Source organism: Streptomyces sp. NPDC025651 (assembly GCF_055558735.1).
The window spans coordinates 291,295-749,620 of the sequence record NZ_JBVHLZ010000001.1; the positions used below are offsets into that span (position 1 = coordinate 291,295).

Below are 458,326 nucleotides of genomic sequence, written 5' to 3' on the forward strand. Positions count from 1 at the left end.
GCGCAGTTCCCCGCGCCCCTGAGGGGGTTGTCCTGTGGTGTGTTGCCTGCGGGTGCGTCGTGGTTGCTTGCGCAGTTCCCCGCGCCCCTGAGGGGGTTGTCCTGTGGTGTGTTGCCTGCGGGTGCGTCGTGGTTGCTTGCGCAGTTCCCCGCGCCCCTGAGGGGGCTGTCCTGTGGTGTGTTGCCTGCGGGTGCGTCGTGGCCGCTTGCGCAGTTCCCCGCGCCCCTTGCGGGGTTGTCCTGTGGTGTGTTGCCTGCGGGTGCGTCGTGGTTGCTTGCGCAGTTCCCCGCGTCCCTGACAGGGGCCGAGCTGAACGCCCCCGTCAGGGGCGCGGGGAACTGCGCGACAAGCCCCCGCCAACCCGCAGACGAACGACCTTTAACCACCCCCGATCTCTCCCTTAAGCGCACCCTAAGATCCCCAACACCAGCCAGAGTTACCCCTTTTGTCGCGCCCCGCACGGCTAGCGTGCAGTCACATCCCCACCCCCCCGCACAGCAAAAGGCAGGCAACGCCATGACCCCCACGCACCGCCGTACAACGCGCACCCGCTCCAAGGTCATCGGCGGCCTCGTCGCCGCCTCACTCGTCGGCGGCGGAGCCTTCCTGTTCTCCGGAACGGCCCTCGCGACCAAGGCCGCCCCGGCGAAGAAGACCCCCGCCAAGGCCCCCGCCAGGTTCGCCCCCTTCGTCGACACCTCCCTCGCCCCCGCCTACGACCTCCTCGACACCGCCAAGAAGACCGGCGTCAAGGAGTTCAACCTCGCCTTCGTCACCTCCGGCGGCGGCTGCGACCCCCTGTGGGGCGGCGCCACCGCCCTCGGCGACGACAAGGTGGCCTCGCAGATCGGAGCGCTGCGCGCCAAGGGCGGCGACGTCCGCGTCTCCTTCGGCGGCGCGGCAGGATCCGAACTGGGCCTGAAGTGCGACAGCGCGGCCTCCCTCGCCAAGGCGTACGGCAAGGTCGTCGACACGTACGAGCTGACCAAGGTCGACTTCGACATCGAGGGCGCGGCCCTGCCGGACACCGCCGCCAACACCCGCCGCGCCCAGGCGATAGCGAAGCTCCAGAAGCAACACCCGGGCCTGGACGTGTCGTTCACCCTGCCGGTGATGCCCGAGGGGCTGACCCGGCCGGGCGTCGACCTCCTCGCGAACGCCAGGAAGAACGGCGTGAAGACCTCCGCCGTCAACATTATGGCGATGGACTACGGGCCCGCCTACAGCGGCGACATGGGCACGTACGCGACCCGGGCCGCGACCGCCACGCACAAGCAGGTCAAGACCGCGCTCGGCCTCTCCGACAAGGCCGCGTGGAAGGCCGTCGCGGTCACCCCGATGATCGGCGTCAACGACGTCACGACCGAGGTCTTCAAGGCCGACGACGCCGCCGAGCTCGTGAGGTTCGCCAAGGCCAAGGGCATCGGATGGCTGTCGATGTGGTCCTCGACCCGCGACAAGGCCTGCCCCGGCGGCACCTCCAACTCCGCGCAGCCCACCTGCAGTTCGATCGAGCAGCGGCCGCTGGCCTTCACCAAGGCGTTCGCCGCCTACAAGTAGCCACCACCCCCAGGTGCCCCGGCCGGAGCCCCCCACCCGGCCGGGGCACAGCCCGCCTAGGCCTTCGACGCCCGCCACTCCTCCGCGTAGTCGTTGAAGATCTGCCGCAGATGGTGGCCGATCTTGAGGTAGTCCAGGTCGTCGAGGTTGGCGAGGGAGACCCGCACCGACCACTGCGGGCCCTCGAAGCCGCCGCCGTTGAGCAGCACCACACCGGTCTGTTCGGCGAGGCGGAACAGCGGGTCGACGGGCTCGTAGTTCTTCTCCAGGAAGTCCGCGAAGTCCTTGCCGAACTCCAGCTCCGCCTCGGCGAGCAGGTCGAGTTCGATGTAGTACCCGGCCCGCTTGTCGTCGTCGCTGATCCTCATCTGGACGCCTTCGAGGAGCAGGTCGAGCCGCTGCCGCACGATGGCGCGGATCTTCTCCTTGTACGCCTGGCCCTCCTCCAGCATGTCGAAGAGGGAGAAGAGGACCATCATCATCTGCTGCGGCAGCGACTGCCCCGCCGTGTGGTTGAGGGCCACCTGCCGCGAGTCGGCCACCAGGCGGTCGATGAACTTGATCTTCTCGGGTTCCAGGGTCAGCGTCCCGTACCGCTTGTTCAGCCGGTCCTTCGCCTCCTGGGGGAGCCGGGCGAGCATGTCGTCCAGGACGTTGTCGTCGTGCAGGCCGATGACGCCGAGCCGCCAGCCCGTGCAGCCGTAGTGCTTGGAGTACGAGTACACGAGCAGGGTGTTGCGCGGCAGGTCGGCGGCGATGGAGCGGAAGCCCGGCACGAAGGTGCCGTACACGTCGTCCGTGACGATGACGAGGTTCGGGTTCGTCGACGCGACGATCGACTTGATCTGGTTCACGACGCGCTGACTCAGCGCCAGCGAGGGCGGGTTGGAGGGGTTGACCAGGCAGAGCAGCTTGATCTCCGGGTCCTCCAGCTTGGCGACCTCCTCCTCCGGGTAGCGCCACTCGCGCACCCCCGTCTCGACGAACTTGTTCGCCTCGACGTACGTGACGTCGAACTCGTAGGTGTCGAGCTCGGGGATCTCCACGTACGGAGTGAAGACCGGCACCATCAGGGCGATCTTGTCGCCCTTCTTCAACAGCCCGTTCTTCATGAGGGAGTCGAAGATGTAGCACATGGCGGCGGTGCCGCCCTCCGTCGCGAACAGCGACAGGTTGTCGCTCGGCGGCCTCTTGTCGAACATCTCGTCCGCGAGGTAGCCGCGGACGACCTGTTCCGTGTGGGTCAGGATCCGGTCGGGGACCGGGTAGTTGTCGCCGACCGAGCTGTCGGTGAGCTCGTGGACGAAGGCGTCCTTGTCGAAGCCGAAGCGCTCGACGGCGTACGCGACGCACTTCTCCAGGAGTTCGATGCCGGGCAGGTCGGGGTGGCGGCGCACGAACGTGTCGAACCGCTCGCCGGAACCCGCCAGTTCGGGCATGCCGCCGAGGTTGTCGGCGGTCCACACCCGCCGCGACTCCGAGAGCGCGAAGTAGCCGAGCGCGTAGAACGCCTCGCGCGGCCCCGTCGCCACCCAGTTGGGGTTGCCGCGGCCGGCGTTGAGCATCTGGACCGACGACTTGTCCTTCTGGCCCGGCTGGTCGGCCTGCGCCTTCTGGGCCAGGTCGATGAAGACGTTCTTCAGCTCGAACGGGGAGAGCTGGGAGTACTCGTGGATCTGCTCGCGGGAGATGCTGCTCTTGGGCACGGTGGGTCCTTAGGTCTGCCGAGAAGGCCGGTGTTCTCAGTGGTGGAGGAGGACGATGACGGCGCCCCAGATGGTCAGGAGGACGTTGGACACGGCGTACGGGATCGTGTAACCGAGCGTCGGCACCTGGGACTTGGACTGTTCGTTGATCGCGCCGATCGCCGCCGTGGTGGTCTGGCCGCCCGCGAGGACGCCCATCAGGATCGGGAAGCGGATCCTCTGGACGTAGTGGCCGACGACGAAGCCGACGAGCAGCGGGATCACGGTGGCGACGGCGCCGAAGACGAGGAGTCCCCAACCGGCCGTCGACAGACCGCTGGTGAAGCTCGGCCCCGCGTTGATGCCGACGACCGCGACGAACAGGCAGAGCCCGAGCGTGTCCATGAACCACTGGGCGCCGGGCGGGACATTGCCGTACGTCGGGTACTTGCCGCGGATCCAGCCGAAGACCAGGCCCATGATGAGCGCGCCCCCCGACGTCGAGAGCGAGATCGGCACGCCGCCGGCGGTCAGCGCGGGGATGCCGAGGCAGCCGCCGAGGAAGATGCCGAGGCCGACCCAGATCATGTCGGTGGCGAAGGACGTCGGCACGGGCCTGCCGATCTCCTTGCCCGCCGGGTCCACCAGACGCCTGGGCCCGGTGAGGATCAGGGTGTCGCCGCGCTCCACCTTGGTCGAGAGCCGGTAGGGGAACTCGGAGCCGGAGCGGAACAGCTTGTCGACGTAGACGCCGACCATGAAGGGCTCCGCCCGCAACTCCCCGATGGTCTTGCCCAGTTGGGCCTTCTCCGAGGCGACGACGTGCAGGGTCTCGGTCTGGTAGCCGAGCAGCTCCACGTCGTCGGCCTCGCCGCCGACGTGGGTGCGCGCGTCGTAGGTGACCAGGTCGCCGCGGATCGCGCTCATCGCCACCACGTCGCCCGCGCGCAGCACGGTCCGCTGGTCGTGCGGCAGGACGGCGCCGTCGCGCCGCACCCCGGTGATGTACAGGCGGCGGCCCAGCTCCCTCTGCTGGTTCTCGAAGTCGTCGATGGTGCGGCCGACCACGTCGGGCCGCTCCACGGTGTAGGCCCGCAGGACCACCTCGTAGTAGCCCTCGCCGAGGTCGGGATCGTCGGCCGGGGCGTCCAACTCCTTGGCGAGCGCGGCGGATTCGGCCGCCATGTCCCTGCGGTACAGCTTCGGCAGGATGTTCGCGAGGAGCAGCGCGCACAGGATCGTGCCGAGCGGATAGCAGACCGCGTACCCGATGGCGACGAGGTTCTCCTGCTCCTTGACGTCGCCGGAGGAGAGCCCCGGCAGATTGCCGATGGCGTCCTGCGCGACACCGATCACGGCGGACTGCGTGAGGGCCCCGCCGAGCAGGCCCGCCGAGAGGCCGGGGCCGTAGCCGAGCAGGGCCGCGAAGCCCCAGCAGACGAGCAGGCCCGTCACGCACACCACGACCGCGTTGAGGACCTGCGGCAGGCCGTCCTTCCTCAGTCCGCGGAAGAACTGCGGGCCGACCTTGTAGCCGAGGGCGAAGAGGAACATGGTGAAGAAGAGGTTCTTCACCGTGCCGTCGATCGTCACCTTGAACTGCGCCCCGAGCAGCAGGCCCGCGATCAGACAGCCGGTGACGGCACCGAGCCCGATGGCCTTGTAACGGATCTTCCCGACGAGGAAGCCGAGGGCCACGGTGATGAAGACCAGCAGTTCGGGGTGGGGCTGGAAGATGTTCCGGTCGAGGAAGTCGATCATTTCTCACGCTCCCAGCACGCCGACGAGGATCGGCCCGGTCAGCGGCAGCAGGAAGTTCGAGAGCGCGTACGTGATCGTGTAACCGAGCATCGGTACGGAGCTCTGGGCCGTCTGGGTGACCGAGGTGATCGCCGGGGTCGAGCACTGCTGACCCGCGATGGCGCCGATCAGCAGCGGCGGCTCGATCTTCAGGAGCTTGCGCCCGATGACCAGGGAGAGCGTCGCGGGGATCAGGACCATCGCGATCCCGGCGAACGGAAGCAGCGCCCCGTACTCCTTGAGCAGCGGCCAGGCCTGCGGCCCCGACACCAGACCCGTACAGGCGATGAAGACCGCGAGGCCCATGTCCTTGATGGTCCCGGCGGCCTGCGGCGGGAAGGCGCCGAAGGTCTGCTTGCGGGAGCGGAACCAGCCGAAGAGCAGCCCGGAGATCAGACAGCCGCCGCCGGTGCCCAGCGACATCGGGACGTCGCCGAACTTCACGACGACCTGCCCGAGCAGGGAACCCGCCGCGATGCCGAGCCCCAGGTAGATGAAGTCGGTGGCGTCGTTCTTGACGACCGCGCCGATCTTCGCGACCAGCTTGTTCAGCCCGGAGCGCGCGCCGACCAGGGTGAGCACGTCGCCGCGGTGCAGCGTCGTGTCGCCGGCCGCGGGCAGGTGCTGGTCGCCACGGAGTACGTCGGTGACGTACACCCCGTCCTCGACGAACTCGGGGTGGGCCTGCTGCAGCTGGTCGACGGTGAGGCCGTCCGACGCCTTCTCGGTGACGGCGACCTGGCTGGTGGCGAGCGGGGTGTCGACGCCGGGGATGCCGGGCGTCTCGGGGCCGATGAGGTGTCCGGCCTCGATGGCGTTGGCGCGCCTTCCGACCACCAGGACCAGGTCGGAGAGGGTCAGCGCGAGGCCGGGCGCCGGGGTGAGGAGTCTGCTGCCGCGCTTGACGGCCTCGACGGTGATCCGGCCGCCGAGCTCGCTCTCCAGGTCGCCGACTGTTCTGCCGTCGCCCGCCGTCACCAGATAGGTGCGGCCGACCATGCCGGGCAGCGCCGCGCGCTCGTCGGCCTCCAGACCGCCGCCTCCGCGCATCTTCTCCCACAGCTCGCGCGAGGCGTCCCGCAGATTGACGCGCAGGAGCATCGGCATGATCTGGCTGGTGTAGATCACGATGGTGACCAGGCCGAAGAGGTAACAGACGGTGTACGCGGTGGCCACGTGCCCCTGGTACTCGGTGATCTGCGCCTGCGTGAGGCCGCCGAGCTTGGCGATGGACTCGGTGGCCGTGCCCACCACGGCCGACTCGGTGGCGGCTCCCGCGAGGATGCCCGACGCGGTGCCGACGTCCAGGTCGAAGGCCTTGGCCAGGCCGAACGCGATACCGAGGACGCAGACCAGCTCGATGCCGCAGAGCGCGAAGAAGCGCAGGCTCTTGCGGTTGAGGTTGGCGAAGAACTGCGGGCCCGCCATGTAGCCGAGGGCGAAGATGAAGAGCGCGAAGAAGATCGTCTTGACGTCGTCGGAGACGGTGACCTTCGTCCAGGCGCCGAGGAGCAGCGAGACGATCAGGGTGCCGCAGATGCCGCCGAGGGTGATGGGCCCGACGCGCACCTTGCCGACCAGGTATCCGAGGGCGAGACAGAGGAAGAGCGCCAGCTCGGGGTGATCACGGAGGACTCCCACGGGCACTCACCGTGCCCGTTCTGTGGCGGTACGTATGGAATGCGGCATATCCGCAAAATAAGGAGCCGAGTGGTCGCCTGCCACTCGGCTCCACGTGCCGCCCTTCCGTCCGGACTCAGCCCGCGCCCTCCCGGGACTCGGCCCGCGCGTCCTCCCGGACTCGGTCCGCGACCTCCCCGGGCGCCGCCGCAGGCAGCTCCCCGGCGGCGGCGACCTTCGCGTACCAGTGTGCGCTGGACTTCGGGATGCGGGCCTGCGTCTCGTAGTCGACGTAGACCGCGCCGAACCGCTTGCTGTAGCCGTACGCCCATTCGAAGTTGTCCAGCAGCGACCAGAGGTAGTAGCCGCGCACATCGGCGCCCGCCAGGATCGCCTCGTGCACGGCGGCGAGGTGACCGTGCAGATAGCGGATGCGCTCGGGGTCGTGCACCTGACCGCCCGCCCCGGGCTTGTCGTCGTAGGCCGCGCCATTTTCCGTCACGTAGAGCGGAACCCCAGGAGCCTGAGCGGTGTACTCAAGGAGAAGGTCCTTCAGACCGGTCGGATCCACCGGCCAGTCCATGGCGGTGAGTTCACCGGGCGCCCGGTGGAAGGAGACGTGCTCGTCGGCGCCCGGCCAGGGGGAGTTCTCGCTCGCGCCGTGCCCGTCGAGGCGCGGCCGGCCGTGCTCCCCGGACCTGTCGGCCTCGGCGGCCGACACGACAGCGGGGGAGTAGTAGTTGATGCCGAGGAAGTCCAAGGGATGGTGGGCGATGCGCAGATCGCCGTCCCGGACGAAGGACCAGTCCGTGACGCGCGCGGTGTCGGCCAGCAGATCGTCGTCGTACGCACCGTGCAGCATCGGCCCGGTGAAGACGCGGTTGGCCAGCGCGTCGATCCGGCGCCGCGCGTCCTGGTCGGCTGCCGACGGGGTGAGCGGGCGCACCGCGCTCGGATTGAGGCTGACGCCGATCCGCGCGCGCCCCGGCAGGGCGGCGCGCAGCGCCTGCGCGCCCAGGCCGTGCGCGAGGTTGAGATGGTGAGCCGCGCGCAGAGCGGCCACGGGGTCGGTGCGGCCCGGGGCGTGCACCCCCGAGCCGTAGCCGAGGAAGGCGCTGCACCACGGCTCGTTGAGCGTCGTCCACATCTCCACGCGGTCTCCGAGCGCGCCGGCGACGATCCCGGCGTACTCCGCGAAGCGGTGGGCGGTGTCCCGCTCGGGCCAGCCGCCGCCCGCCGCCGAGCCGCTGGGGAAGGCGTCCTCCAGCTCCTGCGGCAGGTCCCAGTGGTAGAGGGTGAGCATCGGCCGGATGCCGTGCGCGAGCAGCTCGTCGACGAGCGCGCGGTAGAAGTCGAGGCCGCGCTGCACGGCGGGCCCCCGCCCGGTGGGCTGCACCCGCGACCACGACACCGAGAAGCGGTACGCGGACAGGCCCAGGTCCGCCATGAGCCGCACGTCGTCGCGCCACCGGTGGTAGTGGTCGACGGCGACGTCCCCGGTGTCACCCCCGAGCACCTTGCCGGGCGTATGGCTGAACGTGTCCCAGATGGACGGCGTCCGGCCGCCCTCCCGCACGGCCCCCTCGATCTGGTACGAGGCGGTCGCGGCACCCCACAGAAACTCGGGCGGAAAGGTCAGACGAGCGGTGGGCGAAGACATAGGAGCGCTCCCATGGGTCGTACGGAAAGGGGGAGTTGACGAGCCGGCGAACAGCAGGGGAGGGAGGGGAGGGGGGAGGGGGGAGGGGAAGGGGAGGAGCAGGCTCAGCCTTTGACCGCGCCCTGCATGATCCCGCCCACGATCTGCTTCCCGAACAGCACGAACGCCAGCAGCAGCGGCAGCGTCCCGAGCAGCGCGCCCGCCATGATCACGGACTGGTCCGGGATGTTCCCGCGGCCGAGCCCGGCCAGTGCCACCTGCACGGTCGGTTCGCCCTCCTGGGTCAGGGCGATGATCGGCCAGAAGAAGTCGTTCCACGCCATGACGAAGGTGAGCATGGCGAGGACCGCCATCGCGGGGCGCGCGGCGGGGAAGACCACGTGCCAGATCACGCGCCAGCTGCTCGCGCCGTCCACCCGGGCGGCCTCGATCAGCTCGGTGGGCAGCGCCTCCTTGAGGTACTGCCGCATGAAGAACACCCCGAAGGCGCTGACGAGGGTGGGCAGGATGACGGACTGCAGCTGGTCGGTCCAGCCCAGCTTCGCCACCACCATGAACAGCGGGACGACGCTGAGCTGCGGCGGCACCATCATCGTGCCGATCACGAGCAGCAGCAGGAAGCCCCGGAAGCGGAAGCGGAGCTTGGCGAAGGCGAAGCCCGCGAGGGTGGAGAAGAGCACGGTGCCGAGCGTGATGGTGCCCGCCACCACCAGCGTGTTGAGGAGGGCCGCGCTCATGTTGGCGTCGGTCCAGGCGATCTCCAGGTTCTTGAGGAGATTGCCGCCGAACCAGAAGGGAGGAGGGGTCTCGGCGAGCCGGGTGTTGTTGCGGGAGGCCGCGATGGCCGTCCACACCAGCGGGAAGAGCGAGCCGACGGTGAACAGGATCAGTACGGCGTACGTGATCTTCCCGCCGTGCAGCTGGCGCCCGGCGCCGCGCTTCCTCGAGCGCCGAGGGCGCCGCTCGCGGGGCCCGGTGGACCTGGTGGACAAGGTGGTCGTCACGTCATCCCCTCACGCGCTCTTGCGGATGCGGCGGCTGATGGCCCAGTTGACGAGGCCGATCAGCACGAGAATCAGGAACATCGTCCAGGCGATCGCCGAGGACCGGCCGAGGTGCTGGTTGAACCAGCCCTGTTCGTAGAGGTAGAGGCCGAGCGTCTGGAACTGGTGGTCGGAGCCGCCGGTGGGGCTCGCGCCCTGGCTGAACAGCAGGGGTTCACCGAAGAGTTGGGTCGCCCCGATCGTGGAGACCACGCAGGTGAACAGGATCGTCGGCCGCAGCGAAGGGATCGTGACGTGCCGGAACTGCTGCCAGCGGCTCGCGCCGTCCAGGGCGGCGGACTCGTACAGATCGTGCGGGATGGCCTGCATCGCCGCCAGGTAGATCAGCGCGTTGTAGCCGGTCCACCGCCAGATGACGATGGCGGAGACGGCGAACTGCGCGGTCCAGTCCCCGTTCTGCCAGTCGACCGCGTCGATGCCGACCAGGCCGAGCCCCCAGTTGATCATCCCGTGGTCGGTGCGGCTGAACATCAGCACGAACACCAGCGTCGCCGCGGCCACCGAGGTGGCGTACGGGGTGAGGATCGCGACCCGGAAGAACATCGAGCCGCGCAGCCGGTAGTTGAGGAGGTGGGCGAGGCCGAGGGCCATCAGGAGCTGGGGCACGGTCGAGAGCAGCCCGATGGTGAAGGTGTTGCGCAGCGCGTTCCAGAAGAACTCGTCGTCCAGAAGGCGCGAGAAGTTGCGCAGTCCCACCCACTCCATGTCGGTGGGCGTGCCGAGCTCCACGCGGTGCAGCGAGGCCCAGCCCGTGTAGAGCAGCGGGAAGAGCCCGAAGGCGACGAAGAAGAGGAAGAAGGGGGCGATGAAGGCGTAGGGACTCCACTTGACGTCCCAGCGGTAGCGGCGGCTGCGCCGTGCCCTGCGGCGCTCGTCGGCCGGGCCGGCGGATCGTGTGGTGGCCTTGGCGCGGGGGACCGCGCCCTCCTCCTGGGAGGGCGCGGCGGTACTGGCGTCGCTCGTCATCCCGGTCACTGGTCCAAAGCGTTGTCGATCGTCTTCGCGGCCTTGTCCCAGGCCTTGTCGGGAGCGGTTCCCTTCTGGTCGACGCCGAGCATCCCGGTGTCGGCCAGGTACTGGGAGATGATTCCGTCCTTGGGGCCGATGGGCTGGACCGGCACGCCCTCGGCGGCCTCGGAGAAGATCTGTCCCACGGGCGCGTTGCCGAAGTAGGGGTTCTTGGCGTCCTTGACCTCGGGCAGGTCGTAGGCGGCATCCGCGCTCGGGAAGCTGGCCCGTTCGTCGAAGAGCTTGGCGAGCTGCTTGGGCTCGGTCAGCCAGGCGGCGAGCTTCGCGGCCTCCTCCTTGTTCTTGCCCGCCTCGGGCACGGTCAGGAAGGAGCCGCCCCAGTTGCCGGGCTTGGGCGAGGCGGCGACGTCCCACTTGTCCTCGCCCTTGTCGCCCGCCTTGTCCTTGATGTAGCCGAGCATCCAGGGCGGGCAAGTGAGCGTGGCGAAGGAGCCGTTGGAGATGGCCTGGTCCCAACTGGGCTGGAACTGCTGGAGCTTGGCGGTCAGGCCCGACTCGGCGAACTCGGCGGCGAGGTCCCAGCCCTCCTTGACGGTGGCGCTGTCCTTGTAGATCAGCTCCCCGTCCTTGTCGTAGAACTTCTCCTTGCCCGAGGCGTGCACGGCCGCCATCACGCCCGTCGCGCCGTCCACGAAGGCGGTGCCGTCGGGGGCCTTGGCCTGGTAACGCTTGCCCGCGGCGAGGTACTTGTCCCAGCTGCCGGCCCAGAGCTTGCCGACCTCCTCGCGGTCGGTGGGCAGCCCGGCCTTCTCGAAGAGGTCCTTGCGGTAGCAGATGCCGGTCGGGCCGATGTCGGTGCCGAGCCCGATGGTCCTGCCGTCCTTGGTGGTGCCCTGCTGCCACTTCCAGTCGAGGAAGTCGTTCTTGTCGACGCCGGCGACCTTGCCGAGGTCCATCAGCTTGGCGGAGTGGGTGCCGGTCAGCTCGGCGATGTTGCCGACCTCGACGGCCTGGATGTCGGAGAGGCCGCTGCCGCTGCTGAGGTGGGTGAGCAGCGCGGGCCAGTAGTTCTCGTTGCGCTGCACGGAGTTCTGCTTGATGGTGATGTCCGGGTGGAGCTTCTCGTACTCCTTGTAGAGGCCTGCCTCCTGCAGGCCGAAGGCCCCGAAGACGCCGATGGTGAGCGTGGTCCTGCCCTTGCCGCCTCCTCCGCCGCCCGTGGAGCCGCCGGGCTCCTCCTTGTCCTCGGCGCAGCCGGCGAGCAGGCCGGCGGCGAGGGCGGTGACGGCCGCGAGGACCGTCACCCTGCGGGACGTGCGAGTCCTGTGGCGCATTGCGTCCTCCTCTGCCCTGACGTGCCGACCGCCCTCGGTCAACTGGAGTGATGCGGCGGAGAGTTGGGGATGTCCGACGCGGGCGGGGAACGTGCGGGTCGTGTAAGAGCCAGGTACGGTGGGAGCGCTCCCATGTGTGATGTCTTGAAGAGTCGCGGCTCGCCGCGGGGGTGTCAAGGCGGCGGACGCCAAGAGTTGAAGGCATCCGCCGGGCGGTGGCCGAGCCGCGTCCGGCGGCCGGACGGGCCCTGGTCCGGGTGGCGGTACCGGCTGTTAGATTCGCGTGGTGGGAGGCAGGGATGGGGACTCGTCAGCCCAGGGGGCGCAGCGGTGGGCGGCCCACGCTCGAAGAGGTGGCGGCCCGCGCGGGCGTGGGGCGCGGCACCGTGTCCCGGGTGATCAACGGTTCGCCCCGGGTGAGTGAGCGCACCCGCGCCGCCGTGGAGGAGGCGGTGGCCGAGCTCGGTTATGTCCCGAACACGGCGGCCAGGGCGCTCGCCGCCAACCGGACGGACTCGATCGCGGTCGTCGTCCCCGAGCCGGAGTCGCGCTTCTTCGCCGAGCCGTACTTCTCGGACATCATCCACGGCGTGGGCCAGGCCCTCGCCGAGACGGACATGCAGCTCCTGCTGACCTTCGCGGGCGGCGACCGGGAGCGCAGGCGCCTGGCCCAGTACCTGGCCGCACACCGGGTGGACGGCGTCCTGCTCGTCTCGGTGCACGCCGACGACCCGCTGCCCGACCTCCTGGAGCAGCTGGAGATCCCCGCGGTGATCAGCGGCCGCAGGTCGGCGGACGAGACGCTGGCGTCGGTGGACTCGGACAACTTCGCGGGGGCCCGCGCGGCCGTCGGCCACCTCCTGGAGCGCGGCCGCCGCTCGATAGCGACGATCACGGGCCGCCTGGACGTGTACGGGGCCCAGCGCCGCCTGGACGGTTACCGCGACGCTCTGGAGAGTGCGGGGCGCGAGGCCGACGAGGCGCTGATCGCGCAGGGGGACTTCACCGAGGAGGGCGGCCGCCGCGCGATGGCCGAGCTCCTGGAGCGCGTCCCGACCCTGGACGCGGTCTTCGCGGGCTCGGACGTGATGGCGGCGGGCGCCCGCCAGGTCCTGCGCACGGCCGGGCGCCGGATACCGGAGGACGTGGCGCTCGTCGGCTTCGACGACTCCGCCATCGCCCGCCACATGGACCCGCCTCTGACGAGCGTGCGCCAGCCGATCGCGGAGATGGGCCGCACGATGACGGACGTCCTGCTCGCGGAGATCGCGGATCCCCGCCCGGCGGCCTCGCGCCGCCTGCAGCGCCCGCAGATCGTGCTGCCCACGGAGCTGGTGCGGCGGGCGTCGTCCTGACCCTCGTGACCCTTGTCACAAGAAAGGGAAAAGGGCTGGTAAAGGGAGGGTCAAGGGGGCGACCGCCCAAGTGTGCGTGAGGCGGGGCGCGTTGGGCACGGCTCCGCGTCATCGGCATCGCGCGGGAACTCCCCTTCCGCCACTCCTCGCCCGCCCGGCGCCCTCACGCGAAGTTCGACACGTCTGTAGAAGGTCGTTACGGTCTCCTCCGAACTGTTCCGCGCAAACCTATGGGGGGTTGACGTGCGCGCATTCTCTGCCGTCGTCATGGCCGGTGTTTCCGCCGCCGCTCTGATCGCTGTCGGTACTTCTCCGGCTCATGCTTCAGAGGACATTCCGTCCGACTATTCGGGCGAAGTGTTCGCCGACGACGTCGTTGTCGAAGACATTCCCGGTGAAGAGGTGACTCCGGAGGACGAGGAGGAGGTGAAGGCCCCCGACCTGACGGATCTGCCCGACGGGGCCGTGCGGTCGGCGACGGGTTCCACGCCGCTCGGCGTCTTCACGTACTCGCACGGGGGAGTGACCATCAAGGTGCCCTCCGGCTGCTTCCTGACCCACTCGGTCAAGGGCTCGGGCAAGAAGGTCAACAGCCAGATAGCCGGCGTCGACTGTGTGGGTCCCGCGGCGCTCGGCTCGCGGTTCTGCAACGCCCGCCTCGAATTCCATTACGCGGACACCGCGGGCAAGACGTACAAGATCAAGCGAGGGCCGCTGCGGACGAAGTGTTACACGGGTACATTCCCCACCTACAAGATCGGGGCACACACGCTGCCCAAGTACGGAAAGGCCTGCGCGCAGCTCTTCGTCAACGGGAGCCGTAAAGCGGTGCAGTGCCACTTCATCACCAAGTAGGCGGTGATCGTGGATATGGCGTACAGCTCTCGCAACTGGTGGACCGAGATGGCGATCGGGGTCCTGGTCACCGTCGCCTGCACGGCGCTGCTGCTCGGAGTGGGCGTCTGGGCGCTGGAGGGGCGCGGCGGGACGGTGAACCTCCTGAGCTGCCTCGTGCCCGGCCTGGCCGTGGGCATCTGGTCGGCCCGCCGCTATCGCCGCCGTCACTCCGCCTGACGGAAACGACCGTCTGACGGAAACGACCGCCTGACGGAAACGACTGAGGGCCCGATCCGCTTTCGCGGATCGGGCCCTCAGGCCTTCAGGGTGAGTGACGGGACTTGAACCCGCGGCCACCTGGACCACAACCAGGTGCTCTACCAACTGAGCTACACCCACCATGTCCGGTCGTTTGTCGTTCTTCCGACCGGCCGAGAAAAAGTGTACAGGGTCCGAAGGGGTGCTCGCGCACACGTTTCTCGGACCCCGTACACAGGGCCTCCCGCGGGGCTACTCCGCAGGCAGGACGTGCTTGGCCGCGATCGACTTCGCGGTGTCCGAGTCCGGGCCGGGCTGGGGCACGAAGATCGCCTCGCGGTAGTAGCGCAGCTCGGCGATGGACTCACGGATGTCGGCGAGCGCGCGGTGGTTGCCGTTCTTGTCCGGGCTGTTGAAGTACGCCCTCGGGTACCAGCGCCGGGCCAGCTCCTTGATGGAGGAGACGTCGACGATCCGGTAGTGGAGGTACTCCTCCAGTGTCCGCATGTCCCGCAGCAGGAAGCCGCGGTCGGTGCCGACCGAGTTTCCGCACAGCGGAGCCTTCCGCGGCTCCTTGACGTGCTCACGTACGTACGCCAGGACCTGCTCCTCGGCGTCGGCCAGCGTGGTGCCGCCGGCCAGTTCGTCGAGGAGCCCCGAGGCGGTGTGCATGGTGCGCACCACCTCGGGCATGGTCTCCAGCGCCGCGTCCGGCGGGCGGATCACGATGTCCACACCTTCGCCGAGCACGTTCAGTTCCGAGTCGGTGACCAGTGCGGCCACCTCGATAAGTGCGTCATCCGTCAGCGAGAGCCCGGTCATCTCGCAGTCGATCCACACCATGCGATCGTTCATGCGTCTTACCCTACGGCGCACTCCTCTGGCCGGGCAGAGGCGGACGACCTGGCGCGTACGCGTCCGAGTGCGGCTTGCCGGGCTCGGTGGGCACGGAGGCCGAGGGCCCGAGCGCGCTGGCTGCCGCCGTGCGCCGGGTCTGGGTCGGCACCGGGCCCGCCTCCACGAGGGAGGGCATCACCTGTGGCGCCGCCGACGCGGCCTCCAGCGCCCGCTCGCCCTGCGGCCTGCGGGCGCGGTAGGCGGCCCGGTAGGCGGCGGGGGACGAGCCCAGCTGGCGCCGGAAGTGTCCCCGCAGTGCCACCGGAGAGCGGAAGCCGCAGCGGCCCGCGACCTCGTCGACGGAGTAGTCGGACGTCTCGAGCAGCCGCTGTGCCTGGAGCACCCGCTGGGTGATCAGCCACTGCAGCGGCGCGCTGCCGGTGAGCGAGCGGAACCTGCGGTCGAAGGTCCGCCTGCTCATGTAGGCGCGCGCGGCCAGCGTCTCCACGTCGAACTGCTCGTGGAGGTGCTCAAGCGCCCAGGCGACGACCTCGGCGAGCGGGTCGGCGCCGATCTCCTCCGGTAAAGACCTGTCGAGGTAGCGCTCCTGGCCGCCGGCCCGGCGCGGCGGCACGACAAGCCTGCGGGCGAGCGCGCCCGCCGCTTCGTTGCCGTGATCCGTGCGCACGATGTGCAGACAGAGATCAATTCCGGCCGCGGTTCCGGCGCTCGTCAGGACGTCTCCGTCGTCGACGAACAGTTCGCGCGGATCCACGTGTACGGACGGATAGCGCTTGGCCAGCGTCGGTGCGTACATCCAGTGGGTGGTCGCCGGGCGCCCGTCGAGCAGGCCGGCCGCGGCGAGCACGAACGCCCCCGTGCACAGCCCGACGATGCGGGCACCCTCCTCATGCGCGCGGCGCAGCGCGTCGAGCGCCTCCGGCGGTGGCGGCGATGTGATCGACCGCCAGGCCGGCACCACGACGGTGCCCGCTCGGCCGATCGCCTCCAAGCCTTGTGGCGCGGTGAGTTCGAGCCCGCCGGTGGTCCGCAGGGGTCCCTCCTCGCCGGCGCATACGAGCAGCCGGTAACGGGGGACTCCGGCGTCCTGCCGGTCGATGCCGAACACGGAGAGCGGTATGGAACTCTCGAAGATGGGACCACCGCTGAAAAGAAGCACCGCTACGATCTCTCGGCGGCGGCGCCCCGAGAGCTTCCGAGCCGCGGCCTCCGGCGCGGCAGTGGAGTCGTGGCTCATGGTGCTAAACCCCCCTCGGTCGTCGCGGCTCCCTGTTCTTGACGGACCTGTCGCTCCTGCACGTTTCCCCTCGGTCCTCCACCAGTCCCCCGCCGTAATGCAGTCAAGATCGAATCTACTGTGTCCCGTGCCACCGGGGTGACCAGTTCAGCACCCGGCAGATTGTCGACATGGCAACTTGGCGTGAAGCATTCGATCACGAAGCGTTGCACTCGGGGGGCTTGCTGGGAAGTGCGCCTCCGCGCCATGGCCGGTCCCCATAGGGTGCGCACGGCCTCAGGGCGCCTTTCAGCCCTGGTCGGACGAGGGTTCAGGGCCTGTTCGGCCAAGGAATGCATCACTCCCGGAAGTTGGCTGAAAAGCTACGGGAGCGTGTGTGTGAATCGGTCAGTCGACCGGCGCACGTTCGGCAAGTTGCCGCGTGCCCCTGTGCGCTCCGGGGGTCGTTCTGCCGTGCCGTCCGCGGTGCCCGTTGTTCTGTTCTGCAAGCAGTCGCGCGGCGCCCCGCTCGGACTGCCGGAGCAGTACCCGGCAGACCCCGGTGACGGCCGCGAGGCCCAGTGCCGCGCCGGCGGCGCCCGCCAGTGAAGTCCCGTACCCCACGAGGACGACGGGGACCAGGACGCAGCTGAACGCGGCCCAGCGCACCACGTCGCTCGCCGAGTCCTGCGGGGGCGCGCCCTGCGGCTCCTGGGCGCGCGGCGCGGGCACGCCCGCCGGGCGGCGCTCGTGCGGCCCCTCGGGCGCGCGCCGACGGCCGTGCTCGGCTTGCTCGGGTGAAGCAGTGGGGCGAGTGGAGGGTGGGGACGCGGTCGAGGGTCCAGGCACGGCGTGCTCCCTGTGGCGGTGGCGTACGGAGGTTAAACGCGTGGTCCCTCGGTGGGTCACTGGAAGAGGCGCCCGGTGGCGCCGGACGGGTGGGCAAACCGCCTGTAGGAGGCAGCAACCATTGCCATACGGGCGAGGCTCATGCATGCTCCGGTGAACGCCGGGAGGCCCTGTGGGCGGCCCGGCGCGGGCCCGTGCGGGCTCTTCACGAGCTCTGGGCAGGAGAGGAGTGTCGCCGTACCCTTGGGGGTATGGGGTTGGGAAGATGATTCCCGGACGACCTTCCAGGTCCTGAACTTCCGCACCACCTGAAAACGCCGACCCTCCCACAGAGGACTCCTTCGCCGAGACACCGATGGCCGGTCACGAATTCTCCGAACCCGCGGACCGCAAGCGGCAGGTCGCCGATCCGACGGCGACCCCCCGAGCGGCGGAAGAACCACGTCACTCCTGCGATCCCGCCTTCCAGCACGGCGTGGTCGTCGGCTTCGACGGCTCGACCTCCAGCGAGCGTGCCCTCGCCTACGCGATCGGGATGGCCCATCGCTCGGGCTCGGGCCTGATCATCGTGCATGTCGCCAACCGGCTGCCCACCACGGTGTGGGCGGGGTGCGAGCCCCCCGTCTTCGTCGACGTGCCGGACCACCGCACCGAGGTGCTCGGCCTCGAACTGGCCTGCGCGGACTATCTCTCCGAGGTGCCGTGGATCCTCGTCGAGCGCGGCGGCGACATCTGCCACGAGCTGGAGGAGGTCGGCCGCGAGTACAGCGCGGACGCGATCGTCGTCGGCTCCACGCACGGCATCGTCGGCCGCATCTTCGGCTCCGTGGCGGGGCGCCTGGCGCGGCGGGCGCAGCGGCCCGTGGTCGTCATTCCGTAACGCCCCGTCGCCGCAGGTGGGATGAGGAAGTCGAACCTTCAACTCCCTTTCTGACGCGGCTTGGTGAGCAGATAAATCTACTCGTGCGTAGAGGTGGTTTGTGCCCTTGTGAAGGGTACATAAAGGTCGCCGGTGCGCTTCGCGCGGACCGGCACCGCGCAGCACGACCGCACAACTGCACATGAAGGGAGCCCGCCGTGGACAACGACGTCTCTGCGGGAAGCACCACCTCGACTCTCGGCCATCTCGCCCTGGGGCTCACCCTGTTGGCCTTCGGACTCGGTCACACCGAAGTGATCGACGGCGTGACGGCGGCGGACGCCGCCTCCCTCGCCACGTTCGTCGGCGGGATCGCCCTGTTCATCGCCGGTCTCTTCGCCCTCCACGACAAGGACGTGTCCACCGGCACGGCCTTCGCCGCGCTCGGCGCCCTCTGGTTCACCTGGGGCACGGCCGACGCGCAGGTCTCGGCGAACGCCGCGGGCCTCTTCCTGCTGCTCTTCGCGCTCGTCGCGCTCAGCCTGACCCTCGGCGCGGCCGGCGGTCCGGTCCTCACGCGCGGTACGTACGGGCTGCTCTTCGTGGCGCTCGTCCTGCTCGCCGTCGCGCAGTTCGCCGACAGCGCGGGCCTCGGCAAGGTCGGCGGCTGGTTCGCCGCGGTCGGCGGGCTCCTTGCCTGGTACGGCGCGACGGCCGCCCTCGCCGACTGGCCGACGGCCCTCCCGGGGCGCCCGGCGGGCCGGGGAGTGACGGCCGCCGGCTGAGCCGGGCGCGGGCCGGGGTAATGGGCGACCCTGGCCCTCTGGGAACGGGTCCCATGTGCTGGTGGCACACATGGGGCCCGTTCCGTTTGTTTGCCGTCTGCGGGTTCGTGGGGGCTGGTCGCGCCCACGCGGCGGAGCCGCATATGTCACAGCCCCGCGCCCCTTACGGGGCGCCTCCTGCGGGCCTGCTTCTACTCCACCGTCACCGACTTCGCCAGGTTCCTCGGCTTGTCGATGTCCCGGCCCAGCGCCAACGCCGTGTGGTAGGCGAGGAGTTGGAGCGGGATGCCCATCAGGATCGGGTCCAGCTCGTTCTCGTTCTTCGGGACGACGATCGTCTGGTCGGCCTTCTCCTGCTCCTGGTGCGCGACCGCGAGGATCTTGCCGCTGCGGGCCTTGATCTCCTCCAGGGCGGCGCGGTTCTTCTCCAGGAGGTCGTCGTCGGGGACGATCGCGACCGTCGGCAGCGCCGGCTCGATGAGGGCGAGCGGGCCGTGCTTCAGCTCGGACGCGGGGTAGGCCTCGGCGTGGATGTACGAGACCTCCTTGAGCTTGAGCGAGGCCTCCCGGGCGACGGGGTAGCCGCGTACACGGCCGATGAAGAGCATCGAGCGGGCGTCCGCGTACTGCTTGGCGATCTTCTTGATCTCGTCCTCCTGCTTGAGGACCTCCGAGATCTGGCCCGGCAGCTTGCGCAGGCCCTCGATGATGCGCTTGCCGTCGGAGACCGACAGGTCGCGGATGCGGCCCAGGTGCAGGGCGAGCAGGGCGAAGGCGACCGTGGTGTTGGTGAAGCACTTGGTCGAGACGACGCAGACCTCCGGGCCCGCGTGGACGTACACGCCCGCGTCCGCCTCGCGGGCGATCGCCGAGCCGACGACGTTCACGACGCCGAGGACGCGGGCGCCCTTGCGCTTGAGCTCCTGGACGGCGGCGAGCACGTCGTACGTCTCGCCGGACTGCGAGACCGCGATGTAGAGGGTGTCGGGGTCCACGACCGCGTTGCGGTAGCGGAACTCGCTCGCGGGCTCCGCGTCGGCGGGGATGCGGGCCAGCTCCTCGATCATCTGGGCGCCGATCATGCCCGCGTGGTACGAGGTGCCGCAGCCGAGGATCTTGACGCGGCGCACCTTGCGGGCGTCGTGCGCGTCGAGGTTGAGGCCGCCGAGGTGCACGGTGGAGAAGCGGTCGTCGATGCGGCCGCGCAGGACGCGGTCCACCGCGTCGGGCTGCTCGAAGATCTCCTTGTGCATGTACGTGTCGTGGCCGCCCATGTCGTACGACTCGGCCTCCCACTCCACGGTGGTCGGCGAGGCGGTCGTGCGGGAGCCCTCGGTGGTGTACGTGCGGTAGTCGTCGGCCTTGATGGTGGCCATCTCGCCGTCGTCGAGGGTGACGACCTGGCGGGTGTGCGAGACGAGCGCGGCGACGTCCGAGGCGACGAACATCTCCTTCTCGCCGATGCCGAGGACCACGGGGGAGCCGTTGCGGGCGACGACGATGCGGTCGTTGAAGTCGGCGTGCAGGACGGCGATGCCGTACGTGCCCTCGATGTGGCGCAGGGCCTCGCGGACCTTCTCCTCAAGGGTGTCCGCCTGGGAGCGGGCGACGAGGTGGGTGAGGACCTCGGTGTCCGTCTCGGAGAGGAACTCGACGCCGTCGGCGGTGAGCTTGGCGCGCAGCTCGGAGGCGTTGTCGATGATGCCGTTGTGGACGACGGCGACCTTGCCGTCCGCCGACAGGTGGGGGTGGGCGTTCTCGTCGGAGGGGGCGCCGTGGGTGGCCCAGCGGGTGTGGGCGATGCCGGTCGTGCCCTTGAAGCGGGCGGGGACCTTGGCCTCCAGGTCGCGGACGCGGCCCTTGGCCTTGACCGTCTTCAGGCCCGTGGCCTTGGGGCTCGTGACGGCGATGCCCGCGGAGTCGTAGCCGCGGTACTCCAGGCGCTGGAGGCCTTCGAGGAGGAGCGGGGCGACGTCACGCTTGCCGATGTATCCGACGATTCCGCACATAGAGGGTGTCCTAGCCGTAGACGATGCGGCGCAGCTGCCTGAGGGTGAGCTCGGGCGGCGCGACCGCGCGGTATGAGAGGTCCGCCGAGATCTGCTGGAAGATCGCCGCGTTCAGCAGGCCCTGACCCTGCAGTTCGCGGTGGCGGCGACGGACGAACTGTTCGGTCGTCTCGTCGAAGTAGGCGAGTACGTCCTGGACGACCCGCAGGGCTTCGCCCCGCTGGAGCGGGGTGCTGCGGGTGAGGTGATCCACCAGGTCGTCGTGCATTCGTTGATCCTGGGGTATCGGATGGGCATTCGCAAGAATCCTGCCCGGAATCGGGCAGGGACGTGTCGGAACGGGCCACGAAGGAGCCCGTGAAGGGGCCCGGGGGTGGCGCGAAGAGCGCTCACATCCGCTTCAGGACCGCCTGCTTGGCCGCGCTGAACTCGTCGTCGGTCAGGATCCCGGACCGGTGCAGCTCCCCCAGCTCCCGCAGCCGCCGCAGCAGCGCGTCGTGGTCGTCCTCCGCGGCGGCCGCCGCGGAGGACGCCTCCGTCAGGGCGGGCGCGGACTCGGGGGACGCGTCCCTGCCCGGTCCCGCGGGGTGCGGCAGACGGGCCTGGACCGCGGCCGCCACCAGCGCCATGAGCGGGTCCTTCTTGAAGCCCCACAGCTCGACCGAGTTCGGGTCGTACTTCGGCGGGGCCTTGGTCGGCGCGTTCTTCACGGTGAAGCGGAGGTATCCGTTCTCCAGGCCGACCGCCGGCTGCCACTCGACCGCCGCGACATCGGCCAGCGCCAGCGAGCGCGTACCGGACGCGGACTTCGCCTCCTCCGTCTTCCAGTTCCACTCCAGGCGGATGTGCTCCCCGTCGAAGCTCGCCGTGCCGTCCCCCGCCGAGACGGACAGCGGCACGGACGGGCCCGCGAGGAGGTAGGCCTCGCAGGACGCGGCCGGGACCTGTTCGATCAGATGGGCGTTGCGCACCTCGTCGACCAGGTACTCGGCGACCCCGTACCGGTCGGGCTCCACCGTCAGCTGGTACGGGTCCGCGGAGTCCGTCAGCTTTCCGCCCGTCGCCTGCAGGAGCGGGTCGGCGCCGTCGCGCAGGCGCAGCCTCAACCGACCCGACTTCTTGCCCTGTTCGAAGGCGATGCCCGCCAACGCCCGCAGGGGTACGGCCAGTTCGCCCAGCGTCTTGCGCAGCAGGGACACGCTCTTGTCACGGCCCGGCACAAGGCGCAGCGTCTCCCCGTCGAAGGTCCAGGTCCCGTCGCGCTGGATGATTTCCGCCATGAGGGGATTCTCGCACCGACCACCGGCGGACGAGGTCTACACCCCTTGACCCCTTGTGGGGGCCGGGTTACCAATGAGGGTCGTTCGATTGTGATGCACCACAGATGCGCCATTGCGGCGCCGGCCCGTCGAAGGGATCCGCTTGTGAGACTGCACAGAAGATCGACACGAATGCCACGCCTCTTCGGCTCGCTGCTGCTCGTGGCGGCCGCCGGAATCTCCTGCTTCGCGGCCGCCCCCGGCTCCCGGGCGGCGGGGCCCGACGTCACCCCGCTCGGCCAGGTGGTGCCCGTCCCCATGAAGGCCGAGCCGGGCGGGCCCGGGTACGAGATCACCGCCAGGACCCGGATCCGCGTCGGCGGCAAGGCCGAGGAGCGCCGCGTCGGCGAGTACCTCGCGAAGGTGCTGCGCCCCTCCACCGGCTATGAACTGCCCGTCACCACCCGCAGGGGCGGCGACGGCATCCGGCTGCTGATCAGCGCCGAGCCCGCGAACAAGGACCTGGGCGACGAGGGCTACCGGGTCGTCTCCTCGCGCGGCTCCCTCACCATCACCTCGCGGACGGGCGCGGGGCTCTTCCACGGGGTCCAGACGGTGCGTCAGCAACTGCCCGCCGCCGTCGAGGAGAAGACCGAGCAGCCGGGGCCGTGGCGGATCGCGGGCGGCACCGTCACGGACGCGCCGCGCTACGGCTACCGCTCCACGATGCTCGACGTCTCACGGCACTTCTTCACCGTCGACCAGGTCAAGCGCTACATCGACCAGGCGGCGCTCTACAAGATGAACAAGCTGCACCTGCACCTGAGCGACGACCAGGGCTGGCGCATCGCCGTCGACTCCTGGCCGCGCCTGGCGACGTACGGAGGCTCCACGCAGGTCGGCGGCGGCAAGGGCGGCTACTACACGAAGGCGCAGTACGCGGAGATCGTCGCCTACGCCGCCTCGCGGTATCTGGAGGTCGTCCCCGAGATCGACATGCCGGGGCACACCAACGCGGCCCTCGCCTCGTACGCGGAGCTGAACTGCAACGGCGTCGCCCCGCCCCTCTACACCGGCACCGAGGTCGGCTTCAGCTCGCTGTGCGTGAAGAAGGACGTGACGTACGACTTCGTGGACGACGTGATCCGTGAGCTCGCCGCGATGACGCCCGGCCGATACCTCCACATCGGCGGCGACGAGGCGCACTCCACCAGCCACGAGGACTTCGTCGCGTTCATGGACAAGGTGCAGCCGGTGGTCGCCAAGTACGGCAAGACGGTGCTGGGTTGGCACCAGCTGACCGGCGCCAACCCGGCCAAGGGCGCCGTCGCGCAGTACTGGGGCTACGACGGGACCGGCGCCGCCGAGCGCGAGCAGGTGGCCGCCGCCGCGAGGAACGGCACCAAGCTGGTCCTCTCGCCGGCCGACCGCTCCTACATCGACCACAAGTACACCAAGGACACGCCGCTCGGCCTGTCCTGGGCGGGCTACGTCGAGGTGCGGCGCTCCTACGACTGGGACCCGGGGACGTACCTCCAGGGCGCGCCCGCGGACTCGATCCTCGGCATCGAGGCGCCGCTGTGGACGGAGACCCTCTCCACCACGGACCACCTGGAGTACATGGCCTTCCCGCGGCTGCCCGGCATCGCCGAGCTCGGCTGGTCGCCCGCGGCCACGCACGACTGGAACACGTACAAGGTGCGGCTCGCCGCGCAGGCCCCGCGCTGGGAGGCCCTCGGCATCGACTACTACAGGTCGCCGCAGGTGCCCTGGCCCGCCAAGTGACCTGTCGGGTCGGCCGACTTGTTCGGGTGACATGAACGATCGACATGAACGAGTGACATGAACGAGCGACATGGGCGAGCGACATGGACGAGTGACATGGACGGGCGCCCCGGAGGACCGTCTCCGGGGCGCCCGTCGGCTTGTGGGGGCGGCCGGTTCAGGCCGCGGCGAACCGCTCGCGGGTGCAGAAGCTCAGCAGGGCCTGCTTCTCCGGTTTCTGGACGACCGTCTCGGCGCGGAACCCGACGGCTTCGAGCAGGACGTGCGCCGTGGTGTCGCGCAGATCGGGATCGATCACGACGCGCTCGGCCGCCGGGTCCGCGAACAGTTCCCGCACCGCCGCGGTGAGCGCGCCGAGCGTGAAGCCGGGGACGGGGAAGCGGACCTCGGACGGCACGGTGAGGAGGCGCATGCCGACGTCACCGGGCAAGGGGTCGTAGAGGCCGACGAGTTCGACGTACGCGGGGTCGTACCGCTCCACGAGGAAGGACGGCACGCCCCCGTGCAAACCGAGGAAGGCGTCGCGGTGGTCGGCGGCCGCGATGGCCATGTACGCGCGCTCGACGTCGGGCAGGGTGGCGTTCTGCATCAGCCAGTGCGCGGACTCGGGCCGGGTGACCCAGTCGTGGACCAGCTCGGAGTGGGTCAGGGGGTCCATGGGGCGCAGGGTGAAGGCGGCGGTCGTCTCGCGCGGCTCAGCAGGCGCGGTCAAGGTTCTCTCCCAGGTACTGCTCGGCGTGGTCGGCGATCAGATCGAGGACGGCCGTGATGTCGTCGACCGTCGTCTCCGGGTTGAGCAGGGTGAACTTCAGGAACTGCCGGTCGCCCACCTTGGCGCCCGCCACCACCGCGTCCCCCGCGGCGAACAGCGCCTTGCGGGCGTAGAGGTTGGCGCGGTCGATGGCGGAGGGGGCGCAGATCGCCGCGGGGATGTAGCGGAAGGTGAGCGTGGACAGCTGCGGCTCGGCGACGACGTCGAAGCGGGGGTCGGCGACGAGCCGCCGCCAGCCCTCGGTGGCCAGCTCGCAGACCTCGTCGAAGAGGTCGCCGACGCCGTTCGCGCCCATCACGCGCAGCGTCATCCACAGTTTCAGGGCGTCGAAGCGCCGGTCGCTCTGGAGGGACTTGCCGGCCTGGTCGGGGGTGCGGTCCTGTGCTCTGCGGTCCTGCGCCGTGCGGTCCTGCGCCGTGCGGGACAGAGCGGCCCCCTCGCGCACCAGCAGGGCCGACGAACTCACCGGCTGGAAGAAGGACTTGTGGAAGTCCACGGTCACGGAGTCGGCGCGCTCGATGCCGTCGATGAGGTGCCGGTTCCTGCGCGAGGCGAGCAGGCCGCAGCCGTACGCCGCGTCCACGTGCAGCCACGTGCCGTACTGCGCGCACAGCGCGGCGATCTCGGGCAGCGGGTCGATGGAGCCGAAGTCGGCGGTGCCCGCCGACGCGACGACCGCCATGGGGGAGAGGTCGTCGCGGCGGCAGTGCTCCAGCGCACGGGCCAGGGCCACGGTCTGCATGCGCTTGTTCCGGTCGGCGGGGACCACCACGACGGCGTCCTCCCCGAGGCCGAGCAGCCCGGCCGCCTTCCGGGCGCCGGCGTGACCGGCCTCGGAGACGAGGACGCGCAGGGTCGTGGGGTCCCGGTGTGCCGCGGGGTCCCGTTCGGCCGCCGCTTCGCGGGCGAGCAGCAGGGCCTGGAGGTCGGACTGGGCCCCGCCGGAGGTGAACACGCCGTCGGCGGCCGGGCCGAGACCGATGCGCCCGGCGGTCCAGTCGACGAGGCGGCGCTCGATGAGCGTGGCGCCCGTGGACCGGTCCCAGGTGTCCAGACAGGAGTTGACGCCGGAGAGCACGGCCTCGCCCAGGACGGCGGGGATGACGGCCGGGCTGTGGAGGTGGGCGAGATGGCGGGGGTGGTGCGCGTACACCGCGTCGCGCAGGTACAGCTCCTCCAGCTCGTCGAGGGCGTCGAGGGTGTCGTGCAGCGGCTCGTCGAGGTCGACGGAGTCGATGCGGGAGGCGAGGGCGTCGGCGGTGACTCCTGTGAACGGACGGGAAGCGGCGGCCAGTTGGGCGGCCACCCGCTCGACTCCTTCGGTCACGGAGCTGCGGTACCGCTCCGCGGTGGTGTCGTTGAGCAGGTGCGAGCGCATGAACTGTCCTCTGGGGTGAGGGGTCTTGAGCAGTAAGGTAAGCCTAACCTAACTTTCTTTCGCTCGGGGGTGGGGGAGGCGTAAAACGGAACAGCCCTCTCCGCGGTGCGGGGAGGGCTGTGGTGCCGGGAGGCGGGGCGGGTGTCAGCCGACCTTCTTCGCCTTCTCGATCGCGTCGGCCAGGTCCTCGAGGATCGGCGCGCACTTGTCGTACGAGAAAATCGGCTCCGTCACGCGCGGGATGACCTGTCCGGCCTTGACCGCGGGCAGCTGCCGCCAGGTCGGCTTGGACTTGTCGAGGTCGGCCGGCTGGAGCGCCGAGGTGCGGTTGTCCATCATGATGACGTCCGCGTCGTACTTGTCGACGTTCTCCCAGCTGAGGTTCTCGAACCAGCCGCCGGTCTCGTTCTTCGCCTCCTCCGGCGGCTCGACGATGTTCACGCCGAGCGCCTTGAAGTACTCCAGGTCGGCGGAGAGGTTCGAGCCGGAGACGTAGAACAGGTTCTGGCTCGCGGAGCCGATGAGGACCTTGACGTCCTTGCGTGCCTTGGCGACCTTGCGCAGCCGCTCGGAGGCGTCCTCGAAGCGCTTCTTCGCCTTGACGACCTTGTCCGACTTCACGTCCGCGCCGAGCGACTCGGCGAGCGCCTGGATGCGCTGCAGCGGCTGCGTCATCTGGCGGTCGTAGACGCTGATGCCGACGCTGGGGGCGAGCTTGAGGATCTTGTCCTTGCTCTCCTCGGGGACGTACCAGAGGGTGCCCTGGTCGTCGAACATCGTGGAGATCAGCACGTCCGGTGCGAGAGCCGCGTACTTCTCGATCTTGAACTGACCCCATGCGTTGCCGATGATCGTCAGCTTGCTGACGTCCATGTCGCCGGCCTGGACGTCGGGCTTGCCGTCCTTGGTCTTCGTCGGGCCGAAGACGCCCTTGCACTCGATGCCGTAGTCGAACAGGGCGGCGGCGACGCCGGTGAACGCGACGATGTTCTTCGGTGTCGCGTCCTTCTTGGCGGTCTCGCCGCGGTCGTCCTTGAAGCTCCAGGGGCCGGACGTGCCCGCGCCGCCCCCGGATGCGCCCGACCCGTCCTTTTTCTCTGAGCCGCAGGCCGCCAGGACGGCGGTCAGGCCGAGGGCGCCGCCGGCGGCGAGGATGCCGCGGCGGGAAGGCTGGGGGAGGCGGGCCTGGGGCATGGGGTCTCTGCTTTCGTGACGTACGGCGGCGGGGGCCGCTGGCCGGAAGTAGTGCTTAGGCTAGCCTAAGCTGACTCCGGAACCGGTGGCCCCTCACGTCACGGTCGGCTCACGAAGACCGGGCGGCGCCCGGGCCCTGCCTCGGCCGTGCTTCGGCCCCGCCTCAGCCCGCGAAGCCCAGCTCGCGCGCGATCAGCATGCGCTGCACCTCGCTCGTGCCCTCGCCGATCTCCAGGATCTTGGAGTCCCGCCACATCCTGGCCACGGGGTACTCGTTCATGAAGCCGTACCCGCCGTGGATCTGGGTGGCCTCGCGGGCGTTGTCCACGGCCACCGTCGAGGAGTAGAGCTTGGCGATCGCCGCCTCCTTCTTGAACGGCTCGCCGGCGACCATGCGCGAGGCCGCGTCGTACCAGCCCACGCGGGCCATGTGCGCCCGCATCTCCATGTCGGCGATCTTGAACTGGATGGCTTGATTCGCACCGATCGGCCTGCCGAAGGCGTGCCGCTCCCTGGCGTACTTCACGGACTCGTCCACGCAGCCCTGGGCGAGCCCGGTGGCGAGTGCGGAGATCGCGACCCGGCCCTCGTCGAGGATGCGCAGGAACTGGGCGTACCCCCGGCCCTCCTCGCCGAGCAGGTTCGCCGCCGGGACGCGGACGTCGGAGAAGGACAGCTCGCGGGTGTCCGAGGCGTTCCACCCGACCTTCGAGTACGGCGCCGCGACCGTGAAGCCCGGTGTCCCGGACGGCACGATGATCGCGGAGATCAGCGGGCGGCCGTCCTCCGTGCGGCCGGTGACGGCGGTGACCGTGACCAGGCCCGTGATGTCCGTACCGGAGTTGGTGATGAAGCACTTGGAGCCGTTGATCACCCACTCGTCGCCGTCGCGCACGGCCGTGGTGCGGGTGCCTCCCGCGTCCGAGCCGCCGTCCGGCTCGGTCAGGCCGAAGGCGCCGAGCATCTCGCCGGAGCACAGCCGCGGCAGCCACTCGCGCTTCTGCTCGTCGGTGCCGAAGAGGTGGATCGGCATGGCGCCGAGCGAGGCGCCCGCCTCCAGGGTGATCGCCACGGACGAGTCGACGCGGGCGAGCTCCTCCAGGGCGATGCCGAGCGCGAAATAGTCGCCGCCCATGCCGCCGTACTCCTCGGGGAAGGGCAGGCCGAACAGGCCCATGCGGCCCATCTCGCGGACGATCTCGTACGGGAACTCGTGGCGCTCGTAGAGGTCGCCGATCTTGGGGGCCACGACGTCGTGCGCGAACGCCTCGACCGTGCGGCGCAGTTCCTCGTGCTCGGGGCTCAGGCGGTGGTCCATCGTTCTTCACTGCTCCTGGTGGGTCAGGGCGCGGACGGTGCGGGACGGGCTGGGTCGGCCCAGTCGGTCGGCCATCCACGCGCTGGTGGCGCTGAGGCGGCCGAGGTCGACCCCGGTGTCGATGCCGAGGCCGTGCAGCATCCACACGAGGTCTTCGGTGGCGAGGTTGCCGGTGGCGCTCTTCGCGTACGGGCAGCCGCCCAGGCCGCCGGCCGAGGCGTCGACCGTCGTCACGCCGTGCTGGAGGGCGGCGAGGGTGTTGGCGAGCGCCTGGCCGTACGTGTCGTGGAAGTGGACGCCGATGCGGTCGGCCGGTACCCCCGCCTCGTCGAGCGCGGTGAGCAGGGCGAGGACGTGGCCCGGCGTGGCCACCCCGATGGTGTCGCCGAGGCTCAGTTCGTCGCACCCCATGTCGAGCAGGGCGCGGCAGACGCGGACGACCTGGGCGATGGGCACGGGGCCCTCCCAGGGGTCGCCGAAGCACATCGAGAGATAGCCGCGCACGTGCGCCCCCTGCTCCCGCGCGCGGGAGACCACCGGGTCGAACATCGCGAGGGCCTCGTCCACCGTGCGGTTGAGGTTGGCCTTGGCGAAGGACTCGGTGGCGCTGGCGAAGACCGCGATGCGCCGCGCGCCGAGCGCGAGGGCGCGGTCAAGGCCCCGTTCGTTCGGCACGAGGACCGGCAGGTGGACGCCTTCGAGGTCGCCGAGGAGCGGGAACAGCCGCTCGGCGTCGGCCAGTTGGGGCACCCACTTGGGGTGTACGAAGCTGGTGGCCTCGACGGTGGTCAGGCCCGCGTCGGCCAGGCGGTGGACGAACTCCGCCTTGATCTCGGTGGGGACGGTCGCCTTCTCGTTCTGCAGGCCGTCGCGGGCGCCGACCTCGTGGATGCGGACGCGGGGCGGCAGGCCCTGGGCGGGGACGGTCATGGGGAGTCCGGCGGCGGTCATCGTTCGTCCTCCTCGGCGGGCGTCCCGTCGTCGGGCTCGACCACGGCCAGCACCTGGTCCATGGCGACGGTGGCGCCCGGGGTGACGTCGAGCTCGGTGACCGTGCCGGCGTGCGGTGCGGAGATGACGTGCTCCATCTTCATCGCCTCGACCACGAGCAGGCTCTGGCCCGCGCTCACCCGGTCGCCGGGGGAGACCTTCACGACCGTGACGGTGCCGGGCATGGGGGCGGTGAGCGCGTCCGCCCCGGCGTGCGCGGCGCCGGTGAGGGAGGCCGCCACGGGGTCGTGGTCCTGCACGTGCCAGGCGTCGCCCTCGCGGCCGAGCCAGTCGCCCGCGCGGCGGAAGGTGTGCAGGACGCCGTCGACGGTCACCGAGACGCGGTCGGGGCCGACGGCCGGGGCGGTGCCGCGCAGTTGGTGGGTGACCGGCTCGTGTCCCGCGGCGCGCAGCCAGTGGGTGAGCGGCGCGGGGGTGCCGCCGAGCCGCCAGCCGCTCGGCACGGAGAAGGGGTCGCGCCAGCCTTCGCCCGACGGCTGCAGGGCGGCCTCGCGCACCGCGGCCGCCGCCTCGTACACCTCGTCGGGCACGCCGTCCGGGACCAGGGCGTCCGCCTCGCGCTCCACCAGGCCCGTGTCCAACTCGCCCGCCACCACGGCCGGGTGGGCGAGGAGCCTGCGCAGGAAGCCCGCGTTCGTCGGCACGCCGAGGATGACGGTGTCGGCGAGGGCGGCGCGCAGCTTGCGCAGGGCCGTGGCGCGGTCGGGGCCGTAGGCGATGACCTTGGAGAGCATGGGGTCGTAGAGACTGCCGACCTCCGTGCCCTCGCTCAGGCCGGAGTCGGTGCGCACGCCGTCGCCCTGCGGCTCGTGCAGGGAGAGGACCGTGCCGCCCGAGGGCAGGAAGCCGCGGGACCCCGCTTTGACGGACACGGTCTCGGCGCAGACGCGGGCCTCCACGGCGTGGCCGGTGAGGCTGATGTCCTGCTGCCCGAAGGGCAGGTGCTCGCCCGCGGCCACCCGCACCTGCCACTCCACCAGGTCGAGGCCGGTGACCAGCTCCGTGACCGGGTGCTCCACCTGGAGGCGGGTGTTCATCTCCATGAAGTAGTACGACGAGGGGTCGCTGCCCGGCACGATGAACTCCACCGTGCCCGCGCCCGCGTACCCGCAGGAGCGGGCGGCCTGGACCGCGGCCTCGCCCATCGCCGCGCGCGTGGCCTCGTCCAGGAGGACGCTGGGCGCCTCCTCGATGATCTTCTGGTGGCGGCGCTGCAGCGAGCACTCGCGCTCGCCGAGGTGGATCACCTGGCCGTGGCCGTCGGCGAGGACCTGGATCTCGATGTGCCGGGGGCGGTCGATCCACCGCTCCACGAGCAGCGTGTCGTCGCCGAAGGAGGCGCGGGCCTCGCGCCTGGCGGCCGCGATCTCGTCGGCGAGCAGCGCCTCGTCCCGCACCAGGCGCATGCCCTTGCCGCCGCCGCCCGCGCTCGGCTTGAGCAGCACCGGGGTGCCGATCTCCCGGGCGGCGTCGGCCAGTTGGGCGTCGGTCAGGCCGCTGCCCGAGGAGCCGGGGACGACCGGGACGCCCGCCGCCTTCACCGTCTCCTTGGCGCGGATCTTGTCGCCCATGAGCGCGATGGCCTCGGCGGGCGGGCCGATGAAGGTCAGCCCGGCGTCCGCGCAGGCCTGCGCGAAGTCGGCGTTCTCCGCGAGGAAGCCGTAGCCCGGGTGGACCGCCTGGGCGCCGGACGTGGCCGCCGCCTCCAGGATGCGCTCCACGGACAGATAGCTCTCGGCGGCCGGCGGCGGGCCGATGCGCACGGCCGTGTCGGCCTCGCGCACATGCCGGGCGTCCGCGTCCGCGTCGCTGAAGACGGCGACCGAGCGGACGCCGAGCGCGCGCAGGGTGCGGATGACGCGGACCGCGATCTCGCCGCGGTTGGCGACCAGCACGGTGTCGAACATCGTCATTCGTTCCTCACATCCGGAAGACGCCGAAGCCGGGTTCGCCCAGCGGGGCGCCCGCGCACGCGGTCAGGGCCAGACCCAGGACCTGCCGGGTCTCCATCGGGTCGATCACGCCGTCGTCCCAGAGGCGGGCCGTGGCGTAGTAGGCGTTGCCCTGCGCTTCGTACTGCGCGCGGATCGGGTCCTTGAAGGCCTCTTCGTCCTCGGCCGCCCACTGCTCGCCGCGGGCCTCCATCTGGTCGCGCTTGACCGTGGCGAGCACGGAGGCGGCCTGCTCGCCGCCCATCACGGAGATCTTGGCGTTCGGCCACATCCACAGGAAGCGCGGGGAGTAGGCCCGGCCGCACATCGAGTAGTTGCCCGCGCCGTACGAACCGCCGACCACGACCGTCAGCTTCGGCACGCGCGTGCAGGCCACGGCCGTGACCATCTTGGCGCCGTGCTTGGCGATGCCGCCCGCTTCATAGTCCCGCCCGACCATGAATCCGGAGATGTTCTGCAGGAAGACCAGGGGGATGCCGCGCTGGTCGCACAGCTCGATGAAGTGGGCGCCCTTCTGGGCGGACTCGGAGAACAGGATGCCGTTGTTCGCGACGATCCCGACCGGGTGGCCGTGGATGTGGGCGAAGCCGGTGACCAGTGTCGTGCCGTACTCCGCCTTGAACTCGGCGAAGCGGGAGCCGTCGACCACGCGGGCGATGACTTCGCGTACGTCATAGGGGGTGCGCGAATCCGTCGGCACCGCGCCGTACAACCCCAGGGGGTCGACCTTCGGCTCCTCCACCGGCTGGACGGACCAGGGCAGTTCGCCGCGCTCGGGGAGGGTGGAGACGATGGTGCGCACGATGCGCAGGGCGTGGGCGTCGTCCTCGGCGAGGTGGTCGGTGACGCCGGAGGTGCGGGAGTGGACCTCGCCGCCGCCCAGCTCCTCGGCGGTGACGACCTCGCCGGTCGCGGCCTTCACCAGGGGCGGGCCGCCGAGGAAGATCGTGCCCTGATTGCGCACGATCACCGCCTCGTCGCTCATCGCGGGGACGTACGCCCCGCCGGCCGTGCAGGAGCCGAGGACGGCGGCGATCTGCGGGATCCCCGCCCCCGACATCCGGGCCTGGTTGTAGAAGATCCGCCCGAAGTGCTCGCGGTCGGGGAAGACGTCGTCCTGCATGGGCAGGAAGGCGCCGCCCGAGTCGACCAGGTAGAGACACGGGAGGCGGTTCTCCAGCGCCACCTCCTGGGCGCGCAGGTGCTTCTTCACCGTCATGGGGTAGTACGTGCCGCCCTTGACCGTGGCGTCATTGGCGACGATCACGCACTCACGGCCCGAGACGCGGCCGATGCCCGCGATCACGCCGGCGGCCGGGGCGTCCCCGCCATACAGCCCGTCGGCCGCGAGGGGGGCCAGCTCCAGGAAGGGCGAGCCCGGGTCGAGGAGGGTGTCCACGCGGTCCCGGGGCAGCAGCTTGCCGCGCGCCACATGGCGGGCCCGCGCCCGCTCGCCGCCGCCGAGCGCGGCCGCGGCGAGCTTGGCCCGCAGCTCCTCGACGAGGGCGGTGTGCGCCGCCTCGTTCGTCCGCCATGCCTCGGACGCGGGATCAGCCGCGCTCGCCAGCACTGGTGCCTGCCGCATCAGTCGAGCCCCCTTACTCGGTCCACTCGGTCGACCTCTGGATCACTCTGGATCGGTTAATGAGCGTTAACGCGTTTCCTTCAGGTTAACGAGCGCTAACCGGACTGTCTAGAATCAATTCCATGGCCACCAGAACCGACGCCCCCACCCGCCGCGAGCAGATCCTCAAGGAGGCCGCGCGGCTCTTCGCCGAGCGGGGCTTCCACGGGGTCGGCGTGGACGAGATAGGGGCCGCCGTCGGCATCAGCGGACCGGGGTTGTACCGGCACTTCGCGGGCAAGGACGCGATGCTCGCCGAGTTGCTCGTCGGCATCAGCGGACAGCTCCTGACGGGCGGCAAGCGCTGTGTGGCCGAGGCGGACGGCTCGCCGGAGCGGGTCCTGGACGCGCTCATCGACGGGCACATCGACTTCGCCCTCGACGACCGCTCCCTGATCACCCTGCACGACCGCGAGCTGGACCGCCTGCGGGACAGCGACCGCAAGCTGGTCCGCCAGCTCCAGCGGCAGTACGTGGAGATCTGGGTCGACGTCGTGCGCAAGGTCTATCCGGACCTCGCCGAGAACGCCGCGCGGATGTCCGTGCACGCGGTCTTCGGGCTGCTGAACTCCACGCCGCACCTGAGCCGCCGCGACGCGCTGCCCGGCAGGGCGGCCACGGCCGAGCTCCTGCACCGGCTCGCGCGCGGGGCGTTCGCCTCGGCCGTCGCCGGGTGACGGACGCCTCCGGGTGCTCTGCCGAGTGACACGCATCTCTGGACGCTCTGGTGACTCCCGGGTAACCTGCACTCTGAGCAAGCGCTTAGTCGTCGTGGGCAGAGGGAGTTCTCCGTGCGCCGTACCGTTTTCAATGAGGACCACGAGGCGTTCCGGGAGACCCTGCGCGCCTTCATCGAGGCCGAGGTCGTCCCGGTCCACGACGAGTGGTTCGCCGCGGGCCAGGTGCCGCGCGAGTTCTACTACAAGCTCGCCGAGCTGGGCCTGTTCGGCATCAACGTCCCCGAGGAGTTCGGCGGCGCGGGCCTGGACACCCACAAGTTCGAGGCCATCCAGTACGAGGAGACCGCCCGCGCGGGCGTGACCTTCGGCGGCTCCGGCGTGCACGTGCTGCTCGCCCTGCCCTACATCAAGGCGCTCGCCACCGACGAGCAGAAGAAGCGCTACCTGGAGAAGTTCGTCTCCGCCGAGGAGATGTGGGCCCTCGCGATGACCGAGCCGGGCACCGGCTCCGACCTCGCGGGCATGAAGAGCACGGCCAAGCTCTCCGAGGACGGCACGCACTACGTCCTCAACGGCTCCAAGACCTTCATCACCGGCGGCGTCCACGCCGACCGCGTGATCGTCTGCGCCCGCACCTCCGCGCCGACCGCCGAGGACCGCCGCTTCGGCATCTCCCTCTTCGCCGTCGACACCAAGTCCGAGGGCTACTCCATCGGCCGCAAGCTCGACAAGCTGGGCCTGAAGACCTCCGACACCGCCGAGCTGGCGTTCGTCGACGTGAAGGTCCCCGTCGAGGACCTCCTCGGCGAGGAGAACAAGGGCTTCTACTACCTCGGCAGCAACCTGCCCTCCGAGCGCTGGGGCATCGCCTACGGCGCGTACGCCCAGGCCAAGGCCGCCGTCCGGTTCGCCAAGGAGTACGTCCAGGACCGCACCGTCTTCGGCAAGACGGTCGCCTCCTTCCAGAACACCAAGTTCGAGCTGGCCGCCTGCCAGGCCGAGGTGGACGCCGCCGAGGCCGTCGCCGACCGCGCCCTGGAGGCCCTGGACGCGGGCGAGCTGACCGCCGCGGAGGCCGCCTCCGCGAAGCTGTTCAACACCGAGGTGGCGCACCGCGTCATCGACAAGTGCCTGCAGCTGCACGGCGGCTACGGCTTCATGAACGAGTACCCCATCGCCCGCCTGTACGCGGACAACCGCGTGAACCGCATCTACGGCGGCACCAGCGAGGTCATGAAGATGATCATCGCGAAGAACATGGGCCTGTGACCCGGCCCGCAGAGACAGCCCTGTAGAACTGCCTTCATGAACCAGGCACTTGAGGACCTCCTCGATCTGCTCGACCTGGAGCAGATCGAGGAGGACATCTTCCGGGGCGTGAGCCGCTCGGCTCTCGTGCCCCGCGTCTTCGGAGGCCAGGTCGCCGCACAGGCCCTGGTCGCCGCCGGCCGCACCGTCCCCGTGGAACGGGCGGCCCACTCCCTGCACGCGTACTTCCTGCGCCCGGGGGATCCCGGCGCGCCCATCGTGTACACGGTCGACCGGATACGCGACGGCCGCTCCTTCACCACGCGCCGCGTCGTCGCCGTCCAGCACGGGCACCCCATCTTCCACCTCTCCGCGTCCTTCCAGACGTACGAGGAGGGTCTGGAGCACCAGAGCGCGATGCCGGACGCGCCCGCCCCGGAGACGCTGCCCACCGCCGCCGAGATGCTGCCGCGCCACCTGCCCGCGTCCGTCGCCGAGCGGCTGATCGAGGCCCGCGCCGCCGTCGACCTGCGCTACGCCGACGTGCCGCCCTGGGGCACCGTCGGACAGCCGCGCGAGCCGCGCTCCCAGGTGTGGTTCCGAGCGGGCGGCAAGCTGGCGGACGACCCCCTGCTGCACGTCTGCCTCGCCACGTACGTCTCCGACATGACGCTGCTCGACTCCGTGCTGCTCGCGCACGGCAGGGGCGGCTGGGCCGTCGGCGACGTCGTCGGCGCCTCGCTGGACCACGCGATGTGGTTCCACCGGCCCTTCCGCGCGGACGAATGGCTGCTCTACGACCAGGAGTCCCCCTCGGCGTCCGGAGGGCGCGGCCTCGGTCAGGCGCGGATCTGGACGCAGGACGGGCAGCTTGCGGTGACCGTCATCCAGGAGGGCGTGGTCCGCGTCCCGAGGTGAGCCCCGGGGTTGGTTCGCGTTCCTCACTGATCGGACATACCGTCCGATACATGTCGGAGCGACCGGAGCACGCACAGCAGCAGGAGCACGGCGAGAGCGCCTTCACGGTGATCGTCGCCGCCGTCGCCAACCTCGGGATCGCGGTGGCCAAGGCCGTCGCCGGTGTCATCAGCGGATCCAGCGCCATGCTCTCCGAGGCGGCGCACTCCGTGGCCGACACCGTCACCGAGCTGATGCTGCTCGTCTCCCTGAAGGCCGGCGACAAGCCCGCCGACGAGGAGCACCCGCTCGGCTACGGAGGCGCCCGCTACATCTGGGCGCTGCTCGCCTCCGTCGCCACCTTCGTCGGCGGCGGCGTCTTCGCCGTGTACGACGGCATCCACACCCTCACCCACGGCGAGGAGCCGGGCGACCCACTCATCTCGTACGTCGTGCTCGGCATCGCCTTCGTCCTGGAGGGCTACTCGCTGCGGACCGGCCTCAAGCAGGCACGCGGCGAGGCCGACCGCTTCGGGGTGCACCTCAAGCGCTATCTGCGCCACACCCCCGACACCGCGGTCAAGGCCGTCGTGATGGAGGACTCGGCGGCGCTGGTCGGCCTCGTGCTCGCCGCGGCCGGGCTGCTCGGCGGGCAGCTCACCGGGTCCGGCGTGTGGGACGGCATCGCCTCGCTCTGCATCGGCGTCCTGCTCGTGTACGTGGCGTGGGTCCTCGGGCACGCCAACTCCGAGCTGCTCATCGGCCGACCGCTGCCGCCGGAGATGCGGGCCGCGGTGCGGGCCGAGCTGCTCTCCGACCCGCACGTCGTGGACGTACTGGAGCTGACCACGCTGCTGCAGGGCCCCAAGGAGGCGCTGGTCGCCGCGAAGGTCGACTTCCGGGACGTGTCCACGGCCGCCGACATCGAGCGGGCCTGCGACAGCATGGCGCACCGCGTCCAGGAGCGCTTCCCCGCGGTCAGGCGGGTCTACCTGGACCCGACGCCGGGGCCCGCTCAGGAGTCGCCGGAGAGTCCCGCCGCGTCGAGCAGGTAGGCCGTCATCGGGTCGTAGTGGCGCGGGCTGGTGACGTGGTCGTCCAGGGGGACCGTCACCTGCACCGTCCCCTCGGCCTCGCCGATGAACAGCGCCGGGTCGTTGCAGTCCGCGTAGCCGAGGGAGTCCAGGCCGCGCTGGCCCGCGCGCCCCGCCCAGCCGTGGTCGGCGACGACCAGGTCGGGCTGCGGGCGGCCCTCGCGCTCCAGGCCGTCCAGGATCGCGTTCATCGGCTCGGGGGAGTGCGTGTGCCACAGCGTCGCGCCGCGCTCAAGGACCGCCACGTCCGCGAACTGGAAGACCATGCCCTCGTCGGCCGTCAGGCCCTCGGGGATCACCACGATCTCGCAGCCCGCCGCGCGCAGGGCCGCGGCCGTGGCGCGGTGCACGTCGAGCAGGCCTCCGGGGTGGCCGGTGGCGAAGAGCACTCTCTCCTTGTCGGCGGCCGCCTTCCGCAGGCGGGCCGCCATGCGCTCGAGGGCGGCGACCGTCAGCTCCGGGTCGATGGTGTCCTGGCCGTGCCGGTGCTGCGGGTCGTCGATGACGCCGCAGCGCTCCGCCATCACCGCGAGGACGTCCTGCTCGTCGGTCCAGCGGTCGCCGAGCTCCAGGCCGAGCCAGTAGTGGCGGTCGCCGTTCGCGAGCTTCCTGTAGTGGCTGAGGTTGTTCTCGCGGGGGGTGGCGACGTCGCCCGCGATGCGGGTGCGGACGAGGTGGTCGACCAGCTCGGCACGGTTGGGTATCGGCATGGCTTCTATTGTGCCGTCGCTCGGGCCGCGGGGCCGGGGCGTCTCGAAGGCTGGGGCTGTGACCTGTGCCGCTGAGCTGCGCGTGCGGGGGTGGAGCGGTGCGTTGTTCGCTGCGGGTTCGTTGTGGCTTGTCGCGCGGTTCCCCGCGCCCCTTCGGGGCGCTCCTCAGCGCCCCCGGCCCAACGCGAACCACAGCTCCATGCGTACGTCCGGGTCGTTCAGGTCCCTGCCCAGGAGTGCCTCGCAGCGCGCGATCCGCTGCCGCACCGTGTTGCGGTGCACCCCGAGCGCCACCGCCGTGCGGTCCCAACTGCCGTGCAGGGAGAGCCAGGTGCGCAGGGTCGAGGTCAGTGGCCCGTTGCCTTCGAGGGGTCCGAGCAGCACGCGCGCGTGGGCGTCGGCCTCGGCGGGGGCGACCAGGGCGGCCAGGCCGTTCTCGTGGTGGCGCACCAGGGGGACGCGGGTGGCCTCGGCGCGGCGCACGGCGCGGGCCGCCTGCGCGTCGGCGGCCGCCAGTTCGCCGGGCGGGGCGGGAGCGGAGACGCCCAGGGTCCAGCCGTCCGCGGGGGTGATCTCCCGGTCGGCGGGGACGAGGAGGCGTACGACGTCGTCCCCCGGGTCGGCGAGGCCGCCGCCGAGCGCCGCCGCGAGCGCGGACGCGGCCAGCGGGGTGTGCTCCCCGCGCGCGTGCACCACGGTCCACAGGGCGCTGCCCAAAAGGGGGCCGACATCCTGCGGCGAGGCCCCGAGCAGCAGCCGTACGAGGGCGGACGTGCGCGCCGCCTCCGAGGCGCCCTGGTGCTCCCCGGTGAGCAGCGAGAGCAGCACGACCGCCGCTCCCGCGATGGTGTGGTCGCCCGGTTCGCGGCGGTCCGTGGCGACCCCGAGCGCGAAGCCGCGGCCGCCGCCGAGCGCGTAGGCGGCCAGGTGCGTGGGCCCCGCGGTGTCGGCGGCGGACGCCGGGGCGGCGGGCGCGGCGCGCCGCACGACCGCGGTCAGCTCCCGCAGCGCCTCCCGCGCGGCGTCGCGCGTCTGCCCCGCCGCCTGCAGCTCCGCCCCGTCGGGCCCGTACAGCGCCGCGGCTCCGCCGAGCCGCGCCGCCAGCTGGCGCAGGACGGCCGGGACCGGGTCGGGTCTGGCGGCCGCCGTCGCGAGGCCCCGCTGCGCCTCCGTCACGCGGCGCAGCTCCGCGTGCCGCGCCTCGGCCATCAGCCGCCACACCGCGCGGGCGACCCCGCTGAAGGTGGTCCGCGGCGGGACCTCGAGAAGCGGCAGGCCGTGCCGGTCGCAGGCCTCGGCCAGGGGGCGCGGCACCGTGTCGTGCACGGGCGCGACGCCGAAGCCGAGGGCCGCGCCGCCCGCCGCGACGATCCGGGCCACGTAGGAGTCGAGGGAGCCGCCCGGGTCCGCCGGATCGGTGATGTGCACGCCCGCCGTCAGGAGCAGCTCGCCGCCGAGCAGATACGGGTACGGGTCCCTCATCTCCGAGGTGTGCACCCACTGCACGGCCGTCCCCGCAGCCCGGGCGTCAGGGCCGGCGATCTGCCGCAGCCCCAGGTCCTCGCGGGCGAGCAGCGCGGTGAGCGGGACGGGCGGGGTGGGAGGGGCGGATGGCACAGGAGCCGAGGACGGGGCCGCGGGGTCGGTCATGGTGGACGTTCCATCCGTCTTGATCGTGGAGAGTGGAGGAAACGTACACTTCAGCGTTGCTTTCCGGCCACCTAAGGTCGTGCCGACCACAAGCCGTGGGTACGGGCGGATGTCCCCACGGCCGGTCCGCACTCCCCTCTGCACGACACGCCACCGAGGTGCGCGAAGGAGGCCCCCTTATGGCCGTCGACTACACAGTGATCGTCGTCTATCTCGCCGGGATGCTGGCCATGGGCTGGTGGGGCATGCGCCGCGCCAAGTCCAAGAGCGAGTTCCTCGTCGCGGGGCGCCGCCTCGGTCCGTGGATGTACTCCGGGACCATGGCCGCGATCGTCCTCGGCGGCGCCTCCACCATCGGCGGCGTCGGCCTCGGCTATCAGTACGGCCTCTCCGGCGCCTGGATGGTCTTCACCATCGGCCTCGGGCTGCTCGCGCTGAGCGTGTTCTTCTCCGCCCGCATCGCGCGCCTGAAGGTCTACACCGTCTCCGAGATGCTCGACCTGCGCTACGGAGGGCGCGCGGGCGTCATCTCCGGAGTGGTCATGTGGGCGTACACGCTGATGCTCGCGGTCACCTCGACCATCGCGTACGCCACGATCTTCGACGTCCTCTTCGACCTGAACCGCACCGTGGCGATCGTCATCGGCGGCTCGATCGTCGTCGCCTACTCCACGCTCGGCGGCATGTGGTCCATCACCCTCACCGACATGGTGCAGTTCGTGGTGAAGACCATCGGCGTGCTGCTGCTCCTGCTGCCCATCGCCGTCGTCAAGGCGGGCGGCTTCAGCGAGATGAAGGCGAAGCTGCCCACCGAGTACTTCGACCCGCTCGGCGTCGGCGGCGAGACGATCTTCACGTACGTGCTGATCTACACGTTCGGCATGCTCATCGGGCAGGACATCTGGCAGCGCGTCTTCACCGCCCGCAGCGACAAGGTCGCCCGCTACGGAGGCACCGTCGCCGGCACCTACTGCCTGGTCTACGCGATCGCGGGCGCCGTCATCGGCACCGCGGCCAAGGTCATGTACCCGAAGCTGCCGAGCGCCGACGCGGCCTTCGCGACCATCGTCAAGGACGAACTCCCGGTGGGCGTGCGGGGGTTGGTCCTCGCCGCGGCGCTCGCCGCCGTGATGTCCACGTCCTCCGGAGCGCTCATCGCCTGCGCGACCGTCGCCAACAACGACATCTGGTCGCGGCTGCGGGGCGTGGTCGGCAGGCGCGGCGACGAGCCGCACGACGAGGTCAAGGGCAACCGCGCCTTCATCCTCGTCATGGGCGTCGCCGTGATCCTCATCGCCATCGCCCTCAACGACGTCGTCGAGGCGCTGACCGTCGCGTACAACCTGCTCGTCGGCGGGCTGCTCGTGCCGATCCTCGGCGGCCTGCTGTGGCGCCGCGGCACCGCGGCGGGCGCCCTCGCGGCCGTCGCCGCCGGTGGTCTCTCCGTCATCGGGCTCATGTGGGGGTTCGGCATCCTCGCCAACGAGCCCGTCTACTACGGCCTGTTGACCTCCCTGGCCGTCTACGTCGTCGTCTCCCTCGCCACGCCGCCCACCGACGCGGCGGTCCTCGCCGCCTGGCGCGAGCGGCTCGCGGGACGGGGCGCGACGCCCGAGGCCGAACCGGCCCCCGTACCTCAGTAGAGTCAAAAAGCGCTCACAAAGCGCATCGAAGCGTAAGAAGGAAGGCACTCCATGAGCAGCAACGAGACGCCCCGCGGTCCCGTCGACTCCTCTCGCATCCCGCGGTACGCGGGCCCGGCGACGTACGCCCGGCTGCCCCGCCTCGACGAGGTCGGCGGCAAGACGGATGTCGCGGTGGTCGGCGTGCCCTTCGACACCGGCGTCTCGTACCGCCCCGGTGCCCGCTTCGGCGGCAACGCGATCCGTGAGGCGTCGCGTCTGCTGCGCCCCTACAACCCGGCGCAGGACGCCTCGCCGTTCGCGCTCGCGCAGGTCGCGGACGCCGGCGACATCGCGGCCAACCCGTTCAACATCAACGAGGCCGTGGAGACCATCGAGGCCGCCGCCGACGACCTGCTCGGCTCCGGCGCCCGCATGATGACCCTCGGCGGCGACCACACCATCGCCCTGCCGCTGCTCCGCTCCGTCGCCAAGAAGCACGGCCCGGTCGCCCTGCTCCACTTCGACGCCCACCTGGACACCTGGGACACCTACTTCGGCGCCGAGTACACCCACGGCACGCCGTTCCGCCGCGCCGTCGAGGAGGGCATCCTCGACACCGAGGCGCTCAGCCACGTCGGCACGCGCGGCCCGCTGTACGGCAAGAAGGACCTCACCGACGACGAGAAGATGGGCTTCGGCATCGTCACCTCGGCGGACATCTACCGCCGCGGCGCCGACGAGGTCGCCGACCAGCTGCGCCAGCGCATCGGCGACCGCCCGCTGTACATCTCCATCGACATCGACTGCCTGGACCCGGCGCACGCCCCCGGCACCGGCACCCCGGAGGCGGGCGGCATGACGTCGCGCGAGCTCCTGGAGATCCTGCGGGGCCTGGCCTCCTGCAACCTGGTCTCGGCCGACGTCGTCGAGGTCGCCCCCGCGTACGACCACGCGGAGATCACGGCGGTGGCGGCCTCCCACACGGCGTACGAACTGACGACGATCATGAGCAGGCAGATCGCCGCGGGCCGCGCCGCCGGTGCGGAGCAGAACGCGAAGTGACCCCAGGGCGAGAACGAGGAGACGCCGCATGACCCACGACCACGACCTGGTGCTGCGTCCCACGCCGCGCCAGACCGAGGCCGCGCTGAACCCGCCCCCGGGGCGCAACGGCGGCGACCTCGTCATGGAGACCCTGTCCGGCCTCGGCGCGACCACGGTCTTCGGGCTGCCGGGTCAGCACGCGCTCGGCATGTTCGACGCGCTGCGGCGCTCCTCGCTCTCGTACGTGGGCTTCCGCGTCGAGAACAACACGGGCTTCGCGGCGGACGCGTACGGCCGGATCACCGGTGAGGTCGCCCCGCTGCTCCTGTCCACCGGGCCCGGCGCGCTCACCTCGCTCGCCGCGCTCCAGGAGGCGGCGGCGGGCTCGTCCCCGGTCCTCGCGATCGGCAGCCAGGTCCCGGTGGCCGGGCTCGGCGGCGGGCGCCACGGCTATCTGCACGAACTCCGCGACCAGCAGGCCTCGTTCAGGGACATCGTGAAGTCCGTGCACCCGGTCCGCACGGCCTCGCAGATCCCCTCCGCCATCGCCGCGGCCTGGGAGTCGGCGCTGACCGCGCCGCACGGCCCGGTCTGGGTGGAGATCCCGCAGGACGTGCTCCTGGCCGAGACCACGCTGCCGGTCGTCACGGCGATGGACGCGACCCCCGAGGACGTCGTGCCGCGCCCCGAGCTGACCGCCGTCGCCGCCGACCTGCTCACGCGCGCCGAGCGCCCCGCGATCGTCGCGGGCGGCGGAGTCGTACGTTCCGACGCCTCCGGCAAGCTGCTCGCGCTCGCCGAGCGGCTGAACGCGCCGGTCGTCACGACCTTCGGCGGCAAGGGCGCCTTCCCCTGGGAGCACCCGCTGTCGCTGCAGTCCTGGCTGGAGGACCGGCACACCACGGACTTCCTGGAGGACGCGGACGTCCTGCTCGTGGTCGGCTCGGGCCTTGGCGAACTGTCGTCGAATTACCACACGTTCAAGCCGCGCGGCCGGGTGATCCAGATCGAGGCGGACGCCGGGAAGCTGGAGTCCAACCACCCCGGGCTCGGCATCCACGCGGACGCGCGGCTCGCGCTGTCCGCGCTCCTGGAGACGATCGAGGCCCCCCGGGAGGATCCCTCGGCTCCCGAGCGGGTCGCGGGCCTGCTCGCCAAGGTCCAAGAACGCATCGACGCCCAGGACCTCACCCTGGAGCGGCAGGTGCTTGCCGCCGTGCGCGAGGCCCTGCCGGACGCGTCGCCGTCCTTCTGGGACATGACGATCCTCGCCTACTGGGCGTGGTCCGCCTTCGACGCGCGGCGCCCGAACACCATGCACTCGGCGCAGGGCGCGGGCGGCCTCGGCTACGGCTTCCCCGCGGCGCTGGGCGCGGCCGCCGCCGACCCCTCGCACCCCGTGCTCGCGGTGTCGGGCGACGGCGGCGCGATGTACTCGATCGCGGAGCTGGCCACGGCCAGGCAGTACGGGCTGAACGTGACGTGGCTGATCGTGGACGACGGCGGCTACGGCATCCTGCGCGAGTACATGTCCGACGCCTTCGGCGAGGCGACGGCCACGGAACTGGCGCGCCCGGACTTCGTGGCGCTCGCGGAGTCCTTCGGGGTGCCGGGGGTGCGGACGTCCCCGGAGACGCTCAGGGACGACCTCGCGAAGGCGCTGGCCGAGCCGGGTCCGTCCGTGGTGGTGCTTCCGGCGCTGCTGCGGATGTTCGCGCCGACGCATCTGGGCTGAGCGGGAAGGGCGGGGACGCGGGGAAGGGCGGGGACGCAGGGAAGGGCGGGGACGCGGGGCACTTCAGGAGCCCAGGTCAGGGCTCAGTTCAGGAGTGACCCGTACTTCTCCCGGTGGGCGCCGAGCTGGGCGTCGTACCCGGCCCGGAAGGCCGCGTCGCCCGCCTTGTCGTAGTGGGTGCGGGGCAGGCCGCCGGGCGGGATCAGCGACGGGATCAAGCGGAACAGCGCGACGGCCGTGTCCCAGTGGGGACCGCCGCGTCGCCTCGCCTCCTGAAGGCAGGGGCCCGCGCCCGCCAGCTCGGTGGGCAGCTTCGCTTGGGGCGCCTTGAGCAGGGCGGGGTCCGGCTCCGCCGGAAAGCCGCCGGTCACGGCGCTCACCGCCCGCAGCACCCGCAACGTCGCGTACAGCTGCCCGCACAGCCACTCGGGGCTCTCCTGTTTCTCCGGCACGGCGACGTCACTACCCCGAACGCGCATCCGGGGAACCTCCGTGCCCCGGGACCTAGGTCCACAGGCCCGTATTTGTTGCGGCGGGATGAAATCCACCGCCCACCGTGTTGGGCTTCTCGGCAGGTCAGGTCGAGTGGGAGGCAACACGTGGCGGAGCAACGGGGCTGGGCGAAACGTCTGAGCGGGTATGCGTGGCGCTACCCCAAGGACGTCGTGCTCGCGCTCGGGTCCTCGCTCGGCGGCATGGCGGTCATGGCGCTCGTGCCGCTGATCACCAAGGTGATCATCGACGACGTCATCGGGCAGGACGGGCAGGGCGGGGGCCGCTCCATGGCCCCCTGGGCCGGTGCGCTGATCGGCGCCGCCGTCGTCGTCTACGTCCTGACCTACATACGCCGCTACTACGGCGGCCGCCTCGCCCTCGACGTCCAGCACGACCTGCGGACCGAGATGTACGGGACGATCACGAAGCTCGACGGGCGGCGTCAGGACGAGCTGTCCACCGGGCAGGTCGTCGGCCGCGCCACCAGCGACCTGCAGCTCATCCAGGGCCTGCTCTTCATGTTGCCGATGACCATCGGGAACATCCTTCTCTTCGTGATCTCCCTCGTGATCATGGCGTGGCTCTCGCTGCCGCTCACCCTGGTCGCCCTCGCCGTCGCCCCCGCCCTCTGGTTCATCGCCCGCCGCTCCCGCTCCCGCCTGCACCCCGCCACCTGGTACGCGCAGGCCCAGGCCGCAGCCGTGGCCGGGGTGGTCGACGGCGCCGTCAGCGGCGTACGCGTGGTGAAGGGCTTCGGCCAGGAGGAGCAGGAGACCGGGAAGCTCAGGGAGGTCGGGCGCAGGCTCTTCGCCGGACGGCTTCGGACCATCCGCCTCAACTCCCGCTACACGCCCGCCCTCCAGGCCGTCCCCATGCTCGGCCAGGTCGCCATGCTGGCCCTCGGCGGCTGGCTCGCGGTGCGCGGCGAGATCACGCTCGGCACGTTCGTCGCCTTCTCCACCTACCTCGCGCAGCTCGTCGGGCCCGTGCGGATGCTCGCCATGGTCCTCACCGTGGGGCAGCAGGCCCGCGCCGGCGTCGAGCGCGTGCTCGAACTCATCGACACCGAGCCGAGCATGAAGGACGGGAGCAAGGAGCTGCCCGCCGATGCTCCGGCCACCGTCGAGTTCGACGACGTGGGCTTCGCGTACGAAGACGACCGGCCCGTGCTCGACGGGCTCTCCTTCGAGATACGCCCCGGCGAGACCCTCGCCGTCGTCGGCTCCTCCGGCAGCGGCAAGTCCACCGTCTCGCTGCTGCTGCCCCGCTTCTACGACGTGACGCACGGCGCCGTCCTCATCGGCGGCCACGACGTGCGCGAGCTGACCCTCGACTCCCTGCGGTCCGCCATCGGGCTCGTGCCCGAGGACTCCTTCCTCTTCTCCGACACCGTCGGCGCCAACATCGCGTACGGCCACCCGGAGGCCACCCAGGAGGAGATCGAGACCGCCGCGCGCGCCGCCCAGGCCGACCGGTTCATATCCGAGCTGCCCGAGGGGTACGACACCAAGGTCGGCGAGCAGGGCCTGACCCTCTCCGGCGGCCAACGCCAGCGCATCGCGCTCGCCCGCGCCATCCTCACCGACCCCCGCCTCCTGGTCCTCGACGACGCCACATCGGCGGTCGACGCGCGCGTGGAGCACGAGATCCACGAGGCGTTGAGGGGGGTGATGGCGGGGCGTACGACGCTTCTCATCGCCCACCGGCGCTCCACCCTCGGCCTCGCCGACCGCATCGCCGTCCTCGACGGGGGACGCCTCGCCGACCTCGGCACCCACGAGGAGCTGGAGGAGCGCTCCGCCCTCTACCGGCGGCTGCTGACCGACCCCGACGAGCTCGGCGGCGTCTCCCCGGGCCACGCCCTTCCCACCGACCTCCCCGAGGACACCTCCGTACGGGCCGAGCTCGACGCCGAGTTCGACGCGGAGCGCGGCATCACGCCCGCCCTGTGGACCGGCGACCGCGAGCCCAGGACCGCCAAAGACCCAGCGCTCTCCGGGATGCCCTCCACACCCGAACTGCTCGCCCAGGTCGACGCGCTGCCCCCGGCGAACGACACCCCCGGCATCGACGAGGCACGCGCCGTCACGCCCGAGGAGTCCTACGGCCTGCGCAGGCTGCTCGCCGGGTTCGGGGTGCCGCTGCTGTTCAGCCTGCTGCTCGTCGCCGTCGACGCGGGCATGGGACTGCTGCTTCCCGTCCTGATCCGGCACGGCATCGACGAGGGCGTCAACCAACTCGCGCTCGGCGCCGTCTGGGCCGCCTCCGGGCTCGCGCTCGCCGCCGTCGTCGTCCAGTGGGCGGCACAGACCGGTGAGACGCGGATGACCGGACGCACCGGGGAAAGGGTCCTCTACTCGCTGCGGCTGAAGATCTTCTCGCAGCTCCAGCGGCTCGGACTCGACTACTACGAGCGGGAGCTGACCGGGCGCATCATGACCCGGATGACGACCGACGTGGACGCCCTGTCGACCTTCCTGCAGACCGGGCTCGTCACGGCCTTCGTCTCCGTCGTCACCTTCTTCGGCATCATGGTCGCCCTGCTCGTCATCGACGTACAGCTCGCGCTCGTCGTCTTCGCGACGCTGCCGCTGCTGGTCGTCGGCACGTACTTCTTCCGCAAGTCCAGCGTGAAGGCGTACGAACTGGCGCGTGAGCGCGTGTCCGTGGTCAACGCCGACCTCCAGGAGTCCGTCGCGGGGCTGCGCATCGTGCAGGCCTTCCGGCGCGAGGGCGCGGGCCGCGAGCGGTTCGCCGCGAACAGCCACAGCTACCGCAAGGCCCGCATCCGCGGACAGTGGCTGATCTCGGTGTACTTCCCGTTCGTGCAGCTCCTGTCGTCGGTCGCCGTCGTCGCCGTGCTGATCGTGGGCGCGGGCCGGGTCGAGGCGGGCACGCTCACCACCGGCGCGCTCGTCGCCTACCTGCTCTACATCGACCTGTTCTTCGCGCCCGTGCAGCAGCTCTCCCAGGTCTTCGACGGCTACCAGCAGGCCACCGTCTCGCTCGGCCGCATCCAGGAGCTGCTCCAGGAGCCGACGTCGACGAAGGCCGCGGACGAGCCGATGGAGGTGCTCTCGCTGCGCGGCGAGATCGCCTTCGAGGATGTCGACTTCGCGTACGCCGCCACCGGCGAGGGCGATCCCGAGGAGGCGCTCAGCGGCGTACGCCTGCGGATACCCGCGGGCCAGACCGTCGCCTTCGTCGGCGAGACCGGCGCGGGCAAGTCGACGCTCGTCAAGCTCGTCGCCCGCTTCTACGACCCCACGGGCGGCCGCGTCACGGTCGACGGCACGGACCTGCGCTCCCTCGACCTGACCTCGTACCGCCACCGCCTCGGTGTCGTCCCGCAGGAGGCGTACCTCTTCGCGGGCACCGTGCGCGACGCCATCGCCTACGGCCGCCCCGACGCCACCGACGCCCAGGTCGAGGCCGCCGCCCGCGCGGTCGGCGCGCACGACATGATCGCCACCCTGGACGGCGGCTACCTCCACGAGGTCACCGAGCGGGGCCGCAACCTCTCCGCGGGGCAGCGCCAGCTGATCGCGCTGGCCCGCGCCGAGCTGGTCGACCCGGACGTGCTCCTCCTCGACGAGGCCACCGCCGCCCTCGACCTCGCCACGGAGGCGCAGGTCAACCAGGCCACCGACCGCATCGCAGGCAAGCGCACCACGCTGGTCGTCGCGCACCGCCTGACCACCGCGGCCCGCGCCGACCGCGTCGTCGTGATGGACCACGGACGGGTCGCGGAGGACGGCACGCACGACGAGCTGCTCGCGCTCGACGGGCGGTACGCACAGCTGTGGCGGACCTTCGTGGGCGAGGCGGTCGAGGCGGCCTGAGGGGGGCGGTGTCCGGCTGGTGGGACGCCGGGGAGGAACCGGGGAGAAAAGCGGGGGACGCCGCAACCGCGCGGGCCGTGGGCTGCGTCCGTACATCAGTACGCTGATGCCGAAGTGGCGGGAGGGGCAACCGTGGGCAGTGGTCGCATACGAAGGCGGCTGACGCTCGGCACCGCCGTGCTCGCCTCCGCCGTCCTGCTCGCCCTCGCGGGCCCCGGCACGGCCTCCGCGGAAGCCGTCACGGGCCTGTGCGCGGGCCGCAAGGTGCGCACGCTCCCCTTCAGCACCGGCAAGGTCGAGGTCTTCAAGAGCCGCGGCTACATCTGCGCCGTGGCCGTCGCCAAGCGCCCCGGCGCCCGCAAGAGCATGTCCGTCAGCGTCCAGGCGCGCGGCAGCAGGCCCGCGCGCGACAAGGGCCGCTACACCCACCACGCGGGCCCGGTGACGGTCCACGCCGGGCACCGCTGCGTCTGGGTGAAGGGGAACATCGGCGGGCGCGGGGTCAGCTCCGGCTGGATCCTCTGTTGACGCGCGCCGCACCGCGAAACTCTGCTCAACCCACTCTGTTCCGCGCCCAGTTGCTCCGTTAGGTTCCCCGGCATCGCTGTGTCGACAGGGGAGGGTGCATGCGCAAGGCGCTCAGATGGCTGCTGTCGCTCGTGGTGCTGACAGGCACCGTGGGCACGGCCGGACTGACGACCGGGACGACGGCCGGGGCGACGACCCGCGCGGCCGCGACCGCGGAACCCGATGGCCCGGACATCAAGGACAGGCTGCTCGCCATACCCGGCATGAGCCTGATCGAGGAGAAGCCGTACCCGGGATACCGCTTCTTCGTCCTCAACTACACCCAGCCGGTGGACCACCGGCATCCGGACAAGGGCACCTTCGAGCAGCGCCTGACCGTGCTGCACAAGGACACCAGCCGCCCCACGGTCTACTACACCAGCGGCTACGGCGTCTCCACGAACCCCAGCCGCCGTGAGCCGACCCAGATCGTCGACGGCAACCAGATCTCCATGGAGTACCGCTACTTCACGCCCTCGCGCCCCGACCCCGCCGACTGGTCCAAGCTCGACATCTGGCAGGCCGCCACGGACCAGCACCGCATCCACCGCGCCCTCAAGCCGATCTACGGCAAGAAGTGGCTGGCCAGCGGCGTCTCCAAGGGCGGCATGACGGCGACGTACTACGAGCGCTACTACCCGCGCGACATGGCGGGCGTCGTCGCCTACGTCGCGCCCAACGACGTCGACGACCAGGAGGACTCCGCGTACGACGCGTTCCTCGCGGGCGTCGGCACCAAGGAGTGCCGCGACCGGATCCAGGCCGTGCAGCGCGAGACGCTGGTGCGCAGGGACCCGCTGTCGGCGAAGCTCAAGGCCTACGCCGACGCGGAGGGCTACACCTTCAGGACCGTCGGCACGCTGGACAAGGTCTACGAAGCGGTCGTCATGGACCTGGTGTGGACGTTCTGGCAGTACCAGCCCGCCGCCACCGCGTGCGGCGAGATCCCCGACGCGGCCACCGCCACCGACCAGGCGCTCTACGACTACGTGGACACGGTCGTCGGCTGGTCCGCCTACACCGACCAGGGACTTGAGGGCTACACGCCGTACTACTACCAGGCGGGCACCGAACTCGGCGCGCCCTCGATCAGCCAGCCCTGGCTCGGCGACCTGAGCCGCTACGGCTACCAGCCGCCGCGGAGCTTCGTGCCGCGCGAGATCCCCATGACGTTCAAGCCGTGGGTGATGCCGGACGTGGACCGGTGGGTGCGGCACAACGCGCACCGGATGATGTACGTGTACGGCGAGTACGACCCCTGGGGCGCCGAGCGGTTCCGCCCCGCGCGCGGCGCCAAGCACGACAGCCACGTCTTCACGGCGCCCGGCGCGAACCACGGGGCGAACGTCTCCCGGCTCACCGCGGACGACCGGGCGAAGGCGACGCGGCGGATCCAGGCGTGGGCGGACGTCCCGTCGGCCTCCGGCAAGCCGCTGGCCGCGTACGACGAGAAGCTGGACCGGCGCGACGTGCCGAGGGAGTCGGCGCTGAGGCCGTAGGTCCCGGCCTGCGGCCTCACACCCGCACCGCACACCCGACGGGCCTGTCGCCGCCCAGCGTCACGTAGAGCTGGGTGGCGGCGGGGCACCGGGACCGCTCCGTCACCGCCGACGTCACGCGGTACTCGGGCTTCCGCTTGCCGGAGCCGTCGCAGGCCGTCTCCCGCACCTCGCCGCGCCCCGCCCCGTACACGCAGTCCCCGACGACGGTCCGCGGACCGCCGCCGCGGCCGGGGTCGCCGGGGTGCGGCGGCTCCAGGTTCCGCATGCACGCGTAGCCCTGCGGGACCTCGCCGTCGCCGTCCTCGTCCACCGCGGGCCTGCTCTCGCTGATGTGCAGCACGAAGTCCGTGCGCGCGGGGCAGTTCGGGCCCTCCTTGACCTTGCCGTCGTAGCGCGCGAGGACGCGCGCGGCCGCCCGCTCGCTGGTGCACGGCACCTCGGTGAACGTCTCGCGCCCGCGCGAACTGCACTCGTCGACGGCGAGGAAGACCGCGCCGATGCCGGTGGGGCGCGAGGCGGCGGGCGCCTGGTCGCCGGTCCGCTCCGAGGGGGAGTCGTCGGTTCCGCCGGACTTCTGGCAGCCGGCCAGTGACGCCGCCGCGAGCAGCAGCGCGCAGACCACCCCCACGGCCGCACGCGGCCGCGCCGTGTTGCAGGCGAGCATGGCAATCCCCCCGATATGTGCACCCAGCGTGACGCGCCGGAGCGGGCGCACGCCAGGTGCGCGGGGGGCTTTGGGTCTCTTGGGGGTGGTGTGTCGGTGGGGCGGCGTACGCCTTGATACGTCCGTGTCGGTCTGCGCGAGTACGTCCGCGTCAGTACGCCTGTGTCAGTACGTCAGGCCGTGGCCGATCGGGTACAGCTCCCGCGTCGGGTCGTCCGCCCGCCGCACCGGTACGGGCAGCCGCCCCCGGGGCGCGGCGCGGCCGGCGATCACCCGTGCCGCGGCGCGGAGTTCGACGTCCGTCCAGCAGTACGAGGCGAGGGCGGCGTCCACGGGCGGCAGGTGCGCCACGTCGTAGGGGTTGCGGATGGCGAGGGTGATGACGGGGACGCCGGTGGCCTTGAGGGCGGCGACGAGGGCGGCCTGACCGTTCGGGTCACCGTCCTCGTGGGGGTCCGTCGCCTGGTGGGCGCGGGCGTGGGTGGCCAGCGCCGTGTTCGCCGCCTGGGTGTTGTCCTTCGTGGCGGCGTGGGTGGTGATGTTGTACGTGGCGACGAGCACCGCGTCCTGGCCCCGCGCGGCCGCCACCGCCTTCTCGACCGTGGCGGTGTCGGGCGCCGTGCCCGTGGACAGGGCGCTCGCGCGAAAGCCCAGGCCGGTCAGGGTGTCGGCGAGGACGGTGGTGGGCGGGCCCGTGGTGCCGGACGGCGAGCGCGGATCCGCGCCGACGACCAGGACGCCGGGGCGGGTGCCGGGGGAGAGGGGGAGCAGGCCTTCGGGGTTGGCCAGGAGGGTCGTGGTGGCCTCGGCGATGCGGTCGGCGGCGGCGAGATGGGCGGGGGAGCCGACGACGGTGTCGACGGAGTCGGTGTCGACCTCGGCGGGGGGCTCGTCCAAAAGCCCCACCCTCGCCTTCATCCGCAGGACCCGCAGGACCGACTCGTCGATGCGCTCCTCCGTCAGCTCGCCCTCCGCGACGGCCTGGAGCACCGCGTTCCACGCGACCTCCGGCTGGGGCGGGTTCAGGAGCTGGTCGGCGCCCGCCTTCAGGGCGAGCACGGCCACGCGGTCGTCGCCGTACTTCGTGCGGACGCCGCGCATGGCGAGCGAGTCGGTGGCGATGACGCCGTCGAAGCCGAGTTCCTCGCGGAGGATGCCGGTCAGGATCGGGTGGGAGAGCGTCGCGGGGTCGCCGGAGGGGTCGAGGGCGGGCACCACGATGTGCGCGGTCATGACCGAGTCGACGCCGGCCGCGATGGCCGCGCGGAACGGCGGGGCGTCGTGGCGGTCCCACTCCTCGCGGGTGTGGTGGATGTGCGGCAGTTCGGTGTGGCTGTCGTCGGTCGTGTCGCCGTGCCCGGGGAAGTGCTTGGCCGCGGTGGCGATGCCTGCGCTCCGGTAGCCCTCGACCTGCGCGGCCACGAAGCCGGCGACCGCTTCGGCGTCGGCGCCGAAGGAGCGTACGCCGATGACCGGGTTGGCGGGGTCGACGTTCACGTCGGCGTCCGGGGCGTGGTCCTGGTGGATGCCGAGGGCGCGGAGCTCGGTGCCGGCGATGCGGGCGGCCTCGCGGGCGTGGTCGTGCGAGCCGGAGGCGCCGATGGCCATGGCGCCGGGGAGCAGGGTGGCGGGGGCGCCGATGCGGGCGACGGCGCCGTGCTCCTGGTCGACGGAGATCAGGACGGGGACGGCGGGGGCGGCCTTCTGGATGCCGCGGGAGAGCTCGGCGATCTGGTGCGGGGTGCGGGTGTTGTGGGCCCAGCCGAAGTAGATGATGCCGCCGAGGTGGTAGCGGGCGATCAGCTCTGCGGCGTCGCGGACACCGCTCTCGCGGAGGTTGGTGTCGACGTCGGCCTGGTCCGGGTCGGTGGCGGTGTGGCCGTACACGTGCATCACGAAGAGCTGGCCGACCTTTTCCTCCAGGGACATCGTGCCAATGAGGGCGCGGAGCCCGCGGTCGCGGTCGTCTGGGTGGGGCACCTGAGCTCCTGCGGGCTGGAGGGAACTTCTCGGAGCTACGGATATCCCGAAGATTTCTGCCGGTCAAGGGAGGTGTGAGGGGGGCGCGAGGGGAGGGCCGCGGGGGAGGGGCCGTCACCGGCGCTGTCTGGAGGGGGCGCACCGGTGACGGCGAGCTGCCGGCCGCAGGCGGCGGAGAGGGTGGTCAGCGTTCGCAGCCAGCAGCGATGCCGACACCGCCTTGCGGAGACTCACCGGCAGCTGCCGGTTGGACGAGGGGGCGGGCGCCTGGGTTCCCGACCGGGGCCCGGATTCGGCAAGTTGGTGCGAGGGTCGGTCACTTGGGCCAGTGCGACTGCAGGGCGCCGACCGTGGCCGCGATGGCCGGGCGACGCGAGGCACCCGTGCGCCACAGCGCGTAGAGGCGGCGGACCGGCAGGGGGTCCAGGGACACCGTGACCGCGCCGTCGGGGACGGGCCCGCGGCCCAGGCGGGGGATCAGAGCGATGCCGAGGCCCGCCGCGACCAGCGCGACCAGCGTCGGGTTCTCCTCCGCCTGGTGGGCGATGTCGGGCTCGCACCCCGCCTCCCGCAGCGTGCGCACCAGCCACTCGTGGCAGACGAGGCCCGGCGGCTGCGTGATCCAGCGCTCCGCCTTCAGTTCTTCACGGCGTACGGAACCACGTCCCGCGAGCCGGTGCCCCACCGGCACCACCAGATCGCAGAGGTCGTCGCCGATCACCGCCTGCTCGACCCCCGCGGGCGTCGGCAGCGGCGCGATGTCCCAGTCGTGGACGACCGCCACGTCGACCGCCCCCTTGGCCACCAGGTCGATGGACAGATGCGGGTCGATCTCCGACATGCGGGCGTCGAGCGCCGGATGGCGCCGGGCCAGGTCCGCGAGGACCCCGGGCAGCAGACCCCGCGCCGCCGAGGCGAACGCGGCGATCGTGAGGCGCCCCGCCGGAACCCCGCGCCGCTCTTCGAGCTCGGTCTCCGCGCGTTCGACGATGGCCATCAACTGCCGTGCGGTGTCGGCGAGATGGAGCGCCTCCTCGGTGAGCGCCACGCCTCTGCCCCGGCGCTCCAGGAGTGTCGTACGCGTCTCCCGTTCCAGCTTGGCTATCTGCTGGGACACCGCGGACGGCGTGTAGCCGAGCGCGGTGGCGGCCGCGCCGACGGTGCCGTGCACGGAGACGGCGTGCAGGGCGCGGAGCCGGGCGAGATCGAGCACGTGGGCCTCCTTGTTCATTAGCGTTGCTTCATCCAACCATGCAGAGATCCGCGCTGGTGCTACACGGTCGTGCCGGGTGATCCTCTCCGTATGCGACCCGCACATGTCTTTCTGGCCGTCCTCGTCGCCGCCGTCTGGGGCGTCAACTTCGTCGTGATCGAGGTGGGCCTCGGCCACTTTCCGCCGCTGCTCTTCTCCGCCCTCCGCTTCCTCGTCGCGGCGCTGCCCGCCGTCTTCTTCGTGGGCAGGCCGAAGGTGGCGTGGAAGTGGATCGTGGGGGTCGGACTCGTCCTGGGGGTCGCCAAGTTCGGGCTGCTGTTCATCGGGATGGACGCGGGGATGCCGGCCGGGCTCTCGTCGCTCGTCCTGCAGATCCAGGCCGTCTTCACCGCCCTCTTCGCCTTCGTGGCCCTCGGCGAACGGCCCGGTCGCCTACGGGTGGCGGGCATGGTCACGGCCCTCGCCGGGATCGTTGTCGCGGCGGTGGACGAGGGCGAGAGCGGGCCGCTCACCGCGTTCGCGCTGCTGATCGGCGCGGCGGCCTGCTGGGGCGTCTCCAACGTCCTCACCCGCAAGGCGTCGCCGCCGGACTCCCTGAACTTCATGGTGTGGGTGAGCACCGTCCCCGTACTGCCGCTGCTCGCCCTCTCGTTGCTCCTCGAAGGGCCCTCCAGGGACCTCGCGGCGCTGCGCTCCCTGGACTGGTCGGGCGCGGGCATCATCGTGTACGTCGCCTGGATCACGACGGTCTTCGGCTTCGGCGCCTGGGGCTACCTCCTGCGCCGCCACCCCGCGTCCACGGTCGCCCCGTTCTCCTTGCTGGTCCCGGTCTTCGGCATGACGTCGGCAGCCGTGGTCCTGAACGAATCGGTGAGCGGTCTGAGGTGGTGCGCGGCGGCACTGCTGGTGGGGGGAGTCGCCCTCACCTCGCTGTCGGGCGCCGCCCGCCCCGGTGGCGTCAGCCCGATCGGGTCACCAGCCGTGACAGCACCTCACGACCAGGCCCCAGCAGCCCCTCCAGCGGCGCGGCCCCCTCGTACCACCGCTTCTCGTACTCCCAGCACAGCCACCCCTCCCACCCCGCCCCGGTGAGCAACTCCACGCACTCGCCCAGCGGCAGTACCCCCGCCCCCAGCGCGAGCGGCGTCGTGTCGTCCTTCGAGGCGACGTCCTTCACCTGGACGTACCCGAGATAGGGAGAGAGCGCGGCGAAGCTCTCGGCGGGCGCCTCGTCGCCGAGCCAGGTGTGCATCACGTCCCACAGCGCGCCGACCTGCCGGTGCCCGACCGTCCCGAGGACACGGGTGACGTCCGCGCCGGTGCGGTGCGAGTCGTGGGTCTCCAGCAGGATGCGTACGCCGGCGTCCGCCGCGTGCCGCGCCGCCGTGCCGAGTCGCCGTGCGGCCGTCGCGTCGGCCTCGACCGCGCTCTGCTCCGTGCCGCCGCCGGGGAAGACGCGGAGGAAGGGGGCGCCCAGGTCGCGCGCGAGGGCGACGAGGGAACGTATCTCGTCGAGGACGGGTTCGTCGTCGCCGGGCGCCGCCACGTGCGCGTACCCGGCGATGCCGACGATCTCGACGCCCGCCGCCTTGAACTCGGCGGCCACGTCGGCCCGTTCGACCAGGCCGAGCCCCGGGTGCACCGGCTCCTCCGGGTGGGCGCGGAGCTCCACGCCGTGGTAGCCGTGGGCGGTGGCGAGCCGGAGCACATCGGGGACGGGCAGACCGGGCACGCCGAGGGTGGAGAAGGCGAATTTCATGGGACCGACAGTAGGCGGCGTGCGGGCATGGTCAACCCCGCCGCTCGTGCAGCGGAAGCCGCCAGTCCTGTCCGACGAGGTCGGCGCCGAAGGAGCGGTGGGGCTTCTCGGCGACGAGGACGAAGCCGTGGCGGCGGTAGATGGCGCGGGCCGACGCCAGCACGTCGTTGGTCCACAGGGTCAGCTCGCGGTAGCCCACGCCGCGCGCGAACTCCACGCAGGCGGCGACCAGTTGGTCCCCGATGCCGAGGCCGCGCGCGTCCGGTTCGACGAGCAGGAGCCGCAGCCGCGCCACCCCCGGCGCCTCGTCCCGTACGCACATCACGCACCCCACCGGCCGCCCGTCGAGTTCGGCGATCCACACGCGCTCCAGGTGGGGGTCGTGGTCCTGGGCGAAGTCGGCGACGATGCGGGCGACCAGGCCCTCGTAGTCGGCGTTCCAGCCGAACTCGGCCGCGTACACCGCGGCGTTGCGCTGCACGATCCACCCGAGGTCGCCCGCTCCCGGCTCCCTGAGCAGGACGCTCTCGCGGCGCCGGGGGCGCCCCGCGGTATGGGTGAGGATCTCCCGGACGGTGCGCATGGCCGCGGCGAGGCGGGTCCGCTCGGCGGCGGGCACCTCGGCGAGCAGCGAGCCGACCGATTCCCGCGAGCGCTCGTCGAGGAGGTCGGCGGCCTCGCGCCCGCGCGCGGTGAGGGTGATGCGCTGGCGGCGCGGATCGGGCGCGGAGGGTGCCCGCTCCACCAGGCCGTCCCGTTCGAACTTGGCGAGCAGGCGGCTCAAGTACCCAGCGTCCAGGGAGAGTTCGGCCCGCAGGTCGGCGGCGTCGGTGCGCGGCGCGTGCGCGAGTTCGTACAGGACGCGGGACTCGGTGAGGGTGTACGGAACGTACAGGTGGCGGCTGTAGTCGAGCGCGCCGATGAGGTTGGTGTAGAACCGGTTGAAGGCCCGCATCTCATGGATGGGCGTACGCGGCGCCGATGCGGGTGAGGGTGTCGGGGAGGGTTTCGTCATGCGGATCGCTCCGGGTCGCCTTTGACTGAGTCAACGGTACGTCGGAGCGGCGACGCCGGGAACCCTCCGTGCCGGAGCCGCTCAGAGGAAGGCGAGTCGCGCCCCCGGCGCCGCGAACGCCGCGGCGAAGGTGCGCCGCATCCAACTCACCACGCGCGGGCGCGAGATGACGTGACTGCGCATCGCCGCGGCGAAGCGGCCGTACGCCACGAAGACCACGAACGTGATCAGCATGAAGTACGCGCTCAGCTCCGTCATGCGCAGGAACGCGATGATCGAGGCGATCGGGACGCGACTGCCGGACGCGGTCGTGCACGGCGCCGCCGGGGGCCTGCACCTGACGATCACCTTCGGCGACGACGCGTACGACGGCTCCGACGCCGCCCTCGCCGCCGCCGCGCTCGCCCGCGGCGTCAAGGTGCACCCGCTGTCCTGGCACCCCCAACTCCCGCACGCCCCGGGCCTGGTCCTCGGTTACGCGGCGAGCACGCCCACGGAGATCGCGGAGGGGGTGACGGCGCTGGGGCGGCTGATGACCGCATAACCGCTCCGGAGGGGCGCGGGGGACTGTGCGCCCAGCCACGAGCACCCGCGGCGGGTGGGCCGCAGGGGTGGGCGCGGGCCCAGATGACCGCTCCGGAGGGGCGCGGGGAACTGCGCGCCCAGCCACGACGCACCCGCGGCGGGCGAACCACAGCGGGGCGCGCTGGCCCGGGTGGCCTGAGGCGTCCGAACGGGGGCGCCCCCCCGTGACGTGCCGCACCACCTCACCCCAGTGGAACGCTCAGCGCGGCGCCGCCGTCGACCCCCGCACCATCAACTCCCTGTGCACCGTGGCCACTTGGCCCGGCGGAGGCTTCTCCTTGCTCATGGCGATGCGGCCCGCCCGCGCGCCCGCCTCGTGCAGCGGCAGGCGCACCGTCGTGAGGGCGGGGACCGCGTCGATGCTGAACGGCAGGTCGTCGAAGCCCGCCACCGACACGTCGTCGGGGATGCGCAGGCCCTTGTCGCGCAGGGCCGCGCAGGCGCCGAGCGCCACCGTGTCGTTGGCGGCGACCACGGCCGTCAGGTCGGGGGCGCGGCGCAGGAGTTCGTCCGTGGCGTCGTAGCCGGAGCGCCGGTCGTAGGGGCCGTGGACGGTCAGCGCCGGGTCGTCCCCGATGCCGCGCGCGGCGAGCGCCGCCCGGTGGCCCTCCAGGCGGTGCCGGGTGGTCGTGCGCTCCTCGGGGCCCGCGATGTAGCCGATGCGCCGGTGGCCGAGGCTCAGCAGGTGTTCCGTCAACTGCTGCCCGCCGCCGCGGTTGTCGAAGGTGAGCGCCACCGCGTCGGTGCCCGGCACGGGCGGCCGCCCGCACAGCACCACCCGGGTGCCCGCCTCCGCGAGGCGCCGCAGCTTGCCTGCGATGGCGGCGGCGTGCTCGGCGTCCTCGACCGCGCCGCCGGTCAGGATCACCGCGGCGGCGCGTTGGCGCTGAAGCAGCGTGAGGTAGGTGAGTTCGCGCTCCGGGGAGCCGCCCGTGTTGCAGACCACCGCCATGCGCTCCCCGCCCGCGCGCCCGCCGGGCCCGCCGATCTCGGACTGCACGGCGCTCGCCATGATCCCGAAGAAGGGGTCCGCGATGTCGTTGACGAGGATGCCGACCAGGTCGGACGTGGCCGCGGCGAGGGCGCTCGCGGGACCGTTCAGGACGTACTCCAGGTCGTCCACGGCCCGCAGCACGCGCTCGCGCGTGGCCGCCGCCACGGGGTAGTTGCCGTTCAGCACGCGGGAGACGGTGGCGGGGGAGACCTGCGCACGGGCCGCCACGTCCGCCAGGGTCACGGTCATCTCGTCGTCCTCCGGTCACCCGTGTCGTCGCCCCCGGTCACCGCTGTCGACCGGAGCCCTTGTCCCCACCTTGTGCGGCAGGCTAGCTTGCCCTGGGATAGAAAGCGCTTGCTAAGCCCCTACGGAGGGACTTTCGTGACACGCAAGACGGTGCGCATCGCCATGAACGGCGTCACGGGACGCATGGGTCACCGCCAGCACCTGGTCCGCTCGATCCTCGCCCTGCGCGACCAGGGCGGCCTCGACATCGGCGACGGCACCGTGCTGTGGCCCGAGCCCGTCCTGGTGGGCCGCAGGGAGCACGCCCTGCGCGCACTCGCCGACGCGTACGGCCTGGAGCACTGCTCGACCGACCTCGACGCGGTCCTCGCCGACCCGTCCGTGGACATCTACTTCGACGCGCAGGTCACCTCGGCCCGCGAGGACGCCCTCAAGAAGGCCGTCGCGGCCGGAAAGCACGTCTACACCGAGAAGCCGAGCGCGACCGGCTTCGCCGGCGCCCTGCAGCTCGCGCGCCTGGCGCGGGACGCCGGCATCAAGCACGGAGTCGTCCAGGACAAGCTCTTTCTGCCGGGCCTGCTCAAGCTGAGGCGGCTCATCGACGGCGGCTTCTTCGGCCGGATCCTGTCGGTCCGCGGCGAGTTCGGATACTGGGTCTTCGAGGGCGACTGGCAGCACGCCCAGCGCCCCTCCTGGAACTACCGCGCCGAGGACGGCGGCGGCATCGTCGTCGACATGTTCCCGCACTGGGAGTACGTCCTGCACGAGCTGTTCGGCCGCGTCCGCAGCGTCCAGGCGCTGACCGCCACGCACATCCCGCAGCGCTGGGACGAACGCGCCAGGCCCTACGACGCCACCGCCGACGACGCCGCGTACGGCATCTTCGAGCTGGACGGCGGCGCGATCGCGCAGATCAACTCCTCCTGGGCGGTGCGGGTCAACCGCGACGAGCTGGTCGAGTTCCAGGTCGACGGCACCGAGGGCTCGGCCGTCGCGGGGCTGCGCAACTGCCGCGTACAGCACAGGAGTACGACCCCCAAGCCGGTCTGGAACCCGGACCTGCCCGCCGCCCACTCCTTCCGCGACCAGTGGCAGGAGGTCCCCGACAACCAGGGGCCCGAAGGGTTCGGCAACGGCTTCAAGGCGCAGTGGGAGCTCTTCCTCAGGCACGTGTACGCCGACGCGCCCTACCACTGGGACCTTCTCGCGGGCGCGCGCGGCGTCCAACTCGCCGAGCTGGGCCTGAAGTCCTCGGCCGAGGGCCGCCGCCTCGACGTCCCGGAGATCGAACTGTGAGCACCCAGGGCACCGTGCTGCTCCCGCGCGCGGGAGGCGGTACGTACGCGTACACGCCCCGCGCCGACGCCGCCCCGCAGCCGTCCGGAGGCACCCCGTTCACCTCCCGCACGGTCTTCGCCGCCGCCCACGTGGTCGCCGACCCGTACGCGGACGTGTCGCCGGACGGACCCGCCGCCGTCGACTGGGAGGCCACCCTCGCCTTCCGCCGCCACCTGTGGTCGCACGGCCTGGGCGTCGCCGAGGCCATGGACACCGCCCAGCGCGGCATGGGCCTGGACTGGGCGGGCGCCGCCGAGCTCATCCGGCGCTCGGCCGCCGAGGCGAAGGCGGCCGGGGGGCGGATCGCGTGCGGCGTGGGCACGGACCAACTGGCCCTGCCCGCACCCCTGTCGCAGGTCAGGGAGGCGTACGAGGAGCAGCTCGCCCTCGTGGAGTCGGCCGGCGCGCAGGCGGTCCTGATGGCGTCGAGGGCCCTGGCCGCCGCGGCCACCGCACCGGACGACTACCTGGAGACGTACGGCCACCTGCTGCGCCAGGCCGCCGAGCCGGTGATCCTGCACTGGCTCGGCCCGATGTTCGACCCGGCCCTGGAGGGCTACTGGGGCTCGGCCGACCTGGACGCGGCGACGGAGACCTTCCTCGAAGTGATCGCCGCCCACCCCGGCAAGGTCGACGGCATCAAGGTCTCGCTCCTGGACGCGGACCGCGAGATCGCCCTGCGCCGCCGTCTGCCCGACGGCGTGCGCTGCTACACCGGCGACGACTTCCACTACCCCGAGCTGATCGCGGGCGACGACCGCGGCTTCAGCCACGCCCTGCTCGGCATCTTCGACCCGCTGGGACCGCTGGCGGCGCGGGCGGTGCGGGCGCTCGACACGGGGGACGCGCAGCGGTTCCGTGAACTCCTCGACCCCACCGTCGAGTTGTCCCGCCACCTCTTCCAGGCCCCCACCCGCTACTACAAGACCGGCGTTGTGCTCCTTGCCTGGCTCGCCGGACACCAGAGTCACTTCACGATGGTGGGCGGCCTGCAGGCGGCCCGCTCGCTCCCGCACCTGGCCCGCGCCTACGAACTCGCCGACGGGCTCGGCCTGTTCCCCGACCCTTCCCTGGCGGCGTCCCGCATGCGCGCGCTGCTCACGGTCCACGGAGTCCCGCAATGAACGCCGCTCAGCCCTTGCCCTTGTCCCGTCTCAGCATCAACCAGGAGACCATCAAGCAGTGGTCGCTCCCCGAACTCGCCGAGGGGTGCGTCAAGGAGGGCGTCGGCGCGGTCGGTCTGTGGCGGGCGCCGGTCCAGGAGTACGGCGTCGAACGCGCCGCCCGTCTGGTGCGGGACGCCGGGCTCACGGTGACGAGCCTGTGCCGGGGCGGCTTCTTCACGGACCTCGACGAGGCGGCACGCGCGCGTGCCCTGGACGACAACCGCGCGGCGATCGACGAGGCGGCGACCCTCGGCACGGACACGCTGGTCCTGGTCTCGGGCGGCCTGCCGCCCGGCAGCAGGGACCTGGCGGGCGCACGCGAACGCGTCGCGGACGCACTCGCCCTCCTCGGCCCCTACGCCGAGGACCGCGGCGTACGCCTGGCCATCGAGCCCCTGCACCCGATGTTCGCCGCGGACCGCTGCGTGGTCTCCACCCTGTCCCAGGCGCTCGACCTCGCCGAACGCTTCCCCGCGCACCAGGTGGGCGTGGTCGTGGACACGTACCACGTCTGGTGGGACGACAAGGCCCCCGAGCAGATCGCACGGGCGGGCCGCGGCGGCCGCGTGCACGCCTTCCAACTGGCGGACTGGATCACGCCGTTGCCGGCGGGCGTCCTTGTGGGCCGCGGTCAACTGGGCGAGGGGAGCATCGACTTCACGTTCTTCCGCGACCAGGTGGAAACGGCGGGCTACACGGGCCCGATCGAGGTCGAGATCTTCAACGAGGCGCTGTGGGAAAGGGACGGCACGGAGGTGCTGCGGGAGACGGCGGAACGCTTCCGCACGCACGCGTGACGCGCGTTCCGTACGTCCGCGGAGCCGCGGCCGCTACTTCTTGCCGCCCAGGATCTGGCCCAGCAGGTCGCCGAGGCCGCCGCCCGAGGAGGCGGGCGCGGCCGATCCCGTGCCGGGGGCCTTCGCCTTGGCCGCGCGCTTGGTCAGGACCGCGAGGACTACGGGGATCAGCATCTCGATGACACGGGAGACCGTCGGCGCGGGGATGCCGGTCTTCTTGGAGACCGCGTTGGCCACCGGCTTGCTCATCTTCGCGAGCATGCCGGACATCATCCCGCCGGCGGCGAGACCGCCCAACCCGCCGAAGGCGGCGACGCCTTGGAGAGGCGCGTCGCCCTGCGCGGGCGCGTCGCCGACCTCGGCGAGGGCTCGGCGCGCCTCGTCGGCCTCCGCGGGGTCGTCCGCCGCGGCCTTGTCCTGGATGCCTCCGGAGAGCGCGGACACCGTGGTGCCCACGACGTCCTGCGCCCCGGCCGCGTCCGTGCCGAGCAGGCCCGCGATCTCCTGGAGCTTGTCGTCGCCGAGCTCGTTCAGCACGTCCTCCTCGAAGGACGGGGAGCCGGCGGCGTGGGAATCATCGCTCATGCCCCAAACGCTACGTCTGCCCCGGTTCATCAGCATCTGGAAGCCGTCCGGAAAACTCACCCACAACGCCGTGCAACCCTTCGGCCACCAGGCGTGTCGTACTTGGCGTCAGGACTTCCCGAGGGGGGATCCGGGGGGATTCGAGGGGGTTGCTGACAGGGGAGGGAAACGAGGGGCCCGGTCGACGGACCGGGCCCCTCGAAAAATGCCCGCACCCCGTGCCGCGCCTCAAAAACCGTCCACAGTCCGTGCCGCGAGCGGGCCCTGTTGTCCAGGGGCCGACCGCGTTGTCGGTGCCGGGCGGTAGCGTCGGATCATGTCGAGTCAAGCACCGGTGATGTCGGTGCTCGAGGGGGTCCTCGAGCGCATCACGTACGCCAACGAGGAGACCGGGTACACGGTCGCGCGCGTCGACACCGGCCGAGGCGGCGGCGACCTGCTCACCGTCGTCGGCTCACTGCTCGGCGCCCAGGTCGGCGAGTCGCTGCGGATGCAGGGCCGCTGGGGCTCCCATCCCCAGTACGGCAAGCAGTTCACCGTGGAGAACTACACGACGGTGCTGCCCGCCACCATCCAGGGCATCCGCCGCTATCTCGGCTCCGGCCTCATCAAGGGCATCGGCCCCGTGATGGCCGACCGCATCACCACCCACTTCGGCGTCGACACCCTCGACGTCATCGAGACCGAGCCCGAGCGGCTCGTCGAAGTCCCCGGCCTCGGACCCAAGCGGACCAAGATGATCGCCGCCGCCTGGGAGGAGCAGAAGGCCATCAAGGAGGTCATGGTCTTCCTCCAGGGAGTCGGCGTCTCCACCTCCATCGCCGTGCGCATCTACAAGAAGTACGCCGACGCCTCCATCTCCGTCGTGAAGAACGAGCCCTACCGCCTCGCCGCCGACGTCTGGGGCATCGGCTTCCTCACCGCCGACCGCATCGCCCAGTCCGTCGGCATCCCGCACGACAGCCCCGAGCGCGTCAAGGCCGGTCTGCAGTACGCCCTTTCGCAATCCACCGACCAGGGCAACTGCTACCTCCCCGAGGAGCGCCTCATCGCGGACGCGGTCAAACTGCTCCAGGTCGACACGGGCCTCGTCATCGACTGCCTCGCCGAACTGGCCGGAGAGGAGGAGGGCGTCGTCCGCGAATCCCTCCCCGACCCGGACGGCGGGGACGACATCACCGCCGTCTACCTCGTCCCCTTCCACCGCGCCGAACTCTCCCTGGCCGCCCAGCTGTCCCGCCTCCTGAAGACCGACGACGACCGCATGCCCGCCTTCCGCGACGTCGCCTGGGACAAGGCCCTCGCCTGGCTCGCGGACCGCACGGGCGCCGACCTGGCCCCCGAACAGGAGGCGGCGGTCAAGCTCGCGCTGACCCGGAAGGTCGCCGTCCTGACCGGCGGCCCCGGCTGCGGCAAGTCCTTCACGGTCCGCTCCGTCGTCGAGCTGGCCCGCGCCAAGAAGGCCAAGGTCGTCCTCGCCGCCCCCACGGGCCGCGCCGCCAAGCGCCTGGCCGAACTCACCGGCGCGGAGGCCTCCACCGTGCACCGCCTGCTCGAACTGAAACCCGGGGGCGACGCGGCGTACGACAAGGAGCGGCCGCTCGACGCCGACCTGGTCGTGGTCGACGAGGCCTCGATGCTCGACCTGCTCCTCGCCAACAAGCTGGTGAAGGCCGTCCCGCCGGGCGCCCACCTGCTCTTCGTCGGCGACGTGGACCAGCTGCCCAGCGTCGGCGCGGGCGAGGTCCTGCGGGACATGCTCGCTCCGGAGAGCCCGATCCCCGCCGTCCGCCTCACCCGCATCTTCCGGCAGGCCCAGGAGTCGGGCGTCGTCACCAACGCCCACCGCATCAACTCCGGCGTCCCGCCCCTGACCCAGGGCATGAAGGACTTCTTCCTCTTCGTCGAGGACGAGACGGAGGACGCGGGCCGCCTGACGGTGGACGTGGCCGCGCACCGCATCCCGCGGAAGTTCGGCCTCGACCCCCGGCGCGACGTCCAGGTCCTCGCCCCCATGCACCGCGGCCCCGCGGGCGCCGGCACCCTCAACGGCCTCCTCCAGCAGGCCATCACCCCCGCGCGGCCCGGCCTCGCCGAGAAGCGGTTCGGCGGCCGGGTGTTCCGCGTCGGCGACAAGGTCACCCAGATCCGCAACAACTACGAGAAGGGTCAGAACGGCGTCTTCAACGGCACGGTGGGCGTCGTCACCGCCCTCGACCCCGACGAGCAGCGGCTCACGGTCCTTACCGACGAGGACGAGGAAGTCCCCTACGACTTCGACGAACTGGACGAGCTCTCCCATGCCTACGCCGTGACGATCCACCGCTCCCAGGGCAGCGAGTACCCCGCGGTGGTGATCCCGGTCACCACAGGCGCCTGGATGATGCTGCAGCGCAATCTGCTCTACACCGCGGTGACGCGCGCCAAGAAGCTGGTCGTCCTCGTCGGTTCGCGCAAGGCTCTGGGTCAGGCAGTACGCACGGTGTCCGCGGGTAAGCGCTGTACGGCCCTGGATTTCAGGCTTTCGGGGCGCCGTGGGTCAGGCCCGTGACGATTTGATCGATCAAACGAGTCGGAAACGTCACACAGCACTTTCGGAACCGGGGCGAAGGGGGCAGGATGAGCAGGTTGGCGGCACTGAGTGCCGCCAATAGGCCCAATGGTCGACCCCGAGTGCACTCTCCAGGGCCAAATGGGGGATGGTAGAGACAGTCAGGGCACCTCGAAGAAGAGGCACAACGTCGGTGAGGGATGACGTGAGCGACAACTCTGTAGTACTGCGGTACGGCGATGGCGAGTACACCTACCCGGTGATCGATTCGACCGTCGGCGACAAGGGCTTCGACATCGGGAAGCTCCGCGCCCAGACCGGTCTGGTGACCCTGGACAGCGGCTATGGCAACACCGCCGCCTATAAATCCGCCATCACCTACCTCGACGGCGAGCAGGGCATCCTCCGGTACCGCGGCTACCCGATCGAGCAGCTGGCCGAGCGCTCCACCTTCACCGAGGTGGCGTACCTGCTGATCAACGGCGAGCTGCCGAAGGTCGACGAGCTTTCCACCTTCAAGAACGAGATCACGCAGCACACCCTGCTGCACGAGGACGTCAAGCGCTTCTACGACGGTTTTCCGCGTGACGCCCACCCGATGGCGATGCTGTCGTCGGTGGTCAGCGCGCTGTCGACGTTCTACCAGGACAGCCACAACCCGTTCGACGAGAAGCAGCGCCACCTCTCGACGATCCGGCTTCTCGCCAAGCTTCCGACGATCGCCGCCTACGCGTACAAGAAGTCGCAGGGCCACCCGGTCGTCTACCCGCGCAACGACCTCGGCTACGTCGAGAACTTCCTGCGCATGACCTTCTCGGTGCCCGCCGCCGAGTACGAGCTGGACCCGGTCGTCGTCTCCGCGCTCGACAAGCTCCTGATCCTGCACGCGGACCACGAGCAGAACTGTTCGACCTCCACCGTGCGTCTGGTCGGCTCCTCGCAGGCGAACATGTTCGCCTCGATCTCCGCCGGCATCTCGGCCCTGTGGGGCCCGCTGCACGGTGGCGCCAACCAGTCGGTCCTGGAGATGCTCGAGGGCATCCAGGCCACGGGTGGCGACGTCGACACCTTCATCCGCAAGGTGAAGAACAAGGAAGACGGCGTGAAGCTCATGGGCTTCGGGCACCGCGTGTACAAGAACTTCGACCCCCGGGCGAAGATCATCAAGGCGGCGGCGCACGACGTCCTCTCGGCCCTCGGCAAGTCCGACGAGCTGCTCGACATCGCGCTGAAGCTGGAAGAGCACGCGCTGGCCGACGACTACTTCGTCGAGCGCAAGCTGTACCCGAACGTGGACTTCTACACGGGCCTCATCTACCGCGCCATGGGCTTCCCCACGGAGATGTTCACCGTGCTGTTCGCCCTCGGCCGGCTGCCGGGCTGGATCGCCCAGTGGCACGAGATGATCAAGGAGCCGGGTTCCCGCATCGGCCGCCCGCGCCAGATCTACACGGGTGAGGTTCTCAGGGACTTCGTCCCGGTCGAGGCCCGCTGAGGCCTCTTGGGATGCTGCGGACCGGCTGTGGCTGGTCGCGCAGTTCCCCGCGCCCCTTCGGGGCGCTCCACAAGTAGCGGAAAGCGCCCCGCCATCGATCCCCCCACGGGTCGACGGTCGGGGCGCTTCCCTTTTTCCCGGTGCGGATTCCCCCCACGGGATCCGGCCGGGCGTCTGTGGCTGCCCTGCGGTCTGCCGGGACGCGTACGTACGGGAGGGCCGCTCAAAGCTCCCCGGTGCACGTGCCCCGGCAACGCAATTCAAGGAACATCCCCCAAGATGTCCCCATATGCCGGAAGACGTCCCCCAAGACATCTTCCTGCATCGCCCCATTAGACTCGCGACCCCCCTCGATGGTTACGTTCGGATCACTGTGATCTGCGTCTCTTGCATATGTCCTGTACATGCGCAAGAGCCCCGATATGGGGATCGGGGCTCTGGTGTGAAGGTGCTGAAACGGACATGTGGAGGGGTTATGTGAACGCCCTCAGGCGAAGACTGTTCGTGACCACGAAGACCGAGGAGAACGCCATGGCGGCGCCCGCGATCATCGGGTTCAGCAGTCCGGCCGCGGCGAGCGGCAGCGCGGCGACGTTGTAGCCGAAGGCCCAGAAGAGGTTGCCCTTGATGGTGGCGAGGGTCTTGCGGGAGAGCCTGATGGCGTCGGCCGCCACCCGCAAGTCCCCGCGCACCAGCGTCAGATCGCTCGCCTCGATCGCCGCGTCCGTGCCGGTGCCCATCGCCAGGCCCAGATCGGCGGTGGCGAGGGCGGCCGCGTCGTTCACGCCGTCCCCGACCATCGCCACGACCTTGCCCTCGCCCTGCAGCCGCTTCACGACGTCGACCTTGTCCTGCGGCAGGACCTCCGCGTACACGGCCTCGGGGGCGATGCCCACCGCCCGCGCGACCGCGTCGGCGACGGCCTTGTTGTCGCCGGTGAGCAGGACCGGCGCGAGGCCCAGCGCGCGCAGCTCGCGCACCGCTTCGGGGCTCGTCTCCTTCGGGGTGTCCGCGACCGTCAGGACACCCCGCGCGGCCCCGTCCCAGGCGACCAGGACGGCGGTGCGCCCCGCCGCCTCGGCGTCGTCCCTGAGCTTGGCGACGGTCTCCAGGCCCGTGACGCCCGCGTCCGCGAGGAGCCGCTCGCGCCCCGCGAGCACCTCGTGCCCCTCCACCGTGCCGCGCACGCCGAACCCCGCGACGTTCTCGAACCGCTCGGGCGCCGGGAGTTCACCGTCCTCGATGCCCAGGCGCTCGGCGGCGCCCGCCGCGACGGCCCGTGCGATCGGGTGCTCGGAGGCGTGCTCCAGGGCGCCCGCGAGGCGCAGCAGCCGCCTCTCCTGGGTGTCCCCGGCGACGCACACGTCCTTCAGCTCCATGCGGCCCGTGGTCACCGTCCCGGTCTTGTCCAGGACGACGGTGTCGACGCGGCGCGTGGACTCCAGGACCTCTGGGCCCTTGATGAGGATGCCGAGTTGGGCGCCGCGGCCCGTGCCGACCATGAGGGCGGTCGGCGTGGCGAGACCGAGCGCGCAGGGGCAGGCGATGATCAGCACGGCGACGGCCGCGGAGAACGCGGCGGTCGCGTCGCCCGTGGCGCCGAGCCAGCCGCCGAGCGTGCCGACCGCGATGAGCATGACGGCCGGCACGAAGACCCCGGCGATGCGGTCGGCGAGGCGCTGCACCTGGGCCTTGCCGGTCTGCGCGTCCTCGACGAGCCGTGCCGTCCGGGCCAGTTGGGTGTCCGAGCCGACGCGGGTGGCCCGCACCACCAGACGCCCCGAGGTGTTCACGGTCGCCCCGGTGACGGCGTCGCCCGCGCCCACGTCGACCGGCACGGACTCGCCGGTGAGCATCGAGGCGTCGACCGCCGATGTGCCCTCGGTGACGGTGCCGTCGGTCGCGACGGTTTCTCCGGGGCGTACGACGAAGTGGTCACCGACGGCCAGCTGCCCGACCGGAATCCGTGTCTCCCGTCCCTCCCGCAGCACCACCACGTCCTTCGCGCCCAGCTCCAGGAGGGCGCGCAGCGCCGAGCCCGCCTTCCGCTTGGAGCGGGCCTCCAGCCAGCGCCCGAGCAGGATGAACGTGATGACGCCCGCGGCGACTTCGAGGTAGATCGTCGAGGCGCTCTCCCCCGGCGCGACGGTGAAGTCGAAGCCGTGCCGCATCCCCGGCATCCCGGCGTCGCCGAAGAACAGCGCCCACAGCGACCAGCCGAAGGCGGCGAGCGTGCCGACCGAGACGAGGGTGTCCATGGTCGCGGCCGCGTGCCGCAGGTTGGTGAAGGCCGCCCGGTGGAAGGGCAGTCCGCCCCAGACGACGACCGGCGCGGCCAGCGTCAGCGAGAGCCACTGCCAGTTGTCGAACTGCAGGGCGGGGATCATCGCGAGCAGCACGACGGGCAGCGACAGGAGCGCGGAGACGATCAGGCGCTGCCGCAGGGTGTCGGGCTCGGTGATGTCGGCGGTGGTCGGGGCCGGGGCACCGCCGTCCTCCGGCTCGGGGGCGGGCGGCAGGATCTCCTCGGCCGTGTAGCCCAGCTTCTCGATCTGGGCGATCAGTTGGGCGACCTCGACCCCGTCGGCGTACTCGACCTTGGCCTTCTCCGTGGCGAGGTTGACCGAGGCGGTCACCCCCTCCATGCGGTTCAGCTTCTTCTCGATGCGGGACGAGCAGGAGGCGCACGTCATCCCGCCGACGGCGAGTTCGACTTCGGAGACTTCGGTCATGGCTCTTTCGTACTGCTTCCGGGGTGGTGGAACGGCGGCGGGCCCTGTGGTGTCGGTCTCGACGCCACAGGGCCCGGGGTACCCGGCGCGGTGCCGGTCAGCCCTGCGCCCGCGGGGTTCAGGCCTTGACGCCGACGAGCTCGTAGCCCGCCTCGTCGACGGCGGCGCGCACCGCGGCCTCGTCCAGCGGCGCCTCGGAGACCACGGTGACCTCGCCGGTCGCGGCCACGGCCTTGACGGAGCTGACGCCCGCGATCTCCGAGATCTCGCCGGAGACGGCACCCTCGCAGTGCCCGCAGGTCATGCCCGTCACCTCGTACACGGTGGTGACGGCGCCCTGCGGCGTCTCGGCGCCGGAGTGGCAGGAGCCGGAGGGGGAGCAGCAGGAGCCGGTCGTCTCGGCCTGCGGAAGCTCGGTCTGGGCGCTCATGTCGGTTCTCCTCGGGGGGCGTGGGTCCAGGTGCGGCGTAGCGTGCAGGAGGGCCCCGGCAGTCCCCGGTGACCTCCTGACGCACTCCACACTATACCCCTAGGGGGTATTTCTCAACGAGGTCGGCGCGTGCCGTCAGTCTCTGCGGCCCCGGTTGCCCGGGCGGGACGCGACCCAGGCGCGGATCGTGTCCGCGTACCAATAGGGTTTGCCGCCCTCCACGTGGTCGGGCGCGGGCAGCAGCCCGTGCTTGCGGTACGAGCGCACGGTGTCGGGCTGCACCCGGATGTGCGCGGCGATCTCCTTGTACGACCAGAGCCTGCGGTCGGTCATCAGTGCACCTCCCTGCGTGCGCGCCCAGAGCGGCCGGAGAGGCCGACGGGGGAGCTGGGCGCGGCGCGCGGCGATCACTCAGCCTGTGCCCGGTGAACGACGCCCGGTGAGCGCAGGGGAGCGGCTGTCGACCCCCTGTGACGCAAGACCCGCGTACGCGAGACATGTGTGACAGGAAGAGAGTGTTTGTGACGGAAGAGACGCATCAGTGCAGCGCGTTGCTCCGGCGCGCGAGCGGTGCGACCGGTGCGAGCGGCATGAGCGCTGCGAACGGCATGAGCGCCGCGGGGCGTGTGCGCAGCGCGAGCGGCGCGGTCGGCGTGAGCAAGCCGAGGTGGGCCGGGCCCGCTGCGCCGGGTCCGGCCCACCGGCTTTCCCGCATCCCCTCTGGCTCCCGGCACAGAGGCGAGCGGGTTCCCCCGTGCCAGTTGGCTCAAGGGCCTCAGCGTGCCCTCAGCGCCGCCCGCGGGTCTTGGAGAAAAGCGCACCGGACGCGGCGGTCCCCGCGGGCAGCACCAGGCTCGTGGGCTGGCCGTCGAGCCGGTCGGTCGAGGGCGGCCCCGACCGGGGCGGCGGGCCCGTCCGCCGCGCCACCGCGAACTGGCGCGGCGTGCACCCTGTCATCGCCTTGAACTCGCCGCTCAGGTGCGCCTGGTCGTAGTAGCCGCAGACCGCCGCCGTCTCCGCCTGGCCGCGCCCCGCCGCGAGCATCGCGCGGGCCCGCTGCAGGCGGATGACCCGCGCCGCCGCCTTGGGGCCGATGCCGATCTGCTCACGGAAGCGGTTCTCCAACTGGCGCACGCTCCAGCCGACTTCCTCGGCGAGGTGTCCGACGGGGGCGGTGCCCCGGGAGCGCACGAGCTCGCTCCAGGCCCGCACGGTCCGCGCCGAGGGCGGCGGGCCCGCCTCGGACCAGCGGGCGAACACGTCGTCCAGGAGGTCGAACCGCGCCCGCCAGGAGGGCAGCGCGCCGAGGGCCGCGGCCAGTTCGGCGATGCTGTCCCAGCGGCCCCGGCCCGGCCGCACGCCGAGCGCGTCGGGGTCGAGGGTGCGGTCGGCCAGTTCGTGCAGCGCGGTGCCGAAGAGCGTGAACGCGGCCCAGGGCGCGAGCAGCACCTCGATGCCCGCGAGGCGCCCGTCGTGCTCGCCGAGCACCGGCGTCGTACCGAGGCCGGAGAGGACCGAGACGAGCGACACCGCGGGGCGCGGGGGCCGCGCGCCGCCGGAGCCGCTGACGCCGGAGATCCGTAAGGGGCGGTCGAAGCCGAGCATCAGGGTCACCGCGCCGATCGGCACCTCCAGGCGCCGGCGGGGTCCTGTCATCGTGAGCCGGAGCCCGCGGTAGCTGATCACGCCGGGGCGCAGGCGCGGATGCGGGCGCGCGAGGGCGATCTCCCACTGCCCGTCGGGAGCCCGCAGGACGTCTGTGGCCGTCAGGCTCCGCACGACCGGAGGAAGGCGCGGGTGCGGCGGGCGATCGGCAGCGGCCTGTCCGGCTCGCAGGGGTACATGTCCTGCTCCACGATGGCGAACAGCTCGACGCCCAGCTCCTGTGCCGCGGCGAGGACGGGCTCCAGGGCGGGCACGCCCGTGGGCGGTTCGCACATCACGCCGCGCGCCACCGCGGGGCCGAACGGCACCTCCTGGGCCCGCACTTCGGCGAGGACCTCCGGGTCGACCTGCTTGAGGTGCAGATAGCCGATGCGCTCGCCGTACGTCTCGATGAGCTTGACGTTGTCGCCGCCGCAGTAGGCGTAGTGGCCGGTGTCCAGGCAGAGCGAGACGAGGTCGGGGTCGGTGGCGTCGAGGAAGCGGGTGACGTTCTCCTCGCTGTCGATGTGCGTGTCCGCGTGCGGGTGGACGACCACGCGCAGGCCGTACCGCTCGCGGACCTCGCGTGCCAGGCGCTCGGTCTGGGAGGTCAGTTCACGCCATTGTGCGGGCGTGAGCACGCGGTCCTCCAGGACCTCGCCGGTCTTGTCGTCGCGCCAGAAGGAGGGGATGACGACGAGGTGTTCGGCGCCCATGGCCTGCGCGAGCGCGGCGTTGTCCGCGACGTGCGCCCAGGTCCTGTCCCAGACGGCGGGGCCGTGGTGCAGCCCCGTGAAGACCGTGCCCGCGGACACCCTCAGGCCGCGCCGTTCGGTCTCGGCCCTCAGCAGGGCGGGATCGGTGGGCAGATAGCCGTACGGGCCGAGCTCGATCCACTCGTACCCGGACTCGGCGACCTCGTCGAGGAAGCGGCGCCAGGGCACCTGGCGGGGGTCCTCGGGGAACCACACGCCCCACGAGTCGGGCGCCGAACCGATCCGGATGCGAGACAGCGTCGTCATACCGGCAAGCCTCCAGGCCGCCTCGGAAGAGTGTCAAGGACTGGTCCGAATGTAAGGACAAAATGTTGACAGGGTTCCTGGGGCGGGATTAGACCTGGGGGGAGACGGCCGACCGGGCCCGGAGAGGGGACGTGCAGGGTGACCGATCCGTACGACGTCGATCCCGATGACGTCGATCCCTATGACGTCATCACCATGGGCCGGATCGGGGTGGACCTGTATCCCCTGCAGGCCGGGGTGCCCCTCGCCGAGGTCACCGCGTTCGGCAAGTTCCTCGGCGGCTCGGCCAGCAACGTGGCGGTCGCGGCGGCCCGGCTCGGGCGGCGGGTCGCCGTCGTCACGCGCACGGGCGAGGACCCCTTCGGCGCGTATCTGCACGGGGCGCTGCGGGAGTTCGGCGTCGACGACCGGTGGGTGAGCGGCGTCGCGGGCCTGCCGACGCCGGTGACGTTCTGCGAGGTCTTCCCGCCGGACGACTTCCCGCTGTACTTCTACCGGCTGCCGAAGGCGCCCGACCTGGAGATCCACGAGAGCGAACTCGACCTCGACGCGCTCGCCGCGGCGCGGATCTTCTGGATGACGGGTACGGGGCTGTGCGCGGAGCCGAGCCGTTCGGCGACGCTCGCGGCGCTGGGCGCGCGGTCGTCGGGGACCACGGTCTTCGACCTGGACTGGCGGCCGATGTTCTGGGGTGACCCGGACGAGGCGAGGCCCCACTACGCCGCCGCCCTCGCGCACGCCACCGTCGCCGTCGGCAACCTCGACGAGGTGGAGGTCGCCACGGGGGAGCGCGAACCGCTCGCGGCGGCACGGGCGTTGCTGGACGCGGGCGTCGAACTCGCCGTCGTGAAGCAGGGGCCCAAGGGGGTCCTCGCGATGAACCGCGCGGGGGAGTCCGCCGAAGTGCCGCCGCTGCCGGTGGAGGTCCTCAACGGCCTCGGGGCGGGCGACGCGTTCGGCGGGGCGCTGTGCCACGGGCTGCTGGCGGGCTGGGAGCTGGAGCGGATCATGCGGTACGCGAACGCGGCGGGGGCGATCGTGGCGTCCCGCCTGGAGTGCAGTTCCGCGATGCCGTTTCCCCGCGAGGTCGCCGACGCGCTGGAAGCGGGGGCCGTCACGTGACCGGGCTCGATGTCGTCGACGTGGGCGAACTGTGCCGTATTCGCGCGCAACACCCCGAAGCCATCGCCGAAGCCGCCGCCCGTCGTCCCCGGCGGCCCCTCCTCGGGGACGGCGGGCGGTTGATGATCGTGGCCGCCGATCATCCCGCGCGCGGGGCGCTCGGCGTGGGGAGCGACCCCCTGGCCATGGCCAACCGCGGGGACCTCCTGGAGCGGCTCTGCCTCGCCCTCTCGCGGCCCGGGGTCGACGGCGTGCTCGCCAGCGCCGACGTGCTCGACGACCTGCTCCTGCTCGGCGCCCTGGACGGCAAGGTCGTCATGGGGTCGATGAACCGCGGGGGCCTCGCGGGCGCCTCCTTCGAACTGGACGACCGGTTCACCGGGTACCGCCCGGAGGACATCGAGCGGCTCGGCTTCGACGCGGGCAAGCTGCTGCTCCGCGTCGACTACGAGGACCCGGGATCGCTGACCACCCTGCACTCCGCGGCCCGCACCGTCGACGCGATGGCGGAGCGCGGCCTTCCGGTGTTCGTCGAGCCGTTCCTGACCCGCCGTCCCGGCCCGGACGGCGCGGGGGCGCCCCGCAACGACCTGAGCGCCGAGGCCGTCACGCGCTCCATCGCCATCGCCTCCGGGCTCGCGGGGACCTCCGCGTACACCTGGCTGAAGGTCCCCGTCACCGAGAACCCCGACGACATGGCCCGCGTCATGGAGACCTCGACCCTTCCGGCGGTCCTGCTCGGCGGCGACATCGGCAACGATGCCGAGGGCGCGGTCGCCGCGTACGAGAAGTGGCGCGGCGCCCTGCAACTGCCCACCGTGCGGGGTCTCGTCGTGGGAAGAGCCCTGCTCTACCCGCCCGACGGGGACGTGGCGGGGGCGGTCGACACCGCCGTAGGGCTGCTGTAGCAGGACAACAGGCTGCGTCCAGGCTGAGGAGGCCCCCATGACGTACGTACCGAAAGGGAGTGCGGCCGACGGTCCGTACGCCCTCGACATCGATCCGAAACGGGCCGGTTGGACATACTCCCACCTGCGTGTCGTCGAGATCGAGCCGGGCGGGCGGCACTTCTTCGCCACCGGAGAGAGTGAATGGATCGTGCTCCCGCTGACCGGCGGCTGTACGGTGCACACGGAAGGCGAGATCATCGAACTTCTGGGCAGGGAGAGCGTGTTCAGCGGAGTCACCGACTTCGCTTACGTTCCCCGGGATGCCCGGATCCAGATCGCCTCCGGCGCGGGAGGCCGCTTCGCCCTGGCAGGAGCGAAGTGCGAGCGTCGACTCCCCGCCCGCTACGGCTCCGCGCCGGAGGTCCCCGTCGAGAGCCGCGGCAGCGGCACCTGCGCGCGCGAGGTCCGGGGCTTCGCGTCCGCGGACGCCTTCGACTGCGACCGGCTGATCGCGGTCGAGGTGATCACGCCGGGCGGCAACTGGTCCTCGTACCCGCCGCACAAGCACGACGAGCACCGCCCCGGCGCCGAGGCCGAGCTGGAGGAGATCTACTACTTCGAGATCGAGGCGGCGGGCGACCGCGAAGGCCTCGGCTACCAGCGGGTCTTCCCGTCCCGCGAGGGCGGCACCGACGTCCTCGCCGAGGTGCGCACCGGGGACGCCGTGCTTGTGCCCGACGGCTGGCACGGGCCGTCGATCGCCCAGCCGGGACACGCGATGTACTACCTGAATGTGATGGCGGGACCGGGTGAGGAGAGGGAGTGGCGGATCTGCTTCCACCCCGACCACACGGAGGGATACCGATGACCCGGCTCACCACGGCCCAGGCCCTTGTCCGTTTCCTGGCGCGGCAGTTCACCGAGCGGGACGGCGAGCGGCACCGGCTGATCGGCGCCACCTGGGGCATCTTCGGGCACGGCAACGTCGCGGGCGTCGGACAGGCCCTCGTGGAGTACGCCGACGAGATGCCGTTCCACCAGGGCCGCAACGAACAGGCCATGGTGCACGCCGCGGTCGGGTACGCACGCCAGCGCGGCCGACTGTCCACGCACGCCGTGACGACCTCCATCGGGCCCGGCGCCACCAACCTGGTCACCGGCGCCGCGCTCGCCACCGTCAACCGGCTGCCCGTCCTGCTGCTGCCCGGCGACACCTTCGCGACCCGGCCCGCGGACCCGGTCCTCCAGCAGCTCGAAGTCCCCTCCGCGGGCGACGTGTCGGTCAACGACTGCCTGCGCCCGGTCTCGCGGTACTTCGACCGTGTGAGCCGCCCCGAGGCGCTGATCCCCGCCGCGCTCGCCGCGATGCGGGTGCTCACCGACCCTGTCGAGACCGGCGCCGTCACGCTCGCCCTGCCGCAGGACGTGCAGGCGGAGGCGTACGACTGGCCCGAGGAGTTCTTCGCCGAGCGGGTGTGGACGGTGCGCCGCCCCGCGCCCGATCCGCGCGAACTGGCCGCCGCCGCGAGCGCGGTGCGCGAGGCGCGGCGCCCCCTGATCGTCGCGGGCGGCGGCGTCCACCACAGCGCCGCCGAGGACGCCCTCAAGGAGCTCGCCGACGCGACCGGCATCCCCGTCGCCTCCACCCAGGCGGGCAAGGGCTCCCTGCGCTTCGACCACCCGGCGGACGTCGGCGGCATCGGGCACACCGGGACGGCCACCGCCGACGAACTGGCCCGCACCGCCGACCTGGTGATCGGCGTCGGCACCCGGTACAGCGACTTCACCACGGCCTCGGGCACGCTCTTCGAGGCCCCCGCGGTGCGCTTCCTCAACCTCAACATCGCGCCCTTCGACGGCCACAAGATGGCGGGCGCCACCCTGGTCGCCGACGCGCGCGCCGGCCTCGAAGCGCTCACCGAGGCGCTGCGCGGCCACCGCGTCGAGCCCGCCTACGCCGTCGAGTACGGCGACGACAAGGAGCGCTGGGAGCAGCGCGTCGACGCGGCCTTCCAGACGGACGAGCCGGACGTGCGCCCCACCCAGGCCCAGGTCCTCGGTGTCCTGGACGAGTTGGTGACGGACGAGGACGTCGTGATCAACGCCGCGGGGTCCCTCCCCGGCGATCTGCACAAGCTCTGGCGGGCGCGCTCGCCCCGGCAGTACCACGTCGAGTACGGCTACTCCTGCATGGGATACGAGATTCCCGCGTCGATCGGTGTCGCGCTCGCCGCGCCGGAGCGGCCCGTGTGGGCGCTGGTCGGTGACGGCACGTATCTGATGAACCCGACGGAGATCGTCACGGCCGTCCAGGAGAACGTCCCGATCAAGGTCGTGATCCTGCAGAACCACGGATACGCCTCCATCGGCGGCCTCTCGGAGTCCGTGGGCGGCGAGCGGTTCGGCACCGCCTACCGCTTCCGGGCGCCGGACGGGACGTACACCGAGGGGCCGCTGCCCGTCGACCTCGCCGCCAACGCCGCCTCGCTCGGGATGCGGGTGCTGCGTGCCAAGACCGTTCGCGACCTGCGCGAGGCGCTGCGCGAAGCGCGCGGCGCAGACCGTCCCACATGTGTCTATGTGGAGACGGAAACGGCAGACACAGTGTCGGGCCCGCCCCCGGCACAGGCGTGGTGGGATGTGCCCGTGGCCGAGACGGCGACCCGGGTGTCCGCGGTCAAGGCCAGGGAAGAGTACGACCGGCACGTCACTGCCCGACGCCGCCACCTGTGAGAGTAGGGATGCTTGTCATGACGAAGACCGTCAACCACTGGATCGGTGGGAAGGCCGTCGAGGGCGCGTCCGGAACGTTCGGCCCGGTCACCGATCCGGCGACCGGCGCCGTCACGACGCAGGTCGCCTTCGCGTCGGTCGACGAGGTGGACGCCGCCGTCGCCTCGGCCCGCGAGGCCTTCGCGACCTGGGGCACCTCCTCGCTCGCCAAGCGCACCGCGATCCTCTTCAAGTTCCGCGCGCTGCTCGACGCCAACCGCGACGCCGTCGCCGAGCTGATCGTCGCCGAGCACGGCAAGGTCCACTCGGACGCGCTCGGCGAGGTCGCCCGCGGCCTGGAGATCGTCGACCTGGCCTGCGGCATCACGGTGCAGCTGAAGGGCGAGCTGTCGACGGAGGTCGCCTCGCGCGTGGACGTCTCCTCCATCCGCCAGCCGCTGGGCGTCGTCGCGGGCATCACGCCGTTCAACTTCCCGGCCATGGTGCCGATGTGGATGTTCCCGCTGGCCATCGCGTGCGGCAACACCTTCGTGCTCAAGCCGAGCGAGAAGGACCCGTCCGCGTCGATGAAGATCGCGGAGCTGCTGAGCGAGGCCGGGCTGCCGGACGGCGTCTTCAACGTGGTGCACGGTGACAAGGTCGCCGTGGACCGTCTCCTGGAGCACCCGGACGTCTCGGCCGTCTCCTTCGTCGGCTCGACCCCGATCGCCCGCTACATCCACACCACCGCCTCCGCCAACGGCAAGCGCGTGCAGGCGCTCGGCGGCGCCAAGAACCACATGCTGGTCCTGCCGGACGCCGACCTGGACGCGGCCGCCGACGCCGCGGTCTCCGCGGCCTACGGCTCCGCGGGCGAGCGCTGCATGGCCATCTCCGCGGTCGTCGCGGTCGGTTCGGTCGGCGACGAGCTCGTCGCGAAGATCAAGGAGCGCGCCGAGAAGATCAAGATCGGCCCCGGCACCGACCCGACCTCCGAGATGGGCCCGCTCATCACGGCCGCCCACCGCGACAAGGTCGCCTCCTACGTCACGGGCGCCGCGGCCGAGGGCTGCGAGGTCGTCCTGGACGGCACCGGATACACCGTCGAGGGACACCCCGAGTGCGCAGACGGCCACTGGATCGGCCTCTCGCTGCTCGACCGCGTCCCGACCACCGCCAAGGCCTACCAGGACGAGATCTTCGGCCCGGTCCTGTGCGTGCTGCGCGTCGACACGTACGAGGAGGGCGTCGCCCTCATGAACGCCTCGCCGTTCGGCAACGGCACCGCGATCTTCACCCGCGACGGCGGCGCGGCCCGCCGCTTCCAGCTGGAGATCGAGGCGGGCATGGTCGGCGTGAACGTGCCGATCCCGGTGCCGGTGGGGTACCACTCCTTCGGTGGCTGGAAGGACTCGCTCTTCGGCGACCACCACATCTACGGCAACGACGGCACGCACTTCTACACCCGCGGCAAGGTCGTCACCACGCGCTGGCCCGACCCGTCGGACGCGCCGGCCGGGGTGGACCTGGGCTTCCCGCGCAACCACTGAGGCACCCCCAGGGCCTGTGAGCCCCCGGCCTTCCTGGCCGGGGGCTCTGTCGTGTCCCCGTGGTCCTACGATGCGTGTGCACTACACGAGAGGCCGTGAGCATGCCGCACATCGACATCGACTACGCCGACACCCTGTCCGGCGTCCTGGATCTGCCCGCCCTGGTGGCGGAGCTGCATCCGCTGGTCGTGGAGCGGGTGGACTCGGTGGGGGTCGGCAAGACGTTCTGCCGCCCCGGCGCGGCCTTCGTGGACGGCAGGCCCGGCGCCCCCTTCGTGCATGTCGCCGTGGGGCTGCTCGCGGGGCGTGCGCGCGCAGTGAAGGCGAGGCTCTCCGAGGACGTGCTCGCGCTCCTGGGCAAGCATCTGTCGGGCGTCGAGGGGGCGACGTACTCGGTGGAGGTGCGGGATCTCGACGCGTCGTACCGGCTGCGTCCGACGCACGGAGTCATGAGGGTGTGACGGAGGGTGGAGCGGCGGCGTCCGGAATTCGGACGACGTCGTTTCTTTTTTAACGAGTCCTTTGCGGTTCCCGTGCACAGGGTGCAATTCGGGCAGCGAAAGCTTCTGTATCGATATGCCTGCGAAGACAAGGTCAACTGCGGCTTCGGGATGTTCATTGCCACCTCAGGGTGCAAACCCTTTGGAAAGCCAGGTGACTTGAGTGTGCGCGCACCTGCGGATTCCGTAGGCGAATGACCGTTGACGCGCCGGTTACCGCCGGGGTTGCATGACCCGCCGGGAGCCACAGAAAACGCAGCTCAACAGCCTTCGGAGGCGATAGCGCTCCCGCCGCAACTCTGCCGCACGAGTCGATCGGAACCGCGCTCCATGACCGATACGCTTCGCCCTCTCCAGTCACCCGAGTCCGCGCCCCCGGCGGCTCCGGGGGAACCGGGCAGCCCCCAGAAGCTCAAGCGCTCCATCGGCGTCGTCGGCGGCACCCTCCTCACGCTGTCGTGCGTGACGCCCGCCTCCACGCTCTTCGTGGTCGTCCCCGACCTCTTCTCCTCGCTCGGCACCGCCACCGCGCTCACCATCGCCATCGGCTCGCTGCTCTGCGTGGGCGTCGCGTTCTGCTACTCCGAGCTCGGCACGCTCATCCCCAGCGCGGGCGGCGAGTACGCGATGGTCTCCACGATGGCGGGGCGCCTGGCCGGCTGGCTGGTCTTCGTCCTGTCGCTGCTGGTCGTGATGATCGTCCCGCCCGTGATCGCCATGGGCACGGCCGACTACCTGACGCCCGTGATCCACCTCGACCCCTCCTACGCGGGCGCGGGCGTCATGATCCTCGCGACCCTCGCGGGCCTGCTCGACCTGCGGGCCAACGCGTGGATCACCGGCATCTTCCTGGTCCTGGAGGTCGTGGCGGCGGGTGTCGTGGCGGTCCTCGGCTTCACGCACGCCGAGCGGGGCGTGGGCAGCCTGACGGACCTGACGGTGGCGTCCGGCTCGGGCTCCGGCGGCGTCGACACGGTCACGGCCATGCTGATCGTCTCCGGTCTCGCCATCGCCCTCTTCGTCACGCAGGGCTTCTCCACGGCCGTCTACCTCTCCGAGGAGATGGAGAACCCGCGCCGCAACGTCGCGCGCACCGTCCTCGCCACCCTCGGCATCTCCTCCGTGATCATCCTGGTGCCGGTGGTCGCGATCACCATGGGCGCGGAGAGCCTGACGGCGCTGACCGAGGGCGACATCAGCGCGATGGTGACGGCCTGGTCCAGCTCGGCGGTCGGCACGTTCGTCAGCCTCTGCGTGGCCCTCGCGATCATCAACGCGGGCATCGTCATGGTCATCCAGAACTCCCGCGTCCTGTTCGCATCGGCGCGGGACAAGGCGTGGCCTTCGCCGGTGAACAAGGCGCTGTCGAAGCTGGGCGCCTCCGGGGCGCCGTGGGTGGCGACGCTGCTCGTGGGTGTGCCGGGCGCCCTGCTGTGCTTCGTCAACCTGGACACGCTGTACGGAGTGACCGGGGTCTCCGTGACCGGCATGTACCTGCTGGTGGCGGTGGCCGCGCTGTTGGCGCGGCGGAGGTCGCACGGGGTGGGCACGGCCTGGCGGATGCCGCTGTGGCCCGCGGTGCCGGTGGTTCTGATCGCGGTGCTCGCGTACGTGCTGAGCCGGCAGGAGCTGGCGTACCTCGGGTGGACCGGGGGGATCGTGGCGGTGGCGACGCTGTACTGGGCGCTGTACCTGCGGCCGCGGCGGGACACGCGGTGGTTGGTGACGGTGCCGGAGGAGGGGCGGGGCTGAGGGTTCTCTTCCCCAATCCCGCCCCTTCCCGAAGTTTGCGGCTCCGCCGCCCGGGGCTCGGTCGATCGCGCTCCGCGCTCGTCCTCAAACGCCGGACGGGCTGAAAGATCTCGGCTCGGGCTGACATTTATCAGCCCCTCCGGCGTTTGAGGAGCGGGGTCTGGGGCGGAGCCCCAGTTCGGGAAGGGGCGGGGTCGGGGAAGGAACCGCCGGAGGCAGACCTCAGCCCCCACCCACCCGTCGCTCGATCTCCGCCCAGTCCTCCGGATCCAGCGCCGCCGACCCCGAACCCGCCAGCAGGTCACGGTCCTTGAAGCCGCTGGACGTGGAGACGCAGACCACGGGCCCGGCAGAGGAAGAGAGCCCGGCAGCCCCCAGCTGCCGATACCCCGCAAGCCCCGCCGCAGCCGACACCTCCGCCCACAACCCCGCCCGCGCCAACTCCGCCCGCGCCGCGGCCATCTCCCCGTCGGAGACCAACAGCGCCCCACCCCCGCTCTCCCGCACAGCGACCACCCCGCGATACCCCCCGACCGACGAGCTGATCGCGTACGCCGCCGTCTCGCCGACAGGAACCTGCGTCGCGGGAATCCCCTCCCGCACCGCCGCCGCCAGCGGCCCCCCGGCCGCGGGCTCACAGCTGAAGACCCGCGGCACCCGATCCGTGACCCCGAGCGCGACCAGCTCGGCGAAGCCCTTCCAGACGCCGAAGAGCAGCTCCCCGTACCCCGTGGGCACGAACACCGCCGCCGGAACACCGAGTTCCGCGTGGATCTCGTACGCGACGCTCTTGTAGCCCTCGGGCCCGAACCCGTGCCCGGTGTGCGTCGGCGTCACATTGCTGACGGGGTGATAGCCGAACCGCTCCACGATCCGCCGCAGCAGCGGCCACCGCGCGTCCACCGGCACGGGCAGCACCACGGCCCCGTACGCCCGCAGGAACGCGTCGACAGCGGGCGGCGTGTCCGTCGAGGTCAGCACGGCGCACCGCAGCCCGGCCCGTGCCGCGTACGCCGCCGCGGACGCCCCGTGGTTGCCGGACGAGGCGACGACGACGCCCTCGGCGCCCGCGCCGACCGCCGCGCTCACGGTGACGCGGTTGATGCGGTCCTTGTGGCTCCACGTCGGGTTGCGGGACTCGTCCTTGATCCAGAGGCCGTCGTCGAGAGCGACGAGGGGCGTGCCGCCCTCGCCGAGTCCCGGCGCGTGCAGCGGGGGCAGCAGCGGGGCCCACCGCTCGTGGCCGCGCGGCTGCCCGGGCGCGGTCCTGAAGAGGTCCGCGGGGACCTTGTCGTAGGCGTAGTCGACCTCGACCGGGTACGACACGGTCTCCGTGCTGGTGACGGGGCAGCCGGCGGTGAGCGGCGGCCACAGGGGGAAGCGGACGGACGGGTCGCCGAGCGAACGCTGGCCGGTGGCGAGGGAGCCGTGGCCTTCAGGAGTCGCGGAGGAAGCCCCAAGTGTCATAGGTGCAGAGTGTATTCACCCCTGACAGGGCCCCTGTCCCTCCTGGTCGAAGCTCCAGTTGACCGACGCGAACTCCCCCTCCCCCTTCCCGCCCGCACTGCGATACGTCGCCAGCGCCGCCTCGTTGTCCGTGTCGACGCCGACCCACATGCCGTGGCAGCCCCGTTCCCGCGCGAGCGCGGCCAGCGCGTGGACCAGGGCGCGGCCCGTGCCGCGTCGCCGATGGCCTTCGGCGACCGCGAGTTCGTACAGGAACATCTCCACCCCCTTGTCGGGGTGGACGGTCTCGACGCCGCTGACGAAGCCGATCGGCGCGCCGTCGGCCTTGCCGCCGTCACCGTCGTCGTACGCGAGGAACAGGTGGTGACCGGGGCTCTCCAGGAAGCGCCTCGCCGCCTCGGGACGGACCGGACCGTCGAAGAGGTGCTCGGCGGCGGTCAGCTCGGCCACGGTCGTCGCGGGTCTGATCTCCATGCGTACCACGATCGCGGTACGTGGGGCGCGGTGTCTACTCCCCGGGGAGGCAACGGGGTTCAGCCCGGCGGCTGCTCCGGTTGTCGGTGGGCGCCCGTACCTTTGACGGCATGGATCTACGACTGCCGGGGGCCAGGTTCCCCGTGCCGCGCGGGCCGCGCAGGCTGCTCGCCGCCGCGGCCGCCGTCGCGGTGCTCGCCGGTGTGGGCACGTGGACGGCGGTGGCCTCGGACGAAGCACCGGCCGTGCACCGTTCGGACCGCTTCGTCGACACCGGCGGCGTGAAGATCGACACCTCGTACTTCACGGCGGGCGACACCTCCGCCAAGCGCCCCGCCGTCCTCGTCGGGCACGGCTTCGGCGGCAGCAAGAGCGACGTGCGCGAGCAGGCCGAGGACCTGGCGAGGGACGGGTACGCCGTCCTGACCTGGTCCGCGCGCGGCTTCGGGAAGTCCACGGGCAAGATCGGTCTGAACGGCCGCGACGCCGAGATCGCCGACGTCTCCCGTCTGATCGACTGGCTGGCCACCCGCCCCGAGGTGCGCCTGGACGCGGACGGCGACCCGCGCGTGGGCATCACCGGAGCGTCGTACGGGGGAGCGGCGTCCCTGCTCGCCGCCGGGTACGACAAGCGGGTGGACGCCATCGCCCCCCAGGTCACGTACTGGAACCTGGCGGACTCGCTGTTCCCCGACGGCGTCTTCAAGAAGCTCTGGACCGGGATCTTCGTCAACACCAGCGGCGGCTGCGACCAGTTCGAGAAGCGGCTGTGCGAGACGTACGAGCGCGTGGCGGTGGCCGGCAAGCCCGACGCCGCGGCGCGCGAGCTGCTCGCCGGGCGCAGCCCCTCCGCCGTCGCCGACCGCATCAAGGTGCCCACCCTCATCACCCAGGGCCAGATCGACTCGCTCTTCCCGCTCGGCCAGGCCGACGCCATGGCCAAGGCGATCCGCGCCAACCACGCGCCCGTGTCCGTCGACTGGATCGCGGGCGGGCACGACGGCGGGGAGCGCGAGCAGGAGCGCGTGGAGCGGCGGGTCGGGGCGTGGTTCGACCGTTACCTGAAGGACGAGAAGGGCGTCGACACGGGCCCGGCCTTCCGCGTCACGCGCACCGGAGGCATCGACTCCACCGACGGCGCGGCCCAGCTGCGGGGCGCGAGCGCCGACCGCTATCCGGGCCTGGACAGCGGGCGGCGCGAGGTGCCGCTCGCCGGACGCGAGCAGCGCTTCGACAACCCCGCGGGCGCGAACCCGCCCGCGATCTCCTCGCTCCCCGGCCTCGGCGGCGGCTCGCTCTCCCGGCTGTCCTCGCTCGGCGTCGGCGTCTCCCTGGACTTCCCCGGGCAGTACGCCCGCTTCGAGTCGCAGCCCCTCGACGGCGACCTGCGGATCACCGGGACGCCGAAGGTGCGGGCCCATGTGAAGTCCTCCGGCGAGGACACGGTGCTCTTCGCCAAGGTGTACGACGTCGGCCCCGACGGCAAGCAGCAGGTCCTGCCCTCCCAACTGGTCGCGCCGGTGCGGATCGAGGGGACCAAGGGCGGCAAGGACGTCGAGCTGACCCTGCCCGCCGTGGACCACGAAGCCCAGAAGGGCCACCGCCTCCGCCTGGTCCTCGCCTCGACCGACCTCGGCTACGCCTCACCGGCCGAGCCCGCCACGTACACGGTCTCCCTCAAGGGCGGCCTGACCGTCCCGACGGCGCCCGGTGTGGAGACCGCCGCCGCCCCGCTGCCCTCGTGGGTGTGGTGGCTGCCGGCCGCCGGGGCCGTGATCGCGCTGGGTCTGCTGGTCACCGCGCGCCGTCGTACGACCGCGCCCGCGCCCGACCCGGAGCTCGCCGAAGTGCCGCTCCAGATCACCGACGTGAGCAAGCGGTACGCGCGCTCCAGCGACCGGTACGCAGTCAGGGACGTCTCCTTCCGTGTCGAGAAGGGCCAGGTCCTCGGCCTCCTGGGGCCGAACGGCGCGGGCAAGACGACGACCCTGCGCATGCTCATGGGCCTCATCAGGCCCGACGCGGGCGAGATCCGCGTCTTCGGGCAGGCGATCAGGCCGGGGGCGCCCGTCCTCTCGCGGGTCGGCGCGTTCGTCGAGGGCGCCGGGTTCCTGCCGCACCTCTCGGGCCGCGAGAACCTGGAGCTGTACTGGAAGGCCACCGGCCGACCGGCCGAAGACGCCCACCTGGAAGAGGCGTTGGAGATCGCGGGCCTCGGTGACGCCCTGGCCCGCGCGGTGCGCACCTACTCCCAGGGCATGCGGCAGCGCCTGGCCATCGCCCAGGCCATGCTCGGCCTGCCGGACCTGCTGATCCTCGACGAGCCGACGAACGGCCTCGACCCGCCGCAGATCCGCGAGATGCGCGAGGTCATGATCCGGTACGCGCGCGGCGGGCGCACGGTCATCGTCTCCAGCCACCTCCTCGCCGAGGTCGAGCAGTCCTGCACGCACCTGGTCGTCATGGACCGCGGCCGGCTCGTCCAGGCGGGCCCGGTCGCCGAGATCGTCGGCTCCGGTGACACGCTCCTGGTGGGCCTCGCGCAGGACGTCCCGGACCCGCTCGTCGACAAGGTGGCCGCGCTGCCCGGCGTGGCCTCCGCGGTCCGCGCGGACGACGGCCTCCTGGTGCGCCTGGACGGCTCCGAGGGCGCGAGCGCCGCCCGGCTCCTTCCCGAACTGGTGCGCCTGGAAGTGCCCGTGGAGTCCATGGGCCCGCACCGCCGCCTCGAAGACGCGTTCCTGACCCTGATCGGAGGCAGCGCATGAGCGCCCCCACCCTGGAGCGCCCGACCGCGCCCGGCTACCGCGCGGGCCGGACCCTGCCGCTGCGGGTCGAGGCGGTCCGCCAGCTCAAGCGGCGCCGCACGCTGGTGATGGGCGCCGTCATGGCGCTGCTGCCCGTCGTGCTCGTCATCGCGTTCGCGGTCGCGGGGTCGCCCGGCGAGCGCAACGACGCGGTGACGCTGATGGACACCGCCACCGCGTCCGGCACGAACTTCGCGGCGACGTGTCTTTTCGTCTCCGCGGGCTTCCTGCTCGTCATCCCCGTCGCGCTGTTCTGCGGGGACACCGTCGCCTCCGAGGCGAGCTGGTCGTCCCTGCGCTATCTCCTCGCCGCGCCCGTGCCGCGGGCCAGGCTGCTCTGGTCCAAGCTCGCCGTCGCGCTCGGCCTCAGCGCCGCGGCCATGGTGCTGCTCCCCGTGGTCGGCCTCGCGATCGGCACGCTGGCGTACGGCTGGGGGCCGCTGGAGATCCCCACCGGCGGCACCCTCCCGGCGGGCACGGCGGCCCAGCGGCTCCTGATCGTCGTCGCGTACGTCTTCGTCTCCCAACTGGTCACCGCGGGGCTCGCGTTCTGGCTGTCGACCAGGACCGACGCCCCGCTCGGCGCGGTCGGCGGCGCGGTCGGCCTGACCATCGTCGGGAACGTCCTGGACGCGGTGACGGCGCTCGGCGACTGGCGCGACTTCCTGCCCGCGCACTGGCAGTTCGCCTGGGCCGACGCCATCCAGCCGCGCCCCGAGTGGGGCGGCATGATCCAGGGCTCCGCGATCTCGGTGACGTACGCACTGGTGCTGTTCGCGCTGGCCTTCCGGGGGTTCGCGCGCAAGGACGTGGTGTCGTGACGCCGCCGCCGTAGCCGCATCGAGACGGTTCCGCAACGTCCCGGGACGATCGTTCGAGGCACCCCCCGCGTCACAGTCAGGACAGCCGACGACGGCTCGGACGACTCAAGGGGGAGAGATGCGGACCCGGAAGACACGCCACGGGCTGCTCGCCGTGGCCATGGCGGGCGGCCTGCTGCTCACCGGCTGCAGCGGCGGAGGCACCGGCGACAACAGCGCCACCGCCGACGACAAGAGCCGGGAGAACGGCGGCGCGCCGCTCCCCGCGCCCGCCCTGCCCGACGGCGGCGCCCCATCGACCCCCGGCGACCAACAGGAAGGCAGGGACAAGGAGTACGCGCCCGACTACCTCTCCACCTTCGCCCTGGACGTCGACACCGCGAGCTACGGCTTCGCGCGCCGCACCCTCGCCGAGGGGCGGCTGCCCGACCCGTCGACGGTCCGCCCCGAGGAGTTCGTCAACAGCTTCCGCCAGGACTATCCGCGCCCCGACGGCGACGGCTTCTCGGTGAGCGTCGACGGCGCCCGCACCGGCGACCGCGACTGGTCCCTGCTGCGCGTCGGCCTCGCCACCGGCGGCGACAAGGACGGGGCCGAACGCCCGCCCGCCGCCCTGACCTTCGTCATCGACGTCTCCGGGTCCATGGCCGAGCCGGGCCGCCTCGACCTCGTCAAGAAGTCCCTCGGCATCATGACCGACCAACTGCGCCCCGACGACTCGATCGCGCTCGTCACCTTCAGCGACACCGCCGAGACGGTCCTGCCGATGACCCGGCTCGGCGGCCGCGACGGCGGAGACGGCCGCTCCCGCGCGCACGACGCCATCGACCGCCTGGAGCCCACCGAGTCCACCAACCTCGAAGCGGGCGTCACCACCGGGTACGACACCGCGGTGCGCGGCAGGAAGGAAGGCGCGACCAACCGCGTCGTGCTGCTCTCCGACGCCCTCGCCAACACCGGCGAGACCGACGCCGACGCCATCCTGGAGCGCATCTCCGACGCCCGCGGCGAGCACGGCATCACCCTCTTCGGGGTCGGCGTCGGCAGCGACTACGGCGACGCCCTGATGGAGCGGCTCGCCGACAAGGGCGACGGCCACACCGCGTACGTGTCGAACGACGACGACGCCCGCAAGGTCTTCTGCGAGCAGCTCCCCGCCAACGTCGAGCTGCGCGCCCGTGACGCGAAGGCGCAGGTCGCCTTCGACCCGGAGACCGTCGAGCAGTTCCGCCTCATCGGCTACGAGAACCGCGACGTCGCCGACGACGACTTCCGCGACGACACCGTGGACGGCGGCGAGGTCGGTCCGGGCCACACGGTGACGGCGCTGTACGCGGTGCGCGCCAAGCCGGGCGCCACCGGCCATCTGGCCACGGCGAGCGTGCGCTGGCTCGACCCGGACAGCCGCGCCCCGCACGAGGAGTCGGGCCGGATCGAGGCGTCCGACCTGGAGAGCGACCTGTGGAAGGCCGACGACGGCATCCAGGTCGCCGCCGTCGCCGCCTACTTCGCCGACGCCCTGCGCTCCGGGACCGGCGGCGATCACACGAGGCCCGAGGGTCACACCCCGCTGCCCGCGACTCCGACTCTCGCCGAACTCTCCTCCCGCGCCCGGGACTTGGATCTGGGGCAGAAGCCGGTGCGTGACCTGTCGACCGCCATCGACCGGGCGGCACGGCTCACGGGAGGTGAGCCCGCCCCGGAGTCACCGGAGTCGCCCCGGGGCGAGATCAGGCCCGCCGATTCCCTGGCGGGCTGAGCAGGCTCGGGGGAGTCCGCTGCGGTTCGGCCGCGTCCCGAAGGGGCGCGGGGAACCGCGCGACCAGCCACGACGCGTCCGCAGGTGTCCGACGGCGTGATACGGCACATCCAGCGGAGCGCTCAGCACAACTCCCGCTCCGCGCGCACCGGATCGTTGGGGAAGCGGAACGAGGTGCGTGCCACGGAGCCCGTCAGGTTCCGCCAGAACCGCCCCGCCGTCATCGGCGCCCGCGTGGCCTCCCGCAGCTCGGCGAGGGGTCCGCAGCGCAGGGCCCGGCGGGCGGCGTCGACGCGGGCGGGGTCGAGGCCCCGGTCCACGGCGCCCCGCGGCGTGCCGCGCTCGGCGACGATCCACTCGTAGGGCAGCTGCTTGTCGTGCCCGACGCGGCCGTTGACCCCCTGGGAGTGGGCGGCCAGCGGATAGGCGAGCCCGATCGGGTCGAGCGCGGCCCCCTCCAGCGGGACGACGGTGCCGCTGTAGCCGAGGGTGTTGTACACCCCGGTGACCGAAGGGGAGTTGGCGGGCGTCGGGGTCCAAATGACCATCAGCGTGGGCCTGCCCGAGCGCGCGGCCTCGCGCACGAGCCGGCCGTAGCGGGCGTTGCCCGGATAGCCGGCGAAGTCGTGGTGCAGGGGATGCGGGGAGGCGTTCTGCCGCACGTACACACCGCGCTCGTCGGCGATCCCGGCCGGCCCGATCCGCCCCTCGTACGGCATCCGCAGCACGCTCGCGCACGCGATGGCCCACACGGCGACGCCCGCCGCGACGATGCCCCAGGCGCGCGTGAGGGGCACCAGGAAGACGGGCAGCAGCATCAGCAGCAGCCCCGGCAGGAACATCCGCCCGTGCATGAAGTCGCCGCCCACCTTGATGACGTAGACCCAGCACAGCGCCCCCGCGACCACGGGCGCCGCCACCGGAACCGGCACCCGCACGCGGATCCGCCCCGAGGCCAGCACGCCGGCCAGGACCAGGACCAGCGGCAGCCACACCGCGTACGGCCCGACGAAGTCCCGGAGGTATCCGGCCCCGCGCCCCCACAGGCTCCGCGAGGCCTCCTTGGTGACGCCGGGCAGCGGCATCAGATGGCCGTAGTACCCCATGCGGAAGATCTCGTACGCGACGGGCAGCGCCCCCGCGACACCGGCCCCCGCGAGCGCCCCGCGCCACGAGGGCCGCACCGTCACCCACTGCGCGGCCAGGAAGACCACCGAGACCAGCGCCAAGTCGGGCCGCACCAGGGGCCCGAGCCCGAGCACCGCGCACGTCACCAGCGACCGGGGCCGTGCGACCAGCGCGAGCCAGGCGCCCGCGAGCCAGCAGGTGGCGAGCCCCGTCTCGAGCCCCGAGGTGGCGAAGTCCCAGACGGGCGGCAGCGCGAGCGGCACCAACGCCCCACAGGGCACGAGGAGTCGGGGCTCGTCGCCGCGCAGCCGCAGCACCCCGAGCCCGGCGAGCGCGAAGCCCACGACGGTGAGCAGCAGCCCGCCGTACATCGCCGCGGTCGCGATGTCGGCACCCGTCGCCCCGGCCGCCACGAGCAGCCACTGCCACAGGGTGCCGGTGGACGACTCGGCCCGCTCCCCGGCGTTGAAGACGGGCCCGTTGCCCGCGAGGACCTGCCGCACCGTGCGCACGTAGATGTGCCCGTCGTCGGACATCCACCGCCGCTGGAACCCGGCGAACCCGACGACGAGCGCGGGCAACAGGCACATCCCGAGGCGCACGGGGCCCCGCCATCGCCCGAGCGCCCCCGGCGACGGCCCGCCGCCGGAGCGGGCCCCGGGGACGGAGGTACACGCGTCGCTCTGCACAGAAGTCGTCATGACCGCTACATCGGCGCAGGTCAACAAGTGCTTGAGCGAGGCCGCCCCGGGCGACTCCGAGGGGTCGGCGTGAGTCCGGGGTGCCCCGAGGGGCGGCGTGAGCCACGGGCGCCCGGCCGGAGGCGGCTAGCGGATCTGGCGCCCCGAGATCGCCCGCGCGATCACCAGCCGCTGTATCTCGCTGGTGCCCTCAAAGATCGTGTAGATCTTCGCGTCCCGGTACATCCGCTCGACCGGATGCTCCCTGCTGTATCCCGCACCGCCCAGCACCTGTACGGCCTTCTCGCTCGCGGCCACCGCGAGCTCCCCGGCCCGCAGCTTGGACATCGAGCCCTGACCCGCGTCGAAGACCTTGTCGTTGCGCGCCATCCACGCGGCCTGCCAGATCAGCAGCCGGACGGCCTCGATCTCGGTCCGCAGATCGGCGAGGGCGAACGCGATGGACTGGTTCTCGACGATGGGCCGCCCGAAGGCGACGCGCTCGCCGGCGTAGTCGAGGGCGTACTCGTAGGCGGCGCGGGCGATGCCGAGCGCCTGCGCGCCCACGGTGGGCCTGCTGACCTCGAAGGTGGCCATGGCGGCCTGCCCCCGCGCTCCGGCGGCGCCCTCCCTGGCCCGCGCGAGGCGCGCGTCGAGCCGCTCCCTGCCGCCCAGCAGACAGCTCCCCGGCACGCGTACGTCGTCCAGGAAGACGTCCGCGGTGTGCGAGGCCCGCAGCCCCAACTTCCGTATCTTCCTGCCCCCTTCGAGGCCGCGCGTGCCCGGCGGCACGACGAAGGCCGCCTGCCCGCGCGCGCCCAGCGAGGGATCCACCGACGCCACCACGACGTGCACGTTCGCGATGCCGCCGTTGGTGATCCAGGCCTTCTGCCCGGCGAGCACCCACTCGTCACGTGCCTCGTCGTACGTGGCGCGGGTCCGCAGGGCGGAGACGTCCGAGCCCGCCTCGGGCTCCGAGACGCAGAACGCAGCGACCTTCGGTTCCTCCTCGTCCCCGAAGCACTGCGGCACCCACTCCGCCAGCTGGTCCGGCGTGCCCGCGGAGAAGATCCCGGCGACGGCGAGCGACGTGCCGAACAGGGCCATGCCGATGCCCGCGTCGCCCCAGAACAGCTCCTCGTTGGCGATCTGCAGGGAGAGTCCCGAGGGGTCGCCGAACAGGTCGGCCAGCGACTCGAAGCCGTAGAGCCCGATCTTCGCTGCCTCCTGGATGACGGGCCACGGGGTCTCCTCGCGCTCGTCCCACTCGGCGGCGGCAGGACGCACGACCCCGGCCGCGAAGCCGTGCACCCAGTCGCGCAGGTCCCGCTGTTCCTCGGTCAGTTCGAGGGAGAAGGCCATGGCGCGCCCCTCAGGCCTTGGGGATGTCGAAGTACCGCGTGAGTCCGGACGCGAGGGCCACATCGCCCGCGATCTTCACCTTGCGCATCATGAACATGGTGACGGGGGAGGCGTTTCCGGAGACCAGCTTGAGGAACTCGGCGTCGCCCATGATGAGCGTGACGCGCGGCTCGGCGTTCGAGCGGCCCTCGCGGACGGTGCAGGTGCCGTCGGCGATGTCCGTCTCGTACACCGCCTCGTCGTTGCCGCCGCTGCCGGTGACCTTCCAGCGGATGAGCGCCTTCAGGGATCCCGCGGCCTCGGGCTTGAACTGCCGCTCCATGCGCCCGAAGACCTCCTGCAGGACGCGGGTGCGCAGCGCGCCGTCGCGGGCGATGTCGGCGATCTCCCTGCCGGAGAGCCCCTTCACGATCCGCGCGAACTCCTCGGGCGTGACGCTCGCGAAGTCGAGCGCCGCGATCTTCTCGGCGCCGCCGACGCCACCGACCTCGTCAGCCATGGCAATCCCCTTACTCTCAAGTAAACTTACTAAGAAGTAAGGTAGAGCGAGCCGAGGAGGCTGACAAGAGTGACCGGCAGGCGACGCGTCCCACGGCCCGAGCGCGAGCGGCAGATCGTCGACGTCGCGGTCCAGGTCTTCGCCAAGCGTGGCTATCACGGGGCCTCGGTGGACGAGATCGCCGAACTTGCCGGAATCTCCAAGCCGATGGTGTATCTGTACCTCGACTCCAAGGAAGGCCTCTTCCTGGCCTGTCTGCGCCGCGAGGCGGACCGCCTGGTCGGCGCGTTCCAGGGCGCGGCGGCGGCGAGCGGGGCCTCCCCCGAACAGCGCTTGTACGCGGGCCTGTTGGCCTTCTTCTCCTTCGTCGCCGAGCACCGTGACAGCTGGGTGGTGCTGCACCGCCAGGCCTCCGAGCTGAGCGAGGCGATAGCGGCGGCCGTCGCGCGGGCCCGCCACGCGGTGATGGAGGAGGTGGCGGGCCTGGTGTGGGCGGGCATCGCGGAGAGCGGCCCGCGCGCCCGACTCCGCGACGAGGACGCCGACTTCGTCGCCCACGCCCTGGTGGGTGCGGCGGACTCGCTGACGGACTGGATGGCGAGCCATCCGGGCCAGTCGCCGGAAGGGGTGACGCTGCGGCTCATGAACATGGTGTGGGTGGGCATGGGGCGGGTTCTGGAGGGGGAGGTCTGGGTCCCGGCGCCCGACTGAGAGGGCGCTTCCCGCCCATGGGCTTGTCCGGCCCATTGAATTTTCCTTACGTGTGAGTAAGTTGACCCCCGAGTAAGTACTCGCAAGTACTCGTAAGTACGAGTGAGCACAGCTGGCGAGCAAGTGCGGATGGGTCGACCGGAAGCCGGGGAGCCGTCATGGGCGTACGCAAGGATCTGAAAAGGGCACAGCGCCGCAGCGACCTGGCGGAGCGCAGCAAGGTCGAACTCATCAGGGACGAGCACGGCGCCGTGCGCGAGGCCCGCGTCGCGCCGCTCGCGCCGCGGGCCACCGCGGGCAGCACCGCCGACATCCCCTTCGTCAACGCGGCCGAGGCACCCGACGCCGTGGTCCTGCGCCGCAAGCGCGGCGACCGGTGGCACCCCGTCACCGCCGCCGCCTTCGCGCGCGAAGTCACCGAGACGGCGAAGGGGTTGATCGCCGGCGGCCTCGAACCCGGCGGTCGCGTCGCCCTGATGTCCCGCACCCGCTACGAGTGGGCTGTCCTGGACTTCGCGATCTGGGCGGCGGGCGGGCAGACCGTGCCCGTCTACGCCACGTCGTCGGCGGAGCAGATCGAGTGGATCGTCCGGGACTCGGGCGCCCGCCTCCTGATCGCGGAGACCGCCGAGAACGCGGCGACCGCCGAAGAGGCCGTCCGCGCTCTCGACGACCCGCCGCGCATCCGGCACATCGACGGCGGAGCCATGGCCGAACTGGCAGCCCTGGGACGGGAGTTGTCCGACGAGGAGGTCACCAAGCGCCGCTCCGCGCTCACCCCGGACTCCATCGCCACCCTCTGCTACACCTCGGGCACCACGGGCCGCCCCAAGGGCTGCGTCCTCACGCACGGCAATCTGCACGCGGAGGCGGCGAACACCGTCGACCTGCTCCACCCCATCTTCAAGGAGATCACCGGACAGGTCGCCTCCACGCTCCTGTTCCTGCCGCTCGCCCACATCCTGGGCCGCACCATCCAGGTCGCCTGCCTGCTGGCCCGCATCGAGCTCGGCCACTGCCCCGGCATCAAACCCGACGAACTCCGCCCGGAACTCCGGTCGTTCAGGCCGACCTTCGTGGTCGGCGTCCCGTACCTCTTCGAGAAGATCCACGACACGGGCCGCGCGACCGCCGAGAAGATCGGGCGCGGCGCCTCCTTCGACCGCGCGGAGCGGATCGCCGTGCGCTTCGGCGAGGCGTACCTGAACAAGTTCCTGGACAAGAGCGCCCCGGGCCCCTCCCTCGGCCTCCACCTGGGCTGGGCGCTCTACGAACTGCTCGTCTACCGCCGCATCCGCAAGGAGGTCGGCGGCCGGCTGCGCTACGCCATCAGCGGCGGCTCGCCCCTGGACCGCAACCTCAACCTCTTCTTCTACGCCGCCGGAATCATCATCTACGAGGGCTACGGCCTCACCGAGACCACGGCGGCCGCCACCATCACCCCGCCGCTGCGGCCCCGCCCCGGCACCGTCGGCCTGCCCGTCCCCGGCACGGCCGTGCGCATCGCCGACGACGGGGAGGTGCTGATCAAGGGCGGCATCGTCTTCGGCTCGTACTGGAACAACCCGGCCGCGACGGACGCGGTGCTGACCGACGAGTGGTTCGCCACCGGCGACCTGGGCGCGCTCGACGCGGACGGCTACCTCACCATCACCGGCCGCAAGAAGGACATCATCGTCACCTCCGGCGGCAAGAACGTCTCGCCCGCGATCCTGGAGGACCGGCTGCGCAGCCGCGCGCCGGTCGGCCAGTGCATCGTCGTCGGCGACAACCGCTCCTACGTCGCCGCGCTCGTCACGCTGGAGCCCGAGGCCGTCGAGCACTGGGTCGCCGTGCGCAAACGTCCCAAGGACACGCCGCTCGCGGAGCTGGCCCGCGACCCGAAGATGATCGCGGAGGTCCAGAAGGCCGTGGACTACGCCAACGCGGCGGTCTCCAGGGCCGAGTCGATCCGCAGGTTCGCCGTCGTCGGCGGCGAGTTCACGGAGGACAACGGCCTGCTCACGCCGTCCCTGAAGATCAAACGGCATGCGGTGGCGGCGGCCTACGCGGCGGAGATCGAGGCGCTCTACGGTGAGTGAGGAGACGTACGACTACGACGTGATCGTCGTCGGCTCCGGGTTCGGCGGGTCCGTGGCCGCGCTCCGCCTGACCGAGAAGGGCTACCGCGTCGGCGTCCTGGAGGCGGGCCGCCGCTTCACGCGCGACACGCTGCCGCGCGACTCCTGGCACCTGCGCGACTACCTCTGGGCGCCCGCCCTCGGCCTCTACGGCATCCAGCGCATCCACCTCCTGCGCAACGTCATGGTGCTCGCGGGCGCGGGGGTCGGCGGCGGCTCGCTGAACTACGCCAACACCCTCTACGTCCCGCCGCCCGCCTTCTTCCGGGACAGGCAGTGGGCGGACATCACCGACTGGCAGGACGAACTCGCCCCGTACTACGACCAGGCGCGGCGCATGCTCGGCGTACGCCCGAACCCGACCACGACCGAGGCGGACGAACATCTGCGGGCCGCGGCCGAGGAGATGGGCGTGGGGGAGACCTTCCGGCTGACACCGGTCGGGGTGTTCTTCGGGGACGGGCAGGACGCGGGAGGCAGTGGCGGGGCCGGTGGCGCCACCGGCACCACTGGTTCAACGGACGGGACCGGCAGGGAAGTTCCCGATCCCTACTTCGGCGGGGCGGGCCCCGCGCGCACGCCCTGCACGGAGTGCGGCTCGTGCATGACGGGCTGCCGGGTCGGCGCGAAGAACACGCTCATGGAGAACTACCTGCACCTGGCCGAGCGGGCGGGCGCACAGATACGGGCGATGACGACGGTGGTGTCGGTACGGGAGAGGGGCGAGAGCGGCGGGACCGGCGAGGGCGGCTTCGAAGTCGTCACCGTCCCCACCGACCGGCGCCGCAGAGGCCCCCGCACCACCCTGCGCGCCCGCCACGTCGTCCTCGCCGCCGGCACCTACGGCACCCAGACCCTCCTGCACCGCATGAGGGAAACGGGCCTGCTGCCCCGCCTCTCCGAGCGGCTCGGCCGCCTCACGCGCACCAACTCCGAGGCCCTGGTGGGCGCGGTGACCTTCCCGCGCCGCTACCGCAGGAAGCGGGGCGAACGGCGCGGCACAGGACGCCCGTTGGACTTCACGCACGGCGTCGCCATCACCTCCTCCATCCACCCGAACCCCACCACCCACATCGAGAACGTGCGGTACGGCAAGGGCTCCAACCTGATGGCGCTCATCTGCGTCCCGCAGTACCGCAGGGACCTCCCCGGACCGCTGGCCGCCGCGCTCGCCTTCCTCTCCCATCCGCTCCTGGTCGCCCGCGTCGCCTCGACGCACCGCTGGTCGGAGCGGACCATCATCGGCCTCGTCATGCAGACCCACGACAACTCCCTGACCACACGCATCGGCCGGCGCGGGCTGCTCACCGCGGAGCAGGGGCACGGCGACCCCAACCCCGTGCACGTCGAGGAGGGCTGGCAGGCCGCGAAGCTCGTCGCCGACCGCATCGGCGGCTACCCCGGCACCAACCTCGGTGAGCTGATGAACAAGCCCCTGACCGCGCACTTCCTGGGCGGCTGCCCGATCGGCGCGTCCGCGGCCGAGGGAGTGGTCGATCCCTACCACCGCCTGTACGGACACCCGGGGATCTCGGTGGTCGACGGCTCGGCGGTCTCGGCGAACCTCGGGGTCAACCCCTCCCTGACGATCACGGCCCAGGCCGAACGGGCCATGGCGCACTGGCCGAACAAGGGCGAGCGGGACACCCGCCCGCCCCCGACCGCCCCCTACGCGCGCGTGCCCGCCGTCGCCCCGCGCAGCCCGGCGGTGCCGAAGGGGGCGTACGGGGAGCTGCGGCTGCCGTGAGGCACCGGCGGCCGGCCGCTAGCGGTACTCGGGGCGGGCCTTCACCAGGTCGAGGAGGGCGTCGAGCCGCTCGAACCCGTCGGGCAGGCTGCGCCTGAGGGCGATGCGGACCTTCCGCTCCTTGAGCGGGTTGTCGGTCCAGGAGTCCTGCTTGGCGCCGAGCACCGCCGTGTCGGCGTCGGCGGCCAGGTGCTCGTCGGGGCGGAAGAAGTCGACGAGCGCCTTCCGCGCGCCGTTGTCCGCCCAGTCGGGGTAGGCGGTGTCGGACTCCCCGCTGCCGAGCCGCGTGGCGGTGTCGAGGAGCGCGGCGAGGTACTGCTCGTACGCGAGGGCTCCCGCGCGCCGCTCCTCGATGGCCGCGTCCAGGAGCGCGGACATCCGGTCGTAGTACTTCGGGTTCGTGCGGCGCTCGTCGGCGATCTTCCTGCGCATGGTGTTGGTGAGCGTCTCGGTCAGGGCCTCGGGGCTGTTCCTGATGCCCGCGGGCAGCTTGTCGAGGGCGCCCGCGCCCTGGGAGGCGATGAGCTGGACGAGCCCGACGCCCTCGAAGTCGGCCACGACCCGGGACGCGCCCGCCTGGACATAGGTGTCCAGGAGGAACCTCATGTCGGCCTCGTACCGCTTGAAGTCGGCCTTCTCGCCCGCGCCGAGCTTCACCTCGTCCCGGACGGACGCGTAGTGGCGGACCTCCTTGCGGATGGCCTCGGCCCGGCCGGCCGGGTACTCCGCCGCCTCCATGTCGTTCGCCAGGTCGCCGAAGGCCCGCGTGAGGGCGGCCACCGCCTTGTAGAGCTCGACGCGCCGCGGCTCGTTGGCCTTGAGCTGTGCGGCCTTCAGCTCCGCGTCCGCCAGATCGGCGGCGCAGAAGTACTGCAGGTACTGCAGGGTGTTGCGGGGCGGCGCGACCGGCGCGCAGATCCTGCGGATCTCCCGCAGCGCCGTGTCGAGGCGCTCCCGGGCCCGGCGGATCCGGTGGGTCAACAGCCCCTGGACGTCCTCCTGTTCGTACCCGTCGAGCGCCTCGGACGTGTAGTCGGTGATGGCGCTGCGGAGCGAGTCGAACAGGTCCTGGTAGTCGACGACGCAGCCGTACTCCTTGTCGTCCCCGTCGAGCCTGTTGACCCGGCATATCGCTTGGAACAGGCCGTGGTCCCGGATCTTCCTGTCGATGTAGAGGTACGTGGCGCTCGGGGCGTCGAAGCCGGTCAGGAGCTTGTCGACCACGATGAGCAGGCGCATCCGGCCGGGCTCGTCGACGAACCGCCGCTTGACCTCCTGCTCGAACTGCTCGACCTTCGTCATCGCGACGTCCTCGGGCTCCCCGAAGTGGTCGGCCAGCATGCGGCGGTAGATGTCGTACTGCCGCAGCTTCTCGGTCCTGCCCGCCCCGGAGTCCTCCTTGGAGACGTCCCCCGGGGTCGGGACGTAGCTGGTGACGACCGCGCACTTGCCGTGCAGGTCCGTGTCGCGGAACAACTCGAAGAACGTGCAGGCCTGGTGGATGCTCCCGGCGACGAGCAGGGCGTTGCCGCGCCCGTCCGACAGCCGGGGCTTCGTGGCCATGTCGACGAGGATGTCCTGCACGATCTGCTGCGCGCGGGGCCGCGAGGTGACGACCTTCCGCATCGTGGCCCAGCGCTGCTTCAGCTCCGCCTTCGCCCGGTCGGTCATGCCGTGCGTCTTGGCCTCGAACCACGTGTCCACCTGCGCCGTCGACGTCAGGTGCTGGTCGATGTCGCGGGCTTCGTAGCGCAGGTCGAGCACGACGCCGTCCTCGACGGCCTCGTTGAACTTGTACGTGTGGATGTAGGACCCGAAGGTCTCGGTGCTGGTGTCCTTGTCCGCCTTGAGCAGCGGCGTCCCGGTGAAGCCGATGAACACGGCGTCCGGCAGCAGCTCCTTCATCGCGTCGTGCAGCGCGCCGGACTGCGTGCGGTGGGCCTCGTCGACGAAGACGAACAGGTTGCCCTTGGCCCTGAAGTCCTTCGGGAGCGCGGCGTTGAGCTCCCTGATGAACGCGCTCGTCGCCTCGTCGTCGTCCGCAGGCGAACCGTCCCCCGACGCGCGGAACTTGTGCACCAGGGAGCAGATGAGCCACTCCGTGGACCGGTTCAGGGTGTCCACGAGGTCCGCGCCGCTGCGGGTGCGGTGGATCTGTTCGTTGACGCCCTTGAAGACCTTCTCGATCTGCTCGTCCAGCTCGGTGCGGTCGGTGATGAGCAGGACCCTGGGGTCCTTCTGGTTCTCCCGGATCCACTTGGCCAGCCACACCATCGTGAGCGACTTGCCCGACCCCTGGGTGTGCCAGATGATGCCGCCCTCGCGCCGGGCGATGCGCTCCTGCGCGGCCTTGACGCCGAAGTACTGGTTGTGGCGGCACACCTTGCGTACGCCGGAGTCGAAGACCGTGAAGTCGTGGATGAGTTCGAGAAGCCGCTCCTTGGCGCACATCTGCAGCAGCGCCCGGTCCAGCGGCTCCTGGACCGGTGACTTCTCCTTCCACTCCAGCCAGTACTTCTCGGGGGTGCCGCAGGCGCCGTAGCGCAGGCCCTCCGCGTCGTTGCCGGCCAGGACGAGCTGGACCGTGGCGAAGAAGGACCGGATGAAGTCCGGCTTCTGGTTGCCGATGGTCTGCCGGATGCCCTCGCCGACGGCGACCCGGGAGCGCTTGAGCTCCAGGGTCACCAGGGCGAGGCCGTTGACGTAGAGGACGACGTCGGGCCGCTTCGTCCGCCGCCCGACGACCGTCACCTCCTCGACCACCACGAAGTCGTTGGCCTCCACGTCGGTCCAGTCGATCGGCCAGACCGTCTCGTACTGCTCGCCGGCCCCGCGCTTGACGTTCACGCCGTAGCGCAGCAGGCCGAAGACGGCGCGGTTCGCCTCGGGGAGGTCGCGCCCGCCGCCGAGCGCGGCGGCCTTGGTCAGCTGCTCGATGGTCTTGGTGACGAGGACGGAGTCGTACCCGCGGGAGAGCAGGTTGCGTTCCAGGAGGTCGACCTCGATGTTGGCGTTGCCCTCGCGCTCCTCCCAGTTGCCAAGGCAGCGGTAGCCCAGCCGCTCCTCGAACAGCCGGACGACCCGGTCCTGCGCCCTGCGCTCGACCTGCCCGACGTCGCTCATGCGGTGTCCTCGCTCATACGGTGTCCTCCCCCTGGACGCCTCCTTGGACGTCCCCCTGAACGGGCAGCCGTGTCCGCCCGGTGAGCAGTTCCTGCGCCATGCCCTGCCTGACGTCCCTGGCCTTGGCGACGCGGACCTCCAACGCCTCGATCTCGTCGTCCGCGTCGGCGAGCACGCGCGCGACGGCCGCCTGTTCGTCCTCGCCGGGGACCTCGATCTCCTGCTTGCCGTACTCCGAGATCCAGTACCGCTTGTGGTCGCCGAGCGGGAAGTCGATCAGCTGCATCCGCCCGTGGACGAAGCGCAGGTCGACCCCTTCCCTGGGCTTGAGGATCTTCATGGCCGAGGACTTCGCCTTGAAGTCGAAGTCGACGTACTTGGACGCCGTCGTGAAGTCGTCGAAGATCACGACCGGATCGGCCGGACGGGCCCGGTAGACGCCGTGGGTCTCGTTGGTGAACCCGAGGACGAAGGTCTTGCCCGCGGTGAGCACCGGCACGCGCCCGGCGTCGAGCTGCTTCGACGTCCGCACCAGATAGGGGCCCGGCTGCTCGTAGGTCAGCAGATCGCTCAGGCGGCGGGTCGTCCACGGCTCGCCGAAGCCGGGCAGGCGCCTCCTGCCGGTGAGCAGCTCCTGCATGACCCCCTCCTTGACCGCCTGCTTCTTGGCGATCAGGTCTTCGAGGGCGGCGACGAGGCGGTCGGCCTCCTGGAGCGCCGCCGCGATCCGCCGCTGCTCCTCCAGAGGGGGCAGGAGGATCTCGAAGGCCGAGAAGTCGGACTTGTTGACCAGCGGTACGGCCTGCTCGCCCGCCCTCTCCCGGACGAGCGCCGACAGGGTGGTCGCCGCGTAGTAGAGGTACTCGGGGTCGACCTTGTCGTTCGGGACGATGGCGTTGATCTGCTGGTTCGTCGCCAGCTCGACGGCGGCGAGCCCGACCTTCCCGATCGTGGAGCCGATGCACACGAAGAGCGTGGACCCGGCGGGCACGCGACGGGAACGCGCGAAGCCGCGCGCGGACAGCATCTTGGCGGTCCTGGTCACGTACTTGGTGCGGCCGAGGTCCGCGGGCCCCGCGAACATCCGGTGGCGGCCGTAGTTCGACCGGTCCTGGGTCGGGGGCGTGCTCCCCGTCACGATCGTGCCGACGTGGTCGAGCCGGACGAGAGGCCACGCGCCGCCGTCGGGCGCCTGCCGGTCGCCGTCGGCGGGGATCTGCCGGGCCATCAGCCGACCCCCATGGCGGCGAGGTTCGCGGCGACCCGCGCCTCGATCCGCGCCACTTCCGTCCGCAGGTCCCCGACCGTGGTGGCGTACCGCGCGCCGAGCTCCTGGATGCGCGCCACCAGGGCGAGCGTGAGCGCCTCGACCTCCAGGGTCACGCGCGTGGTGACGGCGGCCCGCCACTTGTCGTCGAGGACGAGGGACTTCACGTCGTCCTCGGTGAGTTCGCCGTACTTCTCCAGGGTCGCCAGATCGAGCGCGGCCTCCGCCTCCCTGGCCGCCTTCTTCGCCTTGGCCTCCGCGGCGTACAGCTTGATCAGATGCGTCAGGGCCCCGATCTCGTCCTCGGCGTCCGCGCCCTCCTGCCGCGCGTCCTTCAGACGGGCCGACGCGAGCCCCTTGTTGATCTTGCCGTCCTCCATGGCCTCCGCGAGGAGCCCGTCGTCGACGGCGTGCTCCTCCACGTACTCCTCGACGAGGCGCCCCGCGTCCTGAGCCGCCGTCATGAGCGCGTCGACCTCGTCCCGTTCCTTCGCGAACCAGCGCGCGACGATCAGCGGCGGCGGGACGAGGTCCATCTTGTACTTGACGCTGCCACGCCCGGCGCGCACGGTGAGGTCGGGCGTCTCGGAGAGCTTGCGGTCCTTGTCGACCATGACCTTGCGCGGCCTGGAGGCACCGAGCCAGCCATCGTTCATGATCATGAAGATGTCGTCGTGCATGACGTCGTCCCAGTACGTCATGCACTGTTCGTAGACGTCGTACTCGTCGAGCAGGGGTACGGGCCTGAAGCGGGCGAGCAGATCGTCGCTGAGGGCGGCGATCAGATCGCCCGGCTGGGTGTCGGCGTCGACGGACGCGAGCCGGTCGCGGTGCGCGCGGAACCACTCGGCGGTGAGGGCGCGGGCCCGGTCGGTGAACTCCTGGAACTCGGGGGAGTCGAGGATCGCCTGCTGGATCCCGTCCACGTCGATGGTGAGGTCGCTGTAGCGGGGGCGGTTCGTCCTGAACAGCTGGCCGCGCAGGTGCGGGAAGGCGTCCCAGTAGCCGTCGAGCGCGTCGAGGTCGCGGTCGGGGATGCCGCCGTGCAGATGGGCGTGGAGGTCCTGGACGTCCTCGGGCGCGGAGGAGTCGATGTAGCGCGGGATGTTGAGGTTGTGGCCGTTCTTCGGGTCGGCGATCTCGGCGAAGGGGACCATGCGCGCGTAGCGCTCGACGGGCGTCTGCCGCGTGAAGACGTCCACGATCTTGTGGATGTCCTGGCTGCGCAGGCGGTTCTTGGGCCCGTCCTTCACGAAGCCCTTCGAGGCGTCGACCATGAAGACGCCGGTGCGGTCTTCGGTGCCCTCCTTGTCCAGCACGATGACGCAGGCGGGGATGCCGGTCCCGTAGAAGAGGTTCGGGGGCAGGCCGATGATGCCCTTGATGAACCGCTGCTCCAGCAGGTACCGGCGGATGTCGGCCTCCGCCTTGCCGCGGAAGAGCACGCCGTGGGGCAGGATGACCGCGGCCTTGCCGGTGTCCTTGAGGGACTTGAGGATGTGCAGCAGGAAGGCGTAGTCGCCCTTCCCCTTCGGGGGACGGCCGTGGTCGAAGCGGCCGTACTCCTCCTCCAGGCCGTTGCTCCAGGACTTGAGGGAGAACGGCGGGTTGGCCACGGCGAAGTCGAAGGTCTTCAGTTCGCCGTCGACGGTGAACTGCGGGCTCGTGAGGGTGTCGCCCTTGGCGATGTCCAGCATGGCCTCCGCGCGGCCATGGAGGATCATGTTCATCTTGGACAGCGCCCAGGTGGCGTTGTCCTTCTCCTGGCCGTAGATCGTGATGCCGCGCGGAGCCTCGGCGGCGACCTTCAGGAGCAGCGACCCCGAGCCGCAGGTCGGGTCGTAGACCGTCTGGTCCTGGAGGGTGTCCTTGTCGATGCCGACCACCTTGGCCAGGACACGGGAGACCTCGGCCGGCGTGTAGAACTGCCCCTTGCTCCTGCCCGACTCCGTGGCGAAGTGGCGCATCAGGTACTCGTAGGCGTCGCCGAGCAGGTCGTCGCCCTCGGCGCGGGAGCCGCGGAAGTCCAGGTCGTCGAAGATGGCCACCAGCTTGGAGAGCCGGTCCTGGATCTCCTTGCCCTTGCCGAGCTTCTCCTCGTCGGCGAAGTCGGCCAGGTCGATGACGTTGCGCAGGTCGTTGGCCTCGGCGAGCGCACGGATGACGGCGTTGAAGCGGGGGCCGATGTCCTTGCTGCCCTTGGCGTCCAGCATGTCGTCGAAGGAGCCGCCCGGCGGGACCTCGATGAGGCTGTCCGGGTCGGCCTTGGCCTTGTCGGAGACGTACTTCACGAAGAGCAGCGTGAGGATGTAGTCCTTGTACTGGCTGCCGTCCATGCCGCCGCGCAGCTCGTCACAGCTCTTCCAGAGCGAGCTGTAGAGATCGGACTTCTTGAGAGCCAAGGCAATCTTCCCGAGGGGTTCCGATGCCCACCCCGGACGGTGCCGCCCCGGTGTGGACGGGCCGCGATCTGACCTCGGCCACGCGGCAAGCCTAGTCGCCGGGGGCTCGGCGACGGGCCGGGAACCGTCCTTGTCCTGCTGAGTACTGTGCGCCCCCGGCAGGACTCGAACCTGCGGCCAAGCGCTTAGAAGGCGCCTGCTCTATCCACTGAGCTACGGGGGCCGGGTGTGGCCGGTGGCATGGAGCCCGGATGTGGGGGAGATCCGTGACCTTGCCGGGGACAAGGATAGGGCTCCCGGGTCCCTGTCCCTGGTGCTTCGCCTACGTGCCGTGATGTGGAGGTTCGGTGAAGCGGTCCTGATAATCGCAGGCAGGTGCGAATCTCGCATCGCTTTTGGCGTCTCACGCCCCGGGTGTTGTGCACTCGTTATGCCTGCGCCCCGGTCTCCCCTTCCATCCCCTGTGTCCGATCGGCGCGCAGAGGCCCCCATATGCTTCAGAAAGCCGCCAAAATTGGGCATTCTTCGCATGTGGTGACCTTGGACGTACGGCCTCAGTTGCTTGACGCACTCTCCGCCCTGCGCGAGCGTGTCGCCGCCGCACGCTTTCCGCTCCCCCTGCCGGGGGCGCCACGCGCGCGTGCCAACCGGGACGAGTTGCTGGCGCAGCTCGACGACTATTTGGTGCCCCGGCTCAAGGCGCCCGAAGCGCCCCTGCTCGCCGTCATCGGCGGATCCACCGGCGCGGGCAAGTCCACGCTCGTGAACTCCCTGGTGGGGCGGCAGGTCAGCGAGGCGGGGGTGCTGCGGCCCACCACGCGCACGCCCGTGCTCGTCTGCCACCCCGACGACCACCACTGGTTCGCCGGCATGCGCGTCCTGCCCGACCTCACGCGCGTGTGGGTGCCCCAGCAGGACGACGGGGCGTGCGGCGAGGGCGACGGCGAGACGGACGGCGACGAGGACGTCGCGGCGATCGGGGACGGGTTGGGGGGCGGCATCGGGGACGGGCTCGACGACGAGCGCGCCCTGCGGATCGAGACCGCGCAGACCCTGCCGCGCGGCCTCGCCCTCCTCGACGCACCCGACGTCGACTCGCTCGTCGCCGAGAACCGCGTCCTGGCCGCCGAGTTGATCTCCGCGGCCGACGTCTGGGTCATGGTCACCACCGCGTCCCGGTACGCCGACGCCGTGCCCTGGCACCTCCTGCGCACCGCCAAGGAGCACGACGCCACCCTCGTCACCGTCCTCGACCGCGTCCCCCACCAGGTGGCGACCGAGGTGTCACGGCAGTACGGGGCGCTGCTCGCCAAGGCGGGCCTCGGCGACGTGCCGCGCTTCACGGTGCCCGAACTGCCCGAGTCCGCGGGCGGCGGCGGGCTGCTCCCCGCCACCGCCGTCGCGCCGCTGCGCGCCTGGCTCACCCACCGCGTCCAGGAACCCACGGCCCGCGCCCACGCCGTCGCCCGCACCGCCCACGGAGTCATCGGATCCCTCAACTCCCGCATGCCGGAGCTCGCGGGCGCCGTCGCCGCCCAGTACGCCGCCGCGCTGCGGCTCACCGCCGCCGTCGACGAGGCGTACGAGAGCGAGCACGCGCGCGTGCGGAGCCGTCTGCAGGCGGGCGGGGTGCTCGCCGGGGGAGCCCTGAAACGGTGGCGCAGCTACCCGCTGGACTGCGGTCCCGGCGAGCTGCTCGACGCCATCGCCGAGAGCCTGGAGGCGCTGCTGCTGTGCGCCGTCACCGCCGCCGACGAGCGCATCGACGAGGCCTGGCGCCGCGAACCCGCGGCCGCCGCGCCCGGCCTCGCCGACCGCGACCCGGAGGTGGAGAGCGCCGAACACCGCATCGGGATGGCGGTACGCCGCTGGCGCCGCGTCCTGGAGGAGTACGCGGAGGACGAGGTGCGCGGCCTGGAGCGGGTCGACAAGAACGCCCTCCCCGACCCCGAGGTCGTCGCGGCCCTGCTCGCCACGGCCCTGCTCGGCGGGCGCAGGGCCCGCGCGGCCGGAGAGATCCTCGCCGAACGCATCGGCGCCCAGGGAGCGGTCCGGCTGCGCGACCGCGGCGGGCGCCTGCTCACCGACTACCTGGAGAAGGTCCTCGCCACCGAGCGGGAGCGCAGGCTCGCCCCCCTGGACGTCCTCGACGTCCACCCCGAACCCCAGGCCGAGCTGATCGCCGCCCTGTCCGTACTGCAGAAGGAGAGGTGACCGCGGTGACCGCCGTCACTGATCACGCCGATCACGCCAACCCCAGTGACCCGGCCGAACGCGAGCACGACGAGCACCCCGACACCGGCTCCGGCAGCGGCTCGGAGCGGGCCTGGGACGACGGCCTCATCGCGCGCCGCGTCGCCGAGGGGCCCCGGGCCACCGAGACGGACACGAGCACCGGCACGCGCGCGTACGTGCCCTCCGGGACCTCACCTTCGTACCCTTCGTACGAAGGACCCCTGCGCGCCCGCCTTGACGCGCTGCGCGAGCTCGTCGGGCTCTCCCGCACCCGCCTCGACAGCGGCACCCTCGCCGAGGCGGGCCGCGTCCTCGACGAGGCCGCCGCCCGGCGCAGGCTCTCCGAACAGCACACCGTCGTCGCCATCGCGGGCGCCACCGGCAGCGGCAAGTCGACGCTCTTCAACGCGCTGGCCGGCGTGATGATCTCGGAGACCGGCGTACGCAGGCCGACCACCGCCGCGCCCATCGGGTGCAGCTGGACGGACGGCGCAGCGGGGCTCCTGGACCGGCTCGGTATCCCGGGCAGGCTGCGCAGGCGCCCGCTCCAGGGGCCCGGCGCCGACGAGCTCCAGGGGCTCGTCCTGGTCGATCTGCCCGACCACGACTCGGCGGTCGGCGAGCACCGCGAACAGGTCGACAGGATCCTCGCGCTGGTGGACGCCGTCATCTGGGTCGTCGACCCGGAGAAGTACGCCGACGCGATGCTCCACGAGCGGTATCTGCGGCCCTTGGCGGGCCACGCGGAGGTCACCTTCGTGGTGCTCAACCAGATCGACCGCCTCCCCGGGGACGCCGCCGACCAGGTCCTCGACGATCTGCGGCGCCTCCTGGACGAGGACGGCATCGCGCTCGGCGAGCACGGCGAGCCCGGCGCCACGGTGCTCTCGCTCTCCGCGCTGACCGGTGAGGGGCTCGGTGAACTGCGCGAGGCGCTCGGCCAGTTCACACAGGAGCGGGGGGCCGCGGCCCGCCGGATCTCCGCGGACCTGGACGCCGCCGCGGAGCGGCTGCGTCCGGTGTACGTCGCCGGGCCGCAGCAGGGCCGCGGCCGCGGGCGGATCGGGCTCAGCGAGGAGGCGCGCGAGGAGTTCTCCGACCGGCTCGCCGACGCCGTGGGCGCGACCGCCGCGGGCGACGCCGCCGAGCGGGCCTGGCGCAGGAACGCGGGCAAGGCGTGCGGCGACCCGTGGTTCAGGCTGTGGCGGTGGTACGAGGCGCAGCGCTCGCCTCAGGGTCCGGCGGGGCCTCTCGCGCAGGCGCCGGTGGACGAGGAGGCGACGGCGCGCCAGCGCGTGGAGCACGCCGTGCGCACGGTGGCCGACGAGGCGGCGACGGGGCTTCCCGCACCCTGGGGACAGGCCGTGCGGGAGGCCGCGGTGCGCGGGGCCGAAGGGCTGCCCGAGGCGCTCGACGAACTGGCGGTCACGGCGGGGGTGCCGGGCGGGCGGCCGCCGCGGCCCGGCTGGTGGCCGGTCGCGGTCCTCGCGCAGGCGGCCATGACGATGCTTCAAGTGGTGGGCGGGGTCTGGCTGGTGGGGCAGATCGTCGGGGTCGCGCAGCCGAACCTGGGCGTGCCGGCGCTGCTGATGCTGATGGGCATCATGGGCGGTCCGTGCGTGGAGTGGGCGAGCCGGATGGCGGCGCGGGGGCCCGCGCGTCGGTACGGGCACGAGGCGGAACGGCGGCTGCGGGAGGCGGCTGCCGGGTGCGGGCGGGCGCGGGTCCTGGATCCGGTGGCGGCGGAGCTGCTGCGGTATCGGGAGGTCAGGGAGCAGTACGTGCGGGTTGCGGGGGCGCGTCCCCCTCTCGGGTGACGGGGTTTTCCACAACGGCGCGGTAGTGCACAGGGCTCAGCGGGATCGGGGCGGCCGGTGCAGTCTGAGAACGCGGTCGCGGAGGGCGCGGCGGCGGAGGCAGACGATGCGGGGGAGGGACCAGGGATGAACGAGACGCTGGTGACGGTGGTGGGGAACGTCGCGACGACGCCGGTGTACCGGGAGTTGCCGTCGGGACCGGTCGCGCGGTTCCGGCTCGCGGTGACGGCGCGGTACTTCGACGGCGCGAAGAACACCTGGAACGACGGACACACCAATTTCTTCACGGTATGGGCCTGGCGGGCGCTCGGTACGAACGTCCAGGGATCGCTCGCGGTGGGCGAACCCGTCATCGTGCAGGGGCGGTTGAAGGTGCGGGACGAGGAGCGCGGCGGCCAGCACTGGACGTCGGCGGACATCGAGGCGCTGGCCATCGGGCACGATCTGTCGCGGGGCACCGCGGCGTTCCGGCGCGTGGCCAGGGGCAACTCCGCGCTGACGGCGCCCGCGGCGGAGCGGGAATCGGAGCCCGCGCCGGTGGGGTGATGGGGCGTCAGCCGGGCCCGCTGCGGGCCTCTCGCGGAGCGGCCGATGTGCGGCATATCGGCGCGCACATCTCGTTGATTTATCGATATGCCCAGCTCGGAGCGGGTGTTGGGGATAACGATTCCGAGTCGGATCGGTTATCGCATGGCATGACTGGGGATCGTGGTGTGCCGCTTCCTTAGGATGCCGGACGTAGCTCACGGGGCAGTTGGCAGGTGATGCCATGCACGTGGCAGGTGATCCTGCCCCTTTCAATCTGCTGGCGGGACCACCCCCCTCGTTGTGAACGGGTCCCGCCCGGAGGGGAATTCAGTGTTTTCTGCGTTGTCCATACGTAGCCGAGGCGCCGCCCGCCTCGCCGCCGTGACGGTGGCGTCGGGACTGGCGGTGGCGGGAGCGATAGCCACCGCGGGCGCGGCCGCGGCGGAAGCGGTGCCGCAGCACCGGGGCGGAGCGACCGCGACGCTGGACGGGTTGCAGACCTACGACCAGGCCGTGATCCGTGACAACGGCGGCTCCCAGCAGGTGCCCGCCGGACTCTTCGAGATGTCCGTGGAAGGCGGCGGCACCCTCAAGACGTACTGCGTCGACGTCCACAACCCCACGCAGAAGGACGCCAAGTACCAGGAGACCCCCTGGAGCGGCACCTCGCTGAACGCCAACCGTGACGCGGGCAGAATCCGCTGGATCCTGCAGCACTCCTACCCGCAGGTGAACGACCTCGCGGAGCTGGCGAAGAAGGCGGGCGCGCGGTCCCTGACCGAGCAGACCGCCGCGGCCGGCACCCAGGTGGCCATCTGGCGGTACTCCGACGACGTCAAGGTCGAGGCCGTCGACCCGCAGGCCGAGAAGCTCGCCGACTACCTGTACGAGAGCGCGCGCAACAGCCCCGAGCCCAAGGCGTCCCTGACGCTCGAACCGCCCGCCGTCTCGGGGCGCGCAGGGGAGCGGATCGGCCCGGTCACCGTGCGGACCGACGCGGACTCGGTGACGGTGACCCCGCCCGTGGACTCCAGGGCGAGCGGCGTGAAGATCGTCGACAGGAAGGGCAAGCCCGCGAAGTCCGCGGGCAACGGCAGCCGGCTCTACTTCGACGTGCCGAAGGACGCCCCCGACGGCTCGGCCGCGCTCTCCGTCCAGGCGTCGACCACCGTGCCGGTCGGGCGGGCCCTCACCTCCGAGACCAGGAGCCAGACGCAGATCCTCGCGGGCTCCAGCGAGTCGACGGTGTCGGCGGCGGCGACCGCGGACTGGGCGGACAAGGGAGCGATCCCGGCTCTGTCGGCGGAGAAGAACTGCGCCAAGGGCGGCGTGGACATCACCGCGAGCAACAAGGGCGACCAGCCGTTCACGTTCCGGCTGATGGGCTTCAAGCACACCATCGGCGCGGGCGCGTCCCAGACCGTGACGATCCCGCTCCAGGAGGACCAGCCCTACGACTTCACGATCAAGGGGCCGAACGGCTTCGAGAAGCGCTTCAAGGGCGTCCTCGACTGCCGCACCGAGGGCAGCGGCCTCGACACCCAGGCCTACCCCGCCTCCGAACCGAGCCCCGCGTCGGCGGGCGGCACCTCGGGCGGCGGAGACCTGGCCGAGACGGGCAGCTCCAGCAACACCTCGCTGATCGCGGGCATCGCGGTGGCCTTCGTCGTCCTCGGCGGCGCGACGCTCTTCTTCCTCCGCAGGAAGAGCACCCCGTCGGAGCCGTCCACCGAGGAGTAGCCCCGAGCGGAGGGACGGCGGGCGGTGGCGACACGACTACCGCCCGCCGTGCCCGGCGATGACAGTCGGTGGCGGACCGGCCACGCAAGCGGTGGAGGAACGTCCAGGTAGCGGGCCCCGGACCATACTGGTTTCCGCCGAGGCCTAGCCGTACGGCAAGATGGGGTGTATCTGCCCACTCACTGATTGCCGGACGGTTTCTCTTGGCTGAGTACATCTACACCATGCGCAAGACGCGCAAGGCGCACGGCGACAAGGTGATCCTCGACGATGTCACCTTGAGCTTCCTTCCTGGCGCGAAGATCGGTGTCGTGGGCCCCAACGGCGCCGGTAAGTCCACGGTGCTGAAGATCATGGCCGGTCTTGAGCAGCCGTCGAACGGTGACGCGTTCCTGTCGCCCGGGTTCACCGTCGGCATCCTCATGCAGGAGCCGCAGCTCGACGAGTCCAAGACCGTCCTGGAGAACGTGCAGGACGGCGCCGCCGAGATCATGGGCAAGCTCAAGCGCTTCAACGAGGTCGCCGAGCTCATGGCGACGGACTACTCGGACGAGCTCATGGAGGAGATGGGCAAGCTCCAGGAGGACCTGGACCACGCCAACGCGTGGGACTTGGACGCCCAGCTCGAGCAGGCCATGGACGCGCTCGGCTGCCCGCCCGGCGACTGGCCCGTGGTGAACCTCTCCGGTGGCGAGAAGCGCCGCGTCGCGCTCTGCAAGCTCCTCATCGAGGCGCCCGACCTGCTGCTCCTCGACGAGCCCACCAACCACCTCGACGCCGAGTCGGTGAACTGGCTGGAGCAGCACCTCTCGAAGTACCCCGGCGCTGTCGTCGCGGTCACCCACGACCGGTACTTCCTGGACAACGTCGCCGAGTGGATCCTGGAGCTCGACCGCGGCCGCGCCCACCCCTACGAGGGCAACTACTCCACGTACCTGGAGAAGAAGCAGTCCCGGCTCAAGGTCGAGGGGCAGAAGGACGCCAAGCGGGCGAAGAGGCTCAAGGAAGAGCTTGAGTGGGTTCGCTCCAACGCCAAGGGGCGGCAGGCCAAGTCCAAGGCGCGCCTTGCCCGTTACGAGGAGATGGCCGCCGAGGCGGACAAGATGCGGAAGCTGGACTTCGAGGAGATCCAGATCCCGCCGGGCCCGCGCCTGGGCAACATCGTCGTCGAGGTCGAGAACCTCTCGAAGGCCTTCGGCGACAAGGTCCTCATCGACGACCTGAGCTTCACGCTGCCGCGCAACGGCATCGTCGGCATCATCGGTCCCAACGGCGCGGGCAAGACCACGCTGTTCAAGATGATCCAGGGCCTGGAGAAGCCGGACTCCGGCAAGATCCGGATCGGTGACACGGTCAAGGTCAGCTACGTCGACCAGGGCCGCGCCAACATCGACCCGAAGAAGACGCTGTGGGCCGTGGTGTCCGACGAGCTCGACTACATCAACGTCGGGCAGGTCGAGATGCCGAGCCGCGCGTACGTCTCCGCCTTCGGCTTCAAGGGGCCGGACCAGCAGAAGCCGGCCGGGGTGCTCTCCGGTGGTGAGCGCAACCGCCTCAACCTGGCGCTCACCCTCAAGGAGGGCGGCAACCTGCTCCTCCTCGACGAGCCGACGAACGACCTGGACGTCGAGACCCTGTCCTCGCTGGAGAACGCGCTCCTGGAGTTCCCCGGTGCCGCTGTCGTGATCTCCCACGACCGCTGGTTCCTGGACCGGGTCGCCACGCACATCCTCGCCTACGAGGGCGAGTCCAAGTGGTACTGGTTCGAGGGCAACTTCGAGTCGTACGAGAAGAACAAGATCGAGCGTCTCGGTGCGGACGCGGCCCGTCCGCACCGTGCCACCTACAAGAAGCTGACCCGGGGCTGACACTGACATGAGTCGGCATATCTACAGCTGCCCCATGCGGTGGTCGGACATGGACGCCTTCGGGCACGTCAACAACGCCGTCTTCCTGCGGTACCTGGAAGAGGCGCGGATCGACTTCATGTTCCGGATCGCGCCGGGTGACGGCAGCCCCTCGTTCTCGGGCGGGTCCGTCGTGGCCCGTCACGAGATCGACTACGTACGGCCGTTGGTGCACCGGCACGAGCCGGTCACCATCGAGTCGTGGGTGACGAAGATAGGCGCGGCCTCGCTCACGATCTCCTACGAGGTCAAGGACCCCGAGCAGGTCTACGTGCGGGCCTCCACGGTCGTCGTGCCCTTCAACCTGGAGGCGCAGCGGCCCCGGCGGATCACCGCCGAGGAGCGGGCCGTCCTGGAGGAGTACCTCGACGACGCCGACGGTGCGGGGGCGCTTGCCGCATGACCGCGCGGCTCCACTTCGCCGATGCCGGGGAGGCGGCGGACCTCGCCGCCTTCCTGGCACGGCTGATCCACTACGACAAGGCCGCCGCGGTGCGGCTGCAGGCCGCCGGGGACACGCTCGCCGTGTTCGGGCGGCCGCCGTCGTTCGAGGTGCTTGCCGTACGGACGGCGCGGCTCGCCAAGCCGTTCGAGCACGGGCTCGACACCACGCTCGACGTCACCGTCTCCGCCGGTGAGTTCCTGGAGTCGGTGGGGGAGTCGGTGGAGGCCGTGGAGACCCGGGGCGTTGCCGCGGTGCCGCAGGCCGTGACCGGGCCGCCCTGGGCCGGGGTGCTGCCGCCTCGGGGCGGGTGGCGGGTCGTCGAGCCCGGGCTGCCGGGGATGGACGCGGTGCGGGAGCTCGTGGCTGCCGCCGTCGCCGAATTCAAGGCGCGCGTCGGGGAGTTGGCGCCGGAGCGCCGGGTCCGGACGGAGCTCGATCGGGTGGGGCGGGAGATCTGGTCCCGGTCCATCGGCGGTACGGGGGTGCCCGTGCGGGCCGTGCACGCGGCCCAGTCCCTGGGGTTCTTGCGGGGGGATTCGCTGACGTTGCTGTCGTCCGGGGCGTGGCTTCGGGTGCGTACGGCTTATGGGTCTGTGGCGGTGAAGCGGGCCGGGGTGGGCGGGCTCACGGTTACGCCTGCTTGATCCCGGCGCTCCCTGGACCCCCGTGCCGGTACCTGTTGTCAGGGAACGGGCACGGAGGCCCCGGGCGTTGGCCTCCGAGGTCTGGGCCTCAGCCTTCGGCCGCCGGGTGTCAGCCTTCGGAGTTCACCATCGACGCCGCCGCGTACGTCAGGTAGTTCCACAGCGTCCGCTCGTGCTCCTCGGAGAGGCCGAGCTGGTCGACCGCCGTGCGCATGTGCTTCAGCCAGGCGTCGTGCGCGGCCCTGTCGACCGTGAACGGCGCGTGCCGCATGCGCAGGCGCGGGTGGCCGCGGTTGTCGCTGTAGGTGCGCGGACCGCCCCAGTACTGCATCAGGAAGAGCGCGAGGCGCTCCTCGGCGGGGCCCAGGTCCTCCTCCGGGTACATGGGCCGCAGCAGCGGATCCTCCGCGACCCCCTGGTAGAAGAGGTGCACCAGGCGCCGGAAGGTCTCCTCGCCGCCGACCTGTTCGTAGAAGGTCTGCTCCTGAAGCGTGCCGTGTGGGATCTCTTTCACACGTTCCATGGTCTCAGACGGGGCGGCCGAGTACGGAAGGCTTAGGACCCCGGGGATCCCGCCGGTGGATCCGCCCGGTGGATCTCCCGCCGGATCATCCCGTTCCGCCACTCGCATCGGCGGCGACGGCGCAGCACAGTGGACCTATGGAACCCGACCCTGCACTCGTGGCCGAGGCCCGGGCCGCCCTCGTGCGAGAGATCGAGGCGAGCGGGGCATGGCAGGGCGCCCCCGTCTGGCGGGCGGCGTTCGAGGCCGTGCCGCGGCACCTGTTCGTGCCGTACTACTACGTGGGCGTCGGCGGCGGGTACGAGCGGCTGTGGGGCGAGGACCCCGACGCCGCGCGCCGCGCCCGCTGGCTGCGCGGGGCCTACACGGACGCGCCGCTGGCGACCCGGGTGCGCGACGGGGAGCTCCTGTCCTCCAGCAGTCAGCCGTCCCTGATGGCGAAGATGCTCGACGAACTGGACGTACGGGAGACGGACCGCGTCCTGGAGATCGGCGCGGGCACCGGATACAACGCGGCGCTGCTCGCCCACCGGCTCGGCGACGACCACGTCACGACCGTCGACCTGGACCCGGAGATCACCGAGTCCGCGCGGCGGCACCTGGCGGCCGCCGGATACCGCCCCGCCGTGGTGACCGGGGACGGCGCGGCCGGCTGCCCCGAGCGCGCGCCCTACGACCGGATCATCGCCACCTGCACCCTGAAGTCGGTGCCACGGGCCTGGCTCGCCCAGTGCGGACCCGGCGCCCGGATCCTCGCGCCGCTGGCCACCGGCCTGATCGCGCTGACCGTGCGGGACGCGGAGCACGCCGAGGGGCGCTTCCTGCACACGCCCGCCTACTTCGTGCCGCTGCGCGGCGGCAGCGGCAGGGCCCCGCTGGATCAGCACGTCGGAGGGCTGCCGCGCAAGGTCCTGCAGAGCGAGCTCTTCCGCTTCCTCCTGGAGCTGACCGCGGGCAGCCTCGATCCGCACGAAGCGCTCGCGCTGTGGCAGCGCGAGGGGCGGCCGGTGCGCGAGCGCTTCGGGGTGACCGTGCGCGGGCGGTACGAGTGGGCCTGGCTCGACGACCCCGAAGGGCCGTACGTCTGGCCGCTGTGACCGCCCGCGTGACGGGGGTTTCAGTCGCGGCGGACCGTGATCGTCGTCCAGGCGCCCACGTGCACCTGGTCGCCGTCCTGGAGCGGGACGGGGACGAACGGCTGGATGGGCTCCTCGCCGCCGTTGACCGTGGTGCCGTTGGTGGAGTTCTGGTCGACGACCGCCCAGCTGCCGTCCGGCTGCTGGACCAGGACCGCGTGCTGGTGCGAGACGCCCGGGTCCTCCGGCGGCACCGACAGGTCGATGTCCGGGGTGTCGCCCGTGGAGTGGCGCCGGCGGCCGATGCTGATCTGGTTGCCGGTCAGCGGGCGCTGCTGCTCGGGCGAGTACGCGGGCAGGTTCAGGCCCGACGCCTCGGGGCCGCTGCGCTGCATCATCGCCATGAAGTACTCGCGGTCGGGACCGATCGTCGCCGTCCACGTGCCGGGACCCTGCGGGGCCTGGGGCTGCGGAGGCTGCGGCTGCGGGGGTCCCTGCTGGAAGGGGTCCTGCGGCGCGGCCGGTCCCTGTTGGAACGGGTCCTGCTGGGCCGGGCCCGACGGCGGCGAGATCACCCAGTCGTCACCGCCACCGCCGAAGGACGGACCACCGGGGCCGGGCGGCGGCGGGGGCGGACCCTGCGGGCCACCCGTCTCCTGCGGGAACGCGGGCGGCGCGGGCGGACCCGGCTGCTGGAACGCCTGCGGGGGACCGGGCGGAACCTGACCGGGGCCGGGCTGACCGGGGCCCTGAGGTCCCGGCTGGCCGGGGCCCTGCTGGCCGGGGCCCTGCTGACCGGGGCCCTGCTGACCGGGGCCCTGCGGGCCGGGGCCGGGCTGGCCGGGACCCTGCGGCCCCGGCTGGCCGGGACCCTGCGGCCCGCCGTTGCCGAACGGCGGGATCGGCTCGGCGGGGCGGTTCATCTGCGAGGGGCGCGAGCCCTGGTACTCGTACGGGTCCTGGCCGGGCCCGCCGGGACGTCCCGGCGGGCCGCCGGGCGGCTGCTGGAACTGCTGGCCGGGGTGCGGCGGAGGCGCACCGGGACCGCCGCGCGTGCCCGGCAGCGGCGGGTTCGGCGCGGCCGGGGTGTACGAGGTCGCGGTGTTCGTGAGGAAGTTCCAGCGGCACTCCTCGCAGAACGGCGCGTTCGCCTCGCGGGGCGTGCGGCACTGCGGGCAGAGCTCGCCCTCGGGCGCCGGGTCGGGCACGGCGGCCAGGTGCGGGCGGCCCGGAGCGGGCTGCGGGAAGCCCGGGTCCTGGCCGGGCGGGGGCGGGGGATAGCCGTACCCGGCCGCGGGGGGCGGCGGGGGCGGCGGTGGTACGGCACCGGCCATGCGGTGACCGCAGACCTCGCACCAGTCGTCGGAACCCGACTGGTGTCCGTTCGGGCAGGTCGGCATGTCGGCGCTTCCCCCTCTCCTTCACCGGCCCGAGGGCCGTGTCATGGCTGTACGTCGTCGCGGGGACCGTGGCGCGGACGCGCCCCGTCACCGCTTCTTCACGAGTGCTTCTTCTGCTTCTTCACGACTGCTTCTTCACGCGAACAGTCTTCGTCGACCGCGTCTCGAGTGTCATCTCGTCGGCCTCGGCGACCTTCGCCTTCAATCGAACAGTACCTGCCGCGGCATCCACGACGTCCACCACCTTCGAAAGCAGTTTCGCCGTATCCGCGTTGCCCGAGGCGCTCGCGAGCTGAACGGCACGGCCCAGCTTGGCCGTTGCGCCGTCGACATCTCCCGATTTGCGGGCGTCCAGACCCTGCTGGATGACTTGTGCCAGTTCCGCCTGGCCCGTGTAGTGCGCGACCTGCGGATTGATCGAGGTGGAGGCCGCCATGTCGTCCGTCCACACGGCCCGCACCAGGCCCTGCGAGAGGGTCTGCACGCTGCCGTCGCTCTGCGGCACGACGAGCGAGACACGGGCCGCGAGCATCTCCTGGCCCAGTTCGGCGCCCGGCACGTACACACAGATGTGGTAATCCCGTGACTCGTCGCCCCAGGACCCCGTGGGGTAGTCCCCGGCGCGCGGTCCCACCTCCGTGCGGCGGTCGGTCAACTCCTCGACCGTGGGCGCCACTTGCTTGACGAACCTGATCTCCACGCCCATCGGCGTCCACAGCCGCAGGCTGACGTCGGCGACCTCCTTGCCCATCGCCGCCTCCATCATCTGCGTGAAGTCGGCGGCGAGCCCGGCCGGGTCGGCGACGATGTCGGCGGTACCGAGCAGCGCGGAGGCGATCCCTGTGACCTCCTTCACCTCCCAGTCCGTGCCGACGCCGCGGGCGTCGCAGGTGAAGCGGCCCGCGCAGGAGTCGAGGGCGGCCTTGAGGTCCTCGGGCGACTCGTGTTCGTTGCGGCCGTCGGTGAGCAGGATGCCGTGACGCACCGAGGACGCCGCGACCTCGGCGGAGGCCAGGAGGCGGTCGGCCAGGCGCAGCCAGGTGCCGATCGCCGTGCCGCCGCCCGCGCTGAGCTTGCGCAGCGCCTGCTTGGCCTGTTCACGGGTGTGGGAGTCGGCCACCGCGAGGCGGCCGTTGCCCGGATAGACCTCCTTGGCGACGTGCGTGCCGCCGATCACCGCGAAGTGCACCCCGTCGCGCACGGCGTCGATCGCGGCGGCCGTGGCGTCACGGGCGCCCCGCATCTTCGTCGGCGGGTAGTCCATGGAGCCGGAGCAGTCGACCATGATCGCCACGGCGGCGTCCGGACTCTGCCCCGCGGTGTACAGATGCGGGGCACTGACCGCGGAACCGATCGTTCCGCCGCCGGTCGAGGTGACCGTGGCGATGGCGTTGACCTCGCGGCCGCCCTCCGGCAGGAACTCGTTCTGATAGACGTCGACCGAGAACTGCGGCACGTTCGACTTCGAGAAGTTGGCCATGGATGCTGCTCCCCCTCAGATCCTCAGACAGTCGTCCCCCGCCTCCCCCAAGTCGGCGGGGTGACACGTGTGTTGGCGCTTCCGTCCGCGTCCGCGCGGGCGCCGGGAGCGTCCGTGCGGACGCCGGGTGGTGCGTCCGCTCTAGGCCGATCCTGCCCCTTGCGGCACGAACGGGAACGGGACGACCGCCACTGTTACGTTGTCGTGGCCCCCGCCGTCCAGCGCGTGGCCGACCAGGACCTGGGCGCTGTGCAGTGGCCGGTCCGCGGCGTCGTAGGGCACGGCGTCGGCCATCTCGTCGACCGCTTCCGCGTAGTTCCACAGACCGTCCGTGCACACCACCACTACACCCGCACGGTCCGGCTTGAAGGAAGCGGTGTGCGGCTCCAGTTCGTACGCGTCGGCGCCGAGCCAGCCCGTGATGGCGTGCGCGCGCTCGTCGGCGTACGCCTCGGCCTCGTTCATCAGGCCCGCGGCGACCATCTGCGCGGCCCACGAGTCGTCCTCGGTGAGGCGGACGGTGGGGCCGCTGCGGTCGTCGGGGACCCAGTAGGCACGGCTGTCGCCGACCCAGCCGACCACGAGGAGGCCGCCCGCGACGACCGCGCCGACCAGGGTGCACGCGGGAGCGTTCTGGTGCGGGCTGTGCTCGCGGGCCGAAGCGGGCTCCGCGGCAAGGGCGTTGACCGCGTCGGCGGCCGAGAGGATCGCGTCGTGCATGGCCTGCTGCGGGTGCGTGCCGCGCGGCAGGGAGCCCTGGAGGGATTCGTTGGCGGCGCGGGAGGCGGCGAGCGAGGCCTCGTCGGGGCGGGTCGCGGAGGAGACGCCGTCGCAGACGATCGCGACGACGGCGGGGGAGCCGTCGGGCAGCGCGGCCGCGGAGATCGCGAACGCGTCCTCGTTGCGGTGGTGGCGCAGACCGCGGTCGCTGACCGCGGCGACCGCGTCGAGCTCCTGCTCCATGTGGTCGCGCTCGCGCGGCTGGGCGTGCCCGCAGTTCTCGCAGTACCCGTCCGGGTCGACCCGGCCCGAGCGGCAGGCGACGCAGAGCTTCGTGCCCGCGGGGGGCGTGGGGTCGGGTGCGGTCGTACGAGGGTCCGCCGCGGCAGCGGCGGGAGCGGGGGCGGCCGGGGCGGGCAGCGGGTACTCGTCCGGCTCGGCGGGACCGGTGGCCGGAGCGTCCGGGACGGCCGGGGTGCCCGGGACGTCCGGGGTGCCCGGTGCGCCCCCCTGGCTCTGCGGAACGGGGTTCTCCGGAAGCTCGGAGCCCGCCGAGTCCGTGCCCTTCAGGTCCGTCGGGAGATGGGTGGGCACCGGCACGTCGGAGCTGTCGACGTCCGGGGCGACGGGCCACTCGGCAGACGGCCCGGCAGACGGCCCGGCGGCCTGCCCCGCCGCGGCGGCGGAGCCGTTGGGAGAGACCTCGGGTGAGGCGTCGGGCCGCGCCGGCACCGCCGACAGGTCGAACCCGCACGCACCGCAAAACAGGTCACCCGACTCCAGCGGCTCCTCACAGCTGGGGCAGGCAGACAGCTGGGGCATCTGCGACATACTCACACCCACGTCCGGGGGCGGAAACGGTTGGCCCGCTCCACCAGTTCGATCCTCTCCTGGCCACCCTGAGCGAGCCGGGCCAGTGTCCGGTACGAACGCTCCAGACCGAACCGGAGACCACGCTCGTCCAGGTCGCTGCCGAGCAGTACGGTCCGCGTGCCGGTGGTGGCCGGTGGCGCGGAGGCGTGACCAGAGTGCCTACCGGAGAGTACCCAGTCGAGCGCCGTCCCCAGAACCTCGGTCGACAGGCGCTCCTTGCGCACCGCGTCGAGCCCGAACCCCGCAAGGGCCTCGACCTGCCCCGCGGCGGCCGTCAGGTCGTCCAGGAAGGCCGAGCCCGGCGATGCCGCCGTGTCCGACGTCATACGCTGCCGCAGCCGCGCCCGCACCGCCGCGACCCGGGCCGCGGTGTAGTGGATGGAGGACTCCGGCACCGACTCCAGGGTGCGCACGGCGCCCGTCCTGTCGCCGGCGGCGAGCCGCACGCGGGCCAGGCCGAACGCGGCGCTCACATGGCTCGGGTCGGTGGTCCACACCAGGCGGTAGTACTCGGCGGCGTTGTCCAGCTGGCCGAGGACCTCCGCGCACACGCCGAGCGCCAGCTTCGGCGCGGGCTCGCCGGGGAAGGCGTCGTACACCGCGTCGAAGGACAGCGCCGCGTTCTCGAAGTCGCCGGTCGCCAGGGCCGCGACGCCGCGGTACCAGACCACGCGCCAGTCGTCCGGGTGCTGGAACTCCAGGTCGGCCAGGGCCTCGGCGGCGGGCGCCAGTTCGCCCATGGCGAGCCGGGCGCGCAGGCCGCGCAGCTGCAGCTCCAGGGAGTCGGCGGGCGCCGTGCCGAGGGCGGAGATCAGCTCGGCGGGCGCGGACGCCATGAGGCCGGCGAGGAAGCCCGCGTTCGGGTCGCCGGGATCCACCAGGGGGATCGGCAGCGCGAGGGCCGTCGCTGCGGCGTCGATGCCGCGGACGATGCCTCCGGTGGCGGCGGAACCCGAGGCGGTCGTGGAGCCTGTGGGGGCCGTGGTTCCCGGGGCGGACGTGCCCCCTGGGATGGACATGACCCCTGGGGCGGACGTGGTCCCTGCGGTGCCCTGGGAAGCCGTGGACGTGCCGAGCCCCGCGCTCGCGGAGATCGCGCCCACGGGGATCGTGCCCGCGCGGGACGGCAGGGCCCGGCCGTTCCCGGAGCGGGTCGCGTCGGCGCGCGCCCCCAGGACGGACACCTCCCCGGCCAGCTCCGCGAACAACTCCGTGTCCGGGACCTTCACTTCGGGCCCGAACAGGGTGGAGAGCGCGGGTCGCGGCCGGCCCGTCTGCAGCGCCACGACCTCCCGCAGGACGCCCGTGAGCTGCTCGGCCATCTCCTGCGCGGACGCGAAGCGGCGGGCCGGGTCCGGGTCGGTGGCGCGCACCAGGAGCCGGTAGAACGACTCGTACGTCCGGAAGACCTCGATGTTGTCGGGGTCGGGCAGGGAGTCCACGAACACGTTCGTGTAGCCCTGGAAGTCGAAGGTCAGGACGGCGAGCGTGCGCGCGACCGTGTAGAGGTCGGAGGCCACCGAGGGCCCCGTCTCGGCGACTTCGGGGGCCTGGTAGCCGACCGTTCCGTAGATCGCGGACTCGTCGTCGTCCATCCTGCGGACCGCGCCCATGTCGATGACCTTGAGCTGGCCCTCGGTCTGGATGGCGTTGTCCACCTTGAAGTCGCAGTACAGGAGGTTGCGGCTGTGCAGGTGGCCGAGGGCTTCGAGGGCCTCGATGCCGTACGCGCAGGCCTGCTCGACCGGCAGCGGGTCGCGCCGTCCCTCGGCCGTGCGGCGGCCGTTGGCGATCTCCTTGAGGGACTTGCCGCCGACGTACTCCATGACGATGTAGCCGTCCATGGAGCCGGTGCGCTGGTCGAGGTGCTCGACGAAGTTGTAGATCCGGACGATGTTGGAGTGCTCGATCTCGGCGAGGAAGCGGCGCTCGGAGATCGCGGCGGCCATCGCGTCCTGGTCGCCCGTGTCGAGCAGGCCCTTGAGGACCACCCAGCGGCTGGACACCGCGCGGTCGATGGCGAGGTAGACCCAGCCGAGTCCGCCGTGCGCCAGGCAGCCCACGACCTCGTACTGGCCGTGGACGATGTCGCCCGGGTTCAGCTTCGGCACGAAGGAGTAGGGGTGGCCGCACTTGGTGCAGAACCCCTCGGTGCGGCCCGGCCGTTCACCGCGCGCACGCCCCACCGGAGCCCCGCAGTCCGAGCGCGAGCAGAACCGCTTCCGCTCGGGCACCTCCGGGTTCTTCTGCACCGCGCCGCGCGGGTCGGGGCGCGGCACGTCCGGCACCTCGACCAGGCCGACGCCCAGGCGCCCGCGCCCGGACGCGCCTGCCGCGGAGCCCGAGCTGCGCACCGACACCGAGCGGGACGTCGAACTGCCCGACAGGGACCGGGACAGCCGCCCCGACACCGACCTGCGCGAGGACTGCGAACGGGACGAACGGGAGGACGTGCGTGAGGAGGAGCGGCCGCTGGAACTGCCGGACCCCCGCGACCCCTTGCCGCCGCCGGTGATGCCGGTGGGCGAGGAGCCCACCATGCCGTTCGGCGCGACGACCGGGGCGAGGCCGCAGGTGTCGCAGTACAGCTCGCCGCCGCCGACGTCCTCGTACGACCCCGTGCATCCGGGCCGCTGACACTGTCGTTGGGTCACGTCTCCCCCCTCCGGTCGGTGGGCCCGCCCTGCTGCGGGACCCTCGGCGCGAGCACCTCCGCGGCGGCCTGCTGATAGCGGAGCACCGCCTGTTCGGCCACCCGCAGATCGCAGGGCGCGCTCCACAGCATGCGGCGCGCCGCGTCGTACCGCTCGATCAGGAGCGGGTCCTCGGCGTGGCCGAGCCGTGCGACCTTCGCCTTGTACGCGTCCAGGCGGCCGCGCAGCTCCGCGCGGACCGCGAGCGGAGCCGTGACGGCGGTCAACGACTCGCGGGCGCGCAGCAGTTCGTCCTCGGCCTTCTGCTCCAGGGACTCCAGGAGCGGCGAGAGGCGGTGCCACTGGGCGTTCCTGCGGTAGTCCGATGCCATCGCCAGCTGCTCCTGGAGAGCGGTCGGCGGGCCGCTGACCGCGGGCACCTCGGAGGCGGCGATCTTCGCGAGGACCTCGCCCCGGGCGTTCCTGGCCTCCGCGAGGGTGCGGTCCGCGCGCGAGAGCACGTCGCGCAGCCTGCCGAGGCGGGCCTCGGCGTCCTGGCGGACGGTGAGCACCGCCTCGATCTCGCGGCGCACCTCCTCCAGGGCGCGGGCCTCGCGGTCGTAGCGATCGGTGGCCGGGCGGCCGCCTCCCGGCGCCGAACTGCCCTCCGCGCGCTGCCAGAAGGCGATCGGGTCGGAGACCACCTGCTCGCGCAGGGCGGTGAGGGTGCGCGTGATGCGCTCCAGGTCGTCGCCCGAGGGGTGCTCACCGGGGCGTACGCCCACGGAGTGCGCGAGCTGGCGGGTGCGGGCCAGTTCGGCGGCGAGCAGGTCGATGCGGGCGGGCAGCGCCGACCACACCGCGTCGGCGGCGACGACCATGTCCAGGGAGTCCGCGTACAGGTCGTTCATGCGGGTCACCAGCTCTTCGAGGGTGAAGCGCTCGGTGAGTCTGGCGGGCCCGGTGATCGAGGGGGCGGTGCCGGCCGTGGAGCCGCCCGCGACGGTCACGGACTCGCCGCGCAGCAGCTCCGTGAGCTCGACGAGGTCGTCACGGCTGGGCCAGCGCCTGCGCTCGCGCAGCTCGTGCGCGGTGCGCAGGGCGCCGGCGTAGGCGTCGAAGTAGGCCCAGAGGAGCGTGATCCGGCTCTCCGTGGCGATCCAGCGCTCCTGGGTGACGCCGGTGAGCCGGGCGCCTTCCAGCAGGCGGCGTCCGGCGTGGTCCTGCAGGGCGAGGAGCGAGGTCTCGATCGCCTCGTGCTCGGCGTCGAGGCGCGCCAGCGCACGGTCCACCTCGTCCCGGTCCATCACCGGACCGGGGGGTCCCGCGACGCTCATCGATCACCTCTCCGCTCTGCGTTGCCGTTCTGTCGTCCCGTAACTCTTCAGTGGTATCAGGTCAGTTGTCCGCTCCGCGTCAGTCGCGGTAGTCGGCCTTCGGCGGGCCCGGCGACTTGCCGAGGCCGCCCTTGAGCCACTTGTCGTAGGACTTCTCCCAGCCGTCGTTGTCGCGGTAGTCGGCGAGGACCTTGTTGACCCGGCGGACCAGGTCGTCCGAGTCCTTCTTCATCGCCACGCCGTAGTGCTCGGTGGTGAACGGCTCCTCGCCCTTGAGCTCGACCGTCGGGTCCTGCGCGGCCTGGCCCGCGGCGAGGGCGCTGTCGGTCACCACGGCGTCCACCTCGCCGAGCTGGAGCCGTACCAGGCAGTCGAGTTGGTTGGGCACCGTGGTGGAGATGTCGGCGCCGAAGTTCTTCTCCTCCAGCTTCTCCAGGGCGATGGAGCCCGTGGCCGAGCAGACCTTCTTGCCCTTGAGCGTGTCGTTGTAGCCCGTGATCGTGGACTTCTTGGGGGCGAGCACCTGCTGGCCGGTCTCGAAGTACCCCGTGGAGAAGTCGACGTCGGTCAGGCGGTCGCAGTTGACCGTCATGGTGCGTACGACCATGTCGACCTGGTCGTTCTTGATGGCCGGGATGCGCTGGTTGGTGGGGATGGCGCGGAACACGATCGCGTCGCGGTCGCCGAAGATCTCCTCGGCGATCTCGCGCGCGAGGTCGATGTCGAAGCCCTCCAGCTCGCCGCCCTTCTTGTTCGGGTCGCGGTAGCCCCAGCGGTAACTGTTCTGGTCGACGCCGACGATCAGCTTCTTGACCTCGCGGTTCTTCATCTTCTCGATCGTCGGGCCGTCCTTGGACGAGGGACGCAGGCTCTGGTCGTTGCAGTCGTCGGCCCCGGCGCGCGCCTGCGTGACCGTCGTGGCGCCCCGGCCGCCGCGGTCCGCGCCCCTCGCCTCGGTGTCGCCTCTGTCCACAAGCGCCAGGACGAGCGTGCCCGTCAGGGCACAGGCGAGCCCCATCGCCCCGACCCCGCCCCAGCCGCGCAGCCTGGCCGTGCCACGTCGTGTACGCATCGTCTGCGCGCTCCCTCCCGCCTCTGACTCCATCACCGGTACTCCGAAAGCCTGCGGCCGATGCCGAGCACGGCGCCCGCCGCGCCGAGGACCGCGAGGACGGCCGCGCCGACCGGGAGACCGCTCATGGCGCCCCTGCCGTCCTTGGCGGCCTGCTTGAAATCGCCCTGCTCATGGGCGAGGGCCTGGTCCAGGGCCGCGTCCACGTTGTCGAAGCACTCGCCGGTCGGCTCCTTCCCCTTGGACCCGATGACCTTGTCGAGCGCGCTCTGGTAGTTGCCGGAGTCGTCGCTGGCGCGGGCCACCTTGTGGCGGTCCTTCCACACACCCACGTTCTCCGCGGCCTCGACGACCGGGTTCTCTCCGGGTGTCTCCCTGGCGAGTTCGGCCGCCTTGCCGAGCAGGCCGCTGTCCTTGTCGCCCAGCTTCCTCATCTGCTCGCGGTAGGCGACGTCGAACTTGTCCTGGAGCTCGCCGGCCACCTCGGTGGTCTCCGCGCCGCGGCTGACCAGCGTGAGGTTCTCGTTGCCCCGGGCCTTCAGGGAGCTGATGCGGGCGTCGTTGAGGACGTTCAGGGACCGGACCCCGTTGTCGTACGAGTCGTTGAGACCCGAGCGCGCGAAGGTGTGGCCGACGACGAGCCAGAGCAGTACGACACCGGCCGCGGCGGTGGCGGCGAGCATGCCGGGGTTGAACACCCTGTTCGTACGCCGGTAGTTGCGGCGCTGTGCCCAGGCGAGGGCGGCCAGCGCGAGGACGCCGAGGGCGATGGCGAACCACGGATACGGCTTCGCGTTGCCGTAGTCGGAGCTCAGGCGTTCGTTCTCCGCCTTGTAGAGCTTCTCGGCGGCCGGCAGCATCTGCGTCTGCATCTTGTCGTTGGCGTACCGCAGATAGGCGCCGCCCAGCGGCAGGCCCTGGCGGTTGTTGGCGCGGGCGCGCTCGATCAGGCCGGTGTACTCGGGCAGGAGCTTGTTCAGCTTGCCGACGGCGGAGGCCGACGAGGAGTCCGCCCCCGCGCTCGACGCGGCGGTGGCGAGCTTCTCGGAGGCGCGCTCGATGTCGCGCTCGTACCGGGCGCGGACGGCGGCGGGCTCCTGGCCGCCCGCGAGGAAGCCGCTGGACGCCGCGGTGTTGGCGTCGGCCAGCGAGCGGTAGATGGCCGCGGCGTCGGCGCTCAGCGGCTGGCTGCGGTGCAGCACGTCGTCCGCGGCGGCCGAGCGGTCCGTCATCTGCCAGGTGGTGACCGCGCCGAACGCGACGACGAGCAGGGCGAGGACGGCCCCGATGATGCGCAGCCTGCCCGGTTCCGTGGTCGCGGCGGAGCGCAGCCGGTCGACGCCCTCGGACCAGGCGGTGCGGCGCGGGGCGGTGGCGGCGGGCGTCGCGGTCCTGGGCTGCGCGGGCGGGGTGCCCGACGCCTGCGGCGGCACGGAGGGCATCGTCGGCAGGCGCTGCCCTGCCGGGGCCGGGGCGTGACCGGGCGGACCCGGCGGCACGGCGCTGCCGTTCGGCGGATCTGTCACCTTGGCCTCGACCTCCCCCTCGGGTCTCCGGACGGTTCTTCCGCCCGGCGCGCGTGGCGCGGGAAGAAGTGCACGGCCGCAAGTATTGCCGCAGGGACTGACATCCGCACAGGCCTTGACTCGATCTTGTGCGGATCCCTGCCCATGTACACGAGTCGGATCCCTGCCCATGTACACGAGATTGAGGGGGGTTCGGTTCCCGCCCGCGCGCACGGCCCGGACGGGAACCGGTCAATGCCCTCGTGCGCCGCTTGCGCCGCCTTCGTAGTGCGTGCGCACGCGCGCGTGCACCCCGGTGGGCGCACCGACCTGGTCGAGTCCGAGCAGCGCCGCACCGAGCACCGGTCGGGCGCTGACCACCCGGGGCACCGCCTTGGGCGCCCGGTCCGCCAGCAACGTCCGTATGCGGTCGTCCAGTTGGGGATGGCGGGCCGCGAGGACGCTGCCGCCCAGCAGGACGGGCGCCGCCTCGTCGAGCAGGTCGAGGCGGCCGAGGGCGACGGTCGCCATGGCGACGACCTCGTCGGCCATCCGGTCCACCAGGGAGCGCGCAACGGCGTCGCCCGCCGCGGCCGTGGCGAAGAGCACCGGCGTCAACTCGTGCCGCCGCACGGGGGCGATGCGGCCCAGGTGCAGCGCCTCGATCAGCGCGTACATGGACCCCAGGCCGAAGTGCGCGGGCAGCGCCTCGCGCAGCGCGGTCGCCTCGCCCCGGCCGTCCTCGGCCCGCGCCGCGAACCAGAGCGCCTCCTCGGCCAGGCCCCCGCCCCCGCCCCAGTCGCCGGAGATCCGGCCGATGGCGGGGAAGCGGGCGGTGCGCCCGTCGGGCAGCATGCCGACGCAGTTGATGCCCGCGCCGCACACCACGGCGACACCGCGCGGCTCGGCGTCCTCCAGGAGCCCGGCCCGCAGGATCGCGAAGGTGTCGTTGCGTACGTCGACCGACGCGCCCCAGGAGCGCCGCCGTATGGCGTCGGCCAACTCCCGTTCCTCGACCGGCAGATCGGCGTTGGCCAGACACGCGGACACATGGCCCACGGCGTCCACGCCCGCCTCGGCGAACGCCCGCGTCACCGCCTCGGCCAGGACGTCGACGGCCGGTTCGACGCCGACCTGCGGGGGCTGGAACCCGCCGCCGCGGGCCGCGCCGACGACCGTGCCGTCGGCCGCGACCACCGCGACGTCGGTCTTGCTGTTGCCCGCGTCGATCGCGAGCACGCTCGTGCCTACGCCCACGCCAGGTGCTCCCGGTTGTGCGCGATCAGGCTGTCGGTGAGCTGCTCGGCGTACGCGTACTGGCCGACCAGCGGGTGGGCGAGCAGCGCCTTGAAGACGCGGTCGCGGCCGCCGTGCAGGGCGGCCCGCAGGGCCAGGTCCTCGTAGCCGGTGACGTTCGCGATGAGTCCGGCGTACAGCGGGTCGAGCTTCGGCGCGGACAGCGGCCTCGCGCCCGTGCCGTCCACCGCCGCCTGCACCTCGATGACCGCGTCGTCGGGCAGGAACGGCAGCGTGCCGTTGTTCACCGTGTTCACCACCTGGTACGGGCTGCCCCCGTTTCCGAGCAGCGAGGCCGCGAGGTCCACGGCCGCCTCCGAGTAGAAGGCGCCGCCGCGCTTGGCGAGCAGCTCCGGCTTCTCGTCGAGGGTGGGGTCGCCGTACATCTGGAGCAACTCGCGCTCCATCTCCGCCACTTGGGCGGCGCGCGACGGCTTGGTCCGCAGCTCCTCGACCACGGCGTCGTGCTGGTAGTAGTAGCGCAGGTAGTACGAGGGCACGACACCGAGCCGGTCGACGATCTCGCGCGGCATGTGCAGGTCCTCGGCGACGGCGGCGCCGTGCTCGGACAGGAGCTTGGGCAGCACGTCCTCGCCGCCGGGACCCCCGAGACGTACGCCCGTCTCCCACGTCAGGTGGTTGAGCCCGACATGGTCGAGGTGCACCTCGCCCGGCGCGACGTCGAGCAGCCTGGCGAACTTCCGCTGGAATCCGATCGCGACGTTGCACAGCCCGACGGCCTTGTGCCCGGCCTGGAGCAGCGCCCGCGTGACGATGCCGACGGGGTTGGTGAAGTCGATGATCCAGGCGTTCGGGTTGGTCCTGCGGACCCGCTCGGCGATGTCGAGGACGACGGGCACCGTGCGCAGCGCCTTGGCGAGGCCGCCCGCCCCGGTGGTCTCCTGGCCGACGCAGCCGCACTCCAGTGGCCATGTCTCGTCCTGGTTGCGGGCCGCCTGCCCGCCGACGCGCAGCTGGAGCAGCACCGCGTCGGCGTCCGCGACGCCCGCGTCCACGTCGGAGGTGGTGACGATCCGGCCGGGGTGCCCCTGCTTGGCGAAGATGCGCCGCGCGAGGCCGCCCACCAGCTCCAGACGATCGGCGGCCGGGTCGACGAGGACCAGCTCCTCGATCGGCAGGGTGTCCCTCAACCGCGCGAATCCGTCGATGAGTTCGGGTGTGTAGGTCGACCCTCCGCCGACCACTGCGAGCTTCATATCCGTTCTCAGCCCTTTACTCCGGTGAGGGTGACGCCTTCGACGAAGGCCTTTTGTGCGAAGAAGAAGACGAGGATGACCGGGGCCATGACGAGCAGCGTCGCGGCCATGGTCAGGTTCCAGTTGACGCTGTGGGCGCTCTTGAAGGACTCCAGGCCGTAACTCAGCGTCCAGGCGCCCGGGTTCTGGGCCGCGTAGATCTGCGGCCCGAAGTAGTCGTTCCAGCAGTAGAAGAACTGGAAGAGCGCGATGGCGGCGATGCCGGGCTTCGCCATCGGCACGATGATCTTGATGAGGGTGCGGAACTCACCGCACCCGTCGACCCTCGCCGACTCGATGTACTCCTTGGGAATGGTGAGCAGGAACTGCCGCAGGAGGAAGATCGAGTACGCGTCGCCGAACGCCATCGGGATGATCAGCGGCCACAGGGTGCCCGACAGGTGGAACTGCTGGGCCCACACCAGGTACATCGGGATCACGATGACCTGCGGCGGCAGCATCATCGTCGAGATGACGAGCAGCATCGCGGTGCGCCGGCCGCGGAAGCGGAACTTGGCGAGCGCGTACGCCACGGGAATGGCCGAGCAGACCGTGAAGAGGGTGCCGAGCCCCGCGTACATCAGGGAGTTGCGCCACCAGTCCAGGAATCCCGGCGTCTCGAACACCGTCTTGTAGTTGGACCAGTGCCAGGAGTCGGGCCACAGGTCGCCGCTCATCGCCTGCGAGTCGCTCATGACCGAGGTCAGGAAGACGAACACGAACGGCAGGACGAAGAGCAGGGCGACGGCTGTCGCCACGCTGTGGACGGCGATCCAGTGCAGGATCCGCTTGCGGCGGGCGCGGGCGGCGGCGGGGCCCCGCAGCGGGGCGGCCTTCTCGGGCGCCGACGCGGGCGCGCTCAGGGTCGTGGAAGTCATCGTGAGTCCTCAGTCCTCCGCCGCGAGCAGCCCGGAGCGCTTGCGCATCAGGAGCATCGTCACGGCCATGGCGATGGCGAAGAGCACGAGCGAGAGAACGCACGCCGCGCCGGTGTTGAAGTTCTGGAAGCCCATCGAGTAGACGAGCTGGGGGACCGTGAGGGTCGAGTGGTCCGGGTAGCCGGGCTGGATCACCGAGCCGGGGCCGATGGAGACGCCGGAGGCGACCTTCCCCGCGACCAGGGCCTGTGTGTAGTACTGCATGGTCTGCACGACGCCCGTGACGACCGCGAACATCACGATCGGCGTGATCGAGGGCCAGGTGACGTAGCGGAACTTGGCCCAGGCGCCCGCGCCGTCGAGCTCGGCGGCCTCGTACTGCTCCTTGGGCACGTCGAGCAGCGCGGCCATGAAGATCACCATCAGGTCGCCGATGCCCCACATGGACAGGAGCACCAGCGAGGGCTTGGCCCAGTCCGGGTCGTTGAACCAGTTCGGCCCGGAGAGCCCGATCGCGCCGAGGATCTCGTTGACCGGACCCGTGCCCGGGTTGAGCAGGAAGACGAAGGCGACGGTGGCGGCCACCGGCGGGGCGAGGTAGGGGATGTAGAAGGCGGTGCGGAAGAACCCGACCCCGGTCTTGATCTTCGTGATGAGCAGCCCGAGCGAGAGCCCGAAGACCACCCGCAGGGCCACCATGATCACGACCAGCCACAGGGTGTTCCACAGGGCGGGCCCGAACAGCGGCATGTCCCGGAACACGTACTCCCAGTTCTTGAGGCCCACGAAGGTGGGCTCCTTGATCTGGTTGTAGTGCATGAACGAGAAGTACACGGTCGCGATCAGCGGATACGCGAAGAAGACGCTGAAGCCGACCAGCCAGGGGGAGAGGAAGCCGAGCGTGCGCAGTCTGCGGCGCGCGGGGTTGGAGAGGGAAAGTGCCATGGCGGGGGTCCTCGGCTAGCTCTTCGACTGGAGGGTGTCGGCGTCGATCTGTCGGTCCAGCTTCTTCAGACCCTTGCGCAGATCGGGGATGCGCCCGGCCTCGACGGAGTACGCGAAGTCCATCAGCGAGACGACGTACGCGCCGCCGTTCGTGGAGGGGGGCAGGGCCTTGCTGTGCTTGTTCTCCAGGACCTGGAAGAAGGACCGGAACGTCGGGTCGGCGTCCAGGCGCGGCGACTTCAGCGCGGCGAAGGTGGAGGGCACGTTGTGGATGTCGTTGGCGAAGTCCACGACCTGGTTGGTGTTCGTGGTCAGGAACTTCACCAGCTCCCAGGCGGCGTTCTGGTGCTGGGAGCTGTGCGCGATGCCCGCGACGGTGCCGGTGATGAAGCCCCGTCCGTAGGTGTCCTTCTGGTCGTCGGGGACGGGCAGCGGCGCGACGCCCCACTCGAAGTCGGCCTTGGCCTCCTTGAGCATCAGGCCCCGCCACTCGCCGTCCAGGTGCATGGCGAGCTTCCCGGTCAGGAAGGCGTTCTGGTTGGACATCTCGTCGCCGAACGTGAGCCGGAACTTCTCCAGGTCGTCGAAGCCGCCCTGGGCGTCGGCCAGTTCACCGGCCTGCTTGAAGAACTTGTACGTCGCCGGTTCCTTCGCGAGCCGCGAGTTGCCGTCGTCGTCGAAGTACTTCGGGCCCCACTGCGCGAAGAGCCGGTCCGGGCTGTTCTGGTAGAGCCGGAAGTTGGGCATGAACCCGACGCGCTTGTACGAGTCCTTGCCGCTGCGCACGGTCAGTTTCTTGGCGTCCCGCTCCAGCTCGGACATGGTCCGCGGCGGGCGCGCGATACCGGCTTCCTCGAAGGCGTCCTTGTTGTAGTACATGCCGTAGGCGTCGGCGAGGAGCGGCAGGGCGCACTGGTTGCCCCGGTAACTGGTGTAGTCGAGAAGGGTCTTGGGGAAGATCTTCTCCTTGTCGACCCCGGTCTTCTTCATGAAGGGGTCGAGGTCGGCCCACATCCCGGACTCGCAGTACTGCCCGACGTTGTTGGTGGTGAAGGAGGACACCACGTCCGGGGCCTTGTCGCCGCCCGCGCGCAGGGCCTGGTTGACGGTGGCGTCGGTGACGTTGCCGGTGGCCTCCACCTCGATGTTCGGGTGCAGCTTCTCGAACCGGGCGATGCTGGCGTTCACCGCCTTGACCTCGCCGGGGTTCGACCAGCCGTGCCAGAACTTCAGGGTGACCGGCTTGGTCGGGTCGTCGTTCGCGCTGCCGACGCTCGGGTTGGCGCAGCCGGAGAGCAACAGGCCGGCTGCGGCGAGCGCCGCGGACGCGCAGGTGGGCATGCGCCATCGCGGCATGGCGGACTTCCTTTGCGGGGAGGGGAGTTGAGGGGTCGGTAAGGGGGAGGGTCAGGCCGTGTCGAAGACCCGGTCACGGGCCTGGGTCAGGGCCTGGCGGAGCGCGCCGCTGAGGATCGGGTCGCCGTCGAGCTCGCTGATGCGCACCTGCGGGCGGGGCAGGGCGAGCCCGGTCAACTCCTCCTCGACGCGGACGCGCAGCTTGTCGCCGCCGGCCTGGGCCACCGAGCCGGACAGGACGACGAGTTCGGGGTCGACGACGGCGACGACCGCGGCGATGCCGGTGGCGAGGCGGCGGGCCACCTCGCCGAGGACGACGTCATCGGCGAAGGCGTCGGCCAACGTGGCGTCGGGGCCCGCCAGTTGGGTGACCACGGGTGCGGAGACCAGGCTCTGGAAGCCGCCGCCCCCGTCGGGGCCGCAGGTCGCCTCGGGGCCGCCGTGCGCCAGCGGGGCGCCCGGCAGCGGCATGTAGCCGATCTCGCCCGCGCCGCCGGTGGCGCCGCGCAGCAGGACGCCGCCGAGCACGATGGCGGCGCCGACGCCGTCGTCGAGCCAGGTGAGCACGTAGTTGTCGTGGTCCTGGGCGGCGCCTTCGTACTGCTCGGCGACCGCGGCGAGGTTCACGTCGTTCTCGATGGTCACCGGGGTGCCGAGCACCGCGGCCAGGTCGTCCCGCAGCGTGCGCGAATGCCAGCCGGGCAGGTGCGGGGCGTAGCGGAGCTGGCCGGTCTGCGGATCGATGGCGCCGGGGGTGCCGATGACCGCGGCCCGCAGGTCGTCGTGGCCGAGTCCGGCCTGCCGCAGGGCACCGTCGACGGCCTCGGCGACCAGCTGGGCGGTGCGGTGGCGGACGTCCTCGGCGACGGCGTCCGCTTCCACGCGCTCCTGGGCGAGGACGGTGCCGGTGATGTCGGCGACGAGGGCGGTGATGCCGGTCGGGTCGGCGGAGAGCGCGGCGACGTGCCCGGCGCCCGGGTCGATCTCGTAGAGCAGGGCGTTGGGTCCCGGGCGGCCGCTGAGGCTGCCGGTGGTGTGCACGAGCCCGGCGGCTTCGAGCCGCCCGAGGAGCTGCGAGGTGGTGGGCTTGGAAAGCCCGGTCAGCTCGCCGACGCGGGTGCGGGTGAGGGGGCCGTGCGCGACGAGGAGGTCGAGCACGGCGCGGTCGTTCATGGCGCGCAGGACGCGCGGGGTTCCCGGGGTTCCGGGAGTGCTGCTGCCGCTGCCCGCTGCTGCCATGACGACACCTGCCCTTCGGCTGCGCGGCTCCCGACGGCGGTGTCGGGAGCGGTGGTCGGGGTCCGGAAAGCGACTGTTAGGAAACTTTCCAATTCGTGAGGACCGTAAGGCTGGCGTGAATGAGGCGTCAATAGCGAGCGCCCTCGCGGCTACCAAGTCGTTACCTGCGGGGGAGGGCGTTGCGGAGGGTGCGTTCAGTTCGTGCGAGGACGGGGGCGGCGGAGGCTTCGCGGCGCGTCGGCGGTGCTGGGGCGGGGCTCACGTGCCGCAGAACTCGGCCTCCAGCACCGCGTCACTGTCGCCCGTCCAGTCGGCGTTGAAGTTGAAGGCGAGCGAGTGGCGGCCGTCCTCGGTCGTCACCGCCTCGGAGGTGGAGCCGAGGATGCCGCCGTGGTGGCCCCAGATCCGCCGGCCGCAGCTGAGGGTGCGTTCGGCCAGGCCGAGACCGTAGCGGGCGCCGGGGAAGGCGTCGCCCATGGGCACGGTCGTCGTCATCGCGGCCATCTGCTTCTCCGGCAGCAGCTCGCCGCGCAGCAACGCCGAGTAGAAGCGGTTCAGGTCGTCGGAGTCGGAGATCATTCCGCCGCTCGTCCAGGCCGCGGACGGGTTGAACTCCGTGACGTCGTACGACGGGCCCGTGGTGACATCGGCGAGCTTCGAGTACGCCCGGCCGCTGGGCCGCGGCATGCGCGGGTCGGTGCCGGGGTCCTTGGTGCCGTGGAGGCCGAGGGGCTCGATGACGCGCTGCCGGACCTCGTACGCGTACGAGTGCCGGGTGACCTTCTGGATGATCATTCCGGCGAGGACGTAGTTGGTGTCGGAGTAGCGCCAGGATTCGCCGGGCGTCGTGGAGTACGGCTTGTTCCGCATGGCGATCGCCACGAGCCGCTCGGGGGACCAGGTGTCGTAGCGGTGCGCGAAGAAGCCGTCCCGCAGCCGGAAATCGGCCGCGAAGTCCTTGTCCGCGTAGTAGTCGTAGATGCCGCTGGTGTGATTCAGGAGCTGGCGGACGGTGATCCGTCTGCCGTCGTGGCCGTTGCCGCGCACGAGGCCGGGCAGCCAGTGGTCGACCGTGTCGTCCAGGTCGAGCTCTCCCTCTGCCTCGAGTTGGAGGAGGACCGTCGCCACGAAGGTCTTGGTGAGACTGCCGACGCGGTAGTGGTCGTGGGCGCCGCGCGGGCGTCCGGTCGCGAGATCGCCGACGCCCGACGTCCCCTTCCAGGTGCCGTACTCGTCCCTCACCTGTCCCGTCACTCCGGGCACGCCGTCCTTGACGGCGGCGTCCATGGCCTGCCGGGTCGCGGCGTGGCGGTCGCCCGTGGAGGCGGGCGCCGCCGTGGCGGGCGCCGTGAGCGCCCCCGCCGCGAGCGCCGCCACCGCGGTCATGCCTGCCAGAGTGGTCCGTGCTGACATCTGCTGCCCCGTTCGTTGAAGCGTTCGAGCGTCGAATCGTTGATGATCGATCGCCACGAGGGACCAGGAGGTTCGCTGTGAAGGTTGTTTGTCAGCGCGGCAGTTGAGCGGTATTCGGCCTTTCTTCACGGCCTCGTCCCATCAATGCCGCGGTCGACCGTCGGGGTGAATTTGCCTGGTGGGCGCTGTTCCGCGAGCGGGCGCGCTGCCAAGATCGCCTCGCCTTGACAGTCGGTTCGAGAGGAATGTGTGTGATGGGTGACATGGGCGGCATGGGGGCGAAGGCACGGCGGGGGATGCGGGTGGCGGTGAGCGCGGTGTGTGTCGGGGTGGCGGTCCTCGCCGGGGCGCCGTCCGCGTTCGCCGGGGCCAATGGGTGCAACGACCGGACCTGCATCTCCGTGGAGGGCAGCGGTCTGCGGGTCGAGAGGATCTCGGCGGCCACCACCTGGAACGGTGACTTCACCGGGCACTTCCACATCTACGGCGGCGGGATCGACAAGAACAGCGAGACCGGCTTCTGGGGGTACCACCAGAAGTTCACCGTGCCGGTCGGCCGCGATCTGCCCAACGGTTCCGTGCTGTGTGCCGAGGGCTGGGAGCACACGGGCAGCGGGCTGCAGTCCCGCGGGCGCGCCTGCGCGGAGGTCCACTTCTGAGCTGCCCTCCCGCTGGACGGCCCCGGTTCGGGTTCAGCGCAGGGACGCGGTGAAGCGCGTCCGGGCGGCCGGGGCCAGGCGGAGTATCGGGGCGTCGCCGCAGTCGGCGTCGCCGTCGTGGTCCTTGGAGTCATGGACGGCGACGGTTCCCGGGATGCTGAGGGCGACTTCCACGCTCTCCAGCAGGCCGAGTGAGTCCTTCGGGGCCAGACCCAGGCGTGCCGTGCGGTCGAAGAAGGCCTTGTACGTGGCACTTTCGGCGTCGTTCTCGACCCACACGGTAGCCGCGATGCTGTCGACGTGGACCACGTCCACCGCCTCGGTCCCCGCGAAGGAGATGATGTTGAAGGAGCCTGCCATGCACGCGTGGCCGCCTGCTCGGAAGGGCAGTACCTGGACCCGGATGTTGGGGAGTTGAGCCATCTTCAGCAGGTGTTGCAGCTGCGCGCGCATCACTTCAGGGCCGCCCGCCTGCTGTCGTAGCGCCGCCTCGCCGATCACCGCGTAGAAACCGAGCCCCTCAAGAACTGGACGCGGTGAGTCCGGCCCGCGAGACCGATACGTGAGTGGGGGCGCCCGGAATCTTCCGGGCGCCCCCACTCACACATACCGCTACGGCTTCGAAAGATTCGGCGGCGGTATCGGCGTCGTCGCCAGCGACTGCGGGGACGTCGCCGAGGCGTAGGCGGACGGGGCCGCCATGCCTGCCGTCGGGTCGGGGGACGACTCGTCGGCCGTCGGAAGCGGCAGGCCGCCCACGATGCGGATGCCCGCCTCGTCGAACGCCCGCTTGATGCGCCAGCGCAGCTCCCGCTCCACGCCCAGGGACTTGCCCGGCATGGTCTTGGCGGAGACCCGCACCACCATCGAGTCCAGGAGGACGCTGTCCAGGCCCAGGATCTCCACCGGACCCCACAGCCGCTCGTTCCACGGCTCTTCCTTGGCCATGGTCTCGCCGACCTCGGTCAGCGTCGCCTTCACCTTGTCCAGGTCCTCGTCCGGGCGGACCGTCACGTCGACGCCCGCCGTGGACCAGCCCTGGGAGAGGTTGCCGATGCGCTTGACCTCGCCGTTGCGGACGTACCAGATCTCGCCGTTGTCGCCGCGCAGCTTCGTCACGCGCAGGCCGACCTCGATCACCTCGCCGGAGGCGACGCCCGCGTCGATCGAGTCGCCCACGCCGTACTGGTCCTCAAGGATCATGAAGACGCCGGAGAGGAAGTCGGTGACGAGGTTGCGCGCGCCGAAACCGATCGCCACGCCCGCCACACCGGCGGAGGCCAGCAGCGGCGCCAGGTTGATGTCGAACGTGCCGAGGATCATGAGCGCGGCCGTGCCCAGGATCAGGAACGACGCCACCGAGCGCAGCACCGAGCCGATGGCCTGCGAGCGCTGGCGGCGGCGCTCGACGTTGACGAGCAGGCCGCCCAGGGCCGTGCCGTCGACCGCCGAGGCCGTGCGGTTCATGCGGTCTATCAGCTTGGTGATGGCCCGGCGGACCAGGACCCGCAGGACGACGGCTATGGCCACGATCAGCACGATCCGCAGACCGATGCCGAGCCACGTGGACCAGTTCTGCTCGACCCAGCTCGCCGCGTTCGTGGCGCTCTCCTGGGCGTCTTCCAGGGTCGGGGCCTTCGGCGTCGGCGTGTCGTCCGGGTCCGTTCCGGCTGCCGACAGGACGGACAAGAGCACGGCGGATACCTCCAGGTGTCGCGGCCTGCCCGGGTGAACTAGAGAGAACCGGGGGAACCGGGCAGACCCACCACACTAACGGGGCATCGTGTGTGGATCGTTGTCATGTTCGAGGGAGAGACGGTGCTCACCTGGGGAAGTAGGTAGTGACGTCTCCGCCGCGCGCCCGCTGTGGTCGAAAACACTTCAAGGCCGTTACGGGGACATGCTGGCGCTACGACCAGGCATGAGGGGAGACTGACTACAGATCGTCCCGGCGCGAGCCACGCGCCGCCGGCGTACAAGGAGGCATCCGCCGTGCCGCATGTCTTGGTCCTCAACGCGTCGTACGAGCCCCTCGGCGTCGTACCGCTCCGCCGCGCGCTCGTCCTCGTCCTGGAGAACAAGGCTCTCTGCCTCGAGGAATCCGGCGCCTTCATGCACAGCGCAACGCGCACCGTCCCCGCACCCAGCGTGGTCCGCCTCAAGCGGTTCGTCCGGGTCCCTTACAGGGGGCCCGTTCCTCTGACCAGGCGGGCGCTGTTCGCCCGCGACGGCGGTCGGTGCATGTACTGCGGTGGCGTCGCAACCAGCGTCGACCACGTCATCCCCAAGAGCCGAGGCGGCCAGCACGCCTGGGACAACGTGGTGGCTTCCTGCCGCCGCTGCAACCACGTCAAGGCCGACCGCCATCTGCTGGAGCTGGGGTGGCGCCTGCGGCACAAGCCCGCCCCTCCCTCGGGCCTCGCGTGGCGCATCATCGGGACCGGACATAGGGATCCGCGCTGGCTGCCGTACTTGCAGCCGTTCGGCGCGGAGGACGCGATGGCCCGGATCGACGGCATTTCTGCCTAGCACTCGATCCGGGCCTTTGTCGTATGTCGGTGCGTGGGGGCGTACGGACGCGTGGGCTGCTCTCAGTCCGCCACCGCGTACGCCTCCACGGACCACAGGGAGTAGCCGAAGCGCGTGGCCCGCTTGTCGCCCTGCACGCGGATGTAGCGGGTGTCACGCGCGTCCATGCGCACCGCCTCGCGCCCGCCCCTGCCGTCCCGCACGGTCGCGGCCGTGCGCCAGGTCTTTCCGTCGGACGAGGTCTGCACCCGGTAGCCCGCCGCGTACGCGTCCTGCCAGCGCAGCACGACCTGGCCGAGCCTGACCGGCTCCGCGAGCTCCACCTGCCACCACGCGCCGTCCTCCACCGGGGACGACCAGCGGGTCTCCGGGTCGCCGTCGAGCGCGGCCGACGCGGGGAAGTCCTCCGTCTCGTCGCCCGACGAGGACGCCTTCGCGCCGCGCGCGAGGTCCGGGCCCGCGGTGCGCGGGAAGGCGCGGACCGACACCGTGCGGGTCTCGTCGCCGAAGGTCACCGGGATCTCGTACGTCCCCGCGCGCGTGCCCGCGGGGACCGTGATGTCGAGGGGGACGTCGACCTGGGTGCCGCGCGGCAGCGTGGACCGGGCGGGGGCCTTCACCTGGATGCCCTTCGGGGCCTTCGCCCGGAGCTCTCCGCCAACGTCGCCGGGGCGCAGCGAGAGCAGCTTCGCGGTGACGCGGTGCGGGCCGCCGCCGATCTCCGCGTCGGCCTCGGTGCGGGCCAGCGAGAGGCGGGCCGCGGGGGAGTCGGCGAACCAGGGCACGAGGTGGCGGACGGTGCCGTCGGTGTGTGAGGCGCGGACGGCGTCGGCGCGCAGGGCCGTGCCGCCGGCCTTCGCGGTTTCCCCGCCGCCCGCCTTCGTGAGGTCGATCTCCGTGAAGCCGCTCTTGGCGAGGGCGCCGACGCGCCGCCAGCCCTCGCCGGGGACGTGCGCCTCGACGGCGCCCTCGGTGCCGGGGTCGGTCAGCGCCGTCACCGCGGCGAGCGGACGCGCACGGCCGAAGTCGGCCTCCGCGCCGTCCGAGGCCCGCTCACCGGTGGTCCCCGCCCAGGCCGCGTACGCCTTCTGCGCGCGCGTCAGGAACGGGTCGAGGACGCCCTCGCCGACGGTGACCCTGCTCGACCCCAGCTCCTGCCGCAGCCGCGCCAGGGTGCGCGAGGCCTGCCACGCGGCCGCGCCGTCGCCGCGGGCCTGGGCGCCCAGCATGTCCACCGCGCTCTCGCCGGCCCGGCCGTAGCGCGCCAACTGCTCGATCCAGGGCCGCACTTCGTCGTCGAGCGCGCTGCCGGACAGGCGCCCCGGCGCCTCGCGCATGACGGAGAAGGCGGCGCGCAGCCGCTTCGCCGCGCCGTCGATCCGTGCCCGGTCCGTCGTCGTGCGGGCCTCCCAGAGGTCGGCCATCAGCGGTCGCAGGTACGCCGACTCGTCGGCGCCGAGCACGGACGACGCGTCATTGCCCGCGAGGGCCCGCAGCGCGCCCCGCGCCTTCGCGTCGCCGCCCGCGAGGTCGTCGATGGCGGCGAGCCAGGACTCGTGGGGGCGGTAGGCGCGCGGGTTCCAGGCGTAGTCGGCGGCCGTGAACAAGGGGATGCGGGACGCGGACGGCTGCTCCATGGCGTTGCCCAGGAGGGCGGCCGAGCCGGTGGCGACGGCGGGCTCGCGGCCGGTGTAGGGGCCGAGGAAGATACGGTCCTGCGCGAAGTCGTTGACGGGGTAGTTGTCCATCGTGACCAGCGGGTGCGGGCCGAACGCCGCGCGGGCGCCCGCGAGTTCACGCCCGGTGATGGTCTTGGGGACCACGCCGACGCCCGTCCAGGCCACCTCGACACGGCGGTCCAGGTCGCGCGAGAGGGCCGCGCGGTACTCGGTCGAGCCGTCCTGGAAGTACTCGGTCGGCATCAGGGAGAGCGGCTCGGCGCCCGGGTGGCGCTCGGCGAGGTGCGCGGCGACGGCGCCCGCGACCTCGGCCTGCGCCTTCGCGGCGGCCTTCGGCCCGGACCCGAACGTCTCGGCGTCCTGCCCGCAGTGCCACTCGCTGTAGCTGACGTCCTGGAACTGCAGCTGGAAGGCGCGCACACCGAGCGCCCACATCGCGTCGATCTTGCGGATGAGGTCCCTGACGTCCTTCTTCGACGACATGCACATGGCCTGGCCGGGGGCGACGGCCCAGGCGAGCGTGATGTGGTTGGCCTTCGCGCGCTCGGCCAGGGCGCGGAAGTCGGCGCGCTGGTCGGCCGGGTAGGGCTCGCGCCAGCGGGCCTGGCGGTAGAGGTCGTCGCCGGGGGCGTAGAGGTAGCGGTTCTGCTTGGTCCGCCCCATGAAGTCCAGCTGCGCCAGGCGCTGTTCACGGGTCCAGGGGGTGCCGTAGAACCCCTCGGCCATGCCGCGCACGGCGGTGCCAGGCCAGTCCCTGATCCGTACGCCGGGGACGAGGCGGGCGCCCTTGGTCTTGCCGGTGATCTGCCGCAGGGTCTGCACGCCGTGGAAGAGGCCGTCCCTGCCGACCCCCGCGAGGGCGACGGTCTCCCGCCCGTCGACGCGGCCCACGGCCAGGCGGTAGCCGCCCGCGGGCAGGTCGGCGCGCTCGCCGGCGCCGAGGGAGCGCAGGGCCCGGTCGGCGCCGGCCCCTCCGGCGCGGACGACGAGGGTGCGTCCCTCGGGCGGCGGGGCGCCGTCGCGGACCTCGGTGATCCGCCGGGCGCCCGCGTCGCGCAGGAGGGCGCGAAGGGCTTCGAGGGCGTAGGGATCGGACTCGTCGGCGGTGGTCCTCGCGGGGTCCGCCGTGACCAGGACGACGTCGTCCCCCACGGTGACGGCGGATCCCGCGGCGTTCATCGACTGCGGGCGGGGCCACACGGGGGGCAGGCCGGAGTCGCTCCTGCGGTCGTCCCTGCTGTCGTCGTCCGGGGACGCGGCCGGGACACCGGGCCTGCCGGGCGCCCCCGGGGCGGCGAGGGCGCCGGGGGCACCGCCGAGCGCGCCCGCGATGACGGCGACCGCGATGGCGGCCGCGCCGTTCCTGCGCCGCAGCTGCACGGCCTCTCCTTGTGCCTGTCGTATCCGTCGTGCCTGTCGTGCCTGTCGTGCCTGACGTGCCAGTCGTGTCCGTCGTGCCTGACGTACCTGATGTCACGTGTGGCAGTGAGCCCACCACTGAGGTGGCAGGGGTGTCAACGGCGCCGGGTGGGGGGCGCGGGGTTTCTTCGCGGAACCTGCGCGATTCGGGGGTCCGCCGGGCTGTTCGGCGGCGCTCCCGGGGCGCTCCCGGGGCGCTCTCGGGCCGTTCCGTCGCGGCGGACATCTTCCCGGGTGCCGGGGCCCCGGAGAGCGATCTTCCGGAGCGGAGTGGGCCTCGAGGGGAACACCTCTCGTGTCGGGAACCAAATGTGACCAGGGACACGTTGAGGCAACGTATACGTCTGCGACCCCGCGCACTGGGTAGGGCTGCCGAGACCTGCCCCCTGAAAAGGAGCCCCGACGTGGCCGCTTCAGCGAACCTTCTGCTCTCCGCGCTCTCCAAACAGGTCTCCCACCCCGACTCGGGCCTCGACGGCTCCTGCTCCTGCGGCTGCATCGAGCCGCCCCTCACCAGCGAGCCCCCGCTCGCCGACGCCGCGCCGCTCACCAGCGAGCCGCCCCTCGCCGACGCCGCCCCGCTCACCAGCGAGCCCACCTCCACCGGCATGGCCTCGGGCCTGGACTTCATGGGGGTCTGATGCCCCTGACGCGGCTGGCCGCCTCGTACGGCGTGGCCACCTCCTACTCCCCCTCCCCGGGGCGCACCGTCCCCGCCGCCGACGCCGCGGTGATCGCGGCCCTCGCCGCCCTGGACGTGGACGCGAGCACCCCGGAGGCGGCCGGGGCCGCCCTGGCCGCGCGCGAGGCCGAGCTGGCCGCGCGCCTGCTGCCGCCGACGGTGGTGGCGTGGACGGACGACCCCCTGCCCCCGTCCTCACCGCTCGCGGGCCTGCCGCGCGGGACCCAGGTGCGGCTCGAACTGGAGGGCGGCGGGGTCAGGGAGTGGAGGGCGACCGGCGGCACGGCCGAGGGTGCGGACACCGGTACGGCCGAGGGCGCGGACACCGGTACGGCCGAGGGCGCGGACCCCGGCACGGCGGGCAACCGCGCAGCCGCGGACACCGAGCCGGACGCCGGGCGCCGGTCACCGCAAGGAGCGCGGCAACTCCCGCCGGGCATACGCCAGTTACCGCCGGGCATCCACCGGCTCCGCGTACGCACACCCGAAGGACGCGAGGCCGAGGCCCACCTCATCGCCGCCCCCCGCCGCGCGAGGACCCCCGCGCGCCGCACGCACGGCCTGCTCGTCCAGCTCTACTCCCTGCTCTCCCGCCGCTCCTGGGGCATGGGCGACCTCGGCGACCTGACCGAGCTCGCCGCCTGGTCGGGCCGCGATCTGAACGCCGGGTTCCTCCAGGTCAACCCGCTGCACGCCGCCGTGCCGAGCCCGCCGGGCGGCCAGGGCGACCCCTCCCCGTACCGCCCCTCGTCCCGTCGCTTCCCCGACCCCGTGCACCTGCGTGTCGAGGCGGTCCCCGAGTTCGCGTACCTGAGGGGAGAGGCCCGCGACCGCGTCGAGGCCCTGTGTCACCAGGCCGGGCGATTACGCGAATCGGTCCTGAGCAAGGGCGAGTTGATCGACCGCGACGCGGTCTGGGCGCTCAAGCGCGAGGCCCTGGAGCTGCTCCACGAAGTCCCCCTCGGCCCCGGCCGCAGCGCCGCCTACCACGCCTTTCTCGCCGAGCAGGGCACCGCCCTGGAGGACCACGCCACCTGGTCCGCCCTCGCCGAGGTCCACGGCCCGGACTGGCACTCCTGGCCCGCGCCGCTGCGCGACCCGGCCTCGCCGGAGACCGCCCGCGCCCGGCGCGAGCGCATGGACCGCGTCGACTTCCACAGCCGCACCGCCTGGCTCACCGACACCCAACTCGCCGCCGCCCAGCGCACCGCGCGCGAGGCGGGCATGGACATCGGCCTCGTGCACGACCTCGCGGTCGGCGTGCACCCCGGCGGCGCCGACGCCTGGGCCCAGCGGCGGCACTTCGCGCCGCGCACCACGGTCGGCGCCCCGCCGGACGCGTTCAACGCGCGCGGGCAGGACTGGGGCCTGCCGCCCTGGCGCCCCGACCGCCTCGCCGAGTCCGGGTACGCGCCCTACCGCGCCCTCCTGCGCGGCCTGTTGCGGCACGCGGGCGCGCTGCGCATCGACCACGTCATGGGCCTGTTCCGCCTCTGGTGGGTTCCCGAGGGCCACGACCCCACCGAGGGGACCTACGTCCACTACGACGCCGACGCGATGCTCGCCGTCCTCGTCCTGGAGGCGTCCCGTGCCGACGCGCTGGTGATCGGCGAGGACCTCGGCACCGTCGAGCCCGGCGTCCGCGAGCGGCTGCGCGAGCACGGCGTGCTCGGCACCTCGGTGCTCTGGTTCGAGCGGGACTGGGAGGGCACGGGCCGCCCGCTGCCCGCCGACGAGTGGCGCGCGGACTGCGTGGCCACCGCCACCACGCACGACCTGCCCCCGACCGCCGCCCGCCTCACCGGCGAGCACGTCCGACTCCGCCACGACCTGGGCCTGTTGGCCCGCCCCCTGGCGCAGGAGAGCGCCGAGGCCGCCGCCGACGTCCACGAGTGGCTGTGCCTGCTCTCCCGGCGCGGTCTGCTGCCCGGCGGCATGGGCTGCGAGGAGGACGAGATCCGCGCCCTGCACCGCTTCCTGCTGTCCACCCCGGCCCGCATGGTCGGCGTCTGGCTGCCGGACGCGGTGGGGGACCGCCGCCCGCAGAACCTGCCGGGCACCTGGGACCAGTACCCCAACTGGCGTCTGCCGATCGCCGACGCCTCCGGACGCCCCGTCACCCTGGAGGACCTCGCGGCGTCCCCGCGTCTGCACGCCCTCATGGCGGTGTTCCGCGAGGATCCCGTCACCAGGGAAAGGCCCCGTACGGCACCCCCGGGCGCGCACCCCGTTTAGGAGTTCGCTACGTTTGCACCGTGGACAAGAAGAACGCTCTGCGCGCCGGCGCCCTGGCCTCCGGCACGACGCTGATGATGCTGCTCATGTCGTCCCCCGCGAGCGCGCTCGTGCGCGACGACGGCGACGACCCGGGCCCGGGCCTGAGTGTCATCGACACGCTCGGCCTCTTTGTCGTGGCGCCCATCGTGCTGTTCCTGGTGATCGCGGGCCTCGTGATGGTCGGTGACAAGTCCCGCAAGCAGCAGAAGCAGGGCTGACGCCACCCGTCCGTCGACTTCTTCCGAGGGCTCGGTCCCGCAGCGTGCGTACGCGTTGCGGGACCGAGCCCTCGGCATGCGTTCATGAGCCCTTGAGCCGCTCCGCGCCTTCGGGCGGTACGGAGTCCTCCGGCCGCTCGGCCGTCAGATAGCGCTGGAGCGTCGGCGCCAGCCAGGCCGTGATCTCTTCGCGCGTCAGCGCGACCGTCGCCGGGAACCGCAGGACGTACCGCGTCAGCGCGAGGCCGAGCACCTGCGACGCGCAGAGCGCCGCCCGGGTGGGCGCCTCGGCGGGGTCGGGGCAGACCTCGCGCGCGACCGGCAGGATCTGCTCCTTGAAGACGCCCTGCATGCGTTCGGCGCCCGCCTGGTTGGTGATGCCCACGCGGAGCAGGGCGGTGAGCACTCCGTTGCCCTCCCAGATGTCGAGGAAGTGCGTCACGAGCGTCCGCCCGACGTCCGCCCGGGGGACCCGGGTGAAGTCCGAGAGCCGCAGGTCGACCGAGGTGGCCGCGGCGAAGAGCCCCTCCTTGCTGCCGTAGTAGCGCATGACCATCGACGGGTCGATCCGCGCGTCCTTGGCGATGGCGCGGATCGTCGCGCGCTCGTACCCGTCCGCGGCGAACCGCTCGCGGGCCGCGGCGAGGATGCCCGCGCGGGTGGCGTCGGAGCGGCGGGGCGGCGGGGCGGACGCCGGGGCGGCGGGGGCTCTTTCGGTCATGCCGACAAACGTAGGCCAACACCTGTTGACAGTCCATAGGCGCGGTTCTAGCTTGGCCAACAAGCGTTGACCAACAGGTGTTGGCATCAGGAGGCGGCCATGAACGGCACGACCGGAAGCACGGACATCAACAGCGGCGCGAGCGCCACGGACCGTTCGGTCGTGGTGGTCGGCGCGGGCCCCACCGGGCTGCTGCTCGCCGGGGACCTCGCCGCGGCGGGCGTCGCAGTGACCCTCGTGGAGAAGCGGGCGCACGGCATCAGCAACCTCTCGCGCGCGATGGTCGTGCACGCCCGCACCCTGGAACAGTTCGACGCGCGGGGCCTCGCCGACGAGCTGGAGGCCAAGGGGCGGCCGCTGCGGACGCTGCGCCTGTTCGAGCGGCTGACGATCGACCTGGAGAACCTCCCCTCGCGCTTCCGTCACCTCCTGGTCCTGCCGCAGTACGAGGTCGAACGGACCCTGGAGCGGCGCGCGGTCGAGGCGGGCGTGCGGTTCGTGTACGAGACCGAGGTGACCGGGCTCCGTCAGGACGCGGACGGCGTGACGCTCGAAGTCCGCGGCCCCGGCGGCGCTCCGGACGCGCTGCGCGCCGCCTACGTCGTCGGCGCCGACGGGCTGCACAGCGGCGTACGCGAGGCGATCGGCCTGCCCTTCCCCGGCAGGTCCGTGATCCGCTCGCTCGTCCTCGCCGACGTCAGGCTCGCCGAGCGGCCGGAGTCGCTGCTCACCGTCAGGGCCGCGGGCGACTCCTTCGCCTTCATCGCGCCCTTCGCCGACGGCTACCACCGCGTCATCGGCTGGAACCGCACCCGTGACGTCCCCGACAGCGAGCCGCTCGACCTCGACGAGGTCAAGGAGCTCGCCCGGCAGGCGCTCGGGCGCGACTACGGCATGCACGACCCCCGCTGGATGTCCCGCTTCCACAGCGACGAACGGCAGGCGCCCGCCTACCGCGTGGGCCGGGTCTTCCTCGCCGGGGACGCCGCGCACGTCCACTCCCCGGCCGGCGGCCAGGGCATGAACACGGGCCTGCAGGACGCCGCCAACCTGGGCTGGAAGCTGACCGCCGCCGTCAACGGCCGTGCGCCGCAAGGTCTGTTGGACAGTTACCAGGCCGAGCGGTATCCGGTCGGCAGGGCGGTGCTGCGCAGCAGCGGCGGGATGGTCAGGCTGGCGATGGCGAAGCGCCCGTGGACCTTCGCCGTGCGGGCCGTGCTGGCCTCCCTCGCCACGCATGTGGGCCCCGTGCGCGCCAAACTGCTCGGCCAGCTGACCGGGATCGGCTTCGGCTACCCGGCGCCCAGGGGCGCGCACCGTCTCGCCGGGCGCCGGATCCCCGATGTCGTACTCAAGGAGGGGCGGCTCTACGAGGCCCTGCGCGCGGGCGGGTTCGTGCTGATCTCCCCGGAGGGCGTGCAGCACGCCGCCGGGCGCGCGGTGGCCGCGCACTGGGCGAGCGGGCGCCGCACGACGGTCCTCGTGCGGCCCGACGGGTACGTGGCGTGGGCGGCGGAGGAGGCGGACGCGGGGGCGGTGGAGGCGGCGCTGGGGGAGTGGGGCATCGGCTAGAACTGTTCAGTTCACCTTAAAAGAGTCGGTGAAAAGTTTCGATGGACGTGATGGTTTGCGTGGTGCGACGGTTGTCCCGCACATGACCGAGACGCCCCGCTGAGCCGGGGAGACAGGCAAGGGATACCTCGTGACCGTCCTCGACCGGACCCCCACCCGCACCGCGCCGACCGAAGCGACCGCACCCGTCGCACCCGTCGCGCCCCTCGCGAAGGCGGGCGTCGCGCGCCCCATCGGCGTCGGCCTCGCCCTCGCGGCCCTCGCCACGGTCGTCTGGTCGGGCAGCTTCGTCACCGCCCGCGCCCTGCACGACACCGTGCCGCCCGTCCAGCACGCGTTCTGGCGCTGGATCATCGCCATCGCCGCGGTCGCGCCGTTCGCGGCGCGGGAGACCTGGCGGCAGCGGAGGCTGCTCCGCGAGCACCTCAAGTTCCTCCTCCTCGCCTCCCTGTTGGGCGTCACGGTCTACAACACCCTGGTGAACCAGGCGGGCATGACGACCACCGCGGGAAACATGGGCATGATCATGGCCGCGTCGCCCGTCCTGATGGCCGTCTACGAACGCCTCGGCGGCGCCAGGCTCGGCGCGCGGCGCGTGACCGGCATGCTCGTCGCCTGTGCCGGGGTGCTGCTCCTGGTCGGCAAGGGCTCGTTCGCCATGGACTTCTCGGTCGGCGACCTCTGGATCATCGCGGCGGCGCTGTCCTTCGGGTCGTACAGCGCGCTGCTCAAGCGCAAGCCGGCCCGGATCGGTGGACTCCCCTTCCTCTTCTCGACGTTCGTGCTCGGCGCGCTGATGCTGCTGCCGGTGTTCGTGGCCAGCTACGCGCTGCAGGGCGGCTTCGAGCCGACGGCAGGCACGGTCTCCCCGCTCCTCTACGTCGGTGTGGTGTCCTCGGCGGTCGCCTTCTTCGCCTGGAACAAGGCGGTCTCGATCATCGGCGCGGCGCGTGCCGGAGTCGTCTACTACCTCCAGCCGGTCTGCGTCGCGCTGCTCTCCTTCGCGCTGCTCGGCGAGGCGATGGGGTGGCTGCAGGTGCTGTGCATGGGGCTCATCCTGGGCGGGGTCGTGCTGGGCTCGGCCGCCCGCGCGAAGGAGGCGGGCCGCCCGTGGGATCCCTCCTCCTGACCACTCGGTACGTTGGGCTCATGAGCGAGTGGGACATCAAGAAGCTGCAGATCCTGCGTACGTTGAGCGAACGGGGCACCGTGACGGCGACGGCGCAGGCGCTGCAGATGACGCCGTCGGCGGTCTCGCAGCAGCTGTCCAACCTCGCCAAGCAGTTGGGGGTGCCGCTGCTGGAGGCGCACGGGCGGCGGGTGCGGCTCACGGATGCCGCGCATCTGGTGCTGCGGCACACCGAGGCGGTCTTCGCCCAACTGGAGCGGGCGGACGCGGAGTTGGCGGCGTATGCGCAGGGCGAGGCGGGGGAGGTGCGGGTCGGGGCGTTCTCGACGGCGGTGCCCGCGCTGGTCGTGCCTGCGGTGCGGGCGCTGCGGGCGGCGGCGCCGGGGATCTCCGTACGCGTACGAGAGGCCGAGGCGGCGGAGGCGTACGAGCTCCTTGCGGCGGGCGAGGTGGACGTGGCGCTGTCGCTCGCGGTGCAGGCGCCGGCGGCGTCGGACGCCGACACCCGCTTCACCAGGGAGTCGCTCCTGGCCGACCCGCTGGACGTGGCGCTGCCGGGGGACCACCGGCTGGCGTCGGCACAGGGGCTGCGCCTCGCCGACCTCGCGGGGGAGCCGTGGATCTTCGGCGGGAGCGGGCCCTGGTCGGAGATCACGCGGGCGGCGTGCGAAGGGGCGGGATTCACTCCGGAACAGGCCCACTCGGCCTCCGGCTGGACGGCGATCCTGGCGATGGTGGAGGCGGGGATGGGGGTGGCGCTGGTCCCGCGGATGGCGGCGGCGAGCCGTGACGGTGTGGTGATGCGGGAAGTGGCGGGCGACCACCCGACCCGCCACGTGATCGCGGCGGTCCGCCGCGGGGGTGCCGCGGGGGCGGCGGTCTCCCGGGTCCTCGCGGCACTCCGAGAGGCGGTCCCCGCGCGAGGGCGGTAACTGTTGCCCCCTGCGGCTGATCCGCCCCGGTCCCCGCGCTCCGCGCGGGTCTCCCCACCCACCCGCCCTTGCGTGAGGCATGGGTTGAGTGAAGGGGGGAGCAGGGGCAAGCCCCGTAAGGGGCGCGGGGAACTGCGCGAGCATCCCCCGTCCACCCGCACCCGAGAGTCCACCGGCCCGCCCCGTAAGGGGCGCGGGGAACTGCGCGACCGGCCCCCACCCACCCGCACGCCAAAAGACCACCAGGCCGGGCGGGGAGCCGAACCGTTCCCCCGCCCGGCCCGAGGGCTACGCGTCGGCGGCGCGAGCCCTGAGCGCCCGCTCCACGCCCGCCCGCGACTCCGTGATCAGACGCCGCAGCGCCGCGTTCGGCGAGGCCGAGGCGATCCACGCGTCCGTCGCGTCCAGCGTCGCCTGGGAGATCTGCAGCGAGGGGTACAGGCCGATCGCGATCTGCTGCGCCATCTCGTGGGAGCGCGAGTCCCACGCCCCCTTGATCGCCGCGAAGAACTTCTCCGTGTAGGGCGCGAGCAGTTCACGCTGGTCGGTCTGGACGAAGCCGCCGATCACCGCCTCCTGGATGGCGTTGGGCAGGGTGTCGGACTCGACGACCGACGCCCACGCCGCGGCCTTCGCCTCCTCCGTCGGCAGCGCCGCCCGCGCGGACGCCGCGTACCGCTCGCCCGCCGCCGTCTTGTCGCGCTCCAGTTCGGCCGCGATGCCCGCCTCGTCGAGCCGCCCCGTCGCCGCGAGCCGCACCACGAACGCCCAGCGCAGCTCCGTGTCGACCGCGAGGCCCTCCACCGACTCCGAGCCGTCCAACAGGGCTTCCAGCAGGGACAGTTCGGCGTCCGTGCGGGCCGTCGCCGCGAAGGCGCGGGCCCACGCCAGCTGGTGGTCGCTGCCCGGCTCCGCGGCCCGCAGGTGCTCCTGGGCCGCCTCCGTCCAGCGGGTCAGCGCCGCCTCCCGGCCCGCCGGGGCCGCGTACAGGTCGAGGGCCAGCTTCACCTGGCGGTGCAGCGACTGCACGACGCCGATGTCGGACTCCTTGGCGATGCCGGACAGGACGAGGTTCAGGTACTCCCTCGTGGGCAGCTCCGCGTCCCGCGTCATGTCCCACGCCGACGCCCAGCACAGCGCCCGCGGCAGCGACGCCTCGAAGTCGCCGATGTGGTCGGTGACGAACGCCAGCGACTCCGTGTCCAGGCGGACCTTCGCGTACGACAGGTCGTCGTCGTTGAGCAGGATCACCGCCGGGCGGTGCTTGCCCACCAGGGCGTCCACGGCGGTCAGTTCGCCGTCGACGTCCAGCTCCACGCGGTCCGTGCGGACCAGCTTGCCGGACGCGTCGTCCAGGTCGTAGAGGCCGATGGCGATGCGGTGCGGCCGCAGCGTCGGCTCGCCCTTGGCGCCCTCGGGCAGCGCGGGCGCCTCCTGCTTGACCGCGAAGGACGTGATGACGCCCCGCGTGTCGACGTCCACGACCGGGCGCAGGACGTTGATGCCCGCCGTCTCCAGCCATTTCTTCGACCAGGTCTTCAGATCCCGGCCGCTGGTCTCCTCCAGGGCGCCGAGCAGGTCCGACAGGCGCGTGTTGCCGAACGCGTGCCGCTTGAAGTACGCCTGCACGCCGCGGAAGAACTCGTCCTCGCCGACGTACGCGACGAGCTGCTTCAGGACGCTCGCGCCCTTGGCGTACGTGATGCCGTCGAAGTTGACCAGGACGTCGTCCAGGTCACGGATATCCGCCATGATCGGGTGCGTGGAGGGCAGTTGGTCCTGGCGGTAGGCCCACGTCTTCATGGAGTTGGCGAACGTCGTCCACGAGTGCGGCCACTTCGAGCCCGGCGCGTACGCCTGGCAGGCCGCCTCGGCGTAGGTGGCGAACGACTCGTTCAGCCACAGGTCGTTCCACCACTCCATGGTGACCAGGTCGCCGAACCACATGTGGGCCAGCTCGTGCAGGATCGTGGCGGCCCGCACCTCGTACGCGGCGTCGGTCACCTTCGAGCGGAACACGTACTGGTCGCGGATGGTCACCGCGCCCGCGTTCTCCATCGCGCCCGCGTTGAACTCCGGCACGAAGAGCTGGTCGTACTTCGGGAAGGGGTAGTTGTAGTCGAACTTCTCCTGGAACCAGTCGAAGCCCTGCCGGGTGACCTCGAAGATCGCGTCCGAGTCGAGGAACTCGGCGAGCGAGGGGCGGCAGTAGATGCCGAGCGGCACGGACTGGCCGTTCGGGCCTTCGTAGGTCGAGTGGACCGCGTGGTACGGGCCGACGATCAGGGCCGTGACGTACGTCGACATGCGCTGGGTCGGCTCGAAGGTCCAGACGTCGTCCTTCGGCTCGGGCGTCGGCGAGTTGGAGATCACCGTCCAGCCGCTCGGCGCCTTCACGGTGAACTGGAACGTGGCCTTCAGGTCCGGCTGTTCGAAGGAGGCGAAGACGCGGCGGGCGTCCGGCACCTCGAACTGCGTGTACAGGTAGGCCTGCTGGTCGACGGGGTCGACGAAGCGGTGCAGGCCCTCACCGGTGTTGGTGTACTCGCAGTCGGCGACGACCTTCAGTTCGTTGCGGCCGGCCAACAGGTGCCGGAGCGCGATGCGCGAGTCGCGGAACACCGCGCCGATCTCCAGCGCGTGGCCGTTCAGGACGACCTCGTGGACCGCGGGGGCCACCAGGTCGATGAACGTCTCGGCGCCCTCCTCGGCGGCGTCGAAGCGCACCGTCGTCACGGAGCGGTAGGTACCGCCCTCCTGCGCGCCGGAGAGGTCGAGATCGATCTCGTACGAGTCAACGGTGAGCAGCTTCGCACGCTGCTGCGCCTCTTCGCGGGTCAGATTGGTGCCGGGCACGCGGTCATCTCCTCGGGTGCGACTTGTGGTGTTTCCGGCCATCCTTCCATGCGGCCCCGGATGGCCGCCCGGGCCATTGTTCTCCCGCTGCCACGGGGCTACGCTCCGCGCGTTCGCACCGCTCCGGGCGGGCCGCCGACCACGGCCACAAGGACGGTCGGGGAGCACAGGGGGATGCGGGAGATGCCGGGATTCGTGGGGCCGGGCTCGACCGGGCGGGGCGTGCGGCGGTCATGATCGACGTACTGGTGGCGGGCGCGGGCATCGGCGGGCTGACCACGGCGCTCAGTCTGCACGCGGCGGGCATCGACTGCCGCGTGGTGGACGCCACCGACGAGCTGCGCCCCGTCGGCGTGGGGATCAACCTCCTGCCGCACGCGGTGCGGGAGTTGACCGAGCTGGGCCTCGGCCACGAGCTCGCGGCGACCGCCGTCGCCCCCGAGCAGATGGTCCACTTCGACCGGCACGGCAACCGCATCTGGGCCGAGCCGCGCGGCCTGGCCCTCGGCTACCACTGGCCGCAGTACTCCATCCACCGCGGCGCCCTGCAGCTGCTGCTGCTCGACGCGGTGCGCGACCGGCTCGGCGACCACGCGGTGCGCACCGGCACCGCCTTCGTGCGCCTGGCCGAGCGCGAGGGCTCCGCGCTGCGGGTGATCCTGCGGGACATGGGGCGCGCCAGGGAGTACGCGGTGCGGGTGCGGGCCCTGGTCGGGGCGGACGGGCTGCACTCGGCGGTGCGGGCCACGCTGCACCAGGGCGAGGGCCCGCCGCTGTGGAACGGCATCCGGATGTGGCGCGGCACCGTCGACTGGCAGCCGGTGCTCGGCGGGCGCACGGTCGCGGTCGCGGGCAGCAACGCCACCGCGAAGCTCGTCGTCTACCCGATCTCGCGGCCGGCCCAGGACCGCGGGCGCGCGCTGCTCAACTGGGTGGCGGAGGTGCGGTTCCCGCTGACCCACCACCACGGGATGGCCGGGCCCGCCGACTGGAACCGCTCGGGGCGGCTCTCCGACGTCCTCCCGTACTACGCGGGGTGGCGCATCGGCGACCTGGACGTCCCCGCCATGTTCGCGGCCACCCGGAACATCCTGGAGTACCCCATGGTCGACAGGGACCCGCTGCCCCGCTGGGGCCGCGGCCCGGTCACCCTGCTCGGCGACGCGGCGCACCCCATGTACCCGGTGGGCTCGAACGGCGGCTCCCAGGCGATCCTCGACGCCCGCGTCCTCGCCCGCTGCCTCGCGCACACCGCGCCGGACCGGGAGGCGGGCCTGCGGGCGTACGAGGAGGTGCGGCGCGAGCCGGTCAACGCGATCGTCCTCGCCAACCGCCACATGCCGGCGGACCGCATCCTCCAGGCGGTCGCTGAACGCGCCCCCGACGGCTTCGACCGCGTCGAGGACGTCCTGACCCCGGCCGAACTCGCCTCCCTGGACGAGGCCTACCGCAGGACGACGGGCGTGGACGTGGCGGAGCTGAACGGGCGGGGGTCCTGGGGGGTGGGGTGAGTGGCCCCCGGACTCACGTGACCGAGGCCACCTCCCGCGCGAACGCCCGGACCCGTTCCGTCTCCGCGTCGCGGTGCCAGACCATGCCGAGCACCGAGTCGGGGACGCCGTCGACCGGGACGTACACGACGTCCTCGCGGCCGTGGTACGAGGCCGTCGGGTGGCACAGGAGCATCGCGCCCCGGTCCGCGGCGACCAGGGTCAGGCCCTCCTGGAGCGTGCGGACCTCGGGGGCCCGCACGGGGGAGGGGGCGTGCGCCTTGCGCCAATAGGCGGGGGCCGGCGGGCCCGCCGAGATGAGCGGGGTGCGCTCCAGGTCGGCCGGGGTGAGCACCTCGCGCGCGGCCAGGGGGTGCCGCACGGAGACGGCGACGTTCTGCCGCTGGCGGGAGAAGACGGGGCCGAGGACGAGATCCGGCTCCTCGACCGGCAGCAGCACGATGCCCGCGTCCACGTCACCGCACCGCACCGCCCCGAACGGGTCGGCGAAGGGGATCTCCACGATCTCGGTGAGGCAGTCCGGGTGGTGCTCCTGGAAGGCCTCGATGGCCCGCATCAGACGGGCGTCCGCCGTCCCCTGGAAGCCGATCCGCAAGGTGCCGTCGACGCCCCGTGCGGCCGCCCTCGCCCGCTCGACGACCGAGGTCAACTCCGCGTAGGAAGGGCGTAGTTCGGCCAGAAAGCGCTCCCCGAGTGTGGTCAGCCGGACCCGGCGGCTCGTACGCTCCACCAGGCGCGCGCCGATCCGCCGCTCCAGAGCCGCGAGCAACTGGCTGACCCGGCTCTGCGAGACGTAAAGGCGCTCGCCGGCCCGCCCGAAGTGCAGCTCTTCGGCGAGCACCAGGAAGCACTCCAGCTCCCGGATCTCCAGTCCGTTCCCCGGTCCGTGCACGGCGCGCGTCCTTCTCCTGCGATCGATGAGTCTGGCTCATACAAGGATGAGATCTTCGGCGTTGTTCCCGGCCGGACACCCCCAGAGGGTGGATGCCATGTCTCAGAGCACACAACTCCCCACGCCCCAGGCCGCACCGGCGCGACCGCGCGGCCGCCTCGCCGTCGTCGCGGTGGCCGCGGCCACCTTCTCCGTCGTCACCACGGAGATGCTGCCCGTCGGACTCCTCACCTCCATGGGCTCGGGCCTGCACGTCTCCGACGGCACTGCGGGCCTCACCGTCACCCTGCCCGGCATGGTCGCGGCCCTCGCCGCCCTGCTGCTGCCCGTCGCGGTGCGCCGGGCGGACCGGCGCACCGTCCTGTGCGCGCTCATGGCGCTGCTCGCCGCCGCCAACGTGGCCTCCGCGCTCGCCCCCGCCTTCGGCGTCCTGCTCGTGGCCCGCGTCCTGGTCGGCGTCTGCATAGGCGGCGTATGGGCCATCGCGGCCGGGCTCGGCGTCCGCCTGGTCCGCGAGGAGTCCGCGGGCCGGGCCACCGCGGTGATCTTCAGCGGCATAGCGGTGGCGTCCGTGATCGGCGTGCCCGCGGGCACGCTCCTGGGCGAACTGGCGGGCTGGCGCTGGGGGTTCGTGGCCCTCGCCGTGCTCGCCCTCGCCGTCTCGGGGCTGCTCGCCGCGGTCCTGCCGAAGCTGCCCGCGAGCGAGGGCATCAGGCTCGGCGCGTTCGCCGGCCTGCTGCGCATCGGCAGGCTGCGGGCCGGGCTGCTCGCCGTCACGCTTCTGGTGACCGGCCACTTCGCCGCGTACACCTACGTCCGCCCCGTCCTGGAGCGCGTGCCCGGCATCGGCGCGGGCCTGATCAGCGGGCTGCTCCTCGCCTACGGAACGGCCGGGATCGTCGGCAACTTCGCGGGCGGTGCCGTCGCGGCCCGCGACCCGCGCAGGTCGCTGCTGGCCATCTGTGCGGGGCTCGCGGCCGTGATGCTCCTCATGGTGCCCGCGGGCGGCTCGCTCGCCGCGTCCGTGGCGCTGCTCGTGGCGTGGGGCCTCTCCTACGGAGGCGTGTCGGTCTCCGCGCAGAACTGGGTGATGGCCGCGGCTCCGCACGCCCGCGAGACGGCGTCGGCGCTCTTCGCGGGCGTGTTCAACGTGGCCATCGCGCTCGGCGCCTTCCTCGGCGGCCGGGTCGCGGACAGCAGCGGCCCCGGCGGCGCGCTGTGGCTCGGCGGCTCGCTCGCCGCCCTCGCGCTGGTGGCGGTGGCGTGCGCGAAGGGGACGGCCACCCGCGAAGGGTGACCGCCCCCGGCGTCGTACGAGAAGGCGTCAGCCCTTGAGGTCGGCCTTGAGGTCGGCCTTGAGCTCGGCCGCCACCAGCTCCGCGATCTGCACGGCGTTCAGCGCCGCGCCCTTGCGGAGGTTGTCGTCGGAGATGAAGAACGCCAGGCCGTTGTCGACCGTCTCGTCCTTGCGGATGCGGCCCACGAACGAGTCGTCCTTGCCCGCGGCGACCAGCGGCGTGGGCACCTCGGTGACGACGACGCCCTCGGCCGAGGAGAGGATCTCGGTGGCGCGCTCGGGGCTCAGCGGCCGCGCGAAGCGCGCGTTGACCTGGAGGGAGTGGCCGGTGAAGACCGGGACGCGCACGCACGTGCCGGAGACCTTCAGCTCGGGGATCTCCAGGATCTTGCGGGACTCGTGGCGGAGCTTCTGCTCCTCGTCCGTCTCGTTCAGGCCGTCGTCCACGACCGAGCCCGCCATCGGCAGGACGTTGTACGCGATCGGGGCGACGTACTTGTCCGGGGCGGGGAACTCGGCGGCCGAGCCGTCGTGCGTGAGCTTCGGGGCGTCCTCGCCGACCTTCTTGACCTGCTCGAAGAGCTCGTCCACACCGGCGAGGCCGGAGCCGGAGACCGCCTGGTAGGTGGCGACGACCAGCGCTTCGAGGCCCGCCTCGGCGTGCAGCGGCTTGAGGACCGGCATCGCGGCCATCGTCGTGCAGTTCGGGTTGGCGATGATGCCCTTGGGGCGGTTCTGAATCGCGTGCGGGTTCACCTCGGAGACGACGAGGGGGACCTCGGGGTCGCGGCGCCAGGCCGAGGAGTTGTCGATCACGACGGCGCCCTGCGAGGCGACCTTCTCGGCGAGGGCCTTGGAGGTGGCGCCACCGGCCGAGAAGAGGACGATGTCCAGGCCGGAGTAGTCGGCCGTGGAGGCGTCCTCGACCGTCACGCCGTCCAGGACCGAACCGGCGCTGCGGGCCGAGGCGAACAGGCGCAGCTCGTCGAGCGGGAACTTCCGCTCGGCGAGGATCTTGCGCATGACCGTGCCGACCTGACCGGTGGCTCCGACGATTCCGACCTTCACAGGGACTTCCTCCGTATGTGCGTGCGGCCTGGTGACCTCGGCCTGCGGTTGCTCCATGATGCGTCTGTCCAGGGCCGCGTTGTCCAATCCATTGTCCGAGGTGCGGGACGCCACATTCGTCCGAACGTTTCGGGCGCCCCCGGCGTCGTAGGGGAAACGCGGGGAGGGGAGGGGCACGTTGCTGCGCAGGAAGACGCGCCGTGCGCGGACGGGGGCCCAGGGAGCGGACCCGCTGGACGCGGCCCAGGAGGACCGGGTCAGGGCGGTGCTCGCGCTCGGGGGTGTGCCGCACGCCGATCTGCCGGACGGGGTGCAGCAGGTCAGGCTGAAGCTCCTGGAGCGGGCGGCCGACGGGCGCGAGGCCCCGCGTGACGTGTCCGCCTGGGCCGCCGTCGTCGCCTCCAACCTGGCCATGGACTGGCACCGGGCCCGGCGCAGGCAGGAGCGGCTCGGGGAGCGGCTCGCGGTGCTGTGGCGCGAGGCGAGCGACGAGGACGGGGCGGAGTCGCGGGTCACCTCGCTCGCCGTCGCGCAGGGCCTCGGGGAGCTGCCGGACGCCCAGCGGCAGGTGGTGGTCCTGCGGTTCTACGCGGATCTGCCGGTGCGGGCCATCGCGGACGAGCTGGGCATTCCGGAGGGCACGGTCAAGAGCAGACTGCACACGGCGGTACGGCTCCTGCGGGCGCGGCTGCACGAAGGGGAGGTGGTGTGAGGTGCCAGGGCAGGACAGGGGCTTCGACGCGCTGATGCTCGCGATCACGGACGAACCGGTGCCGGAGGAGGCGCTGCGCGACCCCGACTTCGCCGCCGCCCACGCCGTGGCCGTGGCGGACGTCACGCTGCTGAGGGAGCGGCTCGGCGCGGTGGGCGACGCGCTGGCGGCGGAGCCCGCGCCGCGGGAGCGGGCAGTCGTCCCGCTCCGGCCCGCGCGCTCGGCGGCCAGGCACCGCTTCGCGGTCGGCCTCGCCGCCGTCGCCGCGACGGTGGCGGCGCTCATGATCGGTGGTCTCGCCTGGCTCGCGGTGGACGCGGGGCAGGGCGTGAGCGGCGACGCGGACGCGGCGAAGGGCGCGGCGTCCGAGGCGCAGGGCGACGACGGCGGCGGCTCCGCGGCGGCGGATCTCACCCCGGAGGGCCTGGTCGCCTGCTCCCGCCTGATCGTGGAGGGCACGGTCACGGCGGTCGAGGCGGTGCCGGGCGCGGGGCGGGACAGGATCACGCTCGACGTGACGCGCTACTTCAAGCCCCGGAACGGCACCGGCACGCTCACCTTCCCCATGGCCCATGACGTGGACTCCCGCCTCAAGCCGGGCGACCACATCCTGATCACCATCGCCAAGGGCGAGGCGGAGCCGGACACCTGGGCCAGGAGCAAGGAGGACCGCGCCCACCTCCGCGCCATGATCACCAAGGCCCTGCCGGGCGCGAAGAAGATCCAGTGCGACGCGAGGCCGGGGGTGAAGCGGTGAAGGGCGCCGGACGGGCTCGGCAGAGCCCGTCCGGCGATCGGGGCGGGCGGGCAGGTCGCGCCGCCCGCGTCGGGAGTTACGGCGTGACCTTCTCCACCTTCACGCTGCCGCTGCCCGCGACCGTGCCGCCCGCGTTCAGCAGGGATACCTCGCCGAACAGCTCACGGCCCTCGGCGGCCGGGGCCTTCGCCTCGACCTTCGCGTCGATCTGCGCCGAGGCGCCGTTGGCCAGCTTCACGGCCTTCGACTCGTCGACGGTGACCTGGCCGAGCGCGCCCGAGAAGAAGACGTCACGGTAGTCGTACGCGGTCGAGCCGGACGGCACCGAGTAGCCCACGACCTCGATCGTGTACGTGCCCGCGGCCGGCTTCTTCAGGCTGACCGACTCCTCCGAGTCGCCCTCCGCGGAGGAGCCCACGACCGCGCCGTCCTTCTTGACGGCCAGGTCCAGGTCGGCGGCGACGTCCGCGGTCGAGCCGATGGCCACGTCGAGCCGCTCCGCGCCCTCGGGCACGACGACCTCGGTGGTCTGCGTCTCGCCCTGCTTGATGCTGGGCCGCGCCGACTTGGACGAGCCGAGCGAGCCGCCCTTCAGCTTGCCGTCGACGGCCGCGAAGTTGTTCGTGGCCTTCCAGGAGACGGGCGCCGGGGTGCCGACCTTCGCCTCGGGGAGCGTCTGGGTGGCCGGGTCGAAGGCGACACCGAGCGCGGCGACGTTCAGCTTGTACGGGTTGTCGAGCAGCGGCGACGTGCGGCGCGACTCGACCTCGATCTCCCAGACACCGGCCTGCGGCTCCGCGTACGAACGCAAGGAAGGGCGGCAGGTGTTGGCGGGGTTCTCGTAGTTCGGGTAGCAGACGATCGACGACGTCGAGTCGACCGGGACGCCGTAGGGGTGGATCGCGATGAAGCGGGTCTGGCTCTTGTCCTTCAGGCCGCCGAGCGAGACTTCAAGGGACTTGGCGCCCTTGGGGACGGTGACGAAGTAGGACGTGGGGGCGCTGCGCTGCACCGACCCCTCGGCAGAGAAGGTGTGCGACGGCTTGGCGAGCGGCGCCGAGACGACGACCGTCGACATGATCTGCTGGTCGACGCCCTCGGTGCGCTCGTCGTCGACGGTGAGGATCGCGCTGTGCAGCCCCGCCGACTTGGCCTTCGCCTGGACCTTGACGGTGACCGGCTTGTTCAGCGGCAGCGTCACCTCGTCGTCACCGAGGATCTTGAACGTGCCCTCGTGGTTGTTGGCCAGGTCCAGCTCGTGGCGGACGCCGCGGTCCGGACCCGAGGTGCGCGTGATCGTCACGTCGTACGTCCGCTTCTGGCCGGCCTTCAGGCCGCCCTCGCGGTCGTAGACGCCGGTGCCGGGCTTCTTCAGCTCCTGCTCCAGGGCGGTGTCGACCGGGGCCTTCACCGAGTACGTGTGCGCCTTCGCGTCGTCCTCGATGGCGTCCCAGGCCTCGACGACGTCGATCAGGCCGGTGCCCTGCGCGTACGCCTGCTCGCCGCGGATGCGCTCCGCGGTCGAGGTCAGCGCGGTGCGCAGCTTCGCCGGGGTGAGGTCGATCTTCTCCCGCTTCGCGGCGGAGAGCAGCAGCGCCGAGGCGCCCGCGGCCTGCGGGGACGCCATCGACGTACCCTGCAGCATCGAGTAGCCGGCGGGCAGCTGGTAGCCGGCCTCGGCGACCGGGGAGCCCGGCAGCCAGGTCTGCGTGGTGTTGATGGCCGAGCCGGGCGCCGAGATGATCGGCGCGAAGCCGCCGTCCTCACGCGGGCCGCGCGAGGAGAACGGCATCATCGCGTACGAACGCTCCACCTGGGAGCCGTAGTTGGCGGCCCAGGTCTCCTTGGAGATGGCGGCGCCGACCGAGATGACCTTGTCGGAGAGCGCGGGGTCGCCGATGGTGTTCGCGCCGGGGCCGCTGTTGCCCGCGGAGATCACCAGCTGCACGCCGTAGGTGTCGATGAGCCGGGTGTAGAGCTCGGCGCGCGCGTTGTTGCCGTCGTTCAGGGCGGGCAGGCCGCCGATCGACATGTTCACGATGTCGACGCCGCGCCGGGTGACGAGGTCGATCATGCCCTCGGTGAGCGCGACGTTGGTGCAGCCGCCGGTCCAGGTGCAGGCGCGCGAGGAGACCAGCTTGGCGCCGGGGGCGGCGCCGTTCATCCTGCCGCCGAACAGGCCGTTGGCCGCGGTGATGCCCGCGACGTGCGTGCCGTGCTCGGACTCGATGACGCCGATGTTGACGAAGTCGGCCTTCTTGCCGACCCAGTCGCCGCCGTACGGGTCGGTCGGGACGTCCTTGCGGATCTCGACGACGAAGGGGACGCGCTCGACGACGTCGGTCGCCGGGTCGTCCTTGCCGAAGTAGGCGACCTGGTGGTCCTCCTTGTACGGCTTCATCGCCTCGTCGTCGGTGAAGTCGTTGTTGTCGTTCAGGTCGACGCGGACCGTCCCGGCCGCCGGGTCGTAGAGCACGCCCCAGCTGTCGGTGGTGTCGCCGTCGCGGTTGATGTCGCCCTTGGCGTCGCCGCCGGTGGTGGCCGACTCGCGGAAGCGGTTGACCTGGAAGGAGCCCGCCGGGGCCTTCCACGTCTCGCTGTCCCAGGTGAAGACGGGGCCCTTGACCGGGTTGGTCATGCGCCGCCAGGTGCCGTCCGCGTCCACGATCGGGTCGGTCGCGGTGACCCAGTCGGTGATCTTGCGCTCGCCGGTGGTGGTCTTCCGCAGCGCGGGGTGGCCGAGGTCGACGCCGGAGTCCAGGATGCCGATGGTGATGCCGCGGCCGTCCGCCTTCGGGTGCTTCTTGACGAAGTCGACGGCGCCCGTCTCGGCGGACGGGTTGTACGGGTTCTTCGCGGGGGTGTTCTCGTCCGGCCCCGGGTACGTCCCCTTGGCGGCCGGCTTCGCGCCCTTGGCGCGGTCCGCCGCCGGGGTCGGGTCGTCCAGCTCGATCTCGTGGCGCAGATCGATGCCGTGCACGGACGACAGCTTCGACGCCGACTTGATCGCGGCGTCGGCCCTGCCCGTCGGCACGGTCGCGCGGACGTAGCCGAGCTTGTCGTCGGTGCGGCCCACCGAGCCGCCCTTGACGGCGTCGAGCCGGCCTGCGACCTGCTCGGTGGCGCCGGGCGCGGTGGCGACCATCATCGTGACGGTCTTCTCGCCGTCCGCCTTGGCGTCGGCGAGCAGATCGGCGTCGGCCGAACCGAGCTTGTCGCCCGCGGACTTGGGGGCGGTCGTGCTGTCGGCGGGGCCGCCGCCGTCCGCCGCGAAGGCCATCGGGGCGGCCCCGGTCGCGCAGAGCGCGGCGGTCAGGCCGACGGCTATCGCGAGGCGGGGCGCGCGTCTGGCGCTGGAACTGGATCTGGGCATCGGCATCCCTGCGTGAAGGTCGGGAGGAGGGTCGATACGGCCCCGCATTACGGGAAGTTCCGGAATGCGGGGCCGGATGACCGCTCAGCCTTACGCAAGTGACTGCCGTTTGGGGAGAGTTGTCCGAGCTGTGATCGGGCATGGCGTAATTCCGCCATGCGCCATGGCGGACAAGGCGGTGTATAGAGGGACTTGCGCCGGGAACTGTTCCCGGCCCCGTCACGTCTCGCGCGAGCGCGCGTAGTGCCGCGAGGCCTTCGCGCGGTTCCCGCAGGCCGCCATGGAGCACCAGCGGCGCGTGCCGTTCCGCGAGGTGTCGAAGAAGTGCAGGACGCACGCCTCGTGGGCGCAGCCGCGGATCCGGTCGGGCGCGGCGGCCAGGAGGTTCAGGTAGTCGCGCGCCGCGAGCCACGCGGCGCCCCAGGTCGCGTCCCTGAACTCGGGCTCCTCGCCGGGGCCTTCGGCGGTCAGCGTCGCGCGGATGCGGCCGTGCCCGAGGACCTTGTCGACGCGGGCGATCCCGGCCGGGTCGCCGGGGCCGTCCACCACGGAGGCGAGCGCGTCGCGGGCGCGCAGGACGTGCTCCAGGGTCGGCCCGTCCGCGGCGAAGCGCCCGTCGAGCCCGTTGGCCGCAAGCCAGACCGCGAGCCCTTCGGTGTCGGTCAGCAGGTCCTCACGTACGCCGTCGTGGACCCAGCGGGTGTTGAGCAGGTCGAGGGAGAGCGGCTCGCCGGTGAGGGGGCGAGGGTCGTGCGGGCTCTTGGCGGCGGGCATGGGGGCTCCCTTCGGGGCTAACCGCTCAAGGGTACGTGACTGGTTGACCGCAGGGCCCCGAAGGGGCGCGGGGAACTGCGCGACAAGCCACGACGAACCCGCGGCCGGCCCGCACCCCACGGGAGGCCACGATGGCCCCGGACGCGGTCCGAACCCCCTGCCGCCCGGGTTCCCGCACCGTCAGGCGCCGTTCTCCCCTGCCAATCCGCGTCCCGGGGGCTAGCGTCACCTTGTGCACAAAGAGCTGAGGGTGGCGGCCTACGCCGTATGCGTACGCGACGGGCAGGTGTTGCTGGCCCGCTGGGTGGCCGGTGACGGCAGCAAGCGCTGGACGCTGCCCGGCGGCGGGATGGACCACGGCGAGGACCCCTACGACACCGTGATCCGCGAGGCCGACGAGGAGACCGGCTACGTCGTCGAGCCGGTCGCGCTGCTCGGCATCGACAGCCTGCGCCGCCGCTACCCGCGCAGGCTGGGCGCCGTCGCCGACTTCCACGGCCTGCGGATCGTGTACGAGGGGCGGATCACCGGCGGCGAGCTGCGCCACGAGACCGAGGGCTCCACGGACCTCGCGGCCTGGCACCCCCTGGAGTCCGTGCCGGACCTCGACCGCGTCGGGCTCGTCGACATCGGCCTGGAGCTGTGGCGCACCCGTCCGGCCGACGGGCACAGCGGCGCCACGGGCCCCGCCCGCTGACCCCGCTCCCCGCCTTCCCTTCCCCGGAAGGTGAACGTGGAGTGACCGCTTCCTCTCCGCCCGGAGAGGGTCACGTGACCGCGCAGGGTGTCTGATGATCCACGTACGGTGATCGGCGCTGCCCGTTGCGGTCTCGTTCACGCGCAGGTCACCCCCGCTGCCAACGATCCAGTACGAGCGGGGAGTTCGCAGGCCGCACCCAGGCCCGGGCCCCCCGCGACCACTGCCGACGCGTTCGCACCCGGGGAGACCGCGCCATGTCGCGCATACGCACCGTCGCCACCGCAACCGCCACGGCCGCCGCCCGAACGGCGACCACGGCCACCGCTTCCCTCGACCGACGCGCGTTCCTGGCCGCCACCGGGGCGGTCACCCTCTCCGCGGGGATCGGCTACGCGCTCGGCCCCGGCGCGGGCTCCGGCAACGCCGCGTCCGCGGGGCACGCCGCCGTCCCCCGCTCCCGGCCCGCGCCCGCCGCGCCCCTCGCGCCCTACAGGGGCGGCACCACCCTGCTCACCGTCGCCGCCGCGCGCGGCACCTCCGGCTATCGGCGGCTCGGCGACGGTCCGGCATGGCGGCGCGTCGTGCGCGGCGACCTCGCGGCGGCCGGGGCGGGGCGCGAGGAACGGCGCACCGCGCTCGCCGCGTTCGTCCAGTTCACGGACCTGCACCTGGTCGACGTGCAACACCCCCTGCGCTACGAGTACTTGCGCGCGCAGACCGCGAGCGCCTGGCGGCCCCACGAGTCCCTGTCGGTGGCCGGCGCCGCCTCCCTGGTCGAGCGGGTCAACGCCCTGCGCGGCGCGCCCGCCACCGGCGCGCCGCTGCACTGCGTGGTGACGACCGGCGACAACACCGACAACAACTCCCGTGCCGAACTGGACTGGTTCCTCACGGTGATGAACGGCGGCCGCATCACCCCCAACACCGGTGACCCGCGCCGCTACGAAGGCGTGCAGTCCAGCGGCCTGAAGCTGTTCTGGCACCCGGACGACGCCCTGCGCGACGCCGACAAGCAGCTCGGCTTCCCGCGCCTGCACGGCTTCCTGGACGCCGCGATCCGCGAGGTCAACAGCCCCGGCCTCGGCCTGCCCTGGTACTCCACGGTCGGCAACCACGACGCGCTGCCCGGCGGCTGCTGGGCGCCCAAGGACTCGTACTTCTCCGAATTCGCCGTCGGGGACAAGAAGTTGATGTCCCTGGACGAGACGCGCGGCGCCGCCCTGTGGAAGGCCGTGAAGAAGGGCCGCGACCCCAAGGGCGCGCACTTCAAGGAGCTCCTCAAGAGCGAGAGGCGGCGCATGCGGTCCATCACGCCGGACCCGTCACGGGCGCCCTTCACCCCCGCCGAGTACATCCAGGCGCACCTGGACCCGGCACACGCGGGACCCGGCCCCATCGGCCACGGCTACACCCAGGAGAACCTCGCCTCCGCCACCCAGTACTACTCCTTCCGCATCAGCGACGACGTGCTCGGCATCAGCCTGGACACCACCGACCCGGGCGGCCACTACGAAGGCTCGCTCGGCACCACACAACTGCGCTGGCTGGAGCGCGTGTTGACGGCGAACGAAAGCCGCTCCGGCGGCCCTTCGTACGTCGTCGTCCTCAGCCACCACACCAGCAGGACCATGCGGAACCTGCGGCACGACCCGGCGCGGCCCGGCGAGGCCCGGCACGGCGGCGACGAGATCGTCTCGCTGCTCGGCCGCCACCGCTCCGTCGTGGCCTGGGTCAACGGCCACAGCCACAAGAACGCCATCACCCCGCACCGCACCCCGCACGGCTCCTTCTGGGAGGTGTCCACCGCCTCGCACATAGACTTCCCGCAGCTGGCGCGGGTGGTGGAGCTCACCGACAACCACGACGGCACGCTCTCGCTGTTCACCACGCTGATCGAGTCCGCCGCCCCGCACCGCACCGACTTCGCCGACCTCTCCCAGACCGGCCTCTGCGCGCTCTACCGCGAGCTGTCCTTCAACGCCCCCGGCGCCAAGCCCGCGTTGGGCGGCGACGCGGGGGACCGGAACACGGAACTGATCCTGCGGAAAGGCTGAATCGGGCTCAACCCTGCGATGCCGCTCAACCCGGCACCGGGTCCGCGAGTCCCCCCGGCCGACAACGGCCGACAGAGCTGTGCACGGAAGGGGCGGGACATGGCGGCAGGCACACGATGGAGGCGAGCGGCGGCAACGGCGGTCGCGGCGACGGTGGCCGCGGGGGCCTTCGCGGCCCCCGCGCTCGCGGTGACGCCCGGCGACGGGGACCGGCACCGCGCGACACTGCGCGCGATGGAGGCCGCCGTGAACGAGGACGCCCCCGGAGTGACCGCGCAGGTGACGGACCGGCACGGCCCCTGGAACGCCGCCGCGGGCATCGGCGACCTGGACCGGGGCACCCCGCGCGGAGAGCACGACCGCTACCGAGCGGGCAGCATCACCAAGACCTTCGTCGCGACGGTCCTTCTCCAGTTGCAGGCCGAGGGCAGACTCGACCTGGACGACACGGTCGGGACGTGGCTGCCGGGCGTCGTCGAGGGGAACGGTCACGACGGCGACCGGGTCACCGTGCGCCAACTCCTCAACCACACCAGCGGAATCTTCGACGTGACGACGGACGACGACTTCCGGCGGAAGGTGTTCACGGAGGAGTTCCTCAAGCATCGCCACGACACCTGGACCCCCGAACAGCAGGTCGCCATCGCCATGCGCCACAAGCCGGACTTCGAGCCCGGCACCGCGTGGAAGTACTCCAACACCAACTACGTACTCGCCGGAATGATCATCGAGAAGGTCACGGGCACGCCGTACGCGCAGCAGATCCGGCAGCGTGTCATCAAGCCGCTCGGCCTGCGCGCCACGTCCGTCCCGGGCACCGACCCCGCCGTACCGAAGCCGAGTTCGCGGGCGTACACCAAGCTTTCGGACGCTCCTGACGCCAAGAACCACGACGTGACGGGGTTCAACCCGTCCGTGGCGGGCGCGGCGGGCGAGATGATCTCGAACTCGGCGGACCTGAACCGCTTCTACACGGCACTGCTGCGCGGCAAGCTCCTGCCGAAGAAGCAACTCGCCGAGATGCTGACCACCGTCCCGAAGGGAGATGACCAGCCCGGCCGGCGGTACGGGCTCGGCATCGAACCCTTCAGGGCCCCGTGTGGCACGAAGCTCTGGGGCCACGGCGGCGACATCCACGGCTCGGCGTCCGCGGCACTGACGACGGCGGACGGCCGTCACGCGATGGCGCTCAACTTCAACGGCCCTGGCGGAACCCTCGGAACGATCCTGGAGGCGGAGTTCTGCAGCCGGGATTGACCGCGGCGCGGGGCAGCCCCGTAAGGGACGCGGGGCACTGCGCGACCAGCCACATGCGGTCTGCGGGCAAACGCACAGGGGCGGGACCCCGATACCCGGGATGACCGCCCCTGCACTCCCCTCCTGCCCAGCAGATCGCAACGCCCCCGTTATCTCGGCAGGACCACCACGTACGCGGCGGGCTCCCGGTCACCGGAGGCCATCAACGCGGTCCGGACCACCGCCGCCTGCTGCTCCAGCGCATCCCGAAGCTTCTTCGGGGTGATGTGGACGACGGTGATCCCGAGCCGCTCCAGGTGCTCCCGCTTGCGGGCGTACTCGGACCACATGGCGTCCTCGTCCTGGCGGGGCGCCCTCGTGTCCAGCTCCACGGCGACGGCCTGGTCCGGCCAGTACGCGTCGACGCCCCCGAGGTGCGGCCCGCCCGGCAGCCGCAGGTCGACGTTCCACATCGGATCGGGCAGGCCGTGCTCGGCGACCATGCGGTACAGCCGGTCCTCGGCGATGGCGCGCCCTTCGGCGAGCAGCGAGTCGACGGCGTCCACGACGTGCGGGCGGCCGAGCAGCCGGGCGTGGTTCAACTCCCGGACGATGGCGGCCGGTTCGCAGTGTCCGCCGCGCACCGCCTCGGTGAGCAGCCTGCGCACGGCGCCCGCCTCGGCGAGCTGCGCGACCGCGTCGGCGAGGGCGCGGGGCACGGGGGCGACCGGAACTCCCGTGATCTGCTGGGGAGTCGGCATCGTGTGGCTGCGCACGAGCCGCGCGAACCCGACGGAACGCAGGCGGCGGGTGCGGGGCACCAGGACGTCGATGCGGTCCAGGGAGAGCAGCGGGGGAGCGGACGAGAAGCGGTGCAGGGCGAGCGCCGCGAGGCCGGTGATCATCGCGTCCGCGTACGGGGCGTGCGGCTCGCCCGCGCCGGGCTGGCCGGGGATGCCCTGCGCGGTCCTGGCGGGCGGGCGGCCGGCGTAGAGCAGCGCGCCGTGCAGCCGCTCCTCGCTGGTCGGCGGGCCCGGGTGCAGCAGGCACACACCCGGCAGGATCTGCTGCCAGGGGCCGCCGGGCCGGCAGTGGGTGCCCGCGTCGGCGGAGGAGACGCCGTGCTCGCGGAGCTGGGCGGTGCTCATGACGCGGAGCTGGGCGTCGGCGAGGTGGGTCAGGGGGAGCGGGGAGAGCGGGGTGTTGTGGTTCATGACCCGGTCGTTCCCTCGGCCGGCCGCCCCGCTAACCGCTGTTACACGCCCGTCGACAAATCCGGACAAGCTCGCCCTAAAGCACGGACGTTCGACTGCCGATGAAGGGAAGCTCCCGGCATGCCGCAGGAGGCCGCCCGAGGCCTGAGGGGCGCGCGGGGGCGGGCGCCCCGCGGTGCCGGGAGGACACCACGGGACGCCCGCCGAAGCGCACAGCCCTAGGCCACGGCGGCCCCGCCGTCACAGGCCTGGGCCCGCAGCGACCGCGCGAGGTCGTCGCGGGCCTCCAGGACCAGGCGGCGCAGAGCGGGCGCCGCCCCGGCATGCGCCGTGAGCCACGCGTCCGCGGCCGCCAACGTCGCCTCGTCGCCCTGCAGATGCGGGAAGAGGCCCTTCACCACGTCCATGCCGATCTGGATGGACCGCTCGGCCCACACCCGCTCGATGGCGGCGAAGTACTTGGAGACGTACGGCGCGGCCAGCTCGCGCTGCGAGGGCTGCGTGAACCCCGCGATCGTCGCCTCCACCAGGGCGTTGGACAGCGCGTCCGACTCCACCACGGAGGCCCACGCCTGGGCCTTGACCGCCGCGGAGGGCCGCGCGGCCAGGCAGCGCACCTGGTGCCGCTTGCCGGAAGCCGTGTCGTCCCTGGCCAGTTCGGCCGCGATGGCCTCCTCGTCGGCGACGCCGTGCGCGGCCAGCGGGCTCAGGAACGCCCAGCGCAGCTCCTGGTCGACGTCCAGGCCGTCGATCTTGGCCGTGCCGTCCAACAGGCCCTGCAGCAGCTGGAGATCGGCCGCCGAGGACGCCACCGCCGCGAAGAACCGCGCCCACGTCAGCTGGTGCTGGCTGCCCGGCTCCGCGATCCGCAGCTCCCGCAGCGCACCCTCGGCGAGCGCGCGGCCGCCCTCCTCGCGCCAGGCGGGAGAGGTGTAGCTGGTGAGGGCGGTGTTCGCCCACATGTGCAGCATGTGCAGCACGCCGATGTCGCTCTCGCGCCCGGCGAAGCGCAGCACCAGGCCGATGAAGTCGCGGGCGGGCATCAGGCCGTCCCGCGTGAGGTTCCACAGCGCGGACCAGCACAGCGCGCGGGCCATGGGGTATCCCCTGCCCGAAGAGCTCGGGGAAGGGTCGGGGATGTCGCCGAGGTGCTCCCGCAGCGTCGCCAGCGAGTTCTCGTCGAAGCGGATCTTGCAGTACGTGAGGTCGTCGTCGTTGACCAGGACCAGCTCGGGGGCCTCCTGGCCGGCCAGCTCGGCCACCACCGTGCGCGGCCCGTCGACGTCGAGCTCCGCGCGGGCGTACCGCTCCAGGGCGCCGCCCGCCGCCCTGCGGTACAGGCCCACCGCCACGCGATGCGGGCGCAGTTCCGGATGCGACTCGGCGGCCTCCTGCACCACGGCGAGCTCGGTGATCCGGCCCTCCGCGTTCAGGATGACCTGCGGCGTCAGGGAGTTGACGCCCGCGGTCTGCAGCCAGGCCCGCGACCACGACGCCATGTCGCGCCCGGAGGTCTCCTCCAGGACCGAGAGCAGGTCGCCGAGGACGGTGTTGCCGTACGCGTGCCGCTTGAAGTAGCGCCGGGTGCCTTCGAGGAACGCGTCACGCCCGACGTACGCGACGAGCTGCTTCAGGACGCTCGCTCCCTTCGCGTACGTGATCCCGTCGAAGTTGAGCTTGGCGTCCTCCAGGTCGCGGATGTCGGCCGTGACCGGGTGCGTGGAGGGCAGCTGGTCGGCGCGGTAGGCCCACGCCTTGCGGTTGTTGGCGAAGGTGACCCAGCCGTTGGTGAAGCGGGTCGCCTCGACCATCGAGAAGGAGCCCATGAAGTCGGCGAAGGACTCCTTGAGCCACAGGTCGTCCCACCAGCGCATGGTGACGAGGTCGCCGAACCACATGTGGGCCATCTCGTGGAGGATGATGTTGGCCCGGCGCTCGTACGACGCCTGGGTCACCTTGCCGCGGAAGATGAACTCCTCGCGGAAGGTCACGAGACCGGGGTTCTCCATCGCGCCCAGGTTGTACTCCGGCACGAACGCCTGGTCGTACTTCCAGAAGGGGTAGGGGTAGTCGAAGTTGTCGTGGAAGAAGTCCAGGCCCTGCTTGGTGATCAGGAAGACGTCGTCGGCGTCGAAGTGCGGGGCGAGGCCCTTGCGGCACATCGCGCCGAGCGGGATCTCCAGGCGCGTGCCGTCGGCGAGGACGCGTTCGTAGGTGTCCGTCACGTACTGGTACGGGCCGGCCACGATCGCCGTGATGTACGTCGAGATCGGCTTGGTCTCGGCGAACTTCCAGACGCCGTCGGCCAGTTCGCCGACGCCGTTCGACCACACGGTCCAGCCCTCGGGGGCCCGCACCTCGAAGCGGTAGGGCGCCTTCAGGTCGGGCTGCTCGAAGCCCGCGAAGACGCGGCGGGAGTCCGCGGGTTCGTACTGCGTGTAGAGATAGACCTCGCCGTCCTCCGGGTCGACGAAGCGGTGCATGCCCTCACCGGTGCGGCTGTAGGCACACTGGGCGTCCACCACCAGTTCGTTCTCCTCGGCCAGATCCTCCAGCGTGATCCGGGTGCCGTCGAAGACCTCGGAGGGGTCCAGGTCCTTGCCGTTCAGCGAGACCGCCGTGACGCTCGGCGCGAGCAGGTCCGCGAAGGTCGCGGCGCCCGGCTCGGCGCTGCGGAAGCGGATCGTGGTCACCGAGCGGAACGTGCGCGGCTCCTGACCGCTCTCGCCCACCGCCGAGCGGAGGTCGAGGAAGACCTCGTATCCATCGACGGACAGCAGCGCGGCCCTCTCGTGGGCCTCGTCGCGGGACAGATTCTCACCGGGCACGGGCGGCACTCCCTTGTGACTCGCAAGACTCGTACGAATGTCTACGATCCTCGCATGTGCCGCCTGCGGCCGACATCCGGGAATGCCCCGGTGCGCCACTGACGTTTTCCCCGCCAGATGCGAACGGATTCCCTAGGGAGAGACATGTCGGAGAACGGCAGCAAGACCCCCGTCGACTTCTGGTTCGACCCGCTGTGCCCGTGGGCCTGGATGACCTCCCGCTGGGTCCTCGAGGTCGAGAAGCTGCGTGACATCGAGGTCCGCTGGCACGTGATGAGCCTCGCGGTCCTGAACGAGGACAAGCTCGACGAGGTCCCCGCGGAGTACCGCGAGATGCTGGAGACCAAGGCCTGGGGCCCCGTGCGCGTCGCCGTCGCCGCGCAGCAGAAGCACGGCGACGAGGTCGTCGGCAAGCTCTACACCGCGCTCGGCACCCGCTTCCACAACCGCGGCGAGGGCCCCACCCGCGAGGCCGTCATCGGCGCCCTGCAGGACGTGGGCCTGCCGACGGACCTCGCGGACTACATGGACTCGGACGCCTACGACGCCGAGCTGCGCGCCTCGCACAAGGAGGGCATCGACAAGGTCGGCCAGGAGGTCGGCACGCCCGTCATCGCCGTCCCCGGTGCCGACGGCGAGCAGATCGCCTTCTTCGGCCCGGTCGTCACCCCGGCCCCCAAGGGCGAGGACGCGGCGAAGCTGTGGGACGGCACGCTCCTGGTGGCGTCGATCCCGGGCTTCTACGAGATCAAGCGCACGAGGACGCAGGGCCCGATCTTCGACTGACGGGTCCTGGGCGAGCACCACCGGAACCGGCATACCGAAAGGCCCCCGTGAGTCACGTCCTCACGGGGGCCTTTCCTCTATCCGCCTGCCTCGGTGAAGGTTGAGAAGACGATCACGAGGCAGGACGTTCACGGGCTGTCACCGGGGGAGCGGACGACAGCCCTGGCTCACGGGGCCAGCAGCAGGCTGTTGACCCGCTCCTTCGCGGCCGCGTAACGCTTGGCCACGTCCTGCCAGTTGACGACCTGCCACATGGCCTCGATGAAGTCGACCTTCTGGTTCTTGTACTGCAGGTAGAAGGCGTGCTCCCAGGCGTCGAAGACCAGGATCGGCGTCGAGCCCTGGCCGACGTTGCCCTGGTGGTCGTAGACCTGCTCGACGATGAGGCGGCCGCTGAGCGGTTCGTAGGCGAGGACGCCCCAGCCCGAACCCTGCGTCGTGGCCGAGGCCTTGGTCAGCTGCGCCTTGAACTTGGCGAAGGAGCCGAAGGACTCGGTGATCGCGTCGGCGAGGTCGCCCACGCCGTCCGCGGCCAGCGGCTCGCCGCCGCCACCGTCCTTCGGGCTGTTCATGTTGTGCCAGTAAATGCTGTGGAGGATGTGGCCGGAGAGGTGGAACGCGAGGTTCTTCTCCAGGCCGTTGATGGCGCCCCACGTCTCCTTGTCGCGCGCCTCCTCCAGCTGCTCAAGAGTGTCGTTCGCGCCCTTCACGTACGCCGCGTGGTGCTTGTCGTGGTGCAGCTCGATGATCTGCGGGTTGATGACAGGTTCGAGCGCCGCGTAGTCGTACGGAAGTTCAGGAAGCGTGTAAATGGCCATGATCCGAGCCCTCCGACTGCTGCTTATTGCAATTCATGCGCAACTGCAGGCTAGCAGCAGCAGGCTCGCGAAGTTGATCAGCCCTTCGTCCTAGGTCCACAAGGGAATATCTGGACACGCGAAGAGCCCTGGACCCGAGGGTCCAGGGCTCTTCGCGTGGTTCGGGGCGGTGCCTAGGCGTCGACCGCCGCGCCCTTCTTCTCCGCCATCTTCTGCCGCACGACTCCGATCACGGCAAGCACCAGCGTCAACGTTCCCGTGGCGAGGAGCTGCTTGCGCGTGTCCGGCTGGTCCGTCATCAGGTAGAAGACGTACGCCATCGCGGCGAGCGCCACCCACGTGAGGAAGGGGAACGCCCACATCTTCACGACCAGCTTCTCCGGAGCCTCGCGCTCCGTGCGCCGGCGCAGGATCAGCTGCGAGACCGCGATGAAGATCCAGACGACCAGGATCATCGCGCCGATCATGTTCAGCAGCCAGGGGAAGACGTCGTCCGGGCGCCAGTAGCTGAGCAGCACGCAGACGAAGCCGAAGACGGAGGAGGCGAGGACCGCGTAGCGCGGCACGCCGCCCGAGACCTTGCCGAGCGCCTTGGGGCCCTGGCCGCGCTCGATGAGGGAGTACGACATGCGCGAGGCGCCGTAGATGTTGGCGTTCATCGCGGAGAGCAGGGCGATCAGGACGATGACGTTCATGATCTCGCCGGCGCCGGGGATGCCCAGGTGGTCGAGGGTGGCGACGTAGGGGCCCTTGGCGGCGACCTCCTTGTTGTCCCACGGCAGCAGCGTCACGACGACGAGCATCGAGCCGACGTAGAAGAGGGCGATGCGCCACATCGCGGTGCGCACGGCCTTGGCGACGCTCCTGACCGGGTTCTCGGACTCGGCGGCGGCGATCGTGACGGTCTCCAGACCGCCGTACGCGAAGACGGACGCGAGGAGGCCGATGATCAGGCCGTCCGTGCCGTTCGGCATGAAGCCGCCCTCGCCGGTGAGGTTCTCCAGGCCGGGGGCCGAGGCGTCCGAGCCGGGCAGGATGCCGAGGATCGCGAGGACGCCGATGCCCAGGAAGAGCGTGATGGCGCCGACCTTGAGGGCGGCGAACCAGAACTCGAACTCGCCGAAGTTCTTCACGGCCGTCAGGTTCGCGCCGCAGAACACCAGCATGAAGAGGGCGACCCACGCCCACTCGGGGCTGTCGGGGAACCAGCCCACCATGATCTTCGCGGCGCCGATGCCTTCGAGGCCGACGGCGACGCAGAGCAGGAACCAGAAGCCCCAGCCCGCGGTGAAGCCCGCCCAGGGGCCGATGGCCCGCTCGGCGTGGACGGAGAAGGAGCCCGACGCCGGGTTCGCGGCCGACATCTCGCCCAGCATGCGCATCACGAGCATGACGAGCGCGCCGGATATCGCATAGGCGAGGACGATCGAGGGGCCGGCCGCGGCGATGCCCGCCCCGGAGCCCACGAAGAGGCCCGCGCCGATCACGCCGCCAAGGGCGATCATGGAGAGGTGCCGCTGCTTGAGGCCGTGCGCCAGCGGGGAGTCGGCCTTGGGTGCTGCTTCGGGTGCTGTGTCCTGGGGGGTGGACGTCCGAGACATGGGCGTGCCCTGTTCAGTAGCTGAGACGGGGGAGCGAGCGGCCCACAGTCTGAGGTCCGGTACCGCTGACAGGGAACAGCTGACCGCTATACGGACACGACGCTCACACGTTGTGAAGAAATGCGCACAACAAGTTCACCTGCTGTTCACGCACGCCTCTCGCGCCACTCCCGCAGCCCCGCCACCGCGAGGACGAGCCCCGTCGCCCCCGCCGACCACAGCAGCTGCGGCCGCGCCCCGTCGTCGCCCAGCATCAGGACGAGCACGGCGGCCATCGCGACCAGCGCCGCCCACGTCAGATACGGGAACGCCCACATCCGCAGCACCAGGCGCTCCGGGGCCTCGCGCTCGATGCGCCGGCGCAGGCGCAGCTGCGAGACCGCGATCAGCGCCCAGACGAACAGGAGCACCGCGCCCACCGAGTTGAGCATGTAGAGGAAGACGGAGTCGGGCCACTTCAGATTGAGCAGGACCGAGACGAAACCGAAGGCGACGGAGGCGAGGACCGCCCGGCGCGGCACCCCGCCGCCCGACACCTTCAGCAGGGCCTTGGGGGCCTCACCGCGCTCGGCCAGCGAGAAGACCATGCGGGAGGAGCCGTAGAGGTTGGCGTTCAGCGCCGAGAGCAGCGCCACGAACACCACGATGTTCATGATCGTCCCGGCGGACGGCACCCCGATCGAGTCGAGGACCGCGACGTACGGGCTGACGCCCGCCTTCTGCGCCGTCCAGGGCAGCACCGTCACGATGACCAGCATCGAGCCGACGTAGAAGAAGAGGATCCGGTAGACGGCGCTGCGCACCGCGCGGGCGACCGAGCGCACCGGGTCGTCGGACTCGGCGGCCGCGATCGTGACGACCTCCAGGCCGCCGAACGCGAACACGACGGCGAGCACGCCGGAGACCACGCCCTCCCAGCCGTTCGGCAGGAAGCCGCCCTGCCCGGTGAGGTTGGTGAAGCCGACGGGGTCCGTGTCCGGCAGCACGCCGAAGATCGCGAGCAGGCCGAGGACCAGGAAGGCGACGATCGCGAAGACCTTCAGGGCCGCGAACCAGAACTCGAACTCGCCGAAGTTCTTCACCGAGGCGAGGTTGGCGACGGTGAAGACCAGCATGAAGATCAGGACCCAGGCCCACTGCGGCACGGCGGGCGCCCAGGCGTTCGCGATCTGCGCGGCGCCCGTCGCCTCCACGGCGAGCACGACCACAAGGAGGAACCAGTAGAGCCAGCCGACGCTGAACCCGGCCCAGCGGCCGAGCGCCCGCTCGGCGTGCACCGAGAAGGAGCCGGACGCGGGCATCGCGGCGGACATCTCGCCGAGCATCCGCATCACGCACATCGCGAGCGCGCCCGCGATCAGGTACGAGACGACGATGCCGGGCCCCGCGACGGAGATCCCGGCGCCCGACCCCACGAAGAGCCCGGCCCCGATGACCCCGCCGAGCCCGAGCATGGTGAGGTGGCGCTGCTTCAGGCCGCCGGCGAGCGGTTCGTTCTCGTCCCCGAGGGGCGCTGCCTCGTCCCCGAGGGGCGCGGCCGTGGCCTGCGGATCGTGCATGGTGCTCAGCGCTGCTCTCGGGGCTCAAAAGACTTTGGCGGGAACCTACAGTCTCCCCGGGCCGCGGCCCCCCGCGCAAAACGAGCCACCCACCCGCCCACCTCCGTGACGAGCATCACGCCCCCCGAGGTGTACACGACCCTCTTTGTGCGGAGCCCACCAAGGCCCCGCCCCGGGGTTGTCGGCCGGAGACCGTGTCGCCCCGCCCCCGCCTGGGATAGCGTCGACGCGTCCCCACCTGCCCACGTCCCCGCGGAGTCCCGATGAGCATCGCCGCCGCCACCACCCGCCCCGGCCAGGTCCTCGCCGACCTGCTGCCCGCGTCCCGCGCCAAGGACGCGGCCCTCGTGCTCGGCGGCGCCGCGCTCACCGGAATCGCCGCCCAGATCGCGGTGCCCGTGCCGGGCTCCCCGGTGCCGGTGACCGGGCAGACCTTCGCCGCACTGCTGGTGGGCACCTCGCTCGGCGCCCGCCGCGGCTTCCTCTCCCTCGCGCTGTACGCCCTTGTCGGCATGGCCGGAGTGCCGTGGTTCGCGGAGGCCGGGTCCGGCGTCGCCGCCCCGTCCCTCGGCTACGTCCTCGGCATGCTGCTCGCCGCCACGGTGGTGGGCGCCCTCGCCCGCCGCGGCGCCGACCGCTCCGCGTGGCGCACCGCGGGCACGATGGTCCTCGGCTCCGCGATCATCTACGCGGTCGGCGTCCCGTACCTGGCCGCCGCGACCGGCATGTCGCTGACCCAGGCCGTCGCCGCCGGGCTCACGCCCTTCCTGATCGGCGACGCCCTCAAGGCCGCGCTCGCGATGGGCGTGCTGCCCACGGCGTGGAAGCTCCTGGACCGCTGAGCGTCCGGAGTCCCGTACTCAACTGACGTCGTAGTTCCGCCTGAAGAGGTTCGCCGGGTCGTACGTGGCCTTCAGCTCGGCGAGCCTCTTTCGCGTGTCCGGGGCGTAGATCCCCTCGGTCCTGTCGCCGCCGCCGAACACGAAGTTGAGGAAGCGCCCCACGGTCTGCGGCGCCACCTTCCCGAACGCCTGCGCGTGCACCTTCCGCAGCGTCTCGACGTCCGTTCCGTCCAGCGGCGACAGGATCATGGCCGCCCAGCCCGCCTCGCGGTGGGACACCGCGTTGCGCGCGGGCCGCGCGAGCGCCCCGCCCAGGTGGTGGATCTTCACCACGTGCATCGAGGACGCCCGCGGCCCGGTCAGCGCGAGGAGTTCACCGGCCGCCTCGACGTCGAGCTCGCTCAGGACCGCGTTGTCCGCGTAGTAGGCGTGCGGGAAGTCCGGGTCGCTGTGGATGGAGGCGCTCTCGGTGTACGGCATCTCCCGCAGCGTGTCCGAAAGGGCGGGCCCGAGCTCCCGCAGCGGCGCCACGAGCCGCTCGCCCTCCGCCGCCGGGCCGGTGAACGCGACGTGGACCGAGACGAGGTACCGGCCCCGCAGATGCGGCGGGAGCTGGGGGATGTCCGGGTACACCAGGGCCGAGACCGACGAGGTCACCGCGTCGGGCACGGTCCGCGTCCACGCCTCGTAGCCGCGCAGCAGGGCGGCCGGGTCGACCTCGCGGCCGTCGAACGCGATGGCCCCGCCGAAGACCCTGGCCACCGGCACCAGGCCGATCTCCAGCTCCGTGACCACGCCGAGGTTGGCGCCGCCGCCGAGCAGGCCCCAGAAGAGCTCGGGGTCGCTGTCGGCCGTGACGTGGCGCAGGGTGCCGTCCGCGGTGACGACGTCGACGGAGCGGACGTGGTCGGCCGCGTATCCGAACTCCCGGGCGAGCAGGCCGAGTCCGCCGCCGAGCGTGTACGAGACGGCGCCGACGCTCGGCGCCGAGCCGTTGAGCGGGGCGAGCCCGTGCTCCGCCGCGGCCTCGACGACCTGGCCCCAGCGGACGCCCGCGCCGACGGTGACGGTGCGGGCCCCGGGGTCGACGGTGACGGAGTCGAGCCGCCGGGTGCTGACGAGGACGCCGCCCTCCGAGGCCCCCGGCAGGCCGTGCCCGGTGGCCTGGACGCCGATGGGCAGCCCCCGCTCGGCCGCGTACGACACGGCGGCGACGACGTCCTCGGCGCTCTGGGCGGCGACGACGAGGGCGGGCCGCACCGCGAAGCCCGTCTGGAATCCGGCGAGTTCCTCGTCGTACCCGGCGTCGTCGGGCCGGAACACGAGTCGCTGGTCGATGAAGTCCACGGCGAGCCTCCGTTGAGTCACGTACGCCTGCTGAGCTGCGTACTTCTGTCTGACGGAGAGGAGCATCCCGCAATAACCTGACACCAGCCGTCAAGTTTTCCCGGCGGACGCGAAGCGGGCACGGCGAAGCCCCCGCGGTCCAACCGCGGGGGCTTCGCAGGGAGATCGGTCAGCCGGACGTCACGTCGCGAGGGCGGATCTTCTCCCGTACGAGCGAGAAGACGACCACGAACGCCGCCGCGAGGAGCGAGAGCAGGATCTGCTTGCGCCCGGTCTCGTCGACGAGCATGTAGACGAGCACGAACGAGATCATCCCGATCGTGACCCACGTCAGGTACGGGAAGAGCCACATCTTCACGACCAGCTTCTCCGGCTCCTCGCGCAGGATGATCCCGCGCATCCGCAGCTGCGTGAAGCAGATGATCAGCCACACGAACAGGGCCACCGCGCCCGAGGAGTTGAGCAGGAAGTCGAAGACGGTGTCCTTCCACTGGTAGTTGAACCAGACGGCGAGGAAGCCGAAGACGACGGAGCCGAGGATCGCGGCCTGCGGCACGCCCCGCTTGTTGGTCCGCGCGAAGGCCTTGGGCGCGTCGCCGCGCTGGCCGAGCGAGAACGCCATGCGGGATGCGGTGTACAGACCGGAGTTGAGGCAGGAGAGGACCGCGGTGAGCACGATGACGTTCATGACCTGACCGGCGTGCGGAATGCCGATCGAGTCCAGCGCGGCGACGTAACTGCCCTTCTCGGTGATCGACTTGTCGTTCCACGGAAGCAGCGTGATGACGACGAAGATCGAGCCCAGGTAGAAGACGCCGATGCGCCAGATGACGCTGTTCGTCGCCTTGGTGACCGCGCGCTGGGGGTCCTCGGACTCGCCCGCGGCCAGCGTGACGATCTCGCTGCCCATGAAGGAGAAGACGACCATCAGCACACCGGTGAGGATGGCGCCCGCGCCCTTGGGCAGGAAGCCGCCCGCGTCGGTGAGGTGCGCGAATCCGGCGCCGGGGTTGTCGGAGCCGGGCAGCACGCCGAAGACGGCGAGCAGACCGATGGCGACGAACGCGCCGATCGCGACGACCTTGATCCCGGCGAACCAGAACTCGAACTCGCCGTACGAGCCCACCGACACGAGGTTGGTCGCGGTGAGCACCACCATCACGATGAGCGCCCAGCCCCACTGCGGGACGGCGGGTATCCAGCCGTTGAGGATCACCGCGCCCGCGGTGGCCTCCACCGCGAGGACGACGACCCAGAAGAACCAGTACAGCCAGCCGATGGAGAAGCCGGCCCAGCGGCCGAGCGCCTGGTCCGCGTAGGTGGAGAAGGAGCCGGAGGTCGGCCGTGCGGCGGCCATCTCGCCCAGCATCCGCATCACGAGGACGACCATCGCGCCGACGAGGGCGTACGAGACGAGGATCGCGGGCCCGGCGGCGGCGATGCCGGAGCTGGAGCCGACGAAGAGGCCGGCACCGATCACACCACCGATGGCGATCATGGAGAGGTGGCGGTTCTTGAGACCCGCTTTCAGGCCGTCGCCGGTGTCACCACTGTCGCCAGACTGCGGATCCCCAGGAGATGCGGGGGCGCTGTCTGCCTTCGCAAGGGAGGGTTGCGAGGTCATGGACGAATCCTTAAGTTCTCGGGTCACGAGCCCCCGCATTCAAACTCAGGGGCGAACGGGACGGAAGTCCTGAATCCGGATCGTTGTATTCCGGCCAATGGCCTGGACCAAGGTCCCGAACGGGAAGATCAAGTACCTGCCCCGTCGCGGCTACCCGCCCCATGACGTGCCACACTCGGACGCATGCGCGTGTACCTCGGCTCGGATCATGCCGGCTACGAACTCAAGAACCACTTGGTCGAATGGCTCAAGAGCCACGGCCACGAGCCCGTCGACTGCGGGCCCCACATCTACGACGCCCAGGACGATTACCCGCCGTTCTGCCTCCGCGCCGCGGAGAGGACGGCCGCGGACCCCGACGCCCTCGGCATCGTCATCGGCGGCTCCGGCAACGGCGAGCAGATCGCCGCGAACAAGGTGAAGGGCGTACGGGCCGCGCTGGCCTGGAGCGAGCAGACCGCCGCGCTCGGCCGTGAGCACAACAACGCCAACGTGATCTCGATCGGCGGCCGCATGCACACGCAGGAAGAGGCGACGAAGTTCGTCGAGATCTTCCTGGCCACGCCGTACTCGGGTGAGGAGCGTCACACGCGCCGCATCGAGATGCTGTCGCGCTACGAGGAGACGGGCGAGCTGCCCGCCATCCCCGAAGGCCACCCTCAGCAGTGATCTCCAGCCCCTCCGGCGTCTGAGGAGCGGGGTCCGGGGCGGAGCCCCGGTTTCGGGAAGGGGCGGGATCGGGGAAAAGAACCCGCCCCTACGCCCGCCTATCACCACTCCGAGGAGGATCCGTTGCCGGAGGGGCACACCATCCACCGCCTGGCGGCCGACCACCGAAGTCGCTTCGAGGGCCGCCAAGTCCGGGCGACCAGCCCCCAGGGCAAGTTCAGCGACAGCGCGGCCCTGATCACCGGCCAGGTGATGGAGACCGCCGAGGCCCATGGCAAGCACCTCTTCCTCGGCTTCGGCGAAGCCGACTGGGTCCACGTCCACCTCGGCCTCTTCGGCAAGTACACCCTGGGGCAGGCCCCCGCCCCGCCCCCCACGGACACGGTCCGCCTGCGCCTCGCGACCGACACGTACTACTCGGACCTCCGCGGCCCCACCACCTGCGCCCTCGTCACGGACGAGGAGAAGCGGGCGATACACGACCGGCTCGGCCCCGACCCCCTCAGGGACGCGGACGACCCGGACAGGGCCTACCGCCGCATCGCCCGCAGCCGCACCACCGTCGCCGCCCTCCTCATGGACCAGAAGGTCATCGCGGGCGTCGGCAACGTCTACCGCGCCGAGGTCCTCTTCCGGCACGGCATCGACCCGTACACCCAGGGCAAGGACCTCACCGAGGCGCAGTGGACCGCGATCTGGGCGGACCTCGTGGACCTGATGCGGGAGGGTGTGCGCCGGGGCCGGATCGACACCGTCAGGCCTGAGCACACCCCCGAGGCGATGGGCCGCCCGCCGCGCGTCGACGACCACGGCGGCGAGGTGTACGTCTACCGCAGGGCGAACATGCCCTGCCACGTCTGTGGCGGCGAGATCCGCACCGCCGACCTCGCCGCCCGCAACCTCTTCTGGTGCCCGACCTGCCAACGTTCCTCGGGGAGCAAGTGATGTTCAACGACGTAGGACCCCTGGGTGCCGTCGTGCTCGTGGTGCTCGTCACCGCGGTCTATCTGCTGCCGTCGCTCATCGCCTTCAACCGAGGCGTCGAGAACCGCTGGCTGGTGCTGGTCGTCAACCTCCTCCTCGGCGCCTCGTTCATCGGCTGGTGCGTCGCCCTCTACCTGGCCACCCGCAAGCCCAAGGTCCCTGCCGGAGCCGCCGCCTAGAACCCGTGCGGCAGCCACGGCGCCGCGTCCGAGCCGAACGCCACCGACGCCTCGGCCAGCGCGCCCCGGCGCAGCTCCCGCACCCGGCCCGCGCCCGCGAGCGAGGACAGGGACACCCCGCCGAGATAGGCGGAGCCCAACTCCCGTACGGACAGGGCGAGATCGGCGGCGTCCTTTGTGCGCTCGCAGGAGGCTCCCTTGGCGTCGCCGGTGAGCCGCCAACGCCCCTCGTTCCAGGGGCAGAAGGCGTCCTCGACCTCGAACACCACGTCCAGCGGCGCCTGGTACGTACGCGCCTGGAGTGCCGCGCCCACCTCGACGAGGCGCACGTACAGCGAGTCCCGCACCGTGAGGCCGCACCGGCGGACGTCGGAGACGAGCTGCAGGAGCGGGTCGTCCACCGGACGGTTGTGCGCGACGACCGACGACGTCAGGTCGATGCCGAAGAGGAACCGCCACAGCGCCGCGTACGCCGCCGGGTCCAGGGCCTCGACGTCGCGCACGTGGACCGTGCCCTTGGGGCCCTGCCAGTCCCACTCGGGCTTCACGGCGAACCGCGCGTACCCGACCGGGTCCCCCGCGCGCTCGGCGACCACGCACTGCAGCGGGGACGCGCCGTCCCGCTCGCTCTCCGGGTCGAGCAGCCTGAGCCGGTCCCAGCCCGGCTGCCGGGCCAGCATGCCGGGCCGCTCGGTGACGACGCGTGCGTACAGCTCCTCGCACGCGTCGTGGACGTCGGCGGGCTCCGCGTACCGCAGGCGTACGTCGTCCGTACCGGCCGGCACGGACAGGGAGACGCGGTCGGTGTCGATGTGGGCCTTGAGCTGCTGGGTGGCCGCGCCGTACCCGAACCGGCCGTAAATGACCGGCTCGGAGGCGGTGAGCACGGCCAGCGGCTCGCCGCCCGCGCGGACGTCGTCCAGCTGGCGCCGCATCATCGAGGTGAGGATCCCGCGCCTGCGGTGCGTGGCCGCGACGCCCACCATCGTCACGCCCGCCGCGTCCACCAGCGCGCCGCCCGGCACCGTGACGCGGAAGGAGAACGCCCCCGCCGTCCCCACGCACGCGTCCCCGTCCCACACGCCGATCGACCGCTCGACCTCGGTGAGCGCGCGCCACAGCTTCCGCTCGTCGGCGGACTCGGCGACGCCGCCGAAGGCGCGCTCCAGCGTCCCGTACCACCTGTCCCAGTCGGCCTCGTCGAGCACCCTCAAGTCTTTCGTCATATGCCATGACTACCAGGGCGATACGGGCGTTGCGACAGGATTTCCGCGCTCCGCAGGGCCCTTCGACCGCCGTCGCCGACCGTCCCGGGCGTGCCCCTGACGGGGGACAACTGGGACCTCCCGTGCGAAGTGCCCGGCCCGCTGGATAAGGTCCACGAGCAATGGCGGTACGAGGAGAACGGCGCGCACGGCGGGAGCGGCGTGCGGAAGCCGAGACGTTCACGGCCCGGATGAAGAAGCGGCTGCACCGGGCCCGCATCGCGCTGCGCAAATCCGGTGTCGACTACTTCCGCGGGGACGGCTCCGACTGGATCGCCCTGGCCGGACTGCTGCTGACCATCCCCGTGATCACCGTCTGCACGATCGTCAACAACGTCTGGTGCTCGCCGGCCGCCCTGGTCCTGCCCATCGTCGCGGGCGGCCTGCTGCTCCGCCCCGCCAGCCTCCTCGGCCTGTACGCGGCGTCGGCGGCGGCCCTGATCGTGGAGTCCGTCCAGCTCGGCCCGTACGCGGAGGGACCCTCGCGCGTCACGCCGGGCGTCGTCCTGGTGGTCGCGGCCTGCGGCTTCTTCGGGCTGCTCATCGCGCAGTTCCGCAGCAGGGTCGGCGTGCCCTGGCGCGGCGGCGGAACGATGCTCTTCGACCTGCGCGAGCGCATCCGCGTGCAGAGCAAGCTGCCGAAGCTGCCGCGCGGCTGGCACCGCGAGATGGCGCTGCGCCCGGCCGGCGGCCAGTCCTTCTCCGGCGACTTCGTCGTCGCGGCCCGCACGAACGGCGGCCGCACCCTGGAGGCCGTCCTCACCGACGTCTCCGGCAAGGGCATGGACGCGGGCTCGCGCGCGCTGCTCCTGTCCGGCGCCTTCGGCGGCCTGCTCGGCTCGCTGCCGCCGCACGCCTTCCTGCCCGCCGCCAACGGCTATCTGCTCCGCCAGGACTGGGACGAGGGCTTCGCGACCTCCATCCACCTGGTCCTCGACCTGGAGACCGGCGATTACGAACTCTTCTCCGCGGGCCACCCGCCGGGCCTCCAGCTCAGCGCGGGCAGCGGCCGCTGGGAGGAGAAGGCGGGCCAGGGCCCGCTCCTCGGCGTCTACGACGGCGCGCAGTTCGACCCGGTCAAGGGCATGCTGCGCCCCGGCGACGTCCTGATGCTCTTCACGGACGGGCTCGTGGAGACCTCCGACCGCGACATCGCCGAGGGCATGGACCGCCTGACGGGGGAGGCCGACCGGTATGTGGCGGGCGGCTTCCACGGCGCGGCCTGGCACCTGATCGAGGCGGTCGCGAAGGACGTGAACGACGACAGGGCGCTGCTGCTGATCTGCCGGGAGGCGTGAACAGGACGCGGCAGGGCGCGGGCAGCCGCTGCCCGCGCCCTGTGACGGGGGAAGCCGTGGGCGACCCGGACGCCATGGAGGCCCCGTATCGCGTCACGGCCGCCCACGGATCCGACTACGGCACGCTGTTCGCCGAGGCCCGCTCCGTCTTCTCCGGCGAACTCGGCCCGGCCACCGCGTAGTCCGGCCCGCCCGGCAGGATCCGCGCCAGCCACTCCGAGCGCCCCGCGGCCAGCGGCCCGAGGACCGCGAGCAGCAGCACGTACCCCGCGATGAAGGGCGAGAGCCGCTCGTCGAGGCCCGCGCCCGCCGCCATCGTGGCGAGGATCAGCGCGAACTCGCCGCGGGCGAGGAGCGTCGTGGAGATGTTCGCCGCGGGGCCCGCCCCGAAGCCGTACACCCGCGCAGCCCCGAGACCCGCGAGGACGTTCATCAGGAGCGTCACCGCGACCGCCGCGAGGACCGGCCACAGCACCACCGGCAGGTCGCCGGGGTCGATGGAGAGCCCGAAGGCGAAGAAGAAGATCGCGCCGAACGCGTCCCGCAGCGGGTGCACCAGCTTGCGGATGCGGTTGCCGGACGCGGTGCTGCCCAGCATCAGGCCGACCATGAAGGCGCCGATCGCGTCGGCGACGCCGAACCACTCCGAGACCCCGGCGACGAAGACGGCCGCGCCGAGGAAGGAGATGACGAGCAACTCGTCGTCCTTGATGGCGAAGAGACGGCCGATCACGCGGGTGCCGAAGCGGGCCGCGAGCGCGAGGAGCAGCAGGAAGCCGAAGGCCTTGCCGCCGTCCATCACGGCGGCGGAGAGGCTGTCGGCGCCGGACAGGATCGGCTGCAGCGCCGCGAGGTAGAGCGCCAGGAAGATGTCCTCGACCACGATGATGCCGAGGATCGGCTTCGTCTCCGGATTGCCGAGCCTGCCGGTGTCGACGAGGACTTTCGTGACGATCGCCGACGACGAGATGCCGAGCACTCCGGCGAGGACCAGCGCTTCGGAGGTGCCCCAGCCGAGCGCGAATCCGAAGCCCAGGCCGGCGCCGACGTTCAGGGCGAGGTAGACGCCGCCGGCGACGGCCATCTTGCGGCCGCCGGTCTTGAGGTCGTCCATGTGGAACTCGAGGCCCAGGTAGAAGAGCAGCAGGACCAGGCCGAGCGCCGAGAGCATCTCCAGGTCGTGGGGGTCGGAGACCAGGACCACGCCGGGGGTGTGGGGGCCGAGGAGGATCCCGGCCAGGATGAAGAGGGGGATGGTGGGAAGTCCGATGCGGCCGCCGAGGCGCGCGAGGACGGCGGCGGCGAGAAAGGCGCCGCCCATGGCTATCAGGGTGTCTGCGTGTCCGATGGGCCCGTTCCTTCTGTTCGGTCGGTACGAGTCGTCTGGGCAAAGCAGCGCTCAAGGCAAAGGGGGCGTCAAGAACGCGTCAATACTTAGGTTACCAAACGACCTGATCGGCGACTTCTGAAGGCCTGAGGTGGGGTTCTCCCCACCCCGTGTTCGCCAGCGGCCCTCATGGTCCGCGCCACCCCCGGATCCGTACGTTCGAGACATCGACCAGGGGCGTCTCACGGCGAGGTCCCAGTGGCGTACGAACGGAAGGCGGGCACGGCCATGGGGCTGCGACGGAAGAACCGGACCGACGAAGGCACGAGGGCGGCGATGGTGCCCCCGATGCCGAGCAGCCGGCCCGGTGACTGGGCCGTCGAGCTGCGCGGGGTCCGCCGCCAGTACGGCCGCGGCGCCGGAGCCGTGCACGCCCTCGCCGGCATCGACCTCGCCCTGCCGCGCGGCAGTTTCACCGCCGTCATGGGCCCCTCCGGATCCGGCAAGTCCACCTTCCTGCAGTGCGCGGCGGGCCTGGACCGGCCGAGCTCGGGCACCGTCCACCTCGGCGGCACCGAGATCACCGGCATGAGCGAGAACAAGCTCACCGCCCTGCGCCGCACCCGCCTCGGCTTCGTCTTCCAGGCCTTCAACCTGCTGCCGTCGCTGACCGTCGAGCAGAACGTCGTCCTGCCGATGCGCCTGGCGGGCCGTCGCCCCGACCGCCGCAGGGCCGCCGAGATGCTCGCCCGCGTCGGCCTCGGCGACAAGGGGAGCCGCCGCCCCGGGCAGCTCTCCGGCGGCCAGCAGCAGCGCGTCGCCATCGCCCGCGCCCTGGTCACCGAGCCCGACGTGATCTTCGCCGACGAGCCGACCGGCGCCCTGGACACCACCACGGCCACCGAGGTCCTCGGCCTGCTGCGCTCCGCCGTCGACACCATGGGCGCCACCGTCGTCATGGTCACCCACGACCCGGCCGCCGCCGCCCACGCCGACCGCGTCCTCTTCCTCGCCGACGGCTCCATCGTCGACCGCCTGGAGCGCGCGTCCGCCGAGCAGATCAAGGCCCGCATGACCGCCCTATCCGCTCCGGCCGCCTACGCGGGGGTGGCCGCGTAATGGCGTACCTGCCCAACGGCCTCGCCCGCGCGGCCGTCCGCTTCAAACCCGCCGCGTTCGCCGGCACGTTCGTCGCGCTGATGATGGCCTCGCTGATCGTCGCCGCGTGCGGGATCCTCCTGGAGACGGGGCTGCGCGCCTCCGTGCCGCCCACCCGCTACACCGGTGCGCCCGTGGTGGCCGCCGCCGACCAGTCGGCCCACTTCGTCACGGGCAGCGGCGACAGCAGGTCCGAGAGCAGCACCCCGCTGCCCGACCATGCGCGGCTCGACGACTCCCTGGTGGCCAAGGCGGGTTCGGTGCCCGGCGCCCGCGCCGCCGTCGCCGACGTGACCTTCCCCGTGCGGTCCGGCGACAAGGACGTCACCGCGCACGGCTGGGGCTCCACCGCCTTCACCGGCGAGAAGCTGACCGCGGGCCGCGCCCCGCAGCCCGGCGAGGTCGTCCTCGCCACGGCCGGCGCCTCCGTGGGCGAGCGCGCCACGCTCACCACGGCGGACGGCCCGCGCGACTTCCGGGTCTCCGGCACGGTCGAGCCCCGACAGGGCGCGTCCACCGCCTGGTTCGCCGACTCCGAAGCCGTCCGCATCTCGGGCCACCCGGGCCGGGTCGACGCCATCGCGGTCCTCCCGAAGGCGGGCGTCTCGGACGACACCCTCAGGTCCCGGGTGGCGCACGCCCTCGGGAGCGGCGCCGAGGTCCACACCGGCGACGACCGCAGCGCCGCCGAGGGCTCCGAACTCGCCTACGCCAAGGAGATGCTCACCGCGCTCGGCGGCTCCTTCGGCGGGATCGCCGCCATGACCGCCGTCTTCACCGCGGCCGGCACCGTCGCGCTCTCGGTGGGCCAGCGCGCCCGCGAGTACGCGCTGCTGCGCGCCATCGGCACCACCCCGCGCCAGATCCGCCGCACCATCGCCACCGAGACCCTGCTGGTCGCCCCCCTCGCCGCAGCGGTCGGCGTGCTGCCCGGAATCGCCCTGGCCACCTGGTGGTTCGGGCAGCTCAAGGAGAAGGGCGCGATCCCCGAGGCCGTGGACCTGTCCGTCTCCTTCATCCCTCTCGTCGCCGCCATCGGCACCGCCGTCCTCACCGCGCTCGGCGCCGGCTACATGGCCGCCCGCCGCCCCTCCCGCATCAAGCCGGGCCAGGCGCTCAGCGAGGCCTCCGTGGAACGGATGCCGGTCGGCTGGATCCGTACGCCGCTGGGCATCGCCGCGGCGGTCGGCGGCACCGCCCTCGCGGGGGTCGCCGCGGGCGCCACCGGCGAGGACGCGGCCAACGCGGCGCTCGGCGTCGTCATGCTCTTCATGGTCGCCGTGGCCCTGCTCGGACCGCTGGTGGCCCGCGGCTGCGCGGCCCTGTTCGGCCTCCCGCTGCGCGGCGCCGGCGCCTCCGCCTCGCTCGCGGCCGCCAACTCCCGTTCGAACGCCCGCCGTCTGGCCTCCGCGATCACCCCGATCGTGCTCGCCATGGCCTTCTCGTCCGTCCTCGTCTTCATGCACACCAGCGAGGACCGGGTCGCCGCGAATCAGCAGCGCGCGGGCATCACGGCGGACCACATCATCACGTCGGAGACGGGCCTGGCCCCGGGGGCGGTGTCCAGGGCGGCGCACACGGAGGGAGTCACCTCGGCGGTCGGCCTCCTCAAGGCCTCGGTCCTCGTCCCGGTGGGCTCGGGCGGCGACCGCTGGCTGGAGTCGGCGTCGACGCAGGGCATCACCGGCTCGGCCGCGGACCTCGCGAAGGTCCAGGACCTGAAGGTCGAGACGGGCTCCCTGAAGCTCGGCAAGGGGGAGGCCGCGATCGACGCGTCCCTCGCCCGCAACGCCCACGTGGGCGTGGGCGACCGCCTGAACCTTCGCCTGCCCGACGGCACCAAGGCGTCGCCGAAGATCGTCGCGACGTACGGCAGGGGCATGGGCCTCTCCCAGGTGACCCTCCCCGCGGCCGACTTGAAGCCGCACGTCACGTCGTCCTTCGCCACGGAGATCTGGACCAGGGGCGGCTCGGCCCAGGCGCTCTCGGGCCTCGGCACGCTGAAGGACCGCGAGGACTACGCCACCGCCCAGTCCATGGACCGCGAGCTCAACGCCTGGGCGAACACCACGATGGCGGCCGTCCTCGGCGGCTTCGCGGCCGTCGCCGCGGTCAACACCCTGGTGATGACGGTCCTGGACCGCCGCCGCGAACTCGGCACGCTGCGCCTGATCGGCTCCACGCGCCGCCAGGTGCTGCGGATGATCCGCTGGGAGGCCCTCCTGGTGGCCTGCGCGGGCATCGTGCTGGGCACGGCGATCGCCCTGGCCACGCTGGTCCCGATGATGAACGGCCTGACCGGCGAATCCCCGTACATCCCCCCACTGGTGTACGCCGCTTTCGCGGGCGGAGTCCTCCTCCTGGGCCTGGCCTCGACGGCCCTCCCGGCGAGGGCGGCCCTGAGGTCGGCGTAGTTCAGCGACGACAAGGGCGCGCCTGACGGTGAAGTACGCCGTCAGGCGCGCCCTTGTCGGTCGGCCGGACCCCGACGGGTCGAGGCCCCGCTACGTGGACTTGGCCCGCTCCCGGGCCAGCTGCGCCGCGTCCCGCTTGAAGGCCCACTCCATCCTGGGCTCCATCGCGAAGCGGAACATCCGCTGCACCGGAGGCGTGCACAGCAACGTCACCACACTCGCGGCGACCACCGTCACAAAGATCTCGCCGGCCGGCTTGTGCAGCCACTCGTAGTCCTCGAACCAGCCCCAGAAACGGGACCCCTTGGCGAGGAAGCCGTGCAGCAGGTAGCCGTACAGCGTGCCGGCGCCGAGAATCGTGAACCACATCCTGCGGCGCGGCACCCACGCGAAGAAGCACGCGGTGAGGACGACGGAACAGCCGAAGAGCGCCAGCGTCATCACGATGCCGACCCACCACGGCACGCCCAACTCCTGGGCGCTGTCCCGGCGGTAGAACCACACGGAGGTCATCCGGGGCGCGGCCCAGTAGGCGAGGAGTACCGCGCACGCGAAGACCGGCACGGACAGGATCCGCACCTCGCGGCGGCGCACCAGCTGGAAGTACTCGGGCTTCATGAAGAGGCCGAGCACGAAGAACGGCATGAACTGCAGCACGCGCTGCAGGTCGAGGTCGTCGCCGATGTCGGGGGAGATCACGGCGAGCATGGCGACGGCCAGCGCGAGCGGCACGGGCCAGCGCACGATCTTCCACAGCGGCACGGTGAGCCGCCACACGAAGAGCGCGACCAGGAACCAGGTGAGGTACCAGGGGTCGAGCAGGCTGATCGGCTGGCTCGGGTCGTCGTCCGCCCAGCGCTTGAAGAGGGTGTACGCGACTTCGAAGATGACGTACGGCACGGCGACGCCGGTGACCAGCCGCTTGAGGCGGTCGGGCCGCATGTCGAAACTGCGCGAGAAGTAGCCGGAGATCAGGATGAACGCCGGCATGTGGAAGGTGTAGACGGTCATGTACAGCGCCTCGGCGGCGCGGCTGTGATCCGTCAGCGGTTCCCATGCGTGGGCCATCGCCACGAGGACGATCGCCAGGTACTTGGCATTGTCGAAGAACGCGTCCCGCTGCTTGGCGGGCTTCGACGCGTTCTTGGCGGTGCTGTGGCCGGACGGGGTGGGGGGAGCGGTGGCGGTCGCGGCCTGCGGGGTCGGGTGGTGGGCGCGGGGGGTCGGCACTTCGGCGACTCCGGCCGCCGGCACCTGGGCCGGGGGGAGCGGCGCTCGGTGGCGTCCGTGCGGGTGCACCGAGTTGGTCACAGGCCCTCCCACCAAGAGCTCGGTGAGACGATCCGGGACCGCACTGCGCCTGCGGGGGTGGTGGCAGCGTGGAACATCTGAGGCACCTTAGCGTCGCGGCAGTGATTTCGTAAAACCCTCGTCACTTCTCTCAACTCAATCCCCCGCTAATCACTGGGAATCGGTTGGGTCGACAAAGAGATGCGGCCACATCATGTCCAGTACGTCACAACTCATCCGGTTTAAATGGTGCATAACGCCTGCGGGCGACTCTGGTGAAATGTCCAGCGTGTGCTCCCGGCAACAATTCGAATTTCCTGCGAACGCCGTGTGTGGCGATGGCAACGATCAAGCCGAATTACCCATGTGCGCAGGTCGTCGAATTGCCGTGCGAGGGTGCGCTGTTCATGCGCCCCGGGGGCGCCCCCGCGCGCCGGGCCCGGGAAGCGTTGGCCGACGATGTGTCACCGGCCGCATACAGTGGGCCCGTTGGTGGCACGATGGTCCCTGGCGGGGGTGTGCGGGGTCGTACCCCCCGGGCCGGGAGAGCGACCGACCTAGGGTGTGATCAGTGTGGCGATTTCGCTGTCAGTGGTACTGCTGTTGGCGATCATCCTTGTGGTGCTGATCCGCGGAGGATCCCTCAAGGCGGGGCCCGCGGTCGTCGCGGTGCTCTTCGGCTTCTTCCTCGCGTCCACGGGCATGGCGCCGTCGATAAATCGGTTCCTCAACGAAGTCGCGGAGACCATCAACTCGATCAGTTTCTGAGGCCCTTCGGGGCGCTCGCCCGAGGCGGCGTACGCTGCGGGGAGGGGAAACTGGAGAGCGGGGAAGAGGGCCGCGGGGACGGGGGGCGTACGGGATGGTTCTGCGCGACTCGGACCCGGACCGCATCGGCGGTTATCCGATCGAGGACCGGCTCGGCTCCGGCGGCATGGGCGTCGTCTATCTCGCCCGCTCCGCGTCGGGGCGCCGCCTCGCCCTGAAGGTCGTCCACGGCCAGTACGCCGACGACCAGGAGTTCCGCACCCGCTTCCGCCGCGAGGTGGCCGCCGCGCGCCAGGTCAGCGGCGCGTTCACCGCACCCGTAGTGGACGCCGACGCGGACGCCGAACGCCCGTGGATGGCCACGGTCTACATCCCCGGCGTGGACCTCGGCGGCCATGTGCGCCGCGAGGGCCCGCTGCCGCTGGACCGGCTGCGCGACCTGGCCGCGGGCCTCACCGAGGCGCTGCGCGACATCCACCGCGTCGGCGTGGTCCACCGCGACCTGAAACCGGCCAACGTGATGCTCGCCGACGACGGCCCCCGCGTCATCGACTTCGGCGTCTCCCGGGCCACGGAGGCCCTCGGTGCCGACGCCCTCACCCAGACGGGCCGCGTCATGGGCACCCCGCCCTACATGTCCCCCGAGCAGCTCACCAACCCGCGCGACGTCGGCCCCGCGTCGGACGTCTTCTCCCTCGGCGCCGTCCTCGCGTACGCGGCGACGGGCCACGGCCCCTTCGACAGCGACAGCCCCTACGAGACCGCGACGCGCGTCGTCGAAGCCGCCCCCGAACTCGACCGCGTACCCGCCGAGTTCCGCCCCTTCATCGAGCACTGCCTCGCCAAGGACCCCGCGGCGCGCCCCACCCCCGACGAACTCCTCGGCCTGCTCAAGGGCGAGCCGGTCCCGCCGAGACGCACCCCGGAGCCGAAGCCCGCGGTGCCCGCAGCCGAGGACGTCCCCCCGGGACCGCGCCGCCGCAGGCTGCTGATCGCGGCCTCGGTGGGCGGACTGCTGCTGGCGGTCCTGGGGGCGGGCGCGGTCGTGTGGCTCGCCAGGGGCGACGGCCCGGTGGCGAGCCAACTGCCCGCGGGCTGGCGCGAGTGGACGGCGAAGGACACCACCGGCGGCAAGGACGAACCCTCCCGGGCCTTCGATCGCTGCGCCGCTGTCGGGCAGGGCCTGATCTGCGCGGGAGACGACGTCAAGGCCGTCCGCTTCTCCCTGGCCACGGGCAAGCGGGAGTGGGGCCTGCCCGTCGACCCCGTCCCCGACGACACCGGCGGCCTGGAGGGCACCGTCATCGGGACGGCGGGCGACCGCGTCTTCGTCTTCCGCAACAACCAGACGTCCACGGAGAACGGCAGCATCGAGGACTACGCGATCCAGGCCCTGGACGCCCGGTCCGGCCGCACGCTGTGGACCACCCCGACCCATCGGGGCGACGGCGCCATGGCGCCCGACCCGACCCCGGAAGGGGGCACCGTCGCGGCCACGGAGGACGGCGTGCTCACCACGTTGGGCGAGAACGACGAATCGTACGCCCTGCTCGACCCCGAGAACGGCAAGGCCCTCTGGACGCGTTCCTTCCCCGGCCAGAGCTGCCAGCTGCGGGAGGCCGCGGCGAAGGGCTACCGGGTCTGCCACGGCGAGAAGTCGCGCACCTACGTCTCCCGTCTCGACCCGGCCACCGGCAAACCGGCCTGGACGGTCACCGTGCGCGGCAGCGACAACCTCACCCTCATCGGCCAGGCCGACGGGCGCCTCGTGCTCGCCGACACCTCCCTGACCCGGCTGCGCACGTTCGTCTCCGTCAGCGCGAGCGGCCGCGACCAGCGCACGGTGCGGTTCTCCCGGGCCCAGTCACCGGGCGCGACCCCCACGCTCAGCCGCGGAACCCTCTACTTCACGTACCCCAACGGCGGCGTCCGCGCCGTCGACCCCCGCACCGGCCGCCAGCTCTGGGACCGCTACTCCACCGTCGAGTTCCCCGGCAGCCCCCTGGCATCGGCCACCCACGTCTACGTGGCGTCCCCCAGCGGCCGCCTGGCCGCGCTCGACCGGGACACCGGCGAAGTGGCGTGGACCCGCCCCGGACGGTCCGTCGGGGCGGGCCAGATGATGCCCGAGAACGGAGCCCCCCTGACGCTGGTGGGGGACGCGCTGTACGTCCCCTACGGGGCGCGGTCCGTGTACACCGTCGACGTGCGCAACCCGTAGGGGACGCCCGGCAGGCCTTCAGCCGGCCTGCTGCAGCGCCCGCAGCGACGCCACCAGCCGGTCCACCTCCTCCGACGTGTTGTAGAGCGACAGGGAGGCCCTGGCCGCCGACTCCAGGCCGTAGTGCGCGAGGGCGGGCTGCGCGCAGTGGTGCCCCGCGCGGACCGCGATGCCGTCCCGGTCCAGCCAGTCGGCGACCGTCGCCGGATCGTGGCCCGCGAGCGTGAACGTCAGCACCGCGATCCGGTCGGGCGCCGCCCCCAGCAGGGAGAGGCCGGGCACGGTCGCCATGGCCTGCTGCGCGTACGCCATGAGCGCGTTCTCGTACGACGCGACGGCGTTCTTGTCGAAGCCGGACAGCCAGTTCAGCGCGGCCAGCAGACCGACGACCCCGGAGATGTGCCCGGTGCCGGCCTCCAGGAGGTGCGGCGGGGGAGCGAACGTCGTCCGCTCGAAGGACACGGACTCGATCATGTTCCCGCCGCCCTGCCACGGCTTCAGGGCCGCCATGATCTCCGGCTTCGCGTACAGGGCCCCGATGCCCGTGGGCGCGAACAGCTTGTGCCCGGAGAAGACGTAGAAGTCCGCCCCCAAGTCCTGTACGTCCACGGGGAGATGGGCCACCGCCTGGGCGCCGTCCACCAGGACCCTGGCGTCGTAGCGGTGGGCGAGCGCGGCCATCTCCTTGACCGGCGGCACGGTCCCGAGCACGTTGGACGCGTGGCTGATCGCCACGAGCCGGGTGCGGTAGGACAGCAGGTCGGCATAGGCGGCCTGGTCGATCTGCCCGTCGGCGTCCAGCGGGACGGGAACCACCCGCGCCCGCGTCTGACGCGCGATCAGCTGCCAGGGGACGATGTCCGAGTGGTGCTCGAGAACGGGTACGAGGATGTCGTCCCCGGGGCCGAGGTTCGCCCGCCCCCAGGTCTGGGCGACCAGGTTGATCGCCTCGGTCGTGCCGCGCGTGAACGCGACGGTGTCCGGCGACTCGGCCCCCAGGAACGTGGCGACCGCGCCGCGCCCCGCCTCGTACAGCTCCGTCGCCTCGCGGGCCATGGTGTGGGCGCCGCGGTGGATGTTGGAGTTGGCCGCGCTGTAGTACGCGGTGAGGGCCTCGATCACCTGGCGCGGCTTCTGCGTGGTGGCGGCGTTGTCGAGCCAGACCAGGGGGTGGCCGTTCACCGTGCGGTGCAGGATCGGGAAGTCCTGGCGGACCGCCTCGGCGGAGAAGGCGCCGGGCGACGACGCGGGCTCCACGATCTGCGGCGTGACCTGAGTCGGTACCTGAGGCGTGACCTGCGAAGAAGAGGCGACCGGCGCCACAACTTCAGGAATAGTCATGGTAGTTGCCCACCTCGACGTTCTGGAGGACGGCGATGGCGTCCTCCACCAGGACCGCCGTGTTGAAGTACGCCGTCATCAGGTACGACGTGATGCCCTTGTTGTCGACGCCCATGTTCCGCATCGACAGACCGGGCTCGACCTCGTCGGGGACCTCACCGGGCCGCAGCCCCACCACGCCCTGCTCGGCCTCGCCCATCCGCATCAGCAGGATCTCGGTGGTGCCCGAGTGCGCGCCCCAGCCGTTGGTGAACCGCACCTTGTCCGAGGGCAGCAGCGGCACCCCGCGCCAGGTCAGCAGCGGAGAGCCGAACCTGCTGTCCGTCACCGGGGGCACGCCCCGCCGCGTACATTCCCGCCCGAACGCGGCGATCGCCTTGGGGTGCGCGACGAAGTAGCCCGGCTGCTTCCACACCTTCGCCAGGAGCTCGTCCAGGTCGTCGGGGGTGGGCGCCCCGGTGCGCGACTGCACGCGCTGCCCGGCGGAGACGCTGTTGAACAGACCGAACTCGGGGTGGTTCAGGAGCGAGGCCTCCTGCCGCTCCCGCAGCGCCGCGATGGTCAGGTTCGCCTGCGCCCTGGTCTGGTCGATGGGCCCGTTGTAGAGGTCGGCGACGCGGGTGTGCACGCGCAGCACGGTCTGGGCGAGCGTCATGTGGTACTCGCGGGGCGCGTCCTCGTAGTCGACGAACGTCCCCGGCAGATCGGGCTCGCCCACGTGCCCCGACGCCAGGTCCACCGGCACCTCGGAGCCGGGCAGCGACCCGTCGTCGGCGGCATACGCCTCCATCGCCGTACGCAGCCCCTCCTCGCGCTCGGCGACGGCGGTGAGCGCGGCGCGGTCGGCCACGAGCGCGGTGCCGCGGGTGAGGGCCTGCACGCGGTACGGCATCGGCTCCTCCCGCGTCCACGCGCCGAGGTCGAAGAACTGCCCGTCGCCGGCCACGTCGAGCAGCGCGTCCTCGCCGTACCGCCCGGTCACCCGCTTCTCGGCGCGCCCGCTGACGAGCACCCAGAGCCGGTCCGCGGCGTCGCCCTCCTGGATGAGCACCTGGCCGGGCTCGAAGGTCACCTCGGTGAAGGCGTCGGCCAGCTCGGCGAGGGTGGCGTCGTCGGCCTCGCGCAGATACGGCACCTCGCGTAAGTCACCGGGCACCACACGGGAGGTGCCGCTCTCCTCGTACGTGCTGATGCGGTCGTCGCCGAGCACATAGGTGCGGCGGCGGTTGACCCGGTAGACGCCGGAGTCCACGTCGACCCAGGGCAGGGCGCGCAGCAGGTACCGCGGTGTGATGCCGCGCATCTGCGGAACGGTCTTGGTCGCGGTCGCGAGCTGCCGTGCGGCATCCGGGCCGAGAGACAGTCGATCAGTCATCGGAACCTCCCTGGGAACGGGGCAAGGGGGACCGATCGTCCGGTCGTCGCATCCCGGATCACAAGGGCTCTTCCGCCGCCTTTGGCATAGGCCAGGCGCAAAACCGTCGCCACCGGAACGGGCGGAGCTCCCCTGAGCGGCGAGGCAGCCGATCCGCGCCCCCGCCGCGGGCGCGCCCGGTTGCCGGTTTCCGACCCGATACGTCCCTGAGGGCGAGCTATGCGGTGCTGAAAGATGCCGTTATGGTCCGGACCGGGACGCCGCCCACGGCCTCTCCCGCGGCCCCGGAACGCGAAGAACCCCAGACCCTGAGGGCCTGGGGTTCTCTCGAAGAGCGGGCGACGGGAATCGAACCCGCGTAGCTAGTTTGGAAGACTAGGGCTCTACCATTGAGCTACGCCCGCACGGTTCGCGCCACGACTGGGAAGCCGCGGTACGACAGGCATCGTAGCGGGTCGCGGGCCTTCGCCGCACACCCCCTTCACGAGCCCCTGTTCAACCGGGGGCCGCATGGCCTGCGGGCATGTACCCTACGTGTCGCACCGACGGGGTGTGGCGCAGCTTGGTAGCGCGTCCGCTTTGGGAGCGGAAGGCCGTGGGTTCAAATCCCGCCACCCCGACCACCTTGTTCCACTCCGCGTCCCCTCCGTGAGATCGCGTCGGCCTCTCCGTGAGATCGCATCCAAGATCGCATTGTGGGTCGGCTCCCGCGTGCCGTTACTATGCAAGCTGTGTGCCCGTGTGTCTCTGATCCGGGCAGAAACCAAGCAGTCAGCCCACCAAGGAGACCGAACCGTGAAGAGCGCCGTGGAGACCCTGAACCCGACCCGGGTTCGGCTCACTGTCGAGGTGCCCTTCGAGGAGCTCAAGGACAGCCTCGACGCGGCGTACAAGAAGATCAACCAGCAGGTCACGGTGAAGGGCTTCCGCAAGGGCAAGATCCCGGCCCGTGTCATCGACCAGCGGTTCGGCCGCGGTGCGGTCCTCGAGGAGGCCGTCAACGACGCGCTCCCGAAGTTCTACACCGAGGCGGTCAACGAGGCCGAGCTCAACGTCCTGGGCCAGCCCGAGGTGGACATCACCGAGCTGAAGGACAACGAGACCCTCAACTTCACCGCTGAGGTCGACGTCCGCCCGACCATCGAGATCCCGGACTACTCCGGCATCGAGGTCGAGGTCGACGCCGTCGAGGTCACCGACGAGGACGTCGACAAGGCCGTCGAGGAGCTGCGCGGGCGCTTCGCCTCCACCTCCCCGGTCGAGCGTGCCGCCGAGGACGGCGACGTCGTGACGATCGACCTGGAGGCCAAGGTCGAGGGCGAGGTCCTGGAGGACGGCGTCGCGTCCGGCGTCTCCTACACGATCGGCTCCGGCGAGCTCCTCGAGGGCATCGACGACGCCGTGAAGGGCCTGGAGGCCGGTGGCGAGGCCACCTTCACCTCCGAGCTCAAGGGCGGCTCGGCCGCCGGCAAGGAGGCCGAGGTCACCGTCAAGGTCACCCAGGTCGCCAAGCGTGAACTGCCGGAGCTGGACGACGACTTCGCGCAGCTGGCCTCCGAGTTCGACACCCTCGACGAGCTCAAGGCCGACAGCCGCAAGCGCCTCGAGAACATGAAGCAGTACGACCAGGCGACGCAGGCCCAGGAGCGCGTCCTGGAGAAGCTGCTCGAGCTGGTCGAGGTCCCCGTCCCCGAGAAGCTCCTCGCGGACGAGATCCAGACCCGCACGCACAACCTCGAGCACCACCAGCTCGGCCAGATGGGCCTCGACCTGGACAAGTACCTGGAGATCCAGGGCAAGTCCCGCGAGGAGTTCGACGCCGAGACCAAGGAGCAGGCGGAGAAGGGCATCAAGACGCAGTTCGTCCTGGACGAGCTCGTCAACAAGGAGAAGCTGAACGTGAACCAGGAGGAGCTCACCGAGCACCTCATGCGTCGCGCGCAGTCCTCCGGCATGTCCCCCGACCAGTTCGCCCAGGCCGTCGTCGAGGGCGGCCAGGTCCCGATGCTGGTCGGCGAGGTCGCCCGCGGCAAGGCCCTCGCGGTCGTCGTCGAGGCCGCCACGGTCAAGGACACGAACGGCGAGGTCGTCGACCTCGACGACGAGGAGGACGAGGCGGCTGCCGCCGAGGCCACCGAGTCGGCCGAGGAGAAGACCGAGGCCTGAGCTGCCTCGCTTCGCTGAACGCATCAACCGGGCCCCAGGGACGTCAGTCCCTGGGGCCCGGCCTTTAGGGGCGCGGGGAACTGTCTTTAGGGGCGCGGGGAACTGCGCGAGCAACCCACGGAAAACCGCACTCGCCATAGAGCCTGGTGTGGCAGACGCGACTGCGGCCTGTGGGGGCGGGCCGCGCAGTTCCCGCGCCCCTGACGGGGCGCAACCTGCGCTCACAGCGAACAGTTAGGCCTCCGGGATTCCCCGGAGGGCCCCGCGCGTTAGGGTCCATGAATACGAGGGCAGGGGAGTCCCCGAAGCCGCCCCGAGAGCGGTGCGCACGTGGGAACCCAGGTCCCTAGAAGACGTGAGACGGCCCGGCGCCGTCGTAAGACGAGCAGGTGGATACGTGACGAATCTGATGCCCTCCGCCGCCGGCGACCCCTCCATCGGTGGTGGCCTCGGCGACCAGGTCTACAACCGGCTGCTCGGCGAGCGGATCATCTTCCTCGGCCAGCCGGTCGACGACGACATTGCCAACAAGATCACCGCACAGCTGCTGCTCCTTGCCGCCGAGCCGGACAAGGACATCTTCCTGTACATCAACAGCCCCGGCGGCTCGATCACGGCCGGCATGGCGGTGTACGACACCATGCAGTACATCAAGAACGACGTGGTGACGATCGCGATGGGCATGGCCGCCTCCATGGGCCAGTTCCTGCTCAGCGCCGGTACGCCGGGCAAGCGCTTCGCCCTGCCGAACGCCGAGATCCTGATCCACCAGCCCTCCGCGGGCCTGGCGGGCTCCGCGTCGGACATCAAGATCCACGCCGAGCGGCTCCTGCTCACCAAGAAGAAGATGGCCGAGCTGACGGCGTTCCACACCGGCCAGACCGTCGAGCAGGTCACCCGCGACTCGGACCGCGACCGCTGGTTCGACCCGCAGGAGGCCAAGGAGTACGGCCTCATCGACGACATCATGTCCAGCGCCGCCGGCATGCCGGGCGGAGGCGGCACGGGAGCCTGAGGCACCCCCTCAGCGCCCGCAAGCCGACCCCTCAGCCCACGCTCCTCAGGAGACCAAGAGAGATGAACAACTTCCCCGGCAGCGGCCTCTACGAGCGCACCCAGGCCGAGTACAGCCAGGCCGCGCAGGCCGAGTTCACCGGCGCCCGCGCCGAGTCCCGTTACGTCATCCCGCGCTTCGTCGAGCGCACCTCGCAGGGCGTGCGTGAGTACGACCCGTACGCGAAGCTCTTCGAGGAGCGCGTGATCTTCCTCGGCGTGCAGATCGACGACGCCTCCGCCAACGACGTCATGGCGCAGCTCCTGTGCCTGGAGTCGATGGACCCGGACCGCGACATCTCGATCTACATCAACAGCCCGGGTGGTTCCTTCACCGCCCTCACGGCGATCTACGACACGATGCAGTTCGTGAAGCCCGACGTGCAGACCGTCTGCATGGGCCAGGCCGCGTCCGCCGCCGCCGTGCTCCTCGCGGCCGGTACGCCGGGCAAGCGCATGGCGCTCCCGAACGCCCGCGTCCTGATCCACCAGCCCTACAGCGAGACCGGCCGCGGCCAGGTCTCCGACCTGGAGATCGCCGCCAACGAGATCCTCCGGATGCGTTCGCAGCTGGAGGAGATGCTGGCCAAGCACTCCACGACGCCGATCGAGAAGATCCGCGACGACATCGAGCGCGACAAGATCCTCACGGCCGAGGACGCGCTCTCGTACGGCCTGGTCGACCAGATCATCTCGACCCGGAAGATGAACAATTCCTCGGTCGTCTGACGCAGCGCTGTAGCATCTGCCGCTCCTTGGCACGGTTTGCGCACGACCCACGTCGAAGCGAACCGTGCCAAGGGGGGCCCGAACGGGGGGCCCGGCAAGGTACCGTCGGATATGAGGCACCAGGAGCCGCTGAACGTGGCGTCTCCCAGGCGAAGGGGAAGCACCTCGTGGCACGCATCGGTGACGGCGGCGATCTGCTCAAGTGCTCGTTCTGCGGAAAGAGTCAGAAGCAGGTCAAGAAGCTCATCGCAGGCCCCGGTGTGTACATCTGCGATGAGTGCATCGACCTCTGTAACGAGATCATCGAGGAAGAGCTCGCGGAGACGAGCGAGGTGCGCTGGGAGGAACTCCCCAAGCCTCGCGAGATCTACGAATTCCTTGAGGGCTACGTCGTGGGCCAGGAGCCCGCGAAGAAGGCCCTCTCGGTAGCGGTGTACAACCACTACAAGCGGGTCCAGGCCGGAGAGAACGGCGGCGCGCAGGGCCGTGACGACGCGATCGAACTCGCCAAGTCCAACATCCTGTTGCTCGGACCGACCGGCTCCGGCAAGACGCTCCTCGCGCAGACGCTCGCCCGCATGCTGAACGTCCCGTTCGCGATCGCGGACGCGACGGCGCTGACGGAGGCGGGCTATGTCGGCGAGGACGTGGAGAACATCCTCCTGAAGCTCATCCAGGCCGCTGACTACGACGTCAAGAAGGCCGAGACGGGCATCATCTACATCGACGAGATCGACAAGGTCGCCCGCAAGAGCGAGAACCCCTCGATCACGCGCGATGTCTCGGGTGAGGGCGTCCAGCAGGCCCTGTTGAAGATCCTGGAGGGCACCACGGCCTCCGTCCCGCCGCAGGGCGGACGCAAGCACCCGCACCAGGAGTTCATCCAGATCGACACGACGAACGTGCTCTTCATCGTGGGCGGCGCCTTCGCCGGCCTCGAGAAGATCATCGAGTCGCGGGCGGGCGCGAAGGGCATCGGCTTCGGCGCCACCATCCGCTCGAAGCGCGAGATGGAGGAGAAGGACCAGTTCGAGGACATCATGCCGGAGGACCTGGTGAAGTTCGGGATGATCCCCGAGTTCATCGGCCGCCTCCCCGTGATCACCTCGGTCCACAACCTCGACCGTGAGGCCCTGCTCCAGATCCTGGTCGAGCCGCGCAACGCGCTCGTGAAGCAGTACCAGCGCCTGTTCGAACTCGACGGCGTGGAGCTGGACTTCGAGCGCGAGGCCCTGGAGGCCATCGCCGACCAGGCGATCCTGCGCCAGACCGGCGCGCGCGGCCTGCGCGCCATCATGGAGGAGGTCCTGCAGTCGGTGATGTACGAGGTGCCGTCCCGCAAGGACGTGGCCCGCGTCGTCATCACGGCAGACGTCGTCCGCTCGAACGTGAACCCGACGCTGGTGCCGCGCGATGTGCGGGGCCCGGGAGCCGGAGAGCAGAAGTCGGCCTGACCGAAGGCCGGTTGAGCAGTACGAAGAAGGGGGCGCCCCGCGAGTGATCGCGGGGCGCCCCCTTCGACGTGCGCCTGTGGAAGCCTACTTGGGCCGCCGGGCTACTTGACCTCGGTGCGGACGTCGGCGCGGAGCTTGGCCGCCAGGTCGGCGACGGTGTCCAGCGTGATGTCCTTGCCGCTGAGGGTGGCGCTCGCGTCGGAGTGGCCGACGGAGACGACCGTGCTGTGGTCGCCCCAGATGCACATCGGCGCCTGGAAGGTGTTGGGGATGCCTTCCTCCGTCTCGGCCTTGTCGGCGCCGCCCATCCGGTACTCGGCCTTCTGGCACTTCATGACGCCGTTCTCGAAGCCGTCCGGGGTGAACTCCTCGGGGTCGCCGATGAGCCGCACGCTTCCGGTCTCGTCCTCCGAGGACTTCTTCTTCATCTCGGCGAACATGGCGTCCACGACCTTCTCGGGGTCGTCGATCTTGCCGTACACACCGGAGAAGTTGAGGGTCTTCTGGCTGGTGCTCGTGCCGCTGGTGTACTGGCCGTTCGCGTCCTTGGGGCCGGTGACGCCCTTGCTCTCCAGGTCCTTGAGGTCACTGGAGGACATGCCGCCGCCACCGGCGGCCGACTCCGCCTTCTGGTACGACCCGCCGAGCACCGTGGCGGGCGTCGTCAGCTCGTACGTCTTGCCGTCGTCGGCGACGGACGAGCTGCCTCCGCCCCTGCCGAGGGCGAAGTAGGCCCCGGCCCCGATCGCCGCGACGGCCACGACCGCGCCTATGACGACCCAGGCGGTCTTCTTGCTGCCGCTGTTCTGCGGCGGCGGGGGAAACTGCCCGTAGGGAGCCTGGGGCGGCTGCTGCCCGTAGGGGCCGGGCTGCGGGGCCTGCTGCGGGTAGCCGTAACCGGGCTGGGGTTGCGGCGGGGGAGCCTGCTGGGGGTACCCGTAGCCGGGCTGGGGCTGCTGCGGCGGCTGCCCGTAGGGTCCCGGCTGCTGGGGCTGGCCGCCGCCGTACGGCCCGGGCTGCTGCGGGGGCTGCCCGCCGTACGGGCCCGGCTGGTTGTAGCTCATGGGTGGAGTCCCCTCCGAAACGCTTGTGTGTCGCCGACATCCTGACGCAAGGGGGCCCGGCGGGATGCCCGGCCCCTCGCACGAGGCCGGGGTCGCGCGGCCCCGCGGGCGTCAGCTCTTGACGCGGACTTCCGCGCGGAGCTTGGCCGAGTTGGTCGCGGCCTCGTCGAGGTCGACGCCCGTGCCCGAGACGGCGCTCGCCACGTCCGTGCCGACGACGTAGCCGATGGTGCTGTGGTCGCCCCAGATGCAGGTCGACGCGGACATCGAACTCGGGCCCGACGCCCCGGAGGTGGAGCCGGTGGTGCCCGCGCCGCCGCCCAGGTCGACCTTCATCTCCTGGCACTTGAGCACGGCGCCGTCGAGCTCGGCGGGCGTGTACTCCTTGGGCTCGCCGACCAGCGTCACGCTCTCGCCGCTGCCGCTGGTGCCGCCTTCCTTGGACTCCTTCGCGGCGTTCGCGAACATGTGGTCGACGACGCCCTCCGGGTCCTCGATGTCGCCGTAGACGCCGCCGAAGTTCAGGATCTTCTGCGCCATCGGGTTGTCCTTGCTGCCCGACTTGTAGCCGGCCGTGACGTCCTTGGCGTTCTTCACCCCAGCCGCTTCGGCCTTGTCGACGTCGACGCTGTTCAGCCCGCTGGACTGGCCCGGGTCCTTCGTGTAGGTGGTCAGGACGGTCTCGGGAGTCGTCAGCTTGTGCGGACCGTCGTCCTTGATGCCGGAGCCGTCGCCGCCCCCGCCCTCCGCCACGTTCGACGAGCCGCCGTTCTTGCCGCCCTTGTCGTCGTCGCCGCCCGCGAACAGGAAGTAACCGCCGACGGCCGCGGCGGCGACGACTGCCACCGTCGCGATGATGATGCCGGTCTTCTTCCCTCCGCCGCCCGGCGGCGGGGGCGGGACCTGGCCGTAGGGAGCCTGCGGGGGGACCTGGCCGTAGGGGCCCGGCTGCTGGGGCTGGCTGTAGCCGCCCTGGGGCGGGGGAGCCTGCTGGGGGTAGCCGTAGCCGGGCTGCGGGGCCTGGGGCGGCTGGCCGTAGGGGCCGGGCTGCTGGGGCTGGCCGCCGCCGTACGGTCCGGGCTGCTGGGGCTGCTGCCCGCCGTACGGACCCGGCTGGTTGTAGCTCATCGCTGGGGTTCCCTCCCGATACTTATGTGTTCCGAACATCCTGGCGGATGGCCGCGGGAGGTTGCGTCCTCGGGGCGGATCGATGCGGAGTTGTTGAAGGGCTGTTCCAGAGCCCGGACGTAGCGGGGCCCGGCAGCGGATTCCACTGCCGGGCCCTGGCTCACGTACACCCCGTAGGTACGCTCACGCCTTCACGCGCGCCGCCTTGCGCAGGTCGGCCGCGAACGAGGCGACGTCGTCCGTGGCCATGCCACCGCCGCCCTTCGCCATCGCCGCGACGTCGATGCCGAAGACGATGCCGTAGGTGCTGTGATCAGCCCAGATGCAGATCGGCAGCTTCGTCTCGTCGCTGCCCTCCTTGAAGCTGGCGGTCTGGCACTTCATGACGGCGTTGTCGAGACCGTCGGGCTCGACGGTCTCCGGGCTGCCGACGAGCGCGATCTCCTCGGGGTCGCCCACGTTGTCGCCCGAGCCCTTCTTGGAGTTCTCGTCGGCCTTGGCGAAGCCGTCGTCGACCGCCTTCTCCGGGTCGTCGATCTCCCCGTACATGCCCTGGAAGCTCATCTGCTTCCCCTTGAGGGCTTCACCGGATTCGTACGAGGCCGCCACATTCTCCGGGTTCCTGATGCCGATCTCCTCGGCGTTCTTCTTGTCGCCGGAGCCGAGCGGGCCGTCGTCGGGCGAGCCGGAGTCGTCGCCCTTCTTGTACTCGCCCACCGAGGCCGGCGGCACCAGCTTGTGCGCCCCGTCGTCCTCGACCGACGCCGAGCCGCTGCCGCCGAAGAGGAAGTACGCCCCGACGCCGAGCGCGGCGACCACGGCGACCGCGCCTATGGCCAGGCCCGTCTTCTTCTTGCCGCTGCCCTGCGAGGGCGGGGGCGGCGGGACCTGGCCGTAGGGGGCCTGGGGCGCCTGCTGTCCGTACGGGGGCTGCGGGGCCTGCCCGTACGGCCCCGGCTGCTGGGGCCGGCTGTAGCCGTCCTGCTGCGGGGGTGCGGGCGGCTGCTGCGGGAAGCCGTAGCCGGGCTGGGGCTGCTGCTGCGGCTGACCGTAGGGGCCCGGCTGCTGGGGCTGACCGCCGTACGGTCCCGGCTGCTGCCCGCCGTACGGGCTCGGCTCGTTGTAGCTCATCGCGTGGGGTCCCCCTCTGGAACTGACGTGTCCCGGACATCCTGAAGGAAGTCCGGGTTCGATGGGGCCCCGGGCCACAACCGATGTCGAACATTCCGGTTTCAGGACCGCTCCGTCACCCCTCTAAACTGACCGCGTGACCGAGAACGCTCAGCAGCAGCCTCCAGCGACCACTCCCGAACTGCCGACCCAGTACGCGCCGGCCGAGGTAGAGGGGCCGCTGTACGAGCGCTGGGTGGAACGGGGCTACTTCTCCGCCGACGCCAAGAGCGAGAAGCCGCCGTACACCGTCGTCATCCCCCCGCCGAACGTCACCGGCGCGCTGCACCTCGGCCACGCCTTCGAGCACACGCTGATCGACGCCCTCACCCGCCGCAAGCGCATGCAGGGCCACGAGACGCTGTGGCAGCCCGGCATGGACCACGCGGGCATCGCCACCCAGAACGTGGTCGAGCGCGAGCTCGCCAAGGAGGGCAAGTCCCGCCACGACCTCGGCCGTGAGGCGTTCATCGAGCGCGTCTGGAAGTGGAAGGGCGAGTCCGGCGGGCAGATCAGCGGGCAGATGCGCCGCCTCGGTGACGGCGTCGACTGGGAGCGCGAGCGCTTCACCATGGACGAGGGCCTCTCGCAGGCCGTCCAGACGATCTTCAAGAAGCTCTACGACGACGAGCTGATCTACCGCGCCGAGCGCATCATCAACTGGTGCCCGCGCTGTCTGACGGCGATCTCGGACATCGAGGTCGAGTACCAGGACGACGACGGCGAGCTCGTCTCCATGACGTACGGCGAGGGCGACGACACCATCGTCGTCGCCACCACCCGCGCCGAGACGATGCTCGGCGACACCGCCGTCGCGGTCCACCCCGAGGACGAGCGCTACAAGCACCTGGTCGGCAAGCAGATCAAGCTGCCGCTGACCGACCGCACGATCCCGGTCGTCGCCGACGCGCACGTCGACCCCGAGTTCGGCACCGGCGCCGTCAAGGTGACCCCGGCCCACGACCCGAACGACTTCGAGATCGGCCAGCGCCACGGCCTGCCGAACATCGCGGTCATGGACGAGCACGCGGTCATCACGGTCCCCGGTCCCTTCCAGGGCCTGGACCGCCTGGAGGCCCGCTCCGCGATCGTCGGCGCCCTGCGCGCCGAGGGCCGCATCGTCGCCGAGAAGCGCCCGTACTCCCACTCGGTCGGCCACTGCTCGCGCTGCAAGACCACCATCGAGCCGCGCCTGTCGATGCAGTGGTGGGTCAAGGTCGGCCCGCTCGCGAAGGCCGCCGGTGACGCGGTCCGCGACGGCAAGGTCAAGATCCACCCGCAGGAGATGGAGAAGCGCTACTTCGACTGGGTCGACAACCTCCACGACTGGTGCATCTCGCGCCAGCTGTGGTGGGGCCACCGCATCCCCGTCTGGTACGGGCCGAACGGTGAGGTCGTCTGCGTCGGACCGGACGACGAGGCCCCCACGGGCGAGGGCTGGACGCAGGACAACGACGTGCTCGACACGTGGTTCTCCTCCGGCCTGTGGCCGTTCTCCACGCTGGGCTGGCCCGAGCAGACCGAGTCGCTCGCGAAGTTCTACCCGAACTCCGTCCTCGTCACCGGCTACGACATCCTCTTCTTCTGGGTCGCCCGGATGATGATGTTCGGCCTCTACGCGATGGACGGCACCCCGCCGTTCCACACGATCGTGCTGCACGGCATGGTCCGCGACCAGTTCGGCAAGAAGATGTCGAAGTCCTTCGGCAACGCGGTCAACCCGCTGGACTGGATGGACAAGTACGGCTCGGACGCCCTGCGCTTCACGCTGGCCCGCGGCGCCAACCCCGGCACGGACGTGCCGATCGGCGAGGACTGGGTCCAGGGCTCGCGCAACTTCGCCAACAAGATCTGGAACGCCACGCGCTTCGCGATGATGAACGGCGCCACGATCGAGGGCGACCTGCCCCCGGCCGAGGAGCTGTCCGCCACCGACCGCTGGGTCCTGTCCCGCCTGAACGCGACGGTCGCCGAAGTCGACGCGCTGTACGACGACTTCCAGTTCGCCAAGCTCTCGGACGCCCTCTTCCACTTCGCCTGGGACGAGGTCTTCGACTGGTACGTCGAGCTGTCCAAGACGACGTTCATGGCGGGCGGCGACGGCGCGAAGGTCTCGGCCCGCGTCCTCGGCGAGGTCCTCGACGTCACGCTCCGCCTGCTCCACCCGGTCGTCCCGTTCGTGACGGAGACGCTGTGGACGGCGCTGACCGGCCGCGAGTCGATCGTCATCGCCGACTGGCCGGTCGACAGCGGTTTCCGCGACGCCGCGGCGGAGCAGGAGATCGAGACCCTCCAGCAGGTCATCACGGAGGTCCGCCGCTTCCGCGCCGACCAGGGCCTGCAGCCGGGCCAGAAGGTCCCGGCCCGCCTCGCCCTCGACGGTACGGCGCTCGCCCCGCACGAGGCCGCCATCCGCCAGCTCCTGCGCCTCCAGCCGGAGGGCGACGCCTTCACGGCGACGGCGACGCTGCCGGTCTCGGGCGCCACGGTCGCACTCGACCTGTCCGGCACGATCGACGTGGCGGCCGAACGCAAGCGCCTGGCCAAGGACCTGGCCGCCGCCGAGAAGGAGAAGGCCCAGGCCACGGCGAAGCTCGGCAACGAAGCGTTCCTCGCCAAGGCCCCGGACAATGTGGTCGACAAGATCCGCGGCCGCCTCGCCAAGGCCGAGACGGACATCGCCCGGCTGCAGGCGCAGCTGGAGGCGCTGCCGGCCGCGTGATGCCGTACAGGCGTACGTAGTCGAAGGCCCCGGGACCGCGATCGGTCCCGGGGCCTTCGCGCGTCCCGCGGCTGTCACGCCTCCGTGGCGACCGGCCCCGTCCCCACGGCCTCCGCGTTGCGCCGCGTCTTGGCCCAGCCGTTCTTGCCCCGCAGCACGCGCAGCAGCCCGCGCGAGGCGACGACGAAGACGTGGTACGCGTAGAGCCACAGCGCGAAACCCCACAACAGGCCCTTGATCCGGGAGTGTTGGGGCGCGAAGTCCCTGCGGTAGACCGGGCCCCACAGCGCGAACGGCAGGATCGAGAGCACGGACAGCGCGAGCACCAGCGGCCAGGCGCCGAGCGCGGAGTCCAGCGGGGAGCGGCCGAGGGCGAGCGCGGCGACGAGCAGCACGGTGAGCACGAGCGCGGCGACGTGCGCGAGGGGCTGCATGAAGGTGTAGAGCGTCTCCAGCACGCCGCGCCCCGAGTAGTGCCGCGAGCCGACGATGCGCGGCGCGTACCGCACGCACTGCAGGTTGCCCTGCGCCCACCGGGTGCGCTGGGTCAGGAAGCGGCGGCCGTGCGGCAGGCCTTCCTGGGTGACGCAGGTGTCGGCGACGTGGGTCACGCGGTAGCCGTTCAGGATCATGTGGAGGCCCAGCTCGTAGTCCTCCAGGAGCGCGTCGCGCTGCCAGGGGCGGCGCTCGGCCGCCGCGATCCGGTCGAGGGCGGTGAGCCGCGTGAACTGCCCGTTGCCGCCGAGCCCGACCGACCCGGTGCGGCCGCGCAGCAACTGCATGCCCGCGTTGGAGACGGCGAACTCCATGTCCTGCATGCGCACCAGGAGCCGGGCGAGGGCGTTGAGCACCCGGCCGCGCTCGGGCAGCGGGCGCGGCTCCTCGACGTTCCGCATCCGCACGCTGACCTGCACGCCGCCCATCTCGGGGTCGCCGAAGGCGGTGGGGCCGCTGACGGCGGTCAGGGCGTCGGGGGCGAGGTGGCCGTCGGCGTCGACGACGCACACCACGACGCGGGAGCGGTCGGCGTCGGCGGGCAGGAAGTCGTCGAGTTCGGCGTACGCGGCGTTGAGGGCCGCGCCCTTGCCGATCCGGGCGTCGGGCCTGCGGCGCGAGACCAGGTGGACGCGTACGTCGTCCTCGGCGAGCGCGGCGACGACGGAGGCCGTGCGGTCCTCGCTCGCGTCGTCGACGACCCACACGTGCGCGGCGGGGAAGTCCGTGCGCAGCCGGGTCACGGTGGACCCCACGACGGTCTCCTCGTCGCGGCACGGCACGAAGAAGTGCCAGTCGAAGGCGCCGGGGTCGCCTCCTTCGTGCGCGGGGCGGCGCAGATAGGCGTGGCGGGCGCCCGCCCAGTACAGGAGGAAGCAGGCGAGGAGGACGAAGGGGAAGAGGAAGAGCAGCCGGTCGAAGGTCAGCATCGGAAGTCCTGGTGAGGTGGGGGGAGTCGAGGGGTCAGGCGGCCGCGGTGAGCGGCGCGGCGGCCTCGGCGCGGTCGGCCACCAGGTCCGTCAGGAGGTCGACGATGCGCCGGGAGGCCCGTGCGTCGCCGAAGGGGCTGGGCGTGGCGGCGAGGCGGCGCAGCCCGGCCTCGCCCTCGGCGAGCCGGCGCCGCGCGGCACGGCCGACCTCGGGCCCTGCGTCGACGAGCTCGGCGAAGCCCGCGGCCATGGCCTCGGGGCGCTCGGTGGACCGGCGCACCACGACGAGCGGCCGCCCGAGGACGGTGACCTCCTCCTGCACACCGCCGGAGTCGGAGACGAGCAGCGCCGCGTGCCGGGCGAGCGCGAGGAACTCGCCGTGGCCGGTGGGGGGCAGGAGGGTGAGCGGGGCGAGCAGCGCGTCGAGCCCGGCGGCCTCGGCACGGGCGCGGGTGCGCGGGTGCAGCGGGACGAGGACGGGCAACTGCTCGGCGAGCGCGGCCAGTTCGGTCAGGACGGCCCGCAGCGCCGCCGGGTCGTCGGTGTTCTCGGGGCGGTGCACGGTGGCCAGGACGTACGCGTCCGCGGTGAGGCCGTGCGCGGCGAGGAGGGCGGCGCGCTCGGCGGGGGCGGGCAGCGTGTCCTCGACGGCCTCGACGACGGTGTTGCCGGTGACGGCGATCCGTCCGGCGGGGATCGACTCGGCGATCAGGTTGGCGCGGTTGTCCTCGGTGGCGGCGCACAGCACGTCCGAGAGCTGGTCGATCAGGACGCGGTTGTGCTCCTCGGGCATCGCGCGGTCGTGGCTGCGCAGGCCTGCCTCGATGTGGACGAGGGGGATGCCGCGGGCGTTGGCGGCGAGCGCGCCGGACAGCGCCGCGTTGGTGTCGCCCTGGACGACGACGGCGCGGGGCGGCCGAGCGGCGAACTCCGTGTCCAGCTGGGCGAGCGCCGCGGAGATCTGCACGGCGCGCGCCTGACCGCCGACCCCGTCGAGCAGCGTGGGCTCGGGAAGCCCGAGCTCGGCGAGGAACCGCCCGGAGAGGGAGTCGTCGTAGTGCTGCCCGGTGTGGATCAGCCGCGCCGCGTCCCCGAGCAGCCGAACGAGCGGCGCCAGCTTGACGAGCTCGGGCCGGGTGCCGAGCACGACGGCGACGCTCCCTGCGGGGAGCCGGTGGGCGGGGGCGGTGGTGAACACGCGGGGCACTCCAGGAGAAACGGGACATTACGGCGTACGTCCTGAGAGTGCGGTCGCGCGGTTGCGGGGCCGGATCGCTTTCGGTTGCGCGACAGTTGCAGGGGCGCGGGGCCCAGCAGTCAGGACTTTCGTCCCGGGACCTTCGGCCGTGCCCCGAAGGGGCGCGGGGAACTGCGCGGGCAACCCCCACCGGCCCGCAGACGATGAACCGTTAGTGAGGCCCCCGATACCGATACCCCAACCCCCGCACGGACTCCAGAGGATCCTCGGCCCCCGCGGCCTCCGGAACCGCAAGGCGCCGCCGCAACCGGAGCACGGCGAACTTCACCCGCTCCCGCCCGGAGCCGTCCGGCGAGTCCCACACCAGATCGAGAAGCTGCTCCGTGGTGACGACACGTCCCCGATTCCGCACGAGCACCTGAAGCAGCCGGTACTCGATGTCGCTCAGCCGGATCTCGCGCCCCTGCCACACCGCGGACCGCCGCTCCGGCACCAACCGCAGGCCCGCCTCCACGTAGTCGCCGCGCCACTGGTCGGGGCGGCTGCGCCGCAGCAGCGCCTCGATGCGGGCGAGCAGCTCCTGCGGATCGAACGGCTTGGTCAGGTAGTCGTCGGCGCCCGCGCGCAGCCCGCGCACCCGCTCGGCGGTGCTGGTGCGGCCGGAGAGGATGAGGACGGGCAGGTCGGTCATGTCCCGGGTGCGGTCGAGGATCTCCCAGCCGTCGAGGCCGGGCAGCACCAGGTCGAGGACCATCAGGGCGGGCCGTTCCGCGAAGAGCAGCCGCAGCGCCGCCTGCCCGTCGGCGGCGAGCACCGTCTCGTATCCGGCCTGGCCGAGCACGGCGCGCAGCGCGAGCCCCAGGTCCGCGTCGTCCTCGACGACCAGGACACAGGTCATTCGCGCCTGGACAGGGCGGGGCTGCCGGTCGGCAGCCGCAGGACGACGGTGGTGCCCTCGCCCTCGCCGCCGTGCAGGACGACGCTTCCGTCGTGCAGGTGCACGGTGTCGCGGACGGCGGAGAGCCCGAGCCCGGTGCCGGGGAAGGCGCCGCCGCGGGCGTTGGGCGCGCGGACGAACTCGGTGAAGACCTCCTCCTGGAACTCCTTGGGGATGCCGATGCCGGTGTCGGAGACGACGAACTGCCAGCCGGGCATGCCGTCTTCCTCGTACGGCTCGGCGGAGAGGGTGACATCGCCGCCCGCGGGCGTGAACTTCACGGCGTTGTCGAGCAGCGCGACCACCGCCCGCTCCAGGTGGTTGCGGTCGGCGAGGGCCACGGGGCCGGGCTTGTGGCGCAGGCTGAGGAAGACGCCCGCGGCCTCGGCGCGCGGCAGCGCGTCGTTCGTCAGCCGCTCGAGGAGGGGGCCGACGTCCACGGGGGCGTACGCCAGCTCGGACTGGGCCCCGACGGCCGCGGAGACGTGCAGCAGGGCGTCGACCATGTCCTGCATGCGGTGGGCGTTGCGGTCGATGGCGCCCAGGTAGTCGCGCTGTGCCGCGGTCAGATGGCCGCTCGCGGGCAGGGCGAGCAGCTGGCAGAAGCTGAGGATCGTGGCGAGCGGGGTGCGCAGCTCGTGCGAGGCGCGGGCGGCGAACTCGGCGCGCTCGCGGGCCAGTTCGCCCAGTGCGTGGATGTGCCGCCGCAGGTCGTTCTCGCTCCTGCGCCGTTCGGTGATGTCCTCGACGAGCCAGAGGATCCCGACGCGTTCGCCGTCGACGTGGAGCGGCCTGCGGCTGCTCTGCACGATCCGCCCGTCCCGGAAGTGCACCTCGGCCTTGCGGAGGAACTGCTGGCGCGTGAGCCGGCGCAGTGCCGTGCTGCCCGGCACGAGGAGTTCCGCGACGGCGTCGGCGATCGGCTGGACCGGGGCGCCGGGGGAGGTGTCGACGTCCTGGAGCCCGGCCAGCTCCACGAGCTGGGTGTTGATGGCGATCACCCGGAGGTCGGCCCCGACGAGCAGGGCGCCCTCGGGGATCGCGGCGAGCAGGGCGTCGGCTACCTGCGAGGTCAGCCTCAGGGTCTGTGGCACGGCCGCCCCGCCCTATCCGACCGGTCCGGCGACGGACTCGGCGACGGGCTCCGCGGGGCGCCCGATGTGGACGGCGGGTTCGGTCGTACGGGGCGCGAGGCAGAGGCCGAGCCGTTCCAGTTCCGCCTCGGCGAGCGCGTCCAGGGTCTCGGGGTCGGCGTTGCGCCAGCCCTCCGCGAGGCTGCCGGGGGTCGCGCCCGCGATGTTCCCGGCGGTGGTGGCCACCTCGTCGAGCGGCCTGAGCAGGGAGCGCAGGGCGAGCAGCTCGCGGCCGTCGTCGGACGCGGCGAGGTCGCGGGCGGCGCCGGCCTGCCGGATCCACCGGAGCCTGCGCGGCAGCCAGACCGCGAGGACGAGGCCGACGGGCACGACGAAGAGGGCGAGGGCGCCGACGGCCACGGCGGTGCGGACGGTCACCGGGTCCATGGCGTCGACGGCGCCCGCGACGCGTCGCAGCGCCGTGTCGAAGCGCCCGCCGACCAGGGGCAGCGACCCCCTGCGTTCCTTGAGGGCGCGGGGGAGGGCGAGCAGACAGGCCAGCCGGTACGCGATGACGGCGGCGGCGGCCCACAGCGCGGTCCACAGGAGGACCCCGGCGTCACCGGCGAGCTGATGGGTCCGCCTGGCGGGATTCTGGGCATACCACATGGTCCGATTTGACCCCTGGTGAGGCCTGTGGCCGGTCAGCCGCGCCGAAAGTACACCCGTTGTGTGCACGCGCCGGGGGGTTCGGCCGGGATTGGTCTGCGCCAAAGCCTCAAGGTGCGGCAAATCACCAAAACAAGGACGTAGGTCCGATGAAACGGGCCGAAAGACCTTGGATGATGGAAGACATGCGCAACCTGCCCGCCGCCCAGGCGATTCGCCAGGCGGCGGCCACGGCCGGCCGCCTCTCAGGGCGCTGGTCGCAGGCACCGCGGGCCCAGGACGTCCTCGCGGCCCTGAGCGCCTTCGCGCTGATGAGCCTGGACGTCCCCGGCCTCGCCGAGTCCCAGGACAACTCCCTCAACGGCCCGCTCGCCGCCTTGGCCCTGGCCGTCGCCGCGGCCTCGCTGCTGCTGCGCCGCAGGGCGCCCTGGCTGACGTACGCGATCGCGCTCTTCTTCCTCGGCTGGCTGCACGAGCTGACGCTGGCCCAGTTCGCGCTCTACTCCCTGGGCCGCTACCGGGGGCGTCTCGCGGGGGCGCTGGGCGTCATCGGGTACGTCGCCTTCGCGTACGTGATGTTCAACCTGCCGGGCTGGCCCGTGCACCGGGGCGACACACTCAGCTCGTTCCTGAGCCTGGTCGTCCCGATCGGCGTGCTCGCGGCGGGGGTCGGCGTCGCGGCGAACCGGCAGGACCTGGTCCGTGCGCTGGAGGCGCAGCGCACGGAGACCGACCTGCTGCACGCGGTCCAGCAGGAGCGCACCCGCATCGCCCGGGACGTGCACGACTTCGTCGGCCGTGAGCTGACACTCCTGAGCGTGCGCTCGCAGGTGCTGGCGCGCCGGGCCGAGGGCGGCCCCTTCGCGGACGACTTCGAGGAGCTCTCGGAGGCGGCGCGCAGCGCGCACCGGATGCTGAACGAGATCATCGTGCAGCGCGGCACGGACGGCGCCCCGACCCCCGGCCTCGACGCCCTCCCCGAACTCGCCGAGCGCAGCGGCCGCGCGGGCAGCCCGGTGGAACTCCTGGTCGACGGCGCGGCCTACCGCCTCTCACCGCTCCGTCAGGCCGCGGTCCACCGCGTGGTCCAGGAGTGCCTGACGAACGCGGCGAAGCACGCGCCGGGCGAGCCGGTCGAGGTCCGCGTGGGCATCGAGGCCGACCGTCTGGAGATCAAGGTCAGCAACCGCCTCCCCGCCACGGCCCCGCCCGCGGCCCCGATCTCCACGGGCACGGGCATCGCCGGCATGGCGGAACGCATCAGGGCGGTGGGCGGCGACTTCGAGGCGGGCGCGCGCGGGGAGACGTACGAGGTGACGGCGCACCTCCCCGCGGGCGAGCTGGCCTGATCCGGCGCGGCGGAGAGACCCGCGCGGAGCGCGCCGCGGTATCGCGCCCCGACAGGGGGCGCGAGGAATCGCGCGACCAGCCGCATCCGACCCGCGGATGTCGTACCGGTCATCCGGCGGAGCGCCTACGCCGCGGTCATCACCCGCTCGAGACCGTCGAAGTCCTCCACGCACTTCCCGCACCCCAGCGCCACGCTGTCCAGCGGGTCCTCGGCGACGAACACCGGGATGCCGGTGGCGGAGGAGAGGCGCAGGTCGAGGCCGGGCAGCAGGGCGCCGCCGCCCGTCAGGACGATGCCGTGCTCCATGACGTCGCCGGACAGCTCCGGCGGGCACTCCTCCAGGGTCGTCTTGACCGCGGCGATGATGTGCTCGACCGGCTCGTCCAGGGCGGAGCGCACCTCGCGCGCGGTGAGGTCCACGGTCTTGGGCAGGCCGCCCACCTTCTCCCGGCCCCGCACGGTGAACGTGCGCATCTCGAAGGCGTCCTCGCCCGGCACCGGCCACGCCGACCCGATGGCGACCTTGATGTCCTCGGCGGTGCGCTCCCCGATGAGCAGCGCGTGCTCCTTGCGCACGAAGTCGGTGATGGCCGCGTCGAGCCGGTCGCCGCCCACCCGCAGCGACTGGGCCGTGACGATCCCGCCCAGCGAGATCACGGCGACCTCGGTGGTGCCGCCGCCGATGTCGACGACCATCGACCCGCGCGCCTCGGCGACCGGCAGGCCCGCCCCGATCGCCGCGGCCATCGGCTCCTCGACCAGGTGCACGGCCCGCGCCCCGGCCCGCTGCGAGGCGTGCACGATCGCGCGCCGCTCGACGGGCGTGACGCCGCTCGGCACGCACACGACCATGCGCGTACGGGGCCTGCGCCCCGGCACGGCCTTGCGCACGAAGTGCCGGATGAGCTCCTCGGCGGCCTCGTAGTCACTGATCACGCCGTCCCGCAGCGGGCGGATCGCGGTGATGGACCCGGGCGTGCGCCCGATGGTCTCCTTGGCCTCCGCCCCCACGGCGAGCACCCCGCTCTTGCCGCCCTTGTCCGCCCGCACGGCGACCACGGACGGCTCGTTGAGCACGATCCCCTTGCCGCGCACGTAGAGGAGGGTGTTCGCAGTGCCGAGGTCGATACCTATGTCCATGATCGCCAAGTTTGCCCAACGCCACCCGCGAGCGGAGGGACCAAAGTCCCGAAACGGACGGGGCCAAGGTCCCGACGAAGGTCCTGGAACCCCGGCAGGTCCCCACCGACAGGTCCTGACGGCGAGTGTCGGTGCCGCTCCGTAGACTGGCGTACGTGAGTGACCTCCCGCACGACAGCCAGCACGACGAGGGCGACGCCTTCGACGAGATCATCGACGCCGAGACGGACCGCGACCCCGACCTCGCGGTGATCGAGGCGGGCAGCCGCACCCTGCGCACCCAGGCGGGCCCGCCCCAGGGCGACGTCCCCGCCCGCCCCGCCGACCCGGAGGTGGACAGGGCGCTGCGCGAGGTCGAGACGGAACTCGCGGGCCGCTGGGGCGAGACGAAGCTCGAGCCCTCCGTCAGCCGCATCGCCGCGCTGATGGACGTCCTGGGCGAGCCCCAGCGCGCGTACCCCTCGATCCACATCACGGGCACGAACGGCAAGACGTCCACGGCCCGCATGATCGAGGCCCTGTTCTCCGCCTTCGAGCTGCGCACCGGCCGGTACACCTCGCCGCACGTCCAGTCGATCACCGAGCGCATCAGCCTGGACGGCGCCCCCGTCGAGGCCGAGCGCTTCGTCGAGACGTACAACGACATCAAGCCGTACGTGGAGATGGTCGACTCCCAGCAGGAGTACCGCCTCTCCTTCTTCGAGGTCCTCACCGGCATGGCGTACGCCGCCTTCGCGGACGCCCCCGTGGACGTGGCCGTCGTCGAGGTCGGCATGGGCGGCAGCTGGGACGCGACGAACGTGATCGACGGCTCCGTCGCCGTCATCACCCCCATCGACCTGGACCACACGGACCGCCTGGGCTCCACGCCCGGCGAGATCGCCAAGGAGAAGTCCGGCATCATCAAGCCGGACGCCACCGTGATCATGTCCCAACAGCCGGTGGACGCCGCCAAGGTCATCCTGAAGAAGGCCGTCGAGGTCGACGCGACGGTCGCCCGCGAGGGCCTGGAGTTCGGCGTCGTCGCCCGCCAGGTCGCGGTCGGCGGCCAGCTCCTGACCCTGCGCGGCCTCGGCGGGGAGTACGAGGAGGTCTTCCTCCCGCTGCACGGCGAGCACCAGGCGCACAACGCCGCGGTGGCGCTCGCCGCCGTCGAGGCGTTCTTCGGCATCGGCTCGCAGCACGCCCGCCCGCTGGACATCGACACGGTCCGCAAGGCCTTCGCCACGGTCGCATCGCCCGGCCGCCTCGAGGTCGTGCGCCGCTCGCCCACCGTCGTCCTGGACGCCGCGCACAACCCCGCGGGCGCCCGCGCCACCGCCGCCGCGATCAGCGAGGTCTTCGACTTCAGCAATCTCATCGGCGTGGTCGGCGCGAGCGACGACAAGGACGTGAAGGGTCTCCTCGAAGCCTTCGAGCCGATCTTCGCCGAGGTCGTCGTCACGCAGAACTCCAGCCACCGCTCGATGGACGCGGACACCCTGGCCGGGCTCGCCGTCGAGGTCTTCGGTGAGGACCGCGTCCAGGTCGAGCCGCGCCTGGACGACGCCCTGGAGGCCGCGATCACCCTCGCCGAGGAAGAGGGGGAGTACGCCGGCGGCGGCGTCCTGGTCACCGGTTCCGTCATCACGGTCGGCGAGGCCCGACTGCTCCTGGGGAGGGGCTGACTCCTGTGCGTACGCTCTGTGCTTCGACGCTGATCGGCGAGTTCTTCGTCATCGGCTTCGCCGGTCTGGTCGCCATGAAGGACCCGGACCTGTCCATGGGCACGGTCTGGACGGTCAGCGGCATCGCGATGTTCCTGTGCGTGCTGCTGTGCGGCGTGATCACCCGGCCCGGCGGGGTGCAGCTCGGCTGGGCCCTGCAGGTCGCGCTGATCGCCAGTGGCTTCGTGGTGCCGACGATGTTCTTCATGGGCGCGGTGTTCGCCGGCCTGTGGTGGGCCTCGGTCCACTTCGGCCGCAAGGTGGACGAGGCGAAGGCGAGGTTCGCCGCGCAGGCCGAGGCGTAGGCAGGGGCGGCCCGAGGCGTGGGCGGGGGCCGGGCGGAGGCCGGAGGTAACACCGCGTAGCCGCCCCCGGTATCGTGCGGGCCATCCGCGTGATCGTAAAGATCGTCAGAACACTCCTTGGAGCCGCACATGAGCCAGCGCACCCTCGTCCTGCTGAAGCCCGACGCCGTTCGTCGTGGCCTGATCGGCGAGATCATCGGCCGCATCGAGCGCAAGGCGGGCTGGACGATCTCCGCGCTGGAGCTGCGCTCGCTCGACCAGGAGACGCTGGAGCAGCACTACGGCGAGCACAAGGGCAAGCCCTTCTACGAGCCGCTGGTTGCCTTCATGTCGTCCGGCCCCGTCGTCGCGCTCGTCGTCGAGGGCGAGCGGGTCATCGAGGGCGTGCGCGCCCTCGCGGGCCCGACCGACCCGATCGCCGCGGCGCCGGGCTCGATCCGCGGCGACTTCGGCACGATCGTCCGCGAGAACCTGATCCACGCCTCGGACTCCGAGGAGTCCGCCGAGCGTGAGCTCAAGATCTTCTTCCCGGGCGTCGCGTAACCCGGGGCGGAAGCGCTCTCGCGGGGCGCTCTGACGTCACGTCAGAAAGTCATCGCCCTGACCTGGGACGGCCGAAGAAATTCGGCCGTCCTTTGGCATATGCGCCCCAATTGGGGGAACCCGTGCCTCCGATGGCACGTCTCCAAAGGCGGGGCGGCACATCATCTGCTGACAATGGCGAAGACCCTCGCGCCGTCTTGGTGCGGCCGAGACTACGATGGAAGCCTCCACTGCCACAGAGCACCCACCTCGCCTACCTAAAAAGCCATCACACGCTCCACTAGGGAAGGCCAGACGCATCCTCATGGGGAACAACATGTCGTTCATCGGCCGTGACATGGCTGTCGACCTCGGGACCGCCAACACGCTGGTGTACGTCAGGGGTCGGGGGATCGTACTCAACGAGCCGTCCGTCGTCGCGATCAACACCAACACCGGTGGCATCCTCGCGGTCGGCGCCGAAGCGAAGAAGATGATCGGGCGCACACCCGGCAACATCGTCGCGGTGCGCCCGCTGAAGGACGGCGTCATCGCCGACTTCGAGATCACCGAGCGGATGCTCCGCTACTTCATCCTGAAGATCCACAAGCGGCGCTATCTCGCCAGGCCGCGCGTCGTCGTCTGTGTGCCCTCCGGCATCACCGGCGTCGAGCGCCGCGCCGTCATCGAGGCCTCCTCGCAGGCCGGCGCGCGCCAGGTGCACATCATCGAGGAGCCCATGGCCGCGGCCATCGGCTCCGGCCTCCCGGTCCACGAGGCCACGGGCAACATGGTGGTGGACATCGGCGGCGGCACCACCGAGGTCGCCGTCATCTCGCTCGGCGGAATCGTCACGGCGCAGTCCATCCGCGTCGCGGGCGACGAGCTGGACAACGCGATCATCCAGCACATCAAGAAGGAGTACTCCCTCCTCCTCGGCGAGCGCACGGCCGAGCAGATCAAGATCACCATCGGTTCGGCGTACGACATGGACGCCGACGAGCACACCGAGATCCGCGGCCGGGACCTGGTCTCCGGGCTGCCCAAGACCGTCGTCATCTCCGCGGCCGAGGTCCGCAAGGCCATCGAGGAGCCGGTCAACGCGATCGTCGACGCGGTCAAGACGACCCTCGACAAGTGCCCGCCCGAGCTGTCGGGTGACGTCATGGACCGCGGCATCGTTCTCACGGGTGGCGGCGCCCTGCTGCGCGGGCTCGACGAGCGGCTCCGCCGCGAGACGGGCATGCCGATCCACATCGCCGAGGACCCGCTGGACAGCGTGGCACTCGGTTCCGGCAAGTGCGTCGAGGAGTTCGAGGCGTTGCAGCAGGTGCTCGACGCCCAGCCGCGCAGATGACCTGACGCGAAACGTCCGCCGTACGAGTGCCTGCCACCTCGTGCGGCGGATCGTTGATATATAGGCAAGGCATAAGAATTCCCCAGAACCCCGTGGAACCCGCAGATTCCACGGAATCCGATTGAGGAAGGCACGCCGCCGCACGTGAGGGACACACGAGAGAGCCGGCTGCTCCTGGTGCTGCTGATCGCCATCGCGTTCGCTTTGATCACGGTGGACATCCGCGGAGGCGAGGACTCACCGGTCGACGGTGCCCGCCAGGCCGCCGCCACGGTCTTCGGTCCGGTCGAGGAGGGGGTGTCCTCCGCGGTCGACCCGATCGGCAACGCCATCGGCGCGGTCCGCGACTCCGGCGAGCGCCACGACCGCATCGCCGAACTGGAGCGGCAGAACGCCGCGTTGAAGGCCAAGCTCGGCAGCGACGACCGCAACCGCAGCCGCGTGCGCCAGCTCGACAGCATGCTGAAGAAGGCGGGCGCCGGGCAGTACGGCATCAAGGGCGCCGAGGTCATCGGCATAGGAGCGGCCCAGGGCTTCTCCTGGACCGTGACCATCGACGCCGGGGCCAACGACGGACTCAAGCGCGACATGACCGTCCTGAACGGCGACGGCCTGGTCGGCCGCGTCACCACGGTCGGCCCGAACACCGCGACCGTCCTGCTCGCCAACGACCCCGACTTCACCGTCGGCACCCGCATGGAGAAGACCGACGAACTCGGCTTCGCCACCGGACAGGGCGACCGCCCGCTCTCCGTGCAGCTCCTCAACGGCAAGGCCAAGGTCAAGAAGGGCGACCGCCTGGTCACCTTCGGCTCGCAGGCCGACAAGCCCTTCGTGCCCGGCGTACCCGTCGGCGAGGTCGTCCGCGTCGACCCGTCCGGCGGCGACCTCACCCGCAACATCTATGTGAAGCCGTACGTCGGATTCACCAAGCTCGACATCGTCGGCGTCGTCGTCGAGGCGCCCCGCGAGGACCCGCGCGACACGGTCCTGCCGCCCAAGCCCGCCAAGCCCAAGCCGACCCCGACGGTGACCGTCACGGCCACCCCCTCGGGACAGCCCCCGGCCGACGGCGCCGCCAACGGCAACGAGCAGTAGGAGACCGGACCATGCGCTTCAACCGAATCCTGCTCTCCACCACGCTGGTCGTCGTCGCCCTGGTCATCCAGGTCAGCGTCCTGGCCCGGCTCCAGCTCCCCGGCGCCGTCCCCGACCTCGTCCTGCTCACCGTCCTCGGCCTCGCCCTCGTCTACGGCCACGTCGGCGGCGCCCTCATCGGCTTCGGCGCGGGACTCCTCTGCGACCTCGCGCCGCCCGCCGACCACGCCGCCGGTCGGTACGCCCTCGTGCTCTGCGTCATCGGCTACCTCGCCGGGCTCGCCAAGCCCGAGACCGGCCGGCTGCGCTCCGCCACCGGGCCGCTCGTCGTGGTCGTCGGCGCCGCCATCGGCTCGACCCTGCTGTACGCGGGCGTGGGCGCCCTCGTCGGGGACACCGCGGCACGCCATGTGGGCCTGGGCGGGCTGCTCTTCACCGCCGCGCTCTACGACCTGCTGCTCGCGCCGTTCACCGTGCCGCTGATCATCGCGCTCGCGCGGCGCGCCGAGAACGACCCGCTGGGGGAGAACTCCCCGGCCAACAAGGCTGCCGACGTCTCCTCCGGCTGGCTCTCGTCCGGCACCGGACTGCGCATCGGCAACCAGCGCGGCGGACTGCGCGCCAAGGCCGCCAAGGCCCGCGTCGCCCGCGCCGGACGCATCAAGGGGGTCAAGCGCCTGTGAGGTCGCATCACTTCGCCGACCGCACCGAGGGACACCGCAGGGGACGCAGCAGGGGAGGGGAGAAGTGACCAACATTCCGGAGACGGGCCGCACGCCACGCGTGCAGATCCGCCTCGTCGTCATCCAGATCCTTGTGGTCTCCCTCCTGCTCACCCTCGGCGGCCGCCTCTGGTACCTCCAGATCCGCAACGGCGAGGAGTACGCCGAGGAGGCCTCCGGCAACCACGTCCAGCAGGTCGTCCAGCCCGCCGTGCGCGGCTCGATCCTCGACGCCCGCGGCGTGCCCATCGCCGACAACCAGACCCGCCTCGTCGTCTCCGCGTCCCGCACGGACCTGATGAAGATGAAGGACGACGGCAAGGCGGTCCTCGAAAAGCTCGCCGACGTCCTGGACATGAGCCACAAGGACGTCGCCGACAAGGTCCGCCTCTGCGACTCCAAGACCCCCCAGCCCTGCTGGAACGGCTCGCCCTACCAGCCCATCCCGATCACCGACGAGGCCACCGCCAAGCAGGCCCTGCAGATCCGCGAGCGCTCCGAGGACTTTCCCGGCATCACCGCCGAGCCCACCGCCGTGCGCCGCTACCCCGCGCCCGGCAAGTCCAACACCGCGCAGGTCCTCGGCTACCTCTCGCCCGTCACCGACGACGAGATCAACAAGGCCAAGGACACCGACTCCCCGTTCCTGCGCTCCGACCAGGTGGGCCGCTCGGGCCTTGAGCGCACGTACGACAAGCAGCTGCGCGGCAAGGCCGGCGTGACCCGCTACGAGGTCGACAACCTCGGCCGCGTCATCGGCAAGGCCAAGTCCGACAAGGCCGAGCCCGGCGCGAACGTCGTCACCAGCATCGACGCGCGCGTGCAGGCCGTCTCCGAGTACTGGCTCAACGACGCGATGAAGAAGGCCCGCGACGAGTTCGACAAGAACACCGGGGAGAACTACAAGGCCGACGCGGGCGCCGTCGTCGTCATGGAGAACAAGACCGGACGCATCGTCTCCATGGCCTCCAACCCGTCGTACGACCCGAACGCCTGGGTCGGCGGCATCTCCGGCAAGGACTACGCCCGGCTGACCGGCAAGAAGTCCAACTACCCGCTCCTGAACCGCGCCATCCAGGGCCAGGCCGCCCCCGGATCGATCTTCAAGGTCATCCCGACGGCCGCCGCGGTCAACGCGGGCTACGAGTTCAACGACCGCTACCCGTGCCCCAGTTCGTACTCCATCGGCGGCCAGACCTTCAAGAACTTCGAGTCCAAGGGCCACGGCAACATCACCCTCGGCCAGGCGCTCGAAGTCTCCTGCGACACCGTCTTCTACAAGCTCAGCCACGACCAGTGGGCCAAGGACGGCGGCAACAAACCCAAGAAGGACGCCAAGGACTGGTTCTACAAGACCGCCCACCAGTTCGGCCTCGGCAAGGAGACCGGCATCGACCTCCCCAACGAGGTCAGCGGCCGCGTCCCGGACCGCCAGTGGAAGAAGGACTACTGGAAGGCCAACAAGGACGCCTGGTGCAAGCAGGGCAAGAAGAGCGGCGACTACGCCGAGCGCATCGCGTACGAGAACTGCCTCGAAGGCATGAAGATGCGCGCCGGTGACTCCGTCAACTACTCCATCGGCCAGGGCGACACCCTCGTCACGCCGATCCAGATGGCCACGATCTACTCCGCCATCGCCAACGGCGGCACCCTCTACGACCCCACCGTCGGCAAGGCGATCATCAGCGCCGACGGCAAGCAGGTCCAGGAGATCGCGCCCAGGTCGCACGGCAAGCTGCCGATGAACGCCGAGCTGCGCAAGGACATAGACGGTGCGCTCGCGGACGTCGCGACGCGCGGTACCGCCGCGTGGCGGTTCGGCGGCTGGCCGCAGGACAAGATCCCGATGCACGCCAAGACGGGTACCGCCGAGGTCTACGGCAAGCAGACCACCTCGTGGTTCGCGACGTACACCAAGGACTACTCGATCGTCATGACGATCTCCCAGGGCGGTACGGGTTCCGGAGCCTCGGGCCCCGCCGTCCGCAAGATCTACGACGCGATCTACGGCCTGGACGAGAACGGCAACCAGGACAAGAAGAAGGCGCTCCTGCCCGAACCGCAGAAGAACCTGCCGAAGATCGAGACCGACGGTTCCATCGACTCCCCGAAGATCAAGCCGTACAAGCCCGAGGCGCCCAAGCCCCCGGCCGAGCAGCAGGAACTCGCGGCCGGTCCCACGGCCAACTGGAGGCGGGACTAGCCCATGACCGGCAACGGCTTCTCCGTCTCGGGATACGGCCCCGAGCGCTCCTCCATGTCCAGGCTCCTGGCCCGCGACTCGATGGTGCGCCGGCTCGACTGGCCGATGCTCCTCGCCGCCGTCGCGCTCTCCGTGATCGGCTCCGCGCTCGTCTACTCCGCGACCCGCAACCGCACCGAGCTCGTCGGCGACGACCCGTACGCCTTCCTGATCAAGCACGTCATCAACATCGGCATCGGCCTCGCCCTGATGGCGGGCACGGTCTGGCTCGGCCACCGCACGCTGCGCACCGCCGTGCCGATCCTCTACGGCGTCTCGGTCTTCCTGGTGCTGCTCGTGCTGACCCCGCTCGGCGCGACCATCAACGGCGCCCACGCGTGGATCGTGATCGCGGGCCAGTCGCTCCAGCCGTCCGAGTTCTGCAAGATCACGATCATCCTGGGCATGGCGGTGCTGCTCGCCGCCCGCGTCGACGCGGGCGACAAGGAGCACCCCGACCACCGCACGGTCGTGCAGGCCCTCGGCCTCGCCGCGGTGCCGATCATGATCGTCATGCTGATGCCCGACCTCGGCTCGGTCATGGTGATGGCGATGATCGTGCTCGGCGTCCTGCTCGCCTCGGGCGCCTCCAACCGCTGGGTCTTCGGCCTCGTCGGCACGGGCGTCGCCGGTGGCGTCGCCATATGGCAGCTCGGCGTCCTGGACGACTACCAGATCGCCCGCTTCGCGGCCTTCGCCAACCCCGCGCTCGACCCGGCCGGCGTCGGCTACAACACCAACCAGGCGCGCATCGCCATCGGTTCGGGCGGCCTGACCGGCACGGGCCTGTTCAAGGGCTCGCAGACCACCGGACAGTTCGTCCCCGAGCAGCAGACCGACTTCGTCTTCACGGTCGCGGGCGAGGAGCTCGGCTTCGTGGGCGCGGGCGCGATCCTGGTCCTGCTCGGCGTCGTCCTGTGGCGGGCCTGCCGGATCGCCCGCGAGACCACCGAGCTGTACGGCACGATCGTCGCCGCCGGGATCATCGCCTGGTTCGCCTTCCAGTCCTTCGAGAACATCGGCATGACGCTCGGCATCATGCCGGTGGCGGGTCTCCCGCTGCCCTTCGTGTCGTACGGAGGCACCTCGATGTTCGCGGTCTGGGTGGCCGTCGGCCTGCTCCAGTCGATCAAGGTCCAGCGGCCGATGTCGGCCTAGCGCCGCCGGGGGACTGCCCAGCGTCGTGCTTCGCGTCTAGATTCGGTTCATGGCGGAGACGAAGCGCGAGATCGAGCGGAAGTACGACGTCATGGCGGGCACCGAGCTGCCCGACCTCACCCGGGTCGCCGGGGTGGCGGACGTCGTCGACAAAGGCATGGCGGAACTGGACGCCCTCTACTACGACACCCCCGACGAGCGCCTCGCCGCCGCCTCGATCACGCTGCGGCGCCGCACGGGAGGCGACGACGCGGGCTGGCACCTGAAACTGCCGGTCTCGCTCGCCGACGGAGTGCGCGACGAGCTCCGCGCCCCGCTCTCGGACACGGTGCCCCGCGCGCTCCTCGGCCTGGTGCGCTCCCGGGTGCGCGAGGCCGACCTGGTGCCGCTGCTGCGCCTCGAATCCGCACGGCACGTGCGCCACCTCGTCGACGAGGGCGGCGCGCTGCTCGCCGAGGTCTGTGTCGACGAGGTGAGCGCGGAGCGGGTCACCGGGGGCGGGGGCCGGGTCGGCTGGTCCGAGCTGGAGGTGGAGCTGGCGGACGACGGCGATCCGGCGCTGCTCGACAAGGTCGAGAAGAAGCTGAGGAAGGCGGGCGTGCGGCGCTCCGCGTCGCTGTCGAAACTGGGCAGGGCGCTGGCCGAGACCGCGCCGAAGCAGCGGGCGGCGAAGAAGTCCGCGGCCGAGGTGGGCACGGGCCGCGGGGCGAAGGCGGGCAAGGGCGAGGCCGTGGCCGAGGCGGTGCGCGAGGCCGTCGGCGAGGACACCGCGACCGCCGGCGACCACGTCCTCGGCTACCTCCGCGCCCAGCGCGACGCGATCGTCTCGCTCGACCCCGCCGTCCGCCGCGACCTGCCCGACGCCGTGCACCAGATGCGGATCGCCACCCGGCGCATGCGCAGCGCCTTCAAGACGTACCGGAAGATCCTCGACCGCACGGTCACCGACCCGATCGGCGAGGAACTCAAGTGGCTGGCGGGCGAGTTGGGGATCGACCGGGACCGCGAGGTCCTCACCGAGCGGCTCACGGCCGCCATCGCCGCCGTGCCCAGGACCCTCCTCCTCGGCCCCGTGCGCGGCCGGCTGCGCATCTGGACCGTCGCCCGCCGCGCGGGATCCCGGCGCAGGACCGTCGCCGTGCTCGACGGCAGGCGGTACCTCACCCTCCTGGACTCGCTCGACGCCCTGCTCGCGGCGCCCCCGCTGCGCTCCGCAGCCGCGTCGCCGCCCGCCGAAGCCCTCTCCAAGGCGATCCTCAAGGACTACGCCCGCCTCGCCACCCGCGTCGAGCACGCCCTCGCGCTGCCGCCGGGGCAGGAGCGCGACGCGGCCATGCACGACGCCCGCAAGGCGGCCAAGCGCGCCCGGTACGCGGGCGAGGCGGCCACCCCCGCGCTCGGCAAGCCCGCCAAGCGGTTCGCGAAGCGGATGAAGGCCGTGCAGACCGTGCTCGGCGACCACCAGGACAGTGTGGTCGCCCGCGAGGCCCTGCGCGCCCTGGCGATCCAGGCGCATCTGGCGGGGGAGTCCGCCTTCACCTGGGGTCTTCTGTACGGCCGGGAGGAGGAGGCCGCCGCCGACCGGGAGCGGGAGCTGCCGCGGGTGTGGGCCGAGGCGTCCCGGGGGAAACTGCGGGCGGCACTGGGCGCCTGACGGCCGGGGTACGCTTGATGGTCACCCCTGCCAGCTCATGAGAGACACCGCGATGCCTGTCGAGTCCGTCTTCCCACGCCTGGAAGCGCTGCTCCCGCATGTGCAGAAGCCCATCCAGTACGTCGGAGGGGAGCTCAACTCCACCGTCAAGGACTGGGACGAGTGCGACGTCCGCTGGGCACTCATGTACCCGGACGCGTACGAGGTGGGGCTGCCCAACCAGGGCGTCATGATCCTCTACGAGGTACTCAACGAACGCCAGGGCGTCCTCGCCGAGCGCACCTACAGCGTGTGGCCGGACCTGGAAGCGCTGATGCGCGAGCACCAGGTCCCGCAGTTCACGGTGGACAGCCACCGCCCGGTGAAGGCCTTCGACGTCTTCGGGCTCAGCTTCTCCACCGAGCTCGGCTACACCAACATGCTGGCGGCCCTGGACCTCGCGGGCATCCCGCTGGAGTCCAAGGACCGCACCGTCGAGGACCCGATCGTGCTCGCCGGAGGCCACGCGGCCTTCAACCCCGAGCCGATCGCCGAGTTCATCGACGCCGCCATCATCGGCGACGGCGAGCAGGCCGTCCTCGACATGACGGAGATCATCCGCGCCTGGAAGGCGGAGGGCCGCCCCGGCGGCCGCGAGGAGGTCCTCCTCCGCCTGGCGAAGACCGGCTCCGTCTACATCCCGGCGTTCTACGACGTCGAGTACCTCCCGGACGGCCGCATCGGCCGCGTCGTCCCGAACAGGTCCGGGGTGCCGTGGCGCGTGTCCAAGCACACCGTCATGGACCTCGACGAGTGGCCCTACCCCAAGCAGCCCCTCGTCCCGCTCGCCGAGACCGTCCACGAGCGCATGTCCGTGGAGATCTTCCGCGGCTGCACCCGCGGCTGCCGTTTCTGCCAGGCCGGCATGATCACGCGCCCCGTGCGGGAGCGAAGCATCACCGGCATCGGCGACATGGTGGAGAAGGGTCTCAAGGCGACCGGCTTCGAGGAGGTCGGCCTGCTCTCGCTGTCCTCCGCGGACCACACGGAGATCGCGGAGGTCGCCAAGGGCCTCGCCGACCGGTACGAGGAGGACAAGATCGGTCTGTCCCTCCCCTCGACCCGCGTCGACGCCTTCAACATCGACCTCGCCAACGAGCTGACCAGGAACGGCCGTCGGTCGGGCCTGACCTTCGCCCCCGAGGGCGGCTCCGAGCGCATCCGCAAGGTCATCAACAAGATGGTGTCCGAGGAAGACCTCATCCGCACCGTCTCGACCGCGTACGGCAACGGCTGGCGCCAGGTGAAGCTGTACTTCATGTGCGGCCTGCCCACCGAGACCGACGACGACGTCCTGCAGATCGCCGACATGGCGACGAAGGTCATCCAGAAGGGCCGCGAGGTCTCCGGTTCGAACGACATCCGCTGCACGGTGTCGATCGGCGGCTTCGTGCCCAAGCCGCACACGCCGTTCCAGTGGGCCCCGCAGCTCAGCTCCGAGGAGACGGACGCCCGTCTGGAGAAGCTCCGCGACAAGATCCGCGGCGACAAGAAGTACGGCCGCTCGATCGGCTTCCGCTACCACGACGGCAAGCCCGGCATCGTCGAGGGCCTCCTCTCGCGCGGCGACCGCCGCATCGGCTCCGTCATCCGCGCCGTCTACGAGGACGGCGGCCGCTTCGACGGCTGGCGCGAGTACTTCTCGTACGAGCGCTGGATGCGCTGTGCCGACAAGACGCTGCCCGAGATGGGCGTCGACGTCGACTGGTACACGACGCGCGAGCGCACGTACGAAGAGGTCCTGCCCTGGGACCACCTGGACTCCGGTCTCGACAAGGACTGGCTCTGGGAGGACTGGCAGGACGCCCTCGACGAGACCGAGGTCGAGGACTGCCGCTGGACGCCGTGCTTCGACTGCGGCGTGTGCCCGCAGATGGACACCCACATCCAGATCGGCCCGACCGGCAAGAAGCTTCTTCCGCTCACGGTCGTGAAGTAACCGAGACACCTGACAGTGCCTCGACTCGCCCCGCCCTCGGGCCTGGTGCACCACTCCTTCGTCGCCGCGATGGAGGAGTTCCGGGCCGAGGGGCGTGGCGGCCCGGACGATGACACGACGCTCGGCCACACCCTGCGCGACTACACGGGGAAGTGGCAGGACCCCGGTGTCTTCGCGGCCTATGTCGCCGAGGTCCGTGCCGCCGCGCAGCCCGCCGGACCGCTCGGCGTCCCCGTCACCACGCTCTGGTACGCCGACGGCGCGCACTACGTGGGCCGTATCGCCGTCCGGCACACCGTCGCCACCCGCTTCCTGCGCGAGTACGGCGGCCACATCGGCTACGACGTACGCCCCACCGCCCGCCGCCGCGGCCACGCCACCGAGATGCTGCGCGCCTGCCTGCCGTACGCCGCCGAACTGGGCCTGGAATCCGTCCTGGTGACCTGCGACACCGACAACACCGGCTCGCGCAAGGTCATCGAGGCCGCCGGCGGCGCCTTCGAGGACGAGCGCGGCGGAAAGCTCCGCTACTGGATCCGAACCGACACCGCACGCGTCTAGGACGACATGGACCTCGAAAAGCGGCCCGACCAGCGGGTCGAGCAGCCGTCGCCCCCCGCGCAGCCGCAGGTGGAGCAGCCACTGCCCGTCGCACCCCCGCAGGCCGAGGGCTGTCTCGCCGTCGCGATCCGCCTCCCGGTGCGGATCGTCGTACTCGTCCTCGTCGTGCCGGTGCGCCTGGTGTGGGACGCGCTCGCCGTGTGCGGCCGCTTCGTGTACCTCAGGGCGCTGCGGCCGGTCGGGCGCGGCATTGGCACGGTCCTGACGTGGCTGTTCAAGGCCGTGTTCGTGTGGCCGTGGGTGGGGCTTTGGCGGTACGTGCTCGTGCCGGTCGGCACGGGGCTCGGCTGGCTGGCCAGGGTCCTGATCGCCGATCCCGCGGCGTGGCTCTACGCGCGCGTGCTGACTCCGCTCGGCCACGGCATCGCGTGGCTGGGCCGGGTCCTGTTCGTCGTACCCGCGGCGTGGCTCTACGCGCGCGTGCTCACCCCGCTCGGCCACGGCGTCGCCACCGCCCTGGTGTGGTTGTTCAAGGCGGTCTTCGTGTGGCCGTGGGTGGGCCTTTGGCGCTACGTGGTCGTGCCCGTCGGCGTCGCGCTCGCCTGGCTGGGCCACGTCCTGCTCGTGGTGCCCGCGGTGTGGCTGTACACGCGCGTGCTGACCCCGCTCGGCCACGGCATCGCGACGCTGTGCCGCTGGATCTTCGTCGTCCCCGCCGTCGCCGTGTGGCGGTGGGTGCTCACGCCGATCGGGCGGGCGATCGCCGTCGTCGCCCGGGAGATCGGCGACGCGATCGGCCACGCCTGGCGCATCGCCGGGCACATCTCCCTGGTCGTGGGCCGCTTCCTCGGCAAGCTCCTGAGGTGGATCTTCGTCGAGCCGGTGCGGTGGGTGTACCGGACGGTGCTCACACCCGTCGGACATGTGGTCCGCGACACGGTGCTGCGGCCCGTCGCCCAGGCGGCCAAGAGCGTCGGCCGCGCGACCCGACAGGCCCTCGCCTCCGCACGGGACAGCATGCGCCAGGCACGGGCCGACGTACGCCGCATGCTGTTCGGGACGCCGAAGGAGCCGGTCCCGGTGGCAGCCGCGGCCGGGGAGCCGACCCCCGTACCGGTGGCCCGGCGGGAACCGGACACGCCGGAGCCGCGTAACCTAGAGAAGAAGACCGGGACCGCAGTTTCCCCGCCTGCGCGGGGGTGACCCTGACTGGACGACGCTGGGCAAGCGTCAGCCGGACTGCTCCCCGCCCACGCGGGGGTGTTTCCCGGACCGCACACAAGGAGAAGTTCCACTGGGCAAGCGACAGCCCGAAGGCCCGCCGCCCGCACCCGCGGTGCAGCGCATCCGACTGCGCTACACCAAGCGCGGCCGCCTCCGGTTCACCAGCCACCGTGACTTCCAGCGCGCCTTCGAGCGTGCGCTGCGCCGCGCCGAGGTGCCCATGGCGTACTCGGCGGGGTTCACACCGCACCCCAAGGTGTCGTACGCCAATGCCGCACCCACCGGCACGGGCAGTGAGGCCGAGTACCTGGAGATCGCGCTCACCGCGCCGCGCGACCCGGAGAAGCTCCGTGCTCTCCTCGACGAGTCGATGCCCGCGGGGCTCGACATCGTCGACGCCGTCGAGTCCCGCACCTCCGGGCTCGCCGACCGCCTCACCGCCTCCATCTGGGAGCTGCGCCTGGACGGCGTGGAGCTCGCGGAGGCGCAGCGCGCCGCCGAGGCGTTCACGGCCGCCGACAAGGTCGAGGTCCAGCGCCGCACCAAGAACGGCATGCGCACCTTCGACGCGCGCGAGGCCGTCGTGAGCCTCGCGGCCGTCCCCGACGGCGAGGCGACCGCTCACGACACTGATAGGCCGACCGACAAGCCCTGTGCGATACTGCGGCTGGTTGTTCGGCACGTGACACCTGCCGTACGACCTGACGACGTCCTGTCCGGTCTCCGAGCTGTGGCCGACCTGGCGCCGCCGGTCCCCGCAGCGGTGACCAGGCTGGCGCAGGGGCTTTTCGATGAAGAGACCGGCACGGTGACCGACCCGCTCGCGCCCGACCGCGAGGCAGTCACGGCCGCACCACCCACGGCCGCCGTATCTGCCGCCGCGAAGGCGCCGGCGCCGGAAGGCCCCCGCTAAAGGACGTACGTCAACGCGCCGCCCTCGTACTCGGGAGCCACCTGGGTCGGGCAGCGCACTGACCGAGACTTTCGCCAGGCCGTCCGCACATGGGCGTACGGAACCGGCGAGACAAGACATAGAGAGCTCCCGTGCGGCGCCCACGCCCCCGGATGGCGGCCCCGCGCAACAGGCGAGGGCCGCGTACATCACCGGATCAGGCGCGGCGCCCGGGAGCGTGACGGGAGAACCGCCCGCATGCTTGAGCCGAACGACCCCACTGAGGGCTCGCAGAACAACACCCCCAGCGACACCCTGCCGCCGCGCCGCAGGCGCCGCGCCGCGTCGCGTCCCGCCGGTCCGCCGGCGGGCACCGCCGAGGCCGCGGCTCCGGCCATACCGGCCGCCCCCGCCGCCGAGGACACCGCCGACGAGAACACCGAGGCCGTCGAGGTCGAGGAGACCGAGGAGTCCGAGGAGACCGAAGAGGCGGCCGCGGCCGCTCCGGTCGCCGAGCCCGAGGCCGCCCCGGCCCCGCGCACGCGCCGTCGTGCGACCCGCCGTGCCTCCGCTCCGGCCGGTGCGCCGCAGACCGCCGAGGCGACGGAGCCCGCGGTCGAGGCGCCCGCGCCCGCCGCGGAGAAGACCGAGGAGAAGGCCGAGGAGGCCGCTCCCGCCCCGCGCACGCGCCGTCGCGCGACCCGCCGCGCCTCCGCCCCCGCCGGTGCGCCGCAGGTCGCCGCCGAGGACGCCCCCGCCGAGATCGCGGCGGACACCAAGGCCGAGAACAAGGCCGAGAACAAGGCCGAGAACAAGGCCGAGGCCAAGACTGAGGCGAAGGCCCAGGCCGAGCCCGAGGCCCAGGCCGAGGAGGCCGCGCCGCGTCGTACGCGCCGTCGCGCCACCCGCGGCGCGTCCGCGCCCGCCGCTTCGGCCGCCTCCGCCGAGGCACGGACCGAGCCGAAGGCCGCCGAGTCGAAGGCCGCGGACAAGGCGCCCGAGAAGGCCGCAGAGAAGCCGGCGAAGAAGGCCGCGGCCGTCGAGGAGACCCCCGCCACCGCGCCCGCCGCCGAGGCCACGGACGACGACGCCCCCCGCCGTGCGCGCCGCCGCGCCACCCGCAAGACCGCGGCCACCGGCTTCTCCGCGCCCTCCGCGCAGAAGGCCCGCAAGGCCCAGGGCGCCGACGAGTCCGCCGAGGACGGCGGCCGCAGGCCCGCTCGCCCGGCCGTCGCCGTCTTCCAGGCGCCGGTGTTCGCCGAGCCGATGTTCCAGACCCCGGAGCGCGCCGCCGCCGCGGCCGCCGCCGAAGCCGCGGAGGAGGAGGCCGCCGAGCCCGCCCCCGTCGCCGTGGAGGAGGAGCCGGCCCCGCGCCGTCGCCGCCGTCGTCGCGCCGCGGACGAGCAGCCCGCCGCCGAGGAGCGCGAGCCCGCCAAGGCCGAGGCCGCCCCGGCCGATGACGCCGCCGTCTCCGCGGAGCCGGTCGAGGACGCGGCCGAGCAGGCCGAGCAGGCCGAGTCCGACGACGACACGGAGGAGTCCGGCGAGCGCCAGGGCCGCCGTCGCCGTCGTGGTGGCCGTCGCCGTCGCCGCGGTGACTCCGCCGACCAGGACGCCGAGCAGAACGACGCCGCGGCCGAGGCCGACGACACCGCCGCCGAGCAGTCGGCCGACGAGGACGCGTCGGACGGCGCCGAGCAGGAGGCCGAGGAGAGCGAGGAGTCGGCTTCGGAGTCCGGTTCCGCCGGCTCCAGCAGCAGCCGTCGCCGCCGCCGTCGCCGCCGTCGTGCCGGTGACTCCGCCGAGGGCGAGCCGGGCGACGGCGACCCGGAGCGCACCGTCGTCAAGGTCCGTGAGCCGCGCAAGAAGGAAGAGCGCGAGGCCGGTACCGGTGCCGACGAGGTCCAGTCCATCAAGGGCTCGACCCGTCTCGAGGCCAAGAAGCAGCGCCGCCGCGAGGGGCGCGAGCAGGGCCGCCGCCGTGTGCCGATCATCACCGAGGCCGAGTTCCTGGCGCGCCGCGAGGCCGTCGAGCGCGTGATGGTCGTCCGCCAGAACGGCGAGCGCACCCAGATCGGCGTCCTGGAAGACAACGTGCTCGTCGAGCACTACGTCAACAAGGAGCAGGCCACCTCGTACGTCGGCAACGTCTACCTGGGCAAGGTCCAGAACGTGCTGCCGTCCATGGAGGCCGCCTTCATCGACATCGGCAAGGGCCGCAACGCGGTGCTGTACGCCGGTGAGGTCAACTTCGAGGCGCTCGGCATGGCCAACGGGCCGCGCCGCATCGAGTCCGCCCTGAAGTCGGGCCAGTCGGTTCTCGTGCAGGTCACCAAGGACCCGATCGGTCACAAGGGCGCCCGTCTGACCAGCCAGGTCTCGCTGCCGGGCCGCTACCTGGTCTACGTGCCCGAGGGCTCGATGACCGGCATCAGCCGCAAGCTGCCCGACACCGAGCGCGCGCGCCTGAAGACCATCCTCAAGAAGATCGTCCCCGAGGACGCGGGCGTCATCGTGCGCACCGCGGCCGAGGGCGCGAGCGAGGACGAGCTGCGCCGTGACGTCGAGCGTCTGCAGCAGCAGTGGGAGGACATCCAGAAGAAGGCGAAGGCGGCCTCGACGAGCTCGCCCAGCCTGCTGTACGGCGAGCCGGACATGACCGTCCGCGTCGTCCGCGACATCTTCAACGAGGACTTCTCCAAGGTCATCGTCAGCGGCGACGACGCGTGGCAGACCATCCACGGATACGTCTCGCACGTCGCGCCCGACCTGGCGGACCGCCTCTCGAAGTGGACCTCCGAGGTCGACGTCTTCGCGACGTACCGCATCGACGAGCAGCTCGCCAAGGCCCTGGACCGCAAGGTCTGGCTGCCGAGCGGCGGCTCGCTGGTGATCGACAAGACCGAGGCGATGATCGTCGTCGACGTCAACACCGGCAAGTTCACCGGCCAGGGCGGTAACCTCGAAGAGACCGTCACGAGGAACAACCTCGAGGCGGCCGAGGAGATCGTCCGCCAGCTGCGCCTGCGTGACCTCGGTGGCATCGTCGTCATCGACTTCATCGACATGGTCCTGGAGTCCAACCGCGACCTCGTCCTGCGGCGCCTGCTCGAATGCCTTGGGCGTGACCGTACGAAGCACCAGGTCGCCGAGGTCACCTCGCTCGGCCTGGTCCAGATGACCCGCAAGCGCGTCGGCCAGGGCCTGTTGGAGTCCTTCTCCGAGACCTGCGTGCACTGCAACGGCCGCGGCGTCATCGTGCACATGGAGCAGCCGACCTCCTCCGGTGGCGGCGGCAAGCGCAAGAAGCGCGGCCGCGGCGGCTCGGACCACCAGGACCACGGTCACGAGCACACGCACGAGGCGGAGTCGGCGGACGGCGCGGAGACCGAGGCCGAGGTGGCCGCCGAGGTCGCCGCTCCGGTGGCCCTGCCCGAGCCCGAGTTCGTCCCGGACGAGGAGCTCTACAGCAGCGCGGCCGAGGCCGAGGCAGCCGCTTCCCGTGGCCGCTCGCGTCGTCGCGCGACCCGGCGGGCCTCGGCTCCCGCGGGTGCCCCGCGGGCGGAGTCCGCTCCGGTCGAGGCCCCGAAGGACGAGGCCGTGCGGGCCGACGCCCCCAAGGCAGCCTCGAAGAAGTCCGGCAAGAAGGCCAAGGCCGCGGAGAAGGCTGCCGAGAAGGCGGCTGAGAAGGCGGCCAAGGCCGAGGCCGAGGCCGAGGAGCCGGTCGTCGTCGAGGCCGAGGCCCCGCGCTCGGAGGCCCCGGCCGCCGAGGACCCGGTGGTCGGCACGCCCGAGGCCGTCGAGGCGGCCGCCGCGGCTCCCGAGGCTTCCGTGGAGGACGCCGCGCCGAAGGGACGTACGCGTCGTCGTGCGGTCCGCAAGGTGACGTCGCCCGCCGGTTCGCCGAAGGCCGCGGAGAGCGTCGAGGCCGAGGCGCCGAAGGCCGAGCCGGTGGCGGAGCCCGTCGCCGAGCCGGTTGCCGAGCCCGTCGCGGAGCCCGTGGCCGAGGCGCCCGCCGCCGACGCCGCGCCGGCCCGTCCGCGCCGTCGCGCGGTGCGCAAGGCCACCGCGCCGACCGCGTCCGAGGAGACGGCCGTCGTGGTCGTCCCGTCGGCGGACAAGCCCGATGCGGCCGCGTCCGGGGCGGATAAGCCCGCGGACAAGGCGGACGCCGAGGCCCCCGCCGAGGAAGCGGTTCCGGCCAAGAAGACGGCGCGCAAGACCGCGAAGAAGGCGACGGCCAAGAAGGCCGCCCCCAAGAAGACCGCGGCCAAGAAGACGGCCGCCAAGAAGACGACGGCCAAGAAGGCGTCGAAGGCGACGGCGAAGAAGGCCGCGGCCGCGGAACAGACGCCGACCGGCGTCTCCGCGAGCGCGGCGGACGAGGGCTGACCGCCCGTCGGCGAAGGCCGACCGCTTCGTGAACGGATGCCCCTCTGCCCGGCGAGACCGCCGGGCAGAGGGGCATCCGCACGTCCAGCAGAGGGACGCCTGTGTGTCCAGAGGCTCGTGTTTCCGCAGCTCGAAAGCGTGAAATGAGTCCCCCTCGCCTTGGAGGGCGGGGAGACACCTGTAAAACTCATGCGATCCGATAAGTGCACAGGGGCGTGGGCGCGCGTTTGGGGAGATGGCGTACCCGCGTCAGGGGAGGGATGTCAGATGGCGCGTGCGCGCCTGCGTGGCACGGGGCGACACCGTGCCGCGAAGCCGGTCATGGGCGGACGCGGGGCAGTGGCACTCGCGACGGTGCTCTCGGCGGCGGGGCTCCAGGCGGCGGGATCCGTGGGAACCGCGTCGGCGGAGACGGAGACGGCGGCGACCTGGACGGAAGGCCCGATCTTCAACGACCCGAAGGGCACCACCGCCCAGCAGTACGCGATACGCGCGCGGCTGATCGAGCTGACGAACGCCGCCGTGCCCGGTTCGACGATCAAGGTCGCGGTCTACCACGTCTGGGAGGCCACCGTCGTCGACGCGCTCGTGGCGGCCAAGAACCGCGGCGTGCACGTGCAGGTCCTGCTCGACGAGACCAGCAGGAGCGACCGGCCGACGAACACCTCGTACAACACGCTGAAGACGGCGCTCGGCACGGACAGGGGCAAGCCCTCGTTCGTGTCGCTCTGCCCGGCGGGGAAGTCCTGTCTGGGCGATCCGAGGTACGGCAAGTCGATCATGCACAACAAGTTCTGGCTGTTCTCGGAGGTCGAGGGCGCCAGGGACGTGGTCGTGCAGACCACGTCGAACTCGACGCCGTCGGCGCACACCAAGTTCTTCAACGACGCGCTGCTGCTGCCGAACAACCCCGCGATGTACGACGCGTACGCGGACTACTTCACGGACATGCTCGGCAAGCGCTGGGCGGACTGGGACTACCGCACGGTCAGCAGCGGTCGCTACAAGGCGTACTTCTTCCCGCGCAACGGCACGGTGAACGAGACCGACACCATGTACTCGGTCCTGAACAACGTGAAGTGCACCTACAAGGACGCGGCCGGCGTGACGCAGCACACCAAGGTGCGCGCCGCCATCTTCAAGATCACGCGCAAGCAGATCGCCGACAAGCTCGTCTCGCTGAAGAAGGCGGGCTGCTCGGTCAGCATCCTGTACGCCGAGACGGACAGCGCCAAGAGCCAGAACGGCACCCCGGGCACCTGGGAGCAGCTGCACAAGTCCGGCGGCCCGTCCGTGCGCTGCTACAACGACGACAGGGACCCGCAGCACCCCGGCTCCCGGCTGACGACGCCCTACATCATCCACTCGAAGTACCTGCTCATCGACGGCATGTACGACGGCAGGCGGAACAAGCTCTCCTTCACCGGCTCGCAGAACTACACGGCGCCCGCCCTGCGCGAGAACGACGAGGCGATCGTGAAGGTCGACGACGACTCGGTGCACGACACCTTCCGCGCCCACTTCGACCGCACACGGGCCGTGGCCTGGCCGGGCAGCGCCGACAAGACCGACCTGTGCAAGGGCGTCAAGCCGCTGCCGCCGGACGGTGAGAAGCCGACCACGTGAGCGATCGCGTGACGCACCACGTGAGCGGGGGTACGGGGCCGGTTTGACCCTCCGGGAACGGCCCCGTAACCTTGACCGTCGGCGTGTTCCTATGCACGCCCGCCCCCTGTAAACCTTTTTCCTCCGGTGGCTCCGGCCATCAGAGAGGCCGCTCCGCTTCTGCGGGCGGCTGGACTGCGGGGGTCCCGTTCCGAGCGAGAGAGAGATCCGCGTGTACGCCATCGTGCGCAGCGGTGGTCGCCAGCACAAGGTTGCTGTCGGCGACATCGTTGAGGTTGACAAGATTTCCACCGCCAAGGTTGGCGACACGGTCGAGCTCTCGACCCTGCTCGTTGTCGACGGCGAGTCCGTGACCAGCGACCCGTGGGTGCTGGCCGGCATCAAGGTCACGGCCGAGGTCGTGGACCACCACAAGGGCGCGAAGATCGACATCCTTCGCTACAAGAACAAGACCGGCTACCGCCGTCGCCAGGGTCACCGCCAGCAGTACACGGCGATCAAGGTCACCGGTATCCCCACGGCTGCGAAGTAAGGGACTGAGACAAGATGGCACACAAGAAGGGCGCATCGTCCACTCGGAACGGTCGCGACTCCAATGCTCAGCGGCTCGGCGTGAAGCGCTTCGGCGGTCAGGTCGTCAACGCCGGTGAGATCCTGGTCCGCCAGCGCGGCACCCACTTCCACCCGGGCTCGGGCGTCGGCCGCGGCAAGGACGACACCCTGTTCGCGCTGGACGCCGGTGCGGTGGAGTTCGGTACCCACCGCGGCCGCAAGGTCGTGAACATCGTTCCGGTCGCCTGAGTCGTCTTTCCGACTGACTAGGCGCTCGTCGAGCGAGTTCTGCGAGGGCGGACCTCTCTTCCCGGTTTTCGGGAAGCGGGTCCGCCTTTCGCGTGTTCTAGATAGACACACACGCAGTAGAAATTTCCGTACGTTTCTGGAGGCACCCCACCATGACCACCTTCGTGGACCGCGTCGAGCTGCACGTCGCCGCGGGTAGCGGAGGCCACGGCTGTGCCTCCGTCCACCGTGAGAAGTTCAAGCCGCTCGGCGGCCCGGACGGCGGCAACGGCGGCCGTGGCGGCGATGTGATCCTGGTCGTCGACCAGGACGTCACGACGCTCCTCGACTACCACCACAGCCCGCACCGCAAGGCCACCAACGGCCAGCCCGGCGCCGGCGACAACCGCTCCGGCAAGGACGGCCAGGACCTGGTCCTGCCGGTCCCGGACGGCACCGTCGTCCTCGACCGCCAGGGCAACGTCCTCGCGGACCTGGTCGGCCAGGGCACCACCTTCGTCGCGGGCCAGGGCGGCCGCGGCGGCCTCGGCAACGCGGCGCTGGCCTCCGCCCGCCGCAAGGCGCCCGGCTTCGCGCTGCTCGGCGAGCCCGGCGAGGCGCGCGACGTCGTCCTGGAGCTCAAGACCGTCGCCGACGTCGCCCTGGTGGGCTACCCGAGCGCGGGCAAGTCCTCGCTGATCTCCGTGCTGAGCGCGGCGAAGCCGAAGATCGCGGACTACCCCTTCACGACGCTCGTGCCCAACCTCGGCGTGGTGACGGCGGGTTCGACCGTCTACACCGTCGCCGACGTGCCCGGTCTCATCCCCGGCGCCAGCCAGGGCCGCGGCCTGGGCCTGGAGTTCCTGCGGCACGTCGAGCGCTGCAGCGTGCTCGTGCACGTGCTCGACACGGCGACCCTGGAGTCCGACCGCGACCCCGTCTCCGACCTCGACGTCATCGAGGAGGAGCTGCGGCAGTACGGCGCCGGCCTGGAGAAGCGGCCGCGCATCGTCGTCCTGAACAAGATCGACGTACCCGACGGTCAGGATCTCGCCGATCTGGTCAGGCCCGACCTGGAGGAGCGCGGTTACCGCGTCTTCGAGGTGTCGGCCGTCGCGCACAAGGGCCTCAAGGAGCTGTCCTTCGCCCTCGCCGAGCTGGTCGGCCAGGCGCGTGCCGCGAAGCCGAAGGAGGAGGCGACCCGCATCGTCATCCGTCCCAAGGCCGTGGACGACAGCGGCTTCACGGTCACCCGCGAGGAGGTCGGCGGCGAGCCGCTGTACCGCGTGCGGGGCGAGAAGCCGGAGCGCTGGGTGCGCCAGACCGACTTCAACAACGACGAGGCCGTCGGCTACCTCGCGGACCGCCTCAGCCGCCTCGGCGTCGAGGAGGAGCTGATGAAGGCCGGTGCCCGTGCGGGCGACGGCGTGGCCATCGGCCCCGAGGAGAACGCGGTCGTCTTCGACTGGGAGCCGACGATGATGGCCGGCGCGGAGATGCTCGGCCGCCGTGGCGAGGACCACCGCCTGGAGGCCCCTCGTCCGGCCGCACAGCGCCGCAAGGACCGCCAGGCGGAGCGGGACGAGGCGCAGCAGGCGTACGACGACTTCGAGCCGTTCTAGGCCCTCGGCCGCGAGCAGCGGCAGGAGGCAACGGAAAGGCCCCCCGGAGCAGTGCTCCGGGGGGCCTTCGTCATGCCTCACGCAAGGGTCACGCGGTGACCGAGTCCTCCGCGCCGTTCGACTCCGAGGGGTCCTGCTCCATCTCCTCCGCGGCTTCCTCCGCGACGCGCTGGCCGGGGATCTCCGCGTCGATGCGGGACGCCATGCGGGCGCGGCGGGCGTCGGCCTTGGCGCTCAGGGCGAGGGCCGCGGCGTTGAAGCGGACCAGGGACGGCGGGTCCGAGGGGCCGAGGAGGTGTTCCTTCAGCTCGGCGCGGGCCTCCGCGTGGGAGTCCAGCTCCGGGGCGCGCACGGCCTTCATGAGGGCCGCGACGCCGTCCGCCTCGGGGGTGAGGATCGTCGCCGCGGACGCCGTCGGGAAGCTCGCCCGGAACTCCGCCTCGGTCATGCCCGCCGTGTTGGCGACGGCGTACGGCTTCTCGCTGCTCAGCCAGTCGGAGACGACCGAGGAGACGTCGCTGATCAGCAGGTCGGCCTGGTTGAAGCAGGAGAAGATCGCGGGGCGCGCGGACGTGATGATCTGGTGCTCCCACTCGGGGAAGGACGCCCAGAAGGCGCTCTCCCACGCGGCCGTCGCCTCGGCCACGGCGGCCTGCTGGTCGCCGTCGGGGGCGCCCTGGAGCAGCATCCGCTCCTGTTCGTCCGCGCTCTTGCGGAACTTCTTCGCGGTCAGCTGGTTCAGGATCTCGGTGCGGCGGTCGAGTTCGGCCGCGGCCTCGGGCCCCGGGCGGGCGCCGGAGCGCTTGGCGTTGGCCGCGAGGATCATCGCCTTGATGCGCTCGTTGGCGGCGCCCGCGCGCGGATCCTGCGAGCCGGTCATCGGGTGCGGCTTGTAGAGGAGGCGCACGCCCGGATCGGCCAGGAGCTCACGGACGATGTTCTCGCCGGCCAGGACCACGGAGGTGTTGCCGGGGTTGCCGTCCCAGCCCTCCCAGGTGGGGGCGTACAGAACGGTCGTGTACGTCCCGGTGGGCGCGCCGGCGTAGGGGCGGATCGGGGACAGCTGCGGGCGGCCGACCTCGACGACGTCCTTGTCCTCCACGCCGATGTCCGCGAGCTGGTAGCGGTCGCGGGCCGCGGGGCCCGCCACCCACACCTCGTCGTACGCCTTCGCGTAGGGGTTGCAGGAGGAGAGCTTGTCGCTCTCGCCGTGGTTGATGAAGGCGTGCTTGATCGTGGGGATGCGCAGGACCTGCGAGGTCTTCGCGGCGTTCGCCGGGTGCAGCATCATCTTGAGCGTCGACGTCTCCAGGGAGAACATCGTGGCGACCTTCGGGAAGCAGATGATCGGGACGTCCGTCGCGTCGATCTTCTGGACCATGAACCGCTCGCGCAGCACGATCAGCGGCTTGCCGTCGAGGCTGCCGAGGGTGGAGAGCCACATGTTGGCCTGGTACGCGGACGTGGTGCCGCCGGAGAAGTACATGGCGACGGTCGGCTTGTAGTCGGCGAGCCACTCGTCGAGCCACTCCATGACCTTCTGGTCGTTCTTGGCCCGCTTCTTCGGGAGCAGCCAGGTGGCGAGGTAGAGCGCGCCGGCGCCGATCATCGTGAGGGAGACGGCGAGCCCGATGCCGCCCCAGTACGCGTCGGTGGTCGCCGCGGTGACCAGCAGGCCGACCGTGGTCGGCACGGAGAAGGTCAGCAGGCGGTGGGCCTGGCGGCGCGACAGGATCCGCGGGGGAGCGGCCGTCAGGTGCAGCTTCGAGGCGTCGATGTTGCGCGTGACGATCGGCAGCGAGCGGGTGCGGCGCACCAGCACGGCGACGGCCTGGCAGCCGAAGTGGAGCATGTAGAAGGCGAGCAGCGCGATGGTCAGCGGCGACTGCTCGGCCAGCGGCTCGATGCCGTCGATGCGCAGCAGGCCGACCAGGACCAGCATGTCGCGCAGGAGCTGGCGGACCGTGACGTCGAAGCGGATCTTGCCAAGGAGCGAGAGGAGGCCCGGCTGCTTGTACTGCAGATAGATGTCGAGCGCGAGGTTCGCGGCCGCCGCGGCGATGAACACCGGGACGTAGGGGATCAACGCGGTCGCGAGCTGCGTCGCGAAGAGCGCGAACATCGTGAACAGCGCGGTCAGCTGCACGATGCGGCGGCGTGGGGCGAGTCCGGCAGAGGGCACGGGCTTGAGCTCCTGGCGGGGATGAAGAGGGAATGGGGGGAAGTCGACCACTGACCGTATGACGCGCGGTGGCTCCCTAGCAATCTTCCGTGACATCAATCACCGGATAAAGGGGCAAAGGGACTGAACCCCGAGGGTCTTTTTTGCCTCTGACTCAATTACACCCGCTCGTGCTCCGGTCCGGTCCGTCCCTCGGAACGGACAGGCGCCCGGCCCGCTCGCTCACGTAGATTGCAGGTCCGGAGCGGCGGGTTCATCACCCGGGACCAGTTGGGGAAGAGCGTGGCAGCGGCAAGGCAGTCAGTGGCAGAGGCCCAGCGGGTCGTCGTCAAGGTCGGATCCTCATCCCTGACCACCGCATCGGGGGGCCTGGACGCGGACCGGGTTGACGCCCTCGTGGATGTGCTGGCCAAGAGCCGCGGCGGCGGGGAGCGCGAGATCGTGCTCGTCTCCTCCGGCGCCATCGCCGCGGGCCTGGCCCCGCTGGGCCTGGTGCGGCGCCCCAAGGACCTCGCCCGCCAGCAGGCCGCGGCGAGCGTCGGCCAGGGGCTGCTCGTGGCCCGCTACACCGCCTCCTTCGCGCGGTACGGCGTACGCGTGGGACAGGTGCTCCTCACCTCCGACGACATGGCCCGCAGGGCCCACCACCGCAACGCCTCGCGCACCCTCGACCAGCTGCTCGCGATGGGCGCGCTGCCCGTGGTGAACGAGAACGACACCGTGGCGACCGACGAGATCCGCTTCGGCGACAACGACCGGCTCGCCGCCCTCGTCGCCCACCTCGTCCACGCCGACCTGCTGGTCCTGCTCTCCGACGTCGACGGCCTCTACGACGGTGATCCGGCCAAGCCCGGCACGTCCCGGATCTCCGAGGTGACGGGCCCCGACGACATAGCGCATGTGCAGATCGGCAGCGCCGGCAAGGCGGGCGTCGGCACCGGCGGCATGGTCACCAAGGTCGAGGCCGCGCGGATCGCCGCGGCCGCCGGGATCCCGGTCGTCCTGACCTCCGCGAGCGAGGCGGGCGACGCCCTCGCGGGCCGCGCCACGGGGACGTACTTCCACCGCACCGGACGCCGCTCCGCCGACCGCCTCCTCTGGCTCCAGCACGCCTCCGAGCCGCGGGGCGCGCTCACCCTGGACGACGGCGCGGTGCGCGCGGTCGTCGAGGGGCGCAAGTCGCTGCTGCCCGCGGGGATCGCCGCGGTGGAGGGCGAGTTCACCGCGGGGGACCCGGTCGAGCTGCGGGACTCCGCGGGACGTGCGGTGGCACGGGGGCTCGTGAACTTCGACGCCAAGGAGATCCCGATGCTGATCGGCCGCTCCACCCGGGATCTGGCGCGCGAACTCGGACCTGCGTACGAGCGGGAGGTCGTGCACCGGGACGACCTCGTCCTGCTGCACGGATAACCGGCGCAAAGCCCCAGGTCGCGTCAGAACAACTGCCCCACACGTCACATCCGCCCCGGCCGAAAACCGCCGCGAACGGCCCCGGCCGACCGGCCCGTGTGAGGTGAAACTCCCCAAAACCGCCCCGCGGGACCGCTTGGCCTGCTCAACTTTGTTGAAGACAGTTCCGCACGACCGTTGCGTATCCGCACCACCATTGCGTAAAGGAGGCCGTCGTGAGACGAGTGCGCCCAGGGGCGGCGTCCCGCGGTTCGGCTGAGCGGGCGCTGACGAGCGTCGCCGCCGGGGCGGCCTACGAGACCGACCCGCACGGCGCGCGGGAGGGCGATACGCGCGAGAGCCGGGAGGGCGAGACAGTGGAGGCGCCCCGTCTGTGGCACGTCACACTGAGCGTCTCGGGTGCCGAAGCCCCGTTGAAGGAGGTCAGGCGAGGCCTCGAACAGCTCGCCCACGACCACCCCTTTCTGCTCACCAGCCGGTACGCCCCGGACCACGCCGAGATCCGCTACTGGGAAGAGGCCCGTGATCTGCACGACGCGGCCGCGGTCGCGCTGCGGCTGTGGGGCGAGCACCGGCAGACCGCACAGCTGCCGCCGTGGGAGATCGTGGGGCTCGAAGTGATCGACCGCGACACTTACCACCAACGCATCGCGGAGGGTTACGGCCCGCTGCCGGCCACCCCTGTGGGCGTACATCCATTTTGAGCCGTCGTCCCAGGACCGCTCCCGCGCGGTCTCGGGTACTGGAATACCCCGTGGACGCCCCGCGCGCGGGGATTACCCTGCGGGCATGACGTCGCTCTCTCCCGTCTCGCCCTACGACAACCTCTCGCCGGTCGCCCAGGCCGCCTACCGCGCCCGCGGCGCCGCCGCCACGCTCGCGCCGCTGCCACGCGCCGCCAAGGACGACGCGCTGCTCGCGATCGCCGACGCCCTCGAGGTGCGCACCGCCGAGATCGTCGAGGCCAACGGCAAGGACACCGCGCGCGCCCGCGAGGCCGGGACCAGCGAGGCGATCGTCGACCGGCTCACCCTCACCCCCGAGCGGGTCCGCGCCATCGCCGCCGACGTGCGCGACGTGGCCGCCCTGCCCGACCCGGTCGGCGAGGTCGTCCGCGGCTCGACGCTGCCCAACGGCATCGACCTGCGCCAGGTCCGGGTCCCGCTCGGCGTCGTCGGGATCATCTACGAGGCCCGTCCGAACGTCACCGTGGACGCGGCCGCCCTCTGTCTGAAGTCGGGCAACGCCGTGCTGCTGCGGGGCTCGTCATCGGCGTACGAATCCAACACGGCCCTCGTGCGCGTCCTGCGCGACGCGGTGCACGGCGCGGGCCTGCCCGCCGACGCCGTCCAGCTCGTCCCGGGCGAAAGCCGCGACTCCGTACGGGAGTTGATGCGCGCCCGCGGCCTCGTCGACGTGCTCATCCCGCGCGGCGGCGCCTCGCTGATCAAGACCGTCGTCGAGGAGTCCACCGTCCCGGTCATCGAGACCGGCACCGGCAACTGCCATGTGTACGTGGACGCGCGGGCCGACCTCGACATGGCCGTCGACATCCTGATCAACTCCAAGGCCCAGCGCCCCAGCGTCTGCAACGCCGCCGAGACGCTGCTCGTGCACAAGGACATCGCCGACGCGTTCCTGCCGCGCGCCCTCGACGCCCTCGCGGAGGCCGGCGTCACCGTCCACGCCGACGAGCGCGTCCTCGCGTACGCCGACGCCTCCAAGGCCACCGTCGTGCCCGCGACCACCGAGGACTGGGAGACCGAGTACCTCTCGTACGACATCGCGGCCGCCGTCGTCGACACCCTGGAGCAGGCCGTCGAGCACATCCGGCTGTGGACCTCGGGGCACACGGAGGCCATCGTCACCACCTCCCAGCAGGCCGCGCGCCGCTTCACGCAGCTCGTGGACTCCACGACGGTCGCGGTGAACGCCTCGACGCGCTTCACCGACGGCGGTCAGTTCGGCTTCGGCGCCGAGATCGGCATCTCCACGCAGAAGCTGCACGCGCGCGGCCCGATGGGGCTGCCCGAGCTGACCTCGACGAAGTACATCGTGACGGGCGACGGGCACGTGCGCTGAGCCACGCGCGCCGAGGCATGTGCGCCGAGGCATGTGTGCTGAGCATGTGCGCCGAGCACATGTGCTGAGGTGAATTCCCTTACCGTCTGCCCAAATTGCCCCTCTCAGGTCTACCCTGGGAGGGTGCCGGAGGACGTGGGGGGCACGCCGTCGTTCCCTGACGGCTGGGAGCCCGACGACGACCGCGACCGCGGAGGTGCGGACGAAGAGTTCGCCTCCGTGGTCTTCGACGAGGACTTCGTACGGGCCGCGGAGATACATGAACCGACCGCCGTGGAACGGCTGTTGGCCGCCGCCCAGGCGCGCGCCGAGGCCTCCGAGGCGGAGGCCCGCAGGGCCCGCACCCGAGGCCCGGGCCACGACGCTTCGGACGACGAGTTCTACGAGGACGGCTTCGGCCCCGACGACGGCAGCGAGTTCGGCCGCGACGACGACCTCGACGAGGCCTACGAACACGACCCCCACGACAACGGGTACGGCCGCCCCGGCCGCCACCCCGGCAGCGTCCGCTGGCACCGCCCCGTCGCCTGGATGCTCGCCCTCCTGATGGGCATAGGCATGGTCGCCCTCGCCTTCACCGCCGTCTACCGCGGGGCCTCGTCCGGCAGCCAGGACCAGGTGCCCACCCCCGCCTCCACCGAGGTCGGACAGAGCGCCGACAAGAAGGCGTCGACGAGCCCCTCCGCCTCGGCCGAGTTCGGCCAGCCCGCGGTCCCCGCGGTGCCGCGCACACCCTGAGCGCACCCCCGCCGGGCCTGGCGCGTTCCCGCCGCACGCGCCCGTGAGGAGTTGTCAGAACTTGTCGTGTACCAGGGCGTTTACGTGACGGCCCGGAGACCTACCCTGAAAGTATGGGCGGGCCAGGAGATCCACCTGCGGGGACACCCGAGGGAGCTCCCAACGGTGGTGAGGACGAGTACCGATCCGTCGTCTTCGACGAGTCGTTCGTGCGCGCTGCGCGCCTCCAGGAGTACTCCGCACAGGAGCGCATGGGCGACCACGCGCGCGCCGTGCGCCGCCGCCCCGCGCTCCACAGGGCCCTGTCCCGACAGGCCGTCGTCCTCGTCGTACTGATCGTGGTGGCCTTCGGCACGGCGATCTACATGGGCGTACGCCACCCGTACCAGACCCCGGCGGCCAAGCGCCCCGAACCGCTGCGGATGACCGTGATACCGCTCGCCCCGCAGGGCCGCGTGCCCGGCTCGACGAGCGTCGCCGACCTCTACGCGCACAGCCCCGCCGCGCAGTTCCGGGTGGGTGCCGAAGGAGTCAACCTCCCTGCCGCGCGCCGCACTTCGCACTTCTCGGACAGTCAGGTGACGGCCGCGCTGACCACCGCCAAGGACTATCTCGTCGAGTCCTCGCTCGACCCCGACGTCCTCACCGGCGGCTCGGCGCGCTCCGCGCGGATCCTGCTCGACCCCGCGCAACTCGACCAGTTCGACCGGAGCTTCGCGCACCCCGTCGCCGACGGGCGGCACGCGGCCACCGGCTGGCTGGTGCGGTTCGACCCGGCGACGACCGCGCTCGCCGACCGGCGGGTCAGGGCGCAGGGCACGCTGCGGGCCGTCGAGACGGACAGGAACACCCTGGAGGTGACCTCGGACCACACATTCGTGTACGCGCTGCGGCCCGTCGCCAAGGGTGCCGGAGAGGACCGTGCCAAGGCGTCCCTGTTCACCGTCCGCCGCGAGCTGCACTTCCGCTTCGACCGCGACGACCTGCGGATGCACCAGGCGGAGCTGCTCACCTCCGCCGCGCAGGCGGGGCCGCTGGCCTGCGCGGCCGACACGGCGAACCACCTGCGGCCGCTGCTGGCCGGGCAGAAGGCGAAGGCGGGCGGCCCGGCAGGCACCGACCCGTACGCGACCGGGGACACGATGTCGCTGTGCGGGACGCTGGCGGCTTCGGCCCAGCCTTCGCTGTCCGCTTCCTGAGCCCTACTTGTCGTCGCCCGCAGGGGTGTTCCCGCCCTGGCCCGTGAACTTGCCGCGCAGCTTGCCGCCCAGGTCGCCCGCGCCGCCCGCGATGTCGCTGACCAGCTTCATCAGCGGGTCCTTGCTGTTGCGTACGTCATCGGCGTACGCGGACGCGGACTGCCGGAAGGAGTCGGAGACCGAGGTGTCCTTGTCCTCGTCGCGGCGCGGGTAGTGGCCGTCCATGATCCGCTGGAAGTCGCGGGACTCGGCCCACTTCTTCAGCTCGGCGGCGCGCACGGTGGTGAAGGGGTGCGTGCGCGGCAGCACGTTCAGGATCTTCAGCACGGAGTCGCGCAGGTCGCCCCCGGCCTCGTACTCCTCGGCCTGCTCCAGGAACGCGTCCACGTTCATCTCGTGCAGGTGGTTGCCGCCCGCGATCTTCATCAGGCCGCGCATCGACGCCCGCAGGTCCTGCCCGACCAGCAGGCCCGCCCGGTCCGCCGACAGCTCGGACTTGCGGAACCACTCGCGCAGCGCCGTCACGATCGCCATGATCGCGACGTTGCCGAGCGGGATCCACGCGACCTTGAGGGCGAGGTTCGTGAGGAACAGCAGGATCGTGCGGTAGACGGAGTGACCGGACAGGGCGTGGCCCACCTCGTGGCCGACGACCGCCCGCATCTCCTCCTCGTCGAGCAGCTCGACCAGGCCCGTCGTCACGACGATGATCGGCTCGTCCAGGCCGATGCACATCGCGTTCGGCACCGGGTCCTGGTTCACGTACATCGGCGGGACCTTCTCCAGGTCCAGGATGTAACAGGCGTCCCGCAGCATGGTGTTGAGGTGCGCGAACTGCGCGTCCGACACCCGCACCGAGTCCGAGAGGAACAGGAGCCGCAGGCTGCGCTCGGGCAGCAGGCCGCTGAGTGCCTTGAAGACCGTGTCGAAGCCGCTGAGCTTGCGCAGGGCCACCAGGGCCGAGCGGTCAGCCGGGTGTTCGTAGGCCCGCGACGAGATGCCGGGGAAGCGCCTGCGGTGCCGGCTCGGCACGTGTTCGTGGCCGCCGTTGGCGCCGTTCCCCTGGTCGCCGTGGTTGTCGTCGGTCATGCCGTATCCCCCATGTCTGGTCCTCTCGTGCCCCCGAGGTGGGGCCCAGCCTAGGCGGAGATACCGTGACAGGGCAGCACACAGAAGGAGTCTTCCGTCATGGAGCACAACCCTGGGGCCGACTGGCTCACGGAGGCGGCCAAGGCCGCGGAGCAGCAGGGGCCCGGCAATCTGCTGCGGATCGTGCTGATCGTCATGGTCGTCGGGTGCGTATTGGTGGGCTGGTTCCTGTTGCGTGGGTATCGGCAGGGGAATGAGGCGGGCCGCTTGTCTGAGGGGCGGACGTCTGAGGAGCGCACGTCTGAGGACCGGACATCTGATGAGCGCCCGTCTGAGGACCGCACGTCTGATGAGCGCCCGTCTGAGGGCCGGACGTCTGAGGACCGCTCGTCTGAGGACCGCACGTCAGACAAGGGCGCGGACAGCCGCAACGGCTGAGTCGGCGTGAGCCGGAGCGAGGCCCCCGCTTACGATGGGCCCGAAGTCTTTATGTCCATCCCACCTCCGGATAGGTCCTGCCTGAGATGAGCCTCCACAGCACCGCCGCCCAGCTGGTCACTCTCGCCTCCGAGGGCGGCGAGCACGGCGGCAACCACGAAAGCCTCAGCCCTCTCCTCACGGGCGGCGGCGCCTTCGTCGCGCTCATGCTGCTCCTGTGGATCACCACGCGCTTCAACCGGGACCGCTAGCCGGATCAGGGCCCGTCGACCGGGCCGGTAGGGTCTGCACGCATGGGAGAGCAGGACATGCCTACCGGTCCGGGGACCGGTCCGGTGAGCAACGGCAAGCGCCGCCTGGGCGTCATGGGCGGAACGTTTGATCCGATCCACCACGGACACCTCGTGGCGGCCAGCGAGGTCGCCGCGCAATTCCACCTCGACGAGGTGGTGTTCGTGCCGACCGGCCAGCCGTGGCAGAAGAGCGACAAGCAGGTGTCACCTGCCGAGGACCGCTATCTGATGACGGTCATCGCGACCGCCGAGAACCCCCAGTTCTCGGTGAGCCGCATCGACATCGACCGCGGCGGGGCGACCTACACCACGGACACGCTGCGCGATCTGCGCGCCCTCAACCCCGACACGGACCTCTTCTTCATCACGGGCGCCGACGCCCTCGGCCAGATCCTCACCTGGCGGGACACGGAAGAGCTGTTCTCCCTCGCGCACTTCATCGGGGTCACCCGGCCGGGTCATACGCTGGCCGACCCCGGCCTGCCGAAGGGCGGCGTCTCCCTGGTGGAGGTGCCGGCCCTGGCCATCTCCTCCACGGACTGCCGCGCGCGGGTCGCCAAGGGGGACCCCGTCTGGTACCTGGTGCCGGACGGTGTGGTGCGTTACATCGACAAGCGCGAGCTGTACCGCGGCGAATGAGCCGAGAGGGGCACCGGTGAACGACCGACAGTACGACCCGTATGCGGGCAGCGATCCGTATGCGGGCGAGTACGCGGCTGATCAGTACCAGGTCGTCGGGTACGACGAGTACGGGCGGCCGGTGTACCAGCAGGTGCAGCCGCAGGTGCCCCCGCAGCAGTCTCACCAGCAGCAGTCCCAGGGCTACGGGTACGACCCGTATGCGAGTGGGCAGCAGCAGGGATACCAGGCCGGGTACGACAACGGTCCCTATGACGCGTACGGGAGTTCAGGGACCTCGTACGACACCGGCTGGATTCCGCAACAGCAACAGCAACAGCAACAACACCAACCGCAGCAGCATCAGCAAGCGCAGCCGCAGCGGGCGCCTCAGTCGGCGCGTGAAGCCGTGCCCGAGCCCGCGCCTGAGCCCGCGCGGCATGAGCAGCCGCGCGAACAACCCCGTGAACAGCCCCGCGAGTACAAGACCGAGCAGTTCTCCTTCATCGAGGAGCCGGACGAGGACTCCGAAGACGTCATCGACTGGCTGAAGTTCACCGAGAGCCGCACCGAGCGGCGCGAGGAGGCCAAGCGCCGCGGGCGCTCCCGGGTCGTCGCGCTCGTCGTGGTCCTCGCGCTGGTCGTCGCGGGCGGCGTCGGATACCTGTGGTTCGCGGGCAAGCTGCCCGGCCAGTCGGACGACGAGGGCGGCGGCGCCGCGGCCACGGGACCGCAGAAGCGCGACGTCATCGTCGTCCACCTGCACAACACCAAGAGCAAGAACACCTCCACCGCGCTCCTGGTGGACAACGCCACCACCAAGCAGGGCGCCACCGTCCTGCTGCCCAACTCCCTTGCGGTGTCGGACGAGGACGGTACGCCGACGACGCTCGGCAAGTCCGTCGACGGCGACGGTTCCACCGGCACCCGCGAGTCGATCGACACGGTGCTCGGCACCTCGGTCGAGGGCACCTGGCGGCTGGACACCCCGTACCTGAACAACCTCGTCGAGCTCGTCGGCAACATCGACATCGACACGAACACCGACGTGCCCGACCCGAAGGCGAAGAGCGGCGAGGCGCCCCTCGTCAAGAAGGGCGAGCAGCAGACCCTGAGCGGTCCGATGGCCGTCGCGTACGCCACCTACCGTGCGCCCGGCGAGGCCGAGTCCGCGCAGCTGTCCCGCTTCGGCGCGGTCATGCAGGGCGTTCTGCGCAAGCTCTCCTCGGACCCGCAGGCGGCCACGACCACCGTCGAGTCGCTCGCGCAGATCCTCGACCCCTCGCTCAAGGAGAAGGACCTCGGAGCCTTCCTCGCCAAGCTCGCCGACCGCGCGAAGGGCGGCGACTACAAGACGACGCTGCTGCCCGTGCGGCAGGACGGCACGCTGACCGAGCGGGCGGCCGACACCGTGGTCGAGGACGTCCTCGGCGGCGCCGTGAAGAGCCCGGAGAAGGGCGATGCCGTGCGGGTCGGCGTCAAGAACGCCTCCGGCAAGAAGGACGCGGCCCAGGGCGCCAGGGTCTCCCTGGTCAATGGTGGCTACACCTTCATCGACGGCGGCTCGGTCCCCGCGGCCCAGCCCACCTCTCAGGTCACCTACGCCGACGAGGCCAAGAAGACGCAGGCCACCGAGGTCGCCAAGACGCTCGGCCTGCCGGCGAGCGCGGTCCGCAAGGGCAAGACGGCCTCGAACGCCGACGTCTCCGTCGTCCTCGGCCAGGACTACCGGGCCGGGTGAAGCCCTCCGCGCGGGGGCGGTGACGAAAACGTCTGGGGCGCCGTCGGCGGTCCGTGAGACCCTTGGGGTGTATCGACCATCCGAAGGAAAGCTCTCTAGTGACCGCCACGGACCGCTCCATCGAGCTCATCAACGTCGCCGCGCAGGCGGCTGCCGACAAGCTCGCGCACGACATCATCGCGTACGACGTCAGCGACGTGCTGTCGATCACGGACGCCTTCCTGCTCGCCTCCGCACCCAACGACCGCCAGGTCAAGTCGATCGTCGACGAGATCGAGGAGCAGCTGAACAAGCAGCTCGGCGCCAAGCCGGTCCGCCGCGAGGGCGACCGCGACGCCCGCTGGATCCTCCTCGACTACGTGGACATCGTGGTGCACGTCCAGCACAGCGAGGAGCGCGTCTTCTACGCCCTCGAGCGCCTGTGGAAGGACTGCCCCGAGATCGGGCTGCCCGACGACGCCAAGGCGACCCGCGGCAAGGCCGCCGAGCACGCCGAGCAGCAGGCCGCGGAGGAGGCCGACCTGGACGGTGAGCTGCGGTGAGCAACCGCGGCTGCCGGATCATCCTGTGGCGGCACGGCCAGACGTCCTGGAACCTGGAGCGCCGCTTCCAGGGCTCCACGGACATCGACCTGACCGAGACGGGCATCGCGCAGGCCAGGCGCGCCGCCCGGCTGCTCGCCTCCCTGAAGCCGGACGCCATCGTCGCCTCCGACCTCAAGCGCGCCGCGGCCACGGCCGGTGAACTCTCCGCGATCACCGGCCTCCCCGTCACGCACGAGGAGGCCCTCCAGGAGACGTACGCCGGTGAGTGGCAGGGCCTGACGCACGACGAGATCATCGCCCGCTTCGGCGAGCAGTACGCCGCGTGGAAGCGCGGCGAGCCGGTGCGCCGCGGCGGCGGCGAGCTGGAGACCGAGGTCGCCGACCGGGCCGCGCCCGTCGTCCTGCGCCATGCCGAGAAGCTGCCCGACAACGGCACGCTCGTGGTGGTCAGCCACGGCGGCACCATCCGCACCACGATCGGTCGCCTCCTCGGCCTGGAGTCCCACCACTGGGAGGGCCTCGGCGGTCTCTCCAACTGCTGCTGGTCGGTCCTCGGCCAGGGCGCGCGGGGCTGGCGCCTCCTTGAGCACAACGCAGGCACGCTGCCGGAACCGGTGCTCGGCGACGACGACTGAGCGCTCCGGAACCCCACTTCGGAGCCGCTCGGGAGCCGCTCCGGAGGGCCGCCGGACCCGGATTTCACATTCCGGCTGGTCGCAGGCTAAAGTTCTTCTTGTTCGCCCCGCCAAGCGGGGGGAACGGAAGAACACAAGGGGCTATAGCTCAGTTGGTAGAGCGCCTGCATGGCATGCAGGAGGTCAGGAGTTCAATTCTCCTTAGCTCCACAGTCCCGGAAATCCCGTCCCCATCAGGGGGCGGGATTTTCTGTTGCCTCCGTCGGCCCCGCTGTCTCCACTGCCTTCACCGTCTCCGTCGGCGGCGCTCGCGCTTCCGGGGGCGCGCTCCCGGTGTGCGCCTGCGCGCCGGATGTCGCGGCCGCACTCGGCGCCGTGTCCGGACTGGTACGAATGCGTCGCTGACCGGGTCGCTCAGACCGTGGCAGAATCGGACGGCCGGAAGGGGACGCAGCCCGACGGGAGGGAGAGCGCGATGCCTGCGAGCATCCTCGGAGAGGTCGACCGCCTCTTCGGCGAGGCGGCCGTACGAGAACGGGCCTCGCTGCGCACGCTCCTCAACTGCCCTTCCTGCGGCTCGTCCCACGTCGCCCAAGTACTCGGCGACAACGGCGGAGTCTCGTACGTGTGTACCGCCTGCGGCCACAGCTGGAGCTGATCGATGGGTGCACACAGGCGGAAATGCGACTGGTGCGGCAGTGGCACACCGATCGTCCGCGACATGGAACCGCTCAACCAGGAGTACCAGTACTGGTGCGAGGAGTGCGCACGGGCGCTGATCATAAAGGGCGACCCCATCGAGACGTACCGCGAACTCGAAGGGGAGCCGATCTACGGTCGGCTGCTGGACGAGCACTGCACGCTCAAGAGGTTCTACTCGTTCGCGACCGCGTGACCGGTCGTCACGGCGTGGTCGTCCGGGCCCCCGTGACCGTCCGCGAGCGCGCGGACGCGACCAGCAGGAACACAAAAGCGGTCACTACGTAGAGGGCCGACAGCGTCATCTGGCCAAGATTCTGGGCGAGTTCAAGCCGACCCGCCCCGTGCGGCACCCACCACAGGGCGTACGAGCAGAAGACCAGGCCGGCCACCCCGGCGACCGCCCACGGCGCCCGGCCGCCCCGGCGCGTCGCCTCCACGCCCAGCAGCAGCACCATCGGCACGCACCACACCCAGTGGTGCGACCACGACACCGGGCTCACCAGGAGCGCCGTCGCCGCACAGGCGAGCGCCGCCCAGGCCCGCTCCCCGCGCAGCGCCGAGGCCACCGCGACCGCGAGGCCGAGCAGGCCGACCACGGCGGCGGCCAGGACCCACGCGCCGCCCGGCTCCCCGGTGTGCAGAAGCCGCGCGAGAACGCCGCGCAGCGACTGGTTCGCGGTGTCCTCGGCGAGCCCGACCCGGCCCGCCTCGAAGACCATGCGTGTCCAGAAGCGCCACGAGTCGTACGGCAGGACGGCGGCCGCGAGGAGCGTCGCGCCGGCGAACGACGCGGCGGCCACGCACGCGTGCCGCACGGCAGGCCGCCACGTGCCCCGCCGCGAGGCCTCAGCCGCCCCCGTGAGCAGCAGGAACACCGCGAAGAGCGCGGGCGTGAGCTTGATCGCCGCCGCGATGCCGACGCCCACGCCCGCCCAGCGGTGACCGGGGCGCCGGGACAGGTCCCACAGGACGAGGGCGGCGAGCAGCAGGTTGATCTGTCCGTACCGCAACGTCGTCCACACCGGCTCGCACCAGACGGCGAGCGCGGACACCCACAGGGCGCTCTCCGCGCGCGCGTGCCGCCCGTCGCCGATGAGCCGCAGGGAGAGGTGCACGAACGCGACTAGGAGCAGCAGGTTCCCCAGGGTCCCCAGGGTGCGCATGTCCGCCGTCTCCAGGAGCGTCAGCGGTGTGAACAGGAGGGCGGCGAACGGTGGGTACGTGGTGGGGAGATGGGCCTCGGTGGTGCGCAGCGCGTACAGGTCGCCGCCCGCGCGCACGGTCTCTCCCTCGGCCCGGTAGACCATGAGGTCGATCATCGAGACGTCTGCCGCGCGCTGGGCGATCCAGAAGGCCGTGAAGGACAGCAGGCAGGCTCCGGCGGCCAGGGGCACACGGCGGCGGGCGGCGGCGAGCGCGATCACGGTCACGACGGCTGACAGTACCGGGCGTATCGGTTGGTATCCGCCCAGACCGGAAACGATTTGGTGGAGCACGGGTAGGACCGTGTAATGTTGGCGGAGCCGCCGGGGAAACCGGGCGGACAAAGCAAGGGGCTATAGCTCAGTTGGTAGAGCGCCTGCATGGCATGCAGGAGGTCAGGAGTTCAATTCTCCTTAGCTCCACAGAAGATGAGAGCGGGCCACCCGAATCGGGTGGCCCGCTCTTTCGTTGTCGGCGGTTTCTCCGTTGCCGCCGGTCGTTCCTCGGCTGTCACTGCCTTCCGCTGCCCAGTGCCCTGCGGCCGCGTCCCGGAGGGAGCGCGGCCGGCAGCGACGGGCGGACCACGGGCGTCGCCTTCGGGTCCTCCTCGATGCGCAGGGCGAGCGCGGGGCAGCGGCGCACGGCGCGTGAGGCACGTGCTTCGGAGTAACGCGGTACGGAGGCTTCCGCCACCGAGGGGAAGCCGTCGGGGCCCAGCTGGATCAGCTCCGGGACGATGTCCGCGCACAGCCCGTGGCCCTGGCAGAGCGTCCAGTCGACGGCCAGCCTGCTGCCGCTGGGCGCCTCGGCCTGGGCGATCTCTTCCTGGAGAGGCAGGACGCCCTCGACGGGACGGCCGCAGCCGCCGCCCAGGACGTGCGCCGCCAGGTCGTCCGTGAACACCGAGACCGCCGATTCCAGGAAGGCCGCCGAGCCGTCCGGGTGCTTGCACGCGCCGCGCCGCTTCACGGCCCGGGTCACCTCGCGCAGCGCCTCGAGGGCGGTCGGGCCGCCGCCCTGCAGGACGTCCGCGAGGCCGCGGGCCGCCGCGGGGAGGCCGAGGTAGCAGGGACCGCACTGCCCGGAGCTCTCGGCGGCCAGCCAGTTCGCGACGTGCAGCGACTCCCCGAGCGGACAGGTGCCCTCGCCGATCGGCAGGATCGCCCCCGCGCCGAGCGCGCCCCCGCAGGCCTCCAGGGAGGCGCGGGAGACGACCGCGTCGTGTGCCGTGACGCCGTCGAGCCACTTGCCGTGATAGCCGCCCGTCAGCACCCCCTGGGGGAGCGCGGGCGCGCCGGCGAGCTGGAGGACGTACCGCAAGGGCACTCCGGTGGGGACCTCGACGACCATCGGCCGCGCGACCGCTCCGGAGAGGGTCAGCAGCACTGTGCCCGGCTCCTCGCGCAGGCCCGTGCGGCCGTAGCGGTCGGCGCCGGTCCGCGAGGCGACGGCGAGCTGGGCGAACGTCTCCGCGTTGGAGAGCAGGGTGGGTGCGCCGCCCACTCCGGAGTCGGACGTACGCACCTTGCGGCCCGGCGGTATCGGGGGGCCGCCGTCCGCCGAGCGGACCAGGGCGGAGGACTCCCCGGTGACCATGCGCACCGGATTGCGCTGCACGCGTGCGCGCAGGGGCGATCCGCGCCGGTTGCTCAGACCGCGCTCGGCGAGGGCGGCGCGCATCGAGGCCTCGGTGGAGTCGCGGGTCACGCCGACGACCAGAGTGCGGGCCCCGAGGGCCTCGGCGGCGAGCAGGGCGCCGTCCAGGATGAGGTGCGGGGCGCGGTTGATCAGGACGGTGTCCTTGCGGCAGGCGGGCTCGTCCTCGCTGCCGTTGACGACCACCACAGGGCGTACGCCGCGACGGATCGCCGCGTCGGCGACGGCCCGCAGCTTGTGCGCGAAGGGGAAGCCCGCGCCGCCCCGGCCGCGCAGCACGATGTCCTCGGCGAGGCGGGCGAGCGGCTCGCCCGCCATGGGTTCGAGGGGACCGTGCACCTTCAGGTGCATGCCGAGGTCGAGGCGTTCGACGAGATCGAACCCCGAGGTGAGCAACGGCAGGCCGACGACGCGGACTTCGGGGACGTCGGGCAGTGACGCGTTCACGGGTGGCCTCCGGTGGCGGCGTTCCAGGGCTCGCCCGAGCTGGGGGCCTGAAAGGGCCGGGGCAGCGGTTCGGTGGCGGGGCCGCTGTCGTACGCGGGGTCGAGGGCGGGCTCGTACGCGGAGTCGGCGAACGGCTCGTACGCGGGGTCGTAGACGGGCTGGGGAGCGGTGTCGTACGTGGGCTGGGGCGCCACGTAGGGCGACTCGACGGGGGGTGGGGGCGACGGCGCGGGCCACCGCCCGGCGGGTTCGGTGCGGGGCAGGGTGCCGGTGGGGTACGGGGCCGAGGCGGGCGCCAGCGCGCGGTAGGCGGCCGAGATGCCGACGGCCGGGTCCGGGGCGGAGACGGCGGCGGTCGAGCCGGGCAGCGGGGCGAAGGCGGTGTCCCGCGCGGGCGGCTCTTCCCTGAGCGAGTCGAAAGCGGTGTCCCGCGCGCGGGGCTCCTGGCGGGGCGGGGCGCCGCGCTCGGGCTCCAGCAGGGCCAGGATCCGGGCGGCGACCTTCCGCTTGACCGGGCGGGGTGCCGCACGCAGCGCGACGGCCCCGGCGACCGCGACCAGGCACAGGCAGTACAGGGCGGTCACCCACGGCTTCGGCGGACGCCCCGCGTACAGGCCGTGGAGCAGCGCGGCGCACCAGGCGGGGTAGGCGAGCATGTGCAGCGCCCGCCAGCGCGACGCGATCCGCGCGGGGGAGGCGAAGGCACTCCGAAGGGCGCCGGTGACGCCCGTGGCGACCATGAGGAGGCCGGCCAGCGAGCCGAGGCCGATGAGCCCGGCGCTGCCGGAGACGCCGAGCCCGAAGGGCAGCAGGGCGCCGAGGAGCGACACGTGGTCGAGCGCGACCTTGACGGTGCCGTGCAGCAGCAGGAAGCCGATGGAGGCGACCGCCGTCGTCCGGTGCACGGCCTGGGCGAGCAGGCGCTGGCGCGAGTGGAGGAACAGGCGGTCCGTGGCGACCAGGCCCCAGACCACGGAGGCGGTGAGCGAGACCAGGCACAGGACGCCGGTGGTGAAGTCGAGGGCGGCACGGAAGCGGTCGCTGCCGACGAGGACGAGCAGGGGTATCAGGAGCAGGACTCCGGCGCCCAGGGCCCGTGACGGGGGTAAGGAGCGCGGGGGTGAGGGCCTTGCCGAAAGGGGGAGGGAACGGCTCTTGCGATGAGGGTGCAGAGGGTTCATGGGGGCGGCTCCGAAATGGTTCGGTCCCGCCGCATGCTAAGTCGCTCCATACCGGTGGGTACGGGGTTTGAGTTATTGCGTTGTTATCAAAGCGCGACGCGATCTTGGTGTTGCCCCGTTAGGGGGCGGTACGCGGAGTAATCCTTGGCCAAGGGTGGTGGTCGGGCCCTTCGGGGGCCGCGCGGGGAAGCTCGTCGCGGGCCGCGTGAGGGCTGCGGTACCCTGACGCCATGCGTGCCGTACGCCTTCTGCTTAGCGGGCCGCGCTGATCAGTCCCGACCGCCGGTGAATCGCGGTCGGAATCGGCGCGGCGTCCCCTCCTGTGCGAGGGGCATTTTTGTTTGACCAGGACGGTCAATTCCGCAGGCAGAGACGATCGATGGAGCTTTGAGGATCATGAGCGAGACGAATTCTGCTGCCGCCTCCGAGGTGGCCGCGCCGCACCGCTATACGGCCGCTCTGGCCGCCGAGATCGAGGCACGCTGGCAGGACTTCTGGGACGCCGACGGCACCTACGAGGCGCCGAACCCGAGCGGTGACATGGCCGCGCGGAGCGAGGCGGAGGCCGCTCTGGTCGCCAAGCCCAAGAAGTTCATCATGGACATGTTCCCGTACCCCTCCGGAGCGGGCCTGCACGTCGGCCACCCGCTGGGCTACATCGCCACGGACGTCTTCGCGCGCTTCCAGCGCATGAACGGCCACAACGTCCTGCACACCCTGGGCTTCGACGCGTTCGGCCTGCCCGCCGAGCAGTACGCCGTGCAGACGGGCACCCACCCTCGGGTCTCCACCGAGGCCAACATGGAGAACATGAAGGCGCAGCTGCGCTCCCTGGGCCTGGGCCACGACAAGCGCCGCTCGTTCGCGACGATCGACCCGGACTACTACAAGTGGACCCAGTGGATCTTCGTCCAGATCTTCAACTCCTGGTACGACGCCGACGCCAAGAGGGCCCGCCCCATCGCCGACCTGGTCGCCCAGTTCGACAGCGGTGAGCGCGCCGTACCGGACTCCACGCGCGCGTGGAGCGAGCTGAGCGCCTCGGAGCGCGCGGACGTGCTGAGCCGGTACCGCCTGGCGTACGCCTCCGACGCGCCCGTCAACTGGTGCCCCGGCCTGGGCACCGTCCTGGCCAACGAGGAGGTCACCGCCGACGGCCGTTCCGAGCGCGGCAACTTCCCCGTCTTCAAGGCCAAGCTGCGCCAGTGGAACATGCGCATCACCGCCTACGCCGACCGGCTGCTGGACGACCTGGACGCGCTGGACTGGCCCGAGGCCATCAAGCTGCAGCAGCGCAACTGGATCGGCCGCTCCGAAGGCGCCCGCGTGGACTTCCCCGTGGGCTCCGAGGGCGACGCCATCACCGTCTTCACCACCCGCCAGGACACCCTGTTCGGCGCGACCTACATGGTCCTGGCGCCCGAGCACGAGCTGGTCGACAAGGTCGTTCCCGCGGCCTGGCCCGAGGGCACCCACGAGGTGTGGACCGGCGGGCACGCGACGCCGGCCGAGGCCGTCGCCAAGTACCGCGCGTTCGCCGCGTCCAAGTCCGACGTCGAGCGCCAGGCCGACGCCAAGGAGAAGACCGGCGTCTTCACCGGCGTCTACGCCACCAACCCGGTCAGCGGCGAGCAGGTCCCGGTCTTCATCGCCGACTATGTCCTGATGGGCTACGGCACCGGCGCGATCATGGCCGTCCCCGCGCACGACAGCCGCGACTTCGCCTTCGCGCGCGCCTTCCACCTGCCGATGCACTGCGTCGTCGAGCCCTCCGACGACCGCGGCACCGACACCACGACGTGGGACGACGCCTTCTCCTCGTACGAGGCGAAGCTGATCAACTCCTCGAACGAGGAGATCTCCCTGGACGGCCTGGGCGTCGTCGACGCCAAGGCCCGCATCACCGGCTGGCTGGCCACCCGCGGCATCGGTGAGGGCACTGTCAACTTCCGCCTGCGCGACTGGCTGTTCAGCCGCCAGCGCTACTGGGGCGAGCCCTTCCCGATCGTCTACGACGAGGACGGCATCGCCCACTCGCTGCCCGAGTCGATGCTGCCCCTGGAGCTGCCGGAGGTCGACGACTACTCCCCGCGCACCTTCGACCCGGACGACGCGGACACCTCTCCGGAGACGCCCCTGTCCCGCAACGAGGACTGGGTCAACGTCACCCTGGACCTGGGCGACGGCCCCAAGAAGTACCGCCGCGAGACCAACACCATGCCCAACTGGGCGGGTTCGTGCTGGTACGAGCTGCGCTACCTGGACCCGCACAACGACCAGAAGATGGTCGACCCCGCCATCGAGCAGTACTGGATGGGCCCGCGCGAGGGGCAGCCGACCGGCGGCGTCGACCTGTACGTGGGCGGCGCCGAGCACGCGGTGCTGCACCTGCTGTACGCCCGCTTCTGGTCGAAGATCCTGTTCGACCTGGGCCACATCTCGTCGGCGGAGCCGTTCCACAAGCTGTACAACCAGGGCATGATCCAGGCCTACGTCTACCGGGACAGCCGCGGCTTCCCGGTGCCGGCGGCCGAGGTCGAGGAGCGCGACGGGAAGTTCTTCTTCGAGGGCGAGCCGGTCAAGCGCGAGCTGGGCAAGATGGGCAAGTCCCTGAAGAACGCCGTCACCCCGGACGAGATCTGCGAGGAGTACGGCGCGGACACCCTGCGTCTGTACGAGATGGCGATGGGCCCCCTGGACGTCTCCCGCCCCTGGGACACGCGTGCGGTGGTCGGCCAGTACCGCCTGCTGCAGCGTCTGTGGCGCCTGATCGTCGACGAGTCGACCGGTGAGGTCACCGTCGCGGACGTCGCCGAGTCGGACATCGACGAGGGCACCCTGCGCGCCCTGCACAAGGCGATCGACGGCGTGCGCCAGGACCTGGACGGCATGCGGTTCAACACCGCCATCGCCAAGATCACCGAGCTGAACAACCACCTGACGAAGGTCGGCGGCTCGATCCCGAAGTCCGTCGCGGAGCGCCTGGTGCTGCTGATCGCGCCGCTGGCCCCGCACGTCGCCGAGGAGCTGTGGCGCAAGCTGGGCCACACCGACTCGGTCGTCCACCAGGACTTCCCGGTCGCCGACCCGGCGTACGTCGTGGACGAGTCCGTGACCTGCGTCGTGCAGATCAAGGGCAAGGTCAAGGCGCGCCTGGAGGTCTCCCCGTCGATCTCCGACGCCGAGCTGGAGAAGGTGGCGCTGGCCGACGAGAAGGTCGTGGCGGCGCTGGACGGCGCAGGGATCCGCAAGGTGATCGTGCGGGCGCCGAAGCTGGTGAACATCGTCCCCGCGTAGCGGCATCGGGGTCTTCCCTTACGGGCAGGTTGGGGGTTCTGTTGGAACCTCCGGCCTGCCTTCTCCGTTTACGGTGGAGTGGACCGCTGGAGCGGACCGGACACGGAGAGGATCGCCATGGAAGCCTTGGTCGCGATCGTGGCGCTGCTTGTCGTGCTGTTCTTGGTGCTGGGGGTCTACGCAACGGTGAAGGTCGTCAAGGCGGCCAAGCGAGGCGTGGACCGCACCATCACGGAAGCCCGCCGGACGGTGGAGGACACCACGCTCCGGGCGAAGAGCTTCGCGCAGGTCGGCACCGCCGGTGAACTGGCCCAGCTGCGGCTCTCGTTGCGCACGTCCATGCGGTCCACGCAGGACGTCCTGCACGCGGGCGTGGCCGAGGACGCCTCCCTGAAGGAGTCCCTGCAGCTCTTCGAGCGGCTCAGCGCGCACGGCCACGAGCTGGACGACGAGCTCCGGCGCCTGGAGCGCGACCCGGACAAGAGCGCCCTGGTCGAGCGCCTCCCCGAACTGCGGGAGCGCACGGAGCAGATCACGAAGGCGGCGGACTCGCTGCGGTGGTCGGCGCGTGACCGGGCCCGCCGGTTCGCCAATGACGACCTGGACTCCCTGAGCACCCAGATCGACATGGAGGCGGGCGCCCTGCGGCACTGGACGACGGAGCCCCCGCCCGCCCAGACCCCCGCCGCGTGGCCCGAGCCCGCGCCCGCGCAGGGCAAGGACGCCGAGCAGACCTGGTCCGAGCCGTCCGAGTCCGCCCGGAAGGCGGCCCAGGAGCCGACGCGTCCCGCGATCACTCCGCCCACCCCGCGGCCCACCTATCCCTGGGAGAAGAAGGCCAAGCCCGAGAGCACGACCTGAGTGCAGGGGCCGGGCTGCCGCCCGAGGGTTCAGACGGGTAATCTCCAGCTCATGTCCCGCCATGTCGCGATCGTCACGGATTCAACGGCCTACCTGCCGCAGCGGACGATGGAGCGGCACGGCATCACCGCGGTGCCCCTGACCGTGGTCCTCGGCGATCAGGCGCTGGAGGAGGGCACCGAGATCTCGGCCCGCTCCCTCGCCCTGGCACTGCAGAAGCGGAAGCCGGTGACCACGTCCCGGCCCAGCCCCGAGCTCTTCGCCGAGACGTACCGGAAGGTCGCGGAGGCGGGCGCCACGGCCATCGTGTCGCTGCACCTGTCCGCGGAGTTCTCCGGGACGTACGACGCCGCGGTCCTCGCCGCGAAGGACGCGCCGGTGCCGGTGCGGGTGGTGGACACCGGCATGGTCGCGATGGCCCTCGGCTTCTGCGCCCTCGCGGCGGCGCAGGCAGCGGAGGCGGGCGACTCGGCGGAGGAGGCGGTGGCGGCGGCCGAGAAGCGGGCCGCGGGCACGTCCGCGTACTTCTACGTCGACACCCTCGACTATCTGCGCAGGGGCGGCCGCATCGGCGCCGCGCAGGCCCTGCTGGGTTCCGCGCTCGCCGTGAAGCCGCTGCTGAAGCTGGACGGCGGGCGCATCGACATGCTGGAGAAGGTGCGGACGGCGTCGAAGGCGATCGCCCGGCTCGAGGAGATCGTGGTCGAGCGGGCCGGCACCGGCCGTGTGGACGTCGCGGTGCATCATCTGGCGGCGCCGGAGCGGGCGTCGGCCCTCGCCGACCGGCTCCGCGAGCGGGTGCCGGGCCTTGCGGAGCTGCACGTCAGCGAGGTGGGCGCGGTGATCGGTGCGCACACGGGGCCGGGGCTCCTCGGGGCAGTGGTGTCGCCGCGCTGAGCCGCGGCAGGCGGATCCGTTCCCACGTGTGGGTGACGGAGTTGTCCACAACTCCCGGGTAATCCACGGGAATTGACCAAGGTCAACAACTTTTCCTCGCGGTGCCTAACGTCGTCGGCATGGCACTTCGATCACTTTCCCGGACAGCTTCCTCGACGAGCGGCCCCGGCCGGGGCCCCGCGTCCGACGGCCGCGCGCATCACCGGCACGCCCGCGGGCGGGCCCGGCGCCGACGCGCGTCGGCGGAGGCGGTGCGGCTGCGGGCGGAGACACTCTTCGCCGAGCCCCAACCGCCGCCGCCCTCACCCCGGTTGGACGTGGCGGCCGCCGACGTGCCGCTGCTGGGTCAGGGCAGGGGCGCGGGCGTAGCTCCGCCGCGGGTGCCCGTGCCCGGGTGGGCGCGGGAAGCGGAGGCGGTGGAGGAGCGGCCCGCCCCGGAGGCGGAGGCGGAGGCGGAGACGCGGTCGGGGCCCTCCCGCCGGGAGCGAATGGCGCTCGCCGTGCGGGAGCGGCTGCCGGTGTGGGTGCAGACGCGGTGCGGCCTTGAGCGGCGCAGCGTGATCGCGCTCGTCGTCGTCCTCGTCGTCGCGGCAGCCTTCGCGGCGCAGCACTTCTGGACGGGGCGGACCCAACCGGTGCGCCCGCCCGACGTGGTGCGTGAGGCGGGCGCCCCCGCTGAGGGGGGCGCGGAACCGGCTCCCTCGCCGGGGCCTCCGGTGCGGGCGGGCCAGGCTTCGGCGGGCGCGGGCGCGGGCAGCGGAGCGGCCGGAGGTGGTGCTGTCGGGGAGATCGTCGTGGATGTCAGCGGGAAGGTCCGAAGCCCGGGGGTTCATCAACTGCCCGCGGGGTCCCGGGTGGCCGACGCCTTGAAGGCCGCCGGTGGGATCCGGCCCGGCACCGACCTGGACGGCCTCAACCGCGCCCGGTTCCTCCTGGACGGCGAACAGGTGGTCGTGGGAGGCCCGCAGCCGACCGGGGCGGGTGGAGCGGCGGGCGGCAGCGGCGCCGGTGCCGGATCGGCGGGAGCGGGCGGGACTGCCGCCGGCGCGCAGGTCGGGCTGAACACGGCGACCGCCGAACAGCTCGACGAACTGCCCGGTGTGGGACCCGTGTTGGCGCAGCACATCATCGACTACCGCGCCGAGCACGGCGGTTTCCGCTCTATCGAAGAGCTTCGCGAGGTCAACGGCATCGGCGACCGGCGCTTCGCCGATCTCCAGGATCTCGTACGGCCATGAGGCGCCCGGCAGTTCATGTCGCCTCGGGGCACCGCCTCGGCGCCTCGCACCCCCGGCAGGAGGGCCCTGCCGACCTCCGTCTCGTGCCGCCCGCGCTCGCGGCGTGGACAGCGGCCGCACTGATGCTGGACGCCCCGCCGCGCTGGGCGGTCGCCACCGTGGCGGTTTGCGGGGCGGCGGCCGGGGCCCTGTTGCTGACGTGGGCGGTCCGAGGCCGGTGGGCGCGCGGAGCCGGAGGGCACGGACAGCCACCAGGGCGACGGCACGCGTGGGGGCGGCTGTCGGTGGCGGCGGTCCTGCTCTGCGCCGCGGGGGCGACGGGCTCGGCGGCTCTGCACGGTGCGGATCTGCACCGCGGCCCGGTCCCCGAGCTGGCGCGGGGGTACGCGCAAGTGGAGGCGGAGGTCAAGGTCACGTCCGACCCTCGGCGCACCCGGCCCCGCGTCGCGAGCGCGCATGCCATACCGCCCGCCGTGGTGCTGGACGCCGAGGTCGTCCGGGTCACGGAGGCGGACGGCACGTCGACCGTGACGCGCGCCCCGGTTCTGGTCGTCGTGCGGACGGAGCCGAAGGGGGCCGGCGGCGCCTGGCTCTCCCTGCTGCCGTCGACGCGGCTGCGGGCGCAGGGCCGCTTGGCTCCGCCGCTGCCGGAGGGGGACCGGGTCGCGGCCGTGCTCCGGGTGGCCGGGGAGCGATCGCCGCGCGTGGTCGGGGGACCGTCCGGGGCGCAGCGGCTGGCCGGGCAGCTGCGGGGCGGGCTGAGGGAGGCCACGGCCGGGCTGCCCGCGGATGCCCGCGCGTTGCTTCCGGGGCTCGTCGTCGGGGACACCTCGCGGGTGCCGCCGGAGCTGGAGCAGGCCTTCCGGGACACCGATCTCGTTCATTTGCTCGCCGTCAGCGGAGCCAATCTCACGATCGTCCTCGTCCTGCTCATCGGGCCGCCGGGCACGGCCCAGAGAGTCGAACGGCGCGGGCTCGCGCCGAAGCTGGGGATTCCGCTGCGGACGACCGCCGTGCTCGGCGGGGCGCTCACGCTGGGGTTCGTCATCGTCTGCCGGCCGGACCCGAGCGTGTTGCGGGCCGCGGCGTGCGGGCTGATCGCGCTCCTCGCCATCGCGACGGGGCGGCGCAGATCGCTGATTCCGGCGCTGGCGGCGGCGGTGCTGCTGCTCGTCCTGTACGACCCGTGGCTGGCGCGGAGTCACGGCTTTCTGCTCTCCGTTCTCGCCACCGGGGCGCTGCTCACCCTCGCGCCGCGCTGGGGTGCCGCGCTGCGAAGGCGCGGGGTGCCGCCGCGGTTCGCCGACGCGCTGGCCGCGGCGGCCGCCGCGCAGGCGGTGTGCGCGCCCGTCGTCGCCGTCCTCGCGGCCCGGGTCAGCCTGGTCGCGGTGCCGTGCAATCTCCTGGCCGAGTTCGCCGTCGCGCCGGCCACCGTGCTCGGCTTCGCCGCGCTGGCCGCGGCGCCGGTGGCGATGCCGGTCGCCGAGGCCCTGGCCTGGGGCGCGAGTTGGCCCACCGAATGGATCGCGGAGATCGCCCGCACCGGGGCCGCGTTGCCCGGGAGCGGGATCGACTGGATGGGCGGCTGGCGGGGCGGGCTCCTGCTTGCGCTCGCCACGGCGCCCCTCGTCCTGGCGGGACGCAGGATCGCGAGACGTCCCTGGCTCGCCGCGGCCTGTGCCCTGCTGCTTCTCCTGGTGATCGTCCAGCCACCGCCCGTCACCCGGGTGATCGCGGGCTGGCCGCCCCAGGGGTGGCGACTGGTGATGTGCGACGTGGGGCAGGGCGACGCCATGGTGCTCGCGGCGGGGGACGGCGCCGGGGTGGTGGTCGACGCCGGGCCCGATCCGGTGGCGGCCGACCGGTGCCTGCGGTCGCTCGGGGTCAGCCGCGTGCCGCTCGTGCTGCTCACGCACTTCCACGCCGACCATGTCGCGGGGCTGCCGGGCGTGCTGCGGGGGCGTGAGGTGGGGGCGATTCAGACGACGGGGTTCCAGGAGCCGCCGGAGCAGGCCCGGTTCGTGCGGGAGCAGGCGGCGGCCGCGCGCGCTCCGGTGACCCGGGCCGCGGCGGGGGAACGGCGCCGTGCGGAGGGGCTGGACTGGCGGGTGCTCTGGCCTCCGGCGGGGCCGGTGCCGCGGCCCGAGGGGCCGAACGACGCGAGCGTCACGTTGCTCGTGCGGACGGCAGGGCTGACGCTGCTGCTCCTGGGGGACCTCGAACCGCCCGCCCAGAGAGCACTGCTGCGCACCCCGGCGGCCGCGTCGCTCGCCTCCGTGGACGTGCTGAAGGTCGCCCATCACGGCTCGGCCCATCAAGATCCGGAGCTGCTGCGCAGGGCGGCGCCGCGGCTGGCGCTGATCTCCTGCGGCGAGGGCAACATGTACGGCCACCCCGCGCCCACCACGCTCGCGGCGCTGCGGACCGGGGGAGCGCAGGTGCTGCGAACGGACAGGAACGGCGCGATCGCGGTGGTGGGAGCGGGGCCGGGAGCGGCGCCACGGCTCGAGGTGGCCACACGCCCGCCTCAGCGCGGGCCCCGGAGCCGTCCCGGGTGGCCCAGGCCGTTCCCAGGTGGCCCAGGCCGTCCCGGGTCGCCCAGGCCGTCCCGGGTGGCCAGGCCCTCCCGGCCCGGAGCGATGGCGGCCCCTGTCGGGGCTACCGCGGGGAACCCTGCCGTGACCTGGTGAGACGCGAAATTGGAGCAATCAATTCGGACTACTCGCGACACTTCCAACTCATCGTCAGCTTTCCTGCGATGTGGGTTCGTGTTGCATCTAAAGCCGCAACGGTGATCGAATGCCTTTTCGTTGCAGTTTGCAGGTGTTGTCAAGTGACGCGGGGGTGTGTCGCACGTGTTCGGCCGCTGGCTGGGAAACCGTACGAATCGGGCTGGACGGACGGGGCCCTTGTCGGCACTTCCGGTTCCGCCGAGCGCGGGGGTGCTCAGCTGCCGGGTGCTCGACCCGGTCAACGAGCCCGTGCGGAACGCGGAGTTCGCCGTCAGCGACGCCGCGGGGCGCAAGATCGTCAGCGGGGGCACGGATCCGTTCGGCTCGTTCATGACGACCGTTCCGGCCGGGGACTACCGCCTGGCGGTCTCGGCCGAGGGGTTCACCCCGTACCGGGCGAGCGCCACCGTCGGGGAGAACGCGCACGCCTCGCTCGGTGACGTCATGCTCCAGCTCGCCCAGCCGCCGGCGCTGCCCGAGCCCGGGGACTGGGAGATCGACCCCATGCACTCCTCGGTCGCCTTCACCGCGCGCCACATCGGGCTCGCCCGCATTCGCGGCCGGTTCAACAACTTCGCGGGCGCGATACGCCTCGGCGAGCGCATGGAGGACTCCGCGATGCACGTCGTCATCGACGCGGCCTCCATCGACACCGCGGTCCAGATGCGCGACGACCACCTGCGCTCCGGTGACTTCCTCGACGTGGGGCGCTTCCCGACGATGGAGTTCTACGGCGACCGTTTCGTGCACAAGGGCGGCAGCCGCTGGGCGATATCGGGCGGCCTGACGCTGCACGGCGTGACGCGTACGGTCACGCTCGACACCGAGTACCTCGGGGTCGGTCAGGGCCTGGAGGGCGAGACCCGCGTCGCCTGCCGCGCCAGCACCGAACTGCACCGCGACGACTTCACGATCACCTGGCAGACGATGCTCGCGCGCGGCATCGCGGCCGTCGGGCACAGCATCACGATCGACCTCGACATCCAGGTCATCCCCAAGAAGTGACGGTCGGGGCCGGGGCCGTGCGCCCCGGTTGACGCGCACCGCGGCTAAGGAGCCTCCAGCCAGCCCTCGTGCTCGGCGGCCAGCTCGTCGAGTGCCGCCGGGTCGAGGCGGGAGTCGGGGTCCTCGACCACGACCAGCCACTGGGCGTCCTCGGCGTCGTCCTCGCCGGCCAGCGCGTCGCGTACGAGCTGGGGTTCTTCGGCGAGGCCGAAACGGTCGGGGAGTTCTTCGGCCACCTCCTCCGCGGCATCGCGGTCGGGCAGCACCAGGACATGTCGTACGTCGCTCACGTGTCCATTCTCCGATACGAGATCCCGTACGAGATCCGATGCGAGATCCGGCACGGGGGAGGCTGTCCGGGACGGAGTGTCAGTGCCGCGTGGGATGCTTGACCGCGATGGCCAGGAAGACAGCTAACGACGATCCGCTCGCTCCTCTCACGCTCGCCGTGGGACAGGAGGACCTACTCCTCGACCGCGCCGTGCAGCAGGTGGTCGCGGCCGCCCGCGCCGCCGACGCGGACACGGACGTGCGCGACCTCACCCCCGACCAGCTGCAGCCCGGCACGCTCGCCGAGCTCACCAGCCCCTCGCTCTTCGCCGAGCGCAAGGTCGTCGTCGTGCGGAACGCGCAGGACCTCTCGGCCGACACGGTCAAGGACGTGAAGGCGTACTTCGGGGCGCCCGTCGAGGAGATCACCCTCGTCCTGCTGCACGCGGGCGGCGCCAAGGGCAAGGGCCTGCTGGACGCCGCGCGCAAGGCCGGGGCCCGCGAGGTCGCCTGCCCCAAGATGACCAAACCCGCGGACCGGCTCTCGTTCGTACGGAGCGAGTTCCGCACCCTGGGCCGCTCGGCGACCCCGGAGGCCTGCCAGGCCCTGGTCGACTCCATCGGCAGCGATCTGCGCGAGCTCGCCTCCGCGGTCTCCCAGCTGGTGGCGGACATCGAGGGCACGATCGACGAGGCCGTCGTCGGCCGGTACTACACGGGCCGGGCCGAGGCCTCCAGCTTCACGGTGGCCGACCGGGCCGTGGAGGGCCGCGCCGCCGAGGCGCTCGAGGCGCTGCGCTGGTCCCTGTCGACCGGCGTCGCCCCCGTCATGATCACCAGTGCCCTCGCGCAGGGCGTCCGGGCTATCGGCAAGCTCTCCTCCGCGCGCGGCGGACGCCCCGCCGACCTCGCCCGTGAGCTGGGCATGCCGCCCTGGAAGATCGACCGCGTGCGCCAGCAGATGCGGGGGTGGTCTCCCGACGGGGTGGCGGTTGCCCTGCGGGCCTGCGCGGAGGCTGACGCGGGGGTCAAGGGCGGGGGCGACGATCCTGAGTACGCGCTGGAGAAGGCCGTGGTCACCATCGCCCGTGCGGCGCGGTCCCGCCGCTGAGGGCCCTGCCGGTTCGGCACCTGCGGGTGGCTCGTCGCGCAGTTCCCCGCGCCCCTGACGGGGCGCCCCGAAGCTGGCGTTGCCCCGGAACACAGCAATGCCCCCGGAGTGGGTCCGGGGGCACTGTCGCAGCGTGGCGTACTGCGTGGTCTGTCCGCGATTCGAGGTAGAGGGCTCGAATTACCCTCGCGGGAGGATTGATCAACACCCCGGCCGACCGGCCGGGGCAAGGGCTTCAGCCTTAGAGGGACGCAGCCTTCGAAGCAAGCGCCGACTTCTTGTTGGCGGCCTGGTTCTTGTGGATGACACCCTTGGATACGGCCTTGTCGAGCTGGCGCGTGGCCTCACGCGTGAGCTCGGCGGCCTTCTGGGCGTCACCGGCGGCAACGGCCTCGCGGGCCTTGCGGATCGCGGTCTTCAGCGAAGACTTGACCGCCTTGTTGCGCTGACGCGCCTTCTCGTTGGTCTTGATCCGCTTGATCTGGGACTTGATGTTCGCCACGAAAGAGCCTTTTCAGGTTCAGGTACTGCAGAGGTACTGCAGATGAATGTTTCCGACACGCGTCTCGACGCTGAGAGGGCTACGAGACACAGCTGCCCACGGTACCAGCCGCCCTCCGACCGGCCCAAACCGAGCGCAGTCCCTCACCCATGGGACGATGGAGCCTACGTATAGATCCGACCCGAGGCGACAGGCGCCTCAAGAGACAGGACCCTGCGTGCCCGCGACCCCTAAGAATGTGCCCGAGCCGAGCCGTACCGACCCGGCGCTGATCCGCAATTTCTGCATCATCGCGCACATCGACCACGGCAAGTCCACGCTCGCCGACCGCATGCTCCAGCTCACCGGTGTGGTGGAGCAGCGGCAGATGCGTGCTCAGTACCTCGACCGGATGGACATCGAGCGCGAGCGCGGCATCACGATCAAGTCCCAGGCCGTGCGTCTGCCCTGGGCCCCGACCGAGGGCCCGGACCAGGGCAGTACGCACATCCTCAACATGATCGACACCCCGGGCCACGTGGACTTCACGTACGAAGTCTCACGTTCGCTCGCGGCCTGTGAGGGCACGATCCTCCTCGTCGACGCGGCCCAGGGCATCGAGGCCCAGACCCTCGCCAACCTCTACCTGGCGATGGAGAACGACCTCAAGATCATCCCGGTCCTCAACAAGATCGACCTGCCGGCCGCCCAGCCGGAGAAGTTCTCCGAGGAGCTCGCCAACCTCATCGGCTGCGAGCCCGAGGACGTCCTGAAGGTCTCCGCGAAGACCGGCATGGGCGTCGAGGCGTTGCTCGACAAGGTCGTCGCCGAGATCCCCGCCCCGGTCGGCGTCAAGGACGCCCCGGCCCGCGCGATGATCTTCGACTCGGTCTACGACTCCTACCGCGGCGTCGTGACGTACGTACGCGTGGTCGACGGCCAGCTCAACAAGCGCGAGCGGATCCGGATGATGTCCACCGGCGCCACCCACGAGCTGCTGGAGATCGGCACCAACTCGCCCGAGATGCTGGCCGCCGACGGCCTCGGCGTCGGCGAGGTGGGCTACCTCATCACCGGCGTGAAGGACGTCCGCCAGTCCAAGGTCGGTGACACGATCACCTCGCTGCACAAGGGCGCCACCGAGGCCCTCGGCGGCTACAAGGACCCGAAGCCGATGGTCTTCTCGGGCCTGTATCCGCTGGACGGCTCGGACTACCCCGAGCTGCGCGACGCCCTGGACAAGCTGCAGCTCAACGACGCCGCGTTGGTCTACGAGCCGGAGACCTCCGCCGCGCTCGGCTTCGGCTTCCGCGTCGGCTTCCTCGGCCTGCTGCACCTGGACGTGATCCGCGAGCGCCTGGAGCGCGAGTTCGGCCTCGACCTGATCGCCACCGCCCCCAACGTGGTCTACCGCGTGATCATGGAGGACGGCACCGAGCACACGGTCACCAACCCGAGCGAGTTCCCCGAGGGCAAGATCGACGAGGTCTTCGAGCCCGTCGTGCGCGCCACGATCCTCGCGCCCAGTGAGTTCATCGGCTCGATCATGGAGCTGTGCCAGAACCGGCGCGGCGTCATGCTCGGCATGGACTACCTCTCCGAGGACCGCGTCGAGATCCGCTACACGCTGCCGCTCGCGGAGATCGTCTTCGACTTCTTCGACCAGCTGAAGTCCAAGACCCGCGGGTACGCCTCGCTGGACTACGAGCCCACGGGCGAGCAGTCCGCGCAGCTCGTCAAGGTCGACATCCTGCTGCACGGCGACAAGGTCGACGCCTTCTCGGCGATCACCCACAAGGACGCGGCGTACGCGTACGGCGTGCGGCTCGTCGCCAAGCTGCGCGAGCTCATCCCGCGGCAGGCCTTCGAGGTGCCGGTGCAGGCCGCGATCGGCTCCCGGGTCATCGCGCGCGAGACCATCCGCGCCATCCGCAAGGACGTCCTCGCCAAGTGCTACGGCGGTGACATCTCCCGTAAGCGGAAGCTGCTCGAGAAGCAGAAGGAGGGCAAGAAGCGCATGAAGATGGTCGGCTCCGTCGAGGTGCCGCAGGAGGCCTTCATCGCGGTGCTCTCCAGCGACGACGGCGGTGGCGGCAAGGCCAAGAAGTAGGCCCCCCGCGGGGCCAGGCCCCGTCGTACCGACGTAAATGGCGTCTGTCCTTACTCCGGACAGGCGCCTTTTGCGTTGATGTGAGAATTGGAAAAGCACCTGCTACATTTGGGTGATTGGAAAAAAACCCGTCACTTAAGAGTTTCCGCAGACCGGGGCGTCCCGTTACGAAGGATGGAAGACGGCGTTCCGAGCGGCCAGCAAGACGCTCGGGCGGCACGACGGTCGTGACCGTGAAGGACGCCTCTTCGGAAAGGGATGCTGAAGTGAAGTACACCAAGGCTGCTGCGGTCGTCGCCGGAACCATGATGGCCCTCGGTGCCGGTTCGCCTGCGTTCGCCGACGACGTCGACAACGCTCCGGCGAAGGCCGATGACCAGCTGGTGGACAGCAGCACGGTCTCGAAGAACGAGGTCAAGAACCCGCTGAAGGACATCAACGCCGAGGTCATCGTCAACGGCGTCAGCAAGGTCGCCGACAAGCTGGCGACCAAGAACGACCTGGCCTCGAAGACGAACGCTCTGCAGGGCGCCAGCGCCCGCGCCATCGAGGGCACCCCGATGATGGGTGGCCTGCCCCTCGGCGGCTGAATTCCCCGGCGTATTCCGTGTCATTTCCTCGAGCAGTGACACGGTGACGCACTCCGCGGGCCCGGTGCTGATGAGCACCGGGCCCGCGTTTGTATTTCTATTGCTCTCTTGGGGTGTTGTGTCGGTGCAGATGAATTGCGGGCGTTACGTTCGGTGAATTCTGGTTACCGTTCCACTTCGAAGGAGGTTTGACATGAATAAGAACGTAATCGCACGCCTCGCCGGTGGTGTCGCCGCGGCATTCCTGCTCGTGGGTGCCGCGTCCGCCACCGCGTCGGCGGACGACGGCCCGGCCGTACAGAGCAGGGTCAACACCGGCATCAGCGTCGGAGGGCTGCTCGACGTCGGCTCCAGCAGCAACGTCAACGGCACGGACGCCAACACCGGCATCAAGATCGGTGGTCCCGCCGGCGTCTCGACGTCGCTGAACAACGACACCAATGTCGGCATCGACATCCTCACGGATCTCGCCGCCAGCGTCACCGCCGCGATCGGCTGACGTCACTCCTGTCACGGCAGGCCGGAACGGGCTCGCGGCGCCTCGGCGCGGTGGGCCCGTTCCGTTTGGGTGTCTGTAGGAAGTGACAGGCAGCAGCCCCTTACGCACCGGGCGTCGGCGCTCTACTCTGATCACCACTCGTAGGTTACTCGCAAGTTAAACAAGTAGCCGACAGGGATGTAAGAAGCAGCCGCCAGCCAGTTCGCCGCACTGTCGTGGGCCCGGAGGATGTCGTGAGCGACACACAGACCTTGATCGAGAACCGTCCGCCCTCCGTGGCGCATCTCTTCCTGGAGCGCGTGGCGGCCACGCCGGATGCCGAGGCCTACCGCTACCCCGTCCCAGCTGCCTCCGGCGAGGGCCCCGACGAGTGGAAGGCGCTCAGCTGGTCGCAGGCCGCCGACCGTGTCCACGCCATCGCGGCGGGACTGATCGAGCTCGGGCTGCGGCCCGAGGACCGCGTCTCCCTCGCCTCGTCCACGCGGGTCGAGTGGATCCTCTGCGACCTCGGCATCATGTGCGCGGGCGCGGCCACCACGACCATCTATCCGCAGACCAACGCCGAGGAGTCCGGGTACATCCTGGCCGACTCCGGCAGCCGGGTGCTGATCGCCGAGGACGCCGCGCAGCTCGCCAAGGCGCGCGAGAAGCGGGCCGAACTGCCCGAGCTGCGGCACGTCGTGGTGCTCGACGCCGAGGGCGCGGAGCCCGTCGACGGCGACCCCGAGGGCTGGGTGCTCACGCTCGCCGACCTGGAGGTGCGCGGCGCCGCGCACCTGGAGAAGAACCCGGAGCTCGTCAAGGACCGGATCGCGGCGATCACCGCCGACCAGCTCGCGACGCTGATCTACACCTCCGGCACCACGGGCAAGCCCAAGGGCGTGCGCCTGCCGCACGACAACTGGTCGTACATGGCCAAGGCCATCGCGGCGACCGGGCTGCTCACGGCCGACGACGTGCAGTACCTGTGGCTGCCGCTCGCGCACGTCTTCGGCAAGGTGCTGACCTCCGGGCAGATCGAGCTCGGGCACGTCACCGCGGTCGACGGCCGGGTGGACAAGATCATCGAGAATCTGCCGGTGGTGCAGCCGACGTACATGGCCGCGGTGCCCCGCATCTTCGAGAAGGTCTACAACGGCGTCGCGGCCAGGGCGCGGGCCGGCGGTGGGGCCAAGTACAAGATCTTCCAGTGGGCCGCCGAGGTCTCCCGCGCGTACGCGAAGACCAGCCAGGACAACTTCCGCAGGACCGGCACCGCTTCGGTGCCCTTCGGGCTCGGCGCCAAGCACAAGGTCGCCGACGCGCTCGTCTACTCCAAGCTGCGCGAGGCCTTCGGCGGGCGGCTGCGCGCCGCGGTGTCGGGGTCGGCGGCGCTCGCGCCCGAGATCGGGTACTTCTTCGCGGGAGCCGGGATCCACATCCTTGAGGGGTACGGGCTCACCGAGTCCTCCGCGGCCTCCTTCGTGAACCCCGGCGAGGCCTATCGCACGGGCACCGTCGGTAAGCCGCTGCCCGGCACCGAGGTGCGGATCGCGGACGACGGCGAGATCCTGCTGCGCGGCCCCGGCATCATGGAGGGCTACCACGGCCTGCCGGACAAGACGGCCGAAGTGCTCGAATCCGACGGGTGGTTCCACACCGGGGACATCGGCGAGCTGTCCGTCGACGGGTATCTGCGGATCACCGACCGCAAGAAGGACCTGATCAAGACGTCCGGCGGCAAGTACATCGCGCCCGCCGAGGTCGAGGGGCAGTTCAAGGCGGTGTGTCCGTACGTCTCCAACATCCTGGTGCACGGCGCCGACCGGAACTTCTGCACCGCGCTCATCGCCCTCGACGAGCCCGCCATCCTCGGCTGGGCCAAGGAGAACGGGCAGGACGGCAAGTCGTATGCGGAGGTGTGCGCGAACCCCGCGACGGTCGAGCTCATCGAGGGGTACGTCACGCAGCTCAACGAAGGCCTGCAGCGCTGGCAGACCATCAAGAAGTTCCGCCTCCTGCCGCGCGACCTGGATGTCGAGCACGGCGAACTGACCCCCAGCCTGAAGCTGAAGCGGCCGGTCGTCGAGCGGGAGTACAAGCACCTCATCGAGGAGATGTACGCGGGCTCGCGCGAGGCGTGAGCCCAGGGCCCCTCGGGCTCATGCGCGGGCGGGGTGCTAGACGCCCCGCCCGCGGCGCATTTCCTGTACCAGTTCCTCCATGTGTGTCACGTGGCGGCGCAGTTCGAGGACGTCCTTGAGGCTGCTCGCGGCCATATGGGTCTCGATCGCCGAGAGGCGCGCGGCCAGTTCGTCGAACTGGCGCTGCTCGCGGGCCAGTATCTTCTCCAACTGCTGGTTCTTGCGGTGCAGTTCGAGGAAGACGGTGACCTTGGCGCGCAGCACCCAGGGGTCGAAGGGCTTGGTGAGGTAGTCGGCGGCGCCGGTCGCGTACCCGCGGAAGGCGTAGCCCGCGTCGTTGTCGGTGCCGGTCAGGAAGATGATCGGCACGTCCTTGGTCTGGTCGAGACGTTTGATGTTCGACGCCGTCTCGAAGCCGTCCATGCCCGGCATCCGGACGTCCAGAAGGATCACGGCGAATCGTTGCCTCAGAATCGCCTTCATGGCTTCCTCGCCCGAACGGGCGCGCACCAACGGTTCGTTCAAGGACCCCAGGACTGCTTCTAGTGCCATCAGGTTGTCCTCCATGTCGTCGACAAGGAGGATGCTCGCGCGATTGTCGGTCGTGGACTCTGCGCTCATGGTCACGGTGCCTCACTCGGTTGTCGGCGGAACAGCACTTTCTCCCTGAGCACTTGTCTGTTCCACGGCAACGGACTCTGGATCGGGTGTGGTGGACTGCTCGGCGGGGGCGGTGCCCTCCGGGTCCAGGAGGGAGCAGACGACGCCGAGCAGTTGGTCCACGTCCACGGGCTTGGGTACGTAGTCGGTCGCGCCCTGCGAGATGGCCTTCTCGCGGTCCCCGGGCATGGCTTTCGCGGTGAGGGCGACGATGGGCAGACCCCGCCAGCGGGGGGTGCGGCGGATCGCGGCCATGGTTTCGTACCCGTCCATCTCCGGCATCATGATGTCCATCAGGACGATGTCGACGTCGGGGTTGCGCTCCAGCGTCTCGATTCCCTCGCGGCCGTTCTCGGCGTAGAGGACGGGCATGCCGACGCGGCTCAGGACGTGTGTGAGCGCGAACACGTTGCGGATGTCGTCGTCGACGATCAGTACCCTGCGGCCCGGCAGTATGCGGCCCGCGCGGCCTTCCTTCCACTCCTCCAGTTTGGTGGGGGTGGGCCAGCTGTCATCCGGTTCCAGGGCGGTGTGCGGGCGCAGAGCGGCCTGTTCGATGGGCTCCGGCAGATGTTGGGTGCGCGAGGCGGCGTACGCGATGGCGGCCGCGCCGTGACCGGGGTGCACCACGGGAACGTACAGCGAGAAGGTCGAGCCCTGGCCGGGGTGGCTCTGCGCGGTGATGCGGCCGCCGAGCAGGCCCGCGATCTCGCGGCTGATGGAGAGGCCGAGACCGGTGCCGCCGTACTTGCGGTTGGTGGTGCCGTCGGCCTGCTGGAACGCCTCGAAGATCACCGGGAGTTGCTCGGACGGGATGCCGATGCCGGTGTCGCTGACGGCGAAGCAGAGCAGGTCGTCGTTGTCGTGGAGGATGCGGTCGACCGAGTTGTCCTTCACGCGGCTGACGCGCAGCTCGATGCTGCCCGACGAGGTGAACTTGACCGCGTTCGACAGGAGGTTGCGCAGGATCTGCTGGAGGCGCTGTTCGTCGGAGAACATCTCGCGCGGCACGTCCTCGCCCACCGACACGTCGAAGGCCAGGCCCCGGTCGAGGGTCAGCGGGCGGAACGTCGCGTGGACGTAGTCGAGGACCTTGATGAGCGGGAGCTTCTTGGGGCGTACGTCCATCCTGCCCGCCTCGATCTTCGACAGGTCCAGGATGTCGTTGATGAGTTGGAGGAGGTCGGAACCCGAGCGGTGGATCGTGGTCGCGAACTGCACTTCCTGGTCGGAGAGGTGGTTGTCGGGGTTGTCGGAGAGCAGCCGGGCCAGGATCAGCAGGGAGTTGAGCGGGGTGCGCAGCTCGTGCGACATGTTGGCCAGGAACTCCGACTTGTACTGGGAGCTCGTGGCGAGCAGGGCGGCCTTCTCTTCGAGCTCCGCGTTCGAGCGGCGCAACTCGGCCTGCTGGCGCTGGAGTTCGTCCGAGCGCTCCTGGAGCTGGGTGGCCAGCCGCTGGGACTCGCCGAGCAGCGACTCCGTACGGGAGTTGGCGATGATGGTGTTGATCGCGACGCCGATGGTGTTCACGAACTGGTCGAAGAAGGCCAGGTGGACATCGGAGAAGCGGGAGAACGTCGCCAGCTCGATCACGCCGAGCAGCTTGTCCTCGAAGAGGATCGGGATGATGACGACCGTGGCGGGCGCCGCGTCGCCGAGCCCTGAATGGATCTTGATGTAGTCCGGCGGGACCTCCTCGACGAGGATGCGCTTCTTCTCCAGGGCGGCCTGGCGCACCAGGCCCTGCGCGGGCATGCCGCCCGTGTCGACGACGGAGCCCTGCGCGGAGCCGTACCCGGCGATGAAGGCGAGGCCCTTCGCGGTGACCTGGGTGGGCGCGGGAGCCTCGGCCGTGTCCGGGTCGGCCAGGAAGAAGGCGCCGTACTGGGCGTTCACCAGCGGGGTCAGCTCGCGCAGGATCAGGTCGGCGACCTCCATCAGGTCGCGGTGGCCCTGCATCAGGCCGGCCAGGCGGGCGAGGTTGGACTCCAGCCAGTCCTTGGCGCGGGTGGTCTCGCGGAGGTTGGAGACCATGAGGTTGATGTTGTCCTTGAGCTCGGAGACCTCGCCGCGCGTCTCGACCGTGATCGCGCGGGTCATGTCGCCCTGCGCCACCGCGGAGGCGACCTCGGCGATGGCGCGGACCTGGGTGGTGAGGTTCAGCGCGAGCTCGTTCACGTTCGTCGTCAGGCGCTTCCACGTGCCGTACACGCCCTCGACCCGGGCCTGGCCGCCCAGTTGGCCCTCGGAGCCCACCTCGCGGGCCACGCGGGTCACCTCGGAGGAGAACGAGGAGAGCGTGTCCACCATGGTGTTGATGGTGGTCTTCAGCTCCAGGATCTCGCCGCGCGCGTCCACGTCGATCTTCTTGGAGAGGTCGCCCTGGGCCACCGCCGTCGCGACCTGGGCGATGTTGCGGACCTGGCCCGTGAGGTTGTCCGCCATGTAGTTGACGTTGTCGGTGAGGTCCTTCCACACGCCGGAGACGCCGAGGACCTGGGCGCGGCCGCCGAGCCGGCCGTCCGTGCCGACCTCGCGGGCCACGCGGGTGACCTCGTCGGCGAAGGCGCGCAGCTGTTCCACCATCGTGTTGACGGTGTCCTTCAGCTCCAGGATCTCGCCGCGCGCCGTCACCGTGATCATCTTGGAGAGGTCGCCGTTGGCGACGGCGGTGGTGACCTGGGCGATGTTGCGGACCTGCGAAGTGAGGTTCGACGCCATGAAGTTGACGTTGTCGGTGAGGTCCTTCCACACGCCGGAGACGCCGCGGACCTGCGCCTGGCCGCCGAGGTTTCCCTCGGTGCCGACCTCGCGGGCGACGCGGGTGACCTCGTCGGCGAAGGCGGAGAGCTGGTCCACCATCGTGTTGATGGTCGACTTCAGTTCGAGGATCTCGCCCTTCGCCTCGACCGTGATCTTCTTGCCGAGGTCGCCCTGGGCGACGGCCGTCGACACGAGCGCGATGTTCCGCACCTGGGAGGTGAGGTTGTCCGCCATGAAGTTGACGTTGTCGGTGAGGTCCTTCCACACGCCGGAGACGCCCCGCACCTGGGCGCGGCCGCCGAGGTTTCCCTCGGTGCCGACCTCGCGGGCGACGCGGGTGACCTCGTCGGCGAAGGCGGAGAGCTGGTCCACCATCGTGTTCACCGTCGACTTCAGCTCCAGGATCTCGCCCCGGGCGTCGACGGTGATCTTCTGGCTCAGGTCGCCGTTGGCCACGGCGGTGGTGACCTGGGCGATGTTGCGGACCTGCGAAGTGAGGTTCGACGCCATGAAGTTGACGTTGTCGGTGAGGTCCTTCCACACGCCGGAGACGCCGCGGGCCTGGGCGCGGCCGCCGAGCTGGCCCTCCGTGCCCACCTCGCGGGCCACGCGGGTGACCTCGGCGGCGAACGCGGAGAGCTGCTCCACCATCGTGTTCACGGTGAGCTTCAGTTCGAGGAGTTCGCCCGTCGCCTCGACGGTGACCGTGCGGGTCAGGTCGCCCTGCGCCACCGCCGTGGTCACCAGGGCGATGTCGCGCACCTGGGCGGTGAGGCGTGCCGCCATCGTGTTGACGGCCTCGGTCACGTCGCGCCAACTGCCGGACAGGCCCCGCACCTTGGCGCGCCCGCCGAGGCGCCCCTCCGTGCCGACCTCGCGGGCGACGCGCGTGACTTCGCCCGTGAAGAGGGACAGCTGGTCCACCATCGTGTTGACGGCGCGGCCCAGACGGCGCAGATCGCCCCGGAGCTCACGGGTGCCGTCGTGCAGGTCGACGCGCTGCGTCAGGTCGCCGCCCGCGACCGCGTTCAGCACGCGGGTGGCGTTGGCCGCCGGGGCCACCAAGGAGTCGAGGAGGGTGTTGACCTCCGTGACGCGGGCGGCCCACCTGCCCTGCCCGGGGCTCGCGGCGAAGCGCTCGTCCAGGCGGCCGTGCCGGATGATCTCCCGGCGTACGCGGACGAGTTCGCCGTCGAAGTGGAGGGAGCGGTCCAGCATCTCGTTGAAGACCGCGTACAGCTCGGCCGTCAGGCCGTCGCCGACCGGCGCGACCTTGGTGAAGTCACCGTCCCGCGCTGCTCGCATGGCGGCGAGAAGAGGGCGCAGCTGTGCGGCGGTCGGTTCCGTGCCGAAGCCCTCGGGGGCATCGGAGCCGGCCGTCTGCGCGGGAGCCGGAATCCGGCCAGGTCCGAGCACGGGCATAGCACTGTTCTCACTCATGGCGGCCCACTTCGGTAACTCGGTGCTTATGGGCATGGTCAGTCTGTCACTCTGTCGGTGTCGCCTGAGGCGTATTTGCCCGAACTGCTCAGGAGCCGCACCGTGGGGTCCATTCCGATGCAACGGGAGACCGAATATCGTGCCTCCGCCACAGCCCCGGACCGCCCGGGGCCACCGGCGGCGGTGCGTACGTCGCTGCCCGGAAACCCGCTGGCCCCTGCCGCGGCGCGCAGATTCGTGCGCGCGGCGCTCGCCGACTGGACCGAGCTGGGGGTGGCCGCGACCGGCGCCTTCACCGACCGCCTGACCGACGACTCGGTGCTGCTGGTCAGCGAGTTGGTGACGAACGCCGTCGTGCACGCGGGCACCGCCGTCGAGCTGCTCTGCCGCCTCGACGCCGCCGTGCCCGGCGAGAGCGACGAGTTCCTCGTCATCGAGGTCTCCGACCACCACCCCTCCCGCGCCGTGCGCAACGAACAGGGCCCGCCGCCGTCCGGCACCCCCGAGTACGGCCGCGGACTGCAACTCGTCGCGACCCTCTCCGAGTCCTGGGGCATCACCTACCGCACGGGCACCAAGACCGTCTGGGCCCGGCTGCCCGTCGAGGGCGTCCAGGCCGTCCACGGGATCGAGACGTACGCGAGCGAACAGGCCCTGCAGCGCGGACTGCGCGCCGCCGAGATCCTCGCGCCGCTCCCCAAGCGGGCCACGCACGACACGGACTGGGTCAACCGCGGCGCGCTGACCTTCCTCGCGGAGGCGTCCGACCTGCTGGCCGGGCAGTTCGACGAGGACCTGGTGGCCGCCCTGGCCGGACAGCTGCTCGTGCCGCGTCTCGCGGACTGGTGCGCGGTGTGGCTCCACGACACCTCCGAAGGGGTGGGGCGCGGGACCGACGGCGGTCAGGGGGCGCGGCTCGCCCGCGTCTGGCACACCAGTGAGCACCGGATAGAGGAGCTGCGCCGGGTCCTGGAGAAGGAGCCGCCGCGGCTGCCCGACGCGGCGGGCTCGGGCGCCTTCCCCGTCCCCTGGCCCGGCGAGGCGCTGGCGGGCGGCACGTCCGGCACGGCGCTCGCGTACCGCCTGGCCGCGGGCGGGCGCGCACTCGGCGCGCTCGTCATCGGCCGGGCGGGCCTGGTGCGCTTCCCCGACGAAGTCACCGGCCTCGTCGAGGACTTCAGCCGCCGTGTGGCGCTCGCGATCAGCACCGCGCGCCGCTATCAGCGCCAGGCCAACATCAGCCAGGTCCTCCAGCGCGGGCTGCTGCCGAGCCAGGTCGCGCAGATCCCCGGCGTGGACAGCGGTGTGGTGTACGAGCCGCGGGACAAGGGCGGTCCCGGCGGCGACTTCTACGACGTGTTTCAGGCGGGCGACGGCCGCTGGTGCTTCGCGCTCGGCGACGTCCAGGGAAAGGGGCCCGAGGCGGCGGTCGTCATCGGCCTCGCCCGTCCCTGGCTGCGGCTGCTCGCCCGCGAGGGCTACCAGGTGGCGGAGGTCCTCGACCGTCTCAACCAGCTGCTCCTGGACGACGCGACCGAGGCGGCCGACGCGGCCGCGGCCGTCGTCGCGGTGGCGGGCGGCCAGGGCGTGCCGCCGGACGGGCCCACGTCGCGCTTCCTCTCACTCCTGTACGGCGAGCTGGTTCCGTACGAAGGGGGAGTGCGGTGCACCATCGCGTGCGCCGGGCATCCGCTGCCGCTGCTGCTGTCCCCTGAGGGGGAGGTGCGGGAGGCGGCCACTCCGCAGATGCTGCTGGGCGTCGTCGACGACGAGACGTACACGAGCGAGAGCTTCGAGCTGCGGGCCGGCGAGACGCTGCTGTGCGTCACGGACGGGGTGACCGAGCGGCGCGCGGGGCGGCTGCAGTTCGATGACGGGGACGGGCTCGCCCGGGCCCTTGCCGGGTGTGCGGGGCTGGACGCGGGACTCGTCGCGGAGCGGATCCGGCGGCTTGTCCATGAGTTCTCGGAGCGGCCGCCGGACGACGATCTCGCGTTGCTGGTGTTGCAGGCGCGGTGAGGTGAGAGGGCTCGGGCCTCGGGCATGACGTCCGGGGTTGCCGCGGTGCGCGACAATCGAAGGCATGCCTTCCGCACTGCCCGATGGTGAGCCCATGCCCGAGGACGGGGCGCTGCCCGCGTCCGCCCTGGACGGCGCGGCCTCCCGCCCTCTCGGCTTCTACCTGCACGTTCCGTACTGCGCCACGCGCTGCGGATACTGCGACTTCAACACCTACACGGCGACCGAGCTGCGCGGCTCCGGCGGCGTGCTCGCCTCCCGCGACAACTACGCCGACACCCTGATCGACGAGGTGCGGCTCGCGCGGAAGGTCCTGGGCGACGACCCGCGGCCGGTGCGGACCGTCTTCGTCGGGGGCGGGACGCCCACACTGCTGGCCGCGAAGGATCTCGTACGGATGCTGGGTGCCGTACGGGACGAGTTCGGGCTCGCGGACGACGCGGAGATCACCACCGAGGCCAATCCGGAGTCGGTCGACGTCGACTACCTGGGTGAGCTGCGGGCCGGCGGGTTCAACCGGGTCTCCTTCGGCATGCAGAGCGCGAAGCAGCATGTCTTGAAGGTGCTTGACCGTACGCATACGCCGGGGCGTCCCGAGGCGTGCGTCGCCGAGGCGCGGGCCGCCGGGTTCGACCATGTGAACCTCGACCTGATCTACGGCACGCCCGGTGAGACCGACGAGGACTGGCGGGCCTCGCTCGACGCGGCGATCGGGGCCGGGCCCGACCACGTCAGCGCCTATGCGCTGATCGTGGAGGAGGGGACGCAGCTGGCGCGGCGGATCCGGCGCGGGGAGGTCCCCATGACCGACGACGACGTGCACGCGGACCGGTACCTCATCGCCGATGAGGTGCTCGGGGGCGCGGGGTTCGATTGGTACGAGGTGTCCAACTGGGCCACGTCCGAGGCGGGGCGGTGCCTGCACAACGAGCTGTACTGGCGCGGGGCCGACTGGTGGGGGGCCGGGCCGGGGGCGCACAGCCATGTGGGGGGCGTGCGGTGGTGGAACGTGAAGCATCCCGGGGCGTATGCGGGGGCGCTGGCGGGTGGGGGATCGCCGGGGGCCGGGCGTGAGGTGCTGTCCGCCGAGGACCGGCGGGTGGAGCGGATCCTGCTGGAGCTGCGGTTGCGGGAGGGGTGTCCGTTGTCGCTGCTGCGGGAGGCGGGGCTCGCGGCGGCCGCGCGGGCGCGGGGTGAGGGGCTGCTGGAGGCCGGGCCGTATGAGGAGGGGCGGGCGGTGCTGACGCTGCGGGGGCGGTTGCTGGCCGACGCGGTGGTCCGGGACCTGGTGGACTAGCGGGCCTCGGCGGGCTGGGGGCCTTGCCGGCCCCGGTGGTCAGGGGAGTGTGACGAATGTCAGGGGAGGGTGACGAAGTCGATCAGTTCTTCTACTCGGCCGAGGAGTTGGGGCTCCAGGTCCTTGTACGAGTGGACCGAGGCCAGGATGTGCTGCCAGGCCGCGCCCGTGTTCTCCGGCCAGCCCAGGGCCCTGCACACGCCCGTCTTCCAGTCCTGGCCCCGCGGGACCCGTGGCCAGGCGGCGATGCCCACCGAGGACGGCTTCACCGCCTCCCATACGTCGATGTAGGGGTGGCCGACCACCAGGGCGTGCGCGCTGGTGACCTCCGCGGCGATGCGGGACTCCTTGGAGCCGGGGACCAGGTGGTCGACCAGGACGCCCAGGCGCGCGTCGGGGCCCGGCGCGAACTCCGCGACGATCGCGGGGAGGTCGTCGATGCCCTCCAGGTACTCCACGACGACGCCTTCGATGCGCAGGTCGTCGCCCCAGACCCGCTCGACCAGCTCGGCGTCGTGGCGGCCCTCCACGTAGATGCGTCCGGCGCGGGCGACCCTGGCCCGCGCGCCGGGGACCGCCACCGAGCCGGACGCGGTGCGGGAGGGGCGGGAAGGGGGAGCGGGTGCCGTGGTGGCCGGGCGGACGAGTGTGATCGTGCGGCCCTCCAGGAGGAAGCCCCGCGGCTCCATCGGGAAGACGCGGTGCTTGCCGAAGCGGTCCTCCAGCGTCACCGTCGGGCCCTGCGCCGTCTTCTCGCAGCGGATCACCGCCCCGCAGAAACCGGTGCTCAGCTCCTCGACCACGAGGCCGGCGTCCGCCGCCACCTCGGGGACCGGCTTCGGCTTCTTCCAGGGCGGCGTGAGGTCGGCGGAGTACTGGCGCATTCCGCCGACCATAGGAAGAGCGGCGTTCGTTGTCCTACGACACGCCGAAACGGGACGCCAGTGTGGCGCGTTGCGCACGGACAAAGGCCGCATTTACCGTCGCGCCGTGCCCCGGCACGTACAGCGCGTCCTCGCCGCCCAGCTCCAGGAGCCGGTCCAGGGCCGCGGGCCACCGCTTCGGCACCGCGTCCGGGCCCGCCTGCGGTTCGCCCGACTCCTCGACCAGGTCGCCGCAGAAGACGATCTCCCGCCCTCCGTCGGTGCCGGGGACCAGGACCGCCAGGTCGTGGCCCGAGTGGCCGGGGCCGACGTTCGCCAGGAGCACCTGTGTCCCGCCGCCCAGGTCGAGCGTCCACTCCCCGCACACCAGATGGTGCGGGTGGACCAGGAGGTCGGCCGCCTCCGCCGCGGCGTCCGCGTCCACCCCGTGCCGCACCGCGTCCGCGCGCAGCTCGTCGCGGCCCTTGGCGAAGACCGTGTCGATGCCCACGGCGCCGTACACCTCCACGCCCGCGAAGGCCGCGGCCCCGAGGACGTGGTCGAAGTGCGGGTGCGTGAGCGCGAGGTGGGTGACCCGGCGGCCGCCGCCGAGGATCTGCCTGGCCCGGGTCCGCAGGGCCGCGCCCTCGGCCAGGCTCGAACCCGCCTCGATCATGAGGGCCGCGTCGTCACCGACGACCAGCCCGGCCGTGCAGTCCCAGACCGGCAGCCGGCACCGCCCCACGCGCGGTGCGAGTCGCTCCCAGCCCGCCGCTTCCCATGCCAGCGCCATGTCCATACGGTGACGCTAGCTCCTGCGGAACACGTCGGCATGACTGAGGAGGGTCCGGCCTTGCCCGGTGCGTACCTCACGGCCGTACACTGACCTTTTGGAAGGCTGGCACTCACCCGCGGTGAGTGCCAGGCCGGGGGCTCGGGGGTCCGGGGGCTCGGCGTGAACGACGGAGACAGCTGGAGGTGTGCGCGATGCTCAGTGAACGCAGGCTCGAGGTGCTGCGCGCCATCGTCCATGACTACGTGGGGACGGAGGAGCCCGTGGGCTCCAAGGCGCTCACCGAGCGGCACCGCCTCGGGGTCTCTCCGGCCACCGTCCGCAACGACATGGCGGCGCTGGAGGAGGAAGGGTTCATCGCCCAGCCCCACACCAGCGCGGGGCGCATCCCGACGGACAAGGGGTACCGCCTGTTCGTCGACAAGCTCGCCGGCGTCAAGCCGATGACCGCGCCCGAGCGCCGCGCCATCCAGAACTTCCTCGACGGCGCGGTGGATCTCGACGACGTCGTGGGGCGTACGGTCCGGTTGCTCGCGCAGCTCACGCGGCAGGTCGCCGTCGTGCAGTACCCCTCGCTGACCCGGTCGACGGTGCGGCACGTGGAGTTGCTCTCGCTGGCTCCCGCGCGCCTGATGCTCGTCCTCATCACGGACACCGGCCGGGTCGAGCAGCGCATGATCGACTGTCCCGCACCGTTCGGCGAGGCCTCGCTCGCCGACCTGCGGGCGCGGCTCAACAGCCGGGTCGCGGGCCGCCGCTTCGCGGACGTGCCGCAGCTGGTGCAGGACCTGCCCGAGGCCTTCGAGGCGGAGGACCGCGGCACCGTCGCGACCGTCCTCGCCACCCTCCTCGAGACACTCGTCGAGGAGACCGAGGAGCGGCTGATGATCGGCGGTACCGCCAATCTCACCCGCTTCGGACATGACTTTCCCCTCACCATCCGGCCCGTCCTCGAAGCCCTTGAGGAGCAGGTAGTGCTCCTCAAGTTGCTTGGGGAGGCTACGGATTCGGGCATGACCGTACGGATCGGTCACGAGAACGCCCATGAGGGCCTCAGCTCCACGTCCGTGGTCTCGGTCGGCTACGGTTCGGGCAGCGAGGCAGTCGCCAAACTAGGCGTGGTCGGACCGACCCGCATGGACTATCCGGGAACGATGGGAGCAGTACGCGCAGTGGCACGTTACGTCGGACAGATCCTGGCGGAGTCGTAAGTGGCCACGGACTACTACGCCGTACTCGGCGTGCGCCGCGACGCTTCCCAGGACGAAATCAAGAAGGCCTTCCGGAGGCTTGCGCGTGAGCTTCACCCGGATGTGAATCCGGATCCGAAGACTCAGGAGCGCTTCAAGGAGATCAACGCCGCGTACGAGGTGTTGTCGGACCCGCAGAAGAAGCAGGTCTACGACCTCGGCGGCGACCCCCTGTCCCAGGCGGGCGGCGGCCAGGGCGCGGGCGGCTTCGGCGCCGGTGGCTTCGGCAACTTCTCCGACATCATGGACGCGTTCTTCGGGACGGCGTCGCAGCGGGGGCCGCGGTCGCGCACGCGCCGGGGCCAGGACGCCATGATCCGTCTGGAGATCGACCTCGAAGAGGCCGCCTTCGGGACCACCAAGGACATCCAGGTCGACACGGCTGTCGTCTGTACGACCTGTAGTGGTGAAGGTGCCGCGCCCGGTACCTCCGCCCAGACCTGTGACATGTGCCGCGGTCGCGGTGAGGTGTCCCAGGTCACGCGGTCCTTCCTCGGCCAGGTCATGACCTCGCGGCCGTGCCCCCAGTGCCAGGGCTTCGGCACGGTCGTGCCGACGCCGTGCCCGGAGTGCGCCGGTGACGGCCGCATCCGGTCGCGCAGGACGCTGACCGTGAAGATCCCCGCCGGTGTCGACAACGGCACGCGGATCCAGCTCGCGGGCGAGGGCGAGGTCGGCCCCGGCGGCGGTCCCGCCGGCGACCTGTACGTGGAGATCCACGAGCTGCCGCACGAGGTCTTCCAGCGGCGCGGCGACGATCTGCACTGCACCGTCACCATCCCGATGACGGCGGCCGCGCTCGGCACGAAGGTGCCGCTGAAGACGCTCGACGGCATGGAGGAGGTCGACATCCGCCCGGGGACCCAGTCCGGGCAGTCGATCCCGCTGCACGGCCGCGGCGTCACGCATCTGCGGGGCGGCGGGCGCGGTGACCTCATCGTGCACGTCGAGGTCCTCACGCCGACGAAGCTCGACCCCGAGCAGGAGCGGGTGCTGCGGGAGCTGGCGAAGATGCGGGGCGAGGAGCGGCCCACGGGGCAGTTCCAGCCGGGGCAGCAGGGGCTGTTCTCGCGGCTCAAGGACGCGTTCAACGGACGCTGAGACCCGGTACCGCGGGGCACTCCCTCTTGGAGGGGGTGCCCCGCGTTCGTATACCGGAAGGGGCGATTCGGTCGGTGCGGGAGGACGTGGCACGATGCCGTCATGTCCTCCGCACTGACCGATCTCTGCCGCTGTCCGATCGTGCAGGCCCCCATGGCCGGCGGCGCCTCCGGCCCGCAGTTGGCCGCGGCCGTCTCCGAGGCCGGTGGGCTCGGGTTCCTCGCCGCCGGGTACAAGACCGCCGACGGGATGTACCAGGAGATCAAACAGTTGCGGGGGCTCACCTCGCGGCCCTTCGGCGTCAACCTCTTCATGCCGCAGCCCGACACCGCGGACGCGGCGGCCGTCGAGGTCTACCGCAGCCAGCTCGCCGGCGAGGCGACCTGGTACGAGACGGAGCTCGGCGACCCGGACAGCGGGCGCGACGACGGGTACGACGCCAAGCTCGCGATCCTGCTCGACGACCCCGTGCCGGTCGTCTCCTTCACCTTCGGGTGCCCCACCCGTGACGTCCTCGACGCCTTCGCGCGCGTCGGCACCCTCACCGTCGTCACCGTCACCTCGCCCGAGGAGGCGCAGACCGCCCAGTGGTGCGGGGCCGACGCCGTGTGCGTGCAGGGCGTCGAGGCGGGCGGGCACCAGGGGACCCACAAGGACAACCCCGAGGCCGACGGCGCCGGGATCGGGCTGCTCTCACTGATCACGCAGGTCCGTGAGACCGTGCAGATCCCGATCGTCGCCGCCGGCGGTCTGATGCGCGGCGCGCAGATCGCCGCCGTGCTCGCCGCGGGCGCCGACGCGGCCCAGCTCGGCACCGCCTTCCTCGTCACCCCCGAGTCGGGCGCCAACGCCCTGCACAAGCAGGCCATGACCAATCCGCTCTTCGTGCGGACCGAGCTGACCCGGGCCTTCTCCGGGCGCCCGGCGCGCGGCCTGGTCAACCGCTTCATGCGCGAGCACGGCCCGTACGCCCCCGCCGCCTACCCCCAGGTCCACCACCTCACCAGCGGGCTGCGCAAGGCCGCGGCGAAGGCAGGTGACGCGCAGGCCATGGCGCTCTGGGCCGGGCAGGGCCACCGGCTCGCCCGGGAGCTGCCCGCGGGGGAGCTCGTGGAGGTCCTCGTGGCCGAACTGGCCGAGGCGAAGGCCTCGTTGGCCGCGGAGGGTGCCGCGTGACCGCCCCGGTCTTCGTCGTCGAGCACTTCGACGCGGGCGACGGCGGACGCTACGTACTGGAGGGCCCCGAAGGGCGGCACGCCGTCTCCGTGAAGCGGCTGCGGGCCGGTGAGGACGTCGTCCTGACCGACGGCGCGGGGCGCTGGGCGGACTGCGTGGTCCTCGACACCGAGGGCAAGGACCGCCTCGTGGTGAAGATGGACTCCTGCTCCGAGGAGCCCGAGGAGTCGCCCCGCATCACCGTCGTTCAGGCGCTGCCCAAGGGTGACCGCGGTGAACTCGCCGTCGAGACCATGACGGAGACCGGCGTCGACGCCGTCGTGCCGTGGACCGCCTCGCGCTGCATCACGCAGTGGAAGGGCGACCGCGGTCTCAAGGCCCTCGCCAAGTGGCGGGCCACCGCGCGCGAGGCGGGCAAGCAGTCGCGCCGGGTCCGCTTCCCCGAGGTGGCCGACGCCGCGTCGACCAAGCAGGTGGCCGCCCTCCTCGCGGGCGCCGACTTCGCGGCCGTCCTGCACGAGGAGGGCAGCGAGCCGCTGGCCACCGCCCAGCTCCCGGCGGCCGGGCACATCGTGCTGGTGGTCGGGCCCGAAGGGGGCGTCTCCCCCGAGGAGTTGGCGGCGTTCGCCGAGGCGGGCGCGAAGCCCTACCGGCTCGGGCGCAGCGTGCTGCGCACGTCGACCGCGGGGACCGCGGCGACCGCGCTGCTCCTCGGGCGCACCGGCCGCTGGTCCTGACGGGGCCCGCGGGGGCCGGGAGCGGCCGCCGCGCGACCGAGTCCTCTCCCGGCGTGGTGCGGGGCCCTTCCGGCCGTCGGTGGACAGATGGCCGCAAGCGGTCTACCGCATTGGCGTGCGCGGTGGCACTCTGCCGCCTATGGGGGCATTGAGGCGGTTACGCGACCGGGCGACGACGACACGGCGCAGGACGGTGAGGTCGGTGAGGACACGGCGTCCGACGATTCTGTACGCGGTCGGGCTCGCCGGCGCCGCGGCGCTCGGCGTCACCGCGTGCGACCCCGTGGACGGGGACATGAACACCTCGGCGGTCGCGCTCACCACCGACGAGATGGGCACCAAGGAGCTGGAGCGGCAGGGCGTCGACGTGTCGTGGCTCAGCTGCACCGCCAGCTTCGACGACCGGGTCACGCCGCGCAGCGAGTCCGCGAAGACCGAGTCCGTGGTGAACGTCGACTGCCAGGGCGAGACCGACGACGGCAAGGACATCACCATCAAGGGCACGGTGCGCTCCGTCGTCGACGGGGCCTGCGTGCGCGGCAACCTCACCGCCAAGGTCGACGGCAAGCAGTGGTTCCGCGTCGACGTCCTCGGCAACTGCGAGGCCGGTGACGACAACGGCGACGGGAACGACGACGGGAACGACGGTGGTCACGACGGCGGCGACAAGACCTCGCCTCCGCCCTCCCACGACAAGCCCTCCACCCCGCCGCCCCACGACACACCCGACCCCGCGCCCACCACGACCGTCACGGTGACCGCCACCCCGGACCCGGCGCCCGACCCGACCTGCAACTGCGTCCCGGGCAAGTGATCCGCGTGCCGCGCGGGGCGGCCCCCGGGCAAGTGATCCAAACCTCTGTCGGCCCGCCCGGAGCCTGCCTAGGCTGGGCGGTGTGACACAGACTGCGTACCTTCGGTTTCCGCACATCCACGGCGAGTTGACCACCTTCACGGCTGAGGACGACGTCTGGGTCGCGCCCCTCGACGGGGGCCGCGCCTGGCGGGTCAGCGCGGACAACATGCCCGTGAACCACCCCCGGATCTCCCCGGACGGCACGACCGTCGCCTGGACCTCCACCCGCGACGGCGCCCCCGAGGTGCACATCGCGCCCGTCGACGGCGGACCCTCCAAGAGGCTGACGTACTGGGGGAGTTGGAAGACCGCCGTGCGCGGCTGGACGCCTGAGGGACAGGTCCTCGCGGTCAGCGCCGAGGGCCAACCCTCGCTGCGCCGCACCTGGGCGCGCGCCGTGCCGCTCGACGGCGGACCCGCGGCCACCCTGCCGTACGGCGTCGTCGGCGACGTCGCCCACGGCCCCGAGGGCCAAGTCCTGCTGCTCTCCGCTCCGATGGGGCGCGAGGCCGCCTGGTGGAAGCGGTACCGCGGCGGCACGGCGGGCAAGCTGTGGATCCGCACCGCGGAAGCGGGGCAGGGGCAGGAACAGGGGCAGGAACAGGGGCAGTCCTTCGTGCGCGTACACGAAGACCTCGACGGGAACATCGAGTACCCGCTGTGGGTGGGGGAGCGCATCGCCTTCCTCTCCGACCACGAAGGCGTCGGCGCGCTGTACTCCTCGCTGCCCGACGGCTCGGACCTGCGCAGGCACACGCCGGTCGACGGCTTCTACGCACGGCACGCCGCCACCGACGGCACCCGCGTCGTCTATGTGTCCGCCGGTGAACTCTGGCTCCTGGACGACCTGTCGGAGGCCGAGCCGCGCCGCGTCGACGTCCGGCTCGGCGGGCAGCGGACCGACCTGCAGCCCCACCCCGTCACCGCCGCCCGCTGGTTCGGTGCCGCCGCGCCCGACCACACCGGACGCGGCAGCGCCGTCTCCGTGCGCGGCTCCGTGCACTGGATCACGCACCGCGAGGGCCCCGCCCGCGCCCTCGCCGCCGAGCACGGCGTGCGCGCCAGGCTGCCCCGCACCTTCCGCGTGCAGGGCGAGGAACACGTCGTGTGGGTCACGGACGCCGAGGGCGACGAGGCCCTGGAGTTCGCGCCCGCCACCGGACCCGCGCCCGGCGCCACGCCCCGCAGGCTCGCCGCGGGGCAGCTCGGCCGGGTCCTCTCGCTCGCCATGGCGCCGGACGGCTCCCGCGCCGCCGTCGCCTCGCACGACGGCCGGGTCCTGCTCGTCGAGCGGGAGAGCGGCGAGGTCCGCGAGGTCGACCGCAGCGAGGACGGCGAGGCCACCGGGCTCGTCTTCTCGCCCGACTCCGCCTGGCTCGCCTGGTCGCACGCGGGACCGCGCCCGCTGCGCCAGCTCAAACTCGCCAACACCGCCGACCTGTCGGTGTCCGACGCCACCCCGCTGCGCTTCCGCGACTACGCGCCCGCCTTCACCCTCGACGGCAAGCACCTGGCGTTCCTGTCCGCGCGCGCCTTCGACCCGGTCTACGACGAGCACGTCTTCGACCTCGCCTTCGTCGGCGGCTCGCGGCCCCACCTGATCACGCTCGCCGCGACCACGCCGTCCCCCTTCGGGCCGCAGCGGCACGGCAGGCCCTTCGAGGCGCAGGACGGCCCGGGCGCCGAGACGCCCGACAGCGAGGGCGCGCCCGTCACCCGCATCGACTTCGACGGACTCGCCGACCGCATCGTGCCGTTCCCCGTCGAGGCCGCCCGCTACACCACGCTGCGGGCCGCCAAGGACGGGCTGCTCTGGCTGCGCCACCCGGTGCGCGGCGTCCTCGGCGCCTCCCGCGCCACCCCGGACGACCCGGACCCCAAGACCGAGCTGGAGCGGTACGACCTCACGCAGCGCCGCGTCGAGGAACTGTCCTCCGACGCCGACCACTTCGCGGTCACCGGCGACGGCAAGCGGGTCCTGCTGTGGACCGACGGCAAGCTGAAGGTCGTGCCCAGCGACCGGCGCGCGTCCGGCGACGACGACAGCGACTCGAACATCACCGTCGACCTCTCGCGGGTCCGCCACACCGTCGACCCGGCCGCCGAGTGGCGCCAGATGTACGACGAGACGGGCCGCCTGATGCGGGACAACTTCTGGCGGCCCGACATGGGCGGCGTCGACTGGGACGCCGTCCTGGACCGTTACCGCCCCTGCCTGGCCCGCATCGCCACCCACGACGACCTCGTCGACCTGCTCTGGGAGATGCACGGCGAGCTCGGCACCTCCCACGCGTACGTCATCTCGGGCGGCACAGGCGGAGCGCACCGCCAGGGACTCCTCGGCGCGGACCTCTCGCGCGGCGAGGACGGCCTGTGGCGCATCGACCGGATCCTCCCCTCGGAGACCTCCGACCCCGCCGCGCAGTCACCGCTCGCCGCGCCCGGCGTCGCGGTCCGCCCCGGGGACGCGGTCATCGAGGTCAACGGCAGGTCGGTCGACCCCGTCACCGGCCCGGGACCGCTCCTCGTGGGCACCGCGGGCAAGGCCGTGGAGCTGACGATCTCGCCCTCGGGCGGCGGCGATCCGCGGCACGCCGTGGTGGTCCCCGTCGACGACGAGGAGGCCCTGCGCTACCACGCCTGGGTCGCCGACCGGCGCCGCTACGTGCACGAGCGCTCCGGCGGCCGCCTCGGCTACCTCCACGTGCCCGACATGCAGGCGCCCGGCTGGGCGCAGATCCACCGGGACCTGCGCGTCGAGGTCGCCCGCGAGGGCCTGGTCGTGGACGTCCGCGAGAACCGCGGCGGGCACACCTCGCAGCTCGTCGTGGAGAAGCTGGCGCGCCGCGTCATCGGCTGGGACATGCCGCGCGGCTCGCGTCCCTTCAGCTACCCCGTGGACGCGCCGCGCGGCCCCGTCGTCGCCGTCGCCAACGAGTTCTCCGGCTCCGACGGCGACATCGTCAACGCCGCGATCAGGGCGCTCGGCATCGGACCCGTGGTGGGCACGCGCACCTGGGGCGGCGTCATCGGCGTCGACAGCCGCTACCACCTGGTCGACGGGACGCTGGTGACCCAGCCGAAGTACGCGTTCTGGATGGAGGGCCAGGAGTGGGGCGTGGAGAACCACGGCGTCGACCCGGACGTCGAGGTCGTCGTCACGCCCGAGGACCACGCCGCGGGCCGCGACCCGCAGTTGGACGAGGCCGTCCGCATCGCGCTCGCCGCCCTCACGGAGAACCCGGCGAAGACCGCGCCGCCCGCGCCCGGTACGGAGTGACCTTGCCCCGGCCCCCGGCACAGGAGGCCGATAGCATGCCGGAGGTACTGATCGTTCCCAGCGATCCCATCGTGCTCAGCTAGGAGGCGGCCCATGGCGGGCGAAGCGCAAAGCGACTGCCTGTTCTGCAAGATCGTCGCGGGCGAGGTCCCGGCGACCGTCGTCCGGGAGACCGAGACGACCCTCGCCTTCCGCGACATCAACCCGCAGGCGCCGACCCACGTCCTGGTGATCCCCAAGGTGCACCACCCGGACGCCGCGTCGCTCGCCGCCGCCGAGCCGAAGATCGCCGCCGACGTGCTGCGCGAGGCGGGCGAGGTGGCGGCCGAGGAGAAGTCCGACAGCTACCGCATCGTCTTCAACACCGGCTCCGGCGCGGGCCAGACCGTCTTCCACGCGCACGCGCACGTCCTGGGCGGCCGCGGCCTCCAGTGGCCGCCCGGATAGCGGGGCAACTCCCCTTGTCCGTACGTGAACTGGTGGTGCTCGGCACGGCCAGCCAAGTCCCCACCCGGCACCGCAACCACAACGGCTACGTCCTGCTCTGGGACGGCCAGGGCATCATGTTCGACCCCGGCGAGGGCACGCAGCGCCAGATGCTGCGCGCCGGGGTCGCCGCGCACGACCTGCACCGGATCTGCGTGACGCACTTCCACGGCGACCACTGCCTGGGCCTTGCCGGGGTGATCCAGCGCATCAACCTCGACCGGGTCCCGCACCCGGTCACCGCCCACTACCCGGCGTCCGGGCAGCACTTCTTCGACCGCCTGAGGTACGCGACGGCCTACCGCGAGACCGTGGCGCTCACGGAGGCGCCGGTCGCCGCCGACGGACCGCTGGCCGCCACCCCTTCGTACACCCTGGACGCGGTCAGGCTCTCGCACCCCGTCGAGTCCTTCGGCTACCGCGTCACCGAGCCCGACGGGCGGCGCATGCTGCCGCGGCTGCTCGCCGAGCACGGCATCAAGGGGCCCGACATCGGGCGGATCCAGAAGGAGGGCCGCCTCGGCGACGTCACCCTCGACCAGGTCAGCGAGGTGCGGCGCGGCCAGAAGTTCGCCTTCGTGATGGACACCCGGCTCTGCGACGGCGTGCACGCGCTGGCCGAGGGCTGCGACATGCTCGTCATCGAGTCGACCTTCCTCGACGAGGACGAGCAACTCGCCGCCGACCACGGTCATCTGACGGCAGGTCAGGCCGCCCGGGTGGCGATCGACGCGGGCGTGCGCCACCTCGTACTGACGCATTTCAGCCAGCGTTACCCCGACCCGAACGTCTACGAACAGCAGGCCCGCGCCGCCGGGTTCACCGGTGAACTCACCGTCGCCCGCGACCTGTTGCGCATCCCCCTGCCCAAGCGAACCTGAGCACCACCACAGAACTGAGCGAGACCGCACCATGCCGATCCCCAAGGCCGAACTCCACCTGCACATCGAAGGCACCCTCGAACCCGAGCTCGCCTTCGCGCTCGCCGCGCGTAACGGCGTCGAACTTCCCTACGCCGACACCGAAGAGCTCCGCAAGGCCTACCTCTTCGACGACCTCCAGACGTTCCTGAACCTCTACTACGGCCTCATGGCCGTGCTGCGCACCGAGGCCGACTTCGAGGAGCTCGCGGACGCCTACCTCGCCCGGGCCGCCGCACAGGGCGTGCGGCACGCGGAGATCTTCTTCGACCCGCAGGCGCACACCGCGCGCGGCGTCCCCATCGGCACCGTGATCGAGGGCCTCGCGCGCGCCCTGGACCGCAGCGAGGAGCGGCACGGCGTCTCCACGCGGCTCATCATGTGCTTCCTGCGCGACGAGTCCGCCGAGTCCGCGATGGAGACCCTCAGGGCCGCCGAGCCGTACCTGGACCGGATCATCGGCATCGGCCTCGACTCCGCCGAGGTCGGCCACCCGCCGGTCAAGTTCAAGGAGGTGTACGAGGCCGCGTCCGCCCTGGGGCTGCGGCTCGTCGCCCACGCCGGCGAGGAGGGCCCGCCCGCGTACATCACCGAGGCCCTGGACGTGCTGCGCGTGGAGCGCGTCGACCACGGCCTGCGCTGCATGGAGGACCCCGAGCTCGTGGAGCGCCTGGTCCGCGAGCGCGTTCCGCTCACGCTCTGCCCGCTCTCGAACGTCCGCCTGCGCGCCATCGACGTCCTGGAGGAGCACCCGCTGGCGCGGATGCTGGACGCCGGCCTGATGTGCACGGTCAACTCCGACGACCCGGCCTACTTCGGCGGGTACGTCGACGACACCTTCCACGCGGTGCGCGAGGCCCTGGGGCTCGACCAGGAGCGGCTGCGCACGCTCGCGCGGAACTCCTTCGAGGCGGCTTTCCTGGACCGGGACGTGGCGGACGAGGTGCTGCGGGCGAAGTACCTCGCCGAGGTCGAGGCTTATTCGTTCGACTGACCGCGCGGTGCCGGGTTACGGTCCCGGCATGGACACCATCGCGCAGATCTACGGCTGACACGGCCTCCTGGCCCCCGCCCGCCCCTTTCCGGGGCCGTGGCGGCGGGCCGTCGTGTCGTCATCCGTAGCTTTCTGTACGCGAAGGAACTCTCATGTCATCTCGTGGACCCTCCCGCCGCCGTGCCCACATCGCCATGGTCGGCGTCCCGATGGTCAGCCACGTGCTGCCGAGCCTGGAGATCATCCGTGAACTGGTGGCGCGCGGCCACCGCGTCACGTACGCCAACGACCCGGCCGCCGCGGGGCTGATCGAGCCCACCGGCGCCGAACTCGTCGCGTACGAGTCGACGCTCCCGCACCGCGACAACATCTGGCCCGAGGACCCCATCGAGGCCAGCGGGCTCTTCCTCGACGACGCGAGGGCGGTGCTCCCGCAGCTCCGCGCGGCGTACGACGACGATCCCGCCGATCTGTACCTGTACGACATCGGGGCGTACGTCGCCCGTGCGCTCGCCGAGGCGCAGGGGCGGCCGCTCGTGCAGCTGTCGCCCACGTATGTGGCCTGGGGCAGCTACCAGGAGGACGTGGGCGCGATGCTCGCCCGACTGCCGGGCGCCGATGCCCTGGAGGCCCGCTTCAAGGAGTGGCTCGCCGGGTGCGGGGCCACCACGCTGGACGTCGGTGAGTTCTCCGGCGTGCCGCCGCGGGCCCTCGCCACCATCCCGCGGGCCATGCAGCCGCACGCCGACACCGTCGACGCCGGGCGGATCGACTTCGTCGGGCCCTGCTTCGGTGACCGTGCGAAGCAGGGGGGTTGGGAGCGGCCCGAGGGCGCCGAGAAGGTGCTCCTGGTCTCGCTCGGCTCGGCGTACACGCGGCAGCCGGAGTTCTACCGGCAGTGCGTGGCCGCGTTCGGGGATCTGCCGGGGTGGCACGTGGTGCTGCAGATCGGCAAGCACGTGTCTCCCGCGGAGCTGGGCGGGGGTCTTCCGGGGAACGTCGAAGTCCGCTCCTGGGCGCCGCAGTTGGCGATCCTTGAGCAGGCCGACGCCTTTGTGACCCATGCGGGGATGGGGAGCAGTTCGGAGGGGCTCTTCTGCGGGGTGCCGATGATCGCGGTGCCGCAGGGGGCGGAGCAGCCGATGAACGCGGATCGGCTTGTGGAGCTGGGGGTTGCCCGGCGTATCGACACCGCGGACGCCACGGCGGACGTGCTGCGGGATGCGCTGCTGGGGCTTGTGTCGGACCCCGATGTCGCCCGCAGGGCTGCCGAGTTGAAGGCGGAGGTGCGAGCCGAGGGTGGTACGGCTCGGGCGGCTGATCTGGTCGAAGCCGAGCTCTAGTTGCTGTTTCGCGCAGTTCCCCGCGCCCCTTGACAGGGGCGCGGGGAACTGCCCCGTTGACTCGCCAAGTTCGCGTACCTAGTCTCCGTTCCCATGTATGGACAGCGTTCCGGCAGTCTCGTCATCGAAGATGTCCGTCTCACGCCCGTTCTCGTCGCCGATCCGCCGCTTCTCAACACGCAGGGCGTCCATCAGCCCTACACCCCGCGCCTCATCGTCGAGGTGGTCACGCAGGGTGGTGTGACGGGGATCGGGGAGACGTACGGGGACGTGAAGTACCTGGAGCTGGCCCGGCCGCTCGCCGAGCGGCTCGCCGGGCGCGAAGTCTCCGATCTGAACGGGCTGTTCACACTCGCGGACGACGTGGCCGTGGATGCCGGGCGGGTCGACGACGCGGTGGACGTCGGCGGCCTGCGCGGTGTGCAGACCGCCGACAAGCTGCGGCTCTCCGTCGTCTCCGGGTTCGAGGTGGCGTGCCTGGACGCGCTCGGCAAGGCGCTCGGCCTGCCCGTGCACGCGCTCCTCGGCGGCAGGGTGCGGGACGCCGTGGAGTACAGCGCGTATCTCTTCTACAAGTGGGACGGGCACCCGGCGGGTGTCGCGAGCGAGCCGGACGACGGGTGGGGCGCCGCGCTCGACCCGGCCGGGATCGTCGCCCAGGCCAGGCTCTTCGCCGAGCGGTACGGCTTCTCCTCCTTCAAGCTCAAGGGCGGCGTCCTGGCGCCGGAGGAGGAGATCGCCGCGGTCCGCGCCCTCGCGCGGGCCTTCCCGGACGCGCCGCTGCGGCTCGACCCCAACGGCGCCTGGTCCGTGGAGACTTCGCTGAAGGTAGCCGCCGAGCTCGGCGACGTACTGGAGTACCTGGAGGACCCGGCGCTCGGCACGCCCGCGATGGCGGCGGTCGCGGCGGGCACGCGGGTGCCGCTCGCCACGAACATGTGCGTGACGACCTTCGAGGAGATACCGGAGGCCTTCGCGAAGCGGGCCGTGCGGGTGGTGCTCTCCGACCACCACTACTGGGGCGGTCTGCGCCGCACGCGTGAACTGGCCGCGCTCTGCCGGACGTTCGGGGTGGGGATCTCCATGCACTCCAACACCCACCTGGGCATCAGCCTGGCCGCGATGACGCACGTCGCCGCGACCGTGCCCGACCTGCGGTACGCCTGCGACTCGCACTACCCGTGGCAGGCCGAGGACGTGCTGACCTCGCGGCCGCGGTTCGTGGACGGCAAGGTCGCCGTCACCGACGTCCCCGGGCTCGGTGTCGAGCTCGACAGGGAGCGGCTCGCCGCCCTGCACGCGCGCTGGCTCGACCCGGACTTCCGGGCGATGCGGGAGCGGGACGACGCGGCGGCGATGCGGGTGGCCGATCCGGAGTGGGTGACTCCGACGGTGCCGCGCTGGTGACTGTTCCGTCGCGCCGCGCGGGTACCCCGGGCCTCCGTGCGGCTCGTCCGTTACGTTGCCTGCATGGTCGTACCCGTACAGCCCACCGTCGACCCGCTGAGGACGGCACGCAGAGCCGGTGATCCGGACTGCGACGTCTATCTCACCGGCACGGTCTTCCTCGACATCATCTTCACCGGGCTCGACTCCGCGCCCGTGCGCGGGACCGAGTCCTGGGCGCGCGGCATGGGGTCGAGCCCCGGCGGCGTCGCCAACATGGCGACCGCGCTCGCCCGCCTCGGCCTGCACACCTCCCTGGCCGCCGCCTTCGGGGACGACCACTACGGGGAGTACTGCTGGGACGCCCTCGAACAGGGCGAGGGCATCGACCTCACGACGTCGCGGACCGTGCCCGGCTGGCACTCTCCGGTCACGGTCTCCATGGCGTACGAGGGCGAACGGACCATGGTCAGCCACGGGCACGAGCCGCCGCCGGACGCCGACGCGCCGGACGGCGGCGCCCCCGCGTGCCCGCCACGCGCGCGTGCCGCCATCGCGTCGCTGACGCCGGGCACGCGCGCGCCGTGGATCGCGCAGGCCGCGCGGAGCGGTACGCGGATCTTCGCGGACGTGGGGTGGGACGACACCGGGCGGTGGGATCTGGCGGGGCTCGCCGACCTGGAGCACTGCGAGGCGTTCCTGCCGAACGCGCAGGAGGCGATGCGGTACACGGGGACGTCGTGCCCGCGGGCCGCCGCGCGGGCGCTGACCGGGCACGTGCCGCTGGCCGTGGTGACGCTGGGGGCCGAGGGCGCGTACGCGGTGGACGGGCGGACGGGGGAGACGGCGGAGGTGCCGGCCATCGAGGTGGAGGCGCTCGACCCCACCGGGGCGGGGGACGTCTTCGTCGCGGGGTTCGTCACCGGGACGCTGGCGGGCTGGCCGCTGGCGGACCGGCTCGCCTTCGCGGGGCTCACGGCGGCGCTCTCGGTGCAGGAGTTCGGCGGGTCCCTGTCCGCGCCCGGGTGGGCGGAGGTGGGGGCCTGGTGGCGCCGGGTGCGGGAGTTCGACGACCAGGATCCGGTGGCGCTGCGGCGCTACGCCTTCCTGGAGGAGCTGCTTCCGGCGGCGGCCCGGCCGTGGCCGCTGCGTCGTGCCGTCCCGACCATCGGGTTCCGCTCGGCCTAGTGGGGGCGTCGCCCCCTGCTGTGGGCACAGCGGGGGCACGGCCCGGCACGTGCCGCACGGTGCGTCTGGGGAGAAAAGGCCTACGGCTCTGTCAGCGCACCGTCGTACCCTGGAAGGGCAAGGCTGTCGAGCGGCCACCAAGCCCCGCATGAGGAGGATGAGCAGGCCTTCAGAGCCGGCCCATGACTCAGACACCCACAACTCACACCGACGCACAGGACCAGGCCCGAGCCCACTTCACCGTCCCGGCCAACCACCCGATGGTGACCGTGCTCGGCTCCGGCGACGCCCTGCTGCGGGTGATCGAGAAGGCCTTCCCGGCGGCCGACATCCATGTCCGGGGCAATGAGATCAGCGCCGTGGGCAGCGCCCACGAAGTCGCCCTGATCCAGCGCTTGTTCGACCAGATGATGCTGGTGCTCCGCACCGGTCAGCCGATGACGGAGGACGCAGTGGAACGCTCGATCGCCATGCTGAGGGCGGACGAGAACGGCAACGGCGCGGAGGAGACCCCCGCCGAGGTCCTCACGCAGAACATCCTCTCGTCCCGCGGCCGCACCATCCGCCCCAAGACCCTGAACCAGAAGCGGTACGTCGACGCGATCGACAAGCACACGATCGTCTTCGGCATCGGCCCCGCCGGTACGGGCAAGACGTACCTCGCCATGGCCAAGGCCGTGCAGGCGCTGCAGTCCAAGCAGGTCAACCGCATCATCCTGACCCGCCCCGCGGTCGAGGCGGGTGAGCGCCTCGGCTTCCTGCCCGGCACGCTGTACGAGAAGATCGACCCGTACCTGCGGCCGCTCTACGACGCCCTGCACGACATGCTCGACCCGGACTCCATCCCGCGTCTCATGGCCGCGGGGACCATCGAGGTCGCCCCGCTCGCGTACATGCGCGGCCGGACGCTGAACGACGCGTTCATCATCCTCGACGAGGCGCAGAACACCAGCGCCGAGCAGATGAAGATGTTCCTCACCCGCCTCGGCTTCGACTCGAAGATCGTCATCACCGGTGACATCACCCAGGTCGACCTGCCGGGCGGCACCAAGAGCGGTCTGCGCGAGGTCCAGCAGATCCTCGACGGCGTGGAGGACATCCACTTCTCGCGGCTCACGTCCCACGATGTCGTACGGCACAAGCTGGTCGGCCGTATCGTCGACGCGTACGAGCAGCACGACAGCCGCGGCAGCGGCAACAACGGGAAGTAGACCAGCAGCGTCATGTCGATCGACGTCAACAACGAGTCCGGAACCGAGGTCGACGAGCAGGCGATCCTCGACATCGCCCGCTACGCCCTCGCGCGGATGCGCATCCACCCGCTCTCCGAGCTCTCGGTGATCGTCGTGGACGCCGACGCCATGGAGCAGCTCCACATCCAGTGGATGGACCTGCCGGGGCCCACGGACGTCATGTCCTTCCCCATGGACGAGCTGCGGCCGCCCATGAAGGACGACGACGAGCCCCCGCAGGGCCTCCTCGGCGACATCGTGCTCTGCCCCGAGGTCGCCACCAAGCAGGGCGCCGACGCGCCGACGCAGCACTCCATGGACGAGGAGCTCCAGCTCCTGACCGTCCACGGAGTGCTGCACCTGCTCGGGTACGACCACGAGGAGCCCGACGAGAAGGCCGAGATGTTCGGCCTGCAGGCGGCGATCGTCGACGGCTGGCGCGCCGAGAAGGGCCTGACCGGCCCGTCCCCGGCGCCCACCGTCTCGTAGCGCCATGAGCCCTCAGTTGATCGTGGGCGCCGTCGCCCTGGTCGTCGTCGCCTGGCTCGCGGCCTGCGCCGAGGCGGGCATCGCCCGGGTCTCCAGCTTCCGTGCCGACGAGGCGGTCCGCTCCGGGCGGCGCGGCAGCGCGAAGCTCGCACAGGTCGCCGCCGACCCGACCCGCTATCTCAACGTGGCGCTGCTCGTGCGGGTGGCGTGCGAGATGGCGGCGGCGGCCCTGGTGACGTACGCCTGTCTGAACGAGTTCGACGAGACCTGGCAGGCCCTCGCCGTCGCCATCGGCGTGATGGTCCTCGTCAGCTATGTCGCCGTCGGGGTCTCCCCGCGCACCATCGGCCGTCAGCACCCGCTGAACACGGCGACCGCCGCGGCGTACGTCCTGCTGCCGCTGGCCCGCGTGATGGGCCCGATCCCGCCGCTCCTGATCCTCATCGGCAACGCGCTGACGCCCGGCAAGGGCTTCCGGCGCGGCCCGTTCGCCTCCGAGGCCGAGCTGCGGGCGATGGTCGACCTCGCCGAGAAGGAGTCCCTGATCGAGGACGACGAGCGCCGCATGGTGCACTCCGTCTTCGAGCTCGGCGACACGCTCGTGCGCGAAGTCATGGTGCCGCGCACGGACTTGATCTCCATCGAGCGGTACAAGACGATCCGCCAGGCGCTCACCCTCGCGCTGCGCTCCGGCTTCTCGCGCATCCCCGTGACGGGCGAGAGCGAGGACGACATCGTGGGCGTCGTGTACCTGAAGGACCTGGCGAGGAAGACGCACATCAACCGCGACAGCGAGTCCGAGCTCGTGTCGACGGCGATGCGCCCGGCGACCTTCGTGCCCGACACCAAGAACGCCGGCGGCCTGCTGCGCGAGATGCAGCAGGAGCGCAACCACGTGGCCGTGGTCATCGACGAGTACGGCGGCACGGCCGGCATCGTCACCATCGAGGACATCCTCGAGGAGATCGTCGGCGAGATCACGGACGAGTACGACCGTGAACTGCCGCCCGTCGAGGAGCTCGTGGACGGCTGCTACCGCGTGACGGCGCGGCTCGACATCGGCGACCTCGGGGAGCTCTTCGGGCTCGACGAGTTCGACGACGAGGACGTCGAGACGGTCGGCGGTCTGCTCGCCAAGCAGCTGGGCCGCGTCCCGATCGCGGGGGCCTCGGCGGTCGTGGCGCTGCCGGACGGGCGGGAGCTGAAGCTCACCGCGGAGTCCGCGGCGGGACGCAGGAACAAGATCGTGACGGTGCTCGTGGAGCCGGTCGCGTCCGGCGGGGACGCGGAGAAGGAGGGGGAGTCCGGATGACACCCGAGGAGCTGCGGACGTTCTGCCTGTCGTTCAACGACGCCGTGGAGGACTTCCCGTTCACACCGGAGACCTCGGTCTTCAAGGTGGCGGGAAAGATGTTCGCGCTCACGGCGCTCGACCGGCGCCCGCTCACCGTCAACCTCAAGTGTGAGCCGGACATCGCGGACCGGCTGCGGGCCGCGCACGCCGAGATCGTGCCGGGCTGGCACATGAACAAGCGCCACTGGAACACGGTCACGGTCGACGGCGCCCTGCCGGACCGGCAGATCAGGGAGCTCGTCGAGGACTCGTACGACTTGGTGGTCGCGGGTCTGCCGCGGGCGGAGCGCTTGCGACTCGATCGCCCTTGAGGGGCGTACGCGACCCGGGGTGTGCTCGGCAGAGTGTCCCAACAGCCCCTCGCCATCGGGGTGGAGGGGCGGCAGAATGGAGTGACAGGCGGATCCGAAACGCTCCCACTCCGGGCTGCCGGCCAAGGGAACTCGGAGTGGAAACGTCTGTGCGATGGCGTCCGCCGCATCTGGCCCCGGCCCCCAGGTCGGGGCCAGTTCCGTCTTACATGTGGGGCATGACCCACTTGTCGATGATCTCCTGGACCAGCAGTGCGAGGCTGATCCACGGAGCCGACAACGCGGCCCATTCCGTCCACTTGCGGGTGGTGCGGCGCCCGTCAGGCTTCTCGGCCATCGGGCTGTTCTCCCTCCTGGTCCCACGCATGTCGTGGATACCGCGGCGATCCACGGATGGGCGGCGCCAGGAAGAGGGAACCGAAGACCGCGCGGCACTCGATGGAGTGAGCCGTGCCGTGTCGGTCCGGGTGGTCAACCTCCTTGCTGGAATTGTCAGTTGGGCGTGCCGCTGCTTCAGACCAGCGTAGCCTGCACGTGCGCAGCTGGGTAGACTCCTGTCGGACAGGTGGCCGAAGTAAGTGTCATCTTCGGAGCCTCCGATGCGCAGCTCGCCAAATGCGATATAGCTATCCGGCAACTGCCGGACTCTCCTGTTGCCGCTCCGGGCGGCATGGGTTCTCCTGGCAGTGACGTGAACCGTCGCCTCGGAAGGTCTCGATGAGTAAGCTGCTAGTCTGCTATGTTGCACCTCGCACGGTCCGCTTGGGGGTGGAGCCATCATGAGCGTGCCAAATGCGGCACTCCAGCGGCTGCGGCTGCGCACCGAGCTCCGCAAGGCGCGGACCGCTGCCCGCCTCACGCAGCGCCAGGTCGCGTCCAAGATGGAGTGGAGCCCCTCCAAGCTGATCCGCATCGAGGCCGGTGAGGTGGGTATCTCGGTCAATGATCTGCGGCCTCTCCTCGACGCGTACGGCATCAGGGACCGGCGCAAGATCGACGAGCTGCTCGATCTGGCGCGCGGCAGCCGGAGAATGCCCTACAGCGAGTACCGGGACCTGTACGGCAAGGAGTTCCTGGAATTCCTCGCCCTGGAGTCGTCGGCCTCGATCATTCGGCACTACGGCTCGCTGCTGATGCCCGGTCCGCTGCAGACCGAGGAGTACGCGCGCGCGATCATGCTCTCCTACAACAAGCACATCCCCGAGGAGCGTCTGGAGCGCGGCGTCGAAGTCCGCCTGGCGCGGCAGGAGTTGCTCACTTCGGGCGGGCGGGAGCTCTTCTACATCCTCGACGAGGCGGTCGTGCGCCGCCACGTCGGCGGACGTGGTGTGATGCGCGCCCAGCTGGAACGGCTCGCCGAGCTGGCGGCCAAGCCGGGCATCACCATCCAGATCCTGCCCTTCAGTATCGGCGCCCACGCGGGCATCCAGGGGCCCTTCAGTCACTTCGAGTTCGAGGCGGACGAGATGCCGGACTCCCTCTATCTGGAGAACCCGCGCGGCGACTCGTACACCACCAACGCCCCGGACGAGACCGGCCGTTACCTGGAGCGGTTCTGGGAGCTGGAGGATCTCGCCATCAAGGAAGACATTGGGCCACTGCTGCGGGCGTTGGCCCAGAGAATGGAGGACGGCAGGGACGATCTGGAGACGCTGCTCGGGGACGCGGCCCCCGTGGAGGCAGCCGTCGCGCAGGAGTAACTCGCCCTGGGCCGTGGGATCTTGGCGGGAAACGGGTCGTTCATATTCGTATGACGCCCCGTTATTCTGGAAGAGGTGCTGCGTGTCCCTGCACCAGCCGCACGGGGGAGCCGGCAGAGCTGGAATCTCGGCCTCCGTCCTTCCGCCGTGAGCAGCGACGGCTGGTCTTCCGCACCCGGGGTGGAGGAGAAGCGTGGGCAGCTCATGGGCGTGGCGCAAGAGCAGCGCGAGCGATGGTGGCGACAGCCAGTGCGTCGAGATCGCCTGGACCGGTGAGAAGGTTCGCGTGCGTGATTCCGCGCGCCCCCGGGACGCCGTGCTCGCCTTCGGACCGGAGGCCTGGTCGGCCTTCCTCGTCCTGGCGGACCGGCCGACGCCGCCCGCCGGGGCGCGCCGTCCGTGACGCACGGTGACGGCCCGCCTCCCAGGGAGGCCGGGCCGTCACCGTGTGAGGGGGCGCTCAGGCGCCGCGGGCGGTGCGGCGCAGGCCGAGCGAGACCAGGCCCGCCGCCGCAAGGACCACCGCAGCGTCGATCAGGAGGACCGTCCGCGTGCCCGCGAGGAGGTCCGTCGTGGTCGTCGCGAGGACCCCGAGCAGCGGGATGCCGACCGTGATGCCCACCTGCTGGGTCGAGGTGACCAGGCCCGTCGCCAGGCCCTGCTCCTCGTCGGGGACGCCCGAGGTGACCGTCACGCCGTACGAGACGATCGCACCCAGGTGGAACATGCTCGCCACCGACACCGCGGCCGTCGCCAGATACACCGACCAGCCGCCCTCGCCGATGCCGAGCAGCGCCGCGACGAGCAGGCCCTGACCGAGCAACGACACGACCAGCGTGCGGCGCGCGCCGAGACGGCCGATGAGCTTCGGCGCGTAGATCCCCGCGACCACCGAGAGAACGCCCTGCACGCCGAAGACCAGGCCCGTCTCGAAGGCCGACAGGCGCAGGACCTCCTGGAGGTAGAGGGTCAGCACGAAGACGACCGTCGACATCATCGAGAAGGTGACCAGGCCGCCCAGGTTGCCCCAGGCCACCGTGCGGCGGCGCAGCATGGGCAGGGAGACGAGCGGCGAGGCGGCGCGCGACTCGACGTATCCGAAGGCCGCGAGGAGCAGGACGCCCGCCACCAGCGTGACGATGACGTCGGTGCCGCCGAAGCCGCGCTCGGCGGCCGTCGACAGGGCGTAGATCAGGGCGAGCAGACCGCCGGTGACGGTCACGGCCCCCGGGATGTCCAGGCGCGGGCGGTCGGGGGTGCGGGACTCGGGCAGCAGGCCCGGCGCCAGGGGCAGCACGATCAGCGCGAACAGGGTCAGCAGGCCCATGGTGGAGCGCCAGCCGAGGGTGTCCGTCAGTACGCCGCCGAGCACCATGCCGACCGTGAAGCCGAGCGAGAGCAGCGTGCCGGAGATGCCGAGCGCCCTCTCGCGCTGCGGGCCCTCGGGGAAGGTCGTGGTCAGCAGGGACATGCCGGTCGGCACGATGGCCGCGGCGCCCACGCCCTGCAGCGCGCGCCCGGTCAGGAACGACGCCGGGTCCCAGGCGAACGTGGCGAGCAGCGAGGCCAGGCCGAAGAGCGCCAGTCCGGCGAGGAACAGCCTGCGCCGTCCGAACAGGTCGCCCATCCTGCCGAAGAGGAGGAGGAAGCCGCCCGAGGGCAGCGCGAAGGCGGTCACCGCCCACTGCAGGGCGGACGGGCTCATGCCGAGGTCGGCGCCGAGCACGGGCAGGGCCACGTTCAGGACGGAGAAGTCCAGCGCGACCATGAACTGCGCGGCGCAGAGGACGAACAGGATGAGCCTGTCGCGGGAGGAGAGCCCGGGGGCGGGCTCGGGGGTGTGCGGTCGCGGCGCCGGTGGGGCGGCCTGGGCGGACGGGGCGGTGGAGGTGTCGATCGCCATGGTCAAGAGCCTGGATCGGCCGGAATACCCGTGGGGAGCGGGAACTTATGCTGGTGGCCGTAACACCAGTCAGGGCGTGGGGGAGCAGCACATGGCAACAGCGTCGGTCCCGGACGCCGCGAAGGCCCATCGTCTCGGTGAGCTGCGGGAGTTCCTGATGAGCCGGCGCGCCCGGGTCAGCCCCGCCGAGGCCGGGCTGCCGGACGGCGGCGGGCGGCGGCGCACGCCGGGGCTGCGCCGCGAGGAGGTCGCGGTCCTCGCCGGGGTCGGGGCTTCCTGGTACCAGTGGCTCGAGCAGGGCCGCGACATCTCCGTGTCGCCGCAGGTCCTGGACTCGGTGGCGCGCGTCCTTCGGCTCAGCGGCGCCGAGCGGCGCCACCTCTATGTCCTCGCCGGGCTCAATCCGCCGCGGCCCGAGGTCGCCAGGGACGACCAGGACATGTGCGACGGGCTGCGGCGGCTCATCGACACGTGGCTGCCGTACCCGGCGCACATCATGGACGCGTACTGGAACTGCGTGATGTACAACGACGCGTCGGCGTCCGTGCTCGGCATGCGCTCGGAGACCTCCGACAACTGTCTGCTCACCTTCTTCACCGACTCCATCTACCGTGCGCGCGCGAGCAGTTGGGAGCGGAACGCTCCGCAGGTCGTGGCGATGTACCGCGCCGCGTGCTCGGAGCTGCCCGAGGACGACGGGTTCGCGGCGGTGATCGCCGAGGCGAAGGCGGTGAGCGCGGAGTTCGTGGAGCTGTGGGAGCGGCGGGACGTCCTGCCCGGCGGGCAGGTCACCAAGGAGATCGAGCATCCGGTGGTGGGGACGCTGTTCCTCCAGTCCACCCAGCTGAAGGTGCCGGCCAGGCCCGATCTCACGATCGTGCTGCACACGCCGTTGCCGGACGCGGAGGTGGACACGGCGGGGAAGCTGGCGTGGCTGGCGTCGCCGGAGGGGCGGCGGGGGTCGATCCATCCGGTGGCGGGGTAGTGGGGCGTGCTCCGTATGCTCGGGGCATGACTGAGAGCGCCGCGCTGGATCCCGAGGACCGCAAGATCGTTACCCTGGCCCGTTCCGCTCGGGCCCGCAACGGGGTGCCCGAGGGGGCGGCCGTGCGGGACGAGACGGGGCGTACGTATGTGGCGGGGACCGTCGCGCTGGATTCGCTGCGGTTGTCGGCGCTGAGGACGGCGGTCGCGATGGCGGTGGCCTCGGGGGCGGAGTCGTTGGAGGCGGCGGCGGTCGTTTCCGGGGCCTCCGGGCTCACGGCGGAGGATCTGGCGGCTGTACGGGACCTCGGCGGGGCCGGGACGCCGGTGTTCCTCGCGGGGGCCGACGGGGAGGTCCGGGTGCGGGTGGAGGCGGGCTGAGGTCACACCGCGGATGCCGAGTTCGGCTTCACGCGACGGGGCTCCCCTTCTGTCTGCGGGGCCTCACGGGGCCTCACGGGGCCGCACGGGGGTTCACCGGGTGGGCGCGGAGGCCGTGCGGGGCGGGGCCGGGGGCCGTGCCGGTGCGGCGGGGCTCGCGGGATCAGGGACAATGGGCGCCATGAGCGTTCGTACCCCGTCATCAGCCGAGCCGTCCGAGTCCGTGCACCGTGCCGGCTTCGCCTGCTTCGTCGGTCGCCCCAACGCGGGCAAGTCCACCCTCACGAACGCTCTGGTCGGCAAGAAGGTGGCGATCACCGCGGACCAGCCGCAGACCACGCGGCACACGGTGCGGGGCATCGTGCACCGTCCGGACGCGCAGCTGATCCTGGTGGACACCCCGGGGCTGCACAAGCCGCGCACGCTGCTCGGCGAGCGCCTGAACGACGTCGTGCGGACGACGTGGGCCGAGGTCGACGTCATCGGCTTCTGCCTGCCCGCGAACGAGAAGATCGGGCCCGGCGACCGGTTCATCGCCAAGGAGCTCGCGTCCATCAAGAAGACGCCGAAGATCGCGGTCGTCACGAAGACGGACCTCGTCGACAGCAAGGCCCTGGCCGAGCAGCTCATCGCCATCGACCAGCTCGGCAAGGAGCTCGGCTTCCAGTGGGCCGAGATCATCCCGGTCTCGGCGGTCGGCGACAAGCAGGTCGGCCTCCTCGCCGACCTGATCGTCCCCCTCCTGCCCGAGGGCCCCGCGCTCTACCCCGAGGGCGACCTCACGGACGAGCCCGAGCAGGTCATGGTCGCCGAGCTGATCCGCGAGGCCGCGCTGGAGGGCGTGCGGGACGAGCTGCCGCACTCCATCGCCGTGGTCGTCGAGGAGATGATCCCGCGCGAGGACCGCCCGGCGGACAAGCCGCTCCTGGACATCCACGCGTTCGTGTACATCGAGCGGCCGAGCCAGAAGGGCATCATCATCGGCCCGAAGGGCAAGCGCCTGAAGGACGTGGGCATCAAGTCCCGCAAGCAGATCGAGGCGCTGCTGGGTACGCCGGTCTTCCTGGACCTGCATGTGAAGGTGGCGAAGGACTGGCAGCGGGATCCTCGGCAGCTTCGTAAGCTGGGGTTCTGAGCGGTCTTTCGGCTGCGGGTGCTTCGTGGCTTGTCGCGCAGTTCCCCGCGCCCCTTGCAGGGGCGCTTCAGTCGACCCCTCTGATCCGCGTCACCAGCACCGCCCCCGCCACCCCGATCACCGCCGCCGTCAGGTACAGCGCCCGGTAGCCGCCCAGGTGCGTCACTATCGGGGCCGCCATCGCCGGGGCCGCCACCTGGGGGAGGGAGTTGGCGATGTTGATGATGCCGAGGTCCTTGCCGCGGTCCATGGCCTGGGGCAGGACGTCCGTCATCAGGGCGAAGTCCACCGAGGTGAAGACGCCGAAGCCGATGCCCAGGACCGCCGCCGCCACGATCGCGCCCGGCCAGGTCTGCCAGACGGCCAGGAGGCTTGTCGCCGCCGCCATCAGCGTGCCCGACCAGATCACGAACGGCTTGCGGCGGCCCACCCGGTCCGACCAGGCGCCGCCCACCACGACCGTGGCCAGCATCGTCGCGCCGTTCACCGCCGTCAGGACCAGGACTCCCTCGTCCGGGTCCCCGTGTTCCAGGCGGTCGCGGAGGAAGTACAGCAGGTACAGCAGCACGATCGAGTTGCTCACGTTGATCAAGAAGCGGGTCAGCCACGCCCAGCCCAGGTCCGGGTAGCGGCGCGGGCTCAGCCAGAAGCCGGACAGGAAGCTCCGCCACTGCAGGGGCGGGCGGTCGGTGGCGGGCAGGCGGAGGTCCCTGTGGCGCACTACGTACGGCAGCACGCCCGCCACCGTGAACACCGCGCACGCCGCGTACCCCGCGACCGTCCCGCCCGCCACCGTCGCGAGCCCCGTGCCGACGACCACGCCGAGCAGCTGCGCCGCGCCCAACCAGCCGCCCACGGAGCCCCGTTGGTGCCGCGGCACGCGGTCCGGCACCGCCGCCGTGATCGCGGCGAAGGCGGCGTTCAGGGTGAGCTGGACCAGGCACCAGCCCGCCGCCATCCACCACACCGAGCCCGCCGCGGAGAGCAGCAGGAGCGAGGCCGCCCCGCCCGCCGTGCCCGCCACGATCCACGGCGTGCGCCGGCCCCAGCGGGACGTCGTGCGGTCCGAGAGCGCGCCGAAGAGCGGGTTCGAGGCGAGGGACACCACCGCGCCGACGCCCGTGACCCAGGCGAGGACCGTCTCCTTCGACGTGCCCGCGGGCGCCAGGTCCTCCGCCTGCACGGCGAGCAGGATCTGCAGCGGGCCGTACCAGCCCACCCAGATCGCGCCGTTGGCGACCGACAGGGAGCTCGTCCAGCCGCGGCCCACCCGCTCGGTCGGCTCCCGCAGCGCGGTGTCCTTCATGGTCGCCGCGCCCGCAGGACCTCGCGCAGCCAGTGGTACGACGCCTTCGGGGTGCGTGCCTGGGTGGTGTGGTCGACGTGGACCAGGCCGAAGCGCTGCCGGTAGCCCTCCGCCCACTCGAAGTTGTCGACGAGGGACCAGACGAAGTAGCCGCGTACGTCCACGCCCGCCTCCAACGCCCGGTGCAGGGCCCGCAGATGTCCGTCCAGATACGTGATCCGCTCCTGGTCGTCCAGGCCCTCGTACGAGCAGCCGTTCTCGGTGACGACGAGGGGCGGCAGGGCGTCGCCGTAGCGGTCGCGGAAGGCGGTGAGGAGCTCGGTGAAGGCGTCGGGGACGACCGGCCAGCCGAAGTCCGTGACCGGGTACCCCTCGATCTCCCGCGGCGAGAAGGGCAGTTCGGGCGGGAGCGTGACGCCGGAGAACTCCGCGGCCGTGCCTTCCGGGAGCGGGGCGCCCACCTTCGTCGGCTGGTAGAAGTTGATCCCGTACCAGTCGAGCGGCTCGGAGATCACCTTCAGGTCCGCCGAGAGGTCCGGCGAGGGCAGCAACTCGCCCATCCCCTCCGGGTACTGCCCGAGCAGCAGCGGATCGGCGAAGAGGCGGTTGAGGAGTACGTCGTAGAAGTCCGCGGCGGCCGTGTCCTCGTCCGCGGCGGACGCGGGCCAGGTGGGGCCGTGCGAGTTGGCGATACCGATGTCGGTGGCGCCCGCCGCGCGCAGCGCCCGTACGGCGAGGCCGTGCGCGAGGAGCTGGTGGTGGGCGACCGGCAGCGCGTCGAACAGGAGTCGCTCGCCGGGCGCGTGCTGGCCGAGGGCGTGGCCCAACAGGGTGTGTTCCGCGGGTTCGTTGAGGGTGATCCACTTGGTGACGCGGTCGCCGATGCGGGCCGCGACCACGGCCGCGTAGTCGGCGAAGCGCTCGGCGGTGTCGCGCGCGAGCCAGCCGCCCGCCTCGTGCACGACCAGCGGGGTGTCCCAGTGGAAGAGGGTGGGGACCGGGCGTACGCCGGCCGCGCAGAGTTCGTCGACGAGGCGGTCGTAGAAGTCGAGGCCGGCCGCGTTCACCGGGCCCGCCCCGGTCGGCAGGACGCGCGGCCAGGAGACCGAGAAGCGGTACGCGTCCACGCCGAGGTCGCGGACGAGGGCCACGTCCTCGCGGTATCGGTGGTAGTGGTCGCAGGCGACGGCGGCCGTCGTGCCGTCCTTCACGTTCCCCGGCACGGCCGTGAACGCGTCCCAGACCGAGGCGCCGCGCTCGTCGACGGCGCCCTCGATCTGGTGGGCCGATGTGGACACCCCCCACAGGAAGTCGCGGGGGAACTGGGGGAACGGGTCTCTCGCCGGTGTCGCCGCACTCGCTGCCATGGGCGGGATCTTCCGTACCGCCGAGTACGGAAGTCAATGGGCGTGCGCGGAAAAGATGAACAAGGCTCAGGTTCTGTGGGCCGGGCCACGGCCCGGCCCACGAACTGGCCGCGTACCGGCTACGAACCCTCCTTCAGTACCCGCGAGATCAGCTTCCGCTGCGGCTCCGTCAGGCGCGGGTCCGAGCAGTACACGGTGCGCCCGTCCACCGTCAGCTGGTAGTTGAAGCCGTCCGGCACCCCTATCGGCGGGGTGCTCCGGCCCTCGGCCAGGGCCTGTTCGGCCAGGGCGTGCCATTCCGGGGCATCGGCCAGCCCCGAGGTGTCCACCTCGGCGTGCCGGTCGATGCCCGCGAATCCTCCGGTCCGCTTCACCTGGATACGCATGGGTCCTGTCTACTCCACCGGGCGGGCGGCCGGTAGCGCGTCTTCAGTCGGTGGTCGGGACCTTGACCGTGGACCACGCGTCGATGACGGCCTTGAGCTCGTCGCCGTCGCCGTACTTGGTGCGGGCGGCGTCGACCGTCAGCTTCGCGAAGTCCTTGAACGACGCGTCCTGCGCGAGCTCGCCGCCGGTCAGGACGGCGTACCAGATCTGTCCCGCCCGCTCCCACGAGTGACCGCCGAGCGCGTCGGCGACCAGGTAGAACGCGCGGTTGGGGATGCCGGAGTTGATGTGCACGCCGCCGTTGTCGCGGCCCGTCTTCACGTAGTGGTCCATGTCGGCGGGCTGCGGGTCCTTGCCGAGCACGTCGTCGTCGTACGCGGTGCCGGGCTCCTTCATGGAGCGCAGTGCCTTGCCGGTGACGCGCGGGGCGAGCAGGCCCGCGCCGATCAGCCAGTCGGCCTCGGACGAGGTCTGGCCGAGCGTGTACTGCTTGATCATCGAGCCGAAGACGTCGGCCATCGACTCGTTCAGGGCGCCCGGCTGGCCGAAGTACGTGAGGTTGGCCGTGTACTGCACGACGCCGTGGGTGAGCTCGTGGCCGATGACGTCCACGGGGATGGTGAAGTCGAGGAAGATCTCCCTGTCCCCGTCACCGAAGACCATCTGCTCGCCGTTCCAGAAGGCGTTTCCGTAGTCCTCGCCGTAGTGCACGGTGGCGTTCATCGGCAGGCCGTTGCCGTCGATGGAGTTGCGGTCGTAGGACTTCTGGAAGAGCTCGAAGGTCGCGCCGAGGCCCGCGTAGGCGCGGTTCACGGTGGCGTCCTTGCCGGGCTTGTCGCCCTCGCCGCGCACCTTGCGGCCCGGGAGCTCCGTGCGGTGCTTGGCGTCGTAGATGGTGCGGTGCGGCTTGCCCTCCGCGGCTTCCTTGGGCGGGGCCACGCTGGGCGCGCCGATGACGGTCGTCAGGCGGCGGTGGGTGCGCTCGATGGCGTCCCGCTCCAGGGTGCGGCGGGCGGGCGCGGCGAGTGCGGGGTCCTGGCTCTGGGCGAGGGTGTCCAGGACGTGGGGCGGCACGATGGTGCAGAAAACGGGCTCGAAGCCCGTCGGGTTGGCGGTCATGGCGGCAATGTGGCACTGGGTCATGCCGCTGTCACTACCTGCAACCATGATTAGTGAAATAGAGGTATTGATCACGCCATAGCCGTTACCTGGCCGCGATCCCGCATACTGATACGGGCCCGCGCACATCGCGCGGCTCGGCTAGGCTCGGCCCATCATGCGATTCGGGCTGCTTCTCCTTAGCTGCCGCGGCGAGGGCCTGTAGTCGAGGCCGACCCCCTCCCCGCGGAGTTCGGCGTTGCGCTAAGACCGTCGGCCGTCCTTCAGGACATTCCCGAGGAGCCCCGCACATGCCGAACTTCCAGCGCCCCACCTCCATGCCCGTCCACAAGTACGGGCAGTACGAGCAGGTGGACATCCCCGACCGCACCTGGCCGAACAAGCGGATCACGGTCGCCCCCCGCTGGCTCTCCACCGACCTGCGCGACGGCAACCAGGCGCTGATCGACCCGATGTCCCCGGCCCGCAAGCGCGCGATGTTCGACCTGCTGGTGCGCATGGGCTACAAGGAGATCGAGGTCGGCTTCCCCTCGTCGGGGCAGACGGACTTCGATTTCGTACGGTCGATCGTCGAGGACGAGGACGCGATCCCCGAGGACGTGACGATCTCCGTCCTGACCCAGGCGCGCGAGGAGCTCATCGAGCGCACGGTGGAGTCCCTGAAGGGCGCCCGGCGCGCCACGGTGCACCTGTACAACGCGACCGCCCCCGTCTGGCGCGACGTCGTCTTCCGCGGTTCTCGCGACGCCGTGAAGCAGATCGCCGTCGACGGCACGCGCCTGGTCATGGAGTACGCCGACAAGCTGCTGGGCCCCGAGACCACCTTCGGCTACCAGTACAGCCCCGAGATCTTCACCGACACCGAGCTGGACTTCGCGCTGGAGGTCTGCGAGGGCGTCATGGACGTCTGGCAGCCCGACGCGGAGCGCGAGATCATCCTCAACCTGCCCGCCACGGTGGAGCGTTCGACGCCCTCGACCCACGCGGACCGCTTCGAGTGGATGAGCCGCAACCTGTCCCGGCGCGAGTTCGTCTGCCTGTCCATCCACCCGCACAACGACCGCGGCACCGCCGTCGCCGCCGCCGAGCTGGCCGTCATGGCCGGCGGCGACCGCGTCGAGGGCTGCCTGTTCGGCCAGGGCGAGCGCACCGGCAACGTCGACCTGGTGACGCTGGGCATGAACCTGTTCAGCCAGGGCGTCGACCCGCAGATCGACTTCTCGGACATCGACGAGATCCGCCGCGTCTACGAGTACTGCAACCAGATGGAGGTCCACCCCCGCCACCCGTACGCGGGCGACCTCGTCTACACCGCCTTTTCCGGCTCCCACCAGGACGCCATCAAGAAGGGCTTCGACGCGATGGAGACCCGGGCCGCGGCTCGGGGCAAGACCGTCGACGACATCGAGTGGGCCGTGCCGTACCTGCCCATCGACCCCAAGGACGTCGGCCGTTCCTACGAGGCCGTCATCCGCGTCAACTCGCAGTCCGGCAAGGGCGGCATCGCGTACGTCCTGCAGAACGACCACAAGCTGGACCTGCCGCGCCGCATGCAGATCGAGTTCTCGAAGATCATCCAGGCCAAGACCGACGCCGAGGGCGGCGAGGTCACGCCCGCCGCGATCTGGAGCGTCTTCCAGGACGAGTACCTGCCCAACCCCGAGAACCCCTGGGGTCGGATTCAGGTCAAGAACGGCCAGACGACGACCGACACGGACGGCGTCGACACCCTCACCGTCGAGGCCACGCTGGACGGCGCCGACACCGTCCTGACCGGCTCGGGCAACGGCCCGATCTCCGCGTTCTTCGACGCGCTGCAGGGCATCGGCATCGACGTACGCCTCCTGGACTACCAGGAGCACACGATGAGCGAGGGCGCGTCCGCGCAGGCCGCCTCGTACATCGAGTGCGCGATCGGCGACAAGGTCCTGTGGGGCATCGGCATCGATGCGAACACGACACGTGCCTCGCTCAAGGCCGCCGTCTCGGCGGTCAACCGCGCGGCGCGCTGACCCCTCCACCGGCGCTTTCCCGGCCCCGTCCGCCGATCCGGCGGGCGGGGCCGCGTCGTCTCCCGGCCATGTCGGGATCGCTCTCCTGTACGAGGTGCTGACGCCGCATCACCGATGTGGCTAACATCACGCCAACGCGGCAATGCAGCCGGGGAGTTACGGAGGTGCGTGGTGCTGCCAGATCGGGGACGAAACGGCCGGAAATCCCGCATCCTCGCGCTGCCCGTCTCGCGCGGGCGAGCCGTGTGCAGGCGCGTGATCGGCATGCACACGGCCTGGGACGCCGTCGGTGACGGCGAGTTCTTCTGCCCGGCCTGCGGCGGCGACCGCAACTACCAGCGCCTGACGGGGCGGCGCCGCTTCGTCCTGCTCGGCCTGCCCGTCCTGCCGCGCGGCACCGCGGGCCCCGTCATCCAGTGCGCCGCCTGCCAGGACTTCTTCGACCCGGACGTCCTGGACCACCCCACCACCACGCGCCTGTCCGCGATGCTCCGCGACGCCGTGCACACCATCGTCCTCGCGGTCCTCTCCACCGGCGGCACCACCTCGCGCACCACCCTCGACACGGCCGTGGCCACGCTGCGCGGCGCGGGCTACGACGACTGCACCGAGGAGCGGCTCGTCGCCCTCGTCGACGCGCTCGCCACCGACACGGGCCGCGCCGCCGAGCCGGACTGCGGCCCCGGCCTCGCCATCGAACTCCACGAGGCGCTCGGCCCCCTGGCCCCGCACCTCGCCCCCGCGGGCCGCGAGGCCCTGCTGCTCCAGGGCGCCAGGATCGCCCTCGCCGACGGCCCCTACACCCCCGCCGAACGCGACGTCCTCACCACGGCGGGCTGCGCGCTCACGATCGACGCGGACGAGGTGGCCAGGCTGCTCGTGGCGGCGCGGACGCCGTCCTGACGCGGATACTCCCCAGGGAGTATCCGCGGGGAGTACGGGGCGGACCGGGCCTCCCCGAGCCGTACCCCCCAACTCACCCCCGAGCCCGACGGATCGACGGGAGTGTCCCGGGAGGGTTGACCTCGAACACGTCACCCCTGCCGAAGGAGGCCCGTCATGGGGGCCACACCGACCGCTGCCGTGCCGCGAAGGCGAAGGCGTGCCGTGCCCTGGGTTTTTCTGGGGCTGTGGATCGTCGTCATCGCGCTCGCCTCGCCGTTCGCCGCCAAGCTCGCCGACGTCCAGAAGGACCGGCCCGTCGACTACCTGCCGGCCAGTGCGGGCTCCACCGAAGTGGCGAAGATCCAGGACCAGTTGCCCGGTGGCGAGGCCACCGAGCTGGTGCTCGTCTACCACCGGGACGGCGGACTCACCGCCGCCGACAGGGCCGCCGCGGGCGAGCAGGTCGACGAGATCGCGCGGGCGCACCCGCTGGTCGCCGAGCCCAAGGGCGTGCCGTCCGAGGACGGGACCACGCTCATGTATCCCGTCGCCTCCACCGAGCCGGGGCAGGACGAGGAGAAGCGGGACGCCCTCGTGGCGGATGTGCGCGACATCGCCCGTGGCGAGGACGGGCTGAGCGTCGACGTCGGCGGGGCCGGGGCGCTCGACACCGATGCCGGTGAGGTCTACAACTCCCTTGGCGGACCGCTGCTTTACACCACCGCCGGTGTTGTCGCGCTGTTGCTGATCCTCATCTACCGCAGTCCCTTCCTCTGGCTCGTGCCGCTCGCCGTCGCGGGCGTCGCCGACTACCTCGCGATGGGCGTCGCGTACGGACTGAACCAGGCGTTCGGGACCTCCGTCACCGGACAGAGCTCGGGGATCATGACCATCCTCGTGTTCGGCGCGGGCACCGACTACGCCCTGCTGCTCGTCTCCCGCTACCGGGAGGAGCTGAGGAGGATCGAGCGGCCCCACGACGCCATGACCGCGGCCCTGCGCGGCTGCGGGCCCGCCGTGCTCGCCTCCTCGGGGACCGTCGCCGCCGGGCTGCTCTGCCTGCTCGCCGCCGACCTCAACAGCAGCCGCGGCATGGGGCCGCTCGGCATGGTCGGGGTCCTGTGCGCGCTCGTGGCCATGCTGACGCTGCTGCCCGCCGTCCTCGTGCTGCTCGGGCGGCGCGTGTTCTGGCCGCTCGTGCCCGCCTTCGGCAGCGTGCCCAAGCAGCGCCGCAGCCTCTTCGCCGCGATGGGGAGTTCGGCCGGGCGCAGGCCGCTCACCGTGCTCGCGAGCGGGGCCGTGCTGCTCGGGGCGCTCGCGCTCGGCGCGTTCAACCTGCCCGGGTCGCTCAAGCAGGAGGACTCCTTCACCAAGACCCCCGAGTCCGTGTCCGCCATGGAGACCCTCGCCGCCGCCTACCCCGAGTCCGGCACGCAGCCGATCACCGTCATGACGCCCGCGGGCAAGGCCGCCGAGTCCCTCGCCGAGATCCGGGACACCAAGGGCGTCGACGCCGCCGAGAAGGGACGTACCGCCAAGGGCTGGACCGAGATCTCCGTGCTCGCGGCGGCCCCGCCCGAGTCGGCGGGCGAGACCGCGACCATCGAGGCACTGCGCGACAACGACCGTCTCGACGGCTCCTACGTCGGCGGGTCCAGCGCACAGCAGCTGGACCTGAAGGACACCAACGCCCGTGACCGCACCATCGTCGTGCCGCTCGTCCTCGGCGCCGTCCTGCTGATCCTCGTCGCCCTGCTGCGCAGCCTCGTCGCGCCGCTGCTGCTGCTCGCCGCGGTCGTCGCCGTGTGGGGCGCCTCGCTCGGCATCGCGGGCCTCGTCCTCGAACCGCTCTTCGGCTTCGAGGGCACCGACCCGGGGCTCGGACTCCTCTCCTTCGTCTTCCTCGTCGCACTCGGGGTGGATTACGGGATCTTCCTGATGCACCGCATGCGGGAGGAGTGCCTGAACGGGGCCGAACCCGGGGCGGCCGCGCTCACCGCGCTGCGCACCACGGGCGGCGTCATCGCGTCGGCCGGGCTCGTGCTCGCCGCGACGTTCGCCGTCCTGACCAACATGCCGCTGGTCCAACTCGTCGAGCTGGGCTTCGTCATCGCGGTCGGCGTGCTGCTCGACACCTTCCTCGTACGGACGTATCTGGTGACGAGCGCCAGTGTCGCCCTCGGCAGGAAGGTGTGGTGGCCGGGCCCGCTGTCCAGGCCCCGGCCCGCGGCCCCCGCCCCCGAGACCGAACCCGTCCGGGTCCCCACCCCTTGAGGCCGGCCTCCAGGGCGCCCCTCCTCTCCCGGAGGGGCGCCCGCGTACCCGAAGATGGACCGGTGGAATCACCCGTCACAGGCCAGGGCGCGGCGCGCGGCACCGCCCGCCGCAACCTCGTCGAGCGCGTCCTCGGGCCGGCCGCCCCCGGCGAACGGCTGCGCACGGACGTCCTGTTCGCCCTCGCCATGGCGGCGAGCTCCGTCGTGATCGTGCGGGTCGTGCGGGACAACGGCGACCCGCCAGGCCTGTTCGGCTGGGCGCTGCTGCTCGTCGCCCACGTCGTCATCGTGTGGCGGCGCCGCGCCCCGATGCGGGTCATGGCCGCCCTGATGGTGATCCTCATGACCTACCACTCCCTGGACAACAACCACACCGCGCCCATGGCGGTGTCGATGGCCGCCCTGTTCACCGTGGCCTCCCGGTCCAGGCCCCGCAACGCGGTCCTCGTCGGCACCGCGGTCCTCGGCATCATGCTGAGCCTGAAGTTCAGCGAAGGCATGGCCGAGGGCGCCGAGTCGCTCCGCATCTCCGGCTGGATCGTCGCGTTCCTGCTGCTCGGCGTGTACGTGCGCATGCACCGGCAGTACGTCGCCTCGGTCCTGGAGCGGGCCGAGCGCGCCGAGCGCACGCGCGAGGAGGAGGCCCGGCGCAGGGTCGCCGAGGAGCGGCTGCGGGTCGCCCGGGATCTGCACGACCTGCTCGCGCACAGCATCACGCTGGTCGGCGTCCAGACCTCCGTCGCCGCGCACGTCCTCGCCGCCGACCCCGACCGGCTCGACCGGACGGCCGTCGCCAAGGCCCTCGACGACGTCGCCGAGACCTGCCGCACCGCCCGCGGTGAACTCCGCGCCACGCTGGAGGTGTTGAGGTCCGGCGCCGACGACGAGACGAGGGGACCGCTGCCCGGCCTCGACGGCCTGCCCGACCTCGTGGACGCGGCCCGCACCGCGGGAGCCCGCGTCGAGCTGGACGTGGGGGAGTGCGAGGCGCCGCCCGCCGTGGGCGTCGCCGCCTACCGCATCGTGCAGGAGGCGCTCACCAACGCCGTGCGGCACGCGGGGCCCGGCCCCACGGTCCGGGTGGCGGTGCGCACGCGCGAGGCGGCACTGTGCGTGCGGGTCACGGACGACGGCGTCGGCGTCCAGGAGACCGCGCACGCGCCTGGCTACGGGCTCGTCGGCATGCGGGAGCGGGCCAGGACGGTCGGCGGCACCCTGGAGGCGGGGCCGCGGCCGGAAGGGGGTTTCATGGTCTCGGCGGTGCTGCCGCTCGCACCTGTGTCCTTGGGAGGACTGACATGACGCCCTGCTCGTCGGGAGGCTCGCGGCCCCGGTTCCCGGGAGGCTTGCGGCCCGGTCTTTCGGGAGGTCTGCGCCCCGGTCTCTCGGGAGGCTTGAGCCCCCGTTCCTCGGGAGGTCCGCGCCCCGGTCCCCCGGGAGGCTTGAGCCCCCGTTCCTCGGGAGGTCCGCGCCTCCGTTCCTCGGGAGGTCCGCGATGACCATCCGTGTGCTGCTCGCCGACGACCAGACGCTCGTACGCGCCGCGTTCGCGATGCTCGTCGACTCGGCGCCCGACATGGAGGTCGTCGCGCAGGCGGGCACCGGGCGCCTGGCGGTCGACCTGGCCCGCTCCGAGCGCGCCGACCTCGTCGTCATGGACATCCGCATGCCCGACCTCGACGGCATCGAGGCGACCCGGCTGCTCGCCGCCGACGAGGACCTGGCGGGCGTGAAGGTCCTGATGCTGACGACGTACGACACGGACGAGCACGTCGTCGACGCGTTGCGCGCCGGCGCGTCCGGCTTCCTGGTCAAGGACACGAAGCCCGCCGAACTCCTGGACGCCATCCGTACGGTGGCGGCCGGCGACTCCCTCCTCTCGCCAGGCCCCACGGCCCGCCTGATCGCCCGGGTGCTGCGGGCGCCGGACGCCGGACTCACCGTCGCGGGCGGCCCCGAAGGCCTCTCGGAGCGGGAGCGGCAGGTCCTGCGACTCGTGGCACGCGGCCTGAACAACACGGAGATAGCCGAGACGCTGGGCCTGAGCCCGCTCACCTCGAAGACGCACGTCAGCCGCATCATGGGCAAGCTGGGCGCGCGGGACAGGGCCCAACTGGTCATCGTCGCCTACGAGTCGGGCCTTGTGGCGCCGGGGTCGGCGCCGTCCGAGTCCTGAGCCGCGCCCCGGCCCCGCACACACCTCAGAGCAGTCCCGCCGCCGCGAGGTGTTTGCCCACCGTCTCGGTCTCCGGGGCCGACAGGGGGATCTGGGGCTCCGCCGTCGCCGGGCAGGCGATCACTCCGCGCAGGTGCAGCGCCGCCTTGAACGCGCCGAGCGCCGACGAACTGCCGCCCATCCGGGCCGGGTCGCCCGCCGTGACCATCCCGAACAGACCGCACAGCCGCTCCTGTTCGGCCCGCGCCCGCGCCCAGTCGCCCTCGCGGCAGGCGCGGTACAGGCGCACGTACCCCGCGGGGTCCACGTTCCCGAGGCCGGGCACCACGCCGTCCGCGCCCATCGCGAGCGCCGAGTCGACCGTCACCTCGGACCCCGTCAGGACGCTGAACCCGGCGAGCCCCGCCCCCGAACGCTTCCCGAGCACGACGCCCCGGAAGCCGCCCTCGTCACCGCTGGAGTCCTTCAACCCCGCGAGCACGCCCTCCTCGGCCAGTTCGAGGACCAGGTCCGCGCCCAGTTTGGTGTGCACCGACACCGGCAGGTCGTACGCGAACACCGGCACCCCGCAGCCCCGCGCCACCAGGCGGAAGTGGCGTGCGACCTCGGCTGGGTGGGTCCGCGTGTAGAAGGGCGCGGTGACCACGGCCGCGTCCGCGCCCGCCGCGGCCAGGGCGCGCGCATGGTCGAGGACCCGGGGCGTGGTCATGTCGATCGCCCCGGCGAGGACGGGCAGGTGGCCGGCCACGTGACGTACGACCGTGTCCACGACCAGCGCGCGCTGCCTGTCCGTGAGATACGCGACCTCCGAGGTCGAGCCGAGCACGAACAGGCCGTCCACGCCGCCCTCGACCAGATGGTCGACGAGCCTGGTGAGGGAGGCGGTGTCCACCTCGCGGTCCGGTGTCAGCGGGGTGCAGACGGGCGGGACGACACCGGTCAGCGGGGCGGGAAGAGTCATGGTTGCTCCCGGGGAATGGCGGCAGGGGCCGTGGCGGCGGCCTGGGTCACTAGCTCGTGGGTCGACTGTCCCTCGCCCACGGGGTGGAAACACCGGAACCGGTGCGGTGTGCCCGCCGGTTCGGCGTCGGAGGCGTGCGAGACCTCCGGCATGGCTTCGGCGCACACCTCGTCCGCCTTCCAGCACCGCGTACGGAAGGGACAGCCGCTCGGCGGCCGGGTCGCCGACGGCACGGGCCCAGCCAGCGGGATCGGGTCGATGGGGTCGAGCAGTCCCGGCGTGGCGGAGAAGAGGGCGCGCGTGTACGGGTGCCGGGCGCGGTCCGGGATCTCCTCGGCCGGTGACTCCTCGACGATCCGCCCGAGGTACATCGTGACGACGCGGTCGCTCATCCTGCGCACGGTCTGGATGTCGTGCGAGACGAAGACGAGGGCGAGGCCCAGGCGTTCCTTCAGGTCCAGGAGGAGGTTCAGGATCTGGGCGCGCACGGACACGTCGAGGGCGCTCGTCGGCTCGTCGGCGACCAGCAGATCCGGTGAGAGCGCCAACGCCCTTGCGATGGCGACGCGTTGGCGCTGCCCGCCGGAGAGCTGGCCCGGCAGCCCGTCCGCGAGGGCCTTCGGCAGGCCGACCAGGGACATCAACTCCCGTACGCGGTCGTCCCTTTCACGGGACGTGCCCCGCTTGTGCACGTCCAGGGGGTCCCGGAGGATCTGCCGGATCGACAGCCTGCGGTTCAGGGCGGTCGACGGGTCCTGGAAGATCATGCCGGTGCGCGTGCCGATGGCCGCGCGGCGCGCGGCGGGCTTCATCGTCCACAGGTCGTCGCCCCGGAACGACACGGTTCCGCTCGTCGGGCGCTGTACGCCGACGAGGACCTTGGCGAGGGTCGACTTGCCGCAGCCGGATTCCCCTACGATGCCTATGGTTTCACCTGGGGCGATGACCAAGGTGGCTGCGGTGAGGGCGTATACGTGGTCCCGTGACAGAAGGCCGCCCGACCTTGCCTTGTGCACTACGTGCACGTCGCTCAACTCTGCGATCGGCGTGGTCATTTCGGCTTTCCCTCTGTTGTCGGGCGGCGCGCCGTGGGGATGTCGGGGGGATGCGCGTCCGCGCGTGCGTTGTGGCTGGTCGCGCCCCGCGGCGGAGCCGCTTGTTGATGCAGCCCCGCGCCCCTTCGGGGCGCTGCTTCTCGCGGCGCCGGGTGGTGGCACGCCGACGCATGCGCCCGGCCGCCCACCAGCACCGGCGTCTGCTCACGGCACACCTCGCCAGCCAGCGGGCACCTGTCCGCGAAGCGGCACCCCGCAGGGAAGTCCGCCGGGGACGGCACGACGCCCTTGATCTGGGTGAGGCGGCGCGCCGCCGATTCCAGGGAGAGGACCGAGCCGAGCAGGCCGCGCGTGTAGTGGTGGGTCGGGGCCTCCACCAGGTCCGCGGTGACGCCCGTCTCGACGATCTGCCCGCCGTACATCACCACCACCCGGTCGGTGACGTCGGCGACGAGCGCCAGGTCGTGCGAGACCAGGATCAGCGCGAAGCCCAGCTCCTCGCGCAGGCGGAGCAGGAGTTGGATGACCTGCGCCTGCACCGTCACGTCCAGCGCGGTCGTCGGCTCGTCGGCGACGATCAGCTTCGGGTCGCGGGACAGGGCCATCGCGATCAGCACGCGCTGGCGCTGGCCGCCGGAGAGCTCGTGCGGGTAGCTGCGCAGGGTGCGTTCGGGGTCCAGGCCCACCAGGTCGAGGAGCTCGGCCGGCGTGCGGCGCCCACCCCTTCGTACGACCTGTTTGAGCTGGGAGCGCACGGTCATCGCCGGGTTCAGGGACGACAGGGCGTCCTGGTAGATCATCGCCATGTCGTGGCCGAGCAGCCGGCGCCTGGCCCGCATGGGCAGGCCGATCAGCTCCTGGCCGTCGAAGGTGACGCTGCCGCCCACCCGGGCGCCCTTCGGCTCCAGGCCCATCACCGTCAGCGCCGTCAGTGACTTGCCGCAGCCCGACTCGCCCACCAGGCCCAGGACTTCACCGGGGCGGACGTCGAAGGTGATGCCGTCGACGATGTCCACCCCGCCGTGCCGCTGGGGGAAGGAGATCCGCAGGTGGTCGACGGCCAGGACCGGGGGCGCCGTCGGCAGGGGGCGGGCCCTGGTGCGCAGGCGGTGGGCCGCCTCCGTCAGGCCCGGCAGCTCCAGGACCTTGCCGCTGCCGGGCTCGGGGGCCTCCAGGCGGTCCTCGTCGCGGGCGGCGCCCTCGACGTCCCGTCCCGACGGCGCCGCCCAGGCGTCCGAGACCCCCTCGGAGAGGATGTTGAGGGCGAGGACGGTGAGCAGCATCAGGAGCCCGGGGAAGACCGTCGCCCACCAGCCGCCGATCAGGACCATGTTCTTGCCGTCGGCGATGACGCTGCCCCAGGACGGGTCGGGCGGCCGCACCCCCGCGCCGATGAAGGAGAGCGAGGCCTCGAAGACGATGGCCTCGGCGACCTGCACGGTGCAGAAGACGAGGACGGGCGCCGCGCAGTTGACCGCGACGTGCCGGATCAGGATGTGCGGGGTGCGCGCGCCCACGACGCGTTCGGCGACGACGTAGTCCTCGCCGTACTGGTCGAGGACGTTGGCCCGTACGACGCGGGCGATCGGCGGGGTGAACAGGAAGGCGATGGCACAGATCAGGACGAGGATGCCGCCGCCGAAGACCGCGACGAGCACGGCGGCGAGCGCGATGCCGGGGAACGCCATGACGACGTCCAGGCAGCGCATCAGCGTCTCGTCGACGGCCTTGCGGGAGGTCGCCGCGACGGCGCCGACGAGCGCGCCGACGACCAGGGCGAGCAGGGTGGCGCCGAGCCCGATCGCCAGCGACCAGCGCGCCCCGTGCATCAGTCGGCTGAGGATGTCGCGGCCCAGGCTGTCCTGGCCCATCCAGTGGTCGGCGGAGGGGGCCCCGGTGCCGCCCGCCTGGGTCTGCTGGTCGAGCGGGTCGTGCGGGGCGATCAGCGGGGCGAGGAGTGCCATGAGTACGACGACGCCGAGGACGCCGACCGCCACGCGGGACAGGAGCGGCAGCTTGCGCAGCGAGCGGAGCCGGATGCCGGGGACCGCGAGCCTCGCGGTGAGCTCCTTGCGCGAGGTGAACATCAACTCGCCTCCCTCAGCCGCGGATTGACCAGCAGGTACAGGATGTCGATGACGAGGTTCACGACCACGAAGCCGACGGCGGTGGTGATGACGACGCCCTGCACGACGGCCGGGTCGCCGTTCTTCACGGCGTCGATCATCAGCTTCCCCATGCCGGGCAGCGAGAAGATCGTCTCGATGACGACCGCGCCGCCGAGCAGGTACCCGACGCGCAGGCCGAGCACGGTGAGCGGGTTGATGAGGGCGTTGCGCAGCACGTTCCTGCCCACGACCACCACCGGCGGCAGTCCGCTGCCGATGGCCGTCCGCACGTAGTCCTTGTCGAGCTCCTCGACCACGGCCGTGCGGATGATGCGGGTCAGGCCCGCCGCCACCGGCAGGGAGAGCGCGAGGGCGGGCAGCGTCATGGTCCTGAGCCAGCCGGTGAGGGAGTCGCCGGGGTTGATGTAGCCGCCGGTCGGGAACCAGCCGAGGTCCACCGCCAGGTACTGGATCATCAGCAGCGCCAGCCAGAAGCCGGGCGCCGCGACGCCGGTCAGGGAGACGACGCGGATCAGCTGGTCCGGCAGCCGGTCGCGGTAGATCGCGGCGGTCACGCCGAGGGTGAGGGAGACCGCCACGGCGATGCCGAGCCCCAGGAAGGTGAGCTGCATGGTGAGCGGCAGGGCGGTGGCGATCTGGTCGACGACGGGAGAGCGGTTGAGGACGCTGATGCCGAGGTCGCCCTGGAGCAGGTCCCCCACAAAGGCGATGTAGCGCACGGGCAGCGGATCCAGGAGCCCGTTCTCCTCGCGGAACTGGTGCAGTTGCTCGGGGGTCGGGTTGGCGCCCTGGAAGAACGCGGAGGCCGGGTCGACGTCCGAGAAGCGCATCACGAGGAAGACGAAGAGCACGATGCCGAGCAGCAGGGGCACGAGCAGGGCGATCCGGCGGGCCAGGATTCTGAGGACTGCGGTCACGGCGTACGACTCCTGAACCGGCCGTGCCTCAGGCCCACTTGGCCTGGAGCAGATTGATCCCCGGGTAGGGCTGGGCCTTGACGCCTGTGACCTTCCTGGGGTCCCAGGCGGTCATGAGTTCGTTGTGGACCACCGGGTAGAGCACGGCCTGTTCGGCCACCGTGTCGATGTACTCCTGGACCATGGTCTTCTTCTTGCTCGCCTCGGGCTCGCGGGTCGCCCGGTCCATGTCCTTGAAGAGCTTCCTGGCGACGGCGTCGTCCGCCCAGCGGGCGTAGCCCATCCAGATGTTCTCGGGGCCGTAGTTGTAGTGCATGATCAGGTCGGCGTCGAGCCCGAACTGGTTGGGGTTCGAGGCGGCCGCGACGACCTGGAAGTCCTTCTTCTGGTCCAGCTTGGTGAAGACGGCGGTGGTCTCCTGCGGGTCGAGGGTGACCTCGACGCCGAGCTTCTCCCAGCCGTCCTGGATGGTGGGCAGGCAGTCCACGATCCAACTCACGTTCACGGCCATGAGGTTGATCTTCAAGTTGTCGACCCCGGCCTCCTCCATGAGCTTCTTCGCCTTCGCCAGGTCGTATCCATAGACGGTCTTCGCGGGCCGGTAGGAGGGGTTGGCCTCGTTGAGGAAGGACGTGGCCGCCTTGCCGTGGCCTCTGAGCGCCGCCTCGATCATCTTGTCGCGGTCGATGGCGTAGTGCAGGGCCTGCCGGACGCGTACGTCGTCGAAGGGCTTGTGCGCGGTGTTGAAGAGCAGGAAGAGGTTGTTCATGCCCGCGCCGCCCTCGACGGTCATCCCGCTCTTCTTGAGCTGCCCGATGTTGGCGTACGGGATGTTGTCGGCGATCTCCGCGTCCGCGCCGGAGCCGGATATCTTCGCGACGCGCGGCGCCGCGTCCACGATCGTCAGCCAGTTCATCTTCTTGAAGGCCGCCCTGCGCGGGCCGTTGTAGTCCTCGAAGGCCTCGAAGGTCGTGTTCGACTTCGGGTTGTGGGCGGTCTGCCGGTACGGGCCCGAACCCACCGCCTTGCCCTTGGTCGCGTCGTCCCAGGCGCCCGGCTTCGAGAAGACGTGCTTCGGCATGATCTTGGCGAGGGAGAGGCGCGCGGCGCCGTCGGGGAAGGGGAACTTGAGGATCAGCTCGACGTTGGTGGCGTCGACCTTCCTGACCTCCTCGAGCCAGCTCGCGAAGAAGCCCTTGGCCAGGGTCTGGGTCTTCGGGTCCAGGATCCGGTCGAAGACGAAGACCACGTCGTCGGCGGTGACGGGCCTGCCGTCGTGCCACTTGGCGCCGGGACGCAGGGCGAACTTCCACGTGGTCGCCCTGAGGTCGTTCGGGACCTCGGTGGCGAGCGCCGCGTACGGCTCGCGGGTGATGGGGTCCGTGCCGAGCAGGCCCTCGTAGATGTGCTCGTTGCCGGCCATGGCGAAGGCGGACGCGGTCTGCGTCGGGTCCCAACTGCCGTCGTTCCCGTAGCCGATGACGGCCGTGAGCGTCGAGCCGCCGCCCTTGCCACCGCCCCCGGCCTCGTTGGTGGACTCGGGCCCCGACGAGCAGGCGGAGAGCGTGGTGGTGACGGCGGCGGCCGCGCTCAGCGCACCGGTGTACTTGAGGAAGGACCGGCGGTCCGGCGCGGTCCGAGGGATCAGGTCGCTCACGGTGTCTCCCTTGCCTCCCTGAGAGGTCCCACGTCCTACGTCGTGGGTGGCGTGGCGACCATAGGAGCGGCGCGGGACCCGGTCAAGAGAGTGCGCAGGGATCCGATCGGGACGAACTCGTGCCGGAGGTGGGACGTGGGATGTCATCCGTGCCTACGATGGCGCGCATGGCGCAGGAGCCGATCCGAGAGCGGCGTGTGAGCGGTCAAGTGCGGCGTGAGGTCGTCGAGTTGATCCTGGAAAGAGGGCTGCGGCCGGGATCGCCGCTGCCCACCGAGGCCGAGCTGATGGTCGCGCTCGGCGTCAGCCGCAACTCCGTGCGCGAGGCGCTCAAGGCCCTCCAGGCCCTGGACATCGTGGAGATCAGACACGGCTACGGCACCTATGTGGGGCAGGCCTCGCTCACCCCGCTCGCCGACGGCCTGACCTTCCGCGCGCTCGTCAGGCTCCGCGACGACACCCGGGCGCTCGCGGAGATCCTGGAGGTGCGGGAGGTCCTGGAGGAGGGGCTCATGCGGCGCGTCGCCGGGGCGCTCGGCGAGGCCGAACTGGCCCGACTGGAGCGTCTGGTGGGGCAGATGGAGGAGGCGGCCGGCGCCGGGACCGCCTTCCCCGACCTGGACCGCGAGTTCCACGAGACGCTCTACCGCCCGCTCGGCAACGAACTGGTGCCGCAGCTGCTCGGCGCGTTCTGGAACGTCTTCCACCGGGTGGCGGGCGCGCGGGGCTGGGCGAGCGACCCGGCGCCTCAGGTGACGGTGGCCCGGCACCGGGACATCGTGGCCGCGCTGCGCGCCAAGGACGCGGGGCGCGCGCAGCGGGCGATGGCCGACCACTTCCGGGGGATCGGGGAGCGGGCGGGGCAGGGGATGCGGGGGGTGGGGTAGCGGCCGCGGGCTACTCGTCGTGGTCACCCGGGGCGAGGGCGTAGGCGAGGCCGTCGGAGGGGTTGGTCCCCAGGCCCGTCCCGTACTCCTTCTCGTACGCCGCGTCGCCGATGGACGCCCTGATCGCGCGCTCGGACTCGGCGCGGGCGGCGACCAGATAGGGGACGCGCATCTGGGGCGGGCCGACGCTCTGCCACATGTGCTGGCCGATGCCGAGGAGGCGGGCAGCCCGCGTTCCGTGGCCCGTGCCGACGGCCGTCGACGCCAGCAGATCGACGAGCATGGCGGCGCCGATGGTGTCGTGCAGGAGCACCTTGCCCGGCAGCGCCGCCCGGGCGTGGGCGGCGGCTTCGGCCGGGCGTCCGAGGCCCATGGCGGCCTGCGCGCGCATGTATCCGGCCCAGGCGCGAAGCCATTGCTCGCCGAGCTCCTCGCACCGGGCGCGCAGCGTGTCGGCGACGTCCGCCGCGGCCGCGAACTCCCCGAGGTGGATGTGGGTGAAGGCACGGGTCAGCCGACTCAGGAGCGGGGCATGGAGGAAGGCGCCGTCCATGCCTTCGGAGTCCGACACCGAGGCGAGCACCGCGGCGGCCTCCCGCAGGTTCCCCCACAGGGTCAGCGAGCTGCCTTCGAGGTGGGCCATGGCGATGGCCGCGCCCGGGTCCTCGCTGTGCGCCATGGCCTCGCGGAACTCCTCGGTGATCCGCCGGGTCGCCTCGCCGTCGCCCTGCCCCATGGTCGTGGTGCCGTACGCCCACACGGCCTTGGCACGCACGGCGCTCGGCTCCGTGCACAGGTCGAGGGCGCGCCCCAGGTAGTACCGCCCCTCCCGCGCGAACCCGCAGGCGACCCAGAAGAACCACAGCGCCCCGCCCATCTCCAGTGCGGCGCGACCCCCGCCCTGCGACAGGGAGAAGTCCAGCGCCGTACGGAGGTTGGCGTGGTCGGCGGAGAGCCGTGTGTACCAGGAGATCTGGTGCGGGCCCAGCCACTCGGCGTCGGCCCGCAGGGCCAGCCGCCGGTGGAAGTCCAGGTGTCTGCGCCGGGTCGGCTCCTCCTCGCCCAGCTCCCGCAGCCACTGCGCGCCGAACTCCCGCACCGTGTCCAGCATGCTGAACCGCACGGGCCCGGTGCCGTCTGTGCGGCGGCGTACGAGGGACTTGGTCACGAGCCCTTCGAGCAGCCGCTCGACCTCGTCGGCCGGGAGCGGACCGCCCGCGCCCACGGCCCGCGCGCCGTCCGCCTGGAAGCCGCCGACGAACACCGAGAGCCGGGCCCACAGCAGCCGCTCCAGCGGCTCGCACAGCTCGTGGCTCCAGCCGATGGTGGTGCGCAGGGTCCGGTGGCGCGGCGCGGTGGTGCCGCGAGCTCCGTCCTGGGCGATCAGCGCCTCGAAGCGGTGCTGCAGCCGGTCGTCGAGCTGCTCGATGGAGTGGTCGGACAGCTGGGCCGCCGCGAGTTCGATGGCCAGGGGGATGCCGTCGAGGCGGTGGCAGACGGCCGCGGCCGAGGCCCGCCGCGCGCCGTCCCAGGTGAATCCCGTTACCGCCGCGGCCGCCCGGTCGGCGAAGAGTGCCAGCGCGTCGCCCCACCCGGTCGCCGTGCAAGGGTCCTTGAGCGGCGCTTTGTCAGGGGCCTTGAGCGGATGCGACACCGGCAGCGGATCCACCTCGAAGCACCGCTCGCCCGCGACGCCCAGCGGCTGCCGACTGGTGGTCAGGACGCGCAGGCCCGGCGCGGCGTCGAGCAGGGTCCGCACCGTGCGGGCGCACGCCGTGACGAGGTGCTCGCACGAGTCGAGGAACAGCAACAGCCGCTTGTCGGCGAGCCATTGGGCGACCAGCTCCTCGGCGGGCCCGAGGGTCTGGTCGGCAAGGCCGAGCTCCTCCAGGAGGACGTTCCCGAGCAGGGACGGCTCGCGCAGCGGCGCCAGCTGGACCAGATGCACCCCGTCGGGGAAGTCCGGCTCCGCCCGGCGCGCGGCCCGCAGCGCGAGCCGTGACTTGCCGACGCCGCCCACGCCGGTCAGCGTCACGAGGCGGTCCGATTCCAACAGACCTGCGACGGCCCGCAGTTCGACAGCCCGTCCGATGAAGCTGGTCGTCTCGGAGGGAAGATGCACGCCGCACAGTGTGCTCCCCGAGGGTGCCGAAGGGTCGTGATTGCCCCGACATTGAACCGAGTTGAGTGACGCCCCGATCCGTGCGTGCAAAAGGCGGAACGAGTAGATCATCGCCGGTCATCAGCGCCCTGGTCCGGTCATCAGCTCGTGCTGACGCGACGTTTCGGCCATAGTGGCCGTTCGACGGAGCGGGGTTACGGAGAGTCAGGGAGGCCGCGCATGGCCATCCTCATGGGGTGGCGTGAGCGATGGAGGGCCAGGGGCGGCCGCGCACTCCCCTGGGCCGTCTGCTTCGCCCTCGCCGCCCCGGGCGTGTTCACAGGCACCTGGACACCCACGGCCGCCACGCTGCTCCTCGCCCCGCTGGCGGCGTGCGTCCGGCTCGGCGTACGGCAGACGGCCGCCGTGGCGGGCGGGGCGGTGCTTCTCGCGCTCGCGACCTGGGCGACGTACGGCTTCGCGGTGTCGCCGTCCCTCTTCCTGGACCTCCTGGTCCTGGCGGTGGGCGGCGCGCTCACCGTCCGTGCCGCCGCCCGGCACGCGTCGGACGCGGCCGCCCTGGACCGGGTCACCGAGGCCGCGCGGGCGGCGGAGGGAGCGATCCTGCGCCCCGTCGCCGCACACATCGGCGGCGTGGAGGTCTGCACGCGGCACCACTGCCCCGTCGAGGGGGCGACGGTGGGCGGCGACGCGTACGACATCGCACACACGCCGTACGGCGTCCGGGTGCTCATCGGGGACGTGTGCGGCCACGACCTGAAGACCCTCCGGCTCACGGCCGAGGTCATCGGCGCCTTCCGCGACCAGGTCTACGTAACGCCCCAACTGCCCGACCTTGCACGGCTGATGGACGCCCGGATCACCCGGGCGCTGGGGCCGGAGGAGTTCGTCACCGCGCTCTTCGCCGAGTTCGCCCCCGGCGAGGTCAGGATCGTCAACTGCGGGCACCCCGCGCCGCTGCGGGTGGGCAGGCAGACCAAGCTGCTCGAACCCCCGGAGCCCACGCTGCCCCTGGGGCTCGGCCCGCGGCCCGCGGTGCACCGTGCCTGGCTGCAGCCCGGCGACCGGGTGCTGTTCTACACCGACGGGCTCAGCGAGGCGCGTGACCCGAGCGGCGCCGACTTCCCGCTGCTCGAAGGGGCGGCGCGGGCGCTGGGCGAACCGCTGCCCGCCGACGCGCTCGACGCGCTGTACGCCCGCCTGACCGACCACACCAAGGAGCCGCTGGCCGACGACGTCGCGTTCGTGCTCTGCCAGCCGGCCGACCGCCCCGCCGACGACGACGGACCGTTCCACGTGGTCGTCAGGGAGAGGGATTCGGATCGGGGTCGCCATGGTCCGTCACCGGCCAGGGGCGCAGGCCCTCGCTGTTGATGACGGGCCCGAGCTCCCGCGCGAGCGCCACCGTGAGCGCGCGGAAGATCCGCACCTCGGGGTTCTCCTCGTCCGCGCGCACCGCGAGGTGGCTGCTCTCCCACGGGGCGTCGATGATCGGTACGAAGGCGGCGCCCGGCCAGGCGTAGTAGCGGGCGAAGGACTTCAGGCCCGAGCCCGCCGCCCGGCCCGTGATCACGCCGGTGAGGACCTCCTGCGGGGTCACCGCGAAGTCCGTGCTGCGGCGCTGGGCCTCGTCGTCGAAGTAGAGGTACTGGGTGAAGGGGCGCGGGGTGTGGCCGGGTACGCGGAAGAAGGGCAGGCCCGCGATGTCGGCGACGCTCGCGCCGGTGAGCCGGGCGTCCGCCAGCGGGGAGTGCGCGGGGACGACGACGATGCGCTGCTCCGTCGTCAGGACGTCCGAGACGACCCGCTCGTCGTCGGGGCTCGGGCGGACGAAGGCCACGTCCACGCGGTCCTCCGTCAGAGCCGTCACATGCTCGGTGAAGTCCAACTGGCGTATCTCCACCCGGACTTCGGGCCGGGCGCGACGGTAGGCGTTGATCGCGGCCGGGGTCAGCTCCGCCGAGCCGTGGCCCATGATGCCGACGCGCAGTGGGCGGCCCGCGGCCGTGGGGCGGGTGGCCTCGGCCATGTCGTCGAGGGCGGCGTTCGAGGCGGCGAGCAGCACGCGGGCGTGACCGGCCAGGCGGACGCCCGCGGGGGTGGGCGCCACCGGGGTCGCGGTGCGGTCGATCAGGACCGTGCCGAGCTCCGTCTCCAGGCGGCGCACATGCTGGGTGACGGCGGGCGGGGAGAGGAAGAGACGGGCCGCCGCCCGGCCGAAGTGACCTTCTTCGACCACCGCGAGGAAGGACGACAGAAGCCGTAGATCGAGCGGTGACGAGGGCATGTCTCCAGCGTAGACCCGGTGGTCACGGGGGTGCGCGGGCCGTTCACGATTCGTGAACGCAGGCGGCGGACGGGCAGGGCGCGCGCCTAGAACTGACCGTCATGAGCACCACCACTCCCCACACCTCCGCCCGCCCCGAGGCCGGCTCGGCGACCGCTCCTGCGCGGGCTCCCCGCCGCCGGTACGGGGTGCGGGCGGCCTGGATCATGATGGCCTCCGGGTGGAGCGCCAACCAGTTCTCCGCGCTGCTCGGCGCCTACAGGTCCGAGCTCGGACTCGCCGAGTCCGCCGTGACCGGGCTCTTCGCGCTGTACGTCGTCGGCCTCATCCCCGGCCTCCTCGTCGGCGGCCCGCTCGCCGACCGCGTGGGGCGCCGCCCGGTGGCACTGACGGCGCTCGCGCTGAACCTGCTGTCCACCGGGGTGCTGATGCTGGGGGCGGGGGCCACGGGGTGGCTGTGGCCGGGGCGGTTCGTGACGGGGGTGAGCGCGGGGGCCCTGCTGGCGGCGGGCAGCGCGTGGATCAAGGAACTGTCCTCGGCGGAGGGCTCATCCGGGACCACGGCTTCGCGCCGGGCGGGCTTGTTCGTCTCGGCGGGCTTCGCGTCGGGGGGCCTGGTGGCGGCGCTGATAGCACGGTGGTCGCCGGAGCCGATGGTGGTGGCGTATGTCCCGCATGTGTTGCTGGCGGCGGGGGCGGGAATGGCGGCGCTGAACGCCCCTGAAACCGTTGCCGTCCCCGCTGTGGGCAGGCGTTCCGCACGGCGAGGGGGGTCCCCCCTGCTCGAGCGAAGCCGAGAGCTTGGGGGAGGGTGGGCACAGCCCACAACGCCGAGCACCGATCAACGAGGCATGGCTACACGGTTCCGCCGAGCAGTACTCCCCGTAGCCCCCTGGGTCTTCGCCGCCCCCAGCACCGGCTTCGTCACCCTCCCGGGCCTGGTACACGGAGGCCTCGTCTACGCAGGCGCAGCCACGGCGATCGTCCCCGGCACGGGCTTGCTCGTACAACCGCTGGCCCGCCGCCTCGCCCCCCGGCACCGCCTGGCCACGGCAGCGGCAGGCCTGCTGATCATCACGACAGGCTTCGGCACGGCCGCCCTGGCCGCGGCGACCGAAAACCCCGCCCTGGCCCTCGCCGCAGCCGCGATCCTCGGCGCGGGCTACGGCTTCGTGCTGACCCACGGCCTCACCGAGATCACGGCCATGGCCCCACCGCACCGCCTGGCCCGCCTCACCGCGTACTTCTGGACGGCGGCGTACACAGGAATGTTCGCGCCGTACGCGGTGACACTCCTGTCCGGCTCCGTGGCCCGCCCCCCGACCCTGCTGGCGGCGGCAGCCGTCCTGGCGGCCCTCTCCTGCGCCCTGCTGATCACCCTGAACCGCCGCCCCGCGCAGGTGGCCCCGGTCTCGCCCAACGGGCGGCCGTGACCTGATCACGCCCCGGTTTGTATCCTCGGCGGGCCCCACCCCACCCGAGCCGCACCCCGAGAGGCACCACCATGAGCACCGAGCCGACCCCCGACGCCCAGGCCCTGGCAGGGCTGCTCGACCGGGCGCGGCAGGACTACGACGATCTCGCGGGCCGCGGACTCTCCCTCGACCTGACCCGCGGCAAGCCCGCCCCGGAGCAGCTGGACCTCTCCGAGGAACTCCTGGGCCTGCCCGGCAGCGGTCGGCACACCTCCGCCGACGGCACCGACGTACGCAACTACGGCGGGCTCCAGGGCCTGCCCGAGCTCCGGGAGATCTTCGCCGAGCTGCTCCAGGTCCCCGCGGACCAGCTCCTCGCGCTCGGCAACTCCAGCCTTGAGCTGATGCACGACTGCCTCGTGCACGCCCTCCTCGGCGTGCTGCCCGGCGCCGAGTCGCGCTGGGTGGACCAGGAGCGCATCGCCTTCCTGTGCCCGGTGCCCGGCTACGATCGGCACTTCGCGCTGTGCCAGCGGTTCGGCATCGACATGATTCCCGTGGCGATGACCGACGAGGGCCCGGACATGGACGAGGTCGAGCGGCTCGTCGCCGGGAACCCGGCGGTCAAGGGCATCTGGTGCGTGCCGAAGTACAGCAACCCCGACGGCGTCGTCTACAGCGACGCGACCGTGGCCCGGCTGGCCGCGATGCCCACGGCCGCCCCCGACTTCCGGATCTTCTGGGACAACGCGTACGCGGCCCACCACCTCACCGACGAGCCCGCCGAGATCGCGGACCTGCTCGCCGCCTGCGCCGCGGCCGGGCACGAGGACCGGGCCTTCGTCTTCGGCTCCACCTCGAAGATCACCGCGGCGGGTGCGGGCGTCGCCTTCTTCGGCTCGTCGCCCGCGAACGTGAAGTGGCTCCTGGCCAACAACCAGAAGCGTTCGATCGGCCCGGACAAGATCAACCAGCTGCGCCACGTGCTGTTCCTGAAGGACGCCGACGGGGTGCGCGCCCACATGGAGCGCCAGCGCGCCCTGCTGCAGCCCAAGTTCGAGACGGTCGCGCGGATCCTGGACACCGAACTCGGCGGCACGGGCCTCGCCACCTGGACCTCGCCCAAGGGCGGCTACTTCGTGACCCTCACGGTCCCGGACGGCTGCGCCAAGGAGGTCGTACGCCGCGCCGCCGAAGCGGGCATCGTCCTGACACCCGCCGGGGCCACACACCCCTACGGGGACGACCCGCGCGACGCCGTCATCCGCATCGCACCCAGCTACCCGGGCCTCCCGGAGCTGGAGCAGGCGATCAAGGGCCTGACGGTGTGCGTGCGCCTGGTGGGGTACGAGCGCCTGGCCGCGGGATAGGCGGTTGCCCCCTGGGGGCGGCCGCCCCCAGGGGGCAGTGCTAGTGCTGCTGCGGCTTGTGCGGGGTCGCCTCGCTCGGGCGGACGATGACGTGGCCCTCGCCCTCCAGCTTCAGCTGCACGGCCTCGCCCGACCCGCCGCGGATCATCGAGCCGATCGACTGCGAGCGGTGCAGGGAGGTGTGGAGGGCGGCGGTCCAGCCGACCACCGCGTCCGTGTCGACGAACACCGGCTGCTGCGGCGAGACGGGGATCACCAGCGGGTTCCCCTCGCAGACCAGCCCGAGCCGCCCCGAGCCGGTGAAGACGCTGTTGAACAGGCCGCCGCCGGTGATGCCCGCACCCTTCACCGTCTTGATCTCGTACGAGAGGGTCGGGTCGAAACACAGGACGTTGCGGCCGTTGACGGTCAGGACGTCGCCCGGCTCGACGTCGACGATGAAGCAGTTCTGCGCCTCGTGCGCGAACCACGCCTCGCCCTGGCCGCGCACGGCCATCAGCGGCAGGCCCTCGCCGGTCATCGCCCGCTTGAGCATGCCGCCGACGCCCTGGCCCTTCCGCTCGAACTGCAGGTTCCCCCGGTAGGCGATCATCGCGCCCTGGCGTGCGTGCATCTCGCCGTTGACCGCGTACTTGATCGACTTGGCGTTCTGGAGGGCCATCCCGGGCGCGTGGGCCGGCTGCGCCATGTGGTCGCTGGAGAACAAGTCACTCTTCATGCCCACATCTTGAGCTATGGCGTGCAGGTTGGGCCATGGCCCCGCACGCCGGGCTGTGGCTTGCGCGCGCGGAACCGCATGCCTCCTGTCTCCGGATGCAGATCGACGGCGACGCCCGTGAAGCCCACCTCCTTGAGACGGCCGGGGAGTTCCACCGGGTCCACCGTGTTCAGGACGTCCCCGATGTGCAGCTCGTCGAGCTCGTCGCTCGGCGGGCTGTCGCTGCCCGCGAAGACGCCGCCGGGGCGCAGCACGCGGAACGCCTCGGCGAAGATGCGGTCCTGGAGGGCGTCCGTCGGCACGTGGTGCAGCATCGTGAAGCCGACGACCGCGGAGTACGCGGCGTCGGGCAGCGGCATCCGTGCGGCGTCCGCGTGCAGGATGCGGGCCCGGTCGCCCCAGTCGCGCGCCAGGAGCCGGGCGGTCTCCTCGTCGATCTCGATCGCCGTGAGCCGGGGGACGAGGTCGACGAGCACGCGGAGGTTGGCGCCGTACCCCGGGCCGATCTCCACTACGTCGTCGCCCAGTTCGACGCCCTCCAGGGCCCAGGGCAGGATGCGGTCCTTGACGGTCTGTGCCCACTCGTCGGAGCTGCACAGTGCCTGGTGTGCTTCGTTCATCGGCATACGGCGACGCTAGGCCGGGCCCCGAGGTGTCCGCCACAGGCTAGGGTGCCATCCCATGTCGCGAACCGGACACGACCTGAACTTCGGCCCCCACGCACGTCCCACCACCGCGATCTTCGCCACCGGGACGCTTCGGTCCGTCCCGAAACGTCGCCCCCTTACCGTCGGGGCATGACACTTCGGTACGAGGAGTTCCGCGACCTGCACCGCTCCGGTGCGCCCCTGCTGCTGCCCAACGCCTGGGACCACGCGTCGGCCGCGGCGTTCGCGGCCGCGGGGTTCCGGGCGGTGGGGACGACCAGCCTGGGCGTGGCGTCGGCGGCGGGCCTGCCCGACGGCGCAGGCGCCGCACGGCACGAGACCGTCCGCCTGGCCCGCGGTCTGGCCCGCCTCGACGCGCTGCTCAGCGTCGACGTCGAGGGCGGCTTCAGCGACCGCCCCGAGGAAGTCGCCGCGCTGGCCGCCGAGTTGGCCGACGCCGGTGCGGTCGGCGTCAACATCGAGGACGGCCGACCCGACGGCACACTGCGGGACACCGGGCATCAGTGCGAGATCCTGCGGGCCGTACGGGAGGCGGTGCGGGGCCGGCTCTTCGTCAACGCGCGCACGGACACGTACTGGCTGTCGCCGGGCGGTGACGGCCGCTCGGCGGCGCGGACCGAGGAGCGGTTCGCGGCGTACCAACAGGCGGGCGCGGACGGCCTTTTCGTGCCGGGCCTGAAGGACGTACGCGTCATCGCCGAACTGACCTCGGGCTTCGATGCCCCGCTGAACATCCTCCACGCCCCGGACGGGCCCGCCCTGCCCGAGCTGGCCCAGGCGGGTGTGGGAAGGGTCAGCTGCGGCTCGCTGCTCTTCCGCGCGGCGCTGGGGGCGGCGGTGGCGGCGCTCGAAGGGGTGGCGCGCGGCGCCGCGAAGTCGGCCGAGGGCGTTCCCTCGTACGCCGAGACGCAGGCGCTGGCCGACGCCTTCGCCTAGAGTCTCGGCGGTGGAGATCAGTCGACTGACCGATGCCGAGCGGCGGGTGTGGGAGGCGTATCCGCTGGGGCGGACCGTCGACTTCCGGGTGCGGGGCCAGAACACGGCGGCGGCGGGCGCGGAGTGGGGGCCCGAGCGGACGGTGCGGGCCGAGGTGCTGCGGGCGCTGCTCCTCGACGGTCCTCGCCAGGCGGGCGAGACAGCGAGGCTCCGCCTCATCGCCGCCCGGGTCAGCGGGAAGCTCGACCTTCAGCACGTGGACATTCCGGAACCGCTCCACCTGTTGTCCTGCTACTTCGACGAAGAACTCGACCTGTACGGCGCGCAGTTGCGGAGGCTGAACCTCGGCTGGTCCGCGCTGCCCGGCCTGAACGGTATCGCCCTGCGGATCGACGGTGCGCTGCGCATGACCGGGTGTCGTGTCCGGGGTCCCGTCCGGCTCGGCGGCTCGCGGATCTCGGGGGCGGTGTTTTTCAACGGGGCCGAACTGGGCGAGGAGAGCGTCGAGTTGTCCGAGCCCGTCCTCGCGCTCAACCGCGTCACCATCGACGACGACCTCCAGGCCGACAAGGGCTTCACCGCGCACGGCCTGGTCCGCATGGCGGGGGCGGTCATCGCCGGGAACATCACCTTCGACGACGCCGTGCTCAGCAATCCCGGGGGGACGGCACTCCACGCGTCGAACCTCAACGCCGGTACCGATTTCCACGGGGCGCGGCTGCGGGCGTACGGGCGGGTCAACCTGCGGGGTGCGCGCGTGCCGGGGCAGTTGAACCTTGAGGACGCGTGCTTGTCGAACCCGGGCGGGACGGCGCTGCGGGCCAGCGGTGTTGTCGCGGGGACGCTCTGGCTGAGCGGCGCCGCCCCGGTGGACGGCGCGGTCACCCTGCGGGGCTCGCAGCTCGATCTGCTGCACATAGCCCCGGAGGTCTGGCCGGCTCAGGTCCGCCTCGACGGCCTGACCTACGCGAGGCTCGGCCCCCACGAGTCCGCCGAGCGGCGGCTTGAGGTCCTGCGGCGCGACACCGACGGGTACGTGCCGTATGCGTACGAGCAGTTGACGGCGGCGTATCGGCGTAACGGCGACGACGCGGCCGCCCGCACGGTGCAGCTCGCGAAGCAGCGCCGCCATCGCGCGACGCTGCCTCGGTATGCCAGGGCCTGGGGGTATCTCCAGGACGTGACGGTCGGCTATGGGTTCCGGCCCACGTGGGCGGCGGCGTGGTTGTTGTCGTTGGTGCTGGTCGGCGCGGTGATCTTCGGGTTGAGTCAGCCGCCGCCGCTGAAGCGGGGCGAGGCCCCGGATTTCAACGCCGTCTTCTACACGCTGGACCTGCTGTTGCCGATCGTGGACTTCGGGCAGGAGAGGGCGTATGCGGCGGAGGGCGCGTATCAGTGGTTCGGCTACGCGTTGGTGGTGTTGGGGTGGACCTTGGCGACGACGATCGCGGCGGGGGTGACGAGGGCGATCAGTCGGCAGTAGGGGTCGGGTGCGGGTGGGTGGGGGCTTGTCGCGCAGTTCCCCGCGCCCCTTAAGGGGCGTCCAGCTCGCGTCAGTGTTTGATGTGGGCCACGAATGCGGACCAGGCGGCGGCGTCGAGCACCAAAGCGGGACCGCCAGGAATCTTGCTGTCCCGTACGGGGACAACGCCGGGGACTCCGTCGGCGACCTCTATGCACTCACCGCTGTCGCCGCCGCTGTACGTACTCTTGCGCCACCGAGCGTCGCTCAGGTCGTACTCGCCCATTGCCTGTAGTCCTCCGCCACCGATCCGATCAGGGCCAGGGACGCCTCTGGTGACAGCGCGGCGGCCCTGAGCTGATCGTATGCCGCCCGCATCTGCTTCACCACTGCTGGATCGTCCAGCAGAGTCCCCGAAAGCACGCCTTCTGTATAGGCAGTTGGTGGCGCATCCTCGAACTCCATGAGCTTCAGCATCTTGCCCATGCTCGGATACGCCCCAGCGGAGAACGGCAGCACCTGAACCATTGCCTGGCGCGCGTGTGCCGCGGCGGCGATGTGCTCCAGCTGCTGGACCATCGTTTCCGAGCCGCCGACTGGGGTGCACAGGGCGGTTTCATGTAGAACGACCCAATACGCGGGCCGTGTAGCGTCCTTGAGGATGGAGGCCCGTTCCATACGGGCTTTGACGCGCTCCTCGATGTACTCGTCGGCAGCAAAAGGGTGGCTTGCCAGGAACACCCCGCGTGCGTAGTCACTGGTCTGGAGCAGGCCAGGAACGACAGCTGGGGCAAAGTCATAGATCTCCGTCGCGAGCCGTTCCAGTTCCGCCACGTGTGCGAAGTACTCCGCGTAGCGGGTCTCTGCGATCAACTTCCGGCACATCCGCTCGAAAAAGCCGTCGGTTTGTAGCACCTCATCAATACGTTGAGCCACATCCAACTGAGGCTTTCGAATCGCCTGTTCGAACTGACCGATATACCCACCGGAGACAATAACCCGAACCCCCAGCGCAGACTGGCTCAGCCCCGCATCCTCCCGCCTCCGCTTCAGCTCCGCGCCGAAGAACTCCCACGCCGCCTGCCTCGAACCACGCGAACCATTGGCCATGGCCAACCGCCTCCCGCTGCCTCTCAGTTGTAGAGGACAGACTCCTGCCGAGTGTAGGGGGAAGCCGTCACCGTGGTGGCACGAAGAGTGAAATCCAACGGCAAAGGGGAGCCACGTGACGACCGGAGAAAAGCCCCACGCAGTGGCCTGCGTCGAACACGCGGAGGAAACAGTGAACGAATTGCGCACCGCACTCGCACGGGCAGGAATTACGTGGCCGTCATTGGGGATCGACCCTGTGACGATCGCCAGGGAGGCGCCCTGCCCGCGGATCGAATTGGGCGGATGTTCCGTCGACCAGGCGGCCCGCCTCGCCGCCGCGCTGAGGAGTGAGCCATGAACCGTCCGTCGAACCTCCCCGTCGGCTCGTACGTGGTGGACACCCGCAACGGCCGCGTGGGCAGAGTCATGGGTCACGAGGGCCCGTACGTCCAGCTCCGCCCCTACGGCGGAGGCAGGGAGTGGGACTGCACACCGGAGGCGGTGAGGACGGCGACCACCGCGGAGCGGCTGCGTGCGGCGACGGCGTATGCGAACGCACGGAGCCGGGGCGAGGTGCCCTGAGGCCCGGGAGGGCGACCCGGGCCCGCTCACCCCCTGCCGTACGCGAGAATGGACCCATGAGTCTGTTCCGCGACGACGGCATCGTGCTGCGCACCCAGAAGCCGGGTGAAGCGGACCGCATCATGCTGCTGTCTCCCGGGGGGCGCCCCCCGTACCCCCAGCCGGACACCCGTGGGGGCGCGCGATGAGTCTCTTCCGGGACGACGGAATCGTCTTGCGGACACAGAAGCTGGGTGAAGCGGACCGCATCATCACCCTGCTCACGCGTGGTCACGGCCGCGTGCGCGCCGTGGCGCGCGGGGTGCGGCGCACGAAGTCCAAGTTCGGGGCCCGCCTCGAACCGTTCTCCCACGTCGACGTGCAGTTCTTCGCGCGGGGGAGCGAACTGGTCGGCCGCGGGCTGCCGTTGTGCACACAGAGTGAGACCATCACTCCGTACGGTGGCGGGATTGTCGCCGACTACGCGCGGTACACCGCCGGCACGGCCATGCTGGAGACCGCCGAGCGGTTCACGGACCACGAGGGCGAGCCCGCCGTGCAGCAGTACCTGCTGCTGGTGGGCGCGCTCCGCGTGCTGTCCCGCGGCGAGCACGAGCCCCACCTCGTCCTCGACGCCTTCCTGCTCCGCTCCCTGGCCGTGAACGGCTACGCGCCCAGCTTCACGGACTGCGCGAAGTGCGGCATGCCGGGACCGAATCGCTTCTTCTCGGTCGCCGCGGGCGGCTCGATTTGCGTCGACTGCCGGGTGCCCGGCAGCGTCGTGCCGTCGACGGAGGCCCTCACACTGCTCGGCGCGCTGCTCACGGGCGACTGGGAGACCGCGGACGCGTGTGAGGCGCGGCACGCCAGGGAGGGCAGCGGGCTTGTTTCCGCCTATCTGCATTGGCACTTGGAACGCGGACTGCGTTCACTGCGGTACGTAGAGAAGAACTGAAGCGAGCTAGGAGAGAGCCCCCCATGGCACGACGCGGAATCCTCGGACGGTCCCGCCGCGAGTACGCGACGCCCGAACCGCACCCCTCGGGCGCGCAGCCGCCGAAGATCCCCGGCGAGCTGGTTCCGAAGCATGTCGCCATCGTCATGGACGGGAACGGCCGCTGGGCCAAGGAGCGCGGCCTGCCGCGCACCGAGGGGCACAAGGTCGGCGCCGAGCGCGTGCTCGACGTACTCCAGGGCGGCATCGAGATGGGCGTCGGCGCGATCTCGCTGTACGCCTTCTCCACCGAGAACTGGAAGCGGTCCCCGGACGAGGTGAAGTTCCTCATGAACTTCAACCGCGACTTCATCCGCAAGACCCGCGACCAGCTCGACGAGCTCGGCATCCGGGTGCGCTGGGTGGGCCGCATGCCCAAGCTGTGGAAGTCGGTCGCCAAGGAGCTGGAGATCTCCCAGGAGCAGACCAAGGGCAACGACAGGCTGACCCTGTACTTCTGCATGAACTACGGCGGGCGGGCCGAGATCGCCGATGCCGCGCAGGCCCTCGCCGAGGACGTGAAGGCCGGGCGGCTCGACCCGTCGAAGGTGAGCGAGAAGACCTTCGCCAGGTACCTGTACTACCCGGACATGCCGGACGTGGACCTGTTCCTGCGGCCCAGCGGCGAGCAGCGCACCTCCAACTACCTGCTGTGGCAGAGCGCGTACGCCGAGATGGTCTTCCAGGACGTCCTGTGGCCGGACTTCGACCGGCGCGACCTGTGGCGCGCCTGCCTCGAATTCGCCTCGCGCGACCGCCGCTTCGGCGGGGCGATCCCCAACGAGCTGCAGATCGCCAAGAGCTAGCGGTACGCGTACGAGAGGGGCCCGCACCGTCGCGATGACGGTGCGGGCCCCTCACGTACGTACTGCACTACTTGCTCGCGCACTCCGCGCATGTGCCGAAGACCTCGACCGTGTGCGCCACGTTCACGAAGCCGTGCTCCGTGGCGATCGACTCGGCCCACTTCTCCACCGCGGGGCCCTCGACCTCCACGGCCTTGCCGCAGACGCGGCAGACGAGATGGTGGTGGTGCTCGCCGGTCGAGCAGCGGCGGTAGACCGTCTCGCCCTCGTTGGTGCGCAGCGCGTCCACCTCGCCGGCGTCGGCGAGCGACTGGAGCGTGCGGTAGACCGTGGTCAGGCCGACGGAGTCGCCCTTGTGCTTGAGCATGTCGTGCAGCTCCTGGGCGCTGCGGAACTCGTCCACCTCGTCGAGTGCCGCCGCCACTGCCGCGCGCTGGCGGGTCGACCTGCCTCGAACCGGGGCTCCCACGGTTGCCTCCTCGCGTCTGCGCTCTGGTCTGGGCCTGCCGGGCCATTGTGCCAGGTCGCTCGGAGCGCGGGTCAGGTCCTGGCCACGGGCTGGGCGGGGACCGAGCACTCGGCGGGGTCGCCGAGCGCCTCGGCCGCGGCGGCGGCCCGCGCCCTGCGCCTGGCCAGCGGCGTCGCGAGCACGGTGAGGGCGATGAAGACGCCGATGGTCAGGAGCACGATCGTCGCGCCGGGCGGGACGTCCTGGTAGTACGAGGTGACGGTGCCGCCGAGGGTGACCGCGACGCCGATGGCCACCGAGATCGCGAACGTCGCCTTGAAGCTGCGGGTGAGCTGCTGGGCGGCCGCGACCGGCACCACCATCAGCGCGGAGACCAGGAGCAGGCCCACGACCCGCATGGCGACGGTGACCGTGACCGCCGCGGTCACCGCCGTCAGCAGGTTCAGCGCGCGCACCGGCAGGCCCGTCACGCGCGCGAACTCCTCGTCCTGGCTGACCGCGAAGAGCTGACGGCGCAGGCCAAGAGTGACCAGGACCACAAAGGCGGCGAGCAGGCAGATCGCGGTGACGTCCTCCTCGGAGACCGTCGAGAGCGAGCCGAAGAGGTACGACTGGAGGTTCGCGTTCGAGCCGCCGGGGGCGAGGTTGATGAACATGACGCCGCCCGCCATGCCGCCGTAGAACAGCATCGCGAGGGCGATGTCGCCGCGCGTCTTGCCGTACCAGCGGATCAGCTCCATGACCACGGCACCGACGATCGCGACCGCCGTCGCCATCCACACGGGAGAGGTCGAGAGCAGGAAGCCGAGGCCGACGCCGGTCATCGCGACGTGGCCGATGCCGTCGCCCATGAGGGCCTGGCGGCGCTGCACGAGGTAGATGCCGACGGCGGGCGCGGTGATGCCGACCAGGACGGCGGCGAGCAGCGCCCGCTGCATGAAGGCGTAGTTGAGGATTTCCATCGTTCTTGCTCGCCCTCGGTCAGGTCAGCAGGCCGGTGCGGACCGGCTCCGCGTCGGCGGTGTGCGGGTGGACGTGGTCGTGGCCGGGCAGCGCGTGCTGGCCGACGGCCTCCGGGGGCGGCCCGTCGTGCAGGACGCAGCCGTCGCGGAGCACCACGGCGCGGTCGATCAGCGGCTCCAGGGGGCCGAGCTCGTGCAGGACGAGCAGGACGGAGGCGCCTCGCTCGACCTGGAGGCGCAGGGTGTCGGCGAGGACCTGCTGGCTGGCGAGGTCGACGCCCGCCATCGGCTCGTCCATGATCAGCACCTCCGGCTCGGAGGCCAGCGCGCGGGCGATGAGGACCCGCTGGTGCTGACCGCCGGAGAGGGCGTTCACGGAGTCCTTGGCGCGGTCGGTGAGGCCCACCAGGTCGATGGCGCGGGCGACGGCCTCGCGGTCGGCCTTGCGCAGCACCCCGAAGCGGGCGCGGGCGAGCCGGCCGGAGGCGACGACCTCGGTGATCGTGGCGGGCACGCCGCCCGCGGCGGTGGTGCGCTGCGGGACGTACCCGACGCGGGCCCAGTCGCGGAAGCGGCGGCGCGGGGTGCCGAAGATCTCGACCTCGCCGCCGGACACGGGGACCTGTCCGATGACCGTGCGCACGGCGGTGGACTTGCCGGAGCCGTTGGCGCCGAGGAGGGCGACGACCTCACCGCGCCGCACGGTGAGGTCGATGCCGCGAAGCACGGGGCGCGAGCCGAGTTCGGCCGTCACCTTGCGCAGGGATATGACGGCCTCGCCGGTGTCGGCCTGCTTGCTCATGGCTCGTGCCTCCGTAGCCGCGGGAGTGGGGGTCACTTGGCGCCCAGGGCCTTCTGCAGGGCCTTGAGGTTGGACTCCATGACCTGGATGTAGTCGTCACCCTTGGACTTGTCGGTGATGCCCTCGATCGGGTCGAGCACATCGGTCTTCAGGTTCGCGTCCTTGGCCATGGTCTTCGCCGTCTTGTCGCTGACGAGCGTCTCGTAGAAGACGGTGGTGACGCCGTCGGCCTTCGCCATCGTCTGGAGGTCCTTGACGCGCTTGGCGCTGGGCTCGCCCTCGGGGTCGAGGCCGCTGATGGCCTCCTCGGTGAGGCCGTAGCGCTCGGCGAGGTAGCCGAAGGCGGCGTGGGTGGTGATGAAGACCTTGGACTTGGTGTCCTTCAGGCCGTCCTCGAAGGACTTGTTCAGGCCGTCGAGCTTCTTCACCAGGGCCGCGGTGTTCTTCTTGTACGTCTTGGCGTTGTCCGGGTCGGCCTTCTCCAGGGCCTTGCCGACGCCCTCGGCGACCTCGGCGTACTTCACGGGGTCGAGCCAGATGTGCGGGTCGGAGCCCTCGTGGGAGTGGCCGTGGTCGTGGCCCTCTTCGTCCTCGCCGTGCTCGTGCTCCTCGGCGTGCCCGCCGACCTCGTTGCCGTGCTTCTCCATGCTGGTCAGGGAAGCGGCGTCGACCTTGGTCTTGATGCCGGACTGGTCGATCGCGTCGTCGACGGCGGGCTGCAGGCCCTTGAGGTAGAGGGCGACGTCCGACTCTTCCAGCTGTCCGCGCTGCTTGGCGGAGATGTCGAGGTCGTGCGGCTCCTGGCCGGGCTCGGTGAGCGTGGTGAGGGAGACGTGGTCCCCGCCGATCTGCTCCGCGAGGTACTGCATGGGATAGAACGACGCCACCACGTCGAGCTTGCCGTCCTTGTCGCTCGCGGCCGACGAGGAGCAGGCCGTCAGCGCCGTGAGGCCGAGGACGGTGGCGGAGGCAAGGGCGGCGGTGGGTATGAGGCGTCGTACGTTCATGACACTCATTTTCAACAAATGTGGAAACGATTGTCAACAAGGGGTCCGGTCCGGGGTTCGGTCCGGGCTCCTGTCCCGTGCCGCGCAGGAACCGATTTGATTAGGGGGGTAAGGCCGCCGGTAACCTGAAGCATTCGCTCCCGAAGCCGCTGCTCCGGCAGTCATCGCTTCGTCCGCCGTCGTCATGAAGAGAGCACCGTGGCCGCCGACAAGATCGACACCATCGTCAGCCTGAGCAAGCGCCGTGGCTTCGTTTTCCCCTGCAGTGAGATCTACGGCGGTCAGCGCGCCGCCTGGGACTACGGGCCGCTGGGCGTCGAGCTGAAGGAGAACCTCAAGCGCCAGTGGTGGCGCTACATGGTCACCTCGCGCGAGGACGTCGTCGGCATCGACTCGTCCGTGATCCTGGCCACCGAGGTCTGGCAGGCCTCCGGCCACGTCGCCACCTTCACGGACCCGCTCACCGAGTGCACCTCCTGCCACAAGCGCTTCCGCGCCGACCACCTGGAGGAGGCCTACGAGGAGAAGAAGGGCCGCGCCCCCGAGAGCCTCGCGGACATCAACTGCCCCAACTGCGGCACCAAGGGCCAGTTCACCGAGCCCAAGCAGTTCTCGGGTCTCCTCTCCACGCACCTCGGCCCCACCCAGGACAGCGGCTCCGTCGCCTACCTGCGCCCCGAGACCGCCCAGGGCATCTTCACCAACTTCAGCCAGGTGCAGACCACTTCGCGCCGCAAGCCGCCCTTCGGCATCGCGCAGATGGGCAAGTCCTTCCGCAACGAGATCACGCCCGGCAACTTCATCTTCCGCACCCGCGAGTTCGAACAGATGGAGATGGAGTTCTTCGTCAAGCCGGGCGAGGACGAGAAGTGGCAGGAGTACTGGATGGAGCAGCGCTGGAACTGGTACACCGGCCTGGGCCTGCGCGAGGAGAACATGCGGTGGTACGAGCACCCGAAGGAGAAGCTCTCCCACTACTCCAAGCGCACCGCTGACATCGAGTACCGCTTCCAGTTCGGCGGCAGCGAGTGGGGCGAGCTGGAAGGCGTCGCCAACCGCACGGACTACGACCTGTCGGCGCACTCCAAGGCGTCCGGCCAGGACCTGTCCTACTTCGACCAGGAGGCCGGCGAGCGCTGGACCCCGTACGTCATCGAGCCCGCGGCCGGTGTCGGCCGCACGATGCTGGCGTTCCTCCTGGACTCCTACATCGAGGACGAGGCCCCGAACGCCAAGGGCAAGCTGGAGAAGCGCACGGTCATGCGCTTCGACCACCGCATCGCCCCGGTGAAGGTCGCGGTGCTTCCTCTGTCGAGGAACCCGGAGCTGTCCCCGAAGGCCAAGGGCCTGGCGACGGCGCTGCGGCAGAACTGGAACATCGAGTTCGACGACGCGGGCGCCATCGGCCGCCGCTACCGCCGCCAGGACGAGATCGGCACGCCGTACTGCGTGACGGTCGACTTCGACACCCTGGACGACAACGCGGTCACCGTCCGCGAGCGTGACTCGATGAAGCAGGAGCGCGTCTCCCTCGACCAGATCGAGGGCTACCTCGCGACGCGTCTCGTGGGCTGCTGACGCTTGTCCGTTCACGGAGTGGCGTACGTTCACTGAGTGACGTCGCACGAAGCCCCCGGTTCCGGGTTATGGAACCGGGGGCTTCGGTGCACACTGAAGCGCATGCTTCCGATGACCGCGAGCAAGGTCAGCAGATGGGACCAGCACGGGCGCAAGCATGTCGTCCAGGTCCAGAAGGCGGGTGTGCAGCGGCAGTTGAGCTGCGGGACCTGCGGGTGGCGCAGGAAGGCGCAGTTCCTGCCGTGGCTCAAGGCGGAGGAGCACCTGGCGCGGGAGCATCAGGCGACGGTTGACCCGTCGGCCTCGTCTTCGTCCTCGTAGGGCCTGGGGGTCAGTACGAGGACGGCGGCGTCCTGCGGCTGCGGGGTGAGCAGCAGGTTCATGCCGTACGGGCGGGGCGCGCGGCCGCTCCGCGACGCGATCTCGACGGTCCGCGAGGCGAAGTCCCCGATCGAGCGGCAGGCCCACCAGGCGTTCAAGTCGGGCCGTGCCTCCCGCAGTCGGTCGGTGAGGCGCCGGAAGTTCTCGTCGCCGGGGCGGCGGTCCGCGCAGGTGCGCAGGTGCCGGTACAGGTCGACGGCGACGGGTTCCCAGTCGGGCAGCGCCTGCTGATGCCGGGCGTCCCCGACCAGCAGGAGCACCAGATTGCGCCGCTCTTCGGGGATGCCCGCGGGGTCGGGCAACAGGGCGGCGTACGCGGAGTTCCAGGCGAGGATGTCCAGGGCGGGGCCGAGGAGCAGGGCCGGGCTGTCGGGCCAACTGTCCAGCATGGCGCGGAGGTTCGGGTCGTACGAGGTGTGCCGGTCCGCGGCCGCGGGGGCGAACCCGGCGAGCGCGAGGGCGTGCCGGTGGGCGGTGTCGTCCAGGCGCAGCGCACGGGCGACGGCGTCGAGGACCTGCCGCGAGGTGTCCACGCGGCCCTGCTCCAGCCAGGTGTACCAGGAAACGGAGACGCCGGAGAGCGCGGCGACCTCCTCGCGGCGCAGCCCTTTCGCGCGGCGGCGCGTGGTGTTCGGCAGCCCGACGTCGCCGGGGGAGAGGGACTCGCGGTAGGCGCGCAGGAACCCGCCCAACTCGCGCCGGACCGCCGACTCGTGCGCCGCAGCAGCTGTAGCCATGACGTCAGCCTATGACCCGCACTCACCCCCACAGACGCCTGTCTGGCTGGGACGGGCGCCGGGGCCGAGGCTTGGCGCATGACTGAAACCCCTGTTGAAACCTCTGCTGAAGCCCCTGCTGAAGCCCCTGTGATGTGGCGCCGCCGCAACGACTCCACGAACCTGCCGGAGCCCCGCCCCTTCATCCGCGTCTACACGGGCCCGGGAACGCTGGACGAACTGGCGTCTTCCTACGAGCGCCTGCTCGGCACGGAACGGGACATGTGGTTCGCGTATGCGGAGAAGAAGCTCGCTCTCGCCGTGGTGGGCGCCTTCCTCCTGATCGAGGGTACGGAGGAGACCCTCGCCCCCTTCCGCGCGACGCACGGCACGCTGCTGATCGACTCGGCGCGGAAGTACCTGGAGCGCCTTGCGGCGGAGGGCGCGGAGATCACGGAGCCCTTGATCAAGGTCCCGACGGGCTCGGGCTTCACGGCACGGCACAAGGACGGAACGGTGATCGAGTACGTGGAGCACAGGCCGACGGAGGAGGGGCTGTAGGCAGGGTTGTCAGAGGCGGGCCCTAGGGTCCGAGTGTGACTTCAACACCTTCTACGCACCTCGATGAGACGGCGAACGCCTACGACTCCATAGCGACCGTGTACGCGGGGCTGGCCCGAGACGACCTGGAAACCCCCTCGCTGGACCGGGCGTGGATCGCCGCGTTCACCGACCAGGTACGGGCGGCGAACGCCCCCGGCCCCGTCGCGGAGCTGGGCTGCGGCCCCGGCCCCGTGACGGCCCTCCTGCGGGACCTCGGCCTGGACGTCTTCGGCATGGACCTGTCGCCGACGATGATCGACCTGGCGCGCGAGGCGTACCCGGAGATCCGCTTCGAGGTCGGCTCGATGGACGCACTGGACCTGCGGGACGGAGCCCTCTCCGGCATCGTGTCCTGGTACTCGGTGATCCACACCCCGCCGCAGGAACTGCCGCCGTACTTCGAGGAGTTCCGCCGGGTCCTGGCCCCCGGGGGCCACCTCCTGCTCGCCTTCTTCGAATCGGAGGGCGACCCGGTGACCCCGTTCGACCACAAGGTGACGACGGCCTACCGCTGGCCGGTCGACGGCCTGGCGGAACTGGCCGCCAAGTCCGGCTTCGCCGAGGTGGGCCGGATGCTGCGCGAGCCCCGGGAGGGCGAGAGGTTCCGCAGGGGCCATCTACTGATGCGAAGGGAAGAAGACTAGGAGGGGGTACCGCCGGGGGGGGGCTCCCTCCCGGCCCCGGCCCAGGGCCTGTCCGGCGGATCATGTGGCTTCCTCGCTCCGAGCTCGTGGACGTGTCCATGGGGCGGGGAGATCTCACGAACGAGGAATGGGCCAGGCTGAAGCCGCATCCGCCGAAGTCCGGTAAGCGGGGCGGCCGTTGGGCGGGCCATCGAAGGATCATCAACGGAATCTTGCACCGGAACCGTACGGGGGTGCCCTGGCGGGATCTGCCTGCGCGTTTCGGCAAGTGGAAGACCGTGTACGAGCGCCACAGACGCTGGTCCGCGGACGGCACGTGGGACAGGCTCTTCGCGGCCGTCCTGGCCGACGCCGACGCGGAAGGTCGCATCGGCTGGTCGATGGTGAGCGTGGGCTCCACCTCCTGTCGGGCCCACCAGCGCGCCAACCGCCAGAGCCGAAGCAGCAGGGGCGGTCGGCCCGCCGGTTTCGACAAGCGCGCCTATGTCTTCCACGGCACCATCACCCTGGCCTCGATCCGCCTGTGGCTCAGACCGTGATCAGGCAGACAAAGCGTTGGTCGTCCGCCCGGCTGGCCTGACACGATCTGGGTGTGACCACGTTGTTCCTGATGGTCGGCCTACCCGGGGCCGGAAAGACCACGCGAGCTCGACAGCTCGCCGAAGAGCACCGCGCGCTGCGCCTGACGCCCGACGACTGGATGATTCCCCTGTTCGGAACGGCAGAGGCGGACGGGAAGCGCGACGTGCTGGAAGGGCGCATGCTCTGGCTCGCCTTGGAGGCGGTCAGGCTGGACACCAACGTTGTCGTGGACTACGGCTGTTGGTCCCGGGACGAACGGTCGGCGATCCGCTGGTTGGTGGAGGCCGAGGGCGCGCGCTTCCGCATGGTCTACCTGCCGGTCGACGGTGAGACACAACGCGCCCGGATCGCCCATCGCCGGACCGCTGCCCCCGAGGAGACGCTCCCGATGACCGAGGCCGACATCCTGCACGGGTGGGCGCACTTCGAGGAACCCGACGCGGCGGAGCTGGGAGGACGCTGGGCCGAAAGCCCGCCCCCCGGCTGGGCGAACTGGCGGGAGTGGGCCGCCAACCGATGGCCGTCTTTCGCGTGACTGTTTCGGCCCAACACCGGGTGGCGCGACTCTGGGACAGGCTCTTCAGCCAGCAATGGGTGCGCCCTGGAAACTCGACAGCGCAGCCGCGCCGGGCGCACTCGCGCCAGCCCAAAGAGATCCGCCGGACAGGCCCTAGCCAACAACGCTTCGACTGATCACCGTTCATCCCGGTCTCAGGGCCGGCCTGGCTGCCTCGTGATCGGCTCGGCCTCCCGCAGCAGCAAGCTCCCGCCCGAGTGGGCATGATTGCGATGCGGTCACGCCCACTCGCGCGCAGCCCTCGGCGGTAGTGCAACCGACTGTACGGCCGGGGAGACTTCTGTGGAATGAGCCCACGTCTTCCCCGACGCCAGGCTGCTCAACGCGGCCTTCGGCCCATCGGTCTCGTCCTTGCATTGGTCTTCGTCGTCGCACTGCTCGTTGCCGCTGGTGTCTTCTACGCGGTCTGGGATCTGCTGGGAGCACACGCGGTAAAGCCAGAACGCCATATCGACGCCAAGACTCTGTTCGATCTGGTCAAGCTCTCCCTCGGCGTAGTCGCCGGGGCAGGCGCCTTGGTCGCCCTGGTCGTCGCCTACCGCCGCCAGCGCATCGACGAGGACGGCGCCTTGCGGAAGCCACTGCTGCACCGGGTCTCCCATGCCGCGTCGAAGCTCGCGGCAGAGGTGTCGTACAGCGGCTGGCCATCAGTGCGGTACGGGAGTTTCAGGGCGTTTTCCTCTCTTGGACGGGCCGCCATGACAACATCTCGTCAGGTTGACGTGAAGAGGGTCGAACTTCCGTCCATCCCCCGATCAGTCTGAGATCCTGGAGACCGATCGAGAGGGGCCGTAGGTATGGAGTGGAAGACCCACGGAGAGCGCCAGGTCTACACCAACAAGTGGGTGAATCTGTGTCTGGTCGACGTCCAGCAGCCTGACGGACGCAGGTGGGAGTACCACGTCGTTCGCCTCCGGCACCTGGCCGTTGCCGCCGTGGTGAACGATCGGCAAGAGGTCCTCATGATGTGGCGGCATCGCTTCATCACGGACTCCTGGGCCTGGGAGTTGCCCATGGGGCTGGTGGAGGAGGGTGAGACCCCCGAAGAAGCGGCAGGCCGCGAAGTCCTGGAGGAGACGGGATACCAGCCCGGCCCCATCAAGTCTCTCATCTACGCCGAGCCGGCCAACGGGATCACTGACTCGCAGCACCACATCTTCCGCATCGACGGCGCGACCTACGCAGGGCCACCGACCGAGAAGAACGAGTCCGACCGCATCGAGTGGATCCCCCTCTCGGAGGTGCGCGGAATGATTGACCGCAAGGAAATTGTGAGCAGTGGATCGCTCGTCGGGCTGTTGTACCTGCTCATGGACGAATCGATCCGCTGACCGGCGGCAGGAGCGTCCGTAGACGCGCCTCGAAGGCGAGGGCTACGGGCTCCTGCCGGTGTGGGGCCAACTGTTCGTAGAACTCTCTGAGATGGCCCGTTACGCGCTCGGACGCCACTGCTGATGCGGGTTCCAAGGCTTGTGTGGCTGTGCGGCATGCCTGGTCAAGTTTGCCCTGGTCCAACTGCGTACGTGCCAACCAAAAGGAGTGGAACGCGCGACCACGCTGGTTGGCGTGATCTTCCCGCCCCAACGCATCCGCGATCAGAGGTTCCGCAGTCGCAGCCTCACCCAAGCGGCTATGCGCAATGCCTGTGTCGACGATGAGCTTCGGCTCATCGAAGTAGGCCACCCACGACGGGTCCGGATCGCCCGCCTCGATCGCCTCGAAGTGCCGGTGCGCCTCACCGATGGCTCGGTGAGTGGAGTCCCTGTTCCCGAGCGTGGCGTGCGCGAAGGCCTCCCGCATGGACAACATCGACAGGACGCGCGGGGTAGTGCCCAGTGCTGACCGGGCCTGGTCCTGGGCGGCGGTCGCGAACGCCAGGGAGTCCGCGGGCTTGTCCTGGTAGGTCGCCTGCAAGCTCATGCAGGCCAGGACGTTGACCATGGTCTGCCGGTCGTCGATTTCCCGGGCCAGTTGCAGTGCCTCGGTGAAGTACGCGCGGGCCTGGTTGTACTGGCAGGCGTCGAAGTAGGTCCACCCGGCGAGACGTGCCAACTCGGCTGCAACTCCGTACAGACCGTTCCGGATGGAGGGAGGCCGGTTCTCCTTCAGAAGTCCGACCGCATACCGCAGTTGCCCGACGATGGCCGGCCGCAGTGCCTCGCCTCCGTGCTGATCGTCCCGTCGCCAGTAGTCCTCGATGGATGATCGGAACGCTTCGAGTGTGGCTGTGTTGAGGGTCGCCCTGGTGGTCAGCGCCAAGATGTTGTCCACGTCGGGACCTGGCAGGGAAGCGGGTGCGTCCTGCTCCGCTTCCGGTTCTTGAGGCGCCCCGGGTTTGTCGCCCCCGAGGCTCTGCGGCGTCTCCCAAGGCCGCCGCGCAAGGCCCAGCATGTGGCCTGGGATGCGCAGGCCGTCCGCGATGCGCTCGACGACGTCCATATGCAGCAACTGGCGGCGGCCAGCCATCACTTCGCCGACGCGACTGGGTGTCAGATCGCACCGTCTGGCGATCATCGACGGGTAGACACCTGCTCTGACCTTGACCATCCGAAAGACCCGCGCGAAGTCGCGCACCCTACACGCGTCGACCATCTCGGGATCGGTCAGCAGCCCGGCAGGAAGCTCCTGCGTACGGGCCTGCTCGGTCATCGCGAAGCTCCCACGGACTACCCAACGTTGCCGCATGTCACCAGCCGTGATGTTACCCAAGTTGGGTAATCAGCTGGGCCTTTCGGCATGGTTGCCGAACTCGCGAAGCTCTGAGCATGACGAACGGACAGATGCGTCGACTTGCCGGAGGACGTCCCTCCGGCCTGGAGGGGTCATGACGAAGAGCGTGAGTGCGGCAGACGCTTGTCTCGAGCTGGATTTGAGAGAGGTCGCCGACGACATCGCGTGGGGGCGCCGTGTCGTGTTCGAAGTCCCTGAGCGGGAGGACAGCATCGCGCACATGCGGCGCATGATCGATGCCCTCAAGGAGCTCGTGCGGACGGAGCGCCCGTACACCGGAGGCGACGCCAAGCGGGAACGGGCCTATGGCAGCGCTCAGCGCACGTTGCGCACCATCGGGGAGACGTTGCACCTGCCCGAGGACTGCGGCGGCCCGAACCGGGTGACGGCCTGGACGCAGTGCAAGCACGTCGCCGAGGTCACGGCGTTGTTCCGTGCGATGCACATTGCGCGGGTCCGGCGCGGTGAGTGAGTGCACGTGGGTGGTGGCCTGTACGTGGCTGTGCGGCCTGTGTCCCGGCGCCCTCGTCGTGGTGATGGCGGCTGCTTGGTGGCCGCCGAACACTCCCCAGGGCGTGTCTCGAAAGTGGATCTTGAGGAGATGTGATCTTGCTTTGTGGCACGTGGTGATCTGGCAGATGAGCAGTGGGCCGGAAGCTGATCGACGGCATACGGTGGCGGACTCGAACGGGAACGGTGCCGGGCAGAGGTCAACGTCGACTCCACCGTCTGCCGGGCCCACCAGCACGCCCGGGTGCGGGCCGACAAGGCTGACCATGTCCGCAACCGCAGGAAACTTGGCTCGCGAGGTGCGAGAAAACGGCTCGCGAGGCTCATGGGACGGATGGCAGGGTGCCGCGCATGGCACCTTAATATGAAATTCGTGCCGACTATGACGCTCGCACGATCGTGGTCTACCAGGCATACGCTCCTGCCATCGCCGACGCGGCACTGCAGGCAGGCCGCTTCGTCGCGCCGTTCTCATTCCACAGGATGACGTGGATCAAGCCGTCGTTCATGTGGCTGATGCACCGCAGCAACTGGGCCCGCAAACCCGGTCAGGAGCGCGTTCTCGCGGTGCGGATAACACGCGAGGGGTGGGAGGAAGCCCTGTCCCAGGCCGTGCTCACGACCTCGGACCCGGCGGCGGTCGCCGAGGCGGCCGTGCATGTCCAGTGGGACCCGGAGCGCTCGCCCCGCGGGGCGGCGCTCAACCACTACAGCATTCAGGTCGGCATCGGCCGCCATCTGATTCGCACGTTCACCGACGACTGGATCGTGGGTCTCACCGACCTCACCCCGCAGGTCCGCAAGGCTGCGTCCCTGATACAGACCGGGAATGCCGCAAAAGCCCGGCGACTGTTCCCCGTGGAGCGCGCCTACCCGCTGCCTCGGGCACTGGAAAACCGCCTTTCTCCGGGTGGGTGACGCCGGGAGGTCCACTCCTCATGCCGCCAGTGCCATGACGTCATAGCGGTGTTGGTCTTGGACGCCCGCAAATCGCCCGCCATAGCGTCAAGTTGTTCGCACATCAGATCGCCATGAGGGGATTCCGCCGTGGGGAACAACAACACCCGGCCCATGCTCAGGAAATTCGCCGCCCTGTCGCTGGCCACCGCCGCGGTCGGTGTCCTCGCCGTGGGCAGCGCGGATGCCGACAGCTCCGAAGAAGCCGCCGATACCCCGAGAAAGGGCCGGGTCGAGGTCATCGAACTCCAGCTCAAGGACCTTGAGTACGAGAATGTTGATCTCGGCAAGGCGGGGCCGAGCCTGGGCGACATGAGTGTCTACTGCGCCACCGCGGTGGAGAACGGCCGCGCAGTCGGGCGTGGGGCCGGGACGTCTCAGGTCGTTCACGTCGATGGTGACAAGGTCACGGCGCAGGCCGTGATCACGATAGAACTCAAGCGCGGCTCTCTGACAATGCAATCGCTGCGTTCGGACGAAGCGAGTTCGCTCGACATGGCCATCACCGGCGGCACGGGCGATTTCAAGGACGCCCGGGGCAGTGTTCGCTACTGGGACATCGACACGCCGAAGGAGAGGCTGCGCGCCGAGATCCTGCACTGATGGAGGAATGGCGGATCCGCTCAGCGTGCCCGCAGGCCCCGCACCGTCAGGTCGAGGACGGCGTCGAACGCGGCCTCGATGCCAGGGCGTGACCAGTGCGGGGCGTAGCACGGGTCGTGGAAGCGGCTTGTGGCGTCGAAGACCGCTCGGGCCGACAGGGCGGGGTCGGGGGATGCGAAGTCGCCCGACTCCACGCCCTGTTGGACGATCGCCGTCAGCTGGCCGGTGAGGTCGGCGATGTGGGCGTCCACCACGTCGCTGTTCTCGTCCGTCAACACCGTGTACGTGGCGAAGAGTTCGGGGTCGTCACCGGCCTTGTGCTGCTTGGCCTCGAAGAGGCCCGCCAGCCAGTGGCGGAGCTTCGCCTCGGGCTGTTCGGTGCCGGTGACGATTCCGGCGAGGGTGTCCGAGGTGCGGTCCAGCCAGCGCCGCGTCACCGCACCGCGCAGCTCCGCCTTCGTACGGAAGTGGCGGTACACCGTGCCGTGGCTCACCCCGAGGGCGCGGGCCACGTCGACCACCGTGGCCTTGGCCGCGCCGTGCCTGCGCAGCACCTCCTCGGTCGCTTCGAGGATGCGCTCGGGGGTGAGGGGTGCCGCGGTAGCCATGACTAGACCGTACCCGTGGGCACGTCAGCGCTCGCTGTCGAGGTGTGCCATCTGGGACTCTGGGTAGCGCGCCCCGGCCGCCGCGTCCGCCGGCACCGCCGCCTCGATCGCCGCGAGGTCCGCGTCGTCCAGCGCCACGTCGAGCGCGCCGAGCGCCTCGTCGAGCCGGTCCCTGCGGCGGGCGCCGACCAGCGGCACGATCGACGCCCCGTGCCGCGGCCCCTGCGCGAGCACCCACGCGATGGCGGTCTGCGCCACGCTGACGCCCTTCCGCTCGGCGATCTTCCGCAGCGCGTCGACCAGGTCGAGGTTGCGGTCGAGGTTCTCCCCCTGGAATCGGGGGCTCATCGCGCGGAAGTCGTTCGCGGACAGCTGCCGGTCGCGGGTGAAGTGGCCGGAGATCAGGCCGCGGGAGAGCACCCCGTACGCCGTCACGCCGATGCCGAGTTCGGCGACCGTCGGCAGGATCTCCGCCTCGATGCCGCGGGAGATGAGCGAGTACTCGATCTGGAGGTCGGAGATGGGCGCCGTGGCCGCCGCCCTGCGGATCGTGTCGGCGGCGACCTCGGAGAGGCCGATGTGCCGGACGTGGCCCTTCTCGACCAGCTCGGCGATGGCGCCCACCGTCTCCTCGACCGGGACGTCGGGGTCGATGCGGGCGATGCGGTAGACGTCGATGTGGTCGACGCCCAGGCGCTGGAGCGAGTACGCGGCGAAGTTCTTCACCGCGGCCGGGCGGCCGTCGTACCCCGACCAGCCGCCGTCCGGGTCGCGCAGGGCGCCGAACTTGACGCTGGTGAGCGCCTGTTCGCGGCGTGCGGCGGGGGCGGTGCGCAGGGCCTCGCCGATCAGCAGTTCGTTGTGCCCCATGGCGTAGAAGTCGCCGGTGTCCAGGAGCGTGACGCCCGCTTCGAGGGCGGCGTGGATCGTCGCGACGGACTCCGTGCGGTCCGCCTCTCCGTACAGCGCGGACATGCCCATGCAGCCGAGGCCGAGGGCGGAGGTCCGGGGGCCGGTGTTTCCGAGGGTGAGAGTACGCATGCCTCCACCATGGCATGACAGGTGACAGATTTCAATATCTGTCATCTGTCATGCCGTCGGCCGGTGCCTGTCACCTGCCCCCTGTCAGGTGTTGGGCGTCAGCCGTTCCGCCTCCACCACCGCCCCCTCCTCCAGCCGCTCCGCCGTCCTCCGCGCCGTCTCCCGCGCCCACCGCCCGCTCGTCAGCGCCCCGAGCAGCAGCACCGCCACCCCGCAGCCCGCGATGATCCACCAGGCCGGACGGCTCGCCTCCGTGAAGCCGGTCGCGTACGAGGTGGACGTGGCGACGCCCGATGCCAGGACCGCGCCGATCACCGCCACGCCCAGGGTCTGGCCGATCTGGCGGCTGGTGGAGGCGACCGCCGCCGCCACGCCCGCCTGGGCGCGCGGCATCCCGGCGACCGCGGTGTTGGTGATCGGCGCGTTCACGAAGCCGAAGCCCAGGCCGAACAGGACGTACCCGAGCAGCCGCGTCCCGCTCGACTCCTCCGCCTCGAACGCGGCGAACAGGACCCCCGACACCGTCATCGCCACCCCCGCGACCAGCAGCGAAAGGCGCGGCCCCCTGCTGCCCACCAGGCGTCCCGACAGCGGCGCGCAGACCAGCGTCAGCGCCGCCATCGGCAGCATCCACAGCCCGGCGTGCAGCGCGTCCAGGCCGCGTACGTCCTGGAGGTAGAGCGTCGACAGGAAGAGGAAGCCGCCGAGCGAGGCGAAGGCGGCGACCGCGATCACCGTCGCGCCGCTGAACGGCGCCGACCGGAAGAAGCGCAGGTCGATGAGGGGTTCGACGCGGCGCGGCTCGTAGGCGAGCAGGCCGATGAGGGCGAGCAGTGCCGCGCCCGTGAACGACAGGATCAGCGGCGACGTCCAGCCGGCGCTCGGCGCCTCGATGATCGCGTACGTCAGCGCGCCGAGCAGCACGATCACGAGCAGCTGCCCCACCGGGTCGGGACGGCGCGGCCGCGGGGCGCGCGACTCGGGGACGTACCGCATGGTCAGGAAGAGCGCCGCGAGTCCCACCGGCACATTGATCCAGAAGATCGAGCGCCAGCCGACGGAGTCCACGAGCAGCCCGCCCACCAGCGGGCCCGCCGCCATGGAGATGCCGACGACGCCGCCCCAGACGCCGATGGCGCGGGCCCGCTCGCGCGGCTCGGTGAAGGTGTTGGTGATGATCGACATCGCCACCGGGTTGAGCATCGAGCCGCCGACCGCCTGGACCATGCGGAAGGCGACGAGGGATTCGAGGTTCGGCGCGAGCGAGCAGAGCACCGAGCCGACCGTGAAGGTGATCAGGCCTGCCTGGAAGACCTTGCGGCGGCCGATCCGGTCGGCGGTCGAGCCCGCCAGCATGAGCAGCGAGGCGAGGACGAGGGTGTACGCGTCGATCGTCCACTGCATGCCCGAGACGCTCGCGTCGAACTCCTTCTGCATGGTGGGGAGCGCGACGTTCAGGACGGTGTTGTCGAGGCTGACGATCAGCAGGCTCATGCAGCAGATCGCGAGGACGAGCATCCGTCTGCGGTGGGTGAGTTCATCGGGCATGTATTCGACGGTAGCCCTCCGTCACACCGCCTGCCGCGGCAGGCGCAGGCTCAGCAGTGCCAGGCCGAGCAGCCCGACGAGCTGCACCCCGAGCACGAGCGCGAACGCGTCCCGCATGCCGAGTGACGGTACGAGCGCCAGGAACAGCGAGCCGAGCGTGGCGACGCCCACGGCCAGACACGACTGCTGCACGGTCGCGGCGAGCCCGCTGCCCGCGCCCGCCCGCGCGGCCGGTACCGCGGCGAGCGCCACGCGGTAGTAGAGGGCGAGCTGCACGCCCTGCCCGAGCCCGCACAGGAGCAGCCCGGGAGCCAGGGCGAGCGGCGTCAGGGCGGACCACGGCGCCCACAGCACCGTCAGACCCATCACCGCCAGGCCCGTGGCGTGCACCAGGGCGGCGCGGGTCATCGCGCGGGTGCCCCAGCGGCGCACCAGGCGAGGCACCAGCATCGACGCCGGGATCTGCGTCAGACCCATCGGGATCACGGTCAGGCCCGCCTTCAACGCCCCGTAGCCGAGCCCCTGTTGGAGCAGGATCGCGAAGCCGAACATGAAGCCGCTGAACCCGAGGAAGATCGGCAGGCCGAGCACCAGGCTCTTGCGCACGGCGGGCTCCCGCAGCAGCGACGGCGGCAGCAGCGGACTGCCGCCGGTGCGCTCGGCACGGCTCTCCACCGCCCCGAACGCCCAGCCGAGCAGCGGCGCCGCGACCAGGAGCAGCACGGACCACAGGGGCCAGCCCGTGGCGCGGCCCTCCGTCAGGGGCAGCAGGAGCGCGGTCAGCGCCCCCGCGAACAGGACCGTGCCGAGCACGTCGCCCCGCGCGGGCCGCTCGGCCCGGCTGTCCGGCACCGCGCGCACGCCGACGAGCAGGGCGGCCGCCGCGATCGGCACGTTGATGAGGAACACCGCGCGCCAGCCGGAGCCGAGCATGTCCGCGGCGACCAGCGCGCCGCCCAGCGCCTGGCCGAGCAGCCCGCCGAGCCCGCTCACGGCGCCGTACAGGGCGACGGCCCGCGCCCGCCGCTCGCCCCGCGTCGTCGCGTGGATCGTGGCGAGGACCTGCGGCAGCATCAGCGCCGACGCGGCGCCCTGCGCCACCCGCGCGCCCACGAGCCACCACGCGCCGGGCGCGAGCCCGCAGGCCAGCGAGGTCAGGCCGAAGGCGGCCACGCCCCACAGGAAGAGCCTCCTGCGTCCGTACGTGTCGCCGAGCCGCCCGCCGAGGACGAGCAGCACGGCGTACGCCACCGCGTAGCCCGCGACGACCATCTCCAGCGTGGCGGGGGAGGCGTGCAGATCGCGCTCGATGCTGGGCAGGGCGACGTTGACGATGAAGAAGTCGATGCTGGAGAGGGAGGCGCCGAGGAGGACGGTGAGCAGGCCCAGGGGCGGCAGTGAGGAAGGGGTGGACGGCGGCCCGACGTCGGTGCGGGGCTCGGCGGACGTGTCGGTGTTGGTCGCGAGAGTCACGGACACGACGATGTTCCGGCCCTCAGAGGGGTACCAGAGTGTCTTTATCCTGGTAGCAGGCGAACCTGGAAACAGGCTGCGCGATGCCGCAGCCTGGGTCTGTGACCGTTACCGCGCCCGTCGCCGCCGACATCCGCCGCCAAGAGCTCGCCGCCTTCCTCCGCAGCCGCCGCGAGCGCGTCACGCCCGAGCAGGCGGGGCTGCCGCGCGGCCCCCGGCGCCGCACCCCGGGGCTGCGCCGCGAGGAGGTCGCGCAGCTCTCCTCCGTGGGCGTCACCTGGTACACGTGGCTGGAGCAGGCCCGGCCCATCAAGGTCTCCGCGCAGGTCCTCGACGCCATCGCCAGGGCCCTGCTCATGGACCCCAGCGAGCGCGCCCACCTCTTCGCGCTCGGCGGCGTCGTCGACCCGCGCCCCGAGGCGGAGTGCACCGCGCTCTCCGCGCCGGTACGCCGCCTCATGCACCGCGTCGCCCCCTACCCGGCCACCGTGCAGAACGGCCGCTACGACGTCCTCGCCTACAACCGCTCCTGGACCCACGTCTTCGGCGACTTCGACGCGATGGAGCCGCGCGACCGCAACTGCCTGTGGCTCCTGGCCACCAGCGACCGCTGGCGCGAGACGTTCCTCGACCGGGACGAGATGCTGCGCGACCTGACCGCGAAGTTCCGGGGCTCGATGGCCGAGCACGGCGCGGAGCCCGCCTGGAAGGAGCTGCGCGACCGGCTGCTCGGGGTCTCCGCCGAGTTCCGCGAGCTGTGGGAGCGGCACGAGGTGGCGACGATGTCGCCGCACGTCAAGCGCTATCAGCACCCGAAGGTCGGGCTGCTGCGCCTGGAGCACCGGATGCTGTGGATGGCCCCGCTCGCGCACGCGCACCGCCTCATCGTCTACGTCCCCGCGTGCGACGAGACCGAGGAGCGCCTGGAACGCCTTGCGGAGTCGGCCGGTGAGTGAGCGCCTGGCGGAGCCGCCCGGCGAGTGAGGGACAATAGAGGCTTGCCCCCTTGCCCGTACGCCCCGGAGAGCCCGATGCCGTCCCAGCCGCAGCCGTTGTCGATCGGCCCGCACACCGTGCAGCCGCCCGTCGTGCTCGCCCCCATGGCGGGCATCACGAACGCGCCGTTCCGGACGCTGTGCAGGGAGTTCTCCGGCGGCAAGGGCCTCTTCGTCAGCGAGATGATCACCACGCGCGCCCTGGTCGAGCGCAACGAGAAGACCATGCAGCTGATCCACTTCGACGAGACCGAGAAGCCGCGGTCCATCCAGCTGTACGGCGTCGACCCCGCGACCGTCGGCAAGGCGGTCCGCATGATCGCCGAGGAGAACCTCGCCGACCACATCGACCTGAACTTCGGCTGCCCCGTCCCCAAGGTCACCCGCAAGGGCGGCGGCTCCGCGCTCCCCTACAAGCGGCACCTGCTGCGCGCGATCCTGAAGGAAGCGGTCAGCGGCGCGGGCGACCTGCCCGTGACGATGAAGATGCGCAAGGGCATCGACGACGACCACATCACGTTCCTGGACGCGGGCCGCATCGCGGTCGAGGAGGGCGTGACGGCCATCGCCCTGCACGGCCGCACGGCCGCCCAGCACTACGGCGGCACGGCCGACTGGGACGCCATCGCCCGCCTCAAGGAGCACGTCCCCGAGATCCCCGTGCTCGGCAACGGCGACATCTGGTCCGCCGCCGACGCGGTCCGCATGATGGACGAGACCGGCTGCGACGGCGTCGTCGTGGGCCGCGGCTGCCTCGGCCGCCCCTGGCTCTTCGGCGACCTGGTCGCCGCCTTCGAGGGCACGGGCGCGCCCGCCGCCCCCGGCCTGCGCGAGGTCTCGAAGGTCATGCTGCGCCACGCCACCCTGCTCGGTGAGTGGATCGGCGACGAGGCGCGCGGCGTCATCGACTTCCGCAAGCACGTCGCCTGGTACCTCAAGGGTTTCGCGGTCGGCTCGGAGATGCGCAAGCGCCTCGCGATCACCTCGTCCCTGGCCGAACTGGAGGACGGGCTCGGCGAGTTGGACCTCGACCAGCCCTGGCCGGCCGGCGCGGACGGCCCGCGCGGGCGCACCTCCGGCAACAACCGCGTGGTGCTGCCGGACGGCTGGCTGAAGGATCCGTACGACTGCGCGGGCGTGAGCGAAGAGGCGGAGCTGGACACGTCGGGCGGCTGAGGGCCCCGTAAGGGGTGCGGGGAACTGCGCGAGCAACCCCCACCGTCCCGCAGACAACCGGACACCTACGCGAGCGTCACCGTCACCGGCAGCTCCTTGATCCCGTTCACGAAGTTGGACCGCACGCGCCGCACCTCACCGGCGAGGCGGATGTCCGCGAGCCGCGGCAGCAGCTCCTCGAACATGATCCGCATCTCCAGGCGGGCCAGGGAGTTGCCGAGGCAGAAGTGCGGGCTGCCCTTGCCGAAGGTGACGTGGTCGTTGTCCTCGCGGGTGACGTCGAAGCGGTACGGATCGGGGAAGACGTCCTCGTCGCGGTTGCCGGAGGCGAACCACAGGACGACCTTGTCGCCCTCCTTGATGCGCTTGCCGCCGAGCTCGACGTCCCGGGTCGCCGTCCGCCGGAAGTGGTAGACGGGCGAGGCCCACCGCAGGCACTCCTCGACGGCGCCGGGGACGAGCGACGGATCGCGGACGAGCTTGGCGCGCTCCTCGGGGTGCTCGATGAGCGCCAGCATGGAGTGCGAGATGGCGTGCCGGGTGGTCTCGTTGCCCGCGACGACGAGCAGCAGGAAGTAGTTGTCGAAGTCGGTGTCGGAGAGCGGGACGCCGTCCTTGGGCGAGCTGTTGACCAGCGCGCTCACCAGGTCGTCCCCGCTGCCGCCGCGCCGCCGCGCCGCCAACTCCCTGCCGTACGCGAAGACTTCGAGGGAGGCGGGCGACCTGAAGGGAAGGTTGCGGTACCGCTCGCTCTCCGCGCTCTCCAGGAGGACGTCGGCGTAGTCCGGGTCGGTGTTGCCGATGATGCGGTTGCCCCAGTCGATGAGCTGCTGCGTGTCGCCCTCCGGTACGTCGAGCATCCGGGCGAGCACGTTGATGGGGAAGTCGGCGGAGACCTCCCGGACGAAGTCGAAGGTGCCCTTGGGCAGGGCGGCGTCGAGCGTGCGCGCGGTCAGCCCGCGCAGGAACGTCTCGTACGTCGCGACGGCGCGCGGCGTGAACCGCTTCTGCAGGATGAGCCGCATGGCCCGGTGCCGCATTCCGTCGGTCTCCAGCAGGGAGCGGCGCAGGGCGATGTAGTCCTCGTCCACCTCTTCGAGGTTGGTGAACCTCTCGGAGGTGAAGGTCTCGGGGTCGCGGTCGACGCGCACGATGTCGGCGTGCCGGGTGACCGCCCAGAAGCCGGAGTTGGGCGGGGGCTCGGGCTGCCAGTGGACGGGGTCCTCGCGGCGCAGCACGTCGAACATGCGCCAGGGCAGTTCGCGGTCGGTGAAGCGGTCGTTGTCGGCGAGGTCGACGTCGGCGAGGGGGAGGGGGAGGGGCGGGGCGACCGTGCGCATGGGACTGCTTCCTCCAGGTGCTCAGATGTGGAAGGCGTACTCGGTGAACTCCCAGTCGGTGACGGCCTGTTGGTAGCGCTCGATCTCGTTGCGCTTGTACGTGAGGAAGGCGCCGGTGAAGCCCTCGCCGAGGAGGCCGGTCAGTGCCTCGTCCGCCTCCAGGGCGTCCAGGGCGGCGGGGAGGGTGCCGGGCAGGCGGGGCGCGGATGCCTCGTCGTAGCCGTAGCCCTCCAAGGGGGCGGGCGGCTCGGGTTTGTCGCGGATGCCGAGCAGGACGGCGGCGACGGTGCCCGCGACGACGAGGTAGGGGTTGGCGGAGGCGTCGCCGAGGCGCAGCTCCAGGCGGGTCCCCGCGCCGCGCTCGGGCGGAATGCGGACCATCGCGCTGCGGTTGTCCAGGCCCCAGTCGATCAGCCAGGGGGCGAGGGTGTCGGGCCCGAAGCGTTTGTACGAGTTGACGGTGGGGTTGGCGAGGGCGGCGAGGGCGGGTGCGTGCCGCAGGACGCCGGCGACGGCGTGCCGTGCGGTGTCGGAGAGGCCGGATTCGTCCTCGGGGTCGTCGAAGACGTTGCGCCCGGCGGCGTCGACGAGGGAGAGGTGCAGATGGAACCCGGAGCCGCCGATCCCGCTGAAGGGCTTGGCCATGAAGGTCGCGAGGCGGCCCTCGCGGCGGGCGGCCTCCTTGACGGCGGCCTTGAAGAGGAAGGCGCGGTCGGCGGCGTCCAGGGCGCCGGAGTGCGCGAGGTTGATCTCGAACTGCCCGCCGTCGAACTCGTGGTTGCCCGCGATGGCGCCGATGCCGAGCTCGTCCAACTGCCGCAGGGTGCGCAGCAGATGACCGTCGGGGTCGCCGCGCCTGCCCGCGCTGTAGACGTTGCCGGTGGCGCCGCCGTAGGGGGTCCAGCCGGAGGGGGTGGCGGGGTCGGCCTCGCAGAGGAAGTACTCCAGCTCGGGGCCGATGACGGGGGAGAGTCCCGCGTCGCCCGCGTACTCGCCGACGCGGTCGAGTACGCGGCGCAGCAGGGCGCGTGGCGACTCCGGGGCGGGCTCGCCGGTGAGGGGGTCGACGGAGTCGCCGAGGCACCAGGCGACGCCGGGCTCCCAGGGGAGCGGCCTGAGGGTGTCCAGGTCGGGGTGTACGCAGATGTCGGGCAGTCCGGCGTCGAGCCCGCCCGCCACCGGGACCACGTCGCCGCGGGGGGTGGTGTGGTAGACGGCGCGGCAGAACGTGAGGCCGTGGCCGCAGGCGCTGGTCAGGTGCCCGAGGAGGACGTCGCGGCCGCGGTCGGCGCCGATGAGGTCGGGGTAGACGACGCGGACCACGTCCGTGTGGTTCGCGCGCAGCGTCTCGACGGCCTCGGCGACGGTTTCGGCGATGTGTGGTGCGCTCGCTTCACTCACCCGTGGTCAGCCTCTCTGCGGGGTGGAGCGGTGGCGGTGACGCCATGTTGTTTGACCTCAAACGGTATGGCGGGCCCGGGGCTTGCGCAAGGGTGCGGGCGGGACCCGCCAGGCCCCGCCCCGTGACACCGCACCGCCTCCGGGCGTATCGTACGGGCCCAAACGAAAAGCGAAGGGGTCTGGCCGTGAACGGAGTTCGAGGATTCTTGCCGCCCAAGAGCGCGACCGGACGGTCGGCCATCGTGCCCGCGCCCCCCTGGCACTACTCCGGCGACCTCCTCACCGTCGAGTACCGCACCGACCCCGCCCGCGTCCGCGAACTCCTCCCCGCCCCCCTGGAGCCCGCCCCCGAAGACCCCGGCGCCGTCGCCCTCATCTGGGCCGACTGGCAGTCCTGCGGCGGCGACAGGGCCGAACTGCTCGACCCCGTCCGCGCCCAGTACAAGGAGTGCTTCGCGGTCGTCCGCTGCGCCTACCGCGGCCGCACCTACTCCCGCTGCGTCTACATCTGGGTCGACAAGGACTTCGCCATCGCCCGCGGCAACCACCAGGGCTACCCGAAGAAGCTCGGCTCCATCCACCTCACCCGCCCCCACCCCTACGGCCCCGCCCCCCGCATCGAACCAGGCGCCGCCTTCGGCGCGACCCTGGCCGCGGCCGACCGCCGCCTCGCCCAGGCGGTCGTCACCCTGCGCGCCCCGTCGGAGACGAACGGCTTCGTCAACGCCCACCCCATGGCCCACCACCGCCAACTCCCCTCCATCGACGGCAAGGGCCTGGCCCTGAACGAGCTGATCGAGTCGGGCGCCGCCGCCTTCCAGGGCGGCCAGGCCTGGCGGGGCGACGCCGACCTCGACCTCTTCGACGCCCCCACGGAGGAACTGGCCGCGCTGACGGTCGAGGAGCCGATCGCCGCCTACTACCGCCAGGTGGGCGTCACGTGGAACGGCGGGACCCTCCTGGAGCGGGAGCTGTAGGAGAGGGCCTCGCCCCGGCGGAACCCGCCCCTGTCCCCGCATGTGTCTCTGGTCGGGCCCACCGCAGCGGATTCCCCGACGAATCCCCCGGCTGCGCAGTCAACTACCCGGCACTGGGGCGCCGGGCTTGCACAACTGGCATCCCCGGCTGTGATGCCGCGTTTGCGTCCAGCCTCACCTCGGCCAACCGCGCAGCTTCGCCGCCGGATCGCTCGACGATCTCGACGCGGTCACCGCGGCGTGACCATGCCCTACAGCTCGGGAGTTGCCCTACAGCTCGGGAGTTGCCGAGGGCGGGATCACGGACCTGAAACTGATCAAGAGGCAGATGGCGGGCCGCGCCGGGATCCGCCTCCTACGCAAGCGCGTCCTGCTCGTTGCGCACTCCCGACACACTCCGCCCCGGGACGAGGCCGAAGACCCCTGGGCGATCAACGCCCACGCCCAGCGGCCTAACTGGCCATGCCGCCAAGATGGTTGCGTCGGGTCTGGGGCATCGGAACAAGGAGCTCGGAACGGAACACAAGGTGGCTGCGGCTTTTCGCCCGAGGAGATCCTGAGGTGCGTGGCCTCGGCATCCGTGGGCACTGTCACGTACGTAGCTCAAAGATGTGCAGACCTCGGCCACCGGCGGCGATGAAGTCCAGGCGGTGACTTGCCCACGTGCACGCCAAGAGTTCGTCGTCGGTGCGCACGAGCGTCGCGAGGTCTCTGCTGTACGCATCCCACATGCAGATCTCCCCGCTTCTGCTGACGCCTGCCAGCCAGGCACCGTCGGGCGAAATCGCCACCGCCACCACCGCCAGCAGGGACGGGCTGGTGAGAGTGGCGGTGCCCTGCCCGCTGATCGGGTCCCACAGCCGAACCGTGGTGTCGTGGCTGGCGGTGGCGAGCCAGGTGCCGTCGGGTGAGATCGCCACCGTATTCACGGTGTCGGTGTGGCCGGTGAGGGTGGCGGTGCACCGGCCGGTGGCCCGGTCCCACAACCGCACGGTGCGGTCTTTGCCGGTGGTGGCGAGCCAGGTGCCGTCGGGCGAAATCGCCACCGCGGTCACGTTCTTCTTGTGGCCGGTGAGCGTGGCGGTGCGCTCTCCGTTGGCCGCGTCCCACAGCGACACCGTCTTGGAGCTGGTGGTGGCGAGCCAGGTGCCGTCGGGTGAGATCGCCACCGACATCTCGGCCCCGGTGTGGCCGTCGAGGGTGACGGTGCGCTGCCCGCTGGCCGCATCCCACAGCCACACATGTCTGGCAGCGGTGGCGAGCCAGGTGCCGTCGGGTGAGATCGCCACCGTATTCACGGTGTCGGTGTGGCCGGTGAGGGTGGCGGTGCACCGGCCGGTGGCCCGGTCCCACAACCGCACTGTGCCGTCATCGCCCGCGGTGGCCAGCCAGGAGCCGTTGGGTGAAATCGCCACCGTCACCGTCCGGTCGGGGCCGTCGGGGGCCCCGTACGGCGCTGGCGCGGCAGAGGCCGCCCCATGTGGCGAAGTGGTCCTGGACGACGCGTCTGCCCGGTCCCAGAGACGCACGGTCTTGTCCCAGCTGGCCGTGGTCAGCCAGGTGCCGTCGGGCGAGATCGCCACTGACATCGCGGCCCCGGTGTGACCGTCGACGGTGGCGGTGCACTGCCTGCTGGCCCGGTCCCACAGCCGCACCGTGGTGTCGTGGCTGGTGGTGGCCAGCCAGCAGCCGTCGGGTGAGATCGCCACCGCATTGACCGCATCGGTGTGGCCGTTGAGACAGGCGGCGCGCCGCCTGCTGATCGGGTCCCACAGCCGCACCGTGGTGTCGTGGCTGGTGGTGGCCAGCCAGGTGCCGTCGGGTGAGATCGCCACCGATTCCACCGCATCGGAGTGGCCGGCCAGGGTGGCGGTGCACTGCCTGCCGGCCCGGTCCCACAGCCGCACCGTCTTGTCCCAGCTGGTGGTGGCCAGCCAGCAGCCGTCAGGTGAAATCGCCACCCCGCTCACCAGCTTGTCGTGGCCGGTGAGGGTGGCGGTGCGCCGTCCGCTGCTCGGGTCCCAGAGGCGCACCGTGGTGTCGCGGCTGGTGCTGGCGAGCCAGGTGCCGTCGGGTGAGATCGCCACCGCGTTCACCGCATCGGTGTGGCCCGTGAGGGTGGCGGTGCACTGCCTGCTGGTCCGGTCCCACAGGCGCACCGTCTTGTCGCGGCTGGCGGTGGCGAGCCAGGTGCCGTCGGGTGAGATCGCCACCGCGTTCACCGCATCGGTGTGGCCCGTGAGAGTGGCGGTGCACCGTCCGCTGGTCCGGTCCCACAGCCGCACCGTCTTGTCCCAGCTGGTGGTGGCCAGCCAGGAGCCATCCGGTGAGATCGCCACCGACTCCGCGTTGCCGGTATGGCCGATGAGGGTTGCCAGCAGGGCATGGCTGGGGAGGTCCGGTGGCGGGCTCAGACCGATCAGGAGTGGGCGGAAGGGGGCGGTGCGCAGCCGGGCGGTAACCCGGTGGCACCAGGAAGGCAGGAAGGCCAGCCGACTGTAGAGGGTGTTGACCACCATAGGGGCGGGGTCGGTGGGGGCCAGCAGGTGAGTGGACTGCGCCAGCGCGCGTGTCCGGGATGCCGCGTCCGCGGTGGGGACGTGGCTCAAGTCGCGTTGGGGGGCGTTGGCTCCGTGCAGGATGAGGCGGTTCTCCACCCATCGGAGGTCACTGGCGACGGCCTCGGCCATCTCGATCCGGTTGGCCGCGACGAGATGCTCGATCAGATGGTCGTGGAGGTAGCCGCTGGGCAGTTCCCACCACACGGGGTACCGCACGGGGGAGTTCGCGGGCAGTGGTGCAGCCTCGTGCAGGCCGTGGGCTGATACGTCCACGAGTTGCCCGTGAAGCGCCGCAAGCTGCTGGGGGCTCTGGGTGCTGAGGAGGTAGTCGCGAATGACATCGTGCAGATCGATTTGGCCGCCGTTGTCGGCGGTGAGGGACAGCAACGACAGCCGGGCCAGCTCCGCGCACAACTGCCGGGACTGATGGTCGTGCAGCCCGCCGGTGGCCCGCCACAGCCGGGCGATCAGTGGCAGGGGTACGGTCTCGTCCTCAGCGAAAACGGCCAGTTCGGTGAACCGCTCCATGCCGCCTTGCGGCAACAGGCTGGTTGCCGCCTCCACCGTGGCGCGGATCGCCCGGCGGCGGTCCTCAGGGCGGTCCACATCGATGACTTCGCTGGTGGGGTCGAGCCCTTGCGGACCATGCATGCGCAGCTGATGCAGGATGTCCTCGGAAGCCCGGGCCAGATCCTGCCCGGCGTCGACGTGTGTCTTGATCTGCCGGTTGACCAGGCGCAGCAACAGGGCCCATCGGCCGGTGGCGTCCAGCAACGCGCCGGTGGTCAGCGGGGGCAGGCCCTCCAGTTCACAGGTCAGCACCATGCGGGCCTGGTCCAACGTCATCCGGTCGACCTGAACCTTCTGGGCGCCGGCGGGCAGCAGCGAGGGGATGCGGGTGGTGACCAGGCGAACGCAGTGCCTGCCGCCGTGCAGGAAGGGTTCGAGCTGCTCGCTGGTCCAGATGTCATCAAGGAGCAGCAGAGTCGGTTTGCGCTGGTCCAGCAGTCGGCCCAGGTGCTTGCCGGCGTCTGCCGGATCGCTGAACTGTGCCGTGTCGCCGGTGATGAACTGCGTGATCTCGGCGACCCGTGCGGTGATCATCGCCCGCCCCCGTACTTCCCGGCCGATGGCGAAGCTGTACACCCCGCCCTTAAAGCGTCGACGCACCCGACGGCGGGAACAGACCATTTCGGCGAGCGTCGTCTTGCCAAATCCCCCCGCTCCCCATAAGGACGTGGTGATCGCCACCGTCGTGCCGCTGCCGCACACCGCGTCCTCGGCTTGCCGTCGCTCCTCTCGGTCGACGATCCACGCCGGTGCCGGGTCGGGCACAGGCGCTGGTGGACCGGTCGGAGAGGGAGCCTGGGCCCAGACTCCCCACCCCGCGATACACGCTCCCGCCAGGGCCAACCCCCCAAAGAGGGCCCAGCCGCCCAGGGACGACGCCTCGGACACCAGGCTCTGCAGGGCCGCGACGATCACACCCGCACCGGCCAGTACCGCCCCAACAGCTTGCCGCCGCCGCACTCCGACACCCCCTGACGTCCCCACCAGCGCCGGGCCGTGCGCGCAGTCCCGGCTGTTCTGGGGCCAGTTGACCACGACCTGAGTCGGGTGCGGTTCCCCCTCCGTGGCGTGGACGCCCGGGGTGCCTCGCAAGAGCGGAGGGGCGGCGCGGGCGAGGCTGAGCCATGATGGTCGACGGCCATACCGGGACTCCGGGGAGAGGAAGGCGTCTCCGGCGGAAACGCGTTATCGTTTGAGCCCGTACGAGATGAGTGGCGCCGATGGTACGGAGGCGCATGCACTCCGGCAAGAGGGAGACACGGACGTGACGGGCCATCGCACCATCCGCGAGACCGAGAAGGCGGTCAGGGCCAGGCTCGGCGGCACCCCCGTCAAGTACGAGCAGATGGCCGCCGTTTCGAACATCTACCGCGCGGCGGCGGCCGTCCGGCAGCACTTCGAGAACTCCGTGCTGCGCGGCGCGGAGCTGACGTGGACGTCCTTCGTCGTGCTCTATGTCGTCTGGATCTGGGGCGAGATGGAGACGCGGTACGTCGCCGAGGAGGCCGGCATCTCCAAGGGCACCCTCACGGGCGTGGCACGCACCCTCGCGGGCCGCGGCCTCATCGAACGCCGCGGCCACCCCGACGACGGCCGCCTCGCCCTGCTCCGCCTCACGGACGAGGGCGAACGCCTGATGGGCGAGGTCTTCCCCGCCTTCAACGCGGAGGAGGCCTTCGTGACGGAGGGTCTGACGGCCAGGGAGTGCGAAACCCTGGCGGACCTCCTCCGCAAGATCGTGCTGCGGACGGAGGAGAAGGGGGAGGAGCGAAGGCTGGAGCTCCTCGCGGGCGCGGAACCGGCACGCCGCCGAAGCGGCCGCAGGGCGAAGTCGGCGTCGTAGGCCGCGCCTCGTCGGGCCGCGCCTCGTCGGGGGCGCGCCTGCTGTCGCCGCCGGACGGTCATGCCCCTTCAGGGGCGCGGGGAACCGCGTGACAAGCCCCCGCCGACCCGCGGTTCACACGCAACCCGCGAACCCCTCGGCGGCCCCGACGAGCCCCGCGAACAACCCTTGCTGCGCCACATCCGTCCCCGCCGTGTCCTCCGGATGCCACTGCACCCCCGCGAACCACCCTGCCGCGCCGACGAGTTCGACCGCCTCCACCGTCCCGTCCTCCGCCCACGCCGAGGCGACAAGACCCCGGCCGAGGGCGTCCACGCACTGATGGTGGTAACAGGACGCCTCCGCCTTCCCCGCGCCCAAGGCCCGGGCCACGGTGGAGCCGGGAGAGACCCGCACCGGATGCACCCTGTGCCGATGCTCCGACTCGGGCCCGCCCATGTCCTGCCGCAACGTCCCGCCCAGCGCGACGTTCACCACCTGCATGCCCCGGCAGACGGCGAGCGTCGGCAGCCCCCGCTCCAGCGCGCACCGCGCGAGGGCGAGGTCGAAGGCGTCCTGCGCGTCGTCGACGTCGTACACGGACCGGTGGACGTCGGCGCCCCGCGCGTACCGCCACGGCGCGAGGTCGCCGCCGCCCGGCAGCAGCAGCCCGGCGCAGCGCGCAAGCCGCTCGGCGGCCTCGTCCGGCGGGCCGGGGTGCATCATGAACGGCTCGCCGCCCGCGCGGACCACGGCGTCCGCGAGGGCCCGGGCGGTGACCACGGCGGCGTAGCGCAGGGCGGAGGTCGTCGCGGCGTACCGCTGGGGGAGGGCGATCAGGGGGCGGGGGCGGAGCTCCGGCATCGGTGCCTCCTGGCGGCGCCGTGGGCGGCGTACGCACGCGCGGCCCGTACGTACGCACCCGCATGTCATTTGAACCCAAACAATATCTCAACAGAGTGTCCCCGCCGAGGGGTTGACCCCCTATCCCGCCACTCATAACGTTGTTTGGGTTCAAACGAATCGGAGGTCTGCGATGGCTCCCCCCGATACCCCGGACACCACGGCACCGCACACGGCGGCCGTCGCCGGTGTCGCCGTCGACACCCGCCACTGGATCGGCGGCGCCCGCGTCGCCTCCGCCTCCCGGGCCACCTACACCGACCACTCGCCCATCGACGGCGCCCCGCTCGCCGAGATCGCCCGCGGCGGCGCCGAGGAGGCGCGGGCCGCCGTCGCCGCCGCCCGCGACGCCTTCCTCCGCTGGGCCACCACGCCGCCCGCCGAGCGCGCCCGGCTGCTGCACGCCGTCGCCGACGGGGTCGAGGCCCGCGTCGAGGACCTCGCGATCGTCGAGACCACCGACAACGGCGCCCTGCTGGCGTCCCACCGCCGCGGTGTCATGCCCCGCGTCGCCCACAACCTCCGCTACTTCGCCGACCGGCTCCTCGCCCTCGGCCACGACGACTTCGAGACCAGGGGGCACACCAACCACGTCAGCTGGGACCCGGCGGGGCCCGCCGTCCTCATCACGCCGTGGAACGCCCCGCTGATGCTGGCCAGTTGGAAGATCGGCCCGGCCCTCGCGGCGGGCTCCACCGTCGTGCTCAAGCCCGCCGAGTGGACACCCCTGACCGCCTCGCTCTTCGCGGACATCGCGCACGAGGCGGGGCTGCCCCCCGGCGTCTTCAACGTCGTGCAGGGGTACGGGGCGGAAGCCGGGGCGCCGTTGACCGCCGACCCCGACGTGCGCCGCATCAGCTTCACCGGGTCCGTGCCCACCGCCCGCCGCATCGCCGAGGCCGCCGCCGCGCACCTGGTGCCCTGCAGCTTCGAACTCGGCGGCAAGTCGCCGCTGCTCGTCCTCGCCGACGCCGACCTGGAGCTCGCCGCCGACCTCGCCGTGGAGCAGTACGACAACGCGGGACAGGTCTGCCTCGCCGGCACCCGCATCCTCGTCGAGGAGTCCGTACGCGACGCCTTCCTCGGTCACTTCCTCGACCGGGTGACGAAGCTGAACCAGGGAGATCCGCGCGACGAGGCCACCGACATCGGCCCCAACATCCACCCCCGGCACATCGAACGCGTCGACGGCTTCGTGCGCCGCGCCCTCGAAGCGGGCGCCGAGGCCGTCGTCGGCGGCGGCCGCAACGAGGAGCTGAACGCGCGCCTCGGCACCACGACCTACTACCTCCCCACCCTCCTCACCGACGTCGCCCAGGACTCCGAGATCGTGCAGGAAGAGGTCTTCGGGCCCGTCCTCACCCTCCAGACCTTCCCCGACGGCGACGACGACGAGGCCGTCCGCCTCGCCAACGGCACCCGCTTCGGCCTCGCCGCCACCCTCGCCACCGGCGACCGCGAGCGCGCACGGCGGATCACCGCACGGCTCGTCGCGGGCACGGTCTGGGTCAACTGCTTCTTCGTACGCGACCTCTCCGCCCCCTTCGGCGGCTCCCGCCAGTCCGGCGTCGGGCGCGAGGGCGGCGACTGGTCCTTCGACTTCTACTGCGACCTGAAGAACACCGTGACCGCGCCGGGGCGATGGGGGGCCCGCCATGGGTGAGATCGTCGGGGCGGGCCTCCTCGCCCACGTGCCCACCATCGTGCTGCCCGAAGAGACCCGCAAGGAACTCAACGAAGGCCGCGAGATCAGCCTCGTCCCCGGCCTGCGCAAGCTGCGCGCCGACGTCTTCGAGACGCTCGACTACGACACCGTCGTCGTCCTCGACTCGCACTGGGCGACCACCGTCGAGTTCGTGGTCTCCGCACAGCCCCGCCGCGCCGGGCTCTTCACCTCCGAGGAGCTGCCGCGCGGCATGTGCCGCATGCCGTACGACTACCCGGGCGACCCCGAACTCGCCCACTCCGTCGCCCGGTTCGCGGACCGGCACGGCACCTGGATCACCCCGATCGACGACCCCTTCCTGCCCGTGTACTACGCCACCATCAACCTGTGGACGTACCTGGGCCACGGCCTCCCCGACAAGAAGTGGGTCTCGATCGGGGTCTGTCAGACCGGCGACGTCGAGGACCACCTGCGGCTCGGCCGCGCGCTCGCCGACGGCATCAGGGCGCTGCCGGGACGCAGGGTCCTCCTCGTCGCCTCCGGCGCCCTCTCGCACACCTTCTGGCCGCTGCGCGAACTGCGCGCCCACGAGTCCAGCGACCCCACCCACATCCGCACCCCCGGGGCGCGCGCCGCCGACGAGGCGCGCATCGAGTGGTTCGAGCGCGGCGAACACGCCCAAGTCCTGCGCACCATGCCGGAGTTCCTCACATACAAACCCGAAGCCCGCTTCGGCCACTACCTGATGATGATCGGCGCCCTCGGCGAGGAGCGCTGCACCGCCCCGGGCCGCGCCTACAGCGCGTACGAGAACTCCGTCGGCACCGGCCAGATGCACCTGTGGTTCGACCGCCCGGCCGCCGGCTGGACCGGCGCCGCCCCCGACACCGACCCGAGCGAGGCAGCCGCATGAGGGCCACCACCATCGAGTACCGCCGCGTCCTGCTGGACGGCGCCGCCGTCCGCGTCGTGCGCGAGGGCGACGAGCTGGTCGCCGCCGACGGGCGCCGCGTCAAGGCGGCCGAGGCGCACCACCTGCCTCCCGTGCGCCCCACCAAGGTGATCGCCGTTCACCTCAACCACCGCAGCAGAGTGGAGGAGTTCGGCGTCCGGCTGCCGCCCGCGCCCACCTACTTCCACAAGCCCGTCTCCGCCCTCAACAGCCACGGCGGCGCCGTCGTGCGCCCCGAAGGCTGCAAGTACCTCAACTACGAGGGCGAGATCGGCATCGTCATCGGCCGCACCTGCCGCAACATCGCGCCGGGGGAAGCGGGTTCCCACATCGCTGGCTACACCGTCGCCGACGACTTCGGCCTGCACGACTTCCGCGACACCGACGCCGGATCCATGCTCCGCGTCAAGGGCTCCGACACGCTCTGCCCGCTCGGCCCCGGCCTGGTCACCGGCTGGGACTTCCGCGGCAAGCGCCTGCGGACGTACGTCAACGGCGATCTCGTCCAGGACGGTTCCACCGACGAGATGCGCTGGGACATGCACTACCTCGTCGCCGACATCGCCCGCACCATCACCCTGGAACCCGGCGACGTGCTGCTCTCCGGAACGCCCGCGGGCTCCCGCCCCGTCGTCCCCGGCGACGTCGTCGAGGTCGAGGCCGAGGGCCTCGGCCGCCTCACCAACCGCATCGTGGCCGGTCCGACGGCCGTCCGCACGGACGTCGGGGCCCAGCCCACCGAGTCCGAGGAGGTCCTCTCCACGGCGCTCGGCGGCGACTGGGAGTTCCGCGGCGTGCGACCGCCCCGGCGCTGAAGAACACACCGCTGTACGAAGGGAGTTGAGAGACCGGATGTTCAAAGTGACCGTAGACATGGACGTCTGTCAGGACCACGGGCAGTGCGTCTTCGCGGCGCCGGACGTCTTCCGGCTCGACGAGGAAGGCCACCTCGCGTACGTCGACTCGCCCGACGAGTCTCTGCGCGCCGACGCCGAGGACGCCGCCGACGTCTGCCCTCTCCAGGCCATCAGGGTCGAGGGCTGACGGATGACGGCAGCGGGCATCGCCGTCGTCGGCGCCTCGCTCGGCGGGCTGCGCGCGGCGGAACAGCTGCGGGCGGCCGGGTGGCGCGGCGCGATCACCGTGTTCGGGGACGAGCCGCATCTCCCGTACAACAGGCCTCCGTTGACCAAGGAGGTCCTCGCGGGCGATGTTCCGGCCGCCGCTACGGAGCTGCGCCGCCGCCCGAGCGTCGCGGACGTCGAGTGGTGCCTGGGCACGGCGGTGGCCCGTGCCGATCCGGCGGCGCGCACGCTGACGCTCGCCGACGGTTCCGTCCACGCGTACGAGGGTCTGGTGGCCGCGACGGGGGTGCGGCCACGCAGACTCCCTCTCGCCGGAGGCCCGCGCCGGCACGTCGTACGCACCCTGGAGGACTCGGCGGCGCTGCGTGCCCGGCTGGTCGAGGGGGCCCGGGTGCTCGTCATCGGCTCGGGCTTCATCGGCTGCGAGGTGGCGGCCACCGCGCGCACGGCAGGCTGCCGGGTGACGGTCGTCGCGCCGGAGTCCGAGCCGATGGTCCTCGCGCTCGGCGACGACCTGGCGCGGGCGCTGCGGCGGCGGCACGAAGCGCGTGGGGTGCGCTTCCTGATGGGCCGCCTGGTCGCCGAACTCACCGACGAGCACGCGGTGTTGGACGACGGCGCCGAGCTGCGTGCCGAGGTCGTCGTCGAGGCCGTCGGCTCGCTGCCCAACACCGAGTGGCTGGCGGGCGCCGAGGGCGTCGACCTCACCGACGGCATCCTGTGCGACGCCCGGCTGCGCATCGGCGGGCTCGGCCACGCGGTCGCCGTCGGCGACGTGGCCCGCTTCCCGAACCCGCGCTACGGCCCGCTGCCGCGCCGCGTCGAGCACTGGTCCATCCCCGGCGACAGCGCACGCCACGCGGCCCGCACCCTGGTCGCGGGCCTGACCGGCACCGACAGGGCCGAAGCCGCGCCCTTCGCGCCGCTGCCGTCCTTCTGGAGCGACCAGTTCACGATGCGCCTGCAGTCCTTCGGCCTGCCCTCGCTGGCCGACCGCGCCGAACTCCTGCGAGGCGACCCCGGCGCACCGGACGGCGACCTGCTCTACGGCTACTACCAGGGCGCCCGCCTCATCGGCGTGACCGCGCTCGGCGGCCCGGCGGCAGCGGCCGCGGCGGCACGCCACAGGGCGGAACTGATGGCGCTGCCCGAGCCGGTGGTATGACCCTTCGGGAAGAAGCCGGTGGTGTGACCCCTGGGGAAGAATGAAGCGGTGACCTTGCTTTCCGATGTGGCCGATTTGCTGGCCCAGGCCGGCATCGCCGACGTGGACGTCGACGAAGCCGTCGCGGACGACCACGTCCGCACGTCCGCGTACCTGCGCGTCGTCTCGGTGACCGCTTCCTCGCCCCACCGCGACCGGGACCGCGCGATCGTGGCCGCGATCCTGCGCGACCCCGACGAAATGGGCTCCAAGACGGCGGTGGTCGCCCTCGTGGACGAGCTCGCGGGGAAGGCGGCCGGTCCTGCCGAGTTCCGGCAGTGGTCGGCCGAACTGCTGCCGGAGACCCACCGGTTCAGGACGGAGGCGTACGGCGAGTTCATCCGCCGCCGCGTCCACGACTGGCTGTTCCACCTGTCCGTCGAGGACGGCCACGTGCCGACACCGGCCGAGTTGGCGGAGGTCACGGACTGGATGCAGCGCCATCTCGCCCAGTGGTCGACGTCGCCGGCGGCACTCGCCCTGCTCGTCGAATCGGCCAGGACCAAGAAGACACGGAACATCGCGCAGAACCGCATGCCGAAGGGGCAGCACCCCCGCACGGGTGCTGCCCCTCCATCGCGAACCGGAACCGCCGCCGCATCGGTACTGAGGGTCGGGGACACGGCGACGGTCCCGGGGTCTGGTTACCGGTGGTCGCTGCCCGCCGAGTGGGAGGCGGCACGGCCGGCCTCCAGGCGGGCCACCGGGATGCGGAACGGCGAGCAGGAGACGTAGTCCAGGCCCACCTCGTGGAAGAAGTGCACGGACTCCGGGTCACCGCCGTGCTCGCCGCAGACGCCGAGCTTGAGGTCGGGGCGCGTGGCGCGGCCCGCCTTGGCGGCGTCCTTGACCAGCTTGCCGACGCCGTCCTTGTCGATGGTCTCGAAGGGCGAGACCCCGAAGATGCCCTTCTCCAGGTACGCCGTGAAGAACGAAGCCTCCACGTCGTCCCGCGAGAAGCCCCAGACGGTCTGCGTCAGGTCGTTGGTGCCGAAGGAGAAGAACTCGGCGGCCTCCGCGATCTGGTCCGCCGTCAGCGCGGCGCGCGGCAGCTCGATCATCGTGCCGAGCGCGAGCTTCAGCTCGACGCCGGTGGCCTCCTGGACCTCCGCGATGACCTGCTCGGCCTCCTCGCGGACGATCTCCAGCTCCTGGACCGTGCCGACGAGCGGAATCATGATCTCCGCGCGCGGGTCGCCCTTGGCGTTCTTGCGCTCGGCCGCGGCCTCCGCGATGGCCCGCACCTGCATGGTGAACAGGCCGGGGATGACGAGGCCCAGGCGCACGCCGCGCAGACCCAGCATCGGGTTCTGCTCGTGCAGGCGGTGCACGGCCTGCAGCAGGCGCAGGTCGTTCTCGTTGGCGTCCTTGCGGGACTCCGCGAGCGCGACACGCACCGACAGCTCGGTGATGTCGGGCAGGAACTCGTGCAGCGGCGGGTCCAGGAGACGGACCGTGACGGGCAGACCGTCCATCGCCTCGAAGAGCTCCACGAAGTCCTGCTTCTGCAGCGGCAGAAGCTCCTTCAGGGCGTCCTCGCGCTCGTCGTCGGCGTCGGCGAGGATCAGCCGCTCGACCATCTCGCGGCGCTCACCGAGGAACATGTGCTCGGTGCGGCACAGGCCGATGCCCTGAGCGCCGAAGCGACGGGCGCGCAGCGCGTCCTCGGCGTTGTCCGCGTTGGCGCGCACCCGCAGGCGCCGCACCCGGTCCGCGTACGCCATGATCCGGTGCACGGCGGCGACCAGCTCGTCGGCGTCGTCGGCGCCCGCGTGCATGCGGCCCTCGAAGTACTCGACGACGGGGGAGGGGACCACGGGCACCTCGCCCAGGTACACCTTGCCGGTCGAGCCGTCGATGGAGACGACGTCGCCCTCCTCGACGACGGTGTCGCCCACCGTCATCCGGCGGCGCTTGGTGTCGACCTCCAGGTCCTCGGCGCCGCACACACAGGTCTTGCCCATGCCGCGCGCCACGACGGCGGCGTGCGAGGTCTTGCCGCCGCGCGAGGTCAGGATGCCCTCGGCCGCGATCATGCCGTCGAGGTCGTCGGGGTTGGTCTCGCGGCGGATCAGGATGACCTTCTCGCCCGAGCGCGACCACTTGATCGCGGTGTACGAGTCGAAGACCGCCTTGCCGACCGCGGCACCGGGCGACGCGGCGATGCCACGACCCAGCTGCTCGACCTTGGCGCCCTCGTCGAAGCGCGGGAACATCAGCTGCGCGAGCTGGGCGCCGTTGACGCGCTGCAGCGCCTCGGCCTCGTCGATCAGGCCCTGGTCCACGAGCTGCGTCGCGATGCGGAAGGCGGCACCGGCGGTGCGCTTGCCGACGCGGGTCTGCAGCATCCACAGCTGCCCGCGCTCGATGGTGAACTCGATGTCACAGAGGTCCTTGTAGTGCGTCTCAAGGGTCTCCATGATCTGCATGAGCTGGTCGTACGACTTCTTGTCGATCTGCTCCAGATCGGCGAGCGGCACGGTGTTGCGGATGCCCGCCACCACGTCCTCGCCCTGCGCGTTCTGCAGGTAGTCGCCGTACACGCCCTGGTGGCCCGAGGCAGGGTCGCGGGTGAACGCGACGCCCGTGCCGGAGTCGGGGCCGAGGTTGCCGAAGACCATCGAGCAGACGTTGACGGCCGTGCCCAGGTCGTGCGGGATGCGCTCCTGGCGGCGGTAGAGCTTGGCCCGCTCGCCGTTCCACGAGTCGAAGACCGCCTTGATGGCGAGGTCCATCTGCTCGCGCGGGTCCTGCGGGAAGTCCCGCCCGGCCTCGGTCTTGACGATCTTCTTGAACTTGGTGACGAGCTTCTTGAGGTCGCCCGCCTCCAGGTCCGTGTCGACCGTGACCTTCTTGGCCTCCTTGGCCTTCTCCAGCGCGTCCTCGAAGAGGTCGCCGTCGACGCCGAGGACGGTCTTGCCGAACATCTGGATGAGCCGGCGGTAGGAGTCCCACGCGAAGCGGTCGTCGCCGGACTGCTTGGCGAGGCCCGTCACGGACTTGTCGGAGAGCCCGATGTTCAGGACGGTGTCCATCATGCCGGGCATGGAGAACTTGGCGCCCGAGCGCACGGAGACGAGCAGCGGGTCGTCGGCCTGGCCGAGCTTCTTGCCCATCTTCTTCTCGAGGGCGTCGAGGTGCGCACTCACCTCGTCACGCAGCTCGACGGGCTCGTCGCCGCTGTCGAGGTACGTCTTGCACGCCTCGGTGGTGATGGTGAAGCCCGGGGGGACGGGCAGCCCGAGGTTGGTCATCTCGGCGAGGTTCGCGCCCTTCCCGCCGAGAAGGTCCTTGAGCTCCTTGTTGCCCTCGGTGAAGTCGTAAACGAACTTCGTGCTCTCACTCGTGTGAGCTACGTGGGGATCTTTGTTTTCCGACACGGGTCTCGACTCCTCGAGAGCTCGGTGGCTGCCCTGACGGCGAGGAACATACCCAGATCGAAGGCGCCTGGGTACGTCCACTTGTGCGTCATGCGGCCGTAACCACCCGTCCGCCACTAGATCGAAAGTGACTGAACGGTAGCTCTGGCGGCGAGCTTGCGTTCAAGTCTTGAACTCTCAACCCCTGTAGACCCTGGGATTTGCTCACATGAGCGGAGTGAACTCAGATGTGAGTTCACCTCATGAATGATCGAGCAGTGGCACTGAGTGCCACCCCTTGGAGAAGTGCAGCCGCCAAAATCGCGCTCATCTGAGCGCAAGGCCTATCAGGGGTGGCGAGAATCACGCTGTTTGAACGGGCCGGATGTCAGCATCCGGACCCACTTCGGGACGTCCGGACGCGCCCCGGGGGGCACCTCCCGGCGGCGCTACACGCCGAGCGCCGCGAGCCGCTCCTCCACCCGCTCCGGCGCGTACAGGTGCTCGACCACGAGCGTTGCCGCGCCGACCAGGGCCGCGCGCTCGCCCAGGCGCGAGGTGACCACGTCCAGACGGGCCGTGGAGCGGGGCAGCGCCCGCTGGTAGAGCAGCTCGCGCACGCCGGTCAGGAAGGGAGTTCCGGCCAGATCTCCGGCGATCATCAGAACCCCCGGGTTCAGGAGCGTCACGACGGTCGCGAGGACCTCGCCGACGTGCCGCCCGGCCTCGCGCGCGAGGCCCACCGCCTGGGGATCGCCCGCCTCCAGAAGCGCCCGCACGTCCGAGCCGGACGCGGCCGGAACGCCCGCCTCCGTGAGCCGACGGGCCACCGCGCGGCCGCTGGCCACCGCGGCCAGGCAGCCGTAGGAACCGCACTTGCACAGGGTGTCCGCGCCCTCGGGCACCCGTATGTGGCCGATGTCGCCGGCCCCGCCGTCGACGCCGCGGTAGACCGCGCCGTCCACGACGACGCCCGCGCCGATGCCGGTGGAGACCTTGACCAGGGCGAAGGCCGAGCAGGTGGGGTAGTGGGTGCGCTGTTCGCCGTACGCCATGAGGTTGGCGTCGTTGTCGACGAGGACCGGCAGGTCGGCCGGGGTGCCCCCGCCCGGCGCCGCGCGGGTCTCCTCGGCGAGGGCCCGCGCGAGGCGGCCCCTTATGTCGTACCCGTCCCAGCCCGGCATGATCGGCGGCTGCACGACGCGGCCCGTCGCGCTGTCCACCGGGCCCGGCACGGCCAGGCCGATGCCGCAGACCGACGCGGCCGCGTGGCCGGACTCGCGCAGCAGCTCGCCGAAGCGGGCGCCCAGGTCGCCCAGGACCGCGTCCGGGCCGTCCTCGACGGCCAGCGGCCACGACCGCTCCGCGACGATCTCACCGCCGAGGGTCAGCAGGGCGGCCCTGGCGTGCCGGGTCTCCAGGTCGGCGGCGAGGACGACGGCGTGCGCGTCGTCGAACTCCAGACGGATCGAGGGCCGCCCGCCGAGCGGCGAGTCCACCGGGTCCCCGGCGCCCTCGCGCAGCCAGCCCGCGCGAAAGAGCCGGTCGAGGCGCTGGCCGACGGTGGCCCGGGACAGGCCTGTGACCTGCTGCAGGGCGCCGCGCGTGGTGGCGCGCCCGCTGCGGACGAGGTGGAGCAGGTCGCCGGGGCCCGGGTGTCGCGCGGGCCGTGACGGCTGTGTGCGCGCAAGGCCCCGCGCGGTCGCGGAACCCACCGTGCCGACATCTGTCGCCCCACCCGCGCCCATGTGCCCCTCCCGTTCGATTCCGCACCCGGCACCGCTCACCGTACGGCCGGTACCGGCCCCGGGTGCGTCCAGCTTCGCCCGCCCGCCCCGATTCCGTACCCCTTGTGTTCGTCAACTCCACGTTACACACAGGGTTTTGCGTGTTAAGTGGACGTAACTCTATGGTGGACGGAGCCGAACTGACGGGCCGTCCAGTGCCCCGGGGAGATCGGAGAGACGCGTGGACCGCAGCGCGACCACCGCCCATCCGCATCCGGGTGTCCGCCCGAAGTCCGCGGCGCGGCGGGAGCTGCGGGAGCGGGCGGCCCAGGTGCTGTGGGCCAACTGGACGGGGACGTCGACCGTGCCGTCCCGTGCGCTCTATCCGCACCAGTGGTCCTGGGACTCCGCGTTCATCGCGATCGGGCTGCGCCATCTCTCGCCGCTGCGCGCGCAGTTGGAGCTGGAGACGCTCCTCGCCGCGCAGTGGGGCGACGGCCGCGTGCCGCACATCGTCTTCGACGACGCCGTCCCCCTCGACGCGTACTTCCCGAGCCCCGACTTCTGGCGCTCCACCACGGCCGGCCGCCCGGCGGGAGCCCCCGCCGGCGTGCAGACCTCCGGCATCGTGCAGCCGCCGGTGCACGCGCTCGCCGCCTGGCTGGTGCACCGCGCCGACCCCGGCCTCTCCAGGGCCCGCTCCTTCCTCACCCGCATCCGGCCACGCCTGGCCGCCTGGCACCGCTATCTGCTGTGCGCCAGGGACGCGGGCGGCGCGGGGCTCGCCGCCGTGGTGCACCCCTGGGAGCAGGGCATGGACAACAGCCCCTGCTGGGACGCCCCGTTGAGCCGCGTCCGGCCCGCGGAGCGCGATGCCTACCGCCGGGCCGACCTGGACCACGGCGCCTGCGAGGACCGGCCGACCGATCTGGACTACGGCAGGTATGTGCGGCTTGCGGCGGAGTACCGGGATCGGGGGTACGGGGATGGGGCAGGGCTGGGGGGCTTCTGTGTGGAGGATCCGTCCTTCAATGCGTTGTTGATCGTGTCGGAGTATGCGTTGGCGTTGATCGAGGGGGAGTTGTCTGAGGGGTGCTTGTCTGAGGGGCAGGTGTCTGAGGACTGGCGGTCTGGCAGGCGGTTGTCTGAGGACCGGCGGTCTGACGGGTGGCTGTCTGAGGATCAGTCCTCTGAGGGGCGGTTGTCTGACGTCCGGTCCTCTGAGGCCCGGTCCTCTGAGGGGCGGCCGTCCGAGGGGCAGTTGTCTGAGGAGCAGTTGTCCGACGACGAACCCCTCACCCCCCACACCGCCCAGATCCGCCGAGCCCGCGCCGACGCCCTGACCCGCACGCTCGTGGACCGCCTGTGGGACCCCGCCCAGGGACTCTTCCTCTGCCGCGACCTACGCCCCCACGGACCTCACGGCCCCCACGGACCTCACGGCCCCCACGGCATCGGCGGCCCCCACGACACCCACGACACCGGCGGCCCCCACGACCCCCACGGCACCGGCAAGCTCATCCCCGAGCGCGGCGTCACGGGGCTGATCCCGCTCGTGCTGCCCGCGCTGCCGGGTGACGTCGCCGCGGCTCTGGTGCGCACCGTCCGCGGACCGCACTTCGGGCTCGGTGGACCGGCGCGGCTCGTGCCGAGCCACGATCTGACGGCGCCCGCCTTCGACGCGCACCGCTACTGGCGCGGGCCCGCGTGGTTCAACACCAACTGGCTTGTGGAGAAAGGGCTGCGGCTGCACGGCGAGCGGGCGCGCGCGGACGCGCTGCGCGAGGAGATGCTCGACGTGGCGGGCGCCTCCGACTTCGCCGAGTACGTGGATCCGTACACCGGCAGGGGCCGCGGCGCACGCGGCTTCGGCTGGACCGCGGCGCTCACGCTGGACCTGCTCGCCGACGGGCGAGGCGAACAAGGCGTACGGGGTGAACAAGGCGTACGGGGTGAACAAGGCGTACGGGGCGAGGAAAGCGGACGGGGCGGAGAAAGCGGACGGGGCGGGAAGAGCGAGCGGGGCGGGCTCTGTGGAAACGAGGTGTGGGCATGAGTGATCGGCATCGACTTCTGGTGCGGGGGCGGACGTTCGTGGCCGTCGGCACGGGCGGCGACATCAGCGGCGTCGGCGGGGTGCGGGGCGGCGGCGCGGGCCCGGACGGCCTCTTCGTGCGGGACGCGCGGCACCTGAGCCGCTGGCAGCTGACCGTCGACGGAGCCGTGCCCGAGGTCCTCACGCCCGTGGACACCTCGGCCGCCGCCACCGAGGCGGCACGCTGTGTCCTGGTGCCGCGCGGCGGCCGCCAGGAGCCGCCCGCGTACACCGTCTTCCGCGAACAGGCCGTCGCCGAGGGCGCGTTCGTGGAGTCGTTACGGGTCGTGAGCAACCGCGCCGTGCCGACCCGGGTGCTGCTCGCGCTGACCGTGGACGCCGACTTCACCGACCAGTTCGAGCTGCGCGCCGACCACCGTACGTACGCCAAGTCGGGTGCCGTCAGGTCCCGTCGGCCGCTGGAGGCCGACGAGGGCGAGGGCGGCGGCGAGGGCGAAGGCGAAAGGGCCGGCGCCGGTGTCGTCGGGGTCGAGTTCGTCTACCGGCGCGGCGAATGGTGTTCGCGTACGACCGTCACGGCCGACCCCGCGCCGGACGCCGTCGAGGAGACCGGGGCCGGCGCGCGCCGCCTCGTCTGGGTCCTCGAACTCGACGCGCACGGCACCACGCACGTGGCACTGAGTGCCGCCGCGCATCCGCACGGGGAGCCTGCGGCCGCCGTGCCGGAGTCGCCCGGCGAGGCGATGAGCCAACTCGCGGTCATCGAGGCGGACTTCGCGTCCGGAGTCACGCTGCCCACCCGCTGGCCCGGCCTCGCCGCCGCCTGCGCGCGCGGCCTCGCGGACCTCGCCGTCCTCCAGGTGCCGGCGAAGGGCCCGGACGGCGAGAAGCTCAGCGTGCCCGGCGCGGGCGTGCCGTGGTTCCTCACGCTGCTGGGCCGCGACGCCCTGCTGACCTCGCTCTTCGCCCTGCCCTATCTGCCGCGCCTGGCCGCGGCGACGCTGCCCGCGCTCGCCGCGACGCAGGCCACCGAGGCCGTCGAGGGCGCGGTCGCCCAGCCCGGCAAGATCGTCCACGAGGTGCGGCGCGGCGAGCTCGCGCACTTCGGGCAGGTGCCGTTCGGCCGCTACTACGGCTCGGTCGACGCCACCCCGCTCTTCCTGGTGCTGCTCGGGGCGTACACGGAACAGACGGGAGACACGGCGACCGCCCGCCGTCTGGAGGGGGCCGCGCGTGCCGCCGTCGGCTGGATGCTGGACCACGGCGGGCTCACCTCGCGCGGCTATCTCGTCTACCGCGCGGACGAGGGCGGCCTCGCCAACCAGAACTGGAAGGACTCGCCGGGCGCGATCTGCTCCGCCGACGGCAGCAGGGCGACGGGGCCCGTCATGGCGGCGGGCGCGCAGGGGTACGCGTACGACGCCCTGCGGCGCACCGCATGGCTGGCGCGGACCGTCTGGGACGACAAGGTCTACGCCGACCTCCTCGCGCAGACGGCCGCCGACCTGCGCAGCCGCTTCCAGCGGGACTTCTGGATGCCCGGACAGGGCTTTCCCGCGCTCGCCCTGGACGGCGAGGGACGGCAGGTCGACGCCCTCGCCTCGGACGCGGGCCATCTGCTGTGGTCCGGGCTGCTGGACAAGGAGTACGGCGAGACGGTGGGACGGCGCCTCCTGGAGCCCGACTTCTTCTCGGGCTGGGGCGTGCGGACGGTCGCGTCGGGCCAGGCGGCCTTCCATCCCCTCTCCTACCACCGCGGTTCGGTGTGGCCGCACGACAACGCCCTGATCGCCCTCGGCCTGGCCCGCTACGGCCTGCACGACGAGGCGCGCACCGTGGCGGGGGGCCTGATCGCCGCGGCGGCCACGGCGGACGGCCGCCTTCCGGAGGTCCTCGCGGGCTACGACAGGGCCGCCCACCCGGCCCCTGTCCCGTACCCGCACTCGTGCGTCCTGGAGTCGCGCTCGGCGGCGGCCCCGCTGGCGCTGCTGACGGCGGTGGGCGGGGCGTGACGTGCCCCTTGTCTGTGTCACTCGCCCTATATTCGATCGGCGCCCACCAGTCAATTGGGCAATTGTGTTCGGATGGGCGTCGATGCGAAGCCAGCAGCGGTTGTTATTTCTAACGCCCCTTATTGGGACGCGAGTTCGCCCTCTCACCCGTTGTGGTGCGACTGGTCCGACAAGATGGCGATCTTCCGTGACGTGATGCCAGCATCGTTCGTGTTCCTAACACGCCTCTGCGGAACGGGTGTTGGCCTCTAGGTCGACGTACGGCCGCGCCTTTCCGAAGGGCCACTTCATCATGCCTTCATTTCCCGAGTCCGGCCGACCTTCCGACGAATCCGCCGAGGAGATCCGGCGCAAGGAGCGGGAGTTCGCCGAAGCGGAGGCGAAGGTGGCGCGCCGCCTGCGGGTGGCGAACCGGCTGCTGGCCCTGCGGGCCGCCTTTGCGGCGGCCGAGGCCGTGACGGGTAACCCGGCCTATCGGTCGGCGGGCATGGCCGTTCAGTGGGCCATCGACCGGCTCCAGGACCCCGAGTGATGCGAGGCAAGGCATGAGCAAGCCCACGACCGACGGCCCGTTCCCGATCCCGGTGTCACTGGAGCGGCAAGAGGCATGGATCGAGGCGGTGTTGAACACCGACGGGGTCAACCTTCCCCGGGGTGCCCTGGAGAACATCGCCCCATTCATTGTCGACCCCGAGGACAGCCTGGGCGATCCCGACGGCCAAGGCCTGCGCAGACTCAAGAGCAGTGTGGTCCGCCGTGTCCGTACGGACGCCGGGGACATGGTCGTCGCCGTCGTCCGGATGCACGGCGTCGGCGGCGTCCAGTGGGGGCACAACGAACGGATCAGTTCGATCTGGCGTTCCGTCGCGGACCCGACGGTGGACCGGGAGTCCGAGAAGGCGCTGGCCCCGGTCCGGCCGTGGATGGGCGTCGACGAGGACGGGCGCGAGACGTGTTTCGCCGCGCTGGAGAGCACGGTGGTGGACCGGCAGGCGCTGATGATGAATGCCGAGGACGCTGCGGACGCACTGAAGAGGAGGGACCGCGTCCGCCCGTACGACCTTGAAGAGGACCTCGTGCTCAACGGGCAACAAGATCCCGGCATGTATGTCCCTCAGCAGGTGCGTCTCGAACAGAATACGGAAAGCGATGCGGATGGCAATCCGCTGTATCCGGACGCCTATTGGGGCTGGATGGCAGTTCGAGGAAATAATCGAACACAGAAAAGGCAATCGATTTTCCGTTTGACTTCCGGGGAGGTGCTGGCAGGAGTCCCGGCCGAGAAACTGGAGCGCGAGGGGGACGGGATCATCTGCGATCCCCGCGTCTGGCTCCCCGCATTCTCTGCCGTGCTCAACAGGGAGTACGCCGAGACGGCCGACGATGAACTGGATCCCACGAGCGGCTCGCGGGCCCGCCGGGCCGCTGCCATCGCGGTGGTCGACGCCCATCTGGTCATCGGTACCCCGACCCCGCAGCGCCTCTACCGCATTGTGCAGATGAACAACCGGCGCGACCACGTACACCCGCCGTTGGAGTTCGACGCCGTCGACCGCTCGCGGGCGCTGGGGCGGAGTGTGCTCGGGATGTACGTGGGCCAGCGGGTCATGGACGAGAGGACGGCGGAGGTCCTCTCGGGGCTCGCGCCGATCCGTGAACTCCCCGACGCGTCGCCCGACATGACGATCTCCGAGCTGCGCGACCTGCGCTCCATGCGACTGCTGCAGGAGCTCTTCCCGGTCGATCCGCGCAAACGGCATCTGCTGCGGCGCGTGCTCAGCGAGAATCCACCGTCCCAGCTCAACGCCGAGGAGATCAAACAGCGGGCCCGCGCCTGGTCCGCGCTGACCTCGGAGAGCTATCCCGTGCCCTGGAACCCCCGCCTGGGGCAGGTCTTCTCCACGCGGGCCCGCGAGGGCATCCTCCTCTCCGGGCGCAGGCTGCCGGACCTGCTGGCCGCCGCGGACACGGATGACGAGGCCTTCGACGAACTGGTGTCCTATCGCGCGGCCCACTGGCTGGCCTCCTTCGGCATCATCGAGGCCGATCGGGGCTCGCTCGACGGCCAGGAGGCGATCGGCGACACGGGGGAGCGGGTCCGCCGGTCCCGCCGCACCGTCATGAACTGTCTTCAGGCCCTGCGTCACGAGAAGAGCCGGCAGGCGGCGGTCGGTCTGCTGAAGTCGCTGGCCACGGCCATGGACGAGGGCGATCGGCGCCCCTGGCGGGTCAGCAGCTCCGGGAAGGAGATGGTGGGTCGTGAGATGACGCCGCTCTGGTTCGACAGCGAGTTCCCGAAGGACACGGGGACGCGGCCACGCAAGACGGCGGTGCCCACCGTGCCGCGGACGACGGCAGTTGCGTTGCGGGGGACGGCGGCCACCGTGCCTGCCCCCTCGCCCCCGCTGTCCGTGGGTGCACCAGCGCCGTCGACTCCGGCGCCCGCCGCCCCGACGCCCTCGGCCGCCCCCGGGGCCGGGCCCGCACCCGCGGTCCCCGCCCAGACGTCTCCCGGCCCTCCCGGCTCTCCCGCCTCGCCGCACGGCACCGCACCAGCCACTCCAGGCATCCTGGTGGAACGGATCGAGGAGCGGATCAAGGAGTTGCACACGGCATCCGGCGAACTCGGTGACCTTCTCTCCGATCTTGAGGCGCAGGGCGGCGCGGCGTCCGCGGACCGGCTCATCGACCGGAACCGCGCCGACGCGGCCATCCGACTCCTGAACCAGACGCTGTCCAGGCTGCGCAAGCTCCCGGAACGCATGGAGGACATGGCCGAACCGGAGTGAGGTGAGCTCAGTCGTCGATCCCCGACCTCTCCACCCCCGCCACGATCCACCGCTGGAAGAACAGGAACACCACCAGCAGCGGCACGATCGACACCGCCGCCGCGACGAACAGCGTGTGCAGCCTGATGACTTGGGACGTCGTGAACGTGGCAAGGGCCACCTGGACCGTCCACGCGTCCCGGTCCTGGCCGATGACCAGCGGCCACAGGAAGGAGTTCCAGGCGCCGATGAACACGATCGTGCCGACGGCCGCGAAGACGGGACGGGAGTTGGGGACGACCACGCGCCAGTACGTACGCCAGTGGCCGAGCCCGTCCACGCGCGCCGCGTCCTCCAACTCCCGTGGAAAGCCCAGGAAGTACTGCCGGAAGACGAAGCACGCGAAGGCCGAGAACAGCGTCGGGACGATCAGGCCGCGCAGCGTCGAGACCCAGCCGAGCGAGGAGACGAGGACGAAGCTCGGCACGAACGTGACGGCCGCGGGGACCATCATCGTGCCGAGGATCGCGTAGAAGACCTGGTTGGCGTAGCGGTAGGGGATGCGTGCGAGGCCGTATCCGGCGAGGGAGGCCAGTACGAGCGTGCCCAGCGTCGTCGCGACCGCGATCAGGGAGGAGTTGAGCAGGGCGCGCGCCATCGGCACGGTCGGGTCGTCGAAGAGCTCCGACAGGTTCGACCAGTGCAGCGTCGAGGGGAAGAACGTCCAGTCGGGCGAGGTGATGTCGTCCTCGGACGCCAGGCCGTTGCGTACGAGGAGGTAGAAGGGGATCAGGAAGAGCAGCGCGAGGGCGATCAGCAGGACGAGGCGCAGCGCGCGGCCCGTCCTGACCAGGGCGTCGTCCATGGGCCTCTTCGCGGGTGCGGTCACGGTCCTCTTCACGGGTGCGGTCACGGCCCTCAGTCCTCCTTCCTGCCGAGGCCGAACCAGCGCGCCTGGCCGACCGTCACCACCGCGACGATCAGCGCGAGGATCACCGCGCCCGCGCTGCCGAAGCCGAGGTTCTGCTCCTGGCCGAGTGCCGTGTAGTAGAGGTAGACGAGCGGGGGCCTGGCGTAGGGCGGATAGCCCTGGGAGTCCGAGAGCAGGTTGTAGAACTCGTCGAAGGCCTGGAAGGCGTTGATCACCAGGAGGAGGGTCACGGCGATCGACGTCGCGCGCAGCTGCGGCAGTGTGATGTGCCGCAGGACCTGCCAGCCGGGCCGCGCCCCGTCCACCGCCGCCGCCTCGTAGAGGGTGGGCGAGATGCGCTGCAGGCCCGCCAGGAAAAGGATCATGTAGAAGCCGGCTTGCAGCCAGAGCCGCACGGTGACGATGACCAGCCAGTACCAGGGCGGTTCGGTGGTGGAGAGCCAGGCGATCTGGTCGGCGCCGAACCAGCCGAGCACGGTGTTGGCGAGCCCGAACCGCACCCCGTTGAAGATCGACAGCTTCCAGATGAGGGCCGCCACGACGTAACTGCACGCCGCGGGAAGGAAGAAGACCGACCGGAAGAAGGCCTGGGCGCGGCGCAGGCGGTTCACCATCAGGGCGAGCGCGAGCGACAGGACGAAGGTGGTGGGCACGATGAACGCCGAGAACACCGCGAAGGTCACCAGGCTGTCGGTGAACGCGTCGTTCCGCAGCATCGACGTGTAGTTGTCGAAGCCGATGAAGTCGGTCGGCGAGACCGTGTTGTGGGCGTCGAAGAAGCTCAGGTACACGCTCCACAGGAGCGGTACGTAGGTGAACAGGGCCAGGCCGAGCGCGAAGGGCCCGACGAAGACCCAGAACCACAGGGTGCGGTTCTGGGTGCCGAGCAGCCGGGTGCGGACCGTGGCGCCGGGCGGCCGGGAGCCGCCCTGCGTGTCGGACGCCGTCGTCAACTGCCGCCTCACGACTTCTTCTTCACCCGGTCCAGCTCCGCCCGCACCGTGCGCACGACGGACTTGAGCTCGCTTTCCGGGTTCGCGCCGGACTTGATGATCCGGCTCAGCGCGTCCTGGTACGCGGTGCGGCTCGCCGGCGTCCACAGGAGCGGTTCGGCGTAGCCGTACTCGGTGGAGTAGCGCACGGCTTCGGCGGCCGGGCCCTCCTTCAGCTTGTCGGCCTTCTTCGCGAGGGAGAGCCTGGCCGGGATGTGGAAGCCGTAGGAGAGCGCGAAGTCCTCCTGGTACTCGGTCCTGTCGATCCACAGCCACTTCAGGAAGTCCCTGGCCTCCTCCTTGTGGTCGCTGCGGGCGCTCACCGCCGCGCCGTACGCCCCAACGGGCAGCGACGGCGTGCCACTTGGCCCGTCCGCGGGCAGCGCGAGGACGCCGAAGTCGTCGCCGAGCTCCTTCTTCACGGCGGGCAGCGCCCACAGGCCGCACCACTGCATGGCGGTCAGCTCCTGCACGAACGCCGAGGGGTCCGACCAGTCGGCGGGGGCGCCGAGCAGCAGCGACTTGTCGGCGTAGAGCCGGTGGAGCTTGCCGAGGGTGCGGGCGGCCGCCGGGTCGTCGAAGCCGACCTCGCCGTCTTCGGTGACGGAGGACAGGCCCGCCGCGTACAGGGGCGTGATGCCGAGCGCGCCCGCGCCGCCGTCGTTGCCGAGGAAGAGGCCCTTCACCTTCCTGGTGGTCAGCGCCTTCGCCGCGTCGACCAGCTCGTCCAGGGACTTCGGGGGCCTCACGCCCGCGTCGTCGAGGAGGCTCCTGCGGTAGTAGAGCAGGTGCATGTCGATGACCTGCGGGATCGCCCAGATCTTTCCGTCGTACGTCTTCGGGGCGAGCACCGCGGGGTTGAAGTCGTCCTTCACCCCGTCGAAGAGGTCGGTGAGGTCGACGACCTGACCGCGCCGGATCTGGTCCAGGGAGGGGCCGTTGACCTCGAAGACGTCGGGGCCGGAGTCGGTGAGCAGGGCCGCGGCGGTCTGCTCGTCGTAGTTGCCCGGCCGCCACTGCACGCTGACGTCCGCCTTCTTGTACGCGGCGGCGTACCGCTTCACGGCCTGCTCGGTGCCCGCCTCGCCGTACTGGTGGTACCACTGCGCGAGCTTCGGGCCGTTGCCCGAACCGCCGCCGTCGCGCCCGGTGTTGGACCCGCACGCGGTGAGCAGCCCGAGCGCGGCGCCGGTCCCGAGCAGTGTCCTGCGGCTGATGGTCATGCTGGTCGTCCCCCTGAGTGATGTCGTACTCGGTGGCGTACTCCGTGGCGTGGCCTTTGTGCCCGGCCCAACGATCAACCATGCGGGGGAATTACGACAGGGGTGTTGCGGACGAGTGTCGCCCCTCGCGGCGCCCGGGTGTCGCGTCATGGGCTCGTCAAGGTGTCCCCAAAGCGTGTATGCACCACGTCAACGGCGATGACGCGGCGGCGCGGCCGTCCTACGGTGCCGCACATGGGACACAACAGGACGACACGGCGCGCCGCGCGCCGGGGCAGGGCGCGGGACGACGGCCTCTTCGGCGAGGCGATGGCGGCCGGGGAGGCGAGGGAGGCCGGGGCGCCGGGCGGGCCCGGGGCCCCGGGCGTGATCACCGCGGACCGCGGCTGGGCCGCCGACGTGCGGGCCGCCGTCTTCTGCTCGCTCGCGCTCTTCGGGCTCGTCCTGCTCGTCGACTGGGCGGGCGGCACCCTCGGCGCGGTCCGCGCCTGCCTGTGGGCCGCGCTCTCCGTGCTCCTGTACCTGGTGCTGCACCCCATGCGGGTGACCGCGGGCCCCGGCTGGCTCGCCGTACAGGGCCTCGGCCGCCGCAAGCACGTCTGCACCGGGCTGCTGACCGCCGTACGGCACAGCGAGGGCGTCGCCGCGCGCCTGGTCCTGTGCGACTCGCTCGGCAACCGCGTCGAGCTGGACCCGCAGATCCTCGTGGCCAACCCCCTGCTCCTGCACCGCCTCGACACGGGCGCCCGCGCCGCACGGGACGCGGGCCTGCTCAGGACGGGCTGCGTGGAACTGCAGCGGCTGACGGCGAGGGCGGACGCAGCGGCGGCGCGGGGGGTCTTCGAGGCGTCGGACCTGCGCTGAGCGGGACCTTCGGCCCTGGGAGAGGAGCGGGGGCGGGCGGACCGTGGAGACATGGAAGCCCGGCACATCCCGCGTTCCGCGGGCACTTCACCCACCGCCCATGCCACAGTCGTACGTGTGGACATCGCATCCCGCGCCGACCTCGACGTGCTGCTCCGCCGCTTCTACACCGCCGCTTTCGACGACCCGCTGATCGGCCCGTTCTTCACGGAGACCGCCGGGACCGACCTGGACGTGCACCTGCCGCGCATCACCGACTTCTGGGAGCGCGCGCTCCTGCGTACCGCCGACTACCGCCGCAACGCCTTCGCCCCGCACGCCGCGCTGCACGCCGCGCGCCCGCTCACCGCCGAGCACTTCGGCCGCTGGGTGCAGCTGTGGCACGCCACGGTCGACGGGCTGCACCGCGGCCCGAACGCGGACCGCGCCAAGGCGCAGGGCGAGCGGATCGCGCTCGCCATGCTGCGGCGCCTCGGCGGCAAGGACGCGTCGACCGAGGGGGAGGGCCCCGGCTTCGTCCCGCTGGCCGCGGTGCGGCTGCGCGCGGCGGCCTGATCCTCGCGGTGCGGCTGCGCGCGGCGGCCTGATCCCCGGGGCGCGAGCCGGACCGCGCCTGCGCCGGCCCCGTGGCTCAGCCCTTCAAGGCCTCGTACCGCACCCCCGTCAGCGTCTCCGACGCCACCCACAGCCGCTCCCCGGTCGCGTCGTTCCGCGTCCACTTCGCCCGCCAGGACCGCGCGGGCGCCCCGCGGTAGCCGAGCGGCCCCGGCCCCGTGAACGAGTCGGGCCGCACTCCGGGCGCCGTCGCCGCGTACAGCGTGGGCAGCGCGCCCGCGTCGGCGGACTGGGCGACCAGGCGGTTGCCGAGCGCCATGAAGCGCTCCATGCCCTTGCGGCCCTCCATCCTGGCGCCCGCGCCCTGCAGGTTCGTCGAGGCGTAGCCGGGGTGGGCGGCGGCCGCGACGACGTCGGTGCCGGTCGCGGCCAGGCGGCGGGCCAGCTCGTGGGTGAAGAGGAGATTGGCCGTCTTGGAGCGGGCGTAGGCGATCCAACGGCGGTAGCGGGCCTCGCTGTTGAGGTCGCCGATGTCGATGTCGGCGAGTGCGTGCAGGCCGCTGGACACGGTGATGACGCGGGCCCCGGGGGTTTCGAGGAGGCGGGGCAGCAGCAGCCCGGTGAGCGCGAAGTGCCCGAGGTGGTTGACGCCGAACTGCGTCTCGAAGCCGTCCGCGGTGCGACGGTGGGGGAGTGCCATCACGCCCGCGTTGTTGATCAGCAGGTCGAGGCGCTCACTCCCGTACGCCGCCGCGAAGTCCCGTACGGACGACAGGTCCCCGAGGTCGAGCCGCCTGAATTCCGCATGGGCGCCCGGCACTTCGGCGAGCAGCCGGGCCACCGCGTCGCCCCCGCGCTCCTCGCTGCGGCAGGCCAGGACCACCCGCGCGCCGCGGCGGGCCAGCTCGCGCGCGGTCACGTGGCCGATGCCGCTGTTGGCCCCGGTGACCACGGCCGTACGGCCGCTCTGATCGGGTATGTCGCTCGCGGTCCACGCCGCCATGACAGGGCTCCCTCCGCTTCGGCAACTTACTCCAGGGTAAGTCGCAGTGGTGGAGGGAGCCTACGGCAGAGCGGCCGCTCAGGCAGCGGCGCCGCCGTCGATCACCAGGTCGGCGCCGACGACCGAGCCGGACTCGTCGGAGGCCAGGTACAGCACGGCCGCCGCGATCTCCTCGGTCGTCGAGACGCGGCCCAGCGGCGTCGACTCCTTCATGCGCGCCGCGCGCCCGGCCTCGGTCTCGCCGGGGCGCAGCGACATGGTGGTGTCGGAGGAGCCCGGGCTGACGGTGTTGATGCGGACGCCGTCACGGATGTGCTCGGCGGCGGCCGCGCGGCTCAGCGCGGAGACGGCGGCCTTGGTCGCCCCGTACGCGGCCGTGCCGTGCACGCTGATGTGCGCGCCGAGCGTCGAGCCGATGTTGACGATCGCGCCGCCCGTGGACTGCGTGCGCATCTGCTTGACCTCGGCCTGCAGGGCGAGCAGCACGCCGGTGACGTTGATGTCGAGCATGGTGCGCCAGTCCTCCTCGGGCAGCTCGGCGACCGGCTGCCCGGCGCGCAGGACGCCCGCGTTGTTGACGGCCACGTCCAGGGAGCCGAAGCGGTCCACGGTGGCGGCGATCAGCGCGGCGAGGTCGGCCGAGCGGGAGACGTCGGCGGTGACGGCGAGGGCCGTGCCGCCCGCGCCCTCGATGAGCGTCACGGTCTCCTTGAGCGGGCCCTCGGTGCGGCCCGCGACGACGACGTTCGCGCCCTCGGCGGCGAACGCGAGCGCCATGGCCCGGCCGAGTCCGGAGCCGCCGCCGGTGACGAGGGCGGTGCGGCCGGAGAAGCGGGAGCGGGCGGTGACTGCAGTCATGACAGAGCTCTTTTCTTGACCGATCGGTTCAGTATGAGGGCGTGCAAAAGGACGTCGCGCCAAGGGCGGAAGGTGATGAGGCCCAAGGGGGCGGGGAGTGGGGGCGGGGTCAGTCGAGCAGGGTCAGCGCCTGCTCCACCGCGTCCCTGATCCGCGCCGGATCCCGGGTGGCCTTGCCGACCACCCGCAGCCCCTGCATCAGGACGAGCAGCATGCGGGCGAGCGTCAGCGGATCGCGGTCCTCGGGCAGCTCGCCCTGGGCCTGCGCCCGGACGAGGGCGGAGTGCAGCAGGGTCTCGATGCCGTCCCAGCTGCGCTCGACGGTGCGGGCGGCCTTCTCGTCGTGCGGGGCCAGCTCTGCCGCCGTGTTGGTGATGAAACAGCCGTTCAGGCGGCGCTCCTCGGCCGAGGACTCCATCCCGAAGCGGCGCACCACCGCACGCACGGCCGGCAGGGCGGGGCCCGGCTGTGCCAGCTCGGAGAGCAGCAGCGGCTTCTGGTTCTCGCCGTACCGCTCCAGCGCCTTCATGTACAGGTCGTGCTTGTTGCCGAAGGTCGCGTAAATGCTGGCGCGGCCGATGCCGAGCTCCTCGACGAGGTCCGCCATCGACGTCGCCTCGTAGCCGCGCCGCCAGAACAGCTCCAGGGCTGACTGCAGCGCGGCGTCCGGATCGAATTCCTTGGTCCTTGCCACACCGAGGACTCTATGGCTATCTGGAACGATCGGTCAAGAGAGGTGAGGGTGGCTCAGGCGATGCGTACGGGGTGCGTCTCCACCGCTACCGCCTCGTCGTCCAGGCACCGCCCCGTCTCCAGGTCGAACCGCTGCTTCAGGAGCGGCGAGGCGACGAAGGGGCGGCCCCGCGCGGAGCCGATGAGCCCGCGCGAGAGGACCGCCGCGCCCGTGAACGGGTCGCGGTTGTCGATGGCGTACGCGCGGCCCTCGCGGTCGAGGAACAGCGCGGCCTGGCGGCCGTCGGGGAGCAGGGCGGCGACGCCCCGCCCCGGGGTGAGCCGCGTGGGCTCGCAGACCTCGAACCAGCCGTCTTCCAGACGGAGTTGGACGCTCGATGCCGTACTCATCGGGATGCTCCTTCCAGGGGGCGGGTGCCGATCGACAGGAGCGGCAGGTCCGGTTTGATCTGGTCGCGCTCCGGCACGAAGCTCACGGTCGGGTCCGGCGTGCCCGGCGCGTTCACGAACGACACGAAGCGGGCGAGCCGGTCCGGGTCGTCCAGGGTCTTCGCCCACTCGTCGCGGTAGTGCGCGACGTGGTCGGCCATCAGGGACTCCAGGTCGGCGCAGATGCCGAGCGAGTCGTGCACCACCACGTCCCGCACGTGCTCCAGGCCGCCCTCGATCCGCTCCAGCCACGCCGCGGTGCGCTCCAGGCGGTCGGCGGTGCGGATGTAGAACATCAGGAACCGGTCGATGAGGCGCACCAGTTCGGCGTCGCCCAGGTCCTGCGCGAGCAGGTCCGCGTGGCGCGGGGTCGCGCCGCCGTTGCCGCCCACGTAGAGGTTCCAGCCGTTCGACGTGGCGATCACGCCGAAGTCCTTGGACTGGGCCTCCGCGCACTCGCGGGCGCAGCCGGACACCGCCGACTTCAGCTTGTGGGGCGCCCGCAGGCCGCGGTAGCGCAGCTCCAGGTCGATGGCCATGCGCACGGAGTCCTGTACGCCGTAGCGGCACCAGGTCTGCCCGACGCACGACTTCACCGTGCGCAGCGCCTTGCCGTACGCGTGGCCGGACTCGAAGCCCGCGTCCACCAACCGCGTCCAGATCATGGGCAGTTGCTCGACGCGGGCGCCGAACATATCGATGCGCTGACCGCCGGTGATCTTCGTGTAGAGCCCGAAGTCCCGCGCCACCTCGCCGATGACGATGAGCTTCTCCGGGGTGATCTCGCCGCCGGGGATCCGCGGTACCACCGAATAGGAGCCGTTCTTCTGCAGGTTGGCGAGGAAGTGGTCGTTGGTGTCCTGCAGCGCGGCCTGCTCTCCGGCCAGGACGTAGCCGTCGGCGCCGATCGTCGGGGCCAGCGAGGCGATGATCGAAGCGACGGTCGGCCTGCACACCTCGCAGCCCTCGCCGCCTCGCGCGCCCTCGCGGCCGTGCGCGTCGAGCAGTTCGCCGAAGGAGGTCAGGCGCAGGGCGCGCACGATCTCGTACAGCTCCTGGCGGGTCTGGCCGAAGCAGCCGCACAGGCCCTTGTCGACCTCGACGCCCGACGCCGCCAGCTCCTCGTCCACCAGCTGCCCGAGGATCTTCACGCAACTGCCGCAGCCCGTACCGGCCTTGGTGCACTTCTTGACCTCGGGCACCGTCGTGCAGCTGTGCTCGGTGACGGCGCCGCGGATCGCGCCCTTGGTGACGTTGTGGCAGGAGCAGATGACGGCCGAGTCGGGCAGCGCGGCGGGGCCGAGCGCGACCGGGCCGCCCGCGCCGGCCGGCAGGACCAGCTGCTCGGGCGCGATCGGCGGCACGGAGCCGGTGAGCGGGCGCAGCGTGCCGTACGCCTCCGCGTCGCCGACGAGGATGCCGCCGAGCAGCGTGCCGTCCGCGCCGATCACCAGCTTCTTGTACGTCCCCGAGCGCGAGTCGGCGTACACGACGTCGAGGCAGCCCTCCGCCGTGCCGTGCGCGTCGCCGAAGGAGGCCACGTCGACGCCGAGGAGCTTCAGCTTGGTGGACAGGTCGGCGCCGGTGAAGCTGCCCTCCCGGGCTGCGATGGCGGCCGCCGCCGTCTGCGCCATCTCGTAGCCGGGCGCGACGAGTCCGTACACGCGGCCGTCCGCCGCCTGCGCGCACTCGCCGATCGCGTACACGTCCGGGTCGCTGGTGCGGCACTGCTCGTCGACGGTGATGCCGCCGCGCTCGCCCACCAACAGGCCGGTGTCGCGGGCGAGTTGGTCGCGCGGACGCACGCCCGCGGAGAACACCACGAGATCCGTGGCGAGTTCACCGCCGTCGGAGAGCCTCATGGCGGTGACCGCGCCCTCCTCGTCCGTGACGATCTCCTGCGTGCCGGTGCCCGTGTGCACGGTCAGGCCCATGCCGGTGATGGTGCGCAGGAGCGCCGCGCCGCCGCCCTCGTCGACCTGCACCGGCATCAGACGGGGCGCGAACTCCACGATGTGCGTGGCAAGGCCGAGGCCGCGCAGCGCGCCCGCCGCCTCCAGGCCGAGCAGACCGCCGCCGACGACGGCACCGGACCTCGCGCGCGTCTTCGCGTACTCCTCGATGGCGAGCAGGTCCTCGATGGTGCGGTAGACGAAACAGCCCGTCGCGTCCTTGCCGGGCACCGGCGGTACGAACGGGTACGAGCCGGTCGCGAGGACCAGCGTGTCGTACGCGAAGGTCCGCCCCGAGCGCGCGGTGACCGTCCGCGCCTGCCTGTCGATGCGCTCGGCGGGCTCGCCGACGTACAGCTCGATGCCGTTCCGGTCGAGGAACTCCCGGTCGGTGAGGGAGAGTTCGTCGGGCGTGCGGCCCGAGAAGTACGAGCTGAGCCGGACCCGGTCGTAGGCGGGCCGCGGCTCCTCGCACAGGACCACCACGCGGTGGCTCTCCGTGAGACCGTGCTCGGCGGCGGCCTCCAGGAAGCGCTGGCCGACCATGCCGTGGCCAACGAGGGCGAGCGTGGGGCGGTGCGGTCGCGCGGTCTGTTCGGGCTTCGGCATGTCAGCGGCCTCCGTCGGGGGTGAGCAGGTGGAGCAGGGGGCTTGCGTCGTCGGGCAGCGGCTCCTCGGCCTCCCAGGCGCGGGCCAGGGCGCCGACCGAGCCGAGCTCGCCGAGCAGCACGCCGCCGACGAGCCGGCCGCCGCGGACGACGACCTTGCGGTAGGTGCCGCGGGTGGCGTCGGCGAGGCGGATGACGTCGTCGTCGGGGCGGGGCTCGGGGTCGCCGAAGGCGGCGAGGTCGAGGGCGCCGGGGCCGGGACCGGTGCCGGGGCCGGACAGGGTGAGGCGGGTCAGGGTGCGGGAGCCGGTGTAGGGCCGTGCGTCCCGCCCCACGCGGTCTTGTGCCAGGGCCTCGACGAGCGCGTCGGCCTGCTCGACGGCGGGCGTCGCCAGACCGTAGACGCGGCCCGCGTGCTCCGCGCAGTCGCCGACGGCGCGGATGTGCGGGTCCGAGGTCCGCAGCAGGTCGTCCACGACGATGCCCTTGCGCACGTCGAGACCGGCGGCCTGCGCCAGACCGGTGCGGGGGCGCACGCCGCAGGCCAGGACGGTCAGATCGGTGCCGAGGGCGTAGCCGTCGGCGAGCTCGACGCGGCGGACGGCGCCGTCCTCGACGCCGACGCCGCGCACCCGGCACTCGGTGTGCACCTCCACGCCCAGGTCCGTCAGGTGCCTGCGCACCAACTCCGAGGACGCCGGGTCGAGTTGGCGCTCCATGAGCCGCTCCGCCTGCTGGGTCAGGACGACCTGGGCGCCGCGCCGGGCCAGGGCGCGGGCGGCGGAGACGCCCAGCAGGCCACCGCCGATGACGACCACGCGCACGCCCGGCGTGACGGCCGCGGACAGGGCGAGGCAGTCGTCCATCGTCCGGAACGCGTGGACACCGCGGGGGAGTTCACGGGCGCCCGGCGCGAACAGGCCGCGCAGGGGCGGCAGGACGGGGTTCGAGCCCGTCGCGAGGACGAGGGTGGAGTACGGGACGACGGTGCCGTCCGCGCAGTGCACGCGGCGCTCGGCGCGGTCGACGCGGACCGCGCGGGTACGGAGTGCCCTGCCGGGCGGGCCGGGCAGGGCGATGACCTCGGGGCCGTACCGGCCCGCGAGGACCTCGGCGAGCAGGACGCGGTTGTAGGGGGCGTGCTCCTCCTCGCCGATCATGACGGTGCCGGCGCCGAGCCGCTGCGCTGTGCGGGTGCCGGCGAGACCCGCGCCGATCACCACGACACCGGTGCCCGGTGCGGGGCCCGGAGGTGTCGGTTGCGCTGAGGTGGTCATGCTCAGCAGCGTGCGGGGCGGGTGTTACCCGGCAGGATCGCCGCTGTTTCCCGTGGGGAACGCTGCCCTCAGCGCCGGACGGCCACCCCTGTGAGGCCTCGTGGCTTAATCCCCGTTGAGCCCATCCTCAAGGCCGCCTTAAGGATCACCGATACGCCGCTGACCAGCCGATTGCCGCGCTCCCAGGCGCCTAGTGTGCCGCCGTGACCACCGAGGCAGCCGACCCCCGACTCGACGCGTACCCGGCACTCTCCGCCTACCTGAGCCAGACGGAACAGCCGCCGCCGGCTGCGCCGACGCCACCGGTACCGCCGGTACCGCCGACGCCGCCGCGCCCGGCAAGGACCGGACGGGCCTCCGGCCGGCGGCGCCGGACCCGCGAGCCCGCCGCGCCGCGCCCGGCACGCGCGCGTGCCGCCCGCCCTCGTCGTGATCACCCGGTCCATGACGTTCATGGCGGCGAACGCCCGCGCACGCCCGGGCGGCCGGGGCGCCCCCGGCCCACCACCCCCGTCCCCCCGATCCGCCTCTCCCCCCGCGCCCTCCGCGCAGGAGTACTCGGTGGCGCGGGCGCGGTCACCGCCGTGTGGGCCGTGCAGGTCGAGCCGTCCGCCCGGCTCGACGTGCTGTTCGCCACCGGGGCGCACCTGACGGGGCTGCTCGCCGGGTACGGGATCCTCGTCATGCTGTTCCTGATGGCCCGCGTCCCGGCCGTCGAGCACGGCGTCGGCGCCGACCGGCTCGCGCGGCGGCACGCGCTCGGCGGGCGGTACGTGCTGAGCCTGTGCGGCGCCCACGCCCTCCTCGCCCTGTGCGGATACGCGGCCCACGCCGACACCGACCTCGGCCACGCCACCCTCGACCTGCTCGGCTACCCCGGCCTCGCCGCCGCCACCGTCGGCACCGCCCTGCTCGCCGCCGTCGGCGTCACCTCCGCCCGCGCCGTGCGCCGCCGCGTCCCGCACGAGACCTGGCGGGCCGTGCACCTGCTCACCCACCTCGGCGCCGCCCTCGCCTTCGCCCACCAGCTCGCGGGGCCCGACGTCGCGGGCGGCGTCCTCACCCTCTGGCTCTGGTCCCTGCTGCACGCCACCGTCGCCGTCCTCCTCGTCTGGTACCGCGTGGTCGTGCCCGTCCGGCAGGCGTTCCGGCACAGCCTGCGCGTCATCGACGTACGCAGTGAAGGACCCGGCGTCGTCTCCGTGGTCATGCAGGGCATCGGGCTCGACCACCTGCGGGCCGAACCAGGGCAGTTCTTCCGCTGGCGCTTCCTGCGGCGCAGGCTCTGGCACACCGCGCTGCCCTTCTCGCTCTCCGCGCCCGTGCGCGACGACACCCTCCGCATCACCGTCAAGGCGGTCGGCGACCACACCCGGCGGATGCGGCGCCTGCGGCCCGGTACGCGCGTCCTGGCCACCGGGCCCTTCGGCGCGCTCACCGCCCACCGGCGGACCCGGCGCAAGGTGCTGCTCCTCGCGGGCGGCGTCGGCATCACGCCGCTGCGGGCCCTCTTCGAGACGCTGCCCGGCGGCCCCGGCGACCTCACCCTCCTCTACCGCGCGAGCAGCGCCGAACAGCTCGTCCTGCGCGAGGAGCTGGAGGCCATCGCGGCGAGCCGGGGCGCCGGGCTGCACTACCTCCTCGGCCGCTCCGACGCCGCCTTCGGCCCTTCCCCAAGCTCTCGGCTTCGCTCGGGCAGGGGAGACCCCATTTCCCCGCAGGCCCTGCGCGACCTGGTCCCGGACCTCGCCGAGCACGACGTCTACCTGTGCGGTCCGCCCGGCATGTCCGCGGCGGCGACCGCGGCGCTGGTGCGGGCCGGGGTCCCGGAGGAACGCATCCACGCCGAGTGCTTCACCTTCTGAGCCGAGCCCCAGAGAGAGCTGACCATGGGACGCCACCGCAGACCCGTCGCCCCCGACCGGGGCCCCACCCGCGAGGCCAGGCGCAGACTGGCGGCGGGCCTCGCCGGAGCGAGCGCGCTGGTCGCCACCGCGCTCGCCCTCACCGTCGACCCGGCGGCGCCCCCGGCCCCCGACCGCGCCCCGGCCACGGCTCCGGAGCCTCGGGCCGCGCCTTGACGCGGCAAGGGAGCGTCGCGCAGGTGTCGCCAAGCGCGCGTCGTGGAGGTGTCCCCAGCGCGCGCCGCGGAGGTGTCCCCGAGGGTTCGTCTCGGCATGCGGGCAAGAGCGTCCCGCCAACCTCAGAAGACCCTCAACTCTCCCCGCTTCCATGGACGGCGTGATCACCGCGTCCATAAGGTCGCGATCATGCCTGACATATCCCTGACCACGGTCGTCGTCCTCTGCCTCGCCGCCCTCGCGGCCGGCTGGATCGACGCCGTGGTCGGCGGCGGCGGACTGCTGCTGCTCCCCGCCCTGCTGCTCGGCCTCCCCGGATCCACCCCCGCCGCGCACGCCCTCGGCACGAACAAGGCCGTCGCGATCGTCGGGACGACGGGCGCCGCGGTGACGTACGTCAGGAAGACACCCGTCGACGTGGGCACCGCCGTCCGCATCGGCCTCGCCGCGCTCGCCGGGTCGATGGGCGGCGCGTTCTTCGCCGCCGGGATGAGCACGGAGGTGCTCAAGCCCGTGATCATGGTGGTGCTTCTCGCCGTCGCCGCCTTCGTGATCCTCAGGCCCGCCTTCGGCACCGCGCCCTCCGCCGAGCCCGCTTCCCCGAAGCGGATCCTCGCCGCGATCGGCCTCGCGGGCCTCGGCATCGGCTTCTACGACGGCCTCGTCGGACCCGGCACCGGCACGTTCCTCGTCCTCGCCCTGACCGCGGTGCTCCACCTCGACCTGGTCTCGGCCTCCGCCACCGCGAAGATCGTCAACTGCTGCACCAACGCGGGCGCCCTCGCGATGTTCGCCTGGCAGGGCGCGGTCCTGTGGCAGCTGGCCGGGCTCATGGCCCTCTTCAACCTCGCGGGCGGCATGTTCGGCGCGCGTACGGCGCTCAAGAAGGGCAGCGGCTTCGTCAGGATCGTGCTGCTGACCACCGTCTTCGGACTCGTGCTGAAGATGGCGTACGAGCAGTGGGTGGCGTAGCCCGCCGCCTCAGCGCACGGCGGTGAGGTGCGCGAAGACCACCACATTGCCCTGGTAGCCGGTCTTCTTCGAGTACGCGCCGCCGCAGGTGATCACCCGCAGCTCGGGGCGGGGCGCGGCCCCGTACACCTTCTCGTCGGGGAAGTCCTTCGCGTCGTACACCTCGTTCGCGTCGACCGTGAAGACGGCCACGCTGCCGTCCCTGCGCTCGACCTCGATCGTGCGGCCCTTGTGCAGCGCACCCAGCTGGTAGAAGACGGCGGGGCCCTCCTTGTTGTCGACGTGGCCCGCGACGACGGCGGTGCCGCGCTCGCCGGGCGTGGTGCCCGCCTCGTACCAGCCCGCGAGGTTCTCGCGCTCGGGCGGCGGCACGTCGAGGCTGCCCTGCGGGGTCAGGCCGAGCCCCATCAGGGGCGTGTCGACGCCGATCGCGGGGATCCGCACGCGGTCGGGCGGGGACGGGGGGAGGGGCGCGGGGTCGTGGTGGGCGCCGGGGCCGTGGTCACGGGTGCCGGGGGCGGCCGACGCGGCCTGCGCGGCGGAGGGCTGGGGCGGCGGGTGCTCCTCGGTGCCGCTCTGCAGCAGCCACGCGCCGGAGCACAGCGCCACGGCGGTGACGGCTCCTATGACAGCGTTGCCGGCCTTCCTGCGCACACCGCTCTTCCTGTGCGCACCGCTCTTCCTGCGTACACCGCGCGTACGGCGCATACGGCGCATATGGCGTCCCCCTCGGGGTCGGGCGTTCCTGCCCCTCGTCCCCCTCCTGGCCCGCGAGGGGACACGGGCCGGGAGGGGGCAGGGGTGGCGGTACCAGTGGACAGCGGAGGATGTCCGTCAGATCCTGTCGCCTCTCGCCCGGCGGTGCAGGAGCCAGGTACCGCCCGCGGCGGCGACGGCCAGGGCCGCCACTCCCGCCGCGGTCTGCACGGGGTCGGGACCGAGCGCGCCGCCGACCCCCGTCTTCACATGTCCCTTGGGGTGCGGCTGCTGCCGTTCCCCGGCGGCCGCGGTGGAGGTGACCGTGACCATCAGATCGCCCGCGACCTGCTTGTTCTTCGGGCCGGATCCGTCGGATCCGTCGGATCCGGAGCACTTCGCGACGATCTCGTACGTTCCCGGCTGCGCGGAGGGCGGCACCTTGAACTGCCCGATCGCGTCCTCCTGGTGCGTGCTCGGCACCAGCGTGAACGTGCCCGCGCCCACCGCGCTCGCGTCGCCCGTCGCGGTTCCGCCGGAGCCGCAGGCGGTGGTGTTCACGGTGACGGTGGAGCCCGGGGTGACGGTGGCCGGATGGACCTCGAGTCCTCCGCCGGCCGCGGCGGACGCGGGGGCGGCCAGGGCGCCCGCCGCGGCCACGGCGAGAGCGGTACCGGTCAGCAGGCGGGCGTTGCGCATGTGCTCGTTCCTCCGAGGGCCTTCGCGAAGGCGCGGCCCGCGGCACCCCCAAGTGCCGCTGCGTCGGTCGCACCCCGCCCTACCGAGGTAAGTGGCACTCGGCGGAGCACGCCTCCTGATGGTCCATCAGAAACCTGCGGAACGAGCGCCCCCTGACACGACGGAGGGGGCGTTACAGCAGGTCATGGGCGTACGGAGGGGGATGGGCGGAAGGGTGCGCGTGGGGGCTGTGAATGGGTGAAGGCAACCGACCCGCTGCCGCCGACCGCAAGGCACCGCACGGGGCGGGCGACCGCCCCAGAGCGCTGCGTGGGGCGGACGACTGGCCTCAAAGCGCTGTGTGGGGCCGGTGGCTGGACCCGGAGTGCTGTGTGGGGCGGGCGGCTGGTCCCGGAGCGCCGCACGGGGCCGGTGACTGGCCCCGGAGTGCTGTGTGGGGTCGGCGGCTGATCCCAGAGCGCTGCGTGGGGCGGGCGGCTGATCCCAAAGTGCTGCACCGGACCGGCGGCCGATCCCAAAGCGCTGCACCGGACCGGCGGCCGATCCCAAAGCGCTGCACCGGACCGGCGGCCGATGCCAAAGTGCCGTGCCAGACCCGCGATTGTCCCGCCGACCGGTCAGGCGGTGCCCTGAGGTACCGGGGTGCCGTCCGGAGCCGTCTCGCCTCCGTCTCCCTCACCCTCACTCCCACCCTCCGGCTCCTCCGCCGTGCGGGCTGCCTTGGCGCACGGGTCCCGCTTCTCCACCAGGCGCCGCGCCCCCGGCCCGCGTGAGCCCAGCTCGTCCCAGGGGTTGGACAGGGTGCACTTGGCGAGGGAGAGGCAGCCGCAGCCGATGCAGTCGGTGAGGTTGTCGCGCAGGCGCTGGAGAGTGCGGATGCGGGTGTCGAGGTCCTCGCGCCACCACTCGGAGATCCTCGCCCAGTCCTCGCGGGTCGGCGTGCGGTCCTCCGGGAGCAGACCGAGGACCTCGCGGATCGTGGCCAGCGGGATGCCGAGCCGCTGCGAGGTGCGGATGAACGCGACCCGGCGCAGCGTGTCGCGGGTGTAGCGGCGCTGGTTCCCCGAGGTGCGGCGGGCGGAGATGAGCCCCTCGCGTTCGTAGAACCGCAGGGCGGACGCGGCGACTCCGCTGCGCGTGGCGAGTTCGCCGACGGTGACTTCCTTCACGTGCGGATCGAGACAGGCGGTCATCCCGTCAGCGTAGCCACGGACGGCACTTGACCTGAACCATGGTTGAGCTATCAGCCTTGGCGCATGACCGAAACCACGTCACTCCCGTCCGCATCTTCCGCCCTCGGCGGCGTTCCCGGCGAGGACGCCCCGCTCCGCGTCGCCGTCGTCGTCGGCAGCAACCGCGAGGGCCGCTTCGGGCCGGTCGTCGCCGAGTGGCTGTACGCCCGGGTCCGCGAGCGGCCCGACCTCGAACTCGACGTCGTCGACCTGGCCGAGTCCGACCTGCCCACCGCCCTCTCCTTCAGCCCGTCCGACGCCGTGGCCGCCGAGCTCGGCAAGGTCACCCCGAAGCTGGCCGCCGCCGACGCGTTCGTCGTCCTCACCCCCGAGTACAACCACTCCTACCCGGCGTCCCTGAAGAGCCTCATCGACTGGCACTACGACGAGTGGCAGGCCAAGCCCGTCGCCTTCGTCTCCTACGGCGGGCTCTCCGGCGGCCTGCGCGCCGTCGAGCACCTGCGCCCGGTCTTCGCCGAGCTGCACGCCGTGACCATCCGCGACACCGTCTCCTTCCACAACGCCGGCGCCCTCTTCGACGACGACGGCAACCACCGTGACCCGGCGGGCGCGGACGCCGCCGCGAAGGCCCTGCTCGACCAGCTGACGTGGTGGGGCTGGGCCCTGCGCTCGGCCAAGGCGGTCCGGGCGTACGGGAGTTAGGCGTATGGGAGTCGGCCGTACGGGAGTCGGCCGTACGGGATTCAGGCGTACGGGAGCCGGGCGTACGGGAGTCAGGCGTCCCGAACGTGGTGGTCAGGCCCTCGGCAGCCGTACGACCGCCACCGCCCCGCCGTCCGCCGCGTTGGCGAGGTCCACCCGGGCGCCGATCACCTGGGCCTGGCCGAGCGCGATGGTCAGGCCGAGCCCGGTGCCCTGGCCGCGCTCCGCCACGCCCGTCTGGAAGCGCTGCGGGCCCTCCTTGAGGAGGTGCTCGGGGAAGCCGGGCCCGTGGTCGCGGACCGTGACCTCGGTGCCGTCGACCCGCACCTCGACAGGGCCCTCGCCGTGCTTGCGGGCGTTGCCGACGAGATTGGCCAGAATGCGCTCCAGGCGGCGCGCGTCGGTACGGACGAACGTGTCGTACGCCGCCTCCGTACCCCGCGCCGTGAACCCGGCCGTGGAGTCGCCCGCCCGCTCCGCGATGGTCTCGACGAGCCGCCCCAGCGGGTGCGCGTCCAGGTCCGGCTTCTCCACCTCCGCGTCCAGGCGCGCCACTTCGAGGAGGTCCTCCGTGAGGGTGCGCAGGGCGCAGACCCGGTCGCGCACCAGCTCGGTCGGGCGGCTCGGCGGCAGCAGCTCGGCCGCCGTGTGCAGCCCGGTCAGCGGGGTGCGCAGCTCGTGCGCGACGTCCGCGGTGAAGCGCTGCTCGGCCTCCAGGCGCTGCTGCAGGGAGGCGGCCATCGTGTCGACGGCGGTGGCCAGTTCGGCCACCTCGTCCTTGCCGTGCCGCACGCCGGGCGGGCGCGGGTGGTCGATGCGGGCGTCCAGGTCGCCCTGGCTGATGCGGCGCGCGATGGCCGCCGCGGTGCGCAGCTCGCGGCTGAGCCTGCTGGACACGCCCGCGCCGCCGAGCGCGGCGAGGCCGACCACCGCGGCGCCCGAAACGATCAGCTGCCGGTCGAACTCGGCCATCTCGTCGGCCTGTTCGCGCAGCGACTCGCGGATGGACAGCACATGGCGGGGGTTGTCGCCGACCGGCCGCGCGGCCCAGACGCACGGGTCGTCCGAGGCCATGTCGAGGTACGTCGTGCGCTCCCCGGCGAGCGCCGCCTTCCGCAGCGGCGCGGGCAGCCCGGGGTCGTCGAGGGCGGCGCCCGTGTCGTCCCCGTCGACCTGCCCCGTCAGCTCGTACAGCTGACGCACGCGCACGAGCTGCGCCACGGCCCCCGAACGGGCGTTCTCGCTGACCTGGTCGAGGCGGGCGTGGTGGACGAGGAAACCGATGGCGACGGCGACCACCGCGCAGCCCGCGGCGAGCAGCGCGGCGATCTTCCAGCGCAGCCCGAGGCTGTTGAGCGCGGCACGGATCCCGGCACCGGCACCGGCGCCTCGTCCGGTCCGGGTTCCGCGTCCGGTCCGGGTTCCGCTTTCGGCCCCGGAGCCCCGCACGGAACCGGTCCCGGCCCCGTTCCCGTTCCCGTTCCCGTTCCCGGCCCCGGCCCCGGCTCCGGGAACGCGCGGCATCACGGGCCTCCCGGGGCCGGCGACTTGGAGGGCACGGGCTCCGCCGTCTCGGTCGGATCCGGCTGCTTCTTGTAGTTCTTGACGTCGCTGACGGTCGACATCCGCGCGCCGTCCCAGTGGAAGCGCACGGCCTGCTCGCCGCCCTCCGCGCAGGGCGTGCGCACCAGCAGGTCGGGGCCGATCGTCTCCACGCTCACGCTGCGGCCGGAGGTGAACAGGATCGGATAGACCTTGCCGTCGCGCTCGGTGTAGACGGCAAGGACGTTCCGTCCGCTCTCCGTGTCGGCGGCCACGAGCATCTCGGGCTTCTTGTCGCCGGTCAGGTCCACGAACATCGGCGGACGCAGCCCGGCCCGCCCCGGGCGGTCGATCATCCCGCGGTCGGCGAGGGGCCTGGTGCGCGGATCGGCCCGCAGGATCGCGTGGACGTCCATCGCGGCGAGCCCGCCCGAGCCGACCTTCGGCAGGCCCTTCAACGGCTGCGGGGGCGGCTGGCGCGTGCTGGCCTCGGCGCCGGGCGCCCGCGACGTGCTCGACCACGCGGGCCAGACCGCTTCGGGGTGCGGCTGCACGGAGACGGACGGCGCGGCCTCGCCGGAGCCGAGCCCGTTCGTGCTGCCGCAGCCGGTGAGCGCGAGGACCGCGAGGGCGGCGAAGGGGGCGGCGCCCAGGAGGAGCAGGCGGCGGAGGAACGGGTTCATGGGTGACTGACCGTCGAGGTGGAGGCGGGGGAGGGGCTGGTGGTGACGCGGGGAGGGCTGGGGGCGGTGATGTGGCGGTGGCCGGCCCAGGGACTGCACTGGGGATTCGGCAGAGGGCCGGCCACCGCTCTCGACGGTAGGAACCGCGCATCACAGAAAACGGGAGGTTGTGTAACAGCTGCCGATAAAGATGAAGGAAACGGCATGTTCGGGACCTTCGTCCCGGTCGCTCGCCCTGCCGCGCCGCTGTGCACAATCGGCGTATGCCAATGGACCGTAAGCCCGTGGACCGTACGCCTGTGGACCGTAAGCCAGTGGACCGTACGCCCGCGGAAGACGAACCGAGCGCGCGGGCGCTGACCGTGCTGACCACGACGGACACCGAACACAAGGCGCGCGACCTCGCCTACGGAGCGGTCCGCGAACGGGTCGCGGCCTGCGCGCAGATCTCGGGACCCGTCACCTCCGTGTACCGGTGGGAGGGCGACATCGAGACCGCCAGTGAATGGCAGGTGCTGCTCAAGACGACCCCCGAGCGCTACGTCGCCCTGGAGGCCTGGCTCACCGACGCCCACGACTACGACACCCCGGAGATCATCGCGACGCCGGTGGTCCGGGGGAGCGCCGCCTATCTGGCCTGGGTGGCGGAGGAGACCGCCGGGTGACCGAGCGCGGCACGGCCCGGCTGCCGTTCTTCGTGTACGGCACGCTGCGCCCGGGGGAGTCCCATCACGCCGCGTATCTGACCGGCAGGACCGCGGTGGAGGAGCCCGCGCTGCTGCCGGGCGCGGTCCTGTACGAGGGGCCCGGGTATCCGTACGTCGTCGAGGACCCCCAAGAGGGCCCGGTGCGGGGCGAGTTGGTGACCGTGCTGCCCGCCGCCTACGACCGGCTCCTCGCCGCCCTCGACCTCCTGGAGGAGTACGTCCCCGGTGACCCCCGCAACCTCTACGAGCGGGTCGTGCGCTACGTGGTCCGTCCGGGCGGGGGTGGGGGAGCGGTGCGCGCCTGGGTCTATGTGGCGGCTCCGCGCGTCGCGGCCGGGCTGCGGGCCTCGGGGGTGGTCATCGGGGGAGGCGACTGGGCGTCGCGCCGGCTCGGCGGATGAGTCGTCGGGTGGACGCGACGGATGACGCCATGGGTGGCTCGTGTGCCACAGGGGTCAACTGCCGCCTCACAAGGCTGAATTCGCAGCTCAAACGCTCGTGCACTCGATCTGATGGAGGGAATCACTCGTGCGGGCGAGATGACGTGACTACGCTGAGTGAGTGAATGGAAGCTCTCCGTGTGCACCGGAACGGGCCGGTGCGCGAGGCGGTGCGCAAGCACCCTGTCCCAAGAAGGAGACGCCCCATGCGAGTTCGCCGAACCCTGCCGGCCCTCATCGGCGCCCTGGCACTCGGCCTAGGGATGTCGATGGCGTCCTCGGCCTCCGCCGAACCGGCGGCCGTCAAGGACCCCTGCGGATTCTTCGAGACCGCCAGCGACGCCTACTACAACCACTGCACGAGCGACGGCTCGCGCATCGTGATCGAGATCGACGACTGGGGCCCGAACTCCGAGCAGTGCGTGGGCCCCGGCGTGACCTGGATCGGCCCGGCCTCGGGTGTGGACGGCGCCTGGTACACGGGACGCCTCTGCTGATCCCCGGCGCCTGCGGGTGACGGCGGGCCCGGGGCAGGTCTCAGCCCTGGGCCCGCTCGAGGCGTACGGCGCACACCTTGAACTCCGGCATCCGCGACACGGGGTCGAGGGCGGGGTGGGTCAGGGAGTTGGCACGTCCCTCGCCCGGCCAGTGGAACGGCATGAACACGGTGTCCGAGCGGATCGCCGAGGTGACCCGCGCCGGAGCCACCGCCCGGCCGCGCCGCGAGACGACAAGGACCGCCTCGCCCTCGACGACCCCGAGCCGTGCCGCGAGCCGCGGATGCAGCTCCACGAACGGCCCCGGAGCGGCGGCGTTGAGCTCCTCCACCCGCCGCGTCTGGGCCCCCGACTGATACTGCGCGAGCACCCGCCCGGTGGTGAGCAGCACGGGATACTCGGCATCCGTCTCCTCGGCGGCGGCCCGATGGACGGCGGACACGAACCGGGCCCGCCCGTCCCCGGTGGCGAACCGGTCGAGAAACAGCCGCGGGGTCCCGGGGTGACGCACTTCCACGGCATCGCTGACAACTGCCCCGCTCCCGGCGGCCCCGGCGGCCCCCGCCGCCGCACCGCCTCCGATGGGCTCAGTCGCCGCGCCGCCCCCGGTGTCGGGGCACGGCCAGAACACTCCCTCCCCGTCCCGCTCCCTCAACCGTGCGTACGAGATGCCCGAGTAGTCCGCCGGTCCGCCCGCGCTCGCTCGGCGCAGTTCCTCGAAGACCTCCTCCGGGTCCGTGGGGAATCCCTTGCCGTGGCCCAGGCGGGACGCGAGGCCGTGCAGGACGTCCAGGTCGCTGCGGACGCCGGGGGGCGCGGACACCGCTCGGCGGCGCAGCAGTACGCGGCCCTCCAGGTTCGTCACCGTTCCCGTCTCCTCCGCCCACTGCGTCACCGGCAGGACCACGTCCGCCAGTTGGGCCGTCTCCGACAGGACCACGTCCGCCACCGCGAGGAAGTCGAGCGAGCGCAGCCGCTCCTCCACGTGCGCGGCCCGGGGCGCGGAGACGACGGGGTTGGAACCCATCAGGAGCAGTGCCTTGATGTCCCCGCCGAGCGCGTCGAGCAGTTCGTACGCCGACCTGCCGGGGCCCGGCAGCGAGTCGGGGTCCACGCCCCAGACCCCCGCCACGTGCGCCCGCGCCGCGGGGTCCGTCAGCTTGCGGTAGCCCGGCAACTGGTCGGCCTTCTGGCCGTGTTCGCGCCCGCCCTGCCCGTTGCCCTGCCCGGTGAGGCAGCCGTATCCGGACAGGGGCCGCCCGGCGTTCCCCGTGGCGAGGCACAGGTTGATCCACGCCCCGACGGTGTCCGTCCCCTTGGACTGCTGCTCGGGCCCCCGCGCGGTGAGCACCATCGCGGCCTCGGCGTCGCAGAACAGACGTACGGCATCGCGCAGTCGGGGCACCGGCACGCCGGTGATCCGCTCGACGTGCTCGGGCCAGTGCGCCATCGCCGCCGCCCGCGCCTGGTCCCAGCCGCTGGTCCGCTCCTCGATGAACGCCTCGTCCGTGCGCCCCTCCGCCACGACCAGGTGCAGCAGGCCGAGCGCCAGCGCGAGGTCCGTGCCGGGGCGCGGCGCCAGGTGGAGGTCGGCCTGCTCGGCGGTCCGTGTCCGCCGGGGGTCCACGACGATCAACGTCCCGCCGTTCTCCCGGAGTTCCGTGAGATACCGCAGCGCGGGCGGCATCGTCTCGGCGAGGTTCGACCCGACGAGGATCACGCAGCCGGTCCGCGGAACGTCCTCCAGCGGGAACGGCAGCCCCCGGTCCAGTCCGAACGCCCGCTGCCCGGCCGCCGCGGCCGACGACATGCAGAACCGTCCGTTGTAGTCGATCTGCGACGTGCCGAGCACCACGCGCGCGAACTTCCCCAGCGCGTACGCCTTCTCGTTGGTCAGACCGCCCCCGCCGAACACCCCGCACGCGTCCGCGCCCTGTTCCGTACGCGTGCGGGAAAGCCCGTCGGCGATCCGGTCGAGGGCCTCCTCCCAGGTGGCCGGCGTGAGCCTGCCCGTGGCGTGGGATCGGACGAATGGCTCCGTCAGACGCACCCGGGAGGAGAGCACGGCGGGCGCGGTGCGGCCCTTGCCGCACAGGGCCCCTTTGTTGACGGGGAACCCGGGGCGCTCCACGACCTCCACGGTGCCGCCCGGGCTTGCCGTCAGCCTCATTCCGCATTGCAGCGCGCAGTACGGGCAGTGGGTCTCAGTCGCCGTGGAGTGCATGTGGTTCAGGCTCCGCCGTGCGTGTTACATGCCCCTGCGCGATCGCGTTACGCGCGAGGTAAGCCGACCTCAGCGAGTCCCGGACCCCGCTGTGAGCCCCTTCAGGGGCGCGGGGAACTGCGCGAGGACGGACCAGGACCCGCAGTCGCGTCTGCCCAGCGACCCGGCAGACGCGACTGCGGCTTTTCGCGTGCTGAGCGCGCAGTTCCCCGCGCGCTAGCGGGGTGCCGACAGTGCCCGGTCCACGCCGGACTCCTTCGCCCCGAGGAAGTGCGGATCCGGTTGGAACACCGCGTCGATCGCCGCCTTGCCCGCGGCGAACACCTCCCGCGCGCCGCCGTAGTACCAGGTCGCGTCGTGCACGGCGTCCACCCCGACGCCGTACGACGAGACGCCCGCCGCGCCGCACAGCGCGACCGCCCTGCGTATGTGGAAGCCCTGGCTGATCAGGACCGCCCGGTCGACGCCGAAGATCTTCTTGGCGCGGACGCAGGAGTCCCAGGTGTCGAACCCGGCGTAATCACTCACGATCCGGCGCCCCGGCACGCCGTGCTTCTTCAGGTAGGCGCGCATGGCGTCCGGTTCGTCGTAGTCCTCGCGGCTGTTGTCGCCCGTGACCAGGACGACCTCTATCCGGCCCGTGCGGTACAACTCGGCCGCCGCGTCGAGGCGGTGGGCGAGGTACGGCGACGGCTCGCCCTTCCACAGCCCGGCCCCGAACACCATCGCGACCCGGGTGCGCGGCGCGTCGTCGACCGTCCCGACCCTGTCGTCCGTCGACACGAACAGCCAGGTCGCGGGCAGCAACGCGAGCACGCACAGCGCCATCACCGCCTGCACGGCACGGCGCCGCCCCTTCGCCGTCCGCGGCAGCCGGACCGACCACGGCAGCCGGACCGACCGCTCCCGCCGCAGCCACGGCGCCCGCGGCCTCAACCGCCTTGCCCACCCCGTGCGTTCCATGCCATCGCCCCCGTACCCCACCGGACCTCCCCCGGTCCGATCACTGCCACCACCGTAAGCGACCCCACTGACAACGCGCCGTGCCGAGCCGTGAGACCTGGGAAAACAGCCGTCACCGCCGCGCAACGCCCCCGCAACACGCCCCGGCCATCCTCGGTCCATGACGCCGTCGACCCCTCTTCACGACGAGTCCGGCAGCACTCACCTCGACAGTACGGCGCAACTCATGGACCGCATCACCAGCCAGCTCGGCACCCAGCTCAGCCTCGTGTCACCCAGCGGCAGACGCCGCCCCGGACCCCGCCCCGCCCCCCGCCCCACCCTCGTCCTGGTCGCCCACGGCAGCCGCGACCCGCGCGCCCTCGTCACCGTCACGGCCCTCGCCGAACGGATCCGCGCGCTGCGGCCCGGCCTCGCCGTCCGCCCGGGCCACATCGAGCTGAACGAACCGCTGCTCACCGACACCCTCGCCGCACACCCCGGCGGCCGCGCCGTCCTCGTGCCGCTGCTCTTCGGCCGCGGCCAGCACGTCAAGCGCGACCTACCCGGGGCCGCCGCGGGCGCGCCCCACGTCGACACCCGGGTCGCCGCCCCGCTCGGCCCCCACCCGCTGCTCGCCGAGGCACTGCACTCCCGGCTCGTCGAAGCGGGCTGGCCCGCGCGGACCCCGGGCCCGGCCGCCCGCCGCCGGCACGCGGTGGTCCTGGCCGCCGCGGGCTCCCGCGACCCGGAGTCCGCCGCCGACACCGAGGCCGCCGCGGAGCTGCTCGCCGCACGCCTGGGCGTCCCCGTCGTGCCCGCCTACGCGGCACCCACCGCGGCCTGCCCGCGCTCCGTGCCGGACGCCCTCGCCGCGCTGGCCGCACAGGGCCGCCACCGCGCCGCCGTCGCCGCGTACTTCACCGCGCAGGGCCGCTTCGCCACCCAGAGCGCCGAGGCCGCCCCGTGGATCGCGTCGGCCCCCCTCGGCGCCCACCCCACCCTCGCGCGCCTCGTCCTGCACCGCTACGACCAGGCGTGCGCCGCCCCGCCCCGCGCCGAACAGCGCCGCCTCACGGCGGTCTGACGCGGGGCCGGCTCCGGAAACGGGCCCGGACGGCCGGAACCGGGCGCTTACCGAGAGCGGCCGGAACCGAGGGCCCGAAGCCCCCTTTGTCACTCCTTGCGTCTACTGTCGGTGCATGGAAGGCACAGCACCGAACGCGCGATACGACGCCTATGGCGCCTATGACGAGGCGGCCGTCGAGCGATGGGCCGCCGAGCCCGACAAGAGGCCGGGGCGTACGGCGTTCCAGCGCGACCGCGCGCGCGTCCTGCACTCCGCGGCGCTGCGCCGCCTCGCGGGGAAGACCCAGGTCGTCACGCCCGGCACGCGAAGCCAGGCCTGGGACGCCAGCGCCCGCACCCGCCTGACGCACTCCCTGGAATGCGCCCAGGTCGGCCGCGAGCTGGGCGCGGCCCTCGGCTGCGACCCCGACCTGGTGGAGACGGCCTGCCTCTCCCACGACCTGGGCCACCCGCCCTTCGGGCACAACGGCGAACAGGCGCTGAACGAAGTGGCCCGCGACTGCGGCGGCTTCGAGGGCAACGCCCAGTCGCTCAGGCTCCTCACCCGCATCGAGCCCAAGCGCTTCGTCCGCTCCGAGTCCACCGACGAACTCGTCAGCGTCGGCCTCAACCTCACCCGCGCCGCCCTCGACGCCGCCACCAAGTACCCCTGGCCGCGCGGCGCCCACCCCACCGACCCCGATTCGCCCAAGTTCGGTGTCTACGAGGACGACCGGCCGGTGTTCGACTGGGTCCGCAAGGAGGCCCCGGGCCAGCGCACCTGCTTCGAGGCGCAGATCATGGACTGGTCGGACGACGTCGCGTACTCGGTCCACGACTTCGAGGACGGCCTGCACGCCGGGCACATCGACCCCAACGCCCTGCACGCGGAGCCCGAGCGCCGCGACATCTACGCGGTAGCCCTCGGACGCTACGTGCCCGAGGACACCGACCCCGAAGAGCTCGCCCAGGCCCTGGACCGCCTCCTGGACCAGGAGTGGTGGCCGCACGGGTACGACGGCTCGGCCGTCGCCCAGGCCCGGTTGAAGGACGCCACCAGCCAGCTCATCGGCCGCTTCTGCCTGGCCGCGGAGACCGCCACCCGCGCGCGGTACGGCAGGGGCCGCCTCACGCGGTACGCCGCCGAGCTCGTCGTCCCGCGCGAGGCGCGGCACGAGTGCGCGGTACTCAAGGCCGTCGCCGACCGCTATGTGATGCAGCGCCCCGCGCAGGAGCGGCTCCGCGCCGACCAGCGCATCGTCGTCGCCGAGCTCGCCGAGGCGCTCACCGCGCGCGCCCCCGACGGCCTCGACCCGCAGTTCCGCGCGCTGTACGACGCGGCGCCCGACGACCGCGCGGCCCAGCGCGTCGTGGTCGACCAGATCGCGTCCCTCACGGACGCCGCGGCCCGCGCCCTGCACACCCGGCTGACGGCGAGGCCCTAGTGAAACGACGGTAAGTGACCATGGAGTGACCACAGGGCGTGACGAGATGTGGCCAGTTGGGGCCACGCCCCCTTCCCCCATCACGCTCCGTGCGGGACGCTCCCTGTGGCGCAAGGCATGTGGCAACGCTGTGTTCTTCCGGGGTATGCCCCCGGTACCCCCTGGCAAGGAGGCATCAAGTGGTCGACGCGGATCAGACGTTCGTCATTGTCGGAGGAGGTCTGGCCGGCGCCAAGGCGGCCGAGACCCTCCGCTCCGAGGGCTTCACCGGCAGGGTGATCCTCATCGGTGACGAGCGGGACCACCCCTACGAGCGCCCGCCCCTGTCCAAGGGCTACCTCCTGGGCAAGGAGGACCGCGACAGCGTCTTCGTCCACGAACCGGGGTGGTACGCGCAGGCCGACGTCGAACTCCACCTCGGCCAGACCGTCGTCTCCATCGACCGCGCCGCCAAGGCCGTGCGCCTGGGCGAGGGCACCGTCATCCACTACGACAAGCTGCTGCTCGTCACCGGAGCCGAGCCCCGCCGCCTCGACGTCCCCGGCACCGGCCTCGCCGGCGTCCACCACCTGCGCCGCCTCGCGCACGCCGACCGCCTCCGCCACGTGCTCGCCGCCCTCGGCAGGGACAACGGCCACCTGGTGATCGCCGGCGCGGGCTGGATCGGCCTGGAGGTCGCCGCGGCCGCCAGGGAGTACGGCGCGGAGGTCACCGTCGTCGAACCCGAGGCCACCCCGCTGCACGCCGTCCTCGGCCCCGAGGTCGGCCAGATGTTCGCCGACCTGCACGCCGAGCGCGGCGTCCGCTTCCACTTCGGCGCGCGGCTCACCGAGATCGCGGGGCAGGACGGCATGGTCCTCGCCGTGCACACCGACGACGGCGAGGAGCACCCGGCGCACGACGTGCTCGCCGCGATCGGCGCGGCCCCGCGCACCGCCCTCGCCGAGTCCGCGGGCCTCGCCCTGGTCGACCGCGCGCACGGCGGCGGCATCGCCGTCGACGCCTCCCTGCGCACCTCGGACCCCGACATCTACGCGGCGGGCGACGTGGCCGCCGTCCACCACCCGCTCTTCGACAGCAGGCTGCGCGTGGAGCACTGGGCGAACGCCCTCAACGGCGGCCCCGCCGCCGCCCGCGCCATGCTCGGCCAGGACGTCCGTTACGACCGCGTCCCCTACTTCTTCTCCGACCAGTACGACGTGGGCCTGGAGTACTCGGGCTGGGCGCCCCCGGGGACGTACGACCAGGTGGTGGTCCGGGGCGACGCGGGCAAGCGGGAGTTCATCGCCTTCTGGCTGCGCGACGGGCAGGTCCTCGCGGGCATGAACGTGAATGTGTGGGACGTCACCGAGACCGTCCAGCAGCTGATCCGGCAGGGCGCGCGCCCCGACCCGGACGCCCTCGCGGACCCCTCGACCCCGCTGGCGTCGCTGCTGTCGTGACGGGCCGGGCGTGAGTGTCACAGGGGAGCCGTAGTATTCCTACGTGGCAGGCAGGATCAATGACGAAGACGTGAAGGCGGTTCGGGACGCGGTCCCGATCGACGCCGTGGTCTCCGACTACCTCCAGCTGCGCAACGCGGGGGGCGGAAACCTCAAGGGCCTGTGCCCCTTCCACGACGAGAAGTCCCCGTCCTTCCAGGTCAGCCCGAGCAAGGGTCTCTTCCACTGCTTCGGCTGCCAGGAAGGCGGCGACACGATCGCCTTCGTGATGAAGATCGACCACCTCACCTTCTCGGAGACGGTCGAGCGCCTCGCCGCCCAGGCGGGCATCACGTTGCGGTACGAGGAGGGCGGGTACAACCCCGCCCACCAGCGCGGTGAGCGCATCCGCCTGGTCGAGGCCCACAAGATCGCCGCGCAGTTCTACGTGGAGCAGCTGGAGAGCGCCGAGGCCGAGATCGGCCGCACGTTCCTCGCCGAGCGCGGCTTCGACCAGGCCGCCGCCGCGCACTTCGGCGTGGGCTACAGCCCGGCGGGCTGGGACCACCTCACCCGCTATCTGCGCGGCAAGGGCTTCACCGACAAGGAGCTGACCCTCTCCGGCCTCTCCCAGGAGGGCCGCCGCGGCCCCATCGACCGCTTCCGCGGCCGCCTGATGTGGCCCATCCGCGACATCGGCGGCGACGTGGTCGGCTTCGGCGCCCGCAAGCTCCGCGACGACGACAACGGCCCGAAGTACCTGAACACCCCCGAGACGGCGATCTACAAGAAGTCCCAGGTCCTGTACGGCATCGACCTGGCCAAGAAGGAGATCGCCAAGTCCAGCCGCGCCGTCGTCGTCGAGGGCTACACCGACGTGATGGCCTGCCACCTCGCGGGCATCACCACCGCCATCGCGACCTGTGGCACGGCCTTCGGCGGCGACCACATCAAGATCCTCCGCCGCCTGTTGATGGACAACGGCTCGGCCCGGGTGATCTTCACCTTCGACGGCGACGCGGCGGGCCAGAAGGCCGCCCTGCGCGCCTTCGAGGACGACCAGAAGTTCGCCGCCGAGACGTACATCGCCATCGCCCCCGACGGCATGGACCCCTGCGAACTGCGCCTCGCCAAGGGCGACGCGGCAGTCGCCGACCTGGTCGAACCCCGCACGCCGCTCTTCGAGTTCGCCCTGCGCCAGATCGTCGCCCGGTACGACCTGGAGACCCCCGCCGGCCGCGCCGCCGCCCTGGACGAGGCCGCGCCCGTCGTGGCCCGCATCAAGAACAGCGGCGCGCAGCACGAGGTCGCCGTCCAGCTCGCCGGCATGCTCGGCATCCTCGACACCCAGTTCGTGGTCAAGCGCGTCGCCCAGCTGGCCCGTTGGGCCCGCGACCGCGGCGGCAAGGGCCCCGCCCCGGCCCCCCAGCGCACCACACCCTCGTACGAGAGCGGGCCCCAGGGCTTCAGCGGCCCCGCCCTCACCCTGCGCAGCCCCGCCCACCGCACCGAGCGCGAGCTGCTCAAACTGGCCCTGCAGCGCCCCGAGCTGGTCTCCCCGGCCTTCGACGCGTACGGGGTGGACGAGTTCACCGCCCCGCCCTACGCCGCGGTGCGCCGCGCCGTCGAGGAGGCGGGCGGCGCCGAACTCGGCGCGCAGGACCCGCAGGAGTACCTGGTCCGCGTCCGGGACGCCGCGCCGGACGACGCGGTCCGCTCCATGGTCACCGAGCTCGCCGTCGAGGCGATCCTGCGCAAGACGGTCGACGAGGTGTACGCGGGCATCCAGCTCGTCCAGGTCCGCCTGCGCGCCGTGGACCGCCGCATCAGGGACGTCCAGGGCAGCCTCGCCCGGCTCGGCGCGGGCGGCGACCCCCAGCATCTGGCCGCCGTCCAGAACGAGTTGTGGATCCTCCAGCAGTACGGCCAGGCGCTGCGCGAGCGGGGCGCCGACGCCCTCTGAGGCACCCGGAGGCCCTTTCCGGGGTTCAGCCTGGGGCCAAGGGCTACCCGACGGGTAACCGGGCGGTCACGGACCGGACTCAAAAAGTCACCGCACGCCCCTCGTGGCGGCCGTGTGTCGTACCCCACACTGGGTTCCGGTGCCTGAGTCCTCGGAGCGCGGCCGACCCGCAGACAGCGGGTCCGACACCCCCGCGGTTCCACACATCGTGTTCGGGACGGACAGCGGCGAGGCCGCCGTCTCGCTCCCGTTGCCGCACGCCTCAGCAGCGATCACCCTGGAGGTCGCCCCCGTGCAGACCCAGACCCTCACCCAGACCGACACCACCGCGCACACGGATGCGGATACGGACGTCCTGGAGGCGGTCCCCCCGCAGAGCCGCGCCGCTCACCACCCGGAGGCGCAGGGCGCCCCGGAAGCACAGGCGGCGCAGGCCGCCCCGCCCTCGCAGGAGGCCCCCGAAGCCCCCGAGGCGCTCGAACCGGAGACCCTCGACCTGCCCGCCCCCCGCAGCCGCACCGAGACCGGCGGCCCCTCGTCCGACCTGTTCCGCCAGTACCTGCGCGAGATCGGCCGGATACCCCTGCTCACCGCGGCCGAGGAGGTGGAGCTCGCCCGCGCCGTCGAGGCCGGTCTCTTCGCCGAGGAGAAACTGGCGGGCACCCCCGACCTGGACAGCCAACTCGCCCTGGACCTGGACAAGTTGGTGGTCATGGGTCGCATGGCCAAGCGCCGCCTCATCGAGGCGAACCTCCGCCTGGTCGTCTCCGTCGCCAAGCGGTACGTGGGCCGCGGGCTCACCATGCTCGACCTGGTCCAGGAGGGCAACCTCGGCCTGATCAGGGCGGTCGAGAAGTTCGACTACGCCCGGGGCTACAAGTTCTCCACGTACGCGACCTGGTGGATCCGCCAGGCCATGTCCCGGGCCCTCGCCGACCAGGCCCGCACGATCCGCGTGCCCGTGCACGTCGTGGAGCTCATCAACCGCGTCGTACGCGTCCAGCGCCGCATGCTCCAGGAGCGGGGGTACGAACCCACGCCCGAGGAAGTGGCGGCCCACCTGGACCTGCCGCACGAGCGCGTCAGCGAGGTCCTGCGCCTGGCACAGGAACCGGTCTCGCTGCACGCGCCCGTCGGCGAGGAGGACGACGTCGCACTCGGCGACCTCATCGAGGACGGCGACGCGACAAGCCCCGTGGAGTCAGCGGCGTTCCTGCTGCTGCGCGAACACCTGGAGGCGGTCCTCTCCACCCTCGGCGAACGCGAACGCAAGGTCGTCCAGCTCCGCTACGGCCTCGCGGACGGCAGGCCCCGCACCCTGGAGGAGATCGGCCGCATCTTCGGCGTCACCCGCGAACGCATCCGCCAGATCGAGTCCAAGACCCTCAACAAACTCAGGGACCACGCGTTCGCGGACCAGTTGAGGGGCTACTTGGACTAGCCCCGTAAGGGGCGCGGGGAACTGCGCGACCAGCCACGGACAACCGGCACACGCAGACTCCCAACGCCCCAACGGCGCTAGTCGACTTCGGCCACGGCCTGAGCGAACTGAGCCGCGTACAACCGTGCGTAGGCACCGTCAGCCGCCAGCAGGGCATCATGCGTGCCCTGCTCGACAATCGCCCCGTTCTCCATGACCAGAATCGTGTCGGCGTCACGAATCGTGGACAGCCGGTGCGCGATGACGAACGACGTACGCCCGTGCGCAAGGCGCGCCATCGCCTTCTGGATGAGCACCTCCGTCCTCGTGTCGACCGAGCTCGTCGCCTCGTCGAGCACCAGGATCACCGGGTCGGACAGGAACGCCCGCGCGATGGTGATGAGCTGCTTCTCGCCCGCGCTGACCCCCGTGCCGTCGTCGTCGATCACGGTGTCGTACCCGTCGGGGAGCGTCCGCACGAAGCGGTCCGCGTGGGCGGCGCGCGCCGCCTCCTCGACCTCCTCGCGCGTGACGTCCTTCGCGGCGCCGTACGCGATGTTCTCCGCGATCGTGCCGCCGAACAGCCAGGTGTCCTGGAGCACCATGCCGATCCCGGACCGCAGTTCGTCCCGCGACATCGTCGCGACGTCGACCCCGTCCAGGGTGATGCGCCCGCCCGTCACCTCGTAGAACCGCATGAGCAGATTGACGAGCGTCGTCTTGCCCGCGCCCGTCGGCCCGACGATCGCGACTGTGTGCCCGGGCTCCACCACCAGCGACAGGTCCTCGATGAGCGGCTTGTCCTTGTCGTAGCGGAAGGAGACGTGCTCCATCTCGACCCGCCCGCGCAGCCGGTCCGGACGCTCGCCCGGCACCGGGTCCGCCTCCTGCTCCTCGGCGTCGAGGATCTCGAAGATCCGCTCGGCGGAGGCGACACCGGACTGCACGAGGTTCGCCATCGACGCGACCTGCGTGAGCGGCATCGAGAACTGCCGCGAGTACTGGATGAAGGCCTGCACGTCACCGATGGACAGCGCCCCCGAGGCCACCCGCAGGCCGCCGACCACGGCGACGAGCACGTAGTTCAGGTTCGAGATGAAGAACATCAGCGGCTGCATGACACCGCTGTTGAACTGGGCCTTGAACCCGGCCTCGTACAGCTGCTCGTTCTGCTCGGCGAAGGCCTTCGCCGACTCCTCCTGCCGGCCGAACACCTTCACCAGGGTGTGCCCGGTGTACATCTCCTCGACGTGGGCGTTGAGCGCGCCGGTCGTCCGCCACTGCTGCACGAACTGCGGCTGCGACCGCTTGCCGACCTTCGTCGCGACGAGGAACGACAGCGGCACGGTGACCAGCGCCACCAGGGCGAGCAGCGGCGACACCCAGAACATCATCACCAGGACGCCGACGATCGTCAGCAGCGAGTTGATGAGCTGGCCCATCGTCTGCTGCAGCGTCTGGTTGATGTTGTCGATGTCGTTCGTGGCGCGGCTCAGGACCTCGCCGCGCTGCCGCTTGTCGAAGTACGACAGCGGAAGCCGCGACAGCTTCGCCTGCACGTCGCCGCGCATCCGGAAGACGGTCGCGTTGATGGCACGGTTCGAGAGCCGGGTGGCCACGGCCATCAGCAGGCCCGCGGCCAGGAACGTGCCGAGCGCGAGCAGCAGGACCTCGCCCACCGCGCCGAAGTCGATGCCCCGGCCCGGCGTGAAGTCGACGCCGGAGAGCATGTCGGCCATGCCGCCGTCGCCCTTGGCGCGCAGGCCCTCGATGGCCTGCTCCTTCGTCACGCCGTCGGGCATGTCACGGCCGACGATGCCCGCGAAGAGCAGATCGGTCGCGCGCCCGAGGATCTTCGGGCCGACCACGGTGAGCGCGACGCTCACCACCACGGTCGCGAGCATCCCGTACAGCGTGGTGCGCTCCGGCTTGAACTGCGCGAGCAGTCGCTTGCCGGAGCCCTTGAAGTTCATCGACCGGGAGTCGGGGCCCATCATCGGTCCGCCCGGACCAGCCATTACGCGGCCTCCGCTTCCGTCAGCTGGGAGAGCACGATCTCCCGGTAGGTCTCATTGCTCTCCATCAGCTCGTGATGGCGGCCCGTGCCCACCACCCGGCCCTCGTCGAGGACGACGATGCGGTCCGCGTCGCGGATGGTGGAGACGCGCTGGGCGACGATGACGACGGTCGCCTCGGCGGTCTCGCGGGACAGGGCGCCGCGCAGCGCCGCGTCCGTCGCGTAGTCGAGCGCGGAGAACGAGTCGTCGAAGAGGTAGATCTCCGGACGCTGCACCAGCGTGCGCGCGATGGACAGGCGCTGGCGCTGACCGCCGGAGACGTTCGTGCCGCCCTGCGAGATCGGCGCGTTCAGCCCCTCTTCCAGGCCCTCCACGAACTCCTTGGCCTGCGCGACCTCGAGGGCGTGCCACAGCTCCTCGTCGGTGGCCTGCGGATTGCCGTACCGCAGGTTGGTCGCCACGGTCCCCGCGAACAGATACGGCTTCTGCGGTACGAGGCTCACGGTGCGGGCGAGCAGTGCGGGGTCGACGGTGCCCACGTCCACGCCACCGACGAGGACCTGCCCCTCGGTCGCGTCGATCAGCCGCGGCACGAGGTTCAGGAGCGTCGACTTGCCGCTGCCGGTCGAGCCGATGACGGCGGTCGTCTCGCCGGGCCGCGCGACCAGGTCGACGGCCCTGAGCACGGGCTCCTCGGCGCCGGGGTAGCGGAAGCCCGCGTCCCGGATCTCCAGGTGGCCGTGGCTGCGCAGTTCGCGCACCGGAGCGGTCGGGGGCACCACGCTGGATTCGGTGTCCAGGACCTCCTCGATGCGCTCGGCACAGACCTCCGCGCGCGGCACCATCATGAACATGAAGGTGGCCATCATCACGGACATCACGATCTGCATGAGGTAGGCGAGGAACGCGGTGAGCGCGCCGATCTGCATGCCGCCGCTGTCGATGCGGTGCGCGCCGAACCAGACCACCGCGATCGAGGAGATGTTCACGACGGTCATCACGATCGGGAACATCAGCGCGAGCAGCTTGCCGGTGCCGAGCGAGACCTCGGTCAGGTCGGCGTTGGCCTTGCGGAAGCGTTCCTTCTCGTACGTGTCACGGACGAAGGCGCGGATGACGCGGTTGCCGGTGATCTGCTCGCGCAGCACGCGGTTCACGGTGTCGAGCCGCTCCTGCATGCTGCGGAACAGCGGCCGCAGCCGCCGCACGATCAGGCTCACGCTGATGCCGAGCACGGGCACGACGGCGACCAGGACACCGGAGAGCGGCACGTCCTGGCCGAGCGCCATCACGATGCCGCCGACGCACATGATGGGCGCGGACACCATCAGCGTGAACGTCATCAGGACCAGCATCTGGACCTGCTGGACGTCGTTGGTGGTCCGGGTGATCAGCGAGGGGGCGCCGAACTGGCCCACCTCGCGCGCGGAGAAGGACTGCACGCGGTCGAAGACGGCGGCCCGCACGTCGCGCCCGAGCGCGGACGAGGTCCGCGCGCCGTAGAAGACGGCGCCGATGTTGCAGACCATCTGCACGATCGTGACGGCGATCATGATGCCGCCGAAGGTGAGGATGTAGCCCGTGTCGCCCTGGACGACACCGTTGTCAATGATGTCGGCGTTCAGGGTGGGCAGATAGAGCGAGGCGCACGTCTGCAGGAACTGCAGGAGCACCAGCAAGGCGATGGGTTTCTTGTACGGACGCAGGTACGTCCGCAGGAGTCGTATGAGCACGCTCGGTCTCTCGAGGAGTCGGGTGTCGGCAGGTTCTGGGCGAGGTCGCCCCCAATCCTGCGACACCCGCCCCGTGCGCGTGCAAGTGATTAACCCATGACCGGGTCAAGTTTCAGCCCGGGTAAAGAAGTGGAGTCACTCAAGGATCTTGCCGGTTCATGATCGGCCCCGGATCCCCGCCGGTCAGGAGGCGAAGGCTCCGGGATGTGCCTGCTCCCGCACCGTCGCGTACTGCTGACGCACCGCCTGCCCCACCGCGAGCTCCTCACCCGGCTCGAAGACCTGCGCCGCGGCCCCCTGCCAGAGCGGCAGCTGCCCGGTCAGCGCCCACGCGGCCTGCCGCGCGGCACCGATCGCGGCGTAGTCCGCGGGCTGCGGCACCACGACCTGCGTACCGAACAGCATCGGCGCAGCGGCCTGCACGGCCGGCAGCTCGGCTGCGGCACCGAGCAGGAACACCCGCCGCACCTCCACGCCCCGCCCGCGGAGCACGTCCAGCGCGTCCCCGAGCCCGCACAGCATGCCCTCGAAGGCGGCCCGCGCCAGGTGCTCGGGCTTCATCGACTCGCGCCGCAGTCCGGTCAACGTCCCCGCGGCGTGCGGCAGGTTGGGTGTCTTCTCGCCCTCCAGATAGGGCAGCAGCACCAGGCCGTGCGCGCCCGGCGTCGACTTCGTGGCGAGCGCGGACAGCTCCTCCAGGTCGGCGACCCCGAGCATCTCCGCGGTGCCGCGCAGCACCCGCATGGCGTTCATCGTGTGGACCACCGGCAGATGCATCCCGGTGGCGTCCGCGAGCGAGGTGATCATCCCGCCGGCGTCGGCGAGCGCCTCGTGGTGCACGGCCATCACCGACCCCGAGGCCCCGAGCGAGACCACGGCGTCGCCCCGCTGCACCCCGAGCCCGAAGGCCGCGGCCATCGTCTCGCCGGTGCCCGCGGATATCAGCAGCCCCTCGGGCGTCGTCCCCGCGGCATCGGCGGGCCCGATCACCTCGGGCAGCATCGCCTGGTGCCCCAGGGCGAGTTCGACGAGATCCGGGCGGTACGTGCCCGTCGCCGCCGACCAGTAGCCGGTGCCGGAGGCGCCGCCGCGGTCGGTCGTGCGCCGGGCGGGCCGGCCGAGGAGCTGCCACACCAGCCAGTCGGGCGCCTGCATGAGGGCGGCCACGCGCCGGGCGGCCTCCGGCTCCGTCTTCGCCAGCCAGCGCAGCTTCGTCACCGGGTGCGCGGACTGCGGCACGCACCCCACGGCCTGCGCCCAGGCCGCGCGGCTGCCGAGACCGTCGACCAGGTCGACGGCGGCGACCTGCGCCCGTCGGTCGTTGCCGACGAGCGCGGGCCGCACGGTGTTGCCGTGCTGGTCGAGCGGTACGAGCGCGTTCTGCTGGGCGGAGACGCCGATGGCCTGCACGCCCTCCAGGAGCCCGCCGCCCGCGGCCTCACCGAGGGAGAGCAGCCACGCCTGCGGATCGACGTCGGAGGGCCTGCCCCCTTCGGGGCTCTCCAGTGGATGCGGGGCATAGCCCTGCTTGAGTACGGCGCCGGTGTCCGTGTCACAGACCACAATGCGCGTGAAATCGGGCGAACTGTCCAACCCTGCGACTATCCCCATGCCAGGAATTCTGCCGCACCGCGGGACGTGTCCCGTACCCGTGTTCCCCGCCCGTGCCCGGCGCCCGCCGGACACCCCGGTCACCTAGGTGTTGCTCGTGCCCCAGTCGTCCTCGGCGCCGCCCTGACCCCGCTCGCGCAGGGACCGCACCCGGTCGGCCACCGAGTCGGGCATCTTGTCGCCGACCTTCTCGGAGACCGAGTGGAAGGCCTTGCCCGCCGCCTCGCGCCCCTGCTGTGTCGCGGACTCCACGGTGTTGCGCACGGCGGGGTTCTGCGCGATCTCGCGGGCGGACTTCTTCAGCTGTTCGTAGCGCTCGCGCCCGGCCCGGGTTCCGAGCACGTACCCAAGAGCCAGTCCCGCCACGAATGTGAGCCGGTACCGCATGGCTGCCACCCTTCCCTTGCGTCGGCTTCGCCTGTCTGTCGCACGTCTGCCACTCGCCTGCTGATCGGCCGAGGGGATACCGATTGGCGGAGCACCCCCCTGCTTGCGCTAATGTATGTGTCGCAGCGAGCGCCCGCCGCCCGGAGAGTTCCCAGCTAGGTGCGTTCGATGCAACGAGACGATCCCCTGTAGCTCAATTGGCAGAGCAGCCGGCTGTTAACCGGCAGGTTACTGGTTCGAGTCCAGTCGGGGGAGCTCGATCTCCTGTAGCTCAATTGGCAGAGCAGCCGGCTGTTAACCGGCAGGTTACTGGTTCGAGTCCAGTCGGGAGAGCTGTGACGAAGGACCCCCGAGATGCCTCTCGGGGGTCCTTTTTCGTGTCCGGTGGAACCAAGCGGGCAGCGCTGCGGTCCTCATGGTCATGCGATGCCGACCATCCGAAGCAGGAGATCGTATGAGCGGCTATGCTGCGGCAGACGGCGCGCACAAATGTGCGCGACGCGCCGTTAGGGGCGGTAGCTCAGCCGGTTAGAGCAGCGGACTCATAATCCGTCGGCCGTGGGTTCGAGTCCCACCCGCCCCACCTCAGCGGGTCCGTGCAGAATCGTTCTGACCTGCGCGAACGTATCCGGGAGGGCCGCCACGTAAACCGTGGCGGCCCTTTTTTCACTCTTCGCGGGGCCACGTGCGGGTGTCGCGCGGCTCGACGTACGGCTCCTCCTTCTCCGGCATGCCCCCGCTGATCGCGCGCTGCCGGGCGAGCTCCGCGTCGAACTCAAGGCCGAGCAGGATCGCCAGGTTCGAGAGCCACAGCCAGATCAGGAAGACGATGACGCCGGCCAGGGTCCCGTACGTCTTGTTGTACGAGGCGAAGCCCGCGACGTACAGCGCGAAGCCGCCGGAGGCGATCAGCCACAGCAGGACCGCGAGCGCGCTGCCCGGGCTCAGCCAGCGGAAGCCGGGGCCGCGGACGTTGGGCGCACGCCAGAAGAGCAGGGCGATCATCAGGATCACGAGGACCAGCAGGACGGGCCACTTGGCGATGGACCAGACCGCGACCGCCGCGTCACCGACGCCGATCGCGTCGCCCGCGCGTTCGGCGAGCGGCCCGGTGAAGACCACGATCAGCGCGTTGACCGCGAGCAGGACCATCAGGACCACGGTGAGGGCGATCCGCAGCGGCGTGAGCTTCCACACGGGGCGTCCCTCGGGCAGGTCGTAGACGGCGTTCGACGCGCGGATGAACGCGCCCACGTACCCCGAGGCCGACCAGACCGCGAGCACCAGGCCCACGATCGCCATCACGCCGCTGGTGCCGCCGCTGTCCCGCAGCTGCCGCACCGCGTCGCCGAGCAGGTCGCGCACCGGCCCCGGCGCCAGCTTCTGGAGGTCGTCCAGGACCGCACGGGTCGCCGACTCCCCGATCACGCCCAGGAGCGAGACCAGGACCAGCAGTGCGGGGAAGAGCGAGAGGACGCCGTAGTACGTCAGGGCGGCGGCCCGGTCCGGCAGGTCGTCGTCCATGAACTCCTTGCCGGTGCGCCGCAGGACCGACCACCAGTCGCGGGCGGGCAGCTCGGTCGGTTCGTCGGGAGCGGCGCGCTCCACCTCAGGGGACGGCCCCGTGCCGATGGCGAGTTCGTCTTCGTCCTTCTCCTTGCCCTTGCCCTTGCCCTCGTCCGTGTCCGCGTTCTTGTGCCTGCCGAAGAGTGCCATGCGAAGACGAGTCGACCGGTTCGGGCGGCGTATGCGCGGTGCGGCCCCGCCGGGTGCGCGGCCGTTTCGTTGTACGTGGCCTTTGGGCCATCGTGCCCGGTGGCCCCGGCGGGCGGGGCCTTCCACGGTGTTCCGGCCCGGCGGGCGGGTACCCGGCGGCGCAATCGGGGGAGTCACGGACAAGCCCGGAGGAGGAGCCATGACGCAGAGCGGCGGACCCGACCGCTCCGCCCGTGACAGGGGGCAGGAGGTCGCAGGCACCGCACGGGAGAAGGGCCAGGAAGTCGTAGGCGCCGCACGCGAGGGCGCCGGTGAAGTGATCCAGGAGGCCACCGCCCGGAGCAGGGACCTGTACGAGCAGGTGAAGGAGCGGGCCACGGGCGAGGCCGAGGGCCAGGTGCAGCGGCTCGCGACGCACATCCGCTATCTGGCGGAGGACCTGCGGCACATGAGCGAGGGCGCCAAGCCCGACTCGCCCGCCGCGTCGATGGTGCACGAGGTGGCGGACCGCGGCCACCGGCTGGCCGACCGGCTCGACCGGCAGGGCCCCGGTGAACTGCTCGACGAGGTCAGGGACTTCGCGCGCCGCAGGCCGGGGCTCTTCCTCTCGGGCGCGGTGCTCGCGGGTATCGCCGCAGCCCGCCTGGGCCGGGGCGTCGGCGGCGCGGGATCGCGCGGTGAGGACGCGGGCTCGCGCAGTGCGGGCGCGGTGGAGAGCCACGAGCCGCCGCCTCTCCCGCCCGCCGAGCCCGTGTACGAGCCGGAGACCGCGCTGCCCCCGGTCAGGCAGGCACCGCCGGCGCCGGGCGCGTTCCCTGCCCCGGACCCGCCGCCGGCGCCCGGCGTCGCGCCGCAGACGAGGCCGGGGACGCAGCCGCCGCCCGCGCCGGGGCAGGGGTGGCAGCCGTGAGCGCACCGCACGTCGAACGCCGGACGGAGCACGCGCAGCCCGCCGCCGTGCACACGCGTGACGACGCCTCGGTCGGCCAGCTGATCGGTGACCTCACCGGTGATCTCGCGCGGCTCTTCCGCGACGAGGTGGAGCTGGCCAAGGCCGAACTCAAGGAGGAGGCGACGAAGGCCGGCAAGGCGGCCGGGCTGTACGGAGGAGCCGGGTACGCCGGTGGCCTCGCGGTGCTGCTCGCCAGCCTCGCGGCGGTCTTCGGGCTCAGGCACGTCATGGACATCGCCTGGGCCGCGCTGGTCGTGACGGCGGTGTGGGCCGTGATCGGCGCGGTCCTCCACAGCGCGGGACGCAAACGGATGCGGACCGTGCAGCCCAAGCCCGAGAGGGCGGTCGACTCACTGAAGAAGGACGCGAAATGGGCCCGACACCCGACCAGTTGAGGCAGGACGCCGACACCACCCGCGCCCACCTGGCGCACACGGCGGACCGGCTGGCGGAGAAGGTGAGCCCCCAGCGGGTGGCCCGCCGCCGGACCAGGGCCGCCCGACAGCGGCTCGGCAACGCCAGGGACCGGGTCATGGGCGTGCGCGGCACCACCGCACAGGCCGGTCACCAGGCCATGCGGCTGCCCGAACAGGTGGGGCAGCAGATGAAGGAGACCCCCGAGGCCATCCGGTCGCAGACCCAGGGCACCCCGCTCGCCGCCGGGCTCGTCGCCTTCGGCGCCGGGATGCTCATCGGTGGCCTGTTCCCCGCGAGCGAGGCGGAGGAACGGGCCGGGCAGCGGATCCGGGAGCGCTCCGACGAACTGGCGGGGCCGGTGAAGGAGACGGTGCGCGAGGCCGCGGAGGGCGTCAGGGAAGAGATGCGCGAGCCGGTCAAGGAGGCGGCGGAGTCGGTGAAGGCCACGGCTCGGGACGCCGCAGGCTCCACCAAGGAGGAGGCCCGCCGGGCCGGCGGCGAAGGCGTCGGCCAGATCAAGGGGCGGCCCGGCGACGCGTAGGGGCCGCGCAGCCGGCATGACGCAGGGGGAGACTGCGTCGTGCCGGCTCGTTCGCGGTGCGCGGGGAGGGCGCCCGCGGACCGTGGAGCCGACCGCGGTGTGCGGCGGTGGCCGGTGATTCCCGGGGCCCTGGCCCCGGGAATCGGCTGTTCGGCGCGGACCGGTCCCGCGGCTCGCCCCGTGGCGGCGCGCCGCGACCGGTCGGGTCCGTGTCCTGGAGGTTCCTCCAGAGTGCACGGCGGAGAAGCGCATCTGCCATGGATGTCCGCCTCAAATTTTACAAATGCGAGGCGATCACGCATATCTTGTCGCACATGCAGTCCTACACAATTGGGCAGGCCGCGCGTCTGCTCGGCGTCAGCCCCGACACCGCCCGCCGCTGGGCGGACGCGGGACGGGTCGCCACGCACCGCGACGAGGGCGGGCGGCGGCTCATCGACGGCCGGGACCTGGCCGCCTTCTCCGTCGAGATCGCGCAGCACGGCGGCACCGGCGACGAGGACGTCTCCTACACCTCCGCGCGCAACGCCTTTCCCGGCATCGTCACCGCCGTGAAGCTCGGCGACGTCGCCGCCCAGGTGGAGATCCAGGCGGGCCCGCACCGCCTCGTCTCGCTGCTGACCAGGGAGGCGGTGGAGGAACTCGGCCTGGAGGTCGGGATGCAGGCCACCGCCCGTGTGAAGTCCACGAGCGTGCACATCGACCGCGCCTGAGCGCCGCGTCACCGTCCCTGCCGCTCTCCGCCTCGCGTCGTCCGCCTTTCGCCAGGAGCCCCGCCCCATGTCCCACAAGTTCCCCGCCCGCACCGCCCGCCGCACCGCCGCCGCGGCCGTGACCGCCGCGCTGCTCGTCCCGCTCGCCGCCTGCGGCAGCGACGACGACAACGACAGCAAGAAGGACGGCGGCGCCGAGAACGCGAACCTCACCGTCCTCGCCGCCTCCTCCCTCACCGACGTCTTCGCCACCGCCGAGAAGGCGTACGAGAAGGACCACCCGGGCACGAAGCTCACGATCTCCCCGGCCGGATCGCAGGAGCTCGCCGCGCAGGTCAGGCAGGGCTCGCCCGCCGACGTCCTCGTCACCGCCGACACCAAGACCATGGACGGGCTCAAGGGGGAGACCGGCACCCCCACCGTCATCGCCGAGAACCGGCTCGTGATCGCCACCCGCGAGGGCAACCCCGACAAGATCAAGGGGCTCAAGGACCTCGCGGACAGCAAGCTGAAGGTCGTCCTCGCCGACGACACCGTGCCGGTCGGCCGCTACAGCAAGCAGGTCCTCGACAAGCAGGACGTCACGGTGAAGCCCGTCTCCAAGGAGGCGAACGTCCGCTCCGTGCTCAGCAAGGTCGAACTCGGCGAGGCCGACGCGGGCATCGTCTACAAGACGGACGCCGCCACCGCGCCCGACAAGGTCGACGCCGTCGAGATCCCCGACGCGCAGAACGCCGTCGCCTCCTACCCGGCCGCCACCCTCAAGGGCTCCGAGAACGCCGAGGCCGCGGCCGCGTTCGTGAAGTGGCTCAGCACCCCCGAGGCACAGAAGATCCTGCGGGACGCGGGCTTCCAGAAGCCGTAACCGGGCCACCTGACTTCCGGGCGCCCGACGCCTCCCCGCGCAGGGCGCCCGGTCGTACGCGTCACCACCACCGATCCCGGGACCACCGATGAGCCGCCTCCGCACCCGCACCTCCGGCCGCACCCGCACGCCCGTCACCCTCGCGCTGCCCGCCCTGCTCGCCGTCGCGTTCCTGCTGATGCCGCTCATCGGCATCCTCGCCAGGACCGAGTGGGGCGACCTCGGGACCCATCTGACCCAGCCCGGCGTCACCCAGGCGCTCAAGCTCTCGCTGCTCGTCTCCTTCTGGGCGCTCGGGCTCTCCCTGCTGCTCGGAGTGCCGCTGGCCTGGCTGCTCGCGCGGGTGGAGTTCCCCGGCAAGGCGTTCGTACGTTCTCTCGTGCTGCTGCCGATGGTCCTTCCGCCGACCGTCGGCGGCGTCGCGCTGCTGCTCGGGTTCGGGCGGCGCGGCCTGCTCGGGCCCTGGCTGGAGGACACCTTCGGGGTCGTGCTGCCCTTCCACACCTCCGGCGCGGTGATCGCCGCGACGTTCGTGGCCATGCCGTTCCTCGTGATCAGCCTGGAGGGCGCGCTGGGCGGGCTGCGGCCCGGCTTCGAGGAGACGGCGGCCTCCCTCGGGGCCTCTCCGGTACGGGTGTTCCTCACCGTCACGCTGCCGATGGTCGCCCCCGGCCTCGCCGCGGGGGCCGCGCTGACCTGGGCGCGGGCGCTCGGCGAGTTCGGTGCCACGATCACCTTCGCGGGCAACCTGCCCGGCACCACACAGACCCTGCCGCTCCAGGTGTATCTGCTGCTCCAGGACTCACCCGAGGCCGCGACCTCCCTGTCGCTGCTCCTGCTCGCCATCGCGATGGCGGTCCTGATCGCGCTGCGGGGACGGTGGACGGCGGGCGCCTCGGGACGGGTGCGGACCGCCGGGCCCGCCGCCGCGGACGACGACGCGGCACTCGCCGAGCCGCCCCACCGGGCCGTGGAGGCCGGGCAGCCGACGGAGAAGTGGGCGCTGAGCGCCACCGTCACCGGCTCCAACGAACTGACGCTCGACGCCGAGCCCGGCACCACCATCGCCGTCGTCGGGCCCAACGGCGCGGGCAAGACGACCCTGCTGCGCGCCCTGCTCGGCCTCACCCCACGCGCGCGTGCGCAGCTGCGGCTCGGCGACCGCGACGTCACCGCGCTGCCGCCGCACCGGCGCGGGGTCGCCTGGGTGCCCCAGGAAGGCGCGCTCTTCCCGCACTTGACCGCGCTCGGCAACACGGCCTACGGGCTGTCCGCGCAGGGCGTCCGGCGCGCCGATGCCCGCACGGAGGCACAGGCGTGGCTCGACCGGCTCGGCGTCGGGCACCTCGCGCACCGCAGGCCCGCACAGCTGTCCGGCGGGCAGGCCCAGCGGGTCGCCCTGGCCAGGGCGTTGGCGGGCAGGCCCCGGCTGCTGCTCCTGGACGAACCGCTCGCCGCCCTCGACCAGACCACCCGCGCCCACGTCCGGCACACCCTGCGCCGCCACCTCGACGGCTTCGGCGGCGTCTGCCTCATCGTCACGCACGACCCCGTCGAGGCCGTCTCACTGGCCGACCGGGTCCTCGTACTCGACGAAGGGCGTACGTTGCAGGACGCGCCGCCCGCCGAGGTCGCCAGGCACCCGCGCTCGCCCTGGGTGGCCCGCATGCTCGGCCGCAACGCCTGGCCCGGCACGGCCGACGCCGACGGCGGCATCGAACTCGCGGGGGAGGGGCGGCTCGTCGTCGCTGACCCGCTCGGCGCGGGGACGCGGGCACTCGCCGTCATCGCGCCGGAGGCCGTCTCCGTGCACCGCGAGAAGCCGGAGGGCAGCCCGCGCAACGTATGGCCGGGCACGGTACGGGAGATCACCTCCGCCGGGAGCCGGCTGCGGGTCCTGATCACCTCGGACGCGGCGCCGGACCTGGTCGCGGAGATCACCCCGCAGGCGGCGCTCGAACTGGGGCTCGCGGACGGGGTCGAGGTGTGGACGAGCGTGAAGGCGACGGAGGTGGCGGTGGTGGAGGTTTGAGGGGGGGAGGGGGGCTGAAGGCGGGGCGGTGAGGGGGAGCTTTGGCAGGGGAGATCTGGGAGGGGAGCTCTGGGAGGGGAGCTCTGACAGGGGGAGCTCTGAGGAGTGGTCCTCGGATGACCGCTTCTCAGACAACCAGTTCTCAGACAGCTGCTCCTCGGGCGACCGCTCCTCGGATGACCGCTCTTCAGACAACTGCTTCTCAGACAACTGCTCCTCAGACGACCACTCGTCAGACGACCACCCCTCAGAGCAGCGCCTGCCACGTCCTCAAAGCGGCGCCTGCCACGTCACCGTCGTGCCCGCCTCCACACCATCCGTGACCCCGTCGTCGTACACCGTCAGACGCACGCCCTCCCGGCCGTCCGGCAGCGTCGCCCTGGCGTCGATCGTCACGTCGACGCGGGTGACGGACGTGCGGCGTGAGGTGGTGGCCAGGGCGCGGCGCAGGGCGGTCAGGAGGTGGCCCGCCGCCGGGTCCGTGACGCGGGCGTCGACGGGGCCCGTGAAGTGCACCGACGGCTGGATCCCGAGGACCGCGGAGGCGCCGGCCGTCTCGCGCAGGACCTTGCCGCGGAAGGTGGCGGGGGCGTCGGCGGGCGGCTGCTGGAGCGCGAAGATGGCCGTGCGGACCTCCTGGATGGTGGACTCCAGCTCGTCGACGGCGTGGTCGAGGGTGGACTCCACCTTGGCCGACTGTGCCCTGCGGCGGGTCGACTCCAGCATCATGCCGGTGGCGAAGAGCCGCTGGACCACGAGGTCGTGCAGGTCGCGGGCGATGCGGTCGCGGTCCTCGAAGACGGCGAGGCGCTGCCTGCTCTGCTGGGCGTCGGCGAGGACGAGCGCGAGGGCGGCCTGCGAGGCGAACTGCGTGGCGAGCAGGCGTTCGGCCGCGGTGTAGGCGGGTGCACCGCGCCTGCGGGGCAGGGCGAGTGTGCCGATGAGCCGGCCGCCGGCCTGCAGCGGCAGCATCATGCTGGGGCCGAAGCGGGCGCGTACGTGCGTCGTCATCCGGGGGTCGGTCGCCGAGTCCTCGATGAACACCGGTTCGCCGCCGAGGAGTTGGGTCAGCACTGCGCTGCCGGGTTCGATGGTGGTGCCGATGAGGTCGTTGTGGCCGGAGCGGAGGTCCGGGGCGGCGGGGCGCCTTCCGGTGGGCGGGGTGGCGGGGGCCGCCGAGGGGGCGCCGCCCGCCGAGGTGCCCCAGCCGTGCGGCGCGCCGTCCGTGGCGGCGGCGACGATGCTCATGCCGCCCGCCTCCGTGGGCTGCAGGATCACGCCCGCCGCCGCGCCCGCGAGGATCCTCGCCCGGTCCGCGACGGTCATCAGCGCGTCGGCCGCCTCCTCGCCGGTGAGCAGCGCCGTGGTGACCGCCGCCGCGCCCTCGATCCAGCGCTCCCGCTGCCGGGCCGCCTCGAACAGGCGGGCGTTGCCGATCGCGATGCCCGCCTGGCTCGCCAGGACCCGGAGCAACTGCCGGTCGTCGTCGGAGAAGGAGCCCTCCGCCTTCTCGGCGAGCAGCAGGTCGCCGAACGCCTCGTCGTGCACGCGGATCGGTACGACGAGGACGTCGTCGTCCCCCTCGGCGTACGCGGGCCTCTCGGCGTACGCGGGCGGCGCACCGTCGGACGGGTGCTCCGGGCCGCCCGCCACGAACAGCTCGGCCGGGCCCTCGTGCCCCGGGGCGTGGGCGGTGAGCGTGCCGTACCCCGCCCCGGTGAGACGGGCCGCACTGTCCACGATGTGCTGGAGCGTGGCCCGGAGTTCGAGGTCGGTGCCGACGCTCAGGACCGCTTCGAGCAGGGGCATCGAGGGCAGCGGTGCGTCCGCTCCTGCGGGCATTCTGTGACGTACTCCGTGTCGGGGGCGGCGGGCTCAGCCGGCCAGCGGGTCCAGGACCAGCGGCTGGATCTTGCCCTCAAGCATCGCACCGAGTCCGAGCACAGCGCACACATCAGGCCGTTCCGCGATATGTACGGGCATTCCCGTCGCGTCCCGCAGCATCTGGTCGAGGCCGGGCAGGAGCGCGCTGCCGCCGACCATCATGATTCCGCGGTCCGCGAGGTCGGCCACCAGATCCGGCGGGCAGTCCCGCAGCACCTTGCCGATGCCGTCGAGCACGGCGGTGAGCGGGGTGTGGATCGCGTCGCGGACGGCGGCGGTGTCGACCTGGACGGAGCGGGCCAGGCCCGTCGCCACGTCCCTGCCGTGGATCTCCGTCGACTCCGGGCCGTGCGGGGTGAGGCCGTTGCCGCTCAGGGCGAGCTGCAGGGGGCGTACGGACTGCGAGGGAAGCATCAACTCGTGCTGGTGGCGCAGGTGCTGGACGATCGCGTGGTCGATGGCCTCGCCGCCCACGGGGATGCGCTCGGCGGTCACGATCGAGCCGAGGGACAACACCGCGACCTGGGTCGTCGCCGCGCCGCAGACCAGGATCATCGTCGCCTCGGGGCGCTCCACGGGCAGTCCGCAGCCGACCGCCGCCGCGATGAGGGTGTCCACCAGCTCCACGCGGCGGGCCCCGAGCCCGACCATCGTCTCGACGGCGGCGCGCTGGGCCAGCGGGTCCGCGTCGTGCGGGGTGCACGCGGCGGCGCGCAGGCGCGGCTTGCGGCGCAGGGTGCGGCGGAGCTTCTCGCCGAGCAGGTGACGGAGCATCCGCTGGGCCATCTCGATGTCGACGACGGTGCCGCCGGAGACGGGCCGGACGACCCTGATGTAGCCGGGCGTGCGTCCCGTCATCTGCTCGGCGAACTGGCCGACCGCGATGAGCGCGCCCGTCCGCGTGTTCACCGCGGCGGCGCTCGGCTCGTCGACGACGAGGCCGGCGCCCTTCACGAACACGCGCGTGCGCGCGGCTCCCAGGTCGACGGCGATATGGCAGCGGCGCAACTGCTCCAGACTGACGGTCATGGCAGATCCTCCCGAGAGCGCAGACCGTTACGGACCGTCGGACGGCGGTCCTGTCTCGCATCGTGCGGCGGGCGCGGGCGGCGCGCGCGTTGGGCTGAGCCGGGCGGGGTGCCGCCGCATGGGTGGTGTTCGGGGCGCCGCAGGCAGTGCGGTTGTTCCGGCGGTGCGGTGGTTCCAGTGGACCCGGAGGGGTGGCTACCGAAAAGGCGCATACGCGCCGATCTGGCGTCTTTGTGGCGTCCGGCGCAGGAGGCTCACAGGTCACGGAGTACGCCGAGCGCGTCCGGGAGGCGTCCGCAGGTGAACTGGGCCCCGGCGGCGCGCAGGCGCTCGCGGGCCAGGTCGTCGGGGGCGATCCCGATGAACGCCAGGTCCAGGGCCCGCGCGGCGTCCACCTCGGCCGAGGAGGAGCCGATCATGACGCAGCGGTCCGCCGACGCGCCCAGCTGGTCCAGCGCGCGGCGCAGGCAGTCGGGGTCGGGCATGAGGCGGGTGAGGTCGGGGGTGCGGCCGTGGACGGCGGTCTCGGGGAAGTCGATCCCCCTGGCCCGCAGGTATGCCGTGACCGCGCGCGGCGAGGCGTCGGTCGCGATGGCGACGCCAGGGGTGCTCTCGGTCAGCGTGCGCAGGACGTTCGCGAGGGAGTCCGGCGGCCGTGCGGCCGGCGCGGCCCGCACCTCGATGCGTTCGAGGTGCGTGTGCAGCTCCCGGGGCAGGGAGGGGTGGTGCGCGAAGGCGCGCAGGACGTCCAAGGGGTGGACCCGGCCGTCCGCGAGGCCGGCGTGGCCGCCGCCCGGCAGGAGGGGCTCGCCCGCCTCCGCCGACGCGGGGCTGCGCCGCTCGGCGACCACGGCGGCGAGGGAGCGGGCGGCGTCGCGTGCGGTGCGGCCCGGGTAGAGGCGGGCGAGGGTGCCGTCGAAGCCGAGGATCACGCCGTTCCGCGCGGCCGTGCGTGAGCCGGCGACGATCGGGTGGTACCAGTCGTCGGACTGGGGGATCCGCTCGAAGCGGGCGCCGGGGAGGCGGCCGGAGCGGACGAGGTCGTCGTGGAGGTCGTCGGGGATGATCACCACGGCCTGTCGGGTGCTCGTGCCGCTCAGCAGACGCCGGCGCTCGGCGGGGAGTGCCGCGACAGGTGCGGTCCGGTCCGGATCGGGGGTGATGGTGACGCCGAGGCCCAGGGGGGCCAACTCCACGATCGCCCGGGGGAGTTCCCGCAGGACGACCGCCAGCGCCTGCAGGGGGTGGACGTCGTGTGTGACGGTCACGTCCCAGCCGCGCGGGCGCGGTGACAGCGTGACCTGGTCGGGCCCGATGCCCCCGTGCACGAGGAAGCGCGAGACCACCTCGCCCAGGTTCCGCAGGGCGGAGTCCGGTACGGAGCCGGTCATGAAGTCGAAGGTGAGGCCGGTCCGCGTGGACGCCGACGCCTCCGACTGGCTCCGGTCCGGGTCGAGCGCGGTCAGGTCGACCGGCTGGAACGTCTCGTGCGGGGCGACGGACTCGTCATCGGGGAAGGTGAACTCCTCGGGCAGTCCGTGGAGTTCGGGGACCTCGGGGTCGGACCCGCCCTGGCTGCCCGCGAGTTCGCGCTGCAGGCGCACCAAGGACTGGTGCAGGCCGCGGATCTCCGTGCGGGCCGCCTCCGCCGCCGGGCCCGGGACGTCCTCCAGCGGGTCGCCGTACCAGAGGTCGAGGGCGGACTGGACGAGGTGGAAGGCGCTCTCGTGGTCGCCCTTGCGGCGTTCCTCCTCCGCGGCGGCGACCGACCCGCGGCAGTGGAACAGGTCGACCTCGTCGACGCCCGATGCCAACGGCAGCGAGTATCCGCCGCCTTCCCTCGCCACCGAGCCGGGTCCCAGCGCCTCGCGGAGCCGGGCGGCGGACAGGGACAGGAGGCGCGGCGCGTTGGCGGGGGGACGCGCGCCCCAGATGCCCTCCGCCAACTCCGCCTCCGTCGTGGCGCGCCCCTGCCGGAGCAGCAGCATGCAGAGCATCGCCTGTTCCCTCGGCCCGCTGACGCGCAGCGGACGGCCGGGCTGGGTGACGCCGACCGGGCCGAGCAGACAGTACGTGCGCTCGTGCATCGAAGGCGAGGCGAGCTCCTTGAGCAGCCCGACGCCCCGGCGAAGGACGGCCGGAGCGGGGGAGCGCAGGTCGCGCAAGGCCGACATCAGTGTCCTCGCGGCGCGTTCGGTCATCGCGTAGGTGTGCTCGTCCCCCAGGCGGCGCCCCGTCAGCCAGAGGTCCTCGGGCAGGTCCGCTTCCGGTGACAGGTACAGGGCCTGGGCGAGACGGCCGAGCGCCCGCAGCTCCTCGTCCCGGCTCGCCTCGTTGAACGGCGTCAGCGCGAAACAGCACAGCACCGGGCCGCCGGGCGCCGCCCTCACGTGCGCGGGGGAGAGGGCGCCGTGGACCATGCCCTCGGCGTGCAGGGCCGTGACCGCGTCGGCCAGGCGCGGGACCAGTTCCATGAGGAGGTCGGCGGGGAGGCCTTCCGGGTGGTCCAGGAGCAGCTCCTCCAGGTTCCGGCCTTCGATGAACTCCATGGCCAGATACGGGGTGTGGTGGTCGATGCCGTAGTCGTGCACGGCGGCCACGTTCGGGTGCCGGAAGCGGGTCAGCCGGCGTGCGGCGTGGGTGAAGTCCAGGCGCAGCCACTGGGGTGCCCGCAGGAAGCGCTGCACCACGACGGTCCTGCCCTCGTCGCGCAGGTCCTCGGCCCGCCAGACCCGGCCGCTCCGCCCGATCCGGTCCACGCCCCGGTAGCGGCCGCCGACCAGCGGGCCGTCGTCCGGCGCCGAGGACAGCTGCCGCACGGTCTCCGGCGTGACCGTCGCGAACGGCTCGCCCGCGGGTTCCGCGCCGACGCCGTCGCCTCCCGCGCCGGGCGCGCTCGCCAGGGCCCGCAGCTCCCCGGGCGCCACTCCCGCCCGTTCGTCGATCAACCCGCCGGTCCTCGCGAGGAGTTCGCGCGTACGTCTGCGTGCGGTGCGCGGCACGGTGCGCAGGAGGATCTCCCGTACGCCGTCGCGGAACGCATAGGAACCCGGTGCGCCCTCCTGACGTTCCGTCAGCATGCCGCTGAGGATCACCTCCGCCAGGTGCTGGGGGCGCGGGCGCTCCTCCACCGCCGCGTGGACCAGGCGCATGACCGGCAACCGGGGGTCGCCGACCGCCAGATGGCCCGCGAGGCGGAAGGCCTCGGGGGACGCCGTGGAGCGGAAGCGCAGCACGAGGTCCTCGGGGGAGAGCCCGGTGATGTCCTCGGGAGGGAGTTCGCCGTCCGGGCGCGGGGGGACCGGCTCGGGCCCCAACCACCCGACCGCTCCCGGCAGTTCGACGCCGCTGCCGTCCGCGACCAGGGACGCCCAGTGCGCCAGCCATGTCGCGGTCGGCTCCAGGATGGGGACCGGCAGGGCGTCGGCGGGCGGCGGCTGGGCCGCGTACGCAGTGAAGGTGAGTGCACCGGAAGGGGCGCCCGGGTGCGGCGCGGAGAGGGAACCCGGTGTCGTGGGCAGTGCCGTGGTGCGCCAGAGGCGTTCCGGGAGTGGCTGAATCACGGCCAGGGGCATCCGCGCCGCCCAGCGGCGCAGGGTGCCGTACCAGCGGGTGCCCGCGTCGCCCTGCCGCCACTGCGGGCCCATGCAGTCGCTGATCAGGAGGGTGGCCGTGCGGCCCGTGGCGGGCGCGGCCGCGGCCTGCGGCGGGACCGTGCCGTCGGGGGCCGCGTGGTGCAGTTCGACGGTGCGGAAGATGCCGGACTGCGCGAGCGCCGTGTGGAGTTCGTGGACCAGGGGGCGCCAGACGGGCATCGTCGGCCCCGCGTCGTGCACGAGGCAGAGCCGCAACCAGCGCTCGTCCGCGGGGCGCAGCACCGGCAGCCAGTCCCACGGGCGGGCGCCGAGGCGGGCGATGCGGTGCGCGGTGGCCTCCTCGTCGATGACGTGGCCGACGGGGGAGGGGACGCGGCGCTTGAGGGGGCGCAGGGCGCGCTGCAGGACGAGGGGGTGCGTGACCATCGGCGGCACGGGGACGCGGAGCGTGGTGTGGCCGGGCCCGGTGGGCGACGGCCCGGTGGGCGATGCGCCGTGTGCGTCCGGGGTGTCGCCCGCCGCGGAGCGGCCCGTGGCGGCAGGCTGCCCGGGAGCCGGGAGGCGCAGCGGTATCCGGTCGTCCGGGGGCGCGGCGGGCGTTCCCGCCGCCGGTTCCCGTGGCGCGGGGGGCGCCGTCGGCGGGTCGGCGGGGTCCTGTGGTACGCCGTCGGGGGCGCCGGAGGCGGTCGGCGAGGTCTGCGACTGCGCCGCGAGCCACAGGAGTTCGGCCAGTTCGACGGGGGTGGGCGGGGGGCCGTCCGCAGACCGGGCGAGGACCTCGGCCAGGCGCGCGAGCGGTCCTCGGTGCCGTGGGGTCTCAGAGTCCATCGGGGCCCGGATCCGCCGGCTGCGTCAGGTACGGCATCAGCCGCTGGGCGAGTTCGTCGCGCGAGGCGGCGTCGATGCCCGCGGCCCCGGTCAGGTAGATGGCGTTGAGGAGCTGGTCGGTGGCGAGTTCGCCGCCGGTGCCGCGCTCCAGGAAGCGGGTGATGAGGCCGCGGGCGTAGGCGTCGGGTTCGCCGAGGTGGGCGCGGACGATCTCCTCCAGGTGCTCGTCGCGCGGCCGGCGCAGGCGCAGCGTGACGCAGCGGCGCAGGAAGGCGGGCGGGAACTCGCGTTCGCCGTTGCTGGTGAGGACGACGAACGGGAAGGCCCGGCAGCGCACCCGGCCCCGCTCGACCGTGACCGGGTCGTCGGAGCCGTCGGCCAGGAGGCTCGCCCGCGGGGTGTGCTTGGCGATCCGTACCAGCTCGGGGATCTCGTACTGGCCCTCCTCCAGGATGTTCAGGAGGTCGTTGGGCAGGTCGAGGTCGCTCTTGTCGATCTCGTCGATGAGGAGGGCGCGCGGGCGGGCGTAGGGCAGGAGGGCGGTGCCGAGCGGGCCGAGGCGCAGATGGTCCTCGACGCCCGCGCCGTCCGCCGCGGGGGCCCGCTCGCCCCCGGGCGGCGCGGACTTGGCCGCGCGGCCCGCCGCGTACAGGCGGGAGAGCGGGTCGTACTGGTAGAGGCCGTCGCGCAGGGCGCTGCGGCTCGTGATGTTCCAGCGCAGTACGGGGCCGAGGCCGAGTTCCCTGGCCACCGCGTACGTGAGACTCGACTTGCCGCTGCCGGGCGGGCCTGTCACGAGGAGCGGGCGCCTCAAGTAGAGGGCGGCGTTGACCAGTTGGACGCACTCCTCGGTCGCGCGGTACGTCTGCGCCCGGTGCCTGCGGTCCGGGGAGGTCGCGGAGCCGTCGTCGTCGGGGGTGGCGAGGACCGGGCCGCCGTCGAAGGCGCGCCAGGGCGGCGGCGGGGGCAGCTCGGTGATGCCGTCGTGGGGCTCGTTCGTGCCGGTGTAGACGGGCCACAGGGACATGATCCGGGTTCTCCGTAGGGGTTCGGGCGGTGCGCGGCGGCGGGCGGTGCGGGGCGTCGGGTGGGGGGTCAGGGCGAGCGCATCGGAGGGCTCAGGCGACGGGGGAGTGCAGGTGGGCGGTGGGGGCGCCGGGGAGGCAGCGGGGGTCGTCCCACAGGAGCTGCACGTCCCGCGCCCAGTGCGCTTCGGGGTCGTCCGCGGCGTCGGCCGCCTCGCGCAACGCCAGTACGGCGCGCGGGAGTTCGGCCAGTGGCAGGCCCTCGACGTGGGCGGCGACGCGGTCGAGGAAGCGCGAACCGGCACAGTCGCCGGCCGTGCTGGCCGTGCTGGCCGTGCCGCCCGTGCCGCCCGTGCCGCCCGTGTCACCCCCGTCGGTGCTGTCCCGCCCGTCAGGGTGATGCCCGTCGCAGCCCGCCCGCGGCCACACCAGCACCGGCACCGGCGCGTTCAGCGTCGCGTCGAAGTGCGGCCCCGCGCGGTCCGCCCGGGGCGGCTCCGTGAACCCCGCGAGGTCCGCGCCGTCCCGGCGCAGCCGCAGCCTGAGCCGCTGCGGCTTCTCCCGGGTGCCGCACTCGACGCGGTGCAGGGGCGTCGCGGGCCTGCCGTCCACGCTCTGCCATCTGCGCACCAGTTGATGGCGCAGCCCGCCCGTGCGGCGCGAGCGGTCGGCGACGACCAGCGGATACGAGCAGCCGAGCGGCGTCGGGTCGTCGGCGCCGCACCCCCAGCGGGCCACCGGCAGGTTGAGCCAGGTGCGCGGCAGTACGAAGGCGAGCAACTCCTCGGCCCCCGGGGCGAGATGGGAGAAGGCCTCGTCGATGCGCTCAGGGACGTACGTGTCCAGGACGCTGGTGAGCACGGTGTGCGAGGCCACCGGATACAGGCGGCCCTCGCGGCAGGCCGAGACCTCGACCAGGACCTGGTCGCCGCCCGCGCCGCTGTGGTCGATCTCGACGAGGATCGGCGACCACGAGGGCGGCGTCCTGTCGTGAGGCCGGGGCGGGGTGCGGGGCGAGGCCCGGGGCGCCGGTGCCTCCGACGCCTCCAGCAGGCTCGCGAGGCGGTCGGCGAGGCGGGTCGCCGCTGCCGGGTCCTCGACCTCGAAGAGCACGTACCAGGCCGCGGACCAGAGCGAGGCGAAGCCCTCCGCGGGCGCGGGCGGGTCCAGAGGGCCCGCGGCGTCGCGGTACAGCCGCGCCGGGTCGCGTGCGATGTCGGTGTCGGCGGCCCTCTCCACCAGCGCGCGCAGCCGCTCCTTCGCCGCCCGGCGGTGGCCGGGGGTGGGGACGAGGTCGCCGAGGGGCGGCCAGTAGCGGGCCATGACGGGGGTGGGGAGCATCCTGCCGTTGCGGACGCCCGCCGAGCCCGCGGCCGCCGACACCATGCCCACGACCCGCCCCGAGTCGGCGAGGGTCACCGCGGCCCCGCTGAACCCCGGCGCCAGCGGCTGCCCGTGGGCGCTCCACGCCTCCAGCTGGATCCACTCGTCGGCGATCGACTGCGGGCCCGTGGCGCGGTACTCGGCGAGGGTGCCTTCGTCGTACCCCTTGGGGAATCCGTAGGCCAGCAGCCGTGGCCCGGGGTCGCCGTACGCCTCGTCGGGGTCGGCGAAGACGGCGGGGGTGACCGGCACGGGGCGCTCCAGTTCGAGCACGGCGAGGTCGCCGCGGTCGTCGTCCCTGCCGTCCCAGCCGCCGTGGGCGCTCACCGAGGCCGCGACGGTGCCCAGCGCCTTGTGGTGCGGGAAGGCCACGTCGATCGCGCGCGCGGCGCTGTCGCGGACCACGTGCGCGCAGGTCAGCAGGTGGCGCTCGGAGATCAGGAAGCCCGCGCCCGTCTCGCGGCCGCACCGGACCCGGGCGTGCCAGGACGTGCTGCTCGTGAGGCCGGGGTGCGTGCGGGGAGTCATGAGGCGGCGGTGGGCTCCGGTGACGGGGACTTGGGCGACCAGGTGAGGCGGACCACGAGGTGGCCCTCGGCCTGGCCCTTCACGATGACGGCGCCCGCCTCAGCGGACATCCGCACCCCGAACTCGATCTCCACCGAGTCGGGGCGGAGGCTGCCCTCGCGGAACACGCGCAGCGCGGACTCCGCGGCCGCCCGCGCGCCGTCGAGCGAGGCCTCGAACGTGCGGGTCGCCAGGGCGGGTTCGTCGCCGCGGGAGACCAGACGGGAGCCGGACCCGTCGTCCACGTCGGCGACGACGATCCGCGCTCCGTCGTCGGTCGTGAACTCCACCAAGCCATCCATGGCGCCCCCGTTGAGCCGTGTCGATCCCGTGCATCTGCCAACGTCATTGTTGCTGAGGGTACTTGTGGGTGTCATCCGTGCCAGTGGCTCGCCGGCCACCAGCGGCCCGGTGCGTCCTGGCGGGTACGTGCCCTGGCGGCTTCCCGCCACCTCCCGTCAACTCCCCCGCAACACAAGGCCCCTGACACTCTTCGCAGCACCCGGGCAACACCCCCGCCCGGGTCCGACGAAGAGAGGCAGCTCCATGACCAGAGCCCCAGCGCGGCGAAGAGCCCCGCTCGTGGTCGCCGCCGGTCTCGCGTTCGCCCTGCTTCCCGCCGGGCAGGGCGCCACGGCCGCTCCCGACGACGCCCCCTCCCGCACCGCTAACGACGCGCCCTCCCGCACCCCCGACGCCGCCCGGACCGTCACGCTCGTCACCGGCGACAAGGTCACGCTCACCCCGCTCCCGGGCGGCCGCAGGACCGTCACCGTCGACCGGCCCGCCGGGGCGAGCGGCGCCGTGCGGACCTCGATGTCGGGCGGACACGTCACCGTCGTGCCCGACGAGGCACGGCCCTACCTGCGCTCCGGCGTCCTCGACGAGCGGCTGTTCGACGTGACGGAGCTGCTCGGGCAGGGCTACGGAGAGCAGGGCTACGGAGAGCCGGGCCACGGCAAGCAGGGCCACGGCGAGCGCGGGGCGGCGGCCGGGCTTCCCCTCATCGTCACGTACGACAAGAAGGCCCGGGGCGCGCGGCAGTTGCCCCGCGGCGTCGCGAAGGTGCGCTCCCTGGAGAGCGTCGACGGCGTCGCCGTCACCGCCGAGGAGCCGGGCGCCCTGTGGCGGTCCGTGCAGGACGAGGCGTCCGGCGTGGCCAAGGTGTGGCTCGACGGGCGCGTCGAGGCCGACATGGCGCGGAGCAACGAACAGATCGGCACCCCCGAGGCCTGGGAGGCCGGGTTCACCGGCAAGGGCGTCAAGGTCGCCGTCCTCGACACCGGCGTGGACGTGGAGCACCCGGACCTCAAGGGGCGGGTCGGCGAGTCCAAGAGCTTCGTCCCGGGCGAGGAGGTCGCCGACCGCAACGGCCACGGCACCCATGTCGCCTCCACCGTCGGCGGCAGCGGCGCCGCCTCGGAGGGGAACAGGGAGAAGGGCGTCGCCCCCGGCGCCTCCCTCGCCGTCGGCAAGGTGCTCAGCGACGAGGGCTTCGGCAGCGAGTCGGAGATCATCGCGGGCATGGAGTGGGCGGCCGAGGACGTCGGCGCCAAGATCGTGTCGATGAGCCTCGGTTCGCAGGAGGCGAGCGACGGAACCGATCCGATGGCCGCCGCCGTGAACTCCCTCTCCAAGGAGACCGGCGCCCTCTTCGTCGTCGCGGCGGGCAACACCGGCGCGCCCTCCTCCATCGGCTCGCCCGGCGCCGCCGACTCCGCACTGACCGTCGGCGCCGTCGACTCCGCCGACGAGGCCGCCTCCTTCACCGGCCAGGGGCCGCGCGCCGGCGACCACGCCCTCAAGCCCGACCTGTCGGCGCCCGGCGTCGACATCCTCGCGGCCCGCTCCTCGCTCGTCGGCGGCGAGGGCTTCTACACCGAGATGAGCGGTACGTCGATGGCGACCCCGCACGTCGCGGGTGTCGCCGCGCTGCTCGCCGAGAAGCACCCCGACTGGAGCGGCGCCAGGATCAAGGACGCCCTGATGTCCGGCTCGCAGCAACTCGACGCGTCCGCCTACGTGGTGGGCGCGGGACGGGTCAGCGTGCCCGATGCCCTCGACGCGCGGGTCACCGCGAGCGGCAGCGTCGACCTCGGGTTCTACGGCTGGCCGTACGACGACAACGAGCCGGTCACCAGGACCCTCACGTACGCCAACTCCTCCGCTGAGGATGTGAAGTTGAGCCTTGTGGCGCGGGGCGGCGCGGACGGCGTCGTGAAGCTCGCCGACACCGAGCTCACCGTCCCCGCGCACGGCACCGCGTCGACCACCGTCACCGGCGACGGCGCGAAGGCGCCCGTCGGCACCACCAGCGGCGCGGTCGTCGCGAGCGCCGGCGGCAAGAAGGTCGCGCACACCGCCTTCGGCCTGGTCAAGGAGGAGGAGCGGTACACGCTCACCGTCCACGTCAAGGACCGGGACGGCGCGGCGGCGCCCGCCGACCTCGTGGTGCAGCAACTCGCCGAGGGCACCGAGCCGTTCCCGGCCGCCGTCGGCGGATCCGGCACCCTGAAGCTCCGCATGAAGCCGGGCACCTACACCCTGTCGACCTTCCTCGACGTGCGCGGCAGCAAGGGGAAGGACTCCCTCGGCCTCGGTTTCCTCGCCGACCCGCAGGTCACGCTCGACCGGGATCGCGAGATCACCCTCGACGGGCGGAGGCTGCGCGAGATCAAGGCCGACGTCGGCCGGCGCACCGAGACCCGCCAACTCCTCATGGAGTACGGCAGGAAGGCCGGCGGCGCCGACCTGATGGGCGCCGTCCAGGTCCCCGTGAAGTACGACAGCGTCTTCGCCGCGCCCACCGCGAAGGTCACCGACGGCAGCTTCGAGTACCGCACCGTGTGGCGCCTCGGCAAGCCGCTGGTGGACGTGAAGGGCCTGCGCGAGGCCGTCGCCCAGCCCGGCGGGACGATCGCCGAGGGGCGGCACACGTGGCCGCTGGTGGACGCCGGTGACGGCACCCCGGGCGCGTACGAGGGCAAGGACGTGCGCGGCAAGGCCGTCGTGGTGCGGCGCACGGACGCCGCCACCCCGGCGCGGCTCGGGCAGGCCGCGCAGGACGCGGGCGCCGAGGCCCTGTTCGTGACGGACACTCAGGCGGGGCGGCTCAACGCCTGGTTCGGTACGGACGACAACGGCGAGAGGCCGCTGCAGATCGCCACGGTCGACGCCGCCGACGGGGCCCGGCTCGTCGCCGCGGCGAAGGCGGGGAAGAAGGCCGAGAGCACCGGAACCCTCAACACCCCTTACGTGTACGACCTGTCCGAGGGGCACAAGGGGGCCGTGCCCGAGGACCTCACGTACGAGCCCGGCAAGCGTGAACTCGCGGTGGTGGATACCAAGTTCCACGCGGTGAAGCCCGCGAAGGGCGGCGAGTACCGCTACTCGATCACCGACTCCTTCCCCGTCGGCATCGGCTTCCAGGAGAAGGTCGACTACCCGGCCGAGCGGACGGACTACGTCTCCATGGGCGCGGGCCAGCTGTGGCACGAGTCCGTGTCCACCGGGCCCGGGGCGCTGGAGGAGCGCAGCGGCCTCGTCACCTACAAGGGCGGCAGGCACACCGACCTCGACTGGTTCAAGCCGGTCCTGCACCCCTGGCTCGGCACCGGCCTCGGCTGGGGGCAGCAGCGCAGGGGCAACGACCTGGAGTTCAACGTGCCCGGCTGGGGCGACTCGGGGCCCGACCACACGGGCTTCGGCGACGTGTGGAACGAGGAGTCGATGACGCAGGTCAGCGAGGTCTTCGTGGACGGGGTGAGCGTCGACCGGCGCAAGAGCTCGGGGGTGTACGTGTGGGACGCGGATCCCGCGGAGCGGACGTACAAGGTCGTGACCGACACGACGCTCGACGCGGAGCGGTGGTCGCTCGCGACCAAGGGGCACGCGGAGTGGACCTTCCGGTCCAGGGAGACGCCGCAGGACAGGAAGACGTTCCTGCCGTTGCTGAACCTCGGCTTCGACGTGGAGACGTCGCTTGCCGGTGAGGTGCGGGCCGGTCGCACGGTCGACGTCGGGATCTTCTCCGAGTACGTGAAGGGGGCGCCGGACACCGGGGTCATCGGGGGCGGGAAGCTGTCCGTCTCGTACGACGAGGGGGCGACGTGGAAGGCGGTCGCTCTGGAGCGGGACGGGAAGAGGGCTTCCTGGGAAGGGGAGTTGAAGGTGCCGGGCGATGCGAAGTCCGTGTCCCTGCGGGCTTCGGCGAGTGACGATCGGGGCGGTTCCGTGGCGCAGGAGATCATCAGGGCGGTGGGGGTGAGGTAGGCGGTACGGGCGGAGCCCCGCGTCACTGACGACGCGGGGCTCCGCCCCGGACCCCGCTCCTCAAACGCCGGAGGGGCTGGATTCGAGCGCCCTCTTCATGATCTTGCCCATGTCGTTCCGGGGCAGCGCCTCCAGGTACCGCACCACCCGTGGCCGTTTGTGCGGGGCGAGCTGCGCTGCCACGTGCTCGGCCAACTCGTCCGCAGGCGGCGGGACATCGGCGTCCGCGGGCACGATCCATGCCACGATCCGTTCGCCCAGGTCGGGGTCCGGCTCCCCGGTGACGGCGGCCTCGCGTACCCCGGGGTGCGAGAGCAGGGCGTTCTCGATCTCGCCCGCGCCGATCTTGTAGCCGCCGCTCTTGATGAGGTCCGTGGCCTTGCGGCCGACGATGCGTACGTAGCCGTCGGGGTCCCGCACGGCCATGTCGCCGGTGCGGAACCAGCCGCCCGGCGCGAAGGCCCCGGCCGTGGCGTCGGGGCGGTTGAGGTACTCCGTGAAGAGGTTGGGGCCGCGCACCTGGATCTCGCCGACCGCCTCGGGGCCGTGCTCCGTGATCTCCTCGCCCGCCTCGTCGACCAGGCGGAGTTCGACGCCCGGCAGCGGCACGCCCACCGTGCCCGCGCGGGCCTCGCCGTCCGCCCGCACGCTGGTGTTCATCAGCGTCTCCGTCATGCCGTACCGCTCGATCACGCGGCGCCCCGTGGCGGCCGCGATGCGCTCGTGGTCGTGGACCGGGAGCGCCGCCGAGCCGGAGACCAGCAGCCGCGCCCCGGCCAGCTCCTTCGCCAACTCCGGCTCACCTGGCAGGGCTTCGGCGATCCGGTGGTACATCGTCGGCACCCCGAACAGCATGGTCGCCCCGGAGCCGAGCTCGCGGGCCACGCCCTCGGTGCTGAACCGTCCGAGGTGGCGCACGGAGCCGCCGCGCCGCAGCGGGCCGAGCGTGCCGAGGATCAGGCCGTGCACGTGGAAGAGCGGCAGGCCGTGCACGAGGACGTCGCCGCGGGTCCACTGCCAGGCGTCCGCCAGGGCGTCCAGCGTGGCGGCGATCGCGCGGCGCGGGACGACGGCGCCCTTGGGCGGGCCCGTGGTGCCGGAGGTGTAGACGACCAGGGCGGGGGACTCGGGGGCGTCCGGTTCGGCGACCGCAGGGCCGTCCCCGGTGGCGCGTACGTCCACGTCTTGGCGCTTCACGTCGGCGAGGGCGGCGGGCAGTTCGGCGTCCGGCTCGGCCAGCACCAGCGACGGCGCGCTGTCCGACACGATGTGCGCCAGTTCGCTCGCGCCCGACTTCGGGTTGAGCGGCACCGCGGGCACCCCGGCGAGCAGCGCCGCGACCACGCCCACGGCGGTCTCCAGCGAGGGCGTCGCCCAGAGCGCGACCCGGCCCGCCTCGCGCAGCCGCCCCGCCAACGAGCCCGCGGTCGCCGCCAGTTCGGGATAGGTCAGGGAACGGTCGCCGAACCGCAGGGCCTCGCCGTGCGCGGTGCCCAGGGCCGGGAAGAGGGGTTCCACGTCTCGTACTCCTCGTTGTCTGCTCGGTCGGTGCACAGCCTGTGCAGTCTCTGCACCGGTGCGTAATGAGAGTGTTACGCCCCCGAAGGTGCGGTGTCACAGTGATCGTCGAGGCTGATGTCGATCATCAATCGCCCGAACGAACACCGGTAATCCCGAACGAACACCAGCCATCCGGTCCTCCCCCCACGATCCGAACAGGATGGGACCACCTTCATGTCCGATGTCCTGAGGCGTCCCGACGCCTCGACCCACTCGCACCACCCTCCACAGGCGCTCATACCGCACCAGTTCACCACTTCCGCCCCCGCGCCGACGGGCCACCCCCACGTGCTCGCGGTCGGCGCCCCCGGCCCCGGCAGGGAACAGCTCACCCGCGTCCTGCGCCGCACCGGCCACGAGGTCACGCACGCCGTCCCCGGCGACGTGCGCCGCCAGGTCAGACAGGCGACCCCCGACGCGATCGTCGCCCTGGACGACGGGCCCGACGGGTGCGGCCGGGGCCGCGACGTCATACGCGAGGTCCGCGCCGACCCGGCGGGCCAGGCCCTGCCGCTGCTCATGGTCACCGCCGCACGCGCCCCCGCCACCGTCGCCGAACTCCTGCGGCACGGCGCCGACGACTGCGTGACCCAGGCCTTCGACCCCGACGAACTGTCCGCCCGCATCGCGGCCAAGCTGCACCGCGTGCCGGTCCCCGTCGAGCAGCTGCTCCTGGACCCGCGCACCGGCCTGTACTCGGCGCCCCACTTCATGGCCGAACTCGACCGCGAACTCCAACGCCCCGCCGCCGCACGGCGCGGCGGCATCCTCGCCGTGGTCCGCGTCGCCGAGGCCGAGGCCCTTCAGGCCCGGCTCGGGCCGCGCGTGCGGCGCGAGGTCGCCGAGCGCCTCGCGCAGGTGGGCGAGCGGCTGGGCAACGTATGCGACCGGCTGGGCTGGGACGACGAGGGCCGCCTGCTCGTCCTGATGCCCGGCGTCGACGAGGAGGCGGCGGCCGGGAGCCTGCGGGAGTTCGCGGCCTCCGTGGCCGGCACGCGGTTCGTCGTCGCCGACGAGAACGTCCGGCTCACCCCGGCGATCGGCTGGACCCCGCTGCCCGCCCGCACCGGCAAGGGCGCGGGCGCGCGGGCCGCCGAGCAGGCCGGCGACGCCGCCGACGAGGCGCTGCGCCACCGCGACCTGCGGCCCGTGCGCTACGAGCCGTGGATGCGGACCGCCGCCGCGCACGGCCACCGCAGGGCGCGCCCCGGCCCGCGCGCCCTGCTCGCCGCCGTGACCCCGCTGCTCTCGCCGGTCCTGATGCTGGCGCTCGGCGTGGGCGTGCCGTTCCTGCTCTACCAACAGGCGTACGACGCGGGCTGGGACGCGGCCGCCGTCGCCTACTGGGTGGTCGTCGCGGGCCTGGTGACCTCCGCCCTGCTCATCGTCCTCGAATGCCTCTACTCGCTGGACGCCGGGCAGCGCCCGGCCGCGCCGGGGCAGCCGTACCCGGCGGCGAGCGCGGTCATCGCGGCGTACCTGCCGAACGAGGCGGCGACGATCGTCGACACCGTCGAGTCGTTCCTGCGCCTGGACTACCCGGGCGACCTGGAGATCGTCCTCGCCTACAACACCCCGCACCCGCTGCCCGTCGAGGAGACCCTGCGGGACATCGCGCGGCGCGACCCGCGCCTGGTGCTGCTCCCGGTGGCGGGCAGCACCTCCAAGGCGCAGAACCTGAACGCGGCGGTGACGCGGGTGCGCGGCGAGTTCGTCGGCATCTTCGACGCCGACCACCATCCGGCGCCCGGCGCCTTCCGGCACGCCTGGGACTGGCTGTCCAACGGCTACGACGTGGTGCAGGGCCACTGCGTCATCCGCAACGGCGAGAGCTCGTGGGTCGCGCGTCTGGTCGCCGTCGAGTTCGAGGCGATCTACGCGGTCAGCCACCCGGGCCGCACCAGGATGTACGGATTCGGGGTGTTCGGCGGCTCCAACGGCTTCTGGCGCACCGACCTGCTCGCGCGCACCCGCATGCACGGCTCGATGCTCACCGAGGACATCGACTCCACGATGCGGGCTCTGAACGAGGGCGCCCGCATCGCCATGGACCGCACGCTCATCTCGCGCGAGCTCGCGCCGACCATGCTGAAGCCGCTGTGGAACCAGCGCTCGCGCTGGGCGCAGGGCTGGCTCCAGGTCTCCCTCAAGCACCTGTGGCGGGGCCTGCGTTCGCCGGTCTTCACGCGTCGCCAGAAGGCCGGCCTGTTCGTGCTGCTCGGCTGGCGCGAGGTCCAGCCGTGGCTGACGCTGCAGATCCTGCCGATCCTGCTGCACGCGGCCCTGCGGGCGGGCGGCGCGGACCGGCTCGACTGGGCGGTGCCCGTCTGCCTCGTCGCCGCGGCCGTCACGCTGTCGGCGGGCCTGGTGCAGGCCGCGTTCGCGTGGCGGCTCGCCGAGCCCGAACTGCGTCGGCGCAAGGGCTGGTTCTGGCGCTACCTGTTCGTGTCGACGTTCTTTTACACGCACTTCAAGAACACGGTGGCGCGGGCCGCCCACCTCAAGGAGGTGCTCGGCGACCGCCAGTGGCGCGTGACGCCGCGCGCCGCCACCGCCGATCCGACCGTGGCCGGGGGGAGTTCGTGACCTCGCCCGTCGCCCCCGAGACCACGGCGCCGCCCCGCGCCCCGGCCGCCCGCGAGCGGCCGCGGCCCCGCGGCCGCGCCCTTGAACTCCAGGGACTGCGGGGCCTCGCCGCGCTCAGCACGGTCGTCTTCCACGTCTGGCAGCAGTACTACACCTACGACGCGGCGGGCTCGCATCCGCCGGTCGACAACCCGTACGTCGGCGCGCTGATCTCCCTCGAAGTGATCGACCTGTTCTTCGTGATGTCGGCGTACCTGCTCACGCTGTCGTACGCGCGCGCCGCCATCGACGGCAGGGAAGGCGGCGAGGAGGGCGGCGAGGGGAGCGCGGTCAGGCCGGGGAAGGTGTTCCTCTTCCGGCGGGCGGTCCGCATCCTGCCGCTGTACTTCCTCGCGGTCGTCGTCGTCTGGTCGACGCGGAACCCGACGCTGCCCGGGGACTGGCGCGACCTGGTCGAACACCTCACGTTCACGCACGTCTTCGACCGTGAGCGGATCTTCTACACCCTCGGCCCGACCTGGTCGCTCTCCCTGGAGGTCGCCTTCTACCTGGTGCTCGTGGCGCTCGGGCCGCTCGCGGTGCGCGCCTGCCGCGGGCTGCGCACGCGCCGGGCGAGGATCACGCTGTGCGCGTCGGGCTGCGCGGCGCTCTTCGCGGTGCCGCTCGCGTGGATCGCGTACGCGCACTACGTCCTCGAAGTGCCGCACACGAACTGGCCGGTGTACTTCGGACCGCAGGCCCGCTTCGGCGGCTTCGCGGCGGGCATGGGCCTCGCGGTTCTGCTCACGGCGCTCGGCGAGGACCGGGGCAGGCTCAGGGCGCGGTGGGCGAGCGCCGTGTCGGCCGCGGCGCTGGGCGGCCTGTTCGCCCTGTCCCTGCTCTCCGATCCGGAGAACTTCGCGCACACCTTCTACCACCCGATCGCCGCCGTGCTGTGGTGCGCGCTGCTGTACGCGACGCTGCACATCCGGCACCGGGAGCGGCAACAGGTGCGCGGGCACGGCCTGTTGAGGGCCCGCTGGGTCACGGCCGTCGGACTGATCAGCTACAGCCTCTACATCTGGCACGAGCCGGTGATGCTGCGGCTCGACAAGGCCGGGCTGCTGCCGTCGTCGCAGGCGGGCTTCCCCGTGGCGGTGCTGGTCGTGCTCGTGGTGGCGCTCGCCGTCGGCACGGCGAGCTACTGGTTGGTGGAGTACCCGGCGGGTCTGCTCGGCAGGGCGAGGGACGGCGGGGGCAAGCCGCGGGAGTTCTATCCGGAAGGACCCGCCACCCGCTGAACGCGGCGACGCCGCCTCCCCGTGGGACGGGGGGAGGCGGCGTCGCTGTGTCCTGCGAGTGACGTCCTGGACGTCAGACCAGCCAGCCCAGGAAGTGGGCGAGACCGGCGACGACGTCAGTGATGAGGTTCATGGTGGTGCTTTCTCCTTGTGGGACTTTCAGGAAGGCCGGGATCCCGCGGTGTGCGGGCCCGACTCCCCGGCCCCGTATGGGACATGGGCCGGGAGCGCGGTCACGGTCTGCAGCCCGTCGCTTGCGCACCGTAAGCATCGTCAATCACGGGGGCCTCGCGCAATTCCTGACGCGACGATCACCTGTTCCAGGGAACAACTGCCCAGTCGTTCGCATTCGTTGTTCGCATCTTCACCCCGCCCTGCTGTACTGACGCCCCATCAACCAAGGGGTGTGCCATGGGATTTCGCGCAACAGTGAGCCTCGCCGCGAGCGCCGCGCTGCTTGCCTCGGGCACGACCGCGGCGGCCGCCGCGCGGGACCCGGAGGCCTCGGGCGGCGGCGCCTGTTCGCCGCGGGTCTCCGTCGCCCGGTACTCGGACGCGCTGGACAAGACTCGCGTCGAGGGGCGGCTCGTCGGCGGCCTCTCCGCGCTCGCCGTCGAACGCGACGGCTCGGTCGGCGCCGTGTCCGACCGCGCCGCCCTCTTCCGTCTCGACGTGCGCGGCAAGGAGCCGCGCGCCACCGGGTTCGTGCCGCTCGCCGACGAGACGGGCGCCGCGCTCGACTCGGAGGGCCTCGTCCTCGACCGCGACGGCAGCCGCCTGGTCTCCGACGAACGCGGCCCCGCCGTCCTCAGATACGGCAGGGACGGCTCCCTGCTCGGACGGCTGCCGGTGCCGCAGCCGCTGCGGGTCGCTCCCGCGGGGCGCGCCCGGGTCAACCAGACCTTCGAGGGCCTCGCCCTGCCGCCGGGCGGACGCACGCTCGTCGCCGGCATGGAGGGACCGCTCGCGGGTGACGGCACGGACGCCGCGGGGCGCGGCCTGAACCGCGTACAGACCTGGCAACGCGGCGCGCGGGGCGGCGAGTTCACGCTCGGGCGGCAGTACGCCTACCCGGTCGACCCCGGCCGGGGCCTCGTCGAGCTCGCGCCGACGGGCGACGGCCGGTTCCTCGTCCTGGAGCGGCAGTTCACCCCGGACTTCCTCATCGACGTACGCCTGTACGTGGCCGACCCCCGCCGCGCCGAGGACGTGAGCGCGGTGGAGAACCTCGGCGCGGGGACGCGCGCGATGCGCAAGACCCTGCTCGCCGACCTCTCCGACTGCCCCGACCTCGGTGCCCCCTCGAAGCTGCCGCCCGGGAACAACCCGCTGATCGACAACATCGAGGGGATGACGGTGGCGGGCGGCGCGCGGGGGCGCCTGCGTCTGCTCCTGGTGAGCGACGACAACGAACTGCCCCAGCAGATCACGCGCCTGTACGACGTGCGGGTCACGCTGCCGCGGAGGTGACCCGCGCCGCCGTCACCGGTGGTCTCCGTCACCGGTAGTCCGCGAAGAACTCCCTGATCTCGGTGAGCAGCAGGTCGGGCGCCTCCAGGGCGGCGAAGTGGCCGCCCCGGTCGTAGTCCCGCCAGCGCACCACGTTGTTGGTCCTCTCCTCGTCGCGCCGCAGGGCGATGTCCTGCACCGTGAACTGGGCGACGCCCAGCGGTACTTCGGTGGGCTCCTGCTCGCCCCAGGCCTGTGCCTCCTCGTAGTAGAGGGCGGCGGAGGAGGCCGCGGTGCCGGTGAGCCAGTAGATCGTGACGTTCGTGAGCAGGGCGTCACGGTCGACGGCCTCGTGCGGCAGCTCCTTCTCCAGGTTCGTCATGTCCTTGAACTTGTCGACGATCCAGGCGAGTTGACCGACGGGGGAGTCGGTCAATCCGTACGCGAGGGTCTGCGGTCTGGTCGACTGGATCGCGATGTAGCCGCCCGCGTCCTCCATGAACGCGTTCATGCGCCGCACCCTGGCCCGTTCGCGCTCGTTGAGCGTCGGGTCGTCCTCGGCCGCGCTGGGGTAGGTGGTGCCGCCGTTGACGTGCAGGGCGACCACGTGCTCCGGGTCGACGGCGCCGAGCGCGCGGGTGATGCCGCTGCCGAAGTCGCCGCCCTGTGCGCCGTAGCGGTCGTAGCCGAGCCTGCGCATGAGCTCCGCCCAGGCGCGGGCGATCCGCGTGGTGTTCCAGCCCGCCTCGGCCGTCGGGCCGGAGAAGCCGAAGCCGGGCAGGGAGGGGATCACCAGGTGGAAGTCGCGGGACAGCGGGCCGATCAGCTCCAGGAACTCCACGACCGAGCCGGGCCAGCCGTGCGTGAGGAGCAGGGGCAGCGCGTCGGGGGCCGTGGACCGCACGTGCAGGAAGTGGATGTTCTGCCCGTCGATCTCGGTGGTGAACTGCGGGTGTTCGTTCAGCCGCGCCTCCCAGGCGCGCCAGTCGTACCCGTTGGCCCAGTGGCTCGCCAGCTCCTTCAGATACGCGACCGGGGCGCCGCGGCTCCAGCCCCGGCCCGGGATCTCCGCGGGCCAGCGGGTGCGGGCGAGGCGGTCCCCGAGGTCGTCCAACTCGGCCTGGGGAACGGCGATCCGGAAGGGGCGGATCTCGGCGGTGGCGTCCGTGTTCGTCTCCATGCCCTGAACGGTAGGAGCCCTTGAGGACAGGTTGTGTCCTCAAGGGCTCCGGGCCGGAAGGGGCCGCGAGCGGTGTCCGGGAGCTCCGGTGCGTCATCCGGGACCGTCAGTACGTCAGCAGCACACCCGCGTACGAGACGCCCGCGATCACCACCCACGAGACGAGCCCGAGAGCCGCGACCCGGCCGCCCGTGCGCGTCAGGGACGGCAGGTCGACCGCGCTGCCGAGGCCGAACAGGGCGGCGGCGAGCAGGAGTTCCTGCGCGGTCTGCGCGGCGTCGATCGCCCCGCCCGGCAGCCACCCCGTGGTGCGCAGCGCGACCATGGCGAGGAAGCCGACGACGAACAGCGGCACGAGCGGCGGGCGCCTGGCGCTCCTCGCGGACTGCCCCGCACCGGCCCTCGACCTGGCCCGCGCCCTGACCGACAGGGCCACCGCGGCGACCAGCGGCGCGAGCAGCGCCACCCGCATCAGCTTGACCAGGACCGCGTCGCCGAGCGCCCCGGCGCCCGCGGTCTGCGCGGTCGCCACGACCTGCCCCACGTCGTGCACGCTCGCCCCGACCCAGCGCCCGAACTCCGCGTCGCTCAGCCCCAACGGGCCCTGGAGCAGCGGAAGGACGGCGATGGCGAGGGTGCCGCAGAGCGTCACGAGGGCCACCGAGGTGGCGGTGTCCCGCTCGTCGCTCTCGGACACCTCGCTGACCGCGCCGATCGCGGAGGCCCCGCAGATCGAGTAGCCGGTGGCGATGAGCAGCGGCTGGTCGCCGCGCAACCCCATGCGGCGGCCCAGCCACCAGGTGCCGAAGAAGGTCACCGCGACCACGCAGAGCACCATCGCGACCGAGGCCCAGCCGAGCCCGAGCACGTCGTCCAGACCCAGCTTCAGGCCGAGCAGCACGACGCCGACCCGCATCAGCCGCTTGGCCGCGAACGTCAGGCCCGCCTTGCCGGGACCTCGCACGAATGTGTGCGCGGCGCCCGGCAGATGGGCCGCGACGATGCCGAGCACCACGGCGGCGGTGAGCATCGGGACGCCGGGCGCGATCCTGTGCACGCACCAGGCGACGCCGACGCCGAGGACGGCGAGCGCGAGGCCGGGCAGCCTGCCCGGGGGACGGTGCGGAGCGAGCGCCGAAGTGAGGCTCTGCGTACGGGATTTGGCACGTTCTCCGAGCAGCGCCATTACCGGTCGGCCGGCAGCTCGTACACCCGCCGGACGCTGCTGCCCAGGCGGGCGATGTCCGCGCCGTAGATGTGGATCGATATCGCGCGCGTCTTGCAGGCGTTCCACACCCGGTGGATGTCGCCGGGCGGCGCGAACCCGCAGACCGCGCCCTGCGGGTTCACGACGTCCTCGGTGGCGACGAGGCGCGCCGCCCCGCCGGTCTCGTCGGCGGGCACCAGGCGGTAGCGCCGCTCCTGCTCCTCGCCCTCGTGCACGCCCGTGACGCACCAGGAGACGTGGTCGTGGACGGAGGTCCGCTGCCCCGGCAGCCAGACCAGCGCGACGACGGAGAAGGAGCCGTCGCTCTCGGCGTGCAGGACGTGCTGGCGGTAGCGCTCGGGGTCGCCCTCCTGCTGCTCGTCGGTGAGCAGATCGGCGGCGCCGAGGTGGGGGGAGAGCCGCTCGCCGACCAGGTACGCGGTCAGGTCGGGAGTCAGGCCCCGCCCGACGGCCTCGCGCACGTCGGCGACGAGGGTGTCGAGGCGCTCTGTGGTCCGGGCGGCCCGGTACGCGGTCGTAGTGCTCATACCGGCAGCGTCGCGCCGCCCGATCCATCACGTCCAACGACAGTTGTTTGGCATCCCCGCAACTTCTGCTTATGGATGGCGCGCGGGCGTGGCCGGAAAGAGCCGCTTCCCTCCGTGAGGGAGGTCAGCAGCCGACGCGGTTGGCGGCCACGGTCCTCAGTTCGTCCAGGACCAGGGCGGTCGCCGGTATCCGCAGATGGTCCTTGAGGACGTACGCGGAGACCTGGCGCCGCGAGGCGGGATCCAGGGCGCGGCCCGTCACCTTGCGGTGGCACAGGAAGTTCAGGACGAGGCCCGGCATCATCGCGACGCCGAGTCCCTCGGCGACCAGGCTCTGCACCACGAGGTTGTCGTCGGTGGTGAACGCGATGTCGGGGGCGAAGCCCAACTCGGCGCACTCGTGCAGGAAGTTGGCGCGGCAGCGCGGGCACCCCGCGATCCACCGCTCCTCGGCGAGCTCGGCGAGCTTGACCGAGCGGCGGCGCGCCATGGGGTGCCCGGAGGGCATCAGGACGGTCAGCTGGTCCTCCATCAGCGGGATCTCCACCAGCTCGTCCGGCACCTCTTCGTGCAGGCCGGGATAGGTGAAGGCGAGCGTGATGTCGCACTCGCCGCGCACCACGCGCCGCAGCGACTCGGGCGGCTCGTCCTCCAGGAGCTCCACGCGGACCCCCGGATGCCCCGACGCGAGCCGGGCGAGGGCCTCCGGGATGAGGGTGGCGTTGGCGCTGGGGAAGGCGCAGACCCGCACCCGGCCCGACCGCAGCCGTGTGATCGCGTTCATCTGCTGCTGGGCGGTGGAGATGTCGTCCAGGATGATCCCCGCGTGCCGCGACAGCGCCTCACCGGCCTCCGTCAGCCGCATGCGGCGCCCGACGCGGGTGAACAGCGGGGTGCCGACGGACCGTTCGAGGGCCTTCATCTGCTGGGTGATCGCAGGCTGCGTATACCCGAGCGAGCGGGCGGCCGCCGAGTACGACCCGGCCCGGACCACTTCGTGGAAGGTCTTGATGTGCCGTGAATCGAACACCGCTGAATCATAAGCAGATGTTGGGAGGACGGAACAAGGGTGGGGGTCGGGCTTTTGTGAAGGGTGGGCTTGCCATGGGGTGGGCTTTGAGGGGGCCCGCTCAGTGCCCTACTCCCTGAGGGACAGGATGAGCTGCCCCCGGTCCGCGTCGACCAGCAGGACCCTCGCGGTGATCTCCTCGCCCACGCGCAGGACGTCACCGGGGTGGTCGACGTGCTCACGGGAGATCTCCGGGAGGCGTACGAGTCCCTTGGCCGCGCGGCCCTCGGTGCCGCGCACGTCCACGAAGGCCCCGAAGTGCGCGAGCGCCGTCACGGTGGCGCGGCAGACGTCGCCCCGCGTCAGGCCGCCGAGGGCGGGCTCGGGGTCGTCGGCGGCGTACAGGTGCGGCAGGTCGTACGGGCGCGTCACGGTGCGAAGGACTCCAGTGCCTTGTCGAAGTGGCGTTTCGCCGTGGTCTGTCGAGGGGCGGGGGCCGAGATCCACAGGTCGTACATCTTGCCGCCTTCGTTCCAGCTCAGGTCGTAGGTGACCCGGGGGCCGCCGTCCGCCGCCGTGCCGTCCCAGGTGAAGGTCCACAGGGCCGCGGGGTTGCCGTTGTGCGTGGTCTCGCGGACCGAGCCGCCGCGGTAGCCGGGGTAGTCGGAGGGGCCGTCCTCGTGGGCCTTCCGCATCACCGCGAGCGGCCCGTCCGGGTCCTGGGCCTGGGGGTGGATGCCGATGCGGAACTGTTTGCCCGCCGAGTAGTAGTAGACGCGGGGCGGTTCGGGGGAGCGGGTGAAGCCGCCGGGGACGGCCAGGGAGAAGCCCGCCGGGTCGGTGACGGTGCGATAGCCGGTGGGGGCCGTGCCGCCGCCGGAGTCCGGCGGGTCCGAGGGATCGGCGGGCGCGGTTCCGTCCGCGTCGGTGCCGGTTCCGTCCGCGTCGCCCTTGCCGTCTCCCGGCTCGGCGGGAGGAGTCCTGTCCTTCCCCTTCTCCTTCTCCTTGTCCTTGTCCTTGGGCGGCTTCGGCTTCACGCTCTTGGACGGCTCGCTCTTCTCCGGCTCGGGCGAGCGTGACTCCTCCCGCACCTCCTGGGCCGGACCTCCGCCGCCCGCCTCCCGCTCCGTGCCGCCGTCGCCGCGCGTCAGCGCCCATACGCCGCCGCCCACCCCGCCCGCCGCGAGCACCGCGACGAGGACACCGCCGAGCAGGGACACCCGCATCCGGGGCCCCCGGCGCCCGGCCCGGGGCGCGGCGCCGAGCACCACAGGGTCGCCCGTGTCGTCCGCGCCGCCGGAACCGCGCCCGGCGGGCGGCGGCTTCACGGGCGGCGACGGCGTGTGCGCCACCGTCGGCAGCCGCTCCTCGTCGAGGAAACCCCGCAGCGCCCGCTCCGCCTCGTCCGCGCCGAACCGCCGCTCCGGATCCCGCTCAAGGAGCCCCCGGACGACCGGAAGCAGCGGTCCCGCGGACTGGGGCGGGCGGATCTCGTCCACCACCACCGCGTGCAGCACCCCCGCCACCGAGTCCCGGTGAAACGGCGACTCGCCCTCGACGGCCGCACAGAGCAGCACGCCAAGGGACCACAGATCGGACTCGGGGCCCGTGCGCCGCCCCGACATCCGCTCGGGCGCGGTGTACTCGGGCGAGCCCACGAACGCCCCGGTCTGCGTGAGCGTGGTCTGCCCCGCGACCTGCGCGATGCCGAAGTCGGAGAGCACCACCCGGTCCGTGCCCGCCTCCAGGAGTACGTTCGCGGGCTTGAGGTCACGGTGCAGCACCCCCGCGGCGTGCGCGGCGCGCAGCGCGGCCAGCAGGGCGAGGCCGATCCGGGCCGCCTCCGCGGGCGTCAGCACCCCGCGCGCGGAGATGCGGTCGGCGAGCGAGCAGCCGTCGATCAGCTCCATGA

The 458,326-nt window shown here is 71.7% G+C and carries 371 protein-coding genes, 9 tRNA genes and 3 pseudogenes (1 of these 383 cut by a window edge); 212 read left to right on the forward strand and 171 right to left on the reverse strand.

The window, feature by feature from the left end; translation table 11 throughout:
* Positions 1-516 precede the first annotated feature (516 nt).
* Positions 517-1,560 carry a chitinase gene (locus tag ACZ4D5_RS01305; RefSeq protein ID WP_467770252.1) on the forward strand — a complete coding sequence of 348 codons (1,044 nt, stop codon included), beginning with the start codon at positions 517-519 and terminating at the stop codon, positions 1,558-1,560.
* A gap of 56 nt (positions 1,561-1,616) precedes the next feature.
* Here ACZ4D5_RS01305 and ACZ4D5_RS01310 read toward each other — a convergent pair whose 3' ends face one another.
* From ACZ4D5_RS01310 to ACZ4D5_RS01340, 7 genes are all read right to left on the reverse strand, one after another.
* Entirely contained in the window at positions 1,617-3,266 is a 1,650-nt protein-coding gene (locus ACZ4D5_RS01310) for a bifunctional aspartate transaminase/aspartate 4-decarboxylase (protein ID WP_467770253.1), read from the reverse strand.
* Positions 3,267-3,302: 36 nt separating this feature from the next.
* Entirely contained in the window at positions 3,303-5,006 is a 1,704-nt protein-coding gene (aspT, locus tag ACZ4D5_RS01315; RefSeq protein WP_467770254.1) for an aspartate-alanine antiporter, read from the reverse strand.
* Between the two features lie 3 nt (positions 5,007-5,009).
* Positions 5,010-6,686, reverse strand: a complete 1,677-nt coding sequence (aspT, locus tag ACZ4D5_RS01320) for an aspartate-alanine antiporter (protein ID WP_467770255.1) — start codon at positions 6,684-6,686, stop codon at positions 5,010-5,012.
* Positions 6,687-6,801: 115 nt separating this feature from the next.
* On the reverse strand, positions 6,802-8,325 hold the full coding sequence (locus tag ACZ4D5_RS01325) for a glycoside hydrolase family 1 protein (RefSeq protein WP_467770256.1): 1,524 nt from the start codon (positions 8,323-8,325) through the stop codon (positions 6,802-6,804).
* Positions 8,326-8,429: 104 nt separating this feature from the next.
* Complete coding sequence (locus tag ACZ4D5_RS01330) at positions 8,430-9,329, reverse strand: carbohydrate ABC transporter permease (RefSeq protein ID WP_467770257.1); 900 nt, start codon at positions 9,327-9,329, stop codon at positions 8,430-8,432.
* A 9-nt stretch (positions 9,330-9,338) separates the two neighbouring features.
* Positions 9,339-10,355 carry a carbohydrate ABC transporter permease gene (locus ACZ4D5_RS01335; RefSeq protein WP_467770258.1) on the reverse strand — a complete coding sequence of 339 codons (1,017 nt, stop codon included), beginning with the start codon at positions 10,353-10,355 and terminating at the stop codon, positions 9,339-9,341.
* Between the two features lie 5 nt (positions 10,356-10,360).
* Positions 10,361-11,692, reverse strand: coding sequence for an ABC transporter substrate-binding protein (locus ACZ4D5_RS01340; RefSeq protein ID WP_467770259.1), 1,332 nt, complete (start codon positions 11,690-11,692; stop codon positions 10,361-10,363).
* A 299-nt stretch (positions 11,693-11,991) separates the two neighbouring features.
* Here ACZ4D5_RS01340 and ACZ4D5_RS01345 point away from each other — a divergent pair, with 299 nt between their 5' ends.
* The 3 genes from ACZ4D5_RS01345 (at position 11,992) to ACZ4D5_RS01355 (ending at position 14,121) form a co-directional block, all read left to right on the forward strand.
* Positions 11,992-13,047, forward strand: a complete 1,056-nt coding sequence (locus ACZ4D5_RS01345; RefSeq protein WP_467770260.1) for a LacI family DNA-binding transcriptional regulator — start codon at positions 11,992-11,994, stop codon at positions 13,045-13,047.
* Between the two features lie 357 nt (positions 13,048-13,404).
* Complete coding sequence (locus ACZ4D5_RS01350; protein WP_467770261.1) at positions 13,405-13,902, forward strand: hypothetical protein; 498 nt, start codon at positions 13,405-13,407, stop codon at positions 13,900-13,902.
* A gap of 15 nt (positions 13,903-13,917) precedes the next feature.
* Positions 13,918-14,121, forward strand: coding sequence for a hypothetical protein (locus tag ACZ4D5_RS01355; protein ID WP_467770262.1), 204 nt, complete (start codon positions 13,918-13,920; stop codon positions 14,119-14,121).
* 89 nt (positions 14,122-14,210) lie between these two features.
* Here the strand turns inward: ACZ4D5_RS01355 and ACZ4D5_RS01360 are convergent.
* The 4 genes from ACZ4D5_RS01360 to ACZ4D5_RS01375 form a co-directional block, all read right to left on the reverse strand.
* Positions 14,211-14,283 (reverse strand) — tRNA-His (locus tag ACZ4D5_RS01360).
* Between the two features lie 111 nt (positions 14,284-14,394).
* Positions 14,395-14,997, reverse strand: a complete 603-nt coding sequence (gene orn, locus ACZ4D5_RS01365) for an oligoribonuclease (RefSeq protein WP_467770263.1) — start codon at positions 14,995-14,997, stop codon at positions 14,395-14,397.
* 10 nt (positions 14,998-15,007) lie between these two features.
* Positions 15,008-16,237 carry a GlxA family transcriptional regulator gene (locus ACZ4D5_RS01370; RefSeq protein ID WP_467770264.1) on the reverse strand — a complete coding sequence of 410 codons (1,230 nt, stop codon included), beginning with the start codon at positions 16,235-16,237 and terminating at the stop codon, positions 15,008-15,010.
* Positions 16,238-16,624: 387 nt separating this feature from the next.
* Entirely contained in the window at positions 16,625-17,065 is a 441-nt protein-coding gene (locus ACZ4D5_RS01375) for a hypothetical protein (RefSeq protein ID WP_467770265.1), read from the reverse strand.
* Between the two features lie 355 nt (positions 17,066-17,420).
* On the opposite strand from ACZ4D5_RS01375, the gene ACZ4D5_RS01380 reads away from it, so the two are divergent.
* A complete protein-coding gene (locus ACZ4D5_RS01380; RefSeq protein ID WP_467770266.1) occupies positions 17,421-17,945 on the forward strand; it encodes a universal stress protein in 525 nt (174 codons plus the stop codon).
* 197 nt (positions 17,946-18,142) lie between these two features.
* Positions 18,143-18,709: a GPR1/FUN34/YaaH family transporter gene (locus ACZ4D5_RS01385; RefSeq protein WP_467770267.1), complete on the forward strand. Its 567-nt coding sequence runs from the start codon at positions 18,143-18,145 to the stop codon at positions 18,707-18,709.
* 191 nt (positions 18,710-18,900) lie between these two features.
* Here ACZ4D5_RS01385 and glmS read toward each other — a convergent pair whose 3' ends face one another.
* From glmS to ACZ4D5_RS01400, 3 genes are all read right to left on the reverse strand, one after another.
* Positions 18,901-20,718 carry a glutamine--fructose-6-phosphate transaminase (isomerizing) gene (gene glmS / locus ACZ4D5_RS01390; RefSeq protein WP_467770268.1) on the reverse strand — a complete coding sequence of 606 codons (1,818 nt, stop codon included), beginning with the start codon at positions 20,716-20,718 and terminating at the stop codon, positions 18,901-18,903.
* A 10-nt stretch (positions 20,719-20,728) separates the two neighbouring features.
* Positions 20,729-20,986, reverse strand: coding sequence for a hypothetical protein (locus ACZ4D5_RS01395; RefSeq protein ID WP_467770269.1), 258 nt, complete (start codon positions 20,984-20,986; stop codon positions 20,729-20,731).
* A gap of 121 nt (positions 20,987-21,107) precedes the next feature.
* Positions 21,108-21,998, reverse strand: a complete 891-nt coding sequence (locus ACZ4D5_RS01400) for a DUF4429 domain-containing protein (protein ID WP_467770270.1) — start codon at positions 21,996-21,998, stop codon at positions 21,108-21,110.
* A gap of 171 nt (positions 21,999-22,169) precedes the next feature.
* On the opposite strand from ACZ4D5_RS01400, the gene ACZ4D5_RS01405 reads away from it, so the two are divergent.
* Entirely contained in the window at positions 22,170-23,762 is a 1,593-nt protein-coding gene (locus tag ACZ4D5_RS01405) for a beta-N-acetylhexosaminidase (RefSeq protein ID WP_467770271.1), read from the forward strand.
* A 157-nt stretch (positions 23,763-23,919) separates the two neighbouring features.
* Here ACZ4D5_RS01405 and ACZ4D5_RS01410 read toward each other — a convergent pair whose 3' ends face one another.
* The 7 genes from ACZ4D5_RS01410 to ACZ4D5_RS01440 all read right to left on the reverse strand — a co-directional run bounded on the left by ACZ4D5_RS01410 (position 23,920) and on the right by ACZ4D5_RS01440 (position 32,972).
* Entirely contained in the window at positions 23,920-24,420 is a 501-nt protein-coding gene (locus tag ACZ4D5_RS01410) for a GNAT family N-acetyltransferase (RefSeq protein ID WP_467771462.1), read from the reverse strand.
* A gap of 37 nt (positions 24,421-24,457) precedes the next feature.
* Entirely contained in the window at positions 24,458-25,912 is a 1,455-nt protein-coding gene (locus ACZ4D5_RS01415) for a pyridoxal phosphate-dependent decarboxylase family protein (protein ID WP_467770272.1), read from the reverse strand.
* Between the two features lie 144 nt (positions 25,913-26,056).
* Complete coding sequence (locus tag ACZ4D5_RS01420; protein ID WP_467770273.1) at positions 26,057-27,106, reverse strand: ABC transporter substrate-binding protein; 1,050 nt, start codon at positions 27,104-27,106, stop codon at positions 26,057-26,059.
* A gap of 163 nt (positions 27,107-27,269) precedes the next feature.
* Entirely contained in the window at positions 27,270-28,424 is a 1,155-nt protein-coding gene (locus tag ACZ4D5_RS01425) for an acyl-CoA dehydrogenase family protein (protein WP_467770274.1), read from the reverse strand.
* Positions 28,425-28,430: 6 nt separating this feature from the next.
* The gene (locus ACZ4D5_RS01430; protein ID WP_467770275.1) at positions 28,431-29,375 is read right to left on the reverse strand and encodes a hydroxymethylglutaryl-CoA lyase; all 945 of its coding nucleotides are present in this window, start codon (positions 29,373-29,375) and stop codon (positions 28,431-28,433) included.
* Positions 29,372-31,342, reverse strand: coding sequence for an acetyl/propionyl/methylcrotonyl-CoA carboxylase subunit alpha (locus ACZ4D5_RS01435; protein ID WP_467770276.1), 1,971 nt, complete (start codon positions 31,340-31,342; stop codon positions 29,372-29,374). Before ACZ4D5_RS01435 ends, ACZ4D5_RS01430 begins: the two co-directional genes overlap by 4 nt.
* A gap of 13 nt (positions 31,343-31,355) precedes the next feature.
* Positions 31,356-32,972: a carboxyl transferase domain-containing protein gene (locus tag ACZ4D5_RS01440; protein WP_467770277.1), complete on the reverse strand. Its 1,617-nt coding sequence runs from the start codon at positions 32,970-32,972 to the stop codon at positions 31,356-31,358.
* Between the two features lie 122 nt (positions 32,973-33,094).
* Between ACZ4D5_RS01440 and ACZ4D5_RS01445 the strand changes: the two genes are divergently transcribed.
* The 4 genes from ACZ4D5_RS01445 (at position 33,095) to ACZ4D5_RS01460 (ending at position 36,891) form a co-directional block, all read left to right on the forward strand.
* Positions 33,095-33,688, forward strand: a complete 594-nt coding sequence (locus ACZ4D5_RS01445; protein ID WP_467770278.1) for an SACE_7040 family transcriptional regulator — start codon at positions 33,095-33,097, stop codon at positions 33,686-33,688.
* A gap of 114 nt (positions 33,689-33,802) precedes the next feature.
* Positions 33,803-34,960, forward strand: a complete 1,158-nt coding sequence (locus tag ACZ4D5_RS01450) for an acyl-CoA dehydrogenase family protein (protein WP_389319574.1) — start codon at positions 33,803-33,805, stop codon at positions 34,958-34,960.
* A 36-nt stretch (positions 34,961-34,996) separates the two neighbouring features.
* Positions 34,997-35,857, forward strand: a complete 861-nt coding sequence (locus ACZ4D5_RS01455; protein WP_467770279.1) for an acyl-CoA thioesterase — start codon at positions 34,997-34,999, stop codon at positions 35,855-35,857.
* 50 nt (positions 35,858-35,907) lie between these two features.
* Entirely contained in the window at positions 35,908-36,891 is a 984-nt protein-coding gene (locus tag ACZ4D5_RS01460) for a cation diffusion facilitator family transporter (RefSeq protein WP_467770280.1), read from the forward strand.
* Here the strand turns inward: ACZ4D5_RS01460 and ACZ4D5_RS01465 are convergent.
* Entirely contained in the window at positions 36,852-37,640 is a 789-nt protein-coding gene (locus ACZ4D5_RS01465) for a phosphatase (protein WP_467770281.1), read from the reverse strand. The two genes, ACZ4D5_RS01460 and ACZ4D5_RS01465, sit on opposite strands and share 40 nt — an antisense overlap.
* A 165-nt stretch (positions 37,641-37,805) precedes the next feature.
* Positions 37,806-39,290, reverse strand: coding sequence for a PucR family transcriptional regulator (locus tag ACZ4D5_RS01470; protein ID WP_467770282.1), 1,485 nt, complete (start codon positions 39,288-39,290; stop codon positions 37,806-37,808).
* Positions 39,291-39,469: 179 nt separating this feature from the next.
* Between ACZ4D5_RS01470 and ACZ4D5_RS01475 the strand changes: the two genes are divergently transcribed.
* Genes ACZ4D5_RS01475 through ACZ4D5_RS01485 form a run of 3 tightly spaced genes read left to right on the forward strand, consistent with a single transcriptional unit; the run spans position 39,470 to position 43,694 of the window.
* A complete protein-coding gene (locus ACZ4D5_RS01475; RefSeq protein ID WP_467770283.1) occupies positions 39,470-40,933 on the forward strand; it encodes a sodium:solute symporter family protein in 1,464 nt (487 codons plus the stop codon).
* 51 nt (positions 40,934-40,984) lie between these two features.
* A complete protein-coding gene (gene speB, locus ACZ4D5_RS01480; RefSeq protein ID WP_467770284.1) occupies positions 40,985-41,977 on the forward strand; it encodes an agmatinase in 993 nt (330 codons plus the stop codon).
* Positions 41,978-42,005: 28 nt separating this feature from the next.
* A complete protein-coding gene (locus ACZ4D5_RS01485) occupies positions 42,006-43,694 on the forward strand; it encodes a thiamine pyrophosphate-binding protein (RefSeq protein WP_467770285.1) in 1,689 nt (562 codons plus the stop codon).
* An 83-nt stretch (positions 43,695-43,777) separates the two neighbouring features.
* Here ACZ4D5_RS01485 and ACZ4D5_RS01490 read toward each other — a convergent pair whose 3' ends face one another.
* Entirely contained in the window at positions 43,778-44,173 is a 396-nt protein-coding gene (locus tag ACZ4D5_RS01490) for a hypothetical protein (RefSeq protein WP_467770286.1), read from the reverse strand.
* 120 nt (positions 44,174-44,293) lie between these two features.
* On the opposite strand from ACZ4D5_RS01490, the gene ACZ4D5_RS01495 reads away from it, so the two are divergent.
* From ACZ4D5_RS01495 to ACZ4D5_RS01505, 3 genes are all read left to right on the forward strand, one after another.
* Positions 44,294-48,031 (forward strand): ABC transporter ATP-binding protein, encoded by a 3,738-nt coding sequence (locus tag ACZ4D5_RS01495; RefSeq protein WP_467770287.1) that lies wholly within the window; start codon positions 44,294-44,296, stop codon positions 48,029-48,031.
* 132 nt (positions 48,032-48,163) lie between these two features.
* Positions 48,164-48,559 carry a hypothetical protein gene (locus tag ACZ4D5_RS01500; protein ID WP_467770288.1) on the forward strand — a complete coding sequence of 132 codons (396 nt, stop codon included), beginning with the start codon at positions 48,164-48,166 and terminating at the stop codon, positions 48,557-48,559.
* A gap of 98 nt (positions 48,560-48,657) precedes the next feature.
* Positions 48,658-50,097, forward strand: a complete 1,440-nt coding sequence (locus ACZ4D5_RS01505) for an aminopeptidase (protein ID WP_467770289.1) — start codon at positions 48,658-48,660, stop codon at positions 50,095-50,097.
* 16 nt (positions 50,098-50,113) lie between these two features.
* Here ACZ4D5_RS01505 and ACZ4D5_RS01510 read toward each other — a convergent pair whose 3' ends face one another.
* The 3 genes from ACZ4D5_RS01510 to ACZ4D5_RS01520 all read right to left on the reverse strand — a co-directional run bounded on the left by ACZ4D5_RS01510 (position 50,114) and on the right by ACZ4D5_RS01520 (position 53,957).
* Positions 50,114-50,764 (reverse strand): hypothetical protein, encoded by a 651-nt coding sequence (locus ACZ4D5_RS01510; protein WP_467770290.1) that lies wholly within the window; start codon positions 50,762-50,764, stop codon positions 50,114-50,116.
* Positions 50,765-50,929: 165 nt separating this feature from the next.
* Positions 50,930-52,693: a glycoside hydrolase family 3 protein gene (locus ACZ4D5_RS01515; RefSeq protein WP_467771463.1), complete on the reverse strand. Its 1,764-nt coding sequence runs from the start codon at positions 52,691-52,693 to the stop codon at positions 50,930-50,932.
* Positions 52,694-53,060: 367 nt separating this feature from the next.
* A complete protein-coding gene (locus ACZ4D5_RS01520) occupies positions 53,061-53,957 on the reverse strand; it encodes a LysR family transcriptional regulator (RefSeq protein WP_467770291.1) in 897 nt (298 codons plus the stop codon).
* A 90-nt stretch (positions 53,958-54,047) separates the two neighbouring features.
* Between ACZ4D5_RS01520 and ACZ4D5_RS01525 the strand changes: the two genes are divergently transcribed.
* Entirely contained in the window at positions 54,048-55,049 is a 1,002-nt protein-coding gene (locus tag ACZ4D5_RS01525) for an EamA family transporter (protein ID WP_467770292.1), read from the forward strand.
* Here the strand turns inward: ACZ4D5_RS01525 and ACZ4D5_RS01530 are convergent.
* The 3 genes and pseudogenes from ACZ4D5_RS01530 to ACZ4D5_RS01540 all read right to left on the reverse strand — a co-directional run.
* Positions 55,030-55,716, reverse strand: a pseudogene (locus ACZ4D5_RS01530) (sugar phosphate isomerase/epimerase family protein); the annotation flags it as partial. The gene ACZ4D5_RS01525 and the pseudogene ACZ4D5_RS01530 sit on opposite strands and share 20 nt — an antisense overlap.
* A 31-nt stretch (positions 55,717-55,747) precedes the next feature.
* Positions 55,748-56,731 carry a bifunctional helix-turn-helix transcriptional regulator/GNAT family N-acetyltransferase gene (locus ACZ4D5_RS01535; RefSeq protein WP_467770293.1) on the reverse strand — a complete coding sequence of 328 codons (984 nt, stop codon included), beginning with the start codon at positions 56,729-56,731 and terminating at the stop codon, positions 55,748-55,750.
* Positions 56,732-56,812: 81 nt separating this feature from the next.
* Positions 56,813-56,989 (reverse strand): hypothetical protein, encoded by a 177-nt coding sequence (locus ACZ4D5_RS01540; protein WP_467770294.1) that lies wholly within the window; start codon positions 56,987-56,989, stop codon positions 56,813-56,815.
* Here ACZ4D5_RS01540 and ACZ4D5_RS01545 point away from each other — a divergent pair.
* Positions 56,964-57,275, forward strand: a complete 312-nt coding sequence (locus ACZ4D5_RS01545) for a hypothetical protein (protein WP_467770295.1) — start codon at positions 56,964-56,966, stop codon at positions 57,273-57,275. The two genes, ACZ4D5_RS01540 and ACZ4D5_RS01545, sit on opposite strands and share 26 nt — an antisense overlap.
* A gap of 240 nt (positions 57,276-57,515) precedes the next feature.
* Here the strand turns inward: ACZ4D5_RS01545 and ACZ4D5_RS01550 are convergent, their stop codons facing one another.
* On the reverse strand, positions 57,516-58,559 hold the full coding sequence (locus ACZ4D5_RS01550) for a LacI family DNA-binding transcriptional regulator (RefSeq protein WP_467770296.1): 1,044 nt from the start codon (positions 58,557-58,559) through the stop codon (positions 57,516-57,518).
* 135 nt (positions 58,560-58,694) lie between these two features.
* On the opposite strand from ACZ4D5_RS01550, the gene ACZ4D5_RS01555 reads away from it, so the two are divergent.
* The 3 genes from ACZ4D5_RS01555 to ACZ4D5_RS01565 are packed head-to-tail and all read left to right on the forward strand — an operon-like array spanning position 58,695 to position 61,860.
* Positions 58,695-59,855 (forward strand): Gfo/Idh/MocA family protein, encoded by a 1,161-nt coding sequence (locus ACZ4D5_RS01555; RefSeq protein ID WP_467770297.1) that lies wholly within the window; start codon positions 58,695-58,697, stop codon positions 59,853-59,855.
* Positions 59,852-61,021 carry a dihydrodipicolinate synthase family protein gene (locus tag ACZ4D5_RS01560; RefSeq protein WP_467770298.1) on the forward strand — a complete coding sequence of 390 codons (1,170 nt, stop codon included), beginning with the start codon at positions 59,852-59,854 and terminating at the stop codon, positions 61,019-61,021. Before ACZ4D5_RS01555 ends, ACZ4D5_RS01560 begins: the two co-directional genes overlap by 4 nt.
* The gene (locus ACZ4D5_RS01565; RefSeq protein WP_467770299.1) at positions 61,018-61,860 is read left to right on the forward strand and encodes a sugar phosphate isomerase/epimerase family protein; all 843 of its coding nucleotides are present in this window, start codon (positions 61,018-61,020) and stop codon (positions 61,858-61,860) included. Before ACZ4D5_RS01560 ends, ACZ4D5_RS01565 begins: the two co-directional genes overlap by 4 nt.
* Positions 61,861-61,893: 33 nt before the next feature.
* On the opposite strand, the gene ACZ4D5_RS01570 is transcribed toward ACZ4D5_RS01565, so the two are convergent.
* Complete coding sequence (locus tag ACZ4D5_RS01570) at positions 61,894-62,445, reverse strand: DUF937 domain-containing protein (RefSeq protein ID WP_467770300.1); 552 nt, start codon at positions 62,443-62,445, stop codon at positions 61,894-61,896.
* A gap of 316 nt (positions 62,446-62,761) precedes the next feature.
* Here ACZ4D5_RS01570 and recD2 point away from each other — a divergent pair, with 316 nt between their 5' ends.
* A complete protein-coding gene (gene recD2 / locus ACZ4D5_RS01575; protein WP_467770301.1) occupies positions 62,762-64,996 on the forward strand; it encodes an SF1B family DNA helicase RecD2 in 2,235 nt (744 codons plus the stop codon).
* A 205-nt stretch (positions 64,997-65,201) separates the two neighbouring features.
* Positions 65,202-66,491 carry a citrate synthase gene (locus ACZ4D5_RS01580; protein ID WP_467770302.1) on the forward strand — a complete coding sequence of 430 codons (1,290 nt, stop codon included), beginning with the start codon at positions 65,202-65,204 and terminating at the stop codon, positions 66,489-66,491.
* Between the two features lie 473 nt (positions 66,492-66,964).
* On the opposite strand, the gene ACZ4D5_RS01585 is transcribed toward ACZ4D5_RS01580, so the two are convergent.
* The 6 genes from ACZ4D5_RS01585 to ACZ4D5_RS01610 all read right to left on the reverse strand — a co-directional run bounded on the left by ACZ4D5_RS01585 (position 66,965) and on the right by ACZ4D5_RS01610 (position 72,319).
* The gene (locus tag ACZ4D5_RS01585; protein ID WP_467770303.1) at positions 66,965-69,223 is read right to left on the reverse strand and encodes a heavy metal translocating P-type ATPase; all 2,259 of its coding nucleotides are present in this window, start codon (positions 69,221-69,223) and stop codon (positions 66,965-66,967) included.
* 118 nt (positions 69,224-69,341) lie between these two features.
* Complete coding sequence (locus ACZ4D5_RS01590) at positions 69,342-69,653, reverse strand: heavy-metal-associated domain-containing protein (RefSeq protein WP_467770304.1); 312 nt, start codon at positions 69,651-69,653, stop codon at positions 69,342-69,344.
* Positions 69,654-69,788: 135 nt separating this feature from the next.
* A complete protein-coding gene (locus ACZ4D5_RS01595; protein ID WP_467770305.1) occupies positions 69,789-69,986 on the reverse strand; it encodes a helix-turn-helix transcriptional regulator in 198 nt (65 codons plus the stop codon).
* Between the two features lie 205 nt (positions 69,987-70,191).
* Positions 70,192-70,368, reverse strand: a complete 177-nt coding sequence (locus ACZ4D5_RS01600) for a hypothetical protein (RefSeq protein WP_467770306.1) — start codon at positions 70,366-70,368, stop codon at positions 70,192-70,194.
* 71 nt (positions 70,369-70,439) lie between these two features.
* Entirely contained in the window at positions 70,440-71,309 is an 870-nt protein-coding gene (locus ACZ4D5_RS01605) for a helix-turn-helix domain-containing protein (protein WP_467771464.1), read from the reverse strand.
* Between the two features lie 110 nt (positions 71,310-71,419).
* Entirely contained in the window at positions 71,420-72,319 is a 900-nt protein-coding gene (locus ACZ4D5_RS01610; RefSeq protein ID WP_467770307.1) for a sugar phosphate isomerase/epimerase family protein, read from the reverse strand.
* A 138-nt stretch (positions 72,320-72,457) separates the two neighbouring features.
* On the opposite strand from ACZ4D5_RS01610, the gene iolC reads away from it, so the two are divergent.
* The 7 genes from iolC to ACZ4D5_RS01645 all read left to right on the forward strand — a co-directional run bounded on the left by iolC (position 72,458) and on the right by ACZ4D5_RS01645 (position 80,845).
* Positions 72,458-73,441, forward strand: a complete 984-nt coding sequence (gene iolC / locus ACZ4D5_RS01615; protein WP_467770308.1) for a 5-dehydro-2-deoxygluconokinase — start codon at positions 72,458-72,460, stop codon at positions 73,439-73,441.
* A 20-nt stretch (positions 73,442-73,461) separates the two neighbouring features.
* On the forward strand, positions 73,462-74,349 hold the full coding sequence (locus ACZ4D5_RS01620; protein ID WP_467771465.1) for a Cgl0159 family (beta/alpha)8-fold protein: 888 nt from the start codon (positions 73,462-73,464) through the stop codon (positions 74,347-74,349).
* A gap of 37 nt (positions 74,350-74,386) precedes the next feature.
* Positions 74,387-75,199 carry a 5-deoxy-glucuronate isomerase gene (gene iolB / locus ACZ4D5_RS01625; protein WP_467770309.1) on the forward strand — a complete coding sequence of 271 codons (813 nt, stop codon included), beginning with the start codon at positions 74,387-74,389 and terminating at the stop codon, positions 75,197-75,199.
* A complete protein-coding gene (gene iolD, locus ACZ4D5_RS01630; RefSeq protein WP_467770310.1) occupies positions 75,196-77,064 on the forward strand; it encodes a 3D-(3,5/4)-trihydroxycyclohexane-1,2-dione acylhydrolase (decyclizing) in 1,869 nt (622 codons plus the stop codon). The genes iolB and iolD overlap by 4 nt, the downstream gene beginning before the upstream one ends.
* 17 nt (positions 77,065-77,081) lie before the next feature.
* Positions 77,082-78,593: a CoA-acylating methylmalonate-semialdehyde dehydrogenase gene (mmsA, locus tag ACZ4D5_RS01635; RefSeq protein WP_467770311.1), complete on the forward strand. Its 1,512-nt coding sequence runs from the start codon at positions 77,082-77,084 to the stop codon at positions 78,591-78,593.
* 101 nt (positions 78,594-78,694) lie between these two features.
* Entirely contained in the window at positions 78,695-79,054 is a 360-nt protein-coding gene (locus tag ACZ4D5_RS01640; RefSeq protein ID WP_467771466.1) for a 5-carboxymethyl-2-hydroxymuconate Delta-isomerase, read from the forward strand.
* A 369-nt stretch (positions 79,055-79,423) separates the two neighbouring features.
* Positions 79,424-80,845, forward strand: a complete 1,422-nt coding sequence (locus ACZ4D5_RS01645) for an APC family permease (RefSeq protein ID WP_467770312.1) — start codon at positions 79,424-79,426, stop codon at positions 80,843-80,845.
* Between the two features lie 222 nt (positions 80,846-81,067).
* On the opposite strand, the gene ACZ4D5_RS01650 is transcribed toward ACZ4D5_RS01645, so the two are convergent.
* Both ACZ4D5_RS01650 and ACZ4D5_RS01655 read right to left on the reverse strand, forming a co-directional pair.
* Complete coding sequence (locus tag ACZ4D5_RS01650; protein ID WP_467770313.1) at positions 81,068-82,312, reverse strand: threonine synthase; 1,245 nt, start codon at positions 82,310-82,312, stop codon at positions 81,068-81,070.
* A gap of 15 nt (positions 82,313-82,327) precedes the next feature.
* Positions 82,328-82,786, reverse strand: a complete 459-nt coding sequence (locus ACZ4D5_RS01655) for a GNAT family N-acetyltransferase (protein WP_467770314.1) — start codon at positions 82,784-82,786, stop codon at positions 82,328-82,330.
* Between the two features lie 110 nt (positions 82,787-82,896).
* Between ACZ4D5_RS01655 and ACZ4D5_RS01660 the strand changes: the two genes are divergently transcribed.
* From ACZ4D5_RS01660 to ACZ4D5_RS01670, 3 genes are all read left to right on the forward strand, one after another.
* Positions 82,897-85,554, forward strand: coding sequence for an alpha/beta fold hydrolase (locus ACZ4D5_RS01660; RefSeq protein ID WP_467770315.1), 2,658 nt, complete (start codon positions 82,897-82,899; stop codon positions 85,552-85,554).
* Positions 85,551-86,414 carry an ABC transporter permease gene (locus ACZ4D5_RS01665; RefSeq protein ID WP_467770316.1) on the forward strand — a complete coding sequence of 288 codons (864 nt, stop codon included), beginning with the start codon at positions 85,551-85,553 and terminating at the stop codon, positions 86,412-86,414. Before ACZ4D5_RS01660 ends, ACZ4D5_RS01665 begins: the two co-directional genes overlap by 4 nt.
* A 118-nt stretch (positions 86,415-86,532) precedes the next feature.
* Positions 86,533-88,173, forward strand: a complete 1,641-nt coding sequence (locus tag ACZ4D5_RS01670; RefSeq protein ID WP_467770317.1) for a vWA domain-containing protein — start codon at positions 86,533-86,535, stop codon at positions 88,171-88,173.
* Between the two features lie 122 nt (positions 88,174-88,295).
* Here ACZ4D5_RS01670 and ACZ4D5_RS01675 read toward each other — a convergent pair whose 3' ends face one another.
* The 3 genes from ACZ4D5_RS01675 to ACZ4D5_RS01685 all read right to left on the reverse strand — a co-directional run bounded on the left by ACZ4D5_RS01675 (position 88,296) and on the right by ACZ4D5_RS01685 (position 91,842).
* Complete coding sequence (locus tag ACZ4D5_RS01675) at positions 88,296-90,002, reverse strand: arabinofuranosyltransferase AftB family protein (protein ID WP_467770318.1); 1,707 nt, start codon at positions 90,000-90,002, stop codon at positions 88,296-88,298.
* Positions 90,003-90,128: 126 nt separating this feature from the next.
* Positions 90,129-91,343: an acyl-CoA dehydrogenase family protein gene (locus ACZ4D5_RS01680; RefSeq protein WP_467770319.1), complete on the reverse strand. Its 1,215-nt coding sequence runs from the start codon at positions 91,341-91,343 to the stop codon at positions 90,129-90,131.
* A 10-nt stretch (positions 91,344-91,353) separates the two neighbouring features.
* The gene (locus ACZ4D5_RS01685; protein WP_467770320.1) at positions 91,354-91,842 is read right to left on the reverse strand and encodes an SCP2 sterol-binding domain-containing protein; all 489 of its coding nucleotides are present in this window, start codon (positions 91,840-91,842) and stop codon (positions 91,354-91,356) included.
* Between the two features lie 69 nt (positions 91,843-91,911).
* Between ACZ4D5_RS01685 and ACZ4D5_RS01690 the strand changes: the two genes are divergently transcribed.
* From ACZ4D5_RS01690 to ACZ4D5_RS01700, 3 genes are all read left to right on the forward strand, one after another.
* Entirely contained in the window at positions 91,912-92,553 is a 642-nt protein-coding gene (locus tag ACZ4D5_RS01690; protein ID WP_467770321.1) for a TetR/AcrR family transcriptional regulator, read from the forward strand.
* A gap of 158 nt (positions 92,554-92,711) precedes the next feature.
* Positions 92,712-94,634: an AMP-dependent synthetase/ligase gene (locus ACZ4D5_RS01695; RefSeq protein WP_467770322.1), complete on the forward strand. Its 1,923-nt coding sequence runs from the start codon at positions 92,712-92,714 to the stop codon at positions 94,632-94,634.
* The gene (locus ACZ4D5_RS01700; protein WP_467770323.1) at positions 94,582-96,420 is read left to right on the forward strand and encodes a GMC oxidoreductase; all 1,839 of its coding nucleotides are present in this window, start codon (positions 94,582-94,584) and stop codon (positions 96,418-96,420) included. Before ACZ4D5_RS01695 ends, ACZ4D5_RS01700 begins: the two co-directional genes overlap by 53 nt.
* Positions 96,421-96,438: 18 nt before the next feature.
* Here the strand turns inward: ACZ4D5_RS01700 and ACZ4D5_RS01705 are convergent, their stop codons facing one another.
* The 4 genes from ACZ4D5_RS01705 to ACZ4D5_RS01720 form a co-directional block, all read right to left on the reverse strand.
* A complete protein-coding gene (locus ACZ4D5_RS01705) occupies positions 96,439-99,543 on the reverse strand; it encodes a type I restriction endonuclease subunit R (RefSeq protein WP_467770324.1) in 3,105 nt (1,034 codons plus the stop codon).
* A 13-nt stretch (positions 99,544-99,556) separates the two neighbouring features.
* Positions 99,557-100,771, reverse strand: coding sequence for a restriction endonuclease subunit S (locus ACZ4D5_RS01710; RefSeq protein WP_467770325.1), 1,215 nt, complete (start codon positions 100,769-100,771; stop codon positions 99,557-99,559).
* Complete coding sequence (locus ACZ4D5_RS01715; RefSeq protein WP_467770326.1) at positions 100,771-103,212, reverse strand: type I restriction-modification system subunit M; 2,442 nt, start codon at positions 103,210-103,212, stop codon at positions 100,771-100,773. The genes ACZ4D5_RS01710 and ACZ4D5_RS01715 overlap by 1 nt, the downstream gene beginning before the upstream one ends.
* 150 nt (positions 103,213-103,362) lie before the next feature.
* A tRNA-Arg gene (locus tag ACZ4D5_RS01720) sits at positions 103,363-103,435 on the reverse strand.
* Between the two features lie 269 nt (positions 103,436-103,704).
* Between ACZ4D5_RS01720 and ACZ4D5_RS01725 the strand changes: the two genes are divergently transcribed.
* From ACZ4D5_RS01725 to ACZ4D5_RS01755, 7 genes and pseudogenes are all read left to right on the forward strand, one after another.
* A complete protein-coding gene (locus tag ACZ4D5_RS01725) occupies positions 103,705-105,426 on the forward strand; it encodes a GTPase domain-containing protein (RefSeq protein ID WP_467770327.1) in 1,722 nt (573 codons plus the stop codon).
* A 230-nt stretch (positions 105,427-105,656) separates the two neighbouring features.
* Positions 105,657-107,264 (forward strand): annotated as a pseudogene (locus ACZ4D5_RS01730) (GTPase); the annotation flags it as partial.
* Positions 107,265-107,390: 126 nt separating this feature from the next.
* A complete protein-coding gene (locus ACZ4D5_RS01735) occupies positions 107,391-107,810 on the forward strand; it encodes a single-stranded DNA-binding protein (RefSeq protein WP_467770328.1) in 420 nt (139 codons plus the stop codon).
* Between the two features lie 324 nt (positions 107,811-108,134).
* The gene (locus tag ACZ4D5_RS01740; RefSeq protein WP_467770329.1) at positions 108,135-109,532 is read left to right on the forward strand and encodes a Cys-Gln thioester bond-forming surface protein; all 1,398 of its coding nucleotides are present in this window, start codon (positions 108,135-108,137) and stop codon (positions 109,530-109,532) included.
* 203 nt (positions 109,533-109,735) lie between these two features.
* Positions 109,736-111,400, forward strand: coding sequence for an energy-dependent translational throttle protein EttA (ettA, locus tag ACZ4D5_RS01745; RefSeq protein WP_467770330.1), 1,665 nt, complete (start codon positions 109,736-109,738; stop codon positions 111,398-111,400).
* Between the two features lie 7 nt (positions 111,401-111,407).
* Positions 111,408-111,842: an acyl-CoA thioesterase gene (locus ACZ4D5_RS01750; protein WP_362339282.1), complete on the forward strand. Its 435-nt coding sequence runs from the start codon at positions 111,408-111,410 to the stop codon at positions 111,840-111,842.
* On the forward strand, positions 111,839-112,528 hold the full coding sequence (locus ACZ4D5_RS01755; protein WP_467770331.1) for a DUF8010 domain-containing protein: 690 nt from the start codon (positions 111,839-111,841) through the stop codon (positions 112,526-112,528). Before ACZ4D5_RS01750 ends, ACZ4D5_RS01755 begins: the two co-directional genes overlap by 4 nt.
* 109 nt (positions 112,529-112,637) lie before the next feature.
* On the opposite strand, the gene ACZ4D5_RS01760 is transcribed toward ACZ4D5_RS01755, so the two are convergent.
* Positions 112,638-113,051 (reverse strand): globin, encoded by a 414-nt coding sequence (locus tag ACZ4D5_RS01760; RefSeq protein WP_362339287.1) that lies wholly within the window; start codon positions 113,049-113,051, stop codon positions 112,638-112,640.
* Positions 113,052-113,188: 137 nt separating this feature from the next.
* On the opposite strand from ACZ4D5_RS01760, the gene ACZ4D5_RS01765 reads away from it, so the two are divergent.
* Positions 113,189-114,148, forward strand: coding sequence for a methyltransferase domain-containing protein (locus ACZ4D5_RS01765; protein WP_467770332.1), 960 nt, complete (start codon positions 113,189-113,191; stop codon positions 114,146-114,148).
* Between the two features lie 20 nt (positions 114,149-114,168).
* Here the strand turns inward: ACZ4D5_RS01765 and ACZ4D5_RS01770 are convergent, their stop codons facing one another.
* From ACZ4D5_RS01770 to ACZ4D5_RS01835, 14 genes are all read right to left on the reverse strand, one after another.
* Positions 114,169-115,527 (reverse strand): FHA domain-containing protein, encoded by a 1,359-nt coding sequence (locus tag ACZ4D5_RS01770; protein WP_467770333.1) that lies wholly within the window; start codon positions 115,525-115,527, stop codon positions 114,169-114,171.
* A 121-nt stretch (positions 115,528-115,648) separates the two neighbouring features.
* Positions 115,649-117,007, reverse strand: a complete 1,359-nt coding sequence (locus ACZ4D5_RS01775) for a vWA domain-containing protein (protein ID WP_467770334.1) — start codon at positions 117,005-117,007, stop codon at positions 115,649-115,651.
* A gap of 141 nt (positions 117,008-117,148) precedes the next feature.
* Complete coding sequence (locus tag ACZ4D5_RS01780) at positions 117,149-118,558, reverse strand: PP2C family protein-serine/threonine phosphatase (RefSeq protein ID WP_467770335.1); 1,410 nt, start codon at positions 118,556-118,558, stop codon at positions 117,149-117,151.
* Between the two features lie 2 nt (positions 118,559-118,560).
* A complete protein-coding gene (locus ACZ4D5_RS01785; protein ID WP_467770336.1) occupies positions 118,561-121,254 on the reverse strand; it encodes a serine/threonine-protein kinase in 2,694 nt (897 codons plus the stop codon).
* A complete protein-coding gene (locus ACZ4D5_RS01790; RefSeq protein ID WP_467770337.1) occupies positions 121,251-122,570 on the reverse strand; it encodes a coiled-coil domain-containing protein in 1,320 nt (439 codons plus the stop codon). Before ACZ4D5_RS01790 ends, ACZ4D5_RS01785 begins: the two co-directional genes overlap by 4 nt.
* Before the next feature lie 79 nt (positions 122,571-122,649).
* Positions 122,650-123,642, reverse strand: a complete 993-nt coding sequence (locus tag ACZ4D5_RS01795; RefSeq protein WP_467770338.1) for a glutamate ABC transporter substrate-binding protein — start codon at positions 123,640-123,642, stop codon at positions 122,650-122,652.
* 32 nt (positions 123,643-123,674) lie between these two features.
* The gene (locus ACZ4D5_RS01800) at positions 123,675-125,168 is read right to left on the reverse strand and encodes a hypothetical protein (RefSeq protein ID WP_467770339.1); all 1,494 of its coding nucleotides are present in this window, start codon (positions 125,166-125,168) and stop codon (positions 123,675-123,677) included.
* Between the two features lie 231 nt (positions 125,169-125,399).
* Positions 125,400-126,404 (reverse strand): N-acetylglucosamine kinase, encoded by a 1,005-nt coding sequence (locus ACZ4D5_RS01805; RefSeq protein WP_467770340.1) that lies wholly within the window; start codon positions 126,402-126,404, stop codon positions 125,400-125,402.
* On the reverse strand, positions 126,395-127,660 hold the full coding sequence (locus ACZ4D5_RS01810; protein ID WP_467770341.1) for a 6-phospho-beta-glucosidase: 1,266 nt from the start codon (positions 127,658-127,660) through the stop codon (positions 126,395-126,397). The genes ACZ4D5_RS01805 and ACZ4D5_RS01810 overlap by 10 nt, the downstream gene beginning before the upstream one ends.
* An 8-nt stretch (positions 127,661-127,668) precedes the next feature.
* Complete coding sequence (locus ACZ4D5_RS01815; RefSeq protein WP_467770342.1) at positions 127,669-128,577, reverse strand: carbohydrate ABC transporter permease; 909 nt, start codon at positions 128,575-128,577, stop codon at positions 127,669-127,671.
* 9 nt (positions 128,578-128,586) lie between these two features.
* Entirely contained in the window at positions 128,587-129,522 is a 936-nt protein-coding gene (locus tag ACZ4D5_RS01820; protein WP_467770343.1) for a carbohydrate ABC transporter permease, read from the reverse strand.
* A gap of 15 nt (positions 129,523-129,537) precedes the next feature.
* Positions 129,538-130,878, reverse strand: coding sequence for an ABC transporter substrate-binding protein (locus ACZ4D5_RS01825; RefSeq protein ID WP_467770344.1), 1,341 nt, complete (start codon positions 130,876-130,878; stop codon positions 129,538-129,540).
* A gap of 51 nt (positions 130,879-130,929) precedes the next feature.
* Positions 130,930-132,117 carry an ROK family transcriptional regulator gene (locus tag ACZ4D5_RS01830; RefSeq protein ID WP_467770345.1) on the reverse strand — a complete coding sequence of 396 codons (1,188 nt, stop codon included), beginning with the start codon at positions 132,115-132,117 and terminating at the stop codon, positions 130,930-130,932.
* Between the two features lie 258 nt (positions 132,118-132,375).
* Positions 132,376-133,503, reverse strand: coding sequence for a serine hydrolase domain-containing protein (locus tag ACZ4D5_RS01835; protein ID WP_467770346.1), 1,128 nt, complete (start codon positions 133,501-133,503; stop codon positions 132,376-132,378).
* Between the two features lie 281 nt (positions 133,504-133,784).
* Here ACZ4D5_RS01835 and ACZ4D5_RS01840 point away from each other — a divergent pair, with 281 nt between their 5' ends.
* Positions 133,785-134,189: a hypothetical protein gene (locus tag ACZ4D5_RS01840; protein WP_467770347.1), complete on the forward strand. Its 405-nt coding sequence runs from the start codon at positions 133,785-133,787 to the stop codon at positions 134,187-134,189.
* Between the two features lie 33 nt (positions 134,190-134,222).
* Here the strand turns inward: ACZ4D5_RS01840 and ACZ4D5_RS01845 are convergent, their stop codons facing one another.
* Together ACZ4D5_RS01845 and ACZ4D5_RS01850 are read right to left on the reverse strand one after the other, a co-directional pair.
* Positions 134,223-134,789 carry a DUF5753 domain-containing protein gene (locus ACZ4D5_RS01845; protein ID WP_467770348.1) on the reverse strand — a complete coding sequence of 189 codons (567 nt, stop codon included), beginning with the start codon at positions 134,787-134,789 and terminating at the stop codon, positions 134,223-134,225.
* Between the two features lie 12 nt (positions 134,790-134,801).
* The gene (locus ACZ4D5_RS01850) at positions 134,802-135,884 is read right to left on the reverse strand and encodes a mechanosensitive ion channel family protein (protein ID WP_467770349.1); all 1,083 of its coding nucleotides are present in this window, start codon (positions 135,882-135,884) and stop codon (positions 134,802-134,804) included.
* Positions 135,885-136,181: 297 nt separating this feature from the next.
* On the opposite strand from ACZ4D5_RS01850, the gene ACZ4D5_RS01855 reads away from it, so the two are divergent.
* Entirely contained in the window at positions 136,182-136,718 is a 537-nt protein-coding gene (locus ACZ4D5_RS01855; RefSeq protein ID WP_055555610.1) for an HNH endonuclease, read from the forward strand.
* Positions 136,719-136,780: 62 nt separating this feature from the next.
* Here ACZ4D5_RS01855 and ACZ4D5_RS01860 read toward each other — a convergent pair whose 3' ends face one another.
* Positions 136,781-139,777 carry a beta-N-acetylglucosaminidase domain-containing protein gene (locus ACZ4D5_RS01860; RefSeq protein WP_467770350.1) on the reverse strand — a complete coding sequence of 999 codons (2,997 nt, stop codon included), beginning with the start codon at positions 139,775-139,777 and terminating at the stop codon, positions 136,781-136,783.
* A gap of 443 nt (positions 139,778-140,220) precedes the next feature.
* Here ACZ4D5_RS01860 and ACZ4D5_RS01865 point away from each other — a divergent pair, with 443 nt between their 5' ends.
* The 3 genes from ACZ4D5_RS01865 to ACZ4D5_RS01875 are packed head-to-tail and all read left to right on the forward strand — an operon-like array spanning position 140,221 to position 142,993.
* Positions 140,221-140,457, forward strand: coding sequence for a hypothetical protein (locus ACZ4D5_RS01865; RefSeq protein WP_055569296.1), 237 nt, complete (start codon positions 140,221-140,223; stop codon positions 140,455-140,457).
* The gene (malQ, locus tag ACZ4D5_RS01870; RefSeq protein WP_467770351.1) at positions 140,457-142,733 is read left to right on the forward strand and encodes a 4-alpha-glucanotransferase; all 2,277 of its coding nucleotides are present in this window, start codon (positions 140,457-140,459) and stop codon (positions 142,731-142,733) included. The genes ACZ4D5_RS01865 and malQ overlap by 1 nt, the downstream gene beginning before the upstream one ends.
* Before the next feature lie 20 nt (positions 142,734-142,753).
* On the forward strand, positions 142,754-142,993 hold the full coding sequence (locus tag ACZ4D5_RS01875; RefSeq protein WP_467770352.1) for a hypothetical protein: 240 nt from the start codon (positions 142,754-142,756) through the stop codon (positions 142,991-142,993).
* Positions 142,994-143,075: 82 nt separating this feature from the next.
* On the opposite strand, the gene ACZ4D5_RS01880 is transcribed toward ACZ4D5_RS01875, so the two are convergent.
* The gene (locus tag ACZ4D5_RS01880) at positions 143,076-143,714 is read right to left on the reverse strand and encodes a TetR/AcrR family transcriptional regulator (RefSeq protein WP_467770353.1); all 639 of its coding nucleotides are present in this window, start codon (positions 143,712-143,714) and stop codon (positions 143,076-143,078) included.
* A 99-nt stretch (positions 143,715-143,813) separates the two neighbouring features.
* Between ACZ4D5_RS01880 and ACZ4D5_RS01885 the strand changes: the two genes are divergently transcribed.
* The 3 genes from ACZ4D5_RS01885 to ACZ4D5_RS01895 all read left to right on the forward strand — a co-directional run bounded on the left by ACZ4D5_RS01885 (position 143,814) and on the right by ACZ4D5_RS01895 (position 147,347).
* Entirely contained in the window at positions 143,814-145,286 is a 1,473-nt protein-coding gene (locus tag ACZ4D5_RS01885) for an FAD-dependent oxidoreductase (protein ID WP_467770354.1), read from the forward strand.
* Between the two features lie 130 nt (positions 145,287-145,416).
* On the forward strand, positions 145,417-146,415 hold the full coding sequence (locus ACZ4D5_RS01890; RefSeq protein ID WP_467770355.1) for a DMT family transporter: 999 nt from the start codon (positions 145,417-145,419) through the stop codon (positions 146,413-146,415).
* Between the two features lie 20 nt (positions 146,416-146,435).
* Positions 146,436-147,347: a LysR family transcriptional regulator gene (locus ACZ4D5_RS01895; protein WP_467770356.1), complete on the forward strand. Its 912-nt coding sequence runs from the start codon at positions 146,436-146,438 to the stop codon at positions 147,345-147,347.
* A 288-nt stretch (positions 147,348-147,635) separates the two neighbouring features.
* Here ACZ4D5_RS01895 and pepN (ACZ4D5_RS01900) read toward each other — a convergent pair whose 3' ends face one another.
* The gene (gene pepN, locus ACZ4D5_RS01900) at positions 147,636-150,203 is read right to left on the reverse strand and encodes an aminopeptidase N (protein WP_467770357.1); all 2,568 of its coding nucleotides are present in this window, start codon (positions 150,201-150,203) and stop codon (positions 147,636-147,638) included.
* Between the two features lie 233 nt (positions 150,204-150,436).
* On the opposite strand from pepN (ACZ4D5_RS01900), the gene ACZ4D5_RS01905 reads away from it, so the two are divergent.
* On the forward strand, positions 150,437-151,714 hold the full coding sequence (locus ACZ4D5_RS01905) for a flavin-dependent oxidoreductase (RefSeq protein WP_467770358.1): 1,278 nt from the start codon (positions 150,437-150,439) through the stop codon (positions 151,712-151,714).
* Positions 151,715-151,727: 13 nt separating this feature from the next.
* On the opposite strand, the gene ACZ4D5_RS01910 is transcribed toward ACZ4D5_RS01905, so the two are convergent.
* Complete coding sequence (locus ACZ4D5_RS01910; RefSeq protein WP_467770359.1) at positions 151,728-152,606, reverse strand: LysR family transcriptional regulator; 879 nt, start codon at positions 152,604-152,606, stop codon at positions 151,728-151,730.
* A 97-nt stretch (positions 152,607-152,703) separates the two neighbouring features.
* Between ACZ4D5_RS01910 and ACZ4D5_RS01915 the strand changes: the two genes are divergently transcribed.
* Positions 152,704-153,903 carry an MFS transporter gene (locus ACZ4D5_RS01915; protein WP_467770360.1) on the forward strand — a complete coding sequence of 400 codons (1,200 nt, stop codon included), beginning with the start codon at positions 152,704-152,706 and terminating at the stop codon, positions 153,901-153,903.
* A 27-nt stretch (positions 153,904-153,930) separates the two neighbouring features.
* On the opposite strand, the gene ACZ4D5_RS01920 is transcribed toward ACZ4D5_RS01915, so the two are convergent.
* Complete coding sequence (locus tag ACZ4D5_RS01920) at positions 153,931-154,971, reverse strand: aspartate-semialdehyde dehydrogenase (protein ID WP_467771467.1); 1,041 nt, start codon at positions 154,969-154,971, stop codon at positions 153,931-153,933.
* 178 nt (positions 154,972-155,149) lie between these two features.
* On the opposite strand from ACZ4D5_RS01920, the gene ACZ4D5_RS01925 reads away from it, so the two are divergent.
* Positions 155,150-155,683, forward strand: a complete 534-nt coding sequence (locus tag ACZ4D5_RS01925) for an RNA polymerase sigma factor (protein ID WP_467770361.1) — start codon at positions 155,150-155,152, stop codon at positions 155,681-155,683.
* A 1-nt stretch (position 155,684) separates the two neighbouring features.
* A complete protein-coding gene (locus ACZ4D5_RS01930; RefSeq protein ID WP_467770362.1) occupies positions 155,685-156,440 on the forward strand; it encodes a hypothetical protein in 756 nt (251 codons plus the stop codon).
* Between the two features lie 76 nt (positions 156,441-156,516).
* Here the strand turns inward: ACZ4D5_RS01930 and ACZ4D5_RS01935 are convergent, their stop codons facing one another.
* Entirely contained in the window at positions 156,517-159,813 is a 3,297-nt protein-coding gene (locus tag ACZ4D5_RS01935; RefSeq protein WP_467770363.1) for a S8 family serine peptidase, read from the reverse strand.
* A gap of 219 nt (positions 159,814-160,032) precedes the next feature.
* Positions 160,033-160,587 carry a CGNR zinc finger domain-containing protein gene (locus tag ACZ4D5_RS01940; protein WP_467770364.1) on the reverse strand — a complete coding sequence of 185 codons (555 nt, stop codon included), beginning with the start codon at positions 160,585-160,587 and terminating at the stop codon, positions 160,033-160,035.
* Positions 160,588-160,819: 232 nt separating this feature from the next.
* Here ACZ4D5_RS01940 and ACZ4D5_RS01945 point away from each other — a divergent pair, with 232 nt between their 5' ends.
* The 3 genes from ACZ4D5_RS01945 to ACZ4D5_RS01955 all read left to right on the forward strand — a co-directional run bounded on the left by ACZ4D5_RS01945 (position 160,820) and on the right by ACZ4D5_RS01955 (position 164,598).
* A complete protein-coding gene (locus ACZ4D5_RS01945) occupies positions 160,820-161,284 on the forward strand; it encodes an NUDIX hydrolase (protein ID WP_467770365.1) in 465 nt (154 codons plus the stop codon).
* Positions 161,285-161,541: 257 nt separating this feature from the next.
* Positions 161,542-163,341, forward strand: a complete 1,800-nt coding sequence (locus tag ACZ4D5_RS01950; protein WP_467770366.1) for a TIGR03767 family metallophosphoesterase — start codon at positions 161,542-161,544, stop codon at positions 163,339-163,341.
* Positions 163,342-163,440: 99 nt separating this feature from the next.
* Positions 163,441-164,598: a serine hydrolase domain-containing protein gene (locus ACZ4D5_RS01955; protein WP_467770367.1), complete on the forward strand. Its 1,158-nt coding sequence runs from the start codon at positions 163,441-163,443 to the stop codon at positions 164,596-164,598.
* A 149-nt stretch (positions 164,599-164,747) separates the two neighbouring features.
* On the opposite strand, the gene ACZ4D5_RS01960 is transcribed toward ACZ4D5_RS01955, so the two are convergent.
* Together ACZ4D5_RS01960 and pepN (ACZ4D5_RS01965) are read right to left on the reverse strand one after the other, a co-directional pair.
* Positions 164,748-165,791, reverse strand: a complete 1,044-nt coding sequence (locus tag ACZ4D5_RS01960) for a hypothetical protein (protein WP_467770368.1) — start codon at positions 165,789-165,791, stop codon at positions 164,748-164,750.
* A gap of 218 nt (positions 165,792-166,009) precedes the next feature.
* Positions 166,010-168,619, reverse strand: a complete 2,610-nt coding sequence (pepN, locus tag ACZ4D5_RS01965) for an aminopeptidase N (RefSeq protein ID WP_467770369.1) — start codon at positions 168,617-168,619, stop codon at positions 166,010-166,012.
* Between the two features lie 144 nt (positions 168,620-168,763).
* Between pepN (ACZ4D5_RS01965) and ACZ4D5_RS01970 the strand changes: the two genes are divergently transcribed.
* Entirely contained in the window at positions 168,764-169,405 is a 642-nt protein-coding gene (locus ACZ4D5_RS01970) for a mycothiol-dependent nitroreductase Rv2466c family protein (protein WP_467770370.1), read from the forward strand.
* A gap of 167 nt (positions 169,406-169,572) precedes the next feature.
* Here ACZ4D5_RS01970 and ACZ4D5_RS01975 read toward each other — a convergent pair whose 3' ends face one another.
* From ACZ4D5_RS01975 to ACZ4D5_RS01985, 3 genes are all read right to left on the reverse strand, one after another.
* Positions 169,573-170,223 (reverse strand): superoxide dismutase, encoded by a 651-nt coding sequence (locus ACZ4D5_RS01975; RefSeq protein ID WP_362339562.1) that lies wholly within the window; start codon positions 170,221-170,223, stop codon positions 169,573-169,575.
* 173 nt (positions 170,224-170,396) lie between these two features.
* Positions 170,397-171,824 (reverse strand): amino acid permease, encoded by a 1,428-nt coding sequence (locus ACZ4D5_RS01980; protein ID WP_467770371.1) that lies wholly within the window; start codon positions 171,822-171,824, stop codon positions 170,397-170,399.
* A gap of 146 nt (positions 171,825-171,970) precedes the next feature.
* Positions 171,971-173,383, reverse strand: a complete 1,413-nt coding sequence (locus ACZ4D5_RS01985; protein ID WP_467770372.1) for an amino acid permease — start codon at positions 173,381-173,383, stop codon at positions 171,971-171,973.
* A 263-nt stretch (positions 173,384-173,646) separates the two neighbouring features.
* On the opposite strand from ACZ4D5_RS01985, the gene ACZ4D5_RS01990 reads away from it, so the two are divergent.
* A complete protein-coding gene (locus ACZ4D5_RS01990; protein ID WP_467770373.1) occupies positions 173,647-174,225 on the forward strand; it encodes a biotin transporter BioY in 579 nt (192 codons plus the stop codon).
* An 18-nt stretch (positions 174,226-174,243) separates the two neighbouring features.
* Here the strand turns inward: ACZ4D5_RS01990 and ACZ4D5_RS01995 are convergent, their stop codons facing one another.
* Entirely contained in the window at positions 174,244-175,572 is a 1,329-nt protein-coding gene (locus ACZ4D5_RS01995) for an FAD-binding oxidoreductase (protein WP_467770374.1), read from the reverse strand.
* A 169-nt stretch (positions 175,573-175,741) separates the two neighbouring features.
* Positions 175,742-177,196 (reverse strand): amino acid permease, encoded by a 1,455-nt coding sequence (locus ACZ4D5_RS02000; protein WP_467770375.1) that lies wholly within the window; start codon positions 177,194-177,196, stop codon positions 175,742-175,744.
* 183 nt (positions 177,197-177,379) lie between these two features.
* Here ACZ4D5_RS02000 and ACZ4D5_RS02005 point away from each other — a divergent pair, with 183 nt between their 5' ends.
* The 3 genes from ACZ4D5_RS02005 (at position 177,380) to ACZ4D5_RS02015 (ending at position 179,028) form a co-directional block, all read left to right on the forward strand.
* Positions 177,380-177,865, forward strand: coding sequence for a ribose-5-phosphate isomerase (locus ACZ4D5_RS02005; protein WP_467770376.1), 486 nt, complete (start codon positions 177,380-177,382; stop codon positions 177,863-177,865).
* A gap of 123 nt (positions 177,866-177,988) precedes the next feature.
* On the forward strand, positions 177,989-178,810 hold the full coding sequence (locus tag ACZ4D5_RS02010; RefSeq protein ID WP_467770377.1) for an Fpg/Nei family DNA glycosylase: 822 nt from the start codon (positions 177,989-177,991) through the stop codon (positions 178,808-178,810).
* Positions 178,810-179,028, forward strand: a complete 219-nt coding sequence (locus ACZ4D5_RS02015; protein ID WP_467770378.1) for a superinfection immunity protein — start codon at positions 178,810-178,812, stop codon at positions 179,026-179,028. Before ACZ4D5_RS02010 ends, ACZ4D5_RS02015 begins: the two co-directional genes overlap by 1 nt.
* On the opposite strand, the gene ACZ4D5_RS02020 is transcribed toward ACZ4D5_RS02015, so the two are convergent.
* Complete coding sequence (locus ACZ4D5_RS02020) at positions 179,025-180,254, reverse strand: GNAT family N-acetyltransferase (RefSeq protein WP_467770379.1); 1,230 nt, start codon at positions 180,252-180,254, stop codon at positions 179,025-179,027. The genes ACZ4D5_RS02015 and ACZ4D5_RS02020 overlap by 4 nt on opposite strands.
* Positions 180,255-180,415: 161 nt before the next feature.
* Here ACZ4D5_RS02020 and ACZ4D5_RS02025 point away from each other — a divergent pair, with 161 nt between their 5' ends.
* Both ACZ4D5_RS02025 and ACZ4D5_RS02030 read left to right on the forward strand, forming a co-directional pair.
* Complete coding sequence (locus ACZ4D5_RS02025; RefSeq protein WP_467770380.1) at positions 180,416-181,591, forward strand: PP2C family protein-serine/threonine phosphatase; 1,176 nt, start codon at positions 180,416-180,418, stop codon at positions 181,589-181,591.
* On the forward strand, positions 181,588-181,773 hold the full coding sequence (locus ACZ4D5_RS02030) for a hypothetical protein (RefSeq protein WP_467770381.1): 186 nt from the start codon (positions 181,588-181,590) through the stop codon (positions 181,771-181,773). The genes ACZ4D5_RS02025 and ACZ4D5_RS02030 overlap by 4 nt, the downstream gene beginning before the upstream one ends.
* Here the strand turns inward: ACZ4D5_RS02030 and ACZ4D5_RS02035 are convergent.
* Positions 181,707-182,912 carry a cation:proton antiporter gene (locus tag ACZ4D5_RS02035; protein ID WP_467770382.1) on the reverse strand — a complete coding sequence of 402 codons (1,206 nt, stop codon included), beginning with the start codon at positions 182,910-182,912 and terminating at the stop codon, positions 181,707-181,709. The genes ACZ4D5_RS02030 and ACZ4D5_RS02035 overlap by 67 nt on opposite strands.
* Positions 182,913-183,266: 354 nt before the next feature.
* Between ACZ4D5_RS02035 and ACZ4D5_RS02040 the strand changes: the two genes are divergently transcribed.
* Together ACZ4D5_RS02040 and ACZ4D5_RS02045 are read left to right on the forward strand one after the other, a co-directional pair.
* The gene (locus ACZ4D5_RS02040; protein WP_467770383.1) at positions 183,267-184,037 is read left to right on the forward strand and encodes an ABC transporter ATP-binding protein; all 771 of its coding nucleotides are present in this window, start codon (positions 183,267-183,269) and stop codon (positions 184,035-184,037) included.
* Entirely contained in the window at positions 184,037-186,490 is a 2,454-nt protein-coding gene (locus tag ACZ4D5_RS02045) for an FtsX-like permease family protein (protein ID WP_467770384.1), read from the forward strand. Before ACZ4D5_RS02040 ends, ACZ4D5_RS02045 begins: the two co-directional genes overlap by 1 nt.
* 90 nt (positions 186,491-186,580) lie before the next feature.
* Here ACZ4D5_RS02045 and ACZ4D5_RS02050 read toward each other — a convergent pair whose 3' ends face one another.
* A complete protein-coding gene (locus tag ACZ4D5_RS02050) occupies positions 186,581-187,801 on the reverse strand; it encodes an acyltransferase family protein (protein WP_467770385.1) in 1,221 nt (406 codons plus the stop codon).
* A gap of 552 nt (positions 187,802-188,353) precedes the next feature.
* Between ACZ4D5_RS02050 and ACZ4D5_RS02055 the strand changes: the two genes are divergently transcribed.
* Together ACZ4D5_RS02055 and ACZ4D5_RS02060 are read left to right on the forward strand one after the other, a co-directional pair.
* Complete coding sequence (locus tag ACZ4D5_RS02055; RefSeq protein ID WP_467770386.1) at positions 188,354-188,548, forward strand: hypothetical protein; 195 nt, start codon at positions 188,354-188,356, stop codon at positions 188,546-188,548.
* A 94-nt stretch (positions 188,549-188,642) separates the two neighbouring features.
* Positions 188,643-190,769 carry a serine/threonine-protein kinase gene (locus tag ACZ4D5_RS02060; RefSeq protein WP_467770387.1) on the forward strand — a complete coding sequence of 709 codons (2,127 nt, stop codon included), beginning with the start codon at positions 188,643-188,645 and terminating at the stop codon, positions 190,767-190,769.
* An 18-nt stretch (positions 190,770-190,787) separates the two neighbouring features.
* Here the strand turns inward: ACZ4D5_RS02060 and ACZ4D5_RS02065 are convergent, their stop codons facing one another.
* From ACZ4D5_RS02065 to ACZ4D5_RS02075, 3 genes are all read right to left on the reverse strand, one after another.
* Positions 190,788-192,110: a SufS family cysteine desulfurase gene (locus tag ACZ4D5_RS02065; protein ID WP_467770388.1), complete on the reverse strand. Its 1,323-nt coding sequence runs from the start codon at positions 192,108-192,110 to the stop codon at positions 190,788-190,790.
* Positions 192,097-193,485 carry a family 2B encapsulin nanocompartment shell protein gene (locus ACZ4D5_RS02070; RefSeq protein ID WP_467770389.1) on the reverse strand — a complete coding sequence of 463 codons (1,389 nt, stop codon included), beginning with the start codon at positions 193,483-193,485 and terminating at the stop codon, positions 192,097-192,099. The genes ACZ4D5_RS02065 and ACZ4D5_RS02070 overlap by 14 nt, the downstream gene beginning before the upstream one ends.
* Before the next feature lie 333 nt (positions 193,486-193,818).
* Positions 193,819-193,889: transfer RNA gene (locus tag ACZ4D5_RS02075), tRNA-Gly, on the reverse strand.
* Between the two features lie 142 nt (positions 193,890-194,031).
* Here ACZ4D5_RS02075 and ACZ4D5_RS02080 point away from each other — a divergent pair.
* The 5 genes from ACZ4D5_RS02080 (at position 194,032) to clpX (ending at position 198,887) form a co-directional block, all read left to right on the forward strand.
* A tRNA-Pro gene (locus ACZ4D5_RS02080) sits at positions 194,032-194,108 on the forward strand.
* A gap of 172 nt (positions 194,109-194,280) precedes the next feature.
* On the forward strand, positions 194,281-195,651 hold the full coding sequence (gene tig, locus ACZ4D5_RS02085) for a trigger factor (RefSeq protein ID WP_467770390.1): 1,371 nt from the start codon (positions 194,281-194,283) through the stop codon (positions 195,649-195,651).
* A gap of 409 nt (positions 195,652-196,060) precedes the next feature.
* A complete protein-coding gene (locus ACZ4D5_RS02090) occupies positions 196,061-196,666 on the forward strand; it encodes an ATP-dependent Clp protease proteolytic subunit (protein ID WP_362339732.1) in 606 nt (201 codons plus the stop codon).
* Positions 196,667-196,728: 62 nt separating this feature from the next.
* Positions 196,729-197,433: an ATP-dependent Clp protease proteolytic subunit gene (locus ACZ4D5_RS02095; RefSeq protein WP_467770391.1), complete on the forward strand. Its 705-nt coding sequence runs from the start codon at positions 196,729-196,731 to the stop codon at positions 197,431-197,433.
* 167 nt (positions 197,434-197,600) lie between these two features.
* Positions 197,601-198,887: an ATP-dependent Clp protease ATP-binding subunit ClpX gene (gene clpX / locus ACZ4D5_RS02100; RefSeq protein WP_055698248.1), complete on the forward strand. Its 1,287-nt coding sequence runs from the start codon at positions 197,601-197,603 to the stop codon at positions 198,885-198,887.
* A gap of 101 nt (positions 198,888-198,988) precedes the next feature.
* Here clpX and ACZ4D5_RS02105 read toward each other — a convergent pair whose 3' ends face one another.
* From ACZ4D5_RS02105 to ACZ4D5_RS02115, 3 genes are all read right to left on the reverse strand, one after another.
* Positions 198,989-199,951: a hypothetical protein gene (locus ACZ4D5_RS02105; RefSeq protein ID WP_467770392.1), complete on the reverse strand. Its 963-nt coding sequence runs from the start codon at positions 199,949-199,951 to the stop codon at positions 198,989-198,991.
* A 111-nt stretch (positions 199,952-200,062) separates the two neighbouring features.
* Positions 200,063-201,079, reverse strand: coding sequence for a hypothetical protein (locus tag ACZ4D5_RS02110; protein WP_467770393.1), 1,017 nt, complete (start codon positions 201,077-201,079; stop codon positions 200,063-200,065).
* Between the two features lie 183 nt (positions 201,080-201,262).
* Positions 201,263-202,210 carry a hypothetical protein gene (locus tag ACZ4D5_RS02115; RefSeq protein ID WP_467770394.1) on the reverse strand — a complete coding sequence of 316 codons (948 nt, stop codon included), beginning with the start codon at positions 202,208-202,210 and terminating at the stop codon, positions 201,263-201,265.
* A gap of 136 nt (positions 202,211-202,346) precedes the next feature.
* On the opposite strand from ACZ4D5_RS02115, the gene ACZ4D5_RS02120 reads away from it, so the two are divergent.
* Complete coding sequence (locus ACZ4D5_RS02120) at positions 202,347-204,971, forward strand: valine--tRNA ligase (protein WP_467770395.1); 2,625 nt, start codon at positions 202,347-202,349, stop codon at positions 204,969-204,971.
* Positions 204,972-205,045: 74 nt separating this feature from the next.
* Here ACZ4D5_RS02120 and ACZ4D5_RS02125 read toward each other — a convergent pair whose 3' ends face one another.
* The 5 genes from ACZ4D5_RS02125 to ACZ4D5_RS02145 form a co-directional block, all read right to left on the reverse strand.
* Positions 205,046-206,395: a glycosyltransferase gene (locus tag ACZ4D5_RS02125; RefSeq protein WP_467770396.1), complete on the reverse strand. Its 1,350-nt coding sequence runs from the start codon at positions 206,393-206,395 to the stop codon at positions 205,046-205,048.
* A gap of 34 nt (positions 206,396-206,429) precedes the next feature.
* Complete coding sequence (gene wecB, locus ACZ4D5_RS02130; protein ID WP_467770397.1) at positions 206,430-207,593, reverse strand: non-hydrolyzing UDP-N-acetylglucosamine 2-epimerase; 1,164 nt, start codon at positions 207,591-207,593, stop codon at positions 206,430-206,432.
* A 211-nt stretch (positions 207,594-207,804) separates the two neighbouring features.
* A complete protein-coding gene (locus tag ACZ4D5_RS02135) occupies positions 207,805-208,491 on the reverse strand; it encodes a response regulator transcription factor (RefSeq protein WP_467770398.1) in 687 nt (228 codons plus the stop codon).
* The gene (locus ACZ4D5_RS02140; protein WP_467770399.1) at positions 208,488-209,624 is read right to left on the reverse strand and encodes a sensor histidine kinase; all 1,137 of its coding nucleotides are present in this window, start codon (positions 209,622-209,624) and stop codon (positions 208,488-208,490) included. The genes ACZ4D5_RS02135 and ACZ4D5_RS02140 overlap by 4 nt, the downstream gene beginning before the upstream one ends.
* 12 nt (positions 209,625-209,636) lie before the next feature.
* Entirely contained in the window at positions 209,637-210,272 is a 636-nt protein-coding gene (locus ACZ4D5_RS02145; RefSeq protein ID WP_467770400.1) for a hypothetical protein, read from the reverse strand.
* A gap of 185 nt (positions 210,273-210,457) precedes the next feature.
* Between ACZ4D5_RS02145 and ACZ4D5_RS02150 the strand changes: the two genes are divergently transcribed.
* Complete coding sequence (locus tag ACZ4D5_RS02150) at positions 210,458-211,621, forward strand: sensor histidine kinase (protein WP_467770401.1); 1,164 nt, start codon at positions 210,458-210,460, stop codon at positions 211,619-211,621.
* A gap of 125 nt (positions 211,622-211,746) precedes the next feature.
* On the opposite strand, the gene ACZ4D5_RS02155 is transcribed toward ACZ4D5_RS02150, so the two are convergent.
* Positions 211,747-212,763, reverse strand: a complete 1,017-nt coding sequence (locus ACZ4D5_RS02155) for a rod shape-determining protein (RefSeq protein WP_467770402.1) — start codon at positions 212,761-212,763, stop codon at positions 211,747-211,749.
* A 155-nt stretch (positions 212,764-212,918) separates the two neighbouring features.
* On the opposite strand from ACZ4D5_RS02155, the gene folC reads away from it, so the two are divergent.
* The 18 genes from folC (at position 212,919) to obgE (ending at position 236,602) form a co-directional block, all read left to right on the forward strand.
* Positions 212,919-214,430: a bifunctional tetrahydrofolate synthase/dihydrofolate synthase gene (gene folC / locus ACZ4D5_RS02160; RefSeq protein ID WP_467770403.1), complete on the forward strand. Its 1,512-nt coding sequence runs from the start codon at positions 212,919-212,921 to the stop codon at positions 214,428-214,430.
* 5 nt (positions 214,431-214,435) lie between these two features.
* Complete coding sequence (locus ACZ4D5_RS02165; protein WP_467770404.1) at positions 214,436-214,774, forward strand: DUF4233 domain-containing protein; 339 nt, start codon at positions 214,436-214,438, stop codon at positions 214,772-214,774.
* Positions 214,775-214,903: 129 nt separating this feature from the next.
* Positions 214,904-215,317 (forward strand): nucleoside-diphosphate kinase, encoded by a 414-nt coding sequence (ndk, locus tag ACZ4D5_RS02170; RefSeq protein ID WP_127911807.1) that lies wholly within the window; start codon positions 214,904-214,906, stop codon positions 215,315-215,317.
* Between the two features lie 316 nt (positions 215,318-215,633).
* A complete protein-coding gene (locus ACZ4D5_RS02175) occupies positions 215,634-216,653 on the forward strand; it encodes a rod shape-determining protein (protein ID WP_030362602.1) in 1,020 nt (339 codons plus the stop codon).
* Positions 216,654-216,797: 144 nt separating this feature from the next.
* Positions 216,798-217,751, forward strand: a complete 954-nt coding sequence (mreC, locus tag ACZ4D5_RS02180; RefSeq protein ID WP_467770405.1) for a rod shape-determining protein MreC — start codon at positions 216,798-216,800, stop codon at positions 217,749-217,751.
* An 11-nt stretch (positions 217,752-217,762) separates the two neighbouring features.
* Positions 217,763-218,434 carry a rod shape-determining protein MreD gene (gene mreD / locus ACZ4D5_RS02185; RefSeq protein ID WP_362339600.1) on the forward strand — a complete coding sequence of 224 codons (672 nt, stop codon included), beginning with the start codon at positions 217,763-217,765 and terminating at the stop codon, positions 218,432-218,434.
* A gap of 64 nt (positions 218,435-218,498) precedes the next feature.
* Positions 218,499-220,676: a penicillin-binding protein 2 gene (mrdA, locus tag ACZ4D5_RS02190; protein ID WP_467770406.1), complete on the forward strand. Its 2,178-nt coding sequence runs from the start codon at positions 218,499-218,501 to the stop codon at positions 220,674-220,676.
* Between the two features lie 3 nt (positions 220,677-220,679).
* Positions 220,680-221,873, forward strand: coding sequence for a rod shape-determining protein RodA (gene rodA / locus ACZ4D5_RS02195; protein ID WP_467770407.1), 1,194 nt, complete (start codon positions 220,680-220,682; stop codon positions 221,871-221,873).
* A gap of 49 nt (positions 221,874-221,922) precedes the next feature.
* A complete protein-coding gene (locus ACZ4D5_RS02200; RefSeq protein WP_467770408.1) occupies positions 221,923-223,527 on the forward strand; it encodes a CYTH and CHAD domain-containing protein in 1,605 nt (534 codons plus the stop codon).
* 52 nt (positions 223,528-223,579) lie between these two features.
* The gene (locus ACZ4D5_RS02205; protein ID WP_467770409.1) at positions 223,580-225,505 is read left to right on the forward strand and encodes a TIGR03960 family B12-binding radical SAM protein; all 1,926 of its coding nucleotides are present in this window, start codon (positions 223,580-223,582) and stop codon (positions 225,503-225,505) included.
* Positions 225,506-225,520: 15 nt separating this feature from the next.
* Entirely contained in the window at positions 225,521-226,066 is a 546-nt protein-coding gene (locus ACZ4D5_RS02210) for a GNAT family N-acetyltransferase (protein WP_467770410.1), read from the forward strand.
* 6 nt (positions 226,067-226,072) lie between these two features.
* Complete coding sequence (locus tag ACZ4D5_RS02215) at positions 226,073-227,269, forward strand: hypothetical protein (protein ID WP_467770411.1); 1,197 nt, start codon at positions 226,073-226,075, stop codon at positions 227,267-227,269.
* Between the two features lie 133 nt (positions 227,270-227,402).
* A complete protein-coding gene (locus tag ACZ4D5_RS02220; RefSeq protein ID WP_467770412.1) occupies positions 227,403-228,203 on the forward strand; it encodes a TIGR03936 family radical SAM-associated protein in 801 nt (266 codons plus the stop codon).
* Positions 228,204-228,440: 237 nt separating this feature from the next.
* Positions 228,441-232,574: an Rne/Rng family ribonuclease gene (locus tag ACZ4D5_RS02225; protein ID WP_467770413.1), complete on the forward strand. Its 4,134-nt coding sequence runs from the start codon at positions 228,441-228,443 to the stop codon at positions 232,572-232,574.
* Positions 232,575-232,841: 267 nt separating this feature from the next.
* Entirely contained in the window at positions 232,842-234,200 is a 1,359-nt protein-coding gene (locus ACZ4D5_RS02230) for a phospholipase D-like domain-containing protein (protein WP_467770414.1), read from the forward strand.
* Positions 234,201-234,411: 211 nt separating this feature from the next.
* The gene (gene rplU / locus ACZ4D5_RS02235; protein WP_189729840.1) at positions 234,412-234,732 is read left to right on the forward strand and encodes a 50S ribosomal protein L21; all 321 of its coding nucleotides are present in this window, start codon (positions 234,412-234,414) and stop codon (positions 234,730-234,732) included.
* Between the two features lie 14 nt (positions 234,733-234,746).
* Complete coding sequence (rpmA, locus tag ACZ4D5_RS02240) at positions 234,747-235,001, forward strand: 50S ribosomal protein L27 (protein ID WP_010986870.1); 255 nt, start codon at positions 234,747-234,749, stop codon at positions 234,999-235,001.
* A 152-nt stretch (positions 235,002-235,153) separates the two neighbouring features.
* Positions 235,154-236,602, forward strand: coding sequence for a GTPase ObgE (gene obgE, locus ACZ4D5_RS02245; protein WP_362339610.1), 1,449 nt, complete (start codon positions 235,154-235,156; stop codon positions 236,600-236,602).
* A gap of 88 nt (positions 236,603-236,690) precedes the next feature.
* Here the strand turns inward: obgE and ACZ4D5_RS02250 are convergent, their stop codons facing one another.
* Positions 236,691-238,784, reverse strand: a complete 2,094-nt coding sequence (locus tag ACZ4D5_RS02250) for a hypothetical protein (RefSeq protein ID WP_467770415.1) — start codon at positions 238,782-238,784, stop codon at positions 236,691-236,693.
* A gap of 303 nt (positions 238,785-239,087) precedes the next feature.
* Between ACZ4D5_RS02250 and proB the strand changes: the two genes are divergently transcribed.
* The 5 genes from proB to ACZ4D5_RS02275 all read left to right on the forward strand — a co-directional run bounded on the left by proB (position 239,088) and on the right by ACZ4D5_RS02275 (position 244,213).
* A complete protein-coding gene (gene proB / locus ACZ4D5_RS02255) occupies positions 239,088-240,194 on the forward strand; it encodes a glutamate 5-kinase (RefSeq protein ID WP_467770416.1) in 1,107 nt (368 codons plus the stop codon).
* 224 nt (positions 240,195-240,418) lie between these two features.
* Entirely contained in the window at positions 240,419-240,898 is a 480-nt protein-coding gene (locus tag ACZ4D5_RS02260; RefSeq protein ID WP_467771468.1) for a hypothetical protein, read from the forward strand.
* 85 nt (positions 240,899-240,983) lie between these two features.
* Entirely contained in the window at positions 240,984-242,276 is a 1,293-nt protein-coding gene (locus ACZ4D5_RS02265; protein WP_467770417.1) for a glutamate-5-semialdehyde dehydrogenase, read from the forward strand.
* 123 nt (positions 242,277-242,399) lie between these two features.
* The gene (locus ACZ4D5_RS02270; RefSeq protein ID WP_467770418.1) at positions 242,400-243,014 is read left to right on the forward strand and encodes an SCO2584 family spore wall biosynthesis protein; all 615 of its coding nucleotides are present in this window, start codon (positions 242,400-242,402) and stop codon (positions 243,012-243,014) included.
* Positions 243,015-243,127: 113 nt separating this feature from the next.
* Entirely contained in the window at positions 243,128-244,213 is a 1,086-nt protein-coding gene (locus tag ACZ4D5_RS02275; protein WP_467770419.1) for an SCO2583 family membrane protein, read from the forward strand.
* 3 nt (positions 244,214-244,216) lie between these two features.
* Here the strand turns inward: ACZ4D5_RS02275 and ACZ4D5_RS02280 are convergent, their stop codons facing one another.
* Positions 244,217-245,302, reverse strand: coding sequence for a M48 family metallopeptidase (locus tag ACZ4D5_RS02280; RefSeq protein WP_467770420.1), 1,086 nt, complete (start codon positions 245,300-245,302; stop codon positions 244,217-244,219).
* Positions 245,303-245,401: 99 nt separating this feature from the next.
* Here ACZ4D5_RS02280 and ACZ4D5_RS02285 point away from each other — a divergent pair, with 99 nt between their 5' ends.
* The 9 genes from ACZ4D5_RS02285 to ACZ4D5_RS02325 all read left to right on the forward strand — a co-directional run bounded on the left by ACZ4D5_RS02285 (position 245,402) and on the right by ACZ4D5_RS02325 (position 250,467).
* Positions 245,402-245,740 (forward strand): hypothetical protein, encoded by a 339-nt coding sequence (locus ACZ4D5_RS02285; RefSeq protein ID WP_467771513.1) that lies wholly within the window; start codon positions 245,402-245,404, stop codon positions 245,738-245,740.
* Positions 245,741-245,826: 86 nt separating this feature from the next.
* Entirely contained in the window at positions 245,827-245,991 is a 165-nt protein-coding gene (locus tag ACZ4D5_RS02290; protein ID WP_362339618.1) for a hypothetical protein, read from the forward strand.
* A 42-nt stretch (positions 245,992-246,033) separates the two neighbouring features.
* The gene (gene nadD / locus ACZ4D5_RS02295; RefSeq protein ID WP_055702806.1) at positions 246,034-246,672 is read left to right on the forward strand and encodes a nicotinate-nucleotide adenylyltransferase; all 639 of its coding nucleotides are present in this window, start codon (positions 246,034-246,036) and stop codon (positions 246,670-246,672) included.
* Positions 246,673-246,688: 16 nt separating this feature from the next.
* Complete coding sequence (locus ACZ4D5_RS02300; RefSeq protein ID WP_467770421.1) at positions 246,689-248,392, forward strand: LCP family protein; 1,704 nt, start codon at positions 246,689-246,691, stop codon at positions 248,390-248,392.
* A 98-nt stretch (positions 248,393-248,490) separates the two neighbouring features.
* Positions 248,491-248,934, forward strand: a complete 444-nt coding sequence (gene rsfS, locus ACZ4D5_RS02305) for a ribosome silencing factor (RefSeq protein ID WP_467770422.1) — start codon at positions 248,491-248,493, stop codon at positions 248,932-248,934.
* Complete coding sequence (locus tag ACZ4D5_RS02310) at positions 248,931-249,572, forward strand: histidine phosphatase family protein (RefSeq protein ID WP_467770423.1); 642 nt, start codon at positions 248,931-248,933, stop codon at positions 249,570-249,572. Before rsfS ends, ACZ4D5_RS02310 begins: the two co-directional genes overlap by 4 nt.
* A 137-nt stretch (positions 249,573-249,709) precedes the next feature.
* Positions 249,710-249,782 (forward strand) — tRNA-Ala (locus ACZ4D5_RS02315).
* Between the two features lie 265 nt (positions 249,783-250,047).
* The gene (locus tag ACZ4D5_RS02320; protein ID WP_467770424.1) at positions 250,048-250,230 is read left to right on the forward strand and encodes a hypothetical protein; all 183 of its coding nucleotides are present in this window, start codon (positions 250,048-250,050) and stop codon (positions 250,228-250,230) included.
* Positions 250,231-250,233: 3 nt separating this feature from the next.
* Positions 250,234-250,467 carry a hypothetical protein gene (locus ACZ4D5_RS02325; protein WP_467770425.1) on the forward strand — a complete coding sequence of 78 codons (234 nt, stop codon included), beginning with the start codon at positions 250,234-250,236 and terminating at the stop codon, positions 250,465-250,467.
* Between the two features lie 7 nt (positions 250,468-250,474).
* On the opposite strand, the gene ACZ4D5_RS02330 is transcribed toward ACZ4D5_RS02325, so the two are convergent.
* Positions 250,475-251,704 carry a glycosyltransferase 87 family protein gene (locus tag ACZ4D5_RS02330; protein WP_467770426.1) on the reverse strand — a complete coding sequence of 410 codons (1,230 nt, stop codon included), beginning with the start codon at positions 251,702-251,704 and terminating at the stop codon, positions 250,475-250,477.
* A gap of 122 nt (positions 251,705-251,826) precedes the next feature.
* Between ACZ4D5_RS02330 and ACZ4D5_RS02335 the strand changes: the two genes are divergently transcribed.
* Positions 251,827-251,899, forward strand: a tRNA-Ala gene (locus ACZ4D5_RS02335).
* 88 nt (positions 251,900-251,987) lie between these two features.
* On the opposite strand, the gene ACZ4D5_RS02340 is transcribed toward ACZ4D5_RS02335, so the two are convergent.
* Positions 251,988-253,580: a ferredoxin gene (locus ACZ4D5_RS02340; protein ID WP_467770427.1), complete on the reverse strand. Its 1,593-nt coding sequence runs from the start codon at positions 253,578-253,580 to the stop codon at positions 251,988-251,990.
* A complete protein-coding gene (locus ACZ4D5_RS02345) occupies positions 253,577-254,761 on the reverse strand; it encodes a cytochrome b/b6 domain-containing protein (RefSeq protein WP_467770428.1) in 1,185 nt (394 codons plus the stop codon). The genes ACZ4D5_RS02340 and ACZ4D5_RS02345 overlap by 4 nt, the downstream gene beginning before the upstream one ends.
* Before the next feature lie 396 nt (positions 254,762-255,157).
* Here ACZ4D5_RS02345 and leuS point away from each other — a divergent pair, with 396 nt between their 5' ends.
* The 6 genes from leuS (at position 255,158) to ACZ4D5_RS02375 (ending at position 264,791) form a co-directional block, all read left to right on the forward strand.
* Positions 255,158-258,058 (forward strand): leucine--tRNA ligase, encoded by a 2,901-nt coding sequence (gene leuS, locus ACZ4D5_RS02350; protein WP_467770429.1) that lies wholly within the window; start codon positions 255,158-255,160, stop codon positions 258,056-258,058.
* A gap of 117 nt (positions 258,059-258,175) precedes the next feature.
* Positions 258,176-258,919 (forward strand): hypothetical protein, encoded by a 744-nt coding sequence (locus ACZ4D5_RS02355; protein WP_467770430.1) that lies wholly within the window; start codon positions 258,176-258,178, stop codon positions 258,917-258,919.
* 51 nt (positions 258,920-258,970) lie between these two features.
* A complete protein-coding gene (locus ACZ4D5_RS02360; protein WP_467770431.1) occupies positions 258,971-259,816 on the forward strand; it encodes a DegV family protein in 846 nt (281 codons plus the stop codon).
* Between the two features lie 119 nt (positions 259,817-259,935).
* Positions 259,936-261,054, forward strand: coding sequence for a ComEA family DNA-binding protein (locus ACZ4D5_RS02365; protein ID WP_467770432.1), 1,119 nt, complete (start codon positions 259,936-259,938; stop codon positions 261,052-261,054).
* The gene (locus tag ACZ4D5_RS02370) at positions 261,051-263,744 is read left to right on the forward strand and encodes a ComEC/Rec2 family competence protein (RefSeq protein ID WP_467770433.1); all 2,694 of its coding nucleotides are present in this window, start codon (positions 261,051-261,053) and stop codon (positions 263,742-263,744) included. Before ACZ4D5_RS02365 ends, ACZ4D5_RS02370 begins: the two co-directional genes overlap by 4 nt.
* Positions 263,745-263,909: 165 nt before the next feature.
* Entirely contained in the window at positions 263,910-264,791 is an 882-nt protein-coding gene (locus ACZ4D5_RS02375) for a YceI family protein (RefSeq protein WP_467771469.1), read from the forward strand.
* Positions 264,792-264,835: 44 nt separating this feature from the next.
* Here ACZ4D5_RS02375 and ACZ4D5_RS02380 read toward each other — a convergent pair whose 3' ends face one another.
* Positions 264,836-265,081 (reverse strand): hypothetical protein, encoded by a 246-nt coding sequence (locus tag ACZ4D5_RS02380; RefSeq protein WP_467770434.1) that lies wholly within the window; start codon positions 265,079-265,081, stop codon positions 264,836-264,838.
* A 107-nt stretch (positions 265,082-265,188) separates the two neighbouring features.
* On the opposite strand from ACZ4D5_RS02380, the gene holA reads away from it, so the two are divergent.
* The gene (gene holA / locus ACZ4D5_RS02385) at positions 265,189-266,172 is read left to right on the forward strand and encodes a DNA polymerase III subunit delta (protein ID WP_467770435.1); all 984 of its coding nucleotides are present in this window, start codon (positions 265,189-265,191) and stop codon (positions 266,170-266,172) included.
* A gap of 241 nt (positions 266,173-266,413) precedes the next feature.
* Here the strand turns inward: holA and rpsT are convergent, their stop codons facing one another.
* Positions 266,414-266,674: a 30S ribosomal protein S20 gene (rpsT, locus tag ACZ4D5_RS02390; protein ID WP_055702434.1), complete on the reverse strand. Its 261-nt coding sequence runs from the start codon at positions 266,672-266,674 to the stop codon at positions 266,414-266,416.
* Between the two features lie 217 nt (positions 266,675-266,891).
* On the opposite strand from rpsT, the gene lepA reads away from it, so the two are divergent.
* From lepA to ACZ4D5_RS02410, 4 genes are all read left to right on the forward strand, one after another.
* Positions 266,892-268,763: a translation elongation factor 4 gene (lepA, locus tag ACZ4D5_RS02395; protein ID WP_467770436.1), complete on the forward strand. Its 1,872-nt coding sequence runs from the start codon at positions 266,892-266,894 to the stop codon at positions 268,761-268,763.
* A gap of 266 nt (positions 268,764-269,029) precedes the next feature.
* The gene (locus ACZ4D5_RS02400) at positions 269,030-269,353 is read left to right on the forward strand and encodes a hypothetical protein (protein ID WP_467770437.1); all 324 of its coding nucleotides are present in this window, start codon (positions 269,030-269,032) and stop codon (positions 269,351-269,353) included.
* 193 nt (positions 269,354-269,546) lie between these two features.
* Positions 269,547-269,852, forward strand: a complete 306-nt coding sequence (locus ACZ4D5_RS02405) for a hypothetical protein (RefSeq protein WP_467770438.1) — start codon at positions 269,547-269,549, stop codon at positions 269,850-269,852.
* A gap of 233 nt (positions 269,853-270,085) precedes the next feature.
* Positions 270,086-271,975 carry an AMP-dependent synthetase/ligase gene (locus tag ACZ4D5_RS02410; RefSeq protein ID WP_467770439.1) on the forward strand — a complete coding sequence of 630 codons (1,890 nt, stop codon included), beginning with the start codon at positions 270,086-270,088 and terminating at the stop codon, positions 271,973-271,975.
* A 36-nt stretch (positions 271,976-272,011) separates the two neighbouring features.
* On the opposite strand, the gene ACZ4D5_RS02415 is transcribed toward ACZ4D5_RS02410, so the two are convergent.
* Positions 272,012-272,596 (reverse strand): response regulator, encoded by a 585-nt coding sequence (locus ACZ4D5_RS02415; protein WP_467770440.1) that lies wholly within the window; start codon positions 272,594-272,596, stop codon positions 272,012-272,014.
* A gap of 12 nt (positions 272,597-272,608) precedes the next feature.
* Positions 272,609-276,703, reverse strand: a complete 4,095-nt coding sequence (locus tag ACZ4D5_RS02420) for a HAMP domain-containing protein (protein WP_467771470.1) — start codon at positions 276,701-276,703, stop codon at positions 272,609-272,611.
* A 252-nt stretch (positions 276,704-276,955) separates the two neighbouring features.
* On the opposite strand from ACZ4D5_RS02420, the gene ACZ4D5_RS02425 reads away from it, so the two are divergent.
* Entirely contained in the window at positions 276,956-278,857 is a 1,902-nt protein-coding gene (locus ACZ4D5_RS02425) for a SpoIIE family protein phosphatase (RefSeq protein ID WP_467771471.1), read from the forward strand.
* 64 nt (positions 278,858-278,921) lie between these two features.
* Positions 278,922-280,154 (forward strand): radical SAM family heme chaperone HemW, encoded by a 1,233-nt coding sequence (gene hemW / locus ACZ4D5_RS02430; protein ID WP_467770441.1) that lies wholly within the window; start codon positions 278,922-278,924, stop codon positions 280,152-280,154.
* A gap of 59 nt (positions 280,155-280,213) precedes the next feature.
* On the opposite strand, the gene ACZ4D5_RS02435 is transcribed toward hemW, so the two are convergent.
* Together ACZ4D5_RS02435 and ACZ4D5_RS02440 are read right to left on the reverse strand one after the other, a co-directional pair.
* Positions 280,214-281,038 (reverse strand): DUF3097 domain-containing protein, encoded by an 825-nt coding sequence (locus tag ACZ4D5_RS02435; RefSeq protein WP_467770442.1) that lies wholly within the window; start codon positions 281,036-281,038, stop codon positions 280,214-280,216.
* Positions 281,039-281,072: 34 nt separating this feature from the next.
* Entirely contained in the window at positions 281,073-281,810 is a 738-nt protein-coding gene (locus ACZ4D5_RS02440) for an MBL fold metallo-hydrolase (protein WP_467770443.1), read from the reverse strand.
* Positions 281,811-282,004: 194 nt separating this feature from the next.
* Here ACZ4D5_RS02440 and hrcA point away from each other — a divergent pair, with 194 nt between their 5' ends.
* The 16 genes from hrcA (at position 282,005) to ACZ4D5_RS02520 (ending at position 299,913) form a co-directional block, all read left to right on the forward strand.
* Positions 282,005-283,021, forward strand: coding sequence for a heat-inducible transcriptional repressor HrcA (gene hrcA / locus ACZ4D5_RS02445; protein WP_467770444.1), 1,017 nt, complete (start codon positions 282,005-282,007; stop codon positions 283,019-283,021).
* Positions 283,022-284,161, forward strand: a complete 1,140-nt coding sequence (dnaJ, locus tag ACZ4D5_RS02450; RefSeq protein ID WP_362339644.1) for a molecular chaperone DnaJ — start codon at positions 283,022-283,024, stop codon at positions 284,159-284,161.
* A gap of 102 nt (positions 284,162-284,263) precedes the next feature.
* Positions 284,264-285,337 carry a nitronate monooxygenase gene (locus tag ACZ4D5_RS02455; protein ID WP_467770445.1) on the forward strand — a complete coding sequence of 358 codons (1,074 nt, stop codon included), beginning with the start codon at positions 284,264-284,266 and terminating at the stop codon, positions 285,335-285,337.
* Positions 285,334-286,074 (forward strand): 16S rRNA (uracil(1498)-N(3))-methyltransferase, encoded by a 741-nt coding sequence (locus tag ACZ4D5_RS02460; RefSeq protein WP_467770446.1) that lies wholly within the window; start codon positions 285,334-285,336, stop codon positions 286,072-286,074. The genes ACZ4D5_RS02455 and ACZ4D5_RS02460 overlap by 4 nt, the downstream gene beginning before the upstream one ends.
* Before the next feature lie 202 nt (positions 286,075-286,276).
* The gene (locus tag ACZ4D5_RS02465; RefSeq protein WP_467770447.1) at positions 286,277-286,888 is read left to right on the forward strand and encodes a hypothetical protein; all 612 of its coding nucleotides are present in this window, start codon (positions 286,277-286,279) and stop codon (positions 286,886-286,888) included.
* Positions 286,889-286,970: 82 nt separating this feature from the next.
* The gene (locus ACZ4D5_RS02470; RefSeq protein WP_467770448.1) at positions 286,971-290,210 is read left to right on the forward strand and encodes a S41 family peptidase; all 3,240 of its coding nucleotides are present in this window, start codon (positions 286,971-286,973) and stop codon (positions 290,208-290,210) included.
* 93 nt (positions 290,211-290,303) lie between these two features.
* Complete coding sequence (locus tag ACZ4D5_RS02475; protein ID WP_467770449.1) at positions 290,304-290,657, forward strand: histidine triad nucleotide-binding protein; 354 nt, start codon at positions 290,304-290,306, stop codon at positions 290,655-290,657.
* Positions 290,658-290,671: 14 nt separating this feature from the next.
* Positions 290,672-291,577, forward strand: coding sequence for a ribonuclease Z (locus tag ACZ4D5_RS02480; RefSeq protein ID WP_467770450.1), 906 nt, complete (start codon positions 290,672-290,674; stop codon positions 291,575-291,577).
* Between the two features lie 31 nt (positions 291,578-291,608).
* Complete coding sequence (locus ACZ4D5_RS02485) at positions 291,609-292,610, forward strand: adenosine deaminase (protein WP_467770451.1); 1,002 nt, start codon at positions 291,609-291,611, stop codon at positions 292,608-292,610.
* A 152-nt stretch (positions 292,611-292,762) separates the two neighbouring features.
* Positions 292,763-293,953, forward strand: coding sequence for a macrolide family glycosyltransferase (locus ACZ4D5_RS02490; RefSeq protein WP_467770452.1), 1,191 nt, complete (start codon positions 292,763-292,765; stop codon positions 293,951-293,953).
* A 93-nt stretch (positions 293,954-294,046) separates the two neighbouring features.
* Entirely contained in the window at positions 294,047-295,360 is a 1,314-nt protein-coding gene (locus ACZ4D5_RS02495) for a glucarate dehydratase family protein (protein ID WP_467770453.1), read from the forward strand.
* A gap of 63 nt (positions 295,361-295,423) precedes the next feature.
* Complete coding sequence (locus ACZ4D5_RS02500) at positions 295,424-296,527, forward strand: carbohydrate kinase family protein (RefSeq protein ID WP_467770454.1); 1,104 nt, start codon at positions 295,424-295,426, stop codon at positions 296,525-296,527.
* Positions 296,528-296,709: 182 nt separating this feature from the next.
* The gene (locus tag ACZ4D5_RS02505; RefSeq protein ID WP_467770455.1) at positions 296,710-297,738 is read left to right on the forward strand and encodes a PhoH family protein; all 1,029 of its coding nucleotides are present in this window, start codon (positions 296,710-296,712) and stop codon (positions 297,736-297,738) included.
* 12 nt (positions 297,739-297,750) lie between these two features.
* Positions 297,751-298,248 carry an rRNA maturation RNase YbeY gene (gene ybeY, locus ACZ4D5_RS02510; protein ID WP_055701710.1) on the forward strand — a complete coding sequence of 166 codons (498 nt, stop codon included), beginning with the start codon at positions 297,751-297,753 and terminating at the stop codon, positions 298,246-298,248.
* A gap of 4 nt (positions 298,249-298,252) precedes the next feature.
* Positions 298,253-299,560: a hemolysin family protein gene (locus ACZ4D5_RS02515; protein ID WP_467770456.1), complete on the forward strand. Its 1,308-nt coding sequence runs from the start codon at positions 298,253-298,255 to the stop codon at positions 299,558-299,560.
* On the forward strand, positions 299,557-299,913 hold the full coding sequence (locus ACZ4D5_RS02520) for an MmcQ/YjbR family DNA-binding protein (protein WP_467770457.1): 357 nt from the start codon (positions 299,557-299,559) through the stop codon (positions 299,911-299,913). The genes ACZ4D5_RS02515 and ACZ4D5_RS02520 overlap by 4 nt, the downstream gene beginning before the upstream one ends.
* Before the next feature lie 205 nt (positions 299,914-300,118).
* Here the strand turns inward: ACZ4D5_RS02520 and ACZ4D5_RS02525 are convergent, their stop codons facing one another.
* Entirely contained in the window at positions 300,119-300,250 is a 132-nt protein-coding gene (locus ACZ4D5_RS02525; RefSeq protein ID WP_467770458.1) for a hypothetical protein, read from the reverse strand.
* A 442-nt stretch (positions 300,251-300,692) separates the two neighbouring features.
* On the opposite strand from ACZ4D5_RS02525, the gene ACZ4D5_RS02530 reads away from it, so the two are divergent.
* Together ACZ4D5_RS02530 and ACZ4D5_RS02535 are read left to right on the forward strand one after the other, a co-directional pair.
* Entirely contained in the window at positions 300,693-301,613 is a 921-nt protein-coding gene (locus ACZ4D5_RS02530; RefSeq protein WP_467770459.1) for a helix-turn-helix domain-containing protein, read from the forward strand.
* 193 nt (positions 301,614-301,806) lie between these two features.
* Positions 301,807-302,016 carry a DUF397 domain-containing protein gene (locus ACZ4D5_RS02535; RefSeq protein ID WP_467770460.1) on the forward strand — a complete coding sequence of 70 codons (210 nt, stop codon included), beginning with the start codon at positions 301,807-301,809 and terminating at the stop codon, positions 302,014-302,016.
* Between the two features lie 57 nt (positions 302,017-302,073).
* Here ACZ4D5_RS02535 and ACZ4D5_RS02540 read toward each other — a convergent pair whose 3' ends face one another.
* Entirely contained in the window at positions 302,074-303,516 is a 1,443-nt protein-coding gene (locus ACZ4D5_RS02540; protein ID WP_467770461.1) for an MFS transporter, read from the reverse strand.
* Between the two features lie 91 nt (positions 303,517-303,607).
* Here ACZ4D5_RS02540 and ACZ4D5_RS02545 point away from each other — a divergent pair, with 91 nt between their 5' ends.
* The 3 genes from ACZ4D5_RS02545 (at position 303,608) to era (ending at position 306,016) form a co-directional block, all read left to right on the forward strand.
* Positions 303,608-304,501 (forward strand): helix-turn-helix transcriptional regulator, encoded by an 894-nt coding sequence (locus tag ACZ4D5_RS02545; protein ID WP_467770462.1) that lies wholly within the window; start codon positions 303,608-303,610, stop codon positions 304,499-304,501.
* A gap of 26 nt (positions 304,502-304,527) precedes the next feature.
* Entirely contained in the window at positions 304,528-304,881 is a 354-nt protein-coding gene (locus ACZ4D5_RS02550) for a cytidine deaminase (RefSeq protein ID WP_467770463.1), read from the forward strand.
* A gap of 172 nt (positions 304,882-305,053) precedes the next feature.
* Positions 305,054-306,016, forward strand: coding sequence for a GTPase Era (gene era / locus ACZ4D5_RS02555; RefSeq protein ID WP_467770464.1), 963 nt, complete (start codon positions 305,054-305,056; stop codon positions 306,014-306,016).
* Between the two features lie 67 nt (positions 306,017-306,083).
* Here era and ACZ4D5_RS02560 read toward each other — a convergent pair whose 3' ends face one another.
* From ACZ4D5_RS02560 to ACZ4D5_RS02575, 4 genes are all read right to left on the reverse strand, one after another.
* Positions 306,084-307,322, reverse strand: a complete 1,239-nt coding sequence (locus ACZ4D5_RS02560) for an MFS transporter (RefSeq protein ID WP_467770465.1) — start codon at positions 307,320-307,322, stop codon at positions 306,084-306,086.
* Positions 307,319-308,689 carry a GH1 family beta-glucosidase gene (locus ACZ4D5_RS02565; RefSeq protein ID WP_467770466.1) on the reverse strand — a complete coding sequence of 457 codons (1,371 nt, stop codon included), beginning with the start codon at positions 308,687-308,689 and terminating at the stop codon, positions 307,319-307,321. The genes ACZ4D5_RS02560 and ACZ4D5_RS02565 overlap by 4 nt, the downstream gene beginning before the upstream one ends.
* Before the next feature lie 119 nt (positions 308,690-308,808).
* Positions 308,809-309,075, reverse strand: coding sequence for a protealysin inhibitor emfourin (locus ACZ4D5_RS02570; RefSeq protein ID WP_467770467.1), 267 nt, complete (start codon positions 309,073-309,075; stop codon positions 308,809-308,811).
* A 43-nt stretch (positions 309,076-309,118) separates the two neighbouring features.
* Positions 309,119-310,195, reverse strand: coding sequence for a M4 family metallopeptidase (locus ACZ4D5_RS02575; RefSeq protein WP_467770468.1), 1,077 nt, complete (start codon positions 310,193-310,195; stop codon positions 309,119-309,121).
* A gap of 290 nt (positions 310,196-310,485) precedes the next feature.
* Between ACZ4D5_RS02575 and leuA the strand changes: the two genes are divergently transcribed.
* From leuA to ACZ4D5_RS02600, 5 genes are all read left to right on the forward strand, one after another.
* Positions 310,486-312,207: a 2-isopropylmalate synthase gene (leuA, locus tag ACZ4D5_RS02580; protein WP_467770469.1), complete on the forward strand. Its 1,722-nt coding sequence runs from the start codon at positions 310,486-310,488 to the stop codon at positions 312,205-312,207.
* 171 nt (positions 312,208-312,378) lie between these two features.
* Positions 312,379-313,110, forward strand: a complete 732-nt coding sequence (locus ACZ4D5_RS02585) for a TerB family tellurite resistance protein (protein ID WP_467770470.1) — start codon at positions 312,379-312,381, stop codon at positions 313,108-313,110.
* Positions 313,111-313,266: 156 nt separating this feature from the next.
* Positions 313,267-315,366 (forward strand): MMPL family transporter, encoded by a 2,100-nt coding sequence (locus tag ACZ4D5_RS02590; protein WP_467770471.1) that lies wholly within the window; start codon positions 313,267-313,269, stop codon positions 315,364-315,366.
* A gap of 62 nt (positions 315,367-315,428) precedes the next feature.
* Positions 315,429-316,670 (forward strand): sensor histidine kinase, encoded by a 1,242-nt coding sequence (locus ACZ4D5_RS02595; RefSeq protein WP_467770472.1) that lies wholly within the window; start codon positions 315,429-315,431, stop codon positions 316,668-316,670.
* A 193-nt stretch (positions 316,671-316,863) separates the two neighbouring features.
* Positions 316,864-317,544: a response regulator gene (locus ACZ4D5_RS02600; protein ID WP_467770473.1), complete on the forward strand. Its 681-nt coding sequence runs from the start codon at positions 316,864-316,866 to the stop codon at positions 317,542-317,544.
* A 25-nt stretch (positions 317,545-317,569) separates the two neighbouring features.
* Here ACZ4D5_RS02600 and ACZ4D5_RS02605 read toward each other — a convergent pair whose 3' ends face one another.
* From ACZ4D5_RS02605 to ACZ4D5_RS02625, 5 genes are read right to left on the reverse strand one after another with little or no spacing between them, the layout of a single operon-like run.
* Positions 317,570-318,505: a dihydrodipicolinate synthase family protein gene (locus ACZ4D5_RS02605; RefSeq protein ID WP_467770474.1), complete on the reverse strand. Its 936-nt coding sequence runs from the start codon at positions 318,503-318,505 to the stop codon at positions 317,570-317,572.
* Positions 318,502-319,560: an oligopeptide/dipeptide ABC transporter ATP-binding protein gene (locus ACZ4D5_RS02610; protein WP_467770475.1), complete on the reverse strand. Its 1,059-nt coding sequence runs from the start codon at positions 319,558-319,560 to the stop codon at positions 318,502-318,504. Before ACZ4D5_RS02610 ends, ACZ4D5_RS02605 begins: the two co-directional genes overlap by 4 nt.
* On the reverse strand, positions 319,557-321,647 hold the full coding sequence (locus ACZ4D5_RS02615) for a dipeptide/oligopeptide/nickel ABC transporter permease/ATP-binding protein (RefSeq protein ID WP_467770476.1): 2,091 nt from the start codon (positions 321,645-321,647) through the stop codon (positions 319,557-319,559). Before ACZ4D5_RS02615 ends, ACZ4D5_RS02610 begins: the two co-directional genes overlap by 4 nt.
* Positions 321,647-322,606, reverse strand: a complete 960-nt coding sequence (locus ACZ4D5_RS02620; protein ID WP_467770477.1) for an ABC transporter permease — start codon at positions 322,604-322,606, stop codon at positions 321,647-321,649. The genes ACZ4D5_RS02615 and ACZ4D5_RS02620 overlap by 1 nt, the downstream gene beginning before the upstream one ends.
* Positions 322,607-322,634: 28 nt before the next feature.
* Positions 322,635-324,263 carry an ABC transporter substrate-binding protein gene (locus ACZ4D5_RS02625; protein WP_467770478.1) on the reverse strand — a complete coding sequence of 543 codons (1,629 nt, stop codon included), beginning with the start codon at positions 324,261-324,263 and terminating at the stop codon, positions 322,635-322,637.
* A gap of 158 nt (positions 324,264-324,421) precedes the next feature.
* On the opposite strand from ACZ4D5_RS02625, the gene ACZ4D5_RS02630 reads away from it, so the two are divergent.
* A complete protein-coding gene (locus tag ACZ4D5_RS02630) occupies positions 324,422-325,150 on the forward strand; it encodes a FadR/GntR family transcriptional regulator (RefSeq protein WP_467771472.1) in 729 nt (242 codons plus the stop codon).
* 10 nt (positions 325,151-325,160) lie between these two features.
* Here the strand turns inward: ACZ4D5_RS02630 and ACZ4D5_RS02635 are convergent, their stop codons facing one another.
* Positions 325,161-327,272, reverse strand: coding sequence for an ATP-binding protein (locus ACZ4D5_RS02635; RefSeq protein ID WP_467770479.1), 2,112 nt, complete (start codon positions 327,270-327,272; stop codon positions 325,161-325,163).
* Positions 327,273-327,491: 219 nt separating this feature from the next.
* Between ACZ4D5_RS02635 and ACZ4D5_RS02640 the strand changes: the two genes are divergently transcribed.
* A complete protein-coding gene (locus tag ACZ4D5_RS02640) occupies positions 327,492-328,646 on the forward strand; it encodes a PP2C family protein-serine/threonine phosphatase (RefSeq protein ID WP_467770480.1) in 1,155 nt (384 codons plus the stop codon).
* Here the strand turns inward: ACZ4D5_RS02640 and ACZ4D5_RS02645 are convergent.
* Positions 328,576-329,559: a LysR family transcriptional regulator gene (locus ACZ4D5_RS02645; RefSeq protein WP_467770481.1), complete on the reverse strand. Its 984-nt coding sequence runs from the start codon at positions 329,557-329,559 to the stop codon at positions 328,576-328,578. The two genes, ACZ4D5_RS02640 and ACZ4D5_RS02645, sit on opposite strands and share 71 nt — an antisense overlap.
* Positions 329,560-329,660: 101 nt before the next feature.
* Between ACZ4D5_RS02645 and ACZ4D5_RS02650 the strand changes: the two genes are divergently transcribed.
* Both ACZ4D5_RS02650 and ACZ4D5_RS02655 read left to right on the forward strand, forming a co-directional pair.
* The gene (locus ACZ4D5_RS02650; protein ID WP_467770482.1) at positions 329,661-330,992 is read left to right on the forward strand and encodes an MFS transporter; all 1,332 of its coding nucleotides are present in this window, start codon (positions 329,661-329,663) and stop codon (positions 330,990-330,992) included.
* A 71-nt stretch (positions 330,993-331,063) separates the two neighbouring features.
* The gene (locus ACZ4D5_RS02655; protein ID WP_467770483.1) at positions 331,064-332,344 is read left to right on the forward strand and encodes an aspartate aminotransferase type Ic; all 1,281 of its coding nucleotides are present in this window, start codon (positions 331,064-331,066) and stop codon (positions 332,342-332,344) included.
* A 40-nt stretch (positions 332,345-332,384) separates the two neighbouring features.
* Here the strand turns inward: ACZ4D5_RS02655 and ACZ4D5_RS02660 are convergent, their stop codons facing one another.
* Entirely contained in the window at positions 332,385-333,062 is a 678-nt protein-coding gene (locus tag ACZ4D5_RS02660; RefSeq protein WP_467770484.1) for an AIM24 family protein, read from the reverse strand.
* 14 nt (positions 333,063-333,076) lie between these two features.
* The gene (locus ACZ4D5_RS02665) at positions 333,077-333,688 is read right to left on the reverse strand and encodes a class I SAM-dependent methyltransferase (protein ID WP_467770485.1); all 612 of its coding nucleotides are present in this window, start codon (positions 333,686-333,688) and stop codon (positions 333,077-333,079) included.
* Positions 333,689-333,859: 171 nt separating this feature from the next.
* Here ACZ4D5_RS02665 and ACZ4D5_RS02670 point away from each other — a divergent pair, with 171 nt between their 5' ends.
* Entirely contained in the window at positions 333,860-334,666 is an 807-nt protein-coding gene (locus ACZ4D5_RS02670; protein ID WP_467770486.1) for an isocitrate lyase/PEP mutase family protein, read from the forward strand.
* A gap of 10 nt (positions 334,667-334,676) precedes the next feature.
* Positions 334,677-336,149, forward strand: a complete 1,473-nt coding sequence (locus ACZ4D5_RS02675; protein ID WP_467770487.1) for a membrane-associated oxidoreductase — start codon at positions 334,677-334,679, stop codon at positions 336,147-336,149.
* 70 nt (positions 336,150-336,219) lie between these two features.
* Here ACZ4D5_RS02675 and ACZ4D5_RS02680 read toward each other — a convergent pair whose 3' ends face one another.
* Complete coding sequence (locus tag ACZ4D5_RS02680; protein ID WP_467770488.1) at positions 336,220-336,414, reverse strand: DUF397 domain-containing protein; 195 nt, start codon at positions 336,412-336,414, stop codon at positions 336,220-336,222.
* Positions 336,396-337,238 carry a helix-turn-helix domain-containing protein gene (locus ACZ4D5_RS02685; protein WP_467770489.1) on the reverse strand — a complete coding sequence of 281 codons (843 nt, stop codon included), beginning with the start codon at positions 337,236-337,238 and terminating at the stop codon, positions 336,396-336,398. Before ACZ4D5_RS02685 ends, ACZ4D5_RS02680 begins: the two co-directional genes overlap by 19 nt.
* Positions 337,239-337,574: 336 nt before the next feature.
* Between ACZ4D5_RS02685 and ACZ4D5_RS02690 the strand changes: the two genes are divergently transcribed.
* Genes ACZ4D5_RS02690 through ACZ4D5_RS02705 form a run of 4 tightly spaced genes read left to right on the forward strand, consistent with a single transcriptional unit; the run spans position 337,575 to position 339,581 of the window.
* Complete coding sequence (locus ACZ4D5_RS02690; RefSeq protein ID WP_467770490.1) at positions 337,575-337,802, forward strand: hypothetical protein; 228 nt, start codon at positions 337,575-337,577, stop codon at positions 337,800-337,802.
* Positions 337,803-337,858: 56 nt separating this feature from the next.
* On the forward strand, positions 337,859-337,990 hold the full coding sequence (locus tag ACZ4D5_RS02695; protein ID WP_467770491.1) for a hypothetical protein: 132 nt from the start codon (positions 337,859-337,861) through the stop codon (positions 337,988-337,990).
* Entirely contained in the window at positions 337,987-338,736 is a 750-nt protein-coding gene (gene recO / locus ACZ4D5_RS02700; protein WP_467770492.1) for a DNA repair protein RecO, read from the forward strand. Before ACZ4D5_RS02695 ends, recO begins: the two co-directional genes overlap by 4 nt.
* 23 nt (positions 338,737-338,759) lie before the next feature.
* Positions 338,760-339,581 (forward strand): isoprenyl transferase, encoded by an 822-nt coding sequence (locus ACZ4D5_RS02705; protein ID WP_467770493.1) that lies wholly within the window; start codon positions 338,760-338,762, stop codon positions 339,579-339,581.
* A gap of 67 nt (positions 339,582-339,648) precedes the next feature.
* Here ACZ4D5_RS02705 and ACZ4D5_RS02710 read toward each other — a convergent pair whose 3' ends face one another.
* From ACZ4D5_RS02710 to ACZ4D5_RS02725, 4 genes are all read right to left on the reverse strand, one after another.
* Positions 339,649-340,050: a Fur family transcriptional regulator gene (locus tag ACZ4D5_RS02710; protein ID WP_467770494.1), complete on the reverse strand. Its 402-nt coding sequence runs from the start codon at positions 340,048-340,050 to the stop codon at positions 339,649-339,651.
* A 71-nt stretch (positions 340,051-340,121) separates the two neighbouring features.
* Positions 340,122-341,012, reverse strand: a complete 891-nt coding sequence (locus ACZ4D5_RS02715) for a metal ABC transporter permease (RefSeq protein ID WP_467770495.1) — start codon at positions 341,010-341,012, stop codon at positions 340,122-340,124.
* A 19-nt stretch (positions 341,013-341,031) separates the two neighbouring features.
* Positions 341,032-341,814, reverse strand: coding sequence for a metal ABC transporter ATP-binding protein (locus tag ACZ4D5_RS02720; protein WP_467770496.1), 783 nt, complete (start codon positions 341,812-341,814; stop codon positions 341,032-341,034).
* 32 nt (positions 341,815-341,846) lie between these two features.
* Positions 341,847-342,821, reverse strand: coding sequence for a metal ABC transporter substrate-binding protein (locus ACZ4D5_RS02725; protein WP_467770497.1), 975 nt, complete (start codon positions 342,819-342,821; stop codon positions 341,847-341,849).
* 198 nt (positions 342,822-343,019) lie between these two features.
* Between ACZ4D5_RS02725 and ACZ4D5_RS02730 the strand changes: the two genes are divergently transcribed.
* Both ACZ4D5_RS02730 and ACZ4D5_RS02735 read left to right on the forward strand, forming a co-directional pair.
* Complete coding sequence (locus ACZ4D5_RS02730) at positions 343,020-344,399, forward strand: glycine--tRNA ligase (protein WP_467770498.1); 1,380 nt, start codon at positions 343,020-343,022, stop codon at positions 344,397-344,399.
* Positions 344,400-344,501: 102 nt separating this feature from the next.
* Positions 344,502-344,720, forward strand: a complete 219-nt coding sequence (locus ACZ4D5_RS02735) for a hypothetical protein (RefSeq protein WP_467770499.1) — start codon at positions 344,502-344,504, stop codon at positions 344,718-344,720.
* On the opposite strand, the gene ACZ4D5_RS02740 is transcribed toward ACZ4D5_RS02735, so the two are convergent.
* A complete protein-coding gene (locus ACZ4D5_RS02740; RefSeq protein WP_467770500.1) occupies positions 344,678-345,517 on the reverse strand; it encodes a helix-turn-helix domain-containing protein in 840 nt (279 codons plus the stop codon). The two genes, ACZ4D5_RS02735 and ACZ4D5_RS02740, sit on opposite strands and share 43 nt — an antisense overlap.
* Positions 345,518-345,595: 78 nt before the next feature.
* On the opposite strand from ACZ4D5_RS02740, the gene ACZ4D5_RS02745 reads away from it, so the two are divergent.
* The 6 genes and pseudogenes from ACZ4D5_RS02745 (at position 345,596) to ACZ4D5_RS02770 (ending at position 349,233) form a co-directional block, all read left to right on the forward strand.
* The gene (locus tag ACZ4D5_RS02745) at positions 345,596-346,057 is read left to right on the forward strand and encodes a hypothetical protein (protein WP_467770501.1); all 462 of its coding nucleotides are present in this window, start codon (positions 345,596-345,598) and stop codon (positions 346,055-346,057) included.
* A gap of 35 nt (positions 346,058-346,092) precedes the next feature.
* On the forward strand, positions 346,093-346,743 hold the full coding sequence (locus tag ACZ4D5_RS02750) for a class I SAM-dependent methyltransferase (protein WP_467770502.1): 651 nt from the start codon (positions 346,093-346,095) through the stop codon (positions 346,741-346,743).
* A gap of 98 nt (positions 346,744-346,841) precedes the next feature.
* Positions 346,842-347,168 (forward strand): annotated as a pseudogene (locus ACZ4D5_RS02755) (IS5 family transposase); the annotation flags it as partial.
* Positions 347,169-347,335: 167 nt separating this feature from the next.
* The gene (locus tag ACZ4D5_RS02760) at positions 347,336-347,860 is read left to right on the forward strand and encodes a P-loop nucleotide/nucleoside kinase family protein (protein ID WP_467770503.1); all 525 of its coding nucleotides are present in this window, start codon (positions 347,336-347,338) and stop codon (positions 347,858-347,860) included.
* Between the two features lie 398 nt (positions 347,861-348,258).
* Positions 348,259-348,666 (forward strand): hypothetical protein, encoded by a 408-nt coding sequence (locus ACZ4D5_RS02765; protein WP_467770504.1) that lies wholly within the window; start codon positions 348,259-348,261, stop codon positions 348,664-348,666.
* 33 nt (positions 348,667-348,699) lie between these two features.
* Complete coding sequence (locus tag ACZ4D5_RS02770; RefSeq protein ID WP_467770505.1) at positions 348,700-349,233, forward strand: NUDIX hydrolase; 534 nt, start codon at positions 348,700-348,702, stop codon at positions 349,231-349,233.
* Here the strand turns inward: ACZ4D5_RS02770 and ACZ4D5_RS02775 are convergent.
* Positions 349,211-350,551, reverse strand: coding sequence for a helix-turn-helix domain-containing protein (locus tag ACZ4D5_RS02775; RefSeq protein ID WP_467770506.1), 1,341 nt, complete (start codon positions 350,549-350,551; stop codon positions 349,211-349,213). The genes ACZ4D5_RS02770 and ACZ4D5_RS02775 overlap by 23 nt on opposite strands.
* A 175-nt stretch (positions 350,552-350,726) precedes the next feature.
* Between ACZ4D5_RS02775 and ACZ4D5_RS02780 the strand changes: the two genes are divergently transcribed.
* From ACZ4D5_RS02780 to ACZ4D5_RS02790, 3 genes are all read left to right on the forward strand, one after another.
* Positions 350,727-351,104: a hypothetical protein gene (locus tag ACZ4D5_RS02780; protein WP_467770507.1), complete on the forward strand. Its 378-nt coding sequence runs from the start codon at positions 350,727-350,729 to the stop codon at positions 351,102-351,104.
* Positions 351,105-351,511: 407 nt separating this feature from the next.
* On the forward strand, positions 351,512-352,060 hold the full coding sequence (locus ACZ4D5_RS02785; protein WP_467771473.1) for a DUF4291 domain-containing protein: 549 nt from the start codon (positions 351,512-351,514) through the stop codon (positions 352,058-352,060).
* 129 nt (positions 352,061-352,189) lie between these two features.
* On the forward strand, positions 352,190-352,702 hold the full coding sequence (locus ACZ4D5_RS02790) for an allene oxide cyclase barrel-like domain-containing protein (protein ID WP_467770508.1): 513 nt from the start codon (positions 352,190-352,192) through the stop codon (positions 352,700-352,702).
* Positions 352,703-352,722: 20 nt separating this feature from the next.
* Here ACZ4D5_RS02790 and ACZ4D5_RS02795 read toward each other — a convergent pair whose 3' ends face one another.
* The 4 genes from ACZ4D5_RS02795 to ACZ4D5_RS02810 form a co-directional block, all read right to left on the reverse strand.
* Entirely contained in the window at positions 352,723-353,310 is a 588-nt protein-coding gene (locus ACZ4D5_RS02795) for a TetR/AcrR family transcriptional regulator (protein ID WP_467770509.1), read from the reverse strand.
* A gap of 24 nt (positions 353,311-353,334) precedes the next feature.
* On the reverse strand, positions 353,335-354,351 hold the full coding sequence (locus tag ACZ4D5_RS02800; protein ID WP_467770510.1) for an aldo/keto reductase: 1,017 nt from the start codon (positions 354,349-354,351) through the stop codon (positions 353,335-353,337).
* Between the two features lie 84 nt (positions 354,352-354,435).
* On the reverse strand, positions 354,436-355,899 hold the full coding sequence (locus tag ACZ4D5_RS02805; protein WP_467770511.1) for an MFS transporter: 1,464 nt from the start codon (positions 355,897-355,899) through the stop codon (positions 354,436-354,438).
* 21 nt (positions 355,900-355,920) lie between these two features.
* Complete coding sequence (locus ACZ4D5_RS02810; protein ID WP_467770512.1) at positions 355,921-357,372, reverse strand: MFS transporter; 1,452 nt, start codon at positions 357,370-357,372, stop codon at positions 355,921-355,923.
* 83 nt (positions 357,373-357,455) lie between these two features.
* On the opposite strand from ACZ4D5_RS02810, the gene ACZ4D5_RS02815 reads away from it, so the two are divergent.
* Entirely contained in the window at positions 357,456-358,328 is an 873-nt protein-coding gene (locus ACZ4D5_RS02815; protein ID WP_467770513.1) for a helix-turn-helix transcriptional regulator, read from the forward strand.
* A gap of 75 nt (positions 358,329-358,403) precedes the next feature.
* Positions 358,404-359,543, forward strand: coding sequence for a tRNA dihydrouridine synthase DusB (gene dusB, locus ACZ4D5_RS02820; protein WP_467770514.1), 1,140 nt, complete (start codon positions 358,404-358,406; stop codon positions 359,541-359,543).
* A gap of 65 nt (positions 359,544-359,608) precedes the next feature.
* Here dusB and ACZ4D5_RS02825 read toward each other — a convergent pair whose 3' ends face one another.
* Both ACZ4D5_RS02825 and ACZ4D5_RS02830 read right to left on the reverse strand, forming a co-directional pair.
* Entirely contained in the window at positions 359,609-360,883 is a 1,275-nt protein-coding gene (locus ACZ4D5_RS02825) for a cytochrome P450 (protein WP_467770515.1), read from the reverse strand.
* A 21-nt stretch (positions 360,884-360,904) separates the two neighbouring features.
* A complete protein-coding gene (locus ACZ4D5_RS02830; protein WP_467770516.1) occupies positions 360,905-362,284 on the reverse strand; it encodes a glutamine synthetase family protein in 1,380 nt (459 codons plus the stop codon).
* Between the two features lie 185 nt (positions 362,285-362,469).
* On the opposite strand from ACZ4D5_RS02830, the gene ACZ4D5_RS02835 reads away from it, so the two are divergent.
* A complete protein-coding gene (locus ACZ4D5_RS02835; protein ID WP_467770517.1) occupies positions 362,470-363,261 on the forward strand; it encodes an acetoacetate decarboxylase family protein in 792 nt (263 codons plus the stop codon).
* A gap of 590 nt (positions 363,262-363,851) precedes the next feature.
* Here ACZ4D5_RS02835 and ACZ4D5_RS02840 read toward each other — a convergent pair.
* Positions 363,852-367,157: an NB-ARC domain-containing protein gene (locus ACZ4D5_RS02840; RefSeq protein WP_467770518.1), complete on the reverse strand. Its 3,306-nt coding sequence runs from the start codon at positions 367,155-367,157 to the stop codon at positions 363,852-363,854.
* Positions 367,158-367,656: 499 nt separating this feature from the next.
* Here ACZ4D5_RS02840 and ACZ4D5_RS02845 point away from each other — a divergent pair, with 499 nt between their 5' ends.
* Positions 367,657-368,235 carry a MarR family winged helix-turn-helix transcriptional regulator gene (locus ACZ4D5_RS02845; protein ID WP_467770519.1) on the forward strand — a complete coding sequence of 193 codons (579 nt, stop codon included), beginning with the start codon at positions 367,657-367,659 and terminating at the stop codon, positions 368,233-368,235.
* A gap of 114 nt (positions 368,236-368,349) precedes the next feature.
* Here ACZ4D5_RS02845 and ACZ4D5_RS02850 read toward each other — a convergent pair whose 3' ends face one another.
* Positions 368,350-369,078, reverse strand: a complete 729-nt coding sequence (locus tag ACZ4D5_RS02850) for a gamma-glutamyl-gamma-aminobutyrate hydrolase family protein (protein ID WP_467770520.1) — start codon at positions 369,076-369,078, stop codon at positions 368,350-368,352.
* A 172-nt stretch (positions 369,079-369,250) separates the two neighbouring features.
* On the opposite strand from ACZ4D5_RS02850, the gene ACZ4D5_RS02855 reads away from it, so the two are divergent.
* The 6 genes from ACZ4D5_RS02855 to ACZ4D5_RS02880 are packed head-to-tail and all read left to right on the forward strand — an operon-like array spanning position 369,251 to position 374,759.
* Positions 369,251-370,780: an aldehyde dehydrogenase gene (locus ACZ4D5_RS02855; RefSeq protein ID WP_467770521.1), complete on the forward strand. Its 1,530-nt coding sequence runs from the start codon at positions 369,251-369,253 to the stop codon at positions 370,778-370,780.
* Entirely contained in the window at positions 370,773-371,696 is a 924-nt protein-coding gene (locus ACZ4D5_RS02860) for a 3,4-dihydroxyphenylacetate 2,3-dioxygenase (protein ID WP_467770522.1), read from the forward strand. The genes ACZ4D5_RS02855 and ACZ4D5_RS02860 overlap by 8 nt, the downstream gene beginning before the upstream one ends.
* Complete coding sequence (locus ACZ4D5_RS02865) at positions 371,693-372,550, forward strand: fumarylacetoacetate hydrolase family protein (RefSeq protein ID WP_467770523.1); 858 nt, start codon at positions 371,693-371,695, stop codon at positions 372,548-372,550. Before ACZ4D5_RS02860 ends, ACZ4D5_RS02865 begins: the two co-directional genes overlap by 4 nt.
* Before the next feature lie 58 nt (positions 372,551-372,608).
* Positions 372,609-372,779 (forward strand): ferredoxin, encoded by a 171-nt coding sequence (locus ACZ4D5_RS02870; protein WP_467770524.1) that lies wholly within the window; start codon positions 372,609-372,611, stop codon positions 372,777-372,779.
* Between the two features lie 3 nt (positions 372,780-372,782).
* Positions 372,783-373,985 (forward strand): NAD(P)/FAD-dependent oxidoreductase, encoded by a 1,203-nt coding sequence (locus ACZ4D5_RS02875; RefSeq protein ID WP_467770525.1) that lies wholly within the window; start codon positions 372,783-372,785, stop codon positions 373,983-373,985.
* A 48-nt stretch (positions 373,986-374,033) separates the two neighbouring features.
* Positions 374,034-374,759 carry a hypothetical protein gene (locus ACZ4D5_RS02880; RefSeq protein ID WP_467770526.1) on the forward strand — a complete coding sequence of 242 codons (726 nt, stop codon included), beginning with the start codon at positions 374,034-374,036 and terminating at the stop codon, positions 374,757-374,759.
* Here the strand turns inward: ACZ4D5_RS02880 and ppdK are convergent.
* Together ppdK and ACZ4D5_RS02890 are read right to left on the reverse strand one after the other, a co-directional pair.
* On the reverse strand, positions 374,669-377,404 hold the full coding sequence (ppdK, locus tag ACZ4D5_RS02885) for a pyruvate, phosphate dikinase (protein WP_467770527.1): 2,736 nt from the start codon (positions 377,402-377,404) through the stop codon (positions 374,669-374,671). The genes ACZ4D5_RS02880 and ppdK overlap by 91 nt on opposite strands.
* A gap of 428 nt (positions 377,405-377,832) precedes the next feature.
* Complete coding sequence (locus tag ACZ4D5_RS02890; protein ID WP_467770528.1) at positions 377,833-379,131, reverse strand: ROK family protein; 1,299 nt, start codon at positions 379,129-379,131, stop codon at positions 377,833-377,835.
* Positions 379,132-379,351: 220 nt separating this feature from the next.
* On the opposite strand from ACZ4D5_RS02890, the gene ACZ4D5_RS02895 reads away from it, so the two are divergent.
* The 4 genes from ACZ4D5_RS02895 (at position 379,352) to ACZ4D5_RS02910 (ending at position 385,967) form a co-directional block, all read left to right on the forward strand.
* The gene (locus ACZ4D5_RS02895; protein WP_467770529.1) at positions 379,352-381,166 is read left to right on the forward strand and encodes an MGH1-like glycoside hydrolase domain-containing protein; all 1,815 of its coding nucleotides are present in this window, start codon (positions 379,352-379,354) and stop codon (positions 381,164-381,166) included.
* Entirely contained in the window at positions 381,163-383,178 is a 2,016-nt protein-coding gene (locus ACZ4D5_RS02900; protein ID WP_467770530.1) for an amylo-alpha-1,6-glucosidase, read from the forward strand. The genes ACZ4D5_RS02895 and ACZ4D5_RS02900 overlap by 4 nt, the downstream gene beginning before the upstream one ends.
* Before the next feature lie 292 nt (positions 383,179-383,470).
* Complete coding sequence (locus ACZ4D5_RS02905; protein WP_467770531.1) at positions 383,471-383,710, forward strand: hypothetical protein; 240 nt, start codon at positions 383,471-383,473, stop codon at positions 383,708-383,710.
* Between the two features lie 13 nt (positions 383,711-383,723).
* Positions 383,724-385,967, forward strand: coding sequence for a hypothetical protein (locus ACZ4D5_RS02910; protein ID WP_467770532.1), 2,244 nt, complete (start codon positions 383,724-383,726; stop codon positions 385,965-385,967).
* Between the two features lie 7 nt (positions 385,968-385,974).
* Here ACZ4D5_RS02910 and ACZ4D5_RS02915 read toward each other — a convergent pair whose 3' ends face one another.
* From ACZ4D5_RS02915 to ACZ4D5_RS02925, 3 genes are all read right to left on the reverse strand, one after another.
* Positions 385,975-386,811: a carbohydrate ABC transporter permease gene (locus ACZ4D5_RS02915; RefSeq protein ID WP_467771474.1), complete on the reverse strand. Its 837-nt coding sequence runs from the start codon at positions 386,809-386,811 to the stop codon at positions 385,975-385,977.
* Between the two features lie 53 nt (positions 386,812-386,864).
* Positions 386,865-387,767, reverse strand: a complete 903-nt coding sequence (locus ACZ4D5_RS02920; RefSeq protein WP_467771475.1) for a carbohydrate ABC transporter permease — start codon at positions 387,765-387,767, stop codon at positions 386,865-386,867.
* Positions 387,768-387,838: 71 nt separating this feature from the next.
* Entirely contained in the window at positions 387,839-389,092 is a 1,254-nt protein-coding gene (locus ACZ4D5_RS02925; protein ID WP_467770533.1) for an ABC transporter substrate-binding protein, read from the reverse strand.
* 234 nt (positions 389,093-389,326) lie between these two features.
* Between ACZ4D5_RS02925 and ACZ4D5_RS02930 the strand changes: the two genes are divergently transcribed.
* Both ACZ4D5_RS02930 and ACZ4D5_RS02935 read left to right on the forward strand, forming a co-directional pair.
* Positions 389,327-389,956 (forward strand): hypothetical protein, encoded by a 630-nt coding sequence (locus ACZ4D5_RS02930; protein ID WP_467770534.1) that lies wholly within the window; start codon positions 389,327-389,329, stop codon positions 389,954-389,956.
* A 117-nt stretch (positions 389,957-390,073) separates the two neighbouring features.
* Positions 390,074-390,511, forward strand: coding sequence for a group III truncated hemoglobin (locus ACZ4D5_RS02935; protein ID WP_467770535.1), 438 nt, complete (start codon positions 390,074-390,076; stop codon positions 390,509-390,511).
* 76 nt (positions 390,512-390,587) lie between these two features.
* Here the strand turns inward: ACZ4D5_RS02935 and ACZ4D5_RS02940 are convergent, their stop codons facing one another.
* The 6 genes from ACZ4D5_RS02940 to ACZ4D5_RS02965 all read right to left on the reverse strand — a co-directional run bounded on the left by ACZ4D5_RS02940 (position 390,588) and on the right by ACZ4D5_RS02965 (position 397,331).
* Positions 390,588-391,514 (reverse strand): oxidoreductase, encoded by a 927-nt coding sequence (locus ACZ4D5_RS02940; RefSeq protein ID WP_467770536.1) that lies wholly within the window; start codon positions 391,512-391,514, stop codon positions 390,588-390,590.
* 78 nt (positions 391,515-391,592) lie between these two features.
* Positions 391,593-392,372: an SDR family NAD(P)-dependent oxidoreductase gene (locus ACZ4D5_RS02945; RefSeq protein WP_467770537.1), complete on the reverse strand. Its 780-nt coding sequence runs from the start codon at positions 392,370-392,372 to the stop codon at positions 391,593-391,595.
* A gap of 109 nt (positions 392,373-392,481) precedes the next feature.
* Entirely contained in the window at positions 392,482-393,066 is a 585-nt protein-coding gene (locus tag ACZ4D5_RS02950) for a TetR/AcrR family transcriptional regulator (protein ID WP_467770538.1), read from the reverse strand.
* A 53-nt stretch (positions 393,067-393,119) separates the two neighbouring features.
* A complete protein-coding gene (nirD, locus tag ACZ4D5_RS02955) occupies positions 393,120-393,455 on the reverse strand; it encodes a nitrite reductase small subunit NirD (RefSeq protein ID WP_467770539.1) in 336 nt (111 codons plus the stop codon).
* Positions 393,452-396,055, reverse strand: a complete 2,604-nt coding sequence (gene nirB, locus ACZ4D5_RS02960) for a nitrite reductase large subunit NirB (RefSeq protein WP_467770540.1) — start codon at positions 396,053-396,055, stop codon at positions 393,452-393,454. The genes nirD and nirB overlap by 4 nt, the downstream gene beginning before the upstream one ends.
* A gap of 1 nt (position 396,056) precedes the next feature.
* Positions 396,057-397,331 carry an NAD(P)/FAD-dependent oxidoreductase gene (locus ACZ4D5_RS02965; protein ID WP_467770541.1) on the reverse strand — a complete coding sequence of 425 codons (1,275 nt, stop codon included), beginning with the start codon at positions 397,329-397,331 and terminating at the stop codon, positions 396,057-396,059.
* Between the two features lie 593 nt (positions 397,332-397,924).
* On the opposite strand from ACZ4D5_RS02965, the gene ACZ4D5_RS02970 reads away from it, so the two are divergent.
* From ACZ4D5_RS02970 to ACZ4D5_RS02980, 3 genes are all read left to right on the forward strand, one after another.
* Positions 397,925-399,196 carry a ferredoxin reductase family protein gene (locus ACZ4D5_RS02970; RefSeq protein ID WP_467770542.1) on the forward strand — a complete coding sequence of 424 codons (1,272 nt, stop codon included), beginning with the start codon at positions 397,925-397,927 and terminating at the stop codon, positions 399,194-399,196.
* 24 nt (positions 399,197-399,220) lie between these two features.
* Positions 399,221-399,412, forward strand: coding sequence for a hypothetical protein (locus ACZ4D5_RS02975; protein WP_467770543.1), 192 nt, complete (start codon positions 399,221-399,223; stop codon positions 399,410-399,412).
* A gap of 189 nt (positions 399,413-399,601) precedes the next feature.
* Positions 399,602-400,384: a sulfite exporter TauE/SafE family protein gene (locus ACZ4D5_RS02980; protein ID WP_467770544.1), complete on the forward strand. Its 783-nt coding sequence runs from the start codon at positions 399,602-399,604 to the stop codon at positions 400,382-400,384.
* Between the two features lie 9 nt (positions 400,385-400,393).
* On the opposite strand, the gene ACZ4D5_RS02985 is transcribed toward ACZ4D5_RS02980, so the two are convergent.
* The 3 genes from ACZ4D5_RS02985 to soxR form a co-directional block, all read right to left on the reverse strand.
* A complete protein-coding gene (locus ACZ4D5_RS02985) occupies positions 400,394-401,092 on the reverse strand; it encodes a class F sortase (RefSeq protein ID WP_467771476.1) in 699 nt (232 codons plus the stop codon).
* A gap of 126 nt (positions 401,093-401,218) precedes the next feature.
* The gene (locus ACZ4D5_RS02990; RefSeq protein ID WP_467770545.1) at positions 401,219-401,779 is read right to left on the reverse strand and encodes a hypothetical protein; all 561 of its coding nucleotides are present in this window, start codon (positions 401,777-401,779) and stop codon (positions 401,219-401,221) included.
* A 617-nt stretch (positions 401,780-402,396) separates the two neighbouring features.
* Positions 402,397-402,972: a redox-sensitive transcriptional activator SoxR gene (gene soxR / locus ACZ4D5_RS02995; protein ID WP_467770546.1), complete on the reverse strand. Its 576-nt coding sequence runs from the start codon at positions 402,970-402,972 to the stop codon at positions 402,397-402,399.
* A 63-nt stretch (positions 402,973-403,035) separates the two neighbouring features.
* Here soxR and ACZ4D5_RS03000 point away from each other — a divergent pair, with 63 nt between their 5' ends.
* Positions 403,036-403,674, forward strand: a complete 639-nt coding sequence (locus ACZ4D5_RS03000; protein ID WP_467770547.1) for an NADPH-dependent FMN reductase — start codon at positions 403,036-403,038, stop codon at positions 403,672-403,674.
* Between the two features lie 93 nt (positions 403,675-403,767).
* Here the strand turns inward: ACZ4D5_RS03000 and ACZ4D5_RS03005 are convergent, their stop codons facing one another.
* The gene (locus tag ACZ4D5_RS03005; protein ID WP_467770548.1) at positions 403,768-405,123 is read right to left on the reverse strand and encodes an ATP-binding protein; all 1,356 of its coding nucleotides are present in this window, start codon (positions 405,121-405,123) and stop codon (positions 403,768-403,770) included.
* Between the two features lie 74 nt (positions 405,124-405,197).
* The gene (locus ACZ4D5_RS03010) at positions 405,198-405,899 is read right to left on the reverse strand and encodes a hypothetical protein (protein ID WP_467770549.1); all 702 of its coding nucleotides are present in this window, start codon (positions 405,897-405,899) and stop codon (positions 405,198-405,200) included.
* A gap of 299 nt (positions 405,900-406,198) precedes the next feature.
* On the opposite strand from ACZ4D5_RS03010, the gene cutA reads away from it, so the two are divergent.
* From cutA to ACZ4D5_RS03025, 3 genes are all read left to right on the forward strand, one after another.
* Positions 406,199-406,564, forward strand: a complete 366-nt coding sequence (gene cutA, locus ACZ4D5_RS03015; protein WP_467770550.1) for a divalent-cation tolerance protein CutA — start codon at positions 406,199-406,201, stop codon at positions 406,562-406,564.
* Positions 406,561-407,007, forward strand: a complete 447-nt coding sequence (locus tag ACZ4D5_RS03020; RefSeq protein WP_467770551.1) for a gamma-glutamylcyclotransferase family protein — start codon at positions 406,561-406,563, stop codon at positions 407,005-407,007. Before cutA ends, ACZ4D5_RS03020 begins: the two co-directional genes overlap by 4 nt.
* A gap of 245 nt (positions 407,008-407,252) precedes the next feature.
* A complete protein-coding gene (locus ACZ4D5_RS03025; protein WP_467770552.1) occupies positions 407,253-407,543 on the forward strand; it encodes a DUF6355 family natural product biosynthesis protein in 291 nt (96 codons plus the stop codon).
* 40 nt (positions 407,544-407,583) lie between these two features.
* Here the strand turns inward: ACZ4D5_RS03025 and ACZ4D5_RS03030 are convergent, their stop codons facing one another.
* Positions 407,584-409,767 carry a molybdopterin oxidoreductase family protein gene (locus tag ACZ4D5_RS03030; RefSeq protein ID WP_467770553.1) on the reverse strand — a complete coding sequence of 728 codons (2,184 nt, stop codon included), beginning with the start codon at positions 409,765-409,767 and terminating at the stop codon, positions 407,584-407,586.
* Between the two features lie 216 nt (positions 409,768-409,983).
* A complete protein-coding gene (locus ACZ4D5_RS03035) occupies positions 409,984-410,730 on the reverse strand; it encodes a SanA/YdcF family protein (RefSeq protein ID WP_467770554.1) in 747 nt (248 codons plus the stop codon).
* Positions 410,731-410,890: 160 nt separating this feature from the next.
* On the opposite strand from ACZ4D5_RS03035, the gene ACZ4D5_RS03040 reads away from it, so the two are divergent.
* The 5 genes from ACZ4D5_RS03040 (at position 410,891) to ACZ4D5_RS03060 (ending at position 418,047) form a co-directional block, all read left to right on the forward strand.
* A complete protein-coding gene (locus ACZ4D5_RS03040; RefSeq protein WP_467770555.1) occupies positions 410,891-411,796 on the forward strand; it encodes a sirohydrochlorin chelatase in 906 nt (301 codons plus the stop codon).
* Between the two features lie 115 nt (positions 411,797-411,911).
* Positions 411,912-413,222: a deoxyguanosinetriphosphate triphosphohydrolase gene (locus ACZ4D5_RS03045; protein WP_467770556.1), complete on the forward strand. Its 1,311-nt coding sequence runs from the start codon at positions 411,912-411,914 to the stop codon at positions 413,220-413,222.
* Between the two features lie 179 nt (positions 413,223-413,401).
* Positions 413,402-414,664, forward strand: coding sequence for an NAD(P)/FAD-dependent oxidoreductase (locus ACZ4D5_RS03050; protein ID WP_467770557.1), 1,263 nt, complete (start codon positions 413,402-413,404; stop codon positions 414,662-414,664).
* A 43-nt stretch (positions 414,665-414,707) separates the two neighbouring features.
* Entirely contained in the window at positions 414,708-416,606 is a 1,899-nt protein-coding gene (gene dnaG / locus ACZ4D5_RS03055) for a DNA primase (RefSeq protein ID WP_467770558.1), read from the forward strand.
* Between the two features lie 139 nt (positions 416,607-416,745).
* Positions 416,746-418,047, forward strand: a complete 1,302-nt coding sequence (locus ACZ4D5_RS03060; RefSeq protein ID WP_467770559.1) for an RNA polymerase sigma factor — start codon at positions 416,746-416,748, stop codon at positions 418,045-418,047.
* A 77-nt stretch (positions 418,048-418,124) separates the two neighbouring features.
* Here the strand turns inward: ACZ4D5_RS03060 and ACZ4D5_RS03065 are convergent, their stop codons facing one another.
* The 4 genes from ACZ4D5_RS03065 to ACZ4D5_RS03080 form a co-directional block, all read right to left on the reverse strand.
* Positions 418,125-420,044 (reverse strand): ABC transporter ATP-binding protein, encoded by a 1,920-nt coding sequence (locus tag ACZ4D5_RS03065; RefSeq protein WP_467770560.1) that lies wholly within the window; start codon positions 420,042-420,044, stop codon positions 418,125-418,127.
* A complete protein-coding gene (locus tag ACZ4D5_RS03070; RefSeq protein WP_467770561.1) occupies positions 420,044-421,777 on the reverse strand; it encodes an ABC transporter ATP-binding protein in 1,734 nt (577 codons plus the stop codon). The genes ACZ4D5_RS03065 and ACZ4D5_RS03070 overlap by 1 nt, the downstream gene beginning before the upstream one ends.
* Before the next feature lie 183 nt (positions 421,778-421,960).
* Positions 421,961-423,388: a xylulokinase gene (locus tag ACZ4D5_RS03075; RefSeq protein ID WP_467770562.1), complete on the reverse strand. Its 1,428-nt coding sequence runs from the start codon at positions 423,386-423,388 to the stop codon at positions 421,961-421,963.
* 84 nt (positions 423,389-423,472) lie between these two features.
* A complete protein-coding gene (locus ACZ4D5_RS03080; protein ID WP_467770563.1) occupies positions 423,473-423,784 on the reverse strand; it encodes a YtxH domain-containing protein in 312 nt (103 codons plus the stop codon).
* Positions 423,785-423,957: 173 nt separating this feature from the next.
* On the opposite strand from ACZ4D5_RS03080, the gene ACZ4D5_RS03085 reads away from it, so the two are divergent.
* From ACZ4D5_RS03085 to ACZ4D5_RS03095, 3 genes are all read left to right on the forward strand, one after another.
* Positions 423,958-424,030 (forward strand) — tRNA-Asn (locus ACZ4D5_RS03085).
* 5 nt (positions 424,031-424,035) lie between these two features.
* Positions 424,036-424,108: transfer RNA gene (locus ACZ4D5_RS03090), tRNA-Asn, on the forward strand.
* Positions 424,109-424,284: 176 nt separating this feature from the next.
* Positions 424,285-424,358, forward strand: a tRNA-Ile gene (locus ACZ4D5_RS03095).
* 83 nt (positions 424,359-424,441) lie between these two features.
* Here ACZ4D5_RS03095 and ACZ4D5_RS03100 read toward each other — a convergent pair.
* Positions 424,442-425,491, reverse strand: a complete 1,050-nt coding sequence (locus tag ACZ4D5_RS03100; RefSeq protein ID WP_467770564.1) for a YihY/virulence factor BrkB family protein — start codon at positions 425,489-425,491, stop codon at positions 424,442-424,444.
* Between the two features lie 199 nt (positions 425,492-425,690).
* On the opposite strand from ACZ4D5_RS03100, the gene ACZ4D5_RS03105 reads away from it, so the two are divergent.
* From ACZ4D5_RS03105 to ACZ4D5_RS03130, 6 genes are all read left to right on the forward strand, one after another.
* On the forward strand, positions 425,691-426,401 hold the full coding sequence (locus tag ACZ4D5_RS03105; RefSeq protein ID WP_467770565.1) for a hypothetical protein: 711 nt from the start codon (positions 425,691-425,693) through the stop codon (positions 426,399-426,401).
* On the forward strand, positions 426,398-426,838 hold the full coding sequence (locus ACZ4D5_RS03110) for a phage holin family protein (RefSeq protein WP_467770566.1): 441 nt from the start codon (positions 426,398-426,400) through the stop codon (positions 426,836-426,838). Before ACZ4D5_RS03105 ends, ACZ4D5_RS03110 begins: the two co-directional genes overlap by 4 nt.
* Positions 426,814-427,401 (forward strand): DUF3618 domain-containing protein, encoded by a 588-nt coding sequence (locus ACZ4D5_RS03115; RefSeq protein WP_467770567.1) that lies wholly within the window; start codon positions 426,814-426,816, stop codon positions 427,399-427,401. The genes ACZ4D5_RS03110 and ACZ4D5_RS03115 overlap by 25 nt, the downstream gene beginning before the upstream one ends.
* 314 nt (positions 427,402-427,715) lie before the next feature.
* Positions 427,716-428,114: a TOBE domain-containing protein gene (locus tag ACZ4D5_RS03120; RefSeq protein WP_467770568.1), complete on the forward strand. Its 399-nt coding sequence runs from the start codon at positions 427,716-427,718 to the stop codon at positions 428,112-428,114.
* Between the two features lie 67 nt (positions 428,115-428,181).
* Entirely contained in the window at positions 428,182-428,979 is a 798-nt protein-coding gene (gene modA / locus ACZ4D5_RS03125; RefSeq protein WP_467770569.1) for a molybdate ABC transporter substrate-binding protein, read from the forward strand.
* Between the two features lie 88 nt (positions 428,980-429,067).
* On the forward strand, positions 429,068-431,011 hold the full coding sequence (locus tag ACZ4D5_RS03130) for an ABC transporter permease (RefSeq protein WP_467770570.1): 1,944 nt from the start codon (positions 429,068-429,070) through the stop codon (positions 431,009-431,011).
* Between the two features lie 270 nt (positions 431,012-431,281).
* Here ACZ4D5_RS03130 and ACZ4D5_RS03135 read toward each other — a convergent pair whose 3' ends face one another.
* The 6 genes from ACZ4D5_RS03135 to ACZ4D5_RS03160 form a co-directional block, all read right to left on the reverse strand.
* Positions 431,282-432,853 carry a GAF domain-containing sensor histidine kinase gene (locus tag ACZ4D5_RS03135; protein WP_467770571.1) on the reverse strand — a complete coding sequence of 524 codons (1,572 nt, stop codon included), beginning with the start codon at positions 432,851-432,853 and terminating at the stop codon, positions 431,282-431,284.
* Positions 432,854-432,886: 33 nt separating this feature from the next.
* A complete protein-coding gene (mreB, locus tag ACZ4D5_RS03140; RefSeq protein ID WP_467770572.1) occupies positions 432,887-433,924 on the reverse strand; it encodes a rod shape-determining protein MreB in 1,038 nt (345 codons plus the stop codon).
* 254 nt (positions 433,925-434,178) lie between these two features.
* Entirely contained in the window at positions 434,179-438,348 is a 4,170-nt protein-coding gene (locus ACZ4D5_RS03145; protein ID WP_467770573.1) for an SAV_2336 N-terminal domain-related protein, read from the reverse strand.
* Entirely contained in the window at positions 438,338-439,375 is a 1,038-nt protein-coding gene (locus tag ACZ4D5_RS03150; protein ID WP_467770574.1) for an AAA family ATPase, read from the reverse strand. The genes ACZ4D5_RS03145 and ACZ4D5_RS03150 overlap by 11 nt, the downstream gene beginning before the upstream one ends.
* Positions 439,376-439,466: 91 nt before the next feature.
* Positions 439,467-441,284, reverse strand: a complete 1,818-nt coding sequence (locus tag ACZ4D5_RS03155) for a VMAP-C domain-containing protein (protein WP_467770575.1) — start codon at positions 441,282-441,284, stop codon at positions 439,467-439,469.
* The gene (locus ACZ4D5_RS03160) at positions 441,281-441,625 is read right to left on the reverse strand and encodes a CU044_2847 family protein (protein WP_467770576.1); all 345 of its coding nucleotides are present in this window, start codon (positions 441,623-441,625) and stop codon (positions 441,281-441,283) included. Before ACZ4D5_RS03160 ends, ACZ4D5_RS03155 begins: the two co-directional genes overlap by 4 nt.
* Positions 441,626-441,869: 244 nt before the next feature.
* On the opposite strand from ACZ4D5_RS03160, the gene ACZ4D5_RS03165 reads away from it, so the two are divergent.
* Positions 441,870-445,595 (forward strand): S8 family serine peptidase, encoded by a 3,726-nt coding sequence (locus ACZ4D5_RS03165; RefSeq protein ID WP_467770577.1) that lies wholly within the window; start codon positions 441,870-441,872, stop codon positions 445,593-445,595.
* Between the two features lie 60 nt (positions 445,596-445,655).
* Here the strand turns inward: ACZ4D5_RS03165 and ACZ4D5_RS03170 are convergent, their stop codons facing one another.
* A complete protein-coding gene (locus ACZ4D5_RS03170) occupies positions 445,656-447,113 on the reverse strand; it encodes an acyl-CoA synthetase (protein WP_467770578.1) in 1,458 nt (485 codons plus the stop codon).
* A 216-nt stretch (positions 447,114-447,329) separates the two neighbouring features.
* On the opposite strand from ACZ4D5_RS03170, the gene ACZ4D5_RS03175 reads away from it, so the two are divergent.
* The 3 genes from ACZ4D5_RS03175 to ACZ4D5_RS03185 all read left to right on the forward strand — a co-directional run bounded on the left by ACZ4D5_RS03175 (position 447,330) and on the right by ACZ4D5_RS03185 (position 452,491).
* Positions 447,330-449,741 (forward strand): glycosyltransferase, encoded by a 2,412-nt coding sequence (locus ACZ4D5_RS03175; RefSeq protein ID WP_467770579.1) that lies wholly within the window; start codon positions 447,330-447,332, stop codon positions 449,739-449,741.
* Entirely contained in the window at positions 449,738-451,021 is a 1,284-nt protein-coding gene (locus ACZ4D5_RS03180; RefSeq protein ID WP_467770580.1) for an acyltransferase family protein, read from the forward strand. Before ACZ4D5_RS03175 ends, ACZ4D5_RS03180 begins: the two co-directional genes overlap by 4 nt.
* Before the next feature lie 411 nt (positions 451,022-451,432).
* Positions 451,433-452,491, forward strand: a complete 1,059-nt coding sequence (locus ACZ4D5_RS03185; RefSeq protein ID WP_467770581.1) for an esterase-like activity of phytase family protein — start codon at positions 451,433-451,435, stop codon at positions 452,489-452,491.
* A 28-nt stretch (positions 452,492-452,519) separates the two neighbouring features.
* Here the strand turns inward: ACZ4D5_RS03185 and ACZ4D5_RS03190 are convergent, their stop codons facing one another.
* From ACZ4D5_RS03190 to ACZ4D5_RS03215, 6 genes are all read right to left on the reverse strand, one after another.
* The gene (locus ACZ4D5_RS03190) at positions 452,520-453,650 is read right to left on the reverse strand and encodes an epoxide hydrolase family protein (RefSeq protein ID WP_467770582.1); all 1,131 of its coding nucleotides are present in this window, start codon (positions 453,648-453,650) and stop codon (positions 452,520-452,522) included.
* Positions 453,651-453,756: 106 nt separating this feature from the next.
* On the reverse strand, positions 453,757-454,836 hold the full coding sequence (locus ACZ4D5_RS03195; protein ID WP_467770583.1) for a YeiH family protein: 1,080 nt from the start codon (positions 454,834-454,836) through the stop codon (positions 453,757-453,759).
* Positions 454,836-455,405: a cysteine dioxygenase family protein gene (locus ACZ4D5_RS03200; RefSeq protein ID WP_467770584.1), complete on the reverse strand. Its 570-nt coding sequence runs from the start codon at positions 455,403-455,405 to the stop codon at positions 454,836-454,838. Before ACZ4D5_RS03200 ends, ACZ4D5_RS03195 begins: the two co-directional genes overlap by 1 nt.
* A 124-nt stretch (positions 455,406-455,529) precedes the next feature.
* Positions 455,530-456,435: a LysR family transcriptional regulator gene (locus ACZ4D5_RS03205; RefSeq protein ID WP_467770585.1), complete on the reverse strand. Its 906-nt coding sequence runs from the start codon at positions 456,433-456,435 to the stop codon at positions 455,530-455,532.
* 108 nt (positions 456,436-456,543) lie between these two features.
* Positions 456,544-456,846 (reverse strand): S1 RNA-binding domain-containing protein, encoded by a 303-nt coding sequence (locus ACZ4D5_RS03210; protein WP_467770586.1) that lies wholly within the window; start codon positions 456,844-456,846, stop codon positions 456,544-456,546.
* Positions 456,843-458,326, reverse strand: partial view of a protein kinase domain-containing protein gene (locus ACZ4D5_RS03215; RefSeq protein WP_467770587.1) — the 3' portion only. Its footprint extends 274 nt past the window's final position; 1,484 of the gene's 1,758 nt are visible here — the last part of the coding sequence; its start codon lies beyond the right edge, outside the window; it ends in the stop codon at positions 456,843-456,845. The genes ACZ4D5_RS03210 and ACZ4D5_RS03215 overlap by 4 nt, the downstream gene beginning before the upstream one ends.

Excerpts from the sequence above, each read along its gene's own strand:
- ACZ4D5_RS01305 (WP_467770252.1), top strand. The coding sequence starts at position 517 with ATGACCCCCACGCACCGCCGTACAACGCGCACCCGCTCCAAGGTCATC.
- aspT (WP_467770254.1), bottom strand. The coding sequence starts at position 5,006 with ATGATCGACTTCCTCGACCGGAACATCTTCCAGCCCCACCCCGAACTG.
- ACZ4D5_RS01325 (WP_467770256.1), bottom strand. The coding sequence starts at position 8,325 with ATGTCTTCGCCCACCGCTCGTCTGACCTTTCCGCCCGAGTTTCTGTGG.
- ACZ4D5_RS01335 (WP_467770258.1), bottom strand. The coding sequence starts at position 10,355 with ATGACGAGCGACGCCAGTACCGCCGCGCCCTCCCAGGAGGAGGGCGCG.
- ACZ4D5_RS01340 (WP_467770259.1), bottom strand. The coding sequence starts at position 11,692 with ATGCGCCACAGGACTCGCACGTCCCGCAGGGTGACGGTCCTCGCGGCC.
- ACZ4D5_RS01345 (WP_467770260.1), top strand. The coding sequence starts at position 11,992 with ATGGGGACTCGTCAGCCCAGGGGGCGCAGCGGTGGGCGGCCCACGCTC.
- ACZ4D5_RS01355 (WP_467770262.1), top strand. The coding sequence starts at position 13,918 with ATGGCGTACAGCTCTCGCAACTGGTGGACCGAGATGGCGATCGGGGTC.
- orn (WP_467770263.1), bottom strand. The coding sequence starts at position 14,997 with ATGAACGATCGCATGGTGTGGATCGACTGCGAGATGACCGGGCTCTCG.
- ACZ4D5_RS01370 (WP_467770264.1), bottom strand. The coding sequence starts at position 16,237 with ATGAGCCACGACTCCACTGCCGCGCCGGAGGCCGCGGCTCGGAAGCTC.
- ACZ4D5_RS01380 (WP_467770266.1), top strand. The coding sequence starts at position 17,421 with ATGGCCGGTCACGAATTCTCCGAACCCGCGGACCGCAAGCGGCAGGTC.
- glmS (WP_467770268.1), bottom strand. The coding sequence starts at position 20,718 with ATGTGCGGAATCGTCGGATACATCGGCAAGCGTGACGTCGCCCCGCTC.
- ACZ4D5_RS01395 (WP_467770269.1), bottom strand. The coding sequence starts at position 20,986 with ATGCACGACGACCTGGTGGATCACCTCACCCGCAGCACCCCGCTCCAG.
- ACZ4D5_RS01400 (WP_467770270.1), bottom strand. The coding sequence starts at position 21,998 with ATGGCGGAAATCATCCAGCGCGACGGGACCTGGACCTTCGACGGGGAG.
- ACZ4D5_RS01405 (WP_467770271.1), top strand. The coding sequence starts at position 22,170 with ATGCCACGCCTCTTCGGCTCGCTGCTGCTCGTGGCGGCCGCCGGAATC.
- ACZ4D5_RS01410 (WP_467771462.1), bottom strand. The coding sequence starts at position 24,420 with ATGGACCCCCTGACCCACTCCGAGCTGGTCCACGACTGGGTCACCCGG.
- ACZ4D5_RS01415 (WP_467770272.1), bottom strand. The coding sequence starts at position 25,912 with ATGCGCTCGCACCTGCTCAACGACACCACCGCGGAGCGGTACCGCAGC.
- ACZ4D5_RS01420 (WP_467770273.1), bottom strand. The coding sequence starts at position 27,106 with ATGCCCCAGGCCCGCCTCCCCCAGCCTTCCCGCCGCGGCATCCTCGCC.
- ACZ4D5_RS01425 (WP_467770274.1), bottom strand. The coding sequence starts at position 28,424 with ATGGACCACCGCCTGAGCCCCGAGCACGAGGAACTGCGCCGCACGGTC.
- ACZ4D5_RS01430 (WP_467770275.1), bottom strand. The coding sequence starts at position 29,375 with ATGACCGCCGCCGGACTCCCCATGACCGTCCCCGCCCAGGGCCTGCCG.
- ACZ4D5_RS01435 (WP_467770276.1), bottom strand. The coding sequence starts at position 31,342 with ATGTTCGACACCGTGCTGGTCGCCAACCGCGGCGAGATCGCGGTCCGC.
- ACZ4D5_RS01440 (WP_467770277.1), bottom strand. The coding sequence starts at position 32,972 with ATGCGGCAGGCACCAGTGCTGGCGAGCGCGGCTGATCCCGCGTCCGAG.
- ACZ4D5_RS01445 (WP_467770278.1), top strand. The coding sequence starts at position 33,095 with ATGGCCACCAGAACCGACGCCCCCACCCGCCGCGAGCAGATCCTCAAG.
- ACZ4D5_RS01455 (WP_467770279.1), top strand. The coding sequence starts at position 34,997 with ATGAACCAGGCACTTGAGGACCTCCTCGATCTGCTCGACCTGGAGCAG.
- ACZ4D5_RS01460 (WP_467770280.1), top strand. The coding sequence starts at position 35,908 with ATGTCGGAGCGACCGGAGCACGCACAGCAGCAGGAGCACGGCGAGAGC.
- ACZ4D5_RS01465 (WP_467770281.1), bottom strand. The coding sequence starts at position 37,640 with ATGCCGATACCCAACCGTGCCGAGCTGGTCGACCACCTCGTCCGCACC.
- ACZ4D5_RS01470 (WP_467770282.1), bottom strand. The coding sequence starts at position 39,290 with ATGACCGACCCCGCGGCCCCGTCCTCGGCTCCTGTGCCATCCGCCCCT.
- ACZ4D5_RS01475 (WP_467770283.1), top strand. The coding sequence starts at position 39,470 with ATGGCCGTCGACTACACAGTGATCGTCGTCTATCTCGCCGGGATGCTG.
- speB (WP_467770284.1), top strand. The coding sequence starts at position 40,985 with ATGAGCAGCAACGAGACGCCCCGCGGTCCCGTCGACTCCTCTCGCATC.
- ACZ4D5_RS01485 (WP_467770285.1), top strand. The coding sequence starts at position 42,006 with ATGACCCACGACCACGACCTGGTGCTGCGTCCCACGCCGCGCCAGACC.
- ACZ4D5_RS01490 (WP_467770286.1), bottom strand. The coding sequence starts at position 44,173 with ATGCGCGTTCGGGGTAGTGACGTCGCCGTGCCGGAGAAACAGGAGAGC.
- ACZ4D5_RS01505 (WP_467770289.1), top strand. The coding sequence starts at position 48,658 with ATGCGCAAGGCGCTCAGATGGCTGCTGTCGCTCGTGGTGCTGACAGGC.
- ACZ4D5_RS01510 (WP_467770290.1), bottom strand. The coding sequence starts at position 50,764 with ATGCTCGCCTGCAACACGGCGCGGCCGCGTGCGGCCGTGGGGGTGGTC.
- ACZ4D5_RS01515 (WP_467771463.1), bottom strand. The coding sequence starts at position 52,693 with ATGTCCCTGGAGGAAAAGGTCGGCCAGCTCTTCGTGATGCACGTGTAC.
- ACZ4D5_RS01525 (WP_467770292.1), top strand. The coding sequence starts at position 54,048 with ATGCGACCCGCACATGTCTTTCTGGCCGTCCTCGTCGCCGCCGTCTGG.
- ACZ4D5_RS01535 (WP_467770293.1), bottom strand. The coding sequence starts at position 56,731 with ATGACGAAACCCTCCCCGACACCCTCACCCGCATCGGCGCCGCGTACG.
- ACZ4D5_RS01545 (WP_467770295.1), top strand. The coding sequence starts at position 56,964 with ATGAAGTACGCGCTCAGCTCCGTCATGCGCAGGAACGCGATGATCGAG.
- ACZ4D5_RS01540 (WP_467770294.1), bottom strand. The coding sequence starts at position 56,989 with ATGACGGAGCTGAGCGCGTACTTCATGCTGATCACGTTCGTGGTCTTC.
- ACZ4D5_RS01550 (WP_467770296.1), bottom strand. The coding sequence starts at position 58,559 with ATGACCGTGACCCTGGCGGACGTGGCGGCCCGTGCGCAGGTCTCCCCC.
- ACZ4D5_RS01565 (WP_467770299.1), top strand. The coding sequence starts at position 61,018 with ATGAACGCCGCTCAGCCCTTGCCCTTGTCCCGTCTCAGCATCAACCAG.
- ACZ4D5_RS01570 (WP_467770300.1), bottom strand. The coding sequence starts at position 62,445 with ATGAGCGATGATTCCCACGCCGCCGGCTCCCCGTCCTTCGAGGAGGAC.
- recD2 (WP_467770301.1), top strand. The coding sequence starts at position 62,762 with ATGTCGAGTCAAGCACCGGTGATGTCGGTGCTCGAGGGGGTCCTCGAG.
- ACZ4D5_RS01585 (WP_467770303.1), bottom strand. The coding sequence starts at position 69,223 with ATGACCGAAGTCTCCGAAGTCGAACTCGCCGTCGGCGGGATGACGTGC.
- ACZ4D5_RS01590 (WP_467770304.1), bottom strand. The coding sequence starts at position 69,653 with ATGAGCGCCCAGACCGAGCTTCCGCAGGCCGAGACGACCGGCTCCTGC.
- ACZ4D5_RS01595 (WP_467770305.1), bottom strand. The coding sequence starts at position 69,986 with ATGACCGACCGCAGGCTCTGGTCGTACAAGGAGATCGCCGCGCACATC.
- ACZ4D5_RS01600 (WP_467770306.1), bottom strand. The coding sequence starts at position 70,368 with ATGCGGGAAAGCCGGTGGGCCGGACCCGGCGCAGCGGGCCCGGCCCAC.
- ACZ4D5_RS01605 (WP_467771464.1), bottom strand. The coding sequence starts at position 71,309 with ATGACAGGACCCCGCCGGCGCCTGGAGGTGCCGATCGGCGCGGTGACC.
- ACZ4D5_RS01610 (WP_467770307.1), bottom strand. The coding sequence starts at position 72,319 with ATGACGACGCTGTCTCGCATCCGGATCGGTTCGGCGCCCGACTCGTGG.
- iolB (WP_467770309.1), top strand. The coding sequence starts at position 74,387 with ATGACGTACGTACCGAAAGGGAGTGCGGCCGACGGTCCGTACGCCCTC.
- iolD (WP_467770310.1), top strand. The coding sequence starts at position 75,196 with ATGACCCGGCTCACCACGGCCCAGGCCCTTGTCCGTTTCCTGGCGCGG.
- mmsA (WP_467770311.1), top strand. The coding sequence starts at position 77,082 with ATGACGAAGACCGTCAACCACTGGATCGGTGGGAAGGCCGTCGAGGGC.
- ACZ4D5_RS01640 (WP_467771466.1), top strand. The coding sequence starts at position 78,695 with ATGCCGCACATCGACATCGACTACGCCGACACCCTGTCCGGCGTCCTG.
- ACZ4D5_RS01645 (WP_467770312.1), top strand. The coding sequence starts at position 79,424 with ATGACCGATACGCTTCGCCCTCTCCAGTCACCCGAGTCCGCGCCCCCG.
- ACZ4D5_RS01650 (WP_467770313.1), bottom strand. The coding sequence starts at position 82,312 with ATGACACTTGGGGCTTCCTCCGCGACTCCTGAAGGCCACGGCTCCCTC.
- ACZ4D5_RS01655 (WP_467770314.1), bottom strand. The coding sequence starts at position 82,786 with ATGGAGATCAGACCCGCGACGACCGTGGCCGAGCTGACCGCCGCCGAG.
- ACZ4D5_RS01660 (WP_467770315.1), top strand. The coding sequence starts at position 82,897 with ATGGATCTACGACTGCCGGGGGCCAGGTTCCCCGTGCCGCGCGGGCCG.
- ACZ4D5_RS01665 (WP_467770316.1), top strand. The coding sequence starts at position 85,551 with ATGAGCGCCCCCACCCTGGAGCGCCCGACCGCGCCCGGCTACCGCGCG.
- ACZ4D5_RS01670 (WP_467770317.1), top strand. The coding sequence starts at position 86,533 with ATGCGGACCCGGAAGACACGCCACGGGCTGCTCGCCGTGGCCATGGCG.
- ACZ4D5_RS01675 (WP_467770318.1), bottom strand. The coding sequence starts at position 90,002 with ATGACGACTTCTGTGCAGAGCGACGCGTGTACCTCCGTCCCCGGGGCC.
- ACZ4D5_RS01680 (WP_467770319.1), bottom strand. The coding sequence starts at position 91,343 with ATGGCCTTCTCCCTCGAACTGACCGAGGAACAGCGGGACCTGCGCGAC.
- ACZ4D5_RS01685 (WP_467770320.1), bottom strand. The coding sequence starts at position 91,842 with ATGGCTGACGAGGTCGGTGGCGTCGGCGGCGCCGAGAAGATCGCGGCG.
- ACZ4D5_RS01695 (WP_467770322.1), top strand. The coding sequence starts at position 92,712 with ATGGGCGTACGCAAGGATCTGAAAAGGGCACAGCGCCGCAGCGACCTG.
- ACZ4D5_RS01700 (WP_467770323.1), top strand. The coding sequence starts at position 94,582 with ATGCGGTGGCGGCGGCCTACGCGGCGGAGATCGAGGCGCTCTACGGTG.
- ACZ4D5_RS01705 (WP_467770324.1), bottom strand. The coding sequence starts at position 99,543 with ATGAGCGACGTCGGGCAGGTCGAGCGCAGGGCGCAGGACCGGGTCGTC.
- ACZ4D5_RS01710 (WP_467770325.1), bottom strand. The coding sequence starts at position 100,771 with ATGGCCCGGCAGATCCCCGCCGACGGCGACCGGCAGGCGCCCGACGGC.
- ACZ4D5_RS01725 (WP_467770327.1), top strand. The coding sequence starts at position 103,705 with ATGCTTCAGAAAGCCGCCAAAATTGGGCATTCTTCGCATGTGGTGACC.
- ACZ4D5_RS01735 (WP_467770328.1), top strand. The coding sequence starts at position 107,391 with ATGAACGAGACGCTGGTGACGGTGGTGGGGAACGTCGCGACGACGCCG.
- ACZ4D5_RS01750 (WP_362339282.1), top strand. The coding sequence starts at position 111,408 with ATGAGTCGGCATATCTACAGCTGCCCCATGCGGTGGTCGGACATGGAC.
- ACZ4D5_RS01755 (WP_467770331.1), top strand. The coding sequence starts at position 111,839 with ATGACCGCGCGGCTCCACTTCGCCGATGCCGGGGAGGCGGCGGACCTC.
- ACZ4D5_RS01760 (WP_362339287.1), bottom strand. The coding sequence starts at position 113,051 with ATGGAACGTGTGAAAGAGATCCCACACGGCACGCTTCAGGAGCAGACC.
- ACZ4D5_RS01765 (WP_467770332.1), top strand. The coding sequence starts at position 113,189 with ATGGAACCCGACCCTGCACTCGTGGCCGAGGCCCGGGCCGCCCTCGTG.
- ACZ4D5_RS01770 (WP_467770333.1), bottom strand. The coding sequence starts at position 115,527 with ATGCCGACCTGCCCGAACGGACACCAGTCGGGTTCCGACGACTGGTGC.
- ACZ4D5_RS01775 (WP_467770334.1), bottom strand. The coding sequence starts at position 117,007 with ATGGCCAACTTCTCGAAGTCGAACGTGCCGCAGTTCTCGGTCGACGTC.
- ACZ4D5_RS01780 (WP_467770335.1), bottom strand. The coding sequence starts at position 118,558 with ATGTCGCAGATGCCCCAGCTGTCTGCCTGCCCCAGCTGTGAGGAGCCG.
- ACZ4D5_RS01790 (WP_467770337.1), bottom strand. The coding sequence starts at position 122,570 with ATGAGCGTCGCGGGACCCCCCGGTCCGGTGATGGACCGGGACGAGGTG.
- ACZ4D5_RS01795 (WP_467770338.1), bottom strand. The coding sequence starts at position 123,642 with ATGCGTACACGACGTGGCACGGCCAGGCTGCGCGGCTGGGGCGGGGTC.
- ACZ4D5_RS01810 (WP_467770341.1), bottom strand. The coding sequence starts at position 127,660 with ATGAAGCTCGCAGTGGTCGGCGGAGGGTCGACCTACACACCCGAACTC.
- ACZ4D5_RS01815 (WP_467770342.1), bottom strand. The coding sequence starts at position 128,577 with ATGACTTCCACGACCCTGAGCGCGCCCGCGTCGGCGCCCGAGAAGGCC.
- ACZ4D5_RS01820 (WP_467770343.1), bottom strand. The coding sequence starts at position 129,522 with ATGGCACTTTCCCTCTCCAACCCCGCGCGCCGCAGACTGCGCACGCTC.
- ACZ4D5_RS01825 (WP_467770344.1), bottom strand. The coding sequence starts at position 130,878 with ATGCCGCGATGGCGCATGCCCACCTGCGCGTCCGCGGCGCTCGCCGCA.
- ACZ4D5_RS01830 (WP_467770345.1), bottom strand. The coding sequence starts at position 132,117 with ATGGCAGCAGCGGGCAGCGGCAGCAGCACTCCCGGAACCCCGGGAACC.
- ACZ4D5_RS01835 (WP_467770346.1), bottom strand. The coding sequence starts at position 133,503 with ATGACCGCGGTGGCGGCGCTCGCGGCGGGGGCGCTCACGGCGCCCGCC.
- ACZ4D5_RS01840 (WP_467770347.1), top strand. The coding sequence starts at position 133,785 with ATGGGTGACATGGGCGGCATGGGGGCGAAGGCACGGCGGGGGATGCGG.
- malQ (WP_467770351.1), top strand. The coding sequence starts at position 140,457 with ATGCCCCTGACGCGGCTGGCCGCCTCGTACGGCGTGGCCACCTCCTAC.
- ACZ4D5_RS01880 (WP_467770353.1), bottom strand. The coding sequence starts at position 143,714 with ATGACCGAAAGAGCCCCCGCCGCCCCGGCGTCCGCCCCGCCGCCCCGC.
- ACZ4D5_RS01885 (WP_467770354.1), top strand. The coding sequence starts at position 143,814 with ATGAACGGCACGACCGGAAGCACGGACATCAACAGCGGCGCGAGCGCC.
- ACZ4D5_RS01895 (WP_467770356.1), top strand. The coding sequence starts at position 146,436 with ATGAGCGAGTGGGACATCAAGAAGCTGCAGATCCTGCGTACGTTGAGC.
- ACZ4D5_RS01905 (WP_467770358.1), top strand. The coding sequence starts at position 150,437 with ATGATCGACGTACTGGTGGCGGGCGCGGGCATCGGCGGGCTGACCACG.
- ACZ4D5_RS01915 (WP_467770360.1), top strand. The coding sequence starts at position 152,704 with ATGTCTCAGAGCACACAACTCCCCACGCCCCAGGCCGCACCGGCGCGA.
- ACZ4D5_RS01935 (WP_467770363.1), bottom strand. The coding sequence starts at position 159,813 with ATGCCCAGATCCAGTTCCAGCGCCAGACGCGCGCCCCGCCTCGCGATA.
- ACZ4D5_RS01940 (WP_467770364.1), bottom strand. The coding sequence starts at position 160,587 with ATGCCCGCCGCCAAGAGCCCGCACGACCCTCGCCCCCTCACCGGCGAG.
- ACZ4D5_RS01950 (WP_467770366.1), top strand. The coding sequence starts at position 161,542 with ATGTCGCGCATACGCACCGTCGCCACCGCAACCGCCACGGCCGCCGCC.
- ACZ4D5_RS01955 (WP_467770367.1), top strand. The coding sequence starts at position 163,441 with ATGGCGGCAGGCACACGATGGAGGCGAGCGGCGGCAACGGCGGTCGCG.
- ACZ4D5_RS01960 (WP_467770368.1), bottom strand. The coding sequence starts at position 165,791 with ATGAACCACAACACCCCGCTCTCCCCGCTCCCCCTGACCCACCTCGCC.
- ACZ4D5_RS01970 (WP_467770370.1), top strand. The coding sequence starts at position 168,764 with ATGTCGGAGAACGGCAGCAAGACCCCCGTCGACTTCTGGTTCGACCCG.
- ACZ4D5_RS01975 (WP_362339562.1), bottom strand. The coding sequence starts at position 170,223 with ATGGCCATTTACACGCTTCCTGAACTTCCGTACGACTACGCGGCGCTC.
- ACZ4D5_RS01980 (WP_467770371.1), bottom strand. The coding sequence starts at position 171,824 with ATGTCTCGGACGTCCACCCCCCAGGACACAGCACCCGAAGCAGCACCC.
- ACZ4D5_RS01985 (WP_467770372.1), bottom strand. The coding sequence starts at position 173,383 with ATGCACGATCCGCAGGCCACGGCCGCGCCCCTCGGGGACGAGGCAGCG.
- ACZ4D5_RS01990 (WP_467770373.1), top strand. The coding sequence starts at position 173,647 with ATGAGCATCGCCGCCGCCACCACCCGCCCCGGCCAGGTCCTCGCCGAC.
- ACZ4D5_RS02000 (WP_467770375.1), bottom strand. The coding sequence starts at position 177,196 with ATGACCTCGCAACCCTCCCTTGCGAAGGCAGACAGCGCCCCCGCATCT.
- ACZ4D5_RS02005 (WP_467770376.1), top strand. The coding sequence starts at position 177,380 with ATGCGCGTGTACCTCGGCTCGGATCATGCCGGCTACGAACTCAAGAAC.
- ACZ4D5_RS02015 (WP_467770378.1), top strand. The coding sequence starts at position 178,810 with ATGTTCAACGACGTAGGACCCCTGGGTGCCGTCGTGCTCGTGGTGCTC.
- ACZ4D5_RS02020 (WP_467770379.1), bottom strand. The coding sequence starts at position 180,254 with ATGACGAAAGACTTGAGGGTGCTCGACGAGGCCGACTGGGACAGGTGG.
- ACZ4D5_RS02025 (WP_467770380.1), top strand. The coding sequence starts at position 180,416 with ATGGCGGTACGAGGAGAACGGCGCGCACGGCGGGAGCGGCGTGCGGAA.
- ACZ4D5_RS02035 (WP_467770382.1), bottom strand. The coding sequence starts at position 182,912 with ATGGGCGGCGCCTTTCTCGCCGCCGCCGTCCTCGCGCGCCTCGGCGGC.
- ACZ4D5_RS02040 (WP_467770383.1), top strand. The coding sequence starts at position 183,267 with ATGCCGAGCAGCCGGCCCGGTGACTGGGCCGTCGAGCTGCGCGGGGTC.
- ACZ4D5_RS02045 (WP_467770384.1), top strand. The coding sequence starts at position 184,037 with ATGGCGTACCTGCCCAACGGCCTCGCCCGCGCGGCCGTCCGCTTCAAA.
- ACZ4D5_RS02060 (WP_467770387.1), top strand. The coding sequence starts at position 188,643 with ATGGTTCTGCGCGACTCGGACCCGGACCGCATCGGCGGTTATCCGATC.
- ACZ4D5_RS02065 (WP_467770388.1), bottom strand. The coding sequence starts at position 192,110 with ATGACTATTCCTGAAGTTGTGGCGCCGGTCGCCTCTTCTTCGCAGGTC.
- ACZ4D5_RS02070 (WP_467770389.1), bottom strand. The coding sequence starts at position 193,485 with ATGACTGATCGACTGTCTCTCGGCCCGGATGCCGCACGGCAGCTCGCG.
- ACZ4D5_RS02090 (WP_362339732.1), top strand. The coding sequence starts at position 196,061 with ATGCCCTCCGCCGCCGGCGACCCCTCCATCGGTGGTGGCCTCGGCGAC.
- ACZ4D5_RS02095 (WP_467770391.1), top strand. The coding sequence starts at position 196,729 with ATGAACAACTTCCCCGGCAGCGGCCTCTACGAGCGCACCCAGGCCGAG.
- ACZ4D5_RS02105 (WP_467770392.1), bottom strand. The coding sequence starts at position 199,951 with ATGAGCTACAACCAGCCGGGCCCGTACGGCGGGCAGCCCCCGCAGCAG.
- ACZ4D5_RS02110 (WP_467770393.1), bottom strand. The coding sequence starts at position 201,079 with ATGAGCTACAACCAGCCGGGTCCGTACGGCGGGCAGCAGCCCCAGCAG.
- ACZ4D5_RS02115 (WP_467770394.1), bottom strand. The coding sequence starts at position 202,210 with ATGAGCTACAACGAGCCGAGCCCGTACGGCGGGCAGCAGCCGGGACCG.
- ACZ4D5_RS02125 (WP_467770396.1), bottom strand. The coding sequence starts at position 206,395 with ATGCTGACCTTCGACCGGCTGCTCTTCCTCTTCCCCTTCGTCCTCCTC.
- ACZ4D5_RS02135 (WP_467770398.1), bottom strand. The coding sequence starts at position 208,491 with ATGACCTGTGTCCTGGTCGTCGAGGACGACGCGGACCTGGGGCTCGCG.
- ACZ4D5_RS02145 (WP_467770400.1), bottom strand. The coding sequence starts at position 210,272 with ATGTGGTATGCCCAGAATCCCGCCAGGCGGACCCATCAGCTCGCCGGT.
- ACZ4D5_RS02150 (WP_467770401.1), top strand. The coding sequence starts at position 210,458 with ATGCGCAACCTGCCCGCCGCCCAGGCGATTCGCCAGGCGGCGGCCACG.
- ACZ4D5_RS02155 (WP_467770402.1), bottom strand. The coding sequence starts at position 212,763 with ATGGACATAGGTATCGACCTCGGCACTGCGAACACCCTCCTCTACGTG.
- ndk (WP_127911807.1), top strand. The coding sequence starts at position 214,904 with ATGAGCCAGCGCACCCTCGTCCTGCTGAAGCCCGACGCCGTTCGTCGT.
- ACZ4D5_RS02175 (WP_030362602.1), top strand. The coding sequence starts at position 215,634 with ATGTCGTTCATCGGCCGTGACATGGCTGTCGACCTCGGGACCGCCAAC.
- mreD (WP_362339600.1), top strand. The coding sequence starts at position 217,763 with ATGCGCTTCAACCGAATCCTGCTCTCCACCACGCTGGTCGTCGTCGCC.
- rodA (WP_467770407.1), top strand. The coding sequence starts at position 220,680 with ATGACCGGCAACGGCTTCTCCGTCTCGGGATACGGCCCCGAGCGCTCC.
- ACZ4D5_RS02200 (WP_467770408.1), top strand. The coding sequence starts at position 221,923 with ATGGCGGAGACGAAGCGCGAGATCGAGCGGAAGTACGACGTCATGGCG.
- ACZ4D5_RS02205 (WP_467770409.1), top strand. The coding sequence starts at position 223,580 with ATGCCTGTCGAGTCCGTCTTCCCACGCCTGGAAGCGCTGCTCCCGCAT.
- ACZ4D5_RS02215 (WP_467770411.1), top strand. The coding sequence starts at position 226,073 with ATGGACCTCGAAAAGCGGCCCGACCAGCGGGTCGAGCAGCCGTCGCCC.
- ACZ4D5_RS02225 (WP_467770413.1), top strand. The coding sequence starts at position 228,441 with ATGCTTGAGCCGAACGACCCCACTGAGGGCTCGCAGAACAACACCCCC.
- ACZ4D5_RS02230 (WP_467770414.1), top strand. The coding sequence starts at position 232,842 with ATGGCGCGTGCGCGCCTGCGTGGCACGGGGCGACACCGTGCCGCGAAG.
- rpmA (WP_010986870.1), top strand. The coding sequence starts at position 234,747 with ATGGCACACAAGAAGGGCGCATCGTCCACTCGGAACGGTCGCGACTCC.
- obgE (WP_362339610.1), top strand. The coding sequence starts at position 235,154 with ATGACCACCTTCGTGGACCGCGTCGAGCTGCACGTCGCCGCGGGTAGC.
- ACZ4D5_RS02265 (WP_467770417.1), top strand. The coding sequence starts at position 240,984 with ATGACGTCGCTCTCTCCCGTCTCGCCCTACGACAACCTCTCGCCGGTC.
- ACZ4D5_RS02275 (WP_467770419.1), top strand. The coding sequence starts at position 243,128 with ATGGGCGGGCCAGGAGATCCACCTGCGGGGACACCCGAGGGAGCTCCC.
- ACZ4D5_RS02280 (WP_467770420.1), bottom strand. The coding sequence starts at position 245,302 with ATGACCGACGACAACCACGGCGACCAGGGGAACGGCGCCAACGGCGGC.
- ACZ4D5_RS02285 (WP_467771513.1), top strand. The coding sequence starts at position 245,402 with ATGGAGCACAACCCTGGGGCCGACTGGCTCACGGAGGCGGCCAAGGCC.
- ACZ4D5_RS02290 (WP_362339618.1), top strand. The coding sequence starts at position 245,827 with ATGAGCCTCCACAGCACCGCCGCCCAGCTGGTCACTCTCGCCTCCGAG.
- nadD (WP_055702806.1), top strand. The coding sequence starts at position 246,034 with ATGGGAGAGCAGGACATGCCTACCGGTCCGGGGACCGGTCCGGTGAGC.
- ACZ4D5_RS02320 (WP_467770424.1), top strand. The coding sequence starts at position 250,048 with ATGCCTGCGAGCATCCTCGGAGAGGTCGACCGCCTCTTCGGCGAGGCG.
- ACZ4D5_RS02325 (WP_467770425.1), top strand. The coding sequence starts at position 250,234 with ATGGGTGCACACAGGCGGAAATGCGACTGGTGCGGCAGTGGCACACCG.
- ACZ4D5_RS02345 (WP_467770428.1), bottom strand. The coding sequence starts at position 254,761 with ATGAACCCTCTGCACCCTCATCGCAAGAGCCGTTCCCTCCCCCTTTCG.
- leuS (WP_467770429.1), top strand. The coding sequence starts at position 255,158 with ATGAGCGAGACGAATTCTGCTGCCGCCTCCGAGGTGGCCGCGCCGCAC.
- ACZ4D5_RS02355 (WP_467770430.1), top strand. The coding sequence starts at position 258,176 with ATGGAAGCCTTGGTCGCGATCGTGGCGCTGCTTGTCGTGCTGTTCTTG.
- ACZ4D5_RS02360 (WP_467770431.1), top strand. The coding sequence starts at position 258,971 with ATGTCCCGCCATGTCGCGATCGTCACGGATTCAACGGCCTACCTGCCG.
- ACZ4D5_RS02365 (WP_467770432.1), top strand. The coding sequence starts at position 259,936 with ATGGCACTTCGATCACTTTCCCGGACAGCTTCCTCGACGAGCGGCCCC.
- ACZ4D5_RS02370 (WP_467770433.1), top strand. The coding sequence starts at position 261,051 with ATGAGGCGCCCGGCAGTTCATGTCGCCTCGGGGCACCGCCTCGGCGCC.
- holA (WP_467770435.1), top strand. The coding sequence starts at position 265,189 with ATGGCCAGGAAGACAGCTAACGACGATCCGCTCGCTCCTCTCACGCTC.
- ACZ4D5_RS02405 (WP_467770438.1), top strand. The coding sequence starts at position 269,547 with ATGAATAAGAACGTAATCGCACGCCTCGCCGGTGGTGTCGCCGCGGCA.
- ACZ4D5_RS02415 (WP_467770440.1), bottom strand. The coding sequence starts at position 272,596 with ATGAGCGCAGAGTCCACGACCGACAATCGCGCGAGCATCCTCCTTGTC.
- ACZ4D5_RS02420 (WP_467771470.1), bottom strand. The coding sequence starts at position 276,703 with ATGCGAGCAGCGCGGGACGGTGACTTCACCAAGGTCGCGCCGGTCGGC.
- ACZ4D5_RS02425 (WP_467771471.1), top strand. The coding sequence starts at position 276,956 with ATGCAACGGGAGACCGAATATCGTGCCTCCGCCACAGCCCCGGACCGC.
- hemW (WP_467770441.1), top strand. The coding sequence starts at position 278,922 with ATGCCTTCCGCACTGCCCGATGGTGAGCCCATGCCCGAGGACGGGGCG.
- ACZ4D5_RS02435 (WP_467770442.1), bottom strand. The coding sequence starts at position 281,038 with ATGCGCCAGTACTCCGCCGACCTCACGCCGCCCTGGAAGAAGCCGAAG.
- ACZ4D5_RS02440 (WP_467770443.1), bottom strand. The coding sequence starts at position 281,810 with ATGGCGCTGGCATGGGAAGCGGCGGGCTGGGAGCGACTCGCACCGCGC.
- hrcA (WP_467770444.1), top strand. The coding sequence starts at position 282,005 with ATGCTCAGTGAACGCAGGCTCGAGGTGCTGCGCGCCATCGTCCATGAC.
- ACZ4D5_RS02455 (WP_467770445.1), top strand. The coding sequence starts at position 284,264 with ATGTCCTCCGCACTGACCGATCTCTGCCGCTGTCCGATCGTGCAGGCC.
- ACZ4D5_RS02475 (WP_467770449.1), top strand. The coding sequence starts at position 290,304 with ATGGCGGGCGAAGCGCAAAGCGACTGCCTGTTCTGCAAGATCGTCGCG.
- ACZ4D5_RS02485 (WP_467770451.1), top strand. The coding sequence starts at position 291,609 with ATGCCGATCCCCAAGGCCGAACTCCACCTGCACATCGAAGGCACCCTC.
- ACZ4D5_RS02490 (WP_467770452.1), top strand. The coding sequence starts at position 292,763 with ATGTCATCTCGTGGACCCTCCCGCCGCCGTGCCCACATCGCCATGGTC.
- ACZ4D5_RS02495 (WP_467770453.1), top strand. The coding sequence starts at position 294,047 with ATGTATGGACAGCGTTCCGGCAGTCTCGTCATCGAAGATGTCCGTCTC.
- ACZ4D5_RS02500 (WP_467770454.1), top strand. The coding sequence starts at position 295,424 with ATGGTCGTACCCGTACAGCCCACCGTCGACCCGCTGAGGACGGCACGC.
- ACZ4D5_RS02505 (WP_467770455.1), top strand. The coding sequence starts at position 296,710 with ATGACTCAGACACCCACAACTCACACCGACGCACAGGACCAGGCCCGA.
- ybeY (WP_055701710.1), top strand. The coding sequence starts at position 297,751 with ATGTCGATCGACGTCAACAACGAGTCCGGAACCGAGGTCGACGAGCAG.
- ACZ4D5_RS02515 (WP_467770456.1), top strand. The coding sequence starts at position 298,253 with ATGAGCCCTCAGTTGATCGTGGGCGCCGTCGCCCTGGTCGTCGTCGCC.
- ACZ4D5_RS02520 (WP_467770457.1), top strand. The coding sequence starts at position 299,557 with ATGACACCCGAGGAGCTGCGGACGTTCTGCCTGTCGTTCAACGACGCC.
- ACZ4D5_RS02525 (WP_467770458.1), bottom strand. The coding sequence starts at position 300,250 with ATGGCCGAGAAGCCTGACGGGCGCCGCACCACCCGCAAGTGGACGGAA.
- ACZ4D5_RS02530 (WP_467770459.1), top strand. The coding sequence starts at position 300,693 with ATGAGCGTGCCAAATGCGGCACTCCAGCGGCTGCGGCTGCGCACCGAG.
- ACZ4D5_RS02540 (WP_467770461.1), bottom strand. The coding sequence starts at position 303,516 with ATGGCGATCGACACCTCCACCGCCCCGTCCGCCCAGGCCGCCCCACCG.
- ACZ4D5_RS02545 (WP_467770462.1), top strand. The coding sequence starts at position 303,608 with ATGGCAACAGCGTCGGTCCCGGACGCCGCGAAGGCCCATCGTCTCGGT.
- ACZ4D5_RS02550 (WP_467770463.1), top strand. The coding sequence starts at position 304,528 with ATGACTGAGAGCGCCGCGCTGGATCCCGAGGACCGCAAGATCGTTACC.
- era (WP_467770464.1), top strand. The coding sequence starts at position 305,054 with ATGGGCGCCATGAGCGTTCGTACCCCGTCATCAGCCGAGCCGTCCGAG.
- ACZ4D5_RS02560 (WP_467770465.1), bottom strand. The coding sequence starts at position 307,322 with ATGAAGGACACCGCGCTGCGGGAGCCGACCGAGCGGGTGGGCCGCGGC.
- ACZ4D5_RS02565 (WP_467770466.1), bottom strand. The coding sequence starts at position 308,689 with ATGGCAGCGAGTGCGGCGACACCGGCGAGAGACCCGTTCCCCCAGTTC.
- ACZ4D5_RS02570 (WP_467770467.1), bottom strand. The coding sequence starts at position 309,075 with ATGCGTATCCAGGTGAAGCGGACCGGAGGATTCGCGGGCATCGACCGG.
- ACZ4D5_RS02575 (WP_467770468.1), bottom strand. The coding sequence starts at position 310,195 with ATGACCGCCAACCCGACGGGCTTCGAGCCCGTTTTCTGCACCATCGTG.
- leuA (WP_467770469.1), top strand. The coding sequence starts at position 310,486 with ATGCCGAACTTCCAGCGCCCCACCTCCATGCCCGTCCACAAGTACGGG.
- ACZ4D5_RS02590 (WP_467770471.1), top strand. The coding sequence starts at position 313,267 with ATGGGGGCCACACCGACCGCTGCCGTGCCGCGAAGGCGAAGGCGTGCC.
- ACZ4D5_RS02600 (WP_467770473.1), top strand. The coding sequence starts at position 316,864 with ATGACCATCCGTGTGCTGCTCGCCGACGACCAGACGCTCGTACGCGCC.
- ACZ4D5_RS02605 (WP_467770474.1), bottom strand. The coding sequence starts at position 318,505 with ATGACTCTTCCCGCCCCGCTGACCGGTGTCGTCCCGCCCGTCTGCACC.
- ACZ4D5_RS02610 (WP_467770475.1), bottom strand. The coding sequence starts at position 319,560 with ATGACCACGCCGATCGCAGAGTTGAGCGACGTGCACGTAGTGCACAAG.
- ACZ4D5_RS02615 (WP_467770476.1), bottom strand. The coding sequence starts at position 321,647 with ATGTTCACCTCGCGCAAGGAGCTCACCGCGAGGCTCGCGGTCCCCGGC.
- ACZ4D5_RS02630 (WP_467771472.1), top strand. The coding sequence starts at position 324,422 with ATGGCGCGCATGGCGCAGGAGCCGATCCGAGAGCGGCGTGTGAGCGGT.
- ACZ4D5_RS02640 (WP_467770480.1), top strand. The coding sequence starts at position 327,492 with ATGGCCATCCTCATGGGGTGGCGTGAGCGATGGAGGGCCAGGGGCGGC.
- ACZ4D5_RS02645 (WP_467770481.1), bottom strand. The coding sequence starts at position 329,559 with ATGCCCTCGTCACCGCTCGATCTACGGCTTCTGTCGTCCTTCCTCGCG.
- ACZ4D5_RS02650 (WP_467770482.1), top strand. The coding sequence starts at position 329,661 with ATGAGCACCACCACTCCCCACACCTCCGCCCGCCCCGAGGCCGGCTCG.
- ACZ4D5_RS02655 (WP_467770483.1), top strand. The coding sequence starts at position 331,064 with ATGAGCACCGAGCCGACCCCCGACGCCCAGGCCCTGGCAGGGCTGCTC.
- ACZ4D5_RS02660 (WP_467770484.1), bottom strand. The coding sequence starts at position 333,062 with ATGAAGAGTGACTTGTTCTCCAGCGACCACATGGCGCAGCCGGCCCAC.
- ACZ4D5_RS02665 (WP_467770485.1), bottom strand. The coding sequence starts at position 333,688 with ATGCCGATGAACGAAGCACACCAGGCACTGTGCAGCTCCGACGAGTGG.
- ACZ4D5_RS02670 (WP_467770486.1), top strand. The coding sequence starts at position 333,860 with ATGACACTTCGGTACGAGGAGTTCCGCGACCTGCACCGCTCCGGTGCG.
- ACZ4D5_RS02680 (WP_467770488.1), bottom strand. The coding sequence starts at position 336,414 with ATGGGCGAGTACGACCTGAGCGACGCTCGGTGGCGCAAGAGTACGTAC.
- ACZ4D5_RS02685 (WP_467770489.1), bottom strand. The coding sequence starts at position 337,238 with ATGGCCAATGGTTCGCGTGGTTCGAGGCAGGCGGCGTGGGAGTTCTTC.
- ACZ4D5_RS02690 (WP_467770490.1), top strand. The coding sequence starts at position 337,575 with ATGAACCGTCCGTCGAACCTCCCCGTCGGCTCGTACGTGGTGGACACC.
- ACZ4D5_RS02695 (WP_467770491.1), top strand. The coding sequence starts at position 337,859 with ATGAGTCTGTTCCGCGACGACGGCATCGTGCTGCGCACCCAGAAGCCG.
- recO (WP_467770492.1), top strand. The coding sequence starts at position 337,987 with ATGAGTCTCTTCCGGGACGACGGAATCGTCTTGCGGACACAGAAGCTG.
- ACZ4D5_RS02705 (WP_467770493.1), top strand. The coding sequence starts at position 338,760 with ATGGCACGACGCGGAATCCTCGGACGGTCCCGCCGCGAGTACGCGACG.
- ACZ4D5_RS02715 (WP_467770495.1), bottom strand. The coding sequence starts at position 341,012 with ATGGAAATCCTCAACTACGCCTTCATGCAGCGGGCGCTGCTCGCCGCC.
- ACZ4D5_RS02720 (WP_467770496.1), bottom strand. The coding sequence starts at position 341,814 with ATGAGCAAGCAGGCCGACACCGGCGAGGCCGTCATATCCCTGCGCAAG.
- ACZ4D5_RS02725 (WP_467770497.1), bottom strand. The coding sequence starts at position 342,821 with ATGAACGTACGACGCCTCATACCCACCGCCGCCCTTGCCTCCGCCACC.
- ACZ4D5_RS02735 (WP_467770499.1), top strand. The coding sequence starts at position 344,502 with ATGCTTCCGATGACCGCGAGCAAGGTCAGCAGATGGGACCAGCACGGG.
- ACZ4D5_RS02740 (WP_467770500.1), bottom strand. The coding sequence starts at position 345,517 with ATGGCTACAGCTGCTGCGGCGCACGAGTCGGCGGTCCGGCGCGAGTTG.
- ACZ4D5_RS02745 (WP_467770501.1), top strand. The coding sequence starts at position 345,596 with ATGACTGAAACCCCTGTTGAAACCTCTGCTGAAGCCCCTGCTGAAGCC.
- ACZ4D5_RS02770 (WP_467770505.1), top strand. The coding sequence starts at position 348,700 with ATGGAGTGGAAGACCCACGGAGAGCGCCAGGTCTACACCAACAAGTGG.
- ACZ4D5_RS02775 (WP_467770506.1), bottom strand. The coding sequence starts at position 350,551 with ATGACCGAGCAGGCCCGTACGCAGGAGCTTCCTGCCGGGCTGCTGACC.
- ACZ4D5_RS02780 (WP_467770507.1), top strand. The coding sequence starts at position 350,727 with ATGACGAAGAGCGTGAGTGCGGCAGACGCTTGTCTCGAGCTGGATTTG.
- ACZ4D5_RS02795 (WP_467770509.1), bottom strand. The coding sequence starts at position 353,310 with ATGGCTACCGCGGCACCCCTCACCCCCGAGCGCATCCTCGAAGCGACC.
- ACZ4D5_RS02800 (WP_467770510.1), bottom strand. The coding sequence starts at position 354,351 with ATGCGTACTCTCACCCTCGGAAACACCGGCCCCCGGACCTCCGCCCTC.
- ACZ4D5_RS02805 (WP_467770511.1), bottom strand. The coding sequence starts at position 355,899 with ATGCCCGATGAACTCACCCACCGCAGACGGATGCTCGTCCTCGCGATC.
- ACZ4D5_RS02815 (WP_467770513.1), top strand. The coding sequence starts at position 357,456 with ATGCCGCAGCCTGGGTCTGTGACCGTTACCGCGCCCGTCGCCGCCGAC.
- dusB (WP_467770514.1), top strand. The coding sequence starts at position 358,404 with ATGCCGTCCCAGCCGCAGCCGTTGTCGATCGGCCCGCACACCGTGCAG.
- ACZ4D5_RS02825 (WP_467770515.1), bottom strand. The coding sequence starts at position 360,883 with ATGCGCACGGTCGCCCCGCCCCTCCCCCTCCCCCTCGCCGACGTCGAC.
- ACZ4D5_RS02850 (WP_467770520.1), bottom strand. The coding sequence starts at position 369,078 with ATGCCGGAGCTCCGCCCCCGCCCCCTGATCGCCCTCCCCCAGCGGTAC.
- ACZ4D5_RS02855 (WP_467770521.1), top strand. The coding sequence starts at position 369,251 with ATGGCTCCCCCCGATACCCCGGACACCACGGCACCGCACACGGCGGCC.
- ACZ4D5_RS02860 (WP_467770522.1), top strand. The coding sequence starts at position 370,773 with ATGGGTGAGATCGTCGGGGCGGGCCTCCTCGCCCACGTGCCCACCATC.
- ACZ4D5_RS02865 (WP_467770523.1), top strand. The coding sequence starts at position 371,693 with ATGAGGGCCACCACCATCGAGTACCGCCGCGTCCTGCTGGACGGCGCC.
- ACZ4D5_RS02870 (WP_467770524.1), top strand. The coding sequence starts at position 372,609 with ATGGACGTCTGTCAGGACCACGGGCAGTGCGTCTTCGCGGCGCCGGAC.
- ACZ4D5_RS02875 (WP_467770525.1), top strand. The coding sequence starts at position 372,783 with ATGACGGCAGCGGGCATCGCCGTCGTCGGCGCCTCGCTCGGCGGGCTG.
- ACZ4D5_RS02890 (WP_467770528.1), bottom strand. The coding sequence starts at position 379,131 with ATGGGCGCGGGTGGGGCGACAGATGTCGGCACGGTGGGTTCCGCGACC.
- ACZ4D5_RS02900 (WP_467770530.1), top strand. The coding sequence starts at position 381,163 with ATGAGTGATCGGCATCGACTTCTGGTGCGGGGGCGGACGTTCGTGGCC.
- ACZ4D5_RS02905 (WP_467770531.1), top strand. The coding sequence starts at position 383,471 with ATGCCTTCATTTCCCGAGTCCGGCCGACCTTCCGACGAATCCGCCGAG.
- ACZ4D5_RS02910 (WP_467770532.1), top strand. The coding sequence starts at position 383,724 with ATGAGCAAGCCCACGACCGACGGCCCGTTCCCGATCCCGGTGTCACTG.
- ACZ4D5_RS02915 (WP_467771474.1), bottom strand. The coding sequence starts at position 386,811 with ATGGACGACGCCCTGGTCAGGACGGGCCGCGCGCTGCGCCTCGTCCTG.
- ACZ4D5_RS02925 (WP_467770533.1), bottom strand. The coding sequence starts at position 389,092 with ATGACCATCAGCCGCAGGACACTGCTCGGGACCGGCGCCGCGCTCGGG.
- ACZ4D5_RS02930 (WP_467770534.1), top strand. The coding sequence starts at position 389,327 with ATGGGACACAACAGGACGACACGGCGCGCCGCGCGCCGGGGCAGGGCG.
- ACZ4D5_RS02940 (WP_467770536.1), bottom strand. The coding sequence starts at position 391,514 with ATGGCGGCGTGGACCGCGAGCGACATACCCGATCAGAGCGGCCGTACG.
- ACZ4D5_RS02945 (WP_467770537.1), bottom strand. The coding sequence starts at position 392,372 with ATGACTGCAGTCACCGCCCGCTCCCGCTTCTCCGGCCGCACCGCCCTC.
- nirD (WP_467770539.1), bottom strand. The coding sequence starts at position 393,455 with ATGAGTACGGCATCGAGCGTCCAACTCCGTCTGGAAGACGGCTGGTTC.
- nirB (WP_467770540.1), bottom strand. The coding sequence starts at position 396,055 with ATGCCGAAGCCCGAACAGACCGCGCGACCGCACCGCCCCACGCTCGCC.
- ACZ4D5_RS02965 (WP_467770541.1), bottom strand. The coding sequence starts at position 397,331 with ATGACCACCTCAGCGCAACCGACACCTCCGGGCCCCGCACCGGGCACC.
- ACZ4D5_RS02975 (WP_467770543.1), top strand. The coding sequence starts at position 399,221 with ATGGGACGCCACCGCAGACCCGTCGCCCCCGACCGGGGCCCCACCCGC.
- ACZ4D5_RS02980 (WP_467770544.1), top strand. The coding sequence starts at position 399,602 with ATGCCTGACATATCCCTGACCACGGTCGTCGTCCTCTGCCTCGCCGCC.
- ACZ4D5_RS02985 (WP_467771476.1), bottom strand. The coding sequence starts at position 401,092 with ATGCGCCGTACGCGCGGTGTACGCAGGAAGAGCGGTGCGCACAGGAAG.
- ACZ4D5_RS02990 (WP_467770545.1), bottom strand. The coding sequence starts at position 401,779 with ATGCGCAACGCCCGCCTGCTGACCGGTACCGCTCTCGCCGTGGCCGCG.
- soxR (WP_467770546.1), bottom strand. The coding sequence starts at position 402,972 with ATGACCGCCTGTCTCGATCCGCACGTGAAGGAAGTCACCGTCGGCGAA.
- ACZ4D5_RS03000 (WP_467770547.1), top strand. The coding sequence starts at position 403,036 with ATGACCGAAACCACGTCACTCCCGTCCGCATCTTCCGCCCTCGGCGGC.
- ACZ4D5_RS03010 (WP_467770549.1), bottom strand. The coding sequence starts at position 405,899 with ATGAACCCGTTCCTCCGCCGCCTGCTCCTCCTGGGCGCCGCCCCCTTC.
- ACZ4D5_RS03025 (WP_467770552.1), top strand. The coding sequence starts at position 407,253 with ATGCGAGTTCGCCGAACCCTGCCGGCCCTCATCGGCGCCCTGGCACTC.
- ACZ4D5_RS03030 (WP_467770553.1), bottom strand. The coding sequence starts at position 409,767 with ATGCACTCCACGGCGACTGAGACCCACTGCCCGTACTGCGCGCTGCAA.
- ACZ4D5_RS03035 (WP_467770554.1), bottom strand. The coding sequence starts at position 410,730 with ATGGAACGCACGGGGTGGGCAAGGCGGTTGAGGCCGCGGGCGCCGTGG.
- ACZ4D5_RS03040 (WP_467770555.1), top strand. The coding sequence starts at position 410,891 with ATGACGCCGTCGACCCCTCTTCACGACGAGTCCGGCAGCACTCACCTC.
- ACZ4D5_RS03045 (WP_467770556.1), top strand. The coding sequence starts at position 411,912 with ATGGAAGGCACAGCACCGAACGCGCGATACGACGCCTATGGCGCCTAT.
- ACZ4D5_RS03065 (WP_467770560.1), bottom strand. The coding sequence starts at position 420,044 with ATGGCTGGTCCGGGCGGACCGATGATGGGCCCCGACTCCCGGTCGATG.
- ACZ4D5_RS03075 (WP_467770562.1), bottom strand. The coding sequence starts at position 423,388 with ATGGGGATAGTCGCAGGGTTGGACAGTTCGCCCGATTTCACGCGCATT.
- ACZ4D5_RS03100 (WP_467770564.1), bottom strand. The coding sequence starts at position 425,491 with ATGGCACTCTTCGGCAGGCACAAGAACGCGGACACGGACGAGGGCAAG.
- ACZ4D5_RS03105 (WP_467770565.1), top strand. The coding sequence starts at position 425,691 with ATGACGCAGAGCGGCGGACCCGACCGCTCCGCCCGTGACAGGGGGCAG.
- ACZ4D5_RS03115 (WP_467770567.1), top strand. The coding sequence starts at position 426,814 with ATGGGCCCGACACCCGACCAGTTGAGGCAGGACGCCGACACCACCCGC.
- ACZ4D5_RS03120 (WP_467770568.1), top strand. The coding sequence starts at position 427,716 with ATGCAGTCCTACACAATTGGGCAGGCCGCGCGTCTGCTCGGCGTCAGC.
- modA (WP_467770569.1), top strand. The coding sequence starts at position 428,182 with ATGTCCCACAAGTTCCCCGCCCGCACCGCCCGCCGCACCGCCGCCGCG.
- ACZ4D5_RS03130 (WP_467770570.1), top strand. The coding sequence starts at position 429,068 with ATGAGCCGCCTCCGCACCCGCACCTCCGGCCGCACCCGCACGCCCGTC.
- ACZ4D5_RS03135 (WP_467770571.1), bottom strand. The coding sequence starts at position 432,853 with ATGCCCGCAGGAGCGGACGCACCGCTGCCCTCGATGCCCCTGCTCGAA.
- mreB (WP_467770572.1), bottom strand. The coding sequence starts at position 433,924 with ATGACCGTCAGTCTGGAGCAGTTGCGCCGCTGCCATATCGCCGTCGAC.
- ACZ4D5_RS03145 (WP_467770573.1), bottom strand. The coding sequence starts at position 438,348 with ATGGACTCTGAGACCCCACGGCACCGAGGACCGCTCGCGCGCCTGGCC.
- ACZ4D5_RS03150 (WP_467770574.1), bottom strand. The coding sequence starts at position 439,375 with ATGTCCCTGTGGCCCGTCTACACCGGCACGAACGAGCCCCACGACGGC.
- ACZ4D5_RS03155 (WP_467770575.1), bottom strand. The coding sequence starts at position 441,284 with ATGACTCCCCGCACGCACCCCGGCCTCACGAGCAGCACGTCCTGGCAC.
- ACZ4D5_RS03160 (WP_467770576.1), bottom strand. The coding sequence starts at position 441,625 with ATGGATGGCTTGGTGGAGTTCACGACCGACGACGGAGCGCGGATCGTC.
- ACZ4D5_RS03165 (WP_467770577.1), top strand. The coding sequence starts at position 441,870 with ATGACCAGAGCCCCAGCGCGGCGAAGAGCCCCGCTCGTGGTCGCCGCC.
- ACZ4D5_RS03175 (WP_467770579.1), top strand. The coding sequence starts at position 447,330 with ATGTCCGATGTCCTGAGGCGTCCCGACGCCTCGACCCACTCGCACCAC.
- ACZ4D5_RS03185 (WP_467770581.1), top strand. The coding sequence starts at position 451,433 with ATGGGATTTCGCGCAACAGTGAGCCTCGCCGCGAGCGCCGCGCTGCTT.
- ACZ4D5_RS03190 (WP_467770582.1), bottom strand. The coding sequence starts at position 453,650 with ATGGAGACGAACACGGACGCCACCGCCGAGATCCGCCCCTTCCGGATC.
- ACZ4D5_RS03195 (WP_467770583.1), bottom strand. The coding sequence starts at position 454,836 with ATGGCGCTGCTCGGAGAACGTGCCAAATCCCGTACGCAGAGCCTCACT.
- ACZ4D5_RS03200 (WP_467770584.1), bottom strand. The coding sequence starts at position 455,405 with ATGAGCACTACGACCGCGTACCGGGCCGCCCGGACCACAGAGCGCCTC.